Source organism: Novosphingobium sp. LASN5T (assembly GCF_003856955.1).
GTDB lineage: Bacteria > Pseudomonadota > Alphaproteobacteria > Sphingomonadales > Sphingomonadaceae > Novosphingobium.
Map to the genome: position 1 here is coordinate 1 of NZ_RQSI01000001.1, position 454,976 is coordinate 454,976.

The following is a 454,976-nucleotide window of genomic DNA, read 5'->3' on the forward strand; positions in this document are numbered from 1 at the left end:
TGCCTCCTCAGCTGGTCCAGGGACCGCCGAGGTTCGCAACCAATAAAATGCGCAGCAACTGCGCCCACTATCACGGGAATTCGGTGGCTACGCCGCGTTCCTGCGCATTACCGCGACCTCGCGATAAGCCGTGATTCATCGCAATGTCGACGCCGCATTGAAAGCCGCCAATATCGTTGATCGCGCCTCGGGCCGAACCCTGAACGCAATGGCTAAGGGATCTGCGCTGAGCCGGTTCGAAAGCTCCAAGCAGCGCTTCTGGTCGGCATTGCTGATCTCGATGAAGATGCCGACGGTCTTCAAGGCGATCGAAACCGAACTCTCGGCCGGCAACGTCGCGGTTGTTCAACTTGTCAGCACCGCCGAGGCTATCCTCGACAGGCGGCTGGCTGAAATCTCTCCGCAAGAACGCGCTCATCTCGATCTGGAACTCTCGCCCCGAGCGACCATGATCGACTACCTCAAGAACGCCTTCCCGACACAGCAGATGCATGTCTTCGCCACCAGCGACGGTTCGCTCCGATCAGAGCCGATGCGTGATGAAGCGGGCAATATGGTCGAATGCGCCGAAGCCTTGGCCACGCGCGATGCGCTGATCGAGGAACTCTGCGCCATGCCGCCGGTTCCGGCTGCTCTGGACGCGCTGCTCGCGCATTTCGGTACGAGCCAAGTCGCCGAGGTGACCGGCCGATCGCGTCGCATCGTCATCGGCAGCGACGGTTCCCAGAAGCTTGAACGGCGCGGCGCACGCGCCAATCTCTCCGAGACCCAGGCATTCATGGACGGGCTGAAACCCATTCTTGTCTTCTCCGACGCCGGTGGCACCGGTCGTTCCTATCATGCTGACCTGACCTGCAGGACGGCCGACAAGCGCCGCGTCCATTTCCTGCTGGAACCGGGCTGGCGGGCCGATGTCGCGATCCAGGGTCTGGGGCGCACCCATCGCACCAATCAGAGCATGCCGCCCGTGTTCCGGCCGGTGACGACCGACTGCAAGGGCGAGCGACGCTTCATCTCGACCATCGCGCGCCGTCTCGACAGTCTGGGCGCGCTGACACGCGGGCAGCGCCAGACGGGTGGCCAGAACCTGTTCGATCCTGCGGATAATCTGGAAAGCGACTACGCGCGAGAAGCCCTCACTCAATGGTATCATCTTCTCCATGGCAACAAGCTCTCGAGCGTGAACATGGAGCGCTTCCAGGGCATGACCGGCCTCAAGCTCACCGACGAGGACGGCACACTTCTGGAGAAACTGCCGCCGATCCAGCGCTGGCTCAACCGTATCCTCGCGCTCAGGATCGCGACCCAGAACGCGATCTTCGATGAATATATGGGCCTGATCCAGGCGCGCATTGATGCGGCGCGCGAGGCCGGCACATTCGACGTCGGGGTCGAGACCATCCGCGCCGAACAGATCATCACCCGATCCGAGCAGACGCTGCGCACCGATCCGGTGACCGGGGCCGAAACCAGGTTGCTGCGGCTCGAGCTTCATCTGCGCCCGCGCGTCATGCATTGGAAGCGGCTGATGCAGATCTGGGACGGCACGAGCGAAATCGCTTATCTCTGGAACAGCCGGTCCAAGCGCGTCGCTCTCAAGGTGCCGTCCTGGTCGATCACGGACGAGGAAGGGCGCATCGTGTCCATGTGCCAGCTTGTTCGTCCGACCGGTGGAACCCGCATGCAGGAAATCGCGATGTGGGCCAGCCTCTGGAAAGAGATCGACCGCGACAAATTTCAGCAACTCTGGGAAGCCGAAGCGAACGAGGCGGAAGCCAAGGTCGATATCGAAACCGTCAACGTCGCGACCGGGCTTCTCCTGCCGGTATGGCACCGACTTCCACAAGATGATGTCCGCGTCTGGCGGATCGACGATGGTCAGGGAACTTCGATCCTCGGGCGGCTCATCCCTGCGGCGGCGATGGCGGATCTGCAATCAGCGTTTGGTCTCGACGGCACGATCGCGCTAACCGCTGCCGAACTTGGCGCCGCCGCCCAGAAAGGCACGGGTATCGCAATCCCAGGCCTGGGTGGCGCGACAATGGCAACCGCGCTCGTCAACGGGTCACGTCGGCTCGAAATCCGCAATTACCGGCCGGAGGATCGCGAACGGCTTAAGGCGCACGGCGTGTTCAGCGAGGTCATTCAGTACAAGACCCGGCTGTTCATTCCACTCGACCGGTCGAACGAGGTCATCGAGGCGATCCTGGCGATGACGCGGACCTGACCCATCTGAAGTCTGATCGACACTTGAAAGGCGGTCCGGGAACTCTGCGCGCCCGGACCGCATCGATCAACTTGCCGCGAGCGGGGTTTCCGGCGTGGGCTCAGCCGCTGGAGCCGCTTCAGCGTCCGTCTTTTTCGCCCGAATACGCTTCGGCTTTGGTGCCGCATCCGCGCTCACGACAGGCGCCTTGACCGTAGAGCCCGTGGAGACCTTGCGCTTAGGCTTTTCTGTCGCGGGCTTCGGTGCCGCCTCTGCAGCCTTGACCGGCGGGTGACGCTCCTGAGCGGTCTCTGCTGGGAGCGTGTCGGCAACGGAAGACTCTGTTGCCTCGGCAACCAGGGAGGCAGGCTCGCCCGCGGCTACAGGCGCTGGAGAGGCCTTACGCTTAGGCTTCTTGGCCGCAGGCTTCGGTTCGGCCTCCACCGTCTTGGTTCGCGGGCGACGTGCCGGCGCGGCCTTTGCCGGGGGTGTCTCAGAAACAACAGGCTCGGTCGCCTCGGTAACTGGGGGTGAAGACACTTTCTCGGCAACAGGCGAAGGAGAGTTTTTACGTTTGCCGCCGAGGCCCAGCTTCAGTGCGACTTCCCTCCGGGCCGCCGAATATCCGCGCGCAACCAACGGATAGTCCGCCGGAAGGCCATAACGGCCGCGATATTCCGCAGGGGTCAGCCCGTGCGCTGACAGATGTCGTTTCAGGGCCTTGTAGGGCTTGCCATCAATCAGGCTCAATATGTGATCGGCCGAGGCCAGGCTTTCCTCAATGGAGACCATCGGCTTATATTCCGGCACGGGCACCGGCGTCGTCGGTGCAGCCGCTGACGTTTCGGGCGCCGCCACGGGCGTCTCCTGCGCAACATCTTCAGTCGCAGGAGCGGCGGCTGGTATCGCAACAGGCGCGCCGCCCAGGAGGGCCCGCCGTGTCCCCTCCACGAGCGCCGGCAATTCGCCACTCGGCACCGTGTTGTTCGCGAAATAGGCGCTGAGTAACGTCACGGTCAAAGACATGACGCCCGAATCTTCGGCTTCGGCCATGTAACATCCTTCTTCTTGCTGGAAACACAGGTCTTGAACCAGACGCTCTTGCGCAAGCGTAAACGAACTCGTGCCTTCATTCGGTGCTCAAGTCAAAGGGAGGGGAGGAGGGTGGATGTGGGTGGCGCGGCAATTGGGCTGCCCACTATGTTCATGGAGGCCCCATGGCCGACCACTTCATCCAGGGCTCATTCGCCTTCACCTGCTCGATCGCTGAAGTCGCGCTGATCGAAGAAGCATGGCAGCTTGCCGCCGATCTCATGGGGGATTTTAAGCCCGACCCCATCAGTGACGAATTGAAGGCAGTCTTTCCGCCGACCATTGGCGATAAACCGCTGAGCGGGTTTACCGCCATCTTCGATGACGCGAACTTTCCCGACTTCGGCGCCGACATTCGGGTCGCGAATTCCATCGAAGATCCGAAGACCTGCACGGTTACCATCTACAGCACGATCGATTTTCAGCCCTGGCCGATCGCCGGGGTGATCCAGCGTTGCTGCCAATCGTCGCTGGCGATTGCCCCGGTCGGGTTCGACTGGAGCTTCACCTGTACCAAACCCTATCTCGACAGTTTCGGCGGAGGGTGGTGCGCGGTTTTCCCGGACCGGATCGAAATGGAATTCACGCGGGAAGCGCTTTCAAAGGCGCTTGAGGGAGGCATTTCATGACCCACCGTGATCATTGGGAAGACGATCCCGACCATCCCATCGACGACTGGAAAACCGAGGTCGCTAACGACGATACCGTCTTGGCTATTGCGCATGGATCGACGCCCGGTCGGAAATGCTCGCCTCTGACGACAATCCTCGAACGACCAACGCCGCACCGCGTCGTGACGCCGTTCGAATTCGTGCAACCGATCGACTGGGCAACATCGCCTATATCCACCGTGAAGCGAACCGCCCGATGCGGTGCACACTCGCAAATGGCGTGTCCGCGGCGCTCTTCTACGCCGGCATCACAGTCGATGAAATGACGTGTCGCTTCGCGCTCGACGATTGCGAAACAGCCGACCAGGCGCTCGCGATCGTCAGGCGCTACGGGTCGCTCGATCATGGCTATTGCCACGCCGGACCGCCGCCGGGCTGGGATAGTTCAACGGCATCTCCAACAGCGCTTCATCTGCTCTCAAACCTGCTTGGCGCGATCGATCGCCTGGCGGCCACCACGCCCGAGGTCGCGGGCCAGATCGATGAGGTCGCCGTGAAGCGCGCCCGCGCCTTCATCGCGATGGAATTACCATAGGGGCCCCTGAGGCCTGACAACAGCCGGCCGCAGCACCGGCCGCCACAGCTTCAACACGGAGAAAAACCATGATCGACGTTTCGACGCCGGGCGCGTCCACGCGCCTGTACAGCCAGACCCCGTTCGATGAGCGGGGCAACTTCCATTATGAGGGCGACCTCTATCGAACCGGCGACAATCTCTCGACGCTCGCCGCGCGCATCGACGGTCATCTCAAGACCAAATTTCCCGACACGCGCTTCGCGATCAAGACCGAAAAATTCGCAGGCGGCCGCAAGATCATTGCCGAGATACTCGACACGCCAGCGGACCTTACCGGGCGTGACGCGCAGAACGACTTTTTTATCGCGGTGCGCGACCAGATGGAGCGCTTCGGCTATACGCGCTCCAACCTGCTCCAGGATTACCACACCTGCTCCTTCTACTGCGAGGCACGGGTCGGGCAGGCCTATTGGGCAGCATTGGCCGCGCGTCGGGGAGCAAAGAATCCCGTCGAAGCCAAAGTCTCCCTTGCCGCGTTCAAGAAGCAGGTCAGAGCCGGTGACAGCCTGAAGCTCGTCGATGCGCCAGCCGGACACCGTTCGCTCGGAACGACGAGAGCAATCACACAGGTTCGCTCAGGAGATCTCATTCTCGAGGGCCGCTCCTATCTGAGCTTTCCGCGCGCCTCCGCCTTCGCCTGCGACGGGAAGCTCGTGCGGATTTCGAACGGCTCGGAATATGATCCCGATTCACATCTGCTCTATGAGTGGCTGCGCCGGGACGCCGCCTGAGCCATGGCCTTCATCGTCAAGGGACCGGCGGTCTGCAACAAGCCAGGCTGCGGCAAATGCTGGGACGTCGATCCCGTATTGCTTGTCCCATGCCCGGATTGCCACGCGCCCGCAGGCGCTGGCTGCCGGCGCCCCAGCGGCCACAGCGGCCCGTTCGTCGAACTTCATGCCGCTCGCGACCTCCTCGCAGACCGCGAGGGCAAATATGGCCCATGCCCCCTCGGCATCTGCGGCCGTGCAGTCTGTGACCGTCAGTCGAGCCTGCCGCTGTTCGACTGAGCACAAGCCCACGTTTTGTCTCCTCCATTATCTTGAAAGCGAAAGATGCCCGACACTCTATTCCATCAATTTGCCGACAGCGAAGGTTGGAGCGAGGCCACACAAATCGGCCTTCTCCTGCGCTATATCGGCACGCAGGACGATCTGGCCACCTTCGCCGACTTTCTTGCCCACTGCCGCGACAGCGAACCGGGAGGCGTGACCGACCCGGCGGATCGCTTCATGTGGGAGGTCATCGAAAGGCTCGGCAATCCCGGCCTTGCCCTCAATGCGGCGTTCCAGTCCTTTTGCGCCAACGCCTTCGACCTGTTCACCCCACGCCAGGCCGCCGAACGCTGGTGCTGCTGGTCGATCGGATAGCGAGGTGCCCCATGACGATCGACATCATCGTCGGCCTTCCACACCTGGGCAATGGTACAATCCTCAAGCGCGCCGTCGACATGCGGGTGCCAACGCTGATTTCGGCCAACGCGCTCTCGCGCTGGAGCCGGCGCAAAGGTTGGCCGGAATGGCAGGGCTGGAACCTCGGACAACTCGACAATGCTCGCGGACTGGCCAGCCTCTCACTTGATTCCGCCGGGTTTGTCGCCATGGCACGCTATGGTGGTTTCCCCTGGTCGACCGGCGACTATCTCACGCTCGCGGCGAGTTATCCATTCCACTGGTTCGCCAGCATGGACTATTGTGTCGAGCCCGAAATCGCCTGCGACCGCGAGGAAGTGCTCGATCGGATATCGCGCACGATCCGCGCCAATTTCGATTGCCGGTCGGGCGCGCGCGATCTCGGCATCGAGCACCGCTTGATGCCGGTGATCCAGGGGCGGCGGCCCGAGGATTATGAGCGCTGCCTCGACGGCCTCGCACTCGACTATGGTCGTACGCCCCTGATCGGCGTGGGCAGCATGTGCCGCCGCCATGCCTCGGGTCCGGAGGGGCTGATCGCTGTCTTCGATCATCTTGACCGAATTCTGCCGAAGGGGGTCATGTTGCATGGCTTCGGAATCAAGGGCACCGCTCTCTCCCATCTGAAAGGGATCGAGCATCGGATCGCCTCGATCGACAGCCAGGCTTATGGCCAGGCCGCAAGGCACGATGCCTTCGCGCAAGGGATCCCGAAGACCGACACCCTTGTGGCGCAGCACATGCAGGCATGGACGGCCAGCCAGTTCGCGCGCCTTCGCGGGGCTCCGGTGCTCCGCCAGTCCGAATTATTCCTGCCACAGTCGGATCCAACCCCGGCCGACCCCTGGGAGCAGGCAATTGCTCAGGCGCGCGCTGAAATCCGTTCTCTCGTCGAGGACGGCGACATCGGCCACGAGGACGTGACGACGCTCTGGGTCGAGCAATGGGCGGCCGACATCTACCGGGACAGTATCGCACGCTAGCCCTGAACCGAGGCGCCACGCGCCGGGATGGGAGGGAAGGGGGTGGGGAAGGGTTGGCCGGTTCGAAACGGATCGGGCCGTTCCAACCAGGAGATGTCCCATGGCAACGCTTGCCCAGCATATCGACGCGCCCCAGGTCTCGGGCGCCTACAAGGTCGACATATCCCGCGGTCGCAATATCGGACGGGTCTCGTCCGAATGGTATTCGCGTCCCGACGACGAGAAATTCCTGTCCCTCGACGATCTCTATGAGAGCGTTCGACGCCGCGCTGACCGTGCGCGCACACGCATCGTCGAAAGCCGCGACGTCCGCGTCGAGGCGAGCATGGACAATGCCGAGCGCCTCAGCCTCATCGTTCCCGGCGAAGCCGAGCCGATCGCCCCCACCAACTGGTCGTTCGGTCAATTGTCGAGCCTCGTGGGCGCTCCCGCCTCCTATCTGCGCAACCTTCCCGCCGCGCTCGCCGGCATCAATCTCCAGCATGGCCTCCTTAGCCATCGCGGCGAGCAGGTGAAGCTTCTCAAGACCCATGAGGGTCGCGCTGAATTGCGGGCAGTTACCGGACCCGATTACGGCCGGATCTGGGACCATGAGCTGGTCGCGGCTGTCATGAAGATCGCGGGCAACGGCGTTTCCGATACGCGCTGGAAGGTTCCGGGCGTGCTCGACTGGCGCTCGATGCGCTATAACCCCTATGTCGACGTCACGCACGAGACGACGACCCTCTATGCGTCGGATCGCGACGTTTTCCTGTTCCTCGTCGACGACACGCATCCGATCGAGGCAGGGAAATTGCCGAATGGCGATCCCGATCTCTTCTTTCGCGGATTTTATTGCTGGAACTCAGAAGTCGGCTCCAAGACATTGGGAATTGCGACTTTTTATCTGCGCGCGGTTTGCATGAATCGTAATCTTTGGGGCGTCGAAAATTTCGAGGAGATCTCCATCCGCCACTCGAAATTCGCTGCCAACCGCTTCGCCCATGAAGCAGCGCCCGCACTCGAGACCTTCGCCGACTCCTCGGCCATGAGCTTCATCGAAGGCATCAAGACGGCACGCGGCCGTATCGTCGCACGGTCCGACGAGGATCGCGACTCCTTCCTGCGCAAGAACGGCTTCTCCAAGGCGGACACCGCGAAGATCATCCAGTCGGTGATCGCCGAAGAAGGCCATCCGCCCGCCAGCCTGTTCGATTTTGTCCAGGGCATCACCGCGCATGCACGCGCGAAGTCCAACCAGGACACGCGGCTCGAGATCGAGGGCAAGGCGCGCAAGCTCTTTGCCAAGGCGAACTGAGGAGGACGCCGTGCCGAGCTTCACGATCGAAAGCACCTACCGGCTGCCGATTTTCCGGCACCGGACCTATCAGGCGGCAACCGCCGAAGATGCCTGCCGGCTCGCCGTCCAGGACAACGACTGGGAAGGCCAGAAGGAGGACTATGAAAATAGCGGCGCCACTTACCTGACTGGTATCTGGCCCGGTGTGGATAGCGCCTATGCGGCCCCCTCGCTGGCGTTACCTCCCGGTTTCGCCGAAGGTGATAATCCGCCGCTGGCGAACGGGACGAAACCGGTCACGCCAACAGCGGCTCCGCTCATGCCGCGCTGTCGTCATTGCGGCAGCGCGGACATCTGCCGGGACGCGAACGCCATCTGGGACGAGACCACCCAGCAATGGTCGCTGCTCGCGACCTATGACAGCCAAACCTGCGAGCGATGCGGCGCGGACAGCAACAATCTCGCCCTCTGGGTCCCGGTCGCCGAGGCTGGCTCGGCCACGGCTTTCCTGTGGGAAGTGATCCAGGCGCTGGAAACCACGTCCCTTGCCTGGGAAGCCGAATTCCAGCGCTTCTGCACCGAGAGCCATGGCCAGCTGACCGCTGATGAAGCCGCCGCCCGATGGCGCAGCGCCGCAGGCGCCTGACCATCGAGTCCGGCCCAACGGGCCAACCTTCAACACCCGTCCACCCCGAGGCGGCTTCGACCCAGGTCGGAGCCGCCCTTTTCATATCGAAAGGATCCGATCATGCACGCATCCGCCCAGGTCGAAATGCAGACCTTCACCGTCACCGTTGAATTCTCCAGCGGTGGCGAACCCTACGCGACCGAGACCTATACGGTCGAAGCGACCGACTGGTATCGCGCCCAACGCGACGCGATCGAGATGTCGGTCTCCAGCCCCTACGACAATGCGCGCATCCCCGATCTCACGCGTCGCGTGATCGCGCAATAGGCAGCCCGGCTTACTCCCGCCGCCGATCGCGACGCAGCGGGAGGAGTCGCGACCGCAACCGGAGTTGCCGCTCATGATCATCACCAGAAGCCAACGCTGGCGCGATCGGCGCTGCCGCTGGGTGCCCGGCGCCACCGAGATCGATCCCCGGCGCTTCGCCGTCGATATAATCGATACCGTCAAACAGGCAGCACCTTTCGTACGCCAGCATCACTATGCCGCCTCGATGCCTGTCACGCGCCTGTCGGTCGGTCTCTTCCGAAACGGCGCCGGTGGGCAATCCGACCTGGTCGGCGTTTGCGTCTTCGCCCACCCGGTCAACAATGCCAGCGTCCCGAAATCAGCAGGTCTCCCCGATCCGCGCAGCGCCTGCGACCTCGGGCGCCTCGTGCTGCTCGATGACACAGGCGGTAACGCCGAAACCTGGATGCTCTCGCGCGCCTTCAAACTGCTGCGTCGCGAGAAACCGGAGATCGTGTCGGTCATCTCCTATGCCGATCCGATCCGTCGCACCGACGAACAAGGTCAGGTGTTCATGCCCGGCCATGTCGGCACGCTCTATTGCGTGATGGGCAGCCGCTATACCGGACGCTCGTCAGCGCGCATCGATCTCATACTGCCCAACGGCCAGCCGATTTCGAGCCGGGCGATCTCCAAGATCCGCAACGACGAATGCGGTCAGCGCTATGCAGCCGAACAGCTGGTGGCCGCCGGTGCTCGGGCCCGTCGTTCGGGCGAAGATGCCGCCCACTGGCTCGCCGATCTTGAACGTGTCGGTTTTCTGCGCCGCCGGAAGCACCCGGGCAACCACACCTATTTATTTCCTTTGACGAACGCCGCCCGGATCGCCGCCCGCAAGGTGCCAAGCCTGCCTTACCCCGTGCTCGATCGCGCGGCGACCGGGGGTGACGTCACCGTACTGCCGTTATTGGCTCATGCCGCTTGACCGTAATGATATAAAGGACGTGATCCGTCTGGCGGCGCAATGCGCGACTATTATGATTTTCCGACCGCTTAAATGATAAAGCGCCGACGAAGGAGAACCAAATGCCGTTCCGTGAAGGTCATATTTATCCGCTCAGGAATCCAGAACGGTTTATTGCGGCATTGGGCGAGATCATTTGCCATCGCCGGACGCCCCTTCTCGGCATGGCCCTTGAGCTACCACCCAGCGCATTCAATCACGCGCTTCTCGCATATTATGGACCAATCCCGGCGGATGCAGTCACGCACGACGCCTTCATCACGACCGATCAAGGCGAGGTGCACCCGAATATGGATAAGCCGATTTCCATTCGTCTCGATGATGTCGTGCTGGAGGAAGGCCGGCTCCTTCGTCGCGACTGATCTAACGTCCCTTCATCCGTGATTTCCGCACGCTGATGACGATAATATCGTCGGAACAGCCGGGTTGCGCTTCCGACATGCTGTCGCCCGTTAACGGCCGTAACATGACGGCTTCCGGAACGGACCAAACCATTTCTATCTGTTCCCACTCACCAATTCGGCGCGGATCGCGCCGCCGGCGGTACCTAGCCTGCCTTATTCCATTCTCGATCGCGCCACGCCCGCCGGAGACGTGACGGCGCTCCCGCTGCTCGCCCACACAGCCTGACGCACGCGTATCCAGCCGGAGGGAAGGGGGCAGGGATGGGTGCCGGTCAGGGATCGGCGCAACGGAGAACCCCACCATGCCCGACCATGACGCCCGCGCCCTCCTTGTCGAGGCGCTCGATTTCTTCAACGACCATCCCCGCTTCAGCCTGCGACGCGACCGGCGTCGGACGAGCTACGAGCTTGCCGCGCGGATCGACGCTTTCCTTGCGCCGGACACGGCCGTTTACCCCATCGTGGCTGCCGCCCGCGAACGCTGGGCTACTGCCCATATGTTGCGCATCGACCCCGACGAGCAAACGGTCCAGCGTGATGGCGACGGCTATTGGGTGCGGGCATGGGTGCGCGTTGATGCAGCCGGTCTGGACGAAGCCGGTGCCGCGCAGATCGACCGATACGCCAGCGCGTTTACCGCACTGCCAGAGATCACCCGCCAGGTTTTCATGGCCGATCTACTAGGCGACGAAGATTTTACCGCGATCGCGGCGCGCCTCGGCATCACCACGCACGAGGTCGAGCAGCATATCGCCGACGCGCTCGTCGCCATCAGCCGGGCGCTCGACCGGCGCTGATGACACGCTCCGGTCGGACGCCCCGCCGCGCACTCGACACATCCCAAGGAAAGAATCATGACCCAGACGACAAGGCACGATTTTGCGCGCCTGCTGGCCCGCGCTCGCACTGCGATCGCCGACGCAAACCCGGCAGGACATATCCTGTGCGACGAATTGGCACAGGCCGAACGGCTCGTGGAAAACCACGTAGTTCCCTGGTCGGCGGATATCCACGTCGCGTTCATCGACCATCGTCATGGAGGCGATCTCTATGCCGCCTTCACCCGCGAGGCGTTAATGGCAGAGGTCGCCTCATTCTGCCGAGAATGGTGGTCGGAGATACGCGACACGCGCGATCCCGCGACGCTCCCTGATGAAGACGCAGGGTCGATCTACTTCGACGCGCACGAAGAAGAATATCTCTGGACCGAGCGCATCTCGGTCGACGCGCCGCCGATCGGCTCGCCGAAGGCATTACGCGTCGGTCGCCATCTCGTGATCAGCACCAGCCATATCCGTCCCGCCACCGCCGACCTTCTCGACCAATGGGCGCCGATGGTCCCGGAATCGCGCCCGCTTGGTGTCGCCGAGGCCGGCTATGGCTGGTTCGTCCTCACCGATCCGCTCGACGGCCTGGAACGGGAGATGGTCCCAAACGAGCTTTGGGCCGCCATCGAATTCGCGCGCGCGCAGGGCTGCCGCTGGCTTCTTCTCGACCGCGACGCGGATTGCATCGACGGTCTTGAGACCTTCGAGTGGTGAGGGCCCCTGCGATGACCTGCCGCTCCTCCAGGGCCGAGGTTCGCAATCCGGTCCTCGGCCTTCCCGCCGCACGCCTCCTCCAGGCTATGCCAGCCGATACCCGCACCTTGCTCGCAGTGCTGCTGCTCGACCTTGCCGCCGACGCGCGCCACCGTTCGCGATCGAGCTGGGAGAGCCGCAAGGTGTTTGTCGCTGCCTACTGGGCTACCGTTGCCGTCTATGCCGGACATGTCGCCCGGGTCCTCGGCGGGATCCGGCAACGGGGTGCTTCGCGCAAACCCTTTCGCATCGCCCAAAAAGGCTATGCCGAGCTTGCCGCAGCGAGCTGGAAGGAAGCCTCCGACCTCTATTGCGAGCGCCGCGACCGATTGGGTCTGGGCGCCAGCATGTACCCCGAGGCGCTGCTGTTGGTGGCCGAAACGCCTGTGGGGCGAATCAGCTATAACGGCCGGATCTGGATGCCCGGCGACTGGGAGCCCGGCACGGAGCCCCTCTACGACAACAGGTTGCCTGCCGGACACTGACTGGCGCGCAGTCGCGCCGATCCACCGTGAGGAGACACCGCATGGGCGCAGCTCTTGCGCGCGGCTTGCTTGCCGCGCCTGATGATCCTTTGCCTGCGATCGACGATAGGGTCATAGCCGCCGCGCGGCGCGGAGCCTGGTTCGCCTTCAATCTCTCGGGCGGCAAGGATTCCACCGCCTCGGCCCATGCCGGACTCGCGCTGCTCAACGCCCTGGGCCATCCGCGTGATCGCCGGATCGCGATTCACGCTGACCTCGGCCGGGCGGAATGGCGCTCGACCCCGGCGATGGTCGCAGCAATCGCCGACAGGCTTGGGCTGCCCTTGCTGGTGGTCAGCCGATCGGCAGGCGACATGGTGAGCCGCTGGGAGCAACGCTTCCTGTCGGGCAAGCGCCGCTACGAGGCGCTCGAAACCTACAATCTCATCGGACCCTGGTCCTCGGCATCGCTGCGCTTCTGCACGTCCGAGCTGAAAGTCCAGGTGATCGGCCCTGACCTCGCACGCCGCTATCGGGGCGAAACCATCGTTTCGGTCATCGGCCTGCGCCGCGATGAAAGCCCGAGCCGTCGTGCCACGCCGGTCTCCCGTGCCGACGAACGCTTCGCAAAGCCGGGCAACGCCGCCGGCACGCGCATGCTCAGCTGGCATCCGGCCGTCGACTGGAGTGCCAACGATGTGTTCGGCATTCATAAGCGCCACGGGCTGCCGTTGCACGAAGCCTATGTCCAATACCGGACAACCCGGCTGTCCTGTGCTTTCTGCGTGCTTGCATCGGCGCACGACCTAGCTGCCTCCGCTGCCGCCCCTGGCAACTTCGATCTCTACCGCCATCTGGTGGCGATCGAGGCGGACTCGACCTTCTCCTTTCAGCCTCAACGATGGCTCGCCGATGTTTCGCCTCGATGGCTGTCGGCCGCACGTCTTCACGAGGTCGCGCGTGCCAAACTGCGAGCCCAGGAACGCAGGGCGCTCGAAGCGGCCATGCCCCCGCAGTTGCGCTATGTGAAGGGCTGGCCACCCCGCATGCCGAGCATGGCCGAGGCCTCGCTGATCGCGAAGGCCCGCGCGCCGATCCTGGCCCATCACGGCCTTCCTGACCATTTCCCTGACGCTGCCGCGGTCCAGGCCCGGTTCGCAGACCTCCTCGCCGTGAAGTCCGAACGGTCCCGCTAACGAGCCGGAGGGGAGGACTTTTTTTGAAGGGGCGTCGGGCGAATTTCGCTCGGCGATCTCCCTGCTGCCGAACGCGCAGCCCCAAGCCTCCACCATCAAAGGAACAACCAATGGACGTCATCGTCTCTCGGTCCCGCACCCCGGGCACCGCCTCGACCTACCACTATCGCGCCCTCGTGCCGCTCACCGAGGTCGCGGCCCGGCGGCGCCCGCGCTGCGTCGTCATCCAGGCCCAGATCGGCAATGGCCGGGTGCCCTCGACCCGCATCGCCGACGTCGTAGCGCCCGCTACCTGGTATGAACGTGAGTTGGCCACGCCCCTGGGCCTTGCCGCGCGGCTCAACCTGGTCGCGCGGCGAATCGAGGCGCTCATCATCCACACCGTCTTTCCCGAGATGACCGCTCGGTTGCCCCCCCTGATGCTCGCCCTGGACTTCGATCCCGGCGAGGCCAGCTACCGCGTCGCCGTCGCCGATCTGAACGCAGCCTTCGACCGGTTCGCGCCCGGCATCGACACGCTGATGGCAGCCGATCTCGGACTCTACCAGGGCTGCGACCTGCGCGCCGCCTGACATTGAAAGGACCCGTCATGGCTCAATATTCCCAAGCCAGTCTCGAGACCGCCGCCTGCCTCTGGGAGGCAGTTCTGACCTTACGCACCAGGCCGATCACCGATCCCGATGCGATCGGCTTGGCTCCCGCGATCGGCAAGTCGTTCGATGCGCTAGGAACCGCGGCGCTGCGACTAACGGTGATTGGCTGGGCCGATGCCGTCGAGGCTGCCTGGCGCGAGGTCCAGAACGATTATCCACTCTGCTTCGACTGGGATTTCGTTCCCGACTGGATCATCGACCACATCGACTGGACCGATCCGTTCCATCCCGCCGTGATCCAAAGGGGAGGGGGATGAGGGCTCATGTGGCGGGGAATTGGTCTCCGCCAGACAGGAGTCGCATCCCATGTCCTTTCCCGCCATCATCCGGCCCGAGGTCGGCCAGTCGCTCATCACCAAGGTCTCGCGCCTGTTCAACGGCACGCTCGGCGACGTGCTTCAGTTATGTGGAATTACGAGTCACGCGTTTTCTTGAGGTTTTCTGGGCCTTTTGCCGCAGCTCGGCCGGGGTCGGACCGGACGGGGTAGGTTCATCATCGAGACGCGCCCGCAAACGATCGATAGCAATGCGATCGCCATCGGCGGCTTGTTGCTCTTCGGCAGTGACAGGGATTGCCTTCAGGAAGTGATCGACGTTGTCCTTTGCTTCCAGGAGCTGTCCTCGCGACGATGCTTTTGGAATGTAGAAGTCGCATCGCGCGCATGCCATCCGATGCGGGCACCTGTCGAAGAACTCGAAGCTGCACCAACCATGTCCGAGATCATAGTGAAGCCAGGGGACACCCTCCTGCGGATTTTTCATTTGATCGCGGTCGATCAAAACTTTGACCACGCGAGCGTTGCGCTCGAAATACCCTGCGTCGGTATACGCCTTGGCCAGCTTCGTCGGCGTGATCTTCACGTAATGCTGCGTCGAATGCGGCGACCTATGGCCAAGCCACTCCTGAAGTTCCGAGAGCGTCATCGGTTCTTCACTGTTGAACAGCTGGCTGGCAATGGTGGCCCGTGCGCGATGACTGGTGAGTTTGCCCCGAACATCATGATCGGGGATGCCGGCCTTTCTACATAGAATTGGAATCAGTCGGACATTTATGAAGCCGTTGGCCATCGGGATGGCTCGAAATTGGAACAGGAATTGGACAAGGTCGCCAGTTTTAGGATCAGGGTATGCCGGTTGGACCGGACGTATGGCCTGCCATGCTTCAATCGCCTCGCCGACAGCCGGGTCAACAGGCTTGGTATAGCAATTTCCGGTTTTGTGATCGGGAACGTCCAACAAACAGATCGGCGGGCCCTTGCCGGAATCCATGGGCTGCCAGCGGATGCAACCAAGCCGCAACCGACGGATTTCGTTGTTTCTCAGCGCTGCGAACAGCCACACGACCGCTATCGCGCGTATATATTCCACGTCGAAAAGCAGGCCGCTGCTGTTAGCGCGAGGAACATCGGACTTCTCGAGATTGAGGCCGGCCCAAAGCAGACGCGCCCACAGATCATCGGCAATCACTCGGGGCTTGGGGCCGAGTTTAGCGCGGATACTTTGCGGTATCGCAAAACTGCGGCCCGGATCGAAGGAGCGTTCAATCCAACCCCATTCCTGACAATCATAGAAAAAGCCACGGACCTGGCAAATCAAGCCTGCGATCGTGCTTGCTTTCACCGCTTCACCCGCCCGCGGGTGCGGCGCTGCCGGTGCCACATATTGACCGACGCGCAATTTGGCCATCGCTGATACGAATTCTGCCGCAACTGTGCGCGTCCATTGTGCGGGCGATACGATCTCAGGATGATGGGCAGCCAGCCAGCGCCCAACCTTATAGAGTGTGGTTCGATGACCTCGACGGGTTTCGATAGTTGTCGTTTGCGTCCAGCGTTCAATCCAACCGCACCATTCGTCTGCCACACCGATGTGTATGCTTTCTATTTGTTTCGTTCTCGGCGGCGCACGCTCGAGCGGCTGTTCAAGGATGCCTTGATTGGCCAAGACTTTAGAAATCGCGTAATAATAGCGCCGCTCCACGTTTGATCCCTCGGCGCGATAAAATTCCAGAATCTCCGGATTCAAATCTTCGAGGCGCGGGCTTCGATTCACGAGCAGAACCGATGACACGAACAACTTCATGTATTTCGGATCGATACGATAGCCCCACCGGACGAGAGGCGTCGTAAGCCGCTCGATCGCAGATGCCACCGACGCGCTACCAAAAATTCGGTTAGCCAACGATTTCCTGTGTGTTGAGGCCAACGTCGAATAGCTGGTGAACCAGTTGTGGAGATAGGCGATCGCTGCGATGTCCACACGGACGCCAGTAGCTACCTTCCTCTTATTTCTGTCGAAGAAATCGTGCGTTGTGCGGCCGAGCACTTTTGCCCAATGCTGTTCCTTCCAGCCCCAATATGTACGATTCAACAAGAGGCACTCTCTCAGGAGCACCATCATTGCATCGTTTGGGGCCGCCGCCTCCGATCCAATGATAGCGAGCGCGTCTTCGATTGGTTTCATCAGACGTAGGAGCTGCTCCCGCTCCTGCGTGCGATATTCAAAGCGGCTCCATTGGCCCAGCACGCGCTTTTTCAGCCACGCTTGAATGGCTGAACGCTCTCCCACGGTGAGCTTCGGCGATCGATCATATTCGGCCGTTGCGAGTGGATTCGGCCAATGCCGCGTAGCGGGCTCGGGATCGTCCATTGTCTGCGGATTCATTGGCCGCGCTCCGGGCTGCTTTCGACCAACATGCGCGTTCGCCATGCGTGGATCTGCTCCATGGAGCCGGCCAGTTTTCTGGAGAGATCCCTGCCAGAGAGGTGGATATACTGCTGTGTGGATGCGAGGTTCCGGTGTCCGGCGAGCTGGGCGATCTCATGTATGTCCCAACCTACGCGAGCCAGATCGGTCAGACAAAGATGGCGCAATGTGTGGGTCGAAAACTTATCGAGGTCGGCCGCGACCGCGATGCGCCTGATCACCTTTGACCAGGTCCACAGCGTGATGGGCTTTCCGTAATTTCGACGCGATTCAGAAAGGAAGAGCCTGCCGCGATCACGGCCCACCCGACGTCGATGCTCAAGATAGGCGGAAAACAAAACACCGGCGGTTTCCGAGTAGGGAACAATACGGTCTCTGTTGCTCTTGCTGGTTTCGCCCCGGATCAGGATCAGACGATGTGCCGGATCGATGTCGCGCGTCTCAATGGCGCAAAGTTCCTCGCGTCGCAGCGCGGCATCATATGCGATCGCCAGCATGCATCGATTACGGATAGGTTCACCTTTGGCGCACAGGAGAAACCGCTGCCATTCTTCATCCGAAGGGATCCACGGTAAACGCTTGTGCCGCCGGATCAGACCGCGGTCGCGCTTTGAACTGAACGGCCTGTTCGGGACAAACCGGCCACGTCCAACCGGATTGTTCGTACGGATGCCCTCTTCAACGAGGTAGTCGAAGAACAGACGAATGGCTGTAAGCCGCTGTTGCAGCGTGGCGCTGGAAAGGCCGGATGTAGATTGCGTTGCGTCCTGTACCGACATCCTGGCGCCGGGAAGCATCCGCAGATGACCCACGTAGTTGGCAATGTCGGGCCGGGTTGCAGAGATCGCCGCAACCTCGTTGTCCTCGCACCATCGTAGGAACTGCTCGAGACCGCGGCCATAGGCCTCCACGGTATTGAAAGCCAACCCGAGCATGTGCTGAATATCGAGCCACTCTTTCCCCTGGGGATGCCCGAAGGAAAGCGGAAAAAGTTGCCATCGGATATTCACAGCGGTCATGTGAGTACCCCGTCCGGTCCGACCCCGGCCGAGCTGCGGCAAAAGGCCCAGAAAACCTCAAGAAAACGCGTGACTCGTAGGTCTTAGCTTCTCACGCCAAGCCACGAATTCCAAATAACATAACGAACTTTTCCAGAATAGCCGTCGCGCCGGTGCCCGCGCGATCCATGTCGCGGTTTACAATCTCCCAGCCGGCACCGCACTGTCCATCTACGATGACGGCTCCGGGATCGACGATCCGGCCAACCTCCTGAGCCTCGGCGATTCGGGCTGGCAGGAGGATATTCGGACGCGCGAGGATCCCGCCGGCATGGGGGTATTCAGCCTCGCCGGCCGGGATGTGGTTGTCCGCTCATGGTCGAAGGCGGCGGGACGGGGTTGGGCGGTCCATATCCCGGCTGACGGCTGGGAAGGGGGTGTGCCGCTCGCGATCCAGTCGTGCGGGATCGTGCACGGCACCGAGATCCAGATCATGCTGCCGCCCGCCTGGGATGAGCAGCTTGGGTCGGCGCTGCGCCTCGCGGCCCAATATTTCCCGCTCCCCGTTCATTTCGAGGGCGCGCAGCTTCCGCGCGAGGACTTTCTGGCCGGCGCCGACCAGATCGAGGAATGGGAAGGCTGTCGTATCGGCATCTTCCATGACGGTACCATGGAGGCAGTCCATACCCCCCGGATCAATTTCCACGGCGTGACGGTCGCTTCCAGACTTCCCGCCCTGAGCGAAATCGAAAAGCCTCTTAACTGGCGAGTGCGGGTCGATATCGTCGATGCGCCGGCGCTCCAGCTCGTGCTCCCCGCGCGCAAGGAAATGGTCGAGAACGACGCGCTGTGCCGGCTCAGGGAAGCGGCCGAAATCGCGCTTTACCGCGCCATCTGCCGCGAGAAATCTCATCGGCTCTCCTACGAGGCCTGGGCGCGTGCCCGCGACCTTGGGATTGCTCTTCCCGAAGCCGACCGCTGGCTCAATGCCTGGACGCCGAACATTGCCGACACGTCCAACCGATACCAGGGCGCGGCCATTCGATCGGGCCCTATGATCATCATGTCCGACCACGAACCCGACATCGAGCAAGCGCTTGCCCGCGCACTTGCGAACGAAACACCGCTCGGTGGTCCCCTGGTTCACGAGAACCGCGATTTCGAGGACTATCGCTGGTATGACGAATTGCCGCGTCTCCTGTCCTGCAGTTTCACCGTGCAGCGCGATGGCGTCCTTCATCGCTATGCCGACGATATCGCCCTGCCCGAAGAATTTGAGTCCGGACCGGTCGAGAATATCTCCGCCGAAATCCTTCTGCGGTCCGGCGGCCCGTCGCCGGCAGAACCAACCATCTACCGCGTGCCCACGGACATGCTGGTCTGCAACAATGCCTGCTGGACGCTCGACGAGGCGACCATCCTCTTTGACGGCAAGGCCAATGTGCAGCCGCACGCGCTTGCCGACCTGATGCACGCCAGTTTGTTCTGCTATTCTGACGATTGCGGGCACGATAGCTGGGATACGCAATCGCTCGCGTTCGAGCATGAAGCGCGAAATCTCGCCAACCTGTTGCTGCTGGGTGAGGACGAGGCGCTTCTCGCCCAATTGCGCGACGCGGTCTTCGAGCACGTTCAGTGGCTCATTCCCGACAACCGCAGCCTGACCATCTCCGGCGACAGGACGACGATCTCGCTTTCGCTGGATCAAGCGGCCTGAGCCCGTCGCTCCAGCCGTAACCAAACCATCTCGAAGGAGATCCCTGATGCGCCATGCCACACTCTTTGTCTGCTCGACCGCTCATTTGCCTGTCGCCGAGCGTCGTCACATCGATCACCTCATCGCCGTCGCGCCACGCGGGCCGGACGGACGTGTCGAGGTCGGCCATCTCGATCTGGTGATCGAGCCCTATGCCTACGGCTTTTTCGTCCACACCAGCGTCGTCGGGTGCGGCGGTGAGGCGCCCGACATCAGCCAGGAGTTCTGGGCGATCCTGAGTTCGGCATTCGACAGGGATGCCTCCTGGGTCCTGTTCGACCGCGACGAACCCACCTGCTCCGAACTGCCCATCTTCGCGGACCCCAACCAGCCCGAGGAGCACCAGTCATGACGGACCTCTGCTCGATGCAACCCTGTTCGTCCAAACGCGCAGCACTTGCGTCCTTCGATCATGCCTATGCCGTCGCGCTCCGGATGCGGCACGAGACGGGCCGCCCCCAATTCGTGCTGCGCACCGGTGATCCGCTCCAGCCGTTTCGCGTCTCCAGCACGGGGCCACAGCACCGTCAGGCGCTGATGACGCTCGTCGCCTGATCCGGCGCCTGCACGTGCCGGCAACGGCTCTCTTTAACGAGGACAACCACATGAACGATGGAATATTGCGTCAGTCCGCAAATGAGGCCTGCGACGCGCCACCGCCTGCCATCCAATATCTGGACCTCACCGAAGATGAGTTTGTGGACAGGTTCCAGCCAGTGCCCAATCATCTCCTCGCAACGGCGGGGTTCGACTTCGGCCGGGGCGGATGCCTGTTCGAAGCCTCCGGCCCGGACCTCAAATTCATCCGCTCGCAACCTGCGGCAAATGTCTGGACGATGATCGAGGGCGACGACGGTCTCGAGATCACCGATGGCATGCACGCCGTCAATCGCCTCGGCTATCTCCTGACCGAGCAGCCATGTCCCCCCGATACGATGGTGAGTGTGCCACTCGACTTCTAAGCGGCCACTCCTCCCGTCTCTCGGGGCCTCGGGAGCCAATTGATCGTCGCATTCCGGCCGCCCGGCCTCCGGGATCAGGCGCCAACCGTCACGGCGACGTCCCTTATCGGCTCCCGACCTCCTTCCTGGAGATCAGCCATGTACGATCCGAAGCGACCGCCGACCGCGGCGGCGAACGACGACGCTTGCCTTACTGTCCTATCCGGCGTCCCTGTGATTGCCGCATGGGGCATGGGCGTCGACAGCACCGCGATGATCATCGAATGGGTCGCGCGGGGGCTGCCCCTGTCCGCCGTCCTCACAGCCGACACCGGGGTCGAGCGCGAGGAAACCTATGCCTTTCTGCCGATCTTCCAGCGCTGGATGGACCGGCATCATATCGAGCATCATGTCGTCCGCTATGTGCCGAAGCGCTTCAAGCACTGGCCGCCCTATTTCTCGCTCCTGGAGAACTGCCTCACCAACGCGACACTGCCGTCGATCAGCTTCGGCCGCCACAGTTGCAGCCAGAAATGGAAAATACAGCCCCAAGATCAATGGGTTAATTCATGGGCGCCGGCGCAGAAAATATGGGCTGAAGGTGGCAAGGTTGTCAAGCTCATCGGCTACGACAGCTCGCCCGCCGATAGTCGCCGCTATGCCCATCGCGAAGGCCATATCAGCGACCTGTACGACTATCATTATCCGCTGCGCGCCTGGGGTTGGGATCGAGACGCCTGCATCGCGCGGATCCGTGCCGAAGGCCTGCCCGTGCCGATCAAATCGGCTTGCTGGCTTTGTCTCGCGCAGAAAACGGGCGAGTTGATCACCCTTCCAGGCTGGTGCCTCCGCCTGATCATATTGGTGGAGGCTCGCGCCGCTCCGCGCCTTGTGACGGTCGAGGGTCTGTGGCGCAAGTCGACGCGTGAGCGCCCCGGCTCGATGACCCACTTCATCCGCGAACGCGCTCTGCTGCCTGCTTCCGAAATAGACGCGATCATTGCCGGCGCACCGGTTGATCTGATCGACTTCCAACGGGTCGCGGCCCAGATCCCACTCGCCGAACGACCGACGATGCGGGACTGGATCGATCGGTTCAATGCGGGTGTCGAACGGCTCGCGGCATGACGATACCGTCAATCTGTCTGCGACTGTTGTTGACTGCCAAACGGCTTCACCGAAAAACTCTCTTCATGCGACTTATCGATGACCTGGCCGCCGCGAGGCTCTATTATCACCGGCCACTCCCGACATTGCCGGATATCCTGCTGATCGACATCCCACCTCGCTTTTCGGGCGGAGGTCTGGCACTCGGCCGCTACTACCCCGTGATCCTCGAAAGCCTCGCAGAAATGCACGAATTCGAGGCATTTTTGTGCGAGCCGCGGACGACCCCGGTAGCGCCCGCTCTTCTCGACCGGCGCCCGTCTGCCTTGCGCACCCGTGACATCATCTTCGCTCGCTATGAGCCTCAGATACCGAACTGGCCCTGGCTGCTCATCTGCTTCTGGCCACAATCCTACACCGCCATGGTGCTGCCTTCCGCCGACACCTTCGCGCGGGGCAGCTATACCATCGATGCCTATTCCACCGAGGAAGAACTCACAGACGCTGAGCTTAAGCTTCTCGCTACGCTCGGACCCGAGCAAGCGCGCATCGTTCGCTCGGTGGCAACCCGCCTGGGAAATGCCTGAAAGTCACGCATCAGGCCATGCCAATGCACGCACGCATGTCGAAGATGAAGGGCGGCAAAAGGCTTGATTGTACCGAAGGTGGCCGCGTCAGTGGCGATAACCGAGGTCGGCCGCGATTGGCCGCGCCATATCTGCCCGCCGCTTCATCAAATCGGCAAGCCAGGCCAGATGCGCGGCTGCGTCCGCCAACGGCAGTTGGCAAACTTCATCGAATAGCTCATGCTGATAGGCAAGGTCGCGATCCAGAATATCACGCAGGAGAACACGGGCAGGGCTGTCCTCCTCCTCGATGCCCGCATTCGCCTCTCGGGCAGCATCGAGAAACGCCTCGGCCATCTCCTGGGCCTCGTAATAGCCGCCATCCAGACCTTCGCTCGCCGCGAGGCTCGCCAGCCGGCGGCGAACCAGTGGCAGATCAGGATCGACCGCCGCATCGTCCAGCGGCAAGTTATAATCATAGCTGGCGAGATAATCGCGGATCATGGCATGGCTCCTCAGTGTGCCTGAGAACATAAAATGAACAAGATTGCAAGTCTGAACACGCTTATGCCATGCGGAGGTAATGTCTGTTCTGTCTTTTTCATCCCGCTCGCCCCGGACAGTCTCCATTCCGGAGGCACTCGCCCATGACTGACAGCAAGGCGCCGCTGCGATTGCACGGGATACTGCGCCTCAACGAGCGTGGCCCTTTTCTGGAGGTCGAGGAGGGGCCTCTCTGGCGCCTTCAGACAGACTCGGATCTTCGGACGCATCAGGATCGACGGGTTCGGGTCGAGGCCTGGCAGCGCGGAGCAAGCATCCTCGAATTGCTGTGGATCGGTCCGGCCTGATGGCCGGGTAAGGGGGGAACTATGCCTCAAATCAGCCCGAACCTGTAACCGCCTCTGAAATGGCTTACGGACGGCAAGCGAGCAGGACAGCGCCGGGTTCGTTCGCGCGATATGAACAGGCCTCCTTACCCGCCGCCTCTCTGCCGAAACGTCGGCTGGTCACCGGCCATGAAGAGATCCTGCTCCCATCTCTCAAGCTCGGCAGCGTTGAGCGCCTCGAGCCGGCAAAGTCGGTCGACCTCCTCCCGCCCAAGCGCCTGCCGCGCGCTTGCCTCCCGGACGAAATCCTTCAGCATCATATTCTGGAGGAGGAAAAAGCCCCTGATCCGCTTGCCCGTCTTCATCGCACCACGATGCGCCGAGCGCCGCCGAATCGGTCGATCCGCGTCATTGCGATGTGCATCACGAGATCACGTCTGCCATATTCCAAATTTCCGGTTGGCATGGGTATAACATATGGACAGTGATGGTGTAAGATTGAAATATGATGTCTTATACGTCATAAGCGCAGCATGATCACCTCTCAGCAGATGCGCGCGGCGCGAGCCTTGCTCGGCATCGACCAGAAGCGACTGGCGGAACTGGCAAACGTATCGCTTCCCACGATCCAGCGGATGGAAGCGTCGGACGGACAGGTGCGGGGTGTCGTGGAAACGCTGGTCAAGGTCGTCACAGCGCTTGAACGCGCAGGTGTCGAGCTGATCGGCGAGAATGCGACCAGCCAGACCGGGGGACGCGGTGTGCGCTTGCGCCAGGCTGTCGCCGGCCAACAGTGACTGACCAAGGGACAAGGACAGATGACCGATAGCAACCAAGATTATGTCTATGATGAGGAAAGCGGCGAGTGGTTGCCAGCTTCCGAACTTGCCCAGCGCCAGCACGCCGCCGTTCAGCCAGAAGTCCGGGATGCTGTCGGCAACCTTCTCGCCGACGGCGATCAGGTGACACTCATCAAGGATCTGGACGTCAAAGGCGCTGGTCAGACGCTCAAGCGCGGAACGCTCATCAAGGCGATCCGCCTGACCGGTGACGCACAGAAAATCGATTGCAAGTTCGACGGCATCAAAGGCCTCGTGCTGCGCGCCGAGTTCGTTCGCAAGCGCTGATGGCGCGACGCCGGATACCGATGCCCTCTGCGATCGAAATCCGCGCGCTGGCGGATCGCGAAGGACGTCTCGCGCTGCGCGCCACGCCAAATGCTTCGGCCGACGCAATCCTTTTGCCATCGCAAGCCGGGAGCCTGGAACTTCTTGTACGCACAACGGCCACAGCCGAGGGCGGCAAGGCCAATGAAGCGATCCTGCGCCTTCTCGCCCACGCCCTGGGCCAGCCCGTCTCTTCGATCCAGATCGTTCGCGGCGAGACAGGCCGCACCAAAGTCGTGCGCATCGGGCAGCCGCGCGGATGATCGCGGAATGCTGATCCGCCAGGGCGACGCACGCGACAGTCGGCTGGACCGCAAGCTTGCCTTCGCGCTGGCGTGGGTGGCGGGCGGACTCAATGCGGCGGCGTTTCACGAGGTCGGCTTCTTCTCCGCCAACATGACCGGAAATGTGTCCGCCCTCTCCAGCCTGCTCGCGATGGGACAATGGGGGCATGCTCTTGGCTATCTCGCCATAGTCTTGTCCTTCATCATCGGTTCCTTGGTTTCGACGCTCGCAATCGGCTCAGGCCTGCGGCGCGGGATCGGCACCATCTACGCCCGCGTAATCCTGGTCGAAGCCGCTCTTCTTGCCGCGCTCGGTCTTGCGCGGATGGCGCTCGATCGCTCCGCAGGGGTGCCGATGCTGATCATCGGCCTCGCTTTCCTCATGGGGCAGCAGAACGCCATCGTTACCCATATTTCAAACGCGCGGGTGCGCACCACCCATGTATCGGGCATGGCCACTGACATCGGCATCGGACTCGCCAGGATGCTCGATATCCTTCGCGGTAAGGCTGGCCCCGCGGATCGCGGGGAGATTACAACCCGATTGAGCCTTCACACGGGTACGGTGCTGTCCTTCCTGCTCGGCGGAGTCGCGGGGGTGCTGGCGTGGCGCATCGTCGGCGACCTCTGTTTCGTGATTGCAGGCCTGGTTCTCGCAGCCATTGCGGCAACCTCGATGCGACGTGCCGGCCAGATCGTCCCGCAAAATGATCCGCTCGATTGATCACCATTACTTCATCGCTCGTTACTATGGCGAAATGAGGCCGCCGGCCCGAACAGTCACCGAGGGCCGATGAACCTGCTGCCACAATGGACCGAAAAAGCCGAAAAGCGCGGGCTCGACCCGCTCGGCATGCAGAATAGCGGCGTGCTGCTCTATCAGTCACTGCTCCCGGGCATCAGCAACGTCACGCTGCGCATGCGCTACTATGGCTATTATTGCTGGGTGAGCGAAACCTATGCCCGCCGGGGCGCGACCAGCGACTTCGAAGCCTGGCGCATCTGGGTGCGCCGCGCCGAGGCACTCTACGCCCTCGTGTCAGCACGGACGGGTGAGACCGGCGTCGGCGGTATCGAGTGGGCCAATCGCCGCCTCGCGACCTCGGGACGCGTGATCGACTTTGAAGCCGCCGCCTCGACCGATCCCGCGCAGGAACGGTACCTTCGCCAATCGCTCGGGGTCTTCGGGGGCGCCTATTACAGCCAGATGGCTGAAATGAACCTCTTCACCGAAAACCGCCACGGCATCCAGGTCGCCACCAAGGATCTCGGCCGTCGCGCGGCCTCCCTGTTCGCCGATGCCATCGGACCGGACCTCGCCAGACTCCTGCGACAGAAGATCGTCGACGCTAAGGTAAGCCTGCGTGAACTCGACCGGCTTCAACCCATCGCACCTTCGCAGATCGCGGAAGAAAGCGAGGAGCGGACTTTCTACGAAACACTGCTCTTCGCCCGGTCCGATGACGCGAGCAAGTCAGGGCCGAGCCGCGCGGCATCGCTCGACCTCATCCTCGAAACCGCCTTCACGCAAGAGGAGTGGCCAAGCCCCGAACAGGTCCGCTGGCATCTTTTCGATCCACCCGAGCCGGCCCTTCCTCCCAGCCTCGAAACCCAGCGGCTCGCCTGGGAAGCCTATCAATGCCAGGACATGATGCAGGTAGCATGCGCCGCACTGCTCGCATGGGGCATAAAGATCATCAACGCCGAGGCTCAAGGCAAGTCGCTTACTGAGATCCGCGCTGATATCCTCACCCATCTGGAAACGCTGGATGAGCCCCATCCAGACCTGAGTTGGCGCGCGCTGCGACTCGGCCTCGATCCACGTACCTTCGATTATGCCGAGATGTGGGACGAACTCACCGGCGCACGCGGCGCAGCCGCCGACAAGGCCGTCAGCGCACTCCTGCTGATAGCCGCGCTCCATCAGAGGCTCCTTGACCGTCCCGATCTGGCTGCCGCCGCGGCGCAAGGTCTGCCCGAACGCGGGATGGCGCACTCGCTACGGACAGAAATATCATGGCTCGAAGGCAGGGAAGGGGAGCGCATCGCCACGCTCATCGCCGACTATATGATCGAGCGCGTCATCAGACGGCACAGCCATGTCGCCATGCAAAAACTGCGGCGACAGGGCGATTATACGTTCCTGTTCGAACAGCGCGAGGGACGTTTCGTCTATCTCGCCGCCTACCAGCCGGTCGCCACCACGCCGCGGCTGGCATCCGCAATCCAGTTTCTCGCCGACATCCATCTCCTTGATGATGATGGCCTGACGTCGCTTGGTCTGGCGGCGCGGGATGCTGGCCGATGAAGCTCCCCGATCGTCTGGGTCGCCGCAGCGGCCGCCCTTTCCATAGTGCGATCGCCACCAGCTTCGCCCTGGAGTTCGCTGCGGTCGAGGAAATCCTGCTGCCCCAGCTCATGGCCAGCGGCGCCACGAACCTCCTCCTTCTGACTGACGCGCGCATGACCGCGCTCGCGCTTGCGGACGGCTCAACCCTTCCGGCCGCCCTCGGTCGCGACTATGCACTCTACAGCCCGCCAGCCGCCAACGGCATTTTCCATCCAAAAATCATCCTGCAAATTGGCCGGGAAAGCGCCCGGGCGATCGTCAGTTCCGCCAACCTCACCGCATCAGGCCTTGCCGGTAACGCCGAGGTCGCGGTCGAAATCGAATGCAAGAATACGCCAAGCCCCGAGCAGGACATCATTCGCTCTATCTGGCGCTATCTCGACGCACTCGTGCCCGCCGCCCCTTCTCCGGCGCGCGATGCGCTGCGTTGGACACAAGAGCGTGCGACCTGGCTCGGCGGGCCAGCAGGGGATGCCGTGCACGAACTGGATGGAACTGGCATCGCTTTCCTCCATGGGCCCGGCGACACGGGAATCGCAGACCGGTTCGTGTCGCTGATCCAGGGCGCGAAGGTCCAGAGTCTGACGGTAATCAGTCCCTATTGGGACCATGATCTCGCTGCGCTGGCCGATCTCTCGCAGCGCCTCTCCCCGACCCGGATCATCCTCCCGATCAACCGCAGCCATCATGAATTTCCGGTCGATGCACGCTTTGCCAAAAAGGCGACGATCGTCGATCTTCAGTGGCCATCCCGGCGCTTCACGCACGCCAAGATCATCATCGCCTCGACCATTGATCACGACCATATCCTCTTCGGCAGCGCCAACTGTACCAGTGCCGCCCTCGGATCAGCCGGGATGCCAGGCGCCAATGCCGAAGCCTGCATCTATCGCAGGCTTCCCGCCGGCGCAGCGCGGCAAGCGTTGGGCCTCGAACGCTGGATCGATGCCACGCCGATCAAGCTCTCCGACCTGTCACCGCCGATTGTGACATCCCCGATCCCGCTCGATACCATCGAAGCCCGACAGCCCGGCATCTTCGAACTCGACCAGGGCCAGCTCATCTGGACAACCGCGAAAGCGGATGTGGCAGATGGAGACATCGAGCTGCTCGACCGGTCTGCACGCCTGATCGGGACGATCCCGGTGCGATCCTTCGTCCAGATCGATAATCGGCGGCGCGCACCGGTAGAGCCCGCATTGCACAAGTCCCTCTGCTTCGCTCGACTGGTCACCGGCGATATCGTCTCGACCCTCGCGCACATCACGCATCGCGAGATATTGCGCGCCCGACGTCGGGAGGTAGCGACCGGCAGCGTGGCCCGGGCGCTCGCGCCCTTCACCGATGGCGCTGATTTCGATCTCTGGATGCACCAGGCATTCGAGACCCTTGTGCGCGCAGATTTCGAGGCCGTGACCCAGCCGCGCGCCCTGTCGGCCGCCCGGCCGCAAGAGCGCAAAAGCGTGGACGAGCCGGCGGCCCCCGTTTCATTGAGCTATGAGGAGTTCACCCAGGCGCGCTCCGGCGCCGGCCGCTCGGGCGGCGAGGGCGATAACAGTCTTGCCGGCACATATAGCGACACGATTCGCGACTTCCTCAATCTGCTCTCCGGCCGCGGCCCTCAAGCAGATCAATCCGCCGAAGACGACACAGCTTTCGACGACCTCTCGGACGAAAAGGCCGACACCGACCGTGAGGATGACCCGGCCGATGAAAGCGTTGAACATCGCGATACTGGCAAGCCATCGCTCGCGCCCGCGCCGGTCGACGCCCGGCTCTATGAGCGGCATATTCTTGGCTATACCGAAGGACTCAAAGGCGACGAAGAGGCGCTCGGTCCCAGCGACGTGCTGCGGCTGCGCTACTGGATCCTGTTCCTCCTCTACAAGGCCCGATGCCCTGATCTGCCGAAGGGCCTGGATACATCCAGTGCCCTCCTTGGCTGGCCACGCTTCGTCGTGCGTGTCCTTGTCGCCTTTTTCTGCGGCGGCAAGCCCGCAATACGGCGCGTCATGCTCGCACGCGATTTCGAGGCCATGCCGGTCGATTTCATGGAATGCTGGATCACCATATTATGGAGTCTTGAGGCGATCGAGACGCTGTTGGCGAACCAGCGCAAGGACCGCGAATTCCTGAAATATATTCCCGAGCTGCGCCGCCGCGTGATTTCCCTTCTCGGTCTGAGACCCGATGAACTGAATGGCGATATCGCCGCCGCCATTCGTGCGGGACTCGACGAGTCAATCGGGACCAGGCTCGGCCTTGATCCGATCGCTGTTCGGCTCGATGTGCCCCAGCCATAAAGGGAGCCGGCTGTTCTTGAAGTCCCACGCCCCAAGCGGTGCAAACCATTCGGGCACCGCCTTACCATGGAGCTGGATCACCTGATCGCCGTCGACCGTCTGCGCGGCATAATAGCGGCTGAAAATCCGGCTGGCCCAGCCGATCCCGTCAAAGCCCTGGTCCGATGGCTCCTCAGGCTGCGCCACGAACTCGACACCTCCGATCTCGACACCATCCATCCGTGCGATCGGCTCGCCCACGGTCCAATCCCCGAACAGGAAGAGAATCTGCGCCAGCCTGCGATCCCGAGGATCGGTGAGTTCTGTGTCCCCACTATACATGCGCGCGGCGCCGATCATGAACTCCGCCAACCCCTCCGGGCTCAACTTTCTCGGCATTTTCCGGTCGGCGTCGAGCACCAGGCGGAGCGGTGGCCGCGTCATGATGATCACCTCGCCGAGCCTGCCGAACTCATTCGCCATCACAGCCTCCTGCATAGTCACACGCAGGCCGCCATCGGAACGGCGAAAACGCTCCGGTGGAATGATCGTCCAGATGTTCCAGAGCGACCAGAAGATCGCCAGCCTGAGCGGCGTGCCGACCATGTCGGCATAGCACTGCAGCGAGTTGAGATAAGCCGCCGACATGGAGGTGCGCTGCCTGAGCGGCTTATCGCTACGGACATTCTTGACCTCGACCAGCCATTGCGCGCCGTCGTCGAGAACAACCCGGAAATCCGGCGCACGCGATGCCCCGCTGCCATGAACACGGCCGATGTCCTCGGTCTTCAGCATCCGATAGCGTCCAAGGGTCAGAACCGTCGCCTCGAACAGCCGTTCGATCCGTGAGCCATGGATCAGGGCCGCGTCGGACAACGCCATTTCCAGCCTCGGTCGAGCATCGGTCATGAACCTGTCGATTAGCGTCGGATCGTTGAGGGCGACGCCTTCACGCTGCGCAAAGGCTGCCAGCGACGCCAGCAGATCAAACGCCTTCGGCTGGGTTTGCGCAGGCATGCCCTTGGTCATGGCGTGCTCCCGTTCGAACCTGGTGGCTCGACATCGTGCGGGTTCATATAGTGCCGAAATCCGGTCAGATCCTCATCGCTTGGATTGTCCGCCTCAGGGAAAAACCGGATCGTCTCCGCAATGTCGCGACGGGAGACATAGCCGATAATCGAGCCGCCATTGCTCATCTCATAGTCCATCGACCCGGTATGGCGATTGGGAAGGGCCAGCCCCGGAGCAAAGGCGATGGGCTTCTTGTTGCCCTTCTTGCTGACCTCATGCTTGGCGAGCGCAACCCGGATGAACTCCAGCGTGGTGAACCCCATTTCCGTGCGGCGCAGATCGACTCGCATCTGATCCACCAGTTCCGGGCGTTCCTGCGCATCACGCAACTGCTGCGCGCGAAGCTCCCGGTCATAATGACGGTACCCAAGCTCGCGCTCGAGATGGCTCGCCTTCTGGTCGAACCCACCATTTTCGGCCAGTTTGATGACCTCTTCACAGCGCTGCCGCCACGTGCGCAGCAATTCATAGGCAGCGAAGATCCACATCGGCGAAAGCGCCTGCACCATGGCCATGGTCGATCGTGGCGGATCATCCTCCGCCATCTGTTGCAGGACCTGCTCTTCAAGGCCGTTCAGCAGATTATCGACATGGCAAAGCTGGCTCGCCTGCATCACGAGAAACGGGTTCTCGGCAAAGCCGGCCAGCGACTTCAGCGCCTCGAAAAGATCGCTCCGCCCGATGTCGGACACCCGACGATAGCGTGGCTCTTCGTCCTCCGGTTCGAACATCTCCGGCACGCCGTCATAGGCTCCCATAAGGCGGATTCTTCACCGCCAGGGGAAGGGGATCGGCCAAGCCCCAGAACCGCGTGGTGGCCCGGATATAGCGCTCAAGGTCCGCTTGCCGGATGCGCACATGTTCACTTGCCACCGGCGTTCCGGGGAGGAGATCGTGATAGTCGACAGATTCCTCATCCCAGAGGTGCGGGGCAAGCGCGCGCAGCCTTTCGCAGGATCGCCCCTCTCCATGACGCACGACATTGGCAACCACGAACATCTCCGTCAGAGCCTCTCCAAGAGGCTCAAGCATAAGGTCGATACCGGCGCGCTCGGCACAGCCGGCGAGCAGTGCTTCAAAGCCGTTGAGCTTGCCCATATCGGAACCCCCAGCATCCTGTATCGCGCGCGCCCAGCGGCTCATTTGTCGCTCGAACAAACCGGCGAGGGTAAGGACAAACGCCTTGGCCGCCTCATTGGCAGTATAATTGTCGACCTGCGCCGCCGCCCGATCGAGAAACTGATCAAGGCTATCGGTCTCCCCGGTCTCAAGCTCCGCATGGGACGGCAGCTTGTCCATGACGGGCAAGATCACGCGATCGAAGAACCGCCCGAGATTTGCCTGAAAGATCCTGGGTAACTGCTCCGCCGTCGACATCATCGCAATCCTCTTGCGCGCTTCCTCGCGCGTCCCAAAAGGTGAAGCTTTCTCCCATAGTTGCAAGTCATCAAAACCTCGCCGTGGTGACGGACGATGCGATAGAGTTGCGTGCAATCAGACACAGGGGAATGCGTGAAGAGTGCCAAAGGCGATGCCCACCGAAAATCTTCGCGGAAGCCCTATAATGAGCGCACCGACCTTGAGAAACTCCAGTCCCAGTGGACCAAATTGTCGGGGCTCCATGGGCGCGATGAACCATCCGCAGCGATCGTGCGTTGCGCCACGGCTGCGGAAATCGCCGCCAATTATGCGGTACGCACCGAGTGGGGCAAGAAGACCCAGTTCGATGCAGCCATCGTCGACCAGTTCCTCCGTTGGGCAAATAGTCTCCCACTGAAGGTCGAGCGCCTGTTCGTACCCGTTTTCTTCGCGACCCCCCGGACAAGCCCAACGGCACGCGCCCTGATCAGCTCGGCGGGCAAGATCAACACCGTCCGCAACGCCGTCGTCCACCAAGGTTCCTTCAGCAACAAGGAGGAGGCCGAGGCGGTGATCGCGGTGGCCAAGACCTTCATCAACATGATCGTCGGCCTCTCGATCGACGGCTTTGATATCGACGCACAGGCCGCATCGGTCAGGGCTGCGCCCCCTGCCGAGGGAACGCCAGAATGACCGCCGAGAAGCCCAGGCGGCATCATTATGTGCCGCAATTCTACCTCCGTCGCTTTGCCTGCCCGGACGACGCGAACAAGGTTCGCGTGGTCGAACGACATGGCGATATCCTCGCCATCGACCGCAAATCCATCGATCGCATCGGCTATGAGGACTCCCTCCACGACTATGTCGCGGACGGTGTCGAAAGGTCGATCGAAGGCCCGATCAACCATATGATCGAGACGCCTTTCTCCAACAGTGCGACCTGGAGGAAGATCGTCGAGGGTGCCGGCACCAGTCTCGCCGAGACCGACAAGATCCCGATCTATGGGTTCGCCCGTCACCTCCAACGTCGCAACCTTGAGACCTTGCGCTTCATCGAGGCTGAGTCCGCCCGCTTCGCGGATGGCGCGCTCGACGGCAACTTGAGCGAGGACGAACAGGAGATGCACACATGGATCGCGGCGTCCGCGGACAATGCGCACGCCCTGTTTCGCGAGGGCGCGATGGACATGAATATCCCCGAGGACGCCGACGCCATCAACGTGATGGTCTGCCATTCGCCGATCCCTTTGCGGACATCGACGAACCCCACGCTGATGATCTCGGCGCCGGGCCATCAATCCATCTTCGGCGCCTTCTTCAACGACCTGCGAACCTGGTGGCTCACGCTCGATCGATATTGTGGCGCCTTCATCATCGCCGGTGGCCCACCGGGCTTCAGCAATTCCACCCTGCCGCCTGACGCCGCCCGCATGATCAACCAGCAATATCTGGTCCAGCATGGCAACAGCATGACGGTTCGCTACCTCCTCGCCAACGACCCCTATCTTGATGACGACCTTATGTTGGCCGGCTATGGCTTCGAGCGGTCCACGACCCATGGTGCCCGATGGCGCAAGCTCAGCACGGGGCGATGATCCGGCAACCACGATCCGGCGGATTGCACTAGGTCAAGCCTCCGGTTTGTCGTGAAAGCGGGGCATTCCGGGATTGCACTCCGAGCGATAGACGACAGGATAAGCGTCCCGAGGTCGGGCGGATGCCCGCTGAAGCGGGCACCGGGCTCTATCTCCGCTCCGCTCCGACCAAGCCCCCTTTGGGGTCTTGGCGGCTGACGCCGTAACGATCCCTTCCGCGGGGATGCCGGGCAGGGAGGCATTCTTCCCGAAACGCCAGAATGCCCGGCACGTCCATCGCAATGCAGGCTTCGCCTAAGGAATCGCGCTAGTCGCGCGATGCGGATCGTGGAGCCAGCAGACAAGCCATCACCCCCTTCGCCGCCCTCGCAGGATCCGTGCGTTGCAGGACGGGTTTCGTCCGCAAGAATTGCGTCGGGGCAAAGCTACGCTAGGCGAAAAGGGGCCGGCGATGTTTGTCTGTTTTCAACAGAAGCGCCGGCCCCTTTTCGCCAAGCTTCGCTAGAGCCCCTCCCGTGCTTCTTGCGGACAAGAGCCCCGCCCTGCGCCTTCGGACCTGCGAAGGCGGCTCCGGGTGCGATGACTTGTCAGCCGGTCCACGCTCCCTTCCCATTCAAGCAGAACCGTCCGCTGACGCGGCCGGTGCGTCTTTGTGTCTGTTGGCCGCTGCGCGGCTGTTTCTTGCTCAGGCTCACCAGGTACGATGGATTTCTGTCAAGAAATCAATGCCATGGAAGTAATGGAGGGGAGGGAGTAGGGTTCAGATGTGGCCGGGAAAGAGAAACGAGCCACAGCACAGAGAAAGGATGAAGTCATGAAGATCGGTAGCTTCAAGTTCGACGAGCGCGCCAGCGACATTATCGGCAAGATCGCCACCCGCGAAATGCGCTTTCCTTACCTCATCATGCGCCGCGTCGAGGATCGACAGAGCGACAGTGCCCCCGTCTATGAGATTTACGAGACGAACCGCGCTGGCGACGAAATCCAGATCGGCGTGGTCTGGGAACGCCGCATGAAGTCCAATGACGAGGTGTTCCTGTCCGGCATGGTGGACGATCCGAGCTTCCGCGAGCCGCTGCCCATCGCCCTTTTCGGGGACGAGACGAACGGCTTCGATGTCCAGTGGCGGCGCGAACGCGAGCGCGAGGCGCAGGGCGGCAGCTTTGGCGGGCGCAATGGCGGCGGTCAGCGGTCGGGCAGTTTCGGCGGACGGACCGGCGGCGGTTTCTCCGGCGGCAGCACCGCAGGACCGGACGGCGGATATACCGGCGGCGGACGCAGCCTTGACGATGAGGTGCCCTTCTAAGCGGCACCAAAGGCGGGCCGGGGGAGCGCTGGAACGCTTCCCCGGACCCTGAACCGTCACCCGACCAAAGGAACCCATCCCATGAGCAAGCCAACGGCCTTGCGCAGCGTTAGCAGCTTTGCCGACCTGCCGGAACTCTATGCCGAAGCCATCGCCACGCCCGATTTCGTGGCATCCTTCGGCGACCCCTTGCCCCTCACCATCATCGAGCCGGACGAGGAACCGGCCGAACATTTCATGCCCGATCCGCTCGCGGCACAGGCGGAATGCGGCGGCATCATCGCCGCCATCTTCGACCTGCTAGGCGATACCCGACTGGACCCGCTTGCCCCGGAACTCGCATGGGGCTTCGTAAACAGCTTCCATTTCGTCGCAAACAAGCTGGAAGGCCGCGAGGACAGGCTGGCCGATACCATTCGCGATATGGCCCGCCGTCTGGAACCGGGCGAGGTGTTCAACAAGGAACTGGAAGACACCCAGCTTGAATGCCAGTCGGTCGCGGAACAGCGCGCCGCCATGGAAGCCATGCGCGACTATGCGGCGGCAATGTATCGTGCCTATGCCGGTCGCCCATGGTCGCCCGCAAAGGGTTCGCGCGCGTCCCATGTCACCACCGCCAGCCAGATTTCGGCGCTCGACTTCCTGCGCGCAAGGTCCGAACGGAAGCGTGACCGATACGACCCGCAAGGCCCCGTCGTGGTCGTGTCCGGCCCTTCCGACTGGCACGATTGGCGGATTATCTGGGGACGGCTCGACCAGATCAGAACGCGCATTCCTCACATGGTGCTTGTCACCACCGGGCAGCGCCTTGGGGTGGATGCAGCCGCCGCAGCATGGGCCGCACAGCGGGGCGTGGTCTGCATCGCGTTCGGCCTCTATGGGCGCGGCAACGGCAAAGCCTTCCGGCGCAATCGCAACATTGCCGAGCTTATGCCCGTCGAGGCGTTGCTATGCGAAGGGTCGGGCATCCAGTCCAGCCTCTATGACCTGTTCAACCCGGAGAAGGGCCACCGCGTCCCGACCCATGTTTTCATGCGGGCAGATCAGGCGCCCGATGTCCCGATCAAAAAGAAGCGCCGCGTCATAGCGGCCTGATCGCGAAGCCACCAAGAGAAGGGCCGGGGCGGGCAACCGCTCCCGGCCCCTTGTCGTGCCTTTGGCACGAGCGGGGGAAACCCGAACGGTTTTCCCCGCGCCGCTCCTTTTGCCGGGCGTGCCGCCCGCCAACGTCGCTCCCCTTTCCGCTAAAGATGCACAGCCGTTGAGGCGTCATCACCGCCAGCCGGGGGAACAACCGCGCGCTTGCGAGCCGACCCAGCAGACGGTTCCGCCTGGACGCCTTGTGCCGTCAGCCCCTTGAGCGCGGCAATCGCCACGCCGCCGCCGACCCGAATCGCTTGGCTCAGCACGTCGCGAAATTCGCGCTCGCTTAAGCGTTCGACCGGCAATTCCGTCGCCAGCTTCCCATAATGGGCGCGCAATCCACGCCGCACCGTCTCGGCTTCCCGCGCGAGATTTTGCTGATCGGCCTCGATCTTCGCCAGCCGTTCGCGTTCCGTCATCTTGGGCATTCTTAGACTCCTTGCTCAAGGAGGTCTGCCCGCCGCCCTCGACTATCCACCAAGGACCACCGCCATGCAATGCCTTCCCCGCGATCGGAATGCGATCACGCCCGCAAACGCACCCAACCGGGGAGACCCGCCCACGGTCGAGTCGACGGGCGCAGCGGGCAAGCGCGCTGCGGAGGAGGGACGCACGCCGGAGGCGGATGTAATGCACCCCACGCACGGGTGCTGCGGGCGCGAATCGCCTGGATTTCCGCCACTTTTCGTCGGCACAAAGCGGCTGTCGATCTGGCACTGATCGGCTGCCGGTGGCAGCCATGTCCTGTCGCTTCTTACCCTAAGGGATTGATCTGCCTTGGCACTTAGTGGCTGCCAGCGGCAGTTTCGATAAATTGTTGAGATCGCGGTGTAAATCGGCTATAAAGGCTGCGCTTCACCACGTTGCTGGCGTGTCGGACAAGGAGTCCGCCGCTTGGCACGCATCACAATCCGCATTGACGATGACCTCTATGCGCGCCTTTCTGTCCAGGCGCGCAACGCAGGTCTCGGCGCCGCGACCTATTGTCGCGACATCCTCGAACGCTTCGAAGGCAGTGATCCTTCGGGCTATCATGCCCGCTTCGACGAACTCCACGCGACCGTCATCCAGGCGTTCGCGATCCTCGCTACTTCGGTCGGAGAGCGCTCGCCGGACATTCTCCAGAAGGGACTGGGTGAAGCGCGCCGGCTCCTCCGCGAAAGGGGGCTGCTCGATCCCGAGCAGGACCGGCCGTGAGCATCTTCCGCCATGACACGCTTGGCTCCTGGACGCGTGGCGGCCAGGCCATCGTCCACAATGTCCGCATGACCACCCAGGTCTTCTACCAGACCTTCCTCGCGGGGCTGGTGATCTGGATCGGCGGCATCATCTGGTACGCACTCGAAAAGTCGTCCGAATACGAACGCTTCGTGATGCTCAAGATCACCCAGGCCTATTTCATGGGTGATACGCTGCCCGGTAACGCGACACCGATCCTGTTCAAGACACCGGCCGGCAAACAATATTGGACCACTCCCAAGAGCCTCGTCAGTTCGGGCGTCGCCCATAAGACGCTCGCGGCCTTCGAAACCTATCTCCTCCACGGAGCTTTGCTTGCCGGTCTGTTCGCCCTCGCAATGCTGTTCTGGGCATGGTTCTACTTCACCCGGACGGGGAGGGGGCTCGGCTCCAATCAGTTTCTGCGCGGGGCGCGGTTCGGCACCGTCAAGCAGGTTCGCCGCGCGCTCTGGCGTCAGGCCAAGGGCAGCTTCCAGATTGGCGGCGTCAATGTGCCCGACGCTTTCGAACCGGAGCACATCCTGATCTGCGGTGCTCCTGGAACGGGAAAGACCAACATCATCGTCAAGATGCTCGACGGGATCCGCAAGCGGAAGCGCCGGGCGATCGTCTACGACACCGCCGGCACCTTCGTGGAGAAATTCTACCGGCCCGGCATCGACGCCCTGCTCAACCCGCTCGATGCGCGCGCAGACTCATGGTCGCCCTGGGTCGATGTGCCGCGCGACTATCATTACGACCAGATCGCGGAGTCCACGATCCCCGACAAGACGGGCGATCCTTTCTGGGCGAAGGCTGCGCGGGGCACGCTGGTCGCCGTGCTCCGGAAATTGGCGAAGCAGGAACGTACCCTCGTCTCGATCCTGCTCGACACGCTGCTCCGCTCCAAGCTGAAGGATCTCGCCGCCTTCGCCGCAGGCACCGATGCGGCGGCGTTCATATCGACCGAGGGTGAGCGCACCAGTGCCGGCATCCAGGCGGAGCTCGCCTCCGTGATGCGCAGCTTCTCCTATCTCGACGACACCGCCGACGGGTTCTCGATCCGCGACTGGGTCGCCAATGAGAAGGACGACAGCTGGCTGTTCATCACTGTAAAGGCTGACCAGCTTCCCTCACTCCGACCCCTGATCACGGTGTGGCTCGACATCGCGATCAGCGCGATCATGAGCATGACGCCCGATCGCAACCGGCGCCTCTATTGTGTCATCGATGAGCTGCCGACGCTCCAGAAGCTGCCCTCGCTCGGCGACTTCCTCGCCCGTGCCCGCAAATATGGCGGCTGCGGCATCCTCGGCTTCCAGAGCTACCCCCAGCTCGAGGCGACCTACGGCATTCAGGATGCCGCGGCGATCACCGGCTATTGCTCGACCTGGGTGGCTCTCCGCGCCAACGACACCCCCACCGCCAAGCATGTCAGCGAGAATCTCGGGCAGGTCGAGCAGGTCGAAGCCAATGAGGGCATGTCCTACGGCGTGAACGACATGCGCGATGGTGTGAACCTCTCGCGCATGCAGGTCACCCGGCCGCTGGTCATGCACACCGAGGTCACCAACCTGCCGAACCTCATGGGCTACCTGAGGTTCGGTCGCAGTCTGCCGGTGGTCCGCTTCGAGGACAGCTACAACAAGGTGGCGTCGGTCGCCGAGGCGTTCGAGGAGCGGACAACCACTCCCATCAGGCTGGCTGGGCCGGTCGTCGAATTCCCCCCGGCACCGCTGGCCTCATCCTCGCCGACCAGGCCCAAATCTTCCCCTCCGAAGCGGCGGCGGGCTGGCTCCGAAGAGCAACCTGCCGAGCTTCCGCTCCCGCAACCGCATGAACCGCCGACCGCGCCCGTGGACGCCTCGAGCGAGAGTCCTATGCCACCGCCCGCCGATCCGCCTGGAGGGGGAGAACAGCAGGCTCCACGCCCTCGCCTCGAATTGTTCGGCAAGCCTGCAGGCTTCCGCCTTGAGCAGCACGGTCGTCGTGACGGCGCCCGCAACAAAGCGAGGCCGGCATGATCAATCCCATCCGCCTAAAGGGCAAGCCCGCCAATATCGCTCGCTATTACACGGTCGGCGACTATTACACCAAAGGCGCCGACGAGCATTCCGAATGGGGTGGCAAGATCGCCGCTGAACTCGGCCTGGATGGCAAGGTCGATCCGGTCATGTTCAAGGAACTGCTAGCCGGAAAGGTCGAGGACCAGCAATTGGGCCGGCGCCGGGCCAACGGAGAAATCCAGCACCATCCGGGTTGGGATTTCGCTGTCAACGCCCCCAAGTCGGTGTCGATCATGGCGCTGGTCGCCGGTGATCAGCGGATCGTCGAGGCGCATGAGCAGGCCGTTAGCGTCGCGCTCTCCTATCTCGAGGAACATGCCACGATGCGCCACCGCGTCGATGGCGAGGTCACCGAGAAGACGACCGGGCGGCTGATCTACGCGCGCTTCACCGAGCATGCCTCACGCGAACTCGATCCCCACCTCCACACCCATGTCGTCGTCATGAACATCACCGACGAGCGGGACGGTGAGAAGAAAGTCAGTCTCGAAACCCGCGCCATGTTTGCCGAGCAGATGACAGCTGGTCAGGTCTATCGCAACGAACTCGCGCATCTCCTGCGCGAGCGCGGCTACGATGTCGAGTTCGACCCGCGCAAGGGGCTGTTCGAGATCCGGGGTGTCCCCAAGGCTCTGATCATCGACATGTCGCAGCGCGCCGAGCAGATCGACGCCCATGCGAAGGAGCACGGGCTGACCGGGCAGGCTGCGCGTCAGCATTCCTTCTATGTGACGCGCGGGCCCAAGCAGAAAATGTCCCTCGAAGCTCTCCACGAGAGCTGGGAAGGTCGCCTCGGAAAGCATGCCGAAGCCGTGCATGACACGCGGGCCGATGCCGAGAAAGCGGGCGCGCGCGACATCGAGGTGCCCCAGCCGGTCGCGGCCCGGGCGATGCTCTTCGGGCTCCGGCAGTCGGAAGGGAAGGAAGCCGTCAACAATCTCGGCCGGTTGCTGCAGACGGCTCTGGCCTCCCATGTGGGCGAAGTTCGGCTGTCGGACGTCAGGCCGATCGTCGAGGAGCACCAGGCGCGCGCCAAGCTCCTCGAAACGCGGCATCCGACCGGCGACGAAGTCCACACACGTGGCCGGACGTCACGCAAGACCGCGCGCCTTGAAATGGCCCTTGCGGACCATCTGGCTTTGGCGCTGGGAGACGCGAAGCCGCTCGCCTCGGTCGAGAGCCTGCGTGATGCGGGGATCGCGCACGGACTGAAGCCTGACCAACGGACGGCTCTTCTGCATCTGGGGCTTTCCTCCGACCGGGTGGTCGGCGTCCATGGTGTCGCGGGCTCAGGCAAGTCGACGATCATCGGCGCGCTTCGCGAGGCAGCGGGGGAGGAAGCGACCCTCATCGCGCTCGCTCCCACCTCATCAGCCGCCGGCGAACTCGGCAAGAAGGCGGACATCGAATCGCGCACGGTCGCCAGCCTGCTCGCCTCTGGCGGCGCCAAACTCGACGACGGCCATGTCCTCGTCGTCGATGAGGCCGGGCAGCTCGGCAATCGGCAGGCGGTCCGCCTGCTCGAGATCAGCCGGACCACCGGCGCGCGGCTGATCCTGCTCGGCGACACCCGCCAGACGGGGGCGATCGAGCAGGGCAAGCCCTTCTGGCTGATGCAGCGCCTCGGCCTACCCAAGGCGGAACTGCGGGAGACGGTACGACAGGAGGCTGACAAGATCACCCAGGCGGTCCGCCTGGCGCGGCTCCAGAACTATGATGGATCGCTCGGCGCGCTCGACAAGGTGATCAGCGGCGACAGCGCGGAGAAGCTCGCGGTCGCGCTGGTCGCCGACTGGACGCGGCTACCCCCCGAAACCCGGGACAGGACCAACATCCTCGTCCTCGAAAACGCGACCCGACTGATCGTCAACACCAAAGTGCGCGAAGCCCTGAAGGTGGAGGGCGCCGTCGCCGCCGAGGATGCGCGGCTCTCGATCCTGTCGCCCTCGGGCATGACCGATCAGGAGAAGCATTTTGCGCGCTTCTACTCGCGTGGGCAGGTGGTGGTGTTCTCGCGTGACAATGCCGGCCTCGGCATCGCACGGGATGCCGAATATAAGGTGGTGGGCGTCGGGCGCGATGCTCGTGGCCGGCAGATGGTCAACATCGTCGATGAGCATGGGCGGACCATCCAGTGGGATCCTCGCCTTGGCCGAGCGTCGCAGATCAACGTTTTCAAGGACGAGAAGCGCGACCTCGCCGAGGGCGACCGGATCCAGTGGCGTCTGGTCAACAAGGAACTCGGACTGAAGAATGCCGAGCGCGGAACGGTCGAACGGCTCGACGGCATGATCGCTACGATCCGCTGGGATCGGGACGGGAAGGCGCAGGAGATCGACCTCTCCCGCCACAAGAACTGGGACCATGGCTATGGGGAGACCGTCTACTCAGCGCAGTCCAAGACCTACGATCGAGTCTATGTTCTCGCGCCGGTGAACTCGCCGTTGGTGACCGGTCAGAATTACTACACAGCGATCACCCGCGCCCGGTTCGGTGCGAGTCTCTGGACCGAGGACCGCGAGCGGCTCGTAGAAAAACTGACCCTCCGGTCGGGCGAGAAGACATCCTCACTCCAGGGGTTGGGTCGGATCGAGAAGGACAGCGTGAAAGGGCGCACCGCGCTCCATGGGGAGCGCTGGGATCGGCTGCGCGACGAACAGCGCGTCGAGCGGCAGGCCCGCAAGGACCGTCTCTCGACGGCCCAAACACAGCCGGAAGTGGCCAGGGCTAACGGCCTTTCTTCCTATATCGCGGGGCGGGCGCAATCGGCAGCGAGCTTCCTCGATCGGTGGATTATCTCTCTGCTCGAGCGGAGTTCGGGCAGGGGAGACGACCGCGAGCAGGGGCCGCAGCAGCCGTCCTCAGCCCAACAGCCGCCACCCGAGCCTCAGCACGCCCCCGCTCGGGATCACGGAGGCGGGCATGACCGTTGATCTAAAACCAGCCCGGCGCTTGCTACCGCTCGCGATCCTCCTGGCATCAGCAGGCCATGCAGACGCCAGAGGTACACCGTCGGCCGATCACGAGGCGCGCCTCGGGCAATGCATCCGGCAGGCAGCGGGAGGTCGCGCCTGGCTTGAGAAAACCCTTTGGGGACTGCGCGACCAAGAAGGGGGCTGGATCGGGGCGCAAGTGCCGAACGGCAACGGCACCCATGATCTTGGACCACTCCAGGTCAACAGCTTCTGGGTGCCGAAGCTCTCGAGACTGACCGGGCGACCACCGGAGCAGGTGAGAGGCTGGCTCAAAAGCGATCCGTGCTTCAATGTGCAGGCCGCGCGCTGGATCTTCCTCTCTGCTCTCAGATTATCGAACGACTACTGGAAGGCCATTGGCATCTACCACAGCCCTACCGAATGGCGTCAGCGGAGATATGCGAATAGCGTTGCGATCAAGTTGAGAGTGCGTTTCGGGGATGATGCCTTCGAGTGAGGGCTCCTAACTACTGATCTGTGTGGAAGCGCCCCGGCAGCGGGAGCCTTTCAGGCTGCCAGCCGGAGCGCCTTGCGAGCGAGAAGCGCCGTCACGAACTTATCCCATCTTTTCATTCCGGCACGCTTTTCAGGCATATAATTCCAGCGATCGTAGCTCTTCGAGCTCACGTCCTGAAGCGTGTGATTTTGAAGCCGGTCGCGGATTTCCTTGGAGACGCCAGCCTTACCCGCCAATGTCTTCCAGGTTCGCCTGAGGTCGCGATTGGTCACGTCGGGAATGACGCCGCGCTCTCGCACTCGCCACATAAACGAATAGAGAGTACCATGTGCGACTGGTTTGCTCGGGTCGGTTGCCGAAGGAAAAAACCAGCCGTATTCGTTAGGCGTGATGCTTTCCAGCAGCTCGACCGCGATCGAGGGAAGCGGGATTGCGTGCGCCTTCGTGTTCTTGGTCTTTGACCAATCGAGGATTTGCTCCTTTCGATCATACTGACTGACATGGAGCCGAGCGATCTCCTCGACGCGCTGGCCGGTCAGCATGAGCAAGCGGACCGCTCTGAGATATGGGGGATGCACAGGTGCATCGGGACATTCCAGCCATTTGTAGAGGCGCACGTATTCCTCCTCGGTCAGCCACCTCGTACCAACCACCTTCGGCTCAGTCGGGATGTCTGCAGCCGGATTAAAGGTCAGGCGAAAGCGACGTGGCGAGGCGCTTCGATAATCGTTTTCAGATTTCAAACCCCAGGAGAACGCCGAGCGGATGTAGCTGCGGACATGGTCCGCCATCGATCGCTTTCCTCGATCATAGATGGGTCGGATCACTCCTAACACATCCTCCGGCAGGATTTCCCGAGCTAGCCGATTTCGCCCGAGCGTATCCGCGATCTTGTTCAGCCCCTTTTTGGCTTCCTTCCAAGATGGCTTTCCAGCGTCCTTCAACGCATCCGTATAAGCTTCGAACAGGTCGGCCACCGTCCCGGGTCGGGAGTCGCCTGCGACCTTGATGCTGCTGCCCCGCTGGATCGGAAGCGCATAGTCTCGCTCGAAAATCTTGCGCGCATTTGCCAGCGAAAGCGACGGGTACTCGCCGACCTTCGACTTGATGCGCTTTTTGTCCCTCCACTGGACCGCGTACCAGACCGCTGTAACGCGCTTTGGCATCGGCTTGAGAATCAGCGTCAACCGACCTGTGCCGTGGCCCTCCCCGTCAGGGAGGCTCCTCTCTCTTCGATTGGCTTCGGCAAGTTTAATCGCCTGTCTGATCTCGCCATCTGTCAAAGCTACCACGGGTCATTCCTACGCTGGGGACGGCTCTAAAACTGGGGCCGTAAAGTGGGGGCGGTTAACGTCCATACCCCCAAGAATTGCCACATAACCGTCCCCTGTCAATAGAGATAAAAAACCGCGAAAATGCGCGGTAATGCGCTAGGGTGTGCTGGGGTCAAAATGACCAAGTGGGGTGGTTGTGGACGAGGATCAGCGCGGCCGCGCCGATGTCCAGCGCCTTGTGGATAATCTCGCGCGGATGGATCGCGGCCTCGTCGATGGTGCCTTCGCTGACAAGGTCATCGAGGATCAGGCGGTTGCGCGTATCGAGATAGAGCGCGCGGACCCGTTCGCGCCGTAGATGCGCCATGTCGATATGTAGATAGTCCAGCAGGGCCTGCCAGCTTCCCAGCACGGGCTGCTCCTGCACCTGCTTCCGCGCCATGCGCCGCGCCGCGATGCCGGCTATGCGGAGCGCGGCGGCGGCGGTTTCCCCGACGCCGGGCGTAGCCTGCAAGGCGCGGGGATCGGCGTTGAACACGGCGGCGAGCGAACCGAACCGCTTGAGCAGCATCCTCGCGAGGGGCTTAACGTCACGCCGGGGGATCGCCGCCATCAGCAGGTATTCGACCAGTTCGTGATCGGCGAGCGCATCATCGCCCCCCTCCAGCAAACGCTCACGCAGCCGGGCGCGGTGGCCGCTGGGATCATGCGCCGCTTCGCGCACGCGGTCTTCCGAAGTGTGATCATCGCCGCTCCGGACCATCTTTCGGGTCCGTTCCGGCACCTGTTCACCAAAGAGACCGGGTTCGTCGTTCATGAAGGGTCCGCGCGGGCACCTTTCGCTGTTCGCGGCGTTGTGGCCGGAACAGTGCATTGCCTAAGCCGCGGCAGTGCGCAAGAAGGGGCGGAATGGCGGATAGGACCGATTTGGCGGACGGCGTTGCGGCCGATGGCTCCGGGTTGGGGAGCGAGGCCGGGAACGGCGGCTATGCGCCGTCGCTGGTGCGCCGTCGGCGGTTGCGCCGCGCGGCGCTGGCGACGCTTGGCGTCATCGGTGTGGCCGGAGGCGGCCTTTGGCTGGCGCGCGAACCCCTTGCCGACCGCTTGATCGCCAGCCAGCTTGCCCAGACCGGCCTGCCCGCGACATACGAGATCGAGACCATCGGCGGTCGCACGCAAGTCCTGCGCAACATCGTGATCGGCGATCCGCGCAAGCCGGATTTGACCGTCGATCGGATGGAAGTACGCATGGCCTATGGCCTGCGCGGCGCGCGCATCGGCGGGATCACGCTAATCCGCCCCCGGCTCTATGGCCGGCATCATGCCAACAAGCTGAGTTTCGGAGCGCTCGACAAGCTGTTGTTCGGTCCGTCCAGCGGCGAACCGTTCCGGCTGCCCGATTATGATCTTCAGGTGGTGGACGCCCGCGGGCTGATCGACAGCGATTATGGCCGGCTGGCGTTCAAAGCCGACGGCGCCGGCGCGCTGCGCGACGGGTTTGCCGGAACGATCGCGGCGCTTGTGCCCGAAGCGCATATCGGTGGCTGCGCGCTGGGCCGTGCGAGCCTCTACGGGCGGGTGGTAATCGAAGGCGAGCGTCCGCGGTTTTCGGGTCCGTTGCGGCTTGCGGGGGCACAGTGCGTGGAGCAGGGCGCGGCCCTGGGCGCGGCCACGGTGCAGGTCGACGCGCGGGCGGATCGCGATTTCGCCGGCGCCACCGTGCAGGCCAAGCTGCGCAGCGGAGCGCTGGCCCTGCCATCGGCGCAGGCCGATGCGCTGACCTTCGATGCGGCGATGGCCTATCGCAACGGGATGCTTTCGGGGCGGCTGGTGGGCAATGCCGGCGGGGTTCACGCTCCGGGCGCGACGGTTGCACTGCTCGGGCTGGACGGACTGGTGCGGACGCGCGATGGTTTTCGCACCGTGGAGTTCCGCGGCAATGTGGACGGGAAGGGCTTGCGTCAGGGGCCGGCGCTCGACGCGGGTCTCGCTTCGGCCGAGGCATCGTCCACTGGCACGCTGATCGCGCCGATGGTGGCGCAGGTGCGGCAGGCTTTGCGGCGCGAGGAGCGCGGCAGCCGCATCGCTGGCCAGCTTCACTATCGACAGGAAGGCGACCGGTGGTCGTTCGTGGTGCCAGAAGCGCGGTTGCGCGGGGGCAGTGGCGCTTCACTGCTGGAACTGTCGCGCTTTCAGGTCACCGGCGAACCGCGAGGGTTGCCGCGCATCGCCGGGAACTTCGCCACCGGTGGTGTGGGATTGCCCCGCATCGAGGGTGTGATGGAGCGCGGCGCGGCCGGTGGCGCGCTGTTCCGCCTGACGATGGCCGAATACCACGCGGGCGGCGGCGCGCTGGCCATTCCGCAGATGTCGCTGGCGCAGGTTTCCGACGGTTCACTGGGCTTTTCCGGCACGGCCCGGCTTTCCGGCGCGATACCGGGCGGATCGGCCCGCAATCTGGAACTGCCCGTGCAGGGCGCCTTTTCGGCCCGGGGCGAACTGGCGCTCTATCGCCATTGCATCACCCCGCGTTTTGACGGGCTGACGCTGGGCGAAATGGTGCTGGATGGCCGCGCGATAACAGTCTGCCCGCAGTCCGGCGGCGCAATCGTGCGCAACGGGGCGGGGGGCTTGCGCGTTGCGCTGGGCGTGGCCGCGCTCGCCCTGACCGGCAGGCTGGGCGAAACGCCGCTGAGCATCCAGTCGGGGCCGGTCGGCTTCGCCTGGCCGGGAACGGTGACGGCGCGCGCGCTCGATGTGGCGTTGGGGCCGCCTGAGGAGGCGACGCGGTTCCATCTCGCCGATCTGACGGCCCGGGCGGGCAAGGACTTCGCCGGCACGTTCGGCGGCGTGGACGCGCGGCTGGCGGCGGTGCCGATGGACCTGACCAACGCGGCGGGGGCTTGGCGCTATGCCGATGGCACGCTGACGCTCTCGGGTGCGCGCTTCGACCTGACCGACCGCCTGAGGCCAACCCGCTTCGAGCGGATGGTAGCCCGCGACGCGACGCTGACCCTGCACGACAATCGAATCGATGCGGACGCGGTGCTGCGCGAGCCCAAGTCCGACCGTACGGTGACGCGCGCGGTGATTCGCCACGATCTGTCCGACAGTTCGGGCCATGCCGACCTGCTGGTCGATGGCCTGCGCTTCGACAAGGCGATGCAACCCGATGCGCTGACGCGGATGGCGCTGGGCGTGATCGCCAATGTCGAAGGCACGGTGACAGGCAGGGGCCGGATCGACTGGAACGCGCGCGGCGTGACCAGTTCGGGCCGCTTCTCCAGCAGCGGGCTTGATCTGGCCGCCGCCTTCGGACCCGCGCGCGGGCTGGCGGGGACGGTCGAGTTCACCGACCTGCTCAACATGGTCACCGCGCCCAACCAGACCTTGCGGGTGGCCGCGATCAACCCGGGCATCGAAGTGAATGACGGCGTCGTCGTCTTCGCGATGGAGCCGGGGCAGGTGCTCAAGCTGCACAGCGCGACCTGGCCGTTCCTCGGCGGCAAGCTGAGCCTCGAACCCACCGTGATGCGCGTGGGCGTGGCCGAGACACGGCGCTATACCCTGGTGATCGAAGGGCTGGACGCGGCGAAGTTCCTCGAGCGCATGGAACTGGGCAACCTGGCGGCCACCGGCACCTTCGACGGGCGGATGCCGTTGGTGTTCGACGACAACGGCGGGCGCATCGAAGCGGGCAACCTGGTTTCGCGCGAGCCGGGCGGCAACGTCTCCTACGTCGGAGCGCTGACTTACAAGGACCTGTCGGCGATGGGTAATTTCGCGTTCGAGGCGCTGAAATCCATCGACTACAAGACCATGACGATCGGGATGCGGGGCGATCTCGCGGGCGAGATCGTCACCAATGTGCGCTTCGGCGGCGTCAAGCAGGGCATCGGCACGCGCCAGAATTTCCTGACGCGGCAGGTCGCGGGCCTGCCGATCCAGTTCAACGTCAACATCCGCGCGCCGTTCTACCGGCTCGTCACCTCGGCCAAGTCGCTCTACGACCCCAACTACGTCCAGGACCCGCGCACGCTGGGTCTGGTCGACGCGCAGGGGCGGGCGGTGCGGCGGCTTACCAACAATACCGGGACCGGCGGTGCCGGTTCCAGCACCATCGGGCCGGCGGTATCCGGCACCGGCATTCAGCGTCCAGAAAGCGGGAACCTGCCATGAGAAGCTCCGAATTGACCCTGCCTGCGCGCTCTGCGAAACGTTCGTCCATGGATGAACGGATCGACGGGATCAGGGGCAGGATCGGGCAGCGCCTTCTGCGGGTGCTGCCGCTGGTGGGAGCAACGGTGATGACGGCACTGCTGTCGGGCTGCATTTCGGTGAAGGCGCCGGACAAGCCCATCGTCATCGAGCTGAACATCAACATCAAGCAGGAAGTCGTGTACAAGCTCGCGGCGGACGCGGGCAGCACGATCGAGAAGAATCCGGAGATTTTCTGACCATGGCCCGCACAATCGCATCCCGTTTTCGCACGATTTCGCTCGGCGCGGTCCTCGCAGGCGCGGCGCTGGCTGCCGCTCTGCCCGGCACGGCCTTGGCCCAGCGCGATCCTGCCTATGCCGCCGCGCGCGCAGCGGGGCAGGTGGGCGAGAAGGCCGACGGTTATCTCGGCTATGTCACCACGCCCAGCCCGGCGCTGCGCGCGGTGATCGAGGACATCAACATCAAGCGCAAGGCGGTCTATGCCGACAAGGCCAAGGCCAAGGGCGCGACGGTGGAGGAATACGCGCTCACTTCCGGCTGCCTGCTGGTGGCGCAGACCACGCCTGGCGAAAAGTACCAGGCGCCGGACGGAAGCTGGCAGACGCGCACCGGCGCGCCGCCGATGCGCGATCCCCGCTGCCCCTGATTCCAGCGCTGTTTCCGGCCGACTTGACCGGGAACGCTCTCCAGGCTCGGGATTCCGCTCTGTGCGGTGGCCCCGTGCAACCGTATGCATAGACCTTGGTCAGAGCGGTTGCGGGGCGGTTGACTCACGTATGCCCCCCGCCTAAGGGGACGGCGCCCTCGGCGGGGAGCCGTTGCGCACGTCACGCTTTCGTGCTGGGAATGCCCAGTTGGGAGAATGGCATGAGCGACGAGCAAACCGGGATGGAGCCTGTCGGCGAGGATGCGCGGATCGATACGCTTGAACAGCGGCTGAAAGCTGCTCGCAAGCGGGAGGACGAGCGTATCGCGAAGCCGGCGCCCGAAGAATCCAACGCGAGCTATCGCGAAGGAAACCGGGTGCTGGCGGAACTCATCGGCGGGCTTGCGGGGGGCGCGTTTCTGGGGTGGGTCATCGACCAGTTTGCGGGAACGTCGCCCTGGGGCCTGTTGGTGATGTTGTTTGTGGGCGTGGGTGTCGCCTTCCGCAATATCATCAGGATTTCGAGCCGGCGTCCCTGACAAGGGGCGCTGTTGTTATATGCGATGAGACGGGGTTAAGCGCGTGGCCGAAGGCAAGGTCGATCCGGTTCACCAGTTCACTATCGAGCCGCTTTTCGGCACCGATCACTGGAGCATCGCGGGTTACAACATCGCTTTCACCAATTCGGCGCTGTGGATGGCGATCACGGCCATCGTGCTGCTGGTGTTCGTCGGTGGCGGCGCCAAGCGCCAGCTGGTTCCGGGCCGCTGGCAGATGGCGGTGGAAGGGCTGACCGGCTTTGTCGACAACCTGCTGAAGTCCAATATTGGCCCCGCCGGTCGCAAGTATCTGCCCTACGTCTTCTCGCTGTTCACCTTCATCCTGTTCGCCAACCTGCTGGGCCTGCTGCCGCTGGCGCTGGTCGGCCTGCACCCGTTCACCGCCACCAGCCACTTCACGGTGACCGGCGTGCTGGCGATCCTCAGCTTCTCGATCGTGCTGATCGTCGGCTTCGCCAAGCATGGCCTGCACTTCTTCTCGCTGTTCGTGCCGCACGGTACGCCGGTCCTGATGATCCCGATCATTTTCCCGATCGAGCTGATCTCGTTCATGGTGCGTCCGTTTTCGCTCGGCCTGCGTCTTTTCGTCGCGATGATGGCGGGGCACGTGCTGCTCGAAGTGCTGTCGGGCTTCGTCATTTCGGGCACCAACGCCGGTGCGCTGACCTTCGGCATCGCCGCGCTGCCCAGCTTCCTGCTGATGATCGGCATCTGCGCGCTGGAACTGCTGGTCGCGGGCATCCAGGCTTATGTGTTTGCCCTGCTGACCTGCGTTTATCTGAACGACGCGGAAAACCTGCACTGAGTTTTGAAATTTCGTGCCGGGCCTTTGCCCGGTTGTTTTGCCGAATATTTTAGGCGCAACTTTTCCACTACGGATCTGAAAGAGGGAGTTTTTATCATGGACGCACAGAGCGCGAAGCTTCTCGGCGCTGGTCTTGCCGCCATCGGTGCTGGCCTTGCATCGCTGGGCGTGGGCAACGTCTTCGCCAAGTTCCTCGAAGGTGCGCTGCGCAACCCCGGTGCCGCTGACGGCCAGCAGGGCCGCCTGTTCATCGGCTTCGCCGCCGCGGAACTTCTCGGCCTGCTTTCGTTCGTCGTTGCCATGATCCTGATCTTCGTCGCCTGATCGCGACGACGTCAGTCATTACGAACGAATGTTGATGGAACGACCGGGGTTCGCCCCGGTCGTATGATGCGCGGACCGACCGATGCCTCAAATCGCACAGCTTGCCACCACCTATGCCAGCCAGGTTTTCTGGCTGCTGGTGTTTTTCGGCCTGATCTTCTTCGTCATCGGCCGCGGCATGGTGCCCAAGGTCATGGCGACCGTCGACCAGCGCGACAAGCAGATCGCCGATGACCTTTCCGCCGCCGAGGCTGCAAGGGCTGCCGCCGACGCCGAGGAAGAGGCATGGCGCGTGCAGGAAAACAAGCGGCGCGCCGAAGCGCAGGCGCTGATCGCTACGGCCAAGGCCGAAGCCGCCAGCACCACGCAGGCGAGCCTCGATGTCGCATCCGGCAAGATCGAGCAGACGGTTTCGGCCGCCGAAGCCCGCATCGCCACCGCGCGCGACGCTGCGCTGACCGAGATCGAAGGCGTTGCCGCATCGGCCGCGCAGGACATCGTCAGCCGCCTTGCCGGCCTTTCGGTTTCGGCCGAACAGGCGCAGGGCGCGGTGAAGGGAGTGCTGGCCAATGGCTAATGCAGAAGCCGCGCACGGCGAACTGACCGCCGGCGTCGAACAGCCGCATGGCGAGGCGCATGGCGAAGAACCGACCGTCGCCGGTCTGGGCGCCGGATGGTTCGTGGCGCTGGCCATGTTCGTGTTCCTTCTTATCCTCGTGTGGAAGAAGGTGCCGGGCCTGATCGTCGGCGGTCTCGACAAGCAGATCGTCGCCATCCGCAAGCAGTTGGACGAAGCGAAGGCGCTGCGCGCCGAAGCCGAAGCGCTGCGCGCCGAATATTCGGCCAAGATCGCCAATGCCGAAAAGGACGCGGCCTCCATGCTGGAGCACGCCCGCCACGAAGCCACGGCGATCGTTGCCAAGGCCGAAGCCGATACGCGCGATGTGATCGCCCGGCGCGAGAAGATGGCGGCCGACAAGATCGCCGCGGCTGAACGCGCTGCGGTGGAGGATCTGCGCGCCAGGGCCGCATCCGCCGCCGCCGCCGCCGCCGGTCAACTCATCGCTGGCCATCATGGCGCGGACGCCGACAAGGCATTGGTGAACAGCGCGATCGCGGGGCTCGCTACGCACTGAGCGCGGTCTTCGAAGCCTTACGCTTGAAAAGGCCCCTTCCGCCGGTCGCGGGAGGGGCCTTTTCTATTCCGGCCAATTACGCGATGTCAGGCCCGCGTCGAACCGCGCACGACGAGCCGCACGGGAACGCGCCGCGCGGAACCTTCCTCGCCATTGATCATCGCCAGCAGGCGATCGACCAGCAGCGTGCCGGCGGTCTGGAAATCGGGTTCGATCGTGGTGAGCGGGGGTGAGGACCACGCCCCGGCGCGGATGCCGTCGAACCCCACCACGCCCACGTCTTCGGGCACGCGCACGCCGCGCGCGGTCAGTTCCTTGAGCGCGCCCAGCGCCATCTCGTCGCACACCGCGAAGATGCCGTCGAATGCCGCGCCGGATTCGACCAGCCGGGCGGCGGCGCGCCGGCCCTGCTCTTCGCGCGGGAGGCCGCTTTCGATATGTTCGAGGCGCGGTTCCAGCCCGGCATTGTCCATTGCCTGGGCATAGCCTTCGTAGCGTTCGATGAACTGCCGCTGGGGCGAGGTGAGTGAGCCGATGCAGACGATACGGGTATAATCGCGCACCAGCATGTGGCGCGTCGCCAGCGTGGCGCCCGAAAGGTTATCGCTGCGCACCCATGCGAAATCATCGCGCGGCGCGCCCCAGCAGACCCAGTGCGTTCCTTCCGGTAGCTTGCCGAAATAATCCCACGCGGCGGCGTTGGAGGTCGTGCCGATCACAATCAGGCCATCCGCCTTGCGCCGTTCCTGATAGTGGCCCCAGAAGTTGTCCGGCCCGTCCTGGAAGGACACCAGCACTTCATAGCCGCGCGCCGAAGCGGCGGCGCAGGCGCTGCCCAGCAGCGAATAGTAGAATGGATTGATGTCCTTCCGGTCCTGCCCCGGTCGGCAGATCAGCACGATCGCCAGCGTCCCCGTGCGGCCCCGGCGCAGGCGCGCGGCGTTCTCGTCCACCTGGTAGTTCAGCTTGCGCGCGGCTTCGGCCACGCGCAGCCGCGTCGGTTCGCTGATCGAGGGATCGCCCGCCAGCGCGCGGCTGACCGTGGACTGGCTGACCCCCGCCGCTTCGGCGACGTCAAACGACGTGATGCGCGGCGGACGCTTCGCGGTTCCGGTCATCGTCTGTATGCCCCCCTGTATGCCGTCCGTCAGCGGAACGTGTCCTTCGCGGTCCGTAGCGCCGCGAACGTCGCCACCGCGTCGCCACCGCCCCAGCGGGCCTGCACGGCGGGATCGTCGGCGCGCAGGAAGGGATTGGTGGCGAGTTCCCGGTCAAGCCGAGCGGGCACGGTGGGCCGGCCATCGGCGCGCAGGCGTTCGATCTCGGCCGCGTAGTCCCGCAGCGCGGCATTGTCCGGATCGGCATGGAGCGCGAAGCGGGCGTTGGAGGCGGTATATTCATGGGCGCAGCAGATTGCCGTTTCGGGCGGCAGCGTCTTCAGGCGCGAGAGACTGTCCCAGAACTGTGGCGCCGTCCCCTCGAACATCCGCCCGCAGCCGAGCGCGAACAGGGAATCGCCGACGAAGGCGGTCTGCGCGCCGGGCACGTAATAGGCCACATGGCCCAGGGTGTGGCCGCCCACATCGATGACCGAAGCCTCCCACGCGCCGAGGCGCACCACGTCGCCATGGCCAACCGTGCGATCGACGCCGGCGATCTTCGCCGCATCGCCCGCCGGCGCGGTGATCGTGCAGCCCGTCGCAGCCTTGATCGCCTCGTTGCCGCCGGCATGGTCCGGATGCCAGTGCGTGGTCCATATCTGGGTGATCGTCCATCCCCGCGCCGCCGCCTCGCGCAGATAGACGTCGGCTTCCGGCGTATCGATGCACACCGTCTCGCCGCTGGCGGGATCGTGCAGCAGATAGCCGTAATTGTCTGTGAGGCAGGGGAACTGGTGAATCTGGAGGGGCATCATCTCTCACTCGCGGTCGCGGGGCGTCGGGAACCCTAGCCTTTGCGGCCGCACAAAGCAAAAGCCCGCCCGGATCGCTCCGGACGGGCCTTTGGGTTGCTTGCTTCTAAGCGTTGCTTAGCTGCGGTTCTTCAGCGCTTCGCCGAGGATGTCGCCCAGCGACGCACCCGAATCCGACGAACCGTACTGTTCGACCGCTTCCTTCTCTTCGGCCAGCTGGCGGGCCTTGACCGAGAAGTTCGGCTTCTTCGAACGATCGAAGCCGGTGACCATGGCATCGAGCTTCTGGCCGACCTGGAAGCGATCCGGACGCTGTTCGTCGCGGTCGCGGCCGAGGTCCGAACGCTTGATGAAGCCGGTCGAGCCGTCTTCGCCAGCCTGCACTTCGAGGCCGCCATCGCGGACTTCCAGAACGGTGACGGTGACGACTTCGCCACGGCGCAGCGAACCGGTGTTGCCGCCGGTGGCCGGAGCGCCCTTTTCAAGCTGCTTCATGCCCAGGCTGATGCGTTCCTTCTCGACATCGACGTCGAGAACCACGGCCGAAACCTGCTCGCCCTTGCGGTGCAGCGCCAGCGCGTCTTCGCCCGAGATGCCCCAAGCGATGTCCGACATGTGAACCATGCCGTCCACGTCGCCATCGAGGCCGATGAACAGACCGAACTCGGTCGCGTTCTTGACTTCGCCTTCCACGGTCGAACCGACCGGGTGCTTTTCGGCAAAGGCTTCCCACGGGTTCTGCTGGGCCTGCTTGAGGCCGAGCGAGATGCGGCGCTTGTCGCTGTCGACTTCCAGCACCATGACGTCGACTTCCTGGCTCGTCGAAACGATCTTGCCGGGGTGGACGTTCTTCTTGGTCCACGACATTTCCGAAACGTGGACGAGGCCTTCGATGCCCGCTTCCAGTTCCACGAACGCGCCGTATTCGGTGATGTTGGTGACGGTGCCGCGCAGCTTCGCGCCGACCGGGTACTTGGCGGCAACGCCATCCCACGGATCGCTTTCAAGCTGCTTCATGCCCAGGCTGATACGCTGCGTATCCTGGTTGATGCGGATGATCTGGACGCGCACGGTATCGCCGATGGCGATCACTTCGCTGGGGTGGTTGACGCGCTTGTAGCTCATGTCGGTGACATGGAGCAGGCCGTCGATGCCGCCGAGGTCCACGAACGCACCGTAATCGGTGATGTTCTTGACCACGCCGTCGATGATCTGGCCTTCCTTCAGGTTCTGGATCAGGCCCGAACGCTGTTCGGCGCGGGTTTCTTCCAGCACCGCGCGGCGCGAGACGACGATATTGCCGCGGCGGCGGTCCATCTTGAGGATCTGGAACGGCTGCGGCACGTCCATCAGCGGGGTGACGTCGCGCACGGGGCGGATGTCGACCTGGCTGCCGGGCAGGAAGGCCACGGCGCCGTCGAGATCGACGGTGAAGCCGCCCTTCACGCGGCCGAAGATCACGCCTTCAACGCGCTTGCCTTCGCCGAATTCGGATTCGAGTTTGTCCCACGCGGCTTCGCGGCGGGCGCGGTCGCGCGACAGCATGGCTTCGCCGTCGGCGTTTTCGACGCGGTCGACATAGACTTCGACTTCGTCACCGACCTTCAGGCCATGGGCCTGGCCGGGGGCGGCGAATTCGCGCAGCGCGACGCGGCCTTCGCTCTTGAGGCCGACGTCGATAACGGCCTTGTCGTTTTCGATCGCGGTGACGGTGCCCTTGACGACGCGGCCTTCAAAGCCGCCATTGCCGGCAGCGCCGAGCGATTCGTCGAGCAGCGCGGCGAAATCGTCGCGCGTGGGAGTTGCCGTAGAGGCCATTCAGTTACGTCCTAATCTTACGGTTTTTCCGGCCAGGCGGTTGAGTCCGCCGGTCTTTCACACCGGAGCATATCCGGGGCTAAGGGCCGAACCGTCCCCCGGACCGGATGTCGCGGGGAACATTCCAAAAGCGCTTGCGAACCATTGGAACGGTCGCGCGCCTAGACCAATCGCTGTGGAAAAGCAAGCATAACGGGATCGTCGGAGGCATGACCGGCGGGCGGACGTGCCTGTGGCGAGCCCTGTCGCGCGAGTAGAGCATCGGCGCGCTCCATGTAATCGCGGTCATAGACTAAAGTCTTATGTTTTTATCGGTGCAATTGCCGCCGCGATAATGGCAATCGGGATGGGCTGGCAATTTGGTGGGAAAAGGTCTTGGGGTTGTCCCAGATCAAAGCCTGCCGTGTTGCGAGTGCTAACAGGCCGCCATTGGCATGGAATGATCCCAAGGAGATGCCCTGATGACTGGCACGACATTGCCCGGACTTGCGGAAACGACCGAAATGACCACGCGCGATGGCGTGGTGCTGTCGATCCGGCCCGCCTTTGCCGAGGACGAACCGGCGCTGGAAGAATTCTTCGACAAGGTGAGCGACGAAGACCGCCGCTTCCGCTTCCTGTCCGCACAGAAGCACGTCGGGCATGAAAAGCTCGAACTGCTGACCCATGTCGATCACTGGAAGACCGAGAGCTTCCTTGGCTTCGACAAGGCGACCGGCGAACTCGTCGCCTCGGCGCTGCTTGCGTGCGACGCGCAGATGGATTGCGGCGAAGTGGCCGTGTCGATCCGCGAGGACTATCGCGGGCGTGGCGTGGCGTGGACGATCCTCGATCATGTCGGCCAGGAAGCGCGCCGCCGCGGCCTGAAGCGCGTGATTTCGATCGAGGACCGCGCCAACCACGCCGCGATCGAACTGGAACGCGAACGCGGCTATAGCGCGCACGCCGTCGATGGCGATCCGCATCTGGTCCTGCTGGAAAAGCGGTTCGACTGACGGCGCGCGTCAGGATCAAGTAAGGAGCCCACGGGTCGCACCGGGGCCAGGAAGCCGGAAGCGCGGGATGCGCTTTCGGCTTCCGCCGTGTTGGGGCGTGGAGAGTGGGCTGATTTGGCTGGTGTGGGTGGTGGTCTTAGTGGGGGCTTTGAGAAGGAACGGATGTTCAGTTTACGGTCCTTGCATCCACTTTTTTGCTGCGATTGCGCCCGTTACGATAAGGACCATAAGACTAATTGGCAATGTTTCGGTGGGAGCCGCGAATAATGGTAGCGGATAGGTGATGCCGTCGAAGTTTACGAGGTGATCAGCGATCAGAAGTGCGGACATCATTATGCACGCTGCCAACGCTAAACCGGGTTTGCGCTTCCAAATCAAAATCACAGGTAAGGGTGTCAAAATCATCGTGTCCAATAGCACGATAAATGGCCATATTATCGGGAGAAATGCATACCACATGGGCATCCACTATCGTGAAGGTGTTAATATCGCGATAGGTTAGCAGTGTCAGCTTTGTTGTCTTGTCAGAAAAGGACCGCGGTTGCAGGAAAGGCGGGGGGTGAAATGTCTTCAAATCTCTATGTCCGTTCGTCCTGAGCTTGTCGAAGGACGCGTGATACGGTCATATCTTGAAACGGCTTGCCACGCGAAGGCCAGCCCCGCGCGCGTCCTTCGACAGGCTCAAGATGAACGGGGCTGGGCAAGCCCAGTGCCCGTCCGCGAGCGAAAATCAACAAACCGGTGTCTGATAATCCCGGCCGCCCGCAGGCTCACCCCAACCGCCCCAGTATCCCCTGCGCGAACTGGCTCAGCGTGTCGTCGCGGGCGCCCATGATGACGACGCGGTCGCCGGGGCGGGCGATTTCCACGATGCGGTCGGCGCAGGCTTCGCGCGCGGGCACGTATTCGGCGTGGCCGCCGTGCGCGCCGATCAGGTGGACGATGCGTTGGCTGCCCTGCGAACGGTCCACGGTGCCGCCGAAATAGACCGGATCGCACAGGATCGTCACGTCGTGGGGGCCGAGCCGGGTGGCCAGCACTTCGGCCAGTTCAGCGCCCATCTGGCGCAGCGGGCCATAGCCGTGGGGCTGGAAGAAGGCGATCACGCGGCCGGGATGCGCTTTCAGCGTCGCCAGCGTGGCGGCGACCTTTTCCGGGTTGTGGCCGAAATCGTCAATCACGGTGACCCCGGAGGGGCTGGTGCCGACGATGTCGAAGCGGCGGGCGAGGCCCGCGAAGGTGGCGAGCGCGGAGACCGCCCGCGCCACCGGCACGCCCGCCGCCGAGGCGCCAGCGATCGCCGCCAGCGCGTTGGCCAGGTTGTGCCGGCCGGGCAGCGCCAGCGAGAGCGCGTGCTGTTCGCCGGTGCGGCGGTCGACCACACTGGCGGCGATGCCGGTGGCGGATTCGATGACGCTGCCGGCCACCACGCCGATCGTCGCGCTTTCGGCAAAGCCGAAGGTGATTGCGTCGCGCGCGCGGGGGAGCAGGGCGCGGCTTTCGGCATCGTCGGCATTGACCACCGCCCGATCGGCGCGGGCGAGGAAATCGCCGAACAGCGCGCGCAGTTCCTCCAGGCTCTTGTGATCGAGGCTGACGTTGTTGAGCACGGCGACGGTGGGGCGATAGAGCGCGATCGAGCCGTCGCTTTCATCCACTTCGGACACGAACAGATCGCCGCCGCCCACGCGCGCGCTGGCGAAGGGCGCGTCCGGCGTGCGGAAGTTTTTCATCACCGCGCCGTTCATGATCGTGGGATCGGCGCCGGTTTCGGTCAGAATCCAGCCGAGCATGCCCGTGACGGTGGACTTGCCGCTGGTGCCGCCGACCGCGATGCGCGTTCCCGTGGCGTTGAACAGCGTGGCGAGCAGGTCCGCCCGGCTCATCCGCGCGCAGCCCAGTTCCTTGGCGCGGACCACTTCGGGCACCGTGTCCTCCACCGCGGCCGAGGCGACCAGCACCTGATCGGCCCGGGCGATCCCGCTGCCGTCCTGCGGGAACAGCGTGAAGCCCAGGCTTTCGAGCCAGCCGAATTTCTCGGGCGTGCGCCCCTGATCGCGGCCCCGGTCCGATCCGGCAACGTCCGCGCCCAACCCCTTGAGGATCAGCGCCAGCGGCAACATGCCCGATCCGCCGATGCCGCAGAAGAACCAGGGATGCGAGGTGAGCGAGGGGCCGGCGGCGGGAATGGAGGCTGTCATGCCCTGCTCGGTATGCCGCCTTGGCGCGCAACTCAACACCGTCATTCCCCACTTCGCCCGAAGGACGAAACGGGCTAGGGCAGGGCGATGCCCTCGCTGCCCGATCGTCCGATGAACAGGATCGCCATCTGCGCGCCGTCCACGCCGTTCACGCGCGAGGATGCGGCGCGCGTTTCCGCGCTGGCGCTGGCGGAGTTTCCGGCACTCGATCTACACTTCCACGATCAGTGCTTCGCCAGCGAAGGTCACTTTGCCGGGCCGGATGCGCTGCGGCTGCGCGCGCTGCTCGAATGCGCCAACGATCCGGCGTTCGATGCGGTGTGGTTCGTGCGCGGCGGCTATGGGGCGAACCGTATCGCGGCCGAGGCGGTGGCAGGCATGACCGACGCGGCGCGGGGCAAGGCTTTCGTCGGCTATTCGGACGGCGGCACGTTGCTCGGCGCGCTCTATCGCGCAAGAATCGGCCATCCGGTCCACGCGCCCATGCCCACCGACATCCGCCGCGCCGGGGGCGAAGCGGCGGTGCGCCGCACGCTGGGCTGGCTCGCGGGATCGGACGCGGGGCTGGAGCCCTCCTTGGGCGAAGCACCCGCCGTGGCGTTCAACCTGATGACCCTGGCGATGATCGCGGGCACGCCCCTGATGCCGGACCTGGCCGGGCATGTGGTGATGGTGGAGGAAGTGGCGGAGCATCACTACGCGGTCGATCGCCTGCTGTTCCATGTGACCGCCCTGCTCGCGCCGATGGGCATTGCCGGGCTGCGGCTCGGCCGGGTGAGCGACGTGCCTGAAAACGACCGTCCGTTTGGCGCCGAACCCGAAGCGATGGCGCGGTACTGGTGCGCAAAGACGGGCATCCGCTTTCTGGGGACGGCCGTCATCGGCCATGACGTCGACAACAGAATCGTGCCGTTCGGGCTTGCCCCCGGCGAGCCACGACAATAGGGCGCGCGCCCGAAGCACTTCGAGACGCGCAGGAGCGGAGACAGGATATGAGAGCTTTCGTTTTCCCGGGGCAGGGCAGCCAGAAGGTCGGCATGGGTGTCGAACTGGCCGAAGCCAGCGCGATTGCGCGCGAAGTGTTCGAGGAAGTGGACGACGCGCTGGGGCAGAAGCTGTTCCAGATCATGCGGGAAGGCCCCGAAGACGCGCTGACCCTGACCGAGAACGCCCAGCCCGCGATCATGGCCAATGCCATCGCCGTGCTGCGCGTGCTGGAAAAGGAAGGCGGCATCGCGCTGGCCGACAAGGCGGACTTCGTCGCGGGGCACAGCCTGGGCGAATATACCGCGCTCTGCGCCGCGGGGGCCTTCAGCCTGGCGGATACCGCGCGCCTGCTCAAACTGCGCGGGCGTTCGATGCAGGCGGCGGTGCCAGTGGGCGTGGGGGCGATGGCCGCGCTGCTGGGCGCCGATATCGAGAAGGCGACGGCGCTGGCCGAAGCGGCGGCCGAAGGAGAGGTCTGCACGGTCGCCAATGACAACGATCCGACGCAGGTGGTCCTTTCCGGTCACAAGGGCGCGATCGACCGGGCCGTGGCGCTGGTCAAGGAACACGGGATCAAGCGCGGCGTGCTGCTGCCGGTGTCCGCGCCGTTCCACTGCCCGCTGATGCAGCCCGCCGCCGACGCCATGGCCGAAGCGCTGGACAAGACCCCGCCCGCCGCGCTGCGCGTGGCCCTGTTCGCCAATGTCACCGCTGCCGTGGTCACCGATCCGGCCGAAGTGAAGCGCCTGCTGGTGGAACAGGTCACCGGCCGCGTGCGCTGGCGCGAAAGCGCGATCGCGATGAGGGACGCGGGCGTCGAACAGTTCGTCGAACTGGGCGGCAAGGTGCTTGGCCCGATGATCAACCGCACGGTGGCGGACGTTTCGGTCACCAGCGTGATCGGCATGGCCGATATAGAGGCGCTGGCGAAGGATTTGTGATTTTGGTTTGATAGGATCGCGCAGAGATCGCAGAGGACGCGGAGGGGGTGTTGGACATTAATGACGTCAGCGCCGCCGTGGTGGGGGAAGCGATCAAAGTTCATCGGGAACTTGGGCCGGGCCTGCTTGAAAGCGTTTATGAAGTGGTACTTGCGGCAGGTCTCCAACGCTCTGGCTTCAAGGTGGCAAGGCAGGTTCCTGTGGCGATCGAATATGACGGTTTGAGGCTTGAAGGGGCATTCCGTGTCGATCTTCTGGTTGACGATCGACTGGTCGTGGAGATCAAGGCCGTCGAGCAATTGACGAAGGTCCATGCGAAGCAGTTGCTGACCTATCTGCGGTTGATGAGGCAGCCCGTCGGGCTGCTTTTAAACTTCTCGGGTCTGACAATGAAAGAAGGCATTCGCAGGCTCGTGAACGACTATCGGCCAACCGGCTGAATCTCCGCGTTCTCAGCGAACTCTGCGCGAACAAAAAAATGGAGCAATCGATGGAACACCGCCTTTTCGACCTTACCGGCATGACCGCCCTTGTTACCGGCGCCGCCGGCGGCATCGGGTCGGCGATCTGTCATGCGCTGGCGCGGCAGGGCGCGCGGCTGGCGCTGTCGGGCACCAATCCCGGCAAGCTGCGCGCGTTCCGCGAGGAACTGAACGATACGTATGGCCACGATCACGTGGAGATCACCTGCGATCTTTCCAACACCGAGCAGGTCGAGCGTCTGGTGCCGGCCGCGCTCGATACGCTCGGCAAGCTGGATATCCTCGTCAACAACGCCGGGATCACGCGCGACAACCTGGCGATGCGGATGAAGGACGAGGAATGGGACGCGGTGATCCGCGTCAACCTGGAAGCCGCCTTCCGCCTGATGCGCGCCTCGGCCAAGCCGATGATGAAGGCGCGCTTCGGCCGGATCGTCACGATCACCAGCGTCGTCGGTGCCACCGGCAATCCGGGGCAGGTGAACTACGCCGCCGCAAAGGCCGGGCTGGTCGGCATGTCCAAGTCGCTGGGGCAGGAACTCGCCAGCCGCAACATCACCGTCAACTGCGTGGCGCCGGGCTTCATCCGCACCGCGATGACCGACGTGCTGCCCGATGCGCAGAAGGACGCGCTCAACGCTCGTATCCCGATGGGGCGCATGGGTGAGGGCAGCGACATCGGCGCGGCGGTGGCCTATCTCGCATCGAAGGAAGCGGGCTACGTGACGGGCCAGACGCTGCACGTGAACGGCGGCATGGCGATGCTTTCCTGATCGCGATGCGGCGACCGTTTGCGGAGTTGCTGGCCCGTGCCGCTGTCGTCCTGGCGATGGTGACGGCGCTGGCGGGCGTGCCGGCGCAAGCCCGTTCGCCCGAGGCTCTGGCCTGCGCGGTGCAGCGTGCGCCGGCCGGGCTGGACGCACGGCTGGCCGATGCGATGCTGGCGCAGCAGTCCGACGGGCCGGCGTTGCGCGATCTGCAGAACGTGGTTGATCGCTGCGGCGACGATCAGTTTATGGACGATGCGGCGCGCAAGGCCTACTTTTCCTATGCCATGGGGCGCATGGCGCGCGATGTGCTGGGAGACCGGCTCCAGGCCGCTGGCGTGCCCCATGCCCTGATCGACGACGCGCTGGATATCGGCCCCGGCAAGGCCAACAACCCGGCGGAGCAGATCACCCAGGGCGATCTGCGGCGGATCACCATCGCGATGACGGATGCGGGGATCAACCCGGCCTCGGTCACGCCAGAGGCATGGGCGCTGATCAACGCCTACATCTCGGCCACGGCGGCGATGTTCGACGGGCAGCGCAAGCTCGAATAGTTACCGCAACCTTGCTCTTCCCCAAGCTTTTGCGCCATTTATGCACAGCTTCCGCCCGAACGGGGCATGGGCGGCTTGCCCAAGCGGTCCCGTGCGTTAAGGAAGGTGGTCCGAACCGGAGCCGAACCGTGCGATTCCGCGCGATAAGGCCGTTTACACAGCCCGGCGGATGTTGATGTTGCGACTGCACCCATTGCAGTGACATGGCGTCCGGCCGACTGGGGGGATCGAGACGAGAATGAAGGCGACGATCGAACGCGCAACCCTGCTGCGGTGCCTGTCCCACGTGCAATCGGTGGTGGAACGGCGCAACACGATCCCGATCCTGTCGAACGTGCTGATCGAGGCCGCGCCGGATGCCACGGTGCGCCTGATGGCCACGGATCTTGACCTGCAGATCGTGGAAACCATGCCCGCCGCGTCGGTGGACCAGCCCGGCGCGATCACCGTGTCGGCGCACCTGCTGTTCGACATCGCGCGCAAGCTGCCCGATGGCAGTCAGGTGAGCCTGGAAACGGCGGACAACCGCATGGTCGTGAAGGCCGGGCGCAGCCGCTTCCAGCTGCCCACGCTGCCGCGCGACGATTTCCCGGTGATCGTCGAAGGCGATCTGCCGACCAGCTTCGAGATTCCGGCGCGCGTGCTGGCCGAACTGATCGACCGTACCCGCTTCGCGATCTCGACCGAAGAGACGCGCTACTACCTCAACGGCATCTTCCTGCACGTTTCGGACGAGGCCCAACCGGTGTTGAAGGCGGCGGCGACCGACGGGCACCGTCTGGCGCGCTACACGCTGCCGCGCCCGGATGGTGCCGAAGGAATGCCGGACGTGATTATCCCGCGCAAATGCGTGGGCGAGCTGCGCAAGCTGCTGGAAGAAGTGCTCGATACCAGCGTGCTGATCGATCTTTCCGCCAGCAAGGTGCGTTTCACGCTGGGCGGTGAGAACGGCGTGGTGCTGACCAGCAAGCTGATCGACGGCACGTTCCCCGATTACAGCCGCGTCATTCCCACCGGGAACGACAAGCTGCTCCGGCTCGATCCGCGCAGCTTCTTCGAAGGCGTGGACCGCGTGGCGACGATCGCTACCGAAAAGACCCGCGCGGTGAAGATGGCGCTGGAAACCGATCGTGTGACGCTGTCGGTCACCAGCCCGGACAACGGCACCGCGGCCGAAGAACTCCCGGCCGACTATACCGCGCAAGGCTTCGAGATCGGCTTCAATGCCAATTACCTCAAGGATATCCTGAGCCAGATCGACGGCGATACGGTGGAACTGCACCTGGCCGATGCGGGCGCGCCCACGCTGATCCGCAAGGACGAGAAAAGCCCTGCGCTCTACGTGCTGATGCCGATGCGCGTCTGATCCAGCGCATCCGTTCCGGAACCATCAAGCCCCGCAAGCTCGCGCTTGCGGGGCTTTTCGCGTCTGGAAGTCCGGAAATATCCCTATGCCGGCGTTGAGGCGGACTGAAGCACCGTCGGATAAACCGGCGCCGGCACAGGAGGAATTAGGCCGTGGACGACAAGCGACAGGACTTCAGCAGGAAGATTGCCTTCTTCGATATCGGGGAGAAGGAGCAGACGCATTTTCCCGCGATTTTGCGCGCTCTGGCGAAGCATGCGCCGCCTGCGCTGGACCGGCTTTACGATGGCATCGCGGCCGAACCTTCGCTTTCCGGCTTCTTCAGTTCGCAGGCGATGGTGGAACACGCCAAGCAGAAGCAACTCGATCACTGGCGCCAGATGTTCGAGGGCCGGCCTGATGACGCCTACAACGCGCGGGCACGCCGCATCGGAAACATTCATGCGAAGATCGGGTTGGAGCCGGGGTGGTACATCGGTGCCTATGCGGGGGTGCTGGCCGATGTGATCGTGGCGATGGCGGCTGGTTCCGGCCTTGGCGTGACCGGATCGCGCAAGCTGGGCCAGGCGATCAGCGCCATGCTGAAGATGGCCATGCTGGACATGGAAATCGCGCTTTCGACGTATTTCGATGTCGCCAACGCGGCGTTGCGCAGCTCCGTGATCGACAAGCTGGGCGAGTCCCTGCGCAAGATGACCGACGGCGATTTCACCGCCGCGCTGACCGACCTTCCGCGCGAGTTCGTCGAGCTTCAGAACGATTTCGAAACGATGTGCGAAAAGGTGCGCGTTGCGCTTTCCGCTGTCTCCGAAACCGCCCAGAACGTTGACCTTGGCGCGCGGGAAATCCGCGAGGCATCGCACGATCTGGCGACGCGCACCGAAGAGCAGGCCGCTTCGCTGGAAGCGGCGTCCTCTTCGATGACGACGCTGGCGAGCAGCGTGCAGACGACGGCAGAAGACGCCTCGCACATGCGCGATTCCGTCCAGCAGGCGCACAACGATGCCCAGCAGGGGGGCGCGGTGGTGGGAGAGGCGGTCCACGCCATGAACGACATCCATCGTTCCGCGCAGGAGATCGGCAAGATCATCTCGGTGATCGATGGCATCGCGTTCCAGACCAATCTGCTCGCGCTCAACGCGGGCGTGGAAGCCGCGCGCGCGGGCGATGCGGGGCGCGGATTCGCCGTCGTTGCCAACGAAGTGCGCGCGCTGGCACAGCGATCGGCGGAAGCGGCGCTCGATATCAAGAAGCTTATCGGGGAAAGTTCGGTCCAGGTCGAACGCGGTGTGGAACTGGTCGGCCAGTCCGGCGACACGTTCGCGCGGATCGTCACCAAAGTTGGCGAGATCGCGGATCTTGCCAACAACATCGCGACCGTAGCCGGTGAGCAGGCGAACCACATCGGCCAGACGCGCGAGACGGTGCGCGAACTCGACGTGATGACCCAGCAGAACGCCGCCATGGTGGAAGAGGCGACCGCCGCCGCGCGCAATCTGGCCGGGGAGGCCGATCGCATGGCCGAACTGGTCGGACACTTCGTGCTCGATGCGAACAGGGGCGGCTACCCGCGCCGAATGGCGCGGGCGGCCTGATTCCCCACGCCGGTCAGATATCGACGATGATCTTGCCGAAGTGCGCGCCGCTCGCCTGATGCCGGAAAGCGTCGGCCAGCGCGGCCAGCGGGAAGCGGCGATCGAGCACGGGCCGAATGCCGTTGGCCTCCACGCCGGCGATCATCGCCAGCTGGTCTGCCCGCGATCCGACCGTCAGCCCCTGCACGCGCAGGTTCTTGGCCATCAGCAGCGCGGTCTGCACCGGCCCGGCAAAGCCTGCCAGCACGCCGATCAGCGCGACATGGCCGCCCACGCGGGCCGCCATCATCGACTGGTCGAGCGTTCCCGCCCCGCCGATTTCGACCACGGTATCCACGCCGCGCCCGCCGGTCAGTTCGAGCGCCTTGACGCCCCAGGCGGGCACCTCGCGATAGTTGATGGTTTCGTCCGCACCCAGCGCGCGCAGCCGTTCCAGTTTCTCGCCCGAGGAACTGGTGGCGATTACCCGTGCCCCGGCGGCCTTGGCGAACTGGAGCGCGAAGACCGAGACGCCGCCCGTGCCCTGCACCAGCACGGTATCGCCCGGCTTGGTCGCGCCATCGACGAATAGCGCGCGCCACGCGGTGAGGCCCGCGCATGTCAACGTGGCGGCTTCGGCGTGCGAATAGCCCGCCGGCGCGCGGGTGAACCAGTGCGCCGGCACGACCACGTCGGTCCGCGCATAGCCGTCGATCCCGTCGCCGGGGACGGTGGTGAACGCGCTCGACGGGGGCGGCCCGCTGTCCCAGTCGGTGAAGAACGTCGACACTACCGCATCGCCCACAGCGACGCTCCGGACGCCATCGCCCACGGCCACGACTTCGCCCGCACCGTCCGACATCGGAATGCGCCCGGCGGCGGCGGGCAACATGCCCGTCACCACCGCGAAATCGTGGTAGTTCAGGGACGAGGCAGCCAGGCGCACGCGGATATGCCCCGGCCCCGGCGCGCCGGGATCGGGAAGGGTATCGGCGTGCAGGCTGTCCAGAGTGGCGGGCGCGCCGATGCGGATCGCCTGCACGTCGCTCATTCGGCGGCCTCCAGCGCTTCCACGCGCTGCGGTCCGCGCACCAACCCGCCCGGCGTCGCCCCGGTCCACGCGCCCTTGCGGAATGTCACCACGCCGGACTTGATCGTCGCGTCATAGCCCTCGGCCTTCTGAAGCAGGCGCTTGCCGCCCGCCGGCAGATCGAAATCGAGCCAGGGACGCAGCAGCTTCAGGTTGTCGAAGTCGATCACGTTGATGTCCGCCATGTAGCCCGGCGCGAGCACCCCGCGATCGTCGAGGCCATAGAGCCGCGCGGTATCGTGGCACTGGCGCTTGACCGCGTGTTCGAGCGTGAGCCGGCCCTCCTGGCGATCCTTGGCGCGCTTGCGATCGCGCACCCAGTGCTGGAGCATGAAGGTGGGGCTGGCCGCATCGCAGATGGTGCCGCAGTGCGCGCCGCCGTCCGACAGCGAATTGACGCAATCGTCGCGGGCCTGCAGCGCTTCCAGGAAATCGAGATTGCCATCGGCATAGTTCAGGATCGGCAGGTAGATGAAGCCGGTGCCGTCCTGCTCCATCATCAGATCATAGGCATAGGCATCCGGCGTCACGCCCCGTGCCGCCGCGCGCGCGGCGATGCTGGCTTCGGCCTGCGGTTCGTAATCGAAATCGTCGTCCATCTGGTACTGGTTGAACCAGCCTTCCGCGATCATGCGGAAGAGGTGGATGATGTCGCTCTCCGGATAGACATTGGCTTCGGCCAGCAGCTTCTCGCGGAACGCGGGGTCTTTCAGGCGGGCAAGCTGTTCGTCCCACGGCAGATCGGCAATGGCGATGTAGCTCGGGCGGAAGCGGAACGGGTGCACCGTGCCGCGCCAGGCCATGACGATGCCGTTCCCGCGCAGCGCGATCTGGGCGACGATGTTGGCGCCTTGCGCGTTCTGGCGCTCCATTTCAGCGATCTGTTCCGACAGCGGCAGCTCCTTGGCGATCGACTGGAGCGCGGCGAACGTTACCGGCAGCCCGGTTTCGCGGCTGATCGCACCCATCCAGCCGAATTCATCCCATTCGCGCTTCATGTCGGAGGCGATTTCGAACACGCCATGGCCCACGCGACCCATGGCACGGCCGATGCGGATCAGTTCCTCGGCCGTGGCGGTGGTGCCGGGCACGAGTTCGCCATCGACCGACTTGTGGATCACGGTGCGGCTGGTGGAAAAGCCCAGCGCCCCGGCGCGCACGCCTTCCTCCACGATCGCGGCCATGCGATCCATGTCCTCGTCGGTCGGCACGGCGCCGGGCCGTTCGCGATCGCCCAGCACATAGGCGCGCACCGCGCCGTGCGGAACGTGGGTGGCAACGTCCACGCTGCGCGGCAGGCGCTCCAGTGCGTCTAGATATTCGGGGAAGGTTTCCCAGTCCCACTTCATGCCTTCGGCCAGCGCGGTGCCGGGGATGTCCTCCACGCCTTCCATCAGGCCGATCAGCCAATCGTGCCGGTCGGGCGCGGCCGGCGCGAAGCCCACGCCACAGTTGCCCATGACCACGGTGGTCACGCCGTGCCAGGACGAGGGCGCCATTTCCGCGTCCCACGTCGCCTGACCGTCATAATGCGTGTGGATGTCGACCCAGCCGGGCGCGACCACGCAGCCGCTGGCGTCGATTTCCTCGGCGGCATCGCCATGCACGGTGCCGACGGCGGCGATCAGCCCGTCGCGCACGGCGACATCGCCCTTGAAACGCGGACGGCCCGTGCCATCGACGATCGTGCCGTTGCGAATGATGAGATCGTATTGGGGCATGCGCTTGCTCCTCTCCCCGCGCGGCCGCGTGTAGTCAGGAGCGGGCCGTCGCGTTTAACCGTGTGATTAACGCACGTCTGTACGCAGTGGTCAATCCGTTGCGTGCCGCAACTGATCGGAAGGGCACGCGGCTTCGCCGCATCGCGGAGCGGTGCGTCAGCCTCGCGCGCGGATCATGTCCGCCACATCCACGAACTTCTCGCGCGGGGCACCGCTGCGCGCGCGCGCCGATTCGGCTTCCTCGATGCGTTTCCAGTCGCGGAACGTCACCACATCGAGCTTGCGCGTTTCGGCCAGCGCGTCGAATCCGGCGCGCCCCGCCTTGCCCGCACCTTCACCTATGTCTGCGGCGATCTGTTCGATGATCGCGAATCCGTCCGGACGGTTGGTACCTATCGTGCCGGAAGGCCCGCGTCTGGCCCAGCCGACGCAATAGAGGCCGGGCAGGATGCGCCCCTCGTCGTTGGCGAAGCGGCCCGCCCGTTCGTCGAAGGGAACGCCCGGAACGGGCACGGTGCGATAGCCGATGCAACTGACCACCAAGCTGGCCGGCAGCTCGTAAAACGCGCCGGTGCCGACCGCGCGGCCGTCTTCGATACGCGTCCGTTCGACCTCGATCGCCTCCACCTTGCCATTGCCGAGCAGGGCGCGAGGTGCGGCGAAGAAATCGAATTCGATGGCGATGTCCGCGCCAGCGGCGCTGTTGTGCGCAAAGGCGCGCAGGTGGTTGACGGATTTGCGCAGGCCTGGCTCCAGCAAGGCGTCCTCGGCCTCGTCCGGCATGTCTTGCGGATCTACCGCGGGCGTGCCGCGCGAAAGATGGCCAAGTTCGCCCAGTTCCTTGGGAGTCATCATGATCTGGTGCGGGCCGCGCCGGCCCAGGATGACGATCCGCCGCAGCTTCGAAACATCGAGCGCGTCGAGCGCGTGCGCCACGATGTCGCTCCCGGCGAATTCGTCGCGCGTCTTGGACAGGATGCGTGCCACGTCGAGCGCCACGTTGCCCATCCCGATCACCACGGCGGTCTCGCCTGAAAGATCGGGCGCGAGCGAGGTGAATTCGGGGTGGCCGTTATACCACCCGACGAAAGCCGCGCTGCCGAAGACATTGCCCAGCCGATCGCCGGGCAGGTCGAGCGGCCGGTCACGCGGGGCGCCGGTGGCGAGGACCACCGCGTCGTAGAAGCCGCCCAGCTCCTCGATGCTCACGTCCTGGCCGATGGTGACGTTCCCCACGAAGCGCACGTTGTCCGACAGCGCCGTCTGCTCATAGCGGCGCGAGACGCCCTTGATCGACTGGTGATCGGGCGCAACGCCGGTGCGGATCAGGCCGAACGGAACGGGCAGGCGGTCGAATATGTCGACCTTTACATCTTCGCCCCACTGCTTGAGCGCGGCTTCGGCGGTGTAGTATCCGGCGGGACCGGAACCGATAATGGCGATGTGCCGCATTCATTCTCCCGCGCTTGTCCTGCTCGTTTTGCCGGATGCTAGCGCGCGACGGGGAAAAGGGAAGCGGCGTGTGCGGTCAGCCCTTGCGGGCGGCGGCGTCCAGAAACGTGCGCACGCGATTCCCGAAGGCAACCGGATCGGACAGCATGAACAGGTGCCCGCCGCCGCGAAACATTTCGAGCTGGCTGCCGGGAATGGCATTGTGGAGGAAGTGCGAATTGGCGGGCGGGATCAACTGATCGTCCTCGTCCGCCATGATCAGCGTGGGCGGGGAGATCAGCGGCAGGAAGGGAACGCTGCTCCACGCGCCGAACGCGGTCATCTGGCAGGCCCAGCCCAGTGGGGAGGGCGCCTTGGCGGCGTTCAACGACACGCTGCCGCGCCCACCGCCGTTGTAGAGCGAGGCCAGGTTGCGGCGCAGCGCCCGTTCCACCGTATATTCCATCGGATCGACGAGGTGGCTGAACATCGAACCGTTGGCAGGCACCATCGTCGCGCCGCCCGATGCGGTGGCGGCCAGGATCAGGCCACCGGTCTTGGCGCGGTGCTGGAACGCGAACTGCTGCGCCACCGCGCCGCCCCAGCTGATGCCGGCAATGTCGGCACGGTCGATCCGCAGCCGATCGAGCAACGTCGCCAGGGTCAGCGCCATGCAGGGGATGGTATAGGGGAAGACGGGATCGGGCGACTTGCCGATGCCCGGCATGTCGATGCTGATGATCCGGCGATCGTCCAGTTCCCGCGCCACCGGCTCCAGCAATTCGATGTTCATGCCGATGCCGTTCAGCAAGACCAGCGGTCGCCGCCCTGAGGCTTCGCGATGCCATTGCCCCATGCGAAGCCGCCGTCCGGCAACGCCGATCATCGAAAATTCCGCTGTACCCGACACGAACCGAAACCCTGCCTCCGCAAACCGGCGCCGGATTAGCATGCCGGGACCGCACGAGAAAGGGCGGACCGAAGCCGTTTCCGAGGCGCGCCGCTTAACCGTTTCTCAAAGCAAATCGGGCAATCGGGGCCAATGCCCGATCTTGAAAGTTCCCGCTTGCAGTTAGCTTCTCAAACCGAGGAGATGCCGCCCGTTGGCGTGCGCGATTTCGCGCGAACGCATCGCCGTCGGGACCGGACGAGTCCGGTGCAGGATGGCACCGCGATGTCGAACTTCCTGTTCGGGGTGGGGCGCGAGAACAACCTGATCGCCAAGGAATGGCCGCAGATGGGCATCGCCATGCTCGGCGGCATGGTGGCGCTCACGGGGCTTAACATGGTGGTGCCGCCTCTGGTGCCGACGGTCCTGGCCGGCATCGCCATCGTGGTGGCGTTCTGTTCGGTGTACGCGGTGCGGCTGGAACAGACCAAGCGGCTTTCCACCGGCCAGCGGATGAGCCTGATGGGCCTGGTCATCGGTCTGCCGATGATGCTCTATGGCTCCGCCATCGGCCTGCTGGCGATGGCCGGCTTGATGCCGTGGCTGCAATGCCTGGCGGTGCTGGTCACGATTTCGCTGCTGGCGAGCGTGACCGAATCCGGGCGGCTTGCAGGCGTGCTTGTCGCGCAGATCGCGATGTGGTCCGGCGTCACGTGCGTGGCCAGCCGTATTGGCGGCTTCACCACGCTGGCGATCGGCACGGTCATCACAGTCATCGCCTTCCTGCGCCAGCGCCAGATCGAACGGCTCGCGCAGGAGCAGGCCGAAGAGGCGCAGCGCGTGCAGGCCCGCGCGCAGGAGCTCCTCGCCGAATACGAAGAGACCGGGCAGGGCTGGTTCTGGGAAACCGACCGGCGCGGGCAACTGACCTATCTGTCCGCGACCGTGGCTGAAACCGTCGGCCGCAAGACGGAAGACCTTGTCGGCAAGCCTTTCACCGACCTGTTCGACTTGTCCGAACAGTCCGGCGACGGCGAGCGCACGCTCACCTTCCACCTTTCGGCGCGCTCCAGCTTCAGCGAACTGGCGGTGCGCGCGGTGTGCCGCGACGACGAGCGCTGGTGGTCCATCACGGGCCGGCCGACCTATGACACCTTCAACAACTTCCAGGGTTTTCGCGGTTCGGGCGCGGATCTGACCGAAAAGCGCCGGTCGCAGGAACATGCATCGCGCCTGGCGCATTTCGATTCGCTTACGGGGCTGTCCAACCGCTTCCGCATCTCGCAGACGCTGGAGAAGATTCTCAACGCGCCGCAGGAGCAGCATCGGGAGTGCAGCGTGTTCCTGCTGGATCTCGACCGCTTCAAGCAGGTCAACGATACCATGGGGCACCCCGCCGGCGATGCGCTGCTCAAGCAGGTGGCGCAGCGGCTGGAGAGCACGGTGGGTGCGATGGGGCGCGTTGGCCGCCTCGGCGGCGACGAGTTCCAGGTCATCTTCCCCGGCAAGATCGATCGTGACGAATTGGGGCATCTCGCCGCGCGGGTCATCGAGGCGCTTTCGCAGCCTTATTCGCTGGAAGGCAGCCGGGTCACGATCGGCGCGTCGATCGGCATCGCGCTGGCGCCCGGCGACGGCGTGACCAGCGAGGCGCTGATCCGCAACGCCGACCTTGCGCTTTATGCGGCGAAGGACGGCGGGCGCGGCCGCTATCATTTCTATGCGGCCGACCTGCACAGCGACGCCGAGGAGCGTCGCAAGATGGAGAACGATCTGCGCGACGCCGTGGCGAACGGCGGGCTCGAACTCTATTACCAACCGGTCGTGCAGACGGCGACCGAGAAGATCACCGGATTCGAGGCGCTGCTGCGCTGGAACCATCCGCAGCACGGGTTCGTTTCGCCGGCCAAGTTCATCCCGATCGCCGAGGATACCGGGATGATCGCCGCAATCGGCGAATGGGCGCTGCGCACGGCATGCAAGGATCTGGCGCGCTGGCCCGCGAACGTGCGCGTGGCGGTCAATGTTTCGGCGTTGCAGTTCGCTAATCCGGCTCTGCCGTCTATCGTCACGCAGGCGCTGGCCCATGCGCAGGTCGATCCGCAGCGGCTGGAACTGGAAATCACCGAAAGCGTGTTCATCAACGATGACGAGGGCACCGAACAGATGTTCCGCGCGCTGAAGGCGATCGGCGTGCGCATGGCGCTGGACGATTTCGGCACCGGCTATTCCTCGCTCGGCTATCTTAAGAAGGCCCCGTTCGACAAGATCAAGATCGACCAGAGCTTCGTGCGCGGCGCAACGCAGCCAGGCAGCATCAACGGCGCCATCATCGCCTCGATCGTCAGCCTGGCCGAAGCGCTGGGGATGGAAACCACGGCGGAAGGCGTCGAGACGTTCGACGAGCTGGACCTCGTGCGCGAACTCGGGTGCAGCCATGTGCAGGGTTATATCTACGAACGGCCGCTGTCCGCGCTGGACGCCGCGGCGCGGCTGTCGACCGGCCTGATCGCGGTGGCGCACGGCCCCCGTTCCGCCCGCGCGCCGCGCCAGGCCATGCTGCGCAAGGTGGTGCTGGAACATGGCGGCCACCGCTACAACGGCACGGTTCGCAACATTTCGCAATCGGGCGCGCTGATCGAAGGGCTGTGGAACGTGCCGCCCGAGACGAGCTTCCGGTTCTATCTGTCGGAAACCTATGCCGTCACCGCGATCTGCAAATGGAGCGAGGGAGAGCGCATGGGCGTGGAGTTCGCAGAACCGCTGCACCTTGACGAAAACGGGCGGATCGCGGCGGTGGCGGTGAAGGCGGTACCGGCCGTGCAGACCGAGCCGGCGGGCCTGCGCAAGGTGGGATGACGAAGGTGGCTGACTTGTGCGCCCGCCGCTGCTAACGGCGGCGCATGACCGAGCTTGCACTGATCCGTAACTTCTCGATTATCGCCCATATCGACCATGGCAAATCGACGTTGGCCGACCGCCTGATCCAGTTCACGGGCGGCCTGACCGACCGCGAGATGAGCGCGCAGGTGCTCGATAACATGGATATCGAGAAAGAGCGCGGGATCACCATCAAGGCCCAGACCGTCCGCCTGAACTACAAGGCTAAGGACGGGCTGACCTACGAACTGAACCTGATGGACACCCCGGGCCACGTCGACTTCGCCTACGAGGTCAGCCGCAGCCTGGCCGCCTGCGAAGGCGCGCTGCTGGTGGTGGACGCGGCGCAGGGCGTGGAAGCGCAGACGCTGGCCAACGTTTACCAGTCGATCGAGCACGACCACGAGATCGTGCCGGTGATCAACAAGATCGACCTGCCCGCGGCCGAGCCCGAGAAGGTCAAGGCCGAGATCGAGGAAGTAATCGGTCTCGACGCGAGCCAGGCGGTGCTCACCAGCGCGAAGAGCGGCATCGGCATCGAGGACGTGCTCGACGCCGTGGTCGCCCGCATCCCCCCACCCAAGGGCGACCGAACCCGCCCGCTCAAGGCGATGCTGGTCGACAGCTGGTACGACCCGTACCTCGGCGTCGTCATCCTGGTGCGCGTGGTCGACGGGGTGATCAAGAAGGGCCTGCAGGTCAAGTTCATGCAGGGCGGCACCGAGCATCTGATCGACCGCGTCGGCTGCTTCACGCCCAAGCGCGAGGAACTGCCGGAACTGGGGCCGGGCGAGATCGGCTTCATCACCGCGCAGATCAAGGAGGTCGAAACCGCCAAGGTCGGCGACACGATCACGACGGTGAAGGCGGGCGCCACCGAGGCCCTGCCGGGCTACAAGGAAGTGCAGCCGGTGGTGTTCTGCGGCCTGTTCCCGGTCGACGCCGCCGACTTCGACAAGCTGCGCGAAAGCATCGCCAAGCTGCGGCTGAACGACGCTTCGTTCTCGTTCGAGATGGAATCGAGCGCGGCGCTTGGCTTCGGCTTCCGCTGCGGGTTCCTGGGGTTGCTTCACCTGGAAATCATCCAGGAGCGCCTGAGCCGTGAATACGACCTCGACCTGATTACCACCAGCCCGTCTGTGGTCTATCGCATCCAGTTGCGCGCGAGCAAGACCGACGACGCGCGTGAGATACTGCTGCACAATCCCGCCGATTATCCCGATCCGAACCGGATTGAGCAGATCGACGAGCCGTGGATCAAGGCAACGATCTACACCCCCGACGAATACCTCGGGTCGATCCTGAAGCTGTGCCAGGACCGGCGCGGCATCCAGACGGGGCTGACCTACGTCGGCGGGCGCGCGCAGGTGAATTACGAGCTGCCGCTGAACGAGGTGGTGTTCGACTTCTACGACCGGCTGAAATCGATCAGCCGCGGCTATGCCAGCTTCGACTACGAACAGATCGGACTGCGCGAGGGCGATCTCGTCAAGATGAGCATCCTCGTCAACAACGAGCCGGTCGACGCGCTGAGCATGATCGTGCACCGCGCGGTGGCCGAGGAGCGCGGGCGCGGCATGTGCGAGCGCCTGAAGGACCTGATCCCGCGCCATCTGTTCAAGATTCCGATCCAGGCTGCGATCGGCGGCAAGGTCATCGCGCGCGAGACGATTGCCGCGCTGCGCAAGGACGTCACCGCCAAGTGTTATGGCGGCGACATCACCCGCAAGAAGAAGCTTCTGGAAAAGCAGAAGAAGGGCAAGGCCCGGATGCGCGAATACGGCAACGTGCAGATTCCGCAGGAAGCGTTCATCGCCGCGCTGCGCATGGGCGAGGAATAGCAGTCCAGCGGACCCGACGGCGGTTCCGTCAGAACGCGAAACGGATCGAGGCGCGCAACTGGCGTGGCTCGACCGGGTGGATGTGCCGGTCTTCGACGCCGCCGGCGGGTTCACCCTGCAGCCGCGAGGCATAGAAATAGGTGATGTCGGCGTCCTTGGCGTCGAACAGGTTGAGCACGTCCAGCCCCAGCTTGATCCGGCCGCGCGTGTAATAGGCGCCCAGGTTGACCAGCGTGGTCGGATCGGAGCGCACACTATCGTTGTCAATCAGCGGCGCCGCACCGAAATGGCGCAACCGCAGCGAGGCGCTCAAACCCTTGCCGAAATCCACTGCCGCGCCGGCTGAAATGACGTTGCTGACCGCGTTGGGAATGAACGTGGCGCCAGGCGCGACGCCACGGAACCGTGCGCGCGTTGCGGCGGCCGAAGCATCGATCGTCAGCCAGTCGGTCGGCCGCCAGAACAGGCTGCCTTCCACGCCGTAGCGGCGGGTGGCGTCGTTCGGCTCGGTCGTGCCGCCATCGCCCACGAACACCAGCTCGGAGCCGAGGCTCAGCCAGAAGCCGACGAGCGAGGCGGTGAAGCGCGCGGTTTCCACGCGCGCGCCCAATTCCGCGCCGCGCGCCTTGACCAGTACCTGAACCCGCTCCGCCGGATCGCCGGTTGCCGGATCGACGCGGATCGACGCGCCGCGCACGTCATTGGAATGGAAGCTCTCGCCATAGTTGGCGTAGAATTCGAGATGGTCCGCCGAGCGCCAGGCCAGCGCCACCTTGGGGCTGAACAGCGCGTCCGATCCCTTGCCCGAATTGACCGGCAGCGTGCGGGCATCGACGTCGTAGCCATAGACATCGCCGCGCACGCCCAGCGTCAGGCGCAGCCGGCCGGTCAGCGCGGCGGTGCCTTCGGCATAGAGCGCGCCGGAATATTCATCGACCTTGTCCTGCCGCACGGTCCCGCTGCGCGTGCCGGCAACCGAGCTGTAGAGGCCGATCGTGCCAATATGGTCCCAGCGGGCATCGCCGCCCACCGCGAACGTTACTGGCACGCTGCCGACCGTCGCGGGCGCGAAATCGTGCCGTACCGAACCGCCGAACACGCCCCGCCGGTCGGCTTGCTGGAATTCGTCTCCGTTGACCGGATCATTCAGGAAATAGGTGAAGTTCGAGGTCAGGCGGAAATCGTAATAGAGCGCATAGGCGTTGAGCTTTGTGCCGCCCAGCGTGGCGTTGACGGTCAGCCCCAGCCGCGTGGTGCGGCCGCCCAGCGCTGGATCGATATTGCCCCAGCGGCTGATCAGCCCGCTGGCGATGGCGCGTTCGGGCACCTGATCGGTGGCGTTCCAGGTGGCGTGATAGCCGGTGAAGGAGAGGCTCCAGCCATGATTTGTCGTGCCCTGCGACAGCTTGACCAGCCCGTTCACCTTCTTGAGATCCTCGTTGAGATCCCAAGGGCCGTTGGAGCGGGTGCCATCGATCGCCACCAGCAGATCGCCATTGCCCACGCCCGCGCTGCCGGCGGCGAGCGCGCGGTAATAGCCGTACATGCCCACGGTCGCTTCGGCGATGGGACGGGCAAGGCGGCTGGCGGTAGTGAACTGCACGGTCCCGGCTGACGAGAAATCGCCCACGTCGGCGAAATAGGGGCCTTTGCGGTAATCGATCCGTTCGACCAGTTCGGGGATCAGGAAGTTGAGATCGAGATAGCCTTGCCCATGGCCATGCGTGCGCATGTTGACCGGCACGCCATCGACAAAGCCTGCGAAATCGGTGCCGTGGTCCAGGTTGAAGCCGCGCAGGAAATACTGGTTGGCCTTGCCCGTGCCCGAATGCTGCGTGGCGATCACGCCGGGTACGTTTTCCACCAGTTCGCCCACCCGGCTCAGCGGCTTGTTCTCGAAGTCCTGGTAGCCCACCACGCCCTGCGATCCGGAGATCGCGGTGCCGATCTGGGGCAGGGCACGGCCATAGACGACGATGTCGTCGCCCGGCGGGGGCGCTTCCTCTGCGGCAAACGCGGCGTGCGTGCACGCAAGGCACAAGACCGCTGCAATAGCGGCCATGGTCGTTTCGGGCACACCGTTTTGCCCGGCTCGCATTGCTTTACCCACTGCCCGCTCATTCCGCCCCATTGTATGCAGAACTTAAAAATACTTCATACTATCGGGTGTTACAACCATTATGCGTTTCTTCCACCTCTCGCCACGATCCCGCAATTTCGCGCTGTTCGTGCCGTGGTTCGGCGCTAGGATAAATGCCGCACCGCACAGCACCACGCGGACCGTGACCGAAAGAGGAGACGCATGGCCATTCCCGATGACATCTTTACCGAACCCGAAGACGTCGATCCTGACGCGCTGGCCAATCTGGGGCCGTTGCGCCATCTGGCCGGCATCTGGGAAGGGCGCGGTGGCATCGACATCGCGCCGAAGGCCGACGGTCCAGAACGGCGCGCCTATTACGAGCGGATCGAGATGCAGCCGATCGATCCGCAGGCCAATGGCCCCCAGCTGCTCTACGGGCTGCGCTATCACCAGCACATCAACACCGTGGAGGAGGACATCACCTTCCACGACCAGGTGGGGTTCTGGCTGTGGGAACCGGCTACCGGCCTGATCATGCAGACGCTGGCCATTCCGCGCGGGCAGATCGCCATGGCTTCGGGCCACGCCGGAAAGGACGATACGCACCTTTCGCTCTCCGCGGAACGGGGCAGAACCGACTATGGCATCTGTTCGACGACCTTTCTGGAAGAGGCGTTCCGCACCGATCGTTACCAGATCGACGTGACCTTCAACGCCGACGGATCATGGAGCTACATCAGCGACACCACGCTGGTGGTACGCGGCAAGGAGCCGTTCGCGCACCGCGACCGCAACAAGCTGGTCAAGGTGGGCGAGGCCGATCTCAACCCGTGGCTGAGCATCATTCGGGGTGGCGCAAAGCCATGACAGGCGAAGCCGGATAAGCGGAAACGGATAACGGAGGGGATATGACCGTATCGGCGAAAGTAGCCGTCTGCCGGGGCAAGGACGCCCCGTTCACGATTGAGGACGCCACGCTGGACGCGCTGCGGCCTGACGAACTGCGCGTGCGGATCGTGGCCTGCGGCGTGTGCCACACCGATCTGGCGGTGCGCGACGGGCAACTGCCCGTGCCGCTGCCGATCGTGCTGGGCCACGAAGGGGCTGGGATCGTCGAAGCCGTTGGCAGTGCGGTCACCGCCGCGAAACCGGGCGACCGCGTGCTGATGAGCTTCAACAGCTGCGGCGATTGCCCCAGTTGCGCGGTCGAGGCGCCGACCTATTGCTACAACTTCTTTCCGCACAACTGGTCCGGTACGCGGGCGGACGGTTCGCCGACGCTCTTTCGCGATGGTGCGCCGCTCCACGCCAATTTCTTTGGCCAGTCGAGCTTTGCCACCCATGCCATCGCGCACCAGCGCAACGTGGTGGTCGTGCCCGAAAGCGCCGCCGCGATCCCGCTGGAAAGACTGGCCCCGCTGGGCTGCGGTCTGATGACCGGGGCGGGCGCCGTGCTGCGCAGCATGAAGGTGCGCGCCGGTATGCCGGTCGCGGTGTTCGGCACGGGCACGGTCGGCATCGCCGCGATCATGGCGGCGCGGATCGCCGGGGCCAATCCGATCTTCGCGATCGACATCAACGACGATCGCCTGGCGCTGGCCCGCGAACTGGGCGCGACGCACACGGTGAATGCGCGCGACGATGTGGCCGCCGCGATCCGCGCGGCCTGCCCGGCCGGGCTTGGCTATGCCCTCGACACGACCGGCATCGCCCGGGTGATTGAAGGAGCGTTCGATCTGTTGGCGCCCAAGGGCAAGCTGGCGATGGTCGGCGCATCCGGCCCCGAGGCGACGCTTGCCTTCAACGAAACGGCGTTCATGGGGCAGGGGCGCACCGTGATGGGCGTGCTGGGCGGCGACAGCGACATCGGTCCGTTCCTGCACGAACTGATCGATTTGCACGTTGCCGGCCGTTTTCCGTTCGAGCGCCTGATCGGCTATTTCGATTTCGACGCCATCGACGCGGCGGTGCACGCCAGCGAGACCGGCAGCGTGGTCAAGCCGGTGCTGCGCATCACGCCTGAATAGCGGCCGCTGCATGACGCTCGAACAGTTGCGCATTTTCGTCGCCGTTGCCGAAACGCTGAACATGCGCGCGGCGGCGGAGCGCCTGCATCTGACGCAGCCCGCGGTCAGCGCCGCCATCGCCGCGCTGGAGGAACGCCACGCCACGCGCCTGTTCGATCGCGTGGGGCGCGGGCTGGAACTGAACGATGCGGGCCGCGCCTTCCTGCCCGAAGCGCGCGCGGTGCTGGCGCAGGCGGCCGATGCGCTGGGCGTGCTGGACGATCTGGCCGGGCTGAAGCGGGGCGATCTGCGCATCGCCGCCAGCCAGACGGTCGCGACGTACTGGCTGCCCTGCCGCATGGCCACCTTTGCCGCCGCACACCCCGGAGTCACGCTGCATCTCGAAGTCGGCAACACCGCGCAGGCGGTGGCGGCGCTGCTGGCGGGCGCTGCCGATCTCGGCTTCGTCGAGGGCGGGGTGGACGAAGATATTCTTGCCGTCGAGCGGATCGGTGGGGACCGCCTCGCGCTCTATGCAGCGCCTGCACACCCGCTCGCCGGCCGCCCGCTCGCGCGCGAGGACATCGCGACCGCGTGCTGGGTGCTGCGCGAGCAGGGATCGGGCACGCGCAACCACCTGGAGCACAGCCTGCACGCGCGGTTCGGCCTGACGCTGGCCGATCTCGACGTGCGGCTGGAGCTTCCTTCCAACGGCGCGGTGCTGGAAGCGCTGGGCGCGGGCGGATTGGTGACGGCGGTATCCGATCTGGCCGCCGGGCCACGCGTGGCGGCGGGCCTTGTCCGCGAACTCGATTGCGCGCTGGTCGAGCGCGATTTCCTGCTGCTGCGGCATCGCGCACGGCGCGTCAGCCGCGCGGCACAAGCATTCCTCGATACGGCACGGAATTGATCCGTTGGCAGAACGCCGGGTGCCTGCGGCTTGAAATACGCGGTTTTGATTGACTTTCGTGCCCGGCCACCTACCGCGCGCTTTCATACCCAGTTCATCCGGCGGATCGTTAGAGCACGTCGCCCGCGGACTGCTCCCAATCCAGCTGAGAAGCCCTGTTCCATGCCGTTTTCGACACTTCCTGAATCCGTTGCCGCCGCGCTTGCCGAGCGTGGCTATCAGGCGCCCACCCCTGTGCAGGCAGCGGTGCTGGAGCCGGAGGCGCAGGGGCGCGACCTGCTCGTGTCCGCACAAACCGGTTCCGGCAAGACCGTGGCGTTCGGCGTCGCCATGGCGGAAGACCTGCTCGCCGCCCGCGGGATTCCCGATGGCGCGAAGGCGCCGCGCGCGCTGGTGATCGCCCCCACGCGCGAACTGGCGCTGCAGGTCAGCAAGGAACTCGCCTGGCTGTTCGGCAAGGCGGGGCTGCGCATTGTCACCTGCGTCGGCGGGATGGACCCGGTGCGCGAACGGCGCGCGCTGTTCCAGGGCGCGGACATCGTCGTCGGTACGCCCGGCCGTCTGCGCGATCATCTGGAGCGCGGCGCGCTCGACCTCTCTGCCGCCGCCTTCGCGGTGCTCGACGAAGCGGACGAGATGCTCGACATGGGCTTCCGCGACGATCTTGAGGAACTGCTCGACGCCACGCCCGAAGGCCGCCGCACCTTCCTGTTTTCGGCGACGATGCCCAAGCCGATCCAGGCGCTGGCCAAGCGCTATCAGCGCGATGCCTTGCGCGTCTCGACGATCGACGAACGGCAGGGCCATGGCGACATCGCCTACGAGGTGGTGACCGTTTCGCCGGCCGACATCGAACACGCTGTCATCAACCTGCTGCGTTTCCACGAAGCGGAAACGGCGATGCTGTTCTGCGCCACGCGCGACAACGTGCGCCATCTTCACGCGACGCTGGTCGAACGCGGCTTCGCCGCCGTGGCGCTTTCGGGCGAGCACAGCCAGAACGAGCGCAACCATGCACTTCAGGCGCTGCGCGATGGCCGCGCGCGGGTCTGCGTGGCGACCGACGTGGCCGCGCGGGGCATCGATGTCGCCACGCTCAGCCTGGTGATCCACGTGGAGGTGCCGCGCGATGCCGAAGTGCTGCAGCACCGTTCCGGTCGTACCGGGCGGGCCGGGCGCAAGGGCACGGCCGTGCTGATCGTGCCCTATCCGCGCCGTCGCCGGGTGGAGGGCATGTTGCGCGCCGCGCGTATTTCCGCCGACTGGATCGCGGTGCCCGATGCCGAGGTGATCCGCCAGCGCGACCGCGAACGCCTGCTCGAAATTCTCACGCAACCGGTGGAAGCGAGCGAGGCCGATCTCGCGCTGGCCGGCGAACTGCTGTCCCGCCGCGACGCGATCGAGATTGCCGCCGCGCTGGTGCAGGCGCACCGCAAGGCGATGCCCGAGCCCGAGGAATTGATCGACATCTCCACGCGCGAAGGGAAGCCGGAGCGGGGCAAGGAGCATCACCGCGAAGGCTTCGACGATATCGTATGGTTCCGCATGGACATCGGCCGCCGCCAGAACGCCGATCCGCGCTGGATCCTGCCGCTGCTGTGCCGGCGCGGGCACATCACCCGCAACGAGGTGGGCGCGATCCGCATCGCCGCCAACGAGACCTGGTTCCAGATTCCTCGAACGCTGGAAGCGCGCTTCGTCGCGGCGGTGAAGCGCACCGCGCGCGAGGATGCCGGCGATGAGAGCGGCGTCACGATCGAACTGGCGGCCGAGCCGCCGCGCGATACCGCCCGGCGCAACGCGCGCCAGCAGCGGGGTGGCCCCAACGATGGACCCAACGACAGGCCCCGTCCGAACGGCCCGCGCGGCAATCACGGCGCGCCCAAACCGCATCGGCCAGGCGGCCCAGGCTCCGAAAAGCGCCCGCACCGCAAGGGCAAACCGGCGCACGCGCGTTAGGATCACGCGCTCGGGCTGTGTTCTCAGCCCGGCGTGACCAGCGGCGCCAGCGCGATGACCGCGCCGGTCAGGGCAATCAGCCCGCCAATGGCAAGCTGCGCGGGGGGCACGATCTGCCGCACGGGCAAGGCGATGGCGTTTTCGATCTGTTTCATGCGTTCATGATGGGGTTGGCCGCTGCGAAAGTCTCGCGGATTTCCCCGATCACTGTGATCCACGATCCTGCTGGCGCTTTTACAAGGCGAAATCTCCGCGTGCGGTGATGTCAGCCCGGCACCCAGTTGCCGTGGAAGCCTGCCGGCACGCGATGCGGCAGGTGGACCACGCCCACTGGCGGTTCCTCGAAGCGCATCGCGTCCAGCACCACGAAGTCGGTGGTGTCGTTCGCCATGTCGACAACGAAGCCCACCAGCCAGCCTTCGCCCTCCGCCGCGTCTTCCGATGCGGGGACGAACACGAATTCGCCGGGATGCCGGCGCGGACCGAAATCGTGGACCTGCCGCGTGCCTTCCACCAGATCGTGCCGGAACAGCCGGGTATCACCGATGAATTCCGCCGCCGGATCGGTGGGCACGGCCATGGCATAGGCATAGCGATAGGGTTGGCCGAAGCGGCGTTCGTCGGGACGGGGGAATTCCTGCGGGGTAGCGTCGATCGTGGCGATCGCCACCGTCCCGGTCACGGGATCGATCGTCCAGCGCTCCAGCCCGCGGGCCGCGCCGTCCGGGCCGACGGCTTCCGGGCCGAACATCGTGCCATAGGCGCAGACATCCATGATCACCGCGCCGTCCGCCCGGTCGTAGGCGTTGGCGACGTGAAACACGCTGCATGGCTCCACGTCGCACCAGATCACGTCCGACGCCGCGCCGGTTCGCGGCAGCAAGCCCACGCGCGCGCGGTGCTGCGGGTTCCAGCGGTAGGGGAAGGGCTTGCCCGCCATCGCCGCTGGCAGCGAGAAGGTCACGGGCAGGTCCAGAATCACCACGTAGCGCGCGGTGATCGCGCAATCGTGGATCATCGGGCCGTGTTCAACCGGGATCGCCAGTTCGCGCGTCACCTTGCCGTGAGCATCGACGACGACATGGCGGACTTCACCCGGATTATGCGCGCTGTAGCAGATCGCGTGGTTCTCTCCGGTCAGCGGGTCGAGATGCGGGTGCGCGGTGTAGGAGCCGAGCAGCGTGCCGCTGAAGGCATCGTACTGCTGCTCGCCCAGCGTGGGACCAAGCTTCACCGGATAGCTGCCGGCTTCGACCAGCGCGTAAGTCTGTCCGCCGATCGCAAGGACATTGGTGTTCACGGTGTCGAACAGGTTGCGCGGGCCGGGGGCCTTGGGCACGCCAAGCGCCTCGGCCACCCGTTCCGACCGGATCCAGCGGTTGCGATACCACTGCGCCCTGCCGTTCGCGAGTTTTAGCCCGTGGACCATGCCATCGCCGGAGAACCAGTGATAATTGGCCGGATCGGGTGCAATCGGGTTGGGGCCGATGCGCAGGTAGCAGCCGTCGAGCGCGGCGGGGATCGTGCCGTCCACGGCGAGGTCGGTGATCGTGTGTTCCGCCGTCATCGGGCGGTGGATGCCGGAAAGGAAGGGATGGTCGGAAACGGGAACGGGGGCACAGGCCAGTTCCTCGTCGATTTTGGTGGCCATGATCGTCTCCCTATGTTTACGGTGTGAACATGACGAATAATGATAACAGTGTCAACATGGATCGGAAGTACCACCACGGCGATCTGCGCGCGGCACTGATCGAGGCGGGCCTGCGCTTGCTTGAAACGCGCGCGGCGGACGATCTCTCGCTGCGAGAAGTGGCGCGCGCCGTGGGGGTCAGCGCGACCTCCGTCTATCGCCATTTCCCCGACAAGGCTGCCCTTCTGGCGGCGCTCGCGTCGGACGGGCTGGAGCGGCTCGGCGCGGCGCAACGGCAGGCGGCTGTGGCAGCGGGCGGCGGAGCGGCCGGCTTTGCCGCGACGGGGCGGGCTTACGTCCGCTTCGCGCTGGCGAACCCGGCGCTGTTCCGCATGATCTTCACGTCGGCTCCGCCGTCGGCCGATCATGTCGATGGCACCGACGCGATGGCGTTCCTGCGGGCCAACGCCGCACAGGCGGCGGGCGCCGCGCCGGACAGTCGCGCGGCCGAGGTTCGTTCGATCTGGGCGTGGAGCCTGGTCCACGGGCTTGCCATGCTGATGCTCGACGGACAGGTGCCGGCGGACGAGTCTCTGGTTGACGAGGTCGTTGCCCTAGGCTGACGGGCTACCCTTCCGACTGCCGGGATAGGAGGGGGCGGGCGCCGCGCGTGATGAGGCGCGCCGCTTCGTGCCGCATCCGTTCGAACCCCGGCGCGTCGCCCAGTTTGTTCGCCATGTGGAGCACGATCAGCCCGTGCAGCGCCGCCCAGTAGGACTGCGCGATTGCGTCGGGATCGCCTTCCAGCAGTCCTTCGGCCACCATGTCGCGCACGTAGCCTGTCATCGTCATCCGCGAACGCGCTTCGGCGCGGCGCAGGTCGTCGGTGCGTTCGCTGTCGGGCTGGTTGTAGGCGAAGATGAGCTGATACGCCGCCGGCTCGGCAAAGGCGAAGGCGACATAGGCGTCGCCGATCGCGCGCGAGCGCTGCCACGGATCGTCCGCACTGGCATAGGCGGCCTCGATCCGGTCCGAAAAGCGGTCGTGCGCGGCGGCGCGCGCGGCGGCGAGCAGTTCGCCCTTGCTGGCGAAATAGCGGTAAAGCGAGGCCGCCGTCCAGCCTATCTCCGTCGCGATCGAGCGCAGCGAGGTGCCGTCGATGCCCCGCGTGGCGATCTGGCGTTCGGTGGTGCGCAAGATGCGTTCGCGCACCGCACCAACCTGTTCCTCTGTCAACGATACGGCCATGGCCCTTGCGATACTAAACGACGTTTATTATGCAATTGCTAAACAGTGTTTAGCAATGATCCGGGAGGAAGGATTCCATGAACGCACCTGTCCGCTATCCGCACGTGTTCTCCGAGCTGGCGATCGGCCCGCATCGGCTCAAGAACCGGATCATCATGGGATCGATGCACACCGGCCTGGAAGACGTGCCGGATGCCGCCGAACGGCTTGCCGCCTATTTCGTCGACCGCGTGAAGGGGGGAGTCGGCACTATCATCACCGGCGGCATTGCGCCGCACGTCACGGGCGGCGTCGGCGCGAAACTATCCGAACCGTCCGAAGTACCGCTGCACCGGCACGTAACCGACGCCGTCCACGCGGCCGATCCCGACGTGAAGATCTGCATGCAGATCCTCCATACTGGCCCGTTGGCCCATACCCCGGATTGCGTCGCGCCATCGCCGGTAAAGTCGCGCATCGGCGCCTATGTCCCGCGCGAACTGGATGACGCGGGGATCGAGGAGATGATCGCCGCGTTCGCCAATTGCGCGAAGCTGGCGCGGGAAGCAGGCTACGACGGCGCCGAGATCATCGGTTCGGCCGGCTACCTGATCTCCACCTTCCTCGTCGAAAAGACCAACCAGCGCACCGATCGCTGGGGCGGTTCGTGGGAAAACCGGATGCGCTTTCCGCTGGAAGTGGTGCGGCGTGTGCGCGTGGCGGTTGGCCCGGACTTTCTGCTGATCTTCCGTATCTCCGCCATGGACATGCTCCAGGGCGGACTGGCGTGGGACGAGGTCGTCTCGCTGGCGAAGGCGCTGGAAGCCGAAGGCGTCGACGTCATCAGCACCCATTTCTGCTGGCATGAAAGCTTCGTGCCCACGATCGCGACGATGGTGCCGCGCGCGGCCTTCACGCAGGTGACCGGGCGGCTGCGCAAGGAATTGTCGATCCCGCTCATCACCAGCAACCGCATCAACATGCCCGATGTGGCGGAAGCCGTCCTTGCGCGGGGGGATGCCGATCTCGTTTCGATGGCGCGGCCGATGCTGGCCGATCCCGATCTGGTCAACAAGGCGCGCGAAGGGCGCGAGGACGAGATCAACACCTGCATCGGCTGCAACCAGGCCTGCCTTGACCATACCTTCACCCGCCAGCTGACCTCATGCCTCGTCAACGCACGGGCCTGCCGCGAAACGGAGATCGTGATGCGCCCGGCGCAGCCGCGCAAGCGAATCGCGGTGGTCGGCGCGGGGCCGGCCGGCCTCGCCTTCTCGACGCTCGCGGCGGAACGCGGGCACGACGTCACTCTGTTCGATGCGGCGGATGAAATCGGCGGGCAGTTCAATCTCGCCAAGCGCATCCCCGGCAAGGAGGAGTTCCACGAGACCCTGCGCTATTTTCGCCGGATGATCGATGTGCACGGGGTCACGCTGAAACTGGGTACGCGCGTCGATGCCGCGATGCTGGCGGACGGCGGCTTCGACGAGATCGTGATCGCCACGGGTATAGCGCCGCGCCGGCCCGATCTGCACGGCATCGATCATCCCAAGGCCGTGCGTTACATCGATGTGATCGCGGGCGCGGCACAGGTCGGCCGCAAGGTGGCGATCATGGGGGCGGGCGGCATCGGCTTCGACGTGGCGGAGCTGATCACCCACCAGGGCACGTCCGCCGCGCTTGATATCGATGTGTTCGCCCGCGAATGGGGCATCGATTTCCGCAACCATCCGCGTGGCGGCGTGACCGGGGTGGAACCGGCAGTGGCGCGCAACGATCGCGAGGTCACGCTGATGCAGCGCAAGGCGACCACCGTGGGCAAGGGTCTGGGCCGCACCACGGGCTGGACCCATCGTCTTACGCTTCAGCGCCGGGGCGTGCGCATGGTCGGCGGCGTCGAATACCTGCGCATCGACGATGCCGGGCTGCACACGCTGGTCGAAGGGCAGCCGGTGTTGTTCGATGTCGATACCGTGATCGTATGCGCCGGCCAGGAACCGGCGCGCGGATTGCACGATGACCTGGCGGCGGCGGGCATCCGCTCGCACCTTGTCGGTGGCGCCTGTGAAGCGGCGGAGCTCGATGCCAAGCGCGCGATCCGGCAAGCGACCGAATTGGCAATGGAGGTGTAAACGCGGTTTGTGTGGCTTCGCTGTTTCTCCCTTCCGGCGCTCTGGCGCGAGGAAGGGGAAGTGGCTCCCTGAGTAGGATTCGAACCTACGGCCGCTCGATTAACAGTCGAGAGCTCTACCGCTGAGCTATCAGGGAGCAGCCCCGGTTGCCCGGGGCAGGAGCGCGCTAATAGCAGGCGATCCCGGTTTTGCAAGCGCTCGATTGATGTTTTTTCAGGCGAGAAACTGCTCCGCGAAAATTCGCTCGTCGAGCGATCGGCCCCGGTCGAACAGCAGGGTCAACTGGTGTTCGGGCCAGGCGCGCACCTCTACGTGGGCCACGTCGCGCAGTTCCTTCTGGTCGGCCACCACGGCCACCGGGCGCTTCACGGATTCGAGTACGCGGAACGAAATCCGGGCGCTGTCGGGCAGGATCGCGCCGCGCCAGCGGCGGGGCCGGAACGGGCTGATCGGGGTAAGCGCCAGCATGTTCGAGCCAAGCGGCAGGATCGGGCCGTTGGCGGAAAGGTTGTAGGCGGTGGAGCCGGCGGGCGTGGCCACCAGCACGCCGTCGCACGCCAGTTCCTGCATCCGTACCTTGCCGTTCACGGTCACTTCCAGCTTCGCGGTCTGGCGCGTTTCGCGCAACAGCGAGACTTCGTTGATGGCGCAGAATTCGTGTTCGGTACCGGCGTTGGTGATCGCCTTCGTCTTCAGCGGCGATACGGCGATGCGGCGCGCGCGGGCGATGCGTTCCTCCAGCGGGCGGCTGCTCTTGTAGCGGTTCATCAGGAAGCCGACGGTGCCCAGGTTCATGCCATAGGCCGGAACGACGCGGCCGGTATCGAGCATGTGATGCAGCGTCTGGAGCATGAAGCCATCGCCGCCAAGCACGACGACCGTGTCCGCTTCCTCGAAGGGCACCCATTCGCACAGCGCGCGCAGATCGCGTTCGGCTTCCTGAGCGCGGTCGGTAGGCGACGCGCAAAGCGCGAGTCGAGCGGATTCCGACATTGGTCCTCGATCCCCGGTTTCTCTCGCTGCGCGTGATATGGAGCGCGGCCTCTTGTTGCAATGCAAAACGGACGGGTCGCCGCAGGATCGGAACGGTTTGGCAAGATTGTTCGGGCACAAGCCGGGCAATGGACGCTTTTCCCAAACCGCTTCCCGCGCCGGTCGACGATCGCGACATGCTGACCGGACTGCCCGGCGTCGATGCCGCCTGCGCGTGGCTTGATCGCACGGGGCAAGATGGCTTTGCCCAGGCCATGCTGGTGGGCCTGCACCGGTTCCAGTCGGTGAACCTGGCCTATGGCAAGGCGGCGGGCGATCGCGTGCTGGCGGAGATCGCGCGGCGGATCGTTGATTTCGCGCGCGAGGAACTGGGGGCGCAGAGCTTCGTCGCGCGGATGGGCGGCGGCGAGTTCCTGGTGGCTTCCACCGTCGCCGCCAGCCGGGAGCGTTGGCAATGGCAGGCCGAAGCCCTGGCGCGGTCGATCGCGCGGCCGATCCCGCTGGCCGGCGACCAGTTGCGGCTCGCCCCGCGCACGGCGCTGCTGCGCGGGCAGCCGGGCGAACGCGGCGCACCGATGCTCGACCGGCTCGATCAGGCGCTGCTCAGCCTGCAACGCGGGGCGGGGCGACGCATCCTTTGGGCGGATGGCTCCCACGCAGTGCGTGGCCGCAGCGCCGCGCGGCTGGAGGCGGACCTTATCGGCGCGCTCGACCGGTCGGAGATATCGCTGCTGTTCCAGCCGCAGTTCACCGTGGCCGATGGCCGCCTGATCGGCGCGGAGGCGCTGGCGCGCTGGCGCCATCCGGAACTCGGACTCGTCGGCGCCGAAACGCTGTTCGCGATCGCCGAGAGGGGCGATCACATCAGCCAGCTGTCGCACCACATCGCCGAACGCGCGCTGGCCGAGGCGGCGGACTGGCCGGACGACTTGCGCCTCTCGCTCAACGTCACGGCCGAGGACTTCGCGGTGGGCGACCTCGCCGCCGCGATGCGCGCGCTTGTCGCCTCATCGGGCTTTCCGGCGGAACGGCTGACGCTGGAGATCACCGAACAGACGCTGATCGCCGACTTCGAGGCCTGCGCCGAAACGCTGCGCGAACTGGCCGGGATGGGCATGCGCGTCGCGCTGGATGACTTCGGCACCGGCTTCGCCAATTTCCGCACGCTGCGCGCGCTGCCGCTCGATGCGCTGAAGCTCGATCAGTCGCTGGTGCGCGATATCGCGCTGGACCCGCGCGACCGGGCGATCCTGCGCGCGATCGTGGCGATGGCCCGCGCGCTTGATCTGAAGGTCGTGGCCGAAGGCGTGGAAGACGCGGCGCAACTGGCGGTGCTCAACGAGGAAGACTGCGCTGTGTTTCAGGGCTTCCTGCGCTCCGGCCCGGTCGATGGCGCGGCACTGGTGGCCATGGCCCGCGACTGACGCAGGGCTTCAGCCCTTCGCGGCGCGCCGGGCGATGGCGGACAGGCCCTTGGTCAGTTGCACCAACCCATTCAGCCGCGCTTCGGCGTTGCCCCATGCGCGCGAAATCACCAGCTTCATGTCCGGCCGCAGCTTGGCCGTGCCCTTCAGCCGTTCGACATAGGCGACAAGGCCAGTCGGATCGGGGAAGCTGTCGTTGTGGAACGAGACGAGCGCGCCCTTCTGGCCGACGTCGATCTTGGCGATCTGCGCCGCGATCGCCTGCCGCTTGATCTCGATCAGCTTGAGCAGGTTCTGCGTGGGGCCGGGCAGGGGGCCGAAGCGGTCGATCATTTCGGCCGCCAATGCTTCCACCGCGTCCGCGCCCTCGGCATCGTTCATGCGGCGATAGAGCGCCATGCGCACCGCCAGATCGGGCACGTAGTCCTCGGGGATCATGATCGGCGCATCGACCGTGATCTGCGGGGAGAGCGCCTCGCGTTCGCGCGCCAGGCCGATGTCCCCCGCCTTGGCGGCCAGGATCGCGTCTTCCAGCATCGACTGGTAGAGTTCGAAGCCCACTTCCTTGATATGGCCCGATTGCTCGTCGCCCAGCAGGTTGCCCGCGCCGCGCAGGTCCAGATCGTGGCTGGCGAGCTGGAAGCCGGCGCCGAGCGAATCGAGATCGCCCAGTACCTTCAGCCGCTTTTCCGCGACTTCGGACAGCGCCATGTCCTCGGGATAAGTGAGATAGGCATAGGCGCGCAGCTTGCCGCGCCCCACCCGGCCACGAAGCTGGTACAGCTGCGCCAGTCCGAAGCGGTCGGCGCGGTGCAGGACGATGGTGTTGGCGCTTGGAATGTCGATCCCGCTTTCGACGATGGTGGTCGAAAGCAGCACTTCGTACTTCTTTTCGTAGAACGCGCCCATCCGGTCCTCGACCTCGGTCGGGCTCATCTGGCCGTGCGCGGTGACGAAGCGGATCTCGGGCACGTTCAGCCGCAGCCACTCCTCCAGCTCGGGCATGTCGGCGATGCGCGGCACCACGATGAAGCTCTGCCCGCCGCGCTGGTGTTCGCGCATCAGCGCCTCGCGCATCACCACGTCGTCCCACGGCATCACATAGGTCCGCACGGCCAGGCGATCGACCGGCGGGGTCTGGATCGTGGACAGTTCGCGCAGGCCCGACATTGCCATCTGCAGGGTACGTGGGATGGGCGTGGCGGTCAGCGTCAGAACGTGGACGTCGGTCTTCAGCTCCTTGAGCTTTTCCTTGTGGCCCACGCCGAAGCGCTGTTCCTCGTCCACGATCACCAGGCCCAGCCGCTTGAACTGCACCTGCTTGGACAGCAGCGCGTGGGTGCCGATCACGATATCGGTCGTGCCGTCTGCCAGCCCGGCGCGGGTCTCGCGCGCTTCCTTTTCGGGAACGAGGCGCGAAAGGCGGCCGATGTTGAGCGGGAAGCCGGAAAAGCGTTCGACGAAATTGGCATAGTGCTGGCGCGCCAGCAGCGTGGTCGGCGCGATCACGGCGACCTGCTTGCCCGCCATCGCCGCGACGAAGGCGGCGCGCAGCGCGACTTCGGTCTTGCCGAAGCCCACGTCGCCGCAGACCAGCCGGTCCATCGGCTTGCCTTCCACTAGATCGCCCAGCACGTCGTCGATGGCGCGTTCCTGGTCCTCGGTCTCGTCCCACGGGAAGCGGTCGACGAAGGGACCGTAGCTGGCGGGATCGGTCGGCAGCACGTCCGCCTGCCGCAGGGCGCGCGCCGCAGCGGTGGCCATCAGCTGCCCGGCCATCTCCAGAATGCGCTCGCGCATCCGCGCCTTGCGCCGCTGCCACGCCTCGCCGCCCAGCTTGTCGAGCGCGACGCCGTCGCTTTCATTGCCATAGCGCGAAAGGACGTCGAGGTTCTCGACCGGGATATAGAGCTTGTCACCGCCGGCGTAAGTGAGCTGGACGCAATCGTGCGGGCTGTCGCCCACCTTGATCGCTTCCAGCCCCTCATAGCGGCCGATGCCGTGGTCCATGTGGACCACCAGATCGCCGGGGTTGAGCGCGGACAGTTCGGCCAGGAACGCGTCGGCGTCCTTGCGCTTTTTCTTGCGGCGCACGAGCCGGTCGCCGAGGATGTCCTGCTCGGTCAGCAGCTCCAGTTCGGCGTTGGCGAAGCCCTGCTCCAGCGGCAGCACCACGGCGACGGGGCGGCCGGAGGCGGCAATGCCCAGCGCTTCCTGCCAGCTTTCCGCCAGCGCGGGCGGCGCCTTGCCGGCTTCGCCCAGCAGCGAGGCCAGACGCGCGCGCGATCCGGCGGTATAGGCGGCGATGACCGGCTTCAGCCCGCGCGTGCCCAGCGCGGCCACGTGCTTCGCCGCCGCCTCGTAGATGTTGCCGCTCGATGCCGCGCCCGCTTGACCAGAGCTAGCCTGCGCCCGTTCCGGGGTGAAATCGCGCGAGCTAGAAAAGCCGAAATCGACGACCTGCCCCGATTCCGGTTCGGCAAAGATCGAGGTGCGGTGCACCGGCCAGCCGGCCAGCGCGCGGTCGAACTCGTCGCGCGTCAGGTACAGCGCGTCCTCGGCCAGCGGGCGATAGGTGCCGGGGCTGCGCTGCGCGCTATCGATCCGCGCCTGGTGGTAGTCGGCGATGTCGGCCAGCCGCGTTTCCGCCGCCTTGGCCGCCGCGCCGTCGATCAGCACCAGATCATCGTCGCCCAGATGATCGAACAGCGTGACCAGCCGGTCTTCGAACAGCGGCAGCCAGTGCTCCATGCCGGCCAGCCGCCGGCCTTCGCTGACCGCCTGATAGAGCGGATCGCCGGTGGCGTTGGCGCCGAACAGTTCGCGATAGCGCCCGCGAAAACGCTTGATGCTGTCCTCGTCGAGCAGCGCCTCGCTGGCGGGCAGCAGCAGGTGCGTTTCCACCGGCTGCACACTGCGCTGCGTGTTCGGATCGAACAGCCGCAGCGTTTCCAGCTCGTCGCCGAAGAAATCGAGCCGCAGCCCGTGGTCGAGCCCGCTCGGGAAAATGTCGAAGATCGATCCGCGCACGGCATACTCGCCGGCATCGACGACCGTATCGGTGCGCGAATAGCCCTGCCGCTGGAGCAGCGCGATCAGGCTTTCGCGCCCGATCTCTACGCCCGGCGTCAACAGGCGGGTGGATTCGCGGATGCGGAAAGGCGTCAGCGCGCGTTGCAGGACGGCGTTGATCGTGGTGACGATCAGCTGCGGCCCGCCGCGTTTCTGCTGTAACTTCTGCAATGCCGCCAGCCGCCGCGCGCTGACCGAGAGCGCGGGGGAGGCACGGTCGAATGGCAGGCAGTCCCACGCCGGGTATTCGACGACTTCAAGGTCGGGCGCGAAAAAAGGTGCGCTTTCGGCGATCGCGCGCATCGCCGCGTCGTCCGGCGCGATGAACACCGCGCGGCCCTTCGCCGCGCGCGCCAGATCGCCCAGCACCAGCGGCTGCGCCCCGCGCGCGACCGAGGCGAGCGTCAGCGGAACGGTGGCGGAAAGGATGCGGTTCAGATCGGGCATGGAAGAGCAGCGGCGCTAGGGGAAGAGCGGATCAGCGCGGAATGTCGACGTAGTCGAGCTTGCGCATGGCTTCCATCATGGGGCCGGCGTATTCGTCGGGAATGATCTGCGTGCCCAGCGCCCAGGCCATGATGTCCACGTCGTCCTCATCGATCAGGCGCTCGAACAGGGCGATTTCGGTTTCGCTCCAGCTGGCGTGGAAGCGATCGAAGAAGCAGCCGATCATGTAATCGGCCTCGCGCGTGCCGCGATGCCAGGCGCGGAACTGCAGGCGGCGGAGGCGGGCGTCGTCAGTCATGATGCGGGCGGTTAGGCCATCGTCGCGCAGGACTCAAGCGCGGCCGGCGTTTTGAGCGCCGTATTCGGCCAATGCTGGAAAAGAATCCCGGCGATCGAAGCATGTTCGCGCACGAAAGCACCCGGCGGCGTCCTTCCCCCATACCGCCGGGTGCCACACGGGTCCTCGCCCCCGTGATCTGTAAGGGTGCGAATGTGGGCTTCAGCGGGCGCGCAGCGCCGCCAGGATGTCGCCCGGCTGCCTGCCGATCAGGTCTTTCGACAATTCGCCCGTCAGAACCTGCCGGGTCTGGGGCGAATAGTGGTGGCGCAGTTCGCCCAGCGTACGCGGTGCGGCGATTACCACGGCGTGTTCGATCTGACGGCTGGCTACTTTGGCGTTGAGCCATGCGGCGACGGCGGCAGCGTGGGCGTCCTCGTCCAACTGGTGGCCCGAAGGATTGCCGGAACTGGAACCGTGCCGGGTGCCGGAGCCGTGATTCTGCTCCACCAGATGCGGCACGGGCAGGGCAGTGAGCTCCGGCGCGGCCTCGTTCCCGGCGTTGCGGTAAATCTCCCATGCCTTGCCATCGGCAAGCACGATCACGGCACCATGGGGAAGCAGCATTGGTTTTCGACTCCCTTTTGTTATCGGGAGTGAACAAGCGCGCAGATCGCGATCGTTTCCATGCGCTGGGTCAAAATTGCGCGGACTGGGGGCAAAAGCCGACCGGTCCGGCGGAAGGCCTGCCGCCGCTGGCGCTCCGGCGTCCCGCCGACTATGTCGGCAGCGATGCGCCCCGATCTGCTCAACCCGCTGTTTGCCGAGGCCGCCAGCCTGAAAGGCGTGGGGCCGGGGCTGGCCCGTCCGCTGGAGCGCCTCGCGCTGACGCGCGTGCGCGATATCGCCTATCACCTGCCCGATCGGTTCGTGCTGCGCCGCGCGGTCGCCAATCTCGACGAGGCGAGCGTGGGCGAACAGATCGTGGTGGCGCTGACCGTGCGCGAACACCGTGCCTCGGCCGGCCGCGGCCCCTTCCGCGTTATGGCGGAGGACGTGTTGGGCAATGTCGTCGCGCTCACCTATTTCGGCCGCTCGTCCTATACCGCGCGCAAACAGTTGCCTCCGGGCGAGACGCGCTGGATCGCGGGCCGGCTCGACCAGTTCGGGCAGACGCTGCAGATCGTCCACCCCGATCATGTCAGCGAGGAAAGCGCTGGCGCGCTCGGGCAATTGAACGAACCGGTCTATCCGCTGGCCGAAGGATTGACGCAGGGGCGGGTGCAGGCGCTGGTCCATCAGGCGATCGGCCTGCTTCCCGATCTGCCCGAATGGATCGAGCCCGGCCTGTTGCAGAAGATGGACTGGCCGGCGTGGAAAGCGGCGCTGACCGAGGCGCATCTCGGCGAGAACGTCCTCGCGCGCGATCGGCTCGCCTACGACGAACTGCTCGCCAACAGCCTGGCACTGATGCTGGTGCGCGCCAGCAACCGCGAGCGCGCGGGCACGCCGCTTCAGGGCGACGGGCATTTGCGCGCCAAGCTGCACCTGCCGTTCGAGCTGACCGGCGCGCAGAAGCGGGCGATTGCCGAGATCGAAGGCGATGTGGCGCAGGGCGCGCCGATGCTGCGGCTGCTGCAGGGCGATGTCGGCTCGGGCAAGACGGCGGTGGCGCTCCACGCCATGCTGATCGCGGTGGAAGCGGGCGGGCAGGCCGCACTGCTGGCGCCCACCGAAATCCTCGCGCGCCAGCACCACGCCACGCTCACGCGCATGGCCGCCGGCACCGGTGTGGAAATTGCGCTGCTGACCGGGCGCGACAAGGGCAGGGCGCGGGAATCGATCCTGATGGGGCTGCTGGACGGTTCCATCCACATCTGCGTCGGGACCCATGCGATCTTTCAGGAGGCGGTCAGCTATCGCAACCTGGCACTGGTGGTGATCGACGAACAGCACCGCTTTGGCGTCGGGCAGCGCCTGATGCTGACGCAGAAGGCGCGGCGCACGCCGCATTGCCTGGCGATGACGGCCACGCCCATTCCCCGCACGCTTACGCTGGCCCAGTATGGCGAGATGGACGTCTCGCGGCTCGATGAGATGCCGCCGGGCCGGCAGGCGATCGATACCCGCGTTGTCGCGGTGGAGCGCATGGCGGAGGTGATCGACGGGATCGGCCGCCATATCGCGAAAGGCGGCCAAGCCTATTGGGTCTGCCCGATGGTGCGCGAGCAGGAAAACGAGGATCTGGCCGCGGCTGAGGCGCGCTTCGCCCTGCTGCGCGAGCGCTTCGGAGACGATGTCGTGCTCGTCCATGGCCAGTTGCGGCCTGAAGCCAAGGACGCCGCGATGGAGCGGTTCGCCGGCGGCGCGGCCAAGCTGCTGGTGGCGACCACCGTGATCGAGGTCGGCGTCGACGTGCCCAACGCCACGCTGATGGTGATCGAGCAGGCGGAGCGCTTCGGCCTTGCCCAGTTGCACCAGTTGCGCGGGCGCGTGGGACGGGGCAGCGAACGCTCCACCTGCCTTTTGCTGCGCGGCGATGCGCTGTCCGAAACGGGCCGCGAGCGGCTGGCGCTGATGCGCGAGACGCAGGATGGTTTCCGCCTCGCGGAGGAGGACCTGCGCCTGCGCGGCGGCGGCGAATTGCTGGGAACGCGCCAGTCGGGCGACACCCCGTTTCGCGTCGCCGATTTCGAACAGGTCGCCCGCCTGCTGCCGCTGGCGCACGACGATGCGCGCCTGCTGATGGAACGCGACGGCGGCCTCGCTTCGCCGCGCGGCGAAGCGGCGCGCGTGCTACTTTACCTGTTCGAGCGCGACTGGGGCGTGCAATTGCTGCGCGGCGGATGATGGGTGCAAAACGCGAACTTGGTGAAAATTCCCAAGGAGCGGGCGGCCAATTTTCCTTCTGAATGAAGGAAATGGCGCGAGTGACGGGGCTCGAACCCGCGACCTCCGGCGTGACAGGCCGGCGCTCTAACCAACTGAGCTACACCCGCGTTCCCTTGGGAGCCGCGCCTCTATGCGAGCGGGCCGAGGCTGTCAACAGGTCTCGTCGCCAGTTTTTTTCCACAGCCGGATATCCCCTTTCGACCTGCGTCATTTCGCGCATTTAGGGCGCGTTAACCAAGCTTTAGGCGCTGCCGGCTAGCATGAACCCCGGACGGGCGCGCAGGGGGTGCGCCGGGGGATAGTGATGATTTTCAGGACAGGGGCTTCGATGGTCGGGGCTGTGGCGGTCGCCGCGCCGCTGGCCGCGCAGGTTGCGCAACCGGTGCGTTTTGCCAGCGACGTCTTTGTGGAACGCTTCATTCCCGGTCCCGGCGGGCGGATGAGCCGCGTGCTGGAACGCCCCGATCGCCTCAATCCGGGCGATCGCGTGGTCTTCGTGGTCAACTGGAAAGCCGATCGCGGGCGCGATTTCACCGTGACCAACCCTCTCCCTCGCGCCGTCGCGTTTCAGCGCAGCGCCGACGGGCTGGAGGAAGTGTCGATCGATGGCGGCCGCACCTGGGGCGCGCTCGAGGACCTGCGCGTGCGCGATGCCGATGGTTCGATGCGCCATGCCACGCCCGATGACGTGACGCATGTGCGCTGGCGCGTGCCGGCGCGCCTCGCGCTCGCCGGCGCGGGGCAGTTCACCTATCGCGGCGTGGTGCGCTGAAAAGCTGAACGCCGGCCGGCGTCTCAGTCCGCCAGCAACAGCACCGGCGTTTCGATCAGCTTCTTCACCTCCTGCACGAAGCTGGCCGCATCCCAGCCGTCCACGACACGATGATCGCAGCTGATCGAGATATTCATCAGCTTGCGCTTCTCGATGCGCTCGCCGCCCATTCCGTCGGACACGAACATTGGCCGCTCGACGATCCGGTTCGGCCCGATGATCGCCACTTCCGGCCGGTTGATGACCGGGGTGGTGGCTACGCCGCCCAGCGGCCCCAGCGAGGTAACGGTCAGGGTGGAGCCCGAGAGTTCGTCGGATTTCGCCGTGCCATTGCGCGCGGCTTCCGCGAGACGCACGATCTCCGCCGCGAGCTGCCACAGGTTGCGGCTCTGCGCGTCGCGGATCACGGGCACCATCAGGCCGGCGGGCGTCTGCGTCGCCATGCCGAGATGGACCGCGCCATGGCGCGTCACCACGCCGGCTTCGTCGTCATAGCGCGCGTTGAGCATCGGAAAGCGGGGCAGGGTGCGGCAGATCGCCGCGATCAACAGCGGCAGCATGGTCAGTTTGGGCTTGTCGCCCCGCGCGCTGTTCAATTGCGCGCGCATCGCTTCCAGCGCGGTGACGTCGCATTCCTCGACATAGGAGAAGTGCGGGATGTTGCGCTTGGACGCGGCCATGTTCTCGGCGATGCGGCGGCGCAGACCGATGACCTTGACCACCTCGTCCCCGCGCGTCGCGCCCGCCGGGCGATAGCCGCCCGCGCCGTTGTAGGCGAGGAACTGGTCGAGGTCGGCATGGCGGATGCGCCCTTCCTCGGATGGGCGGACCTGCGCCAGATCAATCCCCAGCTCCTTAGCGCGCTGGCGCACGGCAGGGCTGGCGAGGACTTTGGCGTGGGGGGCGGGGGGCTGCACGGGGCCTTCGACAGGCTCAGGCTGAGCGGGGGTGGGTTGCGCCTCTTTCTCCCTCTGCCCCTCAAGGGGGAGAGGGGTGGGGAGAGGGGGCGTCTGCGCTTCGGCGCCAGTAGCGGTAGCGGAGGTGGACGTTGCGTCCCCCTCTCCCAACCCTCTCCCCCCGGACGGGTGAGAGGGTTTTTGCGCGGCGCCGACCTCCGCCTCGTCCTCGCCCTCGGTCTCGATCACCACCAGCGGCGATCCGATGGCCACAACGTCGCCCACGTCGCCGGCAACCTCGATCACCACGCCCGAAACCGGGCTTTCCATCTCGACCGTGGCCTTGTCGGTCATCATGTCGGCCACGCGGCCGTCTTCCTCGATCCGGTCGCCGATCTGGACGTGCCAGGCGACGATTTCGGCTTCGGCGATGCCTTCACCGATGTCGGGGAGGCGGAAAATGAACTTGCCCATCGTGCTTACGCTTTCAGAAGACGATCGACCGCCTCGCCAATGCGGACGGGACCGGGGAAATAGGCCCATTCAAGGCTGTGCGGATAAGGCGTGTCGAAACCCGTCACGCGCTCGATCGGCGCCTCGAGATGATAGAAGCAGCGTTCCTGCACCAGCGCGGAGAGCTCGGCGCCAAAGCCGGAGGTGCGCGTCGCTTCGTGGACGATCAGGCACTTGCCCGTCTTGCGCACCGATTGCTCGATCGTGTCGATATCGAGCGGCACCAGCGTGCGCAGGTCGATGATCTCGGCATCCACGCCTTTTTCGCGCAGTACCGCCTCGGCCACGTGGACCATCGTGCCATAGGCCAGCACCGTCACCGCCTCGCCCGGGCGCACAATGCGCGCCTTGCCGAGCGGTATGGAATAATAGCCTTCGGGCACCGCGCTGTCGGGATGGCGGCTCCACGGCTCCACCGGCTTGTCGTAATAGCCGTTGAAGGGGCCGTTGTAGATGCGCTTCGGCTCGAAGAAGATCACCGGGTCGTTATCCTCGATCGCGGCGATCAGCAGGCCCTTGGCATCGTGCGGGGTGCTGGGCACCACCGTCTTGATCCCGGCGACGTGGGTGAACAGCGCCTCGGGGCTCTGGCTGTGGGTCTGCCCGCCGAAGATGCCGCCGCCGAAAGGCGATCGCACCGTCAGCGGCGCGATGAAGCCGCCGGCCGAGCGGTAGCGCAGCCGCGCCGCTTCCGAGACGAGCTGGTCCAGCCCCGGATAGATATAGTCGGCGAACTGGATTTCCGGCACCGGGCGCAGGCCATAGGCGCCCATGCCCACGGCCACGCCGATGATCCCGCATTCGCTGATCGGCGTATCGAACACGCGCGTCTTGCCGTACTTCTTCTGCAGGCCCGCCGTCGCGCGGAACACGCCGCCGAAATAGCCGACGTCCTCGCCCATCACGACCACGTCGGGATCGCGTTCCATCATCAGGTCGAGCGCGTCGTTGATCGCCTCGATCATGTTCAGCCGCCGCGTCGGCGCTTCGGAAAGCGACACGGGCGCTTCCTCGATCATCGGTTCGCTCACCGGCCATTCTCCCGCCAGCTTTCGTCCGACCATTCCGGCCACTTGATCCGCCGTTCGCGGATCGCCTGCTCGCTCTGTTCCCTGAGGTGCCAGGGCAGTTCCTCGAACACGTCCTCGAACATCGTATGGAACGGGTGGTGCAGGCCGTGGCCCAGCACGCCGTTCTTTTCCGCCTCGCGCGTGGCGGCCTTGACCAGATCGACCAGTTCGCGGTCCATCGCCGCGTGCTGTTCCTCCGACCATTCGCCCAGAGCGATCAGATGGCGCAGCAGGCGCGTGACGGGATCGCCCAGCGGCCATTCCTCGCGTTCCTGCGCGGACCGGTATTGTGTGGGATCGTCCGAGGTCGAATGCCCTTCGGCACGGTAGGTGAAATGTTCGATCAGCGCCGGTCCGGCGTTGGCACGGGCGCGGTTCGCGGCCCATTGCGTCGCGGCATAGACCGCCAGCGGATCGTTACCGTCCACGCGCAGCCCGGCGATGCCATAGCCGATGGCCCGCGCGGCAAAGGTGGTCCGTTCCGCCCCGGCAAAGCCCGAGAAGCTGGAAATGGCCCACTGGTTGTTCACGACGTTGAAGATGACCGGCGCGTTGTAAACGGCGGCGAAGGTCATCGCGGAATGGAAATCTCCCTCCGCCGTCGATCCTTCGCCGATCCAGGTCGCCGCGATGCGGGTGTCACCCTTGATCGCGCTGGCCATGGCCCAGCCCACCGCCTGTGGGTATTGCGTGGCGAGGTTGCCGGAGATCGTGAAGAACGCATGCTCCGGCGCCGAATACATGATCGGGAGCTGGCGCCCCTTCAGCTTGTCCGCGCGGTTCGAATAGATCTGGTTGATCATCTCGACCAGCGGATAACCGCGCGTGATCAGGATGCCCTGCTGGCGATAGCTGGGGAACACCATGTCATCGTGCGCCAGCGCCATCGCCGGGGCGATCGAGGTGGCCTCCTCGCCGGTACACTTCATGTAGAAGCTCGTCTTGCCCTGCCGCTGGCCGCGATACATGCGATCGTCGAACGCGCGGGTCAGCGCCATCATGCGCAACATCCGCCGCAGCGTTTCGGCATCCAGCTTCGGGTTCCAAGGCCCTACGGCGCGATTCTCGTCATCGAGCACGCGCACGAGGTCGAGGCACAGCGGATGCGTTTCGGACGCGGCGCAGCTTTCGTCGGGCCGGGGCTGTGCACCCGCCGGTGGAACCTTGATGTGGCTATAATCGACCGTGTCACCCGGCCGGAATTTCGGTTCGGGTACGTGTAGCGACAAGGGCGGCAGGTTGCCGTGCCCTTGGGTTCCCGTCGCCCCGGGGGCGCCCGCGTCGGTCATGCTCGCAGATCCAGCATCGATGTCTCTCCCGCACGCTTGAACGCGCGACTCGCCGCCGCGATCCGTCCGGTGCAAAATTACTCAACGATGTTATTTTATTTCAAAGCTGCGCACAAGAGAAACAAGTACGACTTCATGTCACCTCATACCGCGACCGGTGCCGCGATGTGCGCGGCGGGCTGGTAATCGCGCACCACGAAGTCCTCGATGCGGTAGTCGAAGATCGAATCCGGCCGGCGCGTGATGTCCAGCCGGGGATCGCCCGCAGGCGTCCGCGCAATCTGCGCCTCCACCAGATCGGCATGGTTGAGGTAGAGATGCACGTCACCGCCCATCCACACCAGTTCACCCGGCTCCAGATCGCACTGCTGCGCCAGCATGCGCAGGAACAGCGCCGCGCCCCACAGGTTGAACGGCAGCCCCAGCGCCACATCGCAGCTGCGCTGGTAGAGCAGGGCGGACAAGCGGTTGCCCGAAACGTGGAACTGGTAGGTCTTGTGGCACGGCGGGAGGGCCATGGCGTCCAGCTCGGCCACGTTCCAGCCTTCGACAATATGGCGGCGGCTGCCGGGATTGGTGCGCAGGCTGCGCACCACATCGGCCACCTGGTTCACACCCTGATCGCGCCGCCGGAACGCGCCCTGGCCGTCCGGTTCATATACCGGCCAGTCGACCCATTGCTTGCCATAGACCGGGCCGAGATCGCCCCATCGCGCGGCGAAGGCTTCGTCGGCGACGATCCGCGCGGAAAAGTCGGCGCGGCTGATCGGATCACCGGTTTCGCGGCGGTAGCGGTCGAGCGGCCAATCGGTCCAGATTTCCACGCCTTGCGCGCAGAGCGCGCGGATATTGGTGTCGCCGGTCAGGAACCACAGGAATTCGCGCGTGGCGGTCTTCCAGAACACGCGCTTGGTGGTCAGCAGGGGTACGCGTCCGTCCGACAGATCGAACCGCAGTTCGGCGCCGAACACCGATCGCGTGCCGATTCCGGTGCGATCCACCCGCTCGTCGCCCTGTTGCCAGATGCGGCGCATCAGGTCGAGATACTGCCATTCGTAATGCGGCGCTTCGCGCGAAGGCGGGGAATCGGAACGGAGGACGGAAGCCATGCGCCGAACCTAGGCCGCGATCGCGGCGGGCGCAAAGGGAGGCTGAATTTTGGCCGGCGGGAATGTGGAAAAACTTTTCGATTGCCCGCTTGCCACCCGTGGAACCGCCGCCTATAGGGCGCGCCTGCCTCGCAGCCGGGTGACCGGCGGCGGATCGGTCGGGGAGTAGCTCAGCCTGGTAGAGCACTGTCTTCGGGAGGCAGGGGCCGGAGGTTCGAATCCTCTCTCCCCGACCATTTCACTTCATTTTTAGCGCGTGAAGCCGCTTTGCGGCGGCGCGGGGCCTCAGCCCCAGCGGCCCGTTTCCATCCAGATCAGATAGCGCCGCAGCGGCAACAGCCAGATCGTGCCCAGCACGATGTAGATCGGCGTCTGCACCAGCACCGGCAGCCTGCCGATCGGCGTCGAAAGCCCGGCCACGATCACGGCATAAACCAGCAGCGCGATGAATAGCGCCAGGATGCCCACGGGCTTGCGCCACGTCGGTTTTGTCTCGCCCGGCTTCATCGATGCTCCTCCCACGGGCCATAGAGCCGTGTCGGCGTGACCACGGCATGCAGCGGGCGGTCGTGCGGTTCGCGCGGCAGATCGTCGGCCAGCTGGCAATCCCAGGCGAGGCCAATGGCCTTCGTTTGCGGGTGCGCTTCCAGCCAGCGGTCATAGTGTCCGCCGCCCTGACCCAGCCGACCGCCGTCGGCGGTGAAGCCCACCAGCGGCACGAACAGGACATCAGGCACCACATCTTCGGCCTCGTCGGTGGGCTGGAGCGTGCCGTAAGGCCCCTGCTCCAGCAGATCGTCGATATGCGGGCTCGCCCAGGTGCGGAAGCGCATTGGCGCTGCGCGCGTGACGAAGTGGGGCAGGGCGATAGTGTGGCCGGCATCGTAGAAGAACCGGGCGTAGCCACCTGCCGGTGCCTCTTCCGCGTTGGCCATGTAGAGGCCCACGGCCTGCCCCGGCTGCACCAGATCGGCCACGGGGCGTGGTGGCCGCATCAGCATCAGCGCGCGCACGCGCGGGTCCAGCGCGGCGACATGCGCGCGGCGCGCGGCGCGCAGTTCCTTGCGCAAGGCCGTCTTGGCCATGGCGGTTTCAGCGGGGGAAGGCGGTTGGGTCATGGACGGGATGGGGGTGACGGGTCCACCATGGGTCGGTTTCCGGGAAAATCCTCTGACGCCTCAACGTCAGGTGGGGACCATGTACCACTGGCCAGGGCCAGGGCAGGGACAGCCCCCGTGGATTGCTTATAGCCTCAGGGATGTTTCATGCGGCTCGTGCCGGGCAGATCCCGTCGCCCCTGATGTAGGGCGTCCGTGCCCCGGGCTCAAGATGGCTGTTCGATCTGCTGCGCCAGTTTTTCCACGCGCTCGGCCAGCGCCTGCACCCGCGCGACCACGCTGGCTGGCGCTTCGGTGGAAGGGGCCTCCCCGGCAGGAGGAGGCGCCTTGCGGTGCTCCTCGTGCAGTTCGTCGGCCAGGAACAGAGCGGCATAGAGCATCATCCGCGATTCGCTCTGTCCGGCGGCCGCGCCCAGCTTGCGCACGCGCTCGTCGATCATCCGCCCCAGCATTTCGAGATGCGCTTCCTCGCCCTCGGCGCAGGCGACGGTGAACGGGCGGCCCCCGATCTGGAGCGATACGTTGCTCATTTGGGAATGCCTGCCAGCAGCAGATCGAGCTGTTGCAGCTCTTCCGCCACCTTGTCCTTCAGCTTGCGATGCCGGGTTTTCAAGGCCTTCAGTTCAACGGTGGCCTCACCTTCGGCGCAAGCGGCCGTGCGCAGCGCGACGACTCCCGCTTCCAGCCGGCCCAAGGCTTGCTCGATCTGGTCGAGCGCTGCGTTCAATGCTTCGGTCGCCATGAACAAGCGCTAGCATAAATGGTTGGCGTCGCAATATATCGCGGGAATTGTTCCCCAACTGTATCATTGTGCGACCGTTCGCTTGACCTGCAACGGTCCCGTGATCAAAGAGGCTCCGCTCCGAATCATCAGGAATTCGCGCGATGGCGCGACAGGGAAGGGCCTTTTTCAAGCGATGACACGCGATCCCTCCGCGCTGGCTCCCATGGCCAACGCGATCCGTGCGCTTGCCATGGACGCGGTTCAGGCAGCCAACTCAGGCCATCCCGGTATGCCCATGGGCATGGCCGACGTCGCCACCGTGCTGTGGACGCAGTTCCTCAAGCACGATCCGTCCCAGCCAAAATGGTCCGATCGTGACCGTTTCGTGCTGTCGGCCGGCCACGGGTCGATGCTGATCTACGCGCTGCTGCACCTGACCGGGTATGAAGCGCCGACGATGGACGACATCCGCAACTTTCGGCAGATGACCAGCCCCTGCGCCGGGCACCCGGAAAACTTCCTGCTCGAAGGCGTGGAATGCACTACCGGCCCGCTGGGGCAGGGCCTGGCCATGGCCGTGGGCATGGCGATGGCCGAGCGCCATCTCAACGCCACGTTCGGCGATGACCTGGTCGATCACCGAACCTGGGTGGTGGCGGGCGATGGTTGCCTGATGGAAGGCATCAACCACGAGGCGATCGGCCTTGCCGCCACGCTGAAGCTTGGCCGTCTCAACGTGCTGTGGGACGACAACAAGATCACTATCGACGGCGATACCTCGCTGTCGACGAGCGAGGACATCCTTGCCCGCTATGCCGCCACGGGATGGCATGTCGGTTCGTGCGACGGGCACGATTTCGCCGACATCGCCCGCGCGCTGACGGAAGCCGCTGCCGATCCGCGCCCCTCGCTGGTCGCCTGCCGCACGATCATCGGCAAGGGCGCGCCCAACAAGCAGGGCAGCCACAGCGTGCATGGTGCGGCACTGGGTGCCGACGAAATCGCCGCCGCGCGCGAATACCTCGGCTGGACGGCGGCGCCGTTCGAAATTCCGGCGGACATCCTCGCAAACTGGCGCGCTGCCGGCGCGGCGGGCAAGACCGCCCGCGCGGACTGGGAAGCCCGCGCCGCCAGCCATCCGCAGGCCGCCGAACTCGCCCGCCGCATGGCCGGCGAACTGCCCGCCGAGACCGGCTTCGACGCCTATATCCAGTCGCTGATCGCCAACCCGCCCAAGGTCGCGACCCGCAAGGCCAGCGAAATGGCGCTGGAAGCCCTGACGGCCGCGATTCCCGAAATGGTCGGCGGCTCGGCGGATCTGACCGGTTCGAACAACACCAAGACCAAGTCGACCGCGCCGTTCAACGCGGACAATTACGCCGGCCGTTACGTCTATTTCGGCATCCGCGAATTCGGCATGGCCACCGCGATGAACGGCATGGCGCTGCACGGCGGCGTGATCCCCTATGGCGGCACGTTCCTGGTGTTCTCGGACTACTGCCGTAACGCGGTGCGCCTTTCGGCGCTTCAGCATCAGCGCGTGGTCTATGTGTTCACGCACGATTCGATCGGCCTGGGCGAAGACGGCCCGACCCACCAGCCGGTCGAGCACGTCATGTCGTTGCGCATGATCCCGAACCTGCTGGTGTTCCGGCCGGCCGACGCCATCGAAACGGCGGAAGCCTGGGCGATCGCGCTGGCCAACAAGGATCGCCCCACCGTTCTCGCGCTCACCCGCCAGAACCTGCCGCCGCTGCGGTTCGATACCGAGATGAAGAGCGCGAAGGGCGCCTATCGCCTCGTTTCCGCCGAAGCCGCGCGCCAGGTCGTGCTGCTGGCAACCGGTTCGGAAGTCGCGCTTGCCAAGGACGTGGCTGCCACACTCGAAGCGCAGGGCATCGGCGCCGATGTCGTTTCGGTCCCGTGCTGGGAACTGTTCGACGAACAGGACGCCGCCTACCGCACCGATCTGCTACCGGCCGATGTGCTGAAGGTATCGATCGAGGCCGGCGTCACGCTGGGCTGGCAGAAATATGTCGGCGATGGCCTGACCATCGGCATGGACACGTTCGGCGCCTCCGCTCCGGCCGAAGTGCTGTTCGATCACTTCGGCTTTGCGGTCGACAAGATCGTTCCCAAGATTCTTTCACGAATTTCGTAATTTATCAGGAGAAGCTGACATGGCGATCAAGGTTGCGATCAACGGTTTCGGACGTATCGGGCGTAATGTCGCGCGCGCCATCCTCGAACGGCCTGACTGCGGCCTTGAACTCGTGTCGATCAACGACCTGGCCGATGCCAAGGCCAACGCGCTGCTGTTCAAGCGCGACAGCGTCCACGGCGCTTTCTCGGGCGATGTCTCCGTCGACGGCAGCGATCTGATCGTCAACGGCAAGCGCATCCAGGTGACGGCCGAGAAAGACCCGGCCAACCTGCCGCACGCCGCCAACGGCATCGACATCGCGCTGGAATGCACCGGTTTCTTCACCGATCGCGCCGGCGGCCAGAAGCACCTCGACGCGGGCGCGAAGCGTGTGCTGATCTCGGCTCCGGCCAAGGGTGTTGACCTCACCGTCGTCTTTGGCGTGAACCACGACAAGCTGACCGCCGATCACACGATCGTCTCGAACGCCTCGTGCACCACCAACTGCCTCGCGCCGATGGCCAAGGTGCTGCATGAATCGATCGGCATCGAGCGTGGCCTGATGACCACGATTCATTCGTACACCAACGACCAGAAGATCCTCGACCAGATCCACAAGGACCCGCGCCGCGCCCGCGCCGCCGCGATGAACATGATCCCCACCAGCACCGGCGCCGCCGTGGCCGTGGGCGAGGTTCTGCCCGATCTCAAGGGCAAGCTCGACGGTTCGTCGATCCGCGTGCCGACCCCGAACGTCTCGGTCGTGGACCTGACCTTCACGCCGAAGCGCGATACCACGGTCGAGGAAGTGAACGGCTTGCTCAAGGCCGCCGCCGAAGGCGCGCTGAAGGGCGTGCTGGGCTTCACCGACGAACCGCTGGTGTCGATCGACTTCAACCACGATCCGCACTCGTCGACGATCGACAGCCTCGAAACCGCGGTGCTCGAAGGGAAGCTGGTGCGCGTGCTTTCGTGGTACGACAACGAATGGGGCTTCTCGAACCGGATGCTCGATACCGCCGGCGTGATGGGGAAGCTGCTCTAGTCAAGTATCGTATCAACCCCCGTTCGGTTCGAGCCCTGAGCGCCCCCCCTGCGGGCAGTCGAAGGGCTCGACACGAACGGCGGTGAGCGCTTGGGGCGATGACGCGAGGACCGAAGAATGACCGTGTTCAAGACGCTGGACGATATCGGTGACGTTTCCGGCAAGGCCGTGCTGGTCCGCGAGGATCTGAACGTGCCGATGGCTGGCGGCGCGGTGACCGACGATACCCGCCTGCGCGCGGCGGTGCCGACGCTGACCGAACTGTCCGACAAGGGCGCCGTGGTGCTGGTTCTCGCCCACTTCGGCCGCCCCAAGGGCCAGCCTTCGGCAGAGTTCTCGCTGAAGCAGGTCGTCGCGCCGCTCGCGCACGTGCTGGGCCGCCCGGTCAAGTACGTGGACTGGGAAGGCGACAAGGCCACCGTCTCGGCGCTGCAACCCGGTGACATTGCCGTGCTGGAGAACACCCGCTTCTTCGGTGGCGAGGAAAAGAACGATCCCGCCGTGGTCGAACGCTTTGCCAGCCTTGGCGATCTCTACGTGAACGATGCCTTTTCCGCCGCGCACCGCGCCCACGCGTCCACCGAGGGGCTGGCGCACGTTCTGCCGGCCTTTGCCGGCCGCGCAATGCAGGCCGAGCTTGAGGCGCTGGAAAAGGCGCTGGGCAATCCGCAGTCGCCGGTCGCGGCCGTGGTCGGCGGGGCCAAGGTCTCGACCAAGCTCGATGTGCTCAAGCACCTCGTCGGCAAGGTCGATCACCTCATCATCGGCGGCGGCATGGCCAACACCTTCCTCGCCGCGCGCGGCGTGGACGTGGGCAAATCGCTATGCGAGCATGACCTTACCGGCACCGCCGAGGAAATCCTCGACAATGCCGACAAGGCCAACTGCACCGTCCACCTGCCTTACGATGTGGTGGTGTCGAAGGAATTCGCCGCCAATCCGCCCAGCCTGCGCACCTGCAACGTGCACGAAGTCGCCGCGGACGAGATGATTCTCGATGTCGGCCCGGCCGCGGTCGAGGCGCTGGCCGACGTGCTCAAGACCTGCCGCACACTGGTCTGGAACGGTCCGCTGGGCGCGTTCGAGACCGAACCGTTCGACGCGGCCACGGTTGCGCTGGCGAAGACCGCCGCCGCGCTGACCCGCGAAGGATCGCTGATCTCGGTGGCGGGCGGGGGCGATACCGTCGCCGCGCTGAATCACGCGGGCGTCGGTGGCGACTTCAGCTACGTGTCGACCGCCGGCGGCGCTTTCCTCGAATGGATGGAAGGCAAGGAACTGCCAGGCGTCGCCGCGCTCGGCCGGTAAACCTTTTCCAAGGCGTCCGTTGCAAGGCGGACGCCTTTTCAAATGAAGTTTGTGCATAGGTATGCGCTTTTGAAAATCCTTGGATTTCCGAAGGCGCGACAGGACAGGATGGGATCATGAACGTCACTGAAATGACCGCCAAGATGGCTTCCGGCAAGGGCTTCATCGCCGCGCTCGACCAGAGCGGCGGTTCGACACCCAAGGCGCTCAAGGGCTATGGCATCGAGGAAGGCGCGTGGAGCACGGACGAGGAAATGTTCGGCCTGATCCACCAGATGCGCACGCGCATCATCACTTCGGCCGCGTTCACCGGCGAAAAGGTGATCGGCGCGATCCTGTTCGAACGCACGATGGACGGCGATGCCGGCGGCAAGCCCGTTCCCGCCGCGCTGATCGAACGCGGCGTGGTGCCCTTTATCAAGATCGACAAGGGGCTTGAGGACGAGAAGGACGGCGTCCAGCTGATGAAGCCGATGCCCGAACTCGACGCGCTGCTCGAACGCAGCAAGGCGCTGGGCGTCTATGGGACCAAGGAACGTTCGGTGATCAATTCGGCCAACCCGGCCGGGATCGCTGCCGTGGTCAAGCAGCAGTTCGAAGTCGGCAAGCAGGTGCTCGCGCATGTCATGATGCCGATCATCGAACCCGAAGTGAACATCAAGAGCGAGACCCGCGCCGAGTGCGACACGATCCTGCTCGCGGAAATCCTCAAGAACCTGGACGAACTGCCCGAAGGCACGCAGGTCATGCTCAAGCTGTCCCTGCCGATCGTGCCGGGCACGTTCGATCCGCTCGTCGCCCATCCCAAGGTGCTGCGCGTCGTCGCGCTGTCGGGCGGCTACAAGCGCCCCGAAGCCTGCGTCGAACTGGCGAAGAACGCGGGGATCATCGCCAGCTTCAGCCGTGCGCTGCTCGAAGACCTGCGCCACCAGATGACCGACGCGGAATTCGATGCCTCGCTGGCCGGTGCCATTGACGAAATCTTTACGGGTTCGACCGTCAAGTCCGCCTGACGATCTATCGATTGCAGAGGATGGGAAAGGCCGCCCCTCGCCCCGCAAAGCGGGGGAGGGGCGTCTTGCTGTCGGGAGACCGATAGCCGGGGAGAAGCCATGACCGGACCGGCATGTTCATCGTCCACCTTTGCCTATCATCGCGGCGTGGCGCCCATGGCATGGGTGCTGTTCGGGCTGGCGTCGATCGAGCTTGTCGTGGTCCATCTTCTCGTTGCGCTGCGCTGGCCATGGCTGGCCTGGCCACTGACCGCGCTCACCGCGGCGTCTTTCGCCTGGATCGTGCGGTGGATACGGTCGATGGCGCGGCTGCCCCATGTGCTTGCCGAAGGGAGCTTGTTGCTCCGCGCCGGTTCGCTGCGGCAGATCAGCGTGCCGCTGGGTGCTATTGCGGTTGTGCGCAGAAGCTGGCCGTCGGGCGCGCACAAGGAAGCGGGTGTGCGCAATCTCGTGCCCCTGGCCTATCCGAACCGGATGCTGGTGCTCTCGCCGCCGCTGGCGGATCGGCGCCCGGTTCATGCGGTCATGATCAGGCTTGATGATCCCGCCGCTTTCGATGCCGTGCTGGCGGCGCAGGGCGTGCGTTTCGAAGATTGACCTTGTGATTGCCGCCGCCCCGCAACGGCGGTAGAGCGCGCCGATGACGCAACCCGCCAGCGAACTGTATCTCATCTCCCCGCTCGATGTCTCGGGCACCTTTCCCGAACGGCTCGTCCGCGCGCTGGACGCGGGGCCGGTCGCCGCGTTCCAGTTTCGCGTCAAGGACGTGGACGATCATGCCGCGGCGCGGCTAGCCGAACCGCTCCAGCGCATCTGCGCCGACCGCGACGTGGCGTTCATCGTCAACGATTCGGTCAGCCTGGCCAAGCGCCTCGGCGCCGATGGGGTCCATCTGGGCCAGAAAGACGGCGATCCGGAGGAAGCGCGCCAGCGCCTGGGGCGTGACGCACAGATCGGTGTGACCTGCCACGCCAGCCGCCACCTCGCCATGGAAGCGGGCGAGGCCGGGGCGGACTACGTCGCGTTCGGCGCATTCTTCCCCAGCACCACCAAGGAAACCGAGCATCGTCCCGAACCGGACCTGCTGACCTGGTGGTCCACCCTGTTCGAACTGCCCTGCGTCGCCATCGGTGGCATCACCGCCGCCAATTGCGCGCCGCTGGTAACCGCTGGTGCCGATTTTCTCGCGGTGAGTCACGCCGTGTGGGGCGGGGACGAGGCGCAGGGCGTGCGCGACCTGCTGGCGGCCATCGCAGCCGCGCCCCGGCGTGAAGAAGACGAATAAGCAGCGGACACCGTTCCGCGCTTGACCCAACGCAAGGCGCGGGCGCACGTAGCACGCCAATGACCGGAAATCCGAAGGGCGCGTGGGCCCTGGCGGACATGGGGTACGGTGCGTGGGACGGAAGCGCTGGCTGGTCTGGATCGTGGTGGTACTGCTGCTCGCTGGCGCGATTGCCGGCGGACTGGCGTGGCGGGCCCGGCCACCCGCAGTGGAGGTCGCCAAGGCGCGGATCGGGCCGGCGGCGGACCTCGTTTATGCCACCGGCTATGTCGAGGCTCAGCAGCCGGTATCGGTCGCCGCCCGCATCACCGCGCCAGTGGCGCAAGTGCTCGTGTCCGAAGGGGACCGGGTGCGGCGCGGCCAGCCGCTGGTTCTCCTTGTCGATGACGAACAACGCGGCCTGCTCGATCAGGCGGCGGCGCAGCGGCGCGCGGCCGAGGATACCGAACGTCGCACGGTAACGCTCTATCGCCAGGGCTGGATGACCCGCGCCGCGCGCGATCAGGCCGTCGCCAGCGCCGATGCCGCCCGCGCGGGTGAACGCACCGCCGTTGCCCGGCGCGACCAGCTTGTCGTGCGCGCCAATACCGATGGCGTGGTCACCAAGCGCGATGTCGAACCGGGCGATCTCGCCACGCCCACGCGCGTGCTGATCCTGCTGGGTGATCCGGCGCGCATCCGCATCACCGCGACCGTGGACGAGCGCGACATCACCCGGGTCCGCGTCGGCCAGGATGCGCTGATGTCGAGCGATGCCTGGCCCGGCCGTGTGATCCATGCGCGCGTCCATGAAGTCACCCCCAGCGGCGATCCCAACGCCCGCGCCTTCCGCGTGCGCCTGCTGCCCGAAAGCGCCGGCGACCTGCCGCTGGGCATCACGCTGGAGGTCAACGTCGTCACGCGCAGCACGCAACGCGCGGTGCTGGTGCCGGCTACCGCGCTTTCCGGCGATCGCCTGTGGGTGGTGACGGACGGACAGGTCCATGCTCGTACCATCCGGCGCGGGATCGAGGCTAACGACATGGTGGAGATCGTGAGCGGGCTGCGCGCGGGCGAGACGGTGGTCGTCGTCCCGCCCGCCGACCTCGCGGAAGGACGGAAGGTCAGGATCAAGACCCCGTGATAGGCCGCCTGCTCCTGCTGCTGCACATCGCCTCGCGCCACCTGCTGATGCGGCAGCGGCAAACGCTGGTGGCGACCAGCGGCGTGGCGGTGGGCGTCGGCTTCTTCCTGGCGGTGTCGGCGCTGATGGTCGGCAGCCAGGCCGACTTCGTGCGGCAATTGATCGACGTTGCCCCGCACATCATCATTTCCGACGAATTGCGCAGCCCGGCGCCGCAGCCGGGGCGGCGCGCCTTTCCCGACGGCGCCGTGGTGCTGCACGGCTACAAGGTCCGCAACGAGGTGCGGGGTATCAAGGACTGGCAGGCGGTGATGGCCAGCGCCGCCGCCATCCCCGGCGCGGTCGTCTCGCCCAGCCTTTCGGGTGCGGTCACGCTGCGGCTTGGCGGGCGCGAGGAGCCGCTGGGCGTGATCGGCATCGATCCCGCGCTGGAATCCCGCGTCAGCACCATTTCCGACAAGCTGCGCGCCGGGCATCTCGACGATCTGGAGCGCGTGCAGGGCGGCGTCATCATCGGCGAGGAACTGGCCAGCCGGCTCGGCCTCAACATGGGCGACATCGTCGGCGCGACGGCGGCATCGGGCACCACGCGCTCGCTGCGCATCGTCGGCCTGGTCAAGAAGGGCAATTCGCAGCTCGGCTCGTCCAACGGCTACATGCTGCTGCGCGAGGCGCAATCGCTGCTCGGCCGCCCGTTCATCATCAACCGCATCGGCATCAAGCTGAGCGATCCCTATACCGCGCAGGATATCGCCCGCACGCTGGAGCAACGCTATGGCTACAAGGCGGAAAGCTGGCAGGAACGCTCGTCCGATTTCCTCTCGCTGTTGGTGACGCGCAACATCATCATGTACACCGTGGTTTCCGCGATCCTGCTGGTGGCGAGCTTCGGCATCTACACCGCCGTTTCCAACAGCGTGGCCGACAAGCGGCGCGACATCGCGATCCTGCGGTCGATGGGCTTTTCGGAAGCGGACCTGCAGATCGTGTTCGTCGTCGAAGGGCTTGCGCTGGCGGTGATCGGCGTACTGCTGGGCTGGTTGCTCGGCTATGCGCTGATGAGCATTCTCGGTTCGCTGCGCTTTGCCATCGGGGGCGAGGACCAGTCGATCCCGATCGACCGCAGTCCCCGGCAATACCTGATCGCGGCGGCGGCCTCGCTGCTGGCGGGCGGCGTGGCGGCGTGGCTGCCCGCGCGCAAATCGGCCAAGGTCGATCCCGTGGATATCCTGCGGGGGGCGATGTGAGCGCGCCCGCCCCGGACCGGCCCGTCCTTGTCGCCGAAGGACTGACTCGGCGGCTGCCGGTCGATCCCCCGGTGACGCTGGTGGACGGCGCGGACCTTGCCATCCAGCCCGGGTGCTTCACCGCCATCGTCGGGCCTTCGGGCTGCGGCAAGTCGTCGCTGCTGTACCTGCTGGGCCTGATCGACCGGCCCACGCAGGGACGGCTGCTGTTCGAAGGACGAGACATGACCCCGCTTTCGGGCGACGAGCGTGCGCGCATCCGGCTCGAACACTTCGGTTTCGTATTCCAGTTCCATTTCCTGCTGCCCGAATTCAACGCGCTGGAAAACGTGATGCTGCCGATCCGCCGGCTCGGGAAGCTGTCCAGCGCCGAGGCCGATGCGCGCGCGCGGACGCTGCTTGCTGACGTGGGCCTGGGCGAAAAGGTGCTGAAGTCCCCCGATAAGCTCTCCGGCGGCGAACGCCAGCGCGTCGCCATCGCGCGCGCATTGGCCAACGATCCCGCGCTGATCCTGGGCGACGAGCCGACCGGCAATCTCGATTCCACCAATTCGGCGCGCGTGGTCGACCTGTTCCGCACGTTGGCGCACGAACAGGGCCGGGCGGTGGTCTGCGTCACCCACGATACCGGCATTGCCGAAGTGGCTGATGTGCGCGTGACGATGCTCGACGGGCGAGTCGAGGAAGTGCGCCGTCAACATGGGGGCCAGCATGAGGGCCAGCACGGCTGACGGCGCCCCGCTTTCCTAATCCGCCGCACCATGCCAGACAGGGCCTGCGAAGTCCGCGCGGGGAAGGGGCGATCCTTTCCGCTGGACCGGGTCAACTGCATTAACTTCGCCCGTCAACGGCGGAGTTCCCTGAACGGAGATCGAGCATGAGCGCAGGCGAATCGGGCACGGGGCCGGTCCGGGAACTGACCCTGCGCGGCGTGGTGCTGGGCGCGGTGCTGACGGTCGTGTTTACGGCGGCCAATGTCTATCTCGGCCTGCGCATCGGGCTGACGTTCGCCACCTCGATCCCGGCAGCGGTGATTTCCATGGCGGTGCTGCGGCTGCTTTCGGGCGCGACGATCCAGGAAAACAATATCGTCCAGACGATCGCCAGCTCCGCCGGCACGCTTTCGGCCATCGTGTTCGTGCTGCCGGGCCTGGTCATGATCGGGTGGTGGACGGGCTTTCCCTATTGGGAATCCGTCGCGGTGATCGCGGTCGGCGGCATCCTGGGCGTGATGTATTCAGTGCCGCTGCGCCGCGCGCTGGTGACCGGATCGGACCTGCCCTATCCCGAAGGCGTGGCCGCGGCGGAAGTGCTCAAGGTCGGCGCGGGTGTCGGTGGCGCGGAAGAAAACCGGCGCGGGCTGGCGGCGGTGATGCGCGGGGCGCTGCTGGCGGCGCTCTATCCGCTGCTCGCCAAGCTCAAGCTGGTGGCGGAGGAAGCCTCGACCCTGATCCGCGTTGGCGCGGGCGGCACCGCGTTCGGCGGCGGGCTGTCGATGGCGCTCGTCGGGGTCGGGCATCTCGTCGGGTTGGCAGTGGGCATCGCCATGCTGGTGGGCATTGTCATCAGCTTCGGCGTGCTGCTGCCGGTGTTGACCGCCGGCGGCCCCCCGGCGGGGACCGAACTCGCCGATTTCATCTCCACCGTGTTCCGCCAGCGCATCCGCTTCGTCGGCGCGGGGGCCATCGGCGTGGCGGCGATCTGGACGCTGCTGCGGGTGATCGGCCCGATCGTGCGCGGCGTGGCCGGGGCCGTCGCCGCCAGCCGGGCGCGCAAGCAGGCGGGCTACGCCTCGCTGGACCTTAGCGAGCGCGACCTGCCGATTGGCCTGGTGGGCGGCACGATCCTGCTGTCGATGGTGCCGATCGCGCTGTTGCTGGCCGATTTCGCGGCCGGCGGCCCGGTCGCTGAATCGCTCGGGATCGGGCTGGCGGCCGCCGTGCTCTATGTGCTGGTCGCCGGCATCTTCATCGCTTCGGTTTGCGGCTATATGGCCGGGCTGATCGGCGCGTCGAACAGCCCGATCTCGGGCGTGGGCATCCTCGCCGCCCTGGGCATCTCGCTGATCCTGCTGGCGCTCTACGGGCGCGGCGGGGATGCGGCGGCAACCAAGGCGCTGGTCGCCTTCGCGCTGTTCGTCACCGCGATCGTGTTCGGCGTGGCCACGATTTCCAACGACAACCTGCAGGATCTCAAGACCGGCCAGCTTGTCGGGGCGACGCCATGGCGTCAGCAAGTCGCGCTCGTGCTGGGCGTGCTGTTCGGCGCGCTGGTGATCCCGCCCATCCTTGATCTGCTCAACGGCACCTTCGGGTTCCTTGGCGCGCCGGGGGCGGGCGAAAACGCGCTGGCGGCGCCGCAGGCCGCGCTGATCTCCACCATCGCGCAAGGCGTGCTGGGCGGCAGCCTCGACTGGAACCTCGTGGGTCTGGGAGCGGCCATCGGCGTGGTGGCGCTGGCGGTCGATGGCGCGCTGCGCCGGTCGGGCCGTGGCGCCTTACCGCCGCTCGCGGTCGGCATGGGCATGTACCTGCCCACGCAGACCACCGGGATGGTCGTGATCGGCGCGATCCTGGGCCATCTCTACAACCGCTGGGCCGCGCGGCAGGCCGATCCGGAACTGGCCGAACGCATGGGCGTGCTGACCGCCACCGGCCTGATCGTTGGCGATGGCCTGTTCAACATTGCCTATGCCGCGATCGTGGCTGCCACCAACGACCCCGATTCGCTGGCGATCGTTCACGCAAACCCCGTGGCCATGCCGCTGGGCATTGCGGTGTTTGGCGGGCTGGTGGGCTATGCCTACTGGCGGATGCGGCGGGATGGCGCGGCGCGCTGATCCGGGTCAGATGTCGGAGTTGCCGCTGTCGGACCCGGACGAATCGTCGCCCGCGTCGACGCCCGTCGGCGTGCCGGCGTGGATGCAGCGTGGCCCGATGAACTCGCCTGCCGCATCGATCTGCCGGGCCATCGCGCGGTTGTTCAACTCATAGCGCCGGCCTTTCAGCGGGCCGCTCGTCATCGTCAGGATACGGCCGAACAGCGCGTAGGTGCCGCGCTTTCCGTCGGCCATCTGGTAGCTCGAATCCGGAATTGCGCGGAAGCTGTCGTCGGGCAGCGCGGTCGGCTGCATTTCGGCATCGCCCGGCAGTTCGCAGATCCAGCGCCCGCGCAGCAAGGTGTGGATCGGGCCGCCCGGAACGGCCTCAACCGGAGCCGTGACGACAAGCGCGCCGATCACGGCGAGCGAGGCAGGGAAAAGACGACGGTTCATGACGGATATCGCGCTAGCACGCGGCTGCCGCTTGAAGCAATCGGCCACAGCGGCTAAGGCGCGCGCTTCCCTACTCACGGTAAGGCTCTTTCCATCATGAAGATCAGCGGCGTGGACATCCGTCCGGGCAATATCCTGGAATACGAAAAGGGCATCTGGAAAGTTGCCAAGACCCAGCACACCCAGCCCGGCAAGGGCGGTGCCTTCATGCAGGTCGAGATGAAGAACCTCATCGACGGCCGCAAGACCAACGTCCGCTTCCGCAGCGCCGACACGGTCGAACGCGTCCGCCTCGATACCAAGGACTTCCAGTTCCTTTATGCCGAAGGCGATGACCTGGTGTTCATGGACGTGGAAACCTACGACCAGATCACGCTGCCCAGCGATCTTCTCGGCGATGCTGCCGCGTTCCTGCAGGACGGTATGACCGTGCTGCTCGAAATGTACGACGAACGCCCGATCTCGGTGCAGTTGCCCGAACAGGTCGAAGCCACGATCGTCGAGGCCGACGCCGTGGTGAAGGGCCAGACCGCCTCTTCGAGCTACAAGCCCGCGATCCTCGACAACGGGGTGCGCGTGATGGTGCCGCCGCACATCGAAAGCGGTACGCGCATCGTCGTGGACGTGTACGAACGTTCCTACGTCGGCAAGGCGGGCTGATCCGCGATGGCCGCAATTTCCGGACTGATCCGCGTGATGGAACGTGCCGCCCGCAAGGCCGGCACGCGCCTGCGCCGTGACTTTGGCGAAGTCGAACATCTCCAGGTCAGCCGCAAGGGGCCGGCCGACTTCGTGTCCAAGGCGGATCAGGCCGCCGAACGGACGATCTGGGACGAACTGCGTCAGGCGCGGCCGGACTGGGGCTTCCTGATGGAGGAAGGCGGCGAGATCGCGGGCGAGCCCGGCAAGCCGCGCTTCATCGTCGACCCGCTCGACGGCACCAGCAACTTCCTCCACGGCATCCCGCATTTCGCGATCTCGATCGCGGTGCAGGAACCGACGCTGGACGGCAGGGGCTGGGGCGAAGTGACCGCCGGCATCGTCTATCAGCCCGTGACCGACGAGAGCTTCTGGGCCGAAAAGACCCGGGGCGCGTGGTTGCAGGACCGCCGTCTGCGCGTTTCGGCGCGTCGTCAGCTGGATGAAGCGCTGATCGCCACCGGCATTCCCTTCTCGGGCCGGGGCGACATGGGCGAATGGACCCGCATCTATCACGAGCTTGGCCCGCGGGTGGCTGGCATCCGTCGCTTCGGCGCGGCTTCGCTGGATCTCGCGTGGGTGGCCGCCGGCCGCTTTGACGGGTTCTGGGAAAGCAGCCTGCAACCGTGGGACAGCGCGGCCGGATGCCTGCTGGTGCGCGAAGCCGGCGGTTTCGTTTCGGACTACAAGGGCCGTTCGCTGCCGATCTGCGACGAAACCGTCCTGGCCGGCAACGATGCGCTCCATTCCAAGCTGCACAAGCTGGTGGCTGGCGCGCTCAAGGCTCGCTGACCGGCGCGTCTAAAATTTGCACATTGGCTCTGGCTTGCCGGAGAACAGCGCCCTATAGGGCGCCTTCGTTCTCCGGCACGTCCGGGTTTTCGTCGAACGCGCGGGCGTGGCGGAATGGTAGACGCAGCGGATTCAAAATCCGCCGTTGGTGACAACATGCCGGTTCGAGTCCGGCCGCCCGTACCACACTAGTGAAAGCGAGGGAGCCTCAGCGCTCCCCCCTCAACACTCCCGACTCAACACTCCTCGCCGACAAGGCGCCGGCCGTTGCGCTTGACCGGCGGGGCGGTGCGCGCGGGCCGCTCGCCCAGGATGCGCAGCAGCGACAGGGCGATCCGTACTTCGGCGAAATCGTCGCCGCGCCCTTCGGATACCATCGTCGCCTCGGTTTCGAAGCCGCCATCGCGCAAGTGCTGCGCCGCGGCCCGACGCGCGGTGTCGATCGTTGCTGCGTCCGTCATGATCCGTCCTGTCCTGTTGCCGTGTCAATGCTGAGGTCGATGTGGGGTCTGCGCCCGCCATTGCCACAAAGCATTTCTTCGGGGCCGGGAAAGGACGTTTGCACCGGCCCCGCGCGGCGATAGAGTAGTGCGATGACGTTCCGCTCCCTGCTGGCGCTCGGCGCCGCCGCTCTTTGTATCCCCGCCGCCGTTCAGGCTGCCGCGCCCGATCTGCGCGCGGAAATCGCTGCCGATCTGCCGGGGCTGTTGCAGACCTACCGCGCCCTGCACGCGCATCCCGAACTCAGCTTCCAGGAAGTGAAGTCTGCCGCGCAACTGGCCGCCGCCGCGCGCAAGGCGGGGTTCGAGGTGACGGAGAAAGTGGGCCGGACCGGCGTCGTCGCGGTGCTGCGCAACGGCCCCGGCCCGACCGTGCTGGTCCGCGCCGACATGGACGGGCTGCCGGTGGTCGAACAGACCGGGCTGCCTTTCGCCTCGAAGGATCGCGGCACGTCCACCGCTGGCGTCGAAAGCGGGATCATGCACGCCTGCGGGCACGACACGCATATGACCGCGTGGATGGAAGTGGCCAAGCTGATGGCCGCGCACCGCGATGCGTGGTCGGGCACGCTGGTGATGGTCGGGCAACCGGCGGAGGAAGTCGGCCTCGGCGCGCGCGCGATGCTGGCGGACGGCCTGTTCACCCGCTTTCCCAAGCCCGATTTCGCGCTGGCGTTCCACGATACTGGCGATCTGCCTTCGGGCGTGATCGGGGTGACGCCGGGCTATGCCCTCGCGAATGTCGACAGCGTGGACATCACGGTGAAGGGGCTCGGCGGGCACGGCGCCTATCCGCAGACCACGAAAGACCCGATCGTGCTGGCCAGCGCCATCGTCATGCGCCTGCAGACGCTGATCAGCCGCGAGAACAGCCCGTTCGAGCCGGGCGTGGTCACCGTCGGCAGCTTCCATGCCGGCGCCAAGCACAACATCATCCCCGACGAGGCGAGGCTCCAGCTCACCGTGCGCAGCTACAGCGATGAACAGCGCAAGCTGCTGCTCGACGGCATTCGCCGCATTGCGGCGGGCGAGGCGATGGCGTCAGGCGTGCCGCAGGACCGGATGCCGGTGGTCTCGGTGCTCGATCCCTATACCCGCGCCACGTTCAATCCGCCCGCGTTCAGCCAGCGCGTGCTAGCCGACATGAAGCGGCAGTTCGGCGATACGGGCGCGGTGCAGACGCCGCCGGTGATGGCGGGCGAGGATTTCGGCGAGTTCTGGCGCGCCGATCCTGACCGCATGGGCGCGACGATCTTCTGGGTCGGCGGCCGCCCGGCCAGCGAACTGGATGCGGCAAAGCGCGATGGACGGGCGCTGCCATCTCTGCACAGCCCGTTCTGGGCGCCCGAGGCGGACAAGGTCATCGCCGCTGGCGCGGAAGCGCTGGCCAGCGAGGCGATGCGGCTGATGCCCAAGGGTTGACGGCGAGGAGCGTTGCGGCGATCACGCGGCTTGCGTTCCTGATACGTTCCCGTTAAGCGCAGGCCATGGCCAAACCCAAGCGCCGCTATGTCTGCCAGTCCTGCGGCAGTGTTTCTCCCCGCTGGCAGGGGCAGTGCGCCGATTGCGGCGAATGGAACACGCTGGTGGAGGAAGCGCCGGAAACGGTGTTTTCGGCGAGGCATGACCTGTCGAGCGGCGGTCGGCTGGTCTCGTTCGTCTCGCTCGATCAGCCGGTCAAGCTGCCGGAGCGGCGCAAGACCGGCCTTGCCGAATTCGACCGCGCGCTCGGTGGCGGGCTGGTACCGGGATCGGCGATCCTGATGGGCGGCGATCCGGGAATCGGCAAGTCCACGCTGCTGCTGCAGGCGGCCGCATGCATCGCGCTGGCGGGCGCGGAGGCGGTCTATATCAGCGGCGAGGAAGCGTCCGACCAGGTCCGCCTGCGCGCCGACCGGCTCGGCCTGGGCAATGCGCCGATCCGGCTCGCGTCCAATACCTCGGTGCGTGACATCCTGACGACGCTGGGCGGCATGAAGCCGCCGGCGCTGCTGGTGATCGATTCGATCCAGACGATGCATTCGGACCAGATCGAAGGCGCGCCAGGCACGGTCAGCCAGGTGCGCGGCTGTGCGTTCGAACTGATTCGCTATGCCAAGGAGAACGGCGTCGCGCTGGTGCTAGTGGGCCATGTCACCAAGGACGGTTCGATCGCCGGCCCGCGCGTGCTGGAACACATGGTCGACGTGGTGATGAGCTTCGAGGGCGAACGCAGCCACCAGTACCGCATCCTGCGAGCGCTGAAGAACCGCTTCGGCGCGGTGGACGAGATCGGTGTTTTCGCGATGGCGGGGGCAGGGCTGGAGGAGATCGGCAACCCCTCCATGCTGTTCCTGTCCGGCCGGGACGAACCGGTGCCGGGCAGTTCGGTGTTCCCCGCGCTGGAAGGGACGCGGCCGGTGCTGGTGGAGATCCAGGCGCTTACCGTGCGCCTCGCCAGCGGGGCCACGCCGCGCCGCGCGGTGGTGGGCTGGGATAGCGGACGGCTGGCGATGCTGCTGGCCGTGCTGGAAGCGCGCTGCGGGCTGAATTTCTCCGCAGCCGAAGTCTATCTCAACGTGGCGGGCGGCTATCGCCTGACCGATCCCGCCGCCGATCTCGCGGTGGCGGCTGCGCTGGTTTCGGCGCTGGCCGACCGGCCGCTGCCGGCGCAGGCCGCCTGGTTCGGGGAAATATCGCTGGCGGGCGAGGTCCGGCCCGTGGCGCACAGCTCCATCCGGCTCAAGGAAGCCGCGAAACTGGGCTTTTCCCGCGCCTATGGCCCTGATGGCAGCATCGAGAAGGTGGCCGGTCTCAGCTATGCGCCGTTGCGGTTGCTGCCAAATCTCGTTGACCGGATTGTGGGCGGCTCCTAATTTCACCGGGTAATGACCGGCTTCGACTATGTTGTATTCCTGATCGTCGCGGTCGGCGCGATCGGTGGATTCTTTCGCGGCTTCGTGGAGGAAATCCTCGCCGTGGCGGCGTGGTGCATCTCGCTGTTCGCGGTGCATTATCTGCACGAACCGCTCACGCAACTGCTGACGCCCTATCTGGAGAACGAGACCGGCGGCGGTGTGCTCGCCTTCGTGCTGCTGCTGATCGTGCCGTACGGGATCACCCGCTTCATCGCGCGCCGCATCGGAAGCGCCAGCCGCAATTCGGTGCTGGGGCCGATCGACCGGCTGCTCGGCTTCGGTTTCGGCGCGGTGAAGGGCTTCATCATCGTCGTTCTGGGCTTTTCGATTCTAGTCTTCGGCTATGACGTGGTGTGGGGCGTCAGCGGCCGGCCGATGTGGATTTCGCAGGCGCGCACCTATCCGTTCCTTAACGCGGCCAGCGAGGAACTGATGACGATGATCGCGGATCGCCGCGCGGCGGCGGAAGCGGACGCCAAGGCTGACGAGGCCGCCAAGGCAAAGAAGGACAAGGCGGCCGCGCACAAGAAAGCGGCCAAGAAGTCGGCTACACGCCATCGGGCCGACACGTCCGCCGATAAGGAAGACTGAACCGTGGCCAGTTCCGCGCGCGCTCTCTACACGCCGGCCATGCTGGCGGCGGCGGCGGGGCTGGCCAACTGGCCGTGGGACGAAGCCTTGCCCTTCCGGGGCGAGGCGCGCTCGCGCAGCTGCGGCAGCACGATCGGACTGGCGCTGCGGACGGATGCCGATGGCACGATCAACGGGCTGGGCCTGCGACCGCACGCCTGCGCGGTAGGGCAGGCGGCGGCCTCCGTTTTCGCCGAAGCCGCGATCGGCCGCGATGCCGCTGCCATCGCGGCCGCGCGCGATGCGCTGGCCGCATGGCTGGCGGGCGATGGCGCGATGCCGGATTGGCCGGGTATCGACCTTGTCGCCGTTGCCCGCGACTATCCGGCGCGCCATGGCGCGATCATGCTGGCCTGGGAAGCCGCGCTTTCCGCTCTTGAACAGGCGGCTTGAACGGCTCTTTCCCGATCCCGCCGCGTTCGCTAGAGCGGAGCTATAAACGGGGAAGAGGACGGACAATGGCAGCAGCGGGCGCTGAACCAAGCGCGGCGGACATTCGGCTGGTTATCGCCGCGTCGTCGGCCGGCACCGTGTTCGAATGGTACGATTTCTTCATTTACGGCACGCTGGGCGCCATCCTGTCCAAGGCGTTCTTCCCGACCGGCAATGCCACGCTGGAAATGCTGCTGTTCTGGCTAGTCTTCGCGGTCGGCTTCGGGTTCCGGCCGCTCGGAGCGATCCTGTTCGGCTTTCTGGGCGACCGGCTGGGCCGCAAGTACACGTTCCTCGTTACCGTCACGCTGATGGGCATCGCCACGGCGGGCGTCGGCCTGATCCCTTCCGCCGCGACGATCGGGATGGCCGCGCCCGTGCTGGTGATCCTGCTGCGCATCCTGCAGGGGCTGGCGCTGGGCGGCGAGTATGGAGGAGCGGCCGTCTACGTGGCGGAGCATTCCGAACCCGGCCGCCGCGGCTATTTCACCAGCTATATCCAGGCCAGCGTGGTGGGCGGATTCGTGCTCAGCCTGATCGTGGTGCTGACCTGCAAGAGCCTGATGAGTGAGGCGGTGTGGAAGGACTGGGGCTGGCGCGTGCCGTTCCTGGTCAGCCTGGCACTGCTGGTGGTATCGCTGTGGATGCGCATGAAACTGTCGGAAAGCCCGGTGTTTCAGGCGATGAAAGAACAAGGCGAGATCGCCGGCAACCCCTTTGTCGAAAGCCTGACCTATCCCGGCAACAGGAAGCGCCTGTTCATCGCGCTGTTCGGCATCGCGGCCGGGCTGACGGTGATCTGGTACACCGCGATGTTCACCGGCCTTTCGTTCCTGAAATCGGCGATGCGCGTGGATGATACCTTGGCCGAAATCGTGGTCGGCGTGGGCGCGGCGGTGGGTATGCTGTTCTACCTGTTGGCGGGCCACATCTCCGACAGGGTCGGCCGCAAGAAGCCGATCGTGATCGGCTATCTCGCCACGCTGCTGCTGCTGTTCCCGGCGTTCTGGCTGATGGGCGCCTCCGCCAATCCCGCGCTGGCTGAACAGGCACGCCGCGCCCCGGTCACGGTCGCTGGCCCGGATTGCAGCTTCAGCGCGTTTTCGACGGAACAGTCGACGCAGTGCGGAAAGCTGCTGGCCGATCTGGCGGGATCGGGCGTTCCCTATAGCCTAAAGACCGCGCCGGCGTTGACGCTGCGGGCGGGTGATCGCGTCCTGCAGCTCGATGCCTATCCCTGGACGGACAAGGCGGCGCGCGGCAAGGCCTTGCAGGCGATGCTGGCCGATGCCGGATATGATTTCACCAAGGTCCGCCCTGGCCCGGTGCAGATTGCGGGAATCATCGCTTCGTTGCTGCTGCTGATGGCTCTATCCGGCTTCACCTACGGCCCTGTCGCCGCGCTGCTGACGGAGATGTTCCCGCCCCGCATCCGCTACAGCTCGATGTCGATCCCCTATCACATCGGCACGGGGTATTTCGGCGGCTTCCTGCCGTTCATATCGAGCCTGATCGTGGCCAAGACGGGCGATCCCTATTCGGGTCTGTGGTACACCTGGGTCGTGGTGGCGGTGGCTTTCCTCGTGGCGATGTGGGGGCTAAAGGGCGGTCCTCCACAAGCCTATGGTGACGATGCCGTCTGATCCCACCCATTTCGCTGTTCCGCCCGCCGCGCTTCGCCTGAGGTTGGACCTGGACGCACTCGCCCACAACTGGCGGACGCTGGACGGTTGGTCGGGCAAGGCGGTCGCGGGCGCGGCGGTGAAGGCCGATGCCTATGGCATGGGGGCAACCGTAGTGGTGCCGGAACTGGCGCGCGCGGGGTGTCGCAACTGGTTCGTGGCGCACTGGAGCGAGGCGGCGGCACTGTTGCCGCATGTGCCGGCGGAGCAGATCGCCGTGCTGCATGGACCGCTGAACGATGCCGACGTGGCATTCGCGCTCGAAAGCGGCGTGCGGCCGGTGCTCAATTCGCTGGAGCAGGCCCGGCGCTGGTCCGCCGCTGGCGGCGGCGCGTGTCATGTCATGGTCGATACCGGCATCAACCGCCTGGGTCTGGCGATGGGCGATCTGGGCGATCCGGTGCTGCAGGCGCTGAGCATCGATTGCTGCATCAGCCACCTGGCGTCGGCGGACGAGGACGTGCCCCAGAACGCGCAGCAATTGAACCGTTTCGGACAAGTGCGGCGGCAGGTATCGGCGCGGCGCTACAGCCTGGCCAACAGCGCGGGAATCATGCTCGGCACCGCCTATCACGCGGACCTGACGCGGCCTGGGCTGGCGCTCTATGGCGGGATCGCGCGCGCGGAAATGGCGGGGGCAATCCGCCAGGTCGCCTATCCCGAAGCGGCAGTGCTGCAGGTCCGCCGGATCGAAGCGGGCGAGGGCGTGGGATACAACGCCACCTTCATCGCGCCGCGCCCGATGCGCGTGGGCGTGATCGCGCTGGGCTATGCCGATGGCTATCTGCGCTGCTGGTCGGGCAAGGGCGGCCTTTCATGGCGAGGAATCCCCATCCCGGTGCTGGGGCGAATCTCGATGGACCTCACCATCGTCGCGCTGGACGATGCGCCCGGTTGCGGCGAGGGCGACTGGCTGACGGTCGATTATGACCCCGTTTCGGCGGCCGCGATCAGCGGATTGTCTCAATATGAACTCTTTACCCTGCTCGGGCGTCGCTTTTTCCGCCAAACCTGAGGCAAGTGGGCTTGTGCCCCCGTGTTGCGCCGCACATACTGCATCTGCTAATGACGCCGATAAACCATGAAGGGCGCACCACGATGGCCAACCAGTCCAAAGACGGCGATACCGTAATCATCAAGAAGTACGCCAACCGGCGGCTCTACAATACGCGGACGTCGAGCTACATCACGCTGGACCATCTCGCCCAGATGGTGAAGGAAAACATCGACTTCCAGGTGATCGACGCCAAGACGGGCGCGGACCTGACGCATTCGATCCTGGCGCAGATCATCATGGAGGAGGAATCGGCGGGCGAACAGATGCTGCCCACCAACTTCCTGCGGCAGTTGATCTCCATGTACGGCAATTCGATGCAGGCGCTGCTGCCTGGCTATCTCGAAGCGTCGATGGACTATTTCCGCGAAAACCAGAACAAGCTGCGCAAGGCGATCGAGGACAGCATCGGTGCCAACCCGCTGGCGCAACTGGCCCAGCGCAACATGGAAATCTTCAAGGCCGCCGCCGCCGCGTTCGTGCCGGGCGCCCCCGCGCGCGAAGCGGAAAAGCCCTCCGTCGGCGAAGGTGACGAACTGGCCGAACTGCGCAAGCAGATGGCCGAAATGCAGAAGAAGCTGGACCAGATCACGAAATAGCGGCGAGCGCGGGGCCGGTGCGGGTGCCGGTGGCGTGATCGCCGGGCCACGAACCGCTGCAAACCGTCTTGCCCCTTTGTCGATTGCCGCTTAACCCGCGCGGCATGAACCAGCCTAAGATCAAGCACGCGCTGAACGTTACGCGCGACGAAGACTTTGCCCAGTGGTACCAGGCGGTGATCGCCGAGGCCGAGCTTGCCGAGGAATCGGGGGTGCGCGGCTGCATGGTGATCAAGCCGTGGGGCTATGGCATCTGGGAACGCATCCAGAAGATCATGGATGAACGGATCAAGGAAGCGGGCGTCGAGAACTGCTACTTCCCGCTGTTCATTCCGCTGTCCTACTTCGCCAAGGAAGCCGACCACGTCGAAGGCTTCGCCAAAGAGATGGCCGTGGTCACGCACCACCGCCTGATCGCGGACGGCAAGGGCGGGCTGGTGCCCGACCCCGAGGCAAAGCTGGAAGAGCCGCTGGTGGTGCGCCCCACGTCGGAAACGGTGATCGGCGCGGCGATGGCGCGCTGGGTGCAATCGTGGCGCGACCTGCCTTTGCTGACCAACCAGTGGGCCAATGTCGTGCGCTGGGAAATGCGCACGCGCATGTTCCTGCGCACCAGCGAATTCCTGTGGCAGGAAGGGCATACCGCGCACGCGGACGAGGCCGACGCGATGCAGGAAACGCTGCGCGCGCTCGAAATGTACCGCTCGTTCGCCGAGGACGTGCTGGCGATGCCGGTCATCGCCGGCGCCAAGCCCGAGAACGAACGCTTCCCCGGCGCGGTCGCGACCTATTCGATCGAGGCGATGATGCAGGATGGCAAGGCGCTGCAGGCCGGCACCTCGCATTACCTCGGCACCGGCTTCGCCGAAGCGGCGGGCATCCGCTATCAGGACAAGGAAGGCCAGCAGACGCTGTGCCACACCACCAGCTGGGGCGTTTCCACCCGCATGATCGGCGGCGTGATCATGACCCATGGTGACGATGACGGCTTGCGCGTGCCGCCGCAGGTGGCGCCGCAGCAGATCGTCATCCTGCCGATGCTGCGCGACAACGAAGGCGACGAGGCGCTGCTCGCCTATTGCGAAGGCCTGCGCGCGGCGCTGGCGCGGCAATCGGCGTTCGGCGAGCGCGTGCGCGTGCTGCTCGACAAACGCCCCGGCAAGGCCACCGCCAAGCGCTGGGCCTGGGTCAAGAAGGGCGTGCCGCTGGTGCTTGAAATCGGCGGCCGCGATGCCGAAGGCGGACAGGTCAGCGCACTGCGCCGTGACCGGTTGTGGCGCGAGGATGGCAAGCCCAACTTCGTGGCGCAGGCAAAGGACGATTTCGTCGCGACGGCAGTGGCCGAGTTGGAAGCCATCCAGCAAGGCCTGTACGCTGAAGCGCAGGCGAAGCGCGATGCGCAGGTGGTGCGCGACGTGACCGATCTGGACGGGCTTGCCGCCTATTTCGCCGAAGACCGCAAGTTCCCCGGCTGGGTGGAAATGGGTTGGTCCCGCCCCACCGGCGCGGCGCTCGACAAGGTCGTGGAAACGCTGAAGGGGCTGAAGCTCACCATCCGCAACACGCCGATGGATGCCGCGCCGCCGGAAGGGCCGTGCCCGTTCACGGGCGAACCGGCGGTCGAGCGCATCCTCATCGCGCGGGCGTACTGATCCAAGAGGGCGGGCAACCTTCGGGTTCTCCGCCCTTTTTCCTGCCGGTGCTTGCGAGGAGCCGGGGCGAACGGTTACCCTGCCCGGCATGAAGCGCCTTTCCATTATCGCCCTGCTCGCCCTCACCTGTTCCGCCCCCCCCATCGCGGCGCCCGAAGACGCCATTTCGCAAGCACGCCTTGAAGCGGACGTGGCGAAGCTGGTGGCCTTCGGCACGCGCCATACCCTGTCCACCCAGACCGATCCGAAACGCGGAATCGGCGCGGCGCGGGCGTGGGCGGAAGCCGAAATCCGCAAGACGTCCAAGGCCTGCGGCAATTGCCTCGAGATCGTGCTGCCCGAACGCATGGTGCAGGGTGAGCGCGTGCCGACACCGACGCGCCTGGTCGACGTGGTCGCGATCCAGCGCGGCACTGAGCGTCCGAACGAGGTGGTGATCGTGCAGGGGCACATCGACAGCCGCGCGTCGGACGTGCTCAACGCCACGATCGATGCGCCCGGCGCCAACGACGATGGATCGGGCACCGCGCTGGTGCTGGAAGCCGCGCGCGTGCTGTCACGGCAGAAATTCCCCTCGACGATCGTCTATGCCGCGCTTTCGGGCGAGGAACAGGGGCTGCTGGGCGGCAAGCTGCTGGCCGATTACGCGGCAGAGCATGGCTGGACGATCAAGGCCGTGTTCAACAACGACATCGTCGGCGGATCGCGCGGGTCCGACGGGTGGAAGGACGATACGCATGTCCGCATCCTTTCCGAAGGGCCGCGCGCCGATGGCACCGACGCGCTCCGCGCGGCGCAGCGGCGCTTTGGGGGCGAGAACGACAGCCCTTCGCGCAACCTTTCACGCTGGCTGGCGGGGCTGGCCACCAGCGACGCCACGGGGCTGGAAGTCCGCCAGATCTGGCGCGCCGATCGCATGGGGCGTGGCGGTGATCAGCTGCCGTTTTCGGACAAGGGCTATCCTGCGGTGCGCTTCACCGTGGCGGTCGAGGATTACGAGCACCAGCACCAGGATCTGCGCACCGAGAACGGGGTGAAGTTCGGCGATACCATCGACGAGATGGACTTTCCCTATCTGGCCAAGGTCGTCCGCCTCAACGTGCGCGGGCTGGCGGCGCTGGCCGCCGCGCCGATGCCGCCCGTGGCGACGGTCAAGGCGGCGGTATCGACCTGGACCGACATCGCGTGGAAGCCAGTGGACGGCGCGGCCAGCTATACGGTCTGGCGGCGGCGCACGGACGCGCCGGCATGGCAGGAGAAAGTCCGCGAAGGCGTGACCGGCACCAGCGTGCGGTTCGATGGCGTGCGCGGCGACGACTGGTTCTTCGGGGTCAGCGCGAAAGCGGCGGACGGCAGCGAAAGCCCGATTGCTTCCGCCCTGCCGGGTGGAGGCTTCGAGCCTTCGGCGCACTGACCGGTCCGCGCCGGCCTTCGCGATTGCGCATTGCCAAGGCGCGGTGAAGCGCCCACATGCCGGCGATGGTTCATTCGACGTCTTCCCATGGTTCCCGTTCGCCGCAGGGCATGCCCACGCGCCAGCAGGTTCTCGATTTCATCGCCCGGTCCGACGAGCCCGCCGGCAAACGCGAGATCGCGCGCGCGTTCGGACTGAAGGGGCAGGAGAAGATCGCGCTCAAGGCGCTGCTCAAGGACATGGCCGAGGAAGGCCTGATAGACGGCAACCGCACCGCGTTTCACCGCATGGGCGGCGTTCCGCGGGTGACGGTGCTGCGCGTGGTGGACATCGATGATGGCGAGGCGGTCGCCATTCCCGATAGCTGGCATCCCGATGACGGCGCGCCGCCGCCGCGCGTGCGGCTGGTGGAGCAGCGCGGCAAGCAGCGGCAGCAGGCGCTGCGCGTGGGCGACCGGGTGCTGGCGCGGACCGAGGAAGCCGGCAAGGGCTGGATCGCCCATCCGATGAAGAAGCTGCCCGCCCAGACCGACCAGATGCTGGGCGTGGTCGAGATCGACGGCGCGGGCAAGGGATGGCTTGCCCCGGTGGACAAGCGCGTGCGCAACGCGGTGCCGATCAGCGATCTGGGCCAGGCGGAAGCCGGCCACCTGGTGCTGGCGGAACCCGCCGGACGTTCGCCCCGCTCTGGCCTGAAAGTGACGACGGTGCTGGGCGATCCGCTCGCCCCGCGCGCGTTCAGCCTGATCGCCATCCACAAGCACGGCATCCCGTTCTCGTTCAGCGAAAAGGCCATCGAGGAAGCGAAGCTCGCGGCAGCCCTGCCGCTGAGCGAGGAGCATCGCGAGGATCTGCGCCACCTGCCGATCGTCGCCATCGACCCCGTCGACGCGCGCGATCATGACGACGCCATCTGGGCGGAGCCGGATGGCGAGGGCGGCTTTCGCGCGCTGGTCGCCATTGCCGACGTCAGCTTCTACGTCCGCCCGGGTGGCTCGGTGGACCGGGACGCGCGCAAGCGGGGCAACTCGGTCTATTTTCCCGACCGCGTCGTGCCGATGTTGCCCGAAGTGCTGAGCGCCGATGTCTGCTCGCTCAAGGCCGGCGCGGACCGCGCGGCGATGGCATGCCGCATGACGATCGACGCGCAGGGCCGCGTGACGTCATGGCGCTTCACCCGCGCACTCGTGCGGATCGCGGAAGTTATCGCCTACGAGGAAGCGCAGCGCCGGATCGATGCCGACGAAGCCGAGGCGCACCTCGTGAACCTGTGGGCCGCGTGGCGCCTGCTGGAAAAGGCGCGGAAGGATCGCGATCCGCTGGAACTCGATCTGCCCGAACGGCGCGTGTTGCTCGACGAACAGGGGCGAATTGCCGAAGTGGCGCTGCGCGAACGGCTTGATGCGCATCGCGTGGTCGAGGATTTCATGGTCACTGCCAATGTCGCCGCGGCCAAGGCGCTGGAGGCGAAAGTCGCGCCGGTGGTCTATCGCATCCACGAACCGCCCACGCGCGAGAAGCTGCTCGCGCTGAAGGACTACCTCGCCACGTTCGATCGCAAGCTGGCGCTGGGGCAGGTGATTACCCCGTCGCTGTTCAACCGGATGCTGAAGGATGTGACCGACGAGGCGGAAAAGGCGCTGGTCATGGAAGCGGTGCTGCGCAGCCAGACGCAGGCCTACTATGGCCCGCGCAACGCCGGCCACTTTGGCCTGTCGCTGGGCAGCTACGCCCATTTCACCTCCCCCATCCGCCGCTATTCGGACCTGCTGGTCCACCGCGCGCTGGTCGATGCCTATGATCTGGAGCAGCCGCGCCCGCAGGACCATGACCTGCCGCCGACGAGCGGCCTTGCCGACCGCGACCGCAACGATCTGGCGCGGGTAAGCGAAGCGATCAGCGCCAGCGAGCGGCGGGCGATGGAAGCCGAGCGCGAAACGATCGACCGCTATGTGGCGGCATGGCTGGCCGGCCGCGTGGGCGAAGTGTTCGATACGCGCATCACCGGCGTCCAGAAGTTCGGCCTGTTCGCCACGATCATCGGGCTGGGCGGCGACGGGCTGGTGCCCGTTTCCGTGCTGGGCGCCGAACGCTTCGCCTATGACGAAAAGGCGCAAGTGCTGGAAGGCGAAAGCAGCGGCGAACAGTTTGCGATGGGCATGATCCTCAAGCTGCGGCTGGCCGAGGCCAACCCGCTGACGGGCGCGCTGAAGTTCGAGCCGGTCGACGTGGCTGAGGGCGTCAGCCGCATCGAGCGTCGGGGCGGCAAGCTTCCGGGCAAGCCTAAGCCCAAGGGCAAGTTCATGACCGGAAAGCGCGGGCGGCCGTCGAATATCCGCCATCAGGGCAAGCGCAAGTAGGGCGATCATCGCCGTTCGCGGATGATCCTGGGATCACTCACTTCGCTGTGAGCCATGGCGGCGGCGCACTGTCATTCCCGCGAAGGGGCAAAGGCTTGATCGAAAGCAACCTTTCAACGCGGTACTCGCTTCCCCAGCCAGACATGTGACCGAATCCGACGGGTATCAAGTAGCCGATCCCAAATAAAGCTACCTTTTTACTACCTATGAAGCGGATCTTATACGGAGCGGGCGGCCAAATTCGCACTTTACCTGTATGAGGGTTAAAGCTGTGCTGCATTATGCGATCGTAGTTTTCTCCACGTCCCTTATCGTAGAGGTAGTCGATCCATGAGCCGTCATGGCAACTTTGGTCCTCAACATCCTCTGGTTGAGCATTCTCGAAAAATTCGGAGCATTCGAAAGCGACACTCCAGATGCCTTCGATTGTTCTCGTTCTCTCGACGTAGGAAAGTATGCATGTCCAAGCGACAGCAAGAGCGCATAATCCTAAAAAAATCTTCGCAACTTTCATTGCTTTAACTTAACGCTTTGGAGTGAAAGCGGCAACCCATCGCAGGCCATTATCATCGCTAAACTTCCGCAACTGGGCGACAACCGTCGAGACTTCTTCCAGCCTCTCCCTCCTCCGCCGTCATGCCAGCGTAGGCTGGCATCTCTGGCCTCGGGCATCCGGCATGAGATCCCGGCCTTCGCCGGGATGATGGGATTCCTTCGCCGGGGTGACGGGATTTTGATTTTGGGCAACGGGCTTCGAGCATGTCCGGACAGTCCGCTCCTAGCTCAGCGCGTCGATCGCCTCGTCGTCCATGCCGCCGGGCACGATCATCAGCGGGCAGGGCAGTTGCCCGGCGTGGGTACTGAAATGGGTAATCATCGGGCCGGGCGCGCCGTCGGCCGCGGCGCCCAGCACCAGCGCCGAAACTTCGGGGTGTTCGCGCAGGTAATCGCGCACGACGTCCGGGCCGTTGCCCTGGCGTACCGAGATGATTGGTGTCAGCCCGGATTCGCTGGCGACGCTGCCGGCCGCTGTGGTCACCAGCACTTCAGCGCGATCCTTGGCCTCTTCCTCGATGGTTGCCTGCACGCCCGCGAAAGCAACGAATTCCTGCTTCGGAACGAGTGCGAGGATGTGAACGGTGCCATCGGTGCGAACGGCGCGTCGGGCGGCGAAACGCAGCGCTTGCCGCGCCTCGTCCGTTTCGTCCATAATGACCAGGTAGACACGCTGCTGAAGCATGGCCTTTTCCTTCCCGGACCTCTCTACCGGCAAATTCGTATGCAGGGCAAGCCTCAAGCCACTTGACCCGCAAGGCAAGGCCGTTGAAATGGCGACAAGAGGTGAGGCAGCCTGAAATAACCCATTTGGTTGCTTTTTGTTCAAATCAATAACCAAGGATGGAAACTGCGCCATGCCCATAGCCATCAAGATGCCCGCGCTTTCGCCGACGATGGAAGAAGGCACGCTTTCCAAGTGGCTGGTGAAGGTGGGCGACACGGTTTCGTCCGGCGACATCATGGCCGAAATCGAGACCGACAAGGCCACGATGGAGTTCGAGGCGGTCGATGAAGGCGTGATCGTTTCCATCGACGTTGCCGAAGGCAGCGAAGGCGTGAAGGTCGGCACGGTGATCGCCACGCTCGCGGGTGAGGACGAAGACGCCAGCGCGCCCGCGCCCAAGGCCGCCCCGGCGCCCGCGCCCGCCACCACGCCGACCCCTGCCACGACACCCGCGCCTTCGCCAGCTCCCGCTCCCGTGGCTGCCGCCGCGCCCGCGCCCAAGGGAGATCGCGTCGTGGCCAGCCCGCTCGCCAAGCGCATCGCCGCCGACAAGGGCATCGATCTGGCCGGCGTGAAGGGCACCGGCCCCAATGGCCGGATCGTCAAGGCCGACGTCGCGGACGCGCAGCCCGGAGAGGCGCCTGTTTCCGCTTCCGCCCCGGCGCCCACGCCGGCGGCAGCTCCAACACCCGCGCCGGCTCCCGTCGCTGCCGCCAGCGTTCCGGACTTCGGCATCCCTTACGAAGCGCAGAAGCTCAACAACGTCCGCAAGACGATTGCGCGCCGCCTGACCGAAGCCAAGCAGACCATCCCGCACATCTACCTGACCGTCGACATCCAGCTCGACGCGCTGCTCAAGCTGCGCGGCCAGCTCAACAAGGCGCTGGAAGCGCAGGGCGTGAAGCTCTCGGTCAACGACCTCATCATCAAGGCGCTGGCCAAGGCGCTGCTGCAAGTGCCCAAGTGCAACGTCAGCTTCGCTGGCGACGAACTGCGCAGCTTCAGCCGTGCTGACATCTCGGTGGCCGTGGCCGCGCCTTCGGGCCTGATCACGCCGATCATCGTCGATGCCGGCACCAAGTCGATCTCCACGATCGCCACCGAGATGAAGGAACTGGCGAACAAGGCGCGCGAAGGCAAGCTGCAGCCGCATGAGTATCAGGGCGGCACCGCTTCGCTGTCCAACCTCGGCATGTTCGGCATCAAGCAGTTCGATGCGGTGATCAACCCGCCGCAGGGCATGATCATGGCGGTCGGCGCGGGCGAGCAGCGGCCCTATGTGGTCGATGGCGCGCTGTCGATCGCCACGGTGATGAGCGCCACCGGCAGCTTCGACCACCGCGCAATCGATGGCGCGGATGGCGCGGAACTGATGCAGGCGTTCAAGGCGCTGATCGAAAACCCGCTCGGCCTGGTCGCCTGACCCCGCCGTGTCGGACGTCGACAACCCGCCGCTGCCCGGTTCGGAGCCGGCGATCCGCATCACGGCGATGCCGGCGGACGCCAATCCGGCCGGGGACATCTTCGGCGGGTGGCTGATGGCGCAGATGGACATGGCGGCGGGCATCGTCGCCACCCGGCATTCGATGGGGCGCGCGGCGACGATCGCGGTGGAAGGCATGAAGTTCCACCACCCCGTTCACATCGGGGATGAAGTGACGGTCTATGCCGATCTCGCCTCGGTGGGCCGCACGTCGATGGTGATCGACGTGGAAGCCTGGCGGCGGCCGCGCACAGGGAACGAGCGGCAGCGCGTGACGCAGGCGCGGTTCATCTTCGTGGCCATCGACGAGAGCCGGCAGCCGCGCGCGGTGCCGCCGATTCCCGTGGGAGAGAACGCGCATGGCTGAGGAACTGGTTATCCGCGTGACCGCGATGCCAACCGACCTCAATCCCTATGGCGGGGTGTTCGGAGGCTGGCTGATGAGCCAGCTGGCGCTGGGCGCCGGCTCGCTCGCCTCGCGACGGGGCAAGGGCAAGGCCGTGGTGGTCGCCGCTACCGACTTTACCTTTCCGGGCGTGATGGCGGTGGGCGACGAACTGACCGTCCATGCCGAAATCGTTGCGCGGGGGCGCACCTCGCTGACGATCATCGCGCGGGGGGAAGGGCGCGAACGCAATGGCGAAGGCGTGACCGAGGTCGCGCGCGGGCAATTCAAATTCGTGTTGCTGGCCGATGATGGCCGGCCGCGCGCCATCGATACAGTGGAGTGAACATGGCTGAACAGTATGACCTGATCGTCCTCGGATCCGGCCCCGGCGGCTATGTCGCGGCGATCCGCGCCGCGCAACTCGGCCTCAAGACCGCGATTGTCGAGCGCGAACTGCTCGGTGGCATATGTCTGAACTGGGGTTGCATCCCCACCAAGGCGCTGCTTCGCTCGGCCGAAGTGTACAACCACATGAAGCACGCCAAGGCCTATGGCCTGGCTGCGGACAACATCCGCGCCGACATCGAAGCGGTGGTCGCGCGGTCGCGCGGGGTGGCCAAGCAGCTGAACCAGGGCGTCACGCACCTGATGAAGAAGAACAAGATCACCGTCCACATGGGCACCGGCGTGCTGAAGGCGCCCGGCACGCTGGAAGTGACCGGTGACAAGGGCGTGGAGACGCTGAGCGCGAAGCATATCATCGTCGCCACCGGTGCGCGGGCGCGCGACCTGCCGTTCGCCAAGGCCGATGGCAACCGCGTGTGGACCTATCGCCACGCGATGACGCCGAAGGAACAGCCGAGCAAGCTGCTGGTCATCGGATCGGGCGCGATCGGCATCGAATTCGCCAGCTTCTACAACGATATGGGCACGGAAGTGACGGTCGTCGAGATGATGGACCGGGTTGTGCCGGTGGAAGACGCCGACGTTTCCGCCTTCCTCGAAAAGGCGCTGGTCAAGCAGGGCATGTCGATCCTGACCGGGGCGGGCGTCGAAAGCCTCGACGTGAGCGGCAGTGGCGTGAAGGCGAAGATCAAGGGCAAGGACGGCAAGGTGGTCGAAAGCCAGTTCAGCCACGTCATCGTCGCGGTGGGCATCGTGCCCAATACCGAGAACATCGGCCTCGAAACGCTGGGCGTGAAAGCCGAACGCGGGATCATCCAGATCGATGGCCATGGCCGCACCAACGTGAAGGGCGTGTGGGCGATCGGCGATGTCACCCCCGGCCCGTGGCTGGCGCACAAGGCCAGCCATGAAGGCGTGATCGCGGCGGAAGCCATCGCGCAGGAACTGGGCAACAAGGATGTGCATCCGCACGCCATGGATCGCGGCAACATTCCGGGCTGCACCTATTGCCACCCGCAGATCGCCAGCGTCGGCCTGACCGAGGCGAAGGCGAAGGAAGCGGGCTACACGCTCAAGGTCGGCACGTTCCCGTTCATCGGCAACGGCAAGGCGATCGCGTTGGGCGAGCCGGAAGGCTTCGTGAAGACGGTGTTCGACGCCAAGACCGGCGAACTGCTGGGCGCGCACATGATCGGCGCGGAAGTGACCGAGATGATCCAGGGCTACGTCGTCGGCAAGACGCTGGAAACGACCGAAGCCGAACTGATCAACACCGTGTTCCCGCATCCGACGATCTCGGAATCGATGCACGAAAGCGTGCTCGCCGCCTACGGGCGCGCGCTGCATATCTGATCCTGACCACTCCGGCGTTCCGGCATGACCGCGACTCATGATGCGATCGTGCTGGGCGCCGGCGCGGCGGGGCTGATGTGCGCGGCCACCGCCGGGCAGAACGGCCGCCGCGTGGCCTTGCTCGATCACGCGGACGAGCCTGGCCGGAAGATCCTGATTTCCGGGGGCGGGCGGTGCAACTTCACCAATATCCACACCGCGCATGACCGCTATCTTTCGCAGAATGCCCACTTCGCGCGATCGGCGCTGAGCCGCTACACCCCGTCCGACTTCATCGCGCTGGTCGACCGCTATGGCATCGCCTGGCACGAAAAGACGCTGGGGCAACTGTTCTGCGATGGTTCGGCGCGGCAGATCGTGTCCCTGTTGCTCGACGAATGCGCGGCAGGGCAGGTCGAGGTGCTGTGCGCCATGGCGGTGGGCGAGGTCAGCCACGCCGATGGCCTGTTCCGCGTGGAGGCGGGTGGCCGCACCTTTTCCGCGCCGTCGCTGGTGCTGGCCACCGGTGGGCCGTCGATCCCCAGGATGGGCGCGACCGGCTTCGCCTATGATCTGGCGCGGCGCTTCGGGCTGAAAGTGGTGCAACCCCGCCCTGCGCTCGTGCCGCTGACGCTGGGTGGGGACGAGGCCCTGTTCCGCGATCTGTCGGGCGTTTCGGCCGACGTGACCGCGCGCGCCGGCAAAACGGCGTTCCGCGAGGCCGCGCTGTTCACGCACCGGGGCCTGTCCGGTCCCGCCATTCTCCAGATCTCGTCCTACTGGCGCCATGGCGAAGCGGTGGGCGTCGATTTCCTGCCCGACCGTCCGCGCGAATGGCTGCTGGCGGCGAAGCGTGACCGTCCCCGCGTGGCGCTGCGCAAGGTGCTGGCCGAAGCGCTGCCCGAGCGGCTTGCCACTGCCCTGTGCGAACGGCTAGGCGGCGGTGGCGAGCTTGGCGGCATGACCGACAAGGCCTTGCGCGCGGCCGAAGCCCGGCTTGCCGACTGGCGCTTCCACCCCAACGGCACCGAAGGCTTCGCCAAGGCCGAAGTCACCGCCGGTGGGATCGATACGGCGGGCCTTTCCTCCCGGACGATGGAGGCGCGCACGGTGCCCGGCCTCTATGCGATCGGGGAGGCGGTTGACGTCACCGGATGGCTGGGCGGATACAATTTCCAGTGGGCCTGGGCCAGCGGCAAGGCGGCGGGTCTGGCCCTGTAGAGTGTTGTGTGGAGCCGGATGACATCGCCTTGCTTCGTCATTGCGAGGGGCGAAGCCCCGCGGCAATCCAGAGTGGAATGCAGGCCAGAGCGGCACGCGGGACTCTGGATTGCTTCGCTTGCGCTCGCAATGACTAAGCGGGTAGAATTGAGGCGATCCTCCTGCAATGCCACGCGGCAATTTAACCGATCGCCTAAATGCCCTTGCGCTCAGGCGCGTTCTTGATGACAAGCATGTCAATAAGAACGGTATCGGGATGGGCGTGCCATGGCTTCGGGCGAATACGATTACATCATTATCGGCGCGGGCAGCGCGGGATCTGTGCTGGCCGCGCGGCTCAGCGAAAATCCCGGCGTCCGGGTGCTGGTGCTCGAAGCGGGCGGGCGCAACACCTCGGTGCTGGTGCGGATGCCGGCCGGGGTGGGCACGCTGATCAAGCAGAAGAGCAAGTTCAACTGGGGCTTCTGGAGCGAACCGGAACCGTTCATGGACGGCCGGCGCCTGTGGCATCCGCGCGGCAAGGGGCTGGGCGGCTCGTCCGCAATCAACGGCATGGTCTATATTCGCGGCCACGCGCGCGATTACGATCACTGGCGGCAGCTTGGCCTTGATGGCTGGTCCTATGCCGAAACGCTGCCCTACTTCAAACGCGCGGAGAACTTTCAGGACGGCGCATCGACGTATCACGGCGAAGGCGGGCCGCTTTCGGTCAGCTGGGGCGAACGCTCCGATCATCCGCTCTATGCCGGCGTGATCCGCGCCGGCGGTGAGGCGGGGCACAAGATCACTCCCGATTTCAACGGCTTCGATCAGGAAGGTTTCGGCCGCTATCAACTGACGATCCGCGATGGCCAGCGCTGGAGCGCGGCGCGCGGCTATCTTCAGCCGATCGTCGGCCAGCGCCCCAACCTGACGGTGGTGACCGGTGCCCGTACCCACCGCATCGTCATCGAGAACGGCCGGGCGACGGGGGTGGAATACAGCCTGGGCAAGGGCAAGCCGGTGCAGACCGCGCACGCCGCGCGCGAGGTGCTGCTCTGCGCCGGGGCGTTCCAGTCGCCGCAGATCCTCAACCTTTCGGGCATCGGCGATCCCGAGGCGCTGGCCCGCCACGGCATCCGCACTGTCCATGCGCGCAAGGGCGTGGGCGGCAACCTGCAGGATCACCTTGACGTCACGCTCAACTGGACGTGCAAGCAGCCGATCACACTCTACAACGATACGAAGGGCCTGAAGCAGCTCAAGGTCGGGCTGCAATACCTGCTCACCGGCAAGGGGCCGGGGCGGCAGAACGGGCTGGAGGCGGGCGCCTTCCTCAAATCCCGCCCGGACCTCGACCGGCCGGACCTGCAGTTCCACTTCGTGCTCGCGATCATGCAGGACCATGCCAAGGTCGCGGTGAAGCAGGATGGCTTTACCATGCACGTCTGCCAGTTGCGGCCGGAAAGCCGGGGCACCGTCTCGCTATCCTCGGCCGATCCCTATGACGACCCGGCCATCCTCGCCAACTTCCTCTCGACCGAGGAAGACCGCCGCGCGGTGCGCGAAGGCGTCCGCATGGCCCGCGCGGTGGTCGCCCAGCCCGCGCTCGAGGCGTTCCGGGGAGCGGAGTTCGCGCCGGGCGAGCAGGTGCAGACCGACGAGGAAATCGACGCCTTCATCCGCGCCAAGGGCGAGACGATCTACCACCCCGTGGGCACCTGCCGCATGGGCCTGCCCGCCGATCCGCTCGCCGTGGTGGACAAGGACCTGAAGGTCATCGGCCTCGAAGGCCTGCGCGTGGTCGATGCCTCGGTCATGCCCACCCTGATCGGCGGCAACACCAACGCCCCCACGATCATGATCGCGGAAAAGATCGCCGACGTGATCCGGGGCAGGGCGCCGCTGCCGCCAGAAGAGGTGCCGGTGGCGGGGTGAGGGATGCCTTGACTGCCAGAATATGAGGGCAGTTAGGCTGTGGGGCAGCGGCGAAAGAATGTCCCGCCCGGCTTCCTGCTCGTCAATGACTTACCTCCATCGACTAGCTTGAATTGCCAAACTTCATTCACTTGGCCGCCGTTTTCGCCCTTCGTCGTCGTGTACAGGTCCATCTCGCTGGCGGAAAATAGATCAACTTTCGTCACGTCCCATTCCACTTCAAAGTTGTAGAACTTCGTTGCGTCGAGAACAAATCGAGCCTCCCGCCCTTCGCATCTATCTTGCGTTAGCTCATCCCATGCACCTTGAAATAACTTTGGAATTGAGTCGACGGTCCTAGGGTAAATGGCTTGGTCGGAAGCGCTTTTTCCTAGTGTAGCCTTTAGCGAACCGTTTATCGCATCCTGAAACGCAGCGCCGATAATCGAACCTGGATTGTAGGCGATCCGCTGACCATCCCCGTATCTGATAATCGCGCACGGTTCAGAACAATATGCCTTCGTTATGACCCGACCGTTATCGGCAACCGAGACGAGCACGTGTTGGCCTTTGTCGTTCTTCCCAAGATAGCGATAGCCCACAACATCACCAGTCGCTTTGCCCTTTTTCTGATCTTCTTCGGAAACAGCAGCGACGTAGTAATATGTGCCTCGCTCCTCCTCCACAAAGTTATGCATAGGCGCAGGGGCTGGGAGGGCCGAAGTGGGTATTTTGTCATCAGTCGCCGCAGCGGCCGGGGGAGAAGCAGTTTCGCTCCTCCCGCATGATGCGAGCATAATGGCACAAGCTGCCGCAATTACGAGACGTTGCCGCACACGAATCCCCCTGCAAAGGGTGCAGCGTATTCAGTGCTTTCTTGCGCAACAACCACCGACTTGGATTTGAATTGCTTTGGCCGATGGATATTGGGCCTAGCGCCCGAACTATCGTGGAGTGACTATGAGAAGAAAGTCGACTTTTGGAAAACATATCAACAAAATCATCAGCGATTGGCGGACAGGGTGGGATTCGAACCCACGGTGAGCTTGCACCCACGGCGGTTTTCAAGACCGCTGCCTTAAACCACTCGGCCACCTGTCCGCACCGGCGCGACCCGTGGGCGCGCGGCGTGGAGGGGCGATAGCGGCGAACCGCTCCGTCGTGAAGAGGATTTGCGCCGCGGGGGATTCCCAATCGCAGCCCCCTGTGCGAGTGTCGGCCGGATGACGCTTCTTGCCAGTATCCGATCATCGTGGCGCGTGACCGTGGCCGCCGTTGCCGCCCTTGCGCTGGGGGCGCCCGCCAGCGCCCAGAACAGCAGCGAGGAAGCGGGCTTCCAGGGCTATCTCCAGCTTCTCGCCGCCAAGGCGCGCGCCGAAGGGGTGCGCGAATCGACGATCAACAGCGTGCTGCCGGGGCTGACGTTCAATCCGCGCGTGATCGCGTTCGACCGGAGCCAGCCCGGCGGCGGCCCGTCCTCGTCGATTCCGGCGTTCGAACCCTATCGCCGCAAGCATGTCGACGCGGCGCGGATCGGCGGTGGCCGGCGGCAGTACGAGGCGGTGGCCGGGCAGGCCGGCGCGCTCGAACGGCGCTATGGCGTGCCGCTGCCGATCATCCTCGCCATCTGGGGGCACGAGAGCCACTATGGCGGCTATACCGGCGATTTCGATCTGGCCCGCTCGCTGGCGACGCTGGCTTACGAAGGGCGGCGGCGCGATCTGTTCACCGAGGAATTCATCGCGCTGCTGAAGATGATGGACCGGGGCGTGCCGCGCTCCAAGCTGGTCGGAAGCTGGGCCGGGGCATTCGGCAATCCGCAGTTCCTGCCCAGCGTCTATCTGCGCGTGGCGCAGGATGCCGATGGCGATGGGCTGGCCGACATCTGGAGCAGCCGGGCCGATACACTGGCCTCGATCGGCAATTATTTCCGCGATGCCGGATGGCGTCCGGGCGAGCCGTGGGGCCTTGCCGTCAGCGTGCCGGACGGGCTTGACCGCGCCGCGCTGGGCACGGCGCTGGCCAGCCCGCGCTGCCCCCAGGTGTTCGCGCGGCACAGCCGCTGGAAGACCATGCGCGAATGGCGCGCGCTGGGGCTGGCGCCGAAATCGGGCGTCTGGCCGGGCGACGATGTGCTGGCCTCGCTGCTGGAACCGGACGGGCGGGGACGAACCGCCTATCTGCTAACCGGAAATTATCGAGTTATCCTCGATTACAACTGCTCGAACTTTTACGCTCTGTCCGTAGGACTTCTTGCAGATGAGATCAGCCGTTAGCCGTTTCGCCTCCGCCACCGCGATAATCGCGGTGACCGCTCTTGCCTTTTCAGCCCCGGTCATGGGCGAGATGGCGCTGGCGAAAACCCAGCCCGTGGAAGATCGGGCCGGGCCGGCAGGCGATTACCCGATGGTGCTGGGCGCGCCGTTCATGGTCGATGGCGTGACCTATACGCCTGCCGACACGATGAACTACGATGCGGTCGGCTATGCCGGCGAGGACGGAGGCGAAGGCATCAGCGGCGCGCACCGCACGCTGCCTCTGCCCAGCTACGTGGAAGTGACGGCGCTCGATTCGGGCAAGACCATCCTCGTCCGGCTTGAACGGCGCGGGCCGATGTCGGGCAAAATGCTGTTGGACCTCTCGCCCGCCGCGTGGGCGCAACTGGGGTTGGCGCCGGGATCGCAGGCGCCGGTGCGCGTCCGCCGCGTGAATCCGATCGAGCCGGAACGCGCCTTGCTACGGCAGGGCGAACAGGCCCCGGCGCGCATGGATACGCCGCCGGGCCTGCTCACCGCGCTGCGCCGTAAGCTGGGCACGGCGACCGGGGTGACGCTGGCGCCCGCCGGGACACCCGCGCCGGTGGCCACGCCGCACCCCGTGTCTCCGCCCGCCATGGCGCCAAGGCCGGCGGTTTCCCCGGCACCGAAGCCGGTGTTGCGCCCCTCTCCGCCCGTGCCGGTGCCAGTCTCGGCCGCAACGCCCGCGCCGAAGCCGGCCTCGGCAGCGAAACCCGCACCGCATCCCGTGGCCACACCAACGCCACGCGCGACGCCTGCGCCCAGGCCGGCTCCGACAGCGACGCCGTTACCCAAGCCGGCTCCGAAACCCGCGCCCAAGCCGGCACCCGCCGCCGCGCGCCAGCCCGCCGGCCTCTTCGTGCAGGTCGGCGCATTTTCCACGCGGCAACGGGCCGAAACGGTCGCCCGGGCGGCCGGTGGCGGCGTGACGGCCGCGGGATCGCTGTGGCGCGTGCGCAGCGGCCCCTTCGCCACACAGGCGGAAGCAGATGCGGCCTTGGCGAAAGCGCGTCGCTCCGGCTATGCGGATGCGCGGATTCTGCGCGCGCCCTGAAAGGGGCAGGGAATCCGCAAGCCTCCGGGGATGCCGATTGCCTGAACGCCCGTATCTTTTACCGCTGATGACGCTGACGGCGCTGGCCGTTGGCGCGGCGCCTTCGGCCGCCACGGTACAGGCGCCGCCGGTGATCGCCATGCCGCAACTCGATGCGCCAACGGCTTACATGGTCGATGTCAGTTCCGGGCGCGTGCTGTTCGAGCGCGATGCCCATCGGCGGTTCATTCCGGCCTCGCTGACCAAAATCATGACGAGCTATGTCGCCTTCGAACTCGTCGCGCAGGGCAAGCTTTCGCTCGATCGCAAGCTGCCGGTCCGCCATGACACGTTCAAACAGTGGCGCGGCGTGGGCAGCACGATGTTCCTGGCCGACGGCGCCGAAGTGACCGTCGCGGATCTGCTGCGCGGCATCGTCACCGTCTCCGCCAACGATGCCTGCGTGGTGCTCGCGGAAGGCGTGGCCGGCAGCGTGCCGGCCTTCACCGCGATGATGAATGCCGAAGCGCGCAAGCTGGGCATGCGCGATACGCACTACAACACCCCCAACGGTTGGCCCGACGGGGGGCAGACTTATGTCTCTGCCGCCGACCTCGCCACGCTGAGCCAGGCGCTGATCCTGCGTCACCCCCAACTCTACCGCCGCTTCTATGGCCACGCGAAAATGGACTGGGACGGCATCGAGCAGGAAAACCACAACCCGCTTTACGGCTACACCGCCGGCGCGGACGGGGTGAAGACCGGCTTCACCAACGAGGCTGGCTACGGTTTCGTGGGGTCGGCCATCCGCAACGGCCGGCGCATCATCATGGTCGTCGGGGGCTATGACAAGCCGGCCCTGCGCGCGAAGCAGTCGCGCGATTTCATGGAATGGGGTTTCGCCGCCTGGCGGGATCGGCCACTGTATGGCCCCGGCGCGCTGGTGGGCGAAGCGCGCGTGCGCGGCGGGACAAGCCGGGCGGTGCGGCTGATCGCGCCCCGGGCGCTGGCGATTTCGATGCCGGCCGGCGAGCGCGCGGGCTATACGCTCTCGATCCGTTACAAGGGGCCATTGCGCGCCCCCATCGCGAGGGGGCAGGAAGTGGCCACGTTGATCGCCAAGGTTCCCGGGCTGCCCGATGAACGCCTGCCGCTGATCGCGGCGGATGCCGTGGACGCCGGCGGACCGGTGGCGCGAATGCGCGATGGCCTGCTTTCGCTGGTCGGGCGATGACGCCGATAACTCCGATGACAGGGCGCTTCATCGCATTCGAGGGCGGCGAAGGGGCTGGCAAGTCCACGCAGGCCCGTCTGCTGGCCGAGGCGCTGCGCCGGCGCGGGGTGGAAGTGATCGTCACGCGCGAGCCGGGCGGTACCGCCGGCGCCGAAGCGATCCGCGCGCTGTTGCTGTCCACCGAGGGCGAGGGCTGGGGCGCTCGGGCCGAAGCCCTGCTGTTCGCCGCCGCGCGGGCCGATCATGTCGAACGGCTGATCCGTCCGACGCTGGCGCGTGGGGGCTGGGTAATCTGCGACCGGTTCCTCGACAGCAGCCGCGCCTACCAGGGCGGCGGTGGCGGGCTTTCGGATGATGACATCCGCACCCTGCACCGGATCGGCAGCGAGGGATTGCTACCCGATCTGACGCTCCTGCTGGAACTACCGGCGGACGAGGCGGACAGAAGGCTGGCGTTGCGTGATACGAACGGCGCCGATCGCATCGGCGGGCGCGCGGCCCCCTATCACGCGCGCGTGGCCGGCGCGTTCCGGCGGTTTGCCGAGGAAGAGCCGACCCGTTTTACGCGGATCGACGCCGCCGGATCGCCCGAGGCGGTGCACGATCGCATCGTTGCCGCGCTCGACCGGATGCCCTCGCCATGATCGTGCCGGCAAACGCGCCGATGATCGGCCACGAGGAGCCCTGGCGTACCTGGCGCGCTGCCATGGCCGGGCATCGGATGCACCACGCCTGGCTGCTTGCTGGCCGCGAAGGGCTGGGCAAAGCCAGCTTCGCGCGGATGGCAGCGGCGGAACTGGTCGCGGAGAGGGGCATTCCCCAGCCGCCGCCGGATTCCCACCCCGATATTTTCACGCTGTCGCCATTGCCGGCCAACGATGACGAGGCGAAGAAGAAGGCGGACGGCAAGCCCTATCTCACCAAGCGGAACATTTCCGTCGACCAGGTGCGCGAGATGCAGCGGCGCCTGGTAACCCGCCCCACGCTGGGCGCGCGCCGGGCGGTCATCATCGACGCCGCGGACCAGCTGGAAAAGAGCGCGGTCAATGCCCTGCTGAAAAGTCTTGAGGAACCGCCGCAAGGCACTTTCTTCCTGCTGGTGGTGCATGGGCTGGGCCGGCTGCTGCCGACGATCCGTTCGCGCTGCCTTGTCATGCGGTTCCACCCGCTCGACCGGGATCAACTCGCGCGGGCGGTCGATACGGCGACGCCGGGGCTGGACAGCGCGACGCGTGCGGCAGCGATCGCGGTCGCCGGGGGATCGCCGGGCGCGGCCATCGCTTTCGCCGAGCAGGATCTGGGCAAGGTGCACGGCCTGTTCCGCAAGCTCGTGGCGCAGGGCGATGCCGATTTCGCCCTGCGCGGGGCCTTGAGCGGAGCGATCGGGCAGCGGCCCGACCGGGAGCGCCAGCTCGCCGCGATCGAATGCGCGCGCATGGTGCTGGTGGAGCATATAGGCAATGTGGACGACGCTTCCAGGCTGCGCATCGCCGACGCCCATGCCGCGCTCGTCCGCCTCGCCGTGCAGGCGCCCACCTACAACTTCGATCCGGCCTTGCTGATGATGGAAATCGGCGGGTTGCTGGCATCGGTCGCGCGCACTAGGGAAGGGGCGCATTAAGCGCATGTCTCCAGAGTGAAAGCGACCGGCCCGATGGGCGAACCTTATTACGTTACCACTGCCATCAGCTATCCCAACGGCAAGCCGCACATCGGCCACGCCTATGAAGCGATTGCCGCCGACGTCATCACCCGCTTCCACAAGTCGATGGGCCGCGATGCGCGCCTGCAGACCGGAACGGACGAGCACGGCCTGAAGATGGCGCAGAAGGCGCGCGAACTGGGTGTGACGCCAAAGCAGCTTAGCGATGAAATGTCACAATATTTCATTGACATGTGCGATGCCTTGAACGTCGATTATGATCGCTTCCAGCGCACCACCGAACCTGGTCATCACCTTGCCACGCAGGAACTGTGGCGGCGCATGGAGGCCAACGGCGATCTTTATCTCAGCCGCTACGAGGGCTGGTACTCGATCCGCGACGAAGCCTATTACGACGAGAGCGAACTCGTGGCGGGGGAAGGGGGCGAGAAGCTCTCGCCGCAGGGAACGCCGGTCGAATGGACGGTGGAGGAGAGCTGGTTCTTCCGCTTGTCCGCCTATGGCGAGAAATTGCTGGCGCACTATCGCGACAATCCCGATTTCATCCGGCCCGAAAGCCGCCGCAACGAGATGATCGCCTTCGTCAGCCAGGGGCTGCGCGATCTGTCGGTCTCACGCACCAGCTTTGACTGGGGCGTCAAGGTGCCCGGCAGCGAAAACCACGTCATGTACGTGTGGGTGGACGCGCTGACCAACTACCTGACCGGCCTGGGCTGGCCGGAAGAGACGGCGGAGTTCAAGGCCTATTGGCCGGCGAACCTGCACCTGATCGGCAAGGACATTGTCCGCTTCCACACGATCTACTGGCCAGCCTTCCTGATGAGCGCGGGCCTGCCGCTGCCCCGCCAGGTGTTCGGCCATGGCTTCCTGCTCAACCGGGGGCAGAAGGAATCGAAGTCGCTCGGCAACGTTACCGATCCGTTGGCGCTGGCCGCACGGTTCGGAGTCGATCCGCTGCGCTATTTCTTCCTGCGCGAAGTCGCGTTCGGGCAGGACGGCAGCTATTCGCCCGAGGCCATCGTCACCCGCTGCAACGCCGAGCTGGCGAACAGCTATGGCAACCTGGTTCAGCGCGTTCTGTCCATGATCTTCAAGAACCTGGATGGCGAACTTGGCGCGTTTTCGAGTACCGAGACGGACGATGCCTTGCTGGCCATCGTGGCGCTCGCCTGCCGTGACGAACTGCCCGCCGCGTTTGCCGATCTGAACTTCTCGACCGGGATCGACGCCTGGATGCGCGCGGTGTTCGCCTGCAACCAGTACATCGACGAGCAGGCTCCGTGGACCTTGCGCAAGACCGATCCGGAGCGGATGCGCGCGGTGCTGCTGACGCTGTTCATGGCCATCCGCGATCTGACCATCGCGATCCTTCCCGTGGTTCCCGATGCGGCGAACAAGGTGCTGGACCAGCTGGGCATTCCGCCGGCCGAACGCAACATCGCCAATCTCACCGATGCGGACTGGTACATGGCGCGCGTCGCCACCGGGGAGCGCCTGGCGCAGCCGGTCGGCGCGTTCCCGCGCCTCGAACTGCCCGCCGATGCCGAAGGCGCGGAAACGGACGCCTGATGCTGATCGATTCCCACTGCCATCTGAATTACAAGGGCCTGGTCGAGCAGCAGGACGCGGTGCTGGCGCGCGCGCGCGAAACCGGCGTGCAGGGCTTTCTCAACATCGCCACGCGCGAGCGCGAATGGGCCGACATCATCGCCACCGCGCATCGCGAACCGGATGTCTGGGCCACGGTGGGCATTCACCCCCACGAAGCCGATGCTCATGCGGACCTTGGCGAAAGCGTGCTGCTCGCGGCGACGCGCGACAGCCGGGTCATCGGCATCGGCGAAACCGGGCTGGACTACTTCTATGATCATTCGGATCGCGCCGTGCAGCAGGACCTGTTCCGGGCGCATATCCGCGTGGCGCGCGAAACCGGGCTGCCGCTGATCATCCACACGCGCGATGCCGAGGAGGATACCGCCCGCATCCTGACCGAGGAAATGGGGAAGGGGGCCTTCCCCGCGCTGATCCATTGCTTCACCGCGTCGGCCGATCTGGCCCGGACCGCACTGGACCTTGGCCTGACGATTTCGCTTTCCGGCATCGTGACGTTCAAGAACGCCAAGGACTTGCAGGCGATTGCGGCGGAACTGCCTGAAGATCGCCTGCTGGTCGAGACCGACGCGCCGTTTCTGGCTCCTGTGCCGCATCGCGGCAAGACTTGCGAGCCGGCGTTCGTGTCCGACACGTGCGCGTTCGTGGCCGGGTTGCGCGGCATCAGCAGCGAGCGTCTGGCCGAGGTGACCGGGGAAAACTTCTTCCGGCTGTTCCGCAAGGCCAGCCTGTGAAAGCCGCCGCGTGAAGCTGACTGTCCTGGGGTCCGGCACGTCGACCGGCGTTCCGCGCATCGGCAACGACTGGGGCGCATGCGATCCGGAGGAGCCGCGCAACCGCCGGACGCGCGTGGCGATCGTGGTGGAAGGCGCCGATGGTTCGCGCCTGCTGGTCGATACGCCGACGGACTTGCGCCAGCAATTGCTGGCCACCGGAATTGACCGGCTCGACGGCGTGTTGTGGACGCACGATCACGCCGATCACACGCATGGCATCGATGATCTGCGACCACTGCGCATGGGACGTGGCGGGCCTTTGCCGGGCTATGCAGCCGAAGAAACCGTCCGCCGCCTGCGCCAGCGCTTCGGCTATGTCTTTGCCGGCCAGCACGGCTATCACACGATTTGCAATCTCGATAATCTCGACCGCGTGCGCATGATTGCCGGCATCGGCATCAGCCATTGCCAGATGCCGCACGGCCCCGCGCAATCCACCGCGTTTCGCTTCGATCAAGACGGAAAATCAATAGGTTACGCAACAGATTTCAGCGAGATAAATGCTGACATGGTCGCGCTGTTCGATCGCGTGGACGTGCTGGTGGTCGATGCCTTGCGCCGGCAGCCGCATCCCACGCACGCGCATCTGGCCATGGCGCTCGAACTGGTCGAGGCGTGCCGCGCCGGGCGCGCCGTCCTGACGCATCTCGACAAGAGCATGGATTACCGTACGCTTTGCGACGAGACGCCGCCGCATGTCGATCCCGGTTACGACGGGATGGAGATCGAACTCTAAGGCCGAAGGATCGCCGCCGTGACCGATCAATGGATCAGCATTATCGGAATCCTTGCCGCGCTGGTCCTGGTGCTTTCCAATCGTCGGCTGACACGATTGCCGCTGGGAACGAAAGCCTGGATGGCCTTGGCGTGGGTTGCCATCATCGCTGTAGCGGCGCTCGCGTTCAGCCGGTTGAGGTGATCGGAGCGCCCTTCTGCTTCGACGTCAATTTACATAATACTTATTATCACACCTAATGAGGCGATGTGATGGGGGATGCCGATCGCTTCCCCCGGTGCCTCAGTTTCCGAGAATGCCCTTGAGCAAGGAACCGGCGGTTCCGGCGGGATTGGCGCGCAGCCGGCCTTCCTCGCTGCCGATGTACTTGAAGATGCCGTTCAGCGCCTGATCGGTCACCGAATTGCCAAGCTTGTCGCGCGTGATGCCGGCGGCCGAAATCAGGCTGGAGCGGCGCGACAGGCTATCGAGCTGGTTGAACGCGCCGACCTTGCCGAGCGCGGCGTTGATCAGCGGGCGCATCTTGCCGGTCAGCTCGGCCCCGGCGCTGCGCCGCAGGTACTGGCTGGCCCCGTCGTTCTGCGAAACGATGCCGGGAACGTCGTTCAGCGACAGACGGCTGATCGCGGCGCGGAAGATCGGCTTGGCTTCCTTGGCGGCAAGGCCCGCCGCATCATTGAGCTTGCGGGTGATGCCGTCCGTCAGCCCCAGCCGGTCGCCGGCGCCCAGCACCGATCCCAGCGCACCGCCCAATCCGCCGGCATTGCCCACCAGCGGCAGGAGGATGCGCACCGCGCTATCGTTGTAGAACGCGCCGGGCTGAGCCAGCTTGTCGAGCGCGCTGTCCGAGGCATTGCCGAGAATGCCGGTCAGGCCGCTGCCGAGGACCTGCGCCTGCGCGGTTGCGCCGAACAGGGGTGCCACGGCGATGGACGCCATGCCCGCCAGAACCATACGCCGCTGCTGATCGTGTTCCGCCATGGTCGAACGTCCTTTCCCGAAGTGCTCCCCGACGGTTTCACATGCGCCGGATCGGATCAAGGGAGCGGTGGGCGAGAATGCTCCATTCCGCCCCAGATCCGATGATCAATGCGACGCCGGTGACATCGCCGTTGCGCTGGCATAGGGAACAAGCTGCCCTTCCCCGGCCAGGACGATTCCCCGTGACAACGCCAGTATCCACTCCCCTGCCCGCCGACGCGATATCGCGCATTCTGGCGATCATGGCGCGGTTGCGCGATCCGCAATCGGGGTGCGAATGGGACCGGGCGCAGACTTTCGCCACCATCTTCCCCTATACGATCGAGGAAGCCTACGAAGTGGCCGATACGATCACGCGCGGCGACATGGAGGCCTTGCGCGAGGAACTGGGCGATCTGCTGTTCCAGGTGGTGTTCCACAGCCGCATGGCAGAGGAAGCCGGCCTGTTCGCCTTCGCCGACGTCGCCAACGCGATTTCGGACAAGATGGAGCAACGGCATCCGCATATCTTCGGCGATGCCAGCACTGGGGACGGCGATCCGGACCAGTCCCGCGAGGACCGGTGGGAAGCGCTCAAGGCGGGCGAACGGGCCGCCAAGGGCGAACAAAGCGCCATGGACGGTGTGGCCGTTGCCCTGCCCGCGCTGATGCGCGCGGAAAAGCTCCAGAAACGGGCCGCGCGGCAAGGCTTCGACTGGCCCGACACCGCCGGGCCGGCAGCCAAGCTGGCCGAGGAAGCCGCTGAACTGGAAGCCGCGCGGAACGATGCGGAACGGCTGGAAGAAGCGGGGGATTTGCTGTTCGCCGCCGTCAACGTGGTCAGAAGCCACGGCATTGCGCCCGAAGACGCGCTGCGGGCCGCCAACGCAAAGTTCGAGCGGCGCTTCCGGGCGATGGAAGCCATGGCGGGGGGCCGCTTTGCCGATCTGACGCTGGATGAACAGGAAGCGCTGTGGCAGGCGGTCAAGGCGTCAGAGGCTGTTGAAGCGCCCTAGTTCGCGCGGCGTCAGCCGCACTTTCAGGCGCACCTGCGGTTCGCCGTTTGCGCTTTCGACTTCACGCTCCGACAGAACCTCGCCATGCGCATGGAGCCACGCCAGCTTCTGGCCGTCGCCCATCGGGATCGAGAGTTCCAGCTCGGTCGCGCCGCCGGTCAGCATCGTGCCCAGGCTCGCAAGCAGGTCGTCCACACCCTCGCCCGTCATCGCGGAAATCGGCACGACCGGACGGTCTGGCACGTCGGCCGCGATCAGGTCCAGCCGCATCGCGCGCTCGTCGGCCGGAAGCAGGTCCCACTTGTTCCACGCCTCAATGATCGGAATGGTGGCCCCCTCCTCCCCGATCACGCCGAGATCGGCGAGGACTTCCTCGACCTGCTTCTTCTGCGCGGACGTGGCCGGGTTGGCGATATCGCGGACATGGACGATGACGTCCGCCGCCGTCACTTCCTCCAGCGTGGCGCGGAAAGCGGCGACAAGCTGGGTCGGCAGATCGGAAATGAAACCCACGGTATCGGAAAGGATCGCCTTTTCAACGCCCGGCAGGCGGATCGCCCGCATCGTGGGGTCCAGCGTGGCGAACAGCAGATCCTCGGCCATCACCCCGGCGCCGGTCAGGCGGTTGAACAGCGTGGACTTGCCCGCGTTAGTGTAGCCGACCAGCGCGATGATCGGCCAGGGCGCGCGCTGGCGCCGGTCACGGTGGAGCCCGCGCGTGCGGCGGACCTGCTCCAGTTCGCGGCGGATGCGCGCCATGCGGTTGCGGATCAGCCGCCGGTCGGCCTCGATCTGGGTTTCGCCCGGACCACCCAGGAAGCCGAAGCCGCCGCGCTGGCGTTCAAGGTGGGTCCAGCTGCGCACGAGCCGCCCCGCCTGGTAATCGAGATGGGCGAGTTCGACCTGCAGGCGCCCTTCGGCGGTCGCCGCACGCTCGCCGAAGATCTCCAGGATCAGGCCGGTGCGGTCGATGACCTTGCGCTTGAGCTTGTCTTCGAGATTGCGCTGCTGGATCGCCGAAAGCGCGCCATCGACGATGACGAGTTCGGCATCGGACTGGTTGGCGGCAACCGCCATCCGTTCCACTTGCCCTTCGCCGAACAGGGTGGCGGGACGCACCGCGCGGATCGGCAGGACGAAAGCGTCGACCACCTCGATCCCGATCGCGAGGGCGAGCCCCTTCCCTTCTTCCAGGCGCGCCTCGGTATCGTCGCCCAGCCCGCCGCCGCGCTGCCGGATATCCGGCAGGACGACAAGCGCGCGGGCGCCGCGGGCCACTTCATTGCGCTGTTCTTCGGAGCGGTTCCCGAACTCGAACGAACTCATCAGGACGCGTCCGAAGCCACCGGGTCAGGCGCTTTCGCCGTCCCAATCGCCGGTCAGGTCGACATGGCCTGCGGGCTGGATGGTGGAAACCGCGTGCTTGTAGGCAAGCTGGACGTAGCCTTCGCGCTCCAGCAGCATGCAGAACAGGTCATAGGCCGCGACCTTGCCCTGCAGCATCACGCCGTTGACGAGGAACATCGTCACCTGCACGCCGGCATCGCGCACGCTCGACAGGAACACTTCCTGCAACAGCCGCTTGCGGCCACCTTCGTCATTCGCGCCCTGGAAGTGCGCCACGGAAAGCTGCTGACCCGGCATGATCGTGGAAATCGCGTGCTTGTAGACAAGCTGCGATTGCCCATCCCGGCGGAGCAGGATGGAGAAATTGTCGAACCACGTCACGATGCCCTGCAGCTTCACGCCCTTCACCAGGAACATGGTGACGGGGATCTTGTTCTTGCGCAGGTGGTTCAGGAAAAGGTCCTGAAGGTTCTGGCCCTTGGCCCCGCCTGCAGGCGCGCCGGACTGAGGTGCTGGGGCCGTTTCGGCCGCGGGTGCCGCTTCGGCCTTGGCGCGCGGACGTGCGGAAAGTGTCTTGCCGGTCATTCTTGTGACTCCTTCGTATTGGCGCGCCCTTTGTGGCGTCGCGATCTGGCGTGTTCGAAGCTCCGTCGCCGGAACCCGTTCAAGCCGGTTTCGATGACTCTCTTATTGCGGGAACCCTTGCGCGTAAACTTGGAAAATGCGCAAGAGTTCCGACAGAAAACGCAATTGCCCCCTCGCCGTCGGAAATCAGTCGTCGATTTCGTCTTCGCGCCGGTCGACCATGCCCAGCAGCTTGAGCTTGCGGTGCAGCGCAGAGCGCTCCATGCCGATGAAGTTCGCGGTTTTCGAGATATTGCCCGAAAAGCGCCGGATCTGGACCTTGAGATATTCCCGCTCGAAGTTCTCGCGCGCTTCGCGCAGCGGCACGCCCATCAGCGCCGGCGTACCCGCTTCCGCCCCCAGGCGGCCGCTGACGATCTCTGACGGCAGCATGTCGGAATCGATCCGGCCCAACCGGTCGCGCGGGGCCAGGATGACGGTCCGTTCCACGACATTGCGCAGTTCGCGCACGTTGCCGGGCCAGTCGTGGCTTTGCAGCGCGGCCATGGCCTCTGGCGATATGGCCGGTGGGGTAATTCCCTGCTCGGTGGCGTAGCGGGTGAAGAAATGATCCACCAGCGCGGGAATATCGTCGCGCCGTTCCGCCAGCGAGGGAATCGTCACCGGCACGACATTGAGCCGGTAGTAAAGGTCCTCGCGAAAGCGTCGTTCGGCGATTTCCTTTTCCAGCGGACGTGACGACGACGAGACCACGCGCACGTCCACGCGGATCTGGCGATGCCCGCCCACGCGCACGAACGATTGTTCCGTCAACACGCGCAGGATGCGCGCCTGGCTGGAAGGCGGCATGTCCGCCACTTCATCGAGAAACAGCGTGCCACCATCGGCCATTTCGAGCAGCCCGGCCCGAACCAGCTTGCCATCGGCTTCTTCCCCGAACAGTTCCTGTTCGAACCGTTCGGGCGTGATCCGGGCGGAATTGACCGTGACGAAGGCGCTTTGCGCGCGCGGGCTCCAGCTGTGAAGAAGGCGGGCGGCCACTTCCTTGCCCGATCCCGCCGGGCCTGAAATCAGCAGGCGGCTGCCGGTGTTGGCCACGCGCTTCAGCGTGGCGCGCACCGCATTGATCGAGGAACTGTTGCCGGTGAACTCGTCAGCGGTGGCAAAGCCGCTGCGCAGCCGCGCGTTCTCGCGACGGAGTCTTTCGGTCTCGGTGGCGCGCTCGACCAGCAGCAGCAGGCGTTCCGCCTCGAACGGCTTTTCGATGAAGTCCATCGCGCCGCGGCTGATCGCGGATACCGCGGTATCGATGCCGCCATGACCGGAAAAGATGATCACCGGCAGTTCCGGCTCGCGCTTCTTGATCTCGTCCAGCACTTCCAGCCCGTCCATCGGGCTGCCGTGAAGCCATACGTCGAGCAGGACGAGGCTGGGGCGGCGCTCGTCGATCGCCGCCAGCGCGGCGGTGCTGTCGGCGGCAAGACGGCAGCCATAGCCTTCGTCGCTGAGGACGCCCGCGACGAGCTCGCGAATATCGCGTTCATCGTCAACGATCAGGATATCGAGTGCCATGTGCGGGTTCCGTAAATCGAGCAGGTTCCGTAAATCTTGATTTCACGCGCCGGTTCAGGAGACCGTGACGACGCCGGGTGGTTCCGGTGCCGCCGCCGCTTCGGATTGCGGCTCGCGCGCGAAGCGCATGGAGACGCACGTGCCACCTTCATCCGCCGATGAGAACGTCATTTCCCCGCCGTGTTCCTCGACGATCTTGTTCACGATGGCGAGCCCCAGACCGGTGCCCTTCTCGCGCGTGGTCATATACGGTTCCAGGATGCGCTCGCGCTCCGCCGGAAGGCCGATCCCGTTGTCGGTGACGGTGACGGTAACGGCGGTATCGGTACTGGCCAGGTGCACGGCGATGCGCCCCCTGAAATCGACATCCTCCTTGCGCGCCCGGCTGTCGATCGCTTCCGCCGCGTTCTTGAGCACGTTGGTCATCGCCTGGCCGAACTGGTGCCGATCGCACTGGATAGCGGCCGAATCCCCGTCGGAACTGAAGCTATAAGTGATCTCGGTATGCGCCACTTCCTGAAGGAACAGCGCCTGCCGCACGAGATCGCTCGCATCCTCCGCCCTGAACACGGGCTTGGGCAACCGCGCGAACGACGAGAATTCGTCGACCATCTTCCGCAGATCGCCCACTTGCCGGATGATGGTGCTGGTCAGTTCCTCGAACAGCTCCGGGTCGGTGGTGATTTGCCTTCCATAGCGGCGGCGCAGGCGTTCGGTGGCAAGCTGGATCGGCGTCAGCGGGTTCTTGATCTCGTGCGCGATCCGGCGCGCCACGTCGGACCAGGCCGCGCGCCGCTGGTCCAGCAACTGGCGGGTGATGTCCTCGAAGGTGATGACGTGGCCGTTGCGATCGGCGGTGATTTTCACCGCCAGCGTCAGCAGATCGCCGCCCTTGGCATACTGAACGATGCCCCCGTGCTGGCCGCTGGCGGCAAGCTGGGAGAACTGCGGGGCGATCCGGTCCAGCGGGCGGCCGAGCAGATCGGGCGCGCCTGCCGCCTGAAGGAGCTTTTGCGCCGAACTGTTCACGAGCTGGATGGTCCCGTCAGGTCCGACCGAAATAATGCCGGCGGTAATCGATTCCAGCACCGCCTCGATGAAGGCGCGGCGCACCTCGAGCTGGCTGTTGGCACTGACCAGCGCCTGCGTCTGTCCTTCAAGTTGCGCGGTCATGCGGTTGAACGCGCGCGCCAGCAGCGCGATTTCGTCGGTGCCGCCGCGATGCGCCACGCGCATGGAGAAATTGCCGCTACCCACCGTCCGCGCGGCGGACACCAGTTCCACCAACGGAGAAACCTGCCGGTCGGCGAAGCGCAGCGCCACCCACACCGCCAGCCCCACGAGCGCCAGGCTGATCGTGAGCAGCGCGAGGTTGAATCGCAACTGCAGCGCGCGCGCGCGGCCGCTGAGAATGTCATAGGCCTTGAGCACGCTCTGCGCGCGCGCCCATTGGTTGAGCGCCAAGGTATCGGAATTGCGCGCGACATAAAGATAAATGCCCCGCACGGGATCGACCGTGGAGATCGCCTCGATCCGCTGGGCGGAAGCCTTGACCACCACGGCTTCGCCCGCATTGAGCCGTTTCATATCGTCGGGCGTGATCCGCTCGCGGCTCTCGTCGCTGTTGGGATCGACAATGGCGGCGGTGCGCAAATTGCCGTCCGGTCCCTTTTCGATCAGCGCGGATTCGTTCAGCTTGCGGCTTATCACCTGCCACGAATACCCCTCGGCAAAGTCCTGGCTGGTGATCGGCGTCTGGTTCAGATAGGCGCGCATGTCGCTGGCCATGGCCACGCTTTCGTTGCCGACATCGCGCAGCTTGTCCGCGTAGTATCCGCGCGCCAGACTGTTGGCGTTCTCCAGCATTCCGCGCGAGTTGTCGGAAAACCAGAACTCCACGCCCGACTGGAACAGCAGCGAGGCGAAGATCACCACCAACAGGGTCGGGATCGCGGCGATCAGCGAAAACAGCCAGACAAGGCGGACGTGCAGGCGCCCACTGGCGCCCAGACCACTCTGTTTGGCACGGCGCAGCGCGATCCGCCGGCCCACGAGGACGATCAGCGCCATGGCCGGAACCAGCGTGCCGATCAGCAGCGTGGACGTCAGCCGCGAAGGCAGCAACTGGTTGCTGGCAGTATTGGCGCTGACCGCCATCCAGCTTACCGCCAGCATGGCGACGAGCGCGGTCGTGGCGACGAGTTCCAGCAGAAAGAACACGTTGGCGCGCCGCAGGCCGATCAGCAAGCGCCGCCACCAGCGCGGCGAGCGGTTCACGCCAGCTTTGCCTTCACCAACCATAGTTGCTCATATACAACACCGCTGTTGCACAAGCGCAAGTAAATTCTGCCGTTCGGCGGGAGGTGGAACGATCCGGAAATCAGACGCGCTGGATCGCCTCGTCGGGATGGATGCCCAGTTCGGCCAGACGTTTGCGCAAGGTGTTGCGATTGATCCCCAGCAAGTGGGCCGCGCGCAGCTGGTTTCCGCCGGTCTGCGACAAGGCATGAAGGAACAGCGGCTTCTCGAAAGCGGCCAACGCCTCGTCATAGAGAGCGCCGGCTGCGGGACGCGCCTGCTCCAACCAGTGCGCCAGCGCAGAGGCGAAATCCGTCGCCCCGCCCTCACCCGTCGTGCCACCGCTGGCCGTGGGGTGCGCGCCGATGTCTTCGACGGGCCTAGGGGATGCCGGACCGTCCTGGATCAGCAGGGGCTCGATCGCGCTGGCGTCAATCACTTCGTCGCGCGCCAGCAGCGCGAGGCGATAGATGAAGTTGCGCAGTTCACGCACGTTGCCGCGCCACGGTTGCTGGGCGAACAAGGCCACGCCGCCGGGCGAAAGCTGGCGGCGCGGCAGCCCTTCGGACGCGGCCTGGAACAGGAAATGGCGCGACAACGCCTCGATATCGTCCGCCCGATCGCGCAAGGGGGGCAATTCGATCGGCACGACCGCAAGCCGGTAGTACAGATCTTCGCGGAACTGCCCGGCCGCGATCATCGGTAGCAGATCCTTGTTGGTGGCCGCGATGATACGGCAATCCAGCGTGATTTCGTCACGCCCGCCGACGCGGCGGATCCGCCCGGACTGGAGCGCGCGCAGCAACCTGGTCTGCGCCTGCATCGGCATGTCGCCGATTTCGTCGAGGAACAGCGTGCCGCCGCTCGCCTGCTCGAACTTGCCGACATGGCGCGCCACCGCGCCTGTGAACGCGCCTTTTTCGTGGCCGAACAGTTCGCTTTCGATCAGTTCTCCGGGAATGGCCGCGGTGTTCACCGCCACGAACGGCCCGGCGGAGCGATTGCCAAGTTGATGGACCGCTTCGGCGACCAGTTCCTTGCCCGTTCCGGACTCACCCAGGATCAGGACGGTAAGATCGTTGCGCAGGACGCGCGTGATCATGCGATAGACCGCCTGCATGGCCTGGCTGCGCCCGACCAGCGGCAGCGCCTGTGGCACGTCTTCGTGCTCGTTCTCGGTTTCCGTTGTCGCCGCCGAGGCAAAAGCCTGGCGCACGGTGCGGACAAGTTCCTCAAGATCGAAAGGCTTCGGGAAATATTCGAAGGCGCCGGTATCACTGGCACGCACGGCGGTATCCAGCGTGTTCTGGGCGGACAGGATGATGATCGGCAGCCGCGGATAGCCCTGCCGCACGCGTCCCAGCGTTTCGATGCCGTCGCCATCGGTCAGCATCACGTCGGTCAGCATCAGCCCATAGCGCTGCCCGGCCAGCAGCCGGTCGCGTTCGGCGATGCTGTCGCAGCGGTCGACGAGGAAGCCCTCCGCTTCCAGCGCCGCGGTGATGACCAGGGCGATCGAGGCGTCGTCCTCCACCAGCAGGACGTACTTCTTCATGCCTGTCCTCTCACCGTTCCCGCCACCGGCAGATGCAGGCGGAAATGCGTCCAGCCCCGTGCCTCGTCCCGATCATGGCTGATCCGCCCGTTCATTTCACGCACCAGCTTCTGCACCAGCGCCAGTCCCAGCCCCTGCCCCTGCTTCTTGGCGGTGACGAACGGCTCGAAAATATGATCGCGCAGCGCGGGGTCTATGCCAGGCCCGTTATCGCTCACGCGAAGTTCGATCGGCAGGCGCAAGGGTTTGCCTTCCGGCCCCGTGTGCAACTGGATACCGCTGGCGAAGCGCGTGCGCACCGCGATGCGGCGGTCCGTCTGCCCTTCGCACGCCTCACGCGCGTTGGTCAGAAGATTCAGCAGGACCTGCACCAGAGCGTCGGGATTGGCCATGATCGGCGGCAGCGACGGGTCGAACTCCTCTTCGATCACCACCCGGCCCGGGTCGCTTGCCGCGATAACCGCCTGCGCGCGCCGCACCGCTTCATGCAGATTGCACGGCACCGCCGGTTCCTGGCTGCGCCGAGAAAGCGACTGCATCTGGTCGATCAGTTTCGCAATGCGGTCGACTTCCGAGGTGATCAATTCCGTCAGCGCCCGGTCGCTTCCTTCCAGTTTGCGGTTGAGAAGCTGGGCCGCCCCCCTGATCCCCGCGAGCGGATTCTTGATCTCGTGCGCCAAGACTTCGGGCGCGCGCAGCGTTACCCCGCCCTGATCGCTTGCCCCGCCCACGCTGCCGCCCAGCGCCTCGACCCCGATGGGTTCGTGCAGCACGAGCAATTGCCAGCCCGGGGTATGCGCCACCGGCGCGGTCATGACGTCAAGCCTGCGCGCGGGCTGGTTGTTGATCCGAACTTGCGCATCGCGCGCGGAGAGCTGCGCCTCGCCTTCCGTGAGACGGTTCATGATCAGTGGTTCGTCGAACTCGAACAGGCTCGACACGCGGCGCCCCACGAGGCGGCTCGCGCCCTGCCCCGTCAACTGTTCGGCGGCCGGGTTGGCGGAGACGATCGACAGGTCGGGCGCGATCAGCAGAACCGCCATCGGCATGCTGCCGATCAGGCGCTTGGCATCCGGCCTGGCCGCGTCGGGCAGGCGCCAGTCCGCCGCCCCGGTCATGCCGCCGCGCGATGCTCCGCGGGCGCGTAGAAGCGCGCCAGGCTATTGAGCACTTCGCGCGGGTCATCGATGAAGTTCACCCGGTTGCGGAATTCGGCCGATCCGGGCAGCCCCTTGGTGTACCAGCCAAGATGCTTGCGCGCCATTTTCACGCCGGTTTCCGCGCCGTAGTGCTCGAGCATGGCCTGGTAGTGTTCCACGATCAGCCGATACTGTTCGTCGATCGATGGATCGGCCCGCAGCTGGCCGGTCTGGAGCCAGTGCATCACCTGCCCCAGCAGCCACGGCTTGCCATAGGCGCCGCGCCCGATCATCACGCCATCGGCGCCGCTCTGTTCCAGCGCGGTGGCCACGTCCTCGATGCCGCAGATGTCGCCGTTGACGATGACCGGCAGCGATACCGCTTCCTTGACCTTGCGCACAAAGGCCCAGTCCGCGCTGCCCTTGTACATCTGGTTGCGCGTGCGGCCGTGAACGGTGATCAGCTTGGCGCCGAGATCCTCGGCGATCCGCGCCAGTTCGGGCGCGTTCAGCGCGTTATGGTCCCAGCCCATGCGCATCTTGACGGTAACGGGCACGTCCACCGCCTTCACCGTCGCCTCTATCAGCGAAGCGGCCAGCGGCAGATCGCGCATCAGAGCCGATCCGGCATCGCCGTTGACCACCTTCTTCACCGGGCAGCCCATGTTGATGTCGATGATCGCGGCGCCACGGTCGGCGTTCAGTTTCGCCGCTTCCGCCATCTCGACCGGGTTGCAACCGGCCAGCTGGAGCGAAACCGGCTCCTCCACGGCATCCCAGGCGGCCTTCTGCAGCGATTGCCGGGTCTCGCGGATCATCGCCGGGCTGGCGATCATCTCGGTAACGTTAAGGCCCGATCCGAAGCGCCGCACGAGCGTGCGAAAGGGCATGTCCGTAACCCCGGTCATCGGGGCCAGGATCACCGGACAATCGATACGCACCGGCCCGACCTGAAGCGGTGCGAGGCGCGGAGGATGCGGGAGCGTGCTCATCGTATGTACAAATCTGCCTAAAAAACAGGCAGCGCTTAGTCCATTGCGGGGCGCACGGCAAGGCTGATAGAGGCGCGCCCGCATGAACCACACGTTTCCCGATCCGGCCGGCAAGCGAGTCGCGGCCGTTGTCGTCGCGGCTGGCCAAGGTCTGCGCGCCGGTGGCTCCGTCCCCAAGCAGTTCGCCCAGTGGCGCGGCGCACCGCTTGTCCGCCATTCGGTGAAGCGGATGGCGGACGCAGGCATCGCTCCCATCGTCGTCGCCATTCCGGAGAACTGGCGCGCAACCGCCGAGGAGTCGCTCGCCGGGATTTCCGATGTCCGCCTTGTGGCGGGTGGCGCCACACGCCAGCTTTCGGTGCGTGCCGCGCTGGAAGCGCTCGAAGGCGACGCCCCCGACCTGGTGCTGATCCACGATGCAGCCCGCCCCGATCTGCCGGAAAGCGTGATCGCGGCGCTGGTGGAAGCGCTGACCCGGCACGAAGCGGCCATTCCGGTCCTTCCTGTCGTCGACAGCCTCGTGCGCGGCGGAGACGGCATGATGCTGGAACCGGCGCGGCGCGAAGGGCTTTATAGAGTGCAGACGCCCCAGGCGTTCCGCTACCCGGTGATCCTAGCCGCGCACCGTGCCTGGCAGGGCGAAGCCGAAGCGGGCGATGACGCGCAGGTCGCCGTCGCCGCCGGGCACGCGGTCACGCTGGTTCAGGGTGAGGAAAGGCTGCGCAAGGTCACATTCGCCAGTGACCTTCGAGAGAGTGACCTTCAGGAGAACGCGGTGACGATTCCTTTTCCCCGCACCGGATCGGGCTTTGACGTCCATCGTCTCGTCCCCGGCGAGGAACTGTGGCTATGCGGGCTGCGCATCGATCACTCCCACGGCCTGTCCGGGCACAGCGATGCCGATGTGGCGATCCATGCGCTGGTGGATGCGCTGCTTGGCAGCATCGCCGCCGGCGACATCGGCGACCATTTCCCGCCGTCCGATGCCCGCTGGAAAGGCGCTTCTTCCGACCGGTTCCTGGCGCACGCGGCCGAGCTTGTCGCGCAATCCGGCCACGCCATCGCGCATGTTGACGTCACGATCATCTGTGAGGCGCCCAAAATCGGCCCGCACAAGGCGACGATGCGCGCAAGGCTGGCGGAGATTCTTGCAATTGACATTGGCCGGGTGAGCGTGAAGGCCACGACCACCGAACGGCTTGGCATGACCGGACGGGGTGAAGGCATCGCCGCACAAGCCGTCGCCACCGTCGTTCCGGTCCAGTGAAAGGAAACGCCATGCGTCCTGTGATGTCCTCCGCCAGACTTACCGCGACTCTGGCCGCTGGCGCCGCGCTCGTGCTTCAGTCGCAAGCCGCGCTGGCGCAGAATTGCCTGACCGAGCGGGAAGTGACGGGTCTGGTCACCTTCGCGCTGCCGACGGTGATGAACAGCGCGATCACCACCTGCCAGCCGCAGCTTTCGCCCAACGGCTATTTCGCCACGCAGGGCCGGTCGCTTGTGGCCCGCTATGCGGTGGGCAAGGCCGCCGCCTGGCCCACGGCCAAAGCCGCCCTGTTCAAGCTGGGGGGGGACAAGGGCGATGACCAGACGCGCGATCTTCTCGCCAAGATGCCTGACGAGGCGCTTCAGCCTTTCGCGGAAGGCATGGTCGGCCAGTTGGTCGGCAGCGGGATCAAGCCGGATCAATGCGTCGCCATCGAACGCGGTGCCCGGCTGCTGGCGCCGCTGCCGCCGGAAAACACCGCCGAACTGATCACCTTCATCCTGTCTGTCGCGGACAAGCCCAAGCCCGGCAAGACTCCCAAGCTGTTGATCTGCCCCGCGCAGAATTGACACCGAAAGCCCGATTTCATGGACAACCTGCTCCCCGCCGACATCGCCGATCTGGCGCGCCGCGTGATCGAGACCAATCTGGCTGCCGGCCGCAAGGTGGCCGTGGCCGAAAGCTGCACCGGCGGGCTAGTCGCTGCCGCGCTGACCGAAATCGCCGGCAGTTCGGCCGTGCTCGATCGCGGTTTCGTGACCTATTCCAACGAAGCCAAGAACGAGATGCTGGGCGTGGCCATGGACGTGATCGACACGTTCGGCGCGGTCTCGGTCGCCGTGGCCTGGTCGATGGCGCAGGGAGCGCTCAAGCATTCCGGCGCGGACGTGGCTGTGGCGATCACCGGCGTTGCCGGGCCGGACGGGGGATCGCCGCAGAAGCCGGTGGGGACGGTCGTTTTCGCCAAGGCCGAACGCGGCGAGGACCCGGAAGCGGTCAATGCCGAGATGAAGTTCTTCGAGGACGCGAAGACGCGCGCGGACGTGCGCCGTCAGGCAACGCTGGTCGCGCTGGACCTGCTGCTGCCGTAAAGCGCTTCCGCCCGCGTCTCGAACGCGGCCACCATCTTGCGGAAGGCGCTGTCGAGGTACTGCCCGGCAAGCTTTTCGAAAATGACGTTGCGGAACGCGAAGTCGACCTGGAAATCGACGATGCAGCCCCCTTCCCCATCCGGCGCGAAGGCCCAGTTGTTCTCCAGCTTGCGCAACGGGCCGTCGAGGTATTCGACGACGATTCCCCGCGGCCGATCGAACCGCACGCGCGAGGTGAACTTCTCCTTCAGCGCGCTGAAGCCCACCAGCATGTCCGCGATCATTTCCGACTCGTTTTCCGAACGGATGCGCGTGGCGACGACCCACGGCAGGAATTCGGGATAGCGGCGCACGTCCGCCACCAGATCGAACATCTGTTCGGGCGACCAGGGCAGGCGCCGCTTCTCGGCGATATGCGGCACGCCCGATCAGCCCTGCGCTGCGGCCTTCTGCGCGGCCTTGGCCAATTGCGCTTCACGGGTGGCGCGCATTTCGCGGAAATCGTCACCGGCGTGATAGCTGGACCGGGTCAGCGGACTGGCGGCGACCTGCAGGAAGCCCTTGGCCCGCGCGATCGCGCCATACGCCTCGAATGCCTTGGGCGTCACGAACTCGGCCACGCTGGCATGGCGGGGAGTGGGCTGGAGGTACTGCCCCATCGTCAGGAAGTCGATCTGCGCCGAACGCATGTCGTCCATCACCTGATGGACCTCGAGGCGCTCCTCGCCCAGCCCCAGCATGATGCCAGACTTGGTGAAGATGCGCGGATCGAGCCGCTTCACGTGCTCCAGCAGACGCAGCGAAGCGTAATAACGAGCGCCGGGCCGGATCGTGGGATAGAGCCGGGGCACGGTTTCAAGGTTGTGGTTGTAAACGTCCGGCCCGGCCGCGACGATCGATTCCACCGCGCTTTCCATCTTGTTGCGGAAATCGGGCGTCAGGATTTCGATGGTCGTCTTCGGCGTGGCGCGACGCAGCGCCTCGATCACCTTGACGAACTGCGAAGCACCGCCATCGGGCAGGTCGTCGCGATCGACCGAGGTGATGACGATATGTTCCAGCCCCATCTTCGCGGCCGCTTCGGCCACGTGATCCGGCTCAAGCGGATCGACGGCCCGCGGCATGCCGGTCTTGACGTTGCAGAACGCGCAGGCGCGCGTGCAGACGTCGCCCAGGATCATCACGGTCGCGTGCTTCTTGGTCCAGCATTCGCCGATGTTCGGGCAGGCCGCTTCCTCGCAAACGGTGTTCAGCCGAAGGTCGCGCATCAGCTGGCGCGTTTCGCCGTAACCGCGGCTGGTCGGCGCTTTCACGCGGATCCAGTCCGGCTTGCGCTGGCGTTCCGGGCGAGGCGATGAGGCTAGATCGTTCATGGCGTCCAGATAGGCGCATCTTCGGGCACTTGAAAGTGGCAATCGACCCGCGCATTAGCCTTCGTCATGTCAGACGATTCATCGCCAGAGCTGGACAAGCTCATCGCCGGCTATCGCCGTTTCCGTGACCATGGATGGACGCCTCGCCTCGAACGCTGGCAGCAGCTGAGCGAAGGGCAGGAGCCGCGCGTGATGATCATCGCCTGCTCCGACAGCCGCGTCGATCCCGCGCAGATCTTCGATACGGACCCCGGCGAGATGTTCGTGGTGCGCAACGTGGCGGCGATGGTGCCGCCGTTCGAAACTTCCCCGGGCCATCACGGCGTGTCCGCCGCGCTGGAATTCGCGGTGCAGGTACTGAAGGTGAAGGAAGTCGTGGTCATGGGCCACGGCATGTGCGGCGGCTGCAAGGCCGCGCTGACACAGGAACTGCGCGGAACAGAACCGGGCGAAGGGGGCTTCATCGCCGACTGGATCGCCCTGCTGGACGAGGTGCGCGAGCCCGTGGCCGAGGCGCACGGCACGACCGGGCGCACGGCCGAGCGTGCGATGGAGCAGGCCGGCGTCAAGGCCAGCCTCAAGAATCTGCGCACCTTCCCGTGCATCCAGCGCAAGGAGGCCAGGGGCGAACTCATCCTTCGCGGCGCCTTCTTCGCGATTTCAGACGGCGTTCTTCACCTGCTGGATGAAGCCAGCGGCGATTTCCATCCCGTCGGGTAAACCCCTGTCCGGGTGAAGGACGCAAAAAAGGGGGCGACCACCGCAGTGGCCGCCCCCTTTTTTCATATATCTGGCGCCAGCGGTTACTTGGCGGCCTTGGTGGTTGCGTAAACCGTCCACAGCTTGGCCAGCGGCGCGCGGACGGCACCGGTGATCTGGGCGAAGGTGGCCTTGGCTTCCTCGTACTTGCCTTCATCGCACTGGGCGATGCCCAGGCGGGTCAGCGCGCGATCCTTGTCGATGTTGCCCTTCTGGATCGCCAGCTTGTAGAGATCCTCGGCCTTGGCGGCATCGCCATAGGACAGGTAGGCGTCGGCCGTTGCCAGCGCACCCTTGCCATCGGCACCGGCGCGGGCATCGCGCTCCAGGCCGGGCAGCGAGGCCTTGTCCGCCGCGATGCGGCCCTTGGCCTGCGAGATCGCGTCCGCCACGAACTGGTCGTTCGCGCGCAGCACGCCGGCGGCTACGCCGGCTTCCGCCACCTTCAGAACTTCGCCCGGCAGACGACGCGGGTCGGCGGCCTCGATATATTCGACGTATTCGCGTTCGAGATACTTGGGATCGCTCTGGAACGCCCCCGAACGCATCATCAGGCGGCCCAGATCGAGCGATTCCTGATTGGTGAACGTACCGAATTCGCGGGTCAGCTGGCCGGCGCCCAGCCAGTTGATCGGCGAGGGATCGTTTGCGACCATCATCGTCGACCATTCGATCGCCTGCGGCCCCAGCTTCGCCTTGTAGGCGATCAGGTTGGCGCGCTTGAACCAGTCGGCGGGAACGGTGCCACCGGCGGCCTTGCGCGTGTCGACGGCGAGCTTGAGCGCCTGAAGGCCTTCCGCCGACTTGCCCTGCTGCACGTAGGCATCAGCCAGCAGCTCCGCCGCCGTGTCCTCGCTGTAGTTCGCCTGCACGACCTTGGTCAGTGCATCGACAGCGACCGGCCAGTCCTTCTGCGTATAGGCGAAGTTGCCGAGATAGAACTGGTATTCGCTGACCTTGTCGGCGGGCACCAGCCCGCTGTCGAGCATGTTCTTGATGCCGCGCTCACGCATCCCGATGTCGCCCAGCATGCCGCCGAGGTTCACCGCGAACTGGCCGGCCGTCATCCGGTCGGTGGGGTTCTTGATCGCGGCTTCGGCGGCTGCCAGCTGCGCCGGAGCGCCGGCAAGCTGCGTCTTGATATCGGCGTCCGAAGCGCCCTTCGCCTTGGCGGCGGCCGCATCGCCCAGAGCCTTCTGCAAAGGCCCGGCGACGGCGACGAATTCCTTGGAGAAGGCGCCGGCCTTGGCCGCTTCCTTTTCCTTGGCGACGGCGGCTGTCGCACCCAGCGTCGCTCCACCCGCGACAAGGCCGGTTGCCAGCGCGGTCGCCAGCGCCATGCGGGCTGCACCACCCTTGGCAAACTTCCCGAAAGAAACCCGCATCATGCATTCTCCTGTTCGACCCGGAAACCCGAAGGCAAGCGTTGTGAAATCGCTTTTGCACCCTGCCCCGGCCGGCGTTCGTTGACTTGTGGCCGGCTCCGCTAGTGGCGCGGAATCATGACCTTTGCAACCGCTCCGGCGATACCTTTTGCGCAGTGAACCGCGATTGAACGGCACTTCGTCCCGCAACACGGTCAACCTGTCGCATGTGTGGAAAACTACCCCCGTAACGGCCCGAAATTCCCGGCGTTGCTGGCCATTCCCGCCCGATTGTCCTAGGGCCGGTCATCAATTCCCACAACCAGAGCGAAATAGCCACCGACGTGAGCGACGACACCACCATCATCGATCCCCCTGCCCCCGCGCCGGAACCCGAATTCCAGCGGATCGACATCGTCGATGAAATGAAGACCAGCTATCTCGATTACGCGATGAGCGTGATCGTCAGCCGCGCGCTGCCCGACGTGCGCGACGGCCTGAAGCCGGTCCACCGCCGCATTCTTTTCGCCAGCCAGGAAGGCGGCTTCGTCGCCGGGCGGCCCTATCGCAAATCGGCCAAGATCGTCGGCGACGTGATGGGCAACTATCACCCGCACGGCGACAGCGCGATCTATGATGCGCTCGCGCGCATGACGCAGAACTGGTCGATGCGACTGCCGCTGATCGACGGCCAGGGCAACTTCGGCTCGATGGACCCCGATCCGCCGGCCTCGATGCGCTATACCGAGGCGCGGCTGGCGCGCGTGGCCAATTCGCTGCTCGACGATCTCGACAAGGATACCGTCGATTTCACCGACAACTACGATGGGTCGCGGCAGGAACCCTCGGTTCTGCCCGCGCGCTTCCCCAACCTGCTGGTCAACGGCGCGGGCGGCATCGCGGTCGGCATGGCGACCAACATTCCACCGCACAACCTGGGCGAGGTGATCGACGGCTGCCTTGCCTACATGGACAACCCGCTGATCACGATCGACGAACTGATCGAGATCATTCCGGGGCCGGACTTCCCAACCGCGCCGCTGATCCTGGGCGCGGCCGGAGCGCGCAAGGCCTATCACGAAGGCCGCGGCTCGATCATCATGCGCGCCTGCCACAAGATCGAGGAAGGCCGGGGCGATCGCCGCTCGATCGTGCTCACCTCGATCCCGTATCAGGTCGGCAAGTCCGGCCTGGTCGAGAAGATCGCCGAAGCGGCCAAGGACAAGCGGATCGAGGGCATCTCGGACATCCGCGATGAATCCAACCGCGAAGGCGTGCGCGTGGTCATCGACCTCAAGCGCGACGCCACGCCCGAAGTGGTGCTGAACCAACTCTGGCGCAACACGCCCGCGCAATCGAACTTCCCGGCCAACATGCTGGCGATCCGTGGCGGCCGCCCGGAAATCCTCAGCCTGAAGGACATCATCGAATCCTTCGTTCGCTTCCGCGAGGAAGTGATCACGCGGCGCACCAAGTTCGAACTGAACAAGGCGCGGGACCGGGCGCATATCCTGCTCGGCCTCGTCATCGCGGTCACCAATCTCGACGAAGTCGTGCGGATCATCCGGGGATCGGCCAATCCCGCGCTGGCGCGCGAAACGCTGCTCGCCCGCGAATGGCCGATGGGCGAGATCGCGCCCTATATCCGGCTGGTCGAAGCGATCGAGGATGATGCCAGCATCGGCGGCGAAAGTTATCGCCTGTCGGAAACGCAGGTTCGCGCCATTCTCGATCTGCGCCTGCATCGCCTGACCGCGCTCGGCCGCGACGAGATCGGCGACGAATTGGAAGTGCTGGCCAAGGCAATCGAGGAGTTCCTCTCGATCCTGGCCGACCGCGTGAAGCTCTATGGCGTGATGCGCCAGGAACTGATCGAGGTGCGCGATGCCTATGCCACGCCGCGCGTGTCGCTGATCGCGCCGGCGGCGGACGGGATCGAGGACGAGGACCTGATCGAGCGCGAGGACATGGTCGTCACGATCACGCTCGATGGCTATATCAAGCGCACACCGCTCTCCACCTTCCGCGCGCAGAACCGTGGCGGGAAGGGCCGTTCCGGCATGGCGACGAAGGAAGAGGATGCCGTGGCGAACATGTTCGTCACCAGCACCCACACGCCCGTTCTGTTTTTCTCCACCGCCGGCAAGGTCTACCGCCTGAAGGTGTGGCGCCTGCCCGAAGGTGGGCCGGCCACGCGCGGCCGTCCGGTGGTCAACCTGCTGCCCGCGCTTGACCAGGGCGAGACGATCGCCGCCGTGCTGCCGCTGCCCGAGGACGAAGGCGAATGGAGCAAGCTCCACGTCATGTTCGCCACGGCGAAAGGCAACGTGCGCCGCAACGCCATGGATCTGTTCGCCAACATCCCGTCGAACGGGAAGTACGCGATGAAGTTCGAGGAAGAGAGCGAGGATCGCCTGATCGGCGTGGCCCTGCTGTCCGAAGGCGATGACGTGCTGCTGGCCAGCCGGCAGGGCAAGGCCATCCGCTTCCCGGCGGACGATGTGCGCGAATTCCAGAGCCGCACGTCCACCGGCGTGCGCGGCATGTCGCTGAAAGAAGGCGACGAGGTCATCTCGCTGTCCATCCTACACCGCGTCGGCGTGAAGGATCAGGACGAGCGCGAGGACTACCTCCGCTTCGCCCCGTGGAAGGCGGAGAAGGAAGGCGAACCGCAGATGGCGGCGGAGCGCTACGCAGAGCTGGCCGAGAAGGAGCAGTTCATCCTCACCGTCTGCGCCAACGGCTATGGCAAGCTTTCGTCCGCCTACGAATACCGGCGCACCGGCCGCGGCGGCCAGGGCATCACCAATATCGACAACATCGGCCGCAACGGCCCGGTGGTGGCGAGCTTCCCGGCGGTGCAGGCCGACCAGCTGATGCTCGTTACCGATCAGGCCAAGCTGATCCGCCTGCCGCTCGATTCGCTGCGCGTGATCGGGCGCGGCAGCGCAGGCGTGCGGCTGTTCCACGTCGCCGATGACGAACATGTGGTCAGCGCGGTGCGTCTGGCCGAGGAAGAGGGCAGCGAAGGCGAAGTGCCGGAAGGTGCGGCCGATGGCGAGGCGCCGTCCGAGGCATGACCCCTGCCGTCGCCTACAAGGTGCTGACCGCGCCGCAGATGGCGGAGCTGGCCGATAGCGGCCGCTTCGCCGGTGCGCCGGTCGATCTCGCCGACGGCTATATCCACCTCTCCACCGCCGGGCAGCTTGCGGAAACGATCGGCAAGCACTTCGCCGGGCAGACCGACCTGCACATCGTCACGGTGGATCTGGCCGCGCTGGGCGATGCGGTGAAGTGGGAACCTTCGCGCGGGGGGCAATTGTTCCCGCACATTTACGGCACCGGCCTGCCGCTGGACGCGGTGATCGCCTATGGTTCGCTGCGGCATCACCCGGACGGCACGATCGCCCTGCCGGTGGCGGGATAAACGCTTCGCCCATCGCCAGCGGTCACTTGCTACCCCACTCCGCTACATCCGCTCGGCCTGAGCTTGTCGAAGGCCACGGGGAGATCTTTGGCCACTCACACTGCCGGGGCGCGGGGCCAATGGCGGCGCGCATCCTTCGACAGGCTCAGGATGAGCGGGGCTAGATGAGCGGGGCGTGGAGAGGAGCACTACTCCGCGCTGAACTCCCCTTCGCGGCGTAGCGTGGCGATCACGCCGGTGCAGATCAGGAACTGGCCGAAGTAATAGAGCGGCCAGATCAGCAGGTGCGGCAGTGCGCTGGTGGCGAGCGGCCCCATGCGCGCGAAGATCAGCAGGTCCGAAGCCACGAACAGGAGCGCGCCCGCGCCCACGCGTCCGCGCGGAAAGGCGCTGAGCCACGCCGCCGCGGCCATCCCGCCCAGCGGCAGGGCATAGAGCGCGACCTGCATCGCCATCGCCCGATCCGTCGGCAGCAGCCAGGCCAGCACCGGCACGCCGACGACCAGCGCGATCGCGATGCCCTTGTCCAGCGGACGCACCGCCCTGCCCCGCCCGTGCCGCAGGTAGAGCGCGATGGCGACGAGGTGGCCCGCGAAGAACGCCGCCGCGCCGGCGGTGAACGCCACTTCCAGCACCATGTCGCCCAGCGCGCCCAGCGCCATGACCAGCGCGATCCGGTGCGCCCCGCGCGAAGGATGGTGCAGCCAGGCATAGACGGCGAGCAGGCCCACGCCCGCGCCCTTCCACGCGATCTGGTATAGCCCCGGCACCGGCCCGCCGGCGATGAACCAGTAACTGATGCCGAAGACCAGGCTGGCGAGCAGCCAGGGCCGCCGCTCGGCCAATGCGCGACCTGTCATACCGTCCTTCCCGCGTGATGGCCGCGCACCTTGGGGTTGTCCGCGCCGCAAGGCAATGCCAATGCGCGGGGCATGACGCATCAGGTTCACATCATCGGCGGCGGCATGGCCGGCAGCGAGGCGGCATGGCAGCTCGCCCGGCGCGGCGTGCGCGTGCGCCTTTCGGAAATGCGCGGCGCCAATCTGCCAGGCGGCGGCGACACCACGGCGGCGCACCAGGGCACGGGGCTGGCCGAACTGGTCTGCTCCAACAGCTTCCGCTCCGACGATCACGAAAAGAACGCGGTCGGCCTGCTGCACGAGGAAATGCGCCGCTGCGACAGTCTGCTGATGGCGGCGGCGGAAAAGGCCCGCGTGCCCGCCGGCTCGGCGCTCGCCGTGGACCGCGACGTGTTTTCGGCGGCGGTGGAACAGGCGCTGGCGGCGCTGCCCAACCTGGAGATCGTGCGCGAACGGGTGGACGTGCTGCCGGCGCAGGGGCCGGTGATCGTCGCCACCGGCCCGCTCACCGCGCCGGCGCTGGCCGAGAGCATCGGCGGCGCCACCGGGGCGGACGCGCTCGCCTTCTTCGATGCCATCGCCCCCATCGTCCACCGCGACAGCATCGACATGGACGTGTGCTGGATGGCGAGCCGGTGGGACCGGGGCGAGACCAAGGACTACATCAACTGCCCGATGAACCGCGACCAATACCGCGCGTTCCGGCAGGGGCTGCTCGATGGCGACAAGACCGCGTTCAAGGAATGGGAAGCGGATACGCCCTATTTCGATGGCTGCATGCCGATCGAGGTTATGGCCGAACGGGGCGAGGACACGCTGCGTTTCGGGCCGATGAAGCCGGTGGGGCTGGACAACCCGCACAGCGCCACGCCCGAATTTCCGCGCGGGCGCTGGCCCTATGCCGTGGTGCAATTGCGGCAGGACAACAAGCTGGGCACGCTGTGGAACATGGTGGGCTTCCAGACCAAGCTGAAGCACGCCGAACAGGTGCGGCTGTTCCGCACTATTCCCGGCCTGGAAAACGCGGAATTCGCACGGCTGGGCGGGCTGCACCGCAACACCTTCCTCAATTCGCCCACGCTGCTGGACCGGGAACTGCGCCTGAAAAGCCGCCCGCACATCCGCTTCGCCGGGCAGATCACCGGCTGCGAAGGCTATGTCGAAAGTGCTTCGGTCGGCCTGCTCGCCGGGCTGATGACCGCGCACGAACTCGCCGGCCGCCCCTGGACCCCACCCCCGCGCACCACCGCGCTGGGCGCGCTGCTCGCCCACATCACCGGCGATGCCGAAGCGGAAAGCTACCAGCCGATGAACGTGAACTTCGGCCTGTTCCCACCGGTGGACGCCAGCGTGAAGAAGAAGGAGCGCAAGGAGGCGTACACGGCGCGGGCGAAGCGGGATTTGGGGGAGTGGTTGGTGGCGGGGGTTTGAGCCCCCGCCCGGCACGCGCGACGGCGCAATCCCTAAAGGTTAACGCACAGGATCGGCGGGATTGTGCTGCTCCATGAAGCGCATGGCCGCTTCCAGCATTTCCTGCCGAGTTGTGCTGCGCGAAAGCCAGTGATCCTCGTCCGTCAGAGTCACCAGTTCGACAGGCTTGCCGGCGCGCTGGAGCGCAACCGCCATGTCATTGCTCTGATCGTAAGGCACCACGATGTCGTCCTTGCCATGGATCAGCAGAATCGGAGCGTCCGCCCCGGTAGCGAAGTTGATAGGCGAGATCGCACGCAAATCGCGCCGCGCACCCAATTCCTGTTCAACCGCGTGCCTCATTGCCTTGTCATAGTTACTTCCCACAATGTTAGTTGACGCCAGACGGGCAACATCGCTGACGCCTGCCACAGACACCGCGCAGCGATAGATCCCATGTTGCAGAGTGACTCCGGCGAGTGCAGCGAACCCGCCGTAACTGGCGCCCATGATACAAGCACGTTTAGGATCGACGATCCCCTGTTTGGCCAGCGCGGCCAGACCGTCGGAAATGTCGCTTTGCATGATCCGCCCCCATTGGCCGTTACCAGCGTGCTGAAACGCCGCGCCATAACCGGTCGAGCCGCGGAAATTGGGCTGAAGCACGGCATAACCACGGGAGGCGAATGCCTGCGCCCACCAATCGAAGCCGGGGTAATCCCGAGCCGCTGGGCCGCCATGCGGAAGAACGACCACAGGCAGATTTTTGGGGTCGCGACCGGGCGGGAGTGTCAGCACGCCTTCGATGGCGGTGCCATCTCCAGCGTTGTATTTGAAGACCTGCACCGGGCCCACGTCAGCATGATCGATCGGATAGGAAAAGCCGATCTCTTCTGCCTTGCCGTTGGCAATATCAATCTTCCACCATGTTTGCGGATCGTCTGCCCCTTCCGTCATGACGACGAGCCGGTCAAAATTTTCACTCCAATCGATCAAATGAACTATCAGACCCGGAAATGCCTTCATTGCGGCGCTTACGATCTTTTGCTGGCGCGGATCGGAGAAGGTATAGGCTGGTGTATCTCCCTCCTGCTGATACCCGATCAACCGGCCCGTATAAGTGTCGGTGAAGTATTTGTGGACGTAAACATCGGCGAGGATTTCTTTCGATGCGCCACCACCCAGCGGCGTCTCGAACCAGCGTACTTCCCCATTTTCACGCTCATCGCTTAGAATGACGGTTTCCACCGTCGTCCCCAAGCCAACCAGACCAACATCGCCGAGCGGGTTAGCCCCTTCCTGGATTTTCGTTCCATCCGCGTTGCGGATCGTCCAGGTTCCGTTGGTGGAAATATAGTCCAGCGTCGCCGCGACTTTGCCATCCTTACCCAGGACCCATTGCCGAAAGCCGTTGTTCTCGAAGCGCGGGGCAACCATTCTGGACTGCCGGTTCTGCAGATCGACTTCGTACAGCACCGGCCCGCCGGATGTCAGGTAGCCCACCGGTGACCGAAAATCACCCTTGTAGGTCAGGCCGCCAAAGTATCCATAAAAGCGCCCATCCCTTTGCCGAATTCCGTAAAATCCGCGAACGCCGCCGGTGATTTTTTCGTCATTGGCAAAAACAGACCAGAGCTTGTCACCGTTGAGCGGCACCACCACCATCGTGAAAAGTTCGGTCATGTCGGTAGAAAAGCCGGCATCCAGCTTTGTCGTTTCCGATTTCATGATAAGGACCCGGTCCTCCCCGGCCCAATATATCCCGCGTACCTTCGCATCCCCTACAGGGATCGCCAGCAACGGTTTTTTGTTGGCGTCAAGGACCACGAGGCGCCGGACGTTTTCTGCCAGGCCCACTATCGCGAGACGTTCACCGGACGGAGACAGTGCCATCATTTCCACGCCGGGCAGTTGCCCGTAAGCCGCGAGCGGTGGAGGCGAGCCAGCATATGCGATGGCACAGGGAACGATATTCCCCAAGCTTAGAACTACTGCTGCGCAAATGCCCAGCAACCTCCGCATGGTCATCAACAATCCTCCAACGCGCCATCGCCGGTAGTCTCTATGCGGAGACAATCGCGGGTTAACCGTCAAGGGGAGAAAACTCACCTGCACGCGCAATCCTGCTTCTTTTTCATCTTCGGTTTCGTCGTCGCGAATTCCGTGCGGGTGAGGGACTGGTCGCCGTTGGCGTCGGCGGTCTTGAAGCGGTCGGCGGTCTTGACCGCCCATTCCTCGAAGCTGAGCAGGTTGTTGCCGTCTACGTCGAGCTTGCGGAAATCGCGGACGCGGGGGGCCAGCATCTCGTTGCGGGTGATGCGGCCGTCGCGGTCGCGGTCGAGCCGGTCGAAGCGCTTCTGTTCGCGGGTCTGCTCGGTCGCCTGCGGCAGCGCGGGGCCTTGCAGCCCTTCCCCGTCGGCATCGGGCAGCTCGTCAGTCTCGGCGGTGGGCGTATCGAGTGCGAGCCGGGGGGCGGGCGGCGGGCCGGCATTCGTCGCGCGGCCCTGCCACCAGAACAGGCCGGCGGCCACCAGCAACAAGGCGCCCAGCGCTCCCAGCACGATCCGGTTCATCGCGCGTTTCCTCCGATCCGGAGCAAGCTATCGCGCGCGGGACGCGGGCGGCAGGGCGAGTTGGGACCGATTTGGTAGATACTTGTTCGCGCGCAGGCGCGAAGGGGGACACACCTGGCTCACACTCTCCGCGCGCTCTGCGGTCTCTGCGCGAACCCGTTTTTATCGCGCAGAGAGCGCAGGGGGCGCAGAGGGGTTTCACCCGAGGTGGGCGGCTCATGGCACCGGGGATTGGGGCTCTGGAATGGGTTTGGGGGCCTGCGGCCGGGATGCCTTTGCGCCTCTGCGCGAGCCGGTCAGCGGCCGGTCAGGCCGAGCCGGAGCGCCGCGCCGAAGCCGCGCAGGCCGGTATCGGGCAGGCCCCTCGCCTGCCGTCGCGCCATGCCGGCCAGGATCGCCAGCGGGCGCATCGGGCGGGGCAGCTGGGGCATCGGCGCGGCGGGATCGGGATCGAGCCATTGCGCCACGCTCGCGCGGATCGGGCCGGGATCGCTCACACCCGAAAGGCGGCCGAGCGCCACGAACGCCTCGATCCGGGCTTGGGCGAGTTCGGCGCCGCCATCCTCGCCAACGTGGCGCGCCTCATAGCCATCGACCAGCGCGCCCAGCGCGGGGCGCTCGGCATCCCAGACCTGCAGGCCGGCCAGCAGCGGTTCGCCCAGTGGCCACAGCGCGGCCTCCTGCGCCATGCGATCGCGCCACCACGCCAGCCGCAGCTGGATCATCAGCGCATCGCGCCCCGGCTTCGCGGTATCGGCCAGGCGCTGTTCGAACGCGAACAGGCCGATCCACGCCGCCCGCGCCGCCGCCGGGGCATAGGCCACAGCGAACCGTTCCAGCGGGGCTAGCTGGTCAGCCAGGTCCATGATCGGCTGATCCATCGGAAATCAGGGTCTTCGCCGGGGGCGGGCGCTGCCGTGCGGAAACCGCAGCGCCCCTCGCCCTCAGCGATAGCAGACCTTCTTCACCGCCTCGACGATCTTGTTGGCGTCGATCAGTGCCGCCTTTTCAAGATTGGCGGCATAGGGAAGCGGCACGTCCTCGTTGGCGACGCGCAGGACCGGGGCATCGAGATTGTCGAAGCCTTCCTCCATGCAGATCGCGATGATTTCCGACGCGATCGAGCAGACCGGGAAGCCTTCCTCGGCCACGACAAGGCGGTTGGTCTTGGCGAGCGAGGCCAGCACCGTTTCCTTGTCGAGCGGGCGCAGCGTGCGCAGGTCGACCACTTCGGCGTCGATGCCCTCGTCGGCAAGCTTGGCCGCCGCTTCGAGCGCATAGCCCACACCGATGGAATAGGACACGATGGTCACGTCCCTGCCTTCGCGCACTACGCGGGCCTTGCCGATCGGCAGGACGAAATCGTCCAACTGCGGCACGTCGAAGGTGCGGCCATAGACCAGCTCGTTTTCGAGGAACACCACCGGGTCCTCGCTGCGGATCGCGGCCTTCATCAGCCCCTTGGCGTCGGCCGCGTCATAAGGCGCGATCACGACAAGGCCGGGGACGGCGGCGTACCACGGGCCGTAGTTCTGCGAATGCTGCGCGCCGACGCGGCTCGCCGCGCCGTTGGGGCCGCGGAACACGATCGGGCAGCGCATCTGGCCGCCGGACATGTAGTTCGTCTTGGCGGCGGAATTGATGATGTGGTCGATCGCCTGCATGGCGAAGTTGAACGTCATGAATTCCACGATCGGGCGCAGGCCGCCCATCGCCGCGCCGGTGCCGATGCCGGCAAAGCCGTATTCGGTGATCGGCGTGTCGATCACGCGCTGGGGGCCGAATTCGTCCAGCAGCCCCTGGGTGACCTTGTAGGCGCCCTGGTATTCGGCCACTTCCTCGCCCATCACGAACACGCGGCTGTCGGCGCGCATTTCCTCGGCCATGGCATCGCGCAGCGCTTCGCGGACGGTGGTGGGAACCATAGCGGTGCCGGCGGGCACTTCGGGATCGGCGGCGGGCTTGGCCGCAACCGGCGCGGCAACTGGCGCAGGTGCGGGGGCCGGGGTCGGCGTTGCGGCTGGAGCCGGCGCGGGAGCGGCGGCGGGCGCCGGCGCGGCATCCTCGCCCTCGCCCTGCAGCAGCGCGATCACGGTGCCGACCTTTACGCCCTCGGTCCCTTCGGGAACGACGATCTGGCCGACGGTGCCTTCGTCCACGGCTTCGAATTCCATCGTCGCCTTGTCGGTCTCGATCTCGGCGAGGATATCGCCGGACTTCACTTCATCGCCTTCCTTGACCAGCCACTTGGCCAGCGTGCCCTCTTCCATCGTCGGCGAGAGCGCGGGCATCTTCAGTTCGATCGCCATGTCAGTACTGCTCCACCACCACGTCGGTATACAGTTCGGCCAATGCCGGCTCGGGCGAGCTTTCGGCGAAATCGGCGGCTTCTGCCACAACCTGGCGGATTTTCTTGTCGATGTCCTTGATCCGGTCCTCGGCCACGCCGCGCTGCAGCAGCTCGGTCTTCGCGGCCTCGATCGGATCATGCTTCTCGCGCATTTCCTGCACTTCCTCGCGGCTGCGGTACTTGGCCGGGTCGGACATCGAGTGCCCGCGATAGCGATAGGTCTTGAGTTCGAGCAGCACCGGCCCGTTGCCGCCCCGTACGAATTCCAGCGCCACTTCGGCCGCCTGGCGCACTTCCAGCACATCCATGCCGTTCACGTCGATGCCGGGGATGCGGAAGGCGGTGCCGCGACGGTAGAAATGCGTCTCGGCCGAACCGCGCTTGACCGCCGTGCCCATGGCGTAGCCGTTGTTTTCCACCACGAACACGATCGGCAGCTTCCACAGCGCCGCCATGTTGAAGGTTTCATAGACCTGGCCCTGGTTGGCCGCGCCATCGCCGAAGTAGGCCATGCACACGCCGCCATCGTTGCGGTACTTGTGCGCGAAGGCCAGCCCCGCACCCAGCGGCACCTGCGCGCCGACGATGCCATGGCCGCCGTAGAACTTGTGATCGGTGCTGAACATGTGCATCGACCCGCCCTTGCCGCGCGAGATGCCCGCGCCGCGCCCGGTCAGTTCGGCCATGATCACCTTGGGATCGATGCCATAGGCCAGCATGTGCCCGTGATCGCGATAGCCGGTGATGACGCTGTCATGCCCTTCGCTGAGCGCCGACTGGAGCCCGACCGCGACTGCTTCCTGCCCAATGTAGAGGTGGCAGAACCCGCCGATCAGGCCGAGGCCATAGAGCTGGCCCGCCTTTTCCTCGAACCGGCGGATCAGCACCATCTGTTCGTAGAAGTGCAGCAGTTCGTCGTCGCTCGCCTCGAACCGGCGATTGTTGGCGTGGGCCTGTTGCAGGCTGCGCAACGCGAACGTGGCCTCGTCGAGCGGTTCATCCGCCGCCGAAGCGATCACCGGCTCTGCGGCGGCGGGCGGCGTGGCCTTGGCGGCGCGGCGGCGCGTTGCTGCGGGTTTGGTGACGGGAGCGGCAGGTTTGGCGGCGCGGGGCCTGGCGGACTTGGCCAAGTCGATGATCCTTTTTCTGGCAGCCTCGGCTTCGATCGTGCGAAGCTTGGCTTGCGTATGAGCCAGTTGTGAGGATTCCGCAACGTCCAACCGGACTGCTCCCGTTCCCGGATAGCTATTCACACCAATCTGGTTATTATCGCATGAAAGACAATTCAATTTGGCGTTTCAAGGGAGTGGAGACGCGCTGGACGCATGACGGCGCGCCCGCAACATCCGAATCAACCGTCACAGGGCTGCGGATGCAGATGGGTACGTCATGCGCCCGGAAGGGAGGCATGGCGGGAGAGGCAGCGGGAGGACGGAATTGCGAACCGCCAAAACGTTTCAGGCCGACCAGGATAACCTGGCCGGCCTGAACATTTCCGCCCTTTCGGGGGAATGGCGCGCCCGGAACGATTCGAACGTCCGACCCTCAGATTCGTAGTCTGATGCTCTATCCAGCTGAGCTACGGGCGCCGGGAGACGCGCCTTTAGGAGAGCGATTCCGGGTTGGCAAGTCACTTCAGCAACGCAAGCACCGCTTTTGCCAGCGGAACATCCAGGGGCGGCATCGGAAACGTCGATATTTCCGGTCTTCCTGCCCATTTCAGCATCGCATTTTTTTCACAGACCGGTTCCCCTTTCCACAGACGGCAGACGTATAGCAGCAGCAGAATCGGCGGCGTGCCACTCGAATCATCTGCGTGGGCGAACGACAGCGGCGTGATATCAGCCGCCGACAGAGCCACACCCAGTTCCTCGTCGATTTCGCGGATCAGCGCCTGGACTGGCCCTTCGCCGGCTTCGACTTTGCCGCCGGGGAATTCCCACAGGCCGCCATGCTGTTTTCCTTCCGGACGGCGCTGGAGCAGGACCCGGCCCAACCCGTCGATCATGGCTGCCGCAACAACAATTCGCATCGATCCACTCCGGATTAAAAATACTGGCGGATCGCAAAGGACGCGACAACCGGCTCCGCTGAAAGGCCCGAAACTTTTCGTAAATCAAATTTTAGGAACAATCCCGTAACCTTTCGCCACCGTGACGCGGGGGCCAAGTAATATGTTGGAATTGCGGCATAAAATTATGCGCGATGAAAGCGCCGCCACGGCTGTTGAATACGGCTTGCTGGTGGGATTCATCGCGCTTGCCATTATTGGGGGCATGAACAACTTCACCAACCAGATGGTTGCCCTGTGGCATTCAGTCGAGAACGCATCGACCAACGCCTCATCCAATTAACGTCGTTTTAGGAAATGCCGCCTAATTCAGCCCTACCTGCTCCAGGGACAACAGGAGCGGGTCGGGAACAAGAAGACGCTTAAGGAGACCTGACATGAAGCTTTTCCGTGATCTGCTCGCGAACGAAGACGGCGCGACCGCTATCGAATACGGCCTGATCGCCGCGCTCATCGCCGTCGCCGCCATCACCGCGATGGGTTCGCTCGGCAACTCGCTGACCAACACCTTCAACACGGTGTCGGGCAAGATGAACAACGCCAACACCAAGGCCGCGGCCAAGACGATTTGATCGTCCGTCGCCTTGCCTCACACGAACGAAACCGGCCGGCTTCACGCCGGCCATTTCTGTTTGCGGGCCCTGAGGTGGCTTAGCGCCCGCTATCAATAGACGATCAGCTTGACCTTCTGGCCTGGCACCAGCCTGCTGGAGGCGGTGAGCGCGTTGAGCACGAGGAAGCGGTCCACCGGCCTGTCGGTATAGGCCATGCGCGCGCCCAGCGACTGCACGGTATCGCCGCTCTTCACCGTCACCACATCAAGCTTGCGCGCCTTGACCGCGCTTGCTTCCGTCGCGTTGATGCGACGGATCGAGCGGAACATGGAATCGAACTGCCCCGCCTGCCCGGCCTGGCTGATCGTGGCGAAGTGGAAGGCCTGCCCCTGCCCCCAGTCATAGGCATAGACCACCACGTCCACCGTCGAACCGTTGCTGGTGGTCCTGGCCGTGCCATAGGCGGCGGGTATGCCGTTAATCGTGGTCGTCTGCAGCGTATCGGGCGCGAATTGCCCCTGCGACGAAAGCCCGGCGAACACCGAACGGACATAGGCAGAAAGATCGCCGCTGTACTTGCCCGATGCGAACTCGCCCTTGCCCGACTGGCCGGAAATCGCAACCGATGTGGCGCCGTTGACCAGCGAGAATCCCGCCGGCGCCTGGAAGGCGAGCCGCAACTGCGGGTGCGTGAACGTGCGCCCGTCGACAACACCCTGATTGGGATCGTCGCCATAGGTCAGGCCGCGCACGCGCGTGAGGAACGTGTCGCGGTTGGTCATCCCCGTGGCGGTGGTCCCGGCGCGCAGCAACGCGGCGCGCACGCGCGAGGCGGGGTCTGGGTGCGTGCTGGCCCATTCCGGCACCGAATTGCCCTGCCCCGCGATTTGGCTGTCCAGCGCGGTCTGGTTGGCCAGGCTTTGCAACACCGTGGACATTGCGCGGGGGTCGTAGCCGGCGCGGCCCAGATACGTGATGCCAAGATTGTCCGCCTCGGTTTCCTGCGATCGCGAATACTTGAGCGTCAGCAGTTGGCTCCCGGTGGAGAACAGGCGTTGGCCGATCTGGCCGGCTGCCGAATTGCCGAGCACGGCGGTGGAAAGCACCGAACCGAGCACGCCAAGGATGGTGTTGCGCGTGGCGGCGCTTTCCCGCTTTGCGGCGTGGCGCGCGGCGACATGGCCGACTTCGTGCCCCAGCACGCCGGCCAGTTCCGCCTCGTTGTTCATCAGCGCCACGAGTTGCCGGGTGACGTAGATATAGCCTCCCGGAATAGCGAAGGCGTTGTTCACCGGTGAATTGAGCAGCGTGACGGTGAAGTCCCCACGCGCGTTGCTGAGGCCCGACTGAACGGCGATGGTCTTGCCCACGGACTCGACGTAAGTCGCCTGCGGTCCGGTCAGGCCACCGCCGTATTCCTGGAGGAGCTGGGGGTGCGCTTCAGCGCCTTGCTTCTTGTCGGACGCGCTGATCGCCTGGACGGCATTGGCCTGAGCGCGCACGGGAGCGCCCGGCAGCATGGCAGACCCGGCCACGCCCGCCGCAAGAACCGACAGTCCGGCAACAGCAAGACGCAGGCGGTTTCGGCTTTTCATGGCATCTCCCTCGAACAATCACGATCGCAACGGCTGCGGCAAATGCCGCGACGCTTTGTCGCAAACCGAAATCTTCTGTGCCAAATCCGGTTCCCGCGCGCCAGCGCGACGAACGGATCAGGCACCAATTCGGAGGAAACGATCCGCCCGCATCGTGCGCAGAGCATCGGGCGACTTGCCTGCCAGCCCGTCCAGTTCCTGCGCGATCGCCTGCGACAGAGCAGCCGCCGTTGCTGCGGGATCGCGATGGGCGCCGCCCACCGGTTCGGGCACGATCCGGTCGATCACGCCCAGCGCGAGCAGATCCTGCGCCGTAACTTTCATCGCCTCGGCCGCTTCGGGCGCCTTTTCCGCCGTGCGCCACAGGATCGAGGCACAACCTTCGGGCGAGATCACCGAATAGACCGCATGTTCCAGCATCAGCACGCGCTCGGCGCTCGCAAGCGCCACCGCGCCGCCCGAACCGCCCTCGCCCACGATCGTCGCCACCATCGGCACGCCGAGCGCCAGGCAGGCCTCGGTCGAACGGGCGATGGCCTCGGCCTGTCCGCGCTCCTCCGCCTCCACGCCCGGGAACGCGCCCGAGGTATCGACCAGCGTCACCACCGGCAGGCCGAAGCGGCTGGCCAGTTCCATCAGGCGCACCGCCTTGCGGTAGCCTTCGGGCTTGCCCATGCCGAAGTTGTGGCGGATGCGGCTTTGCGTATCGTTGCCCTTCTCGTGGCCGATCAGCATGACCCGGCGATCGCCCAGCCGCGCGAACCCGCCGATGATCGCCTGATCCTCGCCATAGAGCCGATCGCCACCCAGCGGCATGAAGCCTTCGAACATCCGTTCGACATAGTCGCGGAAATGCGGGCGGGCGGGATGGCGGGCCACCTGGGTCTTCTGCCAGGGCGTCAGCGCCTTGTAGGTGCTGGCCAGCAGTTCGGCGGACTTGTTTTCCAGCCGCCGGATTTCGGACGCGATGTCCAGTTCGCCGCTCTGCGCGGTCTCCCGAAGCTCGGCGATGCGCGCTTCCAGCGCGGCGACCGGCTTCTCGAATTCGAGATACGAAATCATGGCAGACGCGCTAGGGCGGTGCGCGCCCGTGGTCAACTGCGTCCTGCGGCGCGTCCTGTGGACGCGGCCAGCGGATGCCGTTCGTTGACCAGCGCGACAAGCCGCGAAGCATCGACGTGGGTGTATATCTGGGTGGTTGCGATATCGGCATGGCCCAGCAGGGTCTGCAGCACGCGCAGGTCCGCCCCGCCTTCCAGCAAATGCGTGGCGAAGGCATGGCGCAGCACGTGCGGGCTGACCTTTTCGGGATCGATTCCGGCGCGCGCGGCCAGATCGCGCAGCAACTGGAACAGGCGCACGCGCGTCAGGTGCCCGCCGCGCGGCGAAGGAAACACGAAGCGGCCGCCCGCCGGGCGCAGACGCAGCCATTCCGCCAGAGCGCGGACCGCTCGCGCACCAACGGGCACGAGCCGTTGCTGCCCGCCCTTGCCGGTGATCGCCAGGAACGGCGCATCGCGCGGCACGGCGACGAGCGGCAGCGAGACCAGTTCCGTCGCGCGCAGGCCGGACCCATAGAGCAATTCAAGCAGGGCAAGCATGCGCACGCCATCGTGCGTGCCGGCCCCCGCTTCCTCCTCCGCCGTGGCGAACAGCCGGGCGATCTCCCCGTGATCGAGCAGGCGTGGCAGCGGACGGCGCGCGCGTGGGCGCGGCATGGCGATGGAGGGATCGTCGGTGCGCAGGCCCTCGTCGATCAGGAAGCCGTAGAACTGGCGCAGCGCCGAAGCCTTGCGCGCGATGCTCGAGGGGGAAAGCTCGGCCCAGTGCCCGGCAAGGCTGGCGATGGCTTCCCGGTCCGCGCCAGCCAGATCGCCGACGATGGCCTGCGCGCCGGTCAGATCGCGGCGATAAGCCTCGATGGTGTTGGCGGCCGCGCCGCGTTCCGCCGCAAGCATGGAGAGAAACGCGCCGATCAGGCCGCCGGGCATCGCGGCGGAAAGGGCGGCGCCGGCCATCCGGATCAGACCCGCGCCACTGCCTCTGCCGCGATCATCCGGGCCTCACCGTCCAGGCCGACCCGGCGCAGCGCGGAAACGATATGGAACAGGTGAACCGCCGTCATCCGGTCCCACGAGACGCCCTGCATCCCGAAACCGGCAAGCAGCGCGACGAGCGCGGGATTGTTCGATTCCGCCGCCGCGTCGATCGCACGCGTCCATCGGGTCTGCCGGTTCATGTCCACCGAGAGCTTGCCCGCGAGCGTGGTGGCGGCCGAGGAATCGATGCGGCCCAGCCCCATCAGCCCGGCAAGCAGAAAGCGCGAGCGCATCTGATCGGTGCTGTCATCGTTGGACTGGAAGGTATCGAGCGTTCCCGCGTCCACTGCCGACAGCTCGTTCGGCGCGGCCAGCGCCAGCAATCCCCAGGCTTCACTACCAGCCTTGACATAGGGCGCCCAGCGCACCGCGTTCTGATCGAGGCCAGCGGTCAGCATCGAGGCGATCAAGCCGCTGGCGCTATCGGCCATGCCATCGCCCGGCACCACCCGCGCGGCGGCATAGGCCGTCAGCACAAGGCGGGAATAGGCGCGATCAGGATCGCTGCCATCGCCCCACAGTTCCTTGATCGCGCCCAGTCGATCATCCGCATCGGGCGCAACGTACGCGGTACGCAGCTTGTCGGCGAGCGGCCCCCAGGCCTTGTCCGGATCTTCCTGCGCGGCGATCTCGCCATAGAGATCGACCATCGCCGCGCTCGACAGGATGCCTCGCCCGGCGCCCACGTCGGCTGCGGTCGCGCGCGCGGCAAGGGAAAGCATGGGTGCGCGAACGGCATAGAACTGATAGGCCGCCCCCGCCTTGGCGCGCAAGTCTTGGGGGGGTTCAAGCCCGGTGGCAAGTGAGATGCCCGTGCGCCACGGCGTGAGCGTGGTGACGTCCTTCCACTCGATCGTGACGGCACGGCGCGTGTTCGATGCCGCGCCCGCGAACTTCTGCGCCAGCAGGATATCGATCTTCTCGCCGTCGCCTCGCCGCATCGCGCGATCGAGTTGCGCCATCGCCGGCGGACCATCGCCGGTGAAGGCCGAACAGATCGCGCGGGCGAGATCCCAGTCCCAGCCCTGGCGCCCAGCCGCCGTCAGCCCGGTGATGGGGCACAGGCCCACCGGATCGGCGGTGCCGAGGTAGCTGCCCATCGCGGCATCCTCCAGCCCGGGGGTATAGAAACCGCTATCGACTTCCTGCACCATGGCGCGCGCGGCATCGGCCTCGCCCATGCGCAGCAGCGCCTGCGCGCGCAGGGCTGCCCAGTCCGCGCCGTTCATACCGACCGGTGTATCCAGCCGGCTTGCCAGCGCGCGGCGCAGCAGGATATGCCCCCAGCGCGAAACCAGGTTGCCGCTCATCCGGCCGATCACACCCTCGACGAACGCGCCGTTGAGGAAATGGGTGGACGTGGCGGGAAAACCGCCGTCCTGTTCGTCGATCACGCCCACCCGCGACAAACTGCGCTGGCTGGAGACCGGCGTATCGAACTTGGGCGTGGCGCTGGCGATCAGCTGGTCCAGCAACGCAGGGTCGATCGCATCGAGCAGCCCGTCGTCGACTGGCGCCGATGCCGCCGCCGGCGCGCCGGGAACGGGTTGGACAACCGGCACCGATGTGGAGGCGGCCGATCCAGGGGCCGTCGCCGGTTGAGCGGGAGTTGAAGTGGCTGGGCGCGAGGCGGTGGACTTGGGCGATGCCGCCGGGGCGGGCGCGCTATCGAAACCGGGAGGTAGCAATGATTCCTGCGCGGCAACCATGCCCGAGATGCCGGTCAGCGCGGCGCAGCCCAGCAAGGCAAGGCGCCACCGATGCATGAACGCACGCCCGTTCTTCGATCTTGTCGGGGTATCGTGGCTCACGGTGCTGTCCCCGGGGCGTTTACCGGCTCTTCGATCCATTGTGTCGGCTCCGCTCCGCCCCTGATCCATGCTACCACCAACAATGCCGCCGTTATCGCAACAAGCGCGACAACGCCGCCAGCGACCAATACCTTGTTCACGCGACCTCACCTGCCGCTGCCTGACGCGCGCCATCCCGCGGAAACCGCGCGACGCTTGCGCTGCGCAGTAGCGCAACTATAGGCGGCCCGGCAATGGACCAAGACGCCGCCTCGCTCAACAGTACCGATCTGGCGCGGATCACCCGCCGGATCGACCGGCCGATCGTGCTGGTCGGCATGATGGGCGTTGGCAAGACCACCGTAGGCCGAAAGCTGGCGGCGATGCTTCACCAGCCGTTCGTGGATGCGGACGAGGAAATCGAACGGGCGGCGCAGATGTCGATCCCGGAAATCTTCACGACTTATGGCGAGCCTTACTTCCGCAGCGGCGAACGGCGGGTGATCGCCCGTCTCGTGGGCGAGGGCGCGACCGCCGACCGCAAGATCCTGGCGACCGGCGGTGGCGCCTTCTGCGATGCGGAAACGCGCCAGCTGATCCTCGACCGCGCCATCGCGGTCTGGCTGGACAGCGACGTCGACACGCTGGTGGAACGCGTTGGCCGCAAGGATAATCGCCCGCTGCTACGCGGCGGCAACCCTCGTGAAATCCTTGCCAATCTGCGCGAAGAGCGCCGGCCCGCCTATGCCCAGGCGCCGATACACGTTACCAGCGGCAACCAGCCGCATCAGGTGACTGCCGTGCGCATCCTGCGGGCGATCGACAACTGGTTGTAGGAAAACAGCATGGCCACCATCCCCGTCGCCATCGCCGGCGCGCCATACGATGTCCGGATCGAAGCCGGATTGCTGGCGGAAGCCGGCACGCATTGCCGCCCCTTCCTGCGCAAGGATACCGTGGCCATCGTCACCGACGAACACGTCGCCGCGCGCTGGCGCGAGACGGTGGCGGCTTCGTTCGCTTCCGAGGGGATCGAAAGCCGCTGGCTGGTGCTGCCAGCGGGCGAGTCTACCAAGAGCTGGGAACAGCTGGCCCGCGTGATCGACTGGCTGCTGGCGCAGGAAGTCGAGCGCAAGGACAATATCGTGGCGCTGGGCGGCGGCGTGATCGGTGACCTGACCGGGTTTGCCGCCGCGATCGTGAAGCGCGGCTGCGGCTTCATCCAGATCCCGACGACGCTGCTGGCACAGGTCGATTCCAGCGTGGGCGGCAAGACCGCGATCAACACGCCCGCCGGCAAGAACCTGGTCGGCGCGTTCCACCAGCCGGTGCTGGTGCTGGCCGATCCGCTCTCGCTCGATACTCTGCCCGCGCGCGACGTGCGGGCGGGCTATGCCGAGGTCGTGAAGTATGGCCTGATCGATGACGCGCCGTTCTTCGAATGGTGCGAGGCCAACGGCAACCGCCTGCTCGCGGGCGAAGCGGACGCGCGCGAATATGCCATCGCGCGCAGCGTGGCCGCCAAGGCGCGGATCGTGGCCGAGGACGAGAAGGAAACTACCGGTGTCCGCGCGCTGCTCAACCTGGGGCACACGTTCGGGCATGCGCTGGAAGCCGAAACCGGCTTTTCCGACCGCCTGCTCCACGGCGAAGGCGTGGCGCTGGGCATGGCGCTGGCGGCGCGCTTTTCCGCGCGGCAGGGGCTGATGAACGGGCAGGACGCAGAACGCGTGGCGGCGCACATCGGCGCGGTGGGCCTGCCCGCCTCGCTCGCCGCGCTGAACCTCTCTTGCGACGGACGGCGGTTGGCCGATCACATGCTCCACGACAAGAAGATGGACGCGGGCACCCTGCCCTTCCTGTTGCTGCGCGGCATCGGCGAGACGTTCCTGGCCAAGGACGTAGACCTGGGCGACGTGGCCGCGTTCCTGGACGAGGAACTGGCGCGGCGCTGAGCGGCCGTCAGCCGGCCTCGTCCGGTAGCAGATCAACCACTTCAAAATCGGGCAGCACCGCCTTGCGCAGCAGGGTGCGGTGGCATTCGCTGGCGGCGCGTTCGTAGCACAGCAGGGCCATCTTGCGCTCGCGCGCCAGCTCCGCGAGTTGTGCGCCCGCGATCACCGCTTCGGGCAGGTCGAGTTGCGCCGCGTAGATGCGTGCCAGCGCGGCATGATCGTGACGGCGCGCGGCGGCGCGGCCGTCCGCAGGGGTGCCAAGCGCCTTGAAATGGCGGTATTCGATGCCGGCCTCGCGCGCGTGGGCGGCCAGCGCGGACTTCGAGAAGCCCGGGCGGCGGGAAAGCGGCAGGGCGCGCACGTCGGCCAACAGGTCCACGCCCGCGCGGTTGAGCGCGGCCATCACCCCGGCCACGGTCGCCTGTTCGTAACCGATGGTCCAGATCACCGGCATCAGAACAGCCGCGATCCGTCGGGCACGGGCCTGTCGGGCGAGAACAGCACCACGCGCCCCTGCTCGTCCGCGAAGCCCAGCGTCAGCACTTCGGACAGCATCTTGCCGATCTGGCGCGGCGGGAAATTGACCACCGCCGCCACCTGCCGCCCCAGCAGCAGTTCGCCTTCATAGAGCGCCGCGATCTGCGCACTGCTTTTCTTGACACCCAGCCCAGCGCCGAAATCGATCCACAGCTTGAGACTGGGCTTGCGTGCATCCGGGAAAGGTTCGACCTGGATAATCGTGCCGACGCGGATGTCGACTTTCAGGAAATCGTCGAAGGCTATGGCTTCGGCCGGCGGCGCGGCGGGATCATGATCGAGATGCATCGACGCATTGTGGGGATCGCGGCGCGGACCGCAACCCCCGTCTGTCGTGCCCGCCGGTTTCCGATCAGCGCCCCGTAAACGCGGGCTTGCGCTTCTGGAGGAAAGCGAGGCCGCCTTCCGTCGCGTCGGCGCTGTTGCCGGCTACGCGTTGCCCCTCGGCTTCGGCCAGCAGCGTTTCAGCCAGGCTGTGTTCCAGCGCGGTCAGGATATTGCGGCGCATCGTGGCATAGGCCAGCGTCGGCCCGGTAGCGAGCCGCGTGGCCAGCGCGGATACCTCGGTCTCGAGATCGGCGTCTTCCACCACCTTGTGAATCAGACCCCAGTCGAGCGCCTTGTCCGCGCCGATCTTCTCGCCCAGCATCATCATCTCGGTGGCGCGGGCCTTGCCGATCAGGCGAGGGAGAATCCAGCTCGATCCGCCGTCGGGAACCAGGCCGATGTTGACGAACGCCTGGAGGAAATAGCCGCTCTTGCCCGCCACCACAAAGTCCGCCGTCAGCGCGATCGAGCAGCCCACGCCGGCCGCCGCGCCGTTGACCGCCGAGATAATCGGCAGGTTCAGCCGGGCGAGCTTCATGATCGCCGGGTTGTAGTGCCCCTGCAGCGCCAGATAGCTGCCCTCGCCCGCGCCGGTGGTGCGATCGCCGCGCGCCTGAAGGTCCGCGCCCGAACAGAACGCCCGGCCCGCGCCCTTCAGCACCAGTACGCGGGCATCGCCCAGATGATCGAGCGCGTCGGAAATCTCGCCTGCCATCGGCAGCGAGCAGGCATTGAGCCGTTCCGGCCGGTTCAGCGTGATCGTGGCCACGCCATCGGCGACATCGAGCAGGATCGTTTCGTAAGCCATCGTCAAACACCCCTTCCGTGCTTGGCGCACGCGGCGCGATGGCCGGTCGCCAGCCGATTTAATCGATCGGTTAAGTGCAAGGGCTATGCGAGCGGCGCGCGCTTTGCAAGCCCGTTCAGCGGGTGTGTGCCTGCGCGAAAGCGGCCGCCGCGCCGAACAGGCCGGGCTGCGGATGGGTGATGAGCCGCACCGGCATCGCGGCCATGATCCCTTCGAAACGCCCCTTGGCGCGGAAGCGTTCGGCGAAGCCGGAGGTCAGCAGCACGTCCTTGATGCGCAGGCCAAGCCCGCCTGCCATGACCAGCGCCGCCGAACCGTGCGCCAGCGCCAGATCGCCCGCCACGCTACCCAGCGACAGGCAGAAACGATCGACCGCTGCCGCCGCCAGGCTGTCCTCGCCCGCCATGCCCAGCGTCCACAGCTCCTTGTCGGTGCGCGGGGTAAACGGCTTGCCCTCGATCGCGGCCAGTGTCTCGTAGATGTCGACGATGCCGGGGCCGGCGACCACGCGTTCCGCCGACACGCGGCGGTGGCGCTTGCGCAGGCGGGCGAAGATGGCGTCCTCGATCCCGTCGAGCGGCGCGAAATCGATATGGCCGCCCTCGGTCGGCTGCACGCGATAGGTGCCGCCATAACGCCACAATTGCGCCACGCCCAGCCCGGTGCCGGGGCCGACCACGCTGATCACCCCCTCTTCGGGCAGGGGGGTATCCGGTCCGGTCAGGTGGACGAAATGTTCCGGCGCGGCCTGCGCCACCGCATGGGCCACGGCAGCGAAATCATTGACTACCACATAGTCGTCCGCGCCCAGCTTCTCGGGAATCAGCGCCGGGCGGATGATCCACGGATTGTTGGTGAAGCGGATGATTTCTCCGCCAACCGGGCCGGCCACCGCGATCGCCGCCGCCTTCGGCAAGGGCGTGCCAAGCGTGCGGCCGAACTCCTCCCAGGCAAGCTGGAAGCTGCCGTGTTCGGCGGTCTTGAGCGTTACTGCCTCGCCCAGCGAGACGACGCGGCCCTGCTCCACTTCGGCAAGGGCAAAGCGCGCGTGCGTTCCGCCGATATCGACCGCGACCAGTTGCATCCCCATCCCCGGCTTGTGCGTTTCAGAGCCCTGCGGCCGACAGCATCGCCGAACCGCCGCGTTCGGCCGGGTCGGTATGGTGGCGCATCAGGGCGAAGAGTTCGCGTCCTACGCCAACCGCCTCGGCCGGCGCAATCGCTTCATCGCGCGCAGCCCATTCGGCCGGATCGACGAGCGCGACGAGTTCGCCGCTGTCAGCGCAGACGCGCACCACATCGCCATCGCGCAACCTGGCCAGCGGGCCGCCGAGCTTGGCTTCGGGCGAAACGTGGATCGCCGCCGGCACCTTGCCCGAAGCGCCCGACATTCGCCCGTCGGTAACCAGCGCCACCTTGAAGCCGCGATCCTGCAATACGCCGAGCGGCGGCGTGAGCTTGTGCAGTTCGGGCATGCCGTTGGCGGCCGGCCCCTGGAAGCGGACGACCACGACCACGTCGCGTTCCAGTTCGCCCGCCTTGAACGCGGCGATCACCTGGTTCTGGTCATCGAACACCCGGACCGGCGCCTCGATCGTCCAGCGGGCCGGATCGACCGCGCTGACCTTGATCGTGCCGCGCCCGAGGTTGCCTTCGAGCAGGCGCAAGCCCCCTTCGGCCTGGAACGGGGTGGCCACGGGGCGGAGCATGGATTCGTCCGCGCTCGCCTTTGGCGCGGGGGTCCAGCGCAGCGTTTCGCCGTCCATCACCGGTTCCTGCGCGCCTTCGGCCAGTGACTGGCCATAGACGGTGCGGATGTCGGCATGGGCCAGGCCCGATGCCACCAGTTCACGGATCACGTAGGGCATGCCGCCGGCGGCGTGGAAGTAGTTCACGTCACCCGCGCCATTGGGATAGACGCTGGCGATCAGCGGCACCACGCGCGAGAGTTCGTCCATGTCGTTCCAGTCGATTTGCACGCCGGCCGCGCGGGCGATGGCGGGCAGGTGGATGACGTGGTTGGTCGAACCGCCCGTCGCCAGCAGGCCGACGATGGCGTTGACGATCGCCTTTTCATCGACGCAGTGGCCCAGCGGGCGATAGTCGTCGCCGTCCCAGCCGATCCCGGCGATGCGGTGGACGGCGGCGCGGGTCAGTTCCTGGCGCAGCTTGGTGCCCGGCAGGACGAAGCTGGAGCCGGGCATGTGCAGCCCCATCATCTCCATCATCATCTGGTTGGAATTGGCGGTGCCATAGAACGTGCAGGTGCCCGCGCCGTGGTAGCTGGCGCTTTCGCTTTCCAGCAGTTCCTCGCGCCCTACCTTGCCTTCGGCATAGAGCTGGCGGATGCGCACCTTTTCCTTGTTGGCAAGGCCCGTCGGCATCGGCCCCGAAGGCACCAGCATCATCGGCAGATGCCCGAAGCGGAGCGCGCCGATCAGCAGGCCCGGCACGATCTTGTCGCAAATGCCCAGCAGCAGCGCGGATTCGAACATGCCGTGGCTGAGCGCGACGGACGTGGACAGGGCAATGGTATCGCGGCTGAACAGCGACAGCTCCATCGAATCCTGCCCCTGCGTCACCCCGTCGCACATCGCCGGCACGCCGCCCGCTACTTGCGCCGTCGCGCCTACCTCGCGCGCGAACAGCTTGATCTGTTCGGGATAGCGGCCATAGGGCTGATGCGCCGAAAGCATGTCGTTATAGGCGGTGACAATGCCGATGTTCATCGCCTTGCCGGTGCGGATGGTGGCCTTGTCGTCGCCGCTCGCCGCGAAGCCGTGGGCAAGGTTGCCGCACGACAGGATCGGGCGGTTGACCCCTTGTTCGCGCGCGCGGACGATCAGGTCGAGATAGCGGCGGCGGCTGTCGCGCGAACGTTCGATGATACGGTCGGTGACCTTGGCGACGATCGGGTTCAGGGTCATCATGCGCTCCAGTAGATCGTGACCGGCGGGCCGAAGCCGCGCAGGAAATCGGAAACGGGATAAGTGTCCGCCCCGCCCAGCACCCGTTCGACGAGCTGCTTTTTCGTCGCGCCGGTAATGACCAGGATGATCTCGGCCGTGGCCTTGAGCGCGCGGCGGTTGAGCGTGAGGCGTGGAAACGGCGCTTCGGACGGCAGCGGCACCGGCGTGGTGGCGATCACCGCCGGGCCGGGGCGGATCAGCGCGTGCATGTGCGGGAACAGCGAGGCGACGTGGCCGTCCTCGCCCATGCCCAGCCAGACCAGATCGAACGGGGCGACAGCAGCGCCTTCGACCAACCGCTCCACGGTCACGCCGCTATCGCCCAGCGCGGCAACGAGCTTGCCGTAGTTCGAGGCGGGATGGTCATCGGGCACCTGCCGGTCGTCGGTGAGGCAAAGTGTGACGCCGGACCAGTCGAGCGCGCGGTCGGCCAGCAGCGCGAACACCTTTACCGGGGTGGAACCGCCTGGCACCGCAATCCGCTTCGGCCCCGGCTTCGCCAGTTCCGCCGCGATGCGATCGGCCACGGCGGCGGCATCGCCGGGCTCTGCCCAGCGCACCTCAGCGGGGCGCGGGTCAGTCATTCCAGCTTCGCCCGTCGCGTTCGGTCAGCGCAATTGCCGCGTTCGGCCCCCAGCTTCCGGCGGAATAGCCCTTCACTTCCATGCTTTCGGTGGCCCAGACCTTGCGGATGCCATCGACCCAGCGCCACTGCGCCTCCACCTCGTCACGCCGCACGAACAGCGTCTGCTGGCCTTCGATCAGATCGAGCAGCAGGCGTTCGTAAGCGATGCGGCGGCGGGCCTTGGCAAAGGCGGTGGTCAGCGAGAGATCGAGATTGACCTCGCGCAGCACGATGCCACCCCGGTCCAGCCCCGGTTCCTTGGCCATGACCTGCAGCCGCACGTATTCCTCGGGCTGAAGGCGGATGACGAGCCGGTTGGCGCGCAGCCGGCTGCCGAAGATGTTGTGCGGCACCTGCTTGAACTCGACGACGATTTCCGAGCGCCGCTCGCCCAGCCGCTTGCCGGTGCGCAGGTAGAACGGCACGCCCTGCCAGCGCCAGTTCTCAACGTGCGCCTTGATCGCCACGAACGTCTCGGTCTCCGAAGGCTGGCCCAGGTCGTCCTCGTACCCCTTGACGCTTTCGCCCTTCACCGCGCCGGCGCGATACTGGCCGCGCACCATCTCGTCGGCCTTCACCGGGCGCAGCGCGCGCAGCACCTTCACCTTTTCGTCGCGGATCGCGGTCGCGTCGAAATCGACGGGCGGTTCCATCGCGGTCAGCGCCAGCAACTGGAGCATGTGGTTCTGCACCATGTCGCGCAGGGCGCCGGTATCGTCGTAGAAGCCCTTGCGCCCTTCCAGCCCCACCGTTTCGCTGACGGTGATCTGGATGTGGTCGATCCCGGCGCTGTTCCACAGCGGCTCGAACATCATGTTGGCGAAGCGCAGCGCCATCAGGTTCTGGACGGTTTCCTTGCCCAGATAGTGATCGATGCGGAAGATCTGGTTTTCGGCGAAGGCGGCGGCGACGGCATCGTTGATGCGGTTGCTGGATGCCAGATCGTTGCCCAGCGGCTTTTCCAGGCCGATGCGCACCCCTTCGTGCGCCAACCCCGCGCTTTTCAAACCGGCAATGGTCGGTTCGAACAGCGCCGGGGCGGTCGAGAGAAAGATCGAGAGGCCGCACGAGGTATCGCCCAGCTTCTCCGCCAGCCCGGCAAAGCCGGCGATGTCGGACGCGTCGAGCGTCTGGTATTCCAGCCGTTCCAGAAAGCTCGCCAGCTTGGTTTCGTCCTTGCGGTCGGCGGGCAGGAACTCGTCGAGCGCGGCCTTCGCGAAATCGCGAAAATCGGCGTCATCATGCTCCGACCGGGCAGTGCCGACGATGCGCAGGCCCGGCTCAATCAGCCCGTCCTCGTGCAGCGCATAGAGCGAGGGCAGCAGCATCCGGCGCGAAAGATCGCCGGTGGCCCCGAACAACAGCAGGGCGGAACAGCTTGCCTCAGCCATCGGATGCTTCTCCTTATGGTTTCGTCCGGACCGGGGCCATCCCCTCGCGGCCCCCGTTAGCCCGGTCATTCCAAACTTGCACAACGCATAAGTATGCGATCGGTGGCCTATCCCGGAAGCGCGACAAGCAATCCTCCGTAGCCCGGCAGGTCGCCCGCTTCCTCCAAACTGGCGCCGTTAACGCTGGCGAGCACCTGTCCGGCGATCGCCAGCCCTTCGGGCAAGGCGACCGGGCGCGACGAAAGATTGAACAGGCCGGCCACCGCCTGTCCCTCATGCCTGCGCACGAAGGCCAGCACATCGTCGTCCGCATGGATCACCTCGAACGAACCAAGGCGCAGCGCGGGCGTGGCGCGCCGCAAGGCCAGCAAACTGCGCGTCCAGTGAAGCAACGAGGTGGGCTCAGCCTCCTGCACATCGACCGCGCGCGAAAGGTTCTCCGCGCCCATCGGCAGCCACGGCGTGCCGGTGGTGAAGCCGCCGTTCGGCGCGTCTACCCGCCACGGCATCGGCGTGCGCACGCCATCGCGCGAGAGCGTCAGCGGCCAGTTGGCGATGGCTTCCGGGTCCTGCAGCAGCTCGAACGGAATATCGTCCTGCACCAGCCCCAGTTCCTCGCCCTGATAGAGGATCACGTTGCCGCGCAGGGCCAGCAACAGCATCTTCTTGAGCGGCGCGAAGGCGGCGCGCTCCTCCGGGGCGCACCAGCGCGAGACCGCGCGGGGCGCATCGTGGTTCTCGAAGGCCCAGCTTGGCCAGCCCTCGCCCGGCGCGCCGGTCCACTTCGCCAGGGTATCGCGGATCAGCGCGGGCGTCAGGCTTTCGGCATAGAGGAAATCGAAGCCATAAGCGCTGTTCAGGCGGTGCGCGCCGGCGGTGTATTCCTTCATCTCGATCTCGGCGCGGGCGCCGCCCACCTCGGCCACGGTGAAGATCGCGTCGTAACGGTCGCACAGCTTGCGGATACGCTCCACGAACAGCGCGACATCCGGGTGCGACTGGCTGAACACCTTCTCCTGAAAGTCGAACGGCCGCGTCCGCACGCGCCCGTCGTCCGCCACCGGCGGGTTGTCGCGCAACTGCGGGTCGAACATCGAATGGTTGAGCGCATCGAGCCGGAAGCCATCGACCCCGCGATCCAGCCAGAACTTCGCGGCCTCCAGCAGCGCGTCCTGCACCACCGGGCTGTGGGCGTTGAGCTGCGGCTGTTCGCGCAGGAAGGTATGCATGTAATATTGCCGCCGCCGCGCGTCCCACGTCCACGCCGGACCACCGAACACTGACTGCCAGTTGTTGGGCGGCGTGCCATCGGGCTTCGGATCGCGCCAGACGTACCAGTCCGCCTTGTCACCGTCGCGGCCCTGCCGGCTCTGCGTGAACCATGGATGCAGGTCCGAGGTATGGGCATAGACCTGATCGATGGTGACTTTCAGCCCCAGTTCGTGCGCGCGGGCCACCAGCGCATCGAAATCGGCGAGCGTGCCGAAGATCGGATCGACATCGCAATAATCCGCCACGTCATAGCCGAAATCGCGCATCGGCGAGGTGAAGAACGGCGATATCCAGATGCCGTCTACCCCGAGCTTCGCCACATGATCGAGCCGCGCGGTAATCCCGGCAAGATCGCCCACCCCATCACCATCGGCATCGGCGAAGCTGCGGGGATAGATCTGGTAGATCACCGCCCCGCGCCACCACGGCGCGGTGACTGGAGCGGACAGGCTGGCGTCACGGCTTGCGGTCATGGGCCTCATTTCGACAGGTTGGCGAAACGGAACATACCCGATCACGGTCATCCCGCAATGCACACAAACCGCGATGCCGCCCGACAATTCGTATGCGCAATCCCGATCGAGCGCTGACGCGACAGTTTTATCGAATATCCGCGAAGGGTTTGCGATCCCGCCCCGTTTTAGGGGTGTCGGCCATGAACGGATCGTCCGGCGCGTGCTGCGCTGCAACGTCCACTATCGGGTTCGCACCCTGAAACAAGGAGCCACCATGGAACTGCTCCCTATGACATCCTTTCCCACATCCGCCCCCGTCCAGCCCCGCGCCGAAGCGCATGTCGTCATCCTGGACGACGACGCCGATCTGCGCGCGTTGATCGGTGACTACCTGGAAAAGCAGGGGCTGGCCGTCACGCTGGCGGCGAACGGGCAACAACTGCGCACGACCCTTGCTGCGGGCAAGGTCGATGCGGTCGTGCTCGACCTGATGATGCCGGGCGAGGACGGCCTTTCGATCCTGCGCGACCTAGCGGATCGCCCCGGCGCGCCTTCAGTGCTGATGTTGTCGGCGATGGCGGCCGACATCGACCGGATCGTGGGGCTCGAACTGGGGGCGGACGACTACCTCGCCAAGCCGGTCAACCCGCGCGAACTGCTAGCGCGGCTGCGTGCGGTGCTGCGCCGGCGCGGCACCAGCGTTCCCGCCGATGGCAGCGCCATCACGCGCTTTGCCGGATGGACGCTTGATGCGCAGTACTACACCGTGCGGGATGCGGCCGGCGCAGAAGTCGAACTGACCAGCGGGGAGTTCAAGCTGCTGCATGCTCTGGCCGTGCGCGCCGGGCGGGTCATCAGCCGCGAGGAACTGCTCACCGCGCTCTATGGTGATGAAGGCGAAGCTTTCGATCGCGCGATAGACGTCGCGGTTTCGCGCCTTCGCGCCAAGCTGATGCGGCACGATGGCGATAGCCTGATCCGCACCATCCGCGGCGAAGGCTATCTGTTCGCCGCCCGCAACTGATGAGACGTTGATGGCGGGCTGGAAAAGCGCCAGCCTGACGACCCGGCTGGGCGTTGTCATGCTGGCGGCTCTGCTGCTGGCGACGCTTGGCAATTTCATCGTCACCTTCTCCGGGCCGCCGCCCTATCCGCGCCCGATGCCGATCGAGGAGCTGCTGCCGGTTCTCGCGAAGGACCGGCCCTTGTCGCGCCTTGCCTCGACCACCCGGATCGAACGCGGCAGCGCGCAGTTCCTGCCACAGCCGGGCGAAGTGCCCGTGCCGGCCGCCGCCGCGCGGATCGACGATCTCCTGCCAGATTGCGACGGGTGCGTGCAGCTTTCGGTGGAGCCGGGCGCGATGATCCAGCGCCATCCACTGGAAGCGCCGCTGGCGATCCGCGAAACCTTCTCGCTCGGCATACGCCGCGCGGACGGCACATGGTCGATCGCGCGCTATACCCGGCGGCCGTTCATTACCGGATGGCACTGGGCGACGCTGGCGATGACGCTGGCGCTGGCCGTGCTGCTGGCGGGCGTGTCGTTCCGCCTCGCGCGCAGCATCGTCCAACCGTTGCGCCGCCTCGGTGCGGAAGCGGACCGCGTCGTCAACGAACACGATGGCATCACCATCACTAGCGGCGGGCCACCCGAAGTCGCGCAACTGGCGCAGGCCGTGGCCGCCATGCGCGATCGCCTGGCGGGGCTGGTGGAAAACCGCACACAGATGCTTGCGGCTATCGCGCACGATATGGCCGCACCAGTCTCGCGCCTGGAATTTCGCCTGCATCAGCTGCCGCCCGAGGCGCGCAACGGTGCCGAGCGGGACCTTACGGAACTGGCCGACATGATCGGCAGCATCATCGACTATGCGCGTGGAACGGCGGGCAGCCGCAAACGCGCGGTGGACATGAAGGCGCTGTGCGCGAATGCAATCGCGACGATCGATCAGGAAGAAGGCCGGCTGGCGTTCCGTGCGCCGGAGGAAGACTGCACCGTCAACGGGGATCCGATGACACTGCACCGGCTGATCGCCAATCTGGCGGTCAATGCGCTGCGCTATGCCGGCGGCGGCGAACTGACGCTGGAGGGGAATGCGCACGGGATCGTCGCACGCATGGCGGACCGCGGACCGGGTTTTCCACCCGAGCTTGCCGAAAGCCTGTTCGAGCCGTTCTTCCGCGTGGAAGGGTCACGCAGCCGCGAAACCGCCGGCACCGGGCTTGGCCTTGCCACCGCGCGCGACGTGGCGAAAGCGCATGGCGGCACGCTGACCGCGGCGAACCGCGCGGGCGGCGGGGCGGAATTCGTGCTGACCCTGCCGCGCGGCTGACCCCGGCTTCAGGCGGTCGGGTCGATCAGCACCTTGCACTGGTGCGTGCGCTTGCGCAGCGTCTCGAACACCTGGGGCGTGGCGTCGAGCGCGATGGTGTCGGTCACCAGCAGGCGCGGTTCGGCCGCGCCGCCATCGAGCGCGTCCAGCGCCGCCTCGTATTCCTGCCGAGTGAAGAAGGCCGATGTCACGAGGCGCACTTCCTTCGACAGCATGGCGAAGCTGTTGAAGGTATCCGGCCGGGTACACAGGCCCAGCAGCAGGATAGTGCCCCGGTTGCGCACCTGATCCACCGCCTGCGCGATCAGGCCGGGCACGCCGACGCATTCGAACACCACATCGGCCTTGCCCCCCAGCGCGCGTTCGGCGCTGCCCACCGGATCGGCGGGATCAACCACGAAATCATGCGCGCCCATCGCCAGCGCGCGATCGCACTGCCACGCCGCAAGATCCTGCACCACCACGCGCCCCGCGCCGTGGCGGCGCGCCCAGAACGCGACGGCAAGGCCGATCGGCCCGGCGCCGAGGATGAGCACCCGGTCGCCAATACGCATCCCGCTCATGGCCAGGCCGTGCAGCGCCACGGCCAGCGGCTCGATGATCGCGCCATCGGCCAGGCTGGCCGTCTTCGGCAGGCGCACGCACTGGTTGGGCCGGGTCAGCGCATATTCGGCATAGCCGCCGCCCTGCAGGCCGAACTGATCGCACCAGGCGACTTCGCCCGACCGGCACGAGGGGCATTGGCCGCAACTGCGGAGCGGAACGACCGAGACGAGATCGCCCATGCCCAGCCCTTCCACGCCCTTGCCCAGTGCCACCACTTCACCGGCGAACTCGTGCCCCAGCACCGATCCCGCGCCCATGCCATAGGCGGGGTCTTCGGTCATGTGCAGGTCCGAGCCGCAGATGCCGCAACGGCCCACGCGCACGACGACCTCGCCCTCGCCCGGTACGGGATCGGGCACGGTCTCGATCGCCAGAGGCCGGTGAAGGCCCTGCATCACGGCTGCGCGCATCGTCCTGCTTCCTTCCTAGTGCGCGGTCTGGCCGCCATCGATCACGAACGTCGCGCCGTTGATGAAGCTGGCGGCGTCCGAACAGAGATGCAGCACGGTGCCCGCGATCTCCTCCGGCTGCGCGGCGCGGCCGCTGACGTTGCCCGCGAAGAACGCCGCGCGGAATTCGGCGCTGTCGGCCCAGTGCTGCGTCATGGGCGTCACGACGAAGCCCGGTGCGATGGCGTTGACGCGGATGTTGGAGCGGGCGTAATCGATCGCCGCCGCCTTGGTCAGCCCCACGACCGCGTGCTTCATCGCGACATAGGCCGCCATGTTGGGATCGGCGATCAGCCCGCCGACCGACGCGGTGTTGACGATCGCGCCGCCACCCACTTTCAGGAAATGCCGGATTTCGGATTGCAGCGCGTACCACACGCCCTTGAAATCGACGTCGACCGCCAGCGCCATCTCCTCGGGCGGCACCTCGTGCAGCGGGCGCTGCGGCGGCAGGACGCCGGCGTTGTTGAACGCCGCATCCATCCGGCCATAGCGGTCCACGCAAGCCGCGACGAGCGCCTCGACAGCGGCGGCATCGGTCACGTCGGTCGGCACGAACGCGCCCTCGCCCCCGGCTTGCGCGATCAGCGCCACCGTTTCGCCCGCGCGGTCGTCCTTGTCGCCGATCATCACCCGCGCGCCTTCACGCGCGAAGGCCAGCGCCGTGGCGCGGCCTATGCCCGTCGCGCCGCCGGTAATGAGCACCGCCTTGCCGGCATAGGTTCCGTTCACTCCTGCCATGCCGGCTGCTCCCCCTTGGCCACTTTCGACGAGTTCCCCAGCAGGAAATCGCCCAGAACGTCGACTGCATCCGGATAGGCCTTCTGCACCCGCGCGCGCAGATCGGCGCTGTCCTTGCTGGCGGCGACCAGCTTCGGCCAGTCGGCGATATAGCGCCGGCTGAAGTCCAGCCCGCTGGTATCGTTGGGCAAGCCCGGCTTGCTGTGGCCGGGCACCACCATATCGGGCTTCAGCGCGGCGAGCTGATCGATCGACCGGCCCCAGGCGGCGATGGCGGCGGCGTCATGCTCGCCGAACCACAGGTACATCTGGTTGTAGACCAGATCGCCGGGGAACAGCGCCTTGATCGACGGCACCCACAGCGCGGTGGCATGGACGTGATCGCCGGCCATCGGTCCGATCACCTTCAGCTCCCGGCCCTCCAGCATGATCGTATCGCCATCGAGCGGCGCGGGCGCGGTGGGATGGCGCGGGGCATTCGCGCCCAGCACGGGAGTCCAGCGCTTGACCTTGAACGGAAGCGATTTCCAGATGTCGGCCGTCACCGTGGGATGCGCCACGATCTTCACGTCGGGAAAGGCATCCTTGATGACTTCCATGGCGAAGAAGTGATCGGGATGATCGTGCGTGACGTAGAGCGTGGTCAGGTGCTTGCCGCTGTCGAGCACCATCGCGACGACGCGGTGCGCGTCGGCCAGAGTGAACGGCGCGTCCACCAGCACCGCATCCCGCTCGCCTTCGATCAGGGCGATGTTGGCATAGAGCGATCCGCCGCTGGTGCGCAGCACTTCCACCGTCAACGGCTTCTGCGGAGCTTGCGTCTGGGCCTGCGCTGGCGCGCAAGGCAGGGCGATGGCGGCAAGGGCCGCGAGCAGGGTCTTGCGGATCATTTGTATTTCCCCAGCATCATCCCGCCATCGATGACGACGTGGCTTCCGGTCATGTAGTCCGAGGCGTCGGAAGCGAGCAGCAGCGCCAGCGGCTTGATCTGGTCGGTTTCGGCCAGCTTGCCCAGCGGAACGATCGCGTCCCACGCCTGCCGCGCCACCGGGTCCTTCTTGAGCCAGCCGCCGCCGATGTTGGTGACGAACGGCCCCGGCGCGATCGCGTTGATGCGGATGCGGAACTCGGCGAGTTCCAGCCCCAGCGCGCGCACCATGTGCAGCACGCCCGCCTTGGCCGGCATGTAGGGCAGGCCCACGATCGGTTCGGTGACTAGCCCCGCGTTCGACGCGGTGGTGATGATCGAACCGCCGGTGCGGCCGTTGGCGCGCCCTTCCTTCTTCATGATCCGCACGGCGTTGCTGACCGTGTAGAACACGCCGGAAAGATTGACGGCGATCGACTTGTCCCAGCGTGCCGGATCGTAGGTATCGACCTGGCCATCGGGATTGCGATGCCCCGCCGGGTTCCAGAAGCCGGCGCCGGCATCGATCCCGGCGTTGGCAAAGCATATATCGAGGCCACCATAGACCTTGTCGTGCGCATCGAACGCGGCGGCGACGGCATCGGAGCGGGAAACGTCGCAGACGTCGGCGCGTGCCTCGTATCCGGCTTCGCGCAGGCGTGCGGCCTCGCGTTCGGCGCCCTCGGCGTCGATGTCCGCCAGCGTAACTGCCGCGCCGGCTTCGGCCATGGCCTCGGCATAGGCAAGGCCTATGCCCGAAGCCGCACCGGTAACCAGCGCACTTCTGCCCTTGATGTCGAAGCAATCCAGTGTCGCCATGTGGCTCTTCCTTCTCCCGCCGCGCCGTTCAGGCTTCGGCCTGTCTTTCCCGCTCGATCAGCCGTTGCAGCATCCGCCGCGCCCGTACTCCGCCGCCGTCGCCATTCAGGATCAGCGGGCGCAGATCCCAGAAATCGTGGCGGCGCATCAGCCGGTGGCTGTCGCGGATGATCGGCATGTCCTCGTGTTCGAAAGCATATTCCAGCGCCGCGCGCATGCCCGCTGCGAACTCTGCGTTTCCCAGAGCGAAATCCCGTGCCGTCGCCCAGAAGTAATGGGTGGTATCGGGTGTTTCCGGCGTGAAGGCGTGGACCGAAGGCAGCAGCGTGCAGCTCTCGCGCGGAGTCCCCGGATCGCCGGCGCGGAAATCGAAATAGAGCACGGCGGGCGCGTGCCACACCACCTCGCCATAGAAATCCTGCTTGCGGCCGATCCGCCCGAGCATCCCGCCGATGCCTTCGGACAGGTAATCGTCCAGCCGCACATATTCGGCGTGAACGGTTTCGCCGTCCTGCCAGAACCGCCGCTCGCCTTCGGTGAAGGCGCTCGCGACCAGCGCGGGATGGACGAAGTTGGCGTGGCTGAGATCGAGGATGTTGTTGCTATAAAGCTCGTAGTGCCCTTCGGCCACGGTCGCGCCGCGCACCGCTTCCCAGCGCGGATCGGCCAGCCACGCGAAATCGGGAATGCGTGCGGCATCCGCCTTCGCCGGATCGCCCATCCAAATCCACAGCAACCCGTGGCGTTCTTCCAGCGGATAGACCGGCAGTCGGCCATCGGGCAGTTGCCCGCCCGGGTGCGGGTTGTGCACGCAGCGGCCCGCCCCATCAAAACGCAGCCCGTGATAGGGGCACATCAGCGTGCCATCGACAACCGTGCCATTGCCCAGCGGCGCGAAACGGTGCGGGCAGCGCCCGCCGACGGCACGGGCCTTGCCGGTTTCGTCGCGAAAAAGGGCGACCGGTTCCTCGAGAAAGACCCGCGCCATCGGCGCGACGCCCAGATCGGAAGCCCAGGCGGCGACATACCAGCAATTGCGCAGGTAGGTTCCGCTTGGGGTTTCCGAAAGCCTCGGGACCGGTCGCCCCTCTCCCCTCATGACTCGTTGCTCAGAGATACAACTGCGGGTTGATCGGGATGTTGTTCTCCCGACAATAGCTTTCGTAGTGGTTCATGAACCACCACACGTCGAGCGTTTCCACGTGGTTGCCGTTCTCGTCAAAAAACTCGTTGGCGCCCTGCATGTGGAACAGCGCCTTCATGCCGTTGGGGTCGTCGGTGACGAGCGTATGCGCGGTGCCCGGCGTTTCGGTGATGAACTCGCCCGGGCGGCACACCCAGTCATATTCCAGATAGCGGAAGGACCCTTCAAGTCCCACAGCCCAGACGCGGCCACGGTGCTTGTGCGTGCCGATCACGCCCGGCCCCTTGATCCACAGGATGTTGACGTAGATGTTCTCGCGCACGTCGAACGCCAGATGGCGAATCGCGGCGTTGTCGCCGAACGGCACCCACGGGCTTTCCGCTTCGGACGCGCCGACATACGTACCCTCCACGCCCTTGGCGCGGATCAGGTCACCATAGAGTTCGGGAACCTGAACGATCTTGTACGCGCCCGAAGGCGGCGCTTTCATCGTGCCCATGTCAGTCCGGTCCTTCAGAGATAGAGCTTGGGGTTGATGGCCAGGCCGTTCTCGCGGCAATAGGTCTCGTAGTGGTTGATGAACCACCAGACGTCCGTGGTATCCACGAACACGCCCTTGTCGTCGTAGAACTCGATAGGCCCCTGCATCCAGCCGAACAGCTTGCACCCTTGCGGATGGTCGCTGACCAGCGTGTGGCTTTCCCCCGGCGTTTCCAGGATCAACCCGCCTGGCGTCGCCACCCAGTCGTATTCGAGATAGCGGACGCTGCCTTCCAGGCAGACCATGGTGATTGTGCCGCGGTGAAAATGCGTGCCGATCACGCCCGGCCCCTTCACCCACAGGATGTTGGAAAACAGGTTCTGGCGCACATCGAACGCCAGGTGCTTGATCGCCGCGTTGTCGCCGAACGGCACCCAGGGGCTGTCGACATCGGTCTGCGCGTCGATGTAGCGGCCGCCGGGGCTCAGCCGCTGGACCAGTTCACGATGCGCGAAAGGAACGTCGACGATTTCGGCCTTGGTGGACGGCGGCGCGGTCATCACGGTCATGGGAAAGTCCTCACCTTAGCGGATCAGGGTATCGACGTAGTCCGCGCCGATGCCGTTCGAGGCATAGTGCGCGCGCGCCGCGGCCATGTAGTCGAACACGTCGTAATGCCCGGTGGTGTTGCCTTCCTCGTCCAGCCACATCAGCGGACCGGACACGACGAAGAACACCTTCATCGGATCGGGATGGTCGTAGCAGACCAGCGTGTGGCTCTCGCCCGGCGTCTCGTAGATGAAATCGCCCGCCGTTGCGGTCCATTCGTGCTCAAGATAGGCCCACTTGCCGCTGATCGTGTAGGCCCAGATCGGGTGCGGGTGATAGTGCCGGTTCACGAGGCCGGCCTGCTTCGACATCAGCACGTCTGCCCACATGTTCTTGGCCGGGCTGATCCATACCGGCTTGGAGAACACGGTCTCGCTGATCGGCACCCAGTACCGTTCGTCGCCTTCGGCGATCTTCGGCATGTAAACTTCGGGAAGCCCGCCTTCGCGAAAGACCTTGGCGACCGGCTTGATGTCCTTCCAGAATTCGGAATGCGGGGATTCGGGCATGGTATCCTCGTTGGGGTAGGCGCGAGCGGCAGGCATCCCGCCGCCCGCGCAAGTGTCAGAACGTCAGAACTTCACGCCAAGCCGGGCGTACCATTCGGCCGGGCGGTTGTAGGTGCCGTAGATCTGCCCGCCGGCAAGTTGGGCCTGGCCGGTGATGAGCAGGCGCTTGCTGGTCAGGTTGGTGCCACCGACGGTCAGGTCCCAATTGCCCGAAGGCGCCTTGTAAGTGGCGCTGGCGTTGACCAGCGCGTTGCCGGGCCGCATCAGCAGATAGGTGCCTTCGGTGTCGTTCTTGACCGCGCTGGTGTAGGTCACGTCGCCCAGGAACACGAGCTTGCCGTGATCGCCGAGGTCCGCTTCGTAGCGTGGGCTGATGTTGACCTTCCACTTGGGCGTCTTGGGCAGCGTGGCGCCCGGGATCACGCCCGCCTGCAGCGCCGAAGGCGCCACCTGCGCGCCGGCCAGGACGCTGGTGTAGTAGGCATCGGTATAACCGACCGATCCCGTCAGCGTGAACCCGCCACCCGGCGCCGCCGTCATCTCGATTTCAAAGCCCTTGATGCGCGCATCGCCGGCGTTCTGGATGGTCGGCGAAACGCCCTGCTGGAAGTTGAGCTGGATGCCCTTGTAATTGGTCAGGAAGGCGGCGGCGTTGATCTGGAGATGGCGGTCAAGCAATTCCGACTTCACGCCGATTTCCCAGGTTTCGGCCTTTTCCGGCCCGAAGCCCGGCGCATAGGGCAGCGGGTTCGACAGGCGCGTCGTCCAGCCGCCGGTCTTGTAGCCGCGCGACCACGAACCGTAGAGCATCACGTCGTCGGTGGCATGGTACTGGATGCCGACCTTGGGCGAGAAGTTGCTGAACGTCTTGTGCTGCACGCCGGCCACGTAATAGCGCAGCGGCTGCCCCGGATTGGGGAAGTTGTTGTCTATGCGGCACTGGTTGCTGATCGGGTTGAGCGAAGCGCAGTTCGGGTCGCCGAACGCCTGTGCCAGCTTGTAGTTCAGCCCGTTGGCGTCCGACTGGAAGCCTTCGAAGTCCTTGTTCTCGTGCGTGTAGCGGCCGCCCAGCGTGATCGAGAGCTGTTCGGTCAGCATGTAGTCCAACTGGCCGTAGAAGGCGTAGTTGCGGGTCGCCAGGTTGTTCGGCCCGTCCACCTGCAGCAGGCCCTCGGCGAACGTCACGTAGTCGTGCAGGTCGCCCGATTCCTTGAAGTAGTACCCGCCCAGCACGTACTTGAGCTTCTTGTCCATCGCCGTGCCGGTCAGCTGCAATTCCTGGCTGAACTGCTTCTGGTTCATCGAGAAGCTGGTGTGCAGGAAGTTGAGCGGCGAACTGTCGAGGTCCATGCCGACCTTCCAGTGCAGCTCGCGGTAGGCGGTGATCGACTTCAGCGTGGCGTTGTCAGACAGGTCGTACTCCAGCGTCACCGCCGCGCCGCCCTGCTTCAGCTTGTTGAAGTTGTTGCCGTTGGCGTAGCTGGTGTCGATGTTGTTGGTGACGAACCGGTTGTCATAGGGCAGGCGGTTGTTGTCCGGATTGGCATCCGTGTTGACGCCGAACAGCGCCGGCAGGTCGAACAGGCTGTTCAGGCCACCACGCCGCGCGGTGTAGGCGATCGAGGGCGGGCCGCCGATGAAGGAATCGCACGGGCCGGTCGCGCCGCCCACCGTCACCGTTGGGTTGCCCGCGATGGCGCAGTTGTAGGTGCCGGCGAACACCGCGGGGAACGTGGTGATCACGCGGTTGGCGATCTGTGAGGTATCCGTGTTGCTGTAATCGCCGGTCACCGTCGCGCGGAAGGCCCCGTTGGTGTACTTGATCTTGCCGCGCAGGTTGTAGGTATTGTCGCCACCCTCGGTGCCGTAGCCGCTGTTGTTGTAGCCGGCGGCTTTCAGCGAGGTGATCGGATCAAACGCATACGACGACGCACCCGGATAGGGCATGCGGTGCAGGTAGCCGCCGCGGCGGTTGACCGCGAAGCTCAGCGAGGAGGCAAGGCCTTCGGCGATCGGCACATCCACCGTGCCCTTGACGTTGATCAGGCTATAGCTGCCGGTGGTGACGCTGCCCACGAAGCGGAACTGATCGCCCGGATCGTGCGTGACGATGGAAATCGCGCCACCGATCGTGTTGCGGCCGAAGAGCGTGCCCTGCGGACCTTTCAGCACTTCGACACGGTCAACATCGGGCAAGTCCTGGTTCGCGCCGACCGAGCGGGCGAGATAGACGCCGTCGAGGTAGATGCCCACGCCCGGATCGATGTTGAACGCGAAGTCGTTGGCGCCGATGCCACGGATATAGGCGGCCAGGACCTGGCTCGACCCCGAGAACGGCGTGCCCGCATCGAGCGTCACATTCGGGGCGATGTTCGATAGTGAGGCGACGCTGGTCACCGCGCGCTCCTGCAAGGCGCCCGCCGTGAACGCGCTGATCGCGATCGGCACGTCCTGCACGTTTTCCGCGCGCTTCTGCGCGGTGACGACGATCTGTTCGATGCCGCCGCTGGATTCCTGTTCGTCCGCAGCCATGGCCGGTGTGGCCAGCGCCGTGGCGAGCACGGCAAGTGAAACCGGTGCGAGTTTCATGCTCTTCTCCTCTCCCAAAAGTCCGTTATCTGGTGCTACCGCGCAAAACGCGGACACTGTTGGCAGTGTTCTGTAACCCCTCCCTCTTTCGCCTGCTTGCACTGGTGCGCAGGGCGATCAGGACGGAAACGCAAATCCTTCACGCACGTCTCAACGCGCTGCCCTCCAATCGCGCGGCGCGACGCCGAAGTGCTGGCGGAAGCAGCGCGCGAAATAGGCGCTGTCGTTGAACCCCAGCTCGAAGGCGATGTCGGTAATGCTGGCATCCGGCGTGGAGACCAGCCGGTCAGCGGCGCGGCGCAGACGGCGTTCGAGAATGTAGGCGGTGGGCGTGGTGCCCATCCCCGCGAACAGATTCTGGATCGTGCGGACCGAAGTGTTACAGACTTGCGCCAGCATCACCGTGCGCAGCGCCGGGTCGCACAGGCTGGCTTCCACGACCGACAGCACGCGCTCCCGCAGGACGTGATCGTTGGCGCGATCCTCGGCCGGCCGCTTAGCCCCCCGCATCGCGAGAGCGAACAGATCATAGAACACCGAGGTGACGCCGCGCTCCCATTCCGGGTCCTGCTGGCTCTGATCGCCAAGCTGCCACAGCGACAGCAGGAAATCGTGGAACACGCGTCCCCCGGGGGTGCCACCATGCAACCTTTGCCGCATCAGATCGTCTAGCCCCGGAAAGCGCTCGACCAGCGGCGCGCGGGGAAATTCCACCACCAGCAATTCGTGCCCGGTCAGTTCGATCGAATAGGGGCGGTGTGCCGACCCCAGTACGAAATCGCCGGGCTGGAGAAGACTTTCCCCGCCGTCCTGCATGTGGCGGCTCTTGCCCCGGCATTGCAGGTGCAGGATCACCCGCTCCTCGGCGCTGTCGGTACCGCGCCGGCCTACGAAGGACTGGGTCGAACGCGGGCGGATCATGGCGAGGTCGCCAACGTTCCAGCTCCACATCTCCCCCCGGAACTCCTCGCCGGGGGTGTTGACGAACGTGCCCGTGTAGATCCGGTCGACAAGATCGTTCCAGTACCGCAACCGCTGCGTGGGTGCGATGCCCGTTGTCGCGAACTTCTCGATTGCCCCCATCGCCCCCTCCGTTCAGGTCAAAGCCGCCGCACCGACGGCGCCGCTGCGCCGCGCGACGATGCGCGGCGCGGATTCGACCAGCCCCAGCGCGCACAGGCCCGCAAGGATGGTCAGGACAAGCATCAGCCACAGCGGCGCCGAAAGGCCCCACCCGTCGGCCAGCGTGCCGGCCAGGAAAGGGCTCAGCACGCCGCCCAGAACCTCGCCCGTGCCCATGACCACGCCGGTCAGCGTGGCGGTAAGGCGCGGGTCGACCGATTCCGAAGGGATCGTCGCCATGAACATCGGGAACAGGCCGTTCAGCCCCCACCCGAAGAAGAAGATCGCGGCCAGGACCCAGGGCGATCCGTTGTAATACAGTCCACCCAAAGGCAGGATCACGCCCAGAAAGGCGAAGAAGATCATCACCGGGCGGCGGCCGATGGCATCGGAAATCGCCGGCACCACGAAGCTGCCGATCCCGGCGGAAATGCCCAGCGTGGCCATCAGCCAGCTCATCGTCTCGGGCGCGAACCCGCGATGCTTGGTCAGGAACAGCGGCATGAACGCCCAGCACACGACAAGGTAGGAGACCAGCAGCACCGAGATTACTGCGCAGAGCACCACGTTGCGGTGCGCGAACGCCTCGCGCAGCGTGACGCGGGGATGGTCGCCATCGTCCGCGGGCGCCGGCGGTTCGCGCAGCGTGAACCAGATCAGCGCGGCGGTGATCAGGCCGGGCGCGGCGGCGAGATAGAACCCGCCGCGCCAGCCCACCGCCATCGCCACGGGGACGAGCAGGATCGGCGCGAGGCCCGATCCCAGCAGGTTGGAACCAAGGTTCTGCGCCACGCCCATCGCCAGCCCGCGCCGTTCGGGCGCCACTTCGCTGACGATCATCGAATGGCTGACCGGCATCACCCCGCCTTCGGCCGCGCCCATCAGCAGGCGCGCACCCAGCAGCATCATGAACGAGGACGCCATGCCCGAAACGAACGAGCACAGGCAGAACGCCAGCGTCGCGACCACGACCACCGGCTTTCGCGAGCCGAGCCGGTCGGAAATGCGGCCGACCGCGAGGCCCGAAAGCGCCCAGGTGAGCGAGAGCGCCGAGCTGAACATGCCGACCTGCGTGTTCGACAGGTGCAGGTCCGGCTGCACGAACGGCATCAGGAAGTTGAGCGCGTTGCGGTCGAAAAACAGGATGCCGAAATTCAGGCTGAGCAGCGCGGTGACCCAGACCTGGTATCCCCCTCCAGCCACCGTTCCAGCGGCCGCCTTCCCGGCATCGTTCATCTGGCCGTCGCGCATGCTGTTCTCCCGTTCTCTTATCCGGCAATCACGCCAATTTCCCTTTCCTGTTAGGCCGCGTGCCCTCTCCTCTCTTGCATTGGCGCGCAGACCATCAGGATCAGCGCGCAAGTTCATGCCCGGCATCCTCAGAGGAACGGGCGCACCGGATCGGCGCCGTCCCAGTCCAAAGAGGCTTTCCAGAACCGCGTGAAATGCTCGTCCATGCCCGGCGTTGCCGGGATCAGCTCGAGAAATCCCGGCGCGGCCGCGTCTCCGCCTTCCAGATAGGCGACAGCGCCCCCGGTGGGCACGGCGGCACGGAAGGCCAGGCGATAGGCGCGTTCGAGGTATCCCGGCAGCTCCGCGTCCACATCGGCGCAGGCGATACCAAAATGATGGAAGCCATAGCCCCGCTCCTCGATCGTCTCGCGATAGACCGAGGGATGATCGTCGAGCGGCTGGATCAGCTCGATCTGCATATGCCCGGCAAAGCCCATCGCGATGGTGACGTCGGCGCGCGAGGGCTCGCCCCGGTAGAACTGGTCCGACGCCAGAAAATGGTCGAGCAGGAAGAACGGGCCAGCCCCGCAATCGCGTATGAAATGATCGATCGACGCGCGGATGTCCGCGACGACGAACGCCGTCTGCATGATCCCGCCGAATGGCTGTCCGAACCCTAGTTTCGTCATGCCCATGCTTCCTTCATGCACGGGCGATTCCACCGGATCACCGGCGGAACACCCGTCCCTCGTCCCTGTCGCGGCCACCGTCTTTCCCGGCGGTGGTCCGCAGCGTCAGCGCCCGTTCAGAGCGTAATCACGACCTTGCCGAACAGGCTGGCCGATCCCTGATAGTTCCAGGCATCGCGCGCCTGTTCGATCGGGAACGTCCGATCGATCACCGGCTTGATCGCGTGCTTGTCGACAAAGGCGTTGAGCCGTTGCGCCATGCCGCGCGATCCCACGAAAATTCCGCGCAGCGTGGCGCCCTTGAACATCAGCCCGTGCGGACTGGTATCGCCTTCGCGCGTCAGCACGCCGATCAGCGCTATCTCGCCCGCGAAACCCACTGCCTGGATGCTCTGCGCCAGCGTGCCCGCGCCACCGACCTCGACGACGTGATTGACGCCGCCACCCGCCACCCGCGCGGCTTCCGCGCCCCACGCCGGCACCGCGCGGTAATTGATCCCTTCGGTTGCACCCAGCGCGCGGACCCGCTCCAGCTTCCCGTCGGAGGACGAGGTGGCGATCACGCGCGCGCCGGCTGCCTTGGCGATCTGGAGCGCCAGCAGCGATACGCCGCCGGTGCCCAACACCAGCACGCTTTCACCGGCCTGCACCGGACGCGGCCCTTCCATCAGCGCGTTCCACGCGGTCACACCGGCGCAGGGCAGGCAGGCCGCCTCCTCGAAGCCCAGGCTTTGCGCCAGCGGCACCACGCCTCGTTCGGGCAGGACCACATAGTCCTGCAACATGCCCGTTGCCGGCGGAGCGCCAAGCGCCGGGCCTGCCTGCGGATTGGGCGGGCCATCGACCCAGTTCTGGAAAAACGTGCCGGCCACGCGATCGCCGACGCGAACGCTCGTCACGCCGGCACCCACCGCCTCGACCTCGCCCGCGCCATCGGACAGGGGAACCGTGTCGCGATCGACCGCTCCGCCCATGTACAGTCCCAGCGGGATGATCTGGTCGCGATAGTTCAGCGAACAGGCCCTGACCCGGACCAGCACTTCACCCGGCCCGGGCACGGGCTTTTCCGCCTCGACGAGCTTCAGCCCGTCAAGCGAAGAAGATCCCTTTTCGATCACCCACTGCCGCATCGTGCCTTTCCTCTCCCGCCAAGCAGTCTCGCCGAAGCGGCTGGCGTAATTAATCAGCAACGCAAACGGATTTCACTGTATGAAACTTATTTGTCCTTCCCTTCGATCTCGAGTCCGATGATCCGCGCGGTCCGGCGCAACGCTTCGAGATTGCGTGCGATTACCACCTCTTCCGCTCCCCGCCGCGCGGGCCACGTCACGTTGATCGCCGCGACAGGCGTGCCTTCGACGATGATCGGCACGGCCATGGACCGGCGGCCATCGCGCAGCACCAGTTGCCGCGACCGGTCGGGCCACGGATGCAGCGGCTCGCGCGAGGCGTGGCCGCGTTGGCGCGTCTGCTGCAGGATCTGGCGCAAGTCTTCCTCGGTTCCCTCGCTCGTTTCCTTCGGTCTAAGCCGCGCGATGATCGCCTCGCGCTCGGCCTCGCCGCACGCCGCCAGATAGGCCCGGCCCGTCGCGGTGTGGATATAGGACAGCTTTACCCCCACCGGCCCCAGCACCGCCGAATCGAGTCGGAACAGCGGCCCGTTGGTCTCGATGATTTCCATGTGATCGAGCCGCGGCACGGCCAGGACCGAAGGCCAGGCGATCCGCGTGCTGAGCGCCTTCATGTGCTGCGAGGCGACTTCGGCGATGCGCTCCGCCGAAGCGACCGGGGCCGCCGTCGAGGCATAGGCGTGCGGCAGATAGGCGCCATCGGCAAGGCGCTGCCAGATCAGTCCCTTGCGGCCCAGCGTCATCAGCATGCGCAGCAAGGTGGCCTTGGGCAAGCCAAGCGCCTGGTGCAATTCGTGCAGGCTGGCCGCTTTGCGCGCCTGCACTTCGAGCAGCACGTCCAGCCCGCGTTCAAGCGCGCGGACGGTCTTGACCTTCCGTTCCAGCATCATCCCCGTTTCACCTTATGCAACGCAAAGTCGCCAAACCATCGTGCAAAGTCAATCGCGCTGTCGCAGCTTTAAGGCGGGAGACACGCCCCAGGGGGCCACAATGGACGGCAAGATGGACAACAAGCCAAGCGTCCTGCTGATTATCACGCAGGATACCAAGGAAGAGGAAGCCCGCTTCGCGCGGGCCGCACTGGAAGAAGCAGGCGTGCGCGTGGTCCATCTCGACCCCAGCGTACGGCGCACCCTGGGCGGTGCGGAGATTTCACCCGAAGATGTGGCCGCCGCCGCCGGCACCACGATCGAGGCGGTGCGCGGACTGGGCCACGAAGGGCATTGCCAGGACGCGATGATACGCGGCGCGGTCGCCGCCGCTCATGCCTGGGATGCGAAGGACCCGATCTCGGGCATTCTCGCCATCGGCGGTTCGATGGGGTCGGCGCTGGCCGGCGCCCTGATGCAGAGCTTTCCCTATGGCCTGCCCAAGCTGATCGTCTCGACGATGGCCTCGGGCTTCACCAAGCCTTACATGGGCGTGAAGGACATCGCGATGATGAACGCGGTGACCGATATCGCCGGCATCAACACGATCAGCCGCGACGTGTTCCGCAACGCCGCCTTCGCCGTGGCCGGCATGGCCAAGGGCTATGACCGCGACAAGGGGCCGGAGCGCCCGCTGGTGCTGATGACCACGCTGGGCACCACCGAAGCGGGCACGCGCCGCATCCGCCAGGCGCTGGAAGCCGATGGCTGCGAAGTCATGGTGTTCCATTCCTCGGGCGCGGGCGGCCCCACGCTCGATGCGCTGGCGCAGGACAAGGACGTGGCGCTGGTGCTCGACCTTTCGGTCACCGAGATCATTGACCACCTGTTCGGCGGCCTTGCCGATACCGGCCCCGATCGCGGCCGCCCCGCCCTGCGCAAGGGCATTCCCACGATCATCGCGCCGGGCAACGCCGATTTCATTATCGGCGGCCCGATCGACGTTTCGCGCGTGCAGTTCCCCGACCGGCGCTATCACGAGCACAACCCGCAACTCACCGCCGTCCGGACCAAGCTGGAGGATTTACGCAAGGTGGCGGATCATCTTGCCGCCAACGTGCGCGAGGCGAAAGGACCAGTGCGCGTGTTCACCCCGCTGGGCGGCTTCTCCAGCCACGACAGCACCAGCGGGCACCTGATGGACACCACGGTGCCCGCGCCGTTCGCCGAATATCTGCAACAGGTGATGCCGGCCAGCGCGCCCGTCACCGTCATCGACGCGCATTTCAACGACGAAGCGTTTGCCGACGCCATCATCGCCGCCGCGCGCGAACTTCTGGAAGCCAAATGACCGAAGACCTGCCCCTTACCGCCGAGGACGTCGCCGAGATCGTCGCCATCCTCGAAAGCTCCGGCTATCGCGAGGTCGATATCGCGACCAACCGCTTCCGTCTGCGCGTGGCGCGCGGCGATGGCGCGCAATCCGGCTTCACCCAGGAATGGCAATGGGCCGGCGCGACGGGCGCCGGTGAGGCCGTCACCGGTGAAACCGTCGGCGCCGAAAGCGACCCGGACGCCGTTCTCGCGCCGCTGCCCGGCACGTTCTACCACGCGCCGCAACCGGGCGCGCCGCCGTTCGTCCAACCGGGCGACAGCGTGAATGCCGAAACCGTGGTCGGCATTGTCGAGACGATGAAGCTGATGAACCCGGTTCATGCCGGCCGCAGCGGCGTCGTCGTGGAAGTGATCGTGCCCAACGCGACGATGGTCGCCAAGGGCCAGGCGCTCGTGCGGCTGGCATGATCCGCAAGCTGTTCATCGCCAATCGCGGCGAGATCGCGCTGCGCGTGATCCGCACCGCGCGCCGCATGGGCATCGCCACGGTGCTGGGCGTGTCCGAAGCGGACGCTTCTTCGCTGCCCGCCCGCCTTGCCGACGAGGCGGTCGTGATCGGGCCGGCGCCTTCGTCACAAAGCTATCTCGTGATTGATCGGGTGGTATCCGCCGCGCGCGATGCGGGGTGCGATGCGGTCCATCCCGGATACGGCTTCCTGTCGGAGAACGCCGCGTTCGCGCGGGCCGTGGCCGAGGCGGGCATGCGCTTCGTCGGGCCGGACATCGCCACGCTGGAGGGCATGGGCGACAAGCTCGCCGCGCGCCGGCTGGCGCTGGAAGCCGGCCTGCCCGTGCTGCCCGGCGGCGAAGCGGAAACCGCCGAGGCCGTGCAGGCCCGTGTCGCGGAAACCGGCTTTCCCCTGCTGCTGAAGGCCGTTTCCGGCGGTGGCGGCAAGGGCATGCGCCGGGTCGACCGCGCCGAAGACCTCGACAGCGCGCTGGCAATGGCCCGCGCCGAGGCGCAAGCGGCGTTCGGCAACCCGGCGGTCTATGTCGAGCGCTTCGTGGCGCGCGGCCGCCACGTCGAAGTGCAACTGCTGGGCGACGGGCAAACCGCGCTCCACCTCGGCACGCGCGATTGCTCGATCCAGCGGCGGTTCCAGAAGCTGGTGGAGGAAGCCCCTGCCCCGGCCATGCCCGAAGCCGCGCGCGCGGCGATCGAGGACGCGGCGGTCCGCCTTGCCCGTCATCTGCGATACCGGGGCGCGGGCACGGCCGAATTCCTTGTCGATGCCGACGATTTCTCGTTCTACTTCCTCGAACTCAACGCGCGTATCCAGGTCGAGCATCCGGTGACCGAAGCGATCACCGGCATCGATCTGGTGGAGCAACAGTTGCTCGTCGCCGCCGGCAAGCCGCTGGGGCTGACGCAGGCGATGGTGCGCCCCGAAGGCCACGCCATCGAGGTGCGCATCAACGCCGAGGACCCGGATGCCGATTTCCGCCCGTCCCCCGGCCGCGCCATGCGGGCGGCCTGGCCGGCGGGACCGGGCATCCGCGTGGACACGCACATCGCCGACGGAGGGGAAATCCCGCCGTTCTACGATTCGCTGATGGGCAAGCTGATCGTTCATGGCGCCACCAGGGCAGAAGCGGTGGACCGTCTGGCCGATGCCTTGTCCACGCTGGCGATCGACGGGCTGCCCACCACCGCATCGCTGCACCGCCGCATCGTGGCCGATCCCCGCTTTGCGGCAGGCGGCGTCGACACGGGATTTCTTGTGGGGCTTTCCGGAGGGCCGGGACAATGACCGAACTGCGTCTCGTCGACGTTACCATGCGCGATGGCAACCAGAGCCTGTGGGGGGCCACCGGCCTCGATACCGCGCAGATGCTTGCCGCCGCCGCGCTGACCGAAGCCTGCGGTTTCCGCGCGATCGATTTCACCTCGTCCAGCCACATGGCCGTGGCCGTGCGCTATTTCCGCGACAACCCGTGGGAGCGTATCCGCCGGATGCACGCGGCGATGCCCACCACGCCCTTGCAGTTCATTACCACCGGCCTGCGCTTCATCGCCTGGCAGCAAGCCGACCCGGAGTTCATGCGGCTGGTCTATCGCCAGCTCCAGCGTGACGGCATCGGTCGCTTCGTGCTGCTCGATCCGATGCACGAGGTGCCAGCCGTGATCGACGCCGCCCGGCTGGTGAAGCAGGAAGGTGAAGCCGAGGTCATGTGCGCGCTGACCTTCACGCTCTCGAACATTCACACCGATGCGTTCTACGCCGATTTCGCGCGCGCCGTGGGCCAGAGCGCCGATATCGACCTCTTCTATATCAAGGACCCGTCCGGCCTGCTCTCGGTGGACCGCGCGCGCACGCTGGTGCCGGCGGTGAAGGCCGCGATCGGCAACCGTCCGCTGGAAATCCATGCCCATACCACGATCGGGCAGGGGATGCTCTCGAGCCTGGAAGCGGCGAAGCTCGGCGTGTCCGCGATCCACGTCGGCATCGGGCCGGGGGGCGACGGGTCTTCGCTGCCCGAAGCCAACCGGATGCTGGCAAACCTGGAGGAAGCGGGGCACACGGTGGCCATCGACAAGGCCGCGCTCGCTAGGCTGACGCAATACTGGACGCGCCTTGCCGCTGCCGAAGGCCTCCCCCCGGGTCAGCCGCAGAACTTCGATGCCAGCTTCCTGCGTCACCAGATCGCCGGCGGGGTGATGACCACCACCGCGCGCCAGCTCGACGAACTGGGCCTGTCCGACCGGCTGGGCGCGGTGATCGCGGAAACCGAGCAGGTGCGCGCGGAGCTGGGCTATCCGATCATGGTCACGCCCTTCCCGCAGATGGTCATGAGCCAGGCGCTGTTCAACGTGATCGGCGACCGCCGCTATGCGCAGGTATCCGATCAGGTGGTGCGCTATTGCCTGGGCAAGTTCGGCAAACCGACATCCCCCATCGATCCGCAAGTCCTGGCGGCGATCATGGACCGGCCCCGCGCGCGCGAACTGGAGCACGAGCCCACCTTCCCCGCGCTCGCCGACTTGCGCCGCCAGTTCGGCGTGCATCTGTCCGACGAGGAGTTCCTGCTGCGCGCGGTGATGCCGCCCGAACAGGTCGATGCCATGCAGGCGGCGGGGCGTTCGCGCGCGGGTTACACGCCCCAGGCCGCGCCGATGCTCGCCCTGCTGCGCAAGCTCGCCGCGCAACCACAGGCGCGCGACATCGTGATCGAACGGCCGGGCTTCCGCCTCGCCCTCCATGCCGGAGCCGCCGCATGACTGTGTCGAAGGACGTATCCGTCCGCCTGCGCGATGCCTCCGGCTACGTGTTCGACATGGACGGCACGATCGCGCTGGGCGATGCCGCCAGTGGCGGGCACAAGGCCCTGCCCCATGCGATTGCCGTTCTGGAAGGGCTGAAGGCGCGGGGCACGCCCTATGTCGTCTTCACCAACGGCACGGCCAAGCCGCCCGCCGCCTATGCCGCATCGCTGCGCAAGGCGGGATTTCCGGTGGAGGACGCTCAGATGCTTACTCCCTCCTCGTCCACGGCGGACTGGCTGAAGCGCTCCGGCGTGGGGAAGGTTCGCGTGCTGGGCAATGCCGGTTGCCGCGCGCCGCTCGACGACGCAGGGCTCGCTGTGGTGGGGCCGGACGAGGCGGCCGAGGGGGTGGAAGCGGTCTATACCGGCTGGTTCCGCGAGTTCGATTTTGCGGCGCTGGAAGCCGCCTGCGATTCGCTGTGGAAGGGTGCGAGGCTGCTGACCGCCAGCAACGTGCCGTTCTTTGCGACGGCCAACGGTCGCGCCATCGGCGCCAGCTATCCGATCAACGCGATGCTGACCGCGATGACCGGCAAGCGCCCGCGCATCCTGGGCAAGCCTTCGCGCGTCGCGTTCGATACCGCGCGGTTGCTGATGGGCCTGCCGCGAAGCGCGGCGAAACATATGGTGGTGGTGGGCGATGATCCGGCGCTGGAAATGCGCATGGCCAATGCCGTAGGGGCGCTCTCGGTCGGCATGGCCACGGGGATCATGGCCAAGAGCGACGACTTGCCCGAGCGCGACCGGCCCGCCGTGTTGCTGGATAGCCTGAAGCCGCTGCTGGATATCCTCTAACGCCGTTTTGCCGTGGGCGCGTGGAAATCGGGCGGCTTGCCCGAAACCCATGCTACGAATTTCGCGATCACCGGATTGGCCCGCAGCGTGTCGGCATCATGGCCAATGCGCGCGAGTTCCCCGTTGCCGAACTGGGCATGCAGCGTGCGGTGGCAGATCGGATGGACCGCCACGGTCTCCCGCCCGCCCCGGCTTTTCGGCACCGGGTGATGCCATTCGATCCGTCGTCCCAGCGGCCGTTCGCACAACCAGCAGCAGGCCGCCGCGTCGCTCACCGGCCCGGTCTGGCCGGCGCGTCGGCCCGCCCGGCGTTCCACAGATACAGCCCCGCCGCGACGATCACCGCGGCGCCGAACAGCGCGGTGGCATCGGGGCGCTCGCGAAACAGCAGCCAGCCGAAGAAGCCAGCCATCAGCAACTGCACATAGGTCATCGGCGCGATCGTCGCCGCGCCGGCGCGGGTGGTCGCCATGTAGACCAGCGTGTGGGCAAGGCTCGCGCTGCAGGCGATCAGCACCGACCGCGCCGCCACGCTCCATTCCGGCACGCCGATATGCAACATCGGCAAGCCGCTGAAATGCCCGATGATCGCGGCGGGTACCAGGATCAGCGTGCCGAAGAACGCCACGCTGAACTGCATCGCCAGCGCGCTGGCATGGCCGGCCACCGCACGGTTGCCGATCATCAGCAGCGCCATGCCGATGGCGGAAAGCAGCGGCAGGAACGCCACCGCGCCCAGTGTGGCAAGATTGGGCCGCAGCACGATCAGCACGCCGGCGAAAGCGAAGGCGCTGGCGATCCACGTCGCGCGCCGCATCGGCTCGCGCAGGATCAGCGCGGCAAGCAGCCCGGTAATCATCGGGCTGGTGAAGGTGATCGCGGTGGCGGTGGCGATCGGCATCAGGAACAGCGCGGTGAAGAACGCCATGGCCGATATCGCCACGCCCCCGCCCCGTAGCATTTGCCAGCCGGGCCGCGCCATGCGGAACCCGGCCCGCCCTTCGCGCAGCGCAAGCACCACGCCCAGCCCGATCACACCCGCGACATAGCGCAGCGCCGCGATAGCCAGCCCCGGCCACAGCCCGGCCATTGACTTGACGACCGCATCCCCGACCGAAAGCAGCGCGAACCCGGCGAGCGCGAACAGAAGGCCGGATGCTTCACGTGATCGATGGTCCACTAACGCGCCTTTACGCTGATGGGGGCACACCGGTGCCGTTCATCTGCCTTTCGATTTCAACGCATTTGCGGGTTCGCTTCAGCTAACGGGCTGCGCAGGGCGCGCCCTCACCGGTCGGAACACGAAATGCTGGAGCGCGAGATAGACAGAAACGGCAAGAAAAGGAACGAGCAATGCTTGCGCGACCAGGGGGTGAAATCCCAGCCGTCCCAACAAGGTCAGTGCAAGACTGTTGACGCAAACCTGAACCGTATAAACACCCAGGAACCGTGGCAGCAGGGCAAGATCGCGGTTGGCAAAGACATGCTTGCCGATGGTGTGGAAATTGAACGCGACACCCAGCGCCGTTGCCGCGACCACAGCGGTCAGCCTTGACGCTCCCAGCAAAATCAGGCCTACGAACAGCGCATAGCCGAAAGCGGTGTTGATGCCGCCCACGATCAGGAAGCGAAACCAGCTTGGCAGGCGATCGAACATTCTGCCAATCTGCACAGATCGGGTTAAGACGGCATAAATTGCGCGTGCCTGGGCTGGCATGTCGAGGGCTATGGACAGCAACAACCAGATGATCGCCTGATGACCTCACCGCTATCGCAAACGCCCGCCCGCGCTGATCGCCTGGCTTCGCTTCCGGGCCACTGGCTTCTTGGCATGTTAGCCGGCTGGCTCGCGGCCGACCTCGTGCTGCTTTCGGCTTTTCTGGGCTTCACCTCGCCCCTGTTGCTTGGCCTGCAGGCGCTGGCTTCCAGCCTGCTTGTCTTCGGCCTGACAAGAGGCGCCCGGCAGATCGGCCCCATCCCGCTCCGCAGGATCGGGTTGTGCGTGGCGATCGCGTTTGTTTTGCTTCTTCTCGGTGGCGAAGGGCGGCTGTTCTACGCCAACATCGACTGGCAGGTTCGCGATGCCGTGCTGCGCGACATGGCCATTCATCCATGGCCGTTCGCCTATCTCTACCAGGGCGAGCCGTTTCTGCTGCGCGCGCCTATCGGCATGTATCTGCTGCCTGCCCTCGCCTGGAAAGCCTGGGGCGAAACGGCGGGCGGCCTGACGCTGCTAATCCAGAACGCCCTGCTTCTCGGAGGGCTTCTGGCGCTGGCGTCGCCGCTTTTCGACAGCCGCCGCGGCCGCTGGATCGCGCTGATCGTGGCGCTGTGCTTCGGCGGGCTGGACATTGTCGGCAATGCCATTGTCGGCCCGCGCTTTATCGATCATCTTGAAGGCTGGCTTCCCGGCTTTCAGTTCAGCTCGTTCATCACGCTGGCGTTCTGGGTGCCTCAGCATGCCCTGGCGGGATGGCTTTGCGGCCTGCTGTTCCTGCTCTGGCGGGTTGGCAAGCTGGACATCGGCGTGTTCCTTGCCGTCGTTCCGTTGACCGCGCTGTGGTCGCCGCTGTCGATGATCGGCGCGCTGCCCTGGGCGGCGCTGGCGGGCGTGGAGGCCTTGCGGCAGGGAACGCTCTCGTGGCGATCGCTGGTACTGCCCCTCGGCGCCTCCGCCCTGTCGCTTCCCGCGCTCGCGTACCTGGGCATGGCGGGCGATAACGTCGGCATACGGCTCTATGCCTACGATTTCCCGCGGTACGCCCTGTTCGAAGCGCTGGAAACGCTGCCCTGGCTGGTGCCCGTGATGGCGGCAAGCCCGCAGTCCCGCTTTGGCCGTCATGCGGCAACGCTGGCGGGCGTGGTAATGCTGGTGATACCGCAAGCGCAGATCGGCTGGTCAATCGACCTCATGATGCGCGGCGCAATACCCTCGCAAACCGTGCTGGCCGTGCTGGTCGCGGAAATTCTCGCGGCGTCGCCGGGCTGGAAAACGGCGGGCCGGCACTGGTGGCTGGCCGGGGCGTTGGCGCTCGCGGCCTGTATCGGCGTTTCCGAGATAAACCGCGCCTTCCGGTTCGCGCCGGTGGGGCACGGCCGCTGCAGCTTCTTCAAGGCGTGGGACCAGGGTTTCGCGCGCTACCCCAAGGGCAGCTATCTGGCCCCCCTGGGCAAGGTTCCGCCGCGCCTGCTCGGCCAGCACGTCAGCATCGTGCCGGTCGTCGAACCCGACGCGTGCTGGGAAGGCGTATGGCGCCGCCCCGTCGGCGTTTAGCTCAGCGCGCCGAAACCACGGCGTAGAGCGAAAGGCCGATGGGCATCTTCACGCGCCCGAGCAGAAAGCGCTCCAGCGCGAACACCGCCTGCAATGCTCCGTTGAGAAGCCGGCCCGGCATGTCGTCCAGCGGCGCATCGTGACCACGCACGCGCTGCGCCTGCCGCTGCAGCCACGCCAGCGGGAACAACAGCGAGTTGAAGTAGCCTATTTTTTCCACTTTCAGCCCGGCCTCGGCAATGCACGTGCGCAAGGTTTTCAGCGTATAGCGCCGATGATGGTGGTGGATCTCATCGTGCCTTGACCACAGCGATGGAATCGCCGGGACGGTCAGGATCAACCGGCCTTCGCTGCGAAGCAGATCGCCCAGGCGTCGCAGCGACGAACGATCGTCCTCGATGTGTTCGAGCACATCGAGCAAGGCGATCAGGTCATAGGAGCGATCGGGCAGCGCAACCCGGTCCGGCAGCGCGCCGAACCCGATGTCCGCGATACCCTTGGCGGAGGCAAGATCGCGCGCGCCATCATCGAATTCGAACGCCTCGAGATGGCCATAGCGGGCCAGCAGGGCAAGGTTGCCGCCTGTTCCGCATCCGGCTTCCAATACCTTCGCGTTGCGCGGCGGCAATGCGAAACGGTCGATCAGGCTGGCGATGATGCGCCGACGGGCGACGAACCACCAGTGCCGTTCCTCCACCGCATTCATGCCCGCATAGGCGGCCTGGTCCACGCTTCTTCCCTTTCGCTGGAGCCCTGATCCGGCTCTGCCGCACTGTCCTGTTCAACGACATACAGGGGCCTCTGCCGCACTTCCTTGGCGATACGGCCGATATATTCCCCCATGATTCCGATGCTTAGCAGCTGGATGCCGCCCAGCATCAGCACGCTGATCATAATCGACGCATAGCCTGGCGTGTCGATGCCGGTTATCAGCGTGTGCAGCACCAGAAATGCCGCATAGGCAAATGCGCCAAGGGCGGTCACGCCGCCAACATATGTCCAGATGCGCAACGGCGCCGTGGTCGAAGCCGTTATCCCGTCGAGCGCGAGGCTCCACAGCCGGCGCCAGCGCCATTTCGTTTCACCGGCATGGCGCTGCGACCGGACATAGTCCACCGTCGCGACCCTGAAACCCACCCACGCGAACAGGCCCTTGTTGAAACGCGCGCTTTCGCCAAGCCGGTTGATGACATCCACAGCCGCCCGGTCGAGCAGGCGATAGTCGCCCACGTTCTCGGGGATAGGTGTTTCAGCCATGAGGTTGACCGCGCGGTAAAACCCATGCGCCGTCCAGCGTTTCAACCGGCTGTCGCTGGAGCGGTCGACGCGGCGGGCATTGACGACTTTCGCGCCCGCCACCCACTCGCGTACCAAGGCTGGCAACAGTTCCGGCGGATCCTGCAAATCGACGTCCATCGGCACCACGGCCGCCCCGCGCGCGTGCTGCAAGCCGGCCGCGATGGCGGCTTCCTTGCCGAAATTGCGGGACAAGCGGAGATAGCGGACACGCGCGTCCAGCCCGGCAAGGATCGCCAGCATGTCCGGCGTGCGATCGCTGCTGCCATCATCCACGAACAGCAATTCCGCCGAAGCCTGCGCCTCGATCACATCGAGCGCCTGCGCCAGCGGCGTCCGGACGGCATCGAGAAACGCGCCAAGGCTTTCCTGCTCGTTGAAGACCGGAATGATGATCGTCAGTTGGGGTGGCATGGCATCTCCGCCCGACGTTCTAGCGCGGGATGGTTAACCGGAGGTAATTGCCGCGGGACGCTTTCGCCGTTTTCGGCTGACGGATCTCCGCGATGGGTGCGTACTGCGCCATGCCCCTCGCCCGGTTAGGAATTCCTGAACGTTTCCCGATTATTCACCGCGTTTGCATAAGGACTGGTGACCTTCTTCCTCCATTTTCCGGAAGGGGTCGCAAGACGGGATCTATTTAATGAGCGCTTTTGGGCGAAAGAACGGACTTGGCGGCGGCGGTTCCATGCGGCCTTCCTTCGGTGTCGCGCGGCCCATGCGGGCTGGCGAGCAAGCTCCCGCGGGCCAGCCCGCGCCAGCGAGCCAACCGCCGGTCGGTGGCCAGCAGTTCCCGCCCCTTCCTGCCGAATCCGAAAGCGCCGCGCCGCAGAACCCGATGAAGGCGGATGCGATGACGCGCCTTGCCGATCGCGTCAACGGCGTCCACGAAAGCACCTATCAGGCCGAAGGCTTCGAAGCCTCGGTCCACAAGATCAAGGAACAGGTGCTCCCGCGCCTGCTCGAACGCGTCGATCCCGAAGCCGCCGCCACGTTGACCAAGGACGAACTGTCCGAAGAATTCCGTCCGATCATCATGGAAGTGCTGGCGGAACTGAAAGTCACGCTCAACCGGCGCGAACAGTTCGCGCTGGAAAAGGTGCTGATCGACGAACTGCTGGGCTTCGGTCCGCTGGAAGAACTGCTCAACGATCCCGACGTGACCGACATCATGGTCAACGGCCCGGAACAGACCTACATCGAAAAGAAGGGCAAGCTGACCATCGCGCCGATCCGGTTCCGCGATGAAAGCCACCTGTTCCAGATCGCGCAGCGCATCGTCAACCAGGTCGGCCGCCGCGTCGACCAGACCACGCCGCTGGCCGACGCGCGCCTCAAGGACGGCAGCCGCGTCAACGTGATCGTGCCGCCGCTCAGCTTGCGCGGTACCGCCATCTCGATCCGTAAGTTTTCCGAAAAGCCGATCACGCTCGACATGTTGCGCGATTTCGGTTCGATGTCCGACAAGATGTGCACCGCGCTGAAAGTCGCGGGCGCGTGCCGCATGAACATCGTGATCTCGGGCGGTACCGGTTCGGGCAAGACGACCATGCTCAACGCCCTGTCGAAGATGATCGATCCGGGCGAACGCGTGCTGACGATCGAGGATGCGGCCGAACTGCGCCTGCAGCAGCCGCACTGGCTGCCGCTGGAAACCCGCCCGCCGAACCTGGAAGGTCAGGGCGCCATCACCATCGGCGATCTCGTCAAGAACGCGCTGCGTATGCGCCCTGACCGGATCATCCTGGGCGAAATCCGTGGCGCCGAATGCTTCGACCTGCTGGCCGCGATGAACACCGGCCACGATGGTTCGATGTGTACGCTGCACGCCAACAGCCCGCGCGAATGCCTGGGCCGTATGGAAAACATGATCATGATGGGCGACATCAAGATCCCCAAGGAAGCCATCAGCCGCCAGATCGCGGAATCGGTCGATCTGATCGTTCAGGTGAAGCGCCTGCGCGATGGTTCGCGCCGCACCACCAACGTGACCGAAGTGATCGGCATGGAAGGCGACGTGATCGTGACGCAGGAACTGTTCAAGTTCGAATATCTGGACGAGAGCGAGGACGGCAAGATTATCGGCGAATTCCGTTCGACCGGTCTGCGCCCCTACACGCTGGAAAAGGCGCGCCAGTTCGGGTTCGACCAGGCCTACCTCGACGCCTGCCTCTGATCGGCTGCCGCCGGTTCAGGCGGTGTGGAACCAGTCGCGCGCGGCCAGGCCGAGCGCGACGCAGCCGATCATCATCGCCAGGAAATAGATCGTCGTCCACGGCATGAAGCCGACGGCGTCGGGGTCGCTGCGGCGCAACCGCCGGCGGTCGGCCCACCACGCGATCATTGCCAGCAGAATGGCCACCCCCCCGATCGAACCCATCGTCACCGCATCGTCCATGCGCCGAAGATGGGAACGAAGCGCTTGATCGCAAGCCCCGTACGCCTAAGGGCAAGCGCATGGACCGCATGAACCGACCGATCCTGGCGCTGGGGTTGCGCCTGGCCGCCATGGCTTCGCTCTCGGTCATGCTGATGCTGGTCAAAGTGGCGGGCACCCGCGGCGTAAGCCTACCGGAGACCCTGTTCTGGCGGCAGTTCTTTCCCGGCCTGATGCTGCTCGGCTATCTTGCCGCGCGCGGCCAGCTTTCCGTCCTCAAGACGCAGCGGTTGTGGGTTCATGCCCGCCGCGCGGCCTTCGGCGGCTCCGGCATGTTCCTGACCCTGGGCGCGGTGATCCTGCTGCCTCTGGCCGAATCCACCGTGCTGGGCTTCACCGCCCCGATGTTCGCGGTGATCCTTGCGGCGGTGGTGCTCAAGGAACCAGTGGGCTGGGTGCGCTGGTCGGCCGTGATACTGGGGCTGGCGGGCATTCTGGTGATCGCGGGGCCGAACCAATCGCATCTCCCGCCGTTCGGGATCGCGGTCGGCATCGGCGCGGCGTTCATGGTCGCGGTGATCGCCATCCAGTTGCGCGATTTGGGACGGACCGAACAACCGCTGACGGTGGTATTCTGGTTCTCCGCTTTCACCTCGCCGGTGCTGGCCCTGTTCCTGCTGCGCACCGGCGTCCACCATGACGCGGCGGACTGGTTGATCCTGTTCGGCATCGGCCTGTCCGGCCTGATCGGCCAGATCTTTCTCACCGCCGCGCTGCGTTATGGCAGCGTATCGAGCGTGATCGTGATGGATTATTCCGCCTTCGCCTGGGCCACGTTGTGGGGCTGGCTGGTGTTCGACCATCTGCCGCCCGCCTCAACCTGGATCGGCGCGCCAATCGTGATCGCCGCCGGGCTGATCATCGCCTGGCGGGAACACCTGCTGCATCGCCAACGCGCGGGCGACGCGCTGACCGCGTAACCGATCCACCGGCGGAACCGCTAGCCGTTCCGAACGTTCCAGCGGTTCATCACCGCCAATGCGGTGTTCGGCTATTTACGAGAGGAGATTTCCGATGATCCGCAAGATCGTTCTCGCGACGGTTCTGAGTGGAATGGTGCTGGGCACCGCCGCCTGCAACACCGTGAAAGGCGCCGGCCGCGACATCGAGTCGGTCGGTCAGGCCGGTTCCGACGCGATCCACAAGTAAGTTCAGAACAAAGGCCGCCGGTCACCCGGCGGCCTTTGCGCACGGAAGGTCGTCAGTCCTTCCACACCAGCTTCGGCTTGCGCGCGGCCAGCGTTTCATCGAGCCGCCGACGTGGAGCCAGGTGCGGCGCGCTCTTTAGCAGCGGATCGCCTTCCCGCGCGCGCTCGGCCAGCGACCTCATCGCCCCGATGAACTGGTCCAGCCCCGCCTTGCTTTCGGTCTCGGTCGGCTCGACCAGCATCGCGCCGTGGACCACCAGCGGGAAATAGACCGTCATCGGATGGAAACCCTCGTCGATCAGGCCCTTGGCGAGATCGAGCGTGGAGAACCCTTCCGCGAAACCGTCATCGCTGAACAGCGCTTCGTGCATGCAGGGGCCGGCTGCGCCGAACGGCGCTTCCAGCACGTCCTCAAGCCGGCGCAGCACGTAGTTGGCGTTGAGCACCGCGTCGCCCGAAACCTGCCGCAGCCCATCCGCGCCGTGGCTCAGGATATAGGCCAGTGCGCGCGTGAACATGCCCATTTGGCCATGGAACGCGCACATCCGACCGAAGCCTTCGGGATGGATGCCGGGCGCGTCCTCTTCCTCCACCAGCCGCACCGAACCATCGGCCTGCCGCGCGGTGAACGGCAATGGCCCATAGGGCGCGAGCGCTTCCGACAGCACGACCGGCCCTGACCCCGGCCCGCCCCCGCCGTGCGGGGTGGAGAACGTCTTGTGCAGGTTGATGTGCATGGCATCGACGCCAAGGTCTCCGGGGCGCACGCGCCCGACGATGGCGTTGAAGTTCGCCCCGTCGCAATAGACATAGCCGCCGGCCGCATGGACCGCATCGGCAATCGTCTTCAACTCGCGCTCGAACAGGCCGCAGGTGTTGGGATTGGTGATCATCACCCCGGCCACGTCCGGCCCGAGCCGTGCGGTCAGCGCCGCCACGTCGACGCGCCCGTCCTCGGTCGCCGGGATGTTCTCCACGCGATAGCCGGCGAAGGCCGCCGTGGCAGGATTGGTACCGTGCGCGCTTTCGGGCACCAGGATCACCTCGCGCGCGTCGCCCCGCGCTTCCAGCGCGGCGCGGATGCACAGCAGCCCGCACAGTTCGCCATGCGCGCCGGCCTTGGGCGTCATCGCCACCCCGTGCATCCCCGTCAGCTTGATCAGCCAGTGCGCCAGTTCGTTGATCACCTTCAGCGCGCCCTGCACCGTCTGCTGCGGCTGCAACGGATGGACATCGGCAAAGCCCGGCATCCGCGCCACCTTTTCGTCCAGGCGCGGGTTGTGCTTCATCGTGCAGCTTCCCAGCGGGAAGAGGCCCAGATCGATCGCGTAGTTCTGCCGCGACAGGCGGGTATAGTGCCGCACCGCTTCCGGCTCGGACAGGCCCGGCAGATCGAGCCGCGCCTTGCGCCGGAACGCGCCCAGCGTGTCGGGCAGGTCCGGCGCTTCATCGAAATCGACACCGCACCGGTCGGCCGCGCCGATCTCGAACAGCAGCGGTTCCTCCAGCTGCAGCGCGCGGTTGCCGGTGAAAGTCGTCACCGCCGCGCTCTCGCCCTGATCGCCGGACATGGCCGGGCTCCAGCCCGCGGGATTGAGGTCGTTCATGCCAGCACCTCCTCAAGCGCCGTACCCAGCGCGTCGATGTCTTCCGCCGTCGTGCATTCGCTGGCCGCGACCAGCAGACCATTGGCGAGCGCCGCTTCGCCCGGATAGAGCCGGCCCAGCGACACGCCGCCCAGCACCTTGCGTTCCGCCAGATCGCGCACCACCTGCCGGGCATCGCGCGGCAGCGTCACCGCGAATTCGTTGAAGAACGTGGTGTTGACGATCTCCACGCCCGGCACTTGCGCCAGGCGATCCGCCGTGGCGCGCGCGCGGGCATGGCTCAGGTGTGCCATGCGCTCCAGCCCGGTCCCGCCCAGCAAGCTGAGATGGATCGAGAACGCCAGCGCGCAGAGGCCGGAATTGGTGCAGATGTTGCTCGTCGCCTTCTCGCGCCGGATGTGCTGTTCGCGCGTCGACAGCGTCAGCACGAAGCCGCGCCGACCTTCGGCGTCCACGGTTTCGCCGCACAGGCGGCCGGGCATCTGGCGCACGAACTTCTCGCGGCAGCCGAACAGGCCGAGGTACGGCCCACCGAACTGGAGACCAACGCCGAGCGACTGCCCTTCCCCCACGACGATGTCCGCGCCCAGGGCACCGGGGCTTTCGAGCAGGCCCAGCGCGACCGGTTCGGTCACCACCGCCACCAGCAGGGCGCCCTGCGCCTGCGCGGCGGCCGCGATCCGCGCGAGATCGGGAATGCGGCCAAGCACGTCGGGATACTGCACGACGACGCAGGCCGTGTCCGCGTCGATCGCGGCGATCACGGCGTCGTCATCCGCCGCTGCGGCCAGCACCGGGGCAGAGGTCACCAGCGCATCGCCGGTAAAGCGCGCCATGGTGCGCGCGGTCTCGACGTAGTGCGGGTGGAGGCCGCTCGAAAGCACGGCCTTCTTCCGCCGCGTGATGCGGCCCGCCATGGTGATTGCTTCCCAGCACGCGGTCGACCCGTCGTAGAGCGAGGCATTGGCGATGTCGGTCCCGAACAGGCGCGCGACCTGGGTCTGGAACTCGAACAGCACCTGCAAGGTCCCCTGCGCGATTTCCGGCTGATAGGGCGTGTAGGCGGTCAGGAACTCGCCGCGCTGGATCAGGTGGTCGACGCTGGCCGGCACATGGTGGCGATAGGCGCCCGCGCCCAGGAAGAACGGTGCTTCGCCCGCCGTCAGGCTTTCGGCGGAGAGCCGCGCCATGTGGCGTTCCACCGCCATTTCGCTGGCGTGGAGCGGCAGGCCGGGGATCGGCCCCGCCTGCCGCGCTTCGGCGGGCACGTCGACGAACAGGTCGTCGATCGATCCCGCGCCGATGACCGACAGCATGGCGCTGCGATCATTCTCGCTCAGGGGAAGATAGCGCATCCGGTCAAAGCCCCTCGACGTAGGTCTTGTAGGCGGCTTCGTCCATCAGGCCTTCGAGTTCGGCGGCATCGGACAGCGTCATGCGCCACAGCCAGCCATCGCTTTCGGCAGCGGTGTTGACCAGTTCCGGCTCGTCTTCCAGCGCGGCGTTGGCCTCGCTCACCGTACCCGAAACGGGTGCATAGACGTCCGAGGCGGCCTTGACCGAATCCACCACCGAGGCGCTGTCGCCCTTGGCCACCGCCGAACCCGCCGCCGGTAGTTCCACGAAGGTGATGTCTCCAAGCTGGCTCTGCGCGTAGTCGGTGATGCCAACGGTGGCATCGCTGCCGTCAACGTCGATCCACTCGTGGTCCTGGGTGAAATAGCGGGGCATCAGGCGGCTCCTTTGCGGTGATAGCGGTGGGGAACGAAGGGCATGGGCGTGACGGTGGCCGCGATCTTGCGGCCGCGCACGTCGATGATGAGCTGGGTGCCCGGCCGCGCCAGTTCGGCGGCGACGGTGGCCATGGCGATGGGCTTCTCCAGGCTGGGCGAAAAGCCGCCGGAGGTGACGCTGCCGACCTCGGCCTCGCCCCACAGCACTTTCGCGCCCTCGCGCGCGGCCATCCGGCCTTCGAGCACCAGGCCGACCCGGCGCGTGACGCTGCCGGTATCGATCAGCGGCAGGATGCGGTCCGCGCCGGGGAAGCCTCCGTCACCGCGCCGGCGCTTGTTGATGCCGAACAACAGGTCCGCGCTCACCGGGTCCACGTCCGGCGTCATGTCGTGCCCGTAAAGCGGCAGGCCGGCTTCGAGCCGCAGCGAATCGCGCGCGCCCAGGCCGATCGGCTTCACTTGTGGTTGCGCGCAGATCAGGTCTGCGATCGCGGCGGCGCTTTCGGCCGGCACGGCGATCTCGAACCCGTCCTCGCCGGTATAGCCCGAGCGGCTGATCCACGCGTCCACGCCGCCCAGCGTGAAGCTGGCGCCGCGCATGAAGCTGAGCGCGGAAAGCGCGTGTTCGCCACCCACCAGCGGAGCGAGCGCGGCGAAGGCTTCCGGCCCTTGCAGCGCGAACAGCGCGCTGTCCGCCAGGTGCGTGAGCGAGACGGCTTCGGGCAGGTTCGCGCGCAGATGGGCGATGTCGTCGTGCTTGGTCGCGCCGTTGACCACCAGATAGAAGCCCGTGCCCCAGCGCGTGACCATCAGGTCATCCAGAATGCCGCCATTGGCATCGAGCAGCAGCGAATAGCGCACCCCGCCCAGCGGCAGGGTGGACAGGTCGATCGGCAGCACCGCCTCGATCGCGGCTTCGACGCCTTCGCCCGCGATATAGAGCTGGCCCATGTGCGAAACGTCGAAGAACCCGGCGTGCGCGCGCGTCCACAGGTGCTCGGCGATGATGCCTTCGTACTGCACCGGCATCCAGTATCCGGCGAAAGCGACCATGCGGCCGCCACGCGCGCGGTGCCAGCCATCGAGCGGCAAGGTCAGCGGCCCGGCGTCGGGCTCGCTGATTTCATCCGGTGAAATTTTGTATGTGTCGCTCACAAAATCGGTCTCCGTACAGTCTGGCACCCATCGGTGCCCCCTCTGTCACGGAAACCTGAGAGCTTTCCCCCGCCGCCCGCGCGGGCTGGCAAGGTTACCCCTTCGGCGGCCCTTTCCTTGCGGCAAGGACACTTTCCAGAGCGTCGCTATCGACCAACGCGGTCCTGAAGCCTGAGAGATTCCGGGGCGGTTGCTCCTTCGGCGTCCCGCGATCCGACTGGCGAATCGCAGGAACTCTCCCGCGCGATCAGCGACCTGTCCATTTCGCGCCGCAGCAAGGCCAAGTCAATCCGCGCAGCCGCCCTTTGCGGCTGAACTTATCCGCAAGGCAGGCTAACGGTTCCGGCGCCCGATGCTAACGCCGTGTGGCGCGCAGGATCGCGTCGTGTTCGTGCACGAAGCGCCCGTCGGGCTTGATCCCGGCAAGGCCAAGGATTGCCTCCGCCACCACGGAAGCGCGGATGGAGCGGTACTTGCGCAGCGAACCGTGCAGACACAGGTCCGCCACCGGGCTGGCGATCATCGCCACGCGTTCCCCCATGCGCAACGGCCCTTCGCGCCGCCCACGCAGCAGCCCGGGGCGCAGGATGTCGAGTCGGCCGAAACGAAGCCGCGACAGCGTGTCCTCCACCTCACCTTTCACGGAGAGATAGAAGTTCTTCGACGCCAGTTGCGCGCCGACCGAGGATACCGCGATCAGCTGGCGCACCCCGGCCTCGCGCGCGGCGCGGGCGCAGGTCAGCACCAGATCGTGATCGACCGCGCGAAACGCGTCCCTGTCCCCGCCTACGGCGCGGATCGTGGTGCCGAGCGCGATTACCGCCACGTCCGCGCGCGCGGCGGCGATGGCATCGGGCCAGTAATCCGGATCGGACAGCAGCATTTCCATGCGCGCGCCCGGTGGCAACGGCACTTCGCGCCGGGCGATGGCGATCAGCCGCTGGCCGCGCCGGCCCACCGCCTTTTCCATCACCTGCCGCCCGACCATGCCCGTGGCGCCCAGCAGCGCGATGCGCGTTTCGTTAGACATTGCTCAGGCCCTCGGGGGCGCTGCCGAATAGCCGTGTGAAGCTGTCTATCGCATAGCGGTCGGTCATCCCCGCAATGAAATCGGCGACATGCCGGCTGCGGCCTGGCTCGCCTTGCGGCATCTGCCGCTGCCAGCTTTCCGGCATCCGCGCAGGGTCCTCGGCATAGGCCGTGAACAGCGCGGCGATCACCGAACACGCGCGTTCCGCCGTGGCGATCTGTTCGGGGTGGTAATAGAGCCGGTCGTACATGAAGCGCTTGAGCGCGCGCTCCTCGTCCGCCATCCCGGCCGAGAAACTGGCCAGCGCCAGCGGCGCGGCGCGCACGTCCTCCGCCGTTTCGGCGCCGCTTTCGATCAGGCGCCGGCGCGTTTCCGCGATCACGTCGTTGACCATGCGGCCGATCTGCCCGCGCACCAGCTCGCGCTGCAGGCGATCACGCTGCCCACCCGGAAAGCGCCGTTCGATCGCGCGCCACTGGTCGGCGATGGAGGGCAGTTCCAGCAGCTCGTCGATCGTCAGAAAGCCGGCACGCAGGCCGTCGTCGATGTCGTGGTTGTCATAGGCGATGTCGTCCGCCACCGCCGCCACCTGCGCTTCCAGCGAAGCGCGCTGCCCCAGATCGAGCGGGAACGCCGCGTCGAGTTCAGCGAGCGCCCAGGTCGGCGCGTGGACGGGGCCGTTGTGCTTGGCCAGACCCTCCAGCAGCTCCCACGAAAGGTTCAGCCCCTCGTGCCCGCAATAGGGGCTTTCCATTCGCATCAGCACGCGCAGCGTGTTGGCGTTGTGGTCGAACCCGCCGTGGTCCGCCATCGCGGTTTCCAGCGCGTCCTCGCCGGCGTGGCCGAACGGCGGGTGGCCGATGTCGTGCGCCAGGCACAGCGCCTCGGTCAGATCCTCGTCCAGCCCCAGCGCCCGCGCGATCACGCGGCCGATCTGCGCCACTTCCAGGCTGTGCGTCAGCCGCACGCGGTAATGATCGCCATCGGGCGCGATGAACACCTGCGTCTTGTGGCGCAGCCGGCGGAACGCGATCGAATGGATGATCCGGTCGCGATCGCGCTGGAATTCGCTGCGCGGGCCGCGCGCGGTCGACGATTCAAGCGGGTATTCCCGCCCGCGCGACCGCGCCGGATCGCTGGCATAGGGCGCGCGCGTGGCGGTCACGGCAATCGGCTACCCGCCCAGGATCCAGTCGACCGCCGCTTCGGCATGGATCGCGGTGCCGTCATAGATCGGCAGCACGTTGGCATCGACATCGATCACCATGTCCAGTTCGGTGCAGCCCAGCACGATCGCCTGCGCGCCATCGCGCTCCATGTTGGTGATCATGGTCTTGAACGTGCGCTCCGCCGATCGCGTAGCGCGGCCCTGCATCAGTTCCTCGTAGATGATGCGGTCCACTTCCTCCACGCTGTCCATCACCGGGGGCAGCAGCGTTACGCCATGTTCGATCAGCCGCTTGCGATAGAAGCTTTCGATCATCACGTTGCGCGATCCGATCAGCGCCGCCGTCTTGACGCCATTGGCCTGCATCTTTTGGCCCACCACGTCGGCGATGTGGATCACCGGCACCTGCACCGCGCCGGCCACCTTGTCATAAACCTTGTGCATCGAATTGGCGCCGATCAGGATCGCGGTGGCGCCGGCCTGCTCCAGCCGCTGCGCGCTGGCCGTCAGCACGTCCGCGGCATGGTTCCACTGCTCGGGCGTGGACAGGCGGACAAGATCGGTGAAATCGAGGCTTTCGATCAGCAACGGCGCGCTGGCCAGCTTGCTGGTCCTGGCCTGAACGAGCCGGTTGATGTGTTCGTAATAGGTGCGGGTAGAAACCCAGCTCATGCCGCCGATAAGGCCGAGTTTACGCAAAGTCAGATCTCCCGGGGAATGCGACCACCCTCGTCGCCCCGGCCTTACGAAAGGGCGTGCGCGCCGTCCAGCGGGAGAGACACGGAATCCGGCGGATTGTGCCTCGGCCCGCCCCCGCGAGGGAACGCCCTACCGGCGCTTCTCCGGCGCAAGCCCCACCGCGCACAGCGCCGCCGAACTCGCCGTCACCTCGATCGCCTGCGCATCGCCCACCCGGCGCACCGCCGAAACATAATCGAACAGCGAACGCTTATCGCCCTTGAGCTGCTTCAGCTTCTGCAACTGGCCAAGCGAAAGCCGGTCGGTCATCCGCGTCGCCATGCAGGCCGAATTGGCTTCGGACAGCCCCGCATCCATCATCGCGCTCTTGACCTGACCATAGGCCAGCTTGGACGGCGCGCAGGCAGCCAGTGCCAGCGCGCCCGTCAGCGCGGCGAACATCCCGATCCGGCGCATCAACGTGCCTCCATCAATGGGCCAGCGCCTTGACGATATCCTCGACCATCTTCTTGGCGTCGGCGAGGAGCATCATGGTCTGGTCCATGTAGAACACGTCGTTGTCCACGCCGGCATAACCCACGCCGCCCATCGAACGCTTGATGAAGAAGATCGTCTTGGCCTTCTCCACGTCGAACACCGGCATGCCATAGATCGGGCTGGACTTGTCGGTCTTGGCCGCCGGGTTCACCACGTCGTTGGCGCCGATGATGAAGGCCACGTCCGCCTGCGCGAACTCGCCCTGGATGTCCTCCAGTTCGAACACCTCGTCATAGGGCACGTTGGCTTCGGCCAGCAGCACGTTCATGTGCCCGGGCATGCGCCCCGCCACCGGGTGGATCGCGTACTTCACGTTGACCCCGGCGGCCTTCAACTGGTCGCCCATCTCGCGCAGCACGTGCTGGGCCTGCGCCACCGCCATGCCATAGCCCGGGATGATGATGACGCTTTCGGCTTCCTTCATGATGTAGGCCGCGTCCTCAGCCGATCCGCGCTTCCACGGGCGCTGTTCCTTGGCTGCGCCGCCCGCGCCGCCGGCTCCCGCATCCGCGCCGAAGCCGCCGGCGATCACCGACAGGAAGCCGCGATTCATCGCCTTGCACATGATATAGGACAGGATCGCGCCGGACGAGCCGACCAGCGCACCGGTGATGATCATCGCGGTGTTGTGCAGCGTGAAGCCCATCGCCGCCGCCGCCCAGCCCGAATACGAGTTGAGCATCGAAACGACCACCGGCATGTCCGCCCCGCCGATCGGGATGATCAGCAGGAAGCCGATCAGGAAGCTGAGCACCGTGATCGTGGCGATCACCCAGGGTGCCTGGTCCTGCGTGAAGTATCCCACCAGCCCCAGGATCGCGACCAGCGTGCCGAGGTTCAGCACATGGCGGCCGGGCAGCAGGATCGGCGATCCGCTCATCTTGCCGGCCAGCTTGAGGAACGCGATGACAGAGCCGGAGAACGTGATCGCCCCGATGGCGATGCCGAGGCCCATCTCGACACGGGACTGCGGCTCGATCAGCCCGTCCGGCCCGGTGATGCCGAACGCCACCGGGTTGAGATAGGCGGCAAGGCCCACCAGTACCGCCGCAAGACCAACCAGCGAGTGGAACGCGGCAACAAGCTGCGGCATGTCGGTCATCGCGATCTTGCGCGCGGTGACGAAGCCGATCGCACCGCCGATGGCGATGGCCACGATGATCTCGGGCAGGCTGGCAATCGAATGCGTGACCAGCGTGGTCGCCACGGCGATGGTCATGCCGATCATGCCATAGCGGTTGCCCGCGCGGCTGGTGCCGGGGCTGGAAAGCCCCCGTAGAGCGAGGATGAACAGCACGCCGGAAACGAGATAGGCGAGCATCGCCCACGAAGGAGTGGCGGTGACGTGTTCCATCACTTCTTCTCCTTCTTCTTGTACATCGCCAGCATGCGCGCGGTGACGGCAAAGCCGCCGAAGATGTTGACCGAGGCCAGCACCACCGCGCCAAGGCCGAGCCACTTGGAAACCGGCGATCCGGCCGCCGCGCTCGCCACCAGCGCACCGACGATGATGACCGACGAGATCGCGTTGGTCACCGCCATCAACGGCGTGTGCAGCGCGGGCGTGACCGACCACACCACGTAATAGCCCACGAAGCAGGCCATGACGAAAATCGACAGGATCGAGATGAAATCCATAAGTGCGCCCCCCTCAGCCGAGCAGTCGTTCGTGGACGACCTTGCCGCCCTGCGTCAGGCGGATGGCATTGCCGATTTCCTCGTCCAGCACCGGCCTGCCCTGCTCCTTGTCCCAGAAGGCGGAGAGGAAGTTGTAGAGGTTGCGGCTGAACAGCGCGGAGGCATCGGCCGGCAGGTGCGCGGGCGTGTTGGAATAGCCGACGATCTTCACGCCGTGCTTCTCCACTACCTGATCGGGCACCGATCCTTCCACGTTGCCGCCCTGCGCCACCGCCAGATCGAAGATCACGCTGCCCGGGCGCATCGAGGCGATCTGCGCATCGCTGATCAGGCGCGGCGCGGCGCGGCCAGGGATCAATGCGGTGGTGATGACGATGTCCTGCTTGGCGATATGCGCCGAAACCAGCTCGGCCTGCGCCTTCTGGTATTCCTCGCTCATCTCCGTGGCATAGCCGCCGCTGCCTTCGCCCTCGATCCCCGCCACGCTTTCGACGAAGATCGGCTTGGCGCCCAGCGACTGGATCTGTTCCTTCGTGGCCGAGCGCACGTCGGTCGCCGAAACCTGCGCGCCCAGGCGGCGCGCGGTAGCGATGGCCTGAAGCCCCGCCACGCCCACGCCCATGATGAATGCCTTGGCCGCGCTGACCGTGCCGGCCGCGGTCATCATCATCGGAAAGGCGCGGCCATAAAGGTCCGCCGCGACGATCACCGCCTTGTAGCCAGCGAGGTTCGACTGGCTGGACAGGATGTCCATCGACTGCGCGCGGGTGATGCGCGGCATGAATTCCATCGCCAGCGCTTCCAGGCCGGCGGCGGCATAGGCGTCCACCCGGTCACGCCGGCCGAAAGGATCAAGCCCGGCGACGATCCACGCCCCGGGCTTCACGCCAGACAGCAGATCGGCCTCCGGCCCCTGCACGCCCAGCACGATGTCCGCATCCTTTGCCGCGCCTTCGGTCAAAACCTCGGCGCCCGCCGCGCGGTAATCGTCATCGGCGATCGAGGCCGTCGCGCCAGCGTTGCTCTCAACGCTGACCGTGGCGCCGAGGCCGATGAACTTTTTTACCGTTTCCGGCGTTGCCGAAACCCGGCTCTCTCCCGTCGCGCGTTCCCGAAGGACGGCGATCCTTATGGTTTCGCCCACGCGCCGGTTACTGGATCACCACGATAACGAAAGCGACGATCAGCACGATCACCGGCACCGAAATCTTGATGAGGTTGATGAAGCCGGCATAGGTGGCCTCGGCGGCCTTCATGTCGTTCGCGGAAGTCATGATCTACCTCTTTCCCCCGGCGCACCGAAGCGCCTTCGCGGTCTCTCTAACGACACCGTCCGGTTCGCTCAAGAACGAACCGTGTTCTTAGCGCGTCCGCGCCGCTGCGTGACGGTCGCCACGCTTAACAGGGTCTTTACCCGATAGGCGTAACAGAAGCGCGGATCATTGACCGGGAAGACCATGGCAGAGCCCGAAGACCGCCTTTTGATGTTGATCGATGACGAGCCGGCACAGTGCCGGCTGATCACCGCTCTTGCCGCGCGGGAAGGATGGCGCACGATCATCGCGCGCGATTCCGAAACCGCGATCGCTACCCTGGGTACGCGGCAGGGGATGCAGCTTGGCGCGATCATTCTCGACCAGTGGGTGCCCGGCGACGATGCCTGCGCGCTGATCGCCGAACTCAAGGCCCGCCGGCCCGCTCTGCCGATCCTGATGCTCACCACCAGTTCCTCGCCCCTGCTCGCGGTGGAAGCCATGCGCGCGGGCGCCACGGATTATCTCATCAAGCCGGTCGCCCCGGATCGCCTGCTCCAGGCGCTGCGCAGCGCGACCACGCGCGAGGCGCCGGCGGTGGAACTGCAACCGCTGACCGAAAAGATCGGCGCCGCGCTCGATTTCGATTCGATGATCGGGGCCGCGCCCTCGTTCCGCGCCGCGCTCGCCGTGGCGGCCAAGGCCGCGCGGACGCAGGGCACCGTGCTGATCGAGGGCGAGACCGGCAGCGGCAAGGAGATGCTGGTGCGTGCAATGCACGCCGCCTCCCCCCGCGCCAAGACGCCGCTGCGCATCGTCAATGCCGGCGGCATTCCCGGCAACCAGATCGAATCCGTGTTGTTCGGGCATGAAAAGGGCGCTTTCCCCGGCGCGTTCGAACGGCAGGCCGGCGCGCTCCAGCATGCCGACGGCGGAACGCTGGTGATCGACGAGATCGACCGCCTCAATCCGCATGTGCAGGAACGTCTGCTGCAATTCCTCGAACGCGGCGATGTGCAGCCGATCGGCGCGCGCCACCGCTTCCGCGTGGACGTGCGACTGATCGCGTGCAGCAACGGTTCGCTGCGCGAACTGCAGCATGTCGGGCTGTTCCGTCCCGATCTGGTCGACGTGCTCAGCACGGTGCTCGTCAGCCTGCCGCCGTTGCGCGAACGCAGCGGCGACATTCCGGCGCTGACCCGCCATTTCCTCGCCCGGATCGGCGAGCAGCCGGGCCTGCGGCACCTTGGGATCACCGATGGCGCGCTGGCGCTGCTTTCGGCCTATGACTGGCCGGGCAACGTCCGCCAGTTGCAGGCCACGCTGTTCCGCGCCGCCGTGTTCTGCGACAACGAGGCGCTGACCGCGCAGGATTTCCCCAATCTCTCGATGATGGTCGGCGAAGCGCCGCGCCACAACCCGCAGCACAGCGAAGGCGCGGGAGTCATGCTCTACGCTGCCGATGGTAACTTGCGCCCGCTGGAAGAAATCGAGGCCGACGTGATCCGTCTCGCCATCGGCCACTATCGCGGCCGCATGAGCGAGGTGGCCCGCCGGCTCGGCATCGGCCGGTCCACGCTCTATCGCAAGCTGTCGGAACTTGGCATCGACAACGCCGCGTAGGGTTGCATGGATGATATCCGCGGGTCTCAATATCCGCTGTTGGAGGGCGCGGGAACGGGCGCGGTTAGCGTACTGTCGCCCAATCCCCAAATCCGCTCATCCTGAGCTTGTCGAAGGATGCGCGATACGGTTCATCCTGAGGCGATTTAGCGTGCGAGGCCGGCACGATGCGCGTCCTTCGACAGGCTCAGGACGAACGGGGTTTCGTATGCCAAAGTCCGCAATCGCGTCGCGTGCGGAATAGCCAATCCGGCGGAAATGGCGGGGAAAGCGGACGTCATCACCGGCACGCTGTTACGGCCATTTGTAAAGATACGCCTTTGGCACTTGCTGGTACGATGTCACCTACTGAACAGCGCACTTCAGAGAGCAGCATAGTCCGCATGCCCGTAAGCCCTGCGGGGTTTTGAAAAGTGATGACAACTTCGCCGGCATGCCATCGAGATACCCGCCGCGAAATGTCGACGATCTTTGCGGAAGTCTGCGTTTGAGGTTGGTCATGGCACGAAGCCAAAAGAGCCAAATATAGTGCATATGGAGCTTTGATCCGCATGGGAACGAGATGAACGATCCTCGCTCGGTCGGCAACCACGTCGTCTCCGGAATGGCCGCTATGGCGAAAAGTCCCGAACATCTGCAGTCCGAACCGGCCGTGAATTTGTCCACGCAGCCCGGGAGCGCACAAGGGCGCGTATTCGCGATCAGGGCAGCGGTTCGCCTTCCAGCGTAATCCGGTGCATCTCGCGCCGGTGGCCGTGGTAATCGTTCAGGGCATAGTGCCAGGTGGCGCGGTTGTCCCAGAAGGCCATCGATCCCTCGGCCCAGACGAATTCGGTCGCGAAATCGCCTTCGACGCAGTGCTTGTAGAGTTCGGTCAGCAACTGCCGGCCGGCTTCCTCGTCGCGCCCGACGACGCCGATGGTGAAGGCCGGGTTGACGTAGATCGCCTTGCGCCCGCTCAAGGGGTGCACCAGCGCGATCGGATGCGTCACGTCAGCCAGCACGTCCGCCACCGCGGCGTTACCGAAGCGCCCTTCATGCGTATCGGCGTTGCGCAGTTCCTCGCGCACGTTCGTGCCGAAGATGTGCTTGGCCGAATGGACCGCGCGCGCACCCTCGATCTCGCGCTTCAGATAATCCGGCAGCGCGTCATAGGCCGCGTACATCGAGGCGAACAGCGTGTTGCCGCCCGATGGCGGCACTTCGCGCGCCAGCAGGATCGAGCCGAGCGCGGGCACCTCGTCGTAGCTGTGATCGGTGTGCCAGCCGCCGCCGATATTGTCCTTCTGCGCCGCTTCCTTCACCACCAGCGCGATTTCCGGATAGGCCGGATGCGCGGCGAAGAAGCGGTTGATATTGATCTGGCCCCAGCGCCGGGCGAAGGCGATGTGCTGGTCTTCGGTCAGATCCTGATCGCGGAAGAAAACCACGCCGTGATCGACGAACGCCTCGCGGATCGCGCCGAACTCTTCATCGCTCAGCCGCGCCAGATCGACGCCGGTGATTTCCGCGCCGAAAACGCCCGTCTGCCTGATTTCCATTGCCATGCCTGCTCTCCCGGGACAGCCTTGGCACTCACCATGCCAATTCTTTCCCGGCAGGCAATCGAAATTGCACCCGCTTACCGTCGGACGCAGGGATCGACCGGCGGGAAGCCGGCGATCAGACCGCCGCGCCGTGGCAGTGCTTGTACTTCTTCCCCGAACCGCAGGGGCACGGCGCGTTGCGGCTGACGCCCTGCCCGGCGAAGGGATCTTCCGTGCCAACCGGAGGCAGCGTGGCGAGGCCCGCTTCCGCCCCGCCCAGCGCGCCCAGCATCGCAGCGGCGCCCGGCACCTGCACCGCGTCATTCTCGCCGGTGAACGGATCGATGTGGCTGGTCAGGAAATCGGGCAGTTCGGGAAGCTGGAAATCGTCCGCAGGCCGCATCCGGATCTCGCTGGTCATCAGGATGCGCGTCACGTCCTCGCGGATCGCGTCCAGCATCTTCTCGAACAGGCCGAAGGCTTCCTGCTTGTATTCGTTGATCGGCGTCTTCTGCGCATAGGCGCGCAGGAACACCACCTGCCGCAGCGCGTCCAGCGTGGCGAGGTGTTCCTTCCAGTGGTGATCGAGCCGTTCGAGCAGGATCGACTTTTCAAGCCCGCGCCACGAAGCCTCGTCCAGCGCGTCGACCTTGCCCGCCATGTGCGCGTCGGCCAGTTCGGTCAGGCGTTCCTCGATGATCTCGGGCTCGACCGCCTCTTCCTCCATCCACTGTTCCAGCGGCGCTTCCAGGCCCAGGGTATCGGCCACGCGCTGGCGCAGGCCGTCCACGTCCCACTGTTCCGGATAGGAGCCCGGCGGGCAGGCGTCGGCCACCAGCGCGTTGATCGTGTCGTGGCGCATGTCCACCACCACTTCGCCGATCGCGTCGGCGTCCATGATGTCGGCGCGCTGTTCGTAAATCACCTTGCGCTGGTCGTTCATCACGTCGTCGTATTCGACAACCTGCTTGCGGATGTCGTAGTTGCGCGCCTCGACCTTCTTCTGCGCGGTCTCGATCGCCTTGGACAACCAGCGCGAACCGATCGCCTCGCCATCGGCAAGGTTGGAGTTCATCATTCGGGCGAACAGCGTGTCCGGCCCGAAGATGCGCAGCAGGTCGTCTTCCAGGCACAGGTAGAACTTGCTGAGGCCCGGGTCGCCCTGACGGCCCGAACGGCCACGCAGCTGATTGTCGATGCGGCGGCTTTCGTGCCGTTCGGTGCCGATCACGCACAGGCCGCCGGCTTCGAGCACCTTCTGCTTTTCGGCGGCCACCTCGGCGCGGATGCGTTCGATCGCGGCATCGCGTTCGGGGCCATCGGCCACGTCGCGCAGCTCGTCGGCGATGCGGAACTCGATGTTGCCGCCCAGTTGGATGTCGGTGCCGCGCCCGGCCATGTTGGTGGCGATCGTCACCGCGCCAAGGCGGCCGGCCTGCGCCACGATATGCGCTTCCATCTCGTGGAAGCGGGCGTTGAGCACGCTGTGCTTCACGCCTTCCTTGGTCAGGAAGTCCGAAAGCAGTTCCGATTTCTCGATCGAGACGGTGCCGACAAGCACCGGCTGCCCGATCTCGTAGCGCTCGCGGATCAGCTTCGCGATGGCACCGAACTTGTCCAACGTGTTCTTGTAGAACTCGTCTTCCTCGTCGATGCGCATGACCGGCACATTGGTGGGGATCGAGACGACGTTCATCTTGTAGATGTCGAAGAATTCCGGGGCTTCGGTGGCGGCGGTGCCGGTCATGCCCGAAATCTTGGGGTACATGCGGAAATAGTTCTGGAAGGTGATCGAGGCCATCGTCTGGTTTTCCGGCTCGATCCGCACGCCTTCCTTGGCCTCCACCGCCTGGTGCAGCCCGTTCGACCAGCGGCGGCCGTCCATCATGCGGCCGGTGAACTCGTCGATGATGACGACCTTGTCGTCCTTCACGATGTAGTCGATGTCCCGCTTGAACATGACGTTGGCCTTCAGGGCCTGGTCGAGATGGTGGACGACCATCGTGTTCTCGACGTCATAGAGGTTCGAGCCGACCAGCAGCCCGGCTTCCTCCAGCTTGCGCTCGATCCATTCCACGCCTTCTTCGGTCAGCGTGATGTTCTTGGTCTTCTCGTCGGCTTCGTAAAGCTCGGGCGCCACCTGCTTCACCACGGCATCGACCGAGATGTAGAGGTCGCTCTTGTCGTCGGTCGGCCCGGAGATGATCAGCGGGGTGCGCGCCTCGTCGATCAGGATCGAGTCCACTTCGTCGACGATCGCGTAGTTGAACGGGCGGTGCACCATCTGCGACCGCTCGTGCTTCATGTTGTCGCGCAGGTAGTCGAAGCCCAGCTCGTTGTTGGTCGCGTAGGTGATGTCGGCGTTATAGGCCGCGCGGCGCTCCTCCTCGTTGAGGTTCGGCACGATCACGCCCACGGTCAGGCCCAGGAACGTGTAGAGCACGCCCATCGTCTCGGCGTCGCGCCTGGCGAGGTAGTCGTTGACGGTCACGACGTGAACGCCCTTGCCTTCCAGCGCGTTGAGGTACACCGCCAGCGTCGCCACCAGCGTCTTGCCCTCGCCAGTGCGCATTTCCGCGATCTCGCCCCGGTGCAGCACGATGCCGCCGATCATCTGCACGTCGAAATGGCGCAGGTCCAGCGTGCGGATCGACGCCTCGCGCACGGTGGCGAAGGCTTCGGGCAGGATGTCGTCGAGCGATTGCCCCTGATCGAGCTGTTCGCGGAACTTGGCGGTCTGCGCCTTGAGTTCCGCGTCGCTCATCGCCTGAACCTGCGGTTCGAACGCGGCGATCTTGCGCACGATCTTGTCGAGCGACTTCACGTAACGGTCGTTGGACGAGCCGAAAATGGCCTTGGCGAGCGAGCCGAGCATGGAAATATCCTGAATTTGGAGAGATGTACGGGCCGCGCGCATCGCTATGGCGTGCTGGCGCGGCGTCTGGTCGGGGAAAGCGGGTCCGAAAACGCGCGGCTTATTCGCGCCCGCGATCCGAAAGCAGGATGCCGCAGGTCCGCGCAAGCGCCACCGTGGGCAGGCGCAGCATCTTGCGCTGCACCGTCGAACGTTTGCGCGGGGCTTCCCCGCCCTGCCCGGCGCAGCTTTGCGCACGCGGCGCGGCAGGCGAGGCCACCGCCACCGAAACGCCCGAATCCGCCACTTCCATCCGCGACGTCGCCAACGCGACATCGGGGAAGGACAGCCCCGTCAACAGGGCAAGAAGGGCGAGCAACAGGCGCATGTGCGAAGTCAGATAGTATCTCGCGCGCGATCCGTCCATGCCGAACCGCTGCGAAATGCCTCCAGGGTGAATCTCAGTTGCAAGTGGCGCTGGCGATCACCCGCAGCGCGGCCGCCGGATCGCCATCCGCCTGCACCCGGCAATCGCGCGACCACATCCACGGGCCGGCCCGCGGCACGATCAGCACGGGCTGCGTCTGTTCGGGCAGAACCCAGCGAATCTTGTTGCGGTAGTGACCCGCTTCCGCCTTGCCCCCGGCGTCGGTCGCGGGATTGAACCGCGCCCGCGTGGAAACCAGGCGGCAGGTGGCTTCGTCCAGCGCGGCGGAGCCGCTGCCCGTCGTGATCGTGCAGCCCGTCGGCACGCCGTCCGCGCCAACCGTCACATCGAACGCGACCGCACCTTCCGCGCCCGCCGCGAGCGCGTCCTTCGGATAGTCGTCCGCCCCGATCCAGGTGCCAGGGTTGTTGCTCGGCGTCGGTCCCTTGGGAGCGGCGGCCTGCGCGGTGCTCACGCAGGCAACGGAAGTCATGGCGGTCAGCAGCAGGGTCTTGATACGCATGGCCGCCTCCGTGCCCGGAATTTTCCTTCGGGTAAAGCGTCAAAGCGGTCATCGGCATCGGGCATCGAAAACACGCGCCGGCGGCTTGCGATCAGCGTGGCCGGGGGCTAACCGCTTGGCCTATGTCCGACGCCGTCTCTCCGCTCGCCACGCCTTTTCCCGCCCTTCCGGCCATCGCCGGGGTGACGCCGCGCGTCGCCCGCGCCGGCTACAAGGACTGGGGCCGATGCGATCTGACCTATGTCGAGCTGGCGGAGGGCACCTCGGTAGCGGGCGTGTTCACCCGCAACGTCTGCTGCTCCTCGGAAGTCGAGCTTGGCCGCGCCAATATCGCGCAGGGCCTGGGCCGCGCGCTGGTGGTCAATGCCGGCAATTCCAATGCTTTTACCGGCTATCGCGGACGCGAGGCGGTGGAGCAGATCATGGCGCAAGTCGCCGACCATCTCGGCTGCGCGAAGGAGCAGGTGTTCGTTTCCTCGACCGGGGTGATCGGCGTACCGCTGCCCAAGGACAAGGCGCGCGCCGGCGTCGAGGCCGCGCTCACCGCACCGGAATGTTCGTGGGAGGACGCCGCCCGCACCATCGGCACGACCGATACGTTCGCCAAGGGCGCCACCGCCACGGCGATGATCGGCGACAGCAAGGTCACGCTGAGCGCCATCATCAAGGGTTCAGGCATGATCGCGCCCGACATGGCGACGATGCTGGGCTATGTCTTCACCGATGCGGCGATAGAGCCGGCCTTCCTTCAGGAACTCCTTTCGGCGGCGAACCGCAGGACGTTTTCCTGCATCACCGTGGATAGCGATACCTCCACCAGCGATACCGTGCTGGCCTTCGCCACCGGCAAGGCGGGCAACGCGCCGCTGGCCTCGTTCGACAGCGCCGGCGCCGATGCCTTCGCCGCCGCGCTGGAGGACGTGTGCCGCCAACTGGCGCATCTCGTCGTCAGGGACGGCGAAGGTGCGCAGAAGTTCATTACCGTCCACGTCACCGGGGCGGTCAGCGACGAAAGCGCGCACCGCGTGGGTCTGGCCATCGCCAATTCGCCGCTGGTCAAGACCGCCATCGCCGGCGAGGACGCTAATTGGGGCCGCGTGGTCATGGCCGTGGGCAAGGCCGGCGAACCGGCCGACCGCGACCGGCTGTCGATCGGCTTCGGCGGCACCTGGGCGGCGAAGGAAGGCCAGCCGCTCGCCGATTACGACGAAGGTCCGGTCGCCGCGCATCTCAGGGGCCGCGAGATCGGCATCGAGGTCGATCTCGGCCTGGGCGATGGCAGCGCAACGGTGTGGACCTGCGATCTCACGCACGGCTACATCTCGATCAACGCCGATTACCGGAGCTGACCCGCGATGCTCACGATCTGGGGACGGCTCAATTCGCACAACGTCAAGAAAGTGGCGTGGGCCGCGATCGAGATGGACCTGCCGCACCGCCGGATCGACATGGGCGGCCCGTTCGGCTTCACGCCGGAATACCTGGCCAAGAACCCCAACCGCATGATCCCGACGATCGAGGACGGCGATCTGGTGCTGTGGGAATCGAACGCGATCCTGCGCTATCTGGCGGATCGCCATGCCCCGTCGTTCCGTAGCAACGATCCCGCCATCCGCGCAATGGGCGACAAGTGGATGGACTGGCAGTTCCATTTCGCCGACGCGCAGCGCGATGCGTTCCTAGGGTGCGTGCGCCAAGGCAAGGACGCCAGCGATCCGGCGGTCGCCCGCTCGGCCGAAGCCTCGGGCGCGATGATGCGCATCCTCGACGGCGAACTCGCCACGCGCCCGTGGCTGTCGGGTGACCGCTTCGGCATCGCCGACATCCCGATGGGCGTCTATGCCCACACCTTCTACAGCATCGCGGTACCGCGCCCCGATGTGCCGCACGTGGCGGAATGGTACGCCCGGCTGCGCGAACGTCCCGGCTATGCCAGCCAGGTCATGATCCCGCTGACATGAGCGGGGACGGGAGCGGCGACTGGACCGGCGGCTGCCTGTGCGGCACGGTGCGCTACCGGCTGGCCAGCGCGCCGACCGACGCCGGCTGGTGCCATTGCCGCACCTGCCAGCTCAATTCCGGCAGCCCGGCCATGGCCTTCGCTTCCGTCCCGGCCGATGCCTTCGTGGTCGAACAGGGCCTTGCGTCCATCGGGAGGGCATCGTCCAGCGAAAGCGGCGAACGCTGGTTCTGCCGCGCCTGCGGAACGCCGCTACTGATGCGCGACACGTCCGCCCCCGCGACCGCCGATTTCAGCCTTGCCACGCTCGATCATCCCGAACGCGTCACGCCGAGATTCCATATGTTCTACGCCAGCCGCATCCCCTGGGCGAAGCCGGCTGACGATCTTCCCCGTTACCCGCGTTCGCGCGCCGAAGGACTTTCATGACGGAATCCGCTCTCGACACCGCCGTCGCCGCGCTGATGCGCGATACCGCCCAACGCACGCTGCTGCGGCACTATCGCCAGCTTGCCGATCACCAGATCGTGGCCAAGGCGGCGGACGATGTCGTGACCATCGCCGATACCGAAAGCGAGGCGCTGCTGATCGAAGGGCTGGCGAAGATCCTGCCCGAAGCCGCGATCGTGGGCGAAGAGGGCAGCCATGCCGATCCGGCGCTGATGGACCGGCTGGGCGACAGCCTGTGCTGGGTGATCGACCCGCTCGACGGCACCAACAATTTCGCAGCCGGCAAGCCTCCGTTCGCGATCCTGATTGCGTTGGCGGAAAAGGGCGAGACCGTGGCGGGCTGGATCTACGATCCGCTGATCGACCGGCTGTGCATCGCCCATCGCGGCAAGGGGGCGTGGGTGAACGGCGAGCGCGTGATGGCGCAGGCGACCGGGCAGGAACCGCCGGTCGCCGCGATCTCGCTGGTATTCGTGGACAAGGACAAGCGCGAGGCGATGCGCCAGCATATCGCACCGCACTATACGCTGGTGGACATCCCGCGCTGCGCGGCGGAGCAGTACCCCCGCATCGTGCTGGGCGTGAACGACCTGTCGATCTTCGAACGCACGCTGGCGTGGGATCACGCGGCGGGCGTGCTGTTCGTCAACGAAGCCGGTGGCAAGGCCGCGCGGCCCGATGGTTCGCCCTACCTGCTGGACCGCCATCTGGAGCCGGGCCTGATCGCGGCGGCCACGCCCGCGCTGTGGGATGCCATGGCGGAGAGGCTGAACGCCCTGCCCGCCGAGTAAACCCCGGCGTACCCCGCCCCGTCATTGCGAGCGTGAGCGAAGCAATCCAGAGTCCGGCGTGCCGCTCTGGATTGCCGCGGGGCCTCGCCCCTCGCAATGACGATTCAGGGCACTTTCGTCGGGTTTAGAGAACGCTTTCGATCCAGCCCTTCAGCTGGCTCTTGGGCGCGGCACCCAGCTTCTGCGCCACCGGCTTGCCATCCTTGAACAGAACCAGCAGCGGGATCGACTGCACGCCGATTTCGCCCGGAATGCCGGTGTTTTCCATGATGTCCATCTTGGCGATGGTCAGCTTGTCGCCCAGTTCCTCGGCGATCTCTTCCAGCGCCGGCGCGATCATCTTGCACGGGCCGCACCAGTCGGCCCAGAAATCGACCAGCACGGGCTTGTCGGATTCGAGAACGTCGGCGGCGAAGCTGGCGTCGGTGACGGCTTTGGTGGACATCGGTAACTCCTTCTGGTCTTGGCCGCCAATCTAGGCGGTCCCTGTCTTGAAACAACAGATCACGCGGAAAAGGATTCCTGCGCGGGGGAAAGGTCCAGCTTCTGCGCCGCCAGCAGCGCCTCCGGCAAGGCGAACAGTTGCGGCGTGTGGGTATAGAGCAGCGCGGCTTCCACGCGGCGGCCGGGATGGATCACCTTCAGCGCCGCGACATAGGCCGCCATCTGGCGCAGGTAGGCCGCCGGAATCTCCTCGATTCGCGCGGGCGGTCGGCGCGCCGTCTTGAAATCGACGATGCGGATCAGGTCCGGGCGGACGATCAGCCGGTCGATCGTGCCCGTCACCACGCGCCCTTCGACCACCGCCGCCAGCGGCACTTCGGCCAGCGAATCCGGCCCGAACACGTCCTGCCAGTCCGGGTGATCGAGCACGGCCAGCGCCGCCTGCGCCATCGCCGCATAATCTTCGGGCAGGAACTCTCCGCCCGCCCGCGCCAGCCAGTTCAGCGCGGCATCGCGGCGGCGCTCGCGCGGCAGTTCGGGCAGGCGCTCGATCAGCTTATGAACCAGCGTGCCCCGCCGCGCCGCCAGCAACGCGCCCGGTCCCGGCCGGATCGGCGGATCGGGCGCGTCGTCCTCGCCCATGGCCGATGGTGCGAGGGGACGCGGCGGGCGCGGTTCGGGGCCGATCGGCTGAAGCAGCACGGCGGGCAGCACCTCGCGCGGCGCGGCGACCGCTGGCGTAGCGCCAACGGAGGGCGCAGGCGCCGGCGCGCCCAGTTGCCGGCGCCCTTCCCACAGCGGGTCCGCGATCCATTCGTCGGCGCCGAACAACGGCTCCAGCACCGCGTACCAGCTTTCCGGCGGAATCTCCTTGCGCCGCCCACCCAGCGATCCGGTGACGAACAGCGCTTCCTCGGCACGGGTCATCGCCACGTAGAGCAGGCGCCAGTGCTCCTCGCGCTCCTCGCGCGCGGCCTGTGCCTCGGCCTCGCGCACCGGCCCCGCCTTTTCTTCCTTGCGCAGCGGCGGCAACGGCACCTTGCGGGTTTCGCCCAGCATGCTTTCGGTCACCTCCAGCCCGCGCACGGGCGAGGCATCGGGATCGTCGGCGGCATCGGCCAGAATCACGATCGGCGCCTGCAAGCCCTTGGAGCCGTGCACGGTCATCACCCGCACCAGCCCCTCGTTCTTGCCCGCCTCGCGCTTCAGTTCGCCCTCGCCCGCGTCGAACCACTGGAGGAAGCCGGTCAGGCTCGGCACGTTGCCGGCGGCATAGGCCATCGCGGCGTTAAGCAGTTCGTCGATAGGATCGTTGGCTTCCCGGCCCAGCCGCACCACCAGCTTGCGCCGGCCCTGCCACGGCCCCAGCAGCAGCCAGTGCAGCATCGCCTGCGGCGTTTCGTAGTCCGCCCGCGCCAGCAGCGCGCGCAACCGCTCCATCGTGGCGTGCGTCTTTGGCCCCTCGCTGGCACGCAGGTGATCCCACAGCCGCGTGCCTGCCCCGCGATAGCCATGTTCGAGCAGGTCTTCCTGCGTCCACCCTATCAGCGGGGACACGAGCAGGCCCGCAAGGCTGAGATCGTCCCACGGTTGCGCGGCGAAGCGCAGCGCGGCGACAAGGTCCTTCACCGCCAGCGGCGCGCCCAGCCGCAGCCGGTCCACGCCCGCCACCGGCACGCCCTGCGCATGGAGCCGCGCCACGATCAGCCCGGCCAGTTCCTTGCGCTTGCGCACCAGCACCATGATGTCGCCCGCGTTGGCGAAGCGCGGCGTGCCCTTGGCCAGCGGGAAGCCGTTTTCCAGCCACGCCCTGATCTGCCGCGCGAGCCGGTCCGCCAGATCGCGATCAGGGCGCGAGAGCCAGCCTTCCGCGCCCTCCTCCCCGGCTTCGGGCGCGTCCTCGTCCTCGCCGTCGGCCGCCATCCCGACCGGCCGCCATAGCGTGACCAACCCCGGCCGTTCCTCGCCCACGTGCGGTTCGGGCGGCTCTGCAAGGCCGAAACGGTCCGGCCCGATATGCGCGATCGCCCGGTCGACGAACGACAACACCGACTGCGAGGTGCGGTAGGACCGCCCCAGCCCCAGCCCCAGCAGCGTCCGTGAACGGTCGTCGAGCACGTCCGCCACATCGCGCAGCTGGCGTTCCACCCGCGCCTTGGCCGCCGCGAAGTTCTCCGGGCTGGTGCCCTGGAAACGGAAGATCGCCTGCTTGTAATCACCCACCACGAACAGCGTGCGCAGCGCGTCGCCGTGCAGGCCCTCGCCGGCGAAGAAGTCCGCCACCAGCCCGTCCAGCACGATGCGCCATTGCGCCGCGTTGGTGTCCTGCGCCTCGTCGACAAGGATATGGTCGAACCGGCGGTCGAGCTTGAAGCGTATCCACTCCGCGCTCGCCTTCTCGGTCAGCAGCGCGGCGGCGGTGCGGATCTGGTCGTCGAAATCGATGAAGCCTTCGCGCGTCTTGGCCTCGTCCCACGCCAGGGCGAAGCGGCGGCCAAGCGTCAGCGCCGGATCGAGCATCGTCGCCAGCGCCACCAGCGCGCGCCGTTCGCGCACCGCTTCGAGGCAGCCGATCACGCGCGCGGCATATTCGGGATAGTCCGGCGCTTTCTTGGCGATGTTGGTGGTCGAGCGGGGCTGCCCCGCCTTGGTCAGGAACTGCTCCGCCAGGAGGTCCAGCGCTTCCAGCCGCCGTTCGGGCGGCAGCGCGATCCAGTTACCCAAGGCATTGGCGGTCTCGATCCCGCTCTTCGTGCCCCATTCCGCGTTGGCTTCCATGCACCGCCGCACCGATCGCACATCGAAGGCATCGTCTGCGCACAGCGCGGCAAGGCCCGCTCCATCCTCGTCCGCGTCCAGCCCCAGCGCGCGATTGATGCGCGGGCGCAGCGGCGGCTGCCACGCGCCGGTTCCGAACCACAAATCACGCGCGCCGGCGCAGCGCAGCAGGAACGCCTCGACCTGATCCTGCGCCATCCGCAAGCTGAGGTCGGACAGCGCATCGAGCAGCGCTTCGTCGCCCTGTTCCCCCGCGCTCACCAGCAGGTCGGCCAGCACCTGCCGCACCAGCAGCGCGCGGTCGCGGTCCTCCATCGCGCGGGTGCCGGGCATCAGCTCCGCTTCCACCGGGAAGGCCGAGAGCAGCCACTGGCAGAAGGCGTGGATCGTCTCGATCCGCAGGCCACCGCCGGGGCAATCGAGCACCGCCGCGAACCGGCTGCGCGCGCGCGCCAGCGCTTCGGGGCCATAGTCCGCACCGATCGCGATCAGCTGTTCGGCCAGCGCGGTTTCGGGCAGGCGCACCCAGCTGGCCAGCACCTCGTTGACGCGCGTCGCCATTTCCGCCGCGCCGGCCTTGGTGAAGGTCAGACACAGCAGATGCTCCGGCTCGACGCCGGGTTGCAACAGCAGGCGCAACACGCGCGCGGACAGCACTTGCGTCTTGCCCGTGCCCGCCGACGCGCTGAGCCACACGGTGCGGCGCGGATCGACCGCACGCGCCTGGTTGTCCTTCAGCGGATAGACGCGGCTTGGCTGCTCCCCGTTCATGGCCTGTCCCCGGCGCGGCCGCGGCCCTGCCATTCGTCCAGCCGCATCAACTGGTCATAGTCCGAATAGCCCGGCAGATCGGGATTGAGCCGCGCCGTGAACGGATCGCTGCCCATTATCCATCGCGCGATCGCTTCTTCCAGATACTCCCGTGTGCGGTCGAGGAACTCCTCGCGCGGAATGCCGGACTTGCGGCGGCCTTCCGGCACCGGCTCCTCCATGAAGCCGAAATCGCGCTCCCGGTTGCGCGCCAGCGACCAGTATTCGAACCGCGTCGGCGTACCGCTCACGCCCCTGATCCCGCCGCCCTGCGCGATCAGGCCGACAAGGCCGAGCTGGAGCGCGAAGCCTTCTTCTACCATCCGCGCCGATGGCGGCGTGCCGGTCTTGTAGTCGACCACCGCCAGCGTCCCGTCGGGCAGTTGGTCGATCCGGTCGGCGCGGCCATGGATGCGCACGCCGTCCACGGTGATCTCGCCTTTTTCCTCCCAGGCAAGGACTTCGCGCCCCTCGCCCCGCAGGCGCTCCTGCTCCACCTCGATCCAGCCCAGCCCGGCCAGCAGGCGCGGCCGCCACAACCCGCGCATGAACGGATGCGCGCTCATCTCCGCAAGCGCGCGTTCGGCCAGGGGGATCAGTTCGCCGGGCGGGGCGCCGGCATCGTGCCATGCCTCCAGAATCGCGTGGACCGCCGTGCCGCGCCACGCCGGCGTGGGATCAGCGTCGATCGGATCGAGCGCGCGCAGGCCCAGGATGGCGGAGGCGTAGAACTGGTAGGGATCGCCCCGCAGCCGGTCGAGCGCGGTGACCGCGATCGGCACCCGGCGCTGTTCGGCCGATGGCATCGGTTCGGGCCGGGGATAGGGCGGCGCGGGCGGCGCATCGTCCAGTGCGCGGGCAAAGCGCACCGCGTCGTGCTCGTGCCGCAGCTCCTTGCCCAGCATGGCGCGGATGCGCATCAGGAAGCGCGAAGGGATCGCCGGTCCGGCGGCATCGCGCTGCGCATGGCTCAGCACCACTTCGGGTGCCCCCAGCGCGGCGGCCAGATCGTGCGCGGTCAGGCCGATGCGGAAATCCGCGCCGGGAATGCCCAGCATCCGCAGCACCGGCGGCGCCAGCAGCGGATCGGGCGCGGGCGCGCCGGGCCAGGTGCCCTCGGTCAGCCCGGCGCAGATGACCAGGTCCGCCCGGCTCATCCGCGCTTCGAGCAGGCCGTAGATCGCGAGGCGCGGATGCCCGCCATAGGGCGGGCGCACCGCCACCTCGTCCAGCGCGTCGCGCAGCAGCACGGGCAGGTCGGCAGGATCGGTCTCCAGCACCACCTCGCCGGCCGCATCGCTCCATTGCTGCACGAACTGCGACAGGCTGCGCCCGTCCGGCTGCGCCCAGATGCCCTCGCCGCACAGCGCCTCCGCGGTTTCGGCGAGCAGCGCCAGCGCCGCGCCCAGCGGCAGGGCGCCATCGAACAGCAGCAGCGGGGCCAGCAGCGCCTCCGCCTCGTCCCACCAGTCGAACAGGCCCGGATAGCGCCGGTCCTGCTCCTTCACCGCCGCGCGCACGGCTTCGAGCCCCGGCCCGGGGCGCGGCCCGCGCAGCACAAGATCGAGCTGGCGCACCCGTTCCAGCCACGCCGCGCGCCCTTCGCCCGCCATCACCAGCGGATGCGCCAGCAGCGCCAGCAGCGGTACCGGCGCGGCCCGCTCCGCCATGACCTCGGCGATCTGCAGGAACAGCCGCCCCGCCGGGGTCTGCGGCAGGGGGCGGCCGGCGGAATCGTCCGCCGCGATGTTCCAGCGCGCCAGATGCGCGACCACGCGCACCGCCAGCGCCCGGTCCGGCGTCACCAGCGCCACGCGCCGTTCCGGTTCGGCGAGCGCCTGCCGGATCAGCACCGCCACCGCCTGCGCCTCTTCCTCGGGATGCGCGGTCTCCATCGTGCGCACGCCCGAAAGCCGCCGCCGCTCCGCCGGCAGGCTCACCCACACCGTGCTGGCTTCGGGCGGCAGGAACAGGTTGGAAATCGCCCTGCTGCGTTCGGGCGGGGCCGCGGCCAGCCCGGCGCGGTGCCAGGGCTGCACTTCGCCGCGCGCCACGCCCATGCGGTTGAGCAACAGCTTGAGGTGGTACTGCGGGTGCGTCACCACATCGCCCCGCGCGAACGGCGGGCCGCCCGGTTCCTCCGGCATCCCCGCCGCGCCCAGCGCGTCCCACACCGGTTCCTCCAGCGCCAGATCGAGATCGGGCAGGATCACGCCGCCGTCCGGCAGGTCGGCCACGGTGCGCAATAGGCGAGCGATGGCGGGCGCGGCCGAGGTGACCCCGGCGGCGATCACCGGATGCGCCGGCGCTTGGTCCCGCCATGCCCGCGCCGCGTGATCGAGCAGGCGGTTGCGCCGTTCGGGCGCGTCGATCTCGCCCCGCGCCTCCTGTTCGGCGCGCCAGCGGAACAGCACTTCGGCGAACAGCCGCGTGCTGTCCGTCCAGTGCTGGGAAAGATCGCCCACCGCGCCGATCACCGCTTCGTCCAGCAGCTTTTCGGGCGCGACATCCTCCACCGCCATCCGGTCCATGCTGCGCACAATCGACCGCGCCTGCCGCAGCAGGCCGGCCTCGCCCAGATTGCCCGTCTCCGGTTCGGCGCGCAGCATTTCCGCGATGCGCAGCAGGCGGAACACCGGATCGCTCGCCGACGGCACTGCCGCGCCCGGCCCCAGCGGATCGAGCAGCGGCCCCAGCGTCTCGTCCAGATCGAGATCGCCCACCACCGCCATGCGCGGCAGCAGCAGCCCGCCATCCCCGCTGGCGCGCACGAAAGCTTCGGTCACCGTGCGCACGGCGCGGCGGCTCGGCAGCAGCAGCAACAGCCGGGCCAGCCCGAAGCCGTCCTCGCGATAGCGCGGGATCAGTCCGGCGACGAGCGCGTCGGCAAAGCCCCGGTGCGCCGCGATCGACCAGACTTTCGGCCCCGTTCGCGGCGTTCTGTCGCTCATTGGCTCTCGCTCATCGCCGCGTCACATCCGGGTCAGCGCGGCCTCGGTCGGCGCGATCATCTGCGGCTCGCCAACCTCGTACCACAGCCCGGTATGCGACACGCCATGAAGCCGCCCTTCGGCAATGGCACGGTTCCACAGCACGCCGGTGGAGAACGATCCTTCGGGCGCGTCGCGCAGCAGGCGGTGGGAGACGATCTGCAACCCGGTATAGATGAACGGTGCGATCCGGCCGGGCCGGCGGCGCGTGATCCGCCCTTCCTGATCGAGATGGAAGTCACCCAGCCCCTGATAGTTGAACGCGCGCGCATGGTTCACCAGCAGCAGCAGCGCGTCCATCTTCTCAGGGTCCCACGCATCGCTCAACGCGCCGAAGGCGTTGCGCGGGCCATCGAGCCAGATGTTGTCGCTGTTCACGCAGAAAAACGGATCGGCATCGATCAACGGCAGGGCGCGGATCATGCCGCCGCCGGTTTCCAGCAGGGCATCGCGTTCGTCCGAGATCGAAATCGCGGGGTGCTGCCTCTGTTCGAGATAGGCCTCGATCTGATCGGGCAGGTAATGGACGTTGACCACCGCGCGCGCGACGCCGGCTTCTTCCAGCTTGTCGAGCGCGTAGTCGATCAGCGGCTTGCCCGCCACGCGCACCAGCGGCTTGGGCCGCGTCGCGGTAAGCGGGCGCATCCGCTTGCCGATGCCAGCGGCCATGACCATGGCCACATCGCTGGCGAGAGGCTTGGTCATACCAAAAACACCCCGCCGCCCGCCGCGCGCACTTCGCCCGGGATATTCGCATCGAACCAGCGCGCCACCGGCGCGAGCGCGGGGTGCGCCAGATCGCGTTCGAGCATTGCCCACACGCGGGGGATATAGCCAAGGTAGCGCGGCTTGCCGTCGCGCTTCCACAGGCGCACGAAAATCCCCACGATCTTGGCATTGCGCTGCGCGCCCAGCACGGCGTAATCGGCCAGGAAATCGTCGCCCGGCCGCGCCCGCTCGACGTAATAGTCGAACATCGCGGCTTCGAGTTCGGCGCTGACGTCGCGCCGCGCGTCCTGCAACAGCGAGACCAAGTCATAGGCCGGATGACCCGCCAGCGCGTCCTGGAAATCGAGCAGACCCTGATTGCCCGTACCGCCCAGCAGCATGATGTTTTCGGCGTGGTAATCGCGCAGCACCGTCACGCCCTCGCCCTGCCGGGCCAGCAGCGGCGTCAGCACCTCTTCCCACGCCGCGGCCCAGCCGCGCGCGTCGACCTGCAGCCCGCGCGCGGGGCAGAACCAGTCGGTGAACAGCTTGGTCTCGCGCAAGTACTCCGCCATGCCATAGGGCGGGAACGGCCCGGCGGGGAGCGTGCCGGCCTTGAGCAGCGCGTCGATCGCGGCGCGATAGACCGCCTCCTCGTCCTGCGGCCAGGCCTCGACATATTCGCGCATCCGCACGTCGCCGAAGTCTTCGAGCAGGACGAAGCCCTCCTCCGCCCGTTCGGCCAGAATGCGCGGTGCGCGCAACCCGTTGGCATCGAGCCACTTCGCCGCGCGCAGGAACGGCGCGGGATCTTCCTGCGGCGGTGGCGCGTGCATGAGCATCGCATCGCCAGCCCCGCCGCGAATGCGGAAGTAGCGGCGGAACGAGGCATCGCCGGGCAGCGGATCGATCGTCGCACCGGTCCAGCCGGCTTCGGCCAGAAACGCTTCGACGCCAACGGGGACGCCATCGGGTATCGTCAGGTCCATGATCCGCGCTCTATCCAATCCGGACCCGGCTCGACAATGGCCGCGCGCCCGCTTTCCGCCGATTCCAACAGGATTGAAAGGCAACCGCGCTCGTGGGCAAAGCCCCCGGCGTGTTCGGGCCATTCGGCCAGCATCGCCGCCCCCATGCGATAGTCATCCAGCCCCAGTTCCTCCACTTCGGAAGGGTCTTCCAGCCGATAGAAGTCCGCGTGCACCAGCGGCAGGCGCACCGTCGGCGGATCGTAGCATTCGATGATCGCGAAACTGGGCGAAGGCACCTCGCCCTCGTGCCCCAGCGCGGCGATCACCGCGCGCGCCAGCGTGGTCTTGCCCGCGCCCAGCCCGCCCGAAAGCGCCACCACGTCGCCGGGCCGCAACCGCCCGGCGATCCGCGCGGCCAGCGCCTCGGTCGCGGCGATATCGGGCAGGGGAACGCGCTCGCTCACGGCAGGTCCACGATCGCGGCGGTGCCCTGCCCCGGTTCGGACAGAAGCTCGATGGTGCCGCCGTGCGCTTCCACCAGTTGCCGCACCAGCGGCAGGCCCAGTCCCTGCCGCCGCTCCGCCGCGCGGCCATCGGGCGTGACCTTCAGGCCCTCCATCGCGCGCGCCAGCACCGCCGGCTCCATGCCGCCGCCATTGTCAGAGATCACCACCCGCACCCCCTGGCGTTGGCGCGTGCATTCGATCAGGATGCGCCCGCCCTCCAGCGTGGCGGCGATGGCATTATCCACCAGTTGGCCAAAGGCCCGCGCCAGCCGCCGCGCGTCGCCCGTCACCGTGCCGACCGAGGCATTGCCGCGCAAGTCGAGCGACAAGCCCGCGGCGGAAATCCGGTCCGAGCGTTCCTTGACGACGCCGGTCAGCAGGGGAAAAATCTTCACCGGATCGCGCGCCAGCGGCAGCGTGCCAGCCTCGCTCTGCGACAGGTCGAGCACGTTCTCGATCTGCTCGCCCAGCCGCTCGACCGAGGCGAGGATCGCCGCCACGTATTCCTGGCCCTGCGGCGTCAGTTCACCGGCGATACCGCTTTGCAGCAGTTCGGCAAACCCGCCGATGGAGGTCAGCGGCGTGCGGAATTCATAGCTCATGTTGGCGATGAAGCGCGTTTTCACCGCATCGGCTTCCACCAGCGCCGCATTGCGTTCGCGCAGCGCGGTTTCGGCCTTCTGCGAATCCGTGATGTCCAGCACCGTCAGCAGTCCGTTGCCATCGGGCAGCGGCACGCCCGCGAATTCCAGATAGCGCCCGTCGGCCAGCGCCAGCCGCCCGCTGCGCTGGCGGCGCTCCAGCGTCGCCGCCTGGATCACCTGACCGATCGTGCCGACTTGCGATGGGCGCTTCAATTGCTGGGCGATGCGGGTGAGCAGCACGTCCGCGCGCGGGTGGGTATCGAGGAAGCTGTCCTCCAGCCCCCATTCGGCCACGAAGCGGCGGTTCCACAGCTGCAACCGGCCATCGGGCGCGAACACGGCCAGCGCTTCGAACAGGTTGTCGAAGGTGGCTGTGCGCGTGCGCAGCAGCGTGTCGCGCGTCGCCGAAAGCTGGAGCTGTTCGGTGCGGTCCTCGAAGATCATCAGCAGCCCGCCATCGGGCATCGGCTGGCCCACCACGCGCAAGTGCGTGCCATCGTGGAGGTGCCACGATTCCTCGCGGGGATCGCGTGCCAGGAACCAGCCCTGCCGTTCGCGTCGCCATTCGGGGAAATCGCGCACTTCGGGCAGGCGCCCGGCATCGCGGATGCGATCCAGCACGCGGTCGAACGGCGGGGTATCGGCCACCCACGCCTGCGGCACGCCGAAGATGCGCAGGAACGGCTGATTGGCGAAAACGAGATTCCGGCGGTCGTCAAACTGCGCGATGCCGGCGGACAGCGTATCCAGCATCTCGCGCTGGGCTTCGCGGAACCGGCGGAACTGGCGCATCAGCTCCTCCAGCTCCTCGATGTCCACGGCATAGCCGGCGACGCCTTCATCCCCCAGCGGCAAGTCGCTGACCCGCACCGAGCGGCGCTGGCCGCCGATCGTGGCGGACACGATGCGTTCGACCGGCGCCTTGCGCGCCAGCACGTGCCGCGCCACTTGCGCCGCGGTCAGCCCGTCGGCCGGCTCGATCAATTCGATGCCTTGCGTGACGACATCGTCCGCGCTCTTGGCCCCCACCGCCTTCACATAGGCGCTGTTCACCAGCCGCAATTCCATGTCGGGGCCGCGAAACCACATCGGCAGCGGCGCCGCCTCGATCAAGCCGGAAAGGCCGGCGAAATCGGCGCGCGCCCCGGCCGCCTCCGCGCGCAGCTTGCGCAGTTCGGCCTCGCTGTCGCTGAAATCGAAGACCCACACCAGCGCGGAGCCGCCGGGAGAAACCTGCGGGTCCGCCAGATGCCCGCGCACCGCCAGGCAGCGCGTGCCGCCGCGCGGGGTCAGCACCATGCGGAACGCCGCGCCGGTCTTCTGCGCGCGGCGCACGGCATCGCTCAGCTGCGAAAGCTGCACTTCGTTGAGGCCGCGATCGCTGGCATCGCCGGCATCGAGTTCGGAAAGATAGCCCGGCATGGCATCGAGGCCCAGCCAGCCCGCCAGCCGCGATGGCCCCTCGATCCGCCCGTCGGCCCGCACCAGCAGCGGCAGAGCGGGCGATTCGTCCACCATCCGCGTCAGCCGGCGCGCCAGCCGGTGATGCGCTTCCGCCTTGCGCGCCCGCGCGCGCGCGACAAGCACGGCCCAGCCGGCCGCAACGGTCCATGCGGCAACCAGCAGTCCCACGATGACCAGCACGGTCTGGTTCAGAAGCATCCGCCCCTCGCTATGCGGGCCTTGCGCCGATGACAACCGGCACGCACTTCAAATCTGGTGAGGAGCGCCGCGAAAGCCACCATATCGTGCGAAGCCGCAAGGCGGTTCCCACGAAAACGGCCCCCGCAGCCGTGCTGGGGGGCCGTATAGCATTTCCACATCGCCTGGCCGCCGTAGCGGCGACGGGTCAGTAGCGGTAGTGATCCGGCTTGAACGGTCCCGCTTCCGAAACGCCGATGTAGGCCGCCTGCTTGGGCGAGAGCTTCGACAGCTTCACGCCCAGCTTTTCGAGGTGCAGCGCGGCCACCTTTTCGTCGAGGTGCTTGGGCAGCACGTAGACATCGTTCTTGTACTGGTCAGACTTGGTGAACAGTTCGATCTGCGCCAGCGTCTGGTTGGTGAAGCTGGACGACATGACGAAGCTGGGATGGCCGGTGGCGCAGCCCAGGTTCACCAGCCGGCCCTTGGCCAGCACGATGATCTGCTTGCCGTCGGGGAACTCGACGAGGTCGGTGCCCGGCTTCACTTCGGTCCACTTGTAGTTCGACAGCGCGGCGATCTGGATCTCGCTGTCGAAGTGGCCGATGTTGCAGACGATCGCCATCGGCTTCATCGCCTTCATGTGCTCGGCGGTGATCACGTCCTCGTTGCCGGTCGCCGTCACGAAGATGTCGCAACGCGTGACCGCTTCTTCCATGGTGACGACTTCATAGCCTTCCATCGCCGCCTGCAGCGCGCAGATCGGATCGATTTCGGTGACCATCACGCGCGCGCCGCCCTGGCGCAGCGAGGCGGCGGAGCCCTTGCCCACATCGCCGAAGCCGGCAACGCAGGCGACCTTACCGGCCAGCATCACGTCGGTCGCGCGGCGGATCGCGTCAACCAGCGATTCCTTGCAGCCATAGAGGTTGTCGAACTTCGACTTGGTGACGGAATCGTTCACGTTGATCGCGGGGAACGGCAGCTTGCCGTCCTTGGCGATCTGGTACAGGCGGTGGACGCCGGTCGTGGTCTCTTCCGAAACGCCCTTGATGGCCTTCACCGACTGGGTGAGGTAGCCGGGCTTCTTCTTGAGGAACGCGGTGAGCGCGCGGACGAACTCGATTTCCTCGGCGTTCGAAGGCTCGAACAGCTTTTCGCCGGCTTCGACGCGCGCGCCCCACAGCGCGAACATGGTGGCATCGCCGCCGTCGTCGAGGATCATGTTGGCGGTCTGGTCATCACCCCAGTCGAAGATCGAACCGACGTAATCCCAGTAGTCGGCCAGGCTTTCGCCCTTCACCGCGAACACGGGGATGCCGGCGGCGGCGATTGCGGCGGCGGCGTGGTCCTGGGTCGAGAAGATGTTGCAGGTGGCCCAGCGCACGTCGGCGCCCAGCGCCACCAGCGTTTCGATGAGAACGGCGGTCTGGATCGTCATGTGCAGCGATCCGGTGATGCGCGCGCCCTTGAGCGGCTGTGCAGCGCCGAATTCCTGGCGCAGCGCCATCAGGCCGGGCATTTCGGTTTCGGCGATCGCGATTTCCGCGCGGCCGAAGTCGGCAAGCCCGATATCGGCGATCACATAGTCCTTTTCGGCATCGAGCACGCTGGCCACGAAGCATTCTCCTGGATGAGTTCAAGCCCGCCCGCCGGACCACACGATAGCGGCCGACAGGTTGGCGGGTCTGCCGCCGCCTTAGCCGCTTGCACGAGCGGACGCAATATAAAGGAAACTTTATATGGCTGCATTAACGTCTCGAAAGAACGCAAACCCGCAAACCGCGCAGGACCGGGCGGGACGCCCTTCCCCACCGACGAAATTTCTCGCCCGCGCTTGCGCTTGTGTTGCACCGTCTTGCGGCTGGCCTATATCCTCCCTGCTGTCATAGACCCGGCCGACAGGTCCGGGCGGCACATCCAGAAGAAAGGACATTGGGGATGACGATTGCGGTTGGAGAAAAGCTGCCCGACGTGAAGCTGGTCAAGGCCACGGCGGAAGGCCCGGAAGCGGTGCAGAGCGCCGACTACTTCAAGGGCAAGAAGGTCGCCCTGTTCTCGGTTCCCGGCGCGTTCACGCCCACCTGTTCGGCCAAGCACCTGCCGGGCTTCGTCGAGAAGGCCGCCGATCTCAAGGCCAAGGGCATTGATGAAATCGCCTGCACGGCGGTTAACGATCCCTTCGTCATGAAGGCGTGGGGCGCGGCCAGCGGCTCGCCCGACGTGACCATGCTGGCGGACGGAAATGGCGATTTCGCCAAGGCCGTGGGCCTCACCATGGATGGCTCGGGCTTCGGCCTCGGCACGCGCGGCCAGCGCTTCTCGATGGTGGTGAACGATGGCGTGGTCGAACAGCTCCACGTCGAAGCGCCGGGCGATTTCAAGGTCAGCTCAGCCGAATACATGCTCGAAAACCTCTGAGCGCTTTCCGGCCCTTCCCCCGTGCGGGAAGGGCCGGACGCTTCGCCGACCGTTAGAACGCGGGTCCTTCAGAACGACAGCCGCACGCGCCCGATCACCCGGTCGCCCGCGTGCCCGCCGGGCGCTGCGTCCTTCACATCGGTCCCTGTATAATCCAGCCCAACCAGCAGCGGACCCCGTGCATAGTCCGCGCCGATCCGCCAGTCGGTATAGGCCCCGTGCGGTCGCAGCCGCGCCGCGCGCGCGGGATCGCGCACGCTACCCCGCGAATGGCCGAGCGAGGCCGAAAGGCTGAACGGTGTTGCCGGAATACCCAGCGCGGCATCGCCATAGAAGTACAGGTTGTCGCCGCCGATCGCGCTTTGCCGCGGGGCATAGCGCGCACCGGCCCCGATCCGCGCCGGCCCCAGCGCATAGCTGGCGCCCAGCCCCAGTTCGGCATAGTGAGCGGCATCGGCCGCGCCCGCGAACAGATGCCCGGAAACCAGCGCGCTCACGTCGAACAGGCCGATCGTCCAGCGGCGTGCCAGCGTCAGATCGGCCACGGCATCCGCTCCCAGATGCCGCGCCGCGCCGCGCGTGGCCGCCATTCGCGCGGACAGGTCGAAACCCGCGAGGGAAACCGCAGCGTCTGCCGAAGCGCTTGCCTTGCCCTCGCTCCAGCTCAGTCCGCGACGAACCTCGTCGGTCGTCGCCTCCACCCCGAACGAGGGCATACCCTGCGCCTGCGCGGTCGCAACACCAGCCATGAGGGCCGGCACCGCCAGTATCGTCGCGCGGATCGCCATCAGCCTTCCCGATGCCCCGCGTGCAATCGCTCGGCGTCCGCGATCACCTCCTGCCGATCTTCCCGCGCGGCGGCGAGCATTTCGGCGCGCAGCTGGTCGGTGCGCCGCGCCACTTCTCCGGCGATCGCGGATTCCTGCCCCTTGCACCATCCCGCGCGCGTGCCGGTGAGCACACGCGGCCGCTCAAGCTGCCGGCTTGCGAGCGCGCCCGAAGGCAAGCGCGCTTCGCGCCGAACGGTGAGATCGACGCTCCACACACAGCGCAGTGAGGCCATGCGGCCGCCCGGTCCTGGCGCGCCGACCTGGCGCTGCACCGTTTGCGTCATCACCTGATAGCGCGCCTCGACGGTGCCGCCGCGATGCTCGATACGTTCGACGTGATCGGGCGCGGCCGGTGCTGTTGCTATGGCGGGCGTGGCCAGCCCTACGCCGGACAACAGCCCGGCGATACACAATGCCTTCATGGTTCGGTCTCCTGCAATGCCCCGGCCTCTTTTTTCGCCGGTGACGGAGACAAACCTAGTGCGCCCGACGCACCTGCAAAGCCCTGGAATTGTAATGTATTTTGTCTGGCTCAGGGCTACCCCGGCAGCGCGTAAGTGACTATCGCCTGCGCGACGGGCTCGTCGGGATCACTCTGCCACAGCCGCACGTCGATCATCGCCAACCGCCGGCCCAGCTTCAGCAGGCGCGCTTCCGCGATGACCCGCGCGCGCCGAGCGCCGCGCAGGAACGCGATATTGAGATTGCTGGTGACCGCCATAGCCTGCGGCCCAATGTGGGCCAGCACCACCGCGTAGGCGGCCACGTCCGCCAGCGCCATCTGTGTCGGTCCGGACACGAGATCACCGGGCCGCAGACTTTCTCCGCCCGGATCGAGGTGCATGCGGGCCAGACCGGGGGCAATGTCTGAGACCACGCCGATACGCGCGTGCGCTTCCTCCGGAAACGCACGCAGCAAAAAGGCCTGGAGGTCCGGCACGGTCATCACGGGTTTGTACTGCGCCATCGACAGCCCTGATGGGAATGTTCGCGCGCCCGATCAGTAGCCCATCAGGCTCAGCACTTCCTTGCGGCTGCGCGAATCCTCTAGGAAGCAGCCCAGCATCCGGCTGGTCACCATGCCAACGCCCGGCGTGCGCACGCCACGGCCGGTCATGCAGCCATGCTGCGCCTCGATCACCACGGCCACGCCCTGCGGATGCAGGTTGTCCCAGATGCATTGCGCGACTTCCGCCGTCAGCCGTTCCTGGATCTGCAGGCGCTGGGCAAAGCCGTGCAGCACGCGTGCCAGCTTGGAAATGCCCACGACCTTGCGGCTCGGCAGATAGGCGATCGCCGCCTTGCCGGTGATCGGCGCCATGTGGTGTTCGCAATGCGACTGGAAGGGAATGTCCTTCAGCAGCACGATCTCGTCGTAGCCGCCCACTTCCTCGAACTGGCGCGTCAGGTGGATGGCCGGATCGTCGGCATAGCCCTGGCAATATTCGCGCCAGGCGCGCGCCACGCGCTTGGGCGTATCGAGCAGCCCTTCGCGCGCCGGATCGTCACCGGTCCAGCGGATCAGCGTGCGGATAGCTTCCTGCACCTCCTGCGGCACCGGCTCCTTGCCGCGCGCCAGATCTTCGTCGTCAGTGCCGGTCGAGCAAGCCATTTCGTTCCCCTGATGCCGGGTTTCTTTTCCGGTCGCTTTGCACGTGGAATTACCCGCCGGGTAGTGCCTCGCGATATGAACCGCAATGCCCGCTTGGTTTCAGGCCCGCAAGTGGCACTTTTCTGCCCTCATGGGCATGGCCAGTTTGCGCAGAGCGCATCGCTTGCCCCGCATAAAGCGTCAACAAGCACGCGTCGGGCGAACGAAGTCGCGAATTACTGGTGCGGAATGACCAGCTCGTCAGGGTGCGCGACGTTAAGGTTGCTGCGCAGCAACTCGCCCACCAGATCAGGATCGGCGTGGCGCGGATCGAGGAGGTTGACGCGGTTACGCAAATGATCGCGCTCCGCCGTCAGTTGCGCCACTTCCTTCTGGCGCTGTTCGAGCATCCGCGCGTTCTCGCTCCAGGCGAGCAGTCCGCTCGGCCCGGCCAGCCCCATGGCGCCCAGAAACAGCAACGCCAGCAGCGCCGCCGTCTGGGTCAGGCTTTCCTTGGGCAGTCGCAGATTGTGGCGGCGGCGCTTCATTCTGTCACAGAATCATACTTAACCATTGGATTCAAGCCCTAATCCAATGGACCGGCCTGACGCGCCGCTATCGCAAGCGGCGCCAGGCGGCAAGAACGAAGGTCAATCGACCATCTGCATGACCGCGGCCTGCAATTCGCGGCGGGTCAGCTGCGGAGACTGGCGGGGGCTGAGTACGAAACCGCGATGGCGGTCAATCGATGGATGCGGGTTGCGCATCCGGGGAAAACTGGAAACCAAATTGGAAAAAAACATGAATACCTTGAATATGTTATGCAATATTGCGCGTTGATTGCGCGCCGTCCTGAGTTGAGTGTTAGCGCCGCTTGCGGAACGCGCCCGTGCTCTGGACCTTTTCGCGGAACACGATGCGTCCCTTGGTCAGATCATAGGGCGTCATTTCGACCTTGACCCGGTCGCCCACGATCGAGCGGATGCGGAATTTCCGCATCTTGCCCGCCGTATAGGCGATGATCCGGTGATCGTTCTCCAGGACGACGCCGAAGCGGCCGTCCGGGAGAATTTCATCGATCTGGCCGTCGAGTGTCAGAAGATCCTCTTTGGCCAAGGGATCAAACCGTTTCCAGGTTGACGGCCGACGTCTTGCCGCGACGGTCGGTTTCCAGCTCGTACTTGACGCGCTGGTCCTTGTTCAGCGTGGCCATGCCCGAACGCTCGACGGCGCTGATGTGGACAAAGTTGTCGGGCGCGCCGTCTTCCGGCGCGATGAAACCGTAACCCTTGTCGGAATTGAAGAATTTGACGGTGCCGATAGGCATGGTGTGTTTCCTTTTCACGAAAACGAAAAACCCACCCGCAACAGCGCGGATGGAGCCGGTAGCGTGACAAAGGAAGGAGAGCCGTGGCCGGCGTCAAATTCCGTCGAAAGCGACGATAGCAAAAGGAACCTAGGGCTTTTGCCGGAAAAAGTCAAGGTTCGCGCTGAAAGTGGTGCGCCCGACAGGATTCGAACCTGTGGCCCCCAGATTAGGAATCTGGTGCTCTATCCTGCTGAGCTACGGGCGCCCGCGCTCCCTTTAGGGGGCCTCGTGCGCGCTGGCAATCGCGCTTGATCGCAACATGGCGATCTGTCTGCGCCAATGCGCGTTGCGGGACGTCAGTTGGTTTCGCCGGGCGGCGCGATCGGAAACAGCACTGGCGCGATCTCGATCCCTTCCTCGATCAGATCACGCGCTTCCTCGGGCGTGGCCTGGCCGTGGATCGCCTCCACGTCCTTTTCGCCATAGTGCATCGCCCGCGCATCGTCGGCGAAGCTGTCGCCCACCCATTTCGAGGACTTGAGCGCTTCGGCCTGCATCGTCGCCAGCGCCTTGAACATGGCGACCGCCTCGGGAGGAAGACCTCCGCCCGCCATCACTTGCGGTGAGGAACTGCCAGCCGTTACAGGCGCTGGCGCGGAGGCCACGGCCGCGCCCTTGTCGGTCGGCACCCGAGCCGGAACCTGGTTGCCCTTGCGCCCCACATGCGGGGCCATCACCGCCTTGCCGACATCACCGGAGCCGCAGGTGGGACAGGTGAGGAGACCCCGCGCCTGCTGCTGCGCGAAGTCGTCCGACGAGCCGAACCAGCCCTCGAAACGATGCCCGCCATCGCGGCACTCAAGATCAAAGACGATCATATGACAGCCGATTTAGGCATTTCGCGGCCCGCCGCAAGAGCCTCGCGGTTCACCCTGCCGGGATCGGCTGCTTGTTGATGAGGCTGGGCAGTTGCGCACGCACTTCGGCGATGCGCATGGGATCAAGCGTGGCGAAGCCCAGGCCGGGTTCCTCGCCCATGTCCAGCAGCACTTCGCCCCATGGATCGATGACGAGGCTGTGCCCGTAGGTCTCGCGCCCGTCCTCGTGCCGTCCGGCCTGCGCTGTGGCGATCACGAAGGCGCTGGCTTCCACCGCGCGGGCGCGCTGCATCAGGTGCCAGTGCGCCTTGCCGGTGGGCACGGTGAACGCCGCCGGGATGGCGATGACATCGCACTGCCGCCGACCGAGTTGCTCGAACAGGGCGGGAAAGCGCACGTCGTAACAGATCGCCAGCCCCAGCCGGCCGATCGGCGTTTCCGCCGTTACCACGCTGTCACCGGGGCGATAGGCGGCGGATTCGCGCCAGCTTTCACCCGTGGCCAGATCGACGTCGAACATGTGGATCTTGTCATAGCGCGCCACGATCGCGCCGGTGGCGTCGATCAGGAACGAACGGTTGGCCCAGCGCCCTTCGCCCGATGCGGCTTCCCCGGTTATGGCTTCGCCGCCGCGCTGCACAGCCAGCGATCCGATGGCCACCCAGATGCCGTGTTGCGCCGCCGCCGCGCGCACCGCCGCCAGCACCGGATTGGCGTCTTCCGCCACGATATGCGGCGTCGCGCGCTTGCGGTCGCGGTCGAGCAGGCCCGCCATTTCGGGCGTGAACAGGATTGCCGCGCCGCCGTGCGCCGCGCGGCCCACGGCATCCACGATCGCCGCGGCATTGGCTGCGGGATCGATGCCGGTGGTCATCTGGAACAGCGCAACCCGCACCGGACCATCGGGCATGGTCATGCCCTAGAGGCCCAGCAGGGGATCGAGCTTGCCGGCGGAATCCAGCGCATAGAGATCGTCGCAGCCGCCGACGTGGGTTTCGCCGACGAAGATTTGCGGCACCGTCATTGCCGCGGGCGCGCGGGCGAGCATTTCCTGCTTCTTCGGGCCGCCCATGGTCACATCGAATTCCTCGAAGGCCACGCCCTTCTTTTCGAGCAGCGCCTTGGCCCGCACGCAGTAGGGGCAACCCCATTTGGTGTAGATATCGACTTTGGGCGTTCCGGCCATGATGTCCTCTTGTCCGGGCGCGTCCGGGAACGCGCCCTTCGCTGTTTGCATGCACGCGAAAATGCGCATCGGGGTCTTGAATTTCAACCGGGCTATCACACATCCATTTTCGTGTCATGCGCCGCGCTGGCGGGCATGACCACAAGGTCCAAGGGAACGCCGAACCGGGTTCCTGCGGGAGAGTGCAGATTGCTCAACAGAGGATATTGCCATGAACCGTTTTGATTTCACTCCCTATCGCCGCACCACCGTGGGTTTCGATCGCCTGTTCGACCTGCTCGAACGCCAGGCCCGCGCCAATGCCGGCGATAACTATCCGCCCTTCAACATCGAACGCCGTGGCGAGGATGCCTACCGCATCACGCTGGCCGTCGCCGGCTTCAAGCCGGAAGACATCGACATCACCGCCCAGCAGAACCTGCTGGTGGTGAAGGGTGCCAAGCCGGATGCCGAGGACCGTCAGTTCCTCCATGTCGGGATCGCCAATCGCGGCTTCGAGCGCCGCTTCGAACTGGCCGATTTCGTGCGCGTGGAAGCGGCGGATCTTGCCGACGGGCTGCTCACCATCGACCTCGTGCGCGAAGTGCCCGAAGCGATGAAGCCCAAGAAGGTGCTGATCGGCGAACAGAAGCCGCTGAAGGTGATCGAAGGCGATGCCAGCGCCGCCGCTTGATCGCTTCCATCCGGTGCCGTGAAATCAGGGCGGTCCCTTCGGGGGCCGCCCTTTTTGAATCGGGCGAAACTCTACCAGGCTTCGGCCACGTCGATCAGCGCCTGCCGATCGAGAATGGTCACGCGCCCGCCCTTCAGGCCGACCAGGCCGTTTTCGGCCCAGGCCGAAAGCTGGCGGTTGATCTGTTCGCGTGACATGCCGGCAAAGTTGCCCAGTTCGCCCTGGCTCAGCGCGATCTTGAGCTTCCCGCCGGCGCCGTTTTCCTCGATGTTGGCGTTTTCCGCCATCATCAGGCGCAGCAGGAACCGCGCAAGCCGTGGACCGGAGGTATAGGCCCGGTCCGCCTCGATCACCGCGTTGTTCTGGCGCAGGCGGCGAGCCATGGCGCGCAACAGGCGCAGCGCCAGCCCCTTGTGCAGATCGATGATGTCGGCAAAGGCCGTGCGGCTCAGGCACAGCGCCTCCGTCGGATCGATCGCCTCGACGCTGGCAGTGCGCTCCCCGCCGTCGAGGAACGCGATCTCGCCCAGCACATGGCCTGGCTCGGCATAGTCGAGGATGATTTCCCGGCCGTTCGCGGCCACCATGCTGACGCGCGCAAGCCCCTTGAGGATGATGAAGAGCGTATCGCCCTCCTCCCCCTGCGCCATCAGTTCCTGCCCCGGCTTGAACGTGCGCAGGTGCGCGCGGCGGATGATGTCGGATAGCTCCGCCTGCTCGCAATCGGCGAACAGGCTTTGCGCGGCCAGCGTGTCCGCAAGCTTGGCGGCGTCCATCGTTCAGTATCCCCCAGCAATACCCCGAACGGATTACGGGAATCCGCTCCACCGCGGACAAATAGCCAGAGGAAACTGGCTTTGGCCAGTGCCTAAAGTTAACAAACGGTGAGGATTTGCGCCCCGGGCCGCGCTGGCCCGGCCTGTTTCAGAACAGGCGGGCCTGCTTGACCGCCGCCTCGATGAAGCCGCGGAACAGCGGGTGCGGATCGAACGGGCGGCTCTTGAGTTCGGGGTGGAACTGCACGCCGATGAACCAGGGATGGTCCGGCCGTTCGACGATCTCGGGCAGCAGTCCGTCGGGCGACATGCCGGAAAATACCAGCCCACCCTTTTCCAGCGGCGCGCGATAGGCGCCGTTCACTTCGTAACGGTGGCGGTGGCGCTCGCTGATCGTCGTCGAACCGTAGATCTGCGCGACATGGCTGTTTCCGTCGAGCCTTGCCTCATAGGCGCCCAGCCGCATCGTGCCGCCAAGGTCACCGCCCGCCTGCCGCTTTTCGAGCCCTTCGGGCGTCATCCATTCGGTGATGATGCCCACCACCGGCTCGTCGGTCGGGCCGAACTCGGTGGACGACGCGGCGGCGATGCCGGCGGTGTTGCGCGCGCCTTCGATGCAGGCCATCTGCATGCCCAGGCAGATGCCGAAGAACGGCACGTTGCGTTCGCGCGCGAAGCGGACGGACGCGATCTTCCCCTCGGTGCCGCGCTCGCCGAAGCCACCCGGCACCAGGATGCCGTGCATCGGCTCCAGATGCGCGGCGATCTCGCTGTCGTCCTTCTCGAACAGTTCGGCGTCGAGCCACTTGATGTTGACCTTGACGCGGTTGGCCATGCCACCGTGGACCAGCGCCTCGTTCAGCGACTTGTAGGCGTCCTGCAGCCCCACGTACTTGCCGACGACGCCGATCGTCACCTCGCCCTCGGGGTTCTGGTGGCGGTCGACGATATCGTCCCAGCGGGCAAGGTCCGGCTCCGGCGCGGTCAGGCCGAAGTGGCGCAGCACTTCAGCGTCCAGCCCCTCGGCATGGTACTGCAGCGGTACCGCATAGATGCTCGACGCGTCCAGCGCCGGGATCACCGCCGATTTGCGCACATTGCAGAACTGCGCGATCTTGGCGCGCTCGCCTTCGGGCAGCGGCTTTTCGCAACGGCACAGCAGGATGTCAGGCTGGATGCCCAGCCCGGTCAGCTCGCGCACCGAATGCTGGGTAGGCTTGGTCTTCAGCTCGCCGGCGGCCGCGATATAGGGCACCAGCGTGACGTGGACGAAACAGGTCTGGTCGCGGTCCAGCTCGTTGTGGAGCTGGCGCAGCGCCTCGATGAACGGCAGCCCCTCGATGTCGCCCACTGTGCCGCCGATCTCGCACAATACGAAATCGAGGTCCTCGGTTTCGGTCTGCGCGAAGTCCTTGATCGCGTCGGTTACGTGCGGGATCACCTGCACCGTGGCGCCCAGGTAATCGCCCCGGCGCTCCTTGGCGATGATGTCTCGGTAGATGCGGCCCGACGTGATGTTGTCTGCCTGGCGCGCGGACACGCCAGTGAAGCGCTCGTAGTGTCCCAGATCGAGGTCGGTTTCCGCGCCGTCGTCGGTCACATAGACCTCGCCGTGCTGGTACGGGCTCATCGTGCCCGGATCGACGTTGAGATAAGGATCGAACTTGCGGATTCGCACGCGATAGCCGCGCGCCTGCAACAGCGCGGCGAGGCTTGCCGCCATGAGACCTTTGCCGAGCGAGGAGACCACGCCGCCGGTGATAAATATGTACCGCGCCATGGGAGTCGGGCCTTAGCGTCAGAGGTTGAATGGACGCAAGCGGTTACCGGAGAAATTGCTCCGGCAATCCACAAGCTGGATGATTGCGGCCCTTATGTGGCCGCTGAAACGGTCGATCGGCAACAAGCAAAGCGCCCGCCCCGCAAGCCCGGAAAAGGATGCGGGATCGGTGCGCGCTCTATTGCCGGGTAACGGTTACTGCTTCGCGGCACCCTTGAGCGGGTCGGCCGGAACCGCCGCGGGCGCAGGCGCGCTGCCCTGAACGGGCGCCGCTGGCTGCTGGCTCGGCTGCTGACCTTGCGCCGGCGCCAGCGGATCAGCCTTGGGCGCCGGGACCGAACGGTCAAGCGAAGTGTCGATCGTGCTGCCCGAGCTGGTCTTCACCGCCAGCGCGGCAAGCGCGATGCTCAGCACCACGAACGCCGTGGCGAGCACCGTCGTCGCGCGCGTCAGGAAATCCGCCGCGCCGCGCGCCGACATGAAGCCCGAAGGGCTTCCGCCAACGCCCAGGCCGCCACCTTCGGACTTCTGGATCAGGATGACACCGACCAGCGCGGCCGCGACCAGCGCCTGCACGACGGTAAGGAAAATGAAAAGCGACATGATGTTCTGCCTGAAACGATTGGGGCGCATGTAGGCCGCGAACCCGCCGATGGCAAGGCACCGGCTGAGGCCCGGCTGGCGCTCAGGCTTCGCCCGACCCCGCGGCGGCGATGATCGGCAGGAACGCTTCCGCCGTCAGGCTCGCTCCGCCCACCAGCGCGCCACCCACGTCGGCCGCCGACAGCAGATCGGCCGCGTTGCCGGCGTTGACCGAGCCGCCATAGAGAATGCGCACCTTGTCCGCCGCCTCGCCATAGGCAGCGTTGAGCCGCGCGCGCACGGCGGCGTGCATCGCGACCACGTCTTCCACCGCCGCCACGCGGCCGGTACCGATCGCCCATACCGGTTCATAGGCGACGGCGATCTTGCCCGCCGCAGCGGCGGCCTGCGCTTCGTCGCCCACCGGCAAAGACGCCGAAACCTGACCGGAAACCACCGCTTCAGCCTTGCCCGCGTCGCGCTCTTCCAGCGTTTCGCCCACGCAAACGATGATCGCCAGCCCGGCCGTCAGCGCGGCATCGGCCTTGGCACGCACGGCGGCATCGGTCTCGCCGTGATCGCGCCGGCGTTCACTGTGCCCCAGAATCACGAAATCGGCGCCAATGTCCGCCAGCATCGCGGCGGAGACGTCGCCCGTATGCGCGCCCTTCACTTCGGCGTGGCAATCCTGCCCGCCGACATTCATCGCGCTCACCGCCTCGCGCAGCGTGTTGATCAGCGTGAACGGCGGCGCGAGCGCAACTTGCACATCGGGAAAGCGTTCGGCGGCACGGTCGATGGCACGGGCTTCGGCCAGCATGGCGCGCGTACCGTTCATCTTCCAGTTGCCAACGATGAAAGGCCGATGAGTCATAGGCTTCGACTGGTCCCCCTAGCAAAACTCGGATTCGCGCCTCCTGGACGTAAGCGAGGCGGACTGAATCGCCGCGCGGCTAACAAACCGCGCATAAGAATGCAAAACGGTTCCTCACAATACGGGGGAAAGCGTTCTCTGCCCGGGCGAAAGCGTTTTGCGCCGCGCCATGCCGCCGCAGAGCGTGGCCGCAGGGTGGCCCCGAGCGCGGCCCCGAGCGCGACCATTGCAGGATTCGCGTTTGGTCCCTAAGGCAAGGCCCCTCGTTCGCGCGTGTAGCGTGCGCCCCGGCTTTGCCCGGTCGCCGCTGCACGGGCAACGTGTTGAACCGAAGTTACAAGATAGGCGATTGCCCCCGATGCTCGGCTTTTTCCGTTCCTTCCTCAAATCGCGCCTCGGCGTGATTCTGGCGCTGGTGTTCCTGGCGCTGATCGCCCTGGCTTTCGCCGGCGCGGACATCACCGGCAGCCGGTTTGGCGGCGTAGCGGGCGGCGATCGCGCGGCCTCCGTCGGCGGCGATCGCATCGGCATCGGCGATCTGGGCAAGACCGTGACCCGCGCGTTCGAATCCGAACGGCAGCAGACGCCCACGCTGACGATGAAGGACTTCCTGGAGCAGGGCGCGCTGGATGACGCCCTTTCCGGCATGGTCGATCGCACCGCCATGCTCGAATGGGGCAAGAAGTACGGCATCGTCGCCAGCAGCCGTCTTGTCGACAGCGAAATCGCCAAGATTTCCGCGTTCCAGGGGCCGGACGGCAAGTTCAGCCAGACCACCTACAAGCAGCTCATTGCCCAGCGCGGCCTGACCGAAGCCGGCGTGCGCAACGATATCGGCCAGGGCCTTGTCGCCCGTCAGATCCTGGTGCCCGCCGGGTTCGGCGCGACGATGCCGCGCGATGCCGCGCTGCGCTATGCCGCGCAGATCAAGGAACGCCGCGATGGCGTGATCGCCACGATCCCGTCGCTGGCCTTCGCGCCGAAGCAGCCGGCTTCCGACCAGCAGCTCGATGCCTTCTACAAGGCCAACCTGGGCCGCTATCGCCAGCCCGAACGCCGCACCGTGCGTTATGCCTTCCTCGATGAAGCCGCGCTCAAGAGCGTGCCCGCGCCCAGCGATGCCGAAGTCGCGGAACGCTACAAGCTCAACGCGGCGACCTATGCCGCTTCCGAAACCCGCACCGTCACGCAGGTTATCGTCCCCACCGAAGCGGCCGCGCGCGCGCTGGCCGCGGAAGTGGGCAGCGGCAACGCGATCGAAGCCACCGCCAAGGAAAAGGGTCTGGGCGCCACGAAGCTGCCCGACCTGACGCGCGAGGCCCTGTCCTCGCAGGCGTCGGACGCAGTGGCGGCCGCCGTGTTCGCCACGGCCCAGGGCCAGGTTGCCGCCCCCGCGCGCAGCCCGATCGGCTGGCACGTCATCCGCGTGGATGCGATCACCCGCAAACCGGGCAAGACGCTGGATCAGGCCAGGGCGGAAATCGTCGCGGCGATGACGCTCGAAAAGCGCCGGGCGGCGCTGACCGACATGTCCGCCAAGATCGAGCAGCAGTTCGAAAACGGCACCAGCCTTGCCGACGTCGCCAAGTCGATGGGCCTCACCGTCCAGACCACCGCGCCGCTCCTCGCCACCGGGCAGGTCTTCGGCAAGCCCGCGGAAAAGGCCCCGGCGGACGTCGCGCCGCTGCTTGCGGCGGCGTTCTCGATGGAGCGCGAAGGCGAACCGCAGATTTCCGAAGTGCCCGGCAGCACGAAGTTCGCGCTGTTCGACGTGGGCGAGATTACCGAGGCCGCTCCCGCGCCGCTGGCGCAGATCAAGGACGTGGTCGCGCGTGATTACGCTGCCGATCAGGGTTCCGCCCAGGCAAAGATCGCCAGCGACAAGATCATGGCCGCGCTCGCCAAGGGCACCTCGCTCGCCGATGCGCTGAAAACGCTGGGCGTGGCCCTGCCCGCCCCGCAGGCCGTGAACATGGAGCGTCAGCAGCTTGCCGCGGCCGGTGGTCGCGTGCCCGCGCCGCTGGCGCTGATGTTCAGCATGGCGAAGAAGACCAGCAAGCGGCTGGAAGCGCCGGGCAAGCAGGGGTGGTTCATCGTCACGCTGAACGACATCATCCCCGGCCAGGTCGCCGCCAACGATCCCATGCTGCCCACCATCCAGCGCGAGCTGGGCGCGGCAGCCGGGCGCGAACTGGCCGACGAACTGCGCACCGCCATCCGCAACGAAATCGGCGTCAAGCGCAACGAAACCGCGATCGCGGCCCTGCGCAAGCAGTTGACCGGGGGCCAGTAAGCCGATGGTCGATGCGGCGGTGATCGAGAACGCGCCGGCCCGGACCGGACGGCCCGAAAACTGGGACGCGGCGCACGCCGCGCTCGCCGACGGTCGCCCCGCGCTCATCTGGCGGCGCCTGATCGCCGATACCGAAACGCCCATCGGGGCCGCGCTGAAGCTGATCGAACCGGGGCGAGGCGATTTCCTGCTCGAATCCGTGCAGGGCGGCGAAGTGCGCGGGCGTTACAGCCTGCTGGGGCTGGACCCCGATCTGGTGTTCCGCGCCACCGGCCGCGCCGCCGAGGTCAACCGCGCGTGGCGACATGATCGCGAAGCCTTCGCCCCGCTGCCGGGTGACAGCCTGACCGAACTGCGCGCGCTGGTGAAGGCTTGCCACATCGACGTGCCGGCGGCGCTGCCTTCGGCGCTCGCCTGCCTTGTCGGCTATTTCGGCTACGAGACCATCGGCCTGGTCGAAAAGCTGCCCCGCGCGCCGCAAAGCCCGCTGGTCCAGCCCGACATGCTGTTCGTGCGCCCGACCGTGGTGCTGGTGTTCGATCGCCTGTCCGACGAGCTTTTCGCCATCGCGCCGGTTTGGGCCGGCGGCGGCGCTTCGCCTGCGCAGGCGCTGGAAACGGCGGGCGAGCGCATCGACGAAGCGCTGCGCCGCCTCGCCCGCCCCGCACCGCAGGACGCGCGGCTCGATGCGCCGGTGGACGTTGCGCTTGCCCCGGCGATGGCACCCGAGGACTATGCCCGCATGGTCGGCCGGGCCAAGGAATACATCGAGGCGGGCGACATCTTCCAGGTGGTGCTGGCGCAGCGGTTCAGCGCCCCCTTCCCGCTGCCACCGATCGCGCTTTACCGGGCGCTGCGCCGGATCAACCCTTCGCCGTTCCTCTATTTCCTCGACTTGCCGGGCTTCGCGCTCACCGGCTCAAGCCCGGAAATCCTCGTCCGCATCCGCGATGGCGAAGTCACCATCCGACCCATCGCCGGCACGCGCCCGCGCGGCAAGACGGCGGAGGAGGACCGCGCCAACGAGGAAAGCCTGCTGGCTGATCCCAAGGAACGCGCCGAACACCTCATGCTGCTCGACCTCGGCCGCAACGACGTGGGCCGCGTGGCCAAGGCGGGCACGGTCAAGGTCACCGAGAGCTACACGATCGAACGCTACAGCCACGTCATGCACATCGTCTCGAACGTGGTGGGCGAACTCGATACTCAGCGCGCGGATTCGGTCGATGCGCTGTTCGCGGGCTTCCCGGCGGGCACGGTCAGCGGCGCGCCCAAGGTCCGCGCCTGCGAGATCATCGCCGAACTCGAACCCGAAACGCGCGGCGCCTATGCCGGCGGCGTCGGCTATTTCGCGCCCGACGGCTCGGTGGATAGCTGCATCGTGCTGCGGACCGGCGTGATCAAGGACGGCGTGCTCCACGTCCAGGCCGGCGCGGGCATCGTGGCGGACAGCGATCCCGTCTACGAACAGCGCGAATGCGAACACAAGTCCGGCGCCCTCTTCGCCGCCGCGCGCGAGGCGATCCGCGTGTCTAGCGATCCGGGCTTCGGGCAGTAGGACTCCATCATGATCCTCGTCATCGACAATTACGACAGCTTCACTTGGAACCTCGTCCACTACCTGATGGAGATGGGCGCGGAAGTGGATGTCGTCCGCAACGATGCGCTGTCCGCCGGGCAGGCGATATCCTCTGGCGCGCAGGGGTTCCTGATCTCGCCCGGTCCCTGCACGCCCAACGAGGCCGGGATCAGCCTCGATCTGGTGGGCGCGGCGGCGGACGCGGGCGTACCGCTACTGGGCGTGTGCCTGGGCCACCAGTCGATCGGGCAGTATTTCGGCGGGCAGGTGGTGCGCGGCGGGCTGATGCACGGCAAGACCTCGCCCGTCACGCATGACGGCACCGGCATGTTCGCCGGCATCCCCTCGCCCTTCACCGCCACGCGCTATCACTCGCTGATCGTGACCGACATTCCCGATGTGCTGGCGGTCAACGCCACCTCGGACGATACGCACGTCATGGGCTTCCGCCATCGCGAGCTGCCGATCCATGGCGTGCAGTTCCACCCGGAATCGATTGCCACCGAACACGGCCACGCCATGCTGGCAAACTTCCTTCGGCTGTGCGGCGTGGACGCGAAAGTCCCGGCGTGACCGCGCTGCCGCCGGTCGACCGCCCGCTCGACGAGGACACCGCCGAGCGGGCCTTTGCCGCGATTCTTGATGGCGCGGTGGCGGACGAGGCGATCGCCGCCTTCCTCGTCGCGCTGTCGGAGCGGGGCGAGACGGCGAGCGAGATTGCCGGCGCGGCGCGGGCGATGCGCGCGCGGATGATCCCGGTGCAGGCCCCCGCCAACGCCATCGACGTCTGCGGCACCGGCGGCGACGGGCACCACACGCTCAACGTCTCCACCGCCGTCAGCCTGGTCGTCGCGGCCTGCGGCGTGCCCGTGGCCAAGCACGGCAACCGTGCCGCCAGTTCCAAGGCCGGCGCGGCTGACACGCTCGAAGCGCTGGGCCTCAACCTCGATCGCGCCGCTGAAACGGCGGAAGAGACGCTGGCGGACATCGGCATCGGCTTCCTCTTTGCCGCGCGCCACCACCCGGCGATGGGCCGCATCATGCCGATCCGCAAGGCGATCGGCCGGCGCACGATCTTCAACCTGATGGGGCCGCTGGCTAACCCCGCGCAGGTCTCGCGCCAGCTCGTCGGCATCGCCCGGCCCGCCTATGTGCCGATCTATGCCGATGCGCTGGCCCGGCTCGGCACCGCGCGTTCCTTTGTCGTCTCGGGCGACGAGGGGCTGGACGAACTCTCGCTCGCCGGTGGCAACGAACTGGCCGACGTGACCGGCGCGGAGATCGTGATGCGCCGCGTCGCGCCGTCCGATGCCGATCTGCCCACCGCACCGATCGAGGCAATCCGGGGCGGCGATCCCGCGCATAACGCCGAAGCCCTGCGGCGCCTGCTGCTGAGCGAACCCGGCGCTTATCGCGACGCCGTCCTCCTCAACGCCGCCGCCGCGCTGATGGTCGCGGGCGAAGCGCGCAACTGGCACGAAGGCGTGGAGGAAGCGGCCGAGGCGATCGACAAGGGGCTGGCCAAGGCCCTGCTCGATTGCTGGATCGTGGCGCTGCGCTAGAGGCCGGGATTGCGTGCGCGCCGGTGTCTCGACTTCGCTCGACACGAACGGAGGTTGAAGGACACCCTGTCCCCGTTCGTGTCGAGCGAAGTCGAGACACACCGCACCACCCTCTCGACTCGCCCCGCGCAGTCCCGCTAAAGCGCCGCGATGACCGACAAGCTCACCGAGATCTGCGACACCAAGCGCAGCGAAGTCGCCGCCCGCAAGGCCGCCACCTCGCTGGCCGACCTGGCCGCCCGCGCCGCCGGGCAGAGCGCCCCGCGCGGGTTCGAGGCGGCCTTGCGCGCGAGAGCGGCCGCTGGCTACGCGCTGATCGCGGAGATCAAGAAGGCGAGCCCGTCCAAGGGCCTGATCCGCGCCGATTTCCAGCCCGCCGAACACGCGCGGCAGTATGAAGCCGGGGGCGCGGCCTGTCTTTCGATCCTGACCGACGCACCCTATTTCCAGGGGCACGAGGATTTCCTGATCGCCGCCCGTGCCGCCTGCGCGCTGCCGGTGTTGCGCAAGGATTTCATGGTCGATCCCTGGCAGGTCACGGAAGCCCGCGCGATCGGGGCCGACGCCATCCTCATCATCGTCGCCGCGCTGGACGACGGCGCGATGGCCGAGATCGAGGCCGCCGCGATCGAACAGGGCATGGACGTGCTGGTGGAGGTCCATAACGAGGCCGAGATGGAGCGCGCCGCACGGTTGCGCTCGCGCCTGATCGGCGTCAACAACCGCGATCTCAAGCGCTTCGTCACCGATATCGCCATCACCGAACGGCTGGCCCCGCTGGCCCCGCAAGGCACGCTGCTGGTCAGCGAAAGCGGCATCAATACCCATGCCGATCTCCAGCGGCTCGAAAAGTGCGGCGCACGCACCTTCCTGGTCGGCGAAAGCCTGATGCGCCAGACGGATGTCACGGCGGCGGTAAAGGCCCTGCTTCAGGGCTGATCCGCCGCTCCGCATCGGTCCATTTTCACCATACCTTGCGTCCTGGCACGGCAGTAGGGGCGATCCCGTCCCAACGGCACGGGCGGCAAGGTGAAAGGTGGCATGAAGGCAGTCTTGCGGGGATCGCGCCGCGTCCTGCCCGCCGCCGGCACGGTCCTTTCCTTCCGCACCGCTCCGTTCACGCGCTTTTCGCCGGCCGAAACCGGGCGGTGGGCCGCATTGCGCGTGATCGGTGCCAGCCCCCCGATAATCGTGATTCTTGTCCTGGACGGGATCTGGACCGCGCGCCCGTCGCTCGCCGAAACCGCCGCCTGCGGCATCCTGCGTGAACGCCGGTTCTCGCTGCGCCGCGAACCCGCGATCTTCGGCCTGCAGCCGCCGGACTGGAAGCTGGCCGACCTGCGCGAACCGATGCTGCTGGGCGAAACGCCGTTGTCGGCTCAAGACCGAGCCCATGCCGAAGCCATCGCCTGCTATGGCATCGGCGCGCGCTATGGCACCTCGCTCGCCAGCGCGAGCGAGGCTGCCGAGGGCGAATGGCGCTGGGCGCATGATCGCGATGCCTTGCGCGATGAAGTCGCGCGCGAACAGATCGCCGAAAAGGCGGAAGCAGCTGCCGCCCGCACCCGCTTCGTCGCCCGGATGGCCGGGCTGACGTGGGACCGTCTGCGCGCCGAAACGCCGCTGGCAGGCTGGAGCGCGGCCGAGACGGGGCTGCCGCCCGCGTTCGTGGCCGGCGCGCGCCGGGCGCTGCTGCTGGCCTGCGCCGAACTCTCCGCACTGGCGCCGAAGCCGCGCAAGCCCGCCGCCCGCGCGATCTTCAAGCGCTGCGTGGCGTGGTTCAACCATGCCGATCACCGCATCGGCGGCATGATCGGCACGGCGGAGCGCGACGACATCCGCGCCGCTCTCGCCGAGATGGCCCGGCTTGCCGGGCAGAAGCGGCTGCTGGAGGAAATCGACGGCTGGCGCGACTGGTAGGGTTGGACGGCCACCCTGTCGTCATTGCGAGGGGCGCAGCCCCGCGGCAATCCCGGGCAGCACGCGCGGCTGTGGATTGCTTCGCTTCCGCTCGCAATGACGAACGGACCACGCGGCACTGATCGGCCCCTAACCCCCTGTCCTAAGCCGCGATCCTCTGGCATGACCACGGCATGACAGCCTGCTTTTCCTTTTCTCGCGGCGCGGTCTTTACCGGCCCGTGCCCACCCCGTGTTCCTTCGCCATGGACCGTGTCAACTTTGTCAACTTCGCAAGATTGCTGCGCATGAGCGGGCTTACGCATCTCGATTCACAAGGCCATGCGCGCATGGTCGACGTCGGCGGCAAGGCGGAAACGGCGCGCGTCGCCATCGCGCGGGGCCGCATCCGCATGACGCCGGCCACGCTTGCCGCCATCCGCGAGGGCGATGCGCCAAAGGGCGACGTTCTGGCGGCAGCGCGGATCGGCGGGATCATGGCGGCGAAGAAGACGGGCGAGCTCATCCCCCTGTGCCATCCGCTTGCGCTCGATGCGGTCGCAGTGGAGTTCGCCTTCGTGCCCGATGGCGTGGAGGTGACTGCCACTGCCTCGCTCACCGGCCGGACTGGCGTGGAAATGGAAGCGCTGACCGCCGTCTCGATCGCGCTGCTGACCATCTACGACATGGCCAAGGCGCTGGACAAAGGCATGGTGATCGAACAGGTCCGCCTGATCGAAAAGCGCGGCGGCAAGTCGGGCACGTGGCGCGCGGACGAAGAGCGGCAAGACCAGGCATGAAAACCCCACCGTTACCGCTGGAGGAGGCGCAGCGGCGCCTGCTCGCGCTGGCCCCCGCGCTGCCGGTGGAACGTCGCCCCGCCGCCGAATGCCTGGGCTTCCATCTTGCCCAGCCGCTCACCGCGCGGCGCAACCAGCCCGAGGCGGCGCTCTCCGCCATGGACGGATACGCCCTGCGCGCGGCCGATCTCCCCGGCCCGTGGACCGTCGCGGGCGAAAGCGCCGCCGGCCATCCGTTCGATGGCACGGTCGCGCCCGGACAGGCGGTGCGGATCAGCACCGGCGCCGTGGTTCCCGACGGCGCGGACATGGTGCTGATCCAGGAAGACGCCACGCGCGAAGACGACAACCTGCGCCTGACGGGCGAACCGCCCGTGCCCCGAGACAAGCACATCCGCCCGCGCGGCATGGATTTCAGCCTCGATGCCCCCTTGCTGCCGGCCGGGCAACACATGGGCGCGGCGCAGATCGCGCTCGCCGTTGCCGCCGGGCACCATTACCTTGCCGTGCGCCGGCCGGTGAAACTGGCCGTGATCGATTGCGGTGATGAACTGGTCGCCCCCGGCACCACGCTCGCGCCGCACCAGATTCCCGCCAGCAACGGCCCGATGCTGGCGGCGCTGGCGGCGGCCTGCCAGGTCGTGACCGATCGCATCGGGCCGATCCCCGACCGGCTCGACGACCTGACCGCCGCGCTGGACCGCGTGCGCGATGCCGATGTGGTGGTTACCAGCGGCGGCGCTTCGGTGGGCGATCACGATCTCGTTCGCCCGGCAATCGAGGCCACCGGCGCGACGCTCGATTTCTGGCGGGTCGCGATCAAGCCGGGCAAGCCACTGATGGTGGCGCAACGCGGCAGACAGGTGATCCTGGGCCTGCCCGGCAATCCCGCCGCCGCCTTCGTGACCGGCTACCTGTTCCTGCTGCCGCTCCTCCGGGCCGCGCTGGGTGCGGCGGAAACGCTGCCGCGCCTGATTCCGGCTCGCCTCGCGCAGGATATGCCGGCGGGCGGCGGACGTACCGAATTCCTGCGCGCCCGCTGGGACGGTGCCAGCGTGACGCTCGATCCCCTGCAGGATTCCGGTGCGCTGTCGTCGCTCGCGCGCAGCAACGCGCTGGTCCGGCGCGAAGCCCGCGCGCCATTGACGCCAGCGGGAACGGATGTTCCGGTCTATTTGCTGGAAAATGGCGGAATTGCTTGACGGGTGCGTTTTGGTTGCTTATTCGTTCCGCATTCGTTCACTATGGAGTGACGCGCAATGCTGACGCGCAAGCAGCACGAACTGCTGACTTTCATCCAGCTCCGGCTTGAGGAGTCCGGCATTTCCCCCTCGTTCGAGGAAATGAAGGAAGCTCTCGATCTCAAATCGAAATCGGGCGTCCACCGGCTGATTTCAGCGCTGGAGGAACGCGGCTTCATCCGTCGGCTACCCAACCGCGCCCGCGCTCTGGAAGTGCTGCGCCAGCCGGACAGCGCAACCACCAAGGCCGCGTCGCGCACGGCTCCCGCCAACGATGTGGTCGTGCCGCTGCGCAGCCCGCCGAAGACCGCACCGGCGCCGGCCAACGACGTCATCGAAGTGCCGCTGCACGGCCGCATCGCCGCCGGTGCCCCGATCGAGGCGCTGGAAGGCTCCAGCGTATTGCCGGTGCCCGCAGCCCTGCTCGGCGCGGGTGAGCATTACGCGCTGGAAGTATCCGGGGATTCGATGGTCGATGCCGGGATTTTCGATGGCGATTTCGCGCTGGTCCGCCGCACGGACATCGCCCGCGATGGCGAAATCGTGGTGGCGCTGATCCGGGGCGAGGAAGCTACGCTCAAGTACCTGCGCCGCGAAAAGGGCATGATCCGGCTCGATCCGGCCAACGCAGCCTACGATCCGCAATACTACCGTCCCGATGAAGTGCAGGTGCAGGGAAAGCTGGCGGGGCTGCTGCGCCGCTATCACTGATCCGTTGAAGCGGGCGACGGGGCGGCTTCCGGCCGGCGCGTCGCCCGCCAGCGATACCAGCCGTGGTGCCCCTGCGTCTCGGCCACGGTGCGCACGGTGCCAGCGGCAAGATCGATGGCGAGCCCGCCGGTCCGTGCCAGCAAGGCCCGGTCCGCTTTCAGCATCCTGGGCAGGCAGGTGCGTGGTAAGCGGCGATCTGCGATGACAATGTCGGCCGCTGCGCAGGCCCGTTTCAACTCCCCGATCTCCACCAGATTCTGCCCGCGCGCCATCAGCACCGCGAACGAACGCCCGCCCCGCTTCAGCGCGATCCGGCAGAAGTCGGCGTTGCAGACCGCAGCGGGCCAGGTGTCGAGCGGGCGGACGTTCCCCTCCATCCCGGCCATTTCCAGCAGGTTTTCGCGGGTATAGTCCCCGCGCGTCTGGCGCAGCACCAGCAGTTCCGGCCCTTCCCCGGTCAGGCCCACATGCCGGCCATCGCCCGATACCAGGATGTCGGGCGGGCGCATGGTGGCGAACACCAGCGCGGCCACCGCTGCCGGAACAAGCCCCCACAGGCGCACCGGTCCGGTCCACAGCGCCAGCCACAGCCCGCCGGCAACGAACAGCGCGAACACCCCGGGCGGCATCGACGGCATCAGCGTCACCGCGCCGGGCTGCCCCGCCGTCACGTGCGCCAGCCACAGCAGGAGTTCGAGCGACTTGCCCGTCAGCCACCACGCCGGCCCGCCCGCCCCCACCACGTCCAGCACCAGCGCCAAAGCGATCAGCGGCATGGTCACGAACGTGGTGAGCGGAATGGCCACGACGTTGGCCGCCGCGCCGTAGATGCCGGCGCGGTGGAAATGGAACAGCCCGATCGGCATCAGCGTCAGTTCGATCACGAGTCCCGTCGCGAGCAGCATCACGAGATGCCGCCCCAGGCGAAGCAGTACCCCTTCCTCGCGCGCGGCCAGGAAGCGCTTGGCCGGCGTGGAACCATGGAACGCGATGATCGCGATCACCGAGGCGAAGCTCATCTGGAAGCTCGGCCCGAATACGGCCTCGGGCCAGAACACCATGACGAAGAACGCCGCCACCGCCAGCATCCGCAGCGACAGCGGATCGCGCCCCAGCGCCAGCGCCGCCAGTACTAGCAAGGCGCCGATGCACGACCGCACCGTCGGCACTTCCGATCCCGTCAGCAGGGTATAGGCAATGCCCGCCAGCGCCCCCGCCGCCGCCGCGACGATCGGCAGGCGCACGCGCAGCGCCACGAAGGGAAACAAGGCGAACAGGCGCACAGTCAGGACATAGACTGCCGCGATCACCGCGCTGACGTGCAGGCCGCTGATCGAAAGCAGATGCGTCAGCCCGGCATCGCGCATCGCGTCCTCGTCGGTCGGCGCGATGCTGCCCCGATCGCCGCTGGCCAGCGCGGCCGCGATCGAACCGGGCGATCCGGCGAGACGGGCGCGAATGTGATCGGCCAGGTGTTGCTGCCAGCGGCGCAGCAGCCCTCCCCCGTCAGGCGGGGCCAGCACATCGACCGGCCCGACCACGCTGCCGGTCGCGGCAAGGCCCTGGAACCACGCGGCCCGGGCGAAGTCGTATCCGCCCGGCAGCATCGGCGGAGCGGGCGGCATCAGGCGCGCCCGCAGCCGCACCGTGGCGCCTTCGGCAAGACCGGGCCTGTCCTCTTCCAGCGGCAGGTTCACGCGCACCCGCATCGCACCGGGCACGCCTTCGATCCGCGCGTCGACGAGGAGGCGCACCCGCCCTCGCGCACTTTCCTCCTGCCGGTCGAGAATGCGCCCCTCCACCCAGCCGAAGGTCGGATGGCCCACCCCCGACTTTCCGACGAGCGCGGACTTGCTCCACACCGTCACGCAACCTGCCGCCACCATGAGCGGCAGAGAAAGCGCGGCAAGCCGAACGTAGTCCAGCGAACCCTCGCGCGGGATCGCCAGGGCCAGCGTCGCCAGCGCCGCGCAGGCGGCGAGAAGCGCCATCCACTGCCATGGCCCGTCCAGTTCCAGCCAGCTTGCGATTCCCGTCAGGAACGCGACCGCAAGCCATGGCGCACGGTCGAACGGGCGGGCGGCGAGGAATGCGTTGCTCGACGGAAGTATGCTGGACAAGCGCCGATAATTGGCCCAATGCCGCGCCGGTTCCACCGGCAGATTCACCGCCGGTTCAGCCTCAGTTTCGACTGCGGCCATGGACGCCATGGAATGCAATAGGAAGGACCGCGCGGCCGATGGCAAGCGCCACTGAAACCGTTTCCGCACAATCGGCCGCCAGAGCCGGCCAGGAACGCTCCGGCGTTGTTACGCGCTTTGCTCCTTCGCCGACCGGGTTCCTGCATATCGGCGGCGCCAGGACCGCGCTTTTCAACTGGTTGTTCGCCCGCCACCACGGCGGCACGTACCTGCTGCGGATCGAGGACACCGATCGCGCCCGCTCCACCGACGCGGCGATCGACGCGATCTTCGACGGGCTGGAGTGGCTGGGCCTTACCGGTGACGAACCGGCCGTGTTCCAGTTCGCCCGCTCGGAACGGCACGCCGAAGTGGCGCACGCGCTGCTCGCCGCCGGCCACGCCTATCGCTGCTATCTGACGCAGGAAGAACTGGCCGCGCGCCGCGCCAAGGCGCAGGAAGAACGCCGCCCGTTCCGCATCGACAGCGAATGGCGCGATGCCGATCCCGCGACCTGGCCCGAGGGCCAGTCCTATGTCGTGCGGATCAAGGCTCCGCGCGAAGGGCAGACGGTCATCACCGACCTGGTGCAGGGCGAAATCACGGTCAGCAACAGCGAACTCGACGATTTCATCCTGCTCCGTTCGGACGGCACGCCCACCTACATGCTGGCGGTCGTGGTCGACGATCACGACATGGGCGTGACGCACGTCATCCGGGGCGACGATCACATCAACAACGCCTTCCGCCAGCTCGTGATCATTCGCGGTATGCACGCGATCGAGGGCGGCTGGCCGGACCCGGCCTATGCCCACATTCCGCTGATCCACGGTGCGGACGGAGCCAAGCTTTCCAAGCGGCACGGCGCGCTGGGCGTGGACGCCTATCGCGACGAGATGGGGCTGCTGCCCGAAGCGGTGTTCAACTATCTGCTGCGCCTTGGCTGGGGCCATGGCGACGAGGAGATCATCTCCCGCGATCAGGCGGTCGAATGGTTCGATATCGGCCATGTCGGCAAGGGCGCATCGCGGTTCGATTTCAAGAAGCTGCTCAATCTCAACGGCCACTACCTGCGCAAAGCCGATGATGCGCGGCTGGCGGGTCTGGTCGCTTCCCGGCTCAAGCCGTTGGCCCCCGCGTTCGACGACGCGCGGGACATGGCGCTGCTGGAGCGAGCGATGCCCGTGCTCAAGGTACGCGCGGCCGATCTCAACGAACTGGCGCAGGGCGCCGTGTTCCTGTTCTCGCAGCGTCCGCTGCCGCTCGACGCGAAAGCGCAGAGCCTGCTGACGGACGATGCACGCACCATTCTCGCAGCGATCATCTCCAGGATCGATGCGGAATGCGACTGGACAACCTCCACGCTGGAGGCCAGTCTCAAGGCCATGGCAGAGGAGCTGGGAGTAGGACTGGGCAAGCTTGCCCAGCCGTTACGCGCAGCGTTGACGGGTCAGACAACCTCGCCGGGCATATTCGACGTGCTGGTCTTGCTGGGCAAGGAGGAAGCGCTTGCGCGACTCCGGGACCAATCCGCATGAACCAGTTCGTTTTCTAATCTCCTTGCCGTATCTCCCACGGCACAACCCAGATCAGGAGGGCTTAGCGTGAGCGAAAACCAGGCTACTTTGAGCGCGGACGGCAAGACTGTCGAAATGCCGGTCCGCAGCGGCACCATCGGGCCGGATGTGGTCGATATCCGCAAGCTCTACGGGCAAACCGGCCTGTTCACCTACGATCCCGGCTTCACCTCCACCGCGAGCTGCGATTCCGCGATCACCTATATCGATGGCGATGAAGGCGTGCTGCTGCACCGCGGCTATCCGATCGGCCAGCTTGCCGAACACTCCTCGTTCATGGAAGTCAGCTACCTGCTGCTGAATGGCGAACTGCCGAACCAGGATGAACTTGCCGAGTTCACCCGCACGATCAGCCGCCACACCATGGTGCATGAACAGCTCAGCACTTTCTATCGCGGCTTCCGTCGCGATGCGCACCCCATGGCGATCATGTGCGGCGTGGTCGGCGCGCTTTCGGCATTCTACCATGACTCCACCGACATCGCCGATCCGCAGCACCGCAAGATCAGCTCGCACCGCCTGATCGCCAAGATGCCGACGATCGCGGCCATGGCCTACAAGTATTCGGTCGGCCAGCCGTTCCTCTATCCGAAGAACGAACTGTCCTACACCGGCAACTTCCTGCGCATGACCTTCGGCGTGCCCGCCGAGGAATACGAAGTCGTGCCCGAAGTGGAACGGGCGATGGACCGCATCTTCATCCTCCATGCCGATCACGAACAGAACGCCTCTACCTCGACCGTGCGCCTTGCCGGATCGTCGGGCGCCAACCCGTTCGCGTGCATGGCGGCGGGCATCGCCTGCCTGTGGGGGCCGGCGCATGGCGGCGCGAACGAAGCCGCGCTGAACATGCTCAAGGAAATCGGCACGCCCGACAAGATCCCGCACTACATCGAGCGCGCCAAGGACAAGAACGATCCGTTCCGCCTGATGGGCTTCGGCCACCGCGTGTACAAGAACTACGATCCGCGCGCGACCGTGATGCAGCAGACGGTGCGCGAGGTGTTCTCGGCGCTGAAGGTGAACGATCCGCTGTTCGAAACCGCGCTTCGCCTCGAAGAGATCGCGCTCAGCGATCCCTACTTCATCGAGAAGAAGCTGTTCCCGAACGTGGACTTCTATTCGGGCATCATCCTGTCGGCGATCGGCTTCCCGACCACGATGTTCACCGTGCTGTTCGCTCTGGCCCGCACTGTGGGCTGGGTGGCGCAGTGGAACGAAATGATCTCCGATCCCGGCCAGAAGATCGGTCGTCCGCGCCAGCTCTACACCGGGCCGACGCAGCGCGACTACATTCCGCTGAACCAGCGCTAAGCTTCGGGAGCGGCGGCGATGCTCAGAATGATCCTGCGGATTTTCGGCATCGTCGCCGTCCTGATGGGCGGGCTGTGGATGGGCCAGGGAACCGGCCTCATCTTGTGGCCCGCCTCCAGCTTCATGCTGGATCAACGCGAATGGGTATGGAAAGGCGCGCTGCTCGCTCTGCTGGGCGTCGGCGCCCTATGGCGAGCCTCGCGCAGGCGGGGCTAGACCCCTTTCAGATTTCCGACACGCCCATTTCGGTGTTCGTATCGGCCGGCAGTTCCAGCACGAACCGCGCGCCCTGCCCCGGCGTCGCCTCCACCGACAGGTCTCCCCCCATCGCGCGCGCCAATCGCCGCGAGATATAGAGGCCAAGCCCGGTTCCGCCGTCGCCCGATCGGCCCAGCCGTTCGAACTTGGCGAACAGCTGGTCCACCTGCTCCTGCGTCAACCCCTGCCCTTCGTCGGCCACGCACAGCCACGCGCGCACGCCATCAGTCCAGCAGGTCAGCGTAACGGTGGAACTGCCCGGCGTGTAGCGGATGGCGTTGTTCAACAGGTTTATCAGGATCTGAAGCACGCGCCGGAACTCACCGATCGCGGGGGTCCGCGCCTCTTCCGCGGGCGTCGCCAGCCTGATCGCGCGCTCCTGCGCCCGCACCGACAGGATACCCGCCGCGCGCCGCGCGCAATCGGCCAGATCGATCCGATCGGGCGCGGGTTTGAAACCCTCCGCCTCCACGGCTTCCAGATCAGCCAGATCCTCGATCAGCCCCAGCAGATGGCGGCCCGCCTCGGCGATATCCCCGGCATAGGTGCTGTATTCGTCCGACAGCGGCCCGGCGAGGCGCGTGCGGATCGTTTCGGCGTTGGCGATGATGCGGTTGATCGGCTGCCGCAGCGCCGGCGCCAGTTCGCGGCCAATGATGCCGTTCCAGCTCGCCGCGTCCGGTGCCTGGGGTGAAGGCGCTACGCTTTCATGCGGTATGATGCCGATCCCGTCCGGCACCAGCAGCAGTTCGAAGCCGGCATCCCCCATCGGGAAGAGCCGCGCGCGCCAGGGCCGGACCGATCCGTCGATTCCTACCGCCGCATCGTCCAGCAGGCGCCAGTGCAGCGCGCTCTGGTGATGCTCCAACTCCGCCAGATTCACGAACTCGGTCCAGCGCCGGCCGATTCCTTCGCGCATGGCCGCAGCCATGCCGGCAAGGTCGGCGGCCATGGCGTCGACCGAGACCACGCGCTGTTCGGCATCCAGCAGCACTTGCGCTTCCGCGATCTGCCGGACCAGCGCCGCCGCTCCGGGCGCGTCCGCGCCGCCGTCCTCCACGGCGGACGTCCGCCAACGGCTGAGTTCGATCCGCGTCCCGTCCGCTTCGGGCGTTACCGCGGCCCACATGGACAGCACCCGCGTTTCGTCCAAGAACGTTATCGTGCGCGCGAGCGGCGTGCCGGCCCGCCGCGCCGACCGCACCAGTTCGAGCAGAGCCGGGATCGCGATCACGCCGGGCAGTTCGCCCCCGCAGCGCCGTTGCCAGTCCGCCAGAACTTCGCTGGCATCGGTGAGCCGGTCGTCGGGATCGCTGACGCCGTGAGCCAGATCGAGCGCCTTCATGAACGCTCGTACCCGGACAGCAGCGCCGCCGCGCGTTCGGGTGCGACAAGGCCCAGGCCCTCTGGAATCGTTCCGCCCGGATGCACCGCCAGGAATTGCGCCGCGATCGCGCTTTCCTCCAGCCCGCAGGCGATCAACCCCAGCAGCAGCCGGGTCTCATGCCCTTCGGCGGTGGCGAAAACGGCGGCTTCGCGCGAGCATCCTGCGCCCAGCGCCAGCGCCGTAACGAACAGCGCCGCGCCCGCATGGGCCAGCACCAGCGAGACGCCGGCGCGCTCGCCCAGTGCCGCCACCGAGCGGCGCAACAGAGCCAGACGGCTGCGCTTTTCGTCCAGTCCGGTGCGCACGATCCGTTCCGCCTGCACCGCATCGGCATCGGCTTCGCGAGCCACGCCCTGCATCACGCGGATCGCGCGGTTCAGCACATCGCCGGGCAATTCCATCAGCGGCAACTGCATCCGCCGCTGCTGCTGGCAGAAGCGCGCCTGCGCCGCCATCAGGTTCACCGCCAGCGTCGAAACCGATGGGTTGGCAGCGCCGATCTGCTCCTGGATCAACGGCGACAATGCCGGATCGAGCGCGGCCCTGTCCCGCAGCCGCAACGCAAGACGCCATTCGAGCGCAAGAGCATGAAGATGTTCGAGGACTGCCGGCTGTTCCGCGAGCCCGGCAATCAGCGCATCCACCGTCGCTTCGCCGTGGTGGCTGGCGCGATCCGGCCCGATCAGGGCGGCGGCAAGCTGGCGGGCGCAGTCCGCCAGCATGCCGCGCACGCGGGCCAGAATTTCGTCATCGAAGATGGTCCCCAGCCCGTTGTGGAGGAGATATTGCAGGACTGGCCCCGCCCCTGCATACGCGCGCTCCTCCGCGGCCAGCCGCGTGGCCAGCACGTCCTCCATCGCTCCGGAAGCGACTGCGGGAACCACGGGGTCCATCATCGGAAATCTTTTATTCCCGAATGGTTGATGCGGCGTTAGCGGTACGGCGGCCGACAGCGCTGGCGTCAAGCAGCGTTCCTGCTAGCAGGGCCAGCACGACCATCCGAAGCGCGGCGTCGAACGGCCCGATCGCGCTGAGCACCGCCAGACCGATGCCGCACAGAAAGCGGTCGCTCAGCCACGATGTCCAGTCGCGGGCCGCGCAGACCGCGGGCACAAGCCGCAACGTCAACACCAGGACCAGCGGGGCGAACAGGCGCAGCGCCGCCGCCACACCCGAAATATCCGCCAGCTCGGACCGCCACGCGCAAAGCGCGACAAAGCCCGCATCGAGCAGCAACGCGAACGCGGCCCCGGTCGGCGCCATGCGGGCCGATGCCAGAAGCGATGCCCGCTCCACGCGAGCGAGCAGCGCGGCGCATTCGGCCACGAGCCAGCAGAGCGCCAGCAGGGCAAAGCCGATCGTCGCGCTGCCGAACCAGCCCGCGCCGACGCCCAGCACGCCCAGCGCGAACGAGGCTATGGTGACGATATAGGGCCGGGTGCCGGCGTGCAGCAGCGCGGGGCCGATCTTCTGCACGGCGATGCCGGCCAGCATTTCGCCCGGCGAACGGCGGTGCGCACCGATGGTGTGGAGCCGCAGCCAGCCCGGCTCAGCCCGGTGTGCTTCATCCTCGCTGCGGATAAGGCGCCACCGTCCCTGATCGATGAACGCAAAGGGAATATCGCGCTGTGGCACGCCGGCCTGCACCGCGATTCGCAGCAAGGCGGAGGCCGGGCTCCATTCGGGCGGCAATTCGCCCAGCCCCGCCACAACGCGCCCGGGCAATCGCATGACGCCGGCGCTGGCGTGGTTGATATCGATCCGTTCGAACCCGGCTGCCAATCCCGTTTCGACCGGCATGGTCAGGATCACCGGTCCGTCGTTGAGCAGGCGCAGGGCATCCTCCGGCACGGCAAGCAGCCCATCGGCCAGCACGAGCAGTTCGTCCTCGGGCGAAACCAGCGGCACCAGCGCCCGCCCCGTGGGGATGACATGAAACCGGGCGCCAGCGCTCTCAGCCACGTGCTGAAGCGCCACGAGTTCGCCGTTCAAAGCCTCTGCCTGCACGACGATGCGCGCGCATCCGAAGGCCAGCGCCAGGCCCACCTGATGGCGCAACACCGAACGCCCGCCGATCGGCAGGTGCCCGCGCAGCCCCGACGGTTCTTCCGCCGCTGCATCCATCAGCGATAGCAATGCGACCCGCACGCTCTCCGGCCTCCTGTAAGCCGCCATGGTAGGGCGCGGAGGCAGTTATGCCAAGCGCGCCGCCCGCCTTATCCCCGCCCGCCGGTCCGCCGTGGCGATACGTCAGACTTCGGGCGCGAGCCCATCGATGTGCTGGCGGATTTGCCGGAGGATACGCGGTTCGCCCGGCGCGGATTCGATCGCTTCGTCGGCGAGTTGCATCAGCGACGTGTCATGAAAACTGGCGGAAAGGCCCTTCAGCCGCAGCGCGGCCATGTGCCAGTTACCATCGCACCGCGCACGCGAAAGCAGGTCCAACTGGCGCTCTACACTCTCCACGAACGCCGCGCGCAGTTCAAGGAACAGGGCCGGATCGTCGCCCGCAGCCGCCGCCAGCGCGGCATCGATGTTTTCGCCGAGATAGGCCATCGGGCCATATTCAACAGTCATTGTTAAAACTGGGTTTATGCCGCTGCCCGCGGCGTGGTATGCCGGCTCCATGAGTGGGGGACGCATCATTCCGATCGACAGCAGCCAGCCCGAAGCGGAGGCGGCTGCCGATACGCGCGACAATCAGACAGAACCGCTGGAACTGACCGATCCGATCAGTGACTTGCCGATGTTCGAAACCGACGAAGGCGAATGGTTCGAGGAAGCAACCCGTTCTCGGTTTTCAGGCCTTCTCGCGCCCACGCTGGCGGCCTTGGCGATAGGTGCCTGGACGGTTCTTTTCGTATTGGCCAACCTGGACGTGCTGCGTGCAACGTCCGCTCTGAACGTCTGGGTCCAGTCGATCTCCACATGGTCGATGCCCGTGCTGTTGTGTCTTGTCGCGCTGCTGCTGGTCCTGCGCTTGAGCAAGCGCGAAGCCGCGCGGTTCAACGATGCCGCGCGCGGGCTTTCGCTGGAGTCGCAACGGCTCGAACAGCGTTTGACGAGCGTGAACACCGAACTCTCGCTGGCGCGCAACTTCATTGCCTCGCAAAGCCGCGATCTGGAAGCGCTGGGGCGCATCGCGGTGGAGCGCATTACCGGCAGCGCGGCGCGGTTGCAGGAACTGGTGGTCGACAACGGCGCGCAGGTCGATCGCATCGCCACCGTTTCGGTCAGCGCGCTCGACAACATGGAGAAGTTGCGGGGGCAACTGCCGGTCATCGCCAACGCGGCGAAGGATGTAACCAACAATATCGCCGGCGCCGGGCGCACGGCGCATCTCGAACTGGAAAGCCTGGTTGCCGGATTCCAGCGCCTCAACGAGTTCGGCGTGGCGAGCGAGCGGCAGGTCGATTCGATCCGCCGCAAGGTGAACGAGGCGCTCGCCGCGTTCGAGGCCGCAACTCACGAGCTCGAAACAACATCGGCCGAGCGCTTTGCCGCACTGACGGCTGAAGGCGAGGCATTCCGCGAGCGGCTCGATCAGGACGAGATCGCGGCCCTGGCGGCGATCCGTGCGCGCGCCGATCACCTCGCGACCGAACTGGACCAGCACCGCGTCGCCACGATGGCGGCCGAGGCCGAGGCGCTGGATGCCCTGCAACTGCGCTTCGATACTCTGCGCGAGGAAAGCGGCAGGCTTGGCGAACAGATCGCCGCCGCCGAAAGCGACGCGCTCAAGGCCTGGTACGAACGCTCCGCCGCCCATGCCGATACCACGTTGCAATCACTGGGCGCGGTCAGCCGCGATCATGAAGCGGTGGTGGCGCAGGCGATGGAGCAGCTGGCCGGGTTCGAGGATTCCGCCCGCTCGCTGGTTTCCCGGATCGAGGCGGAAGCCCGGCGGCTGGACGACGAACTGGCACGCCGGCGCGCGAGCACCGAGGCTTCCGCTTCGGAACAGCGCGCCGCGCTGACGCGCCGTTTGACCGAGATCGACGATGCCATCCTGCTGCGGCGCCAGGCAATGGAAGCCGCCGGCGCCGAAGCGGCCGACGCGCTGGCCGCCAAGCTGGCCGAGCTGGACCAGGTGATCGAGGAACAGCGCCGGCAACAGATGCAGAGCACCCGGCAGCTCGCCACGCATTGCGATCAGATCGCCGAACGCGTGGTGTCGTTCTCGCTGGCGCTGCGCGCCTCGGGCGAACAGGGCGGGGAAACCGCGCAGGCCGTCGATCAGGCCCTGGGTCTGCTCAACCAGCGGCTTGCGGAATCGCGCGACGCCCTTTCGAAAACGGACGTGCAGATCGGGGAACTGACGCTGGCGGCGGTTCGCCTGCTCGAACTGATCCAGGTAAGCGGCGAACACACCCGCACACAGCTTCCCGAAGCGCTGCGCAGTTCCGAAGCCGGGCTGAAAGGCATCGAGGATCGCGTGTTCATGCTGCGCGACACGTTGCGCGAAGCGGGCGACAGTGGGCGCACCCTGTCCGAAGACATTGTCGCCACGCGCGGCGAAGTGCGCGATGCGATCAAGGACGTCGGCCGGTTTCAGGAAGCCTTTCTCAGCCGCGCCGCCGAACAGCAGGTCAGCATCAGCGAACTGCGCCAGATCCTTGCCACGGCGCGCGACGAAAGCGAGGAGCTGGCCACGCAAGTTGACGAGCGGCTTACCGAAGTGCTTACACGGCTCTCCAGCGTCGCTTCGGGGATCGCCTCGCAACTGCGCGAAGGCACCGTCGGCGAAATCGAGGAAATCGCGAACCAGCTCGGCGATCAGAGCGGAGCGGCCATCGTGCGCGTGCTTCAGGGACGCGGCGCGGAACTGGTGGGCAAGCTGGAAGAAGCGATCGACGCCGCGACGCAGGCGAGCCGCGATTCGGTTATCCAGATGCGCGATCAGCTAAGCCGCGTGGACGAACTGGCCGGCAATCTGGAAGCGCGTGTCGAACGCCTGCGCGAACGCGCAACCGAACAGGTCGACAACGATTTTGCCCGGCGGGTGGCGCTCATCACCGAATCGCTCAACTCGACCTCCATCGATATCGCCAAGGCGCTGTCGACCGACGTGTCGGAAACCGCGTGGGCGGCCTATCTCCGCGGAGACCGGGGCATCTTCACACGGCGCGCGGTCAGCCTGATCGACAACGGGCAGGCCAAGGCGATCCAGAACCACTACGAACGCAACCGCGATTTCCGCGAGAACGTGAACCATTACATCCACGATTTCGAGGCGATGCTGCGCCAGCTTCTGTCCACACGCGATGGCAACGCGCTGGGCGTGACGCTGCTGTCCTCGGACATGGGCAAGCTCTACGTGGCACTGGCGCAGGGCATCGAGCGGCTGCGGGGATAAACGCCCGCCGGCCGCCGTGGAAACCCGATCTTAACCAAGCCCACGTAGTGTGGTCTGATAGAACCGGACCGGAGACGATTACCCGCCGGTAAACCATTCCCATTTTTTACGCCTTAACAGGCCGCCGGTAGCTCCCAACGCGATAACACGTATGGGTAGACATCATGGGAATGACACTTGGTGGTCTGTTCGGCTGGGTAGCGCCGAAGCAGACGACGAACAATAATACCGTTGCATCATCCACGGCAACGCAGCCGGCTCCGGCCACAAGCACTTCGACATCCACGGCAGTCGCAAGCGCGCCCATCGCGACCAGCGCGACCGCGCCCGCATCGGCGGGCACGTCGACCGGAAGCGCAACCTCGCCGGGCGTAATCGTGGAAACCGGCAATACGCCTGCGGAGCCGGTAACCTACTCTGTTCCGGCGGTCGCGCCCGCCCCGGTCGAGGCTGCGCCGGTGGCATCGTCGCCCGCTTCGTCGAACGACAACACCTCTCTCGCTGCCCCGGCCGTTACCGACAGCCAGCCCGTTGCGCAGGAACCCGTTGCGGCCGATCCGGCGACGGCAACCGCACAGCCGCCAGCTGTGACCGGGCAAGCCGCGAGCGCGCCCGCCGAACCGCTGGACCAAACGCCCCCGGCGGTTGCGTCGGCGCCCTCGACGGACACCAATCCTCCGATGTCCGAAGTTAACACGCCAGCGGACGCCGAAGGCCCCGAGGTGGCGGAGAACAAGGCGGCGCAGCCACAGGCGCCAGTCGACGACAAGCCCGCAGCTTCGCCGCCGGTTAACACGGCAGGCGCCGCCAGCAATACGGCAACGACAAACCCGGCATCGCCCTCGGCCGATCAGCCGGCAAGGATGGACCAGACCGCGCCTGCGACATCTTCGTCGCCCGCCGGGACGCAGTTCTCGATCGCCGGTCAGGTCAAAGCCGCCGCGCAAGCGGGGCACGCGGCCACCGACAAGGCCGAAGCGGATTCCGCGAACCGGGCGGAACGCTTCACCCATGCCGAGATATGGGCGCGGGCGGCTTACGAAATGATGGCGCAGGCATCCGCGCAAAACGTCAGGGCGCTGCACCTCGTCACATCGGATTGATTGCGGCATCCGTGAAAAGAAATGGGGCGCTTCCCGAAGGAAGCGCCCCATTTTTGCGCGGATCCGATCGACCGGTCGATCAGGGCAGCGGCGGCACCGGCTGCGGCGGCGCGTCCGCGTCCTCCTCGTGCACCTCGACCGTACCACGGCCCACATGGCTGCGGCTGCGGCTGTAGGCGAAATAGACCAGCAGGCCCACCGCCGCCCAGACCACGAACAGCATCTGGCTCTTCACGTCCAGCTTGTAGAACAGATAGAGACAGCCCAGGAACGACAGCGGCGCGGTAACCATGATCGCCGGAGTGCGGAACGGACGATGCCGCGAAGGTTCCGTGCGCCGCAGGATCAGCACCGCGACCGAAACCGCCGCGAACGCGAATAGGGTGCCGGAGTTCGATATGTTGGCAAGCAGACCCACCGGGAAGAATGCCGAGAACAAGGCCACGAACACACCCGTCAGGATGGTGATGACGTGCGGGGTGTTGAACTTGGGGTGGATCTTGGAAAAGGCTGCCGGAAGCAGGCCATCGCGGCTCATCACGAAGAAGATGCGGGTCTGGCCGAACATCATCATCAGGATGACCGAAGGCAGGGCAAGGCCGGCCGCGAGCCCGATCAGGTTGCCGATCTGCGGCCAGCCGATCTCGCGCAGCGTCCACGCCAGCGCTTCCTTGGAGCAGACCACGGCCTGATCGCCAATGCTGGCGCACTGAGCCGCCAACTCACGGCTGCCGGGCTCAAGGCCTATCCCATGCGCATCCATCACCGGCTGCGCGCCGACCGAACCGATCACGCCCGCCGCTACCAGCAGGTAAAAGACGGTGCAGATCGCCAGGCTGCCGATCAGGCCGATCGGCATGTTGCGCTGCGGGTTCTTGGTTTCCTCCGCCGCGGTGGAAACGGCGTCGAAGCCGACATAGGCGAAGAAGATCGAGGCGGCCGCCGCGCCCACGCCGCTGAAGCCCAGCGGCATGAACGGTTCGAAGTTTTTCATGTTCATCACCGGAACCGACAGGATGACGAACAGCGTCAGCGCGGAGACCTTGATGGCCACCAGCACGGCGTTCACCGTCGCGCTTTCCTTGGTCCCGATCACCAGCAGTCCGGTGACGAGGCTGGCGATCAGCATGGCGGGCAGGTTGATAACGCCACCGTCATAGGGGCCGCGCACGAGCATGTCGGGTATGTCTATGTGGAAAGCGTTCTCCACCAGCCCGACCACATAGCCCGACCAGCCGACGCTGACCGCGCCGGCCGCCACCGCGTATTCCAGGATCAAGGCCCAGCCGACCATCCAGGCGATGAGTTCGCCCATCACGGCGTAGCTGTAGGTGTAGGCGGAGCCGGAAACCGTCACCATCGCCGCCATTTCGGCATAGCACAGGGCGGCAACGGCGCAGACGAAGCCGGCGATGACGAAGCTGAGCATCATGCCCGGCCCGGCCTTCTGCGCCGCTTCGGCCGTGAGCACGAAAATGCCGGTGCCGATCACGGCGCCGATGCCGAGCATGGTAAGTTGGAAGGCGCCGAGCGAGCGATGCAAGGATTTCTTCTCGGCAGTAGCAAGAATGGCGTCGAGTGGTTTGACGCGACCGAACATGGAATTCTCCCGCCTTGGACCGTTGCGGACCGCCGATCCCTCGGAACGGTTACACCGGCAACCAGGTTGTGGCGGAGGAAGCTAGCGGCAAGGTTCCGTCACGCAAAGGTCTTTTTCCCCCGCCTTCTGGGGATGCCGGCATGCTTGCGGGCCGCGAACGATGGTCTAGAAGGCTTGTCCCCGTATTCCGAAGGGACCACATGCATGTCCACGACGTTCCAGCTCGATACCGCGACCAGCCGCGCCAACCCGACGCCGGCGCCGATGAAGCGCCTGACGGTTCCGGCGATCCGTCAGCGCAAGAAGGACGGAGTGACCGACCAGCCCGTGGTGATGCTGACCGCCTACACCGCCCGGCAGGCACAGTTGCTCGATGCGCATTGCGATCTTCTTCTGGTCGGGGATTCGCTGGGGCAGGTGATCTACGGCCTGCCTTCGAGCGTTCCCGTCACGCTCGACATGATGGCCGCGCACGGCGCGGCGGTCGTGCGCGGCAGCTATCACGCCGCCGTCGTGGTGGACATGCCATTCGGCGCCTATGAAGGTTCACCGGAACAAGCGTTCGCCAGCGCCGCGCGCCTGCTCAAGGAGACGGGCTGCGCGGCGGTGAAGCTCGAAGGGGGCGAAGCCATGGCGGAAACCGTGGCCTTCCTCACCCGGCGGGGGATCCCCGTGATGGGCCATGTTGGTCTTACCCCACAGGCAGTGAATGTGCTGGGCGGCTACAACGCGCGCGGCCGCAGCGAAGCGGAAGCCGCCAAGATTGTCGGCGATGCCAGGGCGCTGGCCGATGCCGGCGCGTTCGCCATCGTGATCGAAGGCGTGGTGGAACCCATCGCCATCCAGATCACGCAGGCCGTGCCCTGCCCCACCATCGGCATCGGCGCATCGGCGCAGTGTGACGGGCAGGTGCTGGTGACCGAGGATATGCTGGGCATGTTCGAACGGGTGCCGCGTTTCGTGAAGATCTACGAGAACCTGGCCGAGACGATCTCAGGCGCGGCCGCGCGCTATGCCGACGAAGTCCGCAACCGGACCTTCCCCGGCATCGAACAGACCTACCAGCCGCGCTGATTCCGGATAACGCAAGCATCCGCGCATTTCCCGGCATTGCGTTGCCGGGTCGTTCCGCTATGCCCGGCGCGACCGTCCATGGCCGCGCACCGGCCACCGCATTTCCGCATCTTCAGGGGACCAAACCGTGCTTCGTTTCTTCAAGGGCTCGATCGGCTTCACGCTGGTCTGCCTCGCGCTGGCGGTAGCTTATGGCTGGTGGCTGACGGGCTCGGCATCGGCAACATTGGCGCTGGTGTGGATCGTCACGGTTCTGTCGATCCTCGAAATCTCGCTGTCGTTCGACAATGCGGTGGTCAACGCCACCGTCCTCGCCGAGATGGACGACGTCTGGCAGCGGCGGTTCCTCACCTGGGGCATGGTGATCGCGGTATTCGGCATGCGCATCGTGTTCCCGCTGGCGATCGTGGCGATTGCCGCCGGAATCGGTCCGGTGGAAGCGCTCAAGCTCTCGCTCAACGAACCGGCGCGCTACGAAGCGATCGTCAGCGGCGCGCATGTGGGCATTGCCGGCTTCGGTGGCGCGTTTCTGGCGATGGTGGGCCTGTCGTTCTTCTTCGACGGCGAAAAGGAAGTCCACTGGATCCGCTGGATCGAGGAGAAGCTGAGCCTCGTCTCCAACGTCAAGGCCGCCGAGATCGGCCTGCTGATGGTGGGGCTCTATCTGGTCTCGCTGCTGCTGCTGGACGCCACCGAGGCGCATACCTTCATCGTGTCGGGGATGCTCGGCATCGTCGCCTTCATCGCGGTGGAAGCGATCGGCACGATCCTCGAAATGCGCGAAGAAGCGCAGAAGGCGGCGGGCGCGATGGTCCGCTCCGGCCTTGGCGGATTCCTGTACCTCAACGTGCTGGATGCCTCGTTCAGCTTCGACGGCGTGATCGGCGCATTCGCGTTGTCCAACAACATGGTCATCATCGCGCTGGGCCTGTCGATCGGCGCCATGTTCGTCCGTTCGATGACCATCATGCTGGTGAAGCGCGGCACGCTGGCGGAATACCGCTATCTTGAACACGGCGCGTTCTGGGCAATCATCGCGCTGGGCGGGATCATGCTGGCATCGGCGCGCTTCCACATCCCCGAAAGCGTGACCGGGCTGATCGGCGCGGCCCTGATCGGCCTGTCGTTGTGGTGGTCGATCCGCCACCGGCGTCGGCATCCCGACACCGGCGCGGACTGACCCTCACTCCGTCGGGTTGCTATTCAATCGGCGTCGAGGCGAGCGTCGGTTCGGGAGCCGGCGTGCCGATGAAGCGCGGCGCCGGCGCGGGCATGACCATGCCTCCATCCTTGACGAACGTGCCACGTGCGACGTTGTGCGCGTGGCCGGGCGCTTCCGACAGGCTGAGCACCGGCGCGAAGCAGATGTCCGTGCCATCCATGATCGCGCACCATTCGTCGCGGGTCTTCGTCAGGAACAGCGCCTTGGTCCGCTGCTTGAGATCGGGCCACGCCTTCGCATCCATCTGCCGCGCGAAATCCGGATCGTCCTTCAGCCCGGTCTTCTCCATCAGCAGCGCATAGAACTGCGGTTCGATCGATCCGATCGAAATCCACTTGCCGTCCGCCGTCTCGTAGGTGTCGTAGAAATGCGTGCCCCCATCGAGCAGGTTGACGCCGCGTTCGTCCTTCCAGATGCCGTTGCCGAAGAACGTCCACGTCATCGCGGACAGGATCGCCGCACCATCGACCATCGCGCAGTCGACCACCTGCCCCTTACCGGTGGTGCGGGCGCTGAACACCGCCGCCATGATGCCGAACGCCATCAGCATTCCACCGCCGCCGAAATCGCCGACCGCGTTAACCGGAAACTGGGGCTTGCCCCCCGCCTCGCCATAGGTGTGCAGCGCGCCGGACAGGGCGATATAGTTGATGTCGTGCCCCGCCAGCGGCGCCATCGGCCCATCCTGGCCCCAGCCCGTCATCCGGCCGTAGACCAGCCGCGGGTTGTCGGCCAGCAGCACGTCCGGACCAAGCCCGAGCCGCTCCATCACGCCGGGGCGATAGCCCTCGACGATGGCATCGGCCTCCTTCACCAGCTCGCGAATGCGCGCCAGCGACGCCGGGTCCTTGAGATCCAGCGCGATGCGCTGACGGTTGCGGTTGAGGATATCGCGCTGGCCATCATCACCCACACGGCTGGTGGCCCCGGGGCGGTCGATCCGGATCACCCTGGCGCCATGATCCGCCAGCATCATGCAGGCAAACGGCCCCGGCCCGATCCCTGCGAACTCGATGACAGTCAGTCCTTCCAGCGCTCCGGCCATGCCGCTCCCTCGTATTTAATTGATCGATTAAAGCGAGGTCGTAACGCCCGGGGCGGTGTCCTGTCCAGAGCGAATCCGCCGGACCAGGAGAGAGGCGCGATCAGCCCAGCCCGCGCCCGGCCAGGACCTGCGCCATCGCATCCGCATCCGCATCCCGCCCCTCGCGTCGCCAGCCCGCTTCCAGCAGCTTCATGGCTTGCACGCTGCCGGGGTTCTGGAACAGATAGCGCGCGGTCATGCCATCGGCATCGCGCGCCCTTCCCGCCGCGCGCAGCGCCGCATCCATCCGGACCAGAACCGGCTCGGTATAGCGGATGGACGCGGCCCGATCATAATCGGCAATGGCTCCGGTCGTATCGCCCGCCAGCATCCTGACATCGCCGACCAGCAGGTGTGCTTCCGACGCGCCGGGATTGGCATCGCGCAGGCGCGTGGCGACCGCCAGCGCCTCGCCGTTGAGCCGCATTTCGAGCAGCCCCCGGACATAGGGCAGCACGTTGATCGCGAAATTCGGCGCTTCGTTGTAGCGCACGCCCAGCACGCCCAGCGGTGCGCCCGACGGCAGCGGCGCGAACGGACGAACGCCGTGCTGCGCCGCCCGGGCAAGATAGGGCGCGGCACGTTGCGGCTTGCCCTGCCGTTCCCATGCATGACCGACAAGCGCGAGCATATAGGGTGATGCCCAGGGCTGTCGCGCCACGATCTCGAACCGGTCGAGTATCTGCCGGTAATCCCCCTGGCGATCCAGCGCCCGCGCGAGCATCTTCTGCGCCTCGAGGTTGTCCGGCTGCATCCGCGACAGGCGATCGAAATATTCGACCGCGAGATTCACGTTGCCGGCGCGGTACTCGAGAATACCGTTGAGCTGGATGGCGGCCGGCATGTCGCGCAGCGCCGATCCCGTGCGCAGCAGGATCGAACGGGCGAGTTCGGTCTTACCCGCGCGGGCCGCCAGCACAGCTTGCAGGTAAAGCGCGCGCGCGTTCTTCGGATCGACCTCGATCAGCTTGCGGCAGACCGCCAGCATCGCGCGATACTGGCCAAGATCACCCAAGGTTGCTGCATATTCGCCCAGCAGGGCCTTGTCGTTGGGCGCGATCCGCAGGCCGGCCTCGAACCACGGCAGGGCAGCGCGCAGGCCATACTGTTCGCGCACCAGCATCCCGCGCAGTTCCAGCGCGCGCACGTTGTTCGGGTCCAGCCGCACGGCGTGATCCGCCGCCCCGATCGCCTGGGCCTGTTCGCCGCCCGAGAACCGCAGCCGGGCGATATCGACCCACAATCCGGCATCATCTGGCTTGAACCGCAAGGCCTGGTCGAACGCCTGCGCGGCACGCTGGAGATTGCCTTCCGCCAGTTCGAGTCGTCCGCGAACACGCCAGCCATTGCCCGCCGTATCAGGGGCGAACGCGCCTTCCGTCAGCCAGCGGCGCGCTTCCGTCCGGTCGCCTTCGAGCAGCAGCGCCTCGCCCACCAGATCGCGCACCGCATCGGCCGGGGTGCCGTTGCGCACCGCTTCGCGCAGCGGCACTTCGGCGGCGATCCCGTCACCCCGGTCCAGCGCGGCGCGCGCTTTGCCCCGCAATCCGTCAAGCACAGGCGCGCTGCCCGCAACCGGGAGCGCGGCGGCAAGCAGAACCGCCGCCGCGACCAGCCGCGCCACCAGGGGCCAACGCCTAGTGCTGGAGGTCGTATTGCTTGAGGAGATCATAAAGCGTCGGTCGGCTGATCCCGAGCAGGCGCGCGGTGCCCGATATATTGCCCTCGCTGCGCGCCAGCGCGTGGCGGATCACGCGGCGGTCGGTCGCCTCGCGCGCGGTCTTGAGGTTCAGCGGATTGTCGCTGTTCTCGTCGGGCGCGGGCAGATCGAGGTCCAGCGCGGTCACCAGCTTGCCGTCGGCCATGATGACCGCGCGCTTGATGCGGTTTTCCAGTTCGCGGACGTTGCCGGGCCAGTTCCACGCGTCGATGGCGGTCAGCGCGTCGGCTGCGAAGCCCTTGACCGCCGGATTCATCTCGGCGGCGAAACGTGCAAGGAAGGCATTGGCGAGCAGGGTGGCATCCCCCGGCCTTTCGGCCAGGCCCGGAATGCGCACGACGATTTCGGCCAGGCGATAGTAAAGGTCTTCGCGAAACCGCCCGTCGGCAATCATCGCTTCGAGGTTCTGGTGCGTGGCGCAGACGATGCGCGTATCGACTTCGATCGAGCGACGGCCACCGATGCGCTCGATCGTGCGTTCCTGCAGGAAGCGCAGCAGCTTCACCTGCAGCGGAAAGGGGATATCGCCTACTTCGTCGAGAAACAGCGTGCCCCCGCTCGCCATCTCGATCTTGCCCTCGGTGGTCTTGATCGCCCCGGTGAAGGCCCCCTTCTCGTAGCCGAACAGTTCGCTTTCGAGCAGGTTTTCGGGGATGGCCGCGCAGTTGATGGCGACGAACGCGCCGCGCCGACGGTTCGACGCTTCGTGCAGGCCGCGCGCCAGCAGTTCCTTGCCGGTGCCGCTCGCCCCCAGCAGCATGACCGAAACGTTGGTGCCGGCGACCCGTTCGATCGTGCGGGCAACCTTGACCATTTCCGGCGCCGCCGTGATCATCCGACCCAGCACCTTGTTGTCCGGCCCTGCGCGATCCGCCAGCGAGCGGTTTTCCGCCTCGATCCGGTGGAGGTGCAGCGCGCGGCGCACGATCAGGCCCAGCGCATCGATATCGACCGGCTTCTGATAGAAATCGTAAGCGCCCTTGGCGATCGCGGTCAGCGCGCTTTCGCGGGCGCCGTGGCCGCTGGCGACGATCACCTTGGTATCGGGCTTGAGCGCCATGATCTCGTCCAGCACGGCAAAGCCTTCGCTGGTTCCGTCAGGATCGGGCGGCAGCCCCAGATCGAGCGTCGCCACCGCCGGCTCTTCTGCCCGCAGCAGCGCCAGGGCGCTGGCGCGATCGCCGGCGATAAACACGTCGAAATCCTCGTAGGCCCATTTGAGCTGGGCCTGAAGACCGGGATCGTCCTCGACGATCAGCAGCTTGGGGCGCACCTCGGTCATCATGCCACTTTCTTTTCATCGGAACCTTCCCCGGTTCCGGGACTGACGTGTTGTTCGGCGGCGGGAGCCAAGGGCAGGCGGATCGTGAAGCGGCTGCCCAGCCCTTCCCGGCTTTCCACATCAAGCCGCCCGCGCATGGCGCGCACCATTTCGCGCGCTTCGAAGGCGCCGATGCCGAAACCGCCTGACTTGGTGGAAACGAACGGCTTGAACAGGCCGTTGCGGACAAAGTCGGCGCTCATGCCGGCGCCGGTATCCACCACGTCGATGCACCCATCCGTGCCCTCGATGCGCCAGCGCAACAGCACCGGCATCCCTTGCGGGCTGGCATCGATCGCATTCTGGACAAGGTGCAGGAGCACCTGCTCCAGCGTTTCGCGATGGGCGAGAACGCCGAACGACGTTTCGCCAACAGCGTGCGCCCGCGACCCTTGCGCCCCGGCATAACGGGTGACGACACCCTTGCACACGTCCGCCACGTCAGTCCCCGCGAGCTTTTCCGGCGCGGCCTTGCCATAGCGCGAAAGGCGCGCCAGCAGCGCGTTGAGCTTGTCCGTGGAATTGCGCAGCGTCACCAGCATATCGGCGCGAAAGGCCGGGTTTTCGGCATGGCGTTCCGCATTGCGCGACAGCAGGCTGAGCTGGCTCGCAAGGTTCTTGATATCGTGCATCACAAAGGCGATGCGGCGATTGAACTCGTCGAACCGGTTCGCCTCCAGCAGCGCGACCTGGCCGTTGTTCTCCGCCAGATAGCTCGCCAACTGCTGCCCGACGACGCGCAGCAGGTCGAAATCCTCCCAATCGAGCTGGCGCGTCACCGGCGGCCTGCCGAGCACGACCATGCCCACCAGCCGTTCGAAATGCAGCAGCGGCACCAGCGCCCAGGCTTCGCGATCCTCCACCAGCCAGCCCGGCACCCGTGCCCGTTCGCCCTGATGATCCGTGCCGGCGCGCACTTCGTCGAGATCGACGATGAAGCCATGCTGTTCAAAGAAGGCGACGCTGGCCGCCTCCATCGCCATGCCCGGAACTTCGGCGGCGGGCCATTGCCAGCGCCCGGCGAGTTCAAGGTCACCGGTTTCGGAAGGCACCAGCAGCAGGCCCTGGGCACTGTCGGTGATATCGGCCAGCGCCTGCACCACGCGCGCATGCAGCGGCAGCGCCTGCGCTCCGCCGTGTCCGATCGTGCGCGTGAAGCGCAGCCATTCGGCGCGATAATCGTAGCGGTGCTGGAACAGGTGCTTGGCGAGCACGACCTTGGCCCAGCCCCGCAGGCGCTTTGATGGCATCACGGCCAGCACCAGCACCGTGATGGCTACCGCAAACCCAAGCTGCGCCAGTTGCGAGGCGTTGCCCCCCAGCCACGCCAAAGATTGCGCGGCGCCCACCATCACGATCATGTAGCCGCCGATCACCAGCAGCGAGAGCGACTGGAAGGCGATCGTGCGCGAAGGCGAAAAGCGCAGCGAGGATTGCGCACGCGCCGCCCCGAACGCGAGCAGGACGGTAGCGATGATCTGGGTCAGCGCCCGGATCGCCACGAGATTGTCCGGCACCCAGTTCGCCAGGTAGGCGATAGTGTAGAAGTTGAGGTCGTAGCCCCATACCAGCGCCATTGCCGCGCAGGCCCAGCGCACCGCGATGCGCTGTTGCGCCACCGCGCCGACATAGAGATTATGGACCAGCACGAGCACGCCGGTGGTCACCAGCAGCCGCAGCATGACCGAGATGTGGAAGATCATCTCCTCCACCCCCTCGATCGCGCCGAACCACAGTTGCAGCATGATCGCGATCGCCTGCAAGGCCTCCACGAAGGCGAGCACGATCATCAGCGGGCGCACAGGGCCCATGTGGCCATTGCGCCCGTCGCTGGCGAACAGGGCGTAGACAAGGCCCAGCCAGCCAAGATCCCGCAGTGTTTCCGCCAGCTGCGCCGGGAGCGATCCGGCCCCCATCGCCGCACACAGCAAGGCCCAAAGCGCCATTGCGACCAGCGCGGCGATGCGCACCTTGCCGCCGGGTTCGCGCCGCCGCGCGCCATCGCCCAGCCAGACCGCGAGCAGCAAAGCGCAAAACGCCGCAAGCACGTAGCCCCAGTGGGCAAAGCCACTGGATGTATGCCCCGCGAGTTCGTCGATCGCGTTCAACGCGCGCCCTCGTTCCACAGCACGACGCGGATGGTCTGCAACAGGATCAGCAGGTCGAGGAACGGGGTGTAGTTCTTGGCGTAATAGAGATCGTATTCAAGCTTGTTACGCGCGTCCTCGATCGAAGCGCCATAGGGGTAGTTGATCTGCGCCCAGCCTGTGATGCCCGGCTTTACCATGTGGCGTTCGGCGTAATAGCGCAGCTTGTCCTCAAGATCGGACACGAACTCCGGCCGTTCCGGGCGCGGGCCGACGAAGCTCATCTCGCCTTTGAGGACCGTCCACGTCTGCGGCAATTCATCGATCCGCACCTTGCGGATGAAGCGGCCGATCCGCGTTACCCGCGGGTCATCCTTCTGCGCCCATTTCGCGCCATCCACTTCGGCATCGGTGCGCATCGAACGCAGTTTGATGACATCGAAATTCTGCCCGTAGAGCCCCACGCGGGTTTGCCGGAAGAAAGCCGGGCCACGGCTGTCCAGCTTCACCAGCACCGCGAACAGCGCGATCACCGGCAGCGTCATCACCAGCAGCAGCAGGCTGGCGGCGATGTCGAACAGGCGCTTGGCCGCGCTCGACAGCATACGGCCCGACGAGAAGCCATCGGAAAAGATCAGCCAGCTCGGGTTTACCGAGTCGAGATCGATCCGCCCGGTTTCGCGCTCGACGAACGTCGAGAAATCGTTGACGTGGACGCCGGTGGTCTTGATCCGCAGCAGGTCCTTGAGCGGCAGCGCGTTACGCCTCTCCTCAAGCGCCAGCACCACTTCGCTGACGCCCAGGTTGTCCACGAAGCGCGTCAGGTTATGGATGGCGGCGCGGTTGATCGCCTCCTCCACCACCGGCACGCCATCGCTCATGCCGACATAGCCGACAATCACGAACCCGGCCTCGGGGCGCTCTCCCAGCTTGCGCAGGCGATCGGCGCGATGGCCGGAGCCCAGCACCAGGATGCGCCGGCGGAACGCGGCGGTGCCGAGCAGGCCACCCAGCAGCACGCGCACCCCGAACAGCAGGCCGATGGCCAGGAACATCGCGTAAAACAGGTTCGACCGCCACAGCGTGTGGCCGGGCAGGAGGAAATAGACCACCGACATCGCAATGATGCCGAGGCTAACAGCCACCAACAGGCGCGCGGCGGCATAGCGCAGGGACCGCAGCGCCTCCGACCCGTAGACCCCGACCGAGATCATCGCCACCTGCACCAGCACGGCGAACGTCGCCAGCGGCGCCCAGCGTTCGTTGATCGGCCCGAAATCGAGCCCGATCTGTCGCGCACGAACGATCCAGCCCAGTTCGCCCGACGCGATCAGCAGGAAGAAATCGAACAGGCCCAGAAGGAAGACCGCGTTCGGAATGTAATGTTTGAACAGGCGGATCATCAGCCCTGCTTCACCTGGCTTTCGACCATTACGGCCATCATCCGTCCTTGTAGCCAGGAAGGGTAAAGCGTCGGTGAATCTGACAATTTCCGTTTCACCGCGGTCGCCGGAAAACGCTGCAAAATGGAAATGTTATCGCGCTAGGTACTGAAATCTGTCGGTTTCGTTTACAGCCCGCAATCGCTCGATCATGGTGCGTCGATTGTTTCCGAACAACGCAACATGGCACTGGCGGCGAACGCGCTTCACTGCCATGCTGCGCACCATGCGGCAAAAGGAATTGCGCATAGCCCTGGTCTGCTTCGGCGGGATCAGCCTTGCGGTCTACATGCATGGCGTGACCAAGGAATTGTGGTACGCCACGCGCGCCAGCAGAGCGCTGCATACGGACGATCCCGCCAGGGTCGCCCCGTCGGCCGGCGTGGAGAAAGTCTATCTCGACCTTCTCGAAACGATTCAGCGCGAATGCGGCCTGCGGCTGCGCATCCTGCCGGATATCATCTCGGGAACCAGCGCGGGTGGCATCAACGGCGTGCTGCTGGCCCAGGCGCTGATCAGCGGGCAGAGCCTCGAACCACTGACGACGCTGTGGCTGGAAAAAGCCGATGTCGACGTGCTGCTCGATCCCGACGCCAAGCCGTGGAGCCGCTTCGCCAAATTCTGGGCGCAACCGATCGTGTGGTTCGTGCTGGCCCGTCCCGGCAATGCCGTAATGCGCATGGTCGCCCCGCGCATTCGCGCCGAAGTGCGGCGTAAGGTTTCCAGCCTGATCCGCGCGCGCTGGTTCGCACCGCCGTTCAGTGGCATCGGCTTTTCGCGCCTGCTGGCCGAAGCGCTGGAAGCGATGGAGGAGAGCACGGCGGAACAGGCCGGCACGGCTCCGCTGCTTCCCGCCGGCCATCCGCTCGATCTTCTGGTCACCGCAACCGATTTCAATGGCCACCTTGAGGAACTGCGGCTCAACAGCCCGCCGCTGGTGGAAGAAAGCGAACACCGGCTGGCCATCGCCTTCAGCCGGGTCGCCGGTATCGGACCTGGCAGCGATCTTGCCACGCGGGCGGAACTTGTCTTTGCCGCACGATCGACCGCCAGCTTCCCCGGCGCGTTTCCCCCGCTGATGGTGGCCGAGATCGACCGCCTTGTGCAGGAGCGCCGCATGGGCTGGCCGGGGCGCGACCGCTTCCTCCAGCGCATCATGCCCAGCCGCTGGAAGCGCGGGGAAGTGGGCGAAGTCGCGCTGGTCGATGGCGCGGTGCTGGTCAATCGGCCGTTCGCACAGGCGATGGGCGTGCTGCGCAACCGCCCGGCAGAGCGCGAGGTGGACCGTCGCTTCGTCTATATCGATCCCAGCCCCGATCACGTCCGCTATGAGGAGCGCAGCGGCCGCACGGTCGGCTTCTTCTCCGCGATCTTCGGCTCGCTATCGTCGATCCCGCGCGAACAGCCGATCCGCGACAATCTAGAAACGCTGGAACAGCAATCGCGCGAGCGCGCCCGGCTCCGCTCGATCGTCGATGCGCTGCAGCCGGAGATCGAGGAAACGGTCGAACGCCTGTTCGGCTATACCCTGTTTTTCGACCAGCCCAACCGCAAGCGCCTGACCAACTGGCGGAACAAGGCGCAACAGGCGGCCGCCGAACAGGCTGGCTATGCCTTCCATGGCTATGCCCAGGTGAAGTTCGCCGGGATCGTCAGCGATCTGGTGGACCTGATCGTGGAAGCCGCGCCCGATGCCGCGCCGCGCGCGGAAATCGAGAACGTGCTGTGGGCGCACCTTGTCCAGTCCTCGGGTCTTGACAAGCTGGCCGAACGCAGGGGCGGTGCGACGGAGGCCGCCATCGGCTTTTTCCGCGCGCACGATATCGGTTTCCGCATTCGCCGGCTCAAGCTTCTCGCCCGTCGGCTGACTTACGACTGGGACGAGGCCGAAGGGATCACGCCCGAAGCGCGCGAGGCAGCGCGCGATACCGTCTATCGCGCGCAGGCGCTCTATCAGGGCCGCGAGACCGCCGCCGGCCTTGGCCCGGGCTTCGCCGCCTCCCCGCCGTGGTCGCCAGCGATCCGGGGGCGGTCCTTGCCTCCATCGCGGCGCGGCGCGACCTGACCGGGATCGACCTCAAGGTCGATGCCATGATCGTGGCGGCGCTGGAAGCGATGGACAAGCCGTTGCGACGGCGCTTCCTCCACGCCTATCTCGGCTTCCCGTTCTACGATGTCGCCACGCTGCCGCTGTTGCAGGGCGAAGGCATGGGCGAATTCGATCCGATCAAGGTCGATCGCATCTCGCCCGACGATGCCACGTCGATCCGCGCCGGAGGCACGCTCGATTGCCTGCGCGGCGTGGAGTTCTTCAATTTCGGCGCCTTCTTCAGCCGCGCCTATCGCGAGAACGACTATCTCTGGGGCCGCCTGCACGGCGCCGAACGGATGATCGACCTGATCGTCTCCACGGCGGAGCTTCCGCTTGACGTCAGCACCGTTCGCCGGGCGAAACGGCAAGCGTTTCTCGCCATCCTGCACGAAGAGCGGGACCGTCTCTGCGCGGAAAACGGGATGGTCGACCGCGTCATAGCGGAAGTGGAAGCGGCCTTCGAAGAAACGGAGCCGGGCGAAACGCGATAGGCGCGCCAGCCCTGCCCCGCGGAAGTTTCCCTATTCCGTCAGGTCGCTCCAAGCTTCCTTGAGCCGTTCGAAGAACCCCTTCGACTGCGGGCATTCCTCGCCGGTCTCGGTCGCCTGGAACTCCCGCAGCAATTCCTTCTGCCGCGCGGAAAGCCGGGTTGGCGTTTCCACCATAACCTCGACCACCAGATCGCCCGTACCGCGCCCCTGCAGCACGGGCATGCCCGCGCCACGCTTGCGCAGTTGCTTGCCTGACTGGATGCCCGCCGGAATCTCCACGGCATGGCGTTTGCCATCCAGGCCTGGAATCTCGATCTCGCCGCCCAGCGCCGCCGTCGTGAAGCTGATCGGCGCGCGCGTCAGCAGCGTAGTGCCTTCGCGTTCGAACACGCGGTGGCGCTTGACGTGCAGGAAGATGTAAAGATCGCCCGGGGGGGCACCGAACGGCCCGGCCTCGCCCTTCCCGGCAAGGCGGATGCGCGTGCCGTTGTCGACGCCAGCGGGAATCGTCACTTCCAGCGTCTGTTCCAGATCGACGCGGCCCTCGCCGCGGCAGAACCGGCACGGCTTCTCGATCACCTCGCCCCGGCCATGGCAGGTCGGGCAGGTCCGCTCGACCATGAAGAAGCCTTGCTGCGCGCGCACCTTGCCGTGTCCGCCGCACAGGTTGCAGCGCCGCGCACCGGTGCCCGGCTCCGCGCCGGACCCGTCGCAGGGATCGCACTTCTGCGAAACCTCGACCGAGATTTCGGCGGTCTTGCCATGGAACGCCTCTTCCAGCGTCACTTCCATGTCATAGCGCAGGTCCGCCCCGCGCCGCGCCTGCTGGCGACCGCCGCCAAATGCGCCGCTGCCGAAGATCGTTTCGAAAATGTCGCCCAGATCACCGAAATCGCCGCCGCCACCAAAGCCGCCGCCACCGGCGCCGCCCTGCTGGAACGCGGCGTGGCCATACTGGTCATAGGCCGCCCGCTTCTGCGGATCGGACAGGCAGGCGTAGGCCTCGTTGATCTGCTTGAATTTGGCTTCGGAATCGGCGCACCCCGGATTCTTGTCCGGGTGGAAGCGCATCGCCAGTCTGCGGAACGAAGACTTGATCGTCTTGTCATCCGCCGTGCGCTCGATTTCGAGCAGTTCGTAATAATCGGCTTCGGTTGCCATAAAACAGCCCCAACGTCACCCGCCATCCACGCCTGTGCGCGAATGGCGGGTTCGTTTCATCGCAACATCAAGCCTTGTTGTCGTCGACTTCCGAGAACTCGGCGTCGACCACATCGTCATCGGCCTTCGGCGCATCGGCGCCCGGCGAAGCGGCGGCCGCCTGTTCCTTCTCGTAGATCGCCTGGCCCAGCTTCATCGCCTTTTCGGTCAGCGCCTGGGTCTTGGCGTTCATGTCGTCGGGGTTGCCGCCTTCGATCGCCGTCCGGGTTTCCGCAATGGCGGCTTCGATCTCGGCCTTCAGTGAAGCGTCGATCTTGTCACCGTGCTCCTCAAGCTGACGCTCGGTGGCGTGGACAAGGCTGTCGGCATTGTTGCGCGCCTCGGCCGCCTCACGCCGCTTCTTGTCTTCCTCAGCGAACTTCTCGGCATCCTTGACCATCTGGTCGATGTCGGAATCGCTGAGGCCACCCGATGCCTGGATGCGGATCTGCTGCTCCTTGCCGGTGCCCTTGTCCTTGGCGCTGACGTTGACGATGCCGTTGGCGTCGATGTCGAACGTCACCTCGATCTGGGGCACGCCGCGACGCGCTGCCGGAATGCCCACGAGATCGAACTGCCCCAGGAGCTTGTTGTCCTGCGCCATTTCGCGCTCGCCCTGGAAGACACGGATCGTCACCGCCTGCTGGTTGTCCTCGGCAGTCGAATAGACCTGGCTCTTCTTGGTCGGGATCGTGGTGTTGCGGTCGATCATCTTGGTCATGATGCCGCCCAGCGTCTCGATGCCCAGCGAAAGCGGGGTCACGTCGAGCAGCAGCACGTCCTTGACGTCGCCCTGCAGCACGCCAGCCTGGATCGCCGCGCCCATGGCGACGACTTCGTCCGGGTTCACGCCGGTGTGCGGGTCCTTGCCGAAGAAGTCCTTCACCACTTCGCGAACCTTGGGCATGCGGGTCATGCCGCCCACCAGCACCACGTCGTCGATGTCCTTGGCCGAAAGACCGGCATCAGCCAGCGCCTTCTTGCAAGGATCGAGCGTGCGCTGGATCAGGCCGGCAACCAGCTTTTCCAGGTCGGCGCGGGTGATGGTTTCGACGAGGTGCAGCGGAGTGGTGCTGCCGCCTTCCATGCGCGCGGTGATGAACGGCAGGTTGATCTCGGTCGTCTGGGCCGACGACAGTTCGATCTTCGCCTTTTCGGCCGCTTCCTTCAGACGCTGGAGCGCAAGCTTGTCGCCACGGAGATCCATGTTCTCCTTGGCCTTGAACTTGTCCGCCAGGTATTCGACCAGCGCGGTGTCGAAGTCTTCACCGCCCAGGAACGTATCGCCGTTGGTGGACTTCACCTCGAACACGCCATCGCCGATCTCCAGGATCGAGATGTCGAAGGTGCCGCCGCCAAGGTCATAGACCGCGATCGTCTTGCCGTCCTGCTTGTCGAGGCCATAGGCCAGCGCCGCCGCGGTCGGCTCGTTGATGATGCGCAGCACTTCCAGACCGGCGATCTGGCCGGCGTCCTTGGTCGCCTGGCGCTGCGCGTCGTTGAAGTACGCGGGAACGGTGATGACCGCCTGCGTCACCGTCTCGCCCAGATAGGCTTCGGCGGTTTCCTTCATCTTCTGCAGCGTGAAGGCCGAAATCTGCGACGGGCTGTAGTCCTGGCCACCGGCCTTGACCCAGGCATCGCCGTTCTTGCCCTTCACGATCGTGTAGGGAACGAGCTCCGTGTCCTTCTGGGTCAGCGGATCGTCGAAACGACGGCCGATCAGACGCTTGACCGCGAAGATGGTGTTGTCCGGATTGGTCACGGCCTGGCGCTTCGCCGGCTGGCCGATCAGACGTTCGCCGTCCTTGGTGAAGGCGACGATCGAAGGCGTCGTGCGCGCGCCTTCCGAATTTTCGATGACCTTAGGCGTGCCCCCGTCCATCACCGCAACGCAGCTGTTGGTCGTGCCGAGGTCGATACCGATAACTTTAGCCATGGTTTCCCCATTTCCTTCCAGATTAGACACCGCGCACATGGCGCCCCCCGCGAAGGGCAGACGCCGGTCGGCGGCTCCGACGCGGCCGATATAGGTTCGGTTTGACTTGGCACAAGGCCTGACCGCGCCTAGATCAACAGACGAATTTTCAACTGGAGGATCGACGATGCGGCTCTACGTTCTGGCGGGACTTTCCAGCCTTGCCCTCGCGCTGACAGGATGTGGCGAAAAGGCCCCGCAGGAACCGGTCACCGCTTCGTCGAGCGCCGATGCCACCCCGGAAAATGCCCCCGGAATCGCCCTGACAGATGCTATCGTGCAACTGCCGGTGGTCGCCGGCCGCCCCGGTGTCGCCTACTTCACGGTTTCGCAGGGGAACGGCGCGCCGCGCAAGGTCGCGGCGGTCCATGTCGATGGCGCCGGCCGGGCGGAAATGCACGAAAGCAAGATGGAGAACGGCGTCTCCTCGATGTCTCCGGTCAAGGAAGTAGCGCTGGAGCCGGGCAAGACCGTGGAGTTCAAGCCCGGCGGTTTCCACGTCATGCTGTTCGACGTGGCCGATACGCTGAAGGCCGGCGGCACTACCGAACTGACCATCACGCTCGACAATGGCGACAAGGCAACGGTCGTCGCCAAGGTGACCAGCCCCGGCGGTGGTGAGGCGAGCGGCGCGATGGGCGGCATGGAGCATATGGACCACAAGATGTGATCGCCAGCCCCGCGCAAACGTGCCCGGTGGGCGGTGATCGGCCGCTCACCGAAAGCGAGTGCGCGCTGGTGCGGGAGGTGTTCGGCGGAGCCATCGATGTGGCACCGGTCCGCGTCAAACGGCGGCGGTTCTTCCCGTTCCAGCCGCGCAACGTGGTGATGGCGCCGATGGGCCACCTCCACTTCCATCCCGCCGGAGCGCACTATTGCGACGATTTCGGGGAAGCCCCGCTATCACTGCAAGGCCTGTTCATTCATGAGATGGCGCATGTCTGGCAGGCCCAGCGCAAGGGGCGATGGTATCTGCCGATGATGCGCCATCCGTTCTGCCGCTACGATTACCGTTTCGTGCCGGGCAAGCCCTTCGCCCGCTATGGCATCGAACAGCAGGCGGAAATCGTCCGTCACGCCTTCCTCGCGCAAAAGGGGCATCCCGCCGGGGACGCCCCTCCTCTCGCCCGCCTGCAGGCGATTCTGCCCTTCGCGGATCAGCAGCGCACTTCGTATTCGTAACCGTTGCGATCCACGCGGTAGCACCGGCCGCCGTGCTTCTTGATCTGCGAGCCGCCGAGCGCGCCCACCGCGCCGCCGATCGCGGCGCCGGTAGCGGCATCACCGCCCGTCGCCGCCGCCACACCGGCGCCGGCCGCTGCGCCGACGAGGCCACCTTCGGCCGCATAATTGCGCGAACAGCCGCCCAGCGTGACGGCGGAACCCAGAACAAGCGAGGCAATCAGGAACTTACGCATGATGTGTCTCCGTTTCTTGCGCAGGCGACGCGCGAACCGGGGGCCGCGTTCCGCCGCTTGCGACGAACCGTGCAGCAGTTGCGTTTCACGGGCCGGAAGTGCGGCAGGAAGCGGGCAGACTCGCCATGCGCTTCGTGATCGACAAGTGGCTGATAATCCACCGGAGGATGCCATGCCGCATCATGTCGATCACGCCGCCATTCTCGATCGCCTTGCCGCCGGGCGCGGCGGCGTGCGCAATGTGTTTGACGATATCGATCCGCGCCGCCTGGCGCACATCGTAGTAGACATGCAGAACGGCTTCATGGAGCCGGGCGCGCCCGTGGAAGTGCCCGAAGCGCGGAGCATAGTCGCCAACATCAACCGGATCACGCGCGCGGTGCGGGCCGCCGGGGGCACCAACGTGTTCCTGCGCTACACCAGTTCGCCCGAAGGCGATGCAAGCTGGTCCAATTTCATGATCCGCCAAGGCGCGGCCGCCACCGGCCACAAGGCGGCGTTCACCCCCGGCGCGCACTACTGGCAGCTCTCGCCCGCGCTCGATGTCGCGCCGGGCGATCAGCTCCTCGACAAGCATCGGTTCAGCGCGTTCACGCCGGGCACTTGCGCGCTCGACGCCTTGCTGCGGGAACGCGGGATCGACACCGTGCTCATCACGGGGACGCTGACCAACTGCTGTTGCGAAAGCACTGCGCGCGATGCGATGCAGTTGAACTACCGCGTGCTGATCGCCGCGGACGCCAACGCCGCGCTGAGCGACGAAGAGCACGCCGCCACGCTGCATATCATGGCCATGGTGTTCGCCGACCTTTATGCGACCGACGAGGTGGAGGAACTGCTGGCGCGCTGACGCGCCAGCGCTTGCCCCCGTCGTCCGGCTCAGTCCGGCTTTTTGGCCACGGCCACCATCGCGGGCCGCAGCAGGCGGTCCTTGATCATGTAGCCGGCCTGAAGTTCCTGCAGCACGGTGCCGGGTTCGGCGTCGGCGGAAGGCACTTCCATCATCGCCTGATGCTGGTGCGGATCGAGCGGCAGGCCCGTGGCCGCGATACGGCTGATGCCGTGGCCGGCAAAGACCTTCTCGATCTCCCGCCCCGTGGCTTCCAGTCCGGCGACCAGATTCTTGAACTTCTCGTCATCGCGCAAGTCCGCGGGGATCGATTCCAGCGCACGCGCCAGATTGTCGGCCACGGACAGGATGTCGCGCGCGAAGCCGGTCGCTGCGTAGGCACGCGTGTCCGCGATGTCCTTTTCCATGCGGCGGCGCAGGTTCTGTGTTTCGGCCTTTGCGTAAAGGATGTCCTGCTTCGCCGCCTCGAGTTCTTCGCGCAGCTTGACCAGTTCCTCGCCGTTGCCCGCCGAATCGATCAGTTCCTCGGGCACACCCTTCAGTTCTGCCTGTGCAGCTTCGTCCAGCGGGCGTGTCTCGTTATCCGTCATTTTCTTGAAAATCCGTCTTGTCCGATGAGTTTGCTCAACGATTGAGCCGTGAAATCCACCATGGGGACAACGCGCGCATAATTCAACCGCGTCGGTCCGATAACCCCCACCACGCCGACCACGCGCCCTTCCGCATCGCGCCACGGCGAAGCGATCACCGACGAGCCGGACAGCGAGAACAGGCGGTTCTCGCTGCCGATGAAAATCCGCGTCGATTCGGCATCCCGCGCGGCATCGAGCACCCCGGCGATCGCCTCGGCGTTCTCGAGCTGGTCCAGCAGTTGGCGGACACGCTCGATGTCGCCCAGCGCGGCCTCATCCAGCAGGTTGGCCTGCCCGCGCACCACCAGCACCGGGCGCTGCGCCGCGTCCATCGACCAGATCGCCAATCCCCGTTCGACCAGATCGCGGCTGGCGGTGTCGAGCGCGGACCGGCCGCCCGCGATGTCGCGCCGGATTTCCACGGCGGCTTCGCCCAGCGTGCGCCCCATCAGCTTGTGCGTCAGGTAATTGCCTGCCTGCTCCAACGCGTGCGGCGGAACATCCGCCGGCAGGTCGATCAGCCGGTTCTCAATCGCGCCATCCTCGCCCACCAGCACCGCCAGAGCCCGCCCGGGCGAAAGGGCCATGAAGGAAAGCTGCATAAGCCGGGGCTCGCGCCGGGGCACCATCACCACGCCCGCGCCGGCGGACAGTTCCGACAGCGCCAGCGAAGCGGCGTTGAGCGCCGCCTCGATCGTGCCGCCTTCGGCAAGGCCCCGCTGGATCTGCGCGCGCTCCGCCGCCGAGGGTTCCGCCACCTGCATGATGCCATCAACAAACAGGCGCAGGCCGATCTCGGTCGGCATCCGGCCCGCGCTGGTGTGGGGCGCGGCCAGCAGCCCCGCGTCCTGCAATTCCTGCAGCACCGAACGGATCGAGGCGGGCGACAGGTTGACCCCGCCCGTGCCCGCCAAGGTCTTGGAGCCGACCGGCTGGCCGCTGGCGATATAGCCTTCCACCACGAGCCGGAAGATATCCCGGGCGCGGCTGGACAGTTCGGTGAGCGGAAGCGAAACCATAAGCACCCAATGTAAACGGCAGGCTTGCAGGCTCAAGGGCATTGCGCGTAGGGCCTGCGCAACTTTCAACACCCGCCTGTTATCGGCATGCGGATTTGCAGGATAATCGCCATGCGCCCTTCCGGCCGCGCCGCAGATGAAATGCGCGCCATCACGATCGAGACCAACTTCACCAAGCACGCCGAAGGCTCGGTCCTGATCGGATTCGGCGATACCAAGGTGCTGGTCACCGCTTCGGTGGAAGAACGCGTGCCGCCGTTCATGCGCGGCAAGGGCGAAGGCTGGGTGACGGCGGAATATTCGATGCTGCCCCGCGCCACCCACACGCGCGGCAGCCGTGAGGCGGCCAAGGGCAAGCAGTCCGGCCGCACGCAGGAAATCCAGCGCCTGATCGGCCGCAGCCTGCGCGCCGTGACCGACCTCAAGAAACTGGGCGAACGCCAGATCACGCTCGATTGCGACGTGATCCAGGCTGATGGCGGCACCCGCACCGCGTCGATCTCGGGCGCGTGGATCGCGCTGCGTCTCGCCGTGCAGAAGCTGATCGACGCCGGTGCGATCCAAGACGATCCGCTGACCGAAAAGGTCGCCGCGATCTCGTGCGGAATCGTGAACGGCGTGCCGGTGCTGGACCTCGACTACATCGAGGATTCCTCGGCCGATGCCGATGCCAACTTCGTCCTGATCGATGGCGGCAAGATCGCCGAGGTACAAGCCACCGCCGAAGGCGCGACCTATGACGAGGAGGGTCTGCTCCGCCTGCTCCGCCTCGCCCGCGTGGGCTGCGCGCAGATCTTCGACGCACAGGCCAAGGCTGTCGGACGATAGTCACAGTTCACGAATTGGGCCACAGACTACGTTGAGCGTCAAAAGTAGCGGCGAAAACCTGACTTAGTGCGAGTAAACCGACCGCCTCGTGGCCCAATTTCAACGTCTGATCCGTTTGGCGCACTGGCTATCGAATTTGAACGACCGGGGAACAAATAAGGTCGAATATCGAAAAGAACTTTGGCCTTTGGTTCCTCGGCAGCGAGTTGCTCAATTGGTGACCACGCCTCTTTGCCGCAAAAGCTAACTAGCACCCAGCCATCTTGTTGCCTTAAGATGCCCACAAGAGTCCCGTAAGGTGGTATGACGCGGACGGCGGCATCCACTTCGGGTTTGTAGTAGCACCTGGCGTCGTCGACAACGATATAGCCGTATGCCCCTAGTTTCCGATGCGCAGGCTCATTCGTTTGATTTTTTTGACTGCTCATGGTGCAGATCCAGCATGCAGATTTTCAATAATAAGAGGATTGCAGTTTGACTGGCAAACTTCAACGGGGGTCTCTGGTGATCGCCACGCACAACAAGGGCAAGCTCCGGGAAATCCAGGCGCTGCTGGCGCCCTATGGCGTGGAATGCCTGTCCGCCGGCGAACTCGGCCTGCCCGAACCGGCCGAAACCGGCACGACCTTCGCCGAGAACGCGCTGATCAAGGCGCGCGCGGCGGCGGAAGCGGCGAACCTGCCGGCGCTGGCCGACGATTCCGGCCTTTGCGTCGCCGCGCTGGGCGGGGCGCCCGGCGTCTATACCGCCGACTGGGCCGAAGCCGCGCCCTATGAAGGCGGCCCCGGTCGCGATTGGTACATGGCCATGGGCAAGGTCGAGGGGAAGCTGTGCGAACAGGGGGCGGATACCCCGCGCGACGGATACTTCGCCTGCGTCCTCGCCATCGCCTGGCCCGATGGCGCCAGCGCCGTCTATGAAGGCCGCGCGCACGGCACGCTGACCTGGCCGCCGCGCGGCACGCTGGGCTTCGGCTACGATCCGGTGTTCGTGCCCGCCGGCGGCACCCGCACGTTCGCCGAACTCGATCCGGAGGAAAAGCATCGCATCAGCCACCGCGCCGATGCCTTCGCCAAGCTGGTCGCGGAACAGTTCCCGGAGTAGAACCGGGCCGATGATGCCGCTCGCGCTCTATATCCACTGGCCGTTCTGCCTGGCCAAGTGCCCCTATTGCGACTTCAACAGTCATGTACGCGAACGCACCGACATAGGCCAGTGGCAGGCCGCGCTGCTGGCGGACATGGCGCACGAAGCGGCGCTGACCGGTGGCCGTGAGTTGACTTCGATCTTCTTCGGCGGCGGCACGCCATCGCTGATGCCGCCCGCGCTGGTCGAAAGCCTGATTGCGCAAGCTAGCCGGCATTGGCGCTTTGCCGAAGACATCGAGATCACGCTGGAAGCCAACCCTTCCTCGGTGGAAGCCGCCAACTTCGCGGCGCTGGCGCAGGCCGGCATCAACCGCGTCTCGCTGGGGCTTCAGGCGCTGGACGATACCGCCTTGCGCTTTCTCGGCCGGCTTCATGACGCCAGCGAAGGGCTGGCCGCGCTTGCCGTGGCGCAACGGCATTTCCGCCGCGTCAGCTTCGACCTGATCTATGCGCGCCCCGATCACACCCCGGAAAGCTGGGAAGCCGAACTGACCCGCGCGCTGGCCTTCGGCACCGGCCACCTTTCGCTGTACCAGTTGACGATCGAGCCGGGCACGCGCTTCGCCACGCTGGTGCGCGAAGGCCGCTTCACGCCGCTCGACGACGACGCGGCCGGCACGCTTTTCGGCCTGACCCGCGAACTCACCGCGCGCGCCGGCCTGCCCGCCTACGAGATCAGCAACCACGCCCGCCCCGGCGAGGAAAGCCGCCACAACCTCACCTACTGGCGCTATGGCGACTACGTCGGCATCGGCCCCGGCGCGCACGGGCGGCGCGGCGGCGTGGCGACAGTGCGCCACCGCAAGCCGGAAAACTTCCTCAAGGCGGTGGACGCGCAGGCGCATGGCCTTGCCGAACAGCGCGCGCTGGGGATGGCGGAGCAGGCTTCCGAAGCGATGCTGATGGGCCTGCGGCTGGCCGAAGGCGTGGACGTGAAGGCGCTGGCGGCGCGGTTCGGTTTCGCCGAAAGCGATCTCGTGGTGCCCGCCAAGCGCGCGTTCTATACCGGATTGGGCCTGCTGAACGATACCGGCGACCGGCTGGCCGTCACCGGAAAGGGCATGCCACTGCTCGACGCGCTGCTGGGCGAACTCGTGCCCGAAAGCCTGGTTGCGGCATGACGCCGCAGGACATCCTCGAAGCCTGGGGCCAGCACCTTTCGCTGGCGCGGCGCCGCTCCCCGCATACGGTCCGCGCCTACCTCGCCACCGCCACGCGCCTCCTGGCGGCGCTTCCGCCCGCGCAGGGCTGGGCCTCGCTCGCCCGGCTCGATCCCGCCACGCTGCGCACGCACCTTGCCGCGCGGCGGGCAGACGGGATCGGCAATGTCTCCGCCGCGCGCGAACTGTCGGCGATCAAGTCGTTCATCGCCTTCGCGCGCGAACAATCCGGCGAAACCGGCATAGCGCCGCCCCGCCTGCGCGGCCCCCGCGTGAAGAAGGGCCTGCCGCGCCCGATCACGCCGGACGAGGCGGTCAATCTCGCCGCCATGGTCGCCGAAGACGCCAGCGAGGAATGGATCGCCGCGCGCGATCGCGCCGTGCTGCTGCTGCTCTATGGCGCGGGCCTGCGCATCGCCGAGGCGCTGGCCCTGCCGGCCGCCGTCCTCCCGCTGGGCGAATCGCTCGTCGTCACCGGCAAGGGTAATCGCCAGCGCGTCGTCGCGATCCTGCCGATCGTGCGGGCGGCGGTGGAGGACTATGCCGCCAAGGCGCCCTGGCCGCTGACGAAGGACGCCCCCCTGTTCCGGGGCGCCAAGGGCGGTCCGCTGGCGCAGGGCATGGTGCAGAAGGCCGTCGCGCGCGCCCGCACGGTGCTTGGCCTGCCTCCCACCGCGACCCCGCACGCCTTGCGGCACAGCTTCGCCACGCACCTGCTCGGCGCGGGTGCAGACTTGCGTTCGTTGCAGGAGCTACTGGGCCACGCTAGCCTCAGTTCAACGCAGATCTACACCAAGGTGGACGCGGCAACGCTGCTGGACGTCTATCGCAACGCCCATCCGCGCGAACGGTAGGCGGCCGTTACTTCACCACCACGCGCGGTAGGCGCAGCGTGGTCAGCAACCCACCCAGATCCTCGCTTTCGTTCAGCGAAATCGAACCGCCGTAAAGCTCGGCCACGTCGCGCACGATGGCCAGGCCCAGCCCGGTTCCGGGCTTGCCGGTATCGAGCCGCGCGCCCCGATCGAAGATGCGCTCGCGCGCTTCCTCGGGAATGCCCATGCCGTCATCCTCGACCCAGATGTCGCAGAACTTCGGGTCCGCCGGGTTCGCGTCCACGGTGATGAACACGCTGCCGCCGCCATACTTGGCGGCGTTCTCAATCAGGTTGCCGAGTATCTCGTCCAGATCCTGCCGCTCGATCGCGACCTGCGCCTCGCGGCTGCCGTCCATGTCGAAGCGGACTTTGGGATAGAGCCGTGTGACCGCGCGCTCCACCGCCTCGGCGCTTTCCCACACCACCGCGCGCGAAAGGCCGGTCGCGCGGCGGCCGACAGCGCGCGCGCGGGCAAGGTGATGGTCGACCTGTCGCCGCATCACCGCGGCCTCGCGGATCACCGTATCGGCCAGATCCGAAGCCTTGGCCGTCGCCGCGTTCATCACCACCGTCAGCGGCGTCTTGAGCGCATGGGCCAGGTTGCCCGCATGGGTGCGGGCTTCCTCTGCCTGCCGTTCCGAATGTTCGAGCAGCGCGTTCAGTTCCAGCACCAGCGGCTGCACTTCCAGCGGCAGCGGCTCGTTGACCCGGCTCGCCCCGCCTTCGCGCATGGCCGCGATCGCCCGCCGCACGCGCCGCAACGGCCCCAGCCCGTAATAGGTCTGCAAGGCCGCCATGCCGAACAAGCCCAGCCCCAGCACCACGAACGACCAGATCAGGATCGAGCGGATGCGGCGGATCTGCGCGTCGAGTTCACTGCGGCTGGCGGCGACCGCGAACTGCCACAGCGTATTGCTGCCGGGCAGGATTACCGATCGCTCGATCATCCGCAGCCGTTCGCCCTCGAACTGGCCGCTATCATAGATGTGCGGCTCGGTATCGACATGGTCGCTCTGGAGCTTGAGCGTGCGGTCCCATAACGAGCGTGAGGGGAAATCCTCATGCCCCTGCCCGCTGATCTGCCAGTAGAGCCCGCTGTTCGGTTCCAGAAAGCGCTGGTCCCCCAGCGGCCGGTTGAAGAACACTTCGCCATCCGGCCCGATCTCGGCCGAGGCGACCATGGCGGTCAGCATGTAGCCCAGCTGTTCGTCGAAATTGCGCGTGACCAGGCCGGTCAGCGTGCGGTCGAGCGCGAGCCCACCGCCCAGCAACAGCACCGTGATCCACGCGAACGCGATCAGCATCATGCGCCGCGCCAGCGATCCGGTGTGCGGCGCTGTCTTCGGTTCCTGCGCGGTGGTGGTCACGCTGTCAGTTCCCTGCCCGTCCGCCGCGATGCCGCGTCATGCCCTGCGGTGCCGCGGACAAGGCGCCGATCGTCAACCGCGGCCCGGATGGGCCGGATCGTCGAGGCTGTAACCCAGCCCCCGGATCGTGGTGATCACGTCCGGCCCCAGCTTCTTGCGGATACGGGTGACGAACACCTCGATCGTGTTCGAATCCCGGTCGAAATCCTGATCGTAGATATGCTCGATCAATTCGGTGCGGCTGACGACCTTGCCCTTGTGGTGAAGCAGGTAGGACAGCAGCTTGTATTCCTGCGCCGTCAGCTTCACCGGCTCGCCGTTCAGCGTGACCCGGCCCGAACGGGTATCGAGCCGCACGTCGCCGGCGATCAGTTCCGAAGAAGAATTGCCCGAAGCCCGGCGGATCAGCGCGCGCAGGCGGGCGATCAGTTCCTCGGTCTGGAACGGCTTGGCCAGATAGTCGTCGGCGCCCGCGTCGAGCCCGGCCACCTTGTCGGACCAGCTGTCGCGCGCGGTCAGCACCAGCACCGGGAATTTGCGCCCTTCCTTGCGCCACATGCCAAGCACGGTCAGCCCGTCGATCTCGGGCAGCCCGAGATCGAGGATCACCGCGTCGTAGTCCTCGGTCGAGCCGAGAAAATGGCCGTCCTCGCCGTCGGTGGAAAGGTCGACGGCGTAGCCATTGTGTTCCAGCGTGGCCTTGAGCTGCTTGCCGAGGGTCGGTTCGTCCTCGACGATCAGGATGCGCATGTAAGGCTGTCCCCTGCTGCTCGCCCGCTCCCATGCCGGAGAGCGCGCGGTTACGTGTTCAGGAATGCTAGATGATCCCTTGAACCTGAACGGTCAAGGAATGGAAAGATCAGCGGGATTCGCCCAGCACCTGCCCGGTGCGCGCATCCACGTCGACGAACATGACATGGCCTTCGCGAATGAACTTCAGGCGATAGACCATGGCGGCGGGATCGTATTCCGGCCCCAGGTATTGCATTCCCGGCTTGGTCGGCAACACGGTCCGCTCGATCTCGCGCAGCGAACGCACGTTGCCCGCGCGCAGGTCGCGGCGGACTTCACCCTGGGCGTCAGGACGGTTCGGGGCCGAAAAGGCCGTCGCGGGCAAGGCCGCGAGACCGACAGCGGTAAAGGCGATGATCCAGCGCATGATGCTGCTTTGCCTAGAGCCGAAGCATTGAACAAGGCGTGAATGCGGATGCCGGCGGCGGTTCAGGCAAAAAGTGCCGGCCGGCAGTCCTGACCCTAGACCTTCTGCCCACCGGCGGCTAAGCGCGCGGCATGGCAGCAGCACCGATCTTGAGCTGGGAGGGCCTTGGGCTTCTCCAGGGCACCGGCTGGCTTTTCCGCGATCTTGACCTCCACATCGGCCCGCGCGACCGGCTGGCGCTGATTGGCCGCAACGGCGCGGGCAAGACCACGCTGCTGCGCCTGATCGCCGGGCAGATCGAGGCCGACAAGGGCAAGCGCTCCATCCAGCCGGGCGTGCGGCTGGTCACGCTGGAGCAGGACCCGTTCTTCACCGGGTTCGATACGCTGATGGATTTCGCGCTGCACGGGCCGGATGCGCCGGAACGGCACGAGGTGGAAGCCATCGCCAGCCAGCTTGGCATCGACATGGGCCGCAAGGCCGAAAGCGCCAGCGGAGGCGAGCGCCGCCGTGCCGCGCTGGCCCGCGCGCTCGCCTCAGACCCCGACATCCTGCTGCTGGACGAACCGACCAACCACCTCGATCTCGCCGCGATCGACTGGCTGGAATCCTGGCTCCAGCGCTATACCGGCGCGTTTGTGGTCATCAGCCACGACCGGACGTTCCTCGAACGGCTCACCCGCGCCACGCTGTGGCTCGATCGCGGTTCGCTGCGCCGCAAGGACATCGGCTTCGGTGGCTATGAAGCGTGGATGGAACAGGTCTATGCCGAGGAAGCCCGCGCCGCGGACAAGCTGGACGCCAAACTGAAGATCGAGGCGCACTGGCTTGAACGCGGCGTCACCGCACGGCGCAAGCGCAACCAGGGCCGGCTTGAAAAGCTCTGGGAAATGCGCGCCCAGCGCGCCGCGATGCTCAGCCCGCAAGGCACCGCAAAGCTCGCCGTTGCCAGCGACGATGCCAAGAGCAAGGCGGTGATCGTCGCCGATCACGTCACCAAGACATTCGGCGAAGGCGCCGGCGCGCGCGCGATCATCAAGGATTTCAGCCTGCGCATCACCCGGCGCGACCGCATCGGCGTGGTCGGCGCAAACGGCGCGGGCAAGACCACGCTGCTCAAGCTGCTGACCGGCGAACTCCAGCCCGACAGCGGTACGGTCACGCTGGCCAAGACGCTCAGCGGCGTGATGATCGACCAGCAGCGCAGCCTGATGTCGCCGGAAAAGCGCGTGCGCGACGTGCTGGCGGAGGGCGGCGACTGGATCGACGTGCGCGGCGAACGCAAGCACATCCAGGGCTATCTCAAGGACTTCCTGTTCGATCCCGGCCTCGTCGAGGCGCGCGTCGGCACGCTATCGGGCGGCGAACGCTCGCGTCTGCTGCTCGCGCGCGAATTCGCCCGCAAGTCCAACCTGCTGGTGCTGGACGAACCAACCAACGACCTCGACCTCGAAACGCTCGATCTGCTGCAGGAAGTGATCGCGGACTACGACGGCACCGTGCTCATCGTCAGCCACGACCGCGATTTTCTCGATCGCACCGTCACCATCACGCTGGGGCTGGACGGATCGGGCAAGGTCGATGTCGTGGCCGGTGGCTATGCCGACTGGGAAAAGCAGCGCAAGGCGCGCGTGACGCCGATCAAGGCCGCGCCAAAGGCGGAGAGCGCCCCGCCGCCGCCTCCCCCGGCCGCGAAGAAGGGCAAGCTCTCCTACAAGGATCAGCGCGATTACGAGCTGCTGCCCCAAAAGATCGAGGAACTCGATGCCGCCATTGCGCGCGGCGAGGCGCAACTGGCCGATCCGGACCTCTACGCGCGCGATCCGAAGAAATTCGATGCGCTGATGGCCGCGCTGGAAAAGGTTCGCGCCGACAAGGACGCGGCCGAGGAGCGCTGGCTGGAACTGGCGGAGATGGCGGAAGGCTGAGAGCCGGTAACTCCCGCCTTCCGCTGCCCCAGCCCGTCCTTCGTCAGCCGCGCTTCGCTTCGGCGATCCGTTCGTCCACCCGCCGCTCCAGCATCGACAGCGGCATCACGCCTTCCTTCAGGATGTCGTGGAACCAGGGCAGGCTGAAGCGGTCGCCCAGTGCCTGCTGCGCCTTGGTGCGCGCGGCAACCCAGGCCGTGTGGCCCATCTTGTAGCTGCACGCCTGCCCGATCGAGGCGCAATAGCGCTCGATCTCGCGCTGGCTGCGCGGCCGCGCGAAGCCCACTGTGTTGACGAGGTAGTCGGTCGCTTTCTCGCGGCTCCAGCGGTAGTGGTTCAGCCCGGTATCGACCACCAGACGCGCCGCGCGGAACAGGAAGGACTGGAGATAGCCGGCGCTTTCGATGCCGGTATATCCGCCCAGCTCATCGGCCAGCTGCTCGGCATAGAGCGCCCAGCCCTCGCCATAGGCGGAAATGAAATAGTCCTTCAGGAACATCGGCAGGTTCCCGCCGCTGCGGGTATAGCCGCCCTGCAAGTGATGGCCGGGAATGCCCTCGTGGTAGGTCAGCGCCGGCAGCGAATACTTCGGCCAGTCGGCCACATCCTTCAGGTTGATCCAGTAGATCGCCGGGCGCGAGCCATCGAGCGGCGCGGAATAGTAATACCCGTTCGGTGCGCCGTCCTGAATTTCCACCGGAACGCGGCGGATTTCGAGCGGTTCGGACGGGATGTCGCGGAACGCGCGCGGCAGTTTCTGCGTCATCGCGGCGATACCCGCGTTCAGGCTGGCGATCAGGTCCAGGCGCCCCTGATCGGTGTTCGGATAGCGTTGCGCGGGCGAGGCGTTGAGCGCGGTCAGCCGCGCCCCAACCGAACCGGTGGTGAAACCCGCCCCCTTCAGGATGGCGTCCAGCTTCGCGGAAATATCGGCTACCTGCTCCAGCCCGATCTTGTGGACCTGCTCGGCCGTGTGATCGGTGGTGGTCGCCTTGCGCAGCGCCAGCGCGTAGATCTCGTCGCCCTTGGGCAGACGCCACGCGCCATCGCCCGGCCGCGTGCGCCCGCGCAACTGCTGCATCAGCGCGATCTGGCGATCGAGCGCGGGATAGACGTCTCCCGCCACGATCCGGGCAGCCCGGCTTTCCCAGTCGCCTGCCACGCTCTTCGCCGTCGTTCGCTTGACCAGCGATCGCACCATGGCGTTCTGTTCGGGCGACGGTGCGCGCAGCGCGCGCATCTGCTTCAGCACCAGTTCGACGGACCATACCGGCGCGATCAGGCCGCGCCCGGCGTCGCGCCGCTGCCGCGCGGTTTCATCGTCCAGCGCGAAAGCGAAGGCCCGCAGCCGCGTCAGATAGGCTTCGGCATCATCGGCGTTCTCGACCGGGTGCTGGCTGTCGAGAAAGTCGGGAACACTGAAATAGACGCCGCTCTGCTGCGTGATCGGATAGGGATTTTCCACGTCGTCCAGCCCGAACGGCTTGCCGGCGAGTTCCTGTTCGAACTTGTAGGCAAGGACATCGCGGTTCAGCCGGGCGGCGGCGCTCAGGCTTCCCGCATCCACGCCACGCATTGCCGCCAAGGCGCGTTCGTTGAACGCCCGCGACGCGTCCTTCCCGGCCTCGCTGTAGTCATCAAGCCGTGCTCGCAAGCCGGCACGAGTGCCCTTGTCGAGGCCAAGGCGCGTCGCGTTTTCGGGCTCGATCAGCAGCTGTTCGTAAAACAACCTGTCGGCCAGCGCGTTGAACGCGGCATCGCCGGCCGTCTGGGCCAGAACCCGGAGCGGCCAGCCTCCGCCAAGCGCACCCGCCGCGATTCCCGCGAATCCCAGAAATTCCCGTCGTTCCATGAAGCTGCTTCCCGACACTGTGGTTTCAATCGATACGGCCTGACACGGCGCGGGGATAGCCCGCAATGACGTTCGTCGATCCGCCTGTGTCGTTCATCGGATGCGATAAAAGTCCGCCACACGGTCAAGCGCGATGCGCAAGACCAGCTTACCGCTGCGGACAGGCCAGTCCAGCGCCTTCTCCGCCATCGCCAGGGCATCGCCGGAGCAAACCACCCGCCACAGAATATCGCTCAATCCGGTTCCCGCGGCGGCGATCGCCGCATCGAAGCGTTCCTTCGCCGCGATCTGCCGCTCGGTCGGCGAAAGGTTGCGCTCGCCACCGCCAAAACGCACCGGTTCCCAGCGCATCGTGACGGCTGGCGCCAGTTGCGCGCGCTCCCAATCGATCCGCAGGCGCTCCCCCGCGTCGAACTGCCGGTCGCTGAGATGGCCGCGTGCATGCAGCCAGGTCAGTGGCGATTCGGCGCAATTCACCTTCACGCTGCGCCGCGCGGCCGCCGCGGAACCACGCCCTGCCCGGCGCGGGCCTTCGCTGGTCAGTTCACGATCGATCAGGACCTGGCGCATCGGGTCACCTCCGCTTTGAACATTTGGGGAACACCGCCGCACTTGCCCCAGGGGCTGCTTTGTAGGAAAGCAATTTCAACTTCCGTTCCTCTCAGAAATGGAACCACCATGATCAACCGCATCCGCGACATCCGTCGCCAGAAAGGCCTGACCCTGGCCGACGTGGCCGCGCGCTGCGTTCCGCCGACGACGGCGCAAACCATCGGCCGGCTCGAAACCGGGATGCGCAGCTTGTCGCTGACGTGGATGAACCGGATCGGCGCCGCGCTCGATGTCGATCCGCAGCTTCTGGTAAAGCCGGACCAGTCCGCCATACCCAACGTCGTCGCGCGGCTCACCGCCGGCGGACCTGAAGCGCTGACTCACCCGATGGACGCGGTGCTGCCCACCGAGTTCGGCGGCGATGCGCGACTCATGGCGCTGGTTGTCGATGCGGGCCTGGGCGAATACCGGGCGGGCGATCAGGTGTGGCTGCGGCAGGTCGATCCGGCGGATTATTCGCGTGCGCTCAACCGCGACGTGCTTGCGCCACGCCCTGCCGGCCGCTTCGCCTTCGGGCGGATGATCGACCATCTCGACGGGCGCATCGCGCTGCTGCCCCCTGGTATCGGGCAGCGGCAGGTGGTGATCGACCACCCGGCGTGGATCGGCGTGGCGGAAATGCTGGTCCGAAAACTGTGAACCCTGCAACCGGGCGCCGCCTGCTCTCGATTTCGACGCTTTACCCCTCGTCCCAACGCCCCGGTTTCGGGCGCTTCGTCGCGCGGCAGATGGAAGCGCTGGCCGCGCGCGGCGATTGGGAGGTGACGGTGGTGAACCCCATCGGCCTGCCCCCCGTCAAGCTGGCCCGCTATGCCGACATTGCCGAAACGCCGCTGATCGAAACCGGCGGTCCCGTCACGGTGCATCATCCGCGCTTCACGCTGATCCCCGGCCTTTCCGGCCACATCAATCCCCTGCTGATCGCGCGCGCCATCCTGCCGCTGGTGCAGCGTCTCCACGCCGAACAACCGTTCGACATGGTCGATGCGCAGTTCTTCTATCCCGATGGTCCGGCCGCCATGCGCGTGGCCGAGGCGCTGGGCCTGCCGTTCGCGATCAAGGCGCGCGGGTCCGACATCCACTACTGGGGCACAAAACCCTTCGCGCTGCGGCAGATGCGCGCGGCCGCCGAAAAGGCATCGGTCGTGCTGTCGGTCTCGCAGGCACTCGCCAACGACATGGCCGCCTTGGGCCTGCCAGCCGGCAAGATGCACGTCCATTATACTGGCCTCGATCACGCGCGCTTTTCGCCCCTGCCGCGCGCCGCCGCGCGGCAGCTGGTCTCGGCCATTCCCGATCTCGGCATCTGGTCGGTCGGTAGGCTAGTCGTCAGCGTCGGCGCGCTGATCCCGATCAAGGGGCAGGCGCTGGCGATCCGCGCCCTGGCCCATCTGCCCGAGGACGTCCGCTTGGTCATCGCCGGCACCGGGGCAAACGAGACCGCGCTCAAGGCGCTGGCGAGCGAACTCGAGCTGGCCGAGCGGGTCCAGTTCGTCGGCGCGGTCGATCACGAGACCCTGCCCACGCTGCTTTGCGCGGCGGACGCCATGGTCCTGCCTTCGGAACGCGAAGGCCTTGCCAATGCCTGGATCGAAGCGCTCGCCTGCGGCACGCCGGTCGTCATCCCCGACATCGGCGGCGCGCGCGAGGTGGTGGACTGCCCCGCCGCTGGCCGCATCGCCGCACGCGATCCGGTGGCCATCGCCACCGCACTCGGCGATCTGCTGGCCGATCCCCCCGCGCAGGAAGACGTCGCAGCCTGCGCCGCCCGCTTCAGCTGGGACGGCAATGCGGCCGCGATGGCGGAGATTTACGAGGGCGTGGTCCGGGAGCAGACCACAGCCTGACGGCGCGCACAAACACCGCCCCCGTCATCCCAGCCCAAGCTGGGACCTCAGGCCGCTGCGGGAAACCTTTCAGGGGTCCGTCCCCGGCTGCCCGAGATCCCAGCTTACGCTGGGATGACGCGTTTTCTCACCCCCGCTCGCGCGCCAGGCGTTCCTGCTTTTCCAGCGCGCTTTCGGTGGGGATGAAGCTCTTGGGATTGACCTTCAGCCAGATCAGAATCGGCGCGGCCATGTAGATCGAGCTGTAGGTACCCACGAAGATACCGAGCGTGATCGCCGCGGTGAAGCCGAAGATCACGTCCGGCCCGAACAGCAGCAACGCGACCAGCGTGATCAGCATCGACAGCGAGGTCACAATCGTACGCGCCAGAGTCTCGTTGACCGAAAGGTCGAGCAGCTCCGGCATCGGCATCTTGCGGTATTTCTTCATGTTCTCGCGGATACGGTCGTAGACCACGATCGTATCATTGAGCGAATAGCCGATCAGTGTCAGCAGTGCGGCCACGATGTTGAGGTCGAACTCCATCTGCGTGATCGCGAACATGCCGAGCGTCAGCACCACGTCATGCACCAGCGCGAACAGCGCGCCGATGCCGAACTGCCATTCGAACCGTATCCAGATGTAGGCCGCCACCGCCAGCGCGGCGAAGCCCAGCGCCTTGAACGCGTCCCAGCCAAGCTCCTTGGAAACCTTGCCCGAAACCGAATCGACGCCGTCGATCCGCGCATCGGCATGGGCCGTCTTGATCGCGGCGGTGATCGTGCGGGCCATCTTGTCCGACAGCGCGGGATCGTGGTCCGATCCTTCGGGCAGCTTCATCCGGATCGAGATTTCGTTGGGCTTGCCGTAGCGCTGGATGATCGGCTCGCCGTAACCCAGTTTATCCACCTCGCCCCGCAGCTGCGCCACGGGCGCCTCGGCGCTGCGCTCGAAGGTCACGCGGATCATCTGGCCGCCGACGAAATCGACGCCCAGGTTGAGGCCGCGCGTCGCCACCAGCGTCAGCGATCCCGCCATCAGCAGCAGGCTGATGATGTAGAACGGCAGCCGCCACTTCAGGAAGTGGATGTTGGTATTGTCGGGAATGAGCTTGAGGAGCTTCATGTCCTTCGTCTCCTCTTACAGGCTCAGTTCGGACGGCCGCGCGCGGCGGAGCCACTGCGCCACCCACATGCGGGTCATGGTCACGGCGGTGAACACCGAAGTGACGATGCCGATCATGAGCACCACGGCGAAGCCGCGCACCGGGCCGGTGCCGAACGCGAACATCAGCACCGCGGCGATGACATTGGTGATATTGGCGTCGAAGATCGCGCGGCTCGCTTCCTTGTAGCCCATCTCCACCGCCTGCACCACGCGCCGGCCACGATGACGTTCCTCGCGGATGCGTTCGTTGATCAGCACGTTGGCGTCCACCGCCGCGCCGATGGTCAGCACGAAGCCGGCGATGCCGGGCAGCGTCAGCGTGGTGCCGGCGATGCCCATGATGCCCAGGATCATCAGCACGTTCACGACCAGCGCGAGGTTCGCGTAAACCCCGAAACGGCCGTAGGTGATGAGAATGAAGGCCATCAGCGCGCCGGTGCCGACGAGCATGGCGATCATGCCCTTGCGGATCGAATCCGCGCCAAGGTCAGGCCCCACGGTCCGCTCTTCCACCACCTTGAGGTCCACCGGCAGCGCGCCCGAGCGCAGCGCGATGGCGAGCTGGTTGGCGCTTTCCGTGGTGAACCGGCCAGAAATGACGGCACTGCCGCCCAGGATCGGCTCGTTGATGTTGGGCGCCGACAGGACCTTGCCGTCCAGGATGATGGCGAAGGGCTTGTTGACGTTCTGCGTCGTCAGCTTGGCGAACTTTTCGCCGCCGTCCGAATTGAACGTGATGTTGACGACCGGTTCGTTGGTCTGCTGGCTGTTGGTCTGCTGCGCGTTGGTCAGCTGATCGCCGCGAATGCCGCCCAGCCGCTTGACCGCGATCGCGCCCAGCTTGGGGTCCTGATAGGGTACGATCTCGCTGCCCGGAGGGGCGATGCCGCGCGCCACGTCCGAAGGCAGCGCGCTGGTATCCACCAGCTTGAATTCGAGCTTGGCGGTCTGGCCCAGCAGGTTCTTGAGCGCCTGCGGGTCCTGCAGCCCCGGCACCTGCACCACGATGCGGTTGGCGCCCTGGCGGATGATCGTCGGCTCCTTGGTGCCGAGCGCGTCGATACGCTTGCGCACCACTTCCACCGCCGTATCCATCGCCTGCGTCACCGCCTGGTCGATGCCTTCTTGCGAAGGCGTCAGCACGAAGCGGTTTCCGTCGACGACATCGATCTTCCAGTCGCGCTGACCGGTAAGCCCCGCGCCGCTGGTCAGCGGCAGCACCGCCTCGCGCACCGCGTCCACCTTGGTCTGGTCGGCCACCACGAACGTCAGCGCGCCATCGCGGTTGGAAATGTCGCTGATACGGATATCACCGGACTGGCGCAGCTTGTTGCGGACGCTTTCCTCCATCCCCTCGATGCGCTGCTGGCGCACCTGAGAGGGATCGGCTTCGAGCAGGATGTGGCTGCCGCCGGCCAGGTCGAGACCGAGGTTGATCTTCGGCTCCGGCAGTACGGACGGCCAGTTGAGGCCCGCCGTGGCGGTCAGCGAAGGCACGGCGGCCAGCATGCCGACGATCGTCAGCGCCCAGAGCCACAGTACCTTCCAGCGCGGGAAATCGAGCATGAGAGCAGGTTCTTTTCGTCTAGCCGGTGGGATCAGTCGTTGGCCGGAGCCGTCCCGCCGGGCGGAACGATGTCACCGATCGTCGAACGCACCGCCTTGACGCGCACGTTGGGGCCAAGTTCCAGTTCGGCATAGTGATCGTCCAGCTTGATGACCTTGCCGACCAGCCCCCCGGCGGTGACGACCATGTCCCCCTTCTTCATGGCAGCGATCTTTTCCTTGTGCGCCTTCTGCTGGCGCATCTGCGGCCGCAGGATCAGGAACCAGAAAATGAACGCCATGCCGACCAGCGGCAGGAACGAAAGCCACTGCGGCGGCTCCTGGGTGGCGGCGGGTGCGGCGGCGGAAAGGAATGTCAGCATCATGGAACCGTTCTTGGGATCGGTGGAAAGGCATTGCAACCCGCCCGGACGGAAAGCGGTGTGCCCGCCCGGAAAGATTGCGCAAAAATATGGCCCGGCCGCCTAGCAGCTTGGGCCACGCAAGGCAAACGGCACCCCTTCCGGCGGCACTTTCGGAGACGAAAAATCGTCTCCGCCCAAAGCGCACCATGCCGCTTGCCATCCGCAAGTGACCTGCCTATAGGGCGCGCTCCGGTCGGGACGTAGCGCAGCCTGGTAGCGCATCACACTGGGGGTGTGGGGGTCGGAGGTTCGAATCCTCTCGTCCCGACCAATTTTCAATTTGAGGCTGTTTGGTACCACCACCGCCTTTTGGCGGCTCTGGCTGCCCAACCGTTTCCACTAGTAAATCAAATGGTTGTCGGTATTCAGCAGTAAGCTCGCCATGCTTCCAAACGCAGTTCGATAGTAGGAAATTCAGCAGTCTTCGTTTTTCGAGGGCTGGCTTAGAATCGAAGATCGTCGGCGCTCTTTGCGCCAGAGTCAGAAGCGCGACTCCCTCATCCATGTAGGCCGCGCTTGCGCCCAGGTGTCGGGCCATATCGCGTTGACAGCGGTCAAGTTCGTCGCGCCACTGCACAGACATGCGTCGATAGAAGTCATCTGTGACGGTGCCATCGAGTTTGTCGACATAGACTGCCTCCAGACGTTTGCGCAGCCTGTCGGTTTCCGTGCGCAGGTGTGAGAGGGCTTCTTCGTGATCGCGCCTTTCAACAGCGTAGCTCTCACGTAATGCGCGAACGATTAGATTGTAGGTTCGTTCGCCAAATTGCATGCGCGACAACATTGCCGCGAATTTCTCTTCCAGAACCTCTTCACGGACGAAGCGCTCAGGACATTTTCCGCGGAAGCCAGTGCAATGGTAGTAGATGTATTTCGCCTTCTTGATCTCGGCGGTCAGCGCGCAGCCGCAGTGTCCGCAGGAGATCAGCCCCGTGAATGCAAAATCGCGGAGGCCGCCGCCTGTTTTTGGCCTGCGGGCATTGTTTCGACCGTCGAGCACATCCTGCACGGCTTGCCAAAGTTCGAGCGAAACGAGCGGTTGGTGGGTGCCGTCGTAGATCTTTCCGAGCCATTCGAATTGACCAGTGTACAGACGGTTTCGCAGGATTTTGTGGATCGTGCTGACCGGAACAGAATGCCTGCTCTTGCGGTATGTGAGACCGGCATCGCGCGCCGAGGCAGCGGCCTCTTTGAGTGAGAAGCTCCCTGTCGCATACCATTCGAATAGGCGAGTGATGATCGGCCCCTGCTCGGGATCGACAATAATGATCTTTTTGCCGTCTGGTTCACCAACATTGAGATACCCGAATGGCGCGGCGCTGGGCCAAAGCCCCTGCTCGGCTTTTTCCAACATGCCCTTGCGCACTTCTTCGGACAGATTGTCGATGTAATTCTTCGCCATCAAGACCTTGATGCCGTGCATGAACTTTTCCGACGAGCGTGACTCGCGGGATAGGACGACGCCTTCCTTGACCAGATGAACCTCGGCTTCCAGCTCATCGACGGTCACCCAGTCTTTCAGGTTGCGATAGAGGCGGTCCGTCTTCTCGACCAGGATTGTCTGAACAGTTCTGTGCTTGCGCAGGAAACCGATCATCTCGCCGAAACTGGTTCGACCGCTTTGCTTAGCGGTCTCGACATCGACATATTCGCCGGCAACGACGAAGCCGCTCATTTCGGCGTGTTCGCGCAGCAGCTTGAGCTGTGCCGGGATGGAGAAGCCCTCGCGCTCCTGTTCGCGTGAGGAGACGCGTGCGTAAATGACGGCCCGTGGCACATGGACAATTTCCTGTTTTGGACGGGAACGTGTCTTTGTCTGTCGTGCCATTATGGCTCCTCCATTTCGATGCGCGGCCTAGAGCACACAGCTGCATGCGCTCGCCCATGAATCCGGCGCCAGATCCTGCCTTGTTCAGCCGGCATATTTTGGATTCTTGTCCGATATCGCCGCGCTGTCCATCATTGCTACCTGACGCGCTACGCGGTCGAACCAAAATGTCAGCGCAATGCCAGATCGTCATTCCTGACTTGCCGCGTGAATTGTTGTGTCGCCGTTAGACTCAGTGGACATCAGCGCCTCGTCCCGATTCCACTCGATCAGCACCGAGAAGAAGCCAACAAGATTTTCCAGCATCTGCCTGGCATCCTCGGACGTCAACGTCCGATCGGTGCGTTCTTGAAACAGTGCGCGGGCATCCTCGACGAGTTCATCGGAGAGGCGGCGACTGTGGCGCGGGCGCTTGTTTCCTTGACCGGTACCTGCTGGAAGCGGCCCGGTCATGTCCTCGGACCTGTTCGGGATTTGCCGCAGGCAGGTAAATATCCAATATGCGCCCCCTCCCCATCTCCTCTCCTTCGTCGAACCGACGATGAATTGACGACTGGGAAGAGATACCAAACATCGCGCCAGTTCCTGAGGACTTGCTGGACGGCGGGCTTGAGGAAGTGGGATAGCAAACAGTCGGCGAGCATCGGGGCGATTCCACGAAAACCGACAGGCAGGTAATCACAAAGCGTTCCATTGATAGCGCTGTGATGCAGCAACGGAAGTCAGATGCAGCTCCGAAGCCGCGAACATGAGCGGATTACCACCTGCGCACCGGACAGCGCCGTTAAAGGGCAAAATCGCTAGAACAGCGGCGCATTAGATGTCTGCTCGACCGCTATGCGCGACCGGACCGTTGCCGCGAAAATGCCTGCCGGGCGCGGGCCAAGCCGCACCCGGCAGGCATCAAACTCAGCCGTTGAGCCGATCCTTGACCGCCTTGGCGGCGGAGAACGTAAGCTTCTTCGATGCCGCGATCTTGATCGTTTCGCCGGTCGCGGGGTTGCGGCCTTCGCGCGCCGGCGTGTGCTTGACCTTGAACTTGCCAAAGGCGCTCAAGGAAATCTCGTCACCGCGGGCTGCCGCGTCGGTAATGGCGGCGATCACGGCATCGACAGCCTTCTTGGCGTCGGCCTTGGTAAGTTCGAGGCTGGTGGCAACCTGATCGGCGAGTTCGGAATTGTTCATGGTAGATGTGTCCAATCGAGAAGAAAAAATTCAGATGGCAAAGGCACTTGTCGCGCTAATGCCGATGCTTGCGTAAAGGCGCGCAGATCGAATGAAAAGCTTGCAGCCCGCAGGGCCGAAGTCATTCCACAGTCGGGTGATTGTTCTGTGCCGCCAAGCGATCACGGCGGCTTCGCGAGCACCGGCGCTGGAACCTGGCCCTGCGCGCAGAGCTTGCCGAAGAACTCGGCCAGGACTTCACGGGCGAGCGGACTCAATCGCACATGGACGCGCCGGGCATCATGCGGGTCCTTTTCGCGAAGGATGAGGCCTTTGGAGGTCATGATCCGCGCCCAGCGGATCGCCGTGCTATGGGGAACGCGCGCGGCAAAGGCGAGGCTCGATATCTGGACGCTCTCGCCGCGCGCCTCCGAGGCATAGAGATCGAGCAGGATATCCCAGGCGGGGTCGGCAAACAGACCCGGCGCGAAGAGCGTATCGCGCAGGCGCCGCGCACGCAGCCACCAGTTGGCGATCTCGAGGCTTGGGAGTGGCGGAATATCCGGTTTAGCCTCATCGTCATCGAAGCGGAATACCGGACCGGATCCGTCGTCCCATCCAGGATCGCCTGGCTTTCGCCCCGCCACCGGCAACGTCAGTTCGGCTGGCCAGGGGTGCGAGCATGCGTCAATCGTATTACCCCGGATTTAGTTGAGACAGGCCCGCCCGCGCCCGTGACAAGGCGAAGTGAAGACACATGATTTTGGATGGCTAGTGCGGTGTCAGGCCCGATAGCGGATCGCTAACCGATTGATACCAAGTAATCTTGGTCCGTTATGGCGACTTATCGGGAACCGATCTGCGGAAACGCGCTGCCGCTCCGATCACCGGGCGAGCTGTCTTCGGCAAGTCCAAGCAGGCGGCGCATTCCCGAGATATGATTGTTGACGATGAATTCGAGCCATTGCCGTTCGACATCGTGAAGATTGCCGGCGAGCAGCTGCGGCGAGAACGCGAGGCCATGGGTGTGGAACAGCATCGGCAGGAAGATGATGCTTGGCGAAATTCCGAGCGCCAGGGCGCAACGCAGGTGATCGTCGATGCGGGTCCTCGGATTGCCCGATTCGATTTCGCGGATCCAGCTGACGCCAAGTCCGACCCGCTCGCCGAGCTTCGACTGGGTGAGCCCTTCGCGCCTGCGTTCATCTTCGATCCTCCGGCCAGACATCTGCTTGATTTCGGCAAGAGATGACGCGTCGGGACCGGATGCGTTGCAATCATGCAGCATCCCCAACTCCTGACAGCAGCAACCAGCCCGCCACGGCAAGTGATAGCCGAAAAGTTGGTGTTTCATACACAATTGGTCAATGCCAATTGTGGCCATTATTGCCTGATTGGTCAAAGCGATGCGCGTCGCGCCCGTAGAGCCTTGCCGATCTTCAGACTGTCACCAGCCAGACTAAGCATTTCATCGTAAGCCGACATGATGGCTTCGGGAGAGGCGAGACGAAATTGATTGAGGGCAATAATGAACAGACGCGAGTTCAAAGCCGCAGGCCCGCGTCGGCGCGCGCCGGAATCGAGCCGATAGGCGATGGCCTGCGTGACCGTAGCCATGGCCAGCGGCGCACCGACAAAACACACCCGGTCGCCGTCGAGACCCGATTCCTTCAAGGTTTTCAGATCGTCGGCGATGAACTGGCTATCGGTGCGGGCAAGGTGGACGAGCGCGCAATAGAGCGTGTTGCCGTAGGGCAGCAGTTCCTTGACGAGGTGGCCGAGGCGGCAATGGCAGTCGAGAAAAAGCTCCACGCCGGCAGGCGAGAGTTTGAGCTTGAAGGTTCTCGACACCCTTCCCACCGTCCGATTCGTCCTCTGCTACTCTCCCCGGCCGATGTCCGAACTCCATGAGCTGACCCTGGGGCCATGCCCGACTACAACGAATTGGTAACCAAAAGCGTAATTCGCTGGCGCTTGCCACGATGACTTAGCCGCTTGCCCAAGGCAATGGCCTGCGCCTTGCGGTTTCGAAGTCAAAAACACCATTCCTGCCATCACAGAACGCAGCCGGTCCGGGACAGGTTCCCGAAGCCAGCTTGCGGGATCTTGTTCCAGGCAGGAGGCGGCAAGTGCCCCGAATTCGACAACCCTTGAGCCACGCCTTGTGGCTCCCTGCTTTGGCAGGCTCGCTAGCCGGTTGTGCGCTCGCCCCTCACCGGGCGCCGTTGCCTCCGCAAAGCCCGATGCACCTGGTGGTCAGCGAGGGCGATACGGGCTTCGTGATCCACGCCGCCGCGCCTGTTCCAGCCTCGGTCGAGGCGACCACACCACCGCAAGCACCTGTCTCGATCGGCGACAGCGTTCGGATCGACCGGCGCGCATTCATTCCCCCAAGCACGAAGGATATCCCAAATGGCGAAGATCGCTAACCTCACGGCGCTGCGCGCACTGCCCTGCGCCTTGGCGCTGATCGCCGGTTCGGCAGCCCTCGCCGCGCCCGACGAAAGCACCAAGTCCGATGACAAGGTGCTCGCCGAAGCGGCGGCCGCCGCCGAGGCCCAGCTCCACCAGAGCTTCACCAACTTGAAGTTCGAGGAATTCGGCCCTGCACCGGTCAAGGGCGCGCTTTACCAGGCGGTCGCGGGCGGACGGGTGATCTACTATGCTCCGGCGAGCGAGCACGTGCTGTTTGCCACGGTCTATGACAAGAACGGCGTCAATGTCACCGCGCTGGCGCAGGAAGCGGGTACCGCCCGGCGCCTCAAGCAGATCGATCCTGCCAAGGCGCTCGCCATCGGTCCGGCGGGCGCGCCCACGGTGATCGAGTTTACCGATCCCGACTGCCCCTATTGCCGCGCGCTGGACAAGTTCTGGGCAGCAAAGGCCGCCGAAGGCAAGCCGGTTCGCCGCCTCGTCTATTTCGTCAGCGGCATCCATGCCCAGGCCGCCGCCAAGGCCGAACACATCCTGTGCTCGCCCGACCAGGAAGCTGCGTTCCGCGCGATCTATGCAGGCGCTGCTCCCAAGGCGCTCGAAAAGTGCGCCGCGGGCGCCGCGCGGGTCGCTGAGGATGCGGAGATCGTTGCCAAGCTCGGCATCGGCGGCACGCCGACACTGATTGTCGATGGCAAGCTCGTCTCGGGTTTCCAGCAGGCCGAACTCGAAGAGTTCCTCGCGAAGACACCGGGCGCTGGGCCCGCGAAGTGACCGAGAATTCCCGATCTGGCGGCCGCCTGCCGCCCGGCCATTTCGGCTGGCGCGAGGCGGACCGGAATGCCGGCGCACGCGGCCGCTTTGGAGCCGCCCACCGCGCGCGTCGGCCGACAGCGATCATCCATCGATGCCGGCAGGCTGTTTCCAGGGAGGCTCCGCTCAAGTGGAGTAAAAGATCATGATCAAGAAGTTCGGCAATCTGGGTGCCCGGATGAGTGGAGGTAGCAGCGGCTCGCTCGCCAGCACCGCCCTCAATCTCGGCGTCCCTTTGGCCCTCATGGCGCTGGCGAGCAGCGCGGCCCACGCCTTCACCGCGCCAGCGGCGGGCGACCTCGGCTACGACATCTACGACATCGTCGTGAACAAGGGGGTCAAGGGACCGCTCGGCTTCGTCGCCGGCGTCGCGGCCTTCCTGTTCGGTGTCAGCCGCCTGTTTTCCAACATCATGGTCGGCATCCCGACCATCGTTGCCGCGGTCGCCCTGATCAAATCGGACACCATCCTCCAGACTTTCGGGATGGTGATCTGAACCGCCTGGGGATCCGCTGACCGCGCGTGTGGACCCGCGAGCGGCGATATCCCCGACATGCTGGAGGCCGATGGTCGGCCTTCGGAAAATGACCCTGACGACAGGTGTCATGAAGCAGGAGGAGAAGGGCTTTGGACGAGCGTCTGCCCCAGTATCTGCACGGCCCGGTCCAGATCCTATGGTTCGGTTCGGACGAGTTCGTACTGGTCATGTCGACCATATTCGTCGCCGCGATCGTCGGCGGACTGGTCGGCTGGGTGCTCATCTGTGCCCTTCTCCTTTTCATTCCCTGGAAGCGCAGCAAACCGCGCGGGTTCCTGCCCCATCTCGCCTGGCGCTGGGGGCTGGTCTCCTTCCGTCATTACCCGGGTCCGACCCAGACCCGCTTTTTCGAGTGAGGATAGCCATGCCGCTGTTTCGATCCCGCAAGGCCGCGCCCGACGATCCGCTCGCCGGCAAGCCTGCAAGCTTTGCGATCCACCGCTACCTGCAGGGCTCGGCGAACCTGTTCGAGGAGAACCGGCTCCTGAAATTCGCAATCGCCGGCATGTTCGGGGTCTCCGCCGTGCTCGGCACTCTGATCTACACGACCAACCAGAACCAGCGCACGGTGATTGTGCCGTTCGGAGCGTCGGGCGATCTCTATGTCACCGGCAATGCCCCCTCGGCTTCGTACCTGAGGACCATGACGCGCAATATCGTCAGTCTTGCTGGGACCTATTCGGCCTATAGCGCCGACAAGCAGTTCCAGGAACTCCTCAGCCTCGCCCATCCCAGCGCCTACAATGGCCTGCGCGACAGCCTGAACGCCATTCTCGACGAACTGGCGAACAATCCGACACTGTCGATCGCCACCTACATCAGGCCCGACCAGCCCGTAACCTGGACCAACACCGACATCGTCGTGCCGGTCGAGAAGGTGCGCGTCATCGGCGGGGTAATCCGCAAGTTCCGCGGCAATCTCCACATCGGTTACGCGATCGACAACGGCCGCTTCTGGCTCACTCAGCTCACCGAGGAAAACTTCGATGCCGAACTCCGGTAAAGGGCCCGCCGCGCCTGCCTCCTATCGCAACGTGCGGCACCTCGCCGCAGTTCTGACCCCGCTGCTGGCATCGATCATGCCAACCGAGGCCCAGGCCCAAGGGATGCGGGGCGCGATCATCGCCTATCCCGACCAGACCAGCACCGTCCGCCTGTCGAACCGCGACATCAACCATGTCGTCTGCGAGGGCGGCGAGATCGAGGACGTCAAGTTCTCGGCCGAAAAGGCGATCGCTGTCGAAAAAGCGGGCGCCGACGCCTGGATCAAGTTCCTGGTCAAGGAAGTCGAGGATCAGGGCCAGACGACACGCAGCTATGTCACTACCCCGTCCGAATTCTTCATCTCGTGCGGCGGCGCCATCTACCCGCTCTACACCGAGCCGTCGGACATTCCCGCACAGACCGTGACACTGGCGCCGGGTGCGGCGCAGCGTGCCAAGGCCAACAGCGACCTCATGGGGCCGCTGGTTGAGGAAGAGCGCGCGGTATCGATCACACTCGCCCTGCTGCAGGAACGGGTTCCGGCGAGCTTCGCCGAAGTCGCCCCCTACCCCGGCAAGATCGTGCTCGCCGGTCTCCCCTCGGCAGTGCTCCGCGAACGGCGGCGGCTCGCGATCGAGGGGGCAGGACTGTCGGCGTCCGAATACCTCGTCAGCGCAAGCAGCGATGCATCGCTCGATGAACGCACGTTCCTCGATGCGGCGCTGGGCGCCAACGTCTTCGCGGTCTCGCTCGACCGGCTCACGCTCAAAGGCGGTGAGACCGCGCGCCTCATCGTCATCCGCCGGGGAGAAGGCCAATGAGCGGCAGCGACAAGCCTATTCCAAACGGCGGCGAGCCTCTGACCGGCACCGGCGCAAACGGAGCGCCGAGCCCCTACAGCGCGCACCTTGCTGCCCAGGCCGCGGCCGAAGAGGCGAATGGGCCTGAGCTCGGCATTGCTGCGACGTCGCTGCGCGATCTCTGGAAGGCGCGCTGGGACGCGCTCGGCTCGGGAACCCGGCTGCGGCTCAAGCAGGCAGCGCTGGCCAGCGCGGTCGGCGTGCTCGGTTACGGGCTCTATTCGGCGAGCAGCGGCAGCCAGAAGGAAAAGGCCCCGCCGCCCGCAGCCTCCAAGCTCGACATGGGTGCAGGCCTGCGCGGCGATAGCCTCGAAGAAAAGCTGCGCGGCGACTTCAAGGCGGTGATCGATGGCCAGCAGTTGCTTGGCGACCGCATCACCGCGATCGAGGAAGGCAAGGTGCTGCCCCATGGCGGTGCCCCCGGCAGCGCCGGTGCCAGCGGCGAGAGCGGCGATCTGCCGCCTGCGCTGCCGGGCAGCGCGCCCACCTTCCCGCCCTCGCCCGCCGGTGTGCCCGGCGCAGATGCCAGTCTTCCCGCACCGCCAGTTCCCCCGGCGCCTCCGCAAGCGCCGCCCGCACCGCCGGTCCAAAAGCAAGTCGGCGCGATCGGGGCTGCGACCAGCCCGATGCTGCCCAAGGAGGCTGGCGGCGCGGCCTCGGACTCGAAAAAAAAGAATCGGACAATCTATTTACCGCCTGGTTTCATGAAGGCGCGGCTCCTGACCGGGGTGGACGCGCTGGCGAGCCGGGACGCGACGTCGAACCCGGAACCGATCATCGCCCGCGTCCAGGCGCCCGCCGTGCTCCCCAATGACGTCAAAGCCAACCTTGCGGGCTGCTTCGTCGTCGGCAACGCGACCGGCAGCCTCGCCAAGGAACGCGTCGAGATCCAGCTGGTCTCATTGTCCTGTGTCGATTTCGACGAGCACTCGGTGGTCGATCAGCCGGTCAAGGGCTTCTTCGTCGATGCCGATGGCAAGAAAGGCCTGTCGGGCAAGGTCGTCACCCGCGCCGGTGCGGCGCTTGCCCGAAGCTTCATCGCCGGGACCATCAGCGGGATCAGCCAGTCGGTTGAGAACACCTTTGGGTCCACTTCGACCTCGGCGCTGGGCTCGGTGCGCACCCTCGATGCGGGCGATGCCGCCAAGACCGGCATCGCCGGCGGGCTGTCGAAGTCCTCGGACAAATTGACTGACTTTTACCTCGACCTTGCCCGCCAGGCCGGCCCGATCGTCGAGGTCGGAGCGGCCAAGGAAGTTGTCGTCGTCATCCAGGAGGGCGTGACCCTCGAGATCAAGCCCAGCGCCGGGACCAAGTTCTGATGCCCCGGCCGCGCCCCCTTCCCGGAGATCACATTATGGCCAGTCTTTGTCTTGCCCGCACATCCTGCAGCTCCCCGAAGCGTGGCCGCGTTCTGCCGGTCCTGCTGATAGCGGCATGCCTACCGCTCGGCGGCTGCGCAACGGTCGGCTCGCTGATGTCACCCTATTCGGAGAAGTTCAGTTGCAAGAACTCCGACCACGGCCAGTGCGTCCATCCCGAGAAGGCCTACGAGGATGCAGTTTCAGGCCGAGCGCCGCGTTCCGATCCTGCGGTCACCCGCGACAAGAAGCTGCTGCGGAGCGGTGATGCTGGTGATGCAGCCGCGATGAAGCCCGGCGAACCAGGCCATGCTCAAGCAGCAACAGGCGCCTATGGGTCCTACCGCGACAGCCTCTACCGTGAACTTCAAGGACTGATCGACCGCCCCGAAACCCCGATGCTCAAACCGGCCCAGGCGGTGCGAACGCTGATCCTGCCCTATGCCGACCGGCAGCGTCCCGACCGGCTCTACATGCCGCGCTATGTCTATTCGATCCTCGAACGCCCGTCCTGGGTGGTCGGCGGCTATCTCGTCGCGCCGGTTTCGCCTGCATCACAAGTGCCGGTACTGGGGCAGTTGCGTGAGCGTAGCGGCGAGGCTGCAGATACTGCACCGGCCGCATCAGATCCCACCCCAGCGAAGGAGCGCCGCAAGTGAGCGCGCGGGGTCACGAGGCCAGCGGCGGGCTTTCGTTCGCTGCGCTCCGCCGCCAAGTCGCGCGCGATTCCTATTCGGATCACCTGCCGCTCGTCGCCTGGGTCGAGGACGAACAAGCCTTCCTCACCATCGACGATGGCTGGGGCTATGCCTGGGAACTAGTGCCATCGGCCTACATGTTCCCCCATGTTCACAGCGCCTTGCTGGGGCTGCTTAACATTCACTTTGAACCCGGCACCGTGGTGCAGGTGATGAGTTTTGCCGATCCGCTGATCGATCCCGCGCTCGATGCCTTTCTCGATCTCAAGACCCGCGACGATCCGCTGATCCAGGCTTCGGCGCGGCGGACCTACGATTACCTCAAGGCAGGGCGGCATGGCCTTAAAGCACTTCACGGCACCCCGATCCGCAATTTCCGCACTATTCTTGCCGTCAAGTCGCGCAAACCGCTGGGACCAGACACAAGGCGCCAGATCGAGGAGCAGCTCGCCAAGCTCGGCATTGCGCCGATGCCGCCCGAAAGCATGATCGCCTTCTACCGCCGCATTTTCAATGGGGTCTTCGAAAGCGCTCCGGGCAATTTCGCGAGCGGATCGAGCGATGGCGCCGAGCCACGGCCCCTGCGCAAGCAGATCATCGATGCTGGACCCGATCTCGTGTTCGAGGGCCCCGAGGTTTTCCTCGGCAATCAAGTCGCGCGCTGCCTCACGCCCAAGGCCCCGGCGCGGCGGATCAGCGCCGAGCGCGCCAATCGCCTGACCGGCGGCATGCGCGGCTCGTCGGAAGACAGCGACCAGATCGGCGGGCCGTTCCTCTATTGCCTCAATATCCTGTTCGATCATTCGGCCTTCGAGATCCACAAGCGCGCGCAGATCTTGTCGGCGCAGAAGGCAGCAGGGTCTTTCGCGGTCGAGGTCGGCAAGCAGATCGAGGAGATCGGCTGGGTGCTCGACGAGGCTGGCAACAGCCGTTTCGTCCGCGTGATCCCCAGTGTCTGGGTGTTCGGCCAGACCCGCGCCCAGGCCCGTGAAATGGCGGCGCGCGCCAAGCGGCTGTGGGAAGCAGAACCCCTGCCCTTCATGATGCAGGAGGAAAGCTACCTCAATCCCGTCCTGCTGTCGATGAGCCTGCCGTTCGGGCTCTATCCCGACGGCAAGACGCTGCGCATGCTCGAGCGAGATTTTCGCATGCCGGCCAAGGCCGCAGTGCTGATGGCGCCGATCCAGACCGACTTTCGCGGTGGCGGGCGCCCAGCCCTGCTCTATACCGGCCGCAAGGGCCAGCTCATCACGCTCGACCTGTTCGATCCGCGGATCAACAATTACAATTTCATCGTCTCGGCCGAGTCCGGCGCGGGCAAAAGCTTCCTCCTCAACAACCTCTGCCAACAATATTACGCCAGCGGCGCGCTCATCCGCATCATCGATATCGGCGGCTCGTATCGCAAGCTCTGCACGCTGTGCTCGGGCCGCTACATCGACATCGGCGAAGAACGCCTTGTTCTCAACCCGTTCGACATGGGTTTTGCGCTCGACGGCGAGGACAAGCAGTCGGCGATTGCCATGGCGGTCGCGATCGTCGCCGAAATGGCCAATGCCGCCACCCGCAAGGGCGTTTCGACCTCGGAATGGAACCTCCTGAAGTCGGCCGTGCAGTGGACGATCGATACGGGCCGGTCCGAGGACGGGATCGACGCCGTGCGCGAATGGCTGGGCGCCTATCCCGCCGAAACGCTGAGCGATCTCGACCGGGTCGAACATCTCGTGCCGGTGGCGCGCGAGCTCGCGTTCAACCTGCGCGATTTTGGTTCGGACGGGGCCTACGGGCACTATTTCAACGGGGCATCGACTTTCGACATCTCGAGCGACGAATTCGTCGTGCTCGAACTCGAGCGCCTCAAGAACATGCCCGACCTGTTCAACGTCGTGGTCATGGTGGTGGTGAACGCCGTCACCCAGGAGCTCTACCTTTCGGGCCGCGACCGTCCGCGCTTCGTGCTGTGCGATGAAGCCGCGCAGTTCATGAGCCGCAGCGAAGGTCAGGACCTGTCGCGGCTCGCCGAGGCGTTCGGCCAGGGTTACCGCCGCGCGCGCAAGTACCAGGGCAGTTTCGGCATCGTCATGCAGTCGATGAACGATCTGCTGCTGTTCGGCGGCACCGGCCAGGTCATCCTCGAAAATGCCGCGACGCGCTTCCTGCTGCAGGGTTCGACCTACGACAAGGCGGTCGAGAACCGGATCCTCGACTATTCGGGTTTCGTCCTCGAGCTGCTGAAATCGGTCCGCAACAACAAACCCAACTATTCCGAGGTGTTCATCGACTCGCCGCTGGGACTCGGCATCGCCCGCCTCGTGGTCGATCCCTTCAGCTACTGGATCAATACCTCCGCGCCCACGGAAGTAGCCGCCTTCGAGGCGCTGATCCGGCAGGGCCGCTCGCCGCTCGAAGCAGTCTGCGAGCTCGCAGGCGTCGATCCGGCGGACATTCTCGGCGATCTGCGCCCGCGCCTTCCGGCGCCATCCACGCGAGAGAGCGTGTGATGCGGTTATCCCGATCTCCGATCCGTTCGAAGTGCCGTTCAAATGGCACCCAGCTTCCGTTCGACTGGAGCAAGGATGCCGAGATGGAGCGCATCATCGAGGCGCGCGTGGCGATCCGCGCCGAAGCGGCAGCGCTGCGCTGGCGTTTCCGCCTGATCCTGATCGAAAGCGCCGGAATGGCGGCGCTCGTGCTCGGCGCCGGTGCGGCGCTGCATCAGCCGATCGGACTGCTGCTGCGCGCGGGCGCAATGGTCGGCGGCGCCTGCTTGCTGAGCGGCCTGCTGCTCATCGCCCTTTCCGGCCTCACCGGCCATTTCGCCGCCCGTTATCGCCGCTGGAGGAATTCATGAGCGTGCATGCCTTGCTGAACGAAGCCGATCTTCCCCGGCCCTGCCCCTTTGCCGGGCGGCGAACCGAAGAGAGTCTCCATGATTTCCTGCTGCGCCGCCACGGCGAAATAGAAGGCGAACTCGCCCTGCTGCGCGAGCAGTCCTCGTTGCAGGAGCACGCCCTGCACGCGGCCAACGTCTGCGCGCATCGCCGCGCCCAGTGGCTGATCGCTGCGGCTGCGCTCGATGCGTGCCTCTGCCTCGCAATATTCCTCGGTTTCGCGCTCGGAGCGCTGCCGTCCTGGCTTGCCCTGCTCGCAGTCGCAGGGCTTGGCGCAGGCAACCTCCTGGGTCTCGCCATGCCGGCCGCCGAGCGTGTGCTTGCCGTCAGTCTGCGGCGGCCACAGCCATGAGGGGCATCCTTTCGCCCGTCCCCGGACCTTCTGCGATCCGCATTCTCGTCGGTACACACCTGTTGCTGCTGATCCAGGCGGCGCTGGTGGCCTGGTCGGCAACGCAGATCGAATGGCCCTTGCGCGTGCTGGTCGGGCTCGTTGCCGTTCTGGCGCTCGCCGGGCTGGTCACTGCGATTCGCGGCCTTGCTGGCGACGATCGCCAGTTCTGGTGGAGGCGCCGCCGTGACCGCTGAACCAAAGGGCCACCGGAAGGTGCAGCGCTGGCACGTGGCCGCTTTCCAGAACGGGGTCGTCGCCGCGCTGATTGCCGCCTCGGCGCTGATGGCTGGACATGCCCGCGCCGCCAGTTCGACCATCGGGCGGACCTGGCCAATCGCCGAACCCGACGCGCTCGCCGAAATCGAGGCACGCACCTCCAAGCTTCCGGCCGATATGCGTGAGCGTTTCGGACCGCGCTCGTCGTGGTCGGCGATGAAATCAGCAAGCCTTGCACCCGCGACGAAGAGCCAGACCCGCTCTGTCGTGCCGTTTTACACGCTCGACGCCGAAATCCGTCTGCCCGATGGCTCGCTCCTTTACCCCAAGGGCTACAGCTTCAATCCGCTCGCCTATGTGACGCTGCCGCAGCGGCTCGTTGTTGTGGCCCCGCGCGATCTCGCCTGGGCGCTCAAGGTGGCCCGCCTCACCGACTTCATCCTGCTCGCGGCCGGGACTGCGCATGACGATGACGCAATAACGGTGTCGGAGCGCACCGGTCGGCCGATCTTCATCCTCGAGAAACGCGTCAAGGAGCGCCTGGGCCTGACCGTAGCACCCGTGGTGGTGAGCCAGGTCGGCCAGCGGCTCGAACTCAGCGAAGTCCGCCTCGATCGCAGCGAAAGCCACCGCGCTCCGCAACAAGGTGAGAAAGGCAAGCGCCATGACCCGCAATAGCAGGACAGAAAATCGCAACCGTCGGCATCGCGTTCGGCGCTGGCTCGCTGCGACGACGCTGATGCTGGGGCTCGGACTGGGCACAGCCGCACCGGCGCAGGCATCGTCGTGTCCCGCAGGCACCGTGTTCAACCCGATCACCAAGGTGCGCTGGAGTTGCATTTTCCCGATCACCATCGGCGGCGTGCGCATCGGCACGTTCGACAAGCCGTCGAAGGAACTCGACGCCCAGTCTTCGTCAAAGCCTTTGTGCGCCTGCCGCAAGGGCGCGACGTTCTGGTTCGGGGTCAAGGTGTCGTTCTGGTCGCCAAACCGCATGGTTGATGTTGTGACCGAGCCCGGCTGCATGATGGCACTGGGCGCCGATCTCTTGCCCACGCACGGCCGCCTCCAGGGCTCGCAGAGTTCAATCTCTGACGGAACAAACACCCGCAAGATGTTCGCACAGATGCATTATTACATCTCACCGGTGTGGAAGATGCTCGACATGTTCACCGACCTGCCGTGTCTCGAAGACGACGGCTTCGACGTCGCGATGATCACCGAGGTGCTGCCAACCTGGCAGTCGGGAACCCTGGGTGCGATCATCCAGCCCGAAGGCGTCCTGTTCGGCAATCCCGCCGCCGGGCTCGCCTGCATGGCCGACAGCGCTGCGGCCGCCGCAGGCAAGGTCATCGATCCCTTGTTCTGGTGCATGGGCTCGTGGGGCGCGACCTATCCGGTTGCCGGCGACATCCATTTCGACGATTCGGTCGAGGCCTGGGCCGGGCTCGCCGCGCGCGGCACCTTCATGATGGGCCGCCTCGGGCTCCTCACCATCAGTTCGAGCGACGGCTGCTCGTTCAAGCCGCAGCCGATCTGGACCAAGTCGCGCTACAAGCTCCAGCTGATGGAGCCGGTCAAGGGCGGCAAATGCGTCAATATCGGCCGCCCCGGCGCGCTGTGGTCTTCGGCCAAGCATGCGCCCGGCAAGGACAATGCCCAGTTCATGCTTTTCGAGAAGGTGATCTGCTGCGCCGGGATTCCGGTGCAATGAGCCAGGTCTTCTCGCCCATTCCGATTTCGAAACGTCCCGCGAGGGCCCTGGGTAAGCCATGGTCTGCCCGCCACAGCCAGTGCGGCTGCCAGGGTGCGCGCGAGGCGGGAGCGGTGCCCCAAGCCCCTGAGGGCACCGCTCCACTTATGGCCAGCACGGCCGCGCTTGCCCATTCCGGCGCGGTCCCCCTCTCAGCTGCCCAGGCACGGGTAGCGGCCGTGCTGGTCACCCTTTGGCAATCGCATCGTGTCTGGCCGCTGCTACTCGCTGGGTCCGCACTTGTCTTGCCCTTGCTGGCACAGGCACAAAGCGTCGAGGACCGCGCCCGCGCCGCCGCTACCGCCTCGCGGGCGAAAACGAGCGAAAGCGACACGCTGCAGAAGAACTATGTGACGCCCGGCATGAGCGGACAGCCTGTCGCAACCGTCGATGGCTCGAAGACATTCACCCCCACCATCGCCTGCCAAAAGAGTGCCAACCTGCTCGAGGTGCTGATCCAGCCCAGCGCAACGGGCGATATCGGCCTGGTGCGGATTTCGCGCGACAAGAACCTCGACGGCCGCTTCGACAGCAGCGTCACCTTGCCGGTTCCGGTCTCGGGAATCTGCGCCAACGGTTTCATCTCCTGCAATCCCGGCACCTGGGACCAGTGCCGCTCGTTTCGCTGGGACCTCGATAGTGCGGGCGAATTGAAGCTCACCCAGGTCGACATGCCCGAACTCGCCGGCTGCACCTGCGTCAACAACAGTTGCGGCAGCAATCTCGTATTCGGCAATCTGGAAACGGTGCTCAAAGACCTCGGCGGCGGCATGGTCGGCGCGCTGACCACGGCCGATCCCCGGATTGGCATTGCAGAAGCACGGATCAATGGCCCGGTGATCGACTATGTCGGCGCGCAGACGACTGCCTGCAGTTCAAATCCCGCGCTGGCTGAGACAGGTTATCGCAGCAATCCCACAGCGATCCAGGGCGATGCCTTCGCGCAGTCGGCGACCAGCCGGGTATTTCAGGCCCTGGCATCATCGCCAGCCGGTTCGGGCAAGGCCGAGCAAAAACGCGCCTGCACCGTGACCCGTGAGGTCAGCGTGCACGAAGTGCGCGTCGATGACGTCATCGCGCGCACTTCGGGCGGCTATGCAACGGTGAGCGACGGGGTCAGCAACGTCGATTTTCTGATGGGCTCGCCCGCCGACAACAGCCTGCGCGGAGGCGGCTGTGGTCTGATCGATTTTCGTATGACGCTCCATGTTGGAGACGCGACGCGGATCACGGCAGCGACACTGCCGACTTTCTCCGCCGATGATTGGGCGCAGGTGCGCATCGACGGCAATGTCATCGCCTTTGGCCCTGGCGCCTGGACGGGACTCGGCTTTCCGCCTGGCAACTGCGAGATGAACCACACTACCTCTTACTCGCCGGGGATCGACATCAAGCCCTGGCTTACCAATGGCGATCACGAGGTCTGGCTGCGCGTCGCGGTTGCCGATCGTGGCGACGCTTTCGCTCAGATCCATGTAGCGGTCGATACCAGCTGCTCGGTCACCGAACGGATTGTCGATCTGTGCTCGGGCTACGCCGCCGATCCGCAATGCCACCTTGCGGATGAGGATGTCGATGGCGTGACGACGTTCCACAATGGCGTCGCGACCGGCCTGAGGCCGCTGGCGCAGACGCGGCTGTTCGGCAGCGCTGCCTGCACCATGCAGATGACCCGGCCATTTTTCGAACGCGACCGGACCTACGCCTGCGTCATCGACTCGGCCGCTTTGCCGGCGCCCGATCTCTCGCGCGGCGCCTACATCATCGACCATTCGACCGAAACGCTGCTCGCCGACCGGCAGACCGCGAAAGACGGGAGCGTCACGACGACGACGCGCGGCTTCGGCATGCCGACTGAGGCTTCTGTCGCGGCCTGCGAGCCGATCTGCAAGACCCGCGCGCCCAAGGCGAACACCGCCGCCGCGCCGGACGGCGTTGTCGGGAGCCGCCAGAACGTGCCGACCGGTTACGACACTTTCTACCACGCCTGCGATGCCGCCAATCAGTGCCTCGCAGGCCCCGGTGAGGAAGTGGTCTCGGCCTGCGGCTGCCTTGACGATTTTCCCGAAGCCGTGGTGATGATGCAGACCGTCCGCCTTGCGGGCGCCGACATGGTCTGCACGAGCGCAGTGCCATGAGCTGCCTGTCGCTCCAACTCGGTTTGCTGCTCGCGGCCAGCGCGTTGTCGCCGATTGCTGCGCAGGCCCAGGAGATCTGCGCCGCGGATCTCAACGGCAACGGCGATGCTGCCGATCCAGGCGAGACCGCGAGCTGCTTGGCGACGCAGAGCGGCACCTGGCAATGCCCGCTGCAGCAGGCCCTCTGCACGGTCACGGTCACCGGGACTTATGCCTGCCCACTCGGGGATCAGTTCGCTTGCGAGGTGCCTGCCTCTGGCGGCGAACCGACCTGCTCGCCCAATCCGTGTCAGGATGCAGCCGCTACGCCGATCGTCGAAGAGCCGCCGATCTCCGATCCCGGCGTGCCTGCTGACGGGGCCGTTGATGCGAATGGCAACTGCACCGCCAACATCGAGATTTTTTCAGGGCGCGCCATGCGCTGCCGTCCGCCCGGGCTCCTCGACACCTTCCAGAACTGCTGCAAGGACAAGGGCAAGATCGTCAAGGACGGGATGGGCTCGTCGATCGGCTCGATCGGCACCAAGATCGCCGTGGCCAAGGCCGTGTTCACCGGGATGAAGGCGGCCTTCACGGCATTCAAGGCCGGTGCGACTGCGGGCGAAGCGGCGGGCGCCGGCGCGCATGCGATGATCGCCGGGATCGATCCGACTTCGATCGCCATCAGCCTCGCAGTCAATTTCATCTTCGAGGTACTGCTCGCCGGCTGCGACCAGGAAGACATGGAAACCGGCATGCTGCGGGGTTCGGGCATGTGCCACGAGGTCGGCACCTACTGCACCGCCAGTGTGCTCGGCATCTGTATCCAGAAGGCCAGGGGCCACTGCTGCTTCAATACCAAGCTCGGGCGTATCATCCAAGAACAAGGCCGCCCGCAACTCAAGGTGTTCAACACTGTCGGCTGGGGCACCCCCAAGGCCCCCTATTGCCGCGGCTTCACCCCCGAAGAGTTCCAGGCGCTTGATTTCTCGAAGATGGATCTCTCCGAATACTACGCCGACATCGAAGCCCGCACCCAGGGCCAGCTCCAGATCGACATGAAGGATAGGATCGATGCCTACATGCAGGCCATCGGCAAGTAACGCCGTGCGCGCAACATTCGTGACACTCGGCACGGCGCTCGGCTGTGCCATGCTTCCCCCTTCGCATGCCGCTGCGCAGGCGAGAACACCGACAGAGCAGCCTTCCCCGCAGGAAATTAAATCGAAGAGCGAAGGCGATGCCGCGATGGAACGCCTGAAGGAGGTGGTTGCCCAGCGCAAGTCTGATGCTGCCTCCGGCCCTACGACCTTGCCCGACCTGCCCGAGGCCGAACGTCGCCGCGCCTTCGAGGGGCTGCACAAACGGGCACCCGATCCCACCATGGAAGCGCGCGCCCACGCTGCGCTTGATAAGGGGAAGGATGCACTCGCCGCGCAGCGTGAGACGATGGCGAAACGTCTGCGCGCAGCGCTTGGCCTCGAAGCGCCCGACATGACTGCCGTCGCCGAGGCTGCTTCGCCCAACCGAGCCCAGAACTGGGTGCCGATGCTGTTCGTCTCCTCCTCGATGCCGGTGGCGACACTGCGCACCTATGCGGCCCAGCTCGAAAAGGCAGGCGGGGTCATGGCCTTTCGGGGCATGCCGGGCGGGATGCGGCAGGTTGGCCCGATGGCTAAACTCTCGGCCGAAGTTCTGCGGCTCGATCCCGGCTGCGAAGGACCGGCCTGCGCGATGCGAGCCACGCAGATCATCGTCGATCCGCTCGTGTTCCGCGAACACGGCGTCAGCGTGGTGCCCGCGCTCGCCATGGTCCCGGGCGATCCCGCCCAGCCCTATTGCGAGCGCGACGAGTTAGCGGCGGCGATTGCCCCGCCTGGCGGCGCCCAGGTGATCTACGGCGACGCGGCCCTTTCAGGGTTGCTCGAAGAATATGCCCGTCTGGGCGGGAGCAAGGAGGTCGAAAGTGTTCAAGCTCGCCTGGAAGGCCGCTAGGGCGGCTTGGCCCGCAGTCAAGCTCCTCCCCTTGCGCGCTGCCGTCGCGCTCGGGAGCTCGGGGCTCGGGCAGCCGGTCCGCCCGGCGCAGCTGTGGAAGGCCTATGCCATCGTGCTGCCTGTCGGCCTCATCACGCTCTGGGCGATCCCGCAAGTGACCTGGGTGATGAGCCCGTCGATTTCGGCGATCGCAGTGCGGGTGAGCCCAGGCCCGATCCGCAAGGCCGACTATGTCATGTTCATGCTGTCGCATCCGCTTGCGGGACCTAAGCCAGTCAATGTCACCAAGCAGGCGCTGTGCATGCCAGGCGAGCGGATCGACCTCATCGAAAAGCCTTCGAGGACTCCCGGCGCGCCATATGGCACTTTCGATGGGTGGTACTACTGCAACGAGCACCTTCTCAGCGTCTCCAAGCCCTACGGCCGCAATCGCATGAAACTCGATCACTGGCAGCCGACCGAAGCGACGATCCCGCCAGGGTTCATCTTCGTCGGCTCGTCGCATCCCGACGGGTTCGACAGCCGCTACTATGGCCCGGTCGCGCTCGATCGCCTTACCCGCATGGAGAAAGTGCTGTGAACCGCACGCGAATCTTGTTGAGGCTCGGCTTGGCCCTGCCGCTGCTGCTCGCATCGGTGTCACCAGTCATGGCACAGGCCAGCGCGCCCAATGCTGTCGGCTCGATCAAGCAGGGCTATTGGTGGTATGCGCCGCCGCCGAGCCCGGCCAAACCCGAAGCGCCCGAGAGCGATGCGTTGGTGCGGCCGGTGATCCCGCCGATGGCCGAACTTGCGAGCTGGACCCCCCCGAAGATCCGTAAACTGATCGAAGCGCAGCGCGACTATGCCGCAACCGTGCTCACCGTCGATGCCGTGGCGGACTTCTGGCGGCTCGAGGATTTTGCCCGGCGCAAGGCCCGAGCCTTTGCGGGGCTCACCCAGATCGCCATGCTCCAGCACCCCGAACTCAATTCCAAATCGGCCAATCCGATGGTCGGCGATGCCCGCTCCGAGCTCACCGCCTACAAGGACGATGTACGGCGGCGTTACTTGCGCGCCCATGCCGGCGAGTTCGCGCTGGTCATGTTCTCGAGGGTCTCCTGCGGCTATTGCCGGGTGCAATGGCCGATCGTCCAGCGCTTCCAGGACGAGATGGGCTGGCAGGTGACCCTGATGGATATCGACCGGCGGCCGGAGCTTGGCCAACGCTTCGGGGTCGAAGTGACACCCACCACCATGATTATCCGGCGCGGCAGTCAGCAGCGCATGGTGATCGCGGCAGGCATCGAAGCCTACCCCAACCTCACGCAGATGGCCTATCAGGCGGTCAAACTCCTCACCGGCGACATTCGCCCCGAACAGTTCATGACTGGGGCTGGCGAAGAAGACGGGTTCTTCGACGCGCTCGCCAATGGCCCGGTGTCTGCGAGCGACCCGCGTGCCCGCGCAGCCGAAATGCTTGGCGGGGATCTTGTGGGTCCAGCAGGAGGAGCAAAGCCATGATCGGCCTCAATCGCCCCGGCAGGATCGCCGTCGCGTTTGGTCTGCTGCTTGCCGCATCGGCACTATCGGCAAGGCCGGTAACCCGCGCCGACGCCATGCAGGCCGCGATCCATCCCGTGGCGAACGAAGCCGATATGCGCGCCTGGCTCGCGCGCGTGCCGGTAACCCGCGACTTTCCGCCCGACTTTGCAGGTTCTCTGCGCGGTCAGGCGCCCGCCTTCGTCATCGAGATGAGCACCGCGCCGGGATGCGTGCCCTGCGCCGACCTCTGGGCAAGGCTCGGCGAGGTCCATCGCCGCTATGGCTGGCAGGTCCGCACCATATCGGGCGCCGAAGCGCTGCTGCGTTCGGGGAGGCTCGGCCTGCTCTGGGTCGGCCATCCCGTTGCCTGGGTGCGTCCGGTGGACGATGCGGGCCGCACCGTGCCGATCGCGATCGGCACCGATCATGCGGCCAACCTCGCGCGCAACGCCTGGCTCGCCGCGCGCATGCTGACCGGCGTGCGCGCCGAAGTCGGCGTGCGTGCGCTCTCCAAGTTCACCGGGATCGTCGGCGTAAGCCGATACTCCCCATCTAGTCGCTGAGGAGACCGTTCATGGCGGGCCGGTTCTCTCCCACTCCTGTTGTTTTCGAAGGACGCCCGCCATGGCCAGATTGCTTGCCCTCACCTCGCCTCGCCGCCTGAGCCTTTTGGCAGTGGCACTGCTCGCCTCTTGCAGTGCTGCTGCGCCAGCTCATGCGCAAAGCTGGGCAGAGTCCTGGTTCGACAATGTCACCTATACCTCGCCCGGCAGTTTCGAGGACCAGACCCGGGGCTATGTGACCGCAGGCGGCATGTCGGGACGCATCGACGTCCACAACGACTACCTGATGTCGCTCACGCTCCCCAAGGTGAAGGCGGGCTGCGGCGGCATCGACATGTTTTTGGGAGGCATGTCGTTTCTCGACCCCGACTATCTGGTGCAGAAACTGGAGAGCATCCTCCAGGCTGCTCCCGCCGTCGCGTTCCAGTACCTCCTTGAAACCCTCGACGAGAAGATGGGCAACATCATCTCGAAGATGGAGGCGGCGACCAATTTCCTGAACTCGATCCAGGTCAACGACTGCCGCCTTGCCAACCGCATGGTCCAGATTGCCAAGGGCGACGATAACATGTCGGGGATCATCGAGGAGATGACCGGCTACAAGTCGGTGAAGGAAGGCTTCGCCAAGAGCTACCAGCAGAGCCGCGAGAAGATCCAGGCCAACCGCAACAGCCCAACTGAGGATCTCAAGGACGCACTCGCCAACTGCCCGGCCGAGGTTACCGACATTTTCCGTACCGGCTCGCTGCTCGGCCACGCTGCGGCCCGCGTTGGCGCAGGCGACTGGGCAAGCGTGATGCGCGCGCGGGTTGGTGACGTCTACATGCGCTGGGATCCGGCGGACAAGGTGCCGCTGTTCTCGGCGATCCCCGCCTGTCCGCGCCAGGACACCGAAAGCCCGGACGATTTTCTCACCGGCAAGGTCCAGCGCCGCGCGCTCAACGTTCCTGCAACCGCGGCTGACTGCAGCACCGATACCGGCAAGGGCGCGCTCGAACTGGCGCGCATCCGCATGCAGGCGATCACCACCAAGATCCGCACCCGCTCGGCGTTAACGGCCGAAGAGCGCCAGTTCGTCGCCAATGTCCGCACGCTCCCGGTCTACCGCATGCTCGAATGGGGTGTGCGTCAAGGCGTGCCGGACTCAGTGATCGCCGATACCGATGAACTGGTGGCGCTGACGCTTGCCTACCAGATGCTCAACGATCTCACGCGGAGCATCGATTTTGCCATCGGCAACGCTGAACGCGGCGCCAGCGCGGCGGGCGCTGCCGACGATGCCAATGCCAACGTCTGCCAGACCCGCATCCTCGTCAAAGGCATCGAACAATTGCGCGAGCTGCGTGAGGAGGTGCTGCGCCAGCGCGCGCAGATGCGCCAGAGCTATATGGCAGCGCTCAATGCCGCCAACCTCTCGGCGAACTACGCCGGGCTGCTGAGGACACGCGACAAGGATGCGCGCGATGCCAGCGGCACCACCGCTGCCCCCAACCGCTGATACCGCTCCCAAAAGGAACAGCCATGCGCCTCGCTCTTCGCGCCCTTTCCGCTCTGGCACTCGGCCTTGTCGCCACCCCTGCACTCGCGGTCGATTCCAGCTTCTACACCTACGACGGGTTTGCCGAGACGGTCGATGCCTTCCGCCTCGTCTCGATGATCTTTGCCGATCCGCGCTACGAGACACTGGTGATGATCATCGCCGTGGTCGGCATCGCGCTCGGTGCGGTGATCGCCAGCGTGCGCGGCCACGGCATGGGGCTCGTTGCCTTCGGGTTCCAGATCCTCGTCGGGGTGGGTCTGTTCGTCGGTCTCGTGGGGACCACAGGTACGGTCCATGTCTATGACCGGGTGCGGAACGCCTATCAGCCGGTGGGCAGTGTTCCCAACCTGCTGGTCATCGTCGCCGGGGTCACCAACCTCATGGAGCGATCGCTCGCCGAGATCATCGACGACAACACCCTCGATCCCAATGCCAAGCTCGAGTTCGGTGCAGGCGGGCACAGCTTCGACCTGTTCCTCAATGCGGTGTCTCCACGCGGACCGATGACCGACAGTTTTCTGGATAGCACGATCAAGGACTATGTCCGGCAGTGCTACCCGGTGGCGCGGGTCTCGCCTGCCTACGGCGTCGATGACGACCAGCTCTTCCGCACCACCACCGACCTTCCCGCATCTTTCGCAGCCATGGCGGGGCCTGCGACGTTCAGCACGGTCTTTACCGCTGCCGACAAGGGCGGGACGACGATGAGCTGCCAGGATGCCTGGGACAACATCCAGGCGCGGCTCGCCGACCCGACGCTTTTCGAGGGCTATACTGCGCAGGTCTGCCAGCGCACCGGCTACAATATCGGCGATGCTGGCCAGCTTGCGCGCTGCCGCGCGCACCTTGGCGAGATGGGCCAGATGATGATGGGGACGCCGCTGTCGCTGCAGGCGTTCATGACCGATGTTCTGCTCGGCAACACAGTTGGCGACGTGCTGTTCGAGGACAGTCCCGCCTCGGCCGCGCGGGTCATGGCCAATCGGGCGATCGTCTCGAACGGCCTTGCGACCATGTCGGTCGCCAACGAATGGATGCCGACCATCCGCGCGACTGTGTTCGGGATCATGCTGTTTATGGTGCCGATTGCGCTGCTGTTCATTCTCACCCCGATCAACCTGCGCGTTGCGAGCTTCGCGCTCGGACTCTTCGTATTTGTCGCACTGTGGGGTGTGATCGATGCCGGGATCTACCAGCTGACCCTTGGCCGGGCATCGGATGTCCTTGCCGAAATGCGCTCGAATGCTGTCGCCGCCAATGCCTGGATGCTCGCGCCTTCCTCGGCGATGAAGGCGCTGGCGATCTTCGGGACGTTTCGCACGGCCGCTGCCGGACTTGCCGGTGCCTTCGTATTCACCGTGTTCCGCTTCTCGGGCAACGTGTTCACCAGCTTTACCGGCGGCGCGCTTCAGGCTCAGGGCCTCGGTGCCGCAGCAGCTGCGCCGCTCGCAACCCGCGAAGGTTATGCCTCGGCGCTCGAGGCCCAGGCATCGGCTGCAGGAACCATGGCAAGGCGGGGCGCGGCTTCGAGCTTCGGCGATTTTGGCGAGCGATCCACCTTCGGCGCCAACCGCGCATTCGGTGCAGCTGGCGCCCTGCTTGGTGAACAGGGCGGCGGCGTGCCGGGTGTCCCCGCGTTTGGCATGGGCGGGATCGATGCCTCGCGCGAACTCGGCGGTCTCTCCCCTGCCCTTGCCGGCCGCGATATCAACGATCCTGCGGTGGCGCGCGCGGTGCGGGCCAATGCGACCACATCGGCGATCCACAATTTTGCCGAGCAGGATGCGCTCAGGAGCCTCGGCACCGGCTATTTTGGTGCGGGGCAAGCTGGCGAGAAGGCCTTTGCGGCTTTCGCGCAGAACATGGTGCAGTGGAAGGCGTTCGGAGACGAGCGGGCTTATGCCATGATGTTCCAGGGGGCAGCGCGGCATTTTGAGCGCAGCGGCTATTCCAAAGGAGATGCAGAACTCAAAGCCTCGGGTGTGATCGGCGAAGCCAGCGCTGACCCGACCTTCGCCAAGCTCATCGCCAATAGCTACGACCAGGAAGCGATGCTCAAGAACGACCTTACAGGCGCTGAGGTACAGGTCGGCGCGATGGAGGGCCGCCGAGATTTTGCCGGTGACAATGTCGCCTGGGTCGAACAGCGCAATGTCGCGACCGAACAGGCTTGGCGGAGCGGCGCCAACTCCGGCCAGCGCATGGCCGCCCAGATGCTTGGGATACCGCCCGAAGAAGCCAGTCGGCGCATTGCCTTCATCAATGCCTTGTCGGGCGAAGCCCGCTCGTCTGCGATCAGCCAACTCGGGCGCGCGACCGGACGCAATGAAGCCCAGGTGCTGCATGCCCTCGAAACCTATAACGCTGCGACGCAGCTCGGCACCGCTGATGGCGCAAATGCAGAGGCCGCGCGCGAAGGCACCAGTGTCTATGGCCGCACCCGCGACGCAGCAGGCTACGACTTTGCCGAACGCACGGGCAAGCTCGATGCCCAGCGCGAGGTCGGCACCGGCGGCACGCGCAGCGCAGCACGGATCGGCGAAGAGCGGCGCCAGTCGGACAATTTTGGTTATGCGGAAGGCGCAGCGGCTGCGGGCACTTCGGTGCGTCAAGCCGCCCGGCTCGACAGCTTCATCCAGGCTTTGAGCCGCACTTCCGGAAATCAGACCGAAATGGCCGAAGGCGGGGCTGGCGGCATCGCAGACCGTGCGCGCAACGATCGGCTTTCCCGGATTGTCGACAACGAGCGGCTGACCCGCATGCAGCGGCTGCTGCGCGATCATGGCATTGACCTCACCCGCCGCCAGATCGCCATGGACCAGAATGGCGACTTGAGCCTCAATCTGACGCCGGAGACAGCCGCCGCCCTGTGGCGCGGCGGCCTGATCAATGAAGGCCAGTTGGGCGCGGTCGCCAATGGCGGATCAGCGCGGTTCAGTTTCGCCGATAACGACGTGCTGGTTTCGAGCAGCGCCGGGTTCAGCCAGTCGGCACGCAATGATACCAGCACGCGGTTCGAAGCTGGCAAGCAGGCGGGACCTGATACGGTCGAACATTTTCTGGGCGGCGGCGCGGAAGGCCATGCCGCCATGGCCAACTGGTTGCGCGGTGGGTTCGAGATGGACCGTCATGGCAACTGGCGCCTCAAACCGCAGGTGGCCGATACGCTCCAGCGCGATGTTCAGGCGGTCATGGCCCAGACTGGTTGGACGCGAAATATCGCTCGCCGGGCTGAAGACAGCACCTCAATGGGCACTGATGTCGGCATCGGCGTGTCTGCATCTGCGAGCCGAGCGGGTTCGGGCAAGACTGGTGGTGCTGAGAACAGGCAATCTGGTGGTTCAGTAGCTGGCGCTGCAGCAGGAAACCTCGGATTCCAAAGTTCGGATCGCGGCACCACTTCTGAAACGGCGAACGCAAATATCGACATCGTCAACTATGACGTGCGCGGTGCCATTGCAGCCGCTGAGCGCGCCGCCGCCAAGTCCGACAACCCTGCGGATGCCTTTTCGCAGGAACTCGGCCGGCAGGTGCTCGGCCCAACAGGATTGCGCAATCGATACCTAGAGCAAGCAGACTCAGGTCGAGGAACCACCGATGTTACTGGTCCACTCACCTCAATCGAACAATCGTCGATATTGAAGAGCGGCACTTTTTCGACGGATCTAAAAAATAGCCCTCAGGATGGCGATCCGACCTTCAAGGAACGCCGCGACAAATAGCATTTATTGGCTGCCGTCAACGCGCCGCCAGTGGAGCGCGCCGGAGCGCGGATCGAGAGGATCTGAAGCGGGATCGCGCATGCCGCCCACCGAGCGCTTGGGGAACATCTGCTCGTGGGTCGGCTCCACGAATTCCCAATCGCTCCATGCGAACCAGGCGCGCGCAAAACCGAGGCCCAGGATCATCAATGTCAAGGGCGGAAAAAAGAGGATGTTGAGCAGGCCTGCGAACGTGCTGGCATAGAAGGCGTCGAGTGCAGGTAAAGCGAAGGTCGCTGCCATCCCAGTCCAATAGAGGGCAATTCCGGCCCACCAACTCTTGGCGTACCAAGGGTGCCATAGCCATGTTGCTGCTTTGAGCCGGGCAGCACTATTGGGCACGTCTGCCTCGCATTTTTCGTTTGATGCGCTGTCCGGATTGATGATCGGTGCCATGACGAACATGCTTTTAGCATGATTCAGGTCAAGCGGGAATCGGCGATCACTGATTGAGGCAGGAAATTCGAGTCCCATAGCGATAGCCTCAGTTGTTTGCTTTCTCCGATTCCCCCTCTTCCCTCACACGCTCGTCCGCGCTTGGCAGATCAGTGTCAAGATCTGGCCTTGCCCGAGGATGCCAATCGAACCGCGCCCTGTGCTAACTTTTGCAAAATTTCCGCGCCATCTTTGTTCTCGTGCCACTCACCCTCCACGAAAACCGAGAGTTGCTTTGCGAGGCCCGTGATATCCCGAGTCGTCCATAGCAACACCGCCCGCTCTGCCTCTGTTTCTGCATCGACGTACAGAGTCATTTCAACCTCGTCGGGTGGTTCTACAATTTCGAGGGCCGCAACATCTGCGTGGGCAATTTGCAATCGTTCGATAATTCCATCCCAATCATCCATGAACTTTACTCTTACTTCGCAATGTGCATCAGGTGATCCTCGGGATCATCACCAGAATGTAATAGAAAACGATGCAATCCGCGACCAAAACCAGAACTGCACCTCTTTGCCTATCGTAGACGCGCCCGATCAAGAGGTAGCGCGCGGTCCGGTCGACGTAGAACAGCTGCGATCCGGCGGTGACTTCGCAAACCCTGTCGACGAGCTGGCAATTGACCCGGGAGACCTGGGTGCGCGGCAGACGCTGCTTGAGGAGCGCCGTGACGGCCTGGTCGGCTTCGCTCGGCGAGTGGGCGGCATTTGCCGCAGTACCCTCGGCGCCGGCAGCGCTGGCATTTGCCCATACCAGCGAGCCGCCGCTGCCTAGCACGATCGCGGCCAGCGGCATCAGCACCTGGCCAAAGCGGGGCCTGCCAAAGTTCAGGGATTTCAGCTTCATTCCACCCTCCTCATCCGTTGATGAACACGCCTTCGAGAAACACGATTTCGACATCGATCCCGGTCGGCATCTCGATCACGAGCTGGTACTGCTCGGCCCGCTCGATCAGGTATTTGCTGACCATGTCGCCCAAGGTGGCGACGCCTTCGCCGAGACCGCCTTCGAGGATGTCGCCGGTGCCAAGCTTCTGGCGCTGGCCATTGACGTTGACGTTGGTCCCGGTGAGTGTCGTATCGGTGTTGGTGGAAAAGCCGCGCCCGAAGCCGCCGGCGAGCCCGGCAAGGAAAGCCTAGCCGATGAGCGAGCCTTCACGGCTCACCACCCTGCCCCTGACCCCGGTCTTGCCGCCGAATGTGATGAAGCCCTTCACATCCGAGACCGCGTAGCGGCCATTTGGCTGCGGGCAGGTCATCCGCTGCAGCTTGACGTAAACCTTCTCGCTCGAGAGATCGCCGCGCGCCGCACCGTTGACGAGGCAGCCGGCGATATTGGTCGTGAGCAGCCGCCCGTTATCATAGACCGAGCGCGCAGGGCCGGTGATGCGCAGCACGACCGGCAAGGGATCGGTCTGGCTCTGGACGCCGGCAGCGGCATCGACCCCGAAGATGACCTTGGCGACCGCGATCGAATTGGGCGGCAGGTAATTGGCGCTGTCGGTGAAGACGGTGTTACCCTTGGGCACCGGGCTGCCGGTGCCAGTAGTGCCTTCGCCAAACGAGACGAGACTGACCTCGCTGCCGCGGCCGCCTGGCAAACCGGCTGCCGCCATCGCTGCCTGTCCGGCCGGAGTTCCGGGCGCCTGGTAGCTGGGGGGACTGGTTCGCCCATAGAGCGCGTTGGGTCCGGCGGAGGTCGCGCCGGGGCCAACAACGGGCTGGCCCATAATCGGCGACTGGCGCGCGGCGGCAAGCGCGACCTTCAACTGCTCGTTCTCGTTCTGGTAGGCTGAGAGCACCCGTTCGGTGTCGGGCGAAATGCCCCCTCCCCCGGTGCTTCCTTGCGCCTGACTTTGCGCGAGCTGCGCTTCCAATTGGTCGGCGCGCTGTGCGCGGTCGGCGAGCGCGCGCATGTTGTTGTCCATCGACATCATCTGGGCCTCGGACTGGGCACGCCATTCCTTCTCGGCCATGTTCTTGTTGACCATCTCGTCGACCGAGACGTCGGCGACCTGACGTTTGACGTTGCCGTCGCTGCTCTTGTTCTCGCCGGCGAAGATCCACGACGAGCCGATGATCAGCGCGGCGAGCCCGCCAGCGCCGAGCAGCAGTATCTGCTTCTTCTTGACCGCTTCGTTGGCGACAATCGCATCGCCAAGCGGGGAGGCATCGCTGCCCCCAGCCTCACTCGCGGGGCCTCCGAGGTGTCCGACCGGATCGCATGAGCACTTGTCCGGGCGGAGCGAGGTAAAGGTCAGATCGTCGCGGTGACCGCAGCGGTGACGATCGGCACGCCCGTCCCGGCACCGACGCCGACCCCGACGGGAATGGCGATCTGGCCGAGGCTGAAGCGCCCCGAGGCGAGGCCGACGATGCCGCCCGCCAGGCTCAGCACGGTGATGATCTTGCCGCCCGAGCCTTCGAGGAAGCCGGTGAACGAAGTGAGCGCGCTGTTGAAGGTCGTGTCGGCGCCCGCCATTGCGACTTCGCTGCCGAACAGGCCAGCGACCGCGACCACTGCCGCCCCCTGCATGAGGCTTGCGCCCTTCCCTTTCATCGTGAGTTTCATGTTGCCTTGTCCTTTTCCAAACGCCGTGATCGTCACGGCATTCAGAATGAACAGATCAGCGCTGGCGGGAGCAATTCAGGGACGGTTTAGGCGAGCAAACGAATCGGATCGTTTCCGAAATGCGGACTCGGTCAGGCCTGTTATTTCCTCACGAGGGAAACAGGTATGCCAATTCGGGAACTGTGTTTGCCGTTTGGGGTGAAGGTGGTTTCCGCTCCGGGAAACACGGTTATCCACGAGGCCGCACGGCGCGCTTATGACCTACTGCTTTCCCATCAGGAGCGCGTGATTCAGAATGACCAGACCCTTCAGGCCTGATTTGGTAACCTTCTCCTGACATGAGGCCCGAGACAATCGTCGCCTGGACTCGGCTTTATGCCGCTGTCGGACTGCTTGTGGCGATCTGCTCGGGCTGCGCATTGCTCAAGACCATCCATGACATTCGGACTGGGGCCATGGTTCCGCCCGCGGGTCTCGGCCTGCGTCGGCTGCTGTGGTTTCCAAAGGTGTGGCTGCACTTCCAGCTTAGCTATCTGTGATGCTCCGAATGCATCATGCAGCTCAGGGAAGCGAGCGACTCGACTTCCTTCAGGAAGAATTTGCCGGGATGCTTGGGATATCAACAGTAACGCTTGCCAAGGCGCTACGGCAACTGTCGCGATATGGATTCATCGTAACGGGTTACCGCCGCATTCGCATCGGCGATCCGGTAAAACTGGCCACGTCGCTTCAGGAACATGAAATTGCTTGAATCATCAAACCGCAACTACCTGCCAAACCGCCAACATTGTGGTCGCTGGGCTGGTTAACTTGGCCCATGAAAGCTATCGCCCGTTCACCGAGTCCTAACCGGTGCTGAACACCAGATCTCGCCAAGAATCGACACTCAGTTTTGTCTGATCGACCACGAACAACCGCCGCAACTGGGCTGCTTCCGGACCAATACCTGCGCTTTTATTGCCCGGACACATGCTTGAGCAATCTTTCGCGTCGCTTTCCCAAAGATGTTTCCTGCAATCTACGGCACGACAACGTAATCGGGATTGGCTACGGCGAAGGCGCCGTCGCGGTCGGCCTTGGGCGGATAGATCCACACGCGGTTGATGTCCCGCTTGAGTGCCTTGGCATCGCCCCGGATCAAGCGGACCTGACGATCCCAGCCCTCGGTATAGAGCGCGCCCCATTCGCCCAGATCTACGCAGGTCACGTACTTCGGCTGGCTGTAGGGATGGAGCGGCAGGCCCACCAGTTCGGCAGCCGCATTGTGCCCACCCACGCGCCCTAGGCTGAGGGCATGCTGGCATGACATCGCAGCGACGTTGCCGAGATCGTCTGTGGCTACATGTGCGGTGTCGCCCGTGACGAAAATGCCGTTGGCGGAAGGCGCTCGCAGCCATGCGTCGACGATGACCCGGCCAAGCGCGTCGTGCTCGCCCGGGATCTGCGCCGCGAGCGGGCTCGCGCGCAAGCCTGCCGCCCATACGAGCGTATCGGTCTCGATCTTCTCGCCTGATGACAAGGTCACCGCATGTTCGGCTACCGCCTCGACTCGCGCGTTGTTGCGCACCTCGACACCGGCAAAGGCCAACGCTTCAGCGAAATACGGCGCCGGGTCAGCCCCGAGCGAGCCGCCCGGGCGGTCAGCCGTGTCGATCAGGATGACCCGGAAGTCGGCGCCCCGGCCCAATGCCGCCCGCAAGCGGATCGGCATGTCCATTGCGGTTTCAAGACCTGTCGATCCACCACCAGCGACGACGACCGTGTTGCGCGCTGCGCTCGCCGTGCGAGTGTCTAGCGAGCGTAGGTGCGCATCGAGTGCGGTGGCACCATTGAGTTGGTCGGTGTCAAAGGCATGGTCTGCGAGGCCGGGAATCGCCGGGCGATGAAGCTGGCTTCCCGTCGCACACACCAGACGGTCATAGCCGATCATCTGGCGCGTACCGTCAAGAGTGGCGAGAGTGATCGTCCGCCCGGCGTCGTCGATCGCTTCGACCACGCCGGGAACATGGCGGGCGCCGACCGCAGCGAGCAATTCGCTGACATCGGGGTTCATGCCACCGAGTTCCGCTTCGTAAAGCCGGGGCCGGATCACGAGAGCAGGAGCGGGCGAGACGACCACCACGTCGACGTCACCCTGACGGCCGGCAAGCGCCACGGCACGCGACGCCGACAATGCCGCCCAAAGTCCGGCGAAACCGCAGCCTCCGATCACAATCCTCTGGGCCATCATCCTGTTCCCTTCATACTTTGGGCGTCCGCTTGCGGCCTTTGCCACCCCGGCCGCTGATGCGTTCGCCAAGCCAACCGGCGACTTCCCCGAGAAAGCTCTCCGGCGCCTTGCGAACGAACCGTTGGCTCACGCTGCCGAGCGATTGCGATGCGAGTGTTTCGCGCATCGCCTGTTCGGCCTGGAGCATGACGGCATGGATCGCGCAGGTTCCTGCGGATGCCCAAGCGGGCGGTTGGCCATCGAACAACGCGCATCGGCTGCGAATTTCCTGGCAATCGAAGAGGGGCTTCTTTCCCTCGATCGCGTCAACGATGTCGAGAAAGCTGATCTCGTCGGCCGGCCACGCCAGCAGATAGCCACCGCGCACGCCTTCGCTCGCGCGGACGATCCCCGCCTTTTCCAGCTTAGGGAAAATCTTGGCGACGAAGCTTGTCGAAACGCCCTGGAGCTCGGCGAGATCGCGGCTGCTGGCCGGTTGGCCATCGTTGCGGACAAGCCAGAGCAGGCAATGGATGCCGTATTCGACGCTGGATGTCAGGTGAGCCATAACATGGACATATTTAGTCCGTGTTTCACCGTCAACCAAGAATCAAAGCAGGAATAGGCAGCGTTCGGCGTTTGCCCGCGAGGCGCGCTAGCTTGGGGGAAAGCCGGCGACCGACTTGACGCGCGCTCGGGTTCCTCCCTACCGGCGCTACGATGAGCATTATCGCCACCATCATGAATTCCGCCACCGGCCAGCCGATCCAGAAGATGACCTTCGAGCGCATGCCCAAGCCGTGGGTCACCTTGCATCTGGCCAACGGCGAGATGGTCTCGGCAGATCGCGTCGCGGTGGGCAAGCCAGCGCCTGGCAAGTTCGTGTCACCAGTCGAAATCTGGGTCACGCCCAAGTGGTAGGCTACCTTTTCCTGCACCTTCCGATCAGGCTATACGTCGGCCGCATGGCGCGCCGGCTAAAGCTCTTTTCCGATGGTGGTTGTCGCCCCTATCCAGGGCGGCTAGAAGCGGCGGTCGTGATCCGCGGCAGGCCGCAATTCTTCGATGAACTGGGGACGGGGTCGAATGCCGATGCCGAATGGCGGGCGCCGCTTTGCGCAGTCGCGATCGCGCGGGATTTCGGGCTGGAAGACGTGGAGTTTGTCGGAGACTCGCTGGAGATGGTCCGGCAAGCCAATCGCGCCATGGCCACCGGTTATGCCGACTCGGGCCATGCCGCCGCATGGCTCTTGCACTGCTACCCAACGTCGGACCACTCAGTGGGGGCCGGTCATTCATTCCGTCATAGGTGACCAATGACACCTCACGGTAGCCAGATGCCCTGACGGCTGTGCTGGCGGCCGCCGCTCGCGCTAGTGCGACGGAATCTGGACGCTTGAGCTGGGAAAGGCGGAGCCAGTTGGTCGTGATGGTTCGCACGTAATTGCGGGTTTCGCGGATCGCAGGAATGTATCCCATCGCCAAGGACCGGCGCTCTGGTCCGGCATTGTAGGCGGCCAAGGCCAGATCGACGCACCCGAAGCGATCTAGTTGCTGCCGGAGATACCGCGCGCCCGCGCGCATGTTGGCAAACGCGTCCCATGGGCTCCATATCTCCAGATGCCTGGCAGTTCCGGGCATGACCTGCATCATGCCCATAGCCCCGGCCCCGCTAATTGCCCAAGCCTTTTATCCAGACTCTTTGGCAACTACTGCATCCAGCAAGCTGACGGGTAGCTTATTTTCGCAAGCGATTTCCGACATTGCTTCAAAGTACGTTGCTCGGCGCTTCTCTACCTCGGTCGGCAACCACCAAGTCTGGAGGTAACCACTCCCTAGACACGACGGCGCGTTCTGGCCGAAAGCGATTGATTCATCAGTGTTGTCAAACGCGTTGGTAGATTGTCCAAATCTCTGCAGATGGGCGCGTAGCGCGACCTCAAAGGAGGTCTTCTCGTCTCTTGCCGCAACAGCGGAAGAGGGGAAGCGAGACAAATCCACATCTATTGCCTTCGCGGATGAGACGCAAATCATCGAAGCGGCTGCTACAAACTTATTTTGGTTGAAATCACGTCACGCCTTTCCGAGTGGCGTGCGGTCACATGGGGTTTGCGCTGGACTAAAAAACCAAAAGCACCACCTGTTGTCAACTCTTGAAAACCGGGTGACGGTATCCGGTTCCGTGAAAACCTGTTCATGCGCGGCATCCTACCGATCATCCCGCCCCGTTCGAACCGCAAAAACCCAGCCCACCCGGACTATCGGCGCTACAAAGATCGCGATCGCATTGTGATCATGTTCGGCAAGTTCCAACAGCAACGCCGCATCGCCACCCGCTGCGAAAAGACTGTTCTGTAATTCGAAAGCTTCCTCAACCTTGCTGCCGCAAGGCTATGGCTGAAGTCCTTTGTCAACGCGGCCTAGACGCGTTAAGCGCCGACGAGTTTTTACCACGACAACCGCCAACAACAAGAGGGATACCGGCACGGAAGAGGATTCTAAAATACCAACGATTCTGTGTCCCCAAAAAAACTCAAGTCCGCTCATAAAATGCCCGAGCAGTCCCACTGTATAATACGAAATTGCTATAATGGAAAATCCCTCAACGAAATGTTGCGTCCGCAATTGGGCCATCGATATTGACCGCATCGATTTTAGCAATAAGGCGTTCTGGTTTTCAATCCGCGTTTCTATCCTCGTTCGCAGAAGCGCGGCAAATCGATCCGCACTGAAAGTTAGCTCAGAAAGGCGATGAACGAAAGAATCGCATGTGCGGACTGCTGGTCGAAGACGCCGCTCTGTGAAATCGAGCAACGACGAGTGGCCGGGAACCGCTACGTTCCCGATCTCGTGTAAGCGGTCCCATGCGATCCGTGAATAGGCTTGGGTTGCGCCCATTCGGAAACGGGTCGCTGCGCCAGTATGAATCAGCTCCAGCGATACGGCCGTAACCTTGCGCAGCAGGACGTCGTCAATCGATTCCGGCAACGCAACCTCGACAGCCAACGCCGAGAGTTCTAGTTCTGCACGGTCCAAGTTACCCCAGTGCTGCTGAGCAACGGGCAATCCCAGCAAAGCCAAATTACGGTAGTTGCCCAATTCCTGCAGCCGCTGAACCAAGCGCGTGAGATCGCTGGTTTCTGCACCGTTGGCAGATATTAGCAAACGCCCCCAACCGTCTTCACCGATGCGAAAATCCGACCATAATCTCACCTTCCCTTCCGCTCCGACATGGCAACTGACCAAGTCACTGGCCTTGAACTTAAGACGAGGCAGGTGCTGCTCGGCTTCTTCAACTGTGGCACAGATTAGGATTCTGGTGGCTCGGATCACCCTACCTGGAAGGTTCTCAGCCCAGAGAACCGCAGAATCGATTGATCCCGTTTCACAAATCTTTTCGAACGGAAGAATTAACGTAGTGGCACTGGCTTCGCTGTAACATTCATGCACAAACTGTACGCCGCCGCACAACATTCCCGCAGTTTGTCGAGGATTGTCGCGCGGCTCCAGTGCCGCGGCAGGAAGCGCTTCAAGAGCATCGGACTGAGAAGTCCTTTCATCATCATCCACCATGCGGAGAATCTGGATCAGTTCACACGGCACCGGCAGTTCTGGCCACCGGCGTAAATGCATTTCATTTACGATCTGCCTGCGTTGCGGATGCTCAACCCAGCCCAAGGTAGCCTCTTCAAAACACTGAGGCGGCGGCAGCATCGATTGCTGCTTTAGCCGTGTTTGCCAGCAAACATGCAATTGTCATCGGCCCCACCCCGCCCGGTACGGGAGTGAAAGCACGCGCATGGGTCAATTCGTCCGACGCGCAGTCTCCCTGGATTTCCGAAGTGCCATCAGGCAACAATACACGGGTAATTCCAACGTCAACAACCACAGCGCCCGGCTTCACCCAATAGCCACGAACCAGACGCGGTGCGCCAGCAGCAGCAACGATGATGTCTGCCTTTCGCGTGATGTCATGCAGCTCGCACGTTTCGATATGCGTCACCGTCACGGTCGCCTCGCGCTCCAGCAAAAGCATGGAAATCGGCTTCCCGACGATATTCGATTTACCGATAACCACCGCATTCAACCCGCGGTAATCGTCGATCACGGTATCGAGGATCATCATCACCCCCAGCGGCGTGCAGGGCACCAATCCCCCAGTGCCGGTGGACAGGCGGCCCACATTGACCGGGTGAAACCCGTCCACGTCCTTCAGCGGATCGATGCGATCGAGAACGACGGAATCCTTGATGTGCCGTGGCAGTGGCAGTTGAACGAGGATGCCATGGACATCATCGCGGGCGTTCAGCGTATCGATGAGAGCAACAATCTCGTCTTGTGTGGAGTCCGCCGAAAGCCGGTGTTCGAAAGAAACGATGCCAGCTTTCGCGCACTGCGCGATCTTGCGCCTGACATAAATGTCGCTTGCCGGGTCATTGCCCACCAGAACCACGGCGAGTCCGGCTTGGATACCAGTCCGCTCACGCAACGAAGCGACATCCTGGGCCGTGTCCTGCACAACTTTGGCCGCCAGTTTGCGACCGTCAATAATTTCTGCCACGGGCGCCTCACTTTACGAGTTACAGTTTGCCGATGAGTTCCGGCACCTCGTCGAACAAGTCGCCGACCAGGCCGATGTCGGCGACCTGGAAAATCGGGGCGTCTTCGTCCCTGTTGATGGCGATGATGGTCTTCGAATCCTTCATCCCCGCGAGGTGCTGGATCGCGCCCGAGATACCGACCGCAATGTACACTTCCGGGGCAACGATTTTGCCGGTCTGGCCGACCTGGAAATCGTTGGGGACATAGCCCGCGTCAACCGCAGCGCGGCTGGCGCCGACGCCCGCGTTCAGCTTGTCGGCAAGCGGGAAGATCGTGGCCTTGAACGTATCGGCGTCCTTCAGCGCGCGGCCACCCGAAACGATGATCTTGGCGCTGGTCAGTTCCGGACGTTCGCTCTTGGCGATTTCCGACCCGACGAAGGTCGACAGGCCCGAATCCGCACCGGCGGCGACGGCTTCGATCGTGCCCGAACCGCCGGTGGCGTCGGCCTTGGCAAAGGCGGTGCCGCGCACGGTGATCACCAGCTTGGCATCGCTCGATTCAACCGTGGCAATGGCGTTGCCGGCATAGATCGGACGGGTGAAGGTCTTGGGGCCTTCGATCGAGAGGATGTCCGAGATCTGCATCACGTCGAGCAGCGCAGCAACGCGCGGGGCAACGTTCTTGCCGGTGGTGGTGGCAGGCGCGACGAACGCGTCGTGGCTGGCCATCAGCCCGGCCACCAGCGGCGCGACGTTTTCCGCCAGCGCGTTGGCATAGGCGGCATCGTCGGCGACGTGGACCGTGCCCACCCCGGCGATCTGCGCGGCGGCAGCAGCGGCAGCGCCGCAGTTGTGGCCAGCGACCAGCAGGTGCATTTCACCCAGCTTGCTGGCGGCGGTCACGACCGACAGGGTAGCATCCTTGACGGTGGCGTTGTCGTGTTCGACCCAAACGAGCGTCTTCATCAGGCGACTCCCATTTCCTTGAGCTTGGCGACGAGGGCATCCACGTCGGCCACCTTGATCCCGGCGCTGCGCACCGGCGGTTCGCTGACCTTGAGGGTCTTGAGGCGCGGCGCGATATCGACGCCGTAATCAGCCGGTGCCTTTGTGGCGAGCGGCTTGCTCTTGGCCTTCATGATGTTCGGCAGCGAGGCATAGCGCGGTTCGTTGAGGCGCAGGTCGGTGGTGATCACCGCCGGCAGCGCCAACTTGACCGTTTCCAGACCGCCGTCGATTTCGCGCTTCACCACCACGGCGTCGCCTTCAACGGCGAGTTCGTTGGCGAAGGTGCCCTGCGGACGGCCGAGCAGCGCGGCGACCATCTGGCCGACCTGGTTGCTGTCATCGTCGATCGCCTGCTTGCCGGTGATGATCAGGCACGGGGCCTCTTCATCGGCCACGCCTTTGACGATCTTGGCGACCGCGAGCGGTTCCACTTCCACGCCATCGTCGACCTGGACCAGCACGGCGCGATCGGCACCCATGGCGAGCGCGGTGCGCAGCGTTTCCTGGGCCTTGGCCGGGCCTACCGAAACCGCGACGATTTCGGTGACCACGCCCTTTTCCTTGAGGCGGATCGCTTCTTCGACGGCGATTTCGTCGAAGGGGTTCATGCTCATCTTGACATTGGCGAGATCGACCCCGGAGCCATCAGACTTGACCCGCGGCTTTACATTGTAGTCGATCACGCGCTTCACGCAGACCAGGGTTTTCATGATATAATACAATCCTATACATCAATGCTCAGTACGAGGGCGGAGTCATCGCCCATACCACCACGGCCGGAGCATCCCCCGGATTACGGTAAGAATGCGGCTTGTCACTCGGGAACGAGAAGCCATCGCCCTCTGCCAGGACGAACGATTCGCCATCGATTTCAATTTCGAACGTCCCAGACACCACCAAACCGCATTCTTCCCCTTCGTGACTATACGCTTCATCAACTGCAGCACCGGGTTCAAAAGTACTGCAGAGGACCTGCAGGTTGCTCACTGCAGATGTGTTGACCTGCGTTTCTTTAAATCCAGACGAAAAATTTAAGAATTTTCTGTCCTTCAATCTAGTAATGTATCGGTTCTCATTTACACTATCTTGAAGGTCTGAAAAGAAATAACTGATGTTAACCACCAATACACTGGCAATCATCTGCAAGACATTCAAAGTAGGCGACGTGATATCTCGCTCTATCTGGCTGATATGTCCGATCGACAAGCCGGTTTTAAGAGAGATGTCTTCAATGGTCATTCCGAGCGATTTGCGCTTGGCCCTGATCTTGCCGCCCACATTTATTGGCGAGACGCCCTCAGTTCCGGTTGAATTGCGCTTATGCGCAAACAGCGTCCGCTTATTCATGCCTTCCGGTTTGCTCTTCTCAATCGTCTGTTTTTTGGCCATCTGTCCCAGAACCCTGCCTGGCGAGAGATCATGCACCGACGTCACCACGTCGAAAGATGATCCCATCGCACTGCCCTGTTGCACTCCGAAGTGCCGTAGACCGGGGTTCAAGCCGCAGCAAGACGGTATGAATTTCTCGTTTGCATCCGCGCTATCAAACAAATCCAGACGATCAGCAAAAGTGGTGTGCGTCTGGTATGATCACGGAAATACAATTGTCCTCCCGCCATTGCGCAAAACGCGGTGCTCGCAATGCCAGCGAACCGCACGGGTCAGCACGCTCGATTCAATATCCCGACCCGTCTCAATAAGCTGGTTGGGAAGCAAGGCGTGGGTCACGCGCTCGACCGCCTGCTCGATAATCGGCCCCTCATCGAGGTCGGAAGTGACGTAGTGAGCGGTTGCACCGATCAATTTCACCCCCCGTTCGTAAGCGCGCTCATAGGGTTTGGCGCCTTTGAATCCGGGCAGAAACGAATGATGGATATTGATTGCGCGGCCCGACAGCTCCTCGCACATCTCTGTCGACAGGACTTGCATATAGCGCGCTAGCACAAGCAACTTTGCCCCACTTTCCTCCATCAGCTCGATAATTTGGGTTTCTTGCTCGCGCTTCGTTTCAGGTGTTACCGGCAGATAGTGATATGGCAGACCATACCACGCCACCTGCCCCGCCATATCCTGGTGGTTGGAAACCACCCCGACGATGTCGCAATTTAATGCGCCCCGCTTCCACGCAGCGAGCACATGAGTAAGGCAGTGACCCCACTTTGACACGGCTAGCATGATTTTCATCGGGCGATCCGCGTCCGTAATCGCGCAGTTCAAATCGGAAGCTGGCACAATGGCGCGCAATTCACCTGTCAGCGCAACTGGGTCTGAAACGGCCGGACCACAGAAAACCGTGCGCAGAAAAAAGCGATCAGAAAACGGATCGCGAAACTGCGCCGATTCCTCAATATTATATCCGCGCTCAAAGAAAAAGCTGGAAACATGACTTACAATGCCCGGTACGTCAGTGCCGTCGAGGGTGAGAATATAACGATGATCCAATTATCCAACTCCCGCCAATGTTGCGGTTGATCAGACCCGTACGCGGCGCGATGCCGCGTCATACAGGGGCTTGAGCGAAGCTGTCGCTGGCACGAGCTGACCGGCGACGTTGATCCTAATATCTGCGCGATCCAACCAATCCTGGGTCACGCCTTGGTCATTGTAAACATAGCCCATCGCGACGGCGCCGCCGAGCGTGTGCCCATACATCGCAGAGGTGGTAAATCCGTTCGGCGCGCCATCGATCACGATTGGTTCGGCGTGATAAAGCAGGGGCTCCGGATCCTTGAGCAGGAACTGCACAAGCCGTTTCGTAGGAACACCTTCAGCCTTCTGCTTCAGCAAGGCGTCCCGACCGATGAAGCCACCAGCCTTGTCATAATCGCACGCGAAACCAAGGCCTGCTTCGATCGGTGTGTCATCGGCACCAATATCGTGCGCCCATTCTCTATACGCCTTCTCGATGCGCAAGGAATTGAGCGTATGATATCCGCAGTGCCGTAAATCGACGCTGCGTCCTGCTTCGATCAGTTGGTCATAAACCGGAAGCAAGAATTCGGTAGGAATATAGAGTTCCCAGCCCAGTTCGCCAACGTACGTTATGCGCAACGCTTTGATACGCTGGTACCCGACGTCGAGGTCCTGCATGGTTCCGAATGGGAACGCTTCAAGCGACAAGTCGCTGTCGGTTAGTTGTGCCAAAAGCTCACGTGAGCGCGGCCCTTGCAGATTCAGCATACCGTAAGCGCCGGTTACATCGGCGATGCAGCAGCGCAATCCATGAGGAATGTGTTCCCGCAGCCACGCAAGGACGTGTCCGTGCGTGAAAGCAGCGGTCACGACAAGGAATTCCTCAAGACCGAGCCGAGTGATCGTCAAGTCCGCTTCGATCCCACCGCGTTCGTTGAGGAACTGGGTATATACTGCCTTGCCTACGGGGACGGCAACGTTATTGGCGCTAATGAGATTGAGCGCCTTTTCGGCGTCTCGGCCCTGCACAAGGAATTTCGAGAACGAACTCTGCTCAAACACGCCTACGTTTTCGCGGACGGAGCGATGTTCCTGCGCGTTGAATTCGAACCAGTTCTGCCGTTTATATGTATACTCGTACAGAGCAGGAACTCCGGCGGGTGCATACCAGTTAGGTCTCTCCCACCCGGCGGACTCGCCAAAGCACGCACCGGCGGCCGCTACGCGATCATGCAGCACCAGTTTCTTGACGTTGCGAGCACTTTCCCATTGCCGGAAAGGCCAATGATGCTGGTAGCCTATGCCGAGAGATTCAACCGTACGATCTCGCAGATATTTGGGGTTACCCTGAAAATCATGCACGCGTCGGATATCGGAATCGAACACATCCATCGGGGGGTGTCCATTAACGATCCAGTTCGCCACAACCATCCCCGCGCCGCCACCCGAGAGGATGCCAAGCGAGTTAAAGCCGGCCGCGACGTAATAGTTCTCCAGCCCCGGCGCGCGGCCCATCAGATAGTTGTGATCGGGCGTGAAGCTTTCTGGACCATTGAAAAGGATCCGCACGCCAACGTTCGCCATTGAAGGAATGCGTTTCATCGCCTTTTCGAGATAAGGCGTGACCCGTTCCCAATCAGGTGGCAGTTCATCGAAGCAGAATTGTTCCGGGATCCCTTTTTCACCCCAGGTTGCGGCCGCCGGTTCGAACAGGCCCAGCATGAGCTTGCCGGTCTCTTCGCGAAAATATGCAACGTTGCCTGGATCACGCAAGATCGGCAGGTTTGCGTGCATGCCCTCCAGACTTTCAGTGATAAGGTAATAGTGCTCGGCCGCCTGCAGGGGGACATTCACTCCGGCGAGCTTGCCAAACTCACGGGCCCACATGCCCGTGCAGTTGACGACGATTTCCGTCTCTATGTCGCCGGCATCGGTCGCGACCGCGACAACCTTGTTGGCACGCTTTATGACGTCGATGACCTTGACGCCTTCGATTACGGTGGCCCCGCCCATCCTCGCCCCCTTGGCAAGGGACATGGTCGTATCGGTCGGGTTTGTACGACCGTCAGTCGGGAAGTGAAAGCCCGCCAAAATATCCGACACGTCCGCGAGCGGCCAAAGCTCGCGAACCTGCTCCGGTGTTACCTCATGGCTTTGAACGCCAAAGATGCCTGCCATCGCGCAACCGCGACGCATTTCCTCAAGTCGTTCAGGGTCGCTCGCGATCTGGAGCGAACCAACTCTCATGATGCCGGTGGACAAGCCCGTTTCATCCTCAAGCCGGGCGTAGAGGTCCTGCGTATATTTTGCCAACTTCGTTGCGTTTTCGGTCGAACGCAGGGTAGTTAGCAGGCCTGCAGCATGCCATGTTGTACCGCAGGTCAGTTGCTTGCGTTCCAGAAGTACGACGTCATTCCAACCAAGTTTGGTTAGATGATACGCAATGCTACATCCGATTACGCCTCCGCCGACTATTGCGACTTTCGCCTTGCTAGGTATCCTGATGGCCATGTTATCTACTTCTGGAAGAAGGGCTATTCCAACAGCGGACGAGGCAGGATGCGCAAGGGCGCGGCCTGCCGCTGCCTTGCCCGTTTGCGCGGGCAAGGCAGCGGATGATGCTCCTCAGAAGCTGCGGCGTACGGAAACGCTGAACCAGCGCGGTTTGCCTTGCGCCTGCAAATTGCACCCACAGACCTGCGACAGATCGAACCCGATATTGTCGTAGACGTTGTTGGTGAGGTTCTTGACGCTGAACGCCACAAGCCAGTTCTTGTCGGCGCTAGTCCAATCGATGCGCGCATTGACGAGACCGTACGGTGCCAGGCTGTTCGCATCGAAATTGTTCAGGTTATGCCACACCCGCGACTGGTAGTTCGCACTCGCTTGGATTCCGACCTCACCGCCCGCGATCAGAGTGGGCACGGTGTAGCGGATCGTGCCGGACAATGTGAGCTTGGGCGTGAACGTCGTTTCGACATTGCGACGAACTCCTCCAACGAGCACGTCCTTCACAGTATTGTGCTGCGCGCCGATGTTGAACGAAGCTTCAAGGTTATGGGTTAGCGACGCAGCGAGTTCCGCCTCACCGCCGTAGATGGTCGCATCGGCATTGGTGATCAAGCTAGAGAAGCCCAGCCACCGCGCAGCCTGATAGTTGTGGTAGTCATAGTAGTAGCCGGCTGCATTGAAGCGCGCCTTGCCACCGAACAGCGTGCTCTTGAGACCGACTTCGTAGGAAATAAGCCGCTCAGGCTTATATGGGATTTCAGAAGCGGCAAGCGGCGGCCCGCCAGCGTTGTAGCTACCAGCCTTTGCGCCTTGGGTCACGCTCGCATACACCAGCACATCCCGGTTCGGCTGCCAGTTGATCCCGCCCTTCCACGACCACAGGGTTTCGCTCCGCGAGTTCGCGTAAAGACCTTGCGAGAAGCCAGGGAAATCAATCGCTGGGGAATAGTCCCAGCCATATGGGTCGCCGTTATCGTTTGGATAAACGAACAGAACTTCGAAGTCATAGCGCTTCTTCTCGCGCGTCCAGCGCAGCCCGCCGATGACATTGACGGTATCGGTTAGCTGGTAATCGAGCTGGCCGAACGCTGAATAGGATTCAGTCTTGAGATTGGCGATGCGGGGCTGATCCCATGATGGGATGGGATAAGCGCTGTCCGGCAGGGCAGCGATGCCGTGCACGGCATGCGTCTTGATATTAAGGTAATAGAGCCCGGTGACCCACTTCAGAGGGCCGCTCGTGCCATCGACGCGCAATTCCTGCGTGAAGGCCTTCGTATTGGCGATGCCATGCCAAGCGAATTGGTTCTCCGGCCCTGCCTCGAGGTCGAGGTTGAAGTTCTTCTTGAATTCCTTGTAGTCGCTGATCAAGTTGACATTAACAGAACCAACGCTGGACGTCAGCTTGGCGCTGCCGCCATACGTGGTCATCGTGTTGGCATTGTCGAAAGTATAGTCGCTGGAAGTGATCGGCCCACTACCGTCAGGGTCAATGTACCCGAACCAATCGCCACCGGGGCGGGGGCGCAGCGCACCTGGATAGGATGAAAACCCGCCGTGCACGCAAGCGCCGACCTGGATTACCTGGCAGACTTCGGTGGGCGACGCATGCAATGTGTTTACGTGGTTGCCAGCAGCATCAAGGACCGCAACCGTTGGCACTTGTTGGTACGGACCCGTGGATGCGACCGAATGGCTTCCAAAACCAGCCATCCACAACTGTGTATCCGGTCCGAGATCGAATTCCAGCTGGCCGCGCAAGGCCCAGTTGGACTTCATGCCGCCAAGATCAGCGCCGGCGCCGGGCAGCTTGGAACTGTGGAGAGCGGGCTGAAGCGCAATCGGAACGAAGGTTTCCTCAGGATAGTGGTTCTTGATGTACCCATCGAAACGCTCGAACATCCCGGAGAGACGCCCACGAACGCCTTGGGCGATCCTGCCGCCAAGCGCGCCCTCCAGCCGAACGTCGTTGTACGAGCCGTAGCTAACATCGGCGTAGCCGTTGAAGTCGTCCGTCGGCCGACGCGTAATGTAGTGGACAAGTCCGCCGGTAGCATTGCGCCCGAAAAGGGTGCCCTGAGGGCCCTTGAGCGCTTCCACTCGGTCAATGTCGAACAGGCCAAACGTCTGCCCCTGCTGCGATGCAACATATGTATCATCAATATAGACCGCGATCACCGACTCAACGTGGTCGTTAAAGTCATTCTGTGTGATGCCGCGAATTGTGAACTGCGACATCTGCCCGGCGTAGCTTCCGGACACCGAAACATTGGAGGACAGCCGGGCAATATCGACGCTGTCGGCAACGCCCATCGTCTTGATTTGCTCACCACTCACAGCGGTGATCGCGATGCCCACCTTCTGGGAACTTTCCCGCCGCTTTTGCGCGGTAACGATGATTTCGCTCATGAGGCCCCCCGACGAAGCCTCGGAAGGCTGGTCACCCTCAGGCGTATCGGCTTGTCCTGTCCCTCCAGTTGTTTGGGCAGAAGCCGGCATGGCAATCGCGAGTGCCAGTCCGCTGACAAATGTTGAGATCACAAGCCGCTTCGAAATCCTGCTTCTCATGTTTTTCCCTTTCCCTTGGTAGTTATTTGACGCGGTCCCACGCCTCCGGAAGCGCCGCTCCCGCAGTCGTCAAATCAGCACGACCATTTGCAATTACTGGTTGCGAAGCGCTCGGGTGCCCGCCTGTTCAACAGTCATCGTCGCTGGATCGACCACAACACCGTAGAGATCGCGCGCCTGATCGAGCGTGATGTAGTCATCAAACACGTCTTCAAGCACATCCTCCGCCGGGCGGTCGAATGGGCTGCCCCAACCACCGCCTCCGGTGCTTTCGAACTTGAACATTTCGCCAGGTCCAAACTTGTGAGCAGCGAGCAGCGGGTTATGCCAGACACCGCCTTGATCGTAGCCGCCGATTACTTCCTCGCGGCCGTCATTATGAATGTGGCTTGCCCGCTGAACGACGCTACGTCCGCCTCCATTTACGCCCGGGCTACCTTCAAGCGTTCGCGCCGTCTCCATACCCAGTTCACCACCATGCAGGTACCGCACCTTAAATGTCGAGCCGAGGCCCCCGCGATAGCGCCCGGCGCCACCAGACCCGTCGCGAATCTCGAAGGCCTCGTACACGATCGGGAAAAACAGTTCCGCAGTCTCAGCGGTCATGTTCATGCAGTTCCCCAACGGATCCATGGTGACATTCATGCCATCGCGATAGGGCGTGCCACCCCAGCCACCTGCAGGAAGGTCGGAGAACACGTCGGCCTTACCAGCCGCATCAAGACAACTCGAAACGAACCAGTTGCATTCGGCATAAGTCGATCCGGTCACGTCATTAGGGATCGCTTTTGCGAGCGCCTGCCAGATTGCACTGGTAATCTTGGACGACGACAAGGTTGTACAGCCAATGGTTGGCGCCGGCCATTCAGCGTGCAGCCAGCTGCCCTTCGGGATATGCACCTCAATCGGGTTGAACATTCCCTGGTTCTGCGGCGCGTCCTTCGCTAGGAAAAACTGGAGCGAATACAGCGCAGCCGACATCGTATTTGCATACGGCGAGTTGATCGCCCCTTCGGTCGCTGGATCGCTGCCAGTAAAGTCGACCTTGATGGTGTCGCCGCGAACCTCGAGCTTGACCTTAATCTTGACTTTGCGATCGCTGATGCCATCGGTATCCGCGTAATCTTCCCCTTCGTAGTCGCCATCGGGGATCTTGCGGATCGCAGCGCGGACCATGCGCTCCGTATATTTCTGCACCTCGGCCATTGCTTTGACCGTGGTTTCCACGCCGTACCGCGCGCAGGCACGTTGCAGTTCCTGCTCGGCGCCGCGCAAGCAGCCAAAGTGTGCCTGCAGATCGCCCTGAACAAAGTGCGGTGTGCGCGTGTTGTTCAGGATAATGTCGAGCAAATCCTGGTTGATCTTGTATTCGCTGTAGATCTTCAAGGGAGGCAGGCGCAGGCCTTCCGCCGCGATATGCGTACCAAACGCCTGCCCGCCTGCCGCGCCGCCGCCCAGATCCATCCAGTGACCGCGGCTCACGGCAAACCCGATCAACTCCTTGCCGAAATAGATCGGCATGATGAACGAAATGTCGTTGATGTGGGTGCCACCCTGGTAGGGATCGTTGACGACCAACACGTCGCCGGGAGACAGCGTTTCGACGGGGTACTTGCGCACCGCAGCTTCTGCGCTGAATTTCATCGCCGCAAGATGGACAGGGCAATTAGCTGCCTGGGCCAGCAGCTGAAGATCGCGGTCATAGATCGCGTTTGAAAAGTCCAGCATGTCAGACAGAATTGGAGAAAACGAAGATCGCTGTAACGTCGTTGCCATTCGATCGCATGTATAATCGAATACGCTGCGAAGCACCTCGAAAGTAATGGGGTCGATTTGCGATTCGGTGGATGCCAGATTCATTTGGTTTCCCCTTAGATATCTAGAGTGATGACCAACGCGCCTTGATGGTTTACCTGCCCGGAAGACCACGTCGGCAAGACCGCGCAGGCGTGCTCGTAATCGACGATCGCCGGCCCATCGATCTCGGCCCCGATCGCAAGTGCTTCGCCATTATAGACCTTGCAGGTCACCCATTCGCCATCGATGAATACGTCGCGAATTCCGGTCTGTGCTTTTGCGTCCTCGGGCAGGATCGGCTTAATCTCCGGCAGTGCGTCGAGCTTGCCGATAGCCGCCACGCTGAGCGATACGAACGCTGGCTCGAAATCGTCGGAACTCACGCCGAATTCGGATTCATGCACCTTGTGGAAAGCGTTGGCGATCGTTGTCAAATCGTCCGTTCCCAGCACATCAGACGGTATAGGCGTCTCGACTTCGTACGACTGACCGACGTAACGCATCTGGGCCGTACGGATCAGTTCGATCTGACTGTCATCCTCGACGCCTTGTTCGCGCAGGAGATTCTTTCCCCTGAGCTCTAGCGCCTCGTAGATTTCGTTCACCTTGTGGAGATCTGCAGTCGAAATTGGCGCGTAATAGAACGTCTCAATATCCTGACGGAAATCCATGACCGTCGCACCGCAGGCAGATGCGACGCCCGCATTGGGGGGAAGCAGGACCTTCGGAATGTTCATGGACTTAGCGACAAAGCAAGCATGCAGCGCGCCAGCGCCGCCAAAGGCGACATAGATGAAGTCACGTGGATCGCGACCGCGCGAAATCAGAACCTTCTTAACGGCCTGTGCCATGTATTCGCAACCGATGCGAATCATGCCCTCAGCCGTTTCCAGCAAAGGCAGATTGATTTGCTCTGCTACCGAAGACACAGCCTTTTCGGCTGCCCCCAGGTCCAGTTGCATCTTGCCGCTCAGAGTCGGTTCAAGACGCCCGAGTACGAGATTGGCGTCGGTGATCGTGGGCTGGGCGCCGCCCCTTCCGTAACAGGCCGGACCAGGCAGCGATCCCGCGCTTTTGGGACCTACGCGAAGGGCACCACCGGGATCAACCCAGCCGATTGATCCGCCACCGGCACCCACGCTGTGAATATCCAGCATCGGAACGATGATCGGCACTTCCCACTGCAGTTCGTGAGAACGGGTGACGAGCCCTTTGCCTTCCTCGACGATCGACACGTCAAAGCTGGTTCCACCGACATCGGTGTGCAGGATGCGGTCGAACCCGCTCGACTTCGCCAGATAGGCAGCATAGGCAACGCCGCCGGCAGGGCCAGACTCGAGCTGCTCTTCCGGATGCTTGCGCGCAAGCGCCATCGTCATGATGCCGCCACTGCTCTTGAGAATTTGCGTGGTCCCGTGAAACTTGTGCTGGGCAAGCCGTGCTTCAAGGTTGTCGAAGTATTCCGACATCACCGGCATCAGCGCAGTGCGGATCGCTGTGGTCATGAAACGACCGTGTTCGCGGAAAACGGGACGCGTCTCTGACGACAGGATGATGTGCGCATCAGGGCAATATTCCCTGAGGATATCCGCCATCCGTTCCTCGTGCAGGCCACTGGCATATGAATTGATGAACCCGATGCCGATCGAATTGATCTTCTTGGCCTTCAGTTCGGCAGCTATTTCACGTGCCCGTGATTCATCCAGCTGGCGCTCAACCACCCCTTCGCGATTGATCCGTTCATTGATCGGATAGCGATACCTGCGGCGAATGACAGGTGCTGGCTTGTGTTGATAAGGGTCATAGAGATGTTCACGGTGCTGGCGGCCGATTTCAATCGTATCGCGGAAGCCCTCGGTCGTAATGAACGCCGCATCCGGGAAGCTGCGCTCAATCAACGCATTAGTGGCAGTAGTCGTACCATGAATCAGGTGACTGATTTCAGAGATGTCGATTCCGGCATCTTCAATTGCATCGATAACGCCGATTGAACGGTCTGGCCGGGTCGTCAGCACTTTCCCGGTCCTTTGCTGGCCGCTCTCATCATCCCATGCAAACAGGTCGGTGAAGGTACCGCCTACATCAACTCCCACTCGCCACATAACGCAACAAACCCCTCATTCGATTCTAGCGGCCAGGCCAGGCAGTTCGCGTGCGCGAATCACCTTCGCCTCAACGGAATTCATCACAATGATGAAACCTTGTCCAGTCTTTATCACTCACATGAAATATGATTTGCCCTGGATTTCACACGCCTCCCATCTGCAAGGCGGCCTGTCCGAAGCATACACAACTCGAAACTGACCGATTTTCAGACTGAATGAGCGCATCCCATTGATTCACTCGCGAATCTAGTCGCACTTCCAAGATCGTCAACATAAGCCGTTATACGTCGCCGCCACCTGTGGTTGCGACCGCTTTTTCATCTCCATGAACTTGGATAGATGGTTGCACCCTGTAGCAACCAAAAAAGAGCCCTGCCGGTCATCCCGGCAGGGCTAGTGGGTGGCTGGCTAAAGAGAGTTGGCCGATCCGCTATTCTGCGCTGGCCAAATGGATCAGGTTGATAGCACTGCGACTCACGTGGCAAATTCCGGCCACACTCAAATAGCGGTCCTGTCGAGCCTGCTCGACCAAGGCGCAATACTGCGCAAACGCACGATGTTGGTCGTGGAGTCGACTCTCGATCGAGTGGCCGCTTGCCGATCCAGCGTGACGCCTTACAAACTCCAGTAGCGCGCTCTTGATGTCCCGGCCGAGAGCCTTGAGCACTACGCGCTCCCAATAATCGCGCGGAGCGAGTGTCGCCGCGGCTTTCTGCAACCAGGAAAGACTAAGGACATCAGCAAGCCCCGAAAACGCGGCGGCTAGTCTACGCACATCCCCACCATCCGCGCAGGCAATCTCCGCAAGTCCAATTACGCCATCCAACTGCGCCAGACGCGAAATCTTCACTTCGGCGGTCGCACCACCGCTGCGCAAAGATTGATGACCGCCCTCAAACCCTTCGAGATCTCGTACATATTTGATCAACGCTTCCGAACGGCCTAGTGGGCCTGACCCGGTCAGCGCCGTGCCCAGCAAGTCTGCGACGTGCGGTCTGAGAGAGCGTGCGGCGGCCGCCAGCAGCTTGATACGCCCAGCCTCTGGCATCGAGGCCGCTTCGATTTCCTTCCAGACCTCGTTCATCCGAAAAAGCCGTTCTGCCCCGAAATAGGCGATTGCTACTTCGGCTAGACCGACACCTTCCTCGGCCGCGATCTCGAAGGGGTGGATGAACCCGAGACGGTTAATCAGCCGATTGGCGAGACGGGTCGCAAGGATTTCGCGCCGCAGACTGTGCCCTTGGATCTCGGCCCTGAATGCGTCCCGCATGGCTGCAGGAAAAGCTGCGTCCAGCTCGTCCGCCAACGCGGCATCATCCAGAAGCGGCGACCTTTCCAGCGCATCCTGGACTGCCAGCTTGGCACTGGAAAAAAGTACGGCCAGTTCGCTTCGTGTGAGGCCTTGCCCCTCTGCCGCACGACGCTTCAGCGCCTCCGGTTCGGGAATACCCTCAGTCACCGGATCGAGATGCCCGGCCGATTCGAGCAAATCGACCAACCACAGGCACGACGCCATGCCGTCCGCCCCCAAAGCGTGTGCCTGCGATATGCCCAATGCCTGCATCCGGTTGTCGTCAAGCACCAGATCGGCCACTTCTTCCGTCATCGCGGCCAGAAGCGCTACGCGCGCCGCTTCATCAAGCCGACCGGTTCGGCACGCTTCGCTCAAGGCAATCTTTATATTGACCTCCTTGTCCGAGCAGTCGACGCCGGCGGAATTATCAATGAAATCGGCGTTGCATGCGATACCCGCCAGCCCCGCTTCAATCCGCCCCGCCTGCGTGCAGCCCAGATTGGCACCTTCAGCGATAACGCCAACCCGCAAGTCTGCAGCGTTAATCCGCACCCCATCGTTCGCCGGATCGCCAACTGCGCTGTTCGGTTCGTCCCTTCCCTTGACGTATGTCCCGATTCCACCAAACCACAGCAGATCGGCGGGTGCAGCCAGAATTGCGCGGATCAGCGCGTCCGGCTCAATTTCTTTCTGGTCAACGCCAAGCAGCGACTGGGCCTCGGGCGAAAGCAAGATTGTCTTCTGAGCGCGGGAAAACACGCCGCCGCCCGGCGAGATGAGCTCAGGATCATAGTCCGCCCAGCTGGAATGGGACAATCCGAACAGCCTCTTCCGCTCGGCCCATGCCGCCGCGTTATCGGGCTGGGGATCAAGAAAGACATGGCGGTGGTCGAATGCCGCAACAAGACGGATGGATCGAGAAAGCAGCATGCCGTTGCCGAACACATCGCCCGACATATCGCCCACGCCCAATACGCTGACCGGATCGCTCTGCACATTGATGCCGCGTTCAGCAAAGTGCCGCTGCACGGATATCCATGCTCCACGAGCGGTGATGCCCATCGCCTTGTGATCGTATCCGTTAGCTCCACCGCTGGCGAACGCATCGCCCAGCCAGTACCCTCGTGACGCAGCAATTTCATTTGCTGAATCCGAAAAGCTTGCCGTGCCCTTGTCCGCCGCGACGACCAAGTAGGGATCGGCCCCATCACGGATGACGATGCTGTTCGGATGCACCGCCTTCCCGCCGCGAATATCGTCGGTGACGCACAGCAATGACATGACGAATTCCTGGTAGGCCGCATGGCCTTCGGCAGCCCACCCCTCGCGATCCACCACCCGATCGGGCAGCCTCTTGGGGTAGAAGCCACCCTTCGCGCCGGTGGGAACGATAATGGCATTCTTCACTCGCTGCGCCTTCATTAGGCTAAGCACTTCGGTACGAAAATCGTCCCTTCGATCAGACCAGCGTAAACCGCCCCGGGCGATCGGCCCTGAGCGAAGATGGATTCCCTCCACCCGGTCCGAATATACGAAGATCTCGCGCCAGGGGATCGGTTTGACCAAGCCTGGAACCAATGCTGAGTCGAACTTGAAGGCAAGCGCCTCGCCTCCACGCCTCGCAAAGGCGTTGGTGCGCACGATCGCAAGGATGGTGTCACGCATCGCACGTAGCAAGCGATCGTGATTGATCGACTCTACTGCGGCAAGGCCAGCCGTAATCACCTCGGCCGCGTGGGCTTCATCTGTCCCGGCCTTGTCCCTGTCGGGCTCGTGCCGCGTCCGGAACAAGGCAACCAACCCCAGCGTCACTCGAGGCGCGCCGACAAATGCAGCAACTGCGGTGGGCACGGAATAGGCAATTCCGGTCTGGCGCAGGTAACGATAAAGCGCTCGAAGCCAGTTCGTTTCCTCTGCATCGAGCCCGACGCGTGATATCAAGAGGTTGAACGGGTCGTTTTCGCACGTCCCGCGAAAGACTGCATCGAGCGATGCATTGAGTGTTGCCGCGTTTTCCAGCAGACCGTCCATAATTGCTGCATTGTCCGGTGCGTCAAAACCGAGCAGAAAATCGTGAATGTGACCAAGATTTTCCCCGTCGTGGTCCAATCCATGTGGGTAGCAATCTGCCACCTTGAAGCCGAAGTTTTCGAGGATGGAAACGGCGTCCGACAAGATCAGCGTATCCACAATTTGGTACAGTTTCAGGCGCAATCGGTCCGGCCGATCGCCCGCGCGGCGGCGAAGCTGGACGAGCTTCGTGTCGCTCTTCCCACCGCAATCCTGCTTCAATCGAAGTATATGGACAATGTCTGCGGCTGCATCGTCGGGCGTGCTGGCTTGTCGGAAAGACGCCGGAAATCCCGCAGCGTGGCGAGCAGCAAGAATACACGCATCGGCGTCGAAGAGCTGCGCACCGGGATGGTTGCGCATAGCAACCATCACCGCATCACACCAAAGGTCCGCCCCGTTGCTGGACGCGCTGTTTGGCGACACGGCCTGATCGGACAAATTTGCCATTTCCGCCTTCCTGCGTCGTTGCGCGTGTACGGCCCGTCCATCACCCCATAGGTCACTGGATCAGGTATCGTGTCTCTTTTGCCTTGCGTCAGGCTGCGCCGATGGCCTGGCAAACCAGCTTCAGCTGGAGGTAATCGTCCATGCCATGGTGCGAACCTTCGCGTCCCATGCCGGATTCCTTCACACCGCCAAACGGGGCGACCTCAGTACTTATCAGGCCGGTGTTGAGGCCGACCATGCCGTACTGCAGCGCTTCCGGCACCCGCCATGAGCGGTCGATATCCCGGGTAAATACATAGGCCGCGAGGCCTGCATCCGTATCGTTGGCAAGCGTGATCGCCTCATCTTCGCTCTCGAACCGAACCAACCCCGCTACCGGCGCAAAGGTTTCTTCATGGCAAAGCAGGGCATCGGCGGGCACGTCTGCAATCACCGTCGGGGCGAAAAACGTGCCTACCTCACCGACTGGCGCACCGCCCGCCAGCACCCGCCCTCCACGGGTGGTGGCATCCGCAACATGGCTTAGAGCCTTCGCCACCGCGCGTTCATCGATCAGCGGCCCTTGTTCTGTCGGCCCATCCAGCCCTGGGCCCACGACCAAGCCCCTGACTCTCTCTGCCAGCTTCGCGGCAAAGGAATCGTAGATCCCGGATTGTACCAGCAGGCGGTTGGCGCAGACGCACGTTTGTCCGGCATTTCGGAATTTCGATGCCATGGCTCCTTCTACCGCCGCATCAATGTCGGCATCGTCGAAAACGATGAAGGGGGCATTTCCGCCGAGTTCAAGGCTGACCCGTTTCACCGTGTCCATGCACCGCGCAGCCAGCAATTTGCCCACCCGGGTAGACCCGGTGAAGGTGAACTTGCGAACGCGTTTATCGGTGGTCAGGACATCCCCGATTGGAACAGCATCGCCGGTCACCACGCTGAATAGCCCAGCCGGCAACCCTGCCTCGTCTGCCAGCAACGCCAATGCGAGTGCGGAAAGTGGGGTAAGTTCCGACGGCTTCAACACCATCGCACAGCCCGCCGCGATCGCGGGGCCTGCCTTGCGTGTGATCATCGCCTGCGGAAAATTCCAAGGGGTAACGGCGGCAACCACACCAACCGGCTCCTTGCGGACGAGCAGGCGGCGATCTGCCGCATGAGGCATCAGCAACTCGCCGTTAATGCGACGCGCCTCGCCTGCAAACCATTCGAGAAAGCTCGCGGCATAGGCTACTTCGCCGCGTGCCTCGTACAGCGGCTTGCCCTGTTCAGCAGTCATCAGCCGTGCAAGATCCTCGGCATGAGCGTGCATCAGCGCCGCCCATCGAGAGAGCGCTGCGCCGCGCACCTTGCCCGCCTCCTTCGCCCAGACAGCTTGCGCCGCTACTGCAGCATCGACGGCGCGAACCGTTTCCGCCGTACCCAAATTCGGCACGTGGGCGATGATTGATCCGTCCGCCGGGTTCCTTACCGCGATGCGCGCTTGGCCGTCGACCCACGCGCCCGCGACAAAGGCTTGTTCGCGCAGCAAATCCGGACGGGAAAGACGAAGCGGCGAGAAGGTCTGCGCATCAAGAGCCATGATCTTCAGCCTACCACCCGTACCAGCGCCTGGGTCAGGACTGACAATCCTTCATCGAGGAGCTGGTCGCTCGCGGTCAGCGGTACCAGGATGCGAATCCCGGCACCGTGGGTGCCGCAAGTGAGGACGACCAGCCCCTTTTCCAGCGCGCGCGCTGTCACTTTCTTCGCCTCCTGCGCGTCGGGATTGCCCGTGTCATCCACCACGTCGAAACCGATCATGGCGCCCGGCCCGCGTAAGTTGGCCACGCCGACCGTGTCATTGCGCGCGGCGGCAGCGGAAATCGCCGCACGAACTTTTTCACCCATTGCATTGGCGCGGGCCAGCAGGCCCTCTTCTTCGATCACCTCAAGCACCGCAAGCGCCGCCGCGCAAGCCACCGGAGAGCCAGCATAGGTTCCGCCAAGGCCGCCTGGCGCAATCGTGTCCATAAGGTCGGCACGGCCAATCACGCCTGACAGCGGGAAGCCACCAGCCAGCGACTTTGCCACCGTGACAAGGTCCGGCTTCACTGCCTGGTGTTCGATCCCGAACATCCGCCCCGTGCGGGCAAAGCCAGTCTGCACTTCGTCCGCAATCAAGAGGATGCCGTAGCGTTCACGCAGCTGGGCCAGTGCCAGCAACAATTCGGGATCGACAGTGTGAAAACCGCCTTCACCCTGAACAGGCTCGACGATGAACGCGGCTATACGCTCGGGTTCGACATCAGCGGCAAACAGGAACTCGAGTGCGCGCAGCGATTCAGCGACGCTTATGCCATTAGACGGAGAAGCAAGCGGAACGTGATAGACATCGGCGGGAAATGGCCCGAGGCCAATCTTGTAAGGGTTGACCTTACCGGTCATGGCACCGGAAAGCGCCGTGCGGCCGTGAAAGCCGCCGACGAACGCGATCACGCCAGGCCGCCCAGTGGCTGCGCGTGCAACCTTAACCGCATTCTCCGTTGCTTCTGCACCGGTCGTGAAAAAGATGGTCTTCGCAGGTCCTTCGACAGGTGCCAATGTATTGAGTTTTTCCGCGAGCGCGATGTACGGCTCGTATGCCATGACCTGGAACGCAGTGTGGGTGTAGAGTTCAAGTTGCCTGTTCACCGCAGCCATCACCTTAGGGTGACGGTGACCGACGTTGAGCACAGCAATGCCCCCGGCGAAGTCGATATATCGCTTGCCATCGACATCCCAGATTTCAGCGTTCTCAGCCTTTGCGGCATAGACGTTAGTGGCATTGGCAACGCCACGCGGCACAGCAGCATTCCGGCGCACAAGCAGATCGGCATTTGACATTCAGCAGGCCCCTCTAATCTCTTCCGAGCCAGCAGAGTATGGACGACTTGAATCCGTGAACAGGCAACTTGCGATGCGAGGGCGGTGACTGTAAGTTACCAAAGATGCCTGATCGCCACCCCCCTCCATTCGCCGCTTTGCGCGCATTCGACGTGGTCGGTCGTCACGGCGGCATTCGCCGCGCGGCTGAGGCGATGGGGGTCAGTCACGCTATCGTGAGCCGGCATATTTCCACTCTGGAAGAGCGACTGGGTGTTCAGCTTTTCAACAGGCAAATGGGTATCCTTACAGAAGCCGGTCTTGCATTTCATGGTCGGATCAGTGCGGCGATGGCAGAGATCGTCGCCGCGAGCGATGCGGTAACCGGTAGGAGTTCACGCCCACTTCTAATCTGGAGTTCCGCAGGATTTTCGGCGCAATGGCTGGCGCGACAATTGCCAAAATTCGGACAGGGTCAGAACCGCAGGGTCATCGACCTTTGCGCCTCGGACCACGAACCGGACTTTGCATCAGGTGAAGCTGACGGCGATATCCGTTACCAACACGACTGGTCGCCGCCCCCGTCGATTGAGGTGCGATCGGAGGAAATTGCGCGGCCGCCAATGTTTCCAGTGGCGGCACCGAACTTCCTCAACCAATGCAGATTCTTGGGAGAAATTACTAAACTCCCATTGATTCAGGAGCGTTCTGACAGGGAATGGCAGGCTTGGTTGAAGGGGCAGCGTCAGGAGATGGGCGACGTGCCTGCGCCCATTGCACGCTATGGTCAGGCCCATCTTTGCCTTGCAGCAGCTCGTGCAGGGCAAGGCGTTGCGCTGGCTAATTCCATACTTGCCGCCGAAGATCTTGCAGATGGACGGCTCGTCCGACTAGAATCCTCAGGAGAACCATTCAAGGACGTGCCATTTGGCGCTTATGCGTTCCGGTCTCTACGCTCGCGGTGGCAGGACCCGCTCTTATCCCGATTTCGCAATTGGTTGCGCATTTCCCTCAAGCGCGAGTTTTCTTTTGGGGCCCTCTAAGATCCATTGCCAATGAATTGACCGTTTCTCATTCTAGGCCGCGTGGACAAATTTGAGCCAATATCTGGCGGTGGCGAGATAGACCATTCCGAGGAAGCTGTTGCCAAGCTGGTCGTAGCGAGTGGCGATGGCGCGGTTGACCTTGAGATGGCCGAACATGCGTTCGATACGGTTGCGCTTCTTGTAGAGCGCCCGATCATACTCGATCTTCACGCGACGGTTTGAGCGGCCAGGGATGACGGCCTTGATCTTTCGTTCGGCGAGATCAGCGCGGATGGCATCGGCGTCATAGCCTTTGTCCGCAAGGAAGGCATCGGGTGCCTGCTCAGGCAGGTCGATCAAATCATCATAGGCCTTGCAATCTGCTGCCTCGCCGCCCGTCAGGTGGAAGGCGACTGGCCGTCCAAGGGCATCAGCCAGGCAGTGAAGTTTACTGGTGAACCCGCCCCGCGAGCGGCCAAGAGCGCGTCGATGAGTCCCCCTTTTCCGCCCGCTGCCGATACATGGGCGCGAACGGTCGTGCTGTCGATGCTGTAGTGGCCGCTGTCCGCCATGATCTCGGCCAGCGTCACGGCGACGGCCTCCCAGACCCCGGCCTCGCTCCACCGCCGGAACCGGCGATAGATGGTGTTCCAACTGCCATATTTGGGTGGAACGTCGCGCCACGGAGCGCCGCATCGGAGCCGCCAGAGAATGCCATTGATGATCGAACGATTCTGCTCCGGCGGCCTGCCGCGACCACGGTTCTCGGGCTCGATTGGCAGCAAGCCCTTCAGAACGCGCCATTCTGCCTCGGTGAGATCGCCCCTGCTCAAGCCTGCCTCCAAAAAGCAGCCTTGAATCAACCCTTGGCCGTCTCGTCAATCATTGCGACTTCCCTTTCTGGTCGGCTTCCCGATAAGTTCGCGAAATAGGGGGCATTGGCACATGTATCGCATCACTCTGGAATGCCATGATGTTCCCGCCGAAGCCGGGGACGAGGCAGCGCGTGACATCACCGAAGCGTTTCGGCTTCACTATCCGCACGAACACAACGTCAGTTGCACCTTTGTGGACGGTAAGCTGAGGCTGATCGCCGAGAACGACTACGATCCCGAAGGGCTTAATCTGATGGACGAGTTCTCGGACAACATCTGCGCATACCTCGAGCCCTTCGACGGCGACCTCAAGTTGGTGAGTGTAGAAACGCTTCCCTGAATTTGTCCACGCCGCCTAGGATCCTTTGTGGTGGCTGTAATCAGACCATTCTCTCGTATCTGGAGGAAGCAGGCACCAGCCACAGCAAACCTAGGCGAAAATGAACTATCACAAGAAGATAGCAAATAATCGATCTGTGCCGTGTTTAGCGTTCGTCGAACACTCGATTTACTAACCGCAATTGAATCACTTCTGCCACGAGCAAGCGGTACATAGGCCCTCTCACCGGGAATAAGAAAATTTGATTGCAGGAGCCTCCCATTCCGCCTGAATTCAACCGTGATATCATCATGGAGGGCATTCTCCACGACGCTCGGTCGCGGCGAACAACCGCAAACAACTAAGACGAGAAGCATGCCGATTTTGCGCATGGACCCTCGCTTAGGCAATCGAGAGTTGTCTCGCAACCAAACTTCTCTACCATCCAGTTGCTTATGCACGCCTTGCATCTTTGCTGAATTCTGGAAGAAGCTATCGCCGTCATGCCTGCATCGGTGAAATTTTTTGGTGGTGCTCGTTCAATAGGATCGCGCAGTGCAACGCCGGCCAACGAGAGCCAAAATCAAAGGCGACAACTGACGCCCTTTGCTCCGCCATGTGGGATTTGCAGTTGAGCAACCGAGACATGAACAAACGCACCATATCGTCTCATACCAGCGCGGAGTTAGCTATTGCATCGGTTATCCTTGCGCAAATCTCGATCAACATAGGTGCTAGCCTGGGTAAGTCGATGTTCAGCGACGTAGGCCCGGAAATGGTCGCGGCGATGCGCACGACATTTTCTGCAATTATCTTACTTGCTATCGCGCGGCCCTGGCCGCTCCGACCCACGCCTTGGGCAATTCTCTATGGGTTAGTGCTCGGTTTGATGAACGTCCTAATTTATAAGGCATTCCAGCGCCTTCCCATTGGCATAGCTATCAGCATCGAGATATGCGGTCCTCTATCGGTCGTATTGATGACCTCGCGCACTGGCTTGCATCTCATGTGGTTCATGTTGGCGGCAAGTGGTTTGGCGCTGCTCTTGCCGATCCATTCTGCACTCGTTCCACTAGATCCGATAGGCGTATTTTTTGCAAGCGCTGCAGCGATGTGCTGGGCTTTTTACATACTGATCGGGAAGCGGGCAGCCCAAGCCGGTGCTGCGTCCGCCCTGGTGACCGGGATGTTCACCGCCTGCATCGTGACCGTTCCGGTCGCACTGATCCATCAACCGATAGCGGAGATGTCACCTCGCTATTTCGGACTGGGTTTGTGCGTGGCCGCCCTCTCCAGTGCGCTGCCATATTTTCTTGAGATGCATGCCTTGAATTTGCTTCCAAGTCGGGTGTTCGGTGCGATCTCGAGCGCAAGCCCGGCTACCGCCTCAGTAATCGCCTGGGTGTCAGTCGGAGAGACGCTGACGCCCCGACAATGCTTGGCAGTCCTCCTAATAGTACTTGCCACTTTGGGCGGCACCGTCGGCATGAAGGCAAAAAGGGGTCGGCACCGGACGAAGTTGGGCGAGCGCCATCCCAGTCTTTAGCCCAGGCTGCAACAGCGACAGTTCACCCCCATCTTGTAGCACAAGCATCTTAGTGAAGTGCACATTTCACAAAGACCCCTCACCCGCAGGCTCTTCGAACAGCGCGGCCGAACGCACGTAACCGAGCAAGACCTCAACCTTCTTCTGGCGCGATACCTCCTGCATCTTGGCAAGCGAGGCCTTGTTACGCGCGGCCTCGGTCAGAAACCCGGCGCGCAGCGAATGCCCTCCGACCGTCTCGGGATCGAGCCCGATCTTCTTGGCATAGCGCTGGATCAGTCGGGCAACCGAGCGATCGGACATCGCCTGGCGGGTTAGCCGCCCTTGCGGATCGATCTGCAGGAACAAGGGGCCCGCTTCCCCTCCCCTGAGGTCTAGCCAGGCCTTGAGCCGCGCGACGGGTTTGAGCAGCTTGCCGCCCGGGACCGCGATCACCTGCCCTGCCCCCTCCTGGTCGGTCTTGGAGTGGCGAATCGTCAGCTTGAGCCCTTCCTTGACCAGCTCAAGGTCGGTCAGCTGCAGTTCGACCAGCTCGGAGCGGCGCAGCGCGGCCGCGAGCCCGAGCGCCAGCACGGCGCGGTCGCGGACCGCGCGGGTTCCCTGCCCTTCTGCGGCCGCAATCATCCGCCCGAGATCCTCGGCTGTGATCGCGGCCTTCTTCCGGCTCGGCCGCGCGCGCTGCTCTCGGCGGATCCCGGCGAGCGTGTCGGCAATCACCCCGCGCGGATCGCGGTGCTGCGATGCGACCTCCCCTGCCCTCCGGTGATACCAGGCGATTGCGGCGGCGTGGCGGGTGATCGTGCTGTCCGCCTTGCCAGCCATGGCGAGCGCTGCAAGCCAGGTGGCGACCGCCTCGGGCCGCGCCGGGAGCGACACGAGGCGGCGCTCTGAGCACCGCGCCTCGAACTGCTTCCAGTCACTGGCATAGGCGCGCAGCGTGTTTGCGGACTTCGCCTTGATGCGGTAGCTGTGCGCAGCCGCAATCTCGTCACGCAGCCCTCCGGGTTGGATGATCGCGGCCGGGGATGTCGCCGTCGCTGTGGTTCCAGCGACCCGGCCCATAGTGGCGACGGCATCCTCAGCACGCTCCATCGCAGGCAAACTCCCCATCCCCGCGCCAAACGGGACCGAATTTGCAGTTTGATAGCCGATTTTTTACTGTCCGTGAAGGGCCGTTATCGGACAGTGAGGGCAGAATTTAGCAGGTTTTTCGCGGCATTCGCGCAAATCTAGTCCACCAATGTTCCAAAGCCATATTCGATCGATTTTGCATCGGGCATGCTTTGCGATTTGGCCTCAAACTGAGCGAGAGGCGACGAAACCGATGCGGCATGCCCCGCGAGATTGCGCCGAGCAAAGACGTCTTGTCCAAACCGCCTCTGAAGGTGCCGTCCGACGCTCAAAGCATAGCGCTGCTGACGCCATCCGGTCGGACTATGATAGACCCCCACTGCATTCCAATAGTTGCCGGTTGAGCGCAGCGCTGACAGGAAGATCCACCGCGCGGCCCCCGCATTAAAACACGGATCGGTAGTCAACCAGGCGCGTACCTCGATCTGCGATCGACCGACTAGCGTGGCGATCTTCGGCACCCACCAACTGTTGACCTGCAGCGGCCCCAGATCGTGCGATCCATTCGTGTTGCGTACCTCCGCGCCGATCCAGCCTGCCTCCTGATCGCGCAGGCCCCACAGTGTCTTTTCAAGCCATGGACGTCCGCCAGATACCTGCCGAATGCATTCGGCAATGAGCACCTCACCCTGAACGGTGCCGCGCGCCAATGCGGGCTGCGGAGTCATCATCGTCGCAGCAATGCAAGTCATCGACGTAAGGGCGCGACGAGCTGACAGTGACACAAATGAATTTGCGCTGTTTCTCATGCTGATGTTCCTCATTTGGGTAGGCAGGCAAATCACCGCTCAGGACCATGATCGGTTTTGGGTATGGATTGGTGCTCTGGCGGACTTCGGACCGGAACGGGCACTGCTGGCGACCGAGACGCGCGCGCTGCTTCGGGTTCCGCTCGCCGATCGAGCGCGGATTGCAGGATGCGATCGAGAAAATCGCCAATCCCTCGAGCGCTTTCGGCGATCCGTTCGCCGATACCTTCAGGGGAACGGGTGCGATCAAGCTGCCTTACAAGTTCTCGTTCACGGCGTTCACTGCGCAAGCCGCGCTGATCATCGCGGTCCCGTTCCAACTGGTCGGCATGACGATCAGCATAGGCGCGCACCGTGTCCTTCGTGAGCCGCCCCAGCCCTTCAAGCGCCGAAGTCTTCTCGCCCGAGCGCGCTTCGAGTTTCTCCACGAGGCGCTTTTCGTTCTCGGTCCAGAGCTTCACACCCAGACGAGCACGCGTGATCGCCGTGTAGTAATTCTGGCCATTGACCAGCGAGGAGTTGACCGGCGCCAGGACGTAGACCCGCGCATAGGTCTTCGACTGCGCCGAATAGACCGTCTCGGAATAGCCATGATCCCAGGTCTTGTGCTGGCCGAGATCGATGGTCTGCACCGGCTCACCGCGGTCCCAGCGGATCGTCGCCAGGGTTCCTTCCAGTTTCTCGACCGTCCCGCGCTCGGCATTCTTGAGGTCCAGTTCCTTGGTGACCAGGCGCCACTGGATACGGTCACCGGCCGCGAGTTCGCGCTCCTCGCGGTTGAATACGTTGACGTGACGCGCATGCCCAAGCCTCGGGTCCCAGCGGACAATCCGGCCATGCTCGTCGGCGAGACGCACAATCTGACGGCCATTGGCGTCACGCCCGATGCCGACCACGCGGTATTCGGTCTCACGAGCAAGCCCAGCGCCTGCCACATCGCGTGAAAACGTCACGACCTGCCCGCCCGAATAGAACCGTGCGAACTGCTTTTCCTCGGCACTGAGACCCGCAGGGGTCAGCACGGACAGCCGGGTGTCTTCGGCGGCGATCGCGCTCTCGGCTTTGAGCGTTTCGCGGATTCTCGCATTGACGATGAGCCGCGTGGCGTTCTCCAGCACGAGGATATTGGTGGTCGCCCGCGTCTCAGGCTTCAGCCGGGTCCATTCGGCGACGAGGCCCTTGGCAAGCGTTTCGGCATCGGCGCCGCTCACTACCTTGTCGAGCCTGCCGAGCGATGCGGCATAGTCACCGGAGCGCGCTTCGGTCACCGCCGCCTTCATCGCGCGGGTTTCCTGGCGCATCGATTCCGTCAGCTCAGCGGTAGGGAGGCCAAGCTTCTGCATCAACCAGAACGGCTTGCCTTGCTCGATCGCCCCGGTCTGGCGATTGTCGCCGAGCAGGATCAGCCGTGCGCCGGTCTCGCGGCTGATCGCAAGCAGGCGCTGCGCCTGCCGGTTGCCCAATTGCCCGGCCTCATCGACCAGCAACACATGACGCTCGGTGATCCCGTGTCCGCCGCCCGCAAGCAGGCTGGCGACTGTGCGCGAAGGAACCCCTGCCCCCTCGCCGAGATTGGCGGCAGCAGACGAAGTCGGGGCGAGCGCAACAAAGTCCCTCCCCGAACCGGCAGCCTCCGCCATAACCCGCATCAGCATCGATTTGCCTGCTCCGGCGACGCCATGCAGGCCGGTGACGCGGTCGTGCGAAGTGCCGAGCGCCACCAGCGCGCGCTCCTGCGCGGGGGTAAGGCCCGCGTGTTCTAGAACGGCAAGTAGCCGGTCAGACGATGTGATGGGCCGCGCATCGTCCAAAGACAGTGCCAGCTCGCGCGCCAATCCCTGCTCGAGCCGGGCGCTGCGCCGACTGGTTCGTCCCCTCGTCAAGGTCCGGTCGCCGGTCGGATCGCGCACCTCAAGCAATTTGCGCCGCGCTTCGTGCTCGGCAATTACCGGCCGCACATCGCCGAGCCGCACTTCCCCGACATGGCTCGCGAGCGCGTGACGATAGAGCGTGCCGAGGTTCGACACCGCCTCGCGGGCTTCCCCATGACGCAGGCCGAACAGCGCAGCGCGGGTTGCCGTCATCGGGGCGAGGTCCAGCCCCTGTCCCTCCCGCTCGGCGGCCTTCGCCTGCACCTCAGCAAGGTCCGCCGCATAGGGACTGGCCCGGGTCGTCCATTGGCCTTTGAGTTCGCCCAGCCCCGCCTTCACCTTGGCCCCGCGGGTTTCATAGTACGACGCGCGGCGCGCCGCTTGTCCGGTTAGCCCGTGCTCCTTGGCATGGGCATCGATCTGCTCGGCGCGCTGCGAGGTCTCACGGATAAATTCGCCGGGCAGACCCGCGATCTCGAACAGCCCGCGACGCGGGTCGAAGTCGATGTCGTAACCCTGTTCCTTGAGATCGCGGGCGAGCTCATTACGATAGACCTGGCCCGCGACCATCTGTTCGGCGAACATGGCGCGGGTTTCGAGACTCGCCATGTTCGCGCCCGCCTCGGCATTGGTCATGTTGAGCACGACGACATGGGTGTGGAGATGGGGATCGAGCTCGCGGCTCGCATGCTCGGTGAACCGCGCGAACAGCAATCGCCCGGTGGTTTCATGGACGATCTCGCCATTGTCGCGGCGGCGCAGCGCGGCAAGTTCCTCGAGATAGGAAAGCGCCACGGTGACCGCGCGTTCGTGGGCAGCGACAATCCGCTCGTCACCCATGACGAGCGCCATGATCGACACCGACTTGGGCGCATTGACGGCGAAGTCCCAGCCCGGATGATGCTGGATCTCACCGTCGGCGCGGTGCCGACCGAGCTGCTGGCCAGCAACGCGTCCGGCGAGCAGTTCAGCAAAGACATGGGGATCGACCTTGCCTTCAAGCCCAAGTTCGGGGGCAAGCGCACCGCCCCAATGGCTGGGTTCGTCCCCGCCCTTGGTGTAGTAGTCGCCCACCGTATAGTAGCGGGCGATATTGGCTGATGTGCCCTTGAGTCGGCGCGGGTGGATCATGCCGGCCGCGCTTTCCGGGCTGGCCCATCGGTGCGGTCATAGACATCGACCTCGACCCGCGGATGGCCGCGGCGCGCACCAAGGGTGAAGTCCTGAACCGGCCGCTCGGGTTCCGGTTGGGTGGCCGGAGATTCATCGTCGAGTTCTGGGTCGACCGCTTCAGGTTCATCGCCTGCATGCTCATCATCGCCCTTTGGAGGGTTCACAAACAGGTCCGCCTGCGGCTTGGGCTCGTCCGGCCTCCTGGCTGCACCGCGCTTTGGCTTGGTCCGCCCGGCACCTGCCTTGGGCATCGGTTCAGAGGCGTCGTCATCCTCACTCCCGGCATGGATCGCCGCAATGATCTGCTTGCCCGCACTGTCTCGCAGAGGCGGCGTGTCGCGTTCGATGAACCCATCGGCGATGGTCGCGACGGTGTTGAAGCGGTCTTCGAACCGCACCACGGGAAGGTTGCGCCCGAACCGCAGGTAACCGCAGAGGTTGGGCAAATTGGTGACCTCGGTGTGCATGACCAGCGGACGCGTCACCTGCATGCGGCTAAGGTTTACCCCGTCGCGCATATCGTTGACGCCGTAGGACATGCCCTCGTTGGCTTCGACCTGTTCGACCTGACCCAGGTTCTCCGAGACATGCTTGGCGGTCGGGGTGTCGTTGGCCCTGAGCGCCACCCAAGTCGAGCAATAGCCGGTGATCGCGGCGGCATCCTGGATGCCGTAGGTCGCCTCCAATTGCGGATAGGACTGGAACCCCAGGATACCGCAGCCACCGTACTTGCGCGCACGGGCGAGGAAGTCGGAGAGCGAAGGCAGTTTCTGGAGCGTCGGCAGCTCGTCGATGACGCAGTAGAGCCGCCGCTTGCGATCTGGCGTCAGGCTCATGATCGCCGAAATGGCGATGTCGAGCCAGACCGTTATCAGTGGACGAAGCGAAGGTAGCTGGTCGGCCTTCACCGAAATGAACAGCCAGTTGTCGCCCTCCTCGTTGGTCACCCAGTCGCGGATCGAAAGGCCTTTCCGGGTATCGTCGAGATAGGAAAAGCTCCTCATCACCGAGGCGAGTTCGGCCTGGATGCCCGCCGAGGTGCGCTCGCCCTCAAGGCTGATGAAGGCAGCAGCATCCGTGCCCGCCGCAAAGGCAGCGAGGTCTTTCAGTTTCGAGCGCAGCAGGCGGTCGAGCAGGACTGAGACCAGCATCTCGCCTTCGCGTGCGAGCTTCCGCAGCACCGCCACCAGAGTGCCGCGCGAAGCTTTGGCCCAGAACGGATCGCCGTGCTTTTCGGGGATCGTCGATTCCGCGATCTGGTCGTAGTGGTAGTCGCGCGGCACGTCGCCCCAGGGCGACCACTGCGCGGTGCGTTGATCGAGCGGGTTGAGGATGATGTCCCGGCCCGGTCGGTAGAACTTTTCCACAAAAGTCCCGGCCGTGTCGTAGACGATGGCCCGCTTGCCTTCCTTGCGAATACCTTCGAGCATCTTGACGATGAGGTTGGTCTTGCCGGTGCCCGGCGCTCCGCAGAGGAGTATGTGCTCGGGCTCGAATGCGTCAGGTACGGGGACGTCGCCGATCGCGAAGCTCCCCTTCTGCTGGCGGCGCAGCAAGCGCCGAATCTGCCGAACCGTGCCGAACCGCGCACCGCGCAAGTACTCGTTGGAGCCTAGACCGCGTCCGGTGCGGGTGAAGGTGAACCAGGCCATACCGAGCGCGAGCAAAGCGAACGCCCCCGCCAGCACCGCGCCGTGGATCAGGTAGAGCTCGAAGCTGTGGAGGGTCCGCTTGCCGAGATCGGAGGCGATCAGCCAGTCGGCCGAAGTCCAGTATGGTTTCCCCGCCGGGGTCTTGAACAGCACCGGATCGTTGGTGCCAGCTGCGGCATCGACCTTGAAACTCGCCTCGACCAGCTTGGTGATGACATAGCGCTCGTAGGCGGTCGATTTCTCAAGTGCATACCACAGGGTACCGATCACCCAGAGAACGAGGCATGCAGTGACCGTCTGGAAGAAGACCTGGGTGGTCATGCGAACATTGTGGACGATCGATTGACCGCCGCGCGTCCAGCTGCCGAGGGTGTCGTTGCGGAAGATGCTCATGGCCGTGCCTCCGGCGGAAACGGGCGTGAAGCCCAGGCCCAGTTCCGCCCCGCGTAGAGCAGCGGCAGGAAGCCGGCGGCGGGCGGCAGGAATGGGGGATAGACCGTGGGCGCTGCAGCCACGGCGGGGGATGCCGGGCGGTAATGAAGCTCCCCCCTCACTGGTCCTGCTCCGCGCTCAGAAGGCCCCGCTGCTCAAGCACGGCGCGCGCATCGCGCATGCCGCGTTCGAGGACCTGCGGCGAGCGTTCACCGATCGCGGTGGCGAGCAGGGTAAGGGTCTGGATGCCGGTCGCCAGCAGCTCGTCCTGCGAGGAATAGATATAGCGTCCGCGCGGATCGGCGGCCTCAGCCAGGATCGAGCGGACGAAGTCGGAAAGGGAAAGATTGGCGCCTCCCGCGCGGCGCTGGAGCCGCAGGTAAAGCGCGGGGTCCACACGGACCGATATTCTGTGCATGCCGTTGCTCCCAAGTGGAGCCCGGCGACAGAAGGTCATGAAGCAGCGCCTCAATAGCGCAATGGCGCCCAAAACTCAAGAAAATCAGCTGTCAGTCATGTCACCCGGGTCAAACCTGCGGGAATCCGCGGGTTCGTTCAGCCCCATCACCGTCCGGGGTGACATGGGTGCCAGAATGCCTGTCCGGCGGGTGCCATGGCACCCGTGGCAAGCCGCTGATTTTGCGCGAAGAATGCACCGCAGCACCCGTGCGTACGGTGCATTACAATACGGCCACGGCCGTGCGTCCCTGCCTTCGCAGCGACTTGCTCGCTGCGTCACCTCGACCCGGAAGGGGCGCGGCTCCCGGCAGGGCCCTTCGTTCTTCCGCCGGCGGCACGCCGGCAGGCTGATGCGGGTTGGCAAAGAGGGGAATTGAGACGTCATGACATGCACCTCGATTGGGGGATTGCGAACGTGCAAACCGCATTCGATAATGGGGATGGCGGGCAGACCATCGACAGGACGATGGACATGCCCAAGATGACCGAACGTGAACGCCTCGCCGACCTCGAAGCGCGCCAGCGCAAGATGGCCGAGGAGGTGGAAAAATCCCGCCGCACCCTGCGCGGCAAATATGCCGCTCTCATTCCCGAACTCGCCGTCGAGAACCTCACCGAACGCGAATTCCGCGACGTGCTCAATGCTGCGATCCGATGCGGCGGCGCTGCCGCCGTCACCGCGCTGCGCGCCCTGCCCGAGGCAGCCTTACCCACGCCTGCCGTCACTTCCGACAATCCAAAATCATCCCGCAGGGATGGCCCTGCGACGAGCATGGCGTAGCCACGCGCAGGAGGCCGCTGCCATCGTCGATGGCAGCGCATCGGCCCCGCGACGGGCGCCGAGCCGAAGGCTCGCCGCGTCCCTGAGCGGGGACGACTTCGACGCCAGCAAAAAAGGGAACCGGCCGGGCCTGAACCCGACCGGTCCCGTCACTTCCTCACGCAGCCGCGCGGTCCTTGCGCTGATCCTTCAGGGCGAAGAAGTGCGCGGGCACCCGCTTCGCCCTCACCTCTCGCGCCAGGTGCGACTGGAGCCCCGAACCCTCGCAGACTACCGCTTCGACCGGACGCAGCGCCAGGAGCTGTTCGTTGCGCGCGAACCCCGCCCGTTTGCCCAGGCGCCGGTCAAGCGTGAAGGCAATGAGCATCGTGCCCGTATGCGCCGCCCAGGCCGCCGCGATCGCGTCGCACCCTTTGTCCTGCGCCGTGGTTGCGAGCACCATCGCCGGAATGCGCGCCTTCACCGCATCGAGGGTGTCCGTGATCAGCGCGTGATCCTCCCAGACCTGTCCGCCCGAGAAGACCACCACCGGACCTTGCGGGGCGTGTGCTTCGGCCTTGCGGATCCGGCGCGCGGCGAGGAAATCCTGCGCAGCGATCACCGAGGCGGTGCGCTTGGAGGAGACCAGCGATCCGCGCGGTGCCGACCACGGCCGCCCGGTCTCGGCGAGGTAGGTATCGGCGGCATGGTCACGCATGCAGGCGACCGCTTCGCGGGCTTCGTCGAGCGACTGGCAAAGGAGCTGCGCGTCCTCCAGTTCCCCCATCATCACCTCGCTGCCATCGGCCTCGCGCACCAGTTCCTTGATCTTCATCGCCGCCCGGTCGGCCTCGCCGTCGAGCTGTTCGGCGACCTTGTGGAAGCTGTTGACGATCCCCCACGCAAGCCGCCCGGCGATACTCTCCATCCGCGTATCGCGCAGCACGTCGAACATCGTGCGCACCAGCATCTCGGTCGCGAGCTGGGCTTCGGTCGCATCGGGCATGTCGCAGGTGAGTTCGTCCTCGCCCACACCCATTCGGCTCGCATCTAGCCCCGCCTCGAAGGCGGAGCTGAAGCTGTCCGAAGTCGTCATCGTCTCGGCCGCGATGAGTTCGGCGATTTCGGAAAAGTCGCGGATCGTGCGGGTTACCTTGGTCATGTCTGCCTCCTTGAAATGCAGTTGAAGAGGCATTTTCAAAGGCACGGGCTGTGAGCGCCGGGGTCAAGGATCGCGAAGCGACCGCGTCAGCGGCGGTGGGGGTCACGATTTTCTTTGGCGGCCACTAAGGCCCGAGGAGATACACCTACACCCGCCCCGCCAAAGAAAATGGTGGGGCCCCGCCGTCCTTGAGGCCGGTGCTGTCCCCGTGCCATACTTGGACTTGTTGGAAGAGAATATCTTTCCCCAACCTCGCCCCAAGCACCCGAGGGGCAACGCGGGCTCGATGCCCGTGTTGGCCCTGTTTGCGCGGCGACAGAATGCGGTGTGGCGGTGCGGCAAAGCGCTTCGACCAAACCTCCGCCGGTCGAACCAGCGTGGGTAGCCGCATTCCCCGACCGCACAAAAAAGGCCGGAGCGTATGCGCGCGCCCGGCCCGAATTTGTTATCGCTGGTGTGGTGCGGGGGATATCTGAGACCAATGCTGGCCCAGCAATCTCGTGCGAGGCTTCACCCGACCGGGGGCACATAGGCATTGAAGGGGTTCCCCTCCGACAAATGCCCGAAAGGCGTCATCACGAAATCTTCGCCAACACGGGCCACCGCCGCGATCACATAGCGAGGGACGCCGGTTGCAGCGTCAGTGCATTCCATGAGCGCGAGATTGCCGTCGGCAGCGGCACGCAACAGCGTGCCGAAATTGGTACGATAGGTTTCAGGGATCGCCATCAGGCTTCTCCTCGAATGGGGGGAGCAATATGCCCGGCAGGGGAGAAACGGTTCTCGCCGTCTCCCCCCGCGAGGGAACAATGTCGTGCTGATCGGGGGATCAGGCGCGCATGCGCCGTGACGTACTATCGGCCAGCTGATCGGCCTTACGGAAGGCATGGATTGGCACCTTGGCTTCGCGCAGCACCTGATAGAGATTGGCCTGGAGTCCTGACCCTTCGCAAAGCAAGGCTTCGACGGGCTTAAGCTCGGCGAGCTTGCGATTGCGAGTGAAGGCGGTCTTGCGGCCATTTCCGTAGAGGCCGTAGGCGACGAGTGGGACACTGTTTTCCGCCCGCGCTGCCCAGGCCGCCGCGATCGCATCGGCACCCTTGCGCTGTCCAGTCGTCACCAGCGTCATATGCGGAATGCGGACCTTGATCTCGTCGAGCTTGGCCCAAAGCGTTTCCCAGTCGTGCCACTGTGCCGGTCCCGAAAAAACCACGACCGGCCCTTGCGGCAGGTGCTTTTCACGCGCCGCCAGCTCGCGAGCACGCAGGAAATCGAGCGCGGCGATCTGGCTTGCGCTCGATGCCGAGGATGCCTTGCTGCCGCGCGCCGGCGACCATGGCCAGCCCGACTGCACCCGGTACATCTCGGCGGCATAATCGCGCATACATTCGATGGCTTGCCGCTGCTCCGCGACCGATTGGCAAAGGAGCTGCTTCTCCTCGAGTTCGTTGTTGTAGACCTCGCTCATGTCGGGATGGCGCGCGAGGTCACCAACCTCCATTGCCAGCGAATCCTCGCGCCGCTCGAGCTTGCCGGCGACGAAGTGGAAGCTGTTGACGAAGCCCCAGGCGATCTCGGCAGCGAGCGGCTCAAGCCTTGTTCCGGTGAACAGATCGAAGATGGTGGCGACGATGCCGCCGCACTCGGCTTGCGCAGCGAACGGCTCGGGCATTTCATATTCGCCGGGCAAGTCTCCCGCCTCGATGATCGAAACGCCAAGCGGATCACCAAACGCCGCCTGAAATTCGGGGGTGGCGGTCATTTCGGCATAGAGGGATTTGAGGTCGGCGAAGCGCTCCACTCGCTGTGATTTTGCGGTGATGGACATGGGTCAGCCTTTCGAGAATTCGGTAGATGAAAAAGAAAAAGGCCGGAGACGCTCGTTGCGCCCCCGGCCCTTCCCGGCTTGCCGTTGCGGATTAGAACGGCAGGTCTTCACCGTCTTCCGCGTCCGCGCCCGCCCCCATCAGCGCGCCATCGGTGCCCGCGGTGCTGCCGCCGAAGCCGTCCTGCGTGCGCTCGTCATACGACCGCTGCGACGCACCGAACCCGCCGCCGAACTCGGCACGCACGGTCTCGCGCCGCCAGGCCACGGTGTAACCGCCATCCTCGGTCGGAAAGAACGCCACCGGCAGCGCTTCGGGCAGCCCCGGATCGTCGACCGAGCCCGCGAGGAACGCTTCGCCGGTCTTCTTCGAGAACGCCTCCCACAGCGCGCCGACCTGCACCCAGCGCCGGGCGACGTTGAGCGCGAGGATCTCATAGACCGGCGCGCGATCGCTGTTGCTGTCGACCTTGCGCAGACCGATGCGGGGCAGGTCGATAGTGCGCGTGGCGATCGAGCCAGTGAGGCGGCCGTTGACGTTGCGGATTTCACCAATGTTCATGATCTTCACTCCTAGACGATGTCGCTTTCGAACCATTTCTTCGCGACACCTTCTCCGAACCCCCTCTCCTCTGATGGCCTGCCCGCGCCGCCCGCGCTGCGCGGGGTCCAGGGCACATCCCTCTCCCCGTGCGCAACGCGATGGTGCCCTCGCCCACCACCCGCGCGGACGCCGACTGGCATTCGCGATGCTGCAAGGTTATGCTGCGGTCATGGACTCGACGACACTCCGCACCGTGGCCGATCTGGCGCGCAAGCGCGCAGCGCGCGGCAGCACGGGAAATCAGGGTGACGGTCTCATGCGGCTGGGCGCAGCTCGCGCCCTCAACCAGCTCGCCGCCGATCTCGACGCCAGCGCCGCCGAATTCGAGCGCCGCCCCGCATCACGTCGCCCCCGCGCCTGAACTGGGCCCTCTGGGCAGCATCGCCGCTGCCACCCTCACCTCTCACCCCGCGCGCACCTTGCGGCAGGGATATAAGTCCGCGAGGATCGAGACCCGCGAGAGCGGGGCTCGAGGCGCAGCCCGTTAGCCCGGTGCCCGCGCCAGCGGGCAGCCGCCCCACCCTGCATCGATCCCGCGACACTACACCCACATCATTTGCCACAAAGGGATGGCCATTCCCGCGCAACCCGAACTTCCTGCCGGGTGCTCACAACAAATCTTGAAGTCCGATGGGCCAATCCTTGGTACTGCCATAGAACAATACGCTTGATTTGATCCAGCGTGGCGATCGCGTGGTGGAGTTTGGTCGAGGAAGTCTATGGGGCGTGCGAAGGAATGGATGCTCGAGCAATATGAGCGCGGCTACAGCGAAGCCGATGGCGACATTTGCGCCGATTGCGTCAATGATTCCGCCCTGGCCGAATGGATCGGAAACAATCTGAGCGCGACGCGATGCCGGTTCTGCGGCGAGGAATCCGACGAACCCATTGCGGCGAGTTTTGATGATTTTGTCGGGGTTGTTCTTGGCGGTATCTCGTTCGACTGGAACCACCCAGATACCGAAGGCATCATGTATATCTCCGCCGAAGGCGGTTATCAGGCGCCGATTTCGGACAGTTGGGAAGTCTTCGAGAACTACGACATCAGCGATGACGACGCCGTGATCGAGGCGCTGATCGATTCGATCGATACCGATGGTTGGGTCGAGCGCGAATTCTACCGCGGTGACGACAGCCAGCGGTTGGTCTGGGGGTGGGACTGGTTCAAGCATGTCACCAAGCACCTGACGCGCTATCTGTTTCTGAAGCCGAACGGCGATGATCGGGACGATCTACCGCCCTCCGAGATGCTCGACGTCATCGGTTCGGTCATTGCGAAGGAGCTTCGCGAAACGGGGCTCGTCAAGGCAATTGATCTGGACGTTGCCCTGGTCCGAATCCGGATCGGCGTGGAGCCCTATGGCGATGCTGGGGCGTTAGGAGCGCCGCCGGAGCGGTTTGCGACACAGTCCAACCGGATGAGTCCTGCCGGTATTCCGATGTTCTACGGCGCGTTCGATGTTGCAACGGCAATGGCGGAGACGTTTGACCCTGCTGTCCATACAGGCCAGCTGATGTCGATCGGTACGTTCCGCGCGATAAGGGAATTGAAAGTCCTGGACCTCGCTGATCTCCCCGATATTCCCAGCGTGTTCGACGCGAAGGCACGTAAATTGATACACCCGCTACGCTTCCTCCACGCCTTTGCGCGCGACTTGGTCCAACAGATCGCGCGCGATGGGCGCGAGCACATCGAATATGTTCCCACCCAGATCGTGACCGAATATTTTCGCCGGGTGTTCCGCAATTCGAATGGGGAGCCGGTCGACGGATTGATCTACCGGAGTTCGCGCAACGCGGACGGCCATGCTTTCGTGCTGTTTTGCGAGAACGATCAGTGCATCGACGTAGGCCATGCCGGGCCGGCTCACGACAAGCTGCTGCAACTCCACAGCGTCGTTCATCAGCCCTGCCCCGAGCCGCCAGGCACGTGATGGCGGCGCCACCGGCCACCCCTCGACATTCTCACGTTTAGAACTTATATACGCGACCAAATTATGATTACGGTCGCATATATGAGGCCTTGAAGTGAAATCAACTGTCGCTGAAACCTTGCCCGTGCGTGTCCGGCGCTCCCTTGCCAAGCTGGGGGCGGACATTGCGCTTGCCCGGCGCAAGCGCAGCCTCACGGTCCAGATGATGGCGGAACGCCTGGGTGTTGCCAAGAGCACCTACCTCAAGATTGAAAAGGGCGATCCTTCGGTTGCGCTCGGTACTTATGCCATGGCCTTTTTCGTGCTCGGCTTCGACCAAGTGCTCGGCGACATTCTCGATGCCCGCCATGACGAACAGGGACTGCTGCTCGACCAGCAGCGCATCCCGAAGCGCGTGCGTCCTCCCAAGGCGGCGCGCGCATTGTGAACCGGACCATCCGCATATCCTTGGGCGACGAGGCCCGTCCCGTCGGCGTCCTGCGTTATGACCAGCAGGGTGCCCGCGAAAGCGCCTCATTCGAATATGACGAGGCCTGGCTTGCCAGCCCGGACAGGTTCGCGGTCGAGCCGGGAATTCGCCTCGTCACGGGTCCGCAGTTTCATCGCAAGCAGGGCAACGGTTCGGTCTTCCATCCGGCGATAGCGGACACCGAGCCGGATGGATGGGGGCGGCGCGTCATCCAGCGCGATCATGCCAAGCGCCGTCAGGAAGCCAGACGACGCGGCGAGCCTGTCGCCGGACAGGCGCTCAATTCGCTCGACTATCTACTCGCGGTCGACGACGTCAGTCGTGTGGGAGCGTTACGGCTCCAGGATGAAGACGGGGTCTTTCAGCGAGCGCAGGAGGACGGACGGCGCACGACCCCGCCTCTCATCGAAATCGGACAGTTGCTGGCCGCGAGTCATGCGGTCGAGCGCGGCACAGAGACCGAGGTCGACCTCGCTTATCTGCGCGGGCGCGGAACTTCGCTCGGGGGTCTGCGCCCCAAATGCACGGTCCTCGACGAGGACGGCCGGTTGGCTATCGGCAAGTTTCCCAGCATCAGCGACGAACGTGCGGTGACCAAGGGTGAGATACTGGCCATGCGTCTGGCACGGCGCGCCGGGATCGATGCGGCGGGCGCTCGCCTCATCGACAGTGACGGAACACCCGTTGCGCTGATCCGGCGGTTCGATCGTCCAGCGGGTGGCGGCCGGCTCATGTATATATCAGCGGCGACAATGTTGGGAGCGGAGCCTGGCGATCATGGCGAACATGCCTATACCGAGATCGTCGATGCCCTGCGCCAGAACGGTGCAACGCCGCAGGCTGACATCGAGGAACTGTGGCGCCGGATCGCGTTCTCGATCCTCATCACCAATGTTGACGACCACCTCCTCAACCATGGCTTCCTGCATGTCGAGCGCGGACTGTGGCGGCTGGCACCGGCATTCGACATCAATCCATTCCCGGAGCGCGTACGCGAACTGAAGACCTGGATATCCGAAGATACCGGCCCGGAAGCCACGATCGAAGCCTTGCTCTCGGTGGCGCCCTATTTCCGGATATCGCCGGAAAAGGCCCGGGCCATTCTCGCCGAAGTCGAGGCTGCGGTTGCGGCCTGGCGCGAGGAAGGTCGGCGCATCGGGATGAGCGCGGCCGAACTGGATGATTTTGCCGACGCGTTCGAACACGGGGAGCGCGAAGCGGCGCAAAAAGCCATCGGAAGAGGAAATTGAAATTGATGACCGAGGGTTGTTCTTATTTCGTTCCATTGCTAAGGTGGAGCCCTCATATTGGACTGTTCAATGTCTGACGGAACGGCAATCGAATGGACTGATGCAACGTGGAATCCGGTCACGGGCTGCACGAAGATCACGCGCGGCTGCGACAATTGCTATGCCGCGCGTTTCGCGGAGCGTTGGCGGGGAATAGCCGGGCATCCGTTCGAGAATGGCTTCGACCTGACATTGCGGCCCGAGCGCATTGGGCAGCCTCTGCGCTGGAAGCGGCCGCGCATGATATTCGTGAATTCGATGAGCGACCTCTTTCACAAGAAGGTACCGCGCAGGTTCATCGACAGCGTTTTCGACACCATGGAAGCCGCACACTGGCACACGTTCCAGGTTCTGACCAAGCGCAGCTCGCCGATGCGCAATTACCTGCGCGCGCGGTATGGCGAAGCGCGCGGTCCGGGTCATATCTGGTGCGGCGTGTCGGTCGAGGATGCCAGCGGCGTCCCTCGGATAACCCATCTGCGCGATAGTCCCGCTGGAGTTCGCTTTCTCTCGGTCGAACCGCTGATCGGAGCGGTCGGTGAGATGGATCTGGCCGGCATCGACTGGGTCATCGCCGGCGGCGAATCCGGCCCCGGCGCAAGGCCGATTCATCTCGAATGGGTGCGCGAAGTGCGCGATCAGTGCCTTGCGCAGAATGTCGCCTTCTTCTTCAAGCAATGGGGCGGACTTCGCCCCAAGTCCGGCGGCCGGGAGCTTGACGGTCAGGAATGGAGCCAATTCCCCGAAACGCGGCTGGAAGCCCTGTAATGCCAGACATCGCGGTTGTGGGCCCCTGGGCCCGGGAGAAGCTGGATGCCCTCGCCCGCTATCTCGATTTCTACACGAAGGTCCTCAAGAACCAGCCCTGGCGCACGATCTATGTCGATGCATTCGCGGGCGGCGGTCAGGCACAGGTTCGCAAGGGTGCCGCGCCGGCCAGCGAGGCAATCCCGCTTTTCGAGGTGGAAACCGAGGCTGATGCTGACCAGACCGAGTTGATCGACGGCTCGCCCCGGATCGCAATCAATGTCGCCAATCCTTTTGCGCGCTACGTCTTCATCGAAAACGATCCGAGAAGGTGCGCGGAACTGGAAGAGGTAAAACGGGCGTTCGAAAGCTCCCGTGAAATCGACATTCTTCCGGTAGGGGCAGCCGAAGGCATTGCGTGGGTGGCAGCCAGACCGATCTCAAGATCGACCCACCGCGGCGTCGCCTTTCTCGATCCTTTCGGCGCGCATCTGGAATGGGCCAGCGTCCAGCAACTCGCTGACACCGGCATTTTCGAGGTGGTGGTTAATTTTGCCCTGAGCATGGCGATCCAGCGGATGCTGCCCAATTCGGGCGAAATCCCCGACGCCTGGGCGAAAACGCTGGATGCCTATTTCGGATCGCGCGCGTGGTTTGACGAGGTGTACCGCGAGCGCAGTCGCGGTCTCTTCAACAGCGGGGGCTACGAGAAGCGTGAGGATTATGCCGAGCGCCTGCTGCAACTCTACCGGGCCCGGCTCAAGGCCGCGTTCGGTCACGTTTCCACCCCGCGCCTAATCCGTAATTCAAAGGGGGCGCCGCTCTATTATCTGCTCTGGGCTGGGCCGCATTCGAAGGGGCTCCAGGGCGCTGACTATATCCTGAGCATGGGCGAGAATCTCGGCCCTAAGCGGCGAAAGGCCGCCGCTTCGTGACGAGGAAGCACTATGACTGGCGGGTCGGCGAGCCGCTGCCGGTCCTCGGCGATCACAGTGTCGCAAAGCACGAGATTTTCGAGCAGTATCTTGGCATCTACGTCGAACGTCTGACCCGCACATTCAGCCAGACCATGCTGAACCTGACGATCGTCGACGGGTTTTGCGGCGGCGGCCTTTATCGGCATCGCGGCGGGGAAGCCGAAGGCTCCCCCTTGCGTCTGCTCCGCGCGGTCGAGGAGGCGGACAAGGCCCTCAATGCCGCGCGGATCAAGGGATTTGAGGTCCGCGCCGATTTCTTTTTCGTCGACGAGAACGCCGATCATATTGCTTTCCTGCGCGATCTTTTGATCAAGCGTGGCTATGGCGCTCGCCTCGGCACCGACATCTTCCTGCACTGTTCGACCTTCGAGGATGCCTGCCCGGACATCATCGCCCGAATACGGGCCAAGGGAACCGCGCAGCGCTCGCTGTTCTTCCTCGATCAATATGGCTGGAGCGACGTCCGTTTCGCGACGATCCGATCGATCCTGAGCGAGGTCAAGAACCCGGAAATCCTGCTGACGTTTGCCGTAGACGCCCTGATCGACTTCCTGACCGAAAAGCGCGCGGAATCGGGAGCCCTGCTCGGTCTCGACCTCCAGAGGGAAGATGTCCGTGGCCTCATCGAGCTCAAGAATGGAGATGGCTGGCGATACCTGATCCAGAACGGGCTGTACCGCCATGTCCAGTCCCGCACCGGTGCTCCGTTCTATACGCCCTTCTTCATCCACTCGGTGGAGAGCCATAGGTCGTATTGGTTGCTGCACCTTTCGGGCCACCGCCAGGCCCGGGACGAGATGGGCAAGCTCCATTGGCGGATCAACAACCACTTCCAACATCATGGTGGCGCCGGTTTCCATGCACTCGGCTTCAACCCGGCGAAGGATGTGCGCCAGGATCTGATGCAATTCATGTTCGACGACGATGCGCTCGCGCGATCCGAATCGGCCGTGATCGATCAACTGCCTCGCATGATCCATGCGGCCAACCGGGGCGATCTTGGCGGGCTCGTGGTCGAGCAGCTCTTCGCCGGCAACTGCAACGATACGCCCGTGACCTCCGATATCCTGTCCAGCCAGTTGCGGCTGCTGCGCGACGAGGGCGAGCTCATGATCGTCTCCGATGAAGGCAAGGAAAAGCCGCGCGCAAAAACGATCGCGTGGACGGATCGTCTCATCCTGCCTCGTCAGCGCAGCATGTTTAGCCGGCTGGGATGATGATGTCCGACACTTCTGCGATCGCTGGCAACGGCGTTGAGGAGGACGTCCGGCTGTACCGCGCCTATCGCGAGGCCCGTGCCGCGCTGCCTTTTTCCGGCCGCTACACGCCTTACCGTTGGTATACGCTGCCAGACAAATTGAGCATGGTCTGGATGGCCTACGCGCAGATGCTTGGGGAATTCTCGACAGAGTTGGCAAACACGCTGAACGATCTCACCAATCATGTGCAACGACTGCAGGCTTGGGCTATCGTCATTGAGGGAATGGACGACGACGCAAAGATGGCGGCCACGCATGAATTCATAGACGTTTTGGCGACCAATGCGGTCAACCTGCCCTATGCGATCAAGTCGCGCTTCACCTTTGCTGCAGCCCATCTGTGCCACCAGGCCAATATGACCCGCGATTTTGTGTCATGGCAGGATGACCTACCGCTCGACATCGAGATCGATCTGAACACGAGCGGCATTTATGGCCGGGGCTGGGGCAAGACATACATTCGCTTCAAGCGGACGGTCGAAGCGATCGGAGCCAAAGCGTTTCGGGATGCGACCGGGGATTTTCGCAACGCCTATAATCATCGGTTTTCGCCCCGCTTTGTCATCGGCATGACCGGCATGGTCACGCGGATGCGGAATGAAGAGACCGGCAGGTTCTATTATGGTTTCGGTGGCCGGGAACCACTGGCTCTGCCAGATGTTATCGGCCTGCTCACCGCCGAATGCCAGCTTTGCTACATGGCCTTCGAGGCGCTGCAAGCTCTGGTCGAGGAGCAAATCGGCGCGATCACGGCATTCGATGCGGCAGCAAATTCATCCAGTTAGGCGAACCTTCGAGTCGATGATCGTCGTCGTCGAGTACCGGATCATGCACGTCCCATAATTTCCGGCAGGGCGCCCAACCGCACCGGACGATGCGATCCAAGAACCTCGATCAGGCGATCTTCCGCATTTGCCAAATCATCGACTGTCTCGAAGACTTCCGTGGTATAGGCGCCGCGGGCAAAGTGATCGTCACCGGGCGGCACCATGGCGACATAATTTTGAGGCCAGCGGCACAGCATAATCCAGGGCCAGTCAGGATCGGACGGCCGGTAGCGCGCGAATACGATGTCGCCACCGCGCAAGGCCGATGGCCGCAGGTCGAAGATGTCAGGAGCAATAGGCCGGGGACGTTCCTGAACAAGAAAGGCGTCCATTTCCGCGCATTCGGCCTCGGTCTCGATGATGACCGGGTAATAACGGCCGAGCGGAAGGCTCGGCGACGCATAGGCTGGCGGAACGTCGATCAGGAGGACGTCAGGCATAGTCGGAAGCGGGCGGAAGTACATATTCCGCCGGGCAGCGAGATCATCGGCAAGGCGCATAGGAACATAATGTCGAGGCCCGAACCCTGGCCTGTCAAGCCGAATTGAGGCCAAAGTTGCCCGACCTTGCCGAAGTTGGAATTCCCGGCACCGACTACTCATGCCACGAGCGCAAGAACTGCCTCATCATTGGCGGAAAGCTGTGCGGTGACCCGAAACGGCTGGAGCGGGTTGCTAGTGCTCACGATAAATTGAGGCAAACCGCTCTCTCCCCGCAGACGTAGCGCGATAGCATAGCCATGCTCGAAACTCGCCAACTGTCGGCGGCGCGGAGATAACAGCGATACGCAATCGACATCAAACATGAGGCTTCTCCCGACGGGAAATTCGCGAACGCAGCTGGATCGTCAGACCGGTGCGTTCAGACTGGCCCCGACGATTGGTATTCCGGCAATGGGACGCCGGGATCGTGGGCTATCGCATTAGCGACAAATGTCAGCTCCACCCCATTGCCGCCAGCCAGCATCGAGACCTGCCGACCGAGAGGAATGAGCCAGCGGATCTCCTCCTGGATCACATCGCGGATGCGCGCGAGGATGGCGGCATCCTCGCCCAGCAGCAGCGCATTGGCGATTTGACCTGCCCGCATCTGAAAATTGCGCTGCTGGGTCTCCCAGCTGTCAGCATCGACGTCGTCGCAGGCACAAAAACAGATGTCGATCAGCAGGTCGGCGAGATCGCAGGGATCGATGGCGCATTTCGGCGAGAGCAGGATCACCGTCTCGTCGAGATCGGTCGACCAACCATCCTCGGGGAGGATCAATACGTCGACCGGCAGCGAGTATGTGACTGACTTCGCTGTGCCGTCCTGGGATGAGCTCACCGCGACATCGAGCATGATCGACGCGACCTGCCCCGACACCAGATCGGGTGGCGTAGCTTCAGATTCCTCGTAGCGAACCTCACTGTCTCCGGCGCCGATCACGAAGGACAGTGAGCAAATCCGCGGTAAACTGTCGTACCAACGGTAGCCCGCGAATGCAGATTGCTCGCGGACCAGCGTTCCACCCAGAACCTCACCGCGCAGAGCGCGTCCAGCGCATTGCTCGAAGGCCGGCTCGCTATCGGGGAACAGGATCATCGGTCGGTCAACGACACGCTCGCCGTGATGAATGCCATTATCGTCGGCGGTGCGGGAAAACCAGCCATGTAACCAGGCCTCGGCTTCGGGGAGCTCGATGCCCAATTTTTGGGCACGCAGCCATTGCGCATGCGCCAGGCGATGACCCGGTGCCCTTGCCAGGGCGCGGTAGATGGCCGCCTCGGCCGCTTCGCGCAGGGCTTCGAGCGCTGAATTCTGGACCATCTCCTTGCGCGCGGGCAGGACCAGTTGGAGCGCCGGCGCGTCGCGAATATCGACCCTCACATGCCAGCATTCGCCGCCATCGACCTCAGTCACACTTGGCAGTGGGCAGAGAACGGTCAGTCCGTGGAAATTGATTCGGGGATAGCTTGCCGGGAGATGATTGCGGTCGTGAAACACGCCGATACGGCAACCTTGCCAGTTCTCGATCCGGCAGGCTCCGGCGAGAAAGTCGACCTGCTTGAGCGCCTCCCCACGAAACCGCACCGGCAGGGGATAATGCCGTGCGGCATTGGCGGCGGCAGCGGCAAGATCGCGGCTCCAGGCATCGGGCATGTCGATACGGATTTCGGTGCCAGGCTCGACGTCGCAGGTCTCGATCGCCAGCGGAACCCCGCTTTCCCAAGCATCGGCGGGAATTTCGACGCGCCAGCCCATCTCGGCAAGGGCAGTCCTTGAACGAATTTCGACGTGGCGGCCGGCGAGGCTGAACACGCCCATGCCGGCTGGATCCTCTCGGCGCGCGGTATCGGCGTCCCATCCGGAATCGCCGAGCGTCAGCACTTTGGCAGGATCGGCGATGCCAGTGCCATCGTCGCGGATGACGAGCAGCGAGCGGCCACCTTCTTCGAGCACATCGATATCGACCCGGTTGGCGCCGGCCCGGCGAGCGTTCTGCAGGGTTTCGACGAGAACATCGCCCACGCTGTTGTTGAAGATACGCGTGACGCGCCCGAGCAACGCCGAACTGACGGATGCGTGGATGCTGGCAGGCAAGGACATGGGCTGACTCCGCAATGACGATGCGATCCATTTCGCACCGCCCCGCCCTGCCCCCTTCCGCTCATCTATTCGGACGACCGCGCCCGGGCTGACTTCTGGTCGAGCAATTCGGAGAACCGGCTGCGAACAGCGGCGGCATCAGGGAAATGATTGTCGAGACCGTGGCGGAGCAAGATGACCTCGCGCGCGCTGGCGATGAGCTGGGCCTCATCGAGTGTCGGCAGGCGCGGCGGCCAGCCTTTCACGAAGCGCAGGTCTGCAGGCATCGCCTTTTCGATCGCATGGCGCGCTGCCGCATCGCGTTTCGCCTGGGCAATGTCCCGGGCGAGCGGCGGCGACAATGCGTGCGGAGCAACATCTGCGAGCCAGCGCCCCGGTTGGAACGAGAATGTCGATGCCGCCTCCATGCTGACCAGATGCCGATAGAGGTCGAGATTGCTGGGTTCCCGGGTCGCGGCAGCGAGGTCTGCGCCTGAGGCGAGGACGCAGAAAGCACAGGAAAGGCGCGAGGAGCCGTGGCAGCGATAGGCTTCGTGCAAGGGAAGGTCATGGCGGTCGTGACAGGCGAACACCTCCTCGGCGGACCAGTCGACCAGCGGATGCCAGGTCGACATGCGCGTGCCGGACGGATTGCCGGACCTCGCAAAGCGGGTGTCGAACCGGGCAATTTCAGTATTCCGCCTAGATACGCTTTCGGCCCGGCGCAGGCCGATGACCGAGACCACATTTTCACCGCGAAAATGCCGGGCGAGATAGGGACCGATGACCTGCACCTTCAGTTCCGAAGTGCAGAAACGCAGCGATGCCGAGGACCAGGGACCGATCAGATGATACGTCGACAGCGCCGCATAGCGCGCCTTGCCAGCTTCGAAGCACTGTTCCCAGCGATCGACCATGTCGCCGGCACCCCGGCGGACAACGGTTAGGGGGAGCCCCAGACGCTGCGCGATCGCGGCAACGGTCACAGGCGTTGCCCGCCATTCGGCGCGGCCGAGATCGGCGTGGATGGCGATGCGCCGCTGGCGGTCATGACCGAGGGTATCAAGCAGTTCACTGGCCGCGAACGCCGCAGCGGAGGAATCCTTCCCCCCTGACAGGTTGAACGCGAACCAGGCGTTTCGCGCGACCGCATCGACGATGATGGGATCGAGCGCGACGGCAGGCCCAACGCCCGCGATTGGCGCGACGAATGTCATACAATGGCTCCCATTGCTGAGGGTTTGCCCCCGTCAATCGGTAAGGTTGGTGAGCCGAACCATCACGTGGGGCTCGCCGGCACGGCCGGCCACGAGATGCTCGCGGCACAGCGCGACAATGGTTTCCCAGCATTCCGCCGGCATGTCGGAGTCGCTGCCTTCGCCATTCAGGCCCGGATCGACCAGGACGACGACGTCCGACCATTCGTCGATATGGCCGCCACGGTGCCAGGTGAATTTGGGGCGATCCGCTTCAAGCCAAGTCCGAAACTCGGGGTTCGCGAAGAAATGCGGGACATTGAGGATGAGGCCCCGGCTCAATTGCGCGTCCATATGTGCGGTTCCTTCAAAGTGGGGAAATCGGCAGCTGAAGCGGCGCCCAGCTTCGACGAAGAGGTCCTCAGGCCGGACCGGCACCGGCGCTGTGTTCAGGCCTGGATGCAGTTTCCCCGCAGCGGTGACGATCCAGGCATCATGCACCCAGCAGTCCGCCGGAACGGGTCCGCGATCGGCAAGCAGCGCATGATCATAACCCCGGCCGAACTCGTCATCGAAACGACGCGCGTCCTTGAGCGGGCAAATGTGATTTTGCTGCAACGACATCATGCCGCGAGCCTCGATACACCTGCATTGAACAGTTCGATCCACTCGCGCATGGCGGGGCGCGCATCGACTGGAATGGCGGCTGCCGCCTGTTGGAAATCGACCAGGTCGATGGGCGCCCCGCCGATGATCACCTCGACCTCGCGGCGGTCGAGCAGTCCTTGATCGCGAATATCGGCGGTCATTGAACCCGGGCGGGTAGAAGTCGAACTGCGCCACAGGCCCTCGATGCTGTGAAGGCGCGGAGCGGCGCGCGCCTCGACGAGGACAATCAGACGCAGGCACCAGCGCGGCAGCGAGCTAAGTTCCTCAACCTTTTGCGCCGCGCAGAGCCAGCAGGCTGACTTTATCGGAACTGGCAAACCCGCTGCGCGGATACGTTTCGCGCAGCGGGCACGATCCCAGCCCCATTCGCGCAACGGGTAGCGGTAGTCGAAACGGTCGCAGACGTGTCCCTCGCGATGCGCATAGCGGCGGCTATCGGCAGGCGAAGCATCATAGCCGATGAGCTTCACGACCTTGCCGCCCCGTTTCCAACATGTCTGCGCGGGTTCCCAGTCCGCGACCCAGCGATCCTGCGGCTGGATCTTCCACTTCTGCGAACAGCTATGCCGCCCGAAGCTGATCGAGGGCAGCGTCGCGTTGGTGAGGCAGTTTTCGAGCAGGGTGAAGTAGGGCGGCCAGTGCTTGAAGCGCCGGGGCGTGTAGCGGACCACGTGATGCTCGATGCCGTGAGCATCCATCCATTGCTGGAAGATCGGCAGGAATGCGTAGGTTTCCTCGCGCTCGGTGCCGGTATCGGCGGTGAGGACTATCGAAAGCGGCCGCCCGCGCGCCACCCATTCGATAATCATCGCGGTGCTGTCGATGCCCATGCCCCAGGCAGCAACGACCGGGGCCGATGGTGCTACGTTGCGTTCCATGGCTGGCTACCAGGGGAACAGCGGCAGGCCGGGGATCGTGCCGGCGTCGCAATCAAACAGCAGGTAGTCGCAGCCCTGCTCGCGTCCTAACCGCATGGCGCCAAGCACATCAGCGGGTATCTGCCGGCGATCGGGTTCCTCGACCTCGCGCGTCGAGATGAACCAGCCATAGCGCGTCGAGGCCACGGCAACCGGCGGGTCAGACGGTTCGAGAAGCGCCCACCCTCCGAGCAGATCGGCGGTCTTCACGCAGACATGCGCGGTGCTGAGCACGAGGTAGCGCCCGATTTCCATCAATATCCCCTTCAAGTGGAACGCGCCGCGCTGCCTGCCACCATCGGCGATGCCGGGCGGCAAGCAGCGCGGTTTCGCCCGCGCTCAGTTGACCTTTTCGAGCAGCTTGCGAGCCTTGCCCTCGATCTCGAGGCGAGTGTCCTGGTTGGCCTTGCTGCGGGCGTGCGCAGTAATGCCCTGCACGAAATCGTAGAGGCTCGCGGGCGGGTGGCCCTCCTCGGCGAGCACGGTCGCGATGATCTTGCCGGTCTCGGGCTTGGAGAAGCCGCGCTTGCGCAGGAAATCCTCGCGGTCTTCGTCCTTGCGGGCGACGATGCGTTCGCGCGCCTGCCGGATGCCGTCTACGAAACTGCGCGGTGAGGAATCCGCGAAGTGTTCGAGCGCCGGCGCCGCCTCGTGGGCGAAGCGGTTGGCGGCGAATTTCGAATGGCGGATGTTGATCTCCTCGAAATTTTCGACGCCCCACAGGTTGCGGTTCATGCACACCGCGCGGAGGTAGAACGTCGCGATTCCTAGCGTCTTGGAACCGACCTCGGAGTTCCAGCAGTAGAAGCCGCGAAAGTAGAGATCGGGTTCGCCGTTGGGGAGCTTGCCGGCCTCGATCGGATGCGTGTCATCGACAAGGAACAGGAACACGTCGCGATCGGACGCGTAAAGCGTGGTCGTCTCGGTCGAGACATCGACATAGGGGTTGTATACCATGCTGCCCCAGTCGAGCACGCCAGGGACTTTCCATCGCGTATCGCCGACCCCGTTCCCGGCGATCCGCATGACCGCCGCGACAAGTTCGTGGTCCCAGATGCGCCCATATTCAGGGCCCGTGACCGCGCGCAGTTCGGTACGGCCGTCATCGGTCTGGAGGAGTTTGACCTGCTCGCCGCGGTGGGAAAGCAGGCCGTGCTGCATGTTGATGCCGGCGAGCGCGGCCGGAAGCGTGCGCAAGTAAGAAGCGGGCGCACCCACCAGGCTCGCGAGCTGGCCGAACGACCAGTTCGTCGGTGCGATCGGACGATCTTCGCCGGGAACCAGCAAGGACAATCGCTCCGGGTTTTCGCTACGTGCCTCGACGCGGACCGCGCGGCTTTCGACGACACGTGTCGTTGCCCGCTCGGCGCGGCGGCGGACGCTGTCATGCAGGTCGGTCAGCGACAGGTAGCGCTCGTCGTCGGGACGAGAGAACCATTCGGACGAAACCCGGCTGACATTGTGACCACGCGAGATGTCGACCTTGTAGCCGCCGGAGACAGGCCGATCGGCGGCAGGACGATCGAGTACGGGGGCGAGACTGGCCATGAAACTGCTCCTTGAAGATGGGATGAAGGCGAGCCGGCGCGTCACCGCGTCCCGTGCTCACCCTCGCCCACCCCCTTCCTTTCGCCATTTGGACCGTGACCGCGAGAAACTTGGACCGATCTGGGAACGACTATTCACGCCTGAGTTCAAGGTGTTGCCGGGCTCCACTCATAGAGCAGGTGAGCATCGGGATCGTCCTCACGGCCCATCGCGATCCGCACATGTTTTCCATCACAAGCGAAGCTGGTGGCATTGGGAAAATCACAGAAGCTGCGTCCTTCGAACACGAAGTCCTTCGAACGCACCTCGACAACCTTGCGTGAGATACCGAGCGCCCGGTGGTTGAACGGAGCATGCAGCAAGGTCAGGGCATCGCCGGGCTTCAGGCGGCGTTTGAAGCTCGCCAGCGTGACCAGGCTGTCGACCTTATTGGCACTGCCGCGCCGGCGAGCGAGCGCCGACCAATAAGCCCGTCCGATCATGATTTCGGAATAGAACGAGCAGCTCCAGTAGTCCTGCAACGGATTGGTCCGGCAAAAGCCGAAGCGCTCGACCTGATCGCGCAACCTCATGATCAGGGCTTCCTGCGCCTCCCGGGGCGACAGGTCTTCAGGCGCATCAAGCACCTCTGCCGTGATCTTGCGGCCACCGGCGAAGCGCTGACTGCGGATCGCCAGGCGAATGTTCGGAAACTGGCTGGCGAGATGTTGCCCGATCCGCTGACACAGTATCGGGAGATCATCCGAGGGACGATAAAGGTCGCCCTGGTAGTGAAAATTGCCGCGCTCATCGTGCTGGGTTTCGCTGTAAAGGCGCGAGGGCGCCTCCACCGTCGTGGAAGAAATCATGGATCTGGTCCTTTGATTGCAGTGAGGGTCAGCCGCACGCGGCGGCGGTCAGAGGATTCCACCATCAAGTGCTTGGGAGAGCGCCTCGCGGGTAGACTCGATTTCGATGCGGTCGGCGAAGACCGCGCACCATCCACCGCCGAACTCGCCGATCCGGGGTTTCGAACATGAACAGGCCCATTCAAATCCGATTGGAGCCTTTGTCAGTGTGTCCTGACAGCAATGCTGGATCAGGTGAGCGAGAGCGTCGGGCTGGAAATCAGTCGTGCTGTAGAAGCATATTGTCGAGATATCGGGGTGTTCCAGCGAGTTGCCGCCCTCGAACTCCACCCCGAATTCGGGAAAGTCGGGATCGGAGAAGATCGTGAGGAAACCGCTCCACGGATCCGCGGGATCGCCCGGCGGAAAGGCAACCAGGAACTCCGGCGTCGGATCTGCCGGGGTCCCACCTGCTTCGAGGTCGCAGCTCGCCTGAAACGCCTCCTCGATCAGCGCCATTTCGGCGTTGGTACAGGTGAAGGCGAAACTGCCCTGGACATAGCTGTCAGCCATCTGCCGTCTCGTCGACAGGAGCGACGTTGATTTCGCCACCGGCAGGCTCGTCCTCGATGATCGTGAACGGTGGCGGCGTGAACTCGGCCTGCGTGAACCAGGCCTCGACCATCTCCATGCTGCCGAGTTCGCGGATCATTGTGCGGGCGAGAACGATCTCGTCGCTCTCGGTCATGTCGAATTGCATGGCGGCACCGATGCCGGTGAAGACCACGCGCTCGGGTCCAAATGCCCCGCCGCAACTCCCGGAATCGCGGGCATAAGCGAGACCGTGATCCTCGCAGAACTGCTCGGTCCAGTCGAACGTGCCGCCGGCCAGTTCATGGGCGCAAGCCTTGAGCGCCTCGCCGTCACGAACTGACGCGACGTCGAGCAGCTCGCCTTCCCAGTCGGCGCGGCCGCCGTCGCTGGCGATGGCTTCGACAAGGTCTGAGATTTCGGAGCGGCGAAGGGTGCCGCCGATCACGATCGATGCACTGGCTCGGTCAGCCATAATGGTTCTCCTCGTGGGAATGGTGGTTGGTTGAGGGCCTTGGGGCGGGCTCAACGCTCGGTCGGAGCGACGCCGATCAGGTGGCGAAGCTTGGACCAGGCGAGTTCCTCGCCCGCGCGCAGGCCATGATGGAGACCCTGCGCGTAAAGGCGGTAGGCCGCCGCAGTGATTTCGGGCGTGGCCTCGGCCGGAAACAGCGTGACGAACTGACCTTCGTCATCGAGCAACTCGAACATGTCGGCTGACGACGACAGGTCGGTTTTGGCAATACGGGCCGGACTGCCGAGCGCTTCGAGATCGGCGTTGAAACTCTCGACGAACAGCGGATCGAGGATGGGGTCGTGAGCCATGACGGGGACTTTCGCGTGGATGATCACCGGACCATCCGGCGACACCCTCCGGCACCCCACCCTCCCTCCTTGCCCTGCGCGGTCGCGGTCAGCCGTGCACGATCGCCGCGAGGACCTGCTCTGCGCGATCAATCGGAACAAAGGTTCTGCTCGAATAGGCGATCACCTCGACGAAGCAGCCGCACGCCTTCAGCCATTCGCGGTCGAGCGGATTCTGCCCACGCAGTTCGAGCCGCCGGCTGTTGTTGACGAAGACCGACAGCAGCCGCACGCCGTCGAGGCCGGGCACGGGGACCCCGTCACTACTGCGCGCCGCCGCGATCAGTTCAGCCGGGGTCAGGCGCACCGATGCCGCAAGGCCGAACTCGGATTCGAGCTTTTCGACGGCCGCCGGCATGACGATGCGGCCAAGCAGCGCCTCACCGCTGCCGTCGGCAATCCGCCAGACGCGCACGTCATCGGCCGGCAGCTTGTGCCAGACAGGAAGCAGGAGGCCGGTCGCAAGGCTGATTGTCTCGACGTCGAGCGCAGCGGAAGCGGTAGCGACCTCCTCGTCCCACAGCGCGCGGAAAGCCTCGCGTTCGATCGGCTGCCAATGGGTGTGAAGGAGTGCCGTCGCCGGCATCCGTTCGGCGCCAGCGGGACGCACCAACTGACACATCGGCACGGGCCTGCCTTCATCGTCGGTGATCGACCACGAGGGGACACGCAAGGCCACCCGGCCCGACCTGCCGTTCTTCAGGAACGCGATATCCTCGTTCCCTTGCCACAGCTGCATGAGGTGGCCCCAGGAGGTGGTGCGCGGTTTCATGTGGAGTTCGAGGCGCTGCAGGCGGGTTTCCGCACCGGTCAGCGGGTCGGTGCGCAGCACTTGGTCGGACAGCGAGACAATGCGTTCCGCCCGGATGGTCTCGACGCCAAGATCGAGCGTTCCCGCTTTGCGCGCCGCATCGATCCGGGCCTGGATGAGCCCGGTGTACTCGTCGAAGATCGCGTTCTGCGTCGCGATCCGCAGGGCAAGGATGCGATTGAGCCAGCGCTGGATCGGTGGCAGCCGATCGATAAGCCCCCCGCCCTGTTCTTCGACCAGCTTGAGTCCGGTCATCGCCATGAAGTCAGCCAGTGTGGTGCTAGCGAGCTTGCCGGCATGGAGCAGGTGATACCACTGCGTCAGAGCCTCACGCGCGAGATCGCTCTCCAAGTTATCGGCGGGGTCGAACAGGTTCTGCCCGCCGGTCTGGCGCTGGCCGCGGGTCAATGCGCCGAGGCTGTCGAGCCGGCGCGCGATGGTGCTGATGAAGCGGCGCTCGCCCTTGCAGTCGGTGGTGACCGGACGGAACACCGGCGCGCTCGCCTGATTGGTGCGGTGGCTGCGGCCTAGCCCCTGGATCGCGGTAGCCGCCTTCCAGCCCGGCTCGAGCAGGAAGTGGATACGGCGACGATGCGCACTGCCACAGCTCAAATCGGCATGATAGGATCGCCCGGTTCCGCCCGCGTCCGAAAACGCGAGGATCGCCTTGCGCCCCGCCATGAAATCATCGCTATCGGCCTTGCGCGCGCCGGGGCTGCGGGATTCCAGCTTCTGGTTCTCGTGGCCATCGAGCACGATGCGCTTGGTGCGACCGGTGACCTCGGCGACCTTGTCGCTGCCGAAGTGCGCGATCAGTGCGTCCAGGGCGGCCGGGATCGGCGGCAATCCGCAGATTTGTTCGATGAGCGCGTCGCGCGCGGCCAGCGCCTCCTGGCAAAGGATCGGCTCGCCATCATCGCCGACCATCATCTCCGAACGCATCGAGCCGTCACTCGCCCGGAACGCGCGCATCTGCCGGGTCGGAAAGGCGGTCTTGAGGTAGTCGACAAGCCCGTCGAGCGGCGAGGTATCGACCAGCAGTTGCGCCCGTTCCTGCGGCGACAGATCGGCAAGCCTGCGATCGAGGACCGCGCCGCCGGTGGTCACCAGTTGCACGATCGCGGCATTCCCCGCCGCCACTTCCGCCTCGATCGATCGGATCAGGCTCGGCATCTTCATCGACATCAACACCTGTGAATAGAACCGCAATTTCGAGCTTTCGAACCTCGACAGCGCCGATCCCTTGGCCTGAGCATTGAGCGTCTCGCCCGACATTCGGTCGATGATATTCGCCGACTTGAGTGCTTCATCCAGGTGCCCGTGGATTACCGACCACGCCGAACAATAGGTGTCGTAGATGCCGATCTGGTCGGGGGTCAGCATGTGTTCGAGAGCCTCGTATTCGACGCCGACAAAGCTCAGCGCGCGGGCGGTGTAGAGCCCGAGTGCCTTCAAATCCCGGGCCACGATCTCCATGGCCGCGATACCGCCATCGGTCATTGCCGCCATGAACGCGCCGCGGTCGCGAAAGGCGGTGCCGCTCCCCCAGAGGCCAAGACGCGCGACATAGCACAGGTTGGCGGGATCGGTGGCGCCGGTCGCGGAAACGTAGAGCACTCGTGCGCGCGGGAGCGCATGTTGCAACCGCACGCCCGCGAGCCCCTGTTCCGATCCGCGCGCCGCGCCGAATTCAGTTTCGGTGCCGGCCGCGTTGGCCAATGCATGGGCCTCGTCAAACACCAGCATCCCCTCGAAATCGTCACCAAGCCAGGCGCGTATCTGCTGGAGGCGCGAGGCCTCATCGTGCCTGGATGAACGCAGCGTCGCGTAGGTCAGGAACAGGATGCCGCTGTCCATCGCGATCTTCCGGCCGAGCGGGAACGCATCGAGCGGCTGGATGTCGATGGGAAGTCCGCCGAGCGCCGACCAGTCGCGGCGGGCATCCTCAATCAGGCCAGAACTGACCGAGATCCACACCGCCTTGCGCCGGCTCCGGTTCCACTGGTCGAGGATGCAGGCCGCGACCTCGCGCCCCTTGCCGACGCCGGTGCCGTCGCCAATGAAATAACCCGTGCGACAGACGTGACCGCCCGCCGCTTCGGTGAGTTGGTCGCCCGCGTCGTTGGGGAGATAGGCACCGGGCAAGTCGCGCTCGAAGGCCTCTCCAGCGTGGATCACGGTTTCGAGCTGGGCATCGGACAAGGCCGCAACCGCGCGTCGTTGCAGCATCGGCCGATAGCTCGGCGCGGGCGGCAACACCGATGCCATCGCCACCGACTCAACCAGCTGATCGGGATGCGGCACGGCCTCGCCGATAGCAATTCGGCTCAGCCGCCAGGGCACATAGATGCCGACGGGATCGCCTGCCGGCGCCGGGGTGTCGAAGACACGGTAGCTGAGCAGCTGTGGTTCATCGTCGATGCGGCTCGGGCGCGGCGGCGCGGCGAGGCGCGATCCCGCGACACCGGCAAAGAGCGACGGCGCGGACACCGCACGATTGGCCCGCGGCACCGGCATGGCGATAGTCGGCGCCGGGGGCGGCGATTTCGAGGGATCGAGGCGCGGCGGCAAGTTGAGCACGATCGAAAGCGCGGCCTCGATACCATGGACGGTGTGGCGTGCCGTCGTGCCGGCCCAACCCTTGTCATAGACGATCAGCCGGACGGCGATGCTTGTGCCATGCTTGGCATAAGGGCTGCCGAGGATCGTGATCTCGGCGCGCGGGCATACGACCTCGGCGACCGCGGCGTAACCCGCAGCCGCGCTGCCATCGCTGGCGAAGTTGGGCGGCATGATCGCGACGCAGCGTCCGCCGGGGGCGAGCCGAAGCAGCGCCGATCGCAAATGCCGGGCGCCGGCGTGCCGATCACGGCCACGTCCCTCGCTGCGACTGAAGGGCGGGTTGATCAGGACGACGCTCGGCCGCGATCCTTGCCCCAGCTTCTCGTGGATGAATTCGCCATCGTGGCGGGTGACGTCGTCTCGCAGCGCCGGGGCGAGCAGCGCGGCACGCTGATCATCGCGCTCGTTGAGCAACACGCCGGCGCCGACCTTCATCGCATGGGCGGCGAGCATGCCGGTTCCAGCAGATGGTTCGAGCACGAGGTCCAAACGCGTGATTTGCGCGGCACGTGCCGCCAGCCAGGCGAGTGCGAGCGGAGTGCTGAACTGTTGGAGATCGACTTGACGCTCGGAACGATAGGTCTGCGTCGGCAGTGCATTCTGGAATGCGAGCAATGCCGCGAACAGGCGATCGGCATCGTCGTACCGCGCGACCTGCCAGCCATCGCGGCCGAGCAGCAGCACTTGCGCCGTTTCGAGCGCGTCATAGGCATCGCGCATCGACCAGGCGCCATCGGCATCCGACGCACCGAAAACCTCGGTCATCAGCCTGGTAAGAAATTGGCGGGTGACGGTACCCGAACGGGCAAGCGTATCGGCCAGGTTCGTTGCCACCGAATACAGCTTTTCGGCTTTGCTGGCACCGGGGTCGAACAGCGGGTCGTCCAGTTTCAGAAGCGGCATGTTCATTGCGCGTGATCCTCGGCCAATCGGGCGGCCAATCCGCCCATCGACAAACCACCCTCCCCCTCGCCTCCGATGGGGCGGGCACATGAAAACGGGGCCACGGCTGGTGTCGCCGCGGCCCCGTCAAGAGAGAGCGATTGCGCGTCAGGCAGCGGCTGCGAGGACCTCGTCGCCGTCGTCACCGTGACCATCGATTGCGGGTTCGGCATCGGCCTCGCCCGTCATGTCGATTGCCGCATTGTCGTCATCACCATCGCCCTCGCCGACGCCTTTGCCCGGCGCCTCGGCCGGGTCATCGACAGGGACGAACCGCATCGCGTCGGGCAGCCAGTTCAGCGCCCGTTCCTTGGTCTCGGCCTCGACGAGGATGTCGCCGGCGAACAGCTTCTCGGCAGAAGCAGCGAGATCGTGCTTCTTCGATGCCCCATAGCGGTGCCGCAATTCGCTGCCACCGACCGCCTCGAACAGATCGAGGATCGCAGGCTTGGTGATCCGGTCGAAGTAGTTCTTCGCGCTCGGCCGCCACCAGGCTGCGACATCGACTATCAGCTTGGCACCGAGATGATCGATGAATGCACTGCCGGTCTTGCCGGCGGGCACGGCATCGAATGTACGCGCGACGGCCCAGCCCAGCCACGCGGCCCGCGCGTCGTCGGTGAGCGCACAGAACGCATCGTAACGGTCGCGGACGTCGTCGTGGTCGATCCAGCTACGGTCGAGGCCGCTATCGAGCTTTGCCCATTCCTCGGCTGCCAGCGTTCCGCTCTCGAAATTGGTGACGCGCGGGGACGGCGACCGGGCACGCAATTCGCTGGCGAGATCCATGCTCCCGAATTGCCGGGTCGCGGCATCAGCCATGATGAAAGTGCCGACGTCGAGCGCAAACCGCGGATCGCTTGCGACGTGGACGCTGAGCAATTCGGTCTTCATCATCGCCAGTTCGTCAGCGAGGCGCTGGCTGACCACAGGTCTGGTCGGGCCATCGGTCTCATCGGCATTGTCGAGGTCATCACCGCCGCCCTCACCGTCACCTTCGCCTTCATCACCATCCTCGTTGGTGGTATCCACGGGTGCGACGTAGAGTTGCTCGTGGATGCGGGGCTGACCATCCCGGCCGATCACGACATAGGCGAGCGCCGAAGCCTTCTGCTCGTCGGTGAGCACCGGCGCGCGCGATTGGATCGTATCGTACTCGGCCTCAAGCGCGCGGGCCCGGGCTTCGTCGTCCTCGGTGTAACCCTCGGCATCCTCGCAAGAGGCAGCCCCTTCGATCGCTTCAAGTTCGATCTGGATCGCCTCGCAGCGCGCTTCTTCCTCATCGGTGAGCGGCGGCCGTTCGCCCTGCACCTGCCTGAGGCCATAAGTCTCGGTGTAGGGGATGTGCGACGAGACCACCGTGCGGATTTGGGCATAGCCCTCACGCTGGCGCAACGCTTCAGCGGCGGCCGCGAGATGTTCTTCGGCAAGGTGATCGAGGATATCGCCGTCGATCCACATCTCGGTGGCATCATCAGAGAAGAGATCGGCGTCGATCCGGCCACCCGCAGAGACATAGGCGTCGCGGCCGACCAGCAGCGCCTTGGGGTCGCTGCCGCGATAGCCCCCGCAAGCGAGTTGGCGCCGGATTTCGCCGACATTCGCGCGGTAATAGCCCTGCCCGAGTTGCTCGAACACCGACGCCTGCCGCGCCGTGTCCGACGTACTGGCGTAGGCCATGGCGATATCGAGCGTGATCTCACCCTCGCGCAGCGCCTCGAACACCGGTTCGGCCAAATTGGCCAGCCGCAGGCGGCCGTGCACGAAGCGTTCGGTCAGCCCGAACCGTTTGGCGATATCGGCAGGCGTTTTGCTCTCGGTCTGGATGATGTCCTGGAACGCGCGGCACGCATCCGCCGGATTCATCGCCAGTTTGAAGAAGTTCTCCGACAGGCTGATCTCGACCGCGTCGTTGGCGTCGGCAAGAACCTTGACCGGCAGTTCATAGTCGATCGGGAGATCGCCCTTTTCGATTGCGCGGTGGACGGCATCAAGGCGGCGACCACCAGCGGTGATGCGATACTGGCCCTTCTTGCGCGCAACCGGCAGCCCGATGAGGTTCTGCAGCACGCCGTGCGCAACGATACTGGCTTCGAGTTGAGCGTCGGCTTCGGGGTCGCTGGACTTGCGCACGTTGCTCGGCGACTTCGCGAGCTTGTCCGCCGGTACACTGATTATGGACTGGGACATGGATATTCTCCTGGCGGACGATGCCTGACCATTCAGGCCGCTTGCCGCATCCAGTCTCCGCCCCCCTTCCCTTTTGCCCGCAGCACGTCATTCCAGTCGTTGAAGCCCTGGGGCGGCCAGATTGTCTCAATGGTCCGGCCTGGCATGGCGTAAGCATTCATTGCCTTTGCCGCACCGATCCGTCCGCTTCGGTCGTTGTCGGGCAGCAGGATCAGGCGGGTGACGCTTTCCGGAATCGCAATGTGCGCGAGCCTTTCGCTGCCGAGCGTTGCCCAGACTGGGATGTCGAGGAGCATGATCGCCGAGAGGGCGGTTTCAATGCCTTCGGCGAGGCCCAGCGTATCGGATGCCGGGGCAAGGACGACTGCACCGCCGCCAGGGCGCCCCAGCATTCGGCGGGGATTGGCGAGATCGCGAGCGCGGCGAGGATACCCAGGGTCGAGAAACGTGCGTTGAAGCGCGACCAGATTTCGACTTTCATGGAGTGCGGCGATCATGGCGGAGCGGAAAACCGCTTGCTTACCTCGGCCCAGCGGGGTGCGGGAGTGGAAGCGCAGCGATGGCGGAAACAGGTCGACCGAGCGCCGGACCAGGTATTGTTCCGCGAGGGTTCCTGCGATCGGCCACGCATTGTCCCACAAATCCAGAGCACGTTGCCGGAGCCAGGTCGGGCTAGTCGGCGCGGCAGAGCGCAAAACCACTCGCCCCGCAATCAGCGGAATGCCGCCACCCTTCCGGCGTATCGCGCGGATGACATCGACGGTGTCACACCCGGCAAAGCACTTGAAGAGCAGTGCCTTCTCACCGATGCGAACCGACAGGCTCGGTGTGCGGTCGTCATGTGCGGGGCATCGGCACATCGCCCCATCTGGCGACCAAACCCCGCCAAGGCGTTTGACGAGATCGGCGGCCTCAGCGTCTAGATCAAGGCCTTGGTAGGTGCGGAATTTTGTGGGCATAGGAACTCCCGAATATCGACTTCCCTGCCCCTCTTCGCTTCCACGTCACCCGTTTCACGTAGTCCTCACGCAGCTATCCTAGCTTGAAGTGCCGTCGGCAGATTCCTTAGATTTTCTCTGATCCGCCGGGCGAGCACCAGTGAGTCTATGCCGGTCAATGTGCCCATTTCAGCAAGGCAGTCATAGGCTTGCCATGGCATCAAAGGCTGGTCCCCGTCCCGTGCGAAAGGCGCATCGGTCTCGGTGAGCAGGCGATCCAGTGGCATCAAGGATGCAAGTTCGCGCCCCTTGCGGGACCTCAGCATCGCAGGCCCAATTGAGAACCAACATCCCAAAGCAATCGCACGATCGAGTTCGCGAGCGGTGCCGCTAAACCAGTGCAGGATCGGCACCCCGGCGCGCGGATGAAGTTCCAGCGCGTCGAGGACGAGCGTCGCTGCGCTCCGCGAATGGATCGTCATTATCCGTCCGCCTTGGTCCGAGCATGCGTCTAGGATCTGTCCGAAGACCTCGCGCTGGATCCCCATCGCATCCCGGTGCGCGGGGCTGCCGTCGAGGCCGATCTCACCGACGTATCGCGTTTCAGGCAGAAGCGCGCAAAGAAGCGCGACCTCAGCATGGCGCTGCGCCACCACCTCGGGATGCAGGCCGAGCGCCACTCGCACCCGCGTTCGGTCTCCGACTAGCTTTCTCGTTCCGCGCCACGCCTTGGGCGTCGTCGTAACCGCCAACACATAGGTCTTGTGCGAATCGACCTCCTCTAGAATCTTGGCCGGGTCGGGATACAGGTCGATGTGGCAGTGGAAATCGATCAAGGGATTCTCATGTTCGCGTGCAGGGCGGCGAGTTCAGCAATGCCATTCTGCACCACTTGCCGATAGGGGGCGGGATTGCCAAGCAACTGCCTATTCATGGAGCCGCCGATGAGCGCGTCCAATCCCCGGCGGCGGACGGTCTCGATCGCGATCGCCACGGAGCGTACATCGTCGAAGCGTGCATGGCGCACATCGTTTTGGCCCAGCGGCCCATATTTGTATCCGCGGTGCGTGGTGTCCGGACGTCCCCAAGCGAGATAGGCCCCGCGCCGGACCTGGCATGGCACGCAGCGCCCGCAATGCTGGAAGCCGGTGCGGGAATATCGACCGCAGCTCGTCGAGCGATCGATCAGTTGTGCAAGTAGGGTCTGGTCGGTGCACCCCCGCAGCATCTCACCCTTAGTCTGATGTTCGTAGGGATTGTGGATCCGCACGCGCAGTCCGGCATCGTCGAGCGTCTCCTGAATGAGGCGCAGGAAGAATGGATGCGTCGTACGAGTGCTTAGGGATCCGGTGCGCAGCGGGGTCAGCGGCACATTCTGGCTGATGAAGCCGTTCTCCGGAACTCGCAGTTCGACGACCGCGCCGTCCGCATGTCGTTGAAGACAGCTGACGGCAAGGACGCCGAAGCCGAGGAAGGCGATCGACCTAGCGCGCTGCGACCGTTCGGACGCATGGGGCGGCCGAGCATGATGGTTGAGCTGCAGGTGGCGACTACTGGGCGCAATGTTCTGGGCGAATAGTTTCTGGTCCTGCGTGTCGCCCTTCGCCATCTGACTGACCAGCAGTGGCTTCAGTCCCTCGCCGACCACGTCAATCGCACCGATGAGGCTGTCCATGCCGCCGGAGAGCAGGCAGACCATGTCCTCGAGGCGCGGACGGGCTCCAGTCCGCGGGGCGGGTGCGCCACCGCCACCAATGAAGCGAACCTCCCAAATGTCGCCGGATAGGAAGCGCAGGGCCTGCGTGAGGCGGGCAACCTGCGAGTTCCAGAAGTCGGGCGCCGCGACGGCCACAGTCAGCTCGATCTGACGCGTCCACCCATCGGGGCTCCGATCACGCGAGACCGCCTCGTCGGCAGCTACGACGGCCATCGCGAACGAGGCAAAGTCCCATGCCTGCCCGGACGGGGCGAGGCCGAGCTTTCGCAGGCGGCGGGGGACGAGATCCCCAACGCGACCGCGCCCGTTGATCCGGGAGTTCGCGTAGATGTCGAACCGAGTGTCGGTGCCCGGAATATCCGACAGATCCTGTGGAAGGCAGGCAATGCTCGTCATAGTCCACCCTCCTCCTCAAAGACTTCGAACGCCTGCTGGATGGCGTCGCGGGATATACGATCAATCACCGCTCGACCGATGGCACCGTTGGCCACGCGCTCCGCAGCATACTGGGCAGCAACGACCTCACGGACATAGTCCTTCATCTCCTGCAGGCGCTCCAGGCCCTCGCCCTTGGTCGGGGCCTTGTCGATGATGGACTTGCCGACATCGAGCTCGATGCGATGAGCGACATCATAGCCGAGCGTGGCTGCGGTCACCTGGTCTACTTGGGCGGGCGACAAGTTGGTGAGATCATTGTTCTGGGCAAGGATGTCAGAAAGTGCGCGGGCGGCAGAATCGCGTGTGGCCTCGGCGTCCTGTGTCCCGTCGATCGGCTTTATCGCATCGACTAGGACGTCCGCGATCTCGGCTGGTGTTAGACCCGCCAGAGCCTGCGGATTGATACCAAGTTCCGGTGGAAGCGGCTGTCCGCTCGCCAGCGAGGTCAGTGCGTTGTGGAGCGAGCTGGCCGCGCTGGACGATCCGCCAAGCCTGCGGGCGGCATTGCCACTGCCTCCCATTCCGCTACGCGAATAGTGGGCGAGTCCGCGACGCAAATGCCGCCCGCGGTCTGCACCGCCGCCCGCGAACTTGCCGAGGGAGGTCCGGACGCCGCGCCAACGGCCGGGGGTGGAAGGGGCCGCAGGCTGCTGAGGGGGAACCTGTGGCGGCTGAGGTTGCGATGGCTGGGGTTCCGATGGCTGAGGTTGAGGCTGCCTTGGAGGCGTCGGCTGCGAACCCGGCGACGGGGCAGGCCCTTGAGGAATCTGCGGAGTAGGTTGCTGCGGGCGAGGCGTCGCCGGCGGATTGTCTACCCAAGGGGGGACGATGGGAACGTCCGGCCCCGATCCTGGACCGCGACTCGATGCTGAAGTGCCCATCAGTTCGTCTTTCCGGCGGCCGCGATCGCCTTGCGCGTTTGAGTGGTTAGGTCGCCGCGAGCAAGGAAGCCTGTCAGCACACGCCTGCCCCAATCCGTCTGGCTCAGGCGCGGGACGATGCCCGCCTTGATCTGGTTCGAGGGCACCTCGCTGAGAAAGGCGACCACCGACGCCTCCGCTCCGGGCGACGCGCCGGCCAGTGACTGCATGGCGTTCAGAATCGTCGGCGTCCCCCAAGCCGTTTCCTGTTTCGCCTTGGACAGTATCTTGTCAGTGAGACGGCCGATCTCCGGATTGGTGAGGCGGGCGACCTCTGCATCGACGGTCGAGCTGGACGAGTTCATGCGCATCAGCATTTCGAGCACCTCGAGCGCGTCCGACGACAACTCGTCAGCGCGCGCGATGATGGGATGGCTTTCGCGTCCCACATACAGGGCGCCACGCAGGTCGCGACCAGCGAGGGCGGGATCAAGCGAGAGCCAGTTGGCGTGGAAGGCATCGTTCCACGGCTTCTCAAGAGGCGGCTTCGTCTCGTCGCCGCGGCTCCGCGCCTCCATGTCTGCGAGGAACTCTGCATGCCCGTCTTCGGATTCGTTCACCGCCCGCAGCATCTCGGCATAGGCGTCTTTGTCACCACAGCGTTCGAAGAGCAGCAGCTTGACGAGCACCTCCTCGTCCACCGTGACCTTTTGAATACGAGACATGGACGTTCGCATGGAGAGCGTATTTAAGAAGCGTTTGATCAGACGGGGATTACCCCGGACGTTCGGCGACGTGGTGAGGGTCGGCGCGATGCGCTCGGCGAGCGCCAGCCTGTTTAGCAGGCCCGAGGGGCAATTGGGTACAAGACCGGACACGAAGGCCTTGTCGACGCGCCCACCTTTCCATGTCTCGCCCAAGCGCTGGCAGACCGCGATGCGGATGGCCTCCTTCTGCCCGGCGTCGAGCGAGGCCTCGTCGTCGATGAAGAGCATCATGAGATAGGCGCGGACCTCGTGCGTTCCGAGCGGAGGCACGCGGATGGGCAACTGGATCAGCTTGTCGAAATAATTAGTCACCAGGTCGTCGTTTAGCGCCACGTCTTCGAAGTGCGTCCGCACGGCCTGACGGATCATGCCCTCGTCAGCAGCGATCACGAAGGCGGTGTGCTTGAGGAAGAGAAAGAGTCGCATCGCCTCAAGCGTCGCGATCGCCGTCTTGGGAAGGCAGCGGTCCAGATCGTCGATCAGCACCACCAACGTGATGTTTAGTTCGGCGAGCGTGGCCTCGAGATCGTCCCGGAAGGCCTGAATCGCCTTGCGCGGCGTTTCCGTCTCAGCCGTGTTGGTCTCAACCTTCTCCTCCGACTTCTTCTCGTCGAGGAACTCCTCGCCCTTCTTCACTCCCTCAACGGCGAGCTCCTTCACCTTCTTGAGGTCATCGCCAGTCACGTCGCCGTCGAACAAACCGCCCATGGCGGCCATTCCGCCTGCTACCCACGGCGTGACCTGCCCTTGGGTCACGTAGTCGAACAGTGCAGAGCCGGCGATCCCCAGCAAACGTAGCTTCTTCACGCGGCTGAACAGACTAGCTGCTCGCTTGCGCGCCGTGGCGGAGAGAGTGTCTTTTTTCTCAACCGCCTGTTCGACGACCGTTGCCGTGATTGTCTCCATAAGCGCGGCACGGGCGTCGTCGTAACTCTGGTAGAGCCACGCGTTGAATTCAACGAAGCGTATATCGACGTCTTCGCGCGCTCCGAGTGATGTGCGCAGGAGCTTCATCATCGAGGATTTTCCGACGCCCCAATCTCCGGAAATTCCGAGAGAAATCGGCTCCCCCTTCGCGCCGATTATTCGCTCGGCCGCGATTTCGGCTACATGTGAGAAATTTACTAGGTCACGTAACGTTTCGTTGTCAGACCACATCGACGAAAATCCCCATCGTTCCCCCTATGTTTCCATCTGTAGGACTTCTGGTCAAGACAACTCGAGCGCCGAGGCCGTTCCTCGGCGCGCGCTCCTGCCAGACCACTCGGTGGAAGGGGAACGGAGAGTTCCGGCAGAAGCGCAGAGCCGCTGTGCTTCATAGCGAATTGGCCGTAGTTTGGGAAACCGCCTGCTCTGGTCGCCAGCGGCTTTACAGCGATTTGTATTTTAAGGTCCGCCCAAACCAAACTGCCCGCTGAATCCGGATAGTCGAAAAGGGTCCCCAACTTCAGTCATTCGAGCCAGTTGCGTCTGGATCGGCTGTGGGAGCATCCGTGGGAGCATGGTGGGATTCAGGGAGATTGTGCGGGAGAGGGAAACACGTGATTCCGCCATTTCCCTCCCCTCCAATCCCCTATAATCCCTTGAAATTAGGTTCAGCACCCGTAGGAATTGAAGCGCCTACTCTGCAGCAAGCCAACCGTGCTCATCCCTTCGGATTTCCTCAAATCTTACGGCAAGTTCCGCGCTAGGAGCTTGACACAAAGTTCTATAGGATCGCACGAAGGCCGACCAATATTTCCAACAACAACGCACAACGAAACACGCCGCCCACGGAACCCCGCAGGCGGCGCGCTTGTTTTGGCCGTTCGATCCCTGTCAGGCGAGATCGAAGCGGTCGGCGTTCATCACCTTGGTCCAGGCGGCGATGAAATCGGCCACGAACTTCCCGTGGGCATCATCCTGCGCATAGACTTCGGCATAGGCCCTGAGGATCGAGTTGGAACCGAACGTCAGGTCCAATGCCGTGGCGGTCCACTTCACCGCGCCCGTCTTCCGATCACGGATTTCGAAGAGGCCGTTGCCGGCCGGCTTCCAGGTGTTGGCCATGTCGGTCAGGTTCACGAAGAAGTCGGTGGTCAGCGCGCCTTCGCGGGCGGTCAGCACACCATGCTTGGTTCCGCCGTGATTGGCACCGAGCACGCGAAGCCCGCCGACCAGCACGGTCATTTCCGGCGCAGTAAGCCCCATCAGCTGCGTGCGATCCAGCATCAGCTCCGCCGGGCTGACCGCGTAGTCCTGCTTCAGCCAGTTGCGATAGCCATCGTGGATCGGCTCCAGCGGCGCGAAGCTGTGAGCGTCGGTCTGCGCGTCGGTGGCATCGCCCCGCCCCGGTGCGAACGGCACGGTCGCCTCGATGCCGGCAGCCTTGGCGGCCTGTTCCACACCGACATTGCCGGCCAGCACGATGATGTCCGCCACGCTGGCGCCAACATCCGCCGCGATCGGTTCCAGCACCGCCAGCACGCGCGCCAGCCGGGCCGGCTCGTTGCCTTCCCAGTCCTTCTGCGGGGCCAGGCGGAGGCGCGCGCCGTTGGCGCCGCCGCGCATGTCGGACCCGCGATAGGTCCGCGCGCTGTCCCACGCGGTCGCCACGAGATCGCTGATCGACAGTCCGCTCGCCGCGATCCTGGCCTTTGCCGCGGCGATGTCCCAGCCGGTGCTGCCGGCGGGCACCGGGTCCTGCCAGATCAGGTCCTCGGCCGGTACGTCGGGTCCGTGGTAGCGCACCTTCGGCCCCATGTCGCGGTGCGTGAGCTTGAACCAGGCGCGCGCGAAGACCTCGGAGAAATAGGCCTGATCGTCGCGGAACCGTTCGGAAATCGCGCGGTAGACCGGGTCCTTGATCATCGCCATGTCGGCGTCGGTCATCATCGGATTGGTGCGGATCGACGGGTCCTCCACGTCGGCCGGACGATCTTCCTCGCGGATGCTGACGGGTTCCCACTGCCAGGCGCCGGCCGGGCTCTTGCGCAGTTCCCAGTCGTGGTTGAACAGCATCTGGAAATAGCCGTTGTCCCACCGCGTGGGATGCGTGGTCCATGCCCCCTCGATGCCGCTGGTGATCGTATCGCGGCCTATGCCCTTGCCGCCGGGATTGGCCCAGCCAAGGCCCTGCTGCTCCACCGGTGAGGCTTCGGGTTCGGGGCCAAGCCGGCTGGCATCGCCATTGCCGTGCGCCTTGCCCACGGTGTGGCCGCCTGCCGTCAGCGCCACGGTTTCCTCGTCATCCATCGCCATGCGGGCGAAGGTTTCGCGAATCTGCGCGGCGGTCTTCAGCGGATCGGGCTGGCCGTTCACGCCTTCCGGATTGACGTAGATCAGGCCCATCTGCACGGCCGCGAGAGGGTTTTCCATCGTCGAAGGCGTGGCGACATCGCCATAGCGTTCGTCCGACGGGGCCAGCCATTCCTTCTCGGCGCCCCAATAGACGTCCTTTTCGGGATGCCAGATGTCCTCGCGACCAAACCCGAAACCAAAGGTCTTCAGCCCCATGGTCTCGTAGGCGATGGTGCCTGCCAGCACGATCAGGTCGGCCCAGCTCACCTTGTTGCCGTACTTCTTCTTGATCGGCCACAACAGGCGGCGTGCCTTGTCGAGGCTGACGTTGTCAGGCCAGGAATTGAGCGGCGCGAAGCGCTGGTTGCCGGTGCCGCCACCGCCGCGCCCGTCCGCCGTGCGATAGCTGCCGGCCGAATGCCACGACAGGCGGATCATCAAGCCGCCGTAATGGCCCCAGTCCGCCGGCCACCATTCCTGGCTGTCGGTCATCAGCGCGCGCATGTCCTGCTTGAGCGCCTCGAAATCGAGCGACTTCAGCGCCTCGTGATAGCGGAAGCCCTTGCCCAGCGGATTGGTCTTGCTGTCGTGCTGGTGCAGGATGTCGAGGTTGAGCGTTTCGGGCCACCAGCTCGTGACGGAGGCCGACGTGCTGGTCAGGCCCCCATGCATGACGGGACACTTCCCCGCCGTTGCGGAATTGCTGCTCATTCTGTTTCTCCAGCCTTGTTCATCAACCGCGCCGCATGCGCCGCCGAAATCCGTATCGTTCGGGCGAACTCATTTATCAAAGCGATTTAAATCGTCACAATGATCGCTCAGTGCGATTTCTGTATCTCACATCATGTCGAGCGCCTGAGCAATCATACTTTGGTTTCCTACATGAACCGATACGGTTACTGTCCCGCGTCCTGCCGCAACAAGGACGCTCCCATGCCCCTCCTCGACGCCCTGATTTCCCCCATCTCCGCAATCATCGATCGCATCATTCCCGACAAGGAAGCCCGCGACCGCGCCAAGCTGGAACTGTTGAGGCTGCAAGGCACGCAGGAACTCGAGCAGATCCGCACGCAAATGTCGGCCATCCTCGCCGAAGCGGGATCTACCGATCCATGGACCAGCCGCGCCCGCCCCGGCTTCCTCTACGTCATGTACATCATGATCCTGTGGTCGCTGCCGATGGGCCTGATCGCTGCGGCGCGGCCCGAAGCGGCGCGCGACATCGCCGCCGGTATCACCGCCTATCTCAATGGCCTGCCCGAGCCGCTCTATGCGCTCTTCGGCACCGGCTATCTCGGCTACACGGCGGCGCGCCAGTGGGGCAAGGCCAAGGGCATAGACCGGTAAAGAGATGGACCGCGCGGGTTCCTTCCGGGGGATTCGCGCGGCCACTTGCGCATGGCGGCGGCGGCACTATCACGGCGCGGCGGCCACACGCACCGGGAACACGCCACCATGTCAGACAAGACCGTCTTCGTCCTCAATGGACCGAACCTCAACCTGCTTGGCCTGCGCGAGCCGGAAATCTACGGATCGCAGACGCTGGACGACATTGCCGGCATGCTGGAAGACCACGCGCAGACGCTCGGCCTCGACATCGACATGCGCCAGTCGAATCACGAAGGCCACCTGGTCGACTGGCTGCACGAAGCGCAGGCCGTGGGGGCAAAGGCCGTGCTGCTGAACGCCGGCGCCTATACCCACACCTCGGTCGCGCTGCACGATGCGATCAAGGGAATCCGGACGCCGGTGATCGAAGTCCACCTGTCCAACCCCCACACCCGCGAAGCATTCCGCCACAAGAGCTACGTCGGGATGGCCGCCAAGGGCACCATCGCCGGGTTCGGTGCGCGCAGCTACATTCTGGCGCTGGACGCCGCCGCCGCGCTCTGACGGCTTTCCGTAGGCGCGAAAAAGCGGCGAAAGCGCCTGTTTTCCACCCTCGCGGGCATTCCCACCCCATCCCCCCCTTGCCAGCGCCGCCGGCTGAAGGCATGGCGGCCAGCCAGTATGACCACCCGCGAGGATTAAAATGGGGCACGACCGCGGCGAAAAGGCCGAAGGAATGGCAATCGACAGCACGCTTGTGCGTGAACTGGCGGAGCTGCTTGCCGAAACCGGGCTCAGCGAAATCGAAGTCGAGGACGGCGAACGCAAGATCCGCGTCGCGCGCACGCTGACGGCGGCGCCGTTGGCGCAGACCGTTGCCGTCGCCGCTCCGGCGCCCGTTGCCGCCGCTGCTCCGGCGGCCGCGCCCGCAACAGCGCAACCTGCCGAGGATCACGCCAATGCCGTGAAATCGCCGATGGTGGGCACGGTCTATCTCTCGCCCGACCCCAGCGCTCCCGCTTTCATCAGCCTTGGCCAGACCGTGAAGGCCGGCGAAACGCTGCTGATCGTCGAAGCGATGAAGGTGATGAACGCGATCACCGCGCCCGCGGCCGGCACCGTGAAGGCGATCCTCGTCGAAAATGCGCAGCCGGTCGAATACGACCAGCCGCTGGTCGTGATCGGCTGAGGCGCCAGCGCCCATGGCCATCAAACGCCTGCTGATCGCCAATCGCGGCGAAATCGCCCTGCGCATCCACCGTGCCGCGCACGAGATGGGGATCGAAACGGTCGCGGTGCATTCCACCGCCGATGCCGACGCGATGCACGTGCGCCTGGCCGATCACGCGGTCTGCATCGGCCCGCCGCCCGCGCGCGACAGCTACCTGAACGTCGCCGCGATCATTTCGGCGGCGGAGATCACCCAGGCCGACGCGATCCATCCGGGCTACGGCTTTCTCTCCGAGAATGCCAAGTTCGCCGATATCGTCGAAGCCCACGGCATCACCTGGATCGGCCCCAAGCCCGAACATATCCGCACGATGGGCGACAAGGTGGAGGCCAAGCGCACCGCCGGCGCGCTGGGCCTGCCGCTGGTTCCGGGATCGGATGGCGCCGTCTCCGAAGTGGAGGAAGCGCGCAGGATTGCCGAGGCGATCGGCTACCCGGTGATCATCAAGGCCGCATCGGGCGGCGGCGGACGCGGCATGAAGGTGTGCAACAGCGCCGACCAGCTCGAAACGCTGATGCAGCAGGCCGGTAGCGAGGCGAAAGCCGCGTTCGGCGATGCCACGGTCTATATCGAGAAGTATCTCGGCAACCCGCGCCACATCGAATTCCAGATCTTCGGCGACGGTAACGGCAACGCCATCCACTTGGGCGAGCGCGACTGCTCACTCCAGCGCCGCCACCAGAAAGTGCTCGAAGAAGCGCCCTCGCCCGTCATCTCGTCCGAGGAGCGCGCGCGCATGGGCGGTGTGGTCGCGCGCGCCATGGCCGACATGGGCTATCGCGGCGCGGGCACCATCGAGTTCCTGTGGGAAAACGGCGAGTTCTATTTCATCGAGATGAACACCCGCCTGCAGGTGGAACATCCGGTGACCGAAGCGATCACCGGCGTCGACCTGGTGCGCGAACAGATCCGCATCGCCGAAGGACGGCCGCTGTCGGTCGCGCAGGAGGACATTGAGTTCAAGGGCCACGCGATCGAGTGCCGCATCAACGCGGAAGACCCGTTCACGTTCGCGCCCTCGCCCGGTCTGGTGAAGACCTATCACGCGGCCGGTGGCATGCATGTGCGTGTCGATTCGGGGCTCTATGCCGGCTATCGCATCCCGCCGTACTATGATTCGATGATTGCAAAGCTGATCGTCTATGGCCGCACGCGCGAAGGCTGCATCATGCGCCTGAAGCGCGCGCTGGAGGAAATGGTGATCGATGGCGTCAAGACCTCGATCCCTTTGCACCAGAAGCTGCTGACCGATCCTGACTTCCTCAGCGGCGATTATACGATCAAGTGGCTGGAAGACTGGCTGGCGAAGGACGCCTGAATCGTTTGCAAGTGCGAAGGGGGAAGCCCACCCCGCTGCGACTGACGCCGCCTGCGGCGACGCAAGTCTTGCTCCCCTCCCGCAAGCGGGAGGGGTTGGGGGTGGGCAGCGCTCCATGGATTGCAAGCGATATAATCGCCTTCTGTAAGGGACCTCACTCCTCGCGTGGCTTCCACCGCACCACGCGCCACAGGTAGGCGATAGCCACCAGCGCCATACAGCCGGTCGCCAGCGGCCCGGTGTACCGATCGACCTCCGCGAAATTGCGGCCGAGATAATAGCCCGCCGCCACCAGCAGCGCGTTCCACACTGCCGCGCCGGCGAAGGTGAACGCCAGGAAACGGGCGTGGCCCATCCGGGCGAGGCCCGCCGGCAGCGAGATCATCGTGCGCATCACCGGGGCGAAGCGCACGACGAAGACCACCCACTGCCCGTGCCGCCCGAAGAAGGCCACCAGCCGTTCGACATCGTGCCAGTCCAGCGTCAGCCAGCGTCCGAAGCGCGTGACCAGCGGGTGCAGGCGCCGGTATCCGAACGCCCGTCCGATCAGGAACCAGAAATAGTTGCCCAGCGTCGATCCCGCGGTGGCGAACAGCATCAGCGGCGCGATTTCCATCCGCCCCCTGGCCACGGCGATCCCGCCCAGCCCCATGATCACTTCGGACGGGATCGGCGGGAACACGTTCTCGATGACCATCAGGGCGGCGATGCCCCAATAGCCGCCGCCTTCGATCAGGTGGACGATCCAGTCATTCATCGATCACACAACGCGGCGATGCGGGAACGGGTCCGGTTCCCGATGCGTCAAAGCCGCCGCTCGATCGCGTCCCAGATCATACCCGCCGTATCGCTGCCGTTGAATTTGTCGATGGCGACGATGCCGGTGGGGCTGGTCACGTTGATCTCGGTCAGCCACTTGCCGCCGATCACGTCGATGCCCACGAAAATCAGGCCGCGCTTCTTCAACTCCGGCCCCAGCGCCTCGCAGATTTCCTGCTCGCGCGCGGTCAGCGTGGTCTGTTCGGCATAGCCGCCGACGGCAAGGTTGGAGCGGAACTCGCCCTCGCCCGGCTTGCGGTTAATCGCGCCAGCGACCTCGCCATCGACCAGCACGATGCGCTTGTCGCCTTCGGTCACTTCGGGAAGGAACGGCTGGACCATGAACGGTTCCGGCCAGACCTGTCCGAACAGTTCGGCCAACGCGGAGAGATTGCCGCCATCGGCTTCCACCTTGAACACCGCCTTGCCGCCATTGCCGTGGAGCGGCTTTACCACCACCGCCGTTTCACCCAGTTCGTGCTGGAAGGCGCGCACGTCCTTTGCCGAACGGGTGATCAGCGTGGGCGGCATGAAGCGCGCGTAATCGAGCACATAGACCTTTTCCGGCGCATTGCGCACCGAACGCGGATCGTTGACGACCAGCGTCTCGCCCTCCAGCCGTTCCAGCAGGTGCGTGGCGGTGATGTAGCCCAGATCGAACGGCGGGTCCTGCCGCATCAGCACGACATCGGCGTCGCTGCCAAGATCGAGCTTGCGCACCTCGCCCAGCTTGTAGTGATCGCCTGCCACGCGCTGCACCGTCACCGGTGCGCCTTCGGCCGTCACGCGCCCGGCCTTCCACGCCAGCGACTTCACGTCATAATAGTACAGTTCATGTCCGCGTTCCTGCGCCGACAGCATCAGGGCGAAGGAGGAATCCCCCGCGATGTTGATCGAATGAAGCGGGTCCATCTGGACCGCGACGCGAAGGGTCATGCTGTTCCATCCCGTGAAGGCGCCGTCATGGCTGCCAGACGTTCGCCATGTGGCGTGGCCAGCGGCCTGGCGCAAGGAGGATCACGTCAATTCGCAGGACATCGCCGGGTCTGGCAAAGCGCGGCGCGATCGCTTCGGCGGCGCGCGCCACGCGTTGCAGGCGGCGGGCATCGATGGCGAGATCGAGTGCTTCGCCGCTACGCCGCCACTTGACCTCGACGAAAGCCAGCGTGCGGCCGCGCCGCGCGACGATGTCGACCTCACCCACGCCGATCCGCTGGCGTCGGGCGAGAATGCGCCAGCCTTTCAAGCGCAGCCACAGGCCGGCCAGCGCCTCGCCACGCCGGCCCTGTTTTTCGGCCACGGCCCGATCACGGGCGCGGCTCATGCCTTGAGCGCCATCGCCTGTGCATAGAGCGCCTTGCGATCGAGCCCATGCTTCTTCGCCACGCGGGCGGCGGCCTGCGAGGGCGGCAATTCGGCGAGCGCGGCGCGCAGTTCGGCTTCGACGACGTCCTCGTCCGGCGCCTCGGGCGCGGCGGGCGGGCCGGCGAGCAGCACGATCTCTCCCTTGGGCGGATGCGCGCGATAGTAGTCGGCAAGGTCTGCCGCTGTGCCCGTCCGGCATTCCTCGTGCAGCTTGGTCAGTTCCCGCGCTACCGCAACTTCCCGCCCCGGCAGCACGGTCACCATGGCTTCCAGCGAGGCGACAAGGCGCGGCCCGGTTTCGTAGAACACCAGCGTCGCTGGGACGGCGGCGAAGCTCGCCAGCACATCTCCCCGTGCCTTGTCCTTCGACGGCAGGAAACCTGCGAACAGGAAACGGTCGGTCGGCAAGCCGGCGATGGTCAGCGCGGTGATCATCGCGCTAGGCCCCGGCAGGCTGGTGACGGCGATCCCGCGCGCGCGCGCTTCCCGCACCAGGCGATAGCCGGGATCGGAAATCAGCGGCGTGCCGGCATCGCTCACCAGCACAACCGGTTTTTCCGCCATTTCGGCGAGTAATCGCTCGCGCGCCTCTTCTCCGGCGTGATCGTCATAGCGCCGCAGCGGCTTCTTGATGCCAAGATGATTCAACAACTTAGCCGTGACGCGCGTGTCTTCGCACGCTATAACCGCACAAGAGGCAAGCGTTTCGGCGGCGCGTCTGGTAATGTCGCCGAGATTGCCAATCGGCGTGGCGACAATATAGAGCCCGGGCTCCATAAGCGAAGGCGTGGTCATGCGCCTTCCATGGCCGGGTCATTGGGAACGGGCAAGCGATGTTGAAAGGTCAATGGGTCGGATCCGTCCGGATGGGGCGGCGTTTTCTCGTGATGGGCGCCATGGCCGCGCTCGCCGCGTGTACCGTCATTCCCAAGCCGCAGGGGCCGGTCGCGCCCAGGCCCGAACCGACCGAAACCGCGCCGCAGGCCAATGTCCTGCCTACCGATGCCTCGCGCCACCGCGTCGCGCTGCTGGTGCCCATGACGGGGCCAAACGCATCGGTGGGCCAGTCGATCGCCAATGCGGCGATGATGGCGCTGCTCGATACCAACGCGCAGAACCTGCGCATCACCACCTACGATACGGCGGCCGGCGCCGGCGCGGCGGCGAACAAGGCTATTCTCGACGGCAACCGCCTGATCCTCGGGCCGCTGCTGGCCGAAGACGTCGTCGCCGTTTCCGGAGTCGCGCGGCCGGCCAAGGTGCCGATGATCACCTATTCCAACGACGTGAGCGTGGCCGACCGCGACGTCTTCGTGCTCGGGCAGGTTCCCGGCCAATCGGTGGCCCGCGTCGTCAGTTTCGCCAAGAGCCGCGGCGTAAACCGCATCGGCGCGATCATCCCCACCGGCATCTACGGCCAGCGGGCGATGAACGCGCTGACCGAAGCCGCGCGCGCCAGCGGCGTGACGGTAACCGCCACCGAAACCTATGACCGCAGCAACACTTCGGTCGCCAGCGCGGTGCGCCGCCTGCTGGCCAAGGCCCCGGTCGATGCGCTGCTGATCGCGGACGGCGCGCGCATTGCGCTCCAGGCCGCGCCGGCGGCCGGCGGAACACGCCTGCTCGGCACCGAACTGTGGGCGGGCGATGCCGGGATCGCGCGCAGCGCCGCCACGCGCGGGGCGTGGTTCGCCACGGTATCCGACGCGCGCTTCGGTCAGTTCGAGCAGAGCTATCGCCGCCGCTATGGCGCATCGCCCTCGCGCATCGCCACGCTCGGCTACGATAGCGTGCTGCTGACTCTCAACGTGGGCCGCACCTGGAAGCCCGGAACGATCTTCCCCACAGCCAAGCTCTATGACCGCGACGGGTTCATCGGCCTGGACGGCGTGTTCCGTTTCAACCAGTTCGGCGTGGCCGAGCGCGCCATGGAAGTGCGCGAGGTAGGCGCGGGCACCTTTACGACGGTAAGCCCGGCGCCGGCCCGCTTCACCCCCTGACACCAGCCCCGCCCGCCCGGTATCGCCGGACGGGATAAGTTATCCGCCCCTTTGCGCCGAAATCGCCCGCATTAGGGTGCCTCCCGGCTTGCGTCCGGAATCCGGCGTGTTCTATAGCCGTTCCATATGGCTGACGACCTGTTCGACAAGGCGCCGGTATCCAGCGCCGAAAGCTACGATAGCTCCGCGATCGAGGTGCTGGAGGGGCTCGAACCCGTTCGTCGCCGTCCCGGCATGTATATCGGCGGCACGGACGAACGCGCGCTGCATCACCTTGCCGCCGAAGTGCTCGACAACGCGATGGACGAGGCTGTCGCCGGCCATGCCAACCGCATCGAGGTGACGCTGGAGGAAGAACCCGGCTCGGCCGGCCGGTTGACCATCACCGACAACGGGCGCGGCATCCCGGTCGACGAGCACCCGAAATATCCGGGCAAGTCGGCGCTCGAAGTGATCCTCACCACGCTCCATTCGGGCGGCAAGTTCTCCGGCAAGGCCTATGCCACCTCGGGCGGCCTCCACGGCGTCGGCGTCAGCGTGGTCAACGCGCTGTCAACGCTGACGCGGATCGAAGTGGCGCGCAACAAGGAGCTTTACGCGCAGGAATTCTCGCGCGGGCATCCCACCGGGCCGCTGGAAAAGATCGGCAATGCCCCCAACCGGCGTGGCACTTCGGTCACCTTCGTACCCGATCCCGAAATCTTCGGTGCGGACGCCCGGTTCAAGCCGGCGCGGCTGTTCCGGCTGGCGCGGTCCAAGGCCTATCTCTTCGCTGGCGTTGAAATCCGCTGGAAGTGCGCGCCATCGCTGGCTTCGGAAGACGTGCCGGCGGAAGCCGTGTTCCAGTTCCCCGGCGGCCTTGCCGATCACCTCGCCGAACAGGTCGGCGCGCGCGAATGCGTAACGTCGGTGCCCTTCACCGGATCGCAGGATTTTCCCGCCGGGCCGGACGGGCAGGAGATGGGCCGCGTGGAATGGGCGATCGCCTGGCCGCTGTGGTCCGACGGCTCGTACAGCTGGTACTGCAACACCATTCCCACGCCCGACGGCGGCACGCACGAACAGGGCCTGCGCGCGGCGCTGACCAAGGGCATCCGCGCCTTTGCCGAACTGATCGGGCAGAAGAAGGCCAAGGACATCGCGCCGGAAGACATGATCACCGGAAGCGAGGTCATGCTTTCGGTGTTCGTCCGCGATCCCCAGTTCCAGAGCCAGACCAAGGACCGCCTGACGTCTCCGGAAGCCGCGCGCCTCGTCGAAAACGCGGTGCGCGACCATTTCGACCACTTCCTGACCGACAACATGGAGCGCGGCAAGGCGCTGCTGGGCGCGGTGATGGAGCGCATGGACGAGCGGCTCCGCCGGAAGGCGGAGCGCGAGGTCAAGCGCAAGACCGCCACCAATGCCCGCAAGCTGCGCCTGCCGGGCAAGCTGACCGACTGTTCCGGCGAAGGCGATGGCGAGACCGAACTGTTCATCGTCGAAGGCGATTCGGCCGGTGGCAGCGCCAAGCAGGCGCGCGACCGCAAGACGCAGGCGATCCTGCCGATCCGCGGCAAGATTCTCAACGTCGCCAGCGCCACCAGCGACAAGATCCGCGCCAACCAGGAAATCGCCGACCTGATCCTGGCGCTGGGCTGCGGCAGCCGCAAGGACTGCAACCCGGATGCGCTGCGCTATGACCGCATCATCATCATGACCGATGCCGACGTCGACGGCGCGCACATCGCCACGCTGCTGATGACGTTCTTCTTCCAGGAAATGCCCGACGTGGTTCGGCGCGGCCATCTCTATCTGGCACAGCCGCCGCTCTATCGCCTGACCAGCGGCAGCACCTCCGCCTATGCCCGCGACGATACCCACCGCGCCGAGCTGGAAGCGACGAAGTTCAAGGGCAAGAAGGTGGAAGTCTCCCGCTTCAAGGGGCTGGGCGAAATGAACCCGCAGCAGCTTCGCGAAACGACGATGAGCCCGGCCAGCCGCTCGCTGATCCGCATCACCCTGCCGCCGGAATACGAAGGCCGCGCGGCCGTGAAGGATCTGGTCGACCGCCTGATGGGCCGCAATCCCGAGCACCGCTTCATGTTCATCCAGAACCGCGCGAGCGAAGTCGATCCGGAACTGATCGACGCCTGACGCGCCCAGAAACCGGCCATCGCCCGGAACCCGAACGTCCCGTCAACCGTTCACCCATGGCTAAGATCGGCGGTCCTATCCCGAGAAGGGTGGGCCGAAACCGCTCGCGAACAGCGGCGGATTGCGGAGATTTGCCATGAAGCGTTCGATCACCCTGATAGCCCTGCCCCTGGCGCTTGGCCTGTCTGCCTGCGCGTCGGATGGATACTACGGCGAATACGGCACCAGCGTGGGCTGGGGCTCCCCTTACCCTTATAACGGCTGGTACGACGGGTATTACGGCCCGGTCTATGACGGCTACTGGGGCCGCGACGGCTTCTTCTACTATCGCTCCGCCCCTGACGCCCGCGCGTTCCGGCGCGGCGACCGCAACCACTTCCGCCGCGACGCGCCTCCCCCCGGCGGACGCTATCAAGAGTTCCGCGGCAATTTCCAGCCGCGGCGCGACTATCACATGCCGAACTATCCCCACCGAGGCGGACCGCGCGGCGGCGAGCGCCCGCGCGGGCACGGGCACTGATCATTCCCGCTCAAACGGATGTAACGCCGACGCAGGCTCGATTGACAATGTCTACTTATTAAGTAGTAATTTCTCCCGCCACCGCCTTCCGGCGGAGCACTCGGGAGATAGACATGCGCGTCGGCGTCCGTTCCTTCCTTCTGTCCGCAACATCAGCCTGCTCTCTATTGCTCGCCGGGTGCGGCGAAAAAGCGCCCGAAGCCGCTTCGGAAAGCGCCGCCTCCAGTGTCCCCGGCATATCGCCATCAGCGGCGCCAGGTGTGGCTTTCAACTATCATTATGACTTCGCGCTTCCCGACAAGGCGATCGCGGGCGTGCAGGAGCAACACGCTGCCGCCTGCGAAAAACTCGGCCCGGAACGGTGCCGCATCACCGGCATGCACTATGCATTGGTGCGCAACGATAGCGTCAGCGCCAGCCTCGAATTCAAGTTGGCCCCGGATCTTGCCCGCGCATTTGGCAAGGAAGGCATTGCGGCGGTGGAGCACGCCGACGGAAAGCTGATCCGCGCTGCGATCGAAGGACAAGACGTGGGTTCCGACATCGCGGCCGCCGAGAAGCGCGGTTCGGACGCGCAGGCCGATCTCAACCAGATCGAGGCCAAACTCGCCAAGGGTGGCCTGGGGGATCGCGAACGGGCGGAATTGAACCAGCAGGCCGGCGCGTTGCGCGCGAAGGTCGCGGCGGAACGCGATGCCCAGACAACCGGCGCGGTGCGATTGGCAAGCACGCCGATGACCTTCACTTATGCCGGCGGTGGCAGCTTCGTGTGGGGCGACAACCCGTTCGCCGGGGTGGCGCAGGCCTCCTGGTCCAGCTTGCGCACGATGGTCGCACTGGTCGTCTTCATCGTCGGCATCGGCGCTCCATGGCTCGCGCTGCTGATCGCGCTGCTCGTCTTGTGGCGCGTCCTGCCGATACCGCGCCTGCGCCGCTTCCTGTTGCGGAAAACAGAAGACGAATAACGCCGATCAACCGCCGTCGGACGGCTCATCGCCCGCGGCATCCTCGCGCTTCGCCGGCTTGAAATCGAAGCGGATACGCACCCAGGCGCCGATCATCGGCTTGCCGTCCACGCGCGGCGGCCGGACCAGGAATTGCCAGGAGGCCTGCCGCAGGGCGCGGGCGATGCCCGAGCCACGCGGGGATTCGTCGAGTTCGCGGCAATCCTCGACGTGGTATTTCTCGATCGTGCGGCAAGCGATCATGCCCCACTGGCCGGGCGGGCGGCCCTGCGGCATGTAGCCCGCGATCTCCGCATCGCGCGGTTCGCGATACCATTCGGCGGCATAGAGCCGCGCGCCGTTGGGTCCATCGCCCTGCCCGCCGGCCGATCCCCCCGCCGAGCCCGACGCGCTGCCGCTGCTGCCCGCGTCCCCGCTCCGGGCCATCTTGCTGATGTCCGCCGCGGCCAGGTCCGCCCGGCTCATGTGGATGAAACCCGGCGGCCAATCGACCTTGTTTTCGGAGGGCACCGGCACGTGCGGCGGCATTACCGGTCTTGGCGCCTGCGCTGCCTGCTGCGACCGTTCGCTGGCCTTGATTTCGCGCGTGGCCTTGCGGGCGCCCGCCGAACTCGCTTCCGCTTCCTTGGACAGATTGACCGCGACCAGTTGCCCGCCGCCTTCGGGGCCATTCCCGGTGAAGGCCCCCATCCGGATCATGATGAAGAACAGCAGCGCGACGGTGGCCGCCGAAAGCAGGAACGCAGGCCCCCTGCTACGCCGCGACGCGCCATATCGACCGGAAGGCAAGGACGCGGGCTCCGCTGACATCGCGGCGTGGCTACAGCCCGGCGCGGGCCGGCGCAATCGCCCTGAATCATGAAATATCATTCATGCGGAAATACTTGGACGCACCCCGAAATAATCGGCCGAAACAATCGGCCAAAACAATCGCTTGAAATTCGCCGTGAACACCGTTTCAAACCCGCCGTTGCGGCTCTTGTCACACGGCGCGCCGCCGCCTATCCCTTAACCAAGCGATTAAAAAAGACAGGATGGAAGGCATGCGTTTTCAAGGCACCAGCAACTATGTCGCCACCGATGATCTGAAGGTGGCGGTCAACGCCGCCGTGCTGCTGCGGCGCCCGCTGCTGGTCAAAGGCGAACCGGGCACCGGCAAGACGGTGCTGGCCCACGAAATCGCCAAGGCGGTGGGCGCGCCCCTTATCGAATGGAACATCAAGTCCACCACCAAGGCGCAGCAGGGCCTTTACGAATACGATGCCGTTGCCCGCTTGCGCGACGGCCAGCTCGGCGACGAGCGCGTGCATGACATTCGCAACTACATCAAGAAGGGCAAGCTGTGGGAGGCGTTCACCAGCCCCACGCTGCCCGTGCTGCTGATCGACGAGATCGACAAGGCCGACATCGAGTTCCCGAACGATCTGCTGCAGGAACTCGACCGCATGAGCTTCGACGTCTACGAGACGCAGGAGCGCATCGCGGCCCAGGAACGCCCGATCGTGGTCATCACCTCGAACAACGAGAAGGAACTGCCCGACGCCTTCCTGCGCCGCTGCTTCTTCCACTACATCAAGTTCCCCGACCGCGACACGATGCAGGCGATCATCGACGTCCACTTCCCCGGCATCCAGAAGACGCTGGTGAGCAAGGCGATGGAAGTGTTCTACGAAGTGCGCGAAGTGCCCGGCCTGAAGAAGAAGCCCAGCACGTCGGAACTGCTCGACTGGCTGAAGCTGCTGCTCAACGAGGACATGCCGCTCGACGTGCTGCAGAACCGCGATCCCACCAAGGCGATCCCTCCGCTACACGGCGCCCTGCTCAAGAACGAGCAGGACATCATGCTGTTCGAACGGCTGGCCTTCATGGCGCGCCGGGGGAACTGAGTTGATCGGGCGCGCGCTTATTGCCGCCACGCTTTGCTGCACCAGCTTTTCCGCATCGGCGCAGAATGCCGGCAATTCAATCCATCCCATCGTCGCGGACGTTTCAGCGCCATGGACTCACGTCCAGACAGGGACCACGCTGCCGCCGAAAATCGAAGGTTTTGACAGGACGGAAATCGCTCAGAACGGATCGAGAGAAATCGATCTCTGGGCGACATACAAGGACCCGAACAGCAAAACGACGGCGACGGTCTATGTTTTCCGAGCCTCCGTTCCCGTCGTTCCCATCTGGTTCGACAGGATAGTCGACACGATGCACTCACCGGAATCGTCCCAGCGTCTTGGCGGTAAATTGAGCCCCGAGCCGATCACAACGGCGTTCACGTCCCCGGGGGAAAGCAGCGATAGTGCCCTTCGCACTGTGTACGCCATGGACGGAGGGCCTTTAAAAAGCACCGGGGCGGCAGTTATTCCCCATGATCAATGGCTTATTACAATGCGGATTTCGTCGGCGACGTTGGACAAGAACGCGCTGGACGCCACGCTTGCGCGCTTTATCGGGAACATCCCGACAGGAAACCACGCCCAAGCGCCAAGGCCTGCCAAACCCGTTGTCGCCTGCACCGACACTCTTCCTGCCAAGCCCGCAAAACGTGCAAAGCCTGATCCCGCCAGTTCGCTAATGACAGGACTTCTGGGTGCGATCGCCAAGAGTGAGCCGGAACAAGCAGACGACAACGCTGGTCAGCCACTGTTCGCCCCGGGAGCCGACTATTGCCGCTACCCGGTGTCCAATGCTTACTACGGCGTGTACCGGCGCACGGACCTAGACGGTTCCTACGTCATTGCCCTTGATGATGCCGGAATCACCATACAGGTGGCGCCATCTCTCGCGGCCCTGATGGACAAGCGCAAACCGCAATTCGATCTCCAGGTGTCTACCCTTGAGGACGACTACAGCTTTGTTCCCTTCCTTTCCCTGCCCACCCCCGAGCAGGCGATACAAGCGATCAGAAGCGACCAGCCCATTTCAAGCTCGGACCGTTCCGGCAATCTCACGCTCATGAAGCCGTGACATACCAATCGGCGCGGCAATCACGTTTTCGGCGGCCCGAGCCGTTCCATCGGCACTTCCGCGAACATGCGCTGAACCGCCGGGCGCTGGTTGATCTGCTCGATCCAGCGGACCAGGTGCGGCGTGTCGCTGGTGTTGACCAGTTCGGCAAAGCCCTTCTGCATACCGTTGGCGATCGCGAAGTTGCAGATGTCCGCCAGCGTGTACATGCCCCCCGCCAGCCATTCGTTGTCGGCCAGATGATCGTCCAGCCGCCGCACCGATACCGCGATCTTGCGCATTTCCTCGTCGAGCAGGTCCTGCGGGAAGCCTTCGCGCGCGCGGCGCCATTTTACCTGCTGTTCGGGGACCGGAATCTTCTTCAGATGTTCCTCGAACTCCGCATCGGACAGGCGCTGCGCCATGTGGCTGACGCCGCGATGCCAGCCGATCGTGGACACGCACCAGCAGAAGTATTCGTCCACCCACTTGGTCCAGACGCGCATCTCCGCCTTGCCGAAACTGTCGGCGGGCCGCAGCGCGACCTCGGTCGGGTACTCGTCTTCCAGATATTCGCAGATCACCGTGGATTCGGTGACGATCCGGCCCTCGTCTACCAACGCCGGCACCTGTCCGCGCGGGTTGATCGCCTTGAACCAGTCCGAATGGTGCTCGAACGTAGCCGGGTTCAGGCGGTGGCCTTCGAACGGCAGGCCCTTTTCGTAAAGCGTCAGCAGGGGCTTGAGCGAATTGGCGCCAGGGCCGAAACTGTAGAGCTTGAGCATGGGTGCGGTTGTCCTCTCCTTATCGACGCACCCTACAAATTGTATGTAACACTAACAATACCCGGTACGCAAAAAGCCGGATGGAGAAATGTCCATGAGCTACACCGGACGGTGCGCCTGCGGCGCGGTCACGCTCGAAATCGCCGGAGAACCGGTGGCCACACGCCAGTGCTGGTGCCGCCAGTGCCAGCGGCTTGCCGCCGGCGGCCCCACGCACAACGCCATCTTCAAGGGCGATGACGTGACCGTATCGGGCACGCTGGCCTCGTCCGACTGGCGGTCGGCCAGCGGCAACACGCTGACCTTCTCGTTCTGCCCGTCCTGCGGCACGCAGGTCTATGGCCAAAGCTCGGCGCGGATGCACCTGAAGACGGTGCGCTTCGGCGTGCTCGACGAGCCGCACGGCCTGCGCCCGGACATGGTGATCTGGACGGACGATGCGCCCGACTGGGCGCAGATCGATCCCGCGCTGGAGCAATGGCCACGCCAGCCCCCTGCCCCGCCACCGCCGCCGGCGGCCTGACGGCCTTGCACGCCCCCCACCCCTCTCCTCCGCACCACGAGGACGTGCCGCACACGCGGTTCGCCGCCATTCGCGCGCGGCTGGAAGCCGTGGAGCCGCGCCCGGGCCTTCCCGCCTGGACGTTCGAGTTCCTGCTGTTCGGCTTCAAGCAGGGGTGGGCCTGCCTGTTCGGCGGGCTGATGCTGGCGATGCTGTTCCTGACGCACCTGTTCTGGCCGGCGCACGCCGCGATCGCCCGGTACGATGCGCTCACGCTGGGCGCTGTGGCGATTCAGGCCGGGATGCTGGCGTTCCGGCTGGAAACGCTGGACGAGGCCAAGGTGATTCTGGCCTTCCACATCGTCGGCACGGTGATGGAACTGTTCAAGACGGCGGTGGGATCGTGGCAATATCCGGAACCTAACCTGCTGCGCATCGGCGGCGTGCCGCTGTTTTCCGGCTTCATGTATGCCGCCGTGGGCAGCTATATCGCGCGCGTCTGGCGGATCTTCGATTTCCGCTTCGATCGCTACCCGGCGCGCTGGGCATCCATGCTGCTTGCTGTCGCGATCTATGTGAACTTTTTCACCCACCACTGGTTGCCCGATATCCGTCCCGCGCTCTTCGCGGCGATGGCGCTGCTGTTCCTGCGCACGCGCATCTGGTTCCGCGTGTGGCGTGCGGATCGCTGGATGCCGCTGCTGCTCGGCTGGTTTCTGGTGGCGGCATTCATCTGGTTCGCCGAAAACATTGCCACGTTTTCGCGCGCGTGGATCTATCCAAGCCAGACCGACGGCTGGGCGATGGTGGGGCCGTCCAAGCTGGGCGCCTGGCTTCTGCTCATGTATATTTCCTTCGTACTGGTCGCGGCGCTTCATCGCCCGCAAGAGAGGGCCTGACACCATGTTCTTCAACTTTGTCGACGAACTGCGCGCGGCCGGGATTCCGGCCAGCTTCAAGGAGCACCTCGTGCTGCTGGAAGCGCTGGAAAAGGACGTGATCGAGCAGACGCCCGAAGCGTTCTACTACCTTTCGCGCGCCACGTTCGTGAAGGATGAGGGTCTGCTCGACCGGTTCGACCAGGTCTTCAACAAGGTCTTCAAGGGGCTGCTGACCGATTATGGCCAGCGCCCGGTCGACATTCCCGAAGACTGGCTGAAGGCCGTGGCCGAGAAGTTCCTCTCGCCCGAGGAGATGGAGAAGATCAAATCCCTCGGTTCGTGGGAAGATATCATGGACACGCTGAAGAAGCGGCTGGAGGAACAGGAGAAACGCCACCAGGGCGGCAACAAGTGGATCGGCACCGGCGGCACCAGCCCCTTCGGCAATTCGGGATACAACCCCGAAGGCGTGCGCATCGGCGGCGAATCCAAGCACAAGCGAGCGCTGAAGGTCTGGGAAAAACGCGAGTTCCAGAACCTGGACAGCACCCGGGAACTGGGCACGCGCAACATCAAGGTGGCGCTGCGCCGCCTGCGCCGCTTCGCGCGCGAGGGCAATGCCGACGAACTGGACCTCGAGGGCACGATCGAAGGCACCGCCAAGCAGGGCTGGCTCGACATCCGCATGCGCCCGGAAAAGCGCAATGCCGTGAAGTTGCTGCTGTTCCTGGACGTGGGCGGATCGATGGACCCGTTCATCAAGCTGGTGGAGGAACTGTTCAGCGCGGCCACCGCCGAGTTCAAGAACATGGAGTTCTTCTATTTCCACAACTGCCTGTACGAAGGGGTGTGGAAGGACAACAAGCGCCGGTGGTCGGAACGGACGCAGACCTGGGACATCCTCCACAAGTACGGCCACGACTACAAGGTGATCTTCGTCGGCGACGCGGCGATGAGCCCCTACGAGATCAGCCATCCCGGCGGTTCGGTCGAGCATTTCAACGAGGAAGCGGGCGCGGTGTGGATGCACCGCATGGCGCAGACCTATCCGGCAACGGTGTGGCTGAACCCCGTGCCCGAAAAGCAGTGGAACTATTCGCAATCCACCAAGATGCTGCGCGACCTGGTGGGCGGCTCGATGTATGCGCTGACACTGGAGGGGCTGGACGACGCGATGCGCGAACTGACGCGCAAAAAGCATTGAGGCGGGACCCTAAGCGCGGCGCTTAGGGCCAGTCGCCATCAATAAAGGAAGTAGTGGCGGCGTTCCTCGATCCACCGGGTTTCGTCGGGCGATGCCAGATCATCGAGGTCACCCGGGCGCGAGCGGGGATCGTCCACCCATTCGCGCAGCGAAGGCCCGCCGTTGATCACGTCGATCGCCAGCTTGTCATAGACGTACTCGTACGGAAATTCGCGCCAGAGCGGGTATTCCGGCTGTAGCCGGCGGATGGCCTTGAACGCCAACGCCTGCAACCGCCAGGGGCGGAAGCGATAGTGATGATAGAAGCCTCTTTCGGCGTGGATCATCAAGCCATTGCACAACGTCTTTTCGTGCTTGTGGAACGTCGGCTCGAACCAGCATTCGCGCAGGGCGCAGCCTTCCAGCCATTCGGGCGCCAGCCGCTCCATTTCCGACAGTACCGCGCGGGCGTTGAGATCGGGCGCGCCGAACAGCACTTCGAGCGGGCGGGTCGTGCCGCGCCCTTCCGACAGCGTGGTGCCTTCGAGCATCACCGTGCCGGCATAGGCGCGCGCCATGTTGAGATTGGGCGCATTCGGGCTGGGGTTCACCCACACGCGGCTGTCCGGCCAGCCAAAGCCGGGCGCCGCCTCGTGCTGCCAGCCTTCCATCTTGATCACGCGGTATTCGACATCCAGCCGGAACTCGTCGATGAACCAGCGCCCCATCTCGCCCAGCGTCAGCCCGTGCCGCATCGGCATGGCCCCGGCGCCGACGAAGCTTTCCCATCCGGGCTGCAGCACCGTTCCTTCAACCGGGCGCCCCACGGGATTGGGCCGGTCCAGCACCCACACTTCCTTGCCCTGCTTCGCCGCCGCGCCCAGCATGTAAAGCAGCGTGGTGACGAAGGTGTAGATCCGGCACCCCAGATCCTGCAGATCGAACAGGAACACGTCGGCGCTGTCCATCATCTCCGGCGTCGGCCGGCGGACCTCGCCATAGAGGCTGAACACGGGAATGCCGCAGTTGGGATCGAGAAAGTCCTCGGTCTCCACCATGTTGTCCTGCTTGTCCCCCTTCAGGCCGTGCTGCGGGCCGAAGGCGGACGTCAGCCGGATGCCGGGGCAGGCCATCAGGGCGTCCAGCGAATGCTCGAGATTCTCGGTCAGGGATGCAGGATGCGCGACAAGGGCGACGCGCTTTCCTTCCAGCGGTGCGCGCAGGTCGGGGTCGGCGAGGAGGCGATCGATACCAAATTTCATGCGGCCCCCGGTGCCGCAACCGACAGCGCGAAGCAAGCGGGATGGTGAAAGTCCGCCTTGCCGGGGGCATGCGCCAGTGCCCAATAGGAGGTCCGCCCCCCGTCCTCGACGATCACGGCGGTAAGCGCGGCCTGCCAGGGGCACGGTGGCAGGCCCGCCACCGGAATCGCGGCATCGAAGATCATCATGCGTCCGCCCAAGCGCAGGGTGCAGGAGGGATCGCGCGGCATGGGCCGGGCAACCATGCCGCTGCGATAGTCGGAAAGGTCATAGGCCGCCCACCGTTCGGACGGCGACAGGTTCAGCTCGACATAGGAGGCCTCGCCCGGGGTGCGGAGGAACACCTCAAAGCAGGTAGCCTGCCACAAGCCGTCTGCCCGCCCCTTGCCCGCGAACGACGGCACGATCACTCGCTCGCTGCCGTCGATCCGCCAGCGCACCTGCAACCAGTTCGCGTCATGCCCGATGATCCGCGCCTCGATCCGGCTGACCGCCAGCGGCGGGTGATCGGGGTGCGGCACAAGCTCGAACGTTCCCAAGCGCATTTCTCCGTGCTAGGCGCGCGCTCCTGACAAGAGGCCACCATGACCGCATACAAGTCCACCCTGCTCCGCCTGCTCGACGAGCGTGGCTACATCCACCAGCTTACCGATGCCGCCGCGCTCGATGCGCTGGCGCAGAAGCAGGTCATCCCGGGCTATATCGGCTTCGATCCCACCGCGCCATCGCTGCATGTGGGCAGCATGGTCCAGATCATGTTGCTCCGCCGCTTGCAGCAGGCCGGGCACAAGCCGATCGTGCTGATGGGCGGCGGCACCGGCAAGATCGGTGATCCCAGCTTCAAGGACGAAGCGCGCAAGCTGCTGACGACGGACACGATCGCGGCGAACGTCGCCTCGATCAAGACCGTGTTCGAACGCTTCCTGACCTTCGGCGACGGGCCGAGCGACGCGATCATGGTCGACAACGCGGACTGGCTCGACAAGCTGGAATACATTCCCTTCCTGCGCGAGGTGGGCCAGCATTTCTCGGTCAACCGGATGCTGAGCTTCGATTCGGTGAAGCAGCGGCTGGACCGCGAACAATCGCTGTCGTTCCTCGAATTCAACTACATGATCCTTCAGGCCTACGATTTCCGCGAACTGTCGCAGCGGCATGCCTGCCGGTTGCAGATGGGGGGATCGGACCAGTGGGGCAACATCGTCAACGGCATCGAACTGACCCGCCGCATGGACGGGGTGGAAGTTTTCGGCGTCACCACGCCACTGCTGACCACGGCCGACGGTTCCAAGATGGGCAAGACGGCGGCGGGGGCCGTGTGGCTGAACGAGGACGCGTTGCCCGCGTGGGACTTCTGGCAATACTGGCGCAACAGCGATGACCGCGATGTCGGCCGGTTCCTGCGCCTGTTCACCGACCTGCCGCTTGACGAGATCGCCCGGCTCGAAGCGCTGGAAGGCAGCGAGATCAACGCCGCCAAGGTGGTCCTCGCCAACGAGATCACCCGGCTGGTCCGTGGCGAGGAAGCGGCCCGCGCCGCCGAAGCCACGGCTGCCGCCACGTTCGCGGGCGGTGGGATCGGTCAGGACCTGCCCACGCTCGCCTGCGCCGATGACGCGATCAGCCTGATCGATGCGCTGGTCGGTATCGGTTTTGCGGTGAGCCGTGGCGAGGCAAAACGCCTTATCGCCGGCGGTGGCGCCCGGATTGACGGCGAATCCGTATCCGACGAAGGCTTCCAGATCGTGCTGGCGGGCCAGGAACGGCGGATTTCCGCGGGAAAGAAGAAGCACGGCATCATCCGCCCGGCCTGATCCCTTTACCGCAAACTTTTGAAGCAGGCGGAAAAAGTCCGAAGCAGGTTTAGGGAATATTTGGCATTTCGCAGCTACAGCATCGGCTCCACTTTCCCACGACGAGGAGGAACGATGCCTGGCGGAGCCCAGCTTTCAGTCACCGACCTGCGCCGTGCCACGCGACAGCCGGTAAATCTGCCGGTCATCGGTGAGCATCGTCGCATGGGCGATGTGATGCTGCACATCGTCAACATCTCGTCCAACGGGTTCATGGCTCAGGGAGTCACGGATCTTGGCCGGGGTGAACGCGTGACCGTGCGGCTCCCGCAGATCGGCCGCATCGAAGCCTTTATCGTGTGGATCAAGGATGATCGCACCGGATTCCAGTTCGAACGCATCATCCGGCCCGAAGATTTCCTGAAAATGATCAAGAGCCTGCAGCCCAACCCGCGTCTGCGCGGCAAAGGCTGATTCCGGGCTGATTCCGGCTCAAGGCGGACAACCGCCCTTGTTGCCACGTTCGTCGATTCAGGGTTGATATATTATATCATTTCATTACGAACGCCCAGAGTTCAAACCCCGGGGTGATTCCTTGCAACGTCAATTCCTGTCCTCCTCCGCCCTCGCGCTTCTTCTTGCCGCATCGCCGGCCCTTGCCGCTCCGCTTGCACAGACGCCCCCCGCCCCTCCGGCCGATGGCACGGACGGGCACGTGGACAGCGCCCACCCCACCGGCACGCCCGACGACGCCGGCCACGCGCCGATCGTGGTGACAGGCCGCCTGATCTCCGGTGATCGGGA

Annotated in this window: 428 protein-coding genes, 8 tRNA genes, 4 pseudogenes and 2 riboswitches (1 of these 442 running past the window's edge); of the genes and pseudogenes, 217 read left to right on the forward strand and 223 right to left on the reverse strand. The window is 65.0% G+C overall.

Going from position 1 to position 454,976, the window contains the following annotated elements:
• Positions 1–208: 208 nt before the first annotated feature.
• Positions 209–2,227, forward strand: a complete 2,019-nt coding sequence (locus tag EH199_RS00005; RefSeq protein WP_370449636.1) for a strawberry notch C-terminal domain-containing protein — start codon at positions 209–211, stop codon at positions 2,225–2,227.
• Between the two features lie 66 nt (positions 2,228–2,293).
• Here EH199_RS00005 and EH199_RS00010 read toward each other — a convergent pair whose 3' ends face one another.
• Positions 2,294–3,259, reverse strand: coding sequence for a MucR family transcriptional regulator (locus EH199_RS00010; RefSeq protein ID WP_070156500.1), 966 nt, complete (start codon positions 3,257–3,259; stop codon positions 2,294–2,296).
• Between the two features lie 164 nt (positions 3,260–3,423).
• On the opposite strand from EH199_RS00010, the gene EH199_RS00015 reads away from it, so the two are divergent.
• The 17 genes from EH199_RS00015 to EH199_RS24905 all read left to right on the forward strand — a co-directional run bounded on the left by EH199_RS00015 (position 3,424) and on the right by EH199_RS24905 (position 14,892).
• The gene (locus EH199_RS00015; RefSeq protein WP_070156501.1) at positions 3,424–3,927 is read left to right on the forward strand and encodes a hypothetical protein; all 504 of its coding nucleotides are present in this window, start codon (positions 3,424–3,426) and stop codon (positions 3,925–3,927) included.
• A 115-nt stretch (positions 3,928–4,042) separates the two neighbouring features.
• Positions 4,043–4,504, forward strand: a complete 462-nt coding sequence (locus EH199_RS00020) for a hypothetical protein (protein ID WP_070156502.1) — start codon at positions 4,043–4,045, stop codon at positions 4,502–4,504.
• Between the two features lie 68 nt (positions 4,505–4,572).
• Entirely contained in the window at positions 4,573–5,277 is a 705-nt protein-coding gene (locus EH199_RS00025) for a hypothetical protein (RefSeq protein WP_070156503.1), read from the forward strand.
• A 324-nt stretch (positions 5,278–5,601) separates the two neighbouring features.
• Complete coding sequence (locus EH199_RS00030) at positions 5,602–5,916, forward strand: hypothetical protein (RefSeq protein WP_070156505.1); 315 nt, start codon at positions 5,602–5,604, stop codon at positions 5,914–5,916.
• An 11-nt stretch (positions 5,917–5,927) separates the two neighbouring features.
• Positions 5,928–6,941 carry a hypothetical protein gene (locus EH199_RS00035; protein WP_070156506.1) on the forward strand — a complete coding sequence of 338 codons (1,014 nt, stop codon included), beginning with the start codon at positions 5,928–5,930 and terminating at the stop codon, positions 6,939–6,941.
• A gap of 100 nt (positions 6,942–7,041) precedes the next feature.
• On the forward strand, positions 7,042–8,238 hold the full coding sequence (locus EH199_RS00040; RefSeq protein ID WP_070156507.1) for a DUF932 domain-containing protein: 1,197 nt from the start codon (positions 7,042–7,044) through the stop codon (positions 8,236–8,238).
• A 10-nt stretch (positions 8,239–8,248) separates the two neighbouring features.
• Positions 8,249–8,866: a hypothetical protein gene (locus EH199_RS00045; RefSeq protein ID WP_070156508.1), complete on the forward strand. Its 618-nt coding sequence runs from the start codon at positions 8,249–8,251 to the stop codon at positions 8,864–8,866.
• Positions 8,867–8,968: 102 nt separating this feature from the next.
• Positions 8,969–9,175, forward strand: coding sequence for a hypothetical protein (locus EH199_RS00050; protein WP_066044522.1), 207 nt, complete (start codon positions 8,969–8,971; stop codon positions 9,173–9,175).
• A gap of 73 nt (positions 9,176–9,248) precedes the next feature.
• Positions 9,249–10,121 (forward strand): hypothetical protein, encoded by an 873-nt coding sequence (locus tag EH199_RS00055; protein ID WP_070156509.1) that lies wholly within the window; start codon positions 9,249–9,251, stop codon positions 10,119–10,121.
• Positions 10,122–10,222: 101 nt separating this feature from the next.
• Entirely contained in the window at positions 10,223–10,522 is a 300-nt protein-coding gene (locus EH199_RS00060) for a hypothetical protein (RefSeq protein WP_070156510.1), read from the forward strand.
• A gap of 344 nt (positions 10,523–10,866) precedes the next feature.
• Entirely contained in the window at positions 10,867–11,361 is a 495-nt protein-coding gene (locus EH199_RS00065) for a hypothetical protein (RefSeq protein ID WP_070156512.1), read from the forward strand.
• Positions 11,362–11,418: 57 nt separating this feature from the next.
• A complete protein-coding gene (locus EH199_RS00070) occupies positions 11,419–12,105 on the forward strand; it encodes a hypothetical protein (protein WP_070156513.1) in 687 nt (228 codons plus the stop codon).
• Between the two features lie 11 nt (positions 12,106–12,116).
• Complete coding sequence (locus EH199_RS00075; RefSeq protein ID WP_223806385.1) at positions 12,117–12,629, forward strand: hypothetical protein; 513 nt, start codon at positions 12,117–12,119, stop codon at positions 12,627–12,629.
• 41 nt (positions 12,630–12,670) lie between these two features.
• The gene (locus tag EH199_RS00080; RefSeq protein WP_070156514.1) at positions 12,671–13,804 is read left to right on the forward strand and encodes a phosphoadenosine phosphosulfate reductase family protein; all 1,134 of its coding nucleotides are present in this window, start codon (positions 12,671–12,673) and stop codon (positions 13,802–13,804) included.
• 110 nt (positions 13,805–13,914) lie between these two features.
• Positions 13,915–14,376 (forward strand): hypothetical protein, encoded by a 462-nt coding sequence (locus tag EH199_RS00085; RefSeq protein ID WP_070156515.1) that lies wholly within the window; start codon positions 13,915–13,917, stop codon positions 14,374–14,376.
• A gap of 17 nt (positions 14,377–14,393) precedes the next feature.
• A complete protein-coding gene (locus tag EH199_RS00090; protein ID WP_070156516.1) occupies positions 14,394–14,714 on the forward strand; it encodes a hypothetical protein in 321 nt (106 codons plus the stop codon).
• Positions 14,715–14,763: 49 nt separating this feature from the next.
• The gene (locus tag EH199_RS24905) at positions 14,764–14,892 is read left to right on the forward strand and encodes a hypothetical protein (RefSeq protein WP_255420425.1); all 129 of its coding nucleotides are present in this window, start codon (positions 14,764–14,766) and stop codon (positions 14,890–14,892) included.
• On the opposite strand, the gene EH199_RS00095 is transcribed toward EH199_RS24905, so the two are convergent.
• Positions 14,860–17,106 carry a tyrosine-type recombinase/integrase gene (locus EH199_RS00095; protein WP_190287031.1) on the reverse strand — a complete coding sequence of 749 codons (2,247 nt, stop codon included), beginning with the start codon at positions 17,104–17,106 and terminating at the stop codon, positions 14,860–14,862. The two genes, EH199_RS24905 and EH199_RS00095, sit on opposite strands and share 33 nt — an antisense overlap.
• 11 nt (positions 17,107–17,117) lie before the next feature.
• The gene (locus EH199_RS00100; protein ID WP_070156517.1) at positions 17,118–18,182 is read right to left on the reverse strand and encodes a tyrosine-type recombinase/integrase; all 1,065 of its coding nucleotides are present in this window, start codon (positions 18,180–18,182) and stop codon (positions 17,118–17,120) included.
• Positions 18,183–18,492: 310 nt separating this feature from the next.
• Between EH199_RS00100 and EH199_RS00105 the strand changes: the two genes are divergently transcribed.
• The 6 genes from EH199_RS00105 (at position 18,493) to EH199_RS00130 (ending at position 22,552) form a co-directional block, all read left to right on the forward strand.
• Positions 18,493–19,878 (forward strand): hypothetical protein, encoded by a 1,386-nt coding sequence (locus EH199_RS00105; protein WP_070156518.1) that lies wholly within the window; start codon positions 18,493–18,495, stop codon positions 19,876–19,878.
• A 46-nt stretch (positions 19,879–19,924) separates the two neighbouring features.
• Entirely contained in the window at positions 19,925–20,269 is a 345-nt protein-coding gene (locus tag EH199_RS00110) for a hypothetical protein (RefSeq protein ID WP_070156519.1), read from the forward strand.
• Positions 20,266–20,472, forward strand: a complete 207-nt coding sequence (locus tag EH199_RS00115; protein WP_223806386.1) for a hypothetical protein — start codon at positions 20,266–20,268, stop codon at positions 20,470–20,472. Before EH199_RS00110 ends, EH199_RS00115 begins: the two co-directional genes overlap by 4 nt.
• Positions 20,473–20,522: 50 nt before the next feature.
• On the forward strand, positions 20,523–20,879 hold the full coding sequence (locus tag EH199_RS00120; protein ID WP_070156520.1) for a hypothetical protein: 357 nt from the start codon (positions 20,523–20,525) through the stop codon (positions 20,877–20,879).
• Positions 20,880–21,017: 138 nt separating this feature from the next.
• Positions 21,018–21,986, forward strand: coding sequence for a hypothetical protein (locus EH199_RS00125; RefSeq protein WP_083276931.1), 969 nt, complete (start codon positions 21,018–21,020; stop codon positions 21,984–21,986).
• A 65-nt stretch (positions 21,987–22,051) separates the two neighbouring features.
• Entirely contained in the window at positions 22,052–22,552 is a 501-nt protein-coding gene (locus EH199_RS00130; RefSeq protein ID WP_070156521.1) for a hypothetical protein, read from the forward strand.
• A gap of 87 nt (positions 22,553–22,639) precedes the next feature.
• On the opposite strand, the gene EH199_RS00135 is transcribed toward EH199_RS00130, so the two are convergent.
• Positions 22,640–23,035, reverse strand: coding sequence for a hypothetical protein (locus EH199_RS00135; protein WP_070156522.1), 396 nt, complete (start codon positions 23,033–23,035; stop codon positions 22,640–22,642).
• 143 nt (positions 23,036–23,178) lie between these two features.
• Here EH199_RS00135 and EH199_RS00140 point away from each other — a divergent pair, with 143 nt between their 5' ends.
• Positions 23,179–23,382: a DUF5818 domain-containing protein gene (locus EH199_RS00140; protein WP_070156523.1), complete on the forward strand. Its 204-nt coding sequence runs from the start codon at positions 23,179–23,181 to the stop codon at positions 23,380–23,382.
• Between the two features lie 125 nt (positions 23,383–23,507).
• Here the strand turns inward: EH199_RS00140 and EH199_RS00145 are convergent, their stop codons facing one another.
• Positions 23,508–23,726: a hypothetical protein gene (locus EH199_RS00145; protein ID WP_070156524.1), complete on the reverse strand. Its 219-nt coding sequence runs from the start codon at positions 23,724–23,726 to the stop codon at positions 23,508–23,510.
• 168 nt (positions 23,727–23,894) lie between these two features.
• Between EH199_RS00145 and EH199_RS00150 the strand changes: the two genes are divergently transcribed.
• The 6 genes from EH199_RS00150 to EH199_RS00175 all read left to right on the forward strand — a co-directional run bounded on the left by EH199_RS00150 (position 23,895) and on the right by EH199_RS00175 (position 29,464).
• Positions 23,895–24,158 carry a helix-turn-helix domain-containing protein gene (locus EH199_RS00150; RefSeq protein ID WP_030539266.1) on the forward strand — a complete coding sequence of 88 codons (264 nt, stop codon included), beginning with the start codon at positions 23,895–23,897 and terminating at the stop codon, positions 24,156–24,158.
• A 21-nt stretch (positions 24,159–24,179) separates the two neighbouring features.
• Positions 24,180–24,488: an alkylphosphonate utilization protein gene (locus EH199_RS00155; protein WP_070156525.1), complete on the forward strand. Its 309-nt coding sequence runs from the start codon at positions 24,180–24,182 to the stop codon at positions 24,486–24,488.
• A complete protein-coding gene (locus tag EH199_RS00160; protein ID WP_070156526.1) occupies positions 24,488–24,790 on the forward strand; it encodes a DUF167 domain-containing protein in 303 nt (100 codons plus the stop codon). Before EH199_RS00155 ends, EH199_RS00160 begins: the two co-directional genes overlap by 1 nt.
• A gap of 7 nt (positions 24,791–24,797) precedes the next feature.
• Complete coding sequence (locus tag EH199_RS00165) at positions 24,798–25,535, forward strand: YoaK family protein (protein ID WP_070156527.1); 738 nt, start codon at positions 24,798–24,800, stop codon at positions 25,533–25,535.
• A gap of 69 nt (positions 25,536–25,604) precedes the next feature.
• A complete protein-coding gene (locus EH199_RS00170) occupies positions 25,605–27,119 on the forward strand; it encodes a hypothetical protein (RefSeq protein WP_070156528.1) in 1,515 nt (504 codons plus the stop codon).
• Positions 27,116–29,464, forward strand: coding sequence for a hypothetical protein (locus tag EH199_RS00175; RefSeq protein ID WP_070156529.1), 2,349 nt, complete (start codon positions 27,116–27,118; stop codon positions 29,462–29,464). Before EH199_RS00170 ends, EH199_RS00175 begins: the two co-directional genes overlap by 4 nt.
• Here the strand turns inward: EH199_RS00175 and EH199_RS00180 are convergent.
• From EH199_RS00180 to EH199_RS00190, 3 genes are read right to left on the reverse strand one after another with little or no spacing between them, the layout of a single operon-like run.
• A complete protein-coding gene (locus EH199_RS00180) occupies positions 29,402–30,472 on the reverse strand; it encodes a hypothetical protein (RefSeq protein WP_070156530.1) in 1,071 nt (356 codons plus the stop codon). The two genes, EH199_RS00175 and EH199_RS00180, sit on opposite strands and share 63 nt — an antisense overlap.
• Positions 30,469–31,272, reverse strand: coding sequence for a hypothetical protein (locus tag EH199_RS00185; protein WP_083276932.1), 804 nt, complete (start codon positions 31,270–31,272; stop codon positions 30,469–30,471). The genes EH199_RS00180 and EH199_RS00185 overlap by 4 nt, the downstream gene beginning before the upstream one ends.
• Positions 31,259–31,894, reverse strand: coding sequence for a hypothetical protein (locus tag EH199_RS00190; protein WP_070156531.1), 636 nt, complete (start codon positions 31,892–31,894; stop codon positions 31,259–31,261). Before EH199_RS00190 ends, EH199_RS00185 begins: the two co-directional genes overlap by 14 nt.
• Before the next feature lie 132 nt (positions 31,895–32,026).
• Between EH199_RS00190 and EH199_RS00195 the strand changes: the two genes are divergently transcribed.
• From EH199_RS00195 to EH199_RS00210, 4 genes are all read left to right on the forward strand, one after another.
• Complete coding sequence (locus tag EH199_RS00195; protein ID WP_223806387.1) at positions 32,027–32,566, forward strand: hypothetical protein; 540 nt, start codon at positions 32,027–32,029, stop codon at positions 32,564–32,566.
• On the forward strand, positions 32,563–33,468 hold the full coding sequence (locus EH199_RS00200; protein ID WP_070156532.1) for a DUF4238 domain-containing protein: 906 nt from the start codon (positions 32,563–32,565) through the stop codon (positions 33,466–33,468). Before EH199_RS00195 ends, EH199_RS00200 begins: the two co-directional genes overlap by 4 nt.
• An 814-nt stretch (positions 33,469–34,282) precedes the next feature.
• Positions 34,283–34,774 carry a DUF736 domain-containing protein gene (locus EH199_RS00205; protein WP_070156533.1) on the forward strand — a complete coding sequence of 164 codons (492 nt, stop codon included), beginning with the start codon at positions 34,283–34,285 and terminating at the stop codon, positions 34,772–34,774.
• A gap of 81 nt (positions 34,775–34,855) precedes the next feature.
• Positions 34,856–35,869, forward strand: coding sequence for a DUF2493 domain-containing protein (locus tag EH199_RS00210; RefSeq protein WP_030539254.1), 1,014 nt, complete (start codon positions 34,856–34,858; stop codon positions 35,867–35,869).
• A gap of 149 nt (positions 35,870–36,018) precedes the next feature.
• Here EH199_RS00210 and EH199_RS00215 read toward each other — a convergent pair whose 3' ends face one another.
• A complete protein-coding gene (locus tag EH199_RS00215; RefSeq protein ID WP_070156534.1) occupies positions 36,019–36,345 on the reverse strand; it encodes a hypothetical protein in 327 nt (108 codons plus the stop codon).
• 466 nt (positions 36,346–36,811) lie between these two features.
• Between EH199_RS00215 and EH199_RS00220 the strand changes: the two genes are divergently transcribed.
• From EH199_RS00220 to EH199_RS00235, 4 genes are read left to right on the forward strand one after another with little or no spacing between them, the layout of a single operon-like run.
• Positions 36,812–37,114 carry a hypothetical protein gene (locus EH199_RS00220; protein WP_025291971.1) on the forward strand — a complete coding sequence of 101 codons (303 nt, stop codon included), beginning with the start codon at positions 36,812–36,814 and terminating at the stop codon, positions 37,112–37,114.
• On the forward strand, positions 37,111–39,159 hold the full coding sequence (locus EH199_RS00225) for a type IV secretion system DNA-binding domain-containing protein (RefSeq protein WP_070156535.1): 2,049 nt from the start codon (positions 37,111–37,113) through the stop codon (positions 39,157–39,159). Before EH199_RS00220 ends, EH199_RS00225 begins: the two co-directional genes overlap by 4 nt.
• Positions 39,156–42,134 carry a MobF family relaxase gene (gene mobF / locus EH199_RS00230; RefSeq protein WP_070156536.1) on the forward strand — a complete coding sequence of 993 codons (2,979 nt, stop codon included), beginning with the start codon at positions 39,156–39,158 and terminating at the stop codon, positions 42,132–42,134. Before EH199_RS00225 ends, mobF (EH199_RS00230) begins: the two co-directional genes overlap by 4 nt.
• A complete protein-coding gene (locus EH199_RS00235; protein WP_223806388.1) occupies positions 42,124–42,633 on the forward strand; it encodes a lytic transglycosylase domain-containing protein in 510 nt (169 codons plus the stop codon). Before mobF (EH199_RS00230) ends, EH199_RS00235 begins: the two co-directional genes overlap by 11 nt.
• 50 nt (positions 42,634–42,683) lie before the next feature.
• Here EH199_RS00235 and EH199_RS00240 read toward each other — a convergent pair whose 3' ends face one another.
• Together EH199_RS00240 and EH199_RS00245 are read right to left on the reverse strand one after the other, a co-directional pair.
• Entirely contained in the window at positions 42,684–43,925 is a 1,242-nt protein-coding gene (locus EH199_RS00240; protein WP_070156537.1) for a site-specific integrase, read from the reverse strand.
• A gap of 154 nt (positions 43,926–44,079) precedes the next feature.
• Positions 44,080–44,724, reverse strand: coding sequence for a RadC family protein (locus EH199_RS00245; RefSeq protein WP_124807288.1), 645 nt, complete (start codon positions 44,722–44,724; stop codon positions 44,080–44,082).
• Between the two features lie 92 nt (positions 44,725–44,816).
• On the opposite strand from EH199_RS00245, the gene EH199_RS00250 reads away from it, so the two are divergent.
• The 8 genes from EH199_RS00250 (at position 44,817) to EH199_RS00285 (ending at position 51,599) form a co-directional block, all read left to right on the forward strand.
• Positions 44,817–48,086: a YdbH domain-containing protein gene (locus EH199_RS00250; RefSeq protein WP_124807289.1), complete on the forward strand. Its 3,270-nt coding sequence runs from the start codon at positions 44,817–44,819 to the stop codon at positions 48,084–48,086.
• Entirely contained in the window at positions 48,083–48,364 is a 282-nt protein-coding gene (locus EH199_RS00255) for a YnbE family lipoprotein (RefSeq protein WP_190287033.1), read from the forward strand. Before EH199_RS00250 ends, EH199_RS00255 begins: the two co-directional genes overlap by 4 nt.
• Positions 48,365–48,366: 2 nt before the next feature.
• Positions 48,367–48,774 carry a YdbL family protein gene (locus EH199_RS00260; protein WP_124807290.1) on the forward strand — a complete coding sequence of 136 codons (408 nt, stop codon included), beginning with the start codon at positions 48,367–48,369 and terminating at the stop codon, positions 48,772–48,774.
• 221 nt (positions 48,775–48,995) lie between these two features.
• Positions 48,996–49,313: an AtpZ/AtpI family protein gene (locus tag EH199_RS00265; protein WP_124807291.1), complete on the forward strand. Its 318-nt coding sequence runs from the start codon at positions 48,996–48,998 to the stop codon at positions 49,311–49,313.
• Between the two features lie 43 nt (positions 49,314–49,356).
• The gene (locus EH199_RS00270; protein ID WP_124807292.1) at positions 49,357–50,139 is read left to right on the forward strand and encodes a F0F1 ATP synthase subunit A; all 783 of its coding nucleotides are present in this window, start codon (positions 49,357–49,359) and stop codon (positions 50,137–50,139) included.
• Between the two features lie 96 nt (positions 50,140–50,235).
• Entirely contained in the window at positions 50,236–50,463 is a 228-nt protein-coding gene (locus EH199_RS00275) for a F0F1 ATP synthase subunit C (RefSeq protein ID WP_022677864.1), read from the forward strand.
• A gap of 82 nt (positions 50,464–50,545) precedes the next feature.
• The gene (locus EH199_RS00280) at positions 50,546–51,040 is read left to right on the forward strand and encodes an ATPase (RefSeq protein WP_124807293.1); all 495 of its coding nucleotides are present in this window, start codon (positions 50,546–50,548) and stop codon (positions 51,038–51,040) included.
• Complete coding sequence (locus EH199_RS00285; RefSeq protein WP_124807294.1) at positions 51,033–51,599, forward strand: hypothetical protein; 567 nt, start codon at positions 51,033–51,035, stop codon at positions 51,597–51,599. The genes EH199_RS00280 and EH199_RS00285 overlap by 8 nt, the downstream gene beginning before the upstream one ends.
• Before the next feature lie 86 nt (positions 51,600–51,685).
• Here EH199_RS00285 and EH199_RS00290 read toward each other — a convergent pair whose 3' ends face one another.
• From EH199_RS00290 to rpsA, 3 genes are all read right to left on the reverse strand, one after another.
• Positions 51,686–52,717, reverse strand: coding sequence for a LacI family DNA-binding transcriptional regulator (locus EH199_RS00290; RefSeq protein ID WP_124807295.1), 1,032 nt, complete (start codon positions 52,715–52,717; stop codon positions 51,686–51,688).
• Positions 52,718–52,746: 29 nt separating this feature from the next.
• The gene (gene gloB, locus EH199_RS00295; protein ID WP_124807644.1) at positions 52,747–53,511 is read right to left on the reverse strand and encodes a hydroxyacylglutathione hydrolase; all 765 of its coding nucleotides are present in this window, start codon (positions 53,509–53,511) and stop codon (positions 52,747–52,749) included.
• A gap of 117 nt (positions 53,512–53,628) precedes the next feature.
• Positions 53,629–55,329 (reverse strand): 30S ribosomal protein S1, encoded by a 1,701-nt coding sequence (rpsA, locus tag EH199_RS00300; protein ID WP_124807296.1) that lies wholly within the window; start codon positions 55,327–55,329, stop codon positions 53,629–53,631.
• A 461-nt stretch (positions 55,330–55,790) separates the two neighbouring features.
• On the opposite strand from rpsA, the gene EH199_RS00305 reads away from it, so the two are divergent.
• Complete coding sequence (locus tag EH199_RS00305; RefSeq protein ID WP_124807297.1) at positions 55,791–56,324, forward strand: GNAT family N-acetyltransferase; 534 nt, start codon at positions 55,791–55,793, stop codon at positions 56,322–56,324.
• Positions 56,325–57,094: 770 nt separating this feature from the next.
• Here EH199_RS00305 and EH199_RS00310 read toward each other — a convergent pair.
• The gene (locus tag EH199_RS00310) at positions 57,095–58,525 is read right to left on the reverse strand and encodes a Mur ligase family protein (RefSeq protein WP_124807298.1); all 1,431 of its coding nucleotides are present in this window, start codon (positions 58,523–58,525) and stop codon (positions 57,095–57,097) included.
• 111 nt (positions 58,526–58,636) lie between these two features.
• Here EH199_RS00310 and EH199_RS00315 point away from each other — a divergent pair, with 111 nt between their 5' ends.
• From EH199_RS00315 to EH199_RS00345, 7 genes are all read left to right on the forward strand, one after another.
• Complete coding sequence (locus EH199_RS00315; RefSeq protein WP_124807299.1) at positions 58,637–59,470, forward strand: LD-carboxypeptidase; 834 nt, start codon at positions 58,637–58,639, stop codon at positions 59,468–59,470.
• 47 nt (positions 59,471–59,517) lie between these two features.
• Complete coding sequence (gene fabD, locus EH199_RS00320) at positions 59,518–60,453, forward strand: ACP S-malonyltransferase (protein WP_124807300.1); 936 nt, start codon at positions 59,518–59,520, stop codon at positions 60,451–60,453.
• Between the two features lie 50 nt (positions 60,454–60,503).
• Positions 60,504–60,893, forward strand: coding sequence for a GxxExxY protein (locus EH199_RS00325; RefSeq protein WP_206694597.1), 390 nt, complete (start codon positions 60,504–60,506; stop codon positions 60,891–60,893).
• A 50-nt stretch (positions 60,894–60,943) separates the two neighbouring features.
• The gene (fabG, locus tag EH199_RS00330; RefSeq protein ID WP_124807302.1) at positions 60,944–61,708 is read left to right on the forward strand and encodes a 3-oxoacyl-[acyl-carrier-protein] reductase; all 765 of its coding nucleotides are present in this window, start codon (positions 60,944–60,946) and stop codon (positions 61,706–61,708) included.
• Between the two features lie 5 nt (positions 61,709–61,713).
• Entirely contained in the window at positions 61,714–62,259 is a 546-nt protein-coding gene (locus EH199_RS00335) for a hypothetical protein (RefSeq protein WP_124807303.1), read from the forward strand.
• 238 nt (positions 62,260–62,497) lie between these two features.
• A complete protein-coding gene (gene dnaN, locus EH199_RS00340; RefSeq protein WP_124807304.1) occupies positions 62,498–63,625 on the forward strand; it encodes a DNA polymerase III subunit beta in 1,128 nt (375 codons plus the stop codon).
• A 152-nt stretch (positions 63,626–63,777) separates the two neighbouring features.
• On the forward strand, positions 63,778–65,220 hold the full coding sequence (locus EH199_RS00345) for a methyl-accepting chemotaxis protein (RefSeq protein ID WP_124807305.1): 1,443 nt from the start codon (positions 63,778–63,780) through the stop codon (positions 65,218–65,220).
• 13 nt (positions 65,221–65,233) lie between these two features.
• Here the strand turns inward: EH199_RS00345 and EH199_RS00350 are convergent, their stop codons facing one another.
• From EH199_RS00350 to EH199_RS00365, 4 genes are all read right to left on the reverse strand, one after another.
• Positions 65,234–66,241, reverse strand: coding sequence for an NAD(P)-dependent alcohol dehydrogenase (locus EH199_RS00350; protein WP_124807645.1), 1,008 nt, complete (start codon positions 66,239–66,241; stop codon positions 65,234–65,236).
• Positions 66,242–66,246: 5 nt separating this feature from the next.
• Entirely contained in the window at positions 66,247–68,010 is a 1,764-nt protein-coding gene (locus EH199_RS00355) for an amidohydrolase family protein (protein ID WP_124807306.1), read from the reverse strand.
• A 156-nt stretch (positions 68,011–68,166) separates the two neighbouring features.
• Positions 68,167–69,462: an FAD-dependent oxidoreductase gene (locus tag EH199_RS00360; RefSeq protein WP_124807307.1), complete on the reverse strand. Its 1,296-nt coding sequence runs from the start codon at positions 69,460–69,462 to the stop codon at positions 68,167–68,169.
• 76 nt (positions 69,463–69,538) lie between these two features.
• Positions 69,539–70,327, reverse strand: coding sequence for an alpha/beta fold hydrolase (locus EH199_RS00365; protein WP_124807308.1), 789 nt, complete (start codon positions 70,325–70,327; stop codon positions 69,539–69,541).
• Positions 70,328–70,534: 207 nt separating this feature from the next.
• On the opposite strand from EH199_RS00365, the gene EH199_RS00370 reads away from it, so the two are divergent.
• Together EH199_RS00370 and lepA are read left to right on the forward strand one after the other, a co-directional pair.
• Positions 70,535–73,189, forward strand: coding sequence for an EAL domain-containing protein (locus EH199_RS00370; protein ID WP_124807309.1), 2,655 nt, complete (start codon positions 70,535–70,537; stop codon positions 73,187–73,189).
• A 44-nt stretch (positions 73,190–73,233) separates the two neighbouring features.
• Positions 73,234–75,051, forward strand: a complete 1,818-nt coding sequence (gene lepA / locus EH199_RS00375; RefSeq protein ID WP_124807310.1) for a translation elongation factor 4 — start codon at positions 73,234–73,236, stop codon at positions 75,049–75,051.
• A gap of 28 nt (positions 75,052–75,079) precedes the next feature.
• On the opposite strand, the gene EH199_RS00380 is transcribed toward lepA, so the two are convergent.
• Positions 75,080–77,113, reverse strand: coding sequence for a TonB-dependent receptor (locus EH199_RS00380; protein ID WP_124807311.1), 2,034 nt, complete (start codon positions 77,111–77,113; stop codon positions 75,080–75,082).
• 240 nt (positions 77,114–77,353) lie between these two features.
• Here EH199_RS00380 and EH199_RS00385 point away from each other — a divergent pair, with 240 nt between their 5' ends.
• The 4 genes from EH199_RS00385 (at position 77,354) to EH199_RS00400 (ending at position 82,009) form a co-directional block, all read left to right on the forward strand.
• Entirely contained in the window at positions 77,354–78,001 is a 648-nt protein-coding gene (locus EH199_RS00385; protein WP_124807312.1) for an FABP family protein, read from the forward strand.
• Positions 78,002–78,042: 41 nt separating this feature from the next.
• Complete coding sequence (locus EH199_RS00390) at positions 78,043–79,161, forward strand: NAD(P)-dependent alcohol dehydrogenase (protein WP_124807313.1); 1,119 nt, start codon at positions 78,043–78,045, stop codon at positions 79,159–79,161.
• A gap of 10 nt (positions 79,162–79,171) precedes the next feature.
• The gene (locus EH199_RS00395) at positions 79,172–80,050 is read left to right on the forward strand and encodes a LysR family transcriptional regulator (protein ID WP_124807314.1); all 879 of its coding nucleotides are present in this window, start codon (positions 79,172–79,174) and stop codon (positions 80,048–80,050) included.
• Positions 80,051–80,212: 162 nt separating this feature from the next.
• Positions 80,213–82,009 (forward strand): DEAD/DEAH box helicase, encoded by a 1,797-nt coding sequence (locus EH199_RS00400; protein WP_124807315.1) that lies wholly within the window; start codon positions 80,213–80,215, stop codon positions 82,007–82,009.
• A 23-nt stretch (positions 82,010–82,032) separates the two neighbouring features.
• Here the strand turns inward: EH199_RS00400 and EH199_RS24910 are convergent, their stop codons facing one another.
• Positions 82,033–82,164: a hypothetical protein gene (locus EH199_RS24910; protein ID WP_255352114.1), complete on the reverse strand. Its 132-nt coding sequence runs from the start codon at positions 82,162–82,164 to the stop codon at positions 82,033–82,035.
• Positions 82,165–82,274: 110 nt separating this feature from the next.
• Positions 82,275–83,660 (reverse strand): carotenoid oxygenase family protein, encoded by a 1,386-nt coding sequence (locus EH199_RS00405; protein ID WP_124807316.1) that lies wholly within the window; start codon positions 83,658–83,660, stop codon positions 82,275–82,277.
• Positions 83,661–83,689: 29 nt separating this feature from the next.
• On the opposite strand from EH199_RS00405, the gene EH199_RS00410 reads away from it, so the two are divergent.
• Entirely contained in the window at positions 83,690–84,262 is a 573-nt protein-coding gene (locus EH199_RS00410) for a TetR/AcrR family transcriptional regulator (RefSeq protein ID WP_223806389.1), read from the forward strand.
• 4 nt (positions 84,263–84,266) lie between these two features.
• On the opposite strand, the gene EH199_RS00415 is transcribed toward EH199_RS00410, so the two are convergent.
• A complete protein-coding gene (locus EH199_RS00415) occupies positions 84,267–84,887 on the reverse strand; it encodes a TetR/AcrR family transcriptional regulator (RefSeq protein ID WP_124807317.1) in 621 nt (206 codons plus the stop codon).
• Between the two features lie 77 nt (positions 84,888–84,964).
• Here EH199_RS00415 and EH199_RS00420 point away from each other — a divergent pair, with 77 nt between their 5' ends.
• The gene (locus tag EH199_RS00420) at positions 84,965–86,998 is read left to right on the forward strand and encodes an NADPH-dependent 2,4-dienoyl-CoA reductase (protein ID WP_124807318.1); all 2,034 of its coding nucleotides are present in this window, start codon (positions 84,965–84,967) and stop codon (positions 86,996–86,998) included.
• A gap of 61 nt (positions 86,999–87,059) precedes the next feature.
• On the opposite strand, the gene EH199_RS00425 is transcribed toward EH199_RS00420, so the two are convergent.
• Both EH199_RS00425 and EH199_RS00430 read right to left on the reverse strand, forming a co-directional pair.
• Positions 87,060–87,134 (reverse strand) — tRNA-Asn (locus EH199_RS00425).
• Positions 87,135–87,211: 77 nt separating this feature from the next.
• On the reverse strand, positions 87,212–87,991 hold the full coding sequence (locus EH199_RS00430; RefSeq protein WP_124807319.1) for an NAD kinase: 780 nt from the start codon (positions 87,989–87,991) through the stop codon (positions 87,212–87,214).
• Between the two features lie 128 nt (positions 87,992–88,119).
• Here EH199_RS00430 and EH199_RS00435 point away from each other — a divergent pair, with 128 nt between their 5' ends.
• Positions 88,120–89,415 (forward strand): bifunctional diguanylate cyclase/phosphodiesterase, encoded by a 1,296-nt coding sequence (locus tag EH199_RS00435; RefSeq protein ID WP_124807320.1) that lies wholly within the window; start codon positions 88,120–88,122, stop codon positions 89,413–89,415.
• A 9-nt stretch (positions 89,416–89,424) separates the two neighbouring features.
• On the opposite strand, the gene mfd is transcribed toward EH199_RS00435, so the two are convergent.
• The 3 genes from mfd to EH199_RS00450 form a co-directional block, all read right to left on the reverse strand.
• Positions 89,425–92,934 (reverse strand): transcription-repair coupling factor, encoded by a 3,510-nt coding sequence (gene mfd, locus EH199_RS00440; protein ID WP_124807321.1) that lies wholly within the window; start codon positions 92,932–92,934, stop codon positions 89,425–89,427.
• Between the two features lie 31 nt (positions 92,935–92,965).
• The gene (locus EH199_RS00445) at positions 92,966–93,232 is read right to left on the reverse strand and encodes a succinate dehydrogenase assembly factor 2 (RefSeq protein WP_124807322.1); all 267 of its coding nucleotides are present in this window, start codon (positions 93,230–93,232) and stop codon (positions 92,966–92,968) included.
• Positions 93,233–93,433: 201 nt separating this feature from the next.
• Positions 93,434–93,838 (reverse strand): host attachment protein, encoded by a 405-nt coding sequence (locus EH199_RS00450; protein ID WP_124807323.1) that lies wholly within the window; start codon positions 93,836–93,838, stop codon positions 93,434–93,436.
• A 165-nt stretch (positions 93,839–94,003) separates the two neighbouring features.
• Here EH199_RS00450 and recG point away from each other — a divergent pair, with 165 nt between their 5' ends.
• On the forward strand, positions 94,004–96,061 hold the full coding sequence (gene recG / locus EH199_RS00455) for an ATP-dependent DNA helicase RecG (protein WP_124807647.1): 2,058 nt from the start codon (positions 94,004–94,006) through the stop codon (positions 96,059–96,061).
• 72 nt (positions 96,062–96,133) lie between these two features.
• Here the strand turns inward: recG and EH199_RS00460 are convergent.
• Positions 96,134–96,210, reverse strand: a tRNA-Asp gene (locus EH199_RS00460).
• A 221-nt stretch (positions 96,211–96,431) separates the two neighbouring features.
• On the opposite strand from EH199_RS00460, the gene EH199_RS00465 reads away from it, so the two are divergent.
• The gene (locus EH199_RS00465; RefSeq protein ID WP_223806390.1) at positions 96,432–96,875 is read left to right on the forward strand and encodes a hypothetical protein; all 444 of its coding nucleotides are present in this window, start codon (positions 96,432–96,434) and stop codon (positions 96,873–96,875) included.
• A 23-nt stretch (positions 96,876–96,898) separates the two neighbouring features.
• On the opposite strand, the gene EH199_RS00470 is transcribed toward EH199_RS00465, so the two are convergent.
• The 4 genes from EH199_RS00470 to thyA all read right to left on the reverse strand — a co-directional run bounded on the left by EH199_RS00470 (position 96,899) and on the right by thyA (position 101,752).
• Positions 96,899–98,245, reverse strand: coding sequence for a dihydrolipoamide acetyltransferase family protein (locus EH199_RS00470; RefSeq protein WP_124807325.1), 1,347 nt, complete (start codon positions 98,243–98,245; stop codon positions 96,899–96,901).
• 5 nt (positions 98,246–98,250) lie between these two features.
• A complete protein-coding gene (locus tag EH199_RS00475) occupies positions 98,251–99,303 on the reverse strand; it encodes an alpha-ketoacid dehydrogenase subunit beta (protein ID WP_124807648.1) in 1,053 nt (350 codons plus the stop codon).
• Positions 99,304–99,311: 8 nt separating this feature from the next.
• Positions 99,312–100,643: a 3-methyl-2-oxobutanoate dehydrogenase (2-methylpropanoyl-transferring) subunit alpha gene (locus tag EH199_RS00480; RefSeq protein ID WP_124807326.1), complete on the reverse strand. Its 1,332-nt coding sequence runs from the start codon at positions 100,641–100,643 to the stop codon at positions 99,312–99,314.
• Between the two features lie 143 nt (positions 100,644–100,786).
• On the reverse strand, positions 100,787–101,752 hold the full coding sequence (gene thyA / locus EH199_RS00485) for a thymidylate synthase (protein ID WP_124807327.1): 966 nt from the start codon (positions 101,750–101,752) through the stop codon (positions 100,787–100,789).
• Positions 101,753–101,911: 159 nt separating this feature from the next.
• On the opposite strand from thyA, the gene EH199_RS00490 reads away from it, so the two are divergent.
• Positions 101,912–101,988, forward strand: a tRNA-Pro gene (locus EH199_RS00490).
• Between the two features lie 49 nt (positions 101,989–102,037).
• On the opposite strand, the gene EH199_RS00495 is transcribed toward EH199_RS00490, so the two are convergent.
• The 4 genes from EH199_RS00495 to EH199_RS00510 form a co-directional block, all read right to left on the reverse strand.
• Complete coding sequence (locus EH199_RS00495; RefSeq protein ID WP_124807328.1) at positions 102,038–102,259, reverse strand: DUF2842 domain-containing protein; 222 nt, start codon at positions 102,257–102,259, stop codon at positions 102,038–102,040.
• On the reverse strand, positions 102,256–102,837 hold the full coding sequence (locus EH199_RS00500; protein ID WP_124807329.1) for a 5-formyltetrahydrofolate cyclo-ligase: 582 nt from the start codon (positions 102,835–102,837) through the stop codon (positions 102,256–102,258). Before EH199_RS00500 ends, EH199_RS00495 begins: the two co-directional genes overlap by 4 nt.
• A 239-nt stretch (positions 102,838–103,076) precedes the next feature.
• Positions 103,077–103,400 carry a cell division protein ZapA gene (locus EH199_RS00505; protein WP_124807330.1) on the reverse strand — a complete coding sequence of 108 codons (324 nt, stop codon included), beginning with the start codon at positions 103,398–103,400 and terminating at the stop codon, positions 103,077–103,079.
• Positions 103,397–103,612 (reverse strand): hypothetical protein, encoded by a 216-nt coding sequence (locus tag EH199_RS00510; RefSeq protein WP_124807331.1) that lies wholly within the window; start codon positions 103,610–103,612, stop codon positions 103,397–103,399. The genes EH199_RS00505 and EH199_RS00510 overlap by 4 nt, the downstream gene beginning before the upstream one ends.
• A gap of 175 nt (positions 103,613–103,787) precedes the next feature.
• Here EH199_RS00510 and tkt point away from each other — a divergent pair, with 175 nt between their 5' ends.
• The 10 genes from tkt (at position 103,788) to EH199_RS00560 (ending at position 115,597) form a co-directional block, all read left to right on the forward strand.
• Positions 103,788–105,755, forward strand: a complete 1,968-nt coding sequence (gene tkt, locus EH199_RS00515) for a transketolase (protein ID WP_124807332.1) — start codon at positions 103,788–103,790, stop codon at positions 105,753–105,755.
• 19 nt (positions 105,756–105,774) lie between these two features.
• Positions 105,775–106,782 carry a type I glyceraldehyde-3-phosphate dehydrogenase gene (gene gap / locus EH199_RS00520; RefSeq protein WP_124807333.1) on the forward strand — a complete coding sequence of 336 codons (1,008 nt, stop codon included), beginning with the start codon at positions 105,775–105,777 and terminating at the stop codon, positions 106,780–106,782.
• A gap of 117 nt (positions 106,783–106,899) precedes the next feature.
• A complete protein-coding gene (pgk, locus tag EH199_RS00525; protein WP_124807334.1) occupies positions 106,900–108,090 on the forward strand; it encodes a phosphoglycerate kinase in 1,191 nt (396 codons plus the stop codon).
• 116 nt (positions 108,091–108,206) lie between these two features.
• On the forward strand, positions 108,207–109,103 hold the full coding sequence (locus EH199_RS00530) for a fructose bisphosphate aldolase (RefSeq protein WP_124807335.1): 897 nt from the start codon (positions 108,207–108,209) through the stop codon (positions 109,101–109,103).
• 99 nt (positions 109,104–109,202) lie between these two features.
• A complete protein-coding gene (locus EH199_RS00535; protein WP_124807336.1) occupies positions 109,203–109,700 on the forward strand; it encodes a hypothetical protein in 498 nt (165 codons plus the stop codon).
• Between the two features lie 43 nt (positions 109,701–109,743).
• A complete protein-coding gene (gene thiE / locus EH199_RS00540; protein ID WP_124807337.1) occupies positions 109,744–110,388 on the forward strand; it encodes a thiamine phosphate synthase in 645 nt (214 codons plus the stop codon).
• A 112-nt stretch (positions 110,389–110,500) separates the two neighbouring features.
• The gene (locus EH199_RS00545; RefSeq protein WP_124807338.1) at positions 110,501–111,511 is read left to right on the forward strand and encodes an efflux RND transporter periplasmic adaptor subunit; all 1,011 of its coding nucleotides are present in this window, start codon (positions 110,501–110,503) and stop codon (positions 111,509–111,511) included.
• The gene (locus tag EH199_RS00550; RefSeq protein WP_124807339.1) at positions 111,508–112,758 is read left to right on the forward strand and encodes an ABC transporter permease; all 1,251 of its coding nucleotides are present in this window, start codon (positions 111,508–111,510) and stop codon (positions 112,756–112,758) included. The genes EH199_RS00545 and EH199_RS00550 overlap by 4 nt, the downstream gene beginning before the upstream one ends.
• Positions 112,755–113,489 carry an ABC transporter ATP-binding protein gene (locus EH199_RS00555; RefSeq protein WP_124807340.1) on the forward strand — a complete coding sequence of 245 codons (735 nt, stop codon included), beginning with the start codon at positions 112,755–112,757 and terminating at the stop codon, positions 113,487–113,489. Before EH199_RS00550 ends, EH199_RS00555 begins: the two co-directional genes overlap by 4 nt.
• 146 nt (positions 113,490–113,635) lie before the next feature.
• Positions 113,636–115,597 (forward strand): OPT family oligopeptide transporter, encoded by a 1,962-nt coding sequence (locus EH199_RS00560; protein ID WP_124807341.1) that lies wholly within the window; start codon positions 113,636–113,638, stop codon positions 115,595–115,597.
• Between the two features lie 6 nt (positions 115,598–115,603).
• Here the strand turns inward: EH199_RS00560 and EH199_RS00565 are convergent, their stop codons facing one another.
• Positions 115,604–116,032, reverse strand: coding sequence for a hypothetical protein (locus EH199_RS00565; protein ID WP_124807342.1), 429 nt, complete (start codon positions 116,030–116,032; stop codon positions 115,604–115,606).
• A gap of 96 nt (positions 116,033–116,128) precedes the next feature.
• Between EH199_RS00565 and efp the strand changes: the two genes are divergently transcribed.
• The 3 genes from efp to EH199_RS00580 all read left to right on the forward strand — a co-directional run bounded on the left by efp (position 116,129) and on the right by EH199_RS00580 (position 117,709).
• Positions 116,129–116,692, forward strand: coding sequence for an elongation factor P (gene efp, locus EH199_RS00570; RefSeq protein ID WP_124807343.1), 564 nt, complete (start codon positions 116,129–116,131; stop codon positions 116,690–116,692).
• A gap of 6 nt (positions 116,693–116,698) precedes the next feature.
• Entirely contained in the window at positions 116,699–117,523 is an 825-nt protein-coding gene (locus EH199_RS00575) for an inositol monophosphatase family protein (RefSeq protein ID WP_124807344.1), read from the forward strand.
• 100 nt (positions 117,524–117,623) lie between these two features.
• Positions 117,624–117,709: transfer RNA gene (locus EH199_RS00580), tRNA-Leu, on the forward strand.
• 50 nt (positions 117,710–117,759) lie between these two features.
• Here EH199_RS00580 and EH199_RS00585 read toward each other — a convergent pair.
• Positions 117,760–117,984 carry a hypothetical protein gene (locus EH199_RS00585; RefSeq protein WP_124807345.1) on the reverse strand — a complete coding sequence of 75 codons (225 nt, stop codon included), beginning with the start codon at positions 117,982–117,984 and terminating at the stop codon, positions 117,760–117,762.
• A gap of 132 nt (positions 117,985–118,116) precedes the next feature.
• On the opposite strand from EH199_RS00585, the gene EH199_RS00590 reads away from it, so the two are divergent.
• The 10 genes from EH199_RS00590 to EH199_RS00635 all read left to right on the forward strand — a co-directional run bounded on the left by EH199_RS00590 (position 118,117) and on the right by EH199_RS00635 (position 130,743).
• Entirely contained in the window at positions 118,117–119,445 is a 1,329-nt protein-coding gene (locus tag EH199_RS00590; protein WP_124807346.1) for an amidohydrolase, read from the forward strand.
• A gap of 65 nt (positions 119,446–119,510) precedes the next feature.
• Positions 119,511–120,878, forward strand: coding sequence for a DNA repair protein RadA (gene radA, locus EH199_RS00595; protein WP_124807347.1), 1,368 nt, complete (start codon positions 119,511–119,513; stop codon positions 120,876–120,878).
• 12 nt (positions 120,879–120,890) lie between these two features.
• Positions 120,891–121,511, forward strand: a complete 621-nt coding sequence (locus EH199_RS00600) for a CvpA family protein (protein ID WP_124807348.1) — start codon at positions 120,891–120,893, stop codon at positions 121,509–121,511.
• Between the two features lie 3 nt (positions 121,512–121,514).
• Entirely contained in the window at positions 121,515–121,943 is a 429-nt protein-coding gene (locus EH199_RS00605; RefSeq protein WP_370449638.1) for an iron-sulfur cluster assembly scaffold protein, read from the forward strand.
• Positions 121,944–122,008: 65 nt separating this feature from the next.
• Positions 122,009–123,625 (forward strand): MFS transporter, encoded by a 1,617-nt coding sequence (locus EH199_RS00610; protein WP_124807349.1) that lies wholly within the window; start codon positions 122,009–122,011, stop codon positions 123,623–123,625.
• Positions 123,606–124,679: an alanine racemase gene (gene alr / locus EH199_RS00615; RefSeq protein ID WP_370449639.1), complete on the forward strand. Its 1,074-nt coding sequence runs from the start codon at positions 123,606–123,608 to the stop codon at positions 124,677–124,679. Before EH199_RS00610 ends, alr begins: the two co-directional genes overlap by 20 nt.
• An 83-nt stretch (positions 124,680–124,762) precedes the next feature.
• On the forward strand, positions 124,763–125,317 hold the full coding sequence (phaR, locus tag EH199_RS00620; protein WP_124807650.1) for a polyhydroxyalkanoate synthesis repressor PhaR: 555 nt from the start codon (positions 124,763–124,765) through the stop codon (positions 125,315–125,317).
• A 104-nt stretch (positions 125,318–125,421) separates the two neighbouring features.
• Positions 125,422–126,969 carry a proline--tRNA ligase gene (proS, locus tag EH199_RS00625; protein WP_124807351.1) on the forward strand — a complete coding sequence of 516 codons (1,548 nt, stop codon included), beginning with the start codon at positions 125,422–125,424 and terminating at the stop codon, positions 126,967–126,969.
• An 88-nt stretch (positions 126,970–127,057) separates the two neighbouring features.
• Complete coding sequence (locus EH199_RS00630; RefSeq protein WP_124807352.1) at positions 127,058–128,383, forward strand: M20/M25/M40 family metallo-hydrolase; 1,326 nt, start codon at positions 127,058–127,060, stop codon at positions 128,381–128,383.
• A gap of 56 nt (positions 128,384–128,439) precedes the next feature.
• Positions 128,440–130,743 carry a ribonuclease R family protein gene (locus EH199_RS00635; RefSeq protein ID WP_124807353.1) on the forward strand — a complete coding sequence of 768 codons (2,304 nt, stop codon included), beginning with the start codon at positions 128,440–128,442 and terminating at the stop codon, positions 130,741–130,743.
• 778 nt (positions 130,744–131,521) lie between these two features.
• Here the strand turns inward: EH199_RS00635 and EH199_RS00640 are convergent.
• On the reverse strand, positions 131,522–131,983 hold the full coding sequence (locus tag EH199_RS00640; protein WP_124807354.1) for a universal stress protein: 462 nt from the start codon (positions 131,981–131,983) through the stop codon (positions 131,522–131,524).
• 172 nt (positions 131,984–132,155) lie between these two features.
• On the opposite strand from EH199_RS00640, the gene EH199_RS00645 reads away from it, so the two are divergent.
• The 6 genes from EH199_RS00645 to EH199_RS00670 all read left to right on the forward strand — a co-directional run bounded on the left by EH199_RS00645 (position 132,156) and on the right by EH199_RS00670 (position 138,771).
• Positions 132,156–133,448, forward strand: coding sequence for a pyruvate dehydrogenase complex dihydrolipoamide acetyltransferase (locus tag EH199_RS00645; protein WP_124807355.1), 1,293 nt, complete (start codon positions 132,156–132,158; stop codon positions 133,446–133,448).
• 67 nt (positions 133,449–133,515) lie between these two features.
• Positions 133,516–133,875, forward strand: a complete 360-nt coding sequence (locus tag EH199_RS00650) for an acyl-CoA thioesterase (RefSeq protein ID WP_124807651.1) — start codon at positions 133,516–133,518, stop codon at positions 133,873–133,875.
• A complete protein-coding gene (locus tag EH199_RS00655; protein WP_124807356.1) occupies positions 133,868–134,239 on the forward strand; it encodes an acyl-CoA thioesterase in 372 nt (123 codons plus the stop codon). The genes EH199_RS00650 and EH199_RS00655 overlap by 8 nt, the downstream gene beginning before the upstream one ends.
• 2 nt (positions 134,240–134,241) lie before the next feature.
• Positions 134,242–135,654, forward strand: coding sequence for a dihydrolipoyl dehydrogenase (gene lpdA / locus EH199_RS00660; protein WP_124807357.1), 1,413 nt, complete (start codon positions 134,242–134,244; stop codon positions 135,652–135,654).
• 24 nt (positions 135,655–135,678) lie between these two features.
• The gene (locus tag EH199_RS00665; RefSeq protein ID WP_124807358.1) at positions 135,679–136,854 is read left to right on the forward strand and encodes an NAD(P)/FAD-dependent oxidoreductase; all 1,176 of its coding nucleotides are present in this window, start codon (positions 135,679–135,681) and stop codon (positions 136,852–136,854) included.
• Between the two features lie 267 nt (positions 136,855–137,121).
• Positions 137,122–138,771 (forward strand): choline dehydrogenase, encoded by a 1,650-nt coding sequence (locus EH199_RS00670; protein WP_124807359.1) that lies wholly within the window; start codon positions 137,122–137,124, stop codon positions 138,769–138,771.
• 32 nt (positions 138,772–138,803) lie between these two features.
• On the opposite strand, the gene EH199_RS00675 is transcribed toward EH199_RS00670, so the two are convergent.
• Complete coding sequence (locus tag EH199_RS00675) at positions 138,804–139,448, reverse strand: hypothetical protein (RefSeq protein ID WP_124807360.1); 645 nt, start codon at positions 139,446–139,448, stop codon at positions 138,804–138,806.
• 313 nt (positions 139,449–139,761) lie between these two features.
• Positions 139,762–139,851, reverse strand: a tRNA-Ser gene (locus EH199_RS00680).
• A 122-nt stretch (positions 139,852–139,973) separates the two neighbouring features.
• Here EH199_RS00680 and EH199_RS00685 point away from each other — a divergent pair.
• Genes EH199_RS00685 through EH199_RS24300 form a run of 9 tightly spaced genes read left to right on the forward strand, consistent with a single transcriptional unit; the run spans position 139,974 to position 148,283 of the window.
• On the forward strand, positions 139,974–141,026 hold the full coding sequence (locus EH199_RS00685; protein ID WP_124807361.1) for a lytic transglycosylase domain-containing protein: 1,053 nt from the start codon (positions 139,974–139,976) through the stop codon (positions 141,024–141,026).
• Positions 141,010–142,101 carry an SPOR domain-containing protein gene (locus EH199_RS00690; RefSeq protein ID WP_223806391.1) on the forward strand — a complete coding sequence of 364 codons (1,092 nt, stop codon included), beginning with the start codon at positions 141,010–141,012 and terminating at the stop codon, positions 142,099–142,101. Before EH199_RS00685 ends, EH199_RS00690 begins: the two co-directional genes overlap by 17 nt.
• Before the next feature lie 37 nt (positions 142,102–142,138).
• Entirely contained in the window at positions 142,139–143,314 is a 1,176-nt protein-coding gene (locus tag EH199_RS00695) for a D-alanyl-D-alanine carboxypeptidase family protein (protein WP_223806392.1), read from the forward strand.
• A 14-nt stretch (positions 143,315–143,328) separates the two neighbouring features.
• Positions 143,329–143,958: a dTMP kinase gene (gene tmk, locus EH199_RS00700; RefSeq protein WP_124807362.1), complete on the forward strand. Its 630-nt coding sequence runs from the start codon at positions 143,329–143,331 to the stop codon at positions 143,956–143,958.
• The gene (locus EH199_RS00705) at positions 143,955–144,935 is read left to right on the forward strand and encodes a DNA polymerase III subunit delta' (RefSeq protein ID WP_223806393.1); all 981 of its coding nucleotides are present in this window, start codon (positions 143,955–143,957) and stop codon (positions 144,933–144,935) included. Before tmk ends, EH199_RS00705 begins: the two co-directional genes overlap by 4 nt.
• Positions 144,936–144,968: 33 nt before the next feature.
• A complete protein-coding gene (metG, locus tag EH199_RS00710) occupies positions 144,969–146,546 on the forward strand; it encodes a methionine--tRNA ligase (RefSeq protein WP_124807363.1) in 1,578 nt (525 codons plus the stop codon).
• The gene (locus tag EH199_RS00715; RefSeq protein ID WP_124807364.1) at positions 146,546–147,322 is read left to right on the forward strand and encodes a TatD family hydrolase; all 777 of its coding nucleotides are present in this window, start codon (positions 146,546–146,548) and stop codon (positions 147,320–147,322) included. Before metG ends, EH199_RS00715 begins: the two co-directional genes overlap by 1 nt.
• A gap of 10 nt (positions 147,323–147,332) precedes the next feature.
• Positions 147,333–148,100, forward strand: coding sequence for an MBL fold metallo-hydrolase (locus EH199_RS00720; RefSeq protein WP_124807365.1), 768 nt, complete (start codon positions 147,333–147,335; stop codon positions 148,098–148,100).
• An 18-nt stretch (positions 148,101–148,118) separates the two neighbouring features.
• Positions 148,119–148,283 (forward strand): hypothetical protein, encoded by a 165-nt coding sequence (locus tag EH199_RS24300; RefSeq protein WP_158453984.1) that lies wholly within the window; start codon positions 148,119–148,121, stop codon positions 148,281–148,283.
• A gap of 99 nt (positions 148,284–148,382) precedes the next feature.
• Here the strand turns inward: EH199_RS24300 and EH199_RS00725 are convergent, their stop codons facing one another.
• Positions 148,383–149,081, reverse strand: a complete 699-nt coding sequence (locus EH199_RS00725; protein WP_223806394.1) for a DUF4197 domain-containing protein — start codon at positions 149,079–149,081, stop codon at positions 148,383–148,385.
• Between the two features lie 182 nt (positions 149,082–149,263).
• Here EH199_RS00725 and mazG point away from each other — a divergent pair, with 182 nt between their 5' ends.
• The gene (mazG, locus tag EH199_RS00730; RefSeq protein ID WP_223806395.1) at positions 149,264–150,076 is read left to right on the forward strand and encodes a nucleoside triphosphate pyrophosphohydrolase; all 813 of its coding nucleotides are present in this window, start codon (positions 149,264–149,266) and stop codon (positions 150,074–150,076) included.
• Here mazG and hflX read toward each other — a convergent pair.
• The 7 genes from hflX to dusB all read right to left on the reverse strand — a co-directional run bounded on the left by hflX (position 150,053) and on the right by dusB (position 159,564).
• Entirely contained in the window at positions 150,053–151,402 is a 1,350-nt protein-coding gene (gene hflX / locus EH199_RS00735; protein ID WP_124807366.1) for a GTPase HflX, read from the reverse strand. The genes mazG and hflX overlap by 24 nt on opposite strands.
• A 24-nt stretch (positions 151,403–151,426) precedes the next feature.
• Positions 151,427–152,008, reverse strand: a complete 582-nt coding sequence (gene hfq, locus EH199_RS00740; protein WP_124807367.1) for an RNA chaperone Hfq — start codon at positions 152,006–152,008, stop codon at positions 151,427–151,429.
• A gap of 186 nt (positions 152,009–152,194) precedes the next feature.
• Complete coding sequence (locus EH199_RS00745) at positions 152,195–153,580, reverse strand: sigma-54 dependent transcriptional regulator (protein WP_124807368.1); 1,386 nt, start codon at positions 153,578–153,580, stop codon at positions 152,195–152,197.
• A 54-nt stretch (positions 153,581–153,634) separates the two neighbouring features.
• Positions 153,635–155,881 carry an ATP-binding protein gene (locus EH199_RS00750; RefSeq protein ID WP_124807369.1) on the reverse strand — a complete coding sequence of 749 codons (2,247 nt, stop codon included), beginning with the start codon at positions 155,879–155,881 and terminating at the stop codon, positions 153,635–153,637.
• A 79-nt stretch (positions 155,882–155,960) separates the two neighbouring features.
• Positions 155,961–157,433: a sigma-54 dependent transcriptional regulator gene (locus EH199_RS00755; protein WP_124807370.1), complete on the reverse strand. Its 1,473-nt coding sequence runs from the start codon at positions 157,431–157,433 to the stop codon at positions 155,961–155,963.
• Positions 157,430–158,551, reverse strand: a complete 1,122-nt coding sequence (locus EH199_RS00760; protein ID WP_124807371.1) for a nitrogen regulation protein NR(II) — start codon at positions 158,549–158,551, stop codon at positions 157,430–157,432. The genes EH199_RS00755 and EH199_RS00760 overlap by 4 nt, the downstream gene beginning before the upstream one ends.
• Complete coding sequence (dusB, locus tag EH199_RS00765; protein ID WP_124807372.1) at positions 158,548–159,564, reverse strand: tRNA dihydrouridine synthase DusB; 1,017 nt, start codon at positions 159,562–159,564, stop codon at positions 158,548–158,550. Before dusB ends, EH199_RS00760 begins: the two co-directional genes overlap by 4 nt.
• Before the next feature lie 82 nt (positions 159,565–159,646).
• Here dusB and EH199_RS00770 point away from each other — a divergent pair, with 82 nt between their 5' ends.
• The 3 genes from EH199_RS00770 to EH199_RS00780 are packed head-to-tail and all read left to right on the forward strand — an operon-like array spanning position 159,647 to position 161,922.
• Positions 159,647–160,831, forward strand: coding sequence for a bifunctional 2-C-methyl-D-erythritol 4-phosphate cytidylyltransferase/2-C-methyl-D-erythritol 2,4-cyclodiphosphate synthase (locus tag EH199_RS00770; RefSeq protein WP_124807373.1), 1,185 nt, complete (start codon positions 159,647–159,649; stop codon positions 160,829–160,831).
• Between the two features lie 11 nt (positions 160,832–160,842).
• The gene (locus EH199_RS00775) at positions 160,843–161,400 is read left to right on the forward strand and encodes a hypothetical protein (protein WP_124807374.1); all 558 of its coding nucleotides are present in this window, start codon (positions 160,843–160,845) and stop codon (positions 161,398–161,400) included.
• Positions 161,401–161,418: 18 nt separating this feature from the next.
• A complete protein-coding gene (locus tag EH199_RS00780) occupies positions 161,419–161,922 on the forward strand; it encodes a CinA family protein (protein WP_124807375.1) in 504 nt (167 codons plus the stop codon).
• On the opposite strand, the gene EH199_RS00785 is transcribed toward EH199_RS00780, so the two are convergent.
• Both EH199_RS00785 and lipA read right to left on the reverse strand, forming a co-directional pair.
• A complete protein-coding gene (locus EH199_RS00785) occupies positions 161,883–162,344 on the reverse strand; it encodes a type II toxin-antitoxin system RatA family toxin (protein WP_124807376.1) in 462 nt (153 codons plus the stop codon). The two genes, EH199_RS00780 and EH199_RS00785, sit on opposite strands and share 40 nt — an antisense overlap.
• A 6-nt stretch (positions 162,345–162,350) precedes the next feature.
• The gene (gene lipA, locus EH199_RS00790) at positions 162,351–163,295 is read right to left on the reverse strand and encodes a lipoyl synthase (RefSeq protein WP_124807377.1); all 945 of its coding nucleotides are present in this window, start codon (positions 163,293–163,295) and stop codon (positions 162,351–162,353) included.
• Positions 163,296–163,361: 66 nt separating this feature from the next.
• Here lipA and EH199_RS00795 point away from each other — a divergent pair, with 66 nt between their 5' ends.
• Positions 163,362–164,015: a carbonic anhydrase gene (locus EH199_RS00795; protein WP_124807378.1), complete on the forward strand. Its 654-nt coding sequence runs from the start codon at positions 163,362–163,364 to the stop codon at positions 164,013–164,015.
• 83 nt (positions 164,016–164,098) lie between these two features.
• Here the strand turns inward: EH199_RS00795 and EH199_RS00800 are convergent, their stop codons facing one another.
• Positions 164,099–165,442, reverse strand: coding sequence for a hypothetical protein (locus EH199_RS00800; RefSeq protein WP_223806397.1), 1,344 nt, complete (start codon positions 165,440–165,442; stop codon positions 164,099–164,101).
• Positions 165,443–165,762: 320 nt separating this feature from the next.
• On the opposite strand from EH199_RS00800, the gene gyrA reads away from it, so the two are divergent.
• Together gyrA and EH199_RS00810 are read left to right on the forward strand one after the other, a co-directional pair.
• Positions 165,763–168,498: a DNA gyrase subunit A gene (gene gyrA, locus EH199_RS00805; RefSeq protein WP_124807379.1), complete on the forward strand. Its 2,736-nt coding sequence runs from the start codon at positions 165,763–165,765 to the stop codon at positions 168,496–168,498.
• Positions 168,495–168,845 carry a DUF952 domain-containing protein gene (locus EH199_RS00810; RefSeq protein WP_124807380.1) on the forward strand — a complete coding sequence of 117 codons (351 nt, stop codon included), beginning with the start codon at positions 168,495–168,497 and terminating at the stop codon, positions 168,843–168,845. The genes gyrA and EH199_RS00810 overlap by 4 nt, the downstream gene beginning before the upstream one ends.
• A gap of 188 nt (positions 168,846–169,033) precedes the next feature.
• Here EH199_RS00810 and EH199_RS00815 read toward each other — a convergent pair whose 3' ends face one another.
• Entirely contained in the window at positions 169,034–169,705 is a 672-nt protein-coding gene (locus tag EH199_RS00815) for a lysoplasmalogenase family protein (RefSeq protein WP_124807381.1), read from the reverse strand.
• Between the two features lie 72 nt (positions 169,706–169,777).
• Here EH199_RS00815 and trmFO point away from each other — a divergent pair, with 72 nt between their 5' ends.
• Entirely contained in the window at positions 169,778–171,136 is a 1,359-nt protein-coding gene (gene trmFO / locus EH199_RS00820; protein ID WP_124807382.1) for a methylenetetrahydrofolate--tRNA-(uracil(54)-C(5))-methyltransferase (FADH(2)-oxidizing) TrmFO, read from the forward strand.
• Between the two features lie 39 nt (positions 171,137–171,175).
• Here trmFO and EH199_RS00825 read toward each other — a convergent pair whose 3' ends face one another.
• The 7 genes from EH199_RS00825 to EH199_RS00855 all read right to left on the reverse strand — a co-directional run bounded on the left by EH199_RS00825 (position 171,176) and on the right by EH199_RS00855 (position 178,070).
• Positions 171,176–173,143, reverse strand: coding sequence for a S9 family peptidase (locus EH199_RS00825; RefSeq protein ID WP_223806398.1), 1,968 nt, complete (start codon positions 173,141–173,143; stop codon positions 171,176–171,178).
• A gap of 77 nt (positions 173,144–173,220) precedes the next feature.
• Positions 173,221–173,688 (reverse strand): hypothetical protein, encoded by a 468-nt coding sequence (locus EH199_RS00830; RefSeq protein ID WP_124807383.1) that lies wholly within the window; start codon positions 173,686–173,688, stop codon positions 173,221–173,223.
• A gap of 296 nt (positions 173,689–173,984) precedes the next feature.
• Positions 173,985–174,554, reverse strand: a complete 570-nt coding sequence (locus EH199_RS00835) for a hypothetical protein (RefSeq protein WP_124807384.1) — start codon at positions 174,552–174,554, stop codon at positions 173,985–173,987.
• A gap of 78 nt (positions 174,555–174,632) precedes the next feature.
• Positions 174,633–175,997 (reverse strand): pyruvate dehydrogenase complex E1 component subunit beta, encoded by a 1,365-nt coding sequence (locus EH199_RS00840; RefSeq protein ID WP_124807385.1) that lies wholly within the window; start codon positions 175,995–175,997, stop codon positions 174,633–174,635.
• Position 175,998: 1 nt separating this feature from the next.
• Entirely contained in the window at positions 175,999–177,009 is a 1,011-nt protein-coding gene (gene pdhA, locus EH199_RS00845) for a pyruvate dehydrogenase (acetyl-transferring) E1 component subunit alpha (RefSeq protein WP_223806425.1), read from the reverse strand.
• A gap of 541 nt (positions 177,010–177,550) precedes the next feature.
• Positions 177,551–177,627 (reverse strand) — tRNA-Arg (locus EH199_RS00850).
• A gap of 41 nt (positions 177,628–177,668) precedes the next feature.
• Complete coding sequence (locus EH199_RS00855; RefSeq protein ID WP_124807386.1) at positions 177,669–178,070, reverse strand: (deoxy)nucleoside triphosphate pyrophosphohydrolase; 402 nt, start codon at positions 178,068–178,070, stop codon at positions 177,669–177,671.
• A 166-nt stretch (positions 178,071–178,236) separates the two neighbouring features.
• On the opposite strand from EH199_RS00855, the gene EH199_RS00860 reads away from it, so the two are divergent.
• A complete protein-coding gene (locus EH199_RS00860) occupies positions 178,237–178,392 on the forward strand; it encodes a Flp family type IVb pilin (RefSeq protein WP_223806399.1) in 156 nt (51 codons plus the stop codon).
• A gap of 94 nt (positions 178,393–178,486) precedes the next feature.
• Positions 178,487–178,681 carry a Flp family type IVb pilin gene (locus EH199_RS00865; protein WP_124807388.1) on the forward strand — a complete coding sequence of 65 codons (195 nt, stop codon included), beginning with the start codon at positions 178,487–178,489 and terminating at the stop codon, positions 178,679–178,681.
• A gap of 92 nt (positions 178,682–178,773) precedes the next feature.
• On the opposite strand, the gene EH199_RS00870 is transcribed toward EH199_RS00865, so the two are convergent.
• The 4 genes from EH199_RS00870 to EH199_RS00885 form a co-directional block, all read right to left on the reverse strand.
• Positions 178,774–180,258 carry a M48 family metalloprotease gene (locus tag EH199_RS00870; protein WP_124807389.1) on the reverse strand — a complete coding sequence of 495 codons (1,485 nt, stop codon included), beginning with the start codon at positions 180,256–180,258 and terminating at the stop codon, positions 178,774–178,776.
• A gap of 117 nt (positions 180,259–180,375) precedes the next feature.
• Positions 180,376–181,320: an acetyl-CoA carboxylase carboxyltransferase subunit alpha gene (locus EH199_RS00875; RefSeq protein WP_124807390.1), complete on the reverse strand. Its 945-nt coding sequence runs from the start codon at positions 181,318–181,320 to the stop codon at positions 180,376–180,378.
• A 32-nt stretch (positions 181,321–181,352) separates the two neighbouring features.
• Entirely contained in the window at positions 181,353–182,276 is a 924-nt protein-coding gene (locus EH199_RS00880) for a tyrosine recombinase (RefSeq protein ID WP_190287037.1), read from the reverse strand.
• A 5-nt stretch (positions 182,277–182,281) separates the two neighbouring features.
• Positions 182,282–184,123, reverse strand: a complete 1,842-nt coding sequence (locus tag EH199_RS00885; protein WP_124807391.1) for a hypothetical protein — start codon at positions 184,121–184,123, stop codon at positions 182,282–182,284.
• A gap of 278 nt (positions 184,124–184,401) precedes the next feature.
• Here EH199_RS00885 and EH199_RS00890 point away from each other — a divergent pair, with 278 nt between their 5' ends.
• Together EH199_RS00890 and aroB are read left to right on the forward strand one after the other, a co-directional pair.
• Entirely contained in the window at positions 184,402–184,983 is a 582-nt protein-coding gene (locus EH199_RS00890) for a shikimate kinase (protein ID WP_124807392.1), read from the forward strand.
• 9 nt (positions 184,984–184,992) lie between these two features.
• Entirely contained in the window at positions 184,993–186,102 is a 1,110-nt protein-coding gene (aroB, locus tag EH199_RS00895; RefSeq protein ID WP_124807393.1) for a 3-dehydroquinate synthase, read from the forward strand.
• A 7-nt stretch (positions 186,103–186,109) separates the two neighbouring features.
• Here the strand turns inward: aroB and EH199_RS00900 are convergent, their stop codons facing one another.
• The 8 genes from EH199_RS00900 to EH199_RS00935 form a co-directional block, all read right to left on the reverse strand.
• Positions 186,110–186,556, reverse strand: coding sequence for a DUF488 family protein (locus EH199_RS00900; RefSeq protein ID WP_124807394.1), 447 nt, complete (start codon positions 186,554–186,556; stop codon positions 186,110–186,112).
• A complete protein-coding gene (locus tag EH199_RS00905; RefSeq protein ID WP_124807395.1) occupies positions 186,556–186,927 on the reverse strand; it encodes a tRNA-binding protein in 372 nt (123 codons plus the stop codon). Before EH199_RS00905 ends, EH199_RS00900 begins: the two co-directional genes overlap by 1 nt.
• Positions 186,928–186,991: 64 nt before the next feature.
• Entirely contained in the window at positions 186,992–187,774 is a 783-nt protein-coding gene (locus EH199_RS00910; RefSeq protein WP_190287038.1) for an enoyl-CoA hydratase-related protein, read from the reverse strand.
• A gap of 115 nt (positions 187,775–187,889) precedes the next feature.
• Positions 187,890–188,858, reverse strand: coding sequence for a glucokinase (locus EH199_RS00915; protein ID WP_124807397.1), 969 nt, complete (start codon positions 188,856–188,858; stop codon positions 187,890–187,892).
• 22 nt (positions 188,859–188,880) lie between these two features.
• Entirely contained in the window at positions 188,881–190,701 is a 1,821-nt protein-coding gene (edd, locus tag EH199_RS00920; RefSeq protein ID WP_370449649.1) for a phosphogluconate dehydratase, read from the reverse strand.
• Positions 190,701–191,327 (reverse strand): 6-phosphogluconolactonase, encoded by a 627-nt coding sequence (locus EH199_RS00925; protein WP_124807399.1) that lies wholly within the window; start codon positions 191,325–191,327, stop codon positions 190,701–190,703. Before EH199_RS00925 ends, edd begins: the two co-directional genes overlap by 1 nt.
• Positions 191,320–192,759, reverse strand: a complete 1,440-nt coding sequence (gene zwf, locus EH199_RS00930) for a glucose-6-phosphate dehydrogenase (RefSeq protein WP_124807400.1) — start codon at positions 192,757–192,759, stop codon at positions 191,320–191,322. Before zwf ends, EH199_RS00925 begins: the two co-directional genes overlap by 8 nt.
• Positions 192,760–192,866: 107 nt before the next feature.
• Positions 192,867–194,504 carry an alpha-amylase family glycosyl hydrolase gene (locus tag EH199_RS00935; RefSeq protein ID WP_124807401.1) on the reverse strand — a complete coding sequence of 546 codons (1,638 nt, stop codon included), beginning with the start codon at positions 194,502–194,504 and terminating at the stop codon, positions 192,867–192,869.
• A 256-nt stretch (positions 194,505–194,760) separates the two neighbouring features.
• Here EH199_RS00935 and EH199_RS00940 point away from each other — a divergent pair, with 256 nt between their 5' ends.
• The gene (locus EH199_RS00940; RefSeq protein WP_223806400.1) at positions 194,761–195,510 is read left to right on the forward strand and encodes a response regulator; all 750 of its coding nucleotides are present in this window, start codon (positions 194,761–194,763) and stop codon (positions 195,508–195,510) included.
• Positions 195,511–195,520: 10 nt separating this feature from the next.
• Positions 195,521–196,819: a sensor histidine kinase KdpD gene (locus EH199_RS00945; protein ID WP_124807402.1), complete on the forward strand. Its 1,299-nt coding sequence runs from the start codon at positions 195,521–195,523 to the stop codon at positions 196,817–196,819.
• A gap of 8 nt (positions 196,820–196,827) precedes the next feature.
• On the opposite strand, the gene EH199_RS00950 is transcribed toward EH199_RS00945, so the two are convergent.
• From EH199_RS00950 to EH199_RS01015, 14 genes are all read right to left on the reverse strand, one after another.
• Entirely contained in the window at positions 196,828–197,835 is a 1,008-nt protein-coding gene (locus EH199_RS00950) for an alcohol dehydrogenase catalytic domain-containing protein (protein ID WP_124807403.1), read from the reverse strand.
• Positions 197,836–197,850: 15 nt separating this feature from the next.
• Positions 197,851–198,615: an SDR family NAD(P)-dependent oxidoreductase gene (locus EH199_RS00955; protein WP_124807404.1), complete on the reverse strand. Its 765-nt coding sequence runs from the start codon at positions 198,613–198,615 to the stop codon at positions 197,851–197,853.
• A complete protein-coding gene (locus tag EH199_RS00960) occupies positions 198,603–199,505 on the reverse strand; it encodes an MBL fold metallo-hydrolase (RefSeq protein WP_124807405.1) in 903 nt (300 codons plus the stop codon). The genes EH199_RS00955 and EH199_RS00960 overlap by 13 nt, the downstream gene beginning before the upstream one ends.
• On the reverse strand, positions 199,502–200,341 hold the full coding sequence (locus EH199_RS00965) for an SDR family NAD(P)-dependent oxidoreductase (protein WP_124807406.1): 840 nt from the start codon (positions 200,339–200,341) through the stop codon (positions 199,502–199,504). The genes EH199_RS00960 and EH199_RS00965 overlap by 4 nt, the downstream gene beginning before the upstream one ends.
• A 28-nt stretch (positions 200,342–200,369) precedes the next feature.
• Complete coding sequence (locus tag EH199_RS00970) at positions 200,370–201,440, reverse strand: aromatic ring-hydroxylating dioxygenase subunit alpha (protein WP_124807407.1); 1,071 nt, start codon at positions 201,438–201,440, stop codon at positions 200,370–200,372.
• Between the two features lie 10 nt (positions 201,441–201,450).
• The gene (locus tag EH199_RS00975) at positions 201,451–201,984 is read right to left on the reverse strand and encodes a 2,4'-dihydroxyacetophenone dioxygenase family protein (RefSeq protein WP_124807408.1); all 534 of its coding nucleotides are present in this window, start codon (positions 201,982–201,984) and stop codon (positions 201,451–201,453) included.
• Between the two features lie 14 nt (positions 201,985–201,998).
• Positions 201,999–202,535 (reverse strand): 2,4'-dihydroxyacetophenone dioxygenase family protein, encoded by a 537-nt coding sequence (locus tag EH199_RS00980; RefSeq protein ID WP_124807409.1) that lies wholly within the window; start codon positions 202,533–202,535, stop codon positions 201,999–202,001.
• A 15-nt stretch (positions 202,536–202,550) separates the two neighbouring features.
• Positions 202,551–203,084, reverse strand: a complete 534-nt coding sequence (locus tag EH199_RS00985) for a 2,4'-dihydroxyacetophenone dioxygenase family protein (RefSeq protein WP_124807410.1) — start codon at positions 203,082–203,084, stop codon at positions 202,551–202,553.
• A gap of 63 nt (positions 203,085–203,147) precedes the next feature.
• Positions 203,148–205,673 (reverse strand): TonB-dependent receptor, encoded by a 2,526-nt coding sequence (locus EH199_RS00990; RefSeq protein ID WP_124807411.1) that lies wholly within the window; start codon positions 205,671–205,673, stop codon positions 203,148–203,150.
• Positions 205,674–205,823: 150 nt separating this feature from the next.
• Positions 205,824–206,756 carry a helix-turn-helix domain-containing protein gene (locus tag EH199_RS00995; protein WP_124807412.1) on the reverse strand — a complete coding sequence of 311 codons (933 nt, stop codon included), beginning with the start codon at positions 206,754–206,756 and terminating at the stop codon, positions 205,824–205,826.
• 12 nt (positions 206,757–206,768) lie between these two features.
• Positions 206,769–208,046 carry an MFS transporter gene (locus EH199_RS01000; RefSeq protein ID WP_124807413.1) on the reverse strand — a complete coding sequence of 426 codons (1,278 nt, stop codon included), beginning with the start codon at positions 208,044–208,046 and terminating at the stop codon, positions 206,769–206,771.
• 128 nt (positions 208,047–208,174) lie between these two features.
• Positions 208,175–208,717: a VOC family protein gene (locus tag EH199_RS01005; RefSeq protein WP_124807414.1), complete on the reverse strand. Its 543-nt coding sequence runs from the start codon at positions 208,715–208,717 to the stop codon at positions 208,175–208,177.
• Positions 208,718–208,833: 116 nt separating this feature from the next.
• A complete protein-coding gene (locus EH199_RS01010) occupies positions 208,834–209,847 on the reverse strand; it encodes an NAD(P)-dependent alcohol dehydrogenase (RefSeq protein WP_124807415.1) in 1,014 nt (337 codons plus the stop codon).
• Between the two features lie 86 nt (positions 209,848–209,933).
• The gene (locus tag EH199_RS01015; protein WP_223806401.1) at positions 209,934–210,737 is read right to left on the reverse strand and encodes a helix-turn-helix domain-containing protein; all 804 of its coding nucleotides are present in this window, start codon (positions 210,735–210,737) and stop codon (positions 209,934–209,936) included.
• A gap of 100 nt (positions 210,738–210,837) precedes the next feature.
• On the opposite strand from EH199_RS01015, the gene EH199_RS01020 reads away from it, so the two are divergent.
• Genes EH199_RS01020 through EH199_RS01040 form a run of 5 tightly spaced genes read left to right on the forward strand, consistent with a single transcriptional unit; the run spans position 210,838 to position 216,170 of the window.
• Positions 210,838–212,067: a Tm-1-like ATP-binding domain-containing protein gene (locus EH199_RS01020; protein WP_223806402.1), complete on the forward strand. Its 1,230-nt coding sequence runs from the start codon at positions 210,838–210,840 to the stop codon at positions 212,065–212,067.
• Complete coding sequence (locus tag EH199_RS01025) at positions 212,064–212,519, forward strand: biotin/lipoyl-containing protein (RefSeq protein ID WP_124807416.1); 456 nt, start codon at positions 212,064–212,066, stop codon at positions 212,517–212,519. Before EH199_RS01020 ends, EH199_RS01025 begins: the two co-directional genes overlap by 4 nt.
• Positions 212,516–213,862 (forward strand): acetyl/propionyl/methylcrotonyl-CoA carboxylase subunit alpha, encoded by a 1,347-nt coding sequence (locus tag EH199_RS01030; protein WP_124807417.1) that lies wholly within the window; start codon positions 212,516–212,518, stop codon positions 213,860–213,862. Before EH199_RS01025 ends, EH199_RS01030 begins: the two co-directional genes overlap by 4 nt.
• A complete protein-coding gene (locus tag EH199_RS01035; RefSeq protein WP_124807418.1) occupies positions 213,859–215,331 on the forward strand; it encodes a biotin carboxyl carrier protein in 1,473 nt (490 codons plus the stop codon). Before EH199_RS01030 ends, EH199_RS01035 begins: the two co-directional genes overlap by 4 nt.
• The gene (locus tag EH199_RS01040; RefSeq protein ID WP_124807419.1) at positions 215,328–216,170 is read left to right on the forward strand and encodes an HAD-IIA family hydrolase; all 843 of its coding nucleotides are present in this window, start codon (positions 215,328–215,330) and stop codon (positions 216,168–216,170) included. Before EH199_RS01035 ends, EH199_RS01040 begins: the two co-directional genes overlap by 4 nt.
• Here EH199_RS01040 and EH199_RS01045 read toward each other — a convergent pair.
• The 3 genes from EH199_RS01045 to EH199_RS01055 form a co-directional block, all read right to left on the reverse strand.
• Positions 216,167–216,445, reverse strand: coding sequence for an HNH endonuclease (locus EH199_RS01045; RefSeq protein WP_124807420.1), 279 nt, complete (start codon positions 216,443–216,445; stop codon positions 216,167–216,169). The genes EH199_RS01040 and EH199_RS01045 overlap by 4 nt on opposite strands.
• Positions 216,442–217,350, reverse strand: coding sequence for a DMT family transporter (locus EH199_RS01050; RefSeq protein ID WP_223806403.1), 909 nt, complete (start codon positions 217,348–217,350; stop codon positions 216,442–216,444). Before EH199_RS01050 ends, EH199_RS01045 begins: the two co-directional genes overlap by 4 nt.
• A 78-nt stretch (positions 217,351–217,428) precedes the next feature.
• Positions 217,429–217,827: a GtrA family protein gene (locus EH199_RS01055; RefSeq protein ID WP_190287039.1), complete on the reverse strand. Its 399-nt coding sequence runs from the start codon at positions 217,825–217,827 to the stop codon at positions 217,429–217,431.
• A 99-nt stretch (positions 217,828–217,926) separates the two neighbouring features.
• Between EH199_RS01055 and EH199_RS01060 the strand changes: the two genes are divergently transcribed.
• On the forward strand, positions 217,927–219,444 hold the full coding sequence (locus EH199_RS01060; protein ID WP_190287040.1) for a hypothetical protein: 1,518 nt from the start codon (positions 217,927–217,929) through the stop codon (positions 219,442–219,444).
• 1 nt (position 219,445) lies between these two features.
• Here EH199_RS01060 and EH199_RS01065 read toward each other — a convergent pair whose 3' ends face one another.
• The gene (locus tag EH199_RS01065; protein ID WP_124807423.1) at positions 219,446–220,174 is read right to left on the reverse strand and encodes a bifunctional 2-polyprenyl-6-hydroxyphenol methylase/3-demethylubiquinol 3-O-methyltransferase UbiG; all 729 of its coding nucleotides are present in this window, start codon (positions 220,172–220,174) and stop codon (positions 219,446–219,448) included.
• On the reverse strand, positions 220,147–221,154 hold the full coding sequence (locus tag EH199_RS01070) for a glycosyltransferase family 2 protein (protein WP_124807424.1): 1,008 nt from the start codon (positions 221,152–221,154) through the stop codon (positions 220,147–220,149). Before EH199_RS01070 ends, EH199_RS01065 begins: the two co-directional genes overlap by 28 nt.
• A 229-nt stretch (positions 221,155–221,383) precedes the next feature.
• Between EH199_RS01070 and EH199_RS01075 the strand changes: the two genes are divergently transcribed.
• Positions 221,384–222,916 carry a CpaF family protein gene (locus EH199_RS01075; RefSeq protein WP_190287042.1) on the forward strand — a complete coding sequence of 511 codons (1,533 nt, stop codon included), beginning with the start codon at positions 221,384–221,386 and terminating at the stop codon, positions 222,914–222,916.
• A gap of 15 nt (positions 222,917–222,931) precedes the next feature.
• Here EH199_RS01075 and EH199_RS01080 read toward each other — a convergent pair whose 3' ends face one another.
• A complete protein-coding gene (locus tag EH199_RS01080; RefSeq protein ID WP_190287044.1) occupies positions 222,932–223,126 on the reverse strand; it encodes a hypothetical protein in 195 nt (64 codons plus the stop codon).
• Between the two features lie 80 nt (positions 223,127–223,206).
• Here EH199_RS01080 and EH199_RS01085 point away from each other — a divergent pair, with 80 nt between their 5' ends.
• Together EH199_RS01085 and EH199_RS01090 are read left to right on the forward strand one after the other, a co-directional pair.
• A complete protein-coding gene (locus EH199_RS01085) occupies positions 223,207–224,097 on the forward strand; it encodes a DMT family transporter (RefSeq protein ID WP_223806404.1) in 891 nt (296 codons plus the stop codon).
• A 94-nt stretch (positions 224,098–224,191) separates the two neighbouring features.
• The gene (locus EH199_RS01090; RefSeq protein ID WP_124807428.1) at positions 224,192–224,326 is read left to right on the forward strand and encodes an entericidin A/B family lipoprotein; all 135 of its coding nucleotides are present in this window, start codon (positions 224,192–224,194) and stop codon (positions 224,324–224,326) included.
• A gap of 52 nt (positions 224,327–224,378) precedes the next feature.
• Here the strand turns inward: EH199_RS01090 and gcvPB are convergent, their stop codons facing one another.
• The 12 genes from gcvPB to EH199_RS01150 all read right to left on the reverse strand — a co-directional run bounded on the left by gcvPB (position 224,379) and on the right by EH199_RS01150 (position 235,166).
• Positions 224,379–225,932, reverse strand: a complete 1,554-nt coding sequence (gcvPB, locus tag EH199_RS01095; protein WP_124807429.1) for an aminomethyl-transferring glycine dehydrogenase subunit GcvPB — start codon at positions 225,930–225,932, stop codon at positions 224,379–224,381.
• Positions 225,929–227,287 (reverse strand): aminomethyl-transferring glycine dehydrogenase subunit GcvPA, encoded by a 1,359-nt coding sequence (gene gcvPA, locus EH199_RS01100; RefSeq protein WP_124807430.1) that lies wholly within the window; start codon positions 227,285–227,287, stop codon positions 225,929–225,931. Before gcvPA ends, gcvPB begins: the two co-directional genes overlap by 4 nt.
• A gap of 4 nt (positions 227,288–227,291) precedes the next feature.
• Positions 227,292–227,663, reverse strand: coding sequence for a glycine cleavage system protein GcvH (gcvH, locus tag EH199_RS01105; protein ID WP_124807431.1), 372 nt, complete (start codon positions 227,661–227,663; stop codon positions 227,292–227,294).
• Positions 227,663–228,820, reverse strand: coding sequence for a glycine cleavage system aminomethyltransferase GcvT (gene gcvT / locus EH199_RS01110; RefSeq protein WP_124807432.1), 1,158 nt, complete (start codon positions 228,818–228,820; stop codon positions 227,663–227,665). Before gcvT ends, gcvH begins: the two co-directional genes overlap by 1 nt.
• Positions 228,821–228,852: 32 nt before the next feature.
• Positions 228,853–228,969: riboswitch (glycine riboswitch) on the reverse strand.
• Positions 228,970–229,072: riboswitch (glycine riboswitch) on the reverse strand.
• Between the two features lie 103 nt (positions 229,073–229,175).
• Positions 229,176–229,850: an NAD(P)H-binding protein gene (locus EH199_RS01115; RefSeq protein WP_124807433.1), complete on the reverse strand. Its 675-nt coding sequence runs from the start codon at positions 229,848–229,850 to the stop codon at positions 229,176–229,178.
• Positions 229,843–231,015: a deoxyguanosinetriphosphate triphosphohydrolase gene (locus EH199_RS01120; RefSeq protein ID WP_124807434.1), complete on the reverse strand. Its 1,173-nt coding sequence runs from the start codon at positions 231,013–231,015 to the stop codon at positions 229,843–229,845. Before EH199_RS01120 ends, EH199_RS01115 begins: the two co-directional genes overlap by 8 nt.
• A 9-nt stretch (positions 231,016–231,024) precedes the next feature.
• Entirely contained in the window at positions 231,025–231,717 is a 693-nt protein-coding gene (locus EH199_RS01125) for an aspartate/glutamate racemase family protein (protein WP_124807435.1), read from the reverse strand.
• 129 nt (positions 231,718–231,846) lie between these two features.
• Positions 231,847–232,173 carry a hypothetical protein gene (locus EH199_RS01130; protein ID WP_124807436.1) on the reverse strand — a complete coding sequence of 109 codons (327 nt, stop codon included), beginning with the start codon at positions 232,171–232,173 and terminating at the stop codon, positions 231,847–231,849.
• A 13-nt stretch (positions 232,174–232,186) separates the two neighbouring features.
• Complete coding sequence (locus EH199_RS01135) at positions 232,187–233,608, reverse strand: NAD(P)(+) transhydrogenase (Re/Si-specific) subunit beta (RefSeq protein ID WP_124807437.1); 1,422 nt, start codon at positions 233,606–233,608, stop codon at positions 232,187–232,189.
• Positions 233,608–233,892, reverse strand: a complete 285-nt coding sequence (locus EH199_RS01140; RefSeq protein ID WP_124807438.1) for an NAD(P) transhydrogenase subunit alpha — start codon at positions 233,890–233,892, stop codon at positions 233,608–233,610. The genes EH199_RS01135 and EH199_RS01140 overlap by 1 nt, the downstream gene beginning before the upstream one ends.
• Positions 233,893–233,905: 13 nt before the next feature.
• Positions 233,906–235,024: an NAD(P) transhydrogenase subunit alpha gene (locus EH199_RS01145; RefSeq protein ID WP_124807664.1), complete on the reverse strand. Its 1,119-nt coding sequence runs from the start codon at positions 235,022–235,024 to the stop codon at positions 233,906–233,908.
• Positions 235,025–235,043: 19 nt separating this feature from the next.
• Positions 235,044–235,166 (reverse strand): aa3-type cytochrome c oxidase subunit IV, encoded by a 123-nt coding sequence (locus EH199_RS01150; protein WP_124807439.1) that lies wholly within the window; start codon positions 235,164–235,166, stop codon positions 235,044–235,046.
• A 183-nt stretch (positions 235,167–235,349) separates the two neighbouring features.
• Here EH199_RS01150 and EH199_RS01155 point away from each other — a divergent pair, with 183 nt between their 5' ends.
• Positions 235,350–236,768 (forward strand): sigma-54 dependent transcriptional regulator, encoded by a 1,419-nt coding sequence (locus EH199_RS01155; RefSeq protein WP_124807440.1) that lies wholly within the window; start codon positions 235,350–235,352, stop codon positions 236,766–236,768.
• Between the two features lie 701 nt (positions 236,769–237,469).
• Here the strand turns inward: EH199_RS01155 and EH199_RS01160 are convergent.
• The 4 genes from EH199_RS01160 to EH199_RS01175 all read right to left on the reverse strand — a co-directional run bounded on the left by EH199_RS01160 (position 237,470) and on the right by EH199_RS01175 (position 242,098).
• Positions 237,470–238,315, reverse strand: a complete 846-nt coding sequence (locus EH199_RS01160) for a TauD/TfdA family dioxygenase (RefSeq protein ID WP_124807441.1) — start codon at positions 238,313–238,315, stop codon at positions 237,470–237,472.
• Positions 238,316–238,430: 115 nt separating this feature from the next.
• A complete protein-coding gene (gene secA, locus EH199_RS01165) occupies positions 238,431–241,169 on the reverse strand; it encodes a preprotein translocase subunit SecA (RefSeq protein ID WP_124807442.1) in 2,739 nt (912 codons plus the stop codon).
• Positions 241,170–241,269: 100 nt separating this feature from the next.
• Positions 241,270–241,575 carry a hypothetical protein gene (locus tag EH199_RS01170; RefSeq protein ID WP_124807443.1) on the reverse strand — a complete coding sequence of 102 codons (306 nt, stop codon included), beginning with the start codon at positions 241,573–241,575 and terminating at the stop codon, positions 241,270–241,272.
• 34 nt (positions 241,576–241,609) lie between these two features.
• Positions 241,610–242,098 carry an energy transducer TonB gene (locus tag EH199_RS01175; RefSeq protein ID WP_124807444.1) on the reverse strand — a complete coding sequence of 163 codons (489 nt, stop codon included), beginning with the start codon at positions 242,096–242,098 and terminating at the stop codon, positions 241,610–241,612.
• A gap of 122 nt (positions 242,099–242,220) precedes the next feature.
• On the opposite strand from EH199_RS01175, the gene argJ reads away from it, so the two are divergent.
• The 4 genes from argJ to EH199_RS01195 are packed head-to-tail and all read left to right on the forward strand — an operon-like array spanning position 242,221 to position 245,299.
• Complete coding sequence (gene argJ, locus EH199_RS01180; RefSeq protein WP_124807445.1) at positions 242,221–243,447, forward strand: bifunctional glutamate N-acetyltransferase/amino-acid acetyltransferase ArgJ; 1,227 nt, start codon at positions 242,221–242,223, stop codon at positions 243,445–243,447.
• 6 nt (positions 243,448–243,453) lie between these two features.
• On the forward strand, positions 243,454–244,059 hold the full coding sequence (locus EH199_RS01185) for a glutathione S-transferase family protein (RefSeq protein ID WP_124807446.1): 606 nt from the start codon (positions 243,454–243,456) through the stop codon (positions 244,057–244,059).
• Positions 244,056–244,487, forward strand: a complete 432-nt coding sequence (locus EH199_RS01190) for a GFA family protein (protein WP_124807447.1) — start codon at positions 244,056–244,058, stop codon at positions 244,485–244,487. Before EH199_RS01185 ends, EH199_RS01190 begins: the two co-directional genes overlap by 4 nt.
• On the forward strand, positions 244,484–245,299 hold the full coding sequence (locus EH199_RS01195) for an inositol monophosphatase family protein (protein ID WP_124807448.1): 816 nt from the start codon (positions 244,484–244,486) through the stop codon (positions 245,297–245,299). Before EH199_RS01190 ends, EH199_RS01195 begins: the two co-directional genes overlap by 4 nt.
• A 124-nt stretch (positions 245,300–245,423) precedes the next feature.
• Here EH199_RS01195 and trxA read toward each other — a convergent pair whose 3' ends face one another.
• From trxA to ahcY, 8 genes are all read right to left on the reverse strand, one after another.
• Positions 245,424–245,744 carry a thioredoxin gene (gene trxA / locus EH199_RS01200; protein WP_124807449.1) on the reverse strand — a complete coding sequence of 107 codons (321 nt, stop codon included), beginning with the start codon at positions 245,742–245,744 and terminating at the stop codon, positions 245,424–245,426.
• Between the two features lie 59 nt (positions 245,745–245,803).
• Positions 245,804–249,292 carry a double-strand break repair helicase AddA gene (gene addA / locus EH199_RS01205; protein ID WP_124807450.1) on the reverse strand — a complete coding sequence of 1,163 codons (3,489 nt, stop codon included), beginning with the start codon at positions 249,290–249,292 and terminating at the stop codon, positions 245,804–245,806.
• On the reverse strand, positions 249,289–252,282 hold the full coding sequence (gene addB, locus EH199_RS01210) for a double-strand break repair protein AddB (RefSeq protein WP_124807451.1): 2,994 nt from the start codon (positions 252,280–252,282) through the stop codon (positions 249,289–249,291). Before addB ends, addA begins: the two co-directional genes overlap by 4 nt.
• A 21-nt stretch (positions 252,283–252,303) precedes the next feature.
• A complete protein-coding gene (locus tag EH199_RS01215; protein ID WP_124807452.1) occupies positions 252,304–253,026 on the reverse strand; it encodes a nucleotidyltransferase family protein in 723 nt (240 codons plus the stop codon).
• Positions 253,023–254,018: an aminoglycoside phosphotransferase family protein gene (locus EH199_RS01220; RefSeq protein ID WP_124807453.1), complete on the reverse strand. Its 996-nt coding sequence runs from the start codon at positions 254,016–254,018 to the stop codon at positions 253,023–253,025. Before EH199_RS01220 ends, EH199_RS01215 begins: the two co-directional genes overlap by 4 nt.
• Positions 254,009–254,464 carry a tRNA (adenosine(37)-N6)-threonylcarbamoyltransferase complex ATPase subunit type 1 TsaE gene (gene tsaE, locus EH199_RS01225; protein ID WP_124807454.1) on the reverse strand — a complete coding sequence of 152 codons (456 nt, stop codon included), beginning with the start codon at positions 254,462–254,464 and terminating at the stop codon, positions 254,009–254,011. Before tsaE ends, EH199_RS01220 begins: the two co-directional genes overlap by 10 nt.
• Positions 254,461–256,812 (reverse strand): PAS domain-containing sensor histidine kinase, encoded by a 2,352-nt coding sequence (locus tag EH199_RS01230; protein WP_124807455.1) that lies wholly within the window; start codon positions 256,810–256,812, stop codon positions 254,461–254,463. Before EH199_RS01230 ends, tsaE begins: the two co-directional genes overlap by 4 nt.
• A 187-nt stretch (positions 256,813–256,999) precedes the next feature.
• Entirely contained in the window at positions 257,000–258,409 is a 1,410-nt protein-coding gene (ahcY, locus tag EH199_RS01235; protein WP_124807456.1) for an adenosylhomocysteinase, read from the reverse strand.
• A gap of 323 nt (positions 258,410–258,732) precedes the next feature.
• Between ahcY and EH199_RS01240 the strand changes: the two genes are divergently transcribed.
• Entirely contained in the window at positions 258,733–259,212 is a 480-nt protein-coding gene (locus tag EH199_RS01240; RefSeq protein ID WP_124807457.1) for a peroxiredoxin, read from the forward strand.
• 68 nt (positions 259,213–259,280) lie between these two features.
• Here the strand turns inward: EH199_RS01240 and EH199_RS01245 are convergent, their stop codons facing one another.
• The 11 genes from EH199_RS01245 to grxC all read right to left on the reverse strand — a co-directional run bounded on the left by EH199_RS01245 (position 259,281) and on the right by grxC (position 265,006).
• Positions 259,281–260,000: a TorF family putative porin gene (locus EH199_RS01245; protein WP_124807458.1), complete on the reverse strand. Its 720-nt coding sequence runs from the start codon at positions 259,998–260,000 to the stop codon at positions 259,281–259,283.
• Positions 260,000–260,464, reverse strand: coding sequence for a hypothetical protein (locus EH199_RS01250; protein WP_124807459.1), 465 nt, complete (start codon positions 260,462–260,464; stop codon positions 260,000–260,002). The genes EH199_RS01245 and EH199_RS01250 overlap by 1 nt, the downstream gene beginning before the upstream one ends.
• A 116-nt stretch (positions 260,465–260,580) precedes the next feature.
• Complete coding sequence (locus EH199_RS01255; protein ID WP_124807460.1) at positions 260,581–261,009, reverse strand: PaaI family thioesterase; 429 nt, start codon at positions 261,007–261,009, stop codon at positions 260,581–260,583.
• Between the two features lie 33 nt (positions 261,010–261,042).
• Positions 261,043–261,654, reverse strand: a complete 612-nt coding sequence (folE, locus tag EH199_RS01260; protein ID WP_124807461.1) for a GTP cyclohydrolase I FolE — start codon at positions 261,652–261,654, stop codon at positions 261,043–261,045.
• Positions 261,655–261,869: 215 nt separating this feature from the next.
• Entirely contained in the window at positions 261,870–262,181 is a 312-nt protein-coding gene (locus EH199_RS01265) for a septum formation initiator family protein (protein ID WP_124807462.1), read from the reverse strand.
• Between the two features lie 316 nt (positions 262,182–262,497).
• Entirely contained in the window at positions 262,498–262,749 is a 252-nt protein-coding gene (gene infA / locus EH199_RS01270) for a translation initiation factor IF-1 (protein ID WP_124807463.1), read from the reverse strand.
• Between the two features lie 4 nt (positions 262,750–262,753).
• On the reverse strand, positions 262,754–262,960 hold the full coding sequence (locus tag EH199_RS01275; protein ID WP_124807464.1) for a cold-shock protein: 207 nt from the start codon (positions 262,958–262,960) through the stop codon (positions 262,754–262,756).
• Positions 262,961–263,130: 170 nt separating this feature from the next.
• A tRNA-Arg gene (locus EH199_RS01280) sits at positions 263,131–263,207 on the reverse strand.
• A gap of 91 nt (positions 263,208–263,298) precedes the next feature.
• Complete coding sequence (locus tag EH199_RS01285) at positions 263,299–263,820, reverse strand: DUF1178 family protein (RefSeq protein ID WP_124807465.1); 522 nt, start codon at positions 263,818–263,820, stop codon at positions 263,299–263,301.
• Between the two features lie 49 nt (positions 263,821–263,869).
• Positions 263,870–264,736 carry a carbon-nitrogen hydrolase family protein gene (locus tag EH199_RS01290; protein WP_124807466.1) on the reverse strand — a complete coding sequence of 289 codons (867 nt, stop codon included), beginning with the start codon at positions 264,734–264,736 and terminating at the stop codon, positions 263,870–263,872.
• A gap of 3 nt (positions 264,737–264,739) precedes the next feature.
• Positions 264,740–265,006, reverse strand: a complete 267-nt coding sequence (gene grxC, locus EH199_RS01295; RefSeq protein WP_124807467.1) for a glutaredoxin 3 — start codon at positions 265,004–265,006, stop codon at positions 264,740–264,742.
• Positions 265,007–265,217: 211 nt separating this feature from the next.
• Between grxC and EH199_RS01300 the strand changes: the two genes are divergently transcribed.
• On the forward strand, positions 265,218–265,679 hold the full coding sequence (locus tag EH199_RS01300; protein WP_124807468.1) for an Hsp20 family protein: 462 nt from the start codon (positions 265,218–265,220) through the stop codon (positions 265,677–265,679).
• 71 nt (positions 265,680–265,750) lie between these two features.
• Here the strand turns inward: EH199_RS01300 and EH199_RS01305 are convergent, their stop codons facing one another.
• The 4 genes from EH199_RS01305 to tpiA all read right to left on the reverse strand — a co-directional run bounded on the left by EH199_RS01305 (position 265,751) and on the right by tpiA (position 269,691).
• Positions 265,751–266,455, reverse strand: coding sequence for a Crp/Fnr family transcriptional regulator (locus EH199_RS01305; RefSeq protein WP_124807469.1), 705 nt, complete (start codon positions 266,453–266,455; stop codon positions 265,751–265,753).
• A gap of 148 nt (positions 266,456–266,603) precedes the next feature.
• A complete protein-coding gene (locus tag EH199_RS01310; RefSeq protein WP_124807470.1) occupies positions 266,604–268,235 on the reverse strand; it encodes a CTP synthase in 1,632 nt (543 codons plus the stop codon).
• Between the two features lie 195 nt (positions 268,236–268,430).
• Positions 268,431–268,838: a preprotein translocase subunit SecG gene (secG, locus tag EH199_RS01315; protein WP_124807471.1), complete on the reverse strand. Its 408-nt coding sequence runs from the start codon at positions 268,836–268,838 to the stop codon at positions 268,431–268,433.
• An 82-nt stretch (positions 268,839–268,920) separates the two neighbouring features.
• Positions 268,921–269,691, reverse strand: coding sequence for a triose-phosphate isomerase (gene tpiA, locus EH199_RS01320; protein WP_124807472.1), 771 nt, complete (start codon positions 269,689–269,691; stop codon positions 268,921–268,923).
• 358 nt (positions 269,692–270,049) lie between these two features.
• Between tpiA and EH199_RS01325 the strand changes: the two genes are divergently transcribed.
• The 9 genes from EH199_RS01325 (at position 270,050) to lexA (ending at position 279,775) form a co-directional block, all read left to right on the forward strand.
• Positions 270,050–271,984 (forward strand): peptidylprolyl isomerase, encoded by a 1,935-nt coding sequence (locus EH199_RS01325; protein WP_124807473.1) that lies wholly within the window; start codon positions 270,050–270,052, stop codon positions 271,982–271,984.
• Positions 271,985–271,988: 4 nt separating this feature from the next.
• Positions 271,989–273,542, forward strand: coding sequence for an anthranilate synthase component I (gene trpE, locus EH199_RS01330; protein ID WP_124807474.1), 1,554 nt, complete (start codon positions 271,989–271,991; stop codon positions 273,540–273,542).
• 9 nt (positions 273,543–273,551) lie between these two features.
• Positions 273,552–274,136, forward strand: coding sequence for an aminodeoxychorismate/anthranilate synthase component II (locus EH199_RS01335; protein ID WP_124807475.1), 585 nt, complete (start codon positions 273,552–273,554; stop codon positions 274,134–274,136).
• Positions 274,133–275,125 carry an anthranilate phosphoribosyltransferase gene (gene trpD, locus EH199_RS01340; RefSeq protein ID WP_124807476.1) on the forward strand — a complete coding sequence of 331 codons (993 nt, stop codon included), beginning with the start codon at positions 274,133–274,135 and terminating at the stop codon, positions 275,123–275,125. Before EH199_RS01335 ends, trpD begins: the two co-directional genes overlap by 4 nt.
• A 150-nt stretch (positions 275,126–275,275) precedes the next feature.
• Positions 275,276–276,064 carry an indole-3-glycerol phosphate synthase TrpC gene (gene trpC, locus EH199_RS01345; RefSeq protein WP_124807477.1) on the forward strand — a complete coding sequence of 263 codons (789 nt, stop codon included), beginning with the start codon at positions 275,276–275,278 and terminating at the stop codon, positions 276,062–276,064.
• A 102-nt stretch (positions 276,065–276,166) separates the two neighbouring features.
• The gene (locus EH199_RS01350) at positions 276,167–277,045 is read left to right on the forward strand and encodes a hypothetical protein (RefSeq protein WP_124807478.1); all 879 of its coding nucleotides are present in this window, start codon (positions 276,167–276,169) and stop codon (positions 277,043–277,045) included.
• A gap of 286 nt (positions 277,046–277,331) precedes the next feature.
• Positions 277,332–277,823 carry a cyclic pyranopterin monophosphate synthase MoaC gene (gene moaC, locus EH199_RS01355; protein ID WP_124807479.1) on the forward strand — a complete coding sequence of 164 codons (492 nt, stop codon included), beginning with the start codon at positions 277,332–277,334 and terminating at the stop codon, positions 277,821–277,823.
• Positions 277,820–279,025: a molybdopterin molybdotransferase MoeA gene (locus tag EH199_RS01360; RefSeq protein WP_124807480.1), complete on the forward strand. Its 1,206-nt coding sequence runs from the start codon at positions 277,820–277,822 to the stop codon at positions 279,023–279,025. The genes moaC and EH199_RS01360 overlap by 4 nt, the downstream gene beginning before the upstream one ends.
• Positions 279,026–279,082: 57 nt before the next feature.
• Positions 279,083–279,775: a transcriptional repressor LexA gene (gene lexA, locus EH199_RS01365; protein WP_124807481.1), complete on the forward strand. Its 693-nt coding sequence runs from the start codon at positions 279,083–279,085 to the stop codon at positions 279,773–279,775.
• On the opposite strand, the gene EH199_RS01370 is transcribed toward lexA, so the two are convergent.
• Positions 279,769–281,976 carry a ComEC/Rec2 family competence protein gene (locus EH199_RS01370; RefSeq protein ID WP_124807482.1) on the reverse strand — a complete coding sequence of 736 codons (2,208 nt, stop codon included), beginning with the start codon at positions 281,974–281,976 and terminating at the stop codon, positions 279,769–279,771. The genes lexA and EH199_RS01370 overlap by 7 nt on opposite strands.
• A gap of 38 nt (positions 281,977–282,014) precedes the next feature.
• Here EH199_RS01370 and gltX point away from each other — a divergent pair, with 38 nt between their 5' ends.
• From gltX to EH199_RS01385, 3 genes are all read left to right on the forward strand, one after another.
• Positions 282,015–283,493 carry a glutamate--tRNA ligase gene (gltX, locus tag EH199_RS01375; RefSeq protein ID WP_124807483.1) on the forward strand — a complete coding sequence of 493 codons (1,479 nt, stop codon included), beginning with the start codon at positions 282,015–282,017 and terminating at the stop codon, positions 283,491–283,493.
• A gap of 66 nt (positions 283,494–283,559) precedes the next feature.
• Positions 283,560–284,846, forward strand: coding sequence for a citrate synthase (locus EH199_RS01380; RefSeq protein ID WP_124807484.1), 1,287 nt, complete (start codon positions 283,560–283,562; stop codon positions 284,844–284,846).
• A gap of 18 nt (positions 284,847–284,864) precedes the next feature.
• On the forward strand, positions 284,865–285,062 hold the full coding sequence (locus EH199_RS01385; RefSeq protein WP_124807485.1) for a hypothetical protein: 198 nt from the start codon (positions 284,865–284,867) through the stop codon (positions 285,060–285,062).
• A gap of 7 nt (positions 285,063–285,069) precedes the next feature.
• Here EH199_RS01385 and EH199_RS01390 read toward each other — a convergent pair whose 3' ends face one another.
• From EH199_RS01390 to EH199_RS01405, 4 genes are all read right to left on the reverse strand, one after another.
• Positions 285,070–286,449 (reverse strand): HAMP domain-containing sensor histidine kinase, encoded by a 1,380-nt coding sequence (locus EH199_RS01390; RefSeq protein WP_124807486.1) that lies wholly within the window; start codon positions 286,447–286,449, stop codon positions 285,070–285,072.
• Complete coding sequence (locus tag EH199_RS01395) at positions 286,446–287,387, reverse strand: hypothetical protein (protein WP_124807487.1); 942 nt, start codon at positions 287,385–287,387, stop codon at positions 286,446–286,448. Before EH199_RS01395 ends, EH199_RS01390 begins: the two co-directional genes overlap by 4 nt.
• Before the next feature lie 10 nt (positions 287,388–287,397).
• Positions 287,398–288,639: a hypothetical protein gene (locus EH199_RS01400; protein WP_124807488.1), complete on the reverse strand. Its 1,242-nt coding sequence runs from the start codon at positions 288,637–288,639 to the stop codon at positions 287,398–287,400.
• A gap of 102 nt (positions 288,640–288,741) precedes the next feature.
• Positions 288,742–289,047: an Hpt domain-containing protein gene (locus EH199_RS01405; RefSeq protein WP_124807665.1), complete on the reverse strand. Its 306-nt coding sequence runs from the start codon at positions 289,045–289,047 to the stop codon at positions 288,742–288,744.
• 70 nt (positions 289,048–289,117) lie between these two features.
• Between EH199_RS01405 and EH199_RS01410 the strand changes: the two genes are divergently transcribed.
• Together EH199_RS01410 and EH199_RS01415 are read left to right on the forward strand one after the other, a co-directional pair.
• Positions 289,118–291,847, forward strand: a complete 2,730-nt coding sequence (locus tag EH199_RS01410) for a hypothetical protein (protein ID WP_124807489.1) — start codon at positions 289,118–289,120, stop codon at positions 291,845–291,847.
• Between the two features lie 164 nt (positions 291,848–292,011).
• Positions 292,012–292,950 (forward strand): hypothetical protein, encoded by a 939-nt coding sequence (locus EH199_RS01415; protein ID WP_124807490.1) that lies wholly within the window; start codon positions 292,012–292,014, stop codon positions 292,948–292,950.
• A gap of 79 nt (positions 292,951–293,029) precedes the next feature.
• Here the strand turns inward: EH199_RS01415 and EH199_RS01420 are convergent, their stop codons facing one another.
• Positions 293,030–294,550: an amino acid permease gene (locus EH199_RS01420; RefSeq protein ID WP_124807491.1), complete on the reverse strand. Its 1,521-nt coding sequence runs from the start codon at positions 294,548–294,550 to the stop codon at positions 293,030–293,032.
• A gap of 204 nt (positions 294,551–294,754) precedes the next feature.
• Between EH199_RS01420 and panB the strand changes: the two genes are divergently transcribed.
• Both panB and EH199_RS01430 read left to right on the forward strand, forming a co-directional pair.
• A complete protein-coding gene (panB, locus tag EH199_RS01425; protein ID WP_124807492.1) occupies positions 294,755–295,624 on the forward strand; it encodes a 3-methyl-2-oxobutanoate hydroxymethyltransferase in 870 nt (289 codons plus the stop codon).
• 127 nt (positions 295,625–295,751) lie between these two features.
• Positions 295,752–296,804: a DUF475 domain-containing protein gene (locus tag EH199_RS01430; protein ID WP_124807493.1), complete on the forward strand. Its 1,053-nt coding sequence runs from the start codon at positions 295,752–295,754 to the stop codon at positions 296,802–296,804.
• A 19-nt stretch (positions 296,805–296,823) separates the two neighbouring features.
• On the opposite strand, the gene EH199_RS01435 is transcribed toward EH199_RS01430, so the two are convergent.
• The 5 genes from EH199_RS01435 to EH199_RS01455 form a co-directional block, all read right to left on the reverse strand.
• Positions 296,824–297,891: a CaiB/BaiF CoA-transferase family protein gene (locus tag EH199_RS01435; RefSeq protein WP_124807494.1), complete on the reverse strand. Its 1,068-nt coding sequence runs from the start codon at positions 297,889–297,891 to the stop codon at positions 296,824–296,826.
• Between the two features lie 100 nt (positions 297,892–297,991).
• Positions 297,992–299,554, reverse strand: coding sequence for a tetratricopeptide repeat protein (locus tag EH199_RS01440; RefSeq protein WP_223806405.1), 1,563 nt, complete (start codon positions 299,552–299,554; stop codon positions 297,992–297,994).
• A gap of 13 nt (positions 299,555–299,567) precedes the next feature.
• Positions 299,568–300,932 (reverse strand): PEP-CTERM-box response regulator transcription factor, encoded by a 1,365-nt coding sequence (gene prsR / locus EH199_RS01445; RefSeq protein ID WP_124807666.1) that lies wholly within the window; start codon positions 300,930–300,932, stop codon positions 299,568–299,570.
• Positions 300,932–303,079 (reverse strand): XrtA/PEP-CTERM system histidine kinase PrsK, encoded by a 2,148-nt coding sequence (prsK, locus tag EH199_RS01450; RefSeq protein WP_223806406.1) that lies wholly within the window; start codon positions 303,077–303,079, stop codon positions 300,932–300,934. The genes prsR and prsK overlap by 1 nt, the downstream gene beginning before the upstream one ends.
• Positions 303,076–304,461, reverse strand: coding sequence for a TIGR03013 family XrtA/PEP-CTERM system glycosyltransferase (locus EH199_RS01455; RefSeq protein ID WP_124807496.1), 1,386 nt, complete (start codon positions 304,459–304,461; stop codon positions 303,076–303,078). Before EH199_RS01455 ends, prsK begins: the two co-directional genes overlap by 4 nt.
• A gap of 265 nt (positions 304,462–304,726) precedes the next feature.
• On the opposite strand from EH199_RS01455, the pseudogene EH199_RS01460 reads away from it, so the two are divergent.
• Positions 304,727–307,083: pseudogene (locus EH199_RS01460) on the forward strand (patatin-like protein).
• 30 nt (positions 307,084–307,113) lie between these two features.
• Here the strand turns inward: EH199_RS01460 and dnaJ are convergent.
• Positions 307,114–308,244 carry a molecular chaperone DnaJ gene (dnaJ, locus tag EH199_RS01465; protein WP_124807497.1) on the reverse strand — a complete coding sequence of 377 codons (1,131 nt, stop codon included), beginning with the start codon at positions 308,242–308,244 and terminating at the stop codon, positions 307,114–307,116.
• Between the two features lie 67 nt (positions 308,245–308,311).
• On the reverse strand, positions 308,312–310,222 hold the full coding sequence (gene dnaK / locus EH199_RS01470; protein WP_124807498.1) for a molecular chaperone DnaK: 1,911 nt from the start codon (positions 310,220–310,222) through the stop codon (positions 308,312–308,314).
• A 166-nt stretch (positions 310,223–310,388) separates the two neighbouring features.
• Here dnaK and EH199_RS01475 point away from each other — a divergent pair, with 166 nt between their 5' ends.
• Both EH199_RS01475 and EH199_RS01480 read left to right on the forward strand, forming a co-directional pair.
• A complete protein-coding gene (locus tag EH199_RS01475) occupies positions 310,389–310,931 on the forward strand; it encodes a copper chaperone PCu(A)C (protein WP_124807499.1) in 543 nt (180 codons plus the stop codon).
• The gene (locus EH199_RS01480; RefSeq protein WP_223806407.1) at positions 310,928–311,443 is read left to right on the forward strand and encodes a vgr related protein; all 516 of its coding nucleotides are present in this window, start codon (positions 310,928–310,930) and stop codon (positions 311,441–311,443) included. The genes EH199_RS01475 and EH199_RS01480 overlap by 4 nt, the downstream gene beginning before the upstream one ends.
• Here the strand turns inward: EH199_RS01480 and EH199_RS01485 are convergent.
• Positions 311,419–311,679, reverse strand: a complete 261-nt coding sequence (locus tag EH199_RS01485; RefSeq protein WP_124807500.1) for a glycine zipper domain-containing protein — start codon at positions 311,677–311,679, stop codon at positions 311,419–311,421. The two genes, EH199_RS01480 and EH199_RS01485, sit on opposite strands and share 25 nt — an antisense overlap.
• Positions 311,680–311,824: 145 nt before the next feature.
• Here EH199_RS01485 and EH199_RS01490 point away from each other — a divergent pair, with 145 nt between their 5' ends.
• Positions 311,825–312,529, forward strand: coding sequence for a cysteine hydrolase family protein (locus tag EH199_RS01490; protein ID WP_223806408.1), 705 nt, complete (start codon positions 311,825–311,827; stop codon positions 312,527–312,529).
• Between the two features lie 29 nt (positions 312,530–312,558).
• Here the strand turns inward: EH199_RS01490 and grpE are convergent, their stop codons facing one another.
• The gene (gene grpE, locus EH199_RS01495; protein WP_124807501.1) at positions 312,559–313,119 is read right to left on the reverse strand and encodes a nucleotide exchange factor GrpE; all 561 of its coding nucleotides are present in this window, start codon (positions 313,117–313,119) and stop codon (positions 312,559–312,561) included.
• On the reverse strand, positions 313,116–314,180 hold the full coding sequence (hrcA, locus tag EH199_RS01500) for a heat-inducible transcriptional repressor HrcA (RefSeq protein WP_124807502.1): 1,065 nt from the start codon (positions 314,178–314,180) through the stop codon (positions 313,116–313,118). The genes grpE and hrcA overlap by 4 nt, the downstream gene beginning before the upstream one ends.
• A gap of 111 nt (positions 314,181–314,291) precedes the next feature.
• On the opposite strand from hrcA, the gene rph reads away from it, so the two are divergent.
• The gene (rph, locus tag EH199_RS01505) at positions 314,292–315,008 is read left to right on the forward strand and encodes a ribonuclease PH (RefSeq protein WP_124807503.1); all 717 of its coding nucleotides are present in this window, start codon (positions 314,292–314,294) and stop codon (positions 315,006–315,008) included.
• Between the two features lie 38 nt (positions 315,009–315,046).
• On the opposite strand, the gene EH199_RS01510 is transcribed toward rph, so the two are convergent.
• A complete protein-coding gene (locus EH199_RS01510) occupies positions 315,047–315,436 on the reverse strand; it encodes a hypothetical protein (protein ID WP_124807504.1) in 390 nt (129 codons plus the stop codon).
• A 46-nt stretch (positions 315,437–315,482) separates the two neighbouring features.
• On the opposite strand from EH199_RS01510, the gene rdgB reads away from it, so the two are divergent.
• From rdgB to EH199_RS01525, 3 genes are read left to right on the forward strand one after another with little or no spacing between them, the layout of a single operon-like run.
• Positions 315,483–316,112, forward strand: coding sequence for an RdgB/HAM1 family non-canonical purine NTP pyrophosphatase (rdgB, locus tag EH199_RS01515; RefSeq protein ID WP_124807505.1), 630 nt, complete (start codon positions 315,483–315,485; stop codon positions 316,110–316,112).
• A 13-nt stretch (positions 316,113–316,125) separates the two neighbouring features.
• Positions 316,126–317,277 carry a radical SAM family heme chaperone HemW gene (gene hemW, locus EH199_RS01520; RefSeq protein ID WP_190287083.1) on the forward strand — a complete coding sequence of 384 codons (1,152 nt, stop codon included), beginning with the start codon at positions 316,126–316,128 and terminating at the stop codon, positions 317,275–317,277.
• A complete protein-coding gene (locus EH199_RS01525) occupies positions 317,274–318,170 on the forward strand; it encodes a tyrosine recombinase XerC (protein WP_124807507.1) in 897 nt (298 codons plus the stop codon). Before hemW ends, EH199_RS01525 begins: the two co-directional genes overlap by 4 nt.
• A gap of 7 nt (positions 318,171–318,177) precedes the next feature.
• On the opposite strand, the gene EH199_RS01530 is transcribed toward EH199_RS01525, so the two are convergent.
• From EH199_RS01530 to EH199_RS01540, 3 genes are all read right to left on the reverse strand, one after another.
• Positions 318,178–319,500 carry a sensor histidine kinase KdpD gene (locus EH199_RS01530; protein WP_124807670.1) on the reverse strand — a complete coding sequence of 441 codons (1,323 nt, stop codon included), beginning with the start codon at positions 319,498–319,500 and terminating at the stop codon, positions 318,178–318,180.
• Between the two features lie 132 nt (positions 319,501–319,632).
• Positions 319,633–320,310: a response regulator transcription factor gene (locus EH199_RS01535; RefSeq protein WP_124807508.1), complete on the reverse strand. Its 678-nt coding sequence runs from the start codon at positions 320,308–320,310 to the stop codon at positions 319,633–319,635.
• 109 nt (positions 320,311–320,419) lie between these two features.
• Positions 320,420–320,719: a PepSY domain-containing protein gene (locus tag EH199_RS01540; protein ID WP_124807509.1), complete on the reverse strand. Its 300-nt coding sequence runs from the start codon at positions 320,717–320,719 to the stop codon at positions 320,420–320,422.
• Between the two features lie 131 nt (positions 320,720–320,850).
• Here EH199_RS01540 and EH199_RS01545 point away from each other — a divergent pair, with 131 nt between their 5' ends.
• Positions 320,851–322,647 carry an ABC-F family ATP-binding cassette domain-containing protein gene (locus EH199_RS01545; protein WP_124807510.1) on the forward strand — a complete coding sequence of 599 codons (1,797 nt, stop codon included), beginning with the start codon at positions 320,851–320,853 and terminating at the stop codon, positions 322,645–322,647.
• 43 nt (positions 322,648–322,690) lie between these two features.
• On the opposite strand, the gene EH199_RS01550 is transcribed toward EH199_RS01545, so the two are convergent.
• Positions 322,691–324,499 carry a DUF885 family protein gene (locus EH199_RS01550; protein ID WP_124807511.1) on the reverse strand — a complete coding sequence of 603 codons (1,809 nt, stop codon included), beginning with the start codon at positions 324,497–324,499 and terminating at the stop codon, positions 322,691–322,693.
• A gap of 93 nt (positions 324,500–324,592) precedes the next feature.
• Entirely contained in the window at positions 324,593–325,069 is a 477-nt protein-coding gene (locus EH199_RS01555) for a DUF6456 domain-containing protein (RefSeq protein WP_124807512.1), read from the reverse strand.
• Positions 325,070–325,177: 108 nt separating this feature from the next.
• Here EH199_RS01555 and EH199_RS01560 point away from each other — a divergent pair, with 108 nt between their 5' ends.
• Positions 325,178–325,750, forward strand: a complete 573-nt coding sequence (locus EH199_RS01560) for a helix-turn-helix domain-containing protein (RefSeq protein WP_124807513.1) — start codon at positions 325,178–325,180, stop codon at positions 325,748–325,750.
• Positions 325,747–326,958 carry a glycosyltransferase gene (locus tag EH199_RS01565; RefSeq protein WP_223806409.1) on the forward strand — a complete coding sequence of 404 codons (1,212 nt, stop codon included), beginning with the start codon at positions 325,747–325,749 and terminating at the stop codon, positions 326,956–326,958. The genes EH199_RS01560 and EH199_RS01565 overlap by 4 nt, the downstream gene beginning before the upstream one ends.
• 127 nt (positions 326,959–327,085) lie before the next feature.
• Here the strand turns inward: EH199_RS01565 and secF are convergent, their stop codons facing one another.
• Genes secF through yajC form a run of 3 tightly spaced genes read right to left on the reverse strand, consistent with a single transcriptional unit; the run spans position 327,086 to position 330,033 of the window.
• Positions 327,086–328,063: a protein translocase subunit SecF gene (secF, locus tag EH199_RS01570; RefSeq protein WP_124807514.1), complete on the reverse strand. Its 978-nt coding sequence runs from the start codon at positions 328,061–328,063 to the stop codon at positions 327,086–327,088.
• A 15-nt stretch (positions 328,064–328,078) separates the two neighbouring features.
• Positions 328,079–329,671 (reverse strand): protein translocase subunit SecD, encoded by a 1,593-nt coding sequence (secD, locus tag EH199_RS01575; RefSeq protein ID WP_124807515.1) that lies wholly within the window; start codon positions 329,669–329,671, stop codon positions 328,079–328,081.
• Between the two features lie 32 nt (positions 329,672–329,703).
• On the reverse strand, positions 329,704–330,033 hold the full coding sequence (yajC, locus tag EH199_RS01580) for a preprotein translocase subunit YajC (protein ID WP_190287084.1): 330 nt from the start codon (positions 330,031–330,033) through the stop codon (positions 329,704–329,706).
• A 236-nt stretch (positions 330,034–330,269) separates the two neighbouring features.
• Between yajC and EH199_RS01585 the strand changes: the two genes are divergently transcribed.
• Positions 330,270–330,346, forward strand: a tRNA-Pro gene (locus EH199_RS01585).
• 567 nt (positions 330,347–330,913) lie between these two features.
• Here the strand turns inward: EH199_RS01585 and EH199_RS25045 are convergent.
• The 6 genes and pseudogenes from EH199_RS25045 to EH199_RS01620 all read right to left on the reverse strand — a co-directional run.
• A pseudogene (locus EH199_RS25045) lies at positions 330,914–331,903 on the reverse strand (recombinase family protein); the annotation flags it as partial.
• 189 nt (positions 331,904–332,092) lie between these two features.
• Positions 332,093–332,356: a hypothetical protein gene (locus EH199_RS01600; RefSeq protein WP_124807517.1), complete on the reverse strand. Its 264-nt coding sequence runs from the start codon at positions 332,354–332,356 to the stop codon at positions 332,093–332,095.
• Between the two features lie 456 nt (positions 332,357–332,812).
• Complete coding sequence (locus EH199_RS01605) at positions 332,813–333,088, reverse strand: HU family DNA-binding protein (RefSeq protein ID WP_124807518.1); 276 nt, start codon at positions 333,086–333,088, stop codon at positions 332,813–332,815.
• 161 nt (positions 333,089–333,249) lie between these two features.
• Positions 333,250–333,714, reverse strand: a complete 465-nt coding sequence (locus EH199_RS01610; protein WP_223806410.1) for a MarR family winged helix-turn-helix transcriptional regulator — start codon at positions 333,712–333,714, stop codon at positions 333,250–333,252.
• A 197-nt stretch (positions 333,715–333,911) separates the two neighbouring features.
• Complete coding sequence (locus EH199_RS01615) at positions 333,912–334,355, reverse strand: helix-turn-helix domain-containing protein (protein ID WP_124807519.1); 444 nt, start codon at positions 334,353–334,355, stop codon at positions 333,912–333,914.
• 110 nt (positions 334,356–334,465) lie between these two features.
• A complete protein-coding gene (locus EH199_RS01620; protein WP_223806411.1) occupies positions 334,466–334,918 on the reverse strand; it encodes a hypothetical protein in 453 nt (150 codons plus the stop codon).
• 392 nt (positions 334,919–335,310) lie between these two features.
• On the opposite strand from EH199_RS01620, the gene EH199_RS01625 reads away from it, so the two are divergent.
• From EH199_RS01625 to EH199_RS01730, 22 genes are all read left to right on the forward strand, one after another.
• The gene (locus EH199_RS01625) at positions 335,311–335,496 is read left to right on the forward strand and encodes a hypothetical protein (RefSeq protein WP_124807521.1); all 186 of its coding nucleotides are present in this window, start codon (positions 335,311–335,313) and stop codon (positions 335,494–335,496) included.
• Complete coding sequence (locus tag EH199_RS01630) at positions 335,480–336,274, forward strand: DsbC family protein (protein ID WP_124807522.1); 795 nt, start codon at positions 335,480–335,482, stop codon at positions 336,272–336,274. Before EH199_RS01625 ends, EH199_RS01630 begins: the two co-directional genes overlap by 17 nt.
• A 217-nt stretch (positions 336,275–336,491) precedes the next feature.
• Positions 336,492–336,809: a hypothetical protein gene (locus EH199_RS01635; protein WP_124807673.1), complete on the forward strand. Its 318-nt coding sequence runs from the start codon at positions 336,492–336,494 to the stop codon at positions 336,807–336,809.
• A gap of 131 nt (positions 336,810–336,940) precedes the next feature.
• Positions 336,941–337,207 (forward strand): type IV conjugative transfer system protein TraL, encoded by a 267-nt coding sequence (locus tag EH199_RS01640; RefSeq protein ID WP_124807523.1) that lies wholly within the window; start codon positions 336,941–336,943, stop codon positions 337,205–337,207.
• A gap of 8 nt (positions 337,208–337,215) precedes the next feature.
• Entirely contained in the window at positions 337,216–337,854 is a 639-nt protein-coding gene (locus EH199_RS01645; RefSeq protein ID WP_124807524.1) for a TraE/TraK family type IV conjugative transfer system protein, read from the forward strand.
• Positions 337,855–337,930: 76 nt separating this feature from the next.
• On the forward strand, positions 337,931–338,656 hold the full coding sequence (locus EH199_RS01650; RefSeq protein ID WP_124807674.1) for a type-F conjugative transfer system secretin TraK: 726 nt from the start codon (positions 337,931–337,933) through the stop codon (positions 338,654–338,656).
• Positions 338,653–340,017 carry a TraB/VirB10 family protein gene (locus EH199_RS01655; RefSeq protein WP_124807525.1) on the forward strand — a complete coding sequence of 455 codons (1,365 nt, stop codon included), beginning with the start codon at positions 338,653–338,655 and terminating at the stop codon, positions 340,015–340,017. The genes EH199_RS01650 and EH199_RS01655 overlap by 4 nt, the downstream gene beginning before the upstream one ends.
• Before the next feature lie 35 nt (positions 340,018–340,052).
• Positions 340,053–340,715 carry a TraV family lipoprotein gene (locus EH199_RS01660; protein WP_124807526.1) on the forward strand — a complete coding sequence of 221 codons (663 nt, stop codon included), beginning with the start codon at positions 340,053–340,055 and terminating at the stop codon, positions 340,713–340,715.
• Positions 340,712–343,255 carry a TraC family protein gene (locus EH199_RS01665; RefSeq protein ID WP_124807527.1) on the forward strand — a complete coding sequence of 848 codons (2,544 nt, stop codon included), beginning with the start codon at positions 340,712–340,714 and terminating at the stop codon, positions 343,253–343,255. Before EH199_RS01660 ends, EH199_RS01665 begins: the two co-directional genes overlap by 4 nt.
• Before the next feature lie 83 nt (positions 343,256–343,338).
• Positions 343,339–343,605 carry a hypothetical protein gene (locus EH199_RS01670; protein WP_223806412.1) on the forward strand — a complete coding sequence of 89 codons (267 nt, stop codon included), beginning with the start codon at positions 343,339–343,341 and terminating at the stop codon, positions 343,603–343,605.
• Positions 343,602–343,997: a hypothetical protein gene (locus tag EH199_RS01675; protein ID WP_124807528.1), complete on the forward strand. Its 396-nt coding sequence runs from the start codon at positions 343,602–343,604 to the stop codon at positions 343,995–343,997. Before EH199_RS01670 ends, EH199_RS01675 begins: the two co-directional genes overlap by 4 nt.
• Positions 343,994–344,233 carry a hypothetical protein gene (locus EH199_RS01680; protein WP_124807529.1) on the forward strand — a complete coding sequence of 80 codons (240 nt, stop codon included), beginning with the start codon at positions 343,994–343,996 and terminating at the stop codon, positions 344,231–344,233. The genes EH199_RS01675 and EH199_RS01680 overlap by 4 nt, the downstream gene beginning before the upstream one ends.
• 88 nt (positions 344,234–344,321) lie before the next feature.
• Positions 344,322–344,933, forward strand: a complete 612-nt coding sequence (locus tag EH199_RS01685; RefSeq protein WP_124807676.1) for a conjugal transfer protein TraW — start codon at positions 344,322–344,324, stop codon at positions 344,931–344,933.
• Positions 344,934–344,994: 61 nt separating this feature from the next.
• Positions 344,995–345,969: a TraU family protein gene (locus EH199_RS01690; protein ID WP_124807677.1), complete on the forward strand. Its 975-nt coding sequence runs from the start codon at positions 344,995–344,997 to the stop codon at positions 345,967–345,969.
• A 146-nt stretch (positions 345,970–346,115) separates the two neighbouring features.
• A complete protein-coding gene (locus EH199_RS01695; RefSeq protein ID WP_223806413.1) occupies positions 346,116–348,146 on the forward strand; it encodes a hypothetical protein in 2,031 nt (676 codons plus the stop codon).
• A complete protein-coding gene (gene traN / locus EH199_RS01700) occupies positions 348,143–349,228 on the forward strand; it encodes a conjugal transfer protein TraN (protein ID WP_124807530.1) in 1,086 nt (361 codons plus the stop codon). The genes EH199_RS01695 and traN overlap by 4 nt, the downstream gene beginning before the upstream one ends.
• A gap of 145 nt (positions 349,229–349,373) precedes the next feature.
• On the forward strand, positions 349,374–350,120 hold the full coding sequence (locus EH199_RS01705; RefSeq protein ID WP_124807531.1) for a type-F conjugative transfer system pilin assembly protein TrbC: 747 nt from the start codon (positions 349,374–349,376) through the stop codon (positions 350,118–350,120).
• Positions 350,092–350,700: a S26 family signal peptidase gene (locus EH199_RS01710; protein WP_190287046.1), complete on the forward strand. Its 609-nt coding sequence runs from the start codon at positions 350,092–350,094 to the stop codon at positions 350,698–350,700. Before EH199_RS01705 ends, EH199_RS01710 begins: the two co-directional genes overlap by 29 nt.
• Positions 350,701–350,768: 68 nt before the next feature.
• Entirely contained in the window at positions 350,769–351,623 is an 855-nt protein-coding gene (locus EH199_RS01715) for a conjugal transfer protein TraF (protein WP_124807679.1), read from the forward strand.
• Positions 351,620–352,207 carry a hypothetical protein gene (locus EH199_RS01720; RefSeq protein WP_124807533.1) on the forward strand — a complete coding sequence of 196 codons (588 nt, stop codon included), beginning with the start codon at positions 351,620–351,622 and terminating at the stop codon, positions 352,205–352,207. The genes EH199_RS01715 and EH199_RS01720 overlap by 4 nt, the downstream gene beginning before the upstream one ends.
• 61 nt (positions 352,208–352,268) lie before the next feature.
• A complete protein-coding gene (locus EH199_RS01725) occupies positions 352,269–353,705 on the forward strand; it encodes a conjugal transfer protein TraH (RefSeq protein ID WP_124807534.1) in 1,437 nt (478 codons plus the stop codon).
• A 23-nt stretch (positions 353,706–353,728) separates the two neighbouring features.
• Positions 353,729–357,469 (forward strand): conjugal transfer protein TraG N-terminal domain-containing protein, encoded by a 3,741-nt coding sequence (locus tag EH199_RS01730; protein WP_124807535.1) that lies wholly within the window; start codon positions 353,729–353,731, stop codon positions 357,467–357,469.
• Positions 357,470–357,472: 3 nt separating this feature from the next.
• On the opposite strand, the gene EH199_RS01735 is transcribed toward EH199_RS01730, so the two are convergent.
• The 5 genes and pseudogenes from EH199_RS01735 to EH199_RS01755 all read right to left on the reverse strand — a co-directional run bounded on the left by EH199_RS01735 (position 357,473) and on the right by EH199_RS01755 (position 360,517).
• Positions 357,473–357,982, reverse strand: a complete 510-nt coding sequence (locus tag EH199_RS01735) for a hypothetical protein (RefSeq protein WP_124807536.1) — start codon at positions 357,980–357,982, stop codon at positions 357,473–357,475.
• A 77-nt stretch (positions 357,983–358,059) separates the two neighbouring features.
• On the reverse strand, positions 358,060–358,353 hold the full coding sequence (locus EH199_RS01740) for a hypothetical protein (RefSeq protein ID WP_124807537.1): 294 nt from the start codon (positions 358,351–358,353) through the stop codon (positions 358,060–358,062).
• A 28-nt stretch (positions 358,354–358,381) separates the two neighbouring features.
• The gene (locus EH199_RS01745; protein ID WP_370449644.1) at positions 358,382–358,792 is read right to left on the reverse strand and encodes a disulfide isomerase DsbC N-terminal domain-containing protein; all 411 of its coding nucleotides are present in this window, start codon (positions 358,790–358,792) and stop codon (positions 358,382–358,384) included.
• A gap of 10 nt (positions 358,793–358,802) precedes the next feature.
• Positions 358,803–360,206 (reverse strand): annotated as a pseudogene (locus EH199_RS01750) (TraB/VirB10 family protein).
• A complete protein-coding gene (locus EH199_RS01755) occupies positions 360,203–360,517 on the reverse strand; it encodes a hypothetical protein (protein WP_124807538.1) in 315 nt (104 codons plus the stop codon). Before EH199_RS01755 ends, EH199_RS01750 begins: the two are co-directional and overlap by 4 nt.
• Positions 360,518–361,064: 547 nt before the next feature.
• On the opposite strand from EH199_RS01755, the gene EH199_RS01765 reads away from it, so the two are divergent.
• A complete protein-coding gene (locus EH199_RS01765) occupies positions 361,065–361,268 on the forward strand; it encodes a helix-turn-helix domain-containing protein (RefSeq protein WP_190287048.1) in 204 nt (67 codons plus the stop codon).
• A gap of 267 nt (positions 361,269–361,535) precedes the next feature.
• Here the strand turns inward: EH199_RS01765 and EH199_RS01770 are convergent, their stop codons facing one another.
• Together EH199_RS01770 and EH199_RS01775 are read right to left on the reverse strand one after the other, a co-directional pair.
• A complete protein-coding gene (locus EH199_RS01770; RefSeq protein WP_223806414.1) occupies positions 361,536–362,747 on the reverse strand; it encodes an NAD(P)/FAD-dependent oxidoreductase in 1,212 nt (403 codons plus the stop codon).
• Positions 362,748–362,757: 10 nt separating this feature from the next.
• Positions 362,758–363,294, reverse strand: coding sequence for an Rrf2 family transcriptional regulator (locus EH199_RS01775; RefSeq protein WP_124807540.1), 537 nt, complete (start codon positions 363,292–363,294; stop codon positions 362,758–362,760).
• Positions 363,295–363,446: 152 nt separating this feature from the next.
• Between EH199_RS01775 and EH199_RS01780 the strand changes: the two genes are divergently transcribed.
• Both EH199_RS01780 and EH199_RS24305 read left to right on the forward strand, forming a co-directional pair.
• The gene (locus EH199_RS01780; RefSeq protein WP_190287049.1) at positions 363,447–363,647 is read left to right on the forward strand and encodes a hypothetical protein; all 201 of its coding nucleotides are present in this window, start codon (positions 363,447–363,449) and stop codon (positions 363,645–363,647) included.
• A 44-nt stretch (positions 363,648–363,691) separates the two neighbouring features.
• Positions 363,692–364,039 (forward strand): ribonuclease HI, encoded by a 348-nt coding sequence (locus EH199_RS24305; protein ID WP_190287088.1) that lies wholly within the window; start codon positions 363,692–363,694, stop codon positions 364,037–364,039.
• Between the two features lie 190 nt (positions 364,040–364,229).
• Here EH199_RS24305 and EH199_RS24590 read toward each other — a convergent pair.
• Positions 364,230–364,403 (reverse strand): annotated as a pseudogene (locus tag EH199_RS24590) (lytic transglycosylase domain-containing protein); the annotation flags it as partial.
• A gap of 519 nt (positions 364,404–364,922) precedes the next feature.
• Here EH199_RS24590 and EH199_RS24310 point away from each other — a divergent pair.
• Positions 364,923–365,084: a hypothetical protein gene (locus tag EH199_RS24310; RefSeq protein WP_190287050.1), complete on the forward strand. Its 162-nt coding sequence runs from the start codon at positions 364,923–364,925 to the stop codon at positions 365,082–365,084.
• A 33-nt stretch (positions 365,085–365,117) separates the two neighbouring features.
• On the opposite strand, the gene EH199_RS01790 is transcribed toward EH199_RS24310, so the two are convergent.
• From EH199_RS01790 to gabT, 13 genes are all read right to left on the reverse strand, one after another.
• Positions 365,118–366,440: a DUF3422 domain-containing protein gene (locus EH199_RS01790; RefSeq protein ID WP_124807541.1), complete on the reverse strand. Its 1,323-nt coding sequence runs from the start codon at positions 366,438–366,440 to the stop codon at positions 365,118–365,120.
• Positions 366,415–367,287, reverse strand: coding sequence for a bifunctional 5,10-methylenetetrahydrofolate dehydrogenase/5,10-methenyltetrahydrofolate cyclohydrolase (locus EH199_RS01795; protein WP_124807542.1), 873 nt, complete (start codon positions 367,285–367,287; stop codon positions 366,415–366,417). The genes EH199_RS01790 and EH199_RS01795 overlap by 26 nt, the downstream gene beginning before the upstream one ends.
• A gap of 19 nt (positions 367,288–367,306) precedes the next feature.
• A complete protein-coding gene (locus EH199_RS01800) occupies positions 367,307–368,236 on the reverse strand; it encodes an electron transfer flavoprotein subunit alpha/FixB family protein (protein ID WP_124807543.1) in 930 nt (309 codons plus the stop codon).
• A complete protein-coding gene (locus EH199_RS01805) occupies positions 368,236–368,988 on the reverse strand; it encodes an electron transfer flavoprotein subunit beta/FixA family protein (protein ID WP_124807544.1) in 753 nt (250 codons plus the stop codon). The genes EH199_RS01800 and EH199_RS01805 overlap by 1 nt, the downstream gene beginning before the upstream one ends.
• Before the next feature lie 28 nt (positions 368,989–369,016).
• Positions 369,017–369,751 (reverse strand): cupin domain-containing protein, encoded by a 735-nt coding sequence (locus tag EH199_RS01810; RefSeq protein ID WP_124807545.1) that lies wholly within the window; start codon positions 369,749–369,751, stop codon positions 369,017–369,019.
• A 117-nt stretch (positions 369,752–369,868) separates the two neighbouring features.
• Positions 369,869–370,720 carry a formyltetrahydrofolate deformylase gene (purU, locus tag EH199_RS01815; protein WP_124807546.1) on the reverse strand — a complete coding sequence of 284 codons (852 nt, stop codon included), beginning with the start codon at positions 370,718–370,720 and terminating at the stop codon, positions 369,869–369,871.
• 30 nt (positions 370,721–370,750) lie between these two features.
• Positions 370,751–373,201, reverse strand: coding sequence for an FAD-dependent oxidoreductase (locus EH199_RS01820; protein ID WP_124807547.1), 2,451 nt, complete (start codon positions 373,199–373,201; stop codon positions 370,751–370,753).
• Between the two features lie 114 nt (positions 373,202–373,315).
• Entirely contained in the window at positions 373,316–375,610 is a 2,295-nt protein-coding gene (locus EH199_RS01825) for a TonB-dependent receptor (RefSeq protein WP_190287051.1), read from the reverse strand.
• A 252-nt stretch (positions 375,611–375,862) separates the two neighbouring features.
• Positions 375,863–377,629: a hydantoinase B/oxoprolinase family protein gene (locus EH199_RS01830; RefSeq protein ID WP_124807549.1), complete on the reverse strand. Its 1,767-nt coding sequence runs from the start codon at positions 377,627–377,629 to the stop codon at positions 375,863–375,865.
• Between the two features lie 11 nt (positions 377,630–377,640).
• Entirely contained in the window at positions 377,641–379,668 is a 2,028-nt protein-coding gene (locus tag EH199_RS01835; RefSeq protein WP_124807550.1) for a hydantoinase/oxoprolinase family protein, read from the reverse strand.
• 433 nt (positions 379,669–380,101) lie between these two features.
• A complete protein-coding gene (locus tag EH199_RS01840; RefSeq protein ID WP_124807551.1) occupies positions 380,102–383,485 on the reverse strand; it encodes an NAD-glutamate dehydrogenase domain-containing protein in 3,384 nt (1,127 codons plus the stop codon).
• A gap of 88 nt (positions 383,486–383,573) precedes the next feature.
• Complete coding sequence (locus tag EH199_RS01845; RefSeq protein WP_124807552.1) at positions 383,574–385,055, reverse strand: NAD-dependent succinate-semialdehyde dehydrogenase; 1,482 nt, start codon at positions 385,053–385,055, stop codon at positions 383,574–383,576.
• A 5-nt stretch (positions 385,056–385,060) separates the two neighbouring features.
• Positions 385,061–386,338 carry a 4-aminobutyrate--2-oxoglutarate transaminase gene (gene gabT, locus EH199_RS01850; RefSeq protein WP_124807553.1) on the reverse strand — a complete coding sequence of 426 codons (1,278 nt, stop codon included), beginning with the start codon at positions 386,336–386,338 and terminating at the stop codon, positions 385,061–385,063.
• A gap of 104 nt (positions 386,339–386,442) precedes the next feature.
• Between gabT and EH199_RS01855 the strand changes: the two genes are divergently transcribed.
• The gene (locus EH199_RS01855; protein WP_124807554.1) at positions 386,443–387,360 is read left to right on the forward strand and encodes a LysR family transcriptional regulator; all 918 of its coding nucleotides are present in this window, start codon (positions 386,443–386,445) and stop codon (positions 387,358–387,360) included.
• 33 nt (positions 387,361–387,393) lie between these two features.
• Here EH199_RS01855 and EH199_RS01860 read toward each other — a convergent pair.
• Positions 387,394–388,175 (reverse strand): IS5 family transposase gene (locus EH199_RS01860; protein WP_223806415.1). Its coding sequence is split into 2 segments (ribosomal slippage): positions 387,394–387,851 and positions 387,851–388,175, totalling 783 coding nucleotides; the frame shifts between segments, so codons are not numbered across the junction.
• Positions 388,176–388,287: 112 nt separating this feature from the next.
• Here EH199_RS01860 and EH199_RS01865 point away from each other — a divergent pair.
• Together EH199_RS01865 and EH199_RS01870 are read left to right on the forward strand one after the other, a co-directional pair.
• Positions 388,288–388,557 carry a hypothetical protein gene (locus EH199_RS01865; RefSeq protein ID WP_124807555.1) on the forward strand — a complete coding sequence of 90 codons (270 nt, stop codon included), beginning with the start codon at positions 388,288–388,290 and terminating at the stop codon, positions 388,555–388,557.
• A gap of 625 nt (positions 388,558–389,182) precedes the next feature.
• On the forward strand, positions 389,183–390,082 hold the full coding sequence (locus EH199_RS01870) for a DMT family transporter (RefSeq protein WP_190287052.1): 900 nt from the start codon (positions 389,183–389,185) through the stop codon (positions 390,080–390,082).
• 66 nt (positions 390,083–390,148) lie between these two features.
• Here EH199_RS01870 and EH199_RS01875 read toward each other — a convergent pair whose 3' ends face one another.
• The 6 genes from EH199_RS01875 to EH199_RS01895 form a co-directional block, all read right to left on the reverse strand.
• Positions 390,149–391,174, reverse strand: a complete 1,026-nt coding sequence (locus tag EH199_RS01875) for a tyrosine-type recombinase/integrase (RefSeq protein ID WP_124807557.1) — start codon at positions 391,172–391,174, stop codon at positions 390,149–390,151.
• Positions 391,175–391,311: 137 nt separating this feature from the next.
• On the reverse strand, positions 391,312–391,962 hold the full coding sequence (locus EH199_RS01880; protein ID WP_370449647.1) for a lytic transglycosylase domain-containing protein: 651 nt from the start codon (positions 391,960–391,962) through the stop codon (positions 391,312–391,314).
• 32 nt (positions 391,963–391,994) lie between these two features.
• The gene (mobF, locus tag EH199_RS01885) at positions 391,995–394,964 is read right to left on the reverse strand and encodes a MobF family relaxase (protein ID WP_124807558.1); all 2,970 of its coding nucleotides are present in this window, start codon (positions 394,962–394,964) and stop codon (positions 391,995–391,997) included.
• Positions 394,961–397,051, reverse strand: coding sequence for a type IV secretion system DNA-binding domain-containing protein (locus EH199_RS01890; RefSeq protein ID WP_124807559.1), 2,091 nt, complete (start codon positions 397,049–397,051; stop codon positions 394,961–394,963). Before EH199_RS01890 ends, mobF (EH199_RS01885) begins: the two co-directional genes overlap by 4 nt.
• Entirely contained in the window at positions 397,048–397,173 is a 126-nt protein-coding gene (locus EH199_RS24925; RefSeq protein WP_255420434.1) for a hypothetical protein, read from the reverse strand. The genes EH199_RS01890 and EH199_RS24925 overlap by 4 nt, the downstream gene beginning before the upstream one ends.
• A 35-nt stretch (positions 397,174–397,208) precedes the next feature.
• Positions 397,209–397,508 carry a CopG family transcriptional regulator gene (locus EH199_RS01895; protein ID WP_190287054.1) on the reverse strand — a complete coding sequence of 100 codons (300 nt, stop codon included), beginning with the start codon at positions 397,506–397,508 and terminating at the stop codon, positions 397,209–397,211.
• A 429-nt stretch (positions 397,509–397,937) separates the two neighbouring features.
• Between EH199_RS01895 and EH199_RS01900 the strand changes: the two genes are divergently transcribed.
• Positions 397,938–398,330, forward strand: a complete 393-nt coding sequence (locus EH199_RS01900; protein WP_223806416.1) for a hypothetical protein — start codon at positions 397,938–397,940, stop codon at positions 398,328–398,330.
• A 157-nt stretch (positions 398,331–398,487) separates the two neighbouring features.
• On the opposite strand, the gene EH199_RS01905 is transcribed toward EH199_RS01900, so the two are convergent.
• From EH199_RS01905 to EH199_RS01920, 4 genes are all read right to left on the reverse strand, one after another.
• On the reverse strand, positions 398,488–399,471 hold the full coding sequence (locus tag EH199_RS01905) for a DUF2493 domain-containing protein (protein WP_124807561.1): 984 nt from the start codon (positions 399,469–399,471) through the stop codon (positions 398,488–398,490).
• A gap of 510 nt (positions 399,472–399,981) precedes the next feature.
• Positions 399,982–400,200, reverse strand: coding sequence for a DUF6117 family protein (locus tag EH199_RS01910; protein ID WP_124807562.1), 219 nt, complete (start codon positions 400,198–400,200; stop codon positions 399,982–399,984).
• Between the two features lie 100 nt (positions 400,201–400,300).
• Positions 400,301–401,299, reverse strand: coding sequence for an SLOG family protein (locus tag EH199_RS01915; protein WP_124807563.1), 999 nt, complete (start codon positions 401,297–401,299; stop codon positions 400,301–400,303).
• Between the two features lie 91 nt (positions 401,300–401,390).
• On the reverse strand, positions 401,391–401,858 hold the full coding sequence (locus EH199_RS01920; RefSeq protein WP_124807564.1) for a DUF736 domain-containing protein: 468 nt from the start codon (positions 401,856–401,858) through the stop codon (positions 401,391–401,393).
• Between the two features lie 211 nt (positions 401,859–402,069).
• On the opposite strand from EH199_RS01920, the gene EH199_RS01925 reads away from it, so the two are divergent.
• The 8 genes from EH199_RS01925 to EH199_RS01960 all read left to right on the forward strand — a co-directional run bounded on the left by EH199_RS01925 (position 402,070) and on the right by EH199_RS01960 (position 409,360).
• Positions 402,070–402,261: a hypothetical protein gene (locus tag EH199_RS01925; RefSeq protein WP_124807565.1), complete on the forward strand. Its 192-nt coding sequence runs from the start codon at positions 402,070–402,072 to the stop codon at positions 402,259–402,261.
• A 358-nt stretch (positions 402,262–402,619) separates the two neighbouring features.
• Positions 402,620–403,834 carry a HEPN-associated N-terminal domain-containing protein gene (locus tag EH199_RS01930; protein WP_124807566.1) on the forward strand — a complete coding sequence of 405 codons (1,215 nt, stop codon included), beginning with the start codon at positions 402,620–402,622 and terminating at the stop codon, positions 403,832–403,834.
• Positions 403,835–403,928: 94 nt separating this feature from the next.
• Positions 403,929–404,261, forward strand: coding sequence for a helix-turn-helix domain-containing protein (locus EH199_RS01935; protein WP_124807567.1), 333 nt, complete (start codon positions 403,929–403,931; stop codon positions 404,259–404,261).
• A complete protein-coding gene (locus EH199_RS01940; protein ID WP_124807568.1) occupies positions 404,258–405,553 on the forward strand; it encodes a type II toxin-antitoxin system HipA family toxin in 1,296 nt (431 codons plus the stop codon). Before EH199_RS01935 ends, EH199_RS01940 begins: the two co-directional genes overlap by 4 nt.
• Before the next feature lie 69 nt (positions 405,554–405,622).
• On the forward strand, positions 405,623–406,360 hold the full coding sequence (locus EH199_RS01945) for a DUF5131 family protein (protein WP_124807569.1): 738 nt from the start codon (positions 405,623–405,625) through the stop codon (positions 406,358–406,360).
• Positions 406,360–407,274 carry a three-Cys-motif partner protein TcmP gene (locus tag EH199_RS01950; RefSeq protein WP_223806417.1) on the forward strand — a complete coding sequence of 305 codons (915 nt, stop codon included), beginning with the start codon at positions 406,360–406,362 and terminating at the stop codon, positions 407,272–407,274. Before EH199_RS01945 ends, EH199_RS01950 begins: the two co-directional genes overlap by 1 nt.
• The gene (locus EH199_RS01955; protein WP_124807571.1) at positions 407,271–408,533 is read left to right on the forward strand and encodes a three-Cys-motif partner protein TcmP; all 1,263 of its coding nucleotides are present in this window, start codon (positions 407,271–407,273) and stop codon (positions 408,531–408,533) included. Before EH199_RS01950 ends, EH199_RS01955 begins: the two co-directional genes overlap by 4 nt.
• Positions 408,530–409,360: a hypothetical protein gene (locus EH199_RS01960; RefSeq protein WP_223806418.1), complete on the forward strand. Its 831-nt coding sequence runs from the start codon at positions 408,530–408,532 to the stop codon at positions 409,358–409,360. The genes EH199_RS01955 and EH199_RS01960 overlap by 4 nt, the downstream gene beginning before the upstream one ends.
• A gap of 41 nt (positions 409,361–409,401) precedes the next feature.
• On the opposite strand, the gene EH199_RS01965 is transcribed toward EH199_RS01960, so the two are convergent.
• From EH199_RS01965 to katG, 20 genes are all read right to left on the reverse strand, one after another.
• Positions 409,402–409,842 (reverse strand): hypothetical protein, encoded by a 441-nt coding sequence (locus EH199_RS01965; protein ID WP_124807572.1) that lies wholly within the window; start codon positions 409,840–409,842, stop codon positions 409,402–409,404.
• A gap of 158 nt (positions 409,843–410,000) precedes the next feature.
• A complete protein-coding gene (locus tag EH199_RS01970; protein WP_124807573.1) occupies positions 410,001–410,207 on the reverse strand; it encodes a hypothetical protein in 207 nt (68 codons plus the stop codon).
• A gap of 56 nt (positions 410,208–410,263) precedes the next feature.
• Positions 410,264–411,988 carry an ATP-binding protein gene (locus EH199_RS01975; RefSeq protein ID WP_124807574.1) on the reverse strand — a complete coding sequence of 575 codons (1,725 nt, stop codon included), beginning with the start codon at positions 411,986–411,988 and terminating at the stop codon, positions 410,264–410,266.
• Positions 411,989–412,053: 65 nt separating this feature from the next.
• Positions 412,054–413,184 carry a phosphoadenosine phosphosulfate reductase family protein gene (locus EH199_RS01980; protein ID WP_124807575.1) on the reverse strand — a complete coding sequence of 377 codons (1,131 nt, stop codon included), beginning with the start codon at positions 413,182–413,184 and terminating at the stop codon, positions 412,054–412,056.
• 33 nt (positions 413,185–413,217) lie between these two features.
• A complete protein-coding gene (locus tag EH199_RS01985) occupies positions 413,218–413,790 on the reverse strand; it encodes a hypothetical protein (protein WP_124807576.1) in 573 nt (190 codons plus the stop codon).
• Positions 413,787–414,710: a hypothetical protein gene (locus EH199_RS01990; RefSeq protein ID WP_124807577.1), complete on the reverse strand. Its 924-nt coding sequence runs from the start codon at positions 414,708–414,710 to the stop codon at positions 413,787–413,789. Before EH199_RS01990 ends, EH199_RS01985 begins: the two co-directional genes overlap by 4 nt.
• A 6-nt stretch (positions 414,711–414,716) precedes the next feature.
• Positions 414,717–415,004: a hypothetical protein gene (locus tag EH199_RS01995; RefSeq protein WP_124807578.1), complete on the reverse strand. Its 288-nt coding sequence runs from the start codon at positions 415,002–415,004 to the stop codon at positions 414,717–414,719.
• A gap of 84 nt (positions 415,005–415,088) precedes the next feature.
• Entirely contained in the window at positions 415,089–416,297 is a 1,209-nt protein-coding gene (locus EH199_RS02000; RefSeq protein WP_124807579.1) for a DUF932 domain-containing protein, read from the reverse strand.
• 146 nt (positions 416,298–416,443) lie between these two features.
• Entirely contained in the window at positions 416,444–417,145 is a 702-nt protein-coding gene (locus tag EH199_RS02005) for a hypothetical protein (RefSeq protein WP_124807580.1), read from the reverse strand.
• A gap of 48 nt (positions 417,146–417,193) precedes the next feature.
• Entirely contained in the window at positions 417,194–417,697 is a 504-nt protein-coding gene (locus EH199_RS02010; RefSeq protein ID WP_124807581.1) for a hypothetical protein, read from the reverse strand.
• Complete coding sequence (locus tag EH199_RS02015; protein WP_124807582.1) at positions 417,690–418,190, reverse strand: hypothetical protein; 501 nt, start codon at positions 418,188–418,190, stop codon at positions 417,690–417,692. The genes EH199_RS02010 and EH199_RS02015 overlap by 8 nt, the downstream gene beginning before the upstream one ends.
• 50 nt (positions 418,191–418,240) lie before the next feature.
• Entirely contained in the window at positions 418,241–418,567 is a 327-nt protein-coding gene (locus EH199_RS02020; protein WP_223806419.1) for a hypothetical protein, read from the reverse strand.
• A gap of 61 nt (positions 418,568–418,628) precedes the next feature.
• A complete protein-coding gene (locus tag EH199_RS02025) occupies positions 418,629–422,921 on the reverse strand; it encodes a strawberry notch family protein (RefSeq protein ID WP_124807583.1) in 4,293 nt (1,430 codons plus the stop codon).
• A gap of 141 nt (positions 422,922–423,062) precedes the next feature.
• Positions 423,063–425,144, reverse strand: a complete 2,082-nt coding sequence (locus tag EH199_RS02030; protein ID WP_124807584.1) for a ParB/RepB/Spo0J family partition protein — start codon at positions 425,142–425,144, stop codon at positions 423,063–423,065.
• 32 nt (positions 425,145–425,176) lie between these two features.
• Entirely contained in the window at positions 425,177–426,103 is a 927-nt protein-coding gene (locus EH199_RS02035; RefSeq protein WP_124807585.1) for a toprim domain-containing protein, read from the reverse strand.
• 65 nt (positions 426,104–426,168) lie between these two features.
• The gene (gene qatD, locus EH199_RS02040; protein WP_124807586.1) at positions 426,169–426,918 is read right to left on the reverse strand and encodes a Qat anti-phage system TatD family nuclease QatD; all 750 of its coding nucleotides are present in this window, start codon (positions 426,916–426,918) and stop codon (positions 426,169–426,171) included.
• The gene (qatC, locus tag EH199_RS02045; protein ID WP_124807587.1) at positions 426,915–428,195 is read right to left on the reverse strand and encodes a Qat anti-phage system QueC-like protein QatC; all 1,281 of its coding nucleotides are present in this window, start codon (positions 428,193–428,195) and stop codon (positions 426,915–426,917) included. Before qatC ends, qatD begins: the two co-directional genes overlap by 4 nt.
• The gene (qatB, locus tag EH199_RS02050; RefSeq protein WP_124807588.1) at positions 428,192–428,758 is read right to left on the reverse strand and encodes a Qat anti-phage system associated protein QatB; all 567 of its coding nucleotides are present in this window, start codon (positions 428,756–428,758) and stop codon (positions 428,192–428,194) included. Before qatB ends, qatC begins: the two co-directional genes overlap by 4 nt.
• A 359-nt stretch (positions 428,759–429,117) precedes the next feature.
• Positions 429,118–431,022, reverse strand: coding sequence for a P-loop NTPase fold protein (locus EH199_RS02055; RefSeq protein ID WP_124807589.1), 1,905 nt, complete (start codon positions 431,020–431,022; stop codon positions 429,118–429,120).
• 660 nt (positions 431,023–431,682) lie between these two features.
• Entirely contained in the window at positions 431,683–433,854 is a 2,172-nt protein-coding gene (katG, locus tag EH199_RS02060; protein ID WP_124807590.1) for a catalase/peroxidase HPI, read from the reverse strand.
• Positions 433,855–434,076: 222 nt separating this feature from the next.
• Here katG and EH199_RS02065 point away from each other — a divergent pair, with 222 nt between their 5' ends.
• From EH199_RS02065 to accC, 4 genes are all read left to right on the forward strand, one after another.
• On the forward strand, positions 434,077–434,490 hold the full coding sequence (locus EH199_RS02065; protein WP_124807591.1) for a holin family protein: 414 nt from the start codon (positions 434,077–434,079) through the stop codon (positions 434,488–434,490).
• 108 nt (positions 434,491–434,598) lie between these two features.
• Positions 434,599–435,036 (forward strand): type II 3-dehydroquinate dehydratase, encoded by a 438-nt coding sequence (gene aroQ, locus EH199_RS02070; protein ID WP_124807592.1) that lies wholly within the window; start codon positions 434,599–434,601, stop codon positions 435,034–435,036.
• A gap of 139 nt (positions 435,037–435,175) precedes the next feature.
• Entirely contained in the window at positions 435,176–435,661 is a 486-nt protein-coding gene (gene accB / locus EH199_RS02075) for an acetyl-CoA carboxylase biotin carboxyl carrier protein (protein WP_124807593.1), read from the forward strand.
• 13 nt (positions 435,662–435,674) lie between these two features.
• Entirely contained in the window at positions 435,675–437,021 is a 1,347-nt protein-coding gene (gene accC / locus EH199_RS02080) for an acetyl-CoA carboxylase biotin carboxylase subunit (RefSeq protein WP_124807594.1), read from the forward strand.
• Positions 437,022–437,175: 154 nt separating this feature from the next.
• Here the strand turns inward: accC and EH199_RS02085 are convergent, their stop codons facing one another.
• From EH199_RS02085 to rsmI, 4 genes are read right to left on the reverse strand one after another with little or no spacing between them, the layout of a single operon-like run.
• A complete protein-coding gene (locus EH199_RS02085) occupies positions 437,176–437,778 on the reverse strand; it encodes a DedA family protein (protein ID WP_124807595.1) in 603 nt (200 codons plus the stop codon).
• Positions 437,779–437,825: 47 nt separating this feature from the next.
• On the reverse strand, positions 437,826–438,776 hold the full coding sequence (gene gshB / locus EH199_RS02090; RefSeq protein WP_124807596.1) for a glutathione synthase: 951 nt from the start codon (positions 438,774–438,776) through the stop codon (positions 437,826–437,828).
• Between the two features lie 25 nt (positions 438,777–438,801).
• The gene (locus EH199_RS02095; RefSeq protein ID WP_124807597.1) at positions 438,802–439,164 is read right to left on the reverse strand and encodes a YraN family protein; all 363 of its coding nucleotides are present in this window, start codon (positions 439,162–439,164) and stop codon (positions 438,802–438,804) included.
• Positions 439,161–440,000, reverse strand: coding sequence for a 16S rRNA (cytidine(1402)-2'-O)-methyltransferase (gene rsmI / locus EH199_RS02100; RefSeq protein ID WP_124807598.1), 840 nt, complete (start codon positions 439,998–440,000; stop codon positions 439,161–439,163). Before rsmI ends, EH199_RS02095 begins: the two co-directional genes overlap by 4 nt.
• A gap of 71 nt (positions 440,001–440,071) precedes the next feature.
• On the opposite strand from rsmI, the gene EH199_RS02105 reads away from it, so the two are divergent.
• The 4 genes from EH199_RS02105 (at position 440,072) to EH199_RS02120 (ending at position 444,826) form a co-directional block, all read left to right on the forward strand.
• Positions 440,072–441,205, forward strand: coding sequence for a penicillin-binding protein activator (locus tag EH199_RS02105; protein ID WP_124807599.1), 1,134 nt, complete (start codon positions 440,072–440,074; stop codon positions 441,203–441,205).
• 126 nt (positions 441,206–441,331) lie between these two features.
• Positions 441,332–443,341 carry a DNA topoisomerase IV subunit B gene (gene parE, locus EH199_RS02110; protein ID WP_124807600.1) on the forward strand — a complete coding sequence of 670 codons (2,010 nt, stop codon included), beginning with the start codon at positions 441,332–441,334 and terminating at the stop codon, positions 443,339–443,341.
• A 136-nt stretch (positions 443,342–443,477) separates the two neighbouring features.
• A complete protein-coding gene (locus EH199_RS02115; protein WP_124807601.1) occupies positions 443,478–443,861 on the forward strand; it encodes a hypothetical protein in 384 nt (127 codons plus the stop codon).
• Between the two features lie 260 nt (positions 443,862–444,121).
• Positions 444,122–444,826 carry a hypothetical protein gene (locus EH199_RS02120; protein ID WP_124807602.1) on the forward strand — a complete coding sequence of 235 codons (705 nt, stop codon included), beginning with the start codon at positions 444,122–444,124 and terminating at the stop codon, positions 444,824–444,826.
• Positions 444,827–444,832: 6 nt separating this feature from the next.
• Here the strand turns inward: EH199_RS02120 and EH199_RS02125 are convergent, their stop codons facing one another.
• Positions 444,833–445,615: a hypothetical protein gene (locus EH199_RS02125; RefSeq protein WP_223806420.1), complete on the reverse strand. Its 783-nt coding sequence runs from the start codon at positions 445,613–445,615 to the stop codon at positions 444,833–444,835.
• A 254-nt stretch (positions 445,616–445,869) separates the two neighbouring features.
• On the opposite strand from EH199_RS02125, the gene EH199_RS02130 reads away from it, so the two are divergent.
• Positions 445,870–446,712, forward strand: coding sequence for a MoxR family ATPase (locus tag EH199_RS02130; protein WP_124807604.1), 843 nt, complete (start codon positions 445,870–445,872; stop codon positions 446,710–446,712).
• A gap of 1 nt (position 446,713) precedes the next feature.
• Positions 446,714–447,787, forward strand: coding sequence for a hypothetical protein (locus EH199_RS02135; protein ID WP_124807605.1), 1,074 nt, complete (start codon positions 446,714–446,716; stop codon positions 447,785–447,787).
• Positions 447,788–447,807: 20 nt separating this feature from the next.
• Here EH199_RS02135 and EH199_RS02140 read toward each other — a convergent pair whose 3' ends face one another.
• On the reverse strand, positions 447,808–448,551 hold the full coding sequence (locus EH199_RS02140; RefSeq protein ID WP_124807606.1) for a glutathione S-transferase family protein: 744 nt from the start codon (positions 448,549–448,551) through the stop codon (positions 447,808–447,810).
• A gap of 94 nt (positions 448,552–448,645) precedes the next feature.
• On the opposite strand from EH199_RS02140, the gene EH199_RS02145 reads away from it, so the two are divergent.
• From EH199_RS02145 to EH199_RS02155, 3 genes are read left to right on the forward strand one after another with little or no spacing between them, the layout of a single operon-like run.
• Complete coding sequence (locus EH199_RS02145; RefSeq protein WP_124807607.1) at positions 448,646–449,074, forward strand: GFA family protein; 429 nt, start codon at positions 448,646–448,648, stop codon at positions 449,072–449,074.
• Positions 449,029–449,952: a DUF817 domain-containing protein gene (locus tag EH199_RS02150; protein WP_124807608.1), complete on the forward strand. Its 924-nt coding sequence runs from the start codon at positions 449,029–449,031 to the stop codon at positions 449,950–449,952. Before EH199_RS02145 ends, EH199_RS02150 begins: the two co-directional genes overlap by 46 nt.
• Positions 449,953–449,956: 4 nt before the next feature.
• Complete coding sequence (locus EH199_RS02155; RefSeq protein ID WP_124807609.1) at positions 449,957–451,138, forward strand: VWA domain-containing protein; 1,182 nt, start codon at positions 449,957–449,959, stop codon at positions 451,136–451,138.
• 38 nt (positions 451,139–451,176) lie between these two features.
• Here EH199_RS02155 and EH199_RS02160 read toward each other — a convergent pair whose 3' ends face one another.
• Both EH199_RS02160 and EH199_RS02165 read right to left on the reverse strand, forming a co-directional pair.
• A complete protein-coding gene (locus tag EH199_RS02160; RefSeq protein ID WP_124807610.1) occupies positions 451,177–452,379 on the reverse strand; it encodes an exo-beta-N-acetylmuramidase NamZ domain-containing protein in 1,203 nt (400 codons plus the stop codon).
• On the reverse strand, positions 452,376–452,918 hold the full coding sequence (locus EH199_RS02165) for a DOMON-like domain-containing protein (RefSeq protein WP_223806421.1): 543 nt from the start codon (positions 452,916–452,918) through the stop codon (positions 452,376–452,378). The genes EH199_RS02160 and EH199_RS02165 overlap by 4 nt, the downstream gene beginning before the upstream one ends.
• Before the next feature lie 45 nt (positions 452,919–452,963).
• On the opposite strand from EH199_RS02165, the gene tyrS reads away from it, so the two are divergent.
• The 3 genes from tyrS to EH199_RS02180 form a co-directional block, all read left to right on the forward strand.
• Complete coding sequence (gene tyrS, locus EH199_RS02170; RefSeq protein WP_124807612.1) at positions 452,964–454,193, forward strand: tyrosine--tRNA ligase; 1,230 nt, start codon at positions 452,964–452,966, stop codon at positions 454,191–454,193.
• A gap of 114 nt (positions 454,194–454,307) precedes the next feature.
• Positions 454,308–454,646, forward strand: a complete 339-nt coding sequence (locus tag EH199_RS02175) for a PilZ domain-containing protein (RefSeq protein ID WP_124807613.1) — start codon at positions 454,308–454,310, stop codon at positions 454,644–454,646.
• Between the two features lie 241 nt (positions 454,647–454,887).
• Positions 454,888–454,976: the 5' end (the start) of a TonB-dependent receptor gene (locus tag EH199_RS02180; RefSeq protein ID WP_223806422.1), read on the forward strand. Its footprint extends 1,924 nt past the window's final position; 89 of the gene's 2,013 nt are visible here — the first part of the coding sequence; its start codon is at positions 454,888–454,890; the stop codon falls past the right edge of the window.

Excerpts from the sequence above, each read along its gene's own strand:
- EH199_RS00005 (WP_370449636.1), top strand. The coding sequence starts at position 209 with ATGGCTAAGGGATCTGCGCTGAGCCGGTTCGAAAGCTCCAAGCAGCGC.
- EH199_RS00010 (WP_070156500.1), bottom strand. The coding sequence starts at position 3,259 with ATGGCCGAAGCCGAAGATTCGGGCGTCATGTCTTTGACCGTGACGTTA.
- EH199_RS00015 (WP_070156501.1), top strand. The coding sequence starts at position 3,424 with ATGGCCGACCACTTCATCCAGGGCTCATTCGCCTTCACCTGCTCGATC.
- EH199_RS00020 (WP_070156502.1), top strand. The coding sequence starts at position 4,043 with ATGCTCGCCTCTGACGACAATCCTCGAACGACCAACGCCGCACCGCGT.
- EH199_RS00025 (WP_070156503.1), top strand. The coding sequence starts at position 4,573 with ATGATCGACGTTTCGACGCCGGGCGCGTCCACGCGCCTGTACAGCCAG.
- EH199_RS00030 (WP_070156505.1), top strand. The coding sequence starts at position 5,602 with ATGCCCGACACTCTATTCCATCAATTTGCCGACAGCGAAGGTTGGAGC.
- EH199_RS00035 (WP_070156506.1), top strand. The coding sequence starts at position 5,928 with ATGACGATCGACATCATCGTCGGCCTTCCACACCTGGGCAATGGTACA.
- EH199_RS00040 (WP_070156507.1), top strand. The coding sequence starts at position 7,042 with ATGGCAACGCTTGCCCAGCATATCGACGCGCCCCAGGTCTCGGGCGCC.
- EH199_RS00050 (WP_066044522.1), top strand. The coding sequence starts at position 8,969 with ATGCACGCATCCGCCCAGGTCGAAATGCAGACCTTCACCGTCACCGTT.
- EH199_RS00055 (WP_070156509.1), top strand. The coding sequence starts at position 9,249 with ATGATCATCACCAGAAGCCAACGCTGGCGCGATCGGCGCTGCCGCTGG.
- EH199_RS00060 (WP_070156510.1), top strand. The coding sequence starts at position 10,223 with ATGCCGTTCCGTGAAGGTCATATTTATCCGCTCAGGAATCCAGAACGG.
- EH199_RS00065 (WP_070156512.1), top strand. The coding sequence starts at position 10,867 with ATGCCCGACCATGACGCCCGCGCCCTCCTTGTCGAGGCGCTCGATTTC.
- EH199_RS00070 (WP_070156513.1), top strand. The coding sequence starts at position 11,419 with ATGACCCAGACGACAAGGCACGATTTTGCGCGCCTGCTGGCCCGCGCT.
- EH199_RS00075 (WP_223806385.1), top strand. The coding sequence starts at position 12,117 with ATGACCTGCCGCTCCTCCAGGGCCGAGGTTCGCAATCCGGTCCTCGGC.
- EH199_RS00080 (WP_070156514.1), top strand. The coding sequence starts at position 12,671 with ATGGGCGCAGCTCTTGCGCGCGGCTTGCTTGCCGCGCCTGATGATCCT.
- EH199_RS00085 (WP_070156515.1), top strand. The coding sequence starts at position 13,915 with ATGGACGTCATCGTCTCTCGGTCCCGCACCCCGGGCACCGCCTCGACC.
- EH199_RS00090 (WP_070156516.1), top strand. The coding sequence starts at position 14,394 with ATGGCTCAATATTCCCAAGCCAGTCTCGAGACCGCCGCCTGCCTCTGG.
- EH199_RS24905 (WP_255420425.1), top strand. The coding sequence starts at position 14,764 with ATGTCCTTTCCCGCCATCATCCGGCCCGAGGTCGGCCAGTCGCTCATC.
- EH199_RS00095 (WP_190287031.1), bottom strand. The coding sequence starts at position 17,106 with ATGGACGATCCCGAGCCCGCTACGCGGCATTGGCCGAATCCACTCGCA.
- EH199_RS00100 (WP_070156517.1), bottom strand. The coding sequence starts at position 18,182 with ATGACCGCTGTGAATATCCGATGGCAACTTTTTCCGCTTTCCTTCGGG.
- EH199_RS00105 (WP_070156518.1), top strand. The coding sequence starts at position 18,493 with ATGGGGGTATTCAGCCTCGCCGGCCGGGATGTGGTTGTCCGCTCATGG.
- EH199_RS00110 (WP_070156519.1), top strand. The coding sequence starts at position 19,925 with ATGCGCCATGCCACACTCTTTGTCTGCTCGACCGCTCATTTGCCTGTC.
- EH199_RS00115 (WP_223806386.1), top strand. The coding sequence starts at position 20,266 with ATGACGGACCTCTGCTCGATGCAACCCTGTTCGTCCAAACGCGCAGCA.
- EH199_RS00120 (WP_070156520.1), top strand. The coding sequence starts at position 20,523 with ATGAACGATGGAATATTGCGTCAGTCCGCAAATGAGGCCTGCGACGCG.
- EH199_RS00125 (WP_083276931.1), top strand. The coding sequence starts at position 21,018 with ATGTACGATCCGAAGCGACCGCCGACCGCGGCGGCGAACGACGACGCT.
- EH199_RS00130 (WP_070156521.1), top strand. The coding sequence starts at position 22,052 with ATGCGACTTATCGATGACCTGGCCGCCGCGAGGCTCTATTATCACCGG.
- EH199_RS00135 (WP_070156522.1), bottom strand. The coding sequence starts at position 23,035 with ATGATCCGCGATTATCTCGCCAGCTATGATTATAACTTGCCGCTGGAC.
- EH199_RS00140 (WP_070156523.1), top strand. The coding sequence starts at position 23,179 with ATGACTGACAGCAAGGCGCCGCTGCGATTGCACGGGATACTGCGCCTC.
- EH199_RS00145 (WP_070156524.1), bottom strand. The coding sequence starts at position 23,726 with ATGAAGACGGGCAAGCGGATCAGGGGCTTTTTCCTCCTCCAGAATATG.
- EH199_RS00150 (WP_030539266.1), top strand. The coding sequence starts at position 23,895 with ATGATCACCTCTCAGCAGATGCGCGCGGCGCGAGCCTTGCTCGGCATC.
- EH199_RS00155 (WP_070156525.1), top strand. The coding sequence starts at position 24,180 with ATGACCGATAGCAACCAAGATTATGTCTATGATGAGGAAAGCGGCGAG.
- EH199_RS00160 (WP_070156526.1), top strand. The coding sequence starts at position 24,488 with ATGGCGCGACGCCGGATACCGATGCCCTCTGCGATCGAAATCCGCGCG.
- EH199_RS00165 (WP_070156527.1), top strand. The coding sequence starts at position 24,798 with ATGCTGATCCGCCAGGGCGACGCACGCGACAGTCGGCTGGACCGCAAG.
- EH199_RS00170 (WP_070156528.1), top strand. The coding sequence starts at position 25,605 with ATGAACCTGCTGCCACAATGGACCGAAAAAGCCGAAAAGCGCGGGCTC.
- EH199_RS00175 (WP_070156529.1), top strand. The coding sequence starts at position 27,116 with ATGAAGCTCCCCGATCGTCTGGGTCGCCGCAGCGGCCGCCCTTTCCAT.
- EH199_RS00180 (WP_070156530.1), bottom strand. The coding sequence starts at position 30,472 with ATGACCAAGGGCATGCCTGCGCAAACCCAGCCGAAGGCGTTTGATCTG.
- EH199_RS00185 (WP_083276932.1), bottom strand. The coding sequence starts at position 31,272 with ATGGGAGCCTATGACGGCGTGCCGGAGATGTTCGAACCGGAGGACGAA.
- EH199_RS00190 (WP_070156531.1), bottom strand. The coding sequence starts at position 31,894 with ATGATGTCGACGGCGGAGCAGTTACCCAGGATCTTTCAGGCAAATCTC.
- EH199_RS00200 (WP_070156532.1), top strand. The coding sequence starts at position 32,563 with ATGACCGCCGAGAAGCCCAGGCGGCATCATTATGTGCCGCAATTCTAC.
- EH199_RS00205 (WP_070156533.1), top strand. The coding sequence starts at position 34,283 with ATGAAGATCGGTAGCTTCAAGTTCGACGAGCGCGCCAGCGACATTATC.
- EH199_RS00210 (WP_030539254.1), top strand. The coding sequence starts at position 34,856 with ATGAGCAAGCCAACGGCCTTGCGCAGCGTTAGCAGCTTTGCCGACCTG.
- EH199_RS00215 (WP_070156534.1), bottom strand. The coding sequence starts at position 36,345 with ATGCCCAAGATGACGGAACGCGAACGGCTGGCGAAGATCGAGGCCGAT.
- mobF (WP_070156536.1), top strand. The coding sequence starts at position 39,156 with ATGATCAATCCCATCCGCCTAAAGGGCAAGCCCGCCAATATCGCTCGC.
- EH199_RS00235 (WP_223806388.1), top strand. The coding sequence starts at position 42,124 with ATGACCGTTGATCTAAAACCAGCCCGGCGCTTGCTACCGCTCGCGATC.
- EH199_RS00245 (WP_124807288.1), bottom strand. The coding sequence starts at position 44,724 with ATGAACGACGAACCCGGTCTCTTTGGTGAACAGGTGCCGGAACGGACC.
- EH199_RS00250 (WP_124807289.1), top strand. The coding sequence starts at position 44,817 with ATGGCGGATAGGACCGATTTGGCGGACGGCGTTGCGGCCGATGGCTCC.
- EH199_RS00255 (WP_190287033.1), top strand. The coding sequence starts at position 48,083 with ATGAGAAGCTCCGAATTGACCCTGCCTGCGCGCTCTGCGAAACGTTCG.
- EH199_RS00260 (WP_124807290.1), top strand. The coding sequence starts at position 48,367 with ATGGCCCGCACAATCGCATCCCGTTTTCGCACGATTTCGCTCGGCGCG.
- EH199_RS00265 (WP_124807291.1), top strand. The coding sequence starts at position 48,996 with ATGAGCGACGAGCAAACCGGGATGGAGCCTGTCGGCGAGGATGCGCGG.
- EH199_RS00275 (WP_022677864.1), top strand. The coding sequence starts at position 50,236 with ATGGACGCACAGAGCGCGAAGCTTCTCGGCGCTGGTCTTGCCGCCATC.
- EH199_RS00280 (WP_124807293.1), top strand. The coding sequence starts at position 50,546 with ATGCCTCAAATCGCACAGCTTGCCACCACCTATGCCAGCCAGGTTTTC.
- EH199_RS00285 (WP_124807294.1), top strand. The coding sequence starts at position 51,033 with ATGGCTAATGCAGAAGCCGCGCACGGCGAACTGACCGCCGGCGTCGAA.
- EH199_RS00290 (WP_124807295.1), bottom strand. The coding sequence starts at position 52,717 with ATGACCGGAACCGCGAAGCGTCCGCCGCGCATCACGTCGTTTGACGTC.
- gloB (WP_124807644.1), bottom strand. The coding sequence starts at position 53,511 with ATGCCCCTCCAGATTCACCAGTTCCCCTGCCTCACAGACAATTACGGC.
- rpsA (WP_124807296.1), bottom strand. The coding sequence starts at position 55,329 with ATGGCCTCTACGGCAACTCCCACGCGCGACGATTTCGCCGCGCTGCTC.
- EH199_RS00305 (WP_124807297.1), top strand. The coding sequence starts at position 55,791 with ATGACTGGCACGACATTGCCCGGACTTGCGGAAACGACCGAAATGACC.
- EH199_RS00310 (WP_124807298.1), bottom strand. The coding sequence starts at position 58,525 with ATGACAGCCTCCATTCCCGCCGCCGGCCCCTCGCTCACCTCGCATCCC.
- EH199_RS00315 (WP_124807299.1), top strand. The coding sequence starts at position 58,637 with ATGAACAGGATCGCCATCTGCGCGCCGTCCACGCCGTTCACGCGCGAG.
- fabD (WP_124807300.1), top strand. The coding sequence starts at position 59,518 with ATGAGAGCTTTCGTTTTCCCGGGGCAGGGCAGCCAGAAGGTCGGCATG.
- fabG (WP_124807302.1), top strand. The coding sequence starts at position 60,944 with ATGGAACACCGCCTTTTCGACCTTACCGGCATGACCGCCCTTGTTACC.
- EH199_RS00335 (WP_124807303.1), top strand. The coding sequence starts at position 61,714 with ATGCGGCGACCGTTTGCGGAGTTGCTGGCCCGTGCCGCTGTCGTCCTG.
- dnaN (WP_124807304.1), top strand. The coding sequence starts at position 62,498 with ATGAAGGCGACGATCGAACGCGCAACCCTGCTGCGGTGCCTGTCCCAC.
- EH199_RS00355 (WP_124807306.1), bottom strand. The coding sequence starts at position 68,010 with ATGCCCCAATACGATCTCATCATTCGCAACGGCACGATCGTCGATGGC.
- EH199_RS00360 (WP_124807307.1), bottom strand. The coding sequence starts at position 69,462 with ATGCGGCACATCGCCATTATCGGTTCCGGTCCCGCCGGATACTACACC.
- EH199_RS00365 (WP_124807308.1), bottom strand. The coding sequence starts at position 70,327 with ATGATCGGCGTTGCCGGACGGCGGCTTCGCATGGGGCAATGGCATCGC.
- EH199_RS00370 (WP_124807309.1), top strand. The coding sequence starts at position 70,535 with ATGCCGCCCGTTGGCGTGCGCGATTTCGCGCGAACGCATCGCCGTCGG.
- lepA (WP_124807310.1), top strand. The coding sequence starts at position 73,234 with ATGACCGAGCTTGCACTGATCCGTAACTTCTCGATTATCGCCCATATC.
- EH199_RS00380 (WP_124807311.1), bottom strand. The coding sequence starts at position 77,113 with ATGGCCGCTATTGCAGCGGTCTTGTGCCTTGCGTGCACGCACGCCGCG.
- EH199_RS00385 (WP_124807312.1), top strand. The coding sequence starts at position 77,354 with ATGGCCATTCCCGATGACATCTTTACCGAACCCGAAGACGTCGATCCT.
- EH199_RS00390 (WP_124807313.1), top strand. The coding sequence starts at position 78,043 with ATGACCGTATCGGCGAAAGTAGCCGTCTGCCGGGGCAAGGACGCCCCG.
- EH199_RS00395 (WP_124807314.1), top strand. The coding sequence starts at position 79,172 with ATGACGCTCGAACAGTTGCGCATTTTCGTCGCCGTTGCCGAAACGCTG.
- EH199_RS00400 (WP_124807315.1), top strand. The coding sequence starts at position 80,213 with ATGCCGTTTTCGACACTTCCTGAATCCGTTGCCGCCGCGCTTGCCGAG.
- EH199_RS24910 (WP_255352114.1), bottom strand. The coding sequence starts at position 82,164 with ATGAAACAGATCGAAAACGCCATCGCCTTGCCCGTGCGGCAGATCGTG.
- EH199_RS00405 (WP_124807316.1), bottom strand. The coding sequence starts at position 83,660 with ATGGCCACCAAAATCGACGAGGAACTGGCCTGTGCCCCCGTTCCCGTT.
- EH199_RS00410 (WP_223806389.1), top strand. The coding sequence starts at position 83,690 with ATGACGAATAATGATAACAGTGTCAACATGGATCGGAAGTACCACCAC.
- EH199_RS00415 (WP_124807317.1), bottom strand. The coding sequence starts at position 84,887 with ATGGCCGTATCGTTGACAGAGGAACAGGTTGGTGCGGTGCGCGAACGC.
- EH199_RS00420 (WP_124807318.1), top strand. The coding sequence starts at position 84,965 with ATGAACGCACCTGTCCGCTATCCGCACGTGTTCTCCGAGCTGGCGATC.
- EH199_RS00430 (WP_124807319.1), bottom strand. The coding sequence starts at position 87,991 with ATGTCGGAATCCGCTCGACTCGCGCTTTGCGCGTCGCCTACCGACCGC.
- EH199_RS00435 (WP_124807320.1), top strand. The coding sequence starts at position 88,120 with ATGGACGCTTTTCCCAAACCGCTTCCCGCGCCGGTCGACGATCGCGAC.
- mfd (WP_124807321.1), bottom strand. The coding sequence starts at position 92,934 with ATGCCCGATCTGAACCGCATCCTTTCCGCCACCGTTCCGCTGACGCTC.
- EH199_RS00445 (WP_124807322.1), bottom strand. The coding sequence starts at position 93,232 with ATGACTGACGACGCCCGCCTCCGCCGCCTGCAGTTCCGCGCCTGGCAT.
- EH199_RS00450 (WP_124807323.1), bottom strand. The coding sequence starts at position 93,838 with ATGCTGCTTCCCCATGGTGCCGTGATCGTGCTTGCCGATGGCAAGGCA.
- recG (WP_124807647.1), top strand. The coding sequence starts at position 94,004 with ATGCGCCCCGATCTGCTCAACCCGCTGTTTGCCGAGGCCGCCAGCCTG.
- EH199_RS00465 (WP_223806390.1), top strand. The coding sequence starts at position 96,432 with ATGGTCGGGGCTGTGGCGGTCGCCGCGCCGCTGGCCGCGCAGGTTGCG.
- EH199_RS00470 (WP_124807325.1), bottom strand. The coding sequence starts at position 98,245 with ATGGGCAAGTTCATTTTCCGCCTCCCCGACATCGGTGAAGGCATCGCC.
- EH199_RS00475 (WP_124807648.1), bottom strand. The coding sequence starts at position 99,303 with ATGATCGAGGAAGCGCCCGTGTCGCTTTCCGAAGCGCCGACGCGGCGG.
- EH199_RS00480 (WP_124807326.1), bottom strand. The coding sequence starts at position 100,643 with ATGACCGACGCGGGCGCCCCCGGGGCGACGGGAACCCAAGGGCACGGC.
- thyA (WP_124807327.1), bottom strand. The coding sequence starts at position 101,752 with ATGGCTTCCGTCCTCCGTTCCGATTCCCCGCCTTCGCGCGAAGCGCCG.
- EH199_RS00495 (WP_124807328.1), bottom strand. The coding sequence starts at position 102,259 with ATGAAGCCGGGCGAGACAAAACCGACGTGGCGCAAGCCCGTGGGCATC.
- EH199_RS00500 (WP_124807329.1), bottom strand. The coding sequence starts at position 102,837 with ATGGCCAAGACGGCCTTGCGCAAGGAACTGCGCGCCGCGCGCCGCGCG.
- EH199_RS00505 (WP_124807330.1), bottom strand. The coding sequence starts at position 103,400 with ATGAGCAACGTATCGCTCCAGATCGGGGGCCGCCCGTTCACCGTCGCC.
- EH199_RS00510 (WP_124807331.1), bottom strand. The coding sequence starts at position 103,612 with ATGGCGACCGAAGCATTGAACGCAGCGCTCGACCAGATCGAGCAAGCC.
- tkt (WP_124807332.1), top strand. The coding sequence starts at position 103,788 with ATGACACGCGATCCCTCCGCGCTGGCTCCCATGGCCAACGCGATCCGT.
- gap (WP_124807333.1), top strand. The coding sequence starts at position 105,775 with ATGGCGATCAAGGTTGCGATCAACGGTTTCGGACGTATCGGGCGTAAT.
- pgk (WP_124807334.1), top strand. The coding sequence starts at position 106,900 with ATGACCGTGTTCAAGACGCTGGACGATATCGGTGACGTTTCCGGCAAG.
- EH199_RS00530 (WP_124807335.1), top strand. The coding sequence starts at position 108,207 with ATGAACGTCACTGAAATGACCGCCAAGATGGCTTCCGGCAAGGGCTTC.
- EH199_RS00535 (WP_124807336.1), top strand. The coding sequence starts at position 109,203 with ATGACCGGACCGGCATGTTCATCGTCCACCTTTGCCTATCATCGCGGC.
- thiE (WP_124807337.1), top strand. The coding sequence starts at position 109,744 with ATGACGCAACCCGCCAGCGAACTGTATCTCATCTCCCCGCTCGATGTC.
- EH199_RS00560 (WP_124807341.1), top strand. The coding sequence starts at position 113,636 with ATGAGCGCAGGCGAATCGGGCACGGGGCCGGTCCGGGAACTGACCCTG.
- EH199_RS00565 (WP_124807342.1), bottom strand. The coding sequence starts at position 116,032 with ATGAACCGTCGTCTTTTCCCTGCCTCGCTCGCCGTGATCGGCGCGCTT.
- efp (WP_124807343.1), top strand. The coding sequence starts at position 116,129 with ATGAAGATCAGCGGCGTGGACATCCGTCCGGGCAATATCCTGGAATAC.
- EH199_RS00575 (WP_124807344.1), top strand. The coding sequence starts at position 116,699 with ATGGCCGCAATTTCCGGACTGATCCGCGTGATGGAACGTGCCGCCCGC.
- EH199_RS00585 (WP_124807345.1), bottom strand. The coding sequence starts at position 117,984 with ATGACGGACGCAGCAACGATCGACACCGCGCGTCGGGCCGCGGCGCAG.
- EH199_RS00590 (WP_124807346.1), top strand. The coding sequence starts at position 118,117 with ATGACGTTCCGCTCCCTGCTGGCGCTCGGCGCCGCCGCTCTTTGTATC.
- radA (WP_124807347.1), top strand. The coding sequence starts at position 119,511 with ATGGCCAAACCCAAGCGCCGCTATGTCTGCCAGTCCTGCGGCAGTGTT.
- EH199_RS00600 (WP_124807348.1), top strand. The coding sequence starts at position 120,891 with ATGACCGGCTTCGACTATGTTGTATTCCTGATCGTCGCGGTCGGCGCG.
- EH199_RS00610 (WP_124807349.1), top strand. The coding sequence starts at position 122,009 with ATGGCAGCAGCGGGCGCTGAACCAAGCGCGGCGGACATTCGGCTGGTT.
- alr (WP_370449639.1), top strand. The coding sequence starts at position 123,606 with ATGGTGACGATGCCGTCTGATCCCACCCATTTCGCTGTTCCGCCCGCC.
- phaR (WP_124807650.1), top strand. The coding sequence starts at position 124,763 with ATGGCCAACCAGTCCAAAGACGGCGATACCGTAATCATCAAGAAGTAC.
- proS (WP_124807351.1), top strand. The coding sequence starts at position 125,422 with ATGAACCAGCCTAAGATCAAGCACGCGCTGAACGTTACGCGCGACGAA.
- EH199_RS00630 (WP_124807352.1), top strand. The coding sequence starts at position 127,058 with ATGAAGCGCCTTTCCATTATCGCCCTGCTCGCCCTCACCTGTTCCGCC.
- EH199_RS00635 (WP_124807353.1), top strand. The coding sequence starts at position 128,440 with ATGCCGGCGATGGTTCATTCGACGTCTTCCCATGGTTCCCGTTCGCCG.
- EH199_RS00640 (WP_124807354.1), bottom strand. The coding sequence starts at position 131,983 with ATGCTTCAGCAGCGTGTCTACCTGGTCATTATGGACGAAACGGACGAG.
- EH199_RS00645 (WP_124807355.1), top strand. The coding sequence starts at position 132,156 with ATGCCCATAGCCATCAAGATGCCCGCGCTTTCGCCGACGATGGAAGAA.
- EH199_RS00650 (WP_124807651.1), top strand. The coding sequence starts at position 133,516 with ATGCCGGCGGACGCCAATCCGGCCGGGGACATCTTCGGCGGGTGGCTG.
- EH199_RS00655 (WP_124807356.1), top strand. The coding sequence starts at position 133,868 with ATGGCTGAGGAACTGGTTATCCGCGTGACCGCGATGCCAACCGACCTC.
- lpdA (WP_124807357.1), top strand. The coding sequence starts at position 134,242 with ATGGCTGAACAGTATGACCTGATCGTCCTCGGATCCGGCCCCGGCGGC.
- EH199_RS00665 (WP_124807358.1), top strand. The coding sequence starts at position 135,679 with ATGACCGCGACTCATGATGCGATCGTGCTGGGCGCCGGCGCGGCGGGG.
- EH199_RS00670 (WP_124807359.1), top strand. The coding sequence starts at position 137,122 with ATGGCTTCGGGCGAATACGATTACATCATTATCGGCGCGGGCAGCGCG.
- EH199_RS00675 (WP_124807360.1), bottom strand. The coding sequence starts at position 139,448 with ATGCATAACTTTGTGGAGGAGGAGCGAGGCACATATTACTACGTCGCT.
- EH199_RS00685 (WP_124807361.1), top strand. The coding sequence starts at position 139,974 with ATGACGCTTCTTGCCAGTATCCGATCATCGTGGCGCGTGACCGTGGCC.
- EH199_RS00690 (WP_223806391.1), top strand. The coding sequence starts at position 141,010 with ATGAGATCAGCCGTTAGCCGTTTCGCCTCCGCCACCGCGATAATCGCG.
- tmk (WP_124807362.1), top strand. The coding sequence starts at position 143,329 with ATGACAGGGCGCTTCATCGCATTCGAGGGCGGCGAAGGGGCTGGCAAG.
- EH199_RS00705 (WP_223806393.1), top strand. The coding sequence starts at position 143,955 with ATGATCGTGCCGGCAAACGCGCCGATGATCGGCCACGAGGAGCCCTGG.
- metG (WP_124807363.1), top strand. The coding sequence starts at position 144,969 with ATGGGCGAACCTTATTACGTTACCACTGCCATCAGCTATCCCAACGGC.
- EH199_RS00715 (WP_124807364.1), top strand. The coding sequence starts at position 146,546 with ATGCTGATCGATTCCCACTGCCATCTGAATTACAAGGGCCTGGTCGAG.
- EH199_RS00725 (WP_223806394.1), bottom strand. The coding sequence starts at position 149,081 with ATGGCGGAACACGATCAGCAGCGGCGTATGGTTCTGGCGGGCATGGCG.
- hflX (WP_124807366.1), bottom strand. The coding sequence starts at position 151,402 with ATGAGTTCGTTCGAGTTCGGGAACCGCTCCGAAGAACAGCGCAATGAA.
- hfq (WP_124807367.1), bottom strand. The coding sequence starts at position 152,008 with ATGACCGGCAAGACACTTTCCGCACGTCCGCGCGCCAAGGCCGAAGCG.
- EH199_RS00745 (WP_124807368.1), bottom strand. The coding sequence starts at position 153,580 with ATGGCACTCGATATCCTGATCGTTGACGATGAACGCGATATTCGCGAG.
- EH199_RS00750 (WP_124807369.1), bottom strand. The coding sequence starts at position 155,881 with ATGGTTGGTGAAGGCAAAGCTGGCGTGAACCGCTCGCCGCGCTGGTGG.
- EH199_RS00755 (WP_124807370.1), bottom strand. The coding sequence starts at position 157,433 with ATGAAGAAGTACGTCCTGCTGGTGGAGGACGACGCCTCGATCGCCCTG.
- EH199_RS00760 (WP_124807371.1), bottom strand. The coding sequence starts at position 158,551 with ATGACCGGGGCGGCGGACTGGCGCCTGCCCGACGCGGCCAGGCCGGAT.
- dusB (WP_124807372.1), bottom strand. The coding sequence starts at position 159,564 with ATGAGCACGCTCCCGCATCCTCCGCGCCTCGCACCGCTTCAGGTCGGG.
- EH199_RS00770 (WP_124807373.1), top strand. The coding sequence starts at position 159,647 with ATGAACCACACGTTTCCCGATCCGGCCGGCAAGCGAGTCGCGGCCGTT.
- EH199_RS00775 (WP_124807374.1), top strand. The coding sequence starts at position 160,843 with ATGCGTCCTGTGATGTCCTCCGCCAGACTTACCGCGACTCTGGCCGCT.
- EH199_RS00780 (WP_124807375.1), top strand. The coding sequence starts at position 161,419 with ATGGACAACCTGCTCCCCGCCGACATCGCCGATCTGGCGCGCCGCGTG.
- lipA (WP_124807377.1), bottom strand. The coding sequence starts at position 163,295 with ATGAACGATCTAGCCTCATCGCCTCGCCCGGAACGCCAGCGCAAGCCG.
- EH199_RS00795 (WP_124807378.1), top strand. The coding sequence starts at position 163,362 with ATGTCAGACGATTCATCGCCAGAGCTGGACAAGCTCATCGCCGGCTAT.
- EH199_RS00800 (WP_223806397.1), bottom strand. The coding sequence starts at position 165,442 with ATGATGCGGGTTTCTTTCGGGAAGTTTGCCAAGGGTGGTGCAGCCCGC.
- EH199_RS00810 (WP_124807380.1), top strand. The coding sequence starts at position 168,495 with ATGACCCCTGCCGTCGCCTACAAGGTGCTGACCGCGCCGCAGATGGCG.
- EH199_RS00815 (WP_124807381.1), bottom strand. The coding sequence starts at position 169,705 with ATGACAGGTCGCGCATTGGCCGAGCGGCGGCCCTGGCTGCTCGCCAGC.
- trmFO (WP_124807382.1), top strand. The coding sequence starts at position 169,778 with ATGACGCATCAGGTTCACATCATCGGCGGCGGCATGGCCGGCAGCGAG.
- EH199_RS00825 (WP_223806398.1), bottom strand. The coding sequence starts at position 173,143 with ATGACCATGCGGAGGTTGCTGGGCATTTGCGCAGCAGTAGTTCTAAGC.
- EH199_RS00830 (WP_124807383.1), bottom strand. The coding sequence starts at position 173,688 with ATGAACCGGATCGTGCTGGGAGCGCTGGGCGCCTTGTTGCTGGTGGCC.
- EH199_RS00835 (WP_124807384.1), bottom strand. The coding sequence starts at position 174,554 with ATGGACCTGGCTGACCAGCTAGCCCCGCTGGAACGGTTCGCTGTGGCC.
- EH199_RS00840 (WP_124807385.1), bottom strand. The coding sequence starts at position 175,997 with ATGGCGATCGAACTGAAGATGCCCGCGCTCTCGCCGACGATGGAAGAG.
- EH199_RS00855 (WP_124807386.1), bottom strand. The coding sequence starts at position 178,070 with ATGCGAATTGTTGTTGCGGCAGCCATGATCGACGGGTTGGGCCGGGTC.
- EH199_RS00860 (WP_223806399.1), top strand. The coding sequence starts at position 178,237 with ATGCGCGATGAAAGCGCCGCCACGGCTGTTGAATACGGCTTGCTGGTG.
- EH199_RS00865 (WP_124807388.1), top strand. The coding sequence starts at position 178,487 with ATGAAGCTTTTCCGTGATCTGCTCGCGAACGAAGACGGCGCGACCGCT.
- EH199_RS00870 (WP_124807389.1), bottom strand. The coding sequence starts at position 180,258 with ATGAAAAGCCGAAACCGCCTGCGTCTTGCTGTTGCCGGACTGTCGGTT.
- EH199_RS00875 (WP_124807390.1), bottom strand. The coding sequence starts at position 181,320 with ATGATTTCGTATCTCGAATTCGAGAAGCCGGTCGCCGCGCTGGAAGCG.
- EH199_RS00880 (WP_190287037.1), bottom strand. The coding sequence starts at position 182,276 with ATGGCCGGCGCCGCCCTTTCCGCCGCGATGCCCGGCGGCCTGATCGGC.
- EH199_RS00885 (WP_124807391.1), bottom strand. The coding sequence starts at position 184,123 with ATGCATCGGTGGCGCCTTGCCTTGCTGGGCTGCGCCGCGCTGACCGGC.
- EH199_RS00890 (WP_124807392.1), top strand. The coding sequence starts at position 184,402 with ATGGACCAAGACGCCGCCTCGCTCAACAGTACCGATCTGGCGCGGATC.
- aroB (WP_124807393.1), top strand. The coding sequence starts at position 184,993 with ATGGCCACCATCCCCGTCGCCATCGCCGGCGCGCCATACGATGTCCGG.
- EH199_RS00900 (WP_124807394.1), bottom strand. The coding sequence starts at position 186,556 with ATGCCGGTGATCTGGACCATCGGTTACGAACAGGCGACCGTGGCCGGG.
- EH199_RS00905 (WP_124807395.1), bottom strand. The coding sequence starts at position 186,927 with ATGCATCTCGATCATGATCCCGCCGCGCCGCCGGCCGAAGCCATAGCC.
- EH199_RS00910 (WP_190287038.1), bottom strand. The coding sequence starts at position 187,774 with ATGGCTTACGAAACGATCCTGCTCGATGTCGCCGATGGCGTGGCCACG.
- EH199_RS00915 (WP_124807397.1), bottom strand. The coding sequence starts at position 188,858 with ATGCAACTGGTCGCGGTCGATATCGGCGGAACGCACGCGCGCTTTGCC.
- edd (WP_370449649.1), bottom strand. The coding sequence starts at position 190,701 with ATGACCCTGAACCCGATCGTCGCCAAGGTCACCGACCGTATCATCGAA.
- EH199_RS00925 (WP_124807399.1), bottom strand. The coding sequence starts at position 191,327 with ATGACTGACCCGCGCCCCGCTGAGGTGCGCTGGGCAGAGCCCGGCGAT.
- zwf (WP_124807400.1), bottom strand. The coding sequence starts at position 192,759 with ATGGCTGAGGCAAGCTGTTCCGCCCTGCTGTTGTTCGGGGCCACCGGC.
- EH199_RS00935 (WP_124807401.1), bottom strand. The coding sequence starts at position 194,504 with ATGACCGCAAGCCGTGACGCCAGCCTGTCCGCTCCAGTCACCGCGCCG.
- EH199_RS00940 (WP_223806400.1), top strand. The coding sequence starts at position 194,761 with ATGGAACTGCTCCCTATGACATCCTTTCCCACATCCGCCCCCGTCCAG.
- EH199_RS00945 (WP_124807402.1), top strand. The coding sequence starts at position 195,521 with ATGGCGGGCTGGAAAAGCGCCAGCCTGACGACCCGGCTGGGCGTTGTC.
- EH199_RS00950 (WP_124807403.1), bottom strand. The coding sequence starts at position 197,835 with ATGCGCGCAGCCGTGATGCAGGGCCTTCACCGGCCTCTGGCGATCGAG.
- EH199_RS00955 (WP_124807404.1), bottom strand. The coding sequence starts at position 198,615 with ATGGCAGGAGTGAACGGAACCTATGCCGGCAAGGCGGTGCTCATTACC.
- EH199_RS00960 (WP_124807405.1), bottom strand. The coding sequence starts at position 199,505 with ATGATCCGCAAGACCCTGCTCGCGGCCCTTGCCGCCATCGCCCTGCCT.
- EH199_RS00965 (WP_124807406.1), bottom strand. The coding sequence starts at position 200,341 with ATGGCGACACTGGATTGCTTCGACATCAAGGGCAGAAGTGCGCTGGTT.
- EH199_RS00970 (WP_124807407.1), bottom strand. The coding sequence starts at position 201,440 with ATGAGGGGAGAGGGGCGACCGGTCCCGAGGCTTTCGGAAACCCCAAGC.
- EH199_RS00975 (WP_124807408.1), bottom strand. The coding sequence starts at position 201,984 with ATGGGCACGATGAAAGCGCCGCCTTCGGGCGCGTACAAGATCGTTCAG.
- EH199_RS00980 (WP_124807409.1), bottom strand. The coding sequence starts at position 202,535 with ATGACCGTGATGACCGCGCCGCCGTCCACCAAGGCCGAAATCGTCGAC.
- EH199_RS00985 (WP_124807410.1), bottom strand. The coding sequence starts at position 203,084 with ATGCCCGAATCCCCGCATTCCGAATTCTGGAAGGACATCAAGCCGGTC.
- EH199_RS00990 (WP_124807411.1), bottom strand. The coding sequence starts at position 205,673 with ATGAAACTCGCACCGGTTTCACTTGCCGTGCTCGCCACGGCGCTGGCC.
- EH199_RS00995 (WP_124807412.1), bottom strand. The coding sequence starts at position 206,756 with ATGGGGGCAATCGAGAAGTTCGCGACAACGGGCATCGCACCCACGCAG.
- EH199_RS01000 (WP_124807413.1), bottom strand. The coding sequence starts at position 208,046 with ATGCGCGACGGCCAGATGAACGATGCCGGGAAGGCGGCCGCTGGAACG.
- EH199_RS01005 (WP_124807414.1), bottom strand. The coding sequence starts at position 208,717 with ATGACGAAACTAGGGTTCGGACAGCCATTCGGCGGGATCATGCAGACG.
- EH199_RS01010 (WP_124807415.1), bottom strand. The coding sequence starts at position 209,847 with ATGCGGCAGTGGGTGATCGAAAAGGGATCTTCTTCGCTTGACGGGCTG.
- EH199_RS01015 (WP_223806401.1), bottom strand. The coding sequence starts at position 210,737 with ATGATGCTGGAACGGAAGGTCAAGACCGTCCGCGCGCTTGAACGCGGG.
- EH199_RS01020 (WP_223806402.1), top strand. The coding sequence starts at position 210,838 with ATGGACGGCAAGATGGACAACAAGCCAAGCGTCCTGCTGATTATCACG.
- EH199_RS01025 (WP_124807416.1), top strand. The coding sequence starts at position 212,064 with ATGACCGAAGACCTGCCCCTTACCGCCGAGGACGTCGCCGAGATCGTC.
- EH199_RS01030 (WP_124807417.1), top strand. The coding sequence starts at position 212,516 with ATGATCCGCAAGCTGTTCATCGCCAATCGCGGCGAGATCGCGCTGCGC.
- EH199_RS01035 (WP_124807418.1), top strand. The coding sequence starts at position 213,859 with ATGACCGAACTGCGTCTCGTCGACGTTACCATGCGCGATGGCAACCAG.
- EH199_RS01040 (WP_124807419.1), top strand. The coding sequence starts at position 215,328 with ATGACTGTGTCGAAGGACGTATCCGTCCGCCTGCGCGATGCCTCCGGC.
- EH199_RS01055 (WP_190287039.1), bottom strand. The coding sequence starts at position 217,827 with ATGTTCGATCGCCTGCCAAGCTGGTTTCGCTTCCTGATCGTGGGCGGC.
- EH199_RS01060 (WP_190287040.1), top strand. The coding sequence starts at position 217,927 with ATGACCTCACCGCTATCGCAAACGCCCGCCCGCGCTGATCGCCTGGCT.
- EH199_RS01070 (WP_124807424.1), bottom strand. The coding sequence starts at position 221,154 with ATGCCACCCCAACTGACGATCATCATTCCGGTCTTCAACGAGCAGGAA.
- EH199_RS01075 (WP_190287042.1), top strand. The coding sequence starts at position 221,384 with ATGAGCGCTTTTGGGCGAAAGAACGGACTTGGCGGCGGCGGTTCCATG.
- EH199_RS01085 (WP_223806404.1), top strand. The coding sequence starts at position 223,207 with ATGAACCGACCGATCCTGGCGCTGGGGTTGCGCCTGGCCGCCATGGCT.
- EH199_RS01090 (WP_124807428.1), top strand. The coding sequence starts at position 224,192 with ATGATCCGCAAGATCGTTCTCGCGACGGTTCTGAGTGGAATGGTGCTG.
- gcvPB (WP_124807429.1), bottom strand. The coding sequence starts at position 225,932 with ATGAACGACCTCAATCCCGCGGGCTGGAGCCCGGCCATGTCCGGCGAT.
- gcvPA (WP_124807430.1), bottom strand. The coding sequence starts at position 227,287 with ATGCGCTATCTTCCCCTGAGCGAGAATGATCGCAGCGCCATGCTGTCG.
- gcvH (WP_124807431.1), bottom strand. The coding sequence starts at position 227,663 with ATGCCCCGCTATTTCACCCAGGACCACGAGTGGATCGACGTTGACGGC.
- EH199_RS01115 (WP_124807433.1), bottom strand. The coding sequence starts at position 229,850 with ATGTCTAACGAAACGCGCATCGCGCTGCTGGGCGCCACGGGCATGGTC.
- EH199_RS01130 (WP_124807436.1), bottom strand. The coding sequence starts at position 232,173 with ATGCGCCGGATCGGGATGTTCGCCGCGCTGACGGGCGCGCTGGCACTG.
- EH199_RS01135 (WP_124807437.1), bottom strand. The coding sequence starts at position 233,608 with ATGGAACACGTCACCGCCACTCCTTCGTGGGCGATGCTCGCCTATCTC.
- EH199_RS01140 (WP_124807438.1), bottom strand. The coding sequence starts at position 233,892 with ATGGATTTCATCTCGATCCTGTCGATTTTCGTCATGGCCTGCTTCGTG.
- EH199_RS01150 (WP_124807439.1), bottom strand. The coding sequence starts at position 235,166 with ATGACTTCCGCGAACGACATGAAGGCCGCCGAGGCCACCTATGCCGGC.
- EH199_RS01155 (WP_124807440.1), top strand. The coding sequence starts at position 235,350 with ATGGCAGAGCCCGAAGACCGCCTTTTGATGTTGATCGATGACGAGCCG.
- EH199_RS01160 (WP_124807441.1), bottom strand. The coding sequence starts at position 238,315 with ATGGCAATGGAAATCAGGCAGACGGGCGTTTTCGGCGCGGAAATCACC.
- secA (WP_124807442.1), bottom strand. The coding sequence starts at position 241,169 with ATGCTCGGCTCGCTCGCCAAGGCCATTTTCGGCTCGTCCAACGACCGT.
- EH199_RS01170 (WP_124807443.1), bottom strand. The coding sequence starts at position 241,575 with ATGGACGGATCGCGCGCGAGATACTATCTGACTTCGCACATGCGCCTG.
- EH199_RS01175 (WP_124807444.1), bottom strand. The coding sequence starts at position 242,098 with ATGCGTATCAAGACCCTGCTGCTGACCGCCATGACTTCCGTTGCCTGC.
- argJ (WP_124807445.1), top strand. The coding sequence starts at position 242,221 with ATGTCCGACGCCGTCTCTCCGCTCGCCACGCCTTTTCCCGCCCTTCCG.
- EH199_RS01185 (WP_124807446.1), top strand. The coding sequence starts at position 243,454 with ATGCTCACGATCTGGGGACGGCTCAATTCGCACAACGTCAAGAAAGTG.
- EH199_RS01190 (WP_124807447.1), top strand. The coding sequence starts at position 244,056 with ATGAGCGGGGACGGGAGCGGCGACTGGACCGGCGGCTGCCTGTGCGGC.
- EH199_RS01195 (WP_124807448.1), top strand. The coding sequence starts at position 244,484 with ATGACGGAATCCGCTCTCGACACCGCCGTCGCCGCGCTGATGCGCGAT.
- trxA (WP_124807449.1), bottom strand. The coding sequence starts at position 245,744 with ATGTCCACCAAAGCCGTCACCGACGCCAGCTTCGCCGCCGACGTTCTC.
- addA (WP_124807450.1), bottom strand. The coding sequence starts at position 249,292 with ATGAACGGGGAGCAGCCAAGCCGCGTCTATCCGCTGAAGGACAACCAG.
- addB (WP_124807451.1), bottom strand. The coding sequence starts at position 252,282 with ATGAGCGACAGAACGCCGCGAACGGGGCCGAAAGTCTGGTCGATCGCG.
- EH199_RS01215 (WP_124807452.1), bottom strand. The coding sequence starts at position 253,026 with ATGACCAAGCCTCTCGCCAGCGATGTGGCCATGGTCATGGCCGCTGGC.
- EH199_RS01220 (WP_124807453.1), bottom strand. The coding sequence starts at position 254,018 with ATGGACCTGACGATACCCGATGGCGTCCCCGTTGGCGTCGAAGCGTTT.
- EH199_RS01230 (WP_124807455.1), bottom strand. The coding sequence starts at position 256,812 with ATGCTTCTGAACCAGACCGTGCTGGTCATCGTGGGACTGCTGGTTGCC.
- EH199_RS01240 (WP_124807457.1), top strand. The coding sequence starts at position 258,733 with ATGACGATTGCGGTTGGAGAAAAGCTGCCCGACGTGAAGCTGGTCAAG.
- EH199_RS01245 (WP_124807458.1), bottom strand. The coding sequence starts at position 260,000 with ATGGCGATCCGCGCGACGATACTGGCGGTGCCGGCCCTCATGGCTGGT.
- EH199_RS01250 (WP_124807459.1), bottom strand. The coding sequence starts at position 260,464 with ATGAAGGCATTGTGTATCGCCGGGCTGTTGTCCGGCGTAGGGCTGGCC.
- EH199_RS01255 (WP_124807460.1), bottom strand. The coding sequence starts at position 261,009 with ATGGCGCAGTACAAACCCGTGATGACCGTGCCGGACCTCCAGGCCTTT.
- folE (WP_124807461.1), bottom strand. The coding sequence starts at position 261,654 with ATGGCTTGCTCGACCGGCACTGACGACGAAGATCTGGCGCGCGGCAAG.
- EH199_RS01265 (WP_124807462.1), bottom strand. The coding sequence starts at position 262,181 with ATGAAGCGCCGCCGCCACAATCTGCGACTGCCCAAGGAAAGCCTGACC.
- EH199_RS01275 (WP_124807464.1), bottom strand. The coding sequence starts at position 262,960 with ATGCCTATCGGCACCGTCAAATTCTTCAATTCCGACAAGGGTTACGGT.
- EH199_RS01285 (WP_124807465.1), bottom strand. The coding sequence starts at position 263,820 with ATGATCGTCTTTGATCTTGAGTGCCGCGATGGCGGGCATCGTTTCGAG.
- EH199_RS01290 (WP_124807466.1), bottom strand. The coding sequence starts at position 264,736 with ATGACCATGCCCGATGGTCCGGTGCGGGTTGCGCTGTTCCAGATGACC.
- grxC (WP_124807467.1), bottom strand. The coding sequence starts at position 265,006 with ATGGCCGGAACGCCCAAAGTCGATATCTACACCAAATGGGGTTGCCCC.
- EH199_RS01300 (WP_124807468.1), top strand. The coding sequence starts at position 265,218 with ATGAACCGTTTTGATTTCACTCCCTATCGCCGCACCACCGTGGGTTTC.
- EH199_RS01305 (WP_124807469.1), bottom strand. The coding sequence starts at position 266,455 with ATGGACGCCGCCAAGCTTGCGGACACGCTGGCCGCGCAAAGCCTGTTC.
- EH199_RS01310 (WP_124807470.1), bottom strand. The coding sequence starts at position 268,235 with ATGGCGCGGTACATATTTATCACCGGCGGCGTGGTCTCCTCGCTCGGC.
- secG (WP_124807471.1), bottom strand. The coding sequence starts at position 268,838 with ATGTCGCTTTTCATTTTCCTTACCGTCGTGCAGGCGCTGGTCGCGGCC.
- tpiA (WP_124807472.1), bottom strand. The coding sequence starts at position 269,691 with ATGACTCATCGGCCTTTCATCGTTGGCAACTGGAAGATGAACGGTACG.
- EH199_RS01325 (WP_124807473.1), top strand. The coding sequence starts at position 270,050 with ATGCTCGGCTTTTTCCGTTCCTTCCTCAAATCGCGCCTCGGCGTGATT.
- trpE (WP_124807474.1), top strand. The coding sequence starts at position 271,989 with ATGGTCGATGCGGCGGTGATCGAGAACGCGCCGGCCCGGACCGGACGG.
- EH199_RS01335 (WP_124807475.1), top strand. The coding sequence starts at position 273,552 with ATGATCCTCGTCATCGACAATTACGACAGCTTCACTTGGAACCTCGTC.
- trpC (WP_124807477.1), top strand. The coding sequence starts at position 275,276 with ATGACCGACAAGCTCACCGAGATCTGCGACACCAAGCGCAGCGAAGTC.
- EH199_RS01350 (WP_124807478.1), top strand. The coding sequence starts at position 276,167 with ATGAAGGCAGTCTTGCGGGGATCGCGCCGCGTCCTGCCCGCCGCCGGC.
- moaC (WP_124807479.1), top strand. The coding sequence starts at position 277,332 with ATGAGCGGGCTTACGCATCTCGATTCACAAGGCCATGCGCGCATGGTC.
- EH199_RS01360 (WP_124807480.1), top strand. The coding sequence starts at position 277,820 with ATGAAAACCCCACCGTTACCGCTGGAGGAGGCGCAGCGGCGCCTGCTC.
- lexA (WP_124807481.1), top strand. The coding sequence starts at position 279,083 with ATGCTGACGCGCAAGCAGCACGAACTGCTGACTTTCATCCAGCTCCGG.
- EH199_RS01370 (WP_124807482.1), bottom strand. The coding sequence starts at position 281,976 with ATGGCCGCAGTCGAAACTGAGGCTGAACCGGCGGTGAATCTGCCGGTG.
- gltX (WP_124807483.1), top strand. The coding sequence starts at position 282,015 with ATGGCAAGCGCCACTGAAACCGTTTCCGCACAATCGGCCGCCAGAGCC.
- EH199_RS01385 (WP_124807485.1), top strand. The coding sequence starts at position 284,865 with ATGCTCAGAATGATCCTGCGGATTTTCGGCATCGTCGCCGTCCTGATG.
- EH199_RS01390 (WP_124807486.1), bottom strand. The coding sequence starts at position 286,449 with ATGAAGGCGCTCGATCTGGCTCACGGCGTCAGCGATCCCGACGACCGG.
- EH199_RS01395 (WP_124807487.1), bottom strand. The coding sequence starts at position 287,387 with ATGATGGACCCCGTGGTTCCCGCAGTCGCTTCCGGAGCGATGGAGGAC.
- EH199_RS01405 (WP_124807665.1), bottom strand. The coding sequence starts at position 289,047 with ATGGCCTATCTCGGCGAAAACATCGATGCCGCGCTGGCGGCGGCTGCG.
- EH199_RS01410 (WP_124807489.1), top strand. The coding sequence starts at position 289,118 with ATGAGTGGGGGACGCATCATTCCGATCGACAGCAGCCAGCCCGAAGCG.
- EH199_RS01415 (WP_124807490.1), top strand. The coding sequence starts at position 292,012 with ATGGGAATGACACTTGGTGGTCTGTTCGGCTGGGTAGCGCCGAAGCAG.
- EH199_RS01420 (WP_124807491.1), bottom strand. The coding sequence starts at position 294,550 with ATGTTCGGTCGCGTCAAACCACTCGACGCCATTCTTGCTACTGCCGAG.
- panB (WP_124807492.1), top strand. The coding sequence starts at position 294,755 with ATGTCCACGACGTTCCAGCTCGATACCGCGACCAGCCGCGCCAACCCG.
- EH199_RS01435 (WP_124807494.1), bottom strand. The coding sequence starts at position 297,891 with ATGGCCGGAGCGCTGGAAGGACTGACTGTCATCGAGTTCGCAGGGATC.
- prsR (WP_124807666.1), bottom strand. The coding sequence starts at position 300,932 with ATGACCGAGGTGCGCCCCAAGCTGCTGATCGTCGAGGACGATCCCGGT.
- EH199_RS01455 (WP_124807496.1), bottom strand. The coding sequence starts at position 304,461 with ATGATCCGCCTGTTCAAACATTACATTCCGAACGCGGTCTTCCTTCTG.
- dnaJ (WP_124807497.1), bottom strand. The coding sequence starts at position 308,244 with ATGGCAACCGAAGCCGATTATTACGAACTGCTCGAAATCGAGCGCACG.
- dnaK (WP_124807498.1), bottom strand. The coding sequence starts at position 310,222 with ATGGCTAAAGTTATCGGTATCGACCTCGGCACGACCAACAGCTGCGTT.
- EH199_RS01475 (WP_124807499.1), top strand. The coding sequence starts at position 310,389 with ATGCGGCTCTACGTTCTGGCGGGACTTTCCAGCCTTGCCCTCGCGCTG.
- EH199_RS01485 (WP_124807500.1), bottom strand. The coding sequence starts at position 311,679 with ATGCGTAAGTTCCTGATTGCCTCGCTTGTTCTGGGTTCCGCCGTCACG.
- grpE (WP_124807501.1), bottom strand. The coding sequence starts at position 313,119 with ATGACGGATAACGAGACACGCCCGCTGGACGAAGCTGCACAGGCAGAA.
- hrcA (WP_124807502.1), bottom strand. The coding sequence starts at position 314,180 with ATGGTTTCGCTTCCGCTCACCGAACTGTCCAGCCGCGCCCGGGATATC.
- rph (WP_124807503.1), top strand. The coding sequence starts at position 314,292 with ATGCGCCCTTCCGGCCGCGCCGCAGATGAAATGCGCGCCATCACGATC.
- EH199_RS01510 (WP_124807504.1), bottom strand. The coding sequence starts at position 315,436 with ATGAGCAGTCAAAAAAATCAAACGAATGAGCCTGCGCATCGGAAACTA.
- hemW (WP_190287083.1), top strand. The coding sequence starts at position 316,126 with ATGCCGCTCGCGCTCTATATCCACTGGCCGTTCTGCCTGGCCAAGTGC.
- EH199_RS01525 (WP_124807507.1), top strand. The coding sequence starts at position 317,274 with ATGACGCCGCAGGACATCCTCGAAGCCTGGGGCCAGCACCTTTCGCTG.
- EH199_RS01530 (WP_124807670.1), bottom strand. The coding sequence starts at position 319,500 with ATGATGCTGATCGCGTTCGCGTGGATCACGGTGCTGTTGCTGGGCGGT.
- EH199_RS01535 (WP_124807508.1), bottom strand. The coding sequence starts at position 320,310 with ATGCGCATCCTGATCGTCGAGGACGAACCGACCCTCGGCAAGCAGCTC.
- EH199_RS01540 (WP_124807509.1), bottom strand. The coding sequence starts at position 320,719 with ATGCGCTGGATCATCGCCTTTACCGCTGTCGGTCTCGCGGCCTTGCCC.
- EH199_RS01545 (WP_124807510.1), top strand. The coding sequence starts at position 320,851 with ATGGCAGCAGCACCGATCTTGAGCTGGGAGGGCCTTGGGCTTCTCCAG.
- EH199_RS01550 (WP_124807511.1), bottom strand. The coding sequence starts at position 324,499 with ATGGAACGACGGGAATTTCTGGGATTCGCGGGAATCGCGGCGGGTGCG.
- EH199_RS01555 (WP_124807512.1), bottom strand. The coding sequence starts at position 325,069 with ATGCGCCAGGTCCTGATCGATCGTGAACTGACCAGCGAAGGCCCGCGC.
- EH199_RS01560 (WP_124807513.1), top strand. The coding sequence starts at position 325,178 with ATGATCAACCGCATCCGCGACATCCGTCGCCAGAAAGGCCTGACCCTG.
- secF (WP_124807514.1), bottom strand. The coding sequence starts at position 328,063 with ATGAAGCTCCTCAAGCTCATTCCCGACAATACCAACATCCACTTCCTG.
- secD (WP_124807515.1), bottom strand. The coding sequence starts at position 329,671 with ATGCTCGATTTCCCGCGCTGGAAGGTACTGTGGCTCTGGGCGCTGACG.
- yajC (WP_190287084.1), bottom strand. The coding sequence starts at position 330,033 with ATGCTGACATTCCTTTCCGCCGCCGCACCCGCCGCCACCCAGGAGCCG.
- EH199_RS01600 (WP_124807517.1), bottom strand. The coding sequence starts at position 332,356 with ATGACCGGGCCGCTTCCAGCAGGTACCGGTCAAGGAAACAAGCGCCCG.
- EH199_RS01605 (WP_124807518.1), bottom strand. The coding sequence starts at position 333,088 with ATGAACAATTCCGAACTCGCCGATCAGGTTGCCACCAGCCTCGAACTT.
- EH199_RS01615 (WP_124807519.1), bottom strand. The coding sequence starts at position 334,355 with ATGCTGCATGATTGCAACGCATCCGGTCCCGACGCGTCATCTCTTGCC.
- EH199_RS01625 (WP_124807521.1), top strand. The coding sequence starts at position 335,311 with ATGCACCTGGTGGTCAGCGAGGGCGATACGGGCTTCGTGATCCACGCC.
- EH199_RS01630 (WP_124807522.1), top strand. The coding sequence starts at position 335,480 with ATGGCGAAGATCGCTAACCTCACGGCGCTGCGCGCACTGCCCTGCGCC.
- EH199_RS01635 (WP_124807673.1), top strand. The coding sequence starts at position 336,492 with ATGAGTGGAGGTAGCAGCGGCTCGCTCGCCAGCACCGCCCTCAATCTC.
- EH199_RS01645 (WP_124807524.1), top strand. The coding sequence starts at position 337,216 with ATGCCGCTGTTTCGATCCCGCAAGGCCGCGCCCGACGATCCGCTCGCC.
- EH199_RS01650 (WP_124807674.1), top strand. The coding sequence starts at position 337,931 with ATGCCAACCGAGGCCCAGGCCCAAGGGATGCGGGGCGCGATCATCGCC.
- EH199_RS01655 (WP_124807525.1), top strand. The coding sequence starts at position 338,653 with ATGAGCGGCAGCGACAAGCCTATTCCAAACGGCGGCGAGCCTCTGACC.
- EH199_RS01660 (WP_124807526.1), top strand. The coding sequence starts at position 340,053 with ATGGCCAGTCTTTGTCTTGCCCGCACATCCTGCAGCTCCCCGAAGCGT.
- EH199_RS01670 (WP_223806412.1), top strand. The coding sequence starts at position 343,339 with ATGGAGCGCATCATCGAGGCGCGCGTGGCGATCCGCGCCGAAGCGGCA.
- EH199_RS01675 (WP_124807528.1), top strand. The coding sequence starts at position 343,602 with ATGAGCGTGCATGCCTTGCTGAACGAAGCCGATCTTCCCCGGCCCTGC.
- EH199_RS01680 (WP_124807529.1), top strand. The coding sequence starts at position 343,994 with ATGAGGGGCATCCTTTCGCCCGTCCCCGGACCTTCTGCGATCCGCATT.
- EH199_RS01685 (WP_124807676.1), top strand. The coding sequence starts at position 344,322 with ATGGCTGGACATGCCCGCGCCGCCAGTTCGACCATCGGGCGGACCTGG.
- EH199_RS01690 (WP_124807677.1), top strand. The coding sequence starts at position 344,995 with ATGCTGGGGCTCGGACTGGGCACAGCCGCACCGGCGCAGGCATCGTCG.
- EH199_RS01695 (WP_223806413.1), top strand. The coding sequence starts at position 346,116 with ATGGCCAGCACGGCCGCGCTTGCCCATTCCGGCGCGGTCCCCCTCTCA.
- traN (WP_124807530.1), top strand. The coding sequence starts at position 348,143 with ATGAGCTGCCTGTCGCTCCAACTCGGTTTGCTGCTCGCGGCCAGCGCG.
- EH199_RS01705 (WP_124807531.1), top strand. The coding sequence starts at position 349,374 with ATGGAACGCCTGAAGGAGGTGGTTGCCCAGCGCAAGTCTGATGCTGCC.
- EH199_RS01715 (WP_124807679.1), top strand. The coding sequence starts at position 350,769 with ATGGCACAGGCCAGCGCGCCCAATGCTGTCGGCTCGATCAAGCAGGGC.
- EH199_RS01720 (WP_124807533.1), top strand. The coding sequence starts at position 351,620 with ATGATCGGCCTCAATCGCCCCGGCAGGATCGCCGTCGCGTTTGGTCTG.
- EH199_RS01725 (WP_124807534.1), top strand. The coding sequence starts at position 352,269 with ATGGCCAGATTGCTTGCCCTCACCTCGCCTCGCCGCCTGAGCCTTTTG.
- EH199_RS01730 (WP_124807535.1), top strand. The coding sequence starts at position 353,729 with ATGCGCCTCGCTCTTCGCGCCCTTTCCGCTCTGGCACTCGGCCTTGTC.
- EH199_RS01735 (WP_124807536.1), bottom strand. The coding sequence starts at position 357,982 with ATGGGACTCGAATTTCCTGCCTCAATCAGTGATCGCCGATTCCCGCTT.
- EH199_RS01740 (WP_124807537.1), bottom strand. The coding sequence starts at position 358,353 with ATGGATGATTGGGATGGAATTATCGAACGATTGCAAATTGCCCACGCA.
- EH199_RS01745 (WP_370449644.1), bottom strand. The coding sequence starts at position 358,792 with ATGAAGCTGAAATCCCTGAACTTTGGCAGGCCCCGCTTTGGCCAGGTG.
- EH199_RS01755 (WP_124807538.1), bottom strand. The coding sequence starts at position 360,517 with ATGAAACTCACGATGAAAGGGAAGGGCGCAAGCCTCATGCAGGGGGCG.
- EH199_RS01765 (WP_190287048.1), top strand. The coding sequence starts at position 361,065 with ATGCATCATGCAGCTCAGGGAAGCGAGCGACTCGACTTCCTTCAGGAA.
- EH199_RS01770 (WP_223806414.1), bottom strand. The coding sequence starts at position 362,747 with ATGATGGCCCAGAGGATTGTGATCGGAGGCTGCGGTTTCGCCGGACTT.
- EH199_RS01775 (WP_124807540.1), bottom strand. The coding sequence starts at position 363,294 with ATGGCTCACCTGACATCCAGCGTCGAATACGGCATCCATTGCCTGCTC.
- EH199_RS01780 (WP_190287049.1), top strand. The coding sequence starts at position 363,447 with ATGAGCATTATCGCCACCATCATGAATTCCGCCACCGGCCAGCCGATC.
- EH199_RS24305 (WP_190287088.1), top strand. The coding sequence starts at position 363,692 with ATGGCGCGCCGGCTAAAGCTCTTTTCCGATGGTGGTTGTCGCCCCTAT.
- EH199_RS24310 (WP_190287050.1), top strand. The coding sequence starts at position 364,923 with ATGCGCGGCATCCTACCGATCATCCCGCCCCGTTCGAACCGCAAAAAC.
- EH199_RS01790 (WP_124807541.1), bottom strand. The coding sequence starts at position 366,440 with ATGCTGCCGCCGCCTCAGTGTTTTGAAGAGGCTACCTTGGGCTGGGTT.
- EH199_RS01800 (WP_124807543.1), bottom strand. The coding sequence starts at position 368,236 with ATGAAGACGCTCGTTTGGGTCGAACACGACAACGCCACCGTCAAGGAT.
- EH199_RS01805 (WP_124807544.1), bottom strand. The coding sequence starts at position 368,988 with ATGAAAACCCTGGTCTGCGTGAAGCGCGTGATCGACTACAATGTAAAG.
- EH199_RS01820 (WP_124807547.1), bottom strand. The coding sequence starts at position 373,201 with ATGGCCATCAGGATACCTAGCAAGGCGAAAGTCGCAATAGTCGGCGGA.
- EH199_RS01825 (WP_190287051.1), bottom strand. The coding sequence starts at position 375,610 with ATGAGCGAAATCATCGTTACCGCGCAAAAGCGGCGGGAAAGTTCCCAG.
- EH199_RS01830 (WP_124807549.1), bottom strand. The coding sequence starts at position 377,629 with ATGAATCTGGCATCCACCGAATCGCAAATCGACCCCATTACTTTCGAG.
- EH199_RS01835 (WP_124807550.1), bottom strand. The coding sequence starts at position 379,668 with ATGTGGCGAGTGGGAGTTGATGTAGGCGGTACCTTCACCGACCTGTTT.
- EH199_RS01840 (WP_124807551.1), bottom strand. The coding sequence starts at position 383,485 with ATGGCAAATTTGTCCGATCAGGCCGTGTCGCCAAACAGCGCGTCCAGC.
- EH199_RS01845 (WP_124807552.1), bottom strand. The coding sequence starts at position 385,055 with ATGGCTCTTGATGCGCAGACCTTCTCGCCGCTTCGTCTTTCCCGTCCG.
- gabT (WP_124807553.1), bottom strand. The coding sequence starts at position 386,338 with ATGTCAAATGCCGATCTGCTTGTGCGCCGGAATGCTGCTGTGCCGCGT.
- EH199_RS01855 (WP_124807554.1), top strand. The coding sequence starts at position 386,443 with ATGCCTGATCGCCACCCCCCTCCATTCGCCGCTTTGCGCGCATTCGAC.
- EH199_RS01865 (WP_124807555.1), top strand. The coding sequence starts at position 388,288 with ATGTATCGCATCACTCTGGAATGCCATGATGTTCCCGCCGAAGCCGGG.
- EH199_RS01870 (WP_190287052.1), top strand. The coding sequence starts at position 389,183 with ATGAACAAACGCACCATATCGTCTCATACCAGCGCGGAGTTAGCTATT.
- EH199_RS01875 (WP_124807557.1), bottom strand. The coding sequence starts at position 391,174 with ATGGAGCGTGCTGAGGATGCCGTCGCCACTATGGGCCGGGTCGCTGGA.
- EH199_RS01880 (WP_370449647.1), bottom strand. The coding sequence starts at position 391,962 with ATGAGAAACAGCGCAAATTCATTTGTGTCACTGTCAGCTCGTCGCGCC.
- mobF (WP_124807558.1), bottom strand. The coding sequence starts at position 394,964 with ATGATCCACCCGCGCCGACTCAAGGGCACATCAGCCAATATCGCCCGC.
- EH199_RS01890 (WP_124807559.1), bottom strand. The coding sequence starts at position 397,051 with ATGAGCATCTTCCGCAACGACACCCTCGGCAGCTGGACGCGCGGCGGT.
- EH199_RS01895 (WP_190287054.1), bottom strand. The coding sequence starts at position 397,508 with ATGCACAGAATATCGGTCCGTGTGGACCCCGCGCTTTACCTGCGGCTC.
- EH199_RS01900 (WP_223806416.1), top strand. The coding sequence starts at position 397,938 with ATGCACCTCGATTGGGGGATTGCGAACGTGCAAACCGCATTCGATAAT.
- EH199_RS01905 (WP_124807561.1), bottom strand. The coding sequence starts at position 399,471 with ATGACCAAGGTAACCCGCACGATCCGCGACTTTTCCGAAATCGCCGAA.
- EH199_RS01910 (WP_124807562.1), bottom strand. The coding sequence starts at position 400,200 with ATGGCGATCCCTGAAACCTATCGTACCAATTTCGGCACGCTGTTGCGT.
- EH199_RS01915 (WP_124807563.1), bottom strand. The coding sequence starts at position 401,299 with ATGTCCATCACCGCAAAATCACAGCGAGTGGAGCGCTTCGCCGACCTC.
- EH199_RS01920 (WP_124807564.1), bottom strand. The coding sequence starts at position 401,858 with ATGAACATTGGTGAAATCCGCAACGTCAACGGCCGCCTCACTGGCTCG.
- EH199_RS01925 (WP_124807565.1), top strand. The coding sequence starts at position 402,070 with ATGGACTCGACGACACTCCGCACCGTGGCCGATCTGGCGCGCAAGCGC.
- EH199_RS01930 (WP_124807566.1), top strand. The coding sequence starts at position 402,620 with ATGGGGCGTGCGAAGGAATGGATGCTCGAGCAATATGAGCGCGGCTAC.
- EH199_RS01945 (WP_124807569.1), top strand. The coding sequence starts at position 405,623 with ATGTCTGACGGAACGGCAATCGAATGGACTGATGCAACGTGGAATCCG.
- EH199_RS01950 (WP_223806417.1), top strand. The coding sequence starts at position 406,360 with ATGCCAGACATCGCGGTTGTGGGCCCCTGGGCCCGGGAGAAGCTGGAT.
- EH199_RS01960 (WP_223806418.1), top strand. The coding sequence starts at position 408,530 with ATGATGATGTCCGACACTTCTGCGATCGCTGGCAACGGCGTTGAGGAG.
- EH199_RS01965 (WP_124807572.1), bottom strand. The coding sequence starts at position 409,842 with ATGCCTGACGTCCTCCTGATCGACGTTCCGCCAGCCTATGCGTCGCCG.
- EH199_RS01970 (WP_124807573.1), bottom strand. The coding sequence starts at position 410,207 with ATGTTTGATGTCGATTGCGTATCGCTGTTATCTCCGCGCCGCCGACAG.
- EH199_RS01975 (WP_124807574.1), bottom strand. The coding sequence starts at position 411,988 with ATGTCCTTGCCTGCCAGCATCCACGCATCCGTCAGTTCGGCGTTGCTC.
- EH199_RS01980 (WP_124807575.1), bottom strand. The coding sequence starts at position 413,184 with ATGACATTCGTCGCGCCAATCGCGGGCGTTGGGCCTGCCGTCGCGCTC.
- EH199_RS01985 (WP_124807576.1), bottom strand. The coding sequence starts at position 413,790 with ATGATGTCGTTGCAGCAAAATCACATTTGCCCGCTCAAGGACGCGCGT.
- EH199_RS01990 (WP_124807577.1), bottom strand. The coding sequence starts at position 414,710 with ATGGAACGCAACGTAGCACCATCGGCCCCGGTCGTTGCTGCCTGGGGC.
- EH199_RS01995 (WP_124807578.1), bottom strand. The coding sequence starts at position 415,004 with ATGGAAATCGGGCGCTACCTCGTGCTCAGCACCGCGCATGTCTGCGTG.
- EH199_RS02000 (WP_124807579.1), bottom strand. The coding sequence starts at position 416,297 with ATGGCCAGTCTCGCCCCCGTACTCGATCGTCCTGCCGCCGATCGGCCT.
- EH199_RS02005 (WP_124807580.1), bottom strand. The coding sequence starts at position 417,145 with ATGATTTCTTCCACGACGGTGGAGGCGCCCTCGCGCCTTTACAGCGAA.
- EH199_RS02010 (WP_124807581.1), bottom strand. The coding sequence starts at position 417,697 with ATGGCTGACAGCTATGTCCAGGGCAGTTTCGCCTTCACCTGTACCAAC.
- EH199_RS02015 (WP_124807582.1), bottom strand. The coding sequence starts at position 418,190 with ATGGCTGACCGAGCCAGTGCATCGATCGTGATCGGCGGCACCCTTCGC.
- EH199_RS02025 (WP_124807583.1), bottom strand. The coding sequence starts at position 422,921 with ATGAACATGCCGCTTCTGAAACTGGACGACCCGCTGTTCGACCCCGGT.
- EH199_RS02030 (WP_124807584.1), bottom strand. The coding sequence starts at position 425,144 with ATGTCCCAGTCCATAATCAGTGTACCGGCGGACAAGCTCGCGAAGTCG.
- EH199_RS02035 (WP_124807585.1), bottom strand. The coding sequence starts at position 426,103 with ATGCCCACAAAATTCCGCACCTACCAAGGCCTTGATCTAGACGCTGAG.
- qatC (WP_124807587.1), bottom strand. The coding sequence starts at position 428,195 with ATGACGAGCATTGCCTGCCTTCCACAGGATCTGTCGGATATTCCGGGC.
- qatB (WP_124807588.1), bottom strand. The coding sequence starts at position 428,758 with ATGGGAGGCAGTGGCAATGCCGCCCGCAGGCTTGGCGGATCGTCCAGC.
- EH199_RS02055 (WP_124807589.1), bottom strand. The coding sequence starts at position 431,022 with ATGTGGTCTGACAACGAAACGTTACGTGACCTAGTAAATTTCTCACAT.
- katG (WP_124807590.1), bottom strand. The coding sequence starts at position 433,854 with ATGAGCAGCAATTCCGCAACGGCGGGGAAGTGTCCCGTCATGCATGGG.
- EH199_RS02065 (WP_124807591.1), top strand. The coding sequence starts at position 434,077 with ATGCCCCTCCTCGACGCCCTGATTTCCCCCATCTCCGCAATCATCGAT.
- aroQ (WP_124807592.1), top strand. The coding sequence starts at position 434,599 with ATGTCAGACAAGACCGTCTTCGTCCTCAATGGACCGAACCTCAACCTG.
- accB (WP_124807593.1), top strand. The coding sequence starts at position 435,176 with ATGGGGCACGACCGCGGCGAAAAGGCCGAAGGAATGGCAATCGACAGC.
- accC (WP_124807594.1), top strand. The coding sequence starts at position 435,675 with ATGGCCATCAAACGCCTGCTGATCGCCAATCGCGGCGAAATCGCCCTG.
- EH199_RS02085 (WP_124807595.1), bottom strand. The coding sequence starts at position 437,778 with ATGAATGACTGGATCGTCCACCTGATCGAAGGCGGCGGCTATTGGGGC.
- gshB (WP_124807596.1), bottom strand. The coding sequence starts at position 438,776 with ATGACCCTTCGCGTCGCGGTCCAGATGGACCCGCTTCATTCGATCAAC.
- EH199_RS02095 (WP_124807597.1), bottom strand. The coding sequence starts at position 439,164 with ATGAGCCGCGCCCGTGATCGGGCCGTGGCCGAAAAACAGGGCCGGCGT.
- rsmI (WP_124807598.1), bottom strand. The coding sequence starts at position 440,000 with ATGACCACGCCTTCGCTTATGGAGCCCGGGCTCTATATTGTCGCCACG.
- EH199_RS02105 (WP_124807599.1), top strand. The coding sequence starts at position 440,072 with ATGGGGCGGCGTTTTCTCGTGATGGGCGCCATGGCCGCGCTCGCCGCG.
- parE (WP_124807600.1), top strand. The coding sequence starts at position 441,332 with ATGGCTGACGACCTGTTCGACAAGGCGCCGGTATCCAGCGCCGAAAGC.
- EH199_RS02115 (WP_124807601.1), top strand. The coding sequence starts at position 443,478 with ATGAAGCGTTCGATCACCCTGATAGCCCTGCCCCTGGCGCTTGGCCTG.
- EH199_RS02130 (WP_124807604.1), top strand. The coding sequence starts at position 445,870 with ATGCGTTTTCAAGGCACCAGCAACTATGTCGCCACCGATGATCTGAAG.
- EH199_RS02140 (WP_124807606.1), bottom strand. The coding sequence starts at position 448,551 with ATGCTCAAGCTCTACAGTTTCGGCCCTGGCGCCAATTCGCTCAAGCCC.
- EH199_RS02145 (WP_124807607.1), top strand. The coding sequence starts at position 448,646 with ATGAGCTACACCGGACGGTGCGCCTGCGGCGCGGTCACGCTCGAAATC.
- EH199_RS02150 (WP_124807608.1), top strand. The coding sequence starts at position 449,029 with ATGGCCACGCCAGCCCCCTGCCCCGCCACCGCCGCCGGCGGCCTGACG.
- EH199_RS02155 (WP_124807609.1), top strand. The coding sequence starts at position 449,957 with ATGTTCTTCAACTTTGTCGACGAACTGCGCGCGGCCGGGATTCCGGCC.
- EH199_RS02160 (WP_124807610.1), bottom strand. The coding sequence starts at position 452,379 with ATGAAATTTGGTATCGATCGCCTCCTCGCCGACCCCGACCTGCGCGCA.
- tyrS (WP_124807612.1), top strand. The coding sequence starts at position 452,964 with ATGACCGCATACAAGTCCACCCTGCTCCGCCTGCTCGACGAGCGTGGC.
- EH199_RS02175 (WP_124807613.1), top strand. The coding sequence starts at position 454,308 with ATGCCTGGCGGAGCCCAGCTTTCAGTCACCGACCTGCGCCGTGCCACG.